Origin of the sequence: Cochlodiniinecator piscidefendens (assembly GCF_011326755.1) — a bacterium.
GTDB lineage: Bacteria > Pseudomonadota > Alphaproteobacteria > Rhodobacterales > Rhodobacteraceae > Cochlodiniinecator > Cochlodiniinecator piscidefendens.
In genome coordinates this window covers 56,084-517,456 of record NZ_JAAOIE010000002.1, presented here as the reverse complement: position 1 = coordinate 517,456, position 461,373 = coordinate 56,084, and the positions used below count along the sequence as shown (strand labels likewise).

443 protein-coding genes, 3 tRNA genes, 3 pseudogenes and 2 riboswitches (2 of these 451 only partly in view) are annotated in these 461,373 nt (G+C 50.9%); of the genes and pseudogenes, 233 read left to right on the top strand and 216 right to left on the bottom strand.

Annotated elements, in window-relative coordinates; all coding sequences use genetic code 11:
• On the top strand, window positions 1–675 hold the 3' portion of the coding sequence (locus G9C99_RS07245; RefSeq protein WP_166416780.1) for a universal stress protein. The gene continues 147 nt to the left of window position 1, outside the view; 675 of the gene's 822 nt are visible here — the last part of the coding sequence; the start codon falls outside the window, past its left edge; it ends in the stop codon at window positions 673–675.
• A gap of 308 nt (window positions 676–983) precedes the next feature.
• Here the strand turns inward: G9C99_RS07245 and G9C99_RS07240 are convergent, their stop codons facing one another.
• From G9C99_RS07240 to G9C99_RS07210, 7 genes are all read right to left on the bottom strand, one after another.
• Complete coding sequence (locus G9C99_RS07240; protein WP_166416779.1) at window positions 984–1,859, bottom strand: dimethyl sulfoxide reductase anchor subunit family protein; 876 nt, start codon at window positions 1,857–1,859, stop codon at window positions 984–986.
• Entirely contained in the window at window positions 1,859–2,605 is a 747-nt protein-coding gene (locus tag G9C99_RS07235) for a 4Fe-4S dicluster domain-containing protein (protein ID WP_166416778.1), read from the bottom strand. Before G9C99_RS07235 ends, G9C99_RS07240 begins: the two co-directional genes overlap by 1 nt.
• Window positions 2,602–5,400, bottom strand: coding sequence for a molybdopterin oxidoreductase family protein (locus G9C99_RS07230; protein ID WP_166416777.1), 2,799 nt, complete (start codon window positions 5,398–5,400; stop codon window positions 2,602–2,604). The genes G9C99_RS07235 and G9C99_RS07230 overlap by 4 nt, the downstream gene beginning before the upstream one ends.
• Before the next feature lie 110 nt (window positions 5,401–5,510).
• Window positions 5,511–6,518, bottom strand: a complete 1,008-nt coding sequence (pta, locus tag G9C99_RS07225; RefSeq protein WP_166416776.1) for a phosphate acetyltransferase — start codon at window positions 6,516–6,518, stop codon at window positions 5,511–5,513.
• Between the two features lie 15 nt (window positions 6,519–6,533).
• Complete coding sequence (xsc, locus tag G9C99_RS07220; RefSeq protein ID WP_166416775.1) at window positions 6,534–8,309, bottom strand: sulfoacetaldehyde acetyltransferase; 1,776 nt, start codon at window positions 8,307–8,309, stop codon at window positions 6,534–6,536.
• Between the two features lie 233 nt (window positions 8,310–8,542).
• Entirely contained in the window at window positions 8,543–10,006 is a 1,464-nt protein-coding gene (gene pdxR, locus G9C99_RS07215; protein ID WP_166416774.1) for a MocR-like pyridoxine biosynthesis transcription factor PdxR, read from the bottom strand.
• Between the two features lie 110 nt (window positions 10,007–10,116).
• A complete protein-coding gene (locus G9C99_RS07210; protein ID WP_166416773.1) occupies window positions 10,117–11,499 on the bottom strand; it encodes an aminotransferase family protein in 1,383 nt (460 codons plus the stop codon).
• A 535-nt stretch (window positions 11,500–12,034) separates the two neighbouring features.
• Between G9C99_RS07210 and G9C99_RS07205 the strand changes: the two genes are divergently transcribed.
• The 4 genes from G9C99_RS07205 to G9C99_RS07190 all read left to right on the top strand — a co-directional run bounded on the left by G9C99_RS07205 (window position 12,035) and on the right by G9C99_RS07190 (window position 15,913).
• Window positions 12,035–13,036: a taurine ABC transporter substrate-binding protein gene (locus G9C99_RS07205; RefSeq protein ID WP_166416772.1), complete on the top strand. Its 1,002-nt coding sequence runs from the start codon at window positions 12,035–12,037 to the stop codon at window positions 13,034–13,036.
• A gap of 70 nt (window positions 13,037–13,106) precedes the next feature.
• Complete coding sequence (locus G9C99_RS07200) at window positions 13,107–13,913, top strand: taurine ABC transporter ATP-binding protein (RefSeq protein ID WP_166416771.1); 807 nt, start codon at window positions 13,107–13,109, stop codon at window positions 13,911–13,913.
• 8 nt (window positions 13,914–13,921) lie between these two features.
• Window positions 13,922–15,190, top strand: a complete 1,269-nt coding sequence (locus G9C99_RS07195; RefSeq protein ID WP_331459985.1) for an ABC transporter permease — start codon at window positions 13,922–13,924, stop codon at window positions 15,188–15,190.
• Between the two features lie 111 nt (window positions 15,191–15,301).
• Entirely contained in the window at window positions 15,302–15,913 is a 612-nt protein-coding gene (locus tag G9C99_RS07190) for a TetR/AcrR family transcriptional regulator (RefSeq protein WP_166416769.1), read from the top strand.
• On the opposite strand, the gene truA is transcribed toward G9C99_RS07190, so the two are convergent.
• Window positions 15,885–16,673, bottom strand: a complete 789-nt coding sequence (gene truA, locus G9C99_RS07185) for a tRNA pseudouridine(38-40) synthase TruA (RefSeq protein WP_166416768.1) — start codon at window positions 16,671–16,673, stop codon at window positions 15,885–15,887. The genes G9C99_RS07190 and truA overlap by 29 nt on opposite strands.
• Window positions 16,674–16,719: 46 nt before the next feature.
• Window positions 16,720–17,862 carry a trans-sulfuration enzyme family protein gene (locus G9C99_RS07180; RefSeq protein ID WP_166416767.1) on the bottom strand — a complete coding sequence of 381 codons (1,143 nt, stop codon included), beginning with the start codon at window positions 17,860–17,862 and terminating at the stop codon, window positions 16,720–16,722.
• A gap of 141 nt (window positions 17,863–18,003) precedes the next feature.
• On the opposite strand from G9C99_RS07180, the gene G9C99_RS07175 reads away from it, so the two are divergent.
• From G9C99_RS07175 to G9C99_RS07165, 3 genes are read left to right on the top strand one after another with little or no spacing between them, the layout of a single operon-like run.
• Window positions 18,004–19,416, top strand: a complete 1,413-nt coding sequence (locus G9C99_RS07175) for a YcjX family GTP-binding protein (protein ID WP_166416766.1) — start codon at window positions 18,004–18,006, stop codon at window positions 19,414–19,416.
• Entirely contained in the window at window positions 19,413–19,856 is a 444-nt protein-coding gene (locus G9C99_RS07170) for a GNAT family N-acetyltransferase (protein WP_166416765.1), read from the top strand. Before G9C99_RS07175 ends, G9C99_RS07170 begins: the two co-directional genes overlap by 4 nt.
• Window positions 19,853–20,854: a YcjF family protein gene (locus G9C99_RS07165; RefSeq protein ID WP_166416764.1), complete on the top strand. Its 1,002-nt coding sequence runs from the start codon at window positions 19,853–19,855 to the stop codon at window positions 20,852–20,854. The genes G9C99_RS07170 and G9C99_RS07165 overlap by 4 nt, the downstream gene beginning before the upstream one ends.
• Before the next feature lies 1 nt (window position 20,855).
• On the opposite strand, the gene G9C99_RS07160 is transcribed toward G9C99_RS07165, so the two are convergent.
• Window positions 20,856–21,269, bottom strand: coding sequence for a group III truncated hemoglobin (locus G9C99_RS07160; protein WP_166416763.1), 414 nt, complete (start codon window positions 21,267–21,269; stop codon window positions 20,856–20,858).
• A 267-nt stretch (window positions 21,270–21,536) separates the two neighbouring features.
• On the opposite strand from G9C99_RS07160, the gene ileS reads away from it, so the two are divergent.
• Together ileS and G9C99_RS07150 are read left to right on the top strand one after the other, a co-directional pair.
• Window positions 21,537–24,437: an isoleucine--tRNA ligase gene (gene ileS / locus G9C99_RS07155; RefSeq protein WP_166416762.1), complete on the top strand. Its 2,901-nt coding sequence runs from the start codon at window positions 21,537–21,539 to the stop codon at window positions 24,435–24,437.
• Window positions 24,438–24,552: 115 nt separating this feature from the next.
• Entirely contained in the window at window positions 24,553–25,020 is a 468-nt protein-coding gene (locus G9C99_RS07150) for a methylated-DNA--[protein]-cysteine S-methyltransferase (protein WP_166416761.1), read from the top strand.
• Between the two features lie 21 nt (window positions 25,021–25,041).
• Here G9C99_RS07150 and G9C99_RS07145 read toward each other — a convergent pair whose 3' ends face one another.
• The 4 genes from G9C99_RS07145 to G9C99_RS07130 all read right to left on the bottom strand — a co-directional run bounded on the left by G9C99_RS07145 (window position 25,042) and on the right by G9C99_RS07130 (window position 28,187).
• Window positions 25,042–25,674: an imm11 family protein gene (locus G9C99_RS07145; RefSeq protein ID WP_166416760.1), complete on the bottom strand. Its 633-nt coding sequence runs from the start codon at window positions 25,672–25,674 to the stop codon at window positions 25,042–25,044.
• Between the two features lie 108 nt (window positions 25,675–25,782).
• Window positions 25,783–26,475: a CDP-alcohol phosphatidyltransferase family protein gene (locus tag G9C99_RS07140; protein ID WP_166416759.1), complete on the bottom strand. Its 693-nt coding sequence runs from the start codon at window positions 26,473–26,475 to the stop codon at window positions 25,783–25,785.
• A 75-nt stretch (window positions 26,476–26,550) separates the two neighbouring features.
• A complete protein-coding gene (locus tag G9C99_RS07135) occupies window positions 26,551–27,480 on the bottom strand; it encodes a tyrosine recombinase XerC (protein WP_407926010.1) in 930 nt (309 codons plus the stop codon).
• On the bottom strand, window positions 27,480–28,187 hold the full coding sequence (locus tag G9C99_RS07130; RefSeq protein WP_166416757.1) for a DUF484 family protein: 708 nt from the start codon (window positions 28,185–28,187) through the stop codon (window positions 27,480–27,482). Before G9C99_RS07130 ends, G9C99_RS07135 begins: the two co-directional genes overlap by 1 nt.
• Window positions 28,188–28,351: 164 nt before the next feature.
• Here G9C99_RS07130 and G9C99_RS07125 point away from each other — a divergent pair, with 164 nt between their 5' ends.
• The 3 genes from G9C99_RS07125 (at window position 28,352) to G9C99_RS07115 (ending at window position 31,778) form a co-directional block, all read left to right on the top strand.
• Complete coding sequence (locus G9C99_RS07125) at window positions 28,352–30,547, top strand: primosomal protein N' (RefSeq protein WP_166416756.1); 2,196 nt, start codon at window positions 28,352–28,354, stop codon at window positions 30,545–30,547.
• Between the two features lie 198 nt (window positions 30,548–30,745).
• Window positions 30,746–31,294 carry a DUF2087 domain-containing protein gene (locus tag G9C99_RS07120; protein ID WP_166416755.1) on the top strand — a complete coding sequence of 183 codons (549 nt, stop codon included), beginning with the start codon at window positions 30,746–30,748 and terminating at the stop codon, window positions 31,292–31,294.
• Window position 31,295: 1 nt separating this feature from the next.
• Complete coding sequence (locus G9C99_RS07115) at window positions 31,296–31,778, top strand: GNAT family N-acetyltransferase (protein ID WP_166416754.1); 483 nt, start codon at window positions 31,296–31,298, stop codon at window positions 31,776–31,778.
• Window positions 31,779–31,846: 68 nt separating this feature from the next.
• Here the strand turns inward: G9C99_RS07115 and clpA are convergent, their stop codons facing one another.
• Together clpA and gloB are read right to left on the bottom strand one after the other, a co-directional pair.
• Entirely contained in the window at window positions 31,847–34,168 is a 2,322-nt protein-coding gene (clpA, locus tag G9C99_RS07110) for an ATP-dependent Clp protease ATP-binding subunit ClpA (RefSeq protein ID WP_166416753.1), read from the bottom strand.
• Between the two features lie 168 nt (window positions 34,169–34,336).
• Window positions 34,337–35,116 (bottom strand): hydroxyacylglutathione hydrolase, encoded by a 780-nt coding sequence (gene gloB / locus G9C99_RS07105; protein ID WP_166416752.1) that lies wholly within the window; start codon window positions 35,114–35,116, stop codon window positions 34,337–34,339.
• A 78-nt stretch (window positions 35,117–35,194) separates the two neighbouring features.
• Between gloB and G9C99_RS07100 the strand changes: the two genes are divergently transcribed.
• From G9C99_RS07100 to G9C99_RS07060, 9 genes are all read left to right on the top strand, one after another.
• Window positions 35,195–35,872 carry a DUF938 domain-containing protein gene (locus G9C99_RS07100; protein ID WP_166416751.1) on the top strand — a complete coding sequence of 226 codons (678 nt, stop codon included), beginning with the start codon at window positions 35,195–35,197 and terminating at the stop codon, window positions 35,870–35,872.
• A 63-nt stretch (window positions 35,873–35,935) separates the two neighbouring features.
• Window positions 35,936–36,682 carry a class I SAM-dependent methyltransferase gene (locus G9C99_RS07095; RefSeq protein WP_166416750.1) on the top strand — a complete coding sequence of 249 codons (747 nt, stop codon included), beginning with the start codon at window positions 35,936–35,938 and terminating at the stop codon, window positions 36,680–36,682.
• Window positions 36,683–36,692: 10 nt separating this feature from the next.
• Entirely contained in the window at window positions 36,693–37,736 is a 1,044-nt protein-coding gene (locus G9C99_RS07090; RefSeq protein WP_166416749.1) for an Ldh family oxidoreductase, read from the top strand.
• 282 nt (window positions 37,737–38,018) lie between these two features.
• Window positions 38,019–38,579, top strand: a complete 561-nt coding sequence (locus G9C99_RS07085) for a F0F1 ATP synthase subunit delta (protein ID WP_166416748.1) — start codon at window positions 38,019–38,021, stop codon at window positions 38,577–38,579.
• Window positions 38,579–40,117 (top strand): F0F1 ATP synthase subunit alpha, encoded by a 1,539-nt coding sequence (atpA, locus tag G9C99_RS07080; RefSeq protein WP_166416747.1) that lies wholly within the window; start codon window positions 38,579–38,581, stop codon window positions 40,115–40,117. The genes G9C99_RS07085 and atpA overlap by 1 nt, the downstream gene beginning before the upstream one ends.
• A 20-nt stretch (window positions 40,118–40,137) precedes the next feature.
• Window positions 40,138–41,007, top strand: a complete 870-nt coding sequence (locus G9C99_RS07075; protein WP_166416746.1) for a F0F1 ATP synthase subunit gamma — start codon at window positions 40,138–40,140, stop codon at window positions 41,005–41,007.
• Window positions 41,008–41,024: 17 nt separating this feature from the next.
• Window positions 41,025–42,449: a F0F1 ATP synthase subunit beta gene (atpD, locus tag G9C99_RS07070; protein WP_166416745.1), complete on the top strand. Its 1,425-nt coding sequence runs from the start codon at window positions 41,025–41,027 to the stop codon at window positions 42,447–42,449.
• Window positions 42,450–42,460: 11 nt separating this feature from the next.
• Window positions 42,461–42,871 (top strand): F0F1 ATP synthase subunit epsilon, encoded by a 411-nt coding sequence (locus G9C99_RS07065; RefSeq protein WP_166416744.1) that lies wholly within the window; start codon window positions 42,461–42,463, stop codon window positions 42,869–42,871.
• A 114-nt stretch (window positions 42,872–42,985) separates the two neighbouring features.
• Entirely contained in the window at window positions 42,986–43,336 is a 351-nt protein-coding gene (locus G9C99_RS07060) for an H-type lectin domain-containing protein (protein WP_166416743.1), read from the top strand.
• 54 nt (window positions 43,337–43,390) lie between these two features.
• Here G9C99_RS07060 and G9C99_RS07055 read toward each other — a convergent pair whose 3' ends face one another.
• Entirely contained in the window at window positions 43,391–44,401 is a 1,011-nt protein-coding gene (locus G9C99_RS07055; RefSeq protein WP_166416742.1) for a ribose-phosphate pyrophosphokinase, read from the bottom strand.
• Between the two features lie 110 nt (window positions 44,402–44,511).
• Here G9C99_RS07055 and G9C99_RS07050 point away from each other — a divergent pair, with 110 nt between their 5' ends.
• The gene (locus G9C99_RS07050; protein ID WP_166416741.1) at window positions 44,512–45,111 is read left to right on the top strand and encodes a 2-hydroxychromene-2-carboxylate isomerase; all 600 of its coding nucleotides are present in this window, start codon (window positions 44,512–44,514) and stop codon (window positions 45,109–45,111) included.
• A 43-nt stretch (window positions 45,112–45,154) separates the two neighbouring features.
• Here G9C99_RS07050 and G9C99_RS07045 read toward each other — a convergent pair whose 3' ends face one another.
• From G9C99_RS07045 to G9C99_RS07020, 6 genes are all read right to left on the bottom strand, one after another.
• Window positions 45,155–46,207 (bottom strand): threonine aldolase family protein, encoded by a 1,053-nt coding sequence (locus G9C99_RS07045; RefSeq protein ID WP_166416740.1) that lies wholly within the window; start codon window positions 46,205–46,207, stop codon window positions 45,155–45,157.
• Entirely contained in the window at window positions 46,207–46,674 is a 468-nt protein-coding gene (locus G9C99_RS07040; protein ID WP_166416739.1) for a YcgN family cysteine cluster protein, read from the bottom strand. The genes G9C99_RS07045 and G9C99_RS07040 overlap by 1 nt, the downstream gene beginning before the upstream one ends.
• A gap of 1 nt (window position 46,675) precedes the next feature.
• Window positions 46,676–47,614 carry a bifunctional riboflavin kinase/FAD synthetase gene (locus G9C99_RS07035; RefSeq protein WP_166416738.1) on the bottom strand — a complete coding sequence of 313 codons (939 nt, stop codon included), beginning with the start codon at window positions 47,612–47,614 and terminating at the stop codon, window positions 46,676–46,678.
• Between the two features lie 38 nt (window positions 47,615–47,652).
• Window positions 47,653–48,096: a MaoC family dehydratase gene (locus G9C99_RS07030; RefSeq protein ID WP_166417115.1), complete on the bottom strand. Its 444-nt coding sequence runs from the start codon at window positions 48,094–48,096 to the stop codon at window positions 47,653–47,655.
• 112 nt (window positions 48,097–48,208) lie between these two features.
• Window positions 48,209–49,084 carry a TIGR01459 family HAD-type hydrolase gene (locus G9C99_RS07025; protein WP_166416737.1) on the bottom strand — a complete coding sequence of 292 codons (876 nt, stop codon included), beginning with the start codon at window positions 49,082–49,084 and terminating at the stop codon, window positions 48,209–48,211.
• A 255-nt stretch (window positions 49,085–49,339) separates the two neighbouring features.
• Window positions 49,340–50,260 carry a manganese-dependent inorganic pyrophosphatase gene (locus tag G9C99_RS07020; protein WP_166416736.1) on the bottom strand — a complete coding sequence of 307 codons (921 nt, stop codon included), beginning with the start codon at window positions 50,258–50,260 and terminating at the stop codon, window positions 49,340–49,342.
• A gap of 243 nt (window positions 50,261–50,503) precedes the next feature.
• Between G9C99_RS07020 and G9C99_RS07015 the strand changes: the two genes are divergently transcribed.
• The 3 genes from G9C99_RS07015 to G9C99_RS07005 all read left to right on the top strand — a co-directional run bounded on the left by G9C99_RS07015 (window position 50,504) and on the right by G9C99_RS07005 (window position 53,031).
• Entirely contained in the window at window positions 50,504–50,791 is a 288-nt protein-coding gene (locus G9C99_RS07015) for a co-chaperone GroES (protein ID WP_166416735.1), read from the top strand.
• A gap of 51 nt (window positions 50,792–50,842) precedes the next feature.
• Entirely contained in the window at window positions 50,843–52,492 is a 1,650-nt protein-coding gene (gene groL / locus G9C99_RS07010; RefSeq protein ID WP_166416734.1) for a chaperonin GroEL, read from the top strand.
• A gap of 245 nt (window positions 52,493–52,737) precedes the next feature.
• A complete protein-coding gene (locus G9C99_RS07005; protein WP_166416733.1) occupies window positions 52,738–53,031 on the top strand; it encodes a hypothetical protein in 294 nt (97 codons plus the stop codon).
• Between the two features lie 84 nt (window positions 53,032–53,115).
• On the opposite strand, the gene G9C99_RS07000 is transcribed toward G9C99_RS07005, so the two are convergent.
• On the bottom strand, window positions 53,116–53,916 hold the full coding sequence (locus tag G9C99_RS07000; protein WP_166416732.1) for a helix-turn-helix transcriptional regulator: 801 nt from the start codon (window positions 53,914–53,916) through the stop codon (window positions 53,116–53,118).
• Window positions 53,917–54,026: 110 nt separating this feature from the next.
• Here G9C99_RS07000 and G9C99_RS06995 point away from each other — a divergent pair, with 110 nt between their 5' ends.
• Together G9C99_RS06995 and G9C99_RS06990 are read left to right on the top strand one after the other, a co-directional pair.
• Entirely contained in the window at window positions 54,027–54,977 is a 951-nt protein-coding gene (locus G9C99_RS06995) for an ornithine cyclodeaminase family protein (RefSeq protein WP_166416731.1), read from the top strand.
• A 12-nt stretch (window positions 54,978–54,989) separates the two neighbouring features.
• Window positions 54,990–56,105: an aminotransferase gene (locus tag G9C99_RS06990; RefSeq protein ID WP_166416730.1), complete on the top strand. Its 1,116-nt coding sequence runs from the start codon at window positions 54,990–54,992 to the stop codon at window positions 56,103–56,105.
• Between the two features lie 34 nt (window positions 56,106–56,139).
• Here the strand turns inward: G9C99_RS06990 and G9C99_RS06985 are convergent, their stop codons facing one another.
• Window positions 56,140–56,661: an AprI/Inh family metalloprotease inhibitor gene (locus G9C99_RS06985; protein ID WP_166416729.1), complete on the bottom strand. Its 522-nt coding sequence runs from the start codon at window positions 56,659–56,661 to the stop codon at window positions 56,140–56,142.
• Window positions 56,662–56,849: 188 nt separating this feature from the next.
• Here G9C99_RS06985 and G9C99_RS06980 point away from each other — a divergent pair, with 188 nt between their 5' ends.
• Window positions 56,850–57,677 (top strand): DMT family transporter, encoded by an 828-nt coding sequence (locus G9C99_RS06980; RefSeq protein WP_166416728.1) that lies wholly within the window; start codon window positions 56,850–56,852, stop codon window positions 57,675–57,677.
• Here the strand turns inward: G9C99_RS06980 and G9C99_RS06975 are convergent.
• On the bottom strand, window positions 57,674–58,132 hold the full coding sequence (locus G9C99_RS06975) for an NUDIX domain-containing protein (protein ID WP_166416727.1): 459 nt from the start codon (window positions 58,130–58,132) through the stop codon (window positions 57,674–57,676). The genes G9C99_RS06980 and G9C99_RS06975 overlap by 4 nt on opposite strands.
• 79 nt (window positions 58,133–58,211) lie before the next feature.
• Here G9C99_RS06975 and G9C99_RS06970 point away from each other — a divergent pair, with 79 nt between their 5' ends.
• A complete protein-coding gene (locus G9C99_RS06970; RefSeq protein ID WP_166417114.1) occupies window positions 58,212–58,961 on the top strand; it encodes an esterase/lipase family protein in 750 nt (249 codons plus the stop codon).
• On the opposite strand, the gene G9C99_RS06965 is transcribed toward G9C99_RS06970, so the two are convergent.
• The 4 genes from G9C99_RS06965 to G9C99_RS06950 all read right to left on the bottom strand — a co-directional run bounded on the left by G9C99_RS06965 (window position 58,958) and on the right by G9C99_RS06950 (window position 61,812).
• Window positions 58,958–60,025 (bottom strand): 5-(carboxyamino)imidazole ribonucleotide synthase, encoded by a 1,068-nt coding sequence (locus G9C99_RS06965; protein ID WP_166416726.1) that lies wholly within the window; start codon window positions 60,023–60,025, stop codon window positions 58,958–58,960. The genes G9C99_RS06970 and G9C99_RS06965 overlap by 4 nt on opposite strands.
• Window positions 60,018–60,503: a 5-(carboxyamino)imidazole ribonucleotide mutase gene (gene purE / locus G9C99_RS06960; protein WP_166416725.1), complete on the bottom strand. Its 486-nt coding sequence runs from the start codon at window positions 60,501–60,503 to the stop codon at window positions 60,018–60,020. Before purE ends, G9C99_RS06965 begins: the two co-directional genes overlap by 8 nt.
• A gap of 48 nt (window positions 60,504–60,551) precedes the next feature.
• Window positions 60,552–60,770 (bottom strand): YdcH family protein, encoded by a 219-nt coding sequence (locus tag G9C99_RS06955; protein ID WP_166416724.1) that lies wholly within the window; start codon window positions 60,768–60,770, stop codon window positions 60,552–60,554.
• A 142-nt stretch (window positions 60,771–60,912) separates the two neighbouring features.
• A complete protein-coding gene (locus tag G9C99_RS06950) occupies window positions 60,913–61,812 on the bottom strand; it encodes a LysR substrate-binding domain-containing protein (RefSeq protein ID WP_166416723.1) in 900 nt (299 codons plus the stop codon).
• A gap of 390 nt (window positions 61,813–62,202) precedes the next feature.
• Here G9C99_RS06950 and G9C99_RS06945 point away from each other — a divergent pair, with 390 nt between their 5' ends.
• From G9C99_RS06945 to G9C99_RS06910, 8 genes are all read left to right on the top strand, one after another.
• A complete protein-coding gene (locus tag G9C99_RS06945; protein WP_166416722.1) occupies window positions 62,203–62,682 on the top strand; it encodes a gamma-glutamylcyclotransferase in 480 nt (159 codons plus the stop codon).
• 29 nt (window positions 62,683–62,711) lie between these two features.
• On the top strand, window positions 62,712–63,911 hold the full coding sequence (locus tag G9C99_RS06940) for a pyridoxal phosphate-dependent aminotransferase (protein WP_166416721.1): 1,200 nt from the start codon (window positions 62,712–62,714) through the stop codon (window positions 63,909–63,911).
• A gap of 33 nt (window positions 63,912–63,944) precedes the next feature.
• Window positions 63,945–64,547: a LysE family translocator gene (locus G9C99_RS06935; RefSeq protein ID WP_205859832.1), complete on the top strand. Its 603-nt coding sequence runs from the start codon at window positions 63,945–63,947 to the stop codon at window positions 64,545–64,547.
• A gap of 65 nt (window positions 64,548–64,612) precedes the next feature.
• A complete protein-coding gene (locus G9C99_RS06930) occupies window positions 64,613–66,418 on the top strand; it encodes an NAD(P)/FAD-dependent oxidoreductase (RefSeq protein ID WP_166416720.1) in 1,806 nt (601 codons plus the stop codon).
• 7 nt (window positions 66,419–66,425) lie between these two features.
• Entirely contained in the window at window positions 66,426–66,995 is a 570-nt protein-coding gene (locus tag G9C99_RS06925; protein WP_166416719.1) for a GNAT family N-acetyltransferase, read from the top strand.
• A gap of 202 nt (window positions 66,996–67,197) precedes the next feature.
• A complete protein-coding gene (locus tag G9C99_RS06920; RefSeq protein WP_166416718.1) occupies window positions 67,198–67,611 on the top strand; it encodes an Hsp20 family protein in 414 nt (137 codons plus the stop codon).
• Between the two features lie 15 nt (window positions 67,612–67,626).
• On the top strand, window positions 67,627–67,866 hold the full coding sequence (locus G9C99_RS06915; protein WP_166416717.1) for a DUF1150 family protein: 240 nt from the start codon (window positions 67,627–67,629) through the stop codon (window positions 67,864–67,866).
• Window positions 67,867–67,878: 12 nt separating this feature from the next.
• Window positions 67,879–68,772: a PhzF family phenazine biosynthesis protein gene (locus G9C99_RS06910; RefSeq protein ID WP_166416716.1), complete on the top strand. Its 894-nt coding sequence runs from the start codon at window positions 67,879–67,881 to the stop codon at window positions 68,770–68,772.
• A gap of 265 nt (window positions 68,773–69,037) precedes the next feature.
• Here G9C99_RS06910 and G9C99_RS06905 read toward each other — a convergent pair whose 3' ends face one another.
• Both G9C99_RS06905 and trxB read right to left on the bottom strand, forming a co-directional pair.
• Window positions 69,038–70,747 carry a bifunctional sulfate adenylyltransferase/adenylylsulfate kinase gene (locus tag G9C99_RS06905; protein ID WP_166416715.1) on the bottom strand — a complete coding sequence of 570 codons (1,710 nt, stop codon included), beginning with the start codon at window positions 70,745–70,747 and terminating at the stop codon, window positions 69,038–69,040.
• A gap of 167 nt (window positions 70,748–70,914) precedes the next feature.
• The gene (trxB, locus tag G9C99_RS06900; RefSeq protein WP_166416714.1) at window positions 70,915–71,859 is read right to left on the bottom strand and encodes a thioredoxin-disulfide reductase; all 945 of its coding nucleotides are present in this window, start codon (window positions 71,857–71,859) and stop codon (window positions 70,915–70,917) included.
• Window positions 71,860–72,048: 189 nt separating this feature from the next.
• Between trxB and G9C99_RS06895 the strand changes: the two genes are divergently transcribed.
• Entirely contained in the window at window positions 72,049–72,549 is a 501-nt protein-coding gene (locus G9C99_RS06895; RefSeq protein ID WP_166416713.1) for an Lrp/AsnC family transcriptional regulator, read from the top strand.
• Here G9C99_RS06895 and G9C99_RS06890 read toward each other — a convergent pair.
• The 5 genes from G9C99_RS06890 to lgt form a co-directional block, all read right to left on the bottom strand.
• A complete protein-coding gene (locus G9C99_RS06890; RefSeq protein WP_166416712.1) occupies window positions 72,546–73,340 on the bottom strand; it encodes a Hint domain-containing protein in 795 nt (264 codons plus the stop codon). The genes G9C99_RS06895 and G9C99_RS06890 overlap by 4 nt on opposite strands.
• Window positions 73,341–73,465: 125 nt before the next feature.
• Window positions 73,466–73,615: a hypothetical protein gene (locus G9C99_RS06885; protein WP_166416711.1), complete on the bottom strand. Its 150-nt coding sequence runs from the start codon at window positions 73,613–73,615 to the stop codon at window positions 73,466–73,468.
• A gap of 277 nt (window positions 73,616–73,892) precedes the next feature.
• Window positions 73,893–74,651 (bottom strand): peptidoglycan editing factor PgeF, encoded by a 759-nt coding sequence (gene pgeF / locus G9C99_RS06880; RefSeq protein ID WP_166416710.1) that lies wholly within the window; start codon window positions 74,649–74,651, stop codon window positions 73,893–73,895.
• Entirely contained in the window at window positions 74,648–75,718 is a 1,071-nt protein-coding gene (locus tag G9C99_RS06875; protein WP_166416709.1) for a class I SAM-dependent methyltransferase, read from the bottom strand. The genes pgeF and G9C99_RS06875 overlap by 4 nt, the downstream gene beginning before the upstream one ends.
• Window positions 75,715–76,605 (bottom strand): prolipoprotein diacylglyceryl transferase, encoded by an 891-nt coding sequence (gene lgt, locus G9C99_RS06870; protein WP_166416708.1) that lies wholly within the window; start codon window positions 76,603–76,605, stop codon window positions 75,715–75,717. The genes G9C99_RS06875 and lgt overlap by 4 nt, the downstream gene beginning before the upstream one ends.
• A gap of 107 nt (window positions 76,606–76,712) precedes the next feature.
• On the opposite strand from lgt, the gene G9C99_RS06865 reads away from it, so the two are divergent.
• The 8 genes from G9C99_RS06865 (at window position 76,713) to G9C99_RS06830 (ending at window position 83,464) form a co-directional block, all read left to right on the top strand.
• Window positions 76,713–76,952 (top strand): accessory factor UbiK family protein, encoded by a 240-nt coding sequence (locus tag G9C99_RS06865; protein ID WP_166416707.1) that lies wholly within the window; start codon window positions 76,713–76,715, stop codon window positions 76,950–76,952.
• A 166-nt stretch (window positions 76,953–77,118) separates the two neighbouring features.
• Window positions 77,119–79,344, top strand: a complete 2,226-nt coding sequence (locus tag G9C99_RS06860) for a heavy metal translocating P-type ATPase (RefSeq protein WP_166416706.1) — start codon at window positions 77,119–77,121, stop codon at window positions 79,342–79,344.
• A 71-nt stretch (window positions 79,345–79,415) separates the two neighbouring features.
• Window positions 79,416–79,844: a MerR family transcriptional regulator gene (locus G9C99_RS06855; protein ID WP_166416705.1), complete on the top strand. Its 429-nt coding sequence runs from the start codon at window positions 79,416–79,418 to the stop codon at window positions 79,842–79,844.
• An 83-nt stretch (window positions 79,845–79,927) separates the two neighbouring features.
• A complete protein-coding gene (locus G9C99_RS06850) occupies window positions 79,928–80,512 on the top strand; it encodes a L,D-transpeptidase (RefSeq protein ID WP_166416704.1) in 585 nt (194 codons plus the stop codon).
• A gap of 287 nt (window positions 80,513–80,799) precedes the next feature.
• Entirely contained in the window at window positions 80,800–81,303 is a 504-nt protein-coding gene (locus G9C99_RS06845) for a type III secretion system chaperone family protein (protein ID WP_166416703.1), read from the top strand.
• A 51-nt stretch (window positions 81,304–81,354) separates the two neighbouring features.
• Entirely contained in the window at window positions 81,355–82,176 is an 822-nt protein-coding gene (proC, locus tag G9C99_RS06840) for a pyrroline-5-carboxylate reductase (RefSeq protein WP_166416702.1), read from the top strand.
• Window positions 82,173–82,511 (top strand): tRNA-binding protein, encoded by a 339-nt coding sequence (locus G9C99_RS06835; RefSeq protein WP_166416701.1) that lies wholly within the window; start codon window positions 82,173–82,175, stop codon window positions 82,509–82,511. The genes proC and G9C99_RS06835 overlap by 4 nt, the downstream gene beginning before the upstream one ends.
• Complete coding sequence (locus tag G9C99_RS06830) at window positions 82,508–83,464, top strand: 2-hydroxyacid dehydrogenase (RefSeq protein ID WP_231704002.1); 957 nt, start codon at window positions 82,508–82,510, stop codon at window positions 83,462–83,464. Before G9C99_RS06835 ends, G9C99_RS06830 begins: the two co-directional genes overlap by 4 nt.
• A gap of 28 nt (window positions 83,465–83,492) precedes the next feature.
• On the opposite strand, the gene G9C99_RS06825 is transcribed toward G9C99_RS06830, so the two are convergent.
• Entirely contained in the window at window positions 83,493–84,071 is a 579-nt protein-coding gene (locus tag G9C99_RS06825) for a thymidine kinase (protein ID WP_166416700.1), read from the bottom strand.
• 339 nt (window positions 84,072–84,410) lie between these two features.
• Here G9C99_RS06825 and G9C99_RS06820 point away from each other — a divergent pair, with 339 nt between their 5' ends.
• Window positions 84,411–84,866: a hypothetical protein gene (locus G9C99_RS06820; protein WP_166416699.1), complete on the top strand. Its 456-nt coding sequence runs from the start codon at window positions 84,411–84,413 to the stop codon at window positions 84,864–84,866.
• Here G9C99_RS06820 and crcB read toward each other — a convergent pair.
• Together crcB and G9C99_RS06810 are read right to left on the bottom strand one after the other, a co-directional pair.
• Window positions 84,858–85,214, bottom strand: coding sequence for a fluoride efflux transporter CrcB (gene crcB, locus G9C99_RS06815; RefSeq protein WP_166416698.1), 357 nt, complete (start codon window positions 85,212–85,214; stop codon window positions 84,858–84,860). The genes G9C99_RS06820 and crcB overlap by 9 nt on opposite strands.
• A complete protein-coding gene (locus G9C99_RS06810; protein WP_166416697.1) occupies window positions 85,211–85,582 on the bottom strand; it encodes a fluoride efflux transporter FluC in 372 nt (123 codons plus the stop codon). The genes crcB and G9C99_RS06810 overlap by 4 nt, the downstream gene beginning before the upstream one ends.
• Window positions 85,583–85,748: 166 nt before the next feature.
• On the opposite strand from G9C99_RS06810, the gene G9C99_RS06805 reads away from it, so the two are divergent.
• The 3 genes from G9C99_RS06805 (at window position 85,749) to G9C99_RS06795 (ending at window position 89,345) form a co-directional block, all read left to right on the top strand.
• Window positions 85,749–87,236, top strand: a complete 1,488-nt coding sequence (locus tag G9C99_RS06805) for a Do family serine endopeptidase (RefSeq protein WP_166416696.1) — start codon at window positions 85,749–85,751, stop codon at window positions 87,234–87,236.
• 91 nt (window positions 87,237–87,327) lie between these two features.
• Window positions 87,328–88,002 carry a response regulator transcription factor gene (locus G9C99_RS06800; RefSeq protein WP_166416695.1) on the top strand — a complete coding sequence of 225 codons (675 nt, stop codon included), beginning with the start codon at window positions 87,328–87,330 and terminating at the stop codon, window positions 88,000–88,002.
• Complete coding sequence (locus tag G9C99_RS06795) at window positions 87,987–89,345, top strand: sensor histidine kinase (RefSeq protein ID WP_166416694.1); 1,359 nt, start codon at window positions 87,987–87,989, stop codon at window positions 89,343–89,345. Before G9C99_RS06800 ends, G9C99_RS06795 begins: the two co-directional genes overlap by 16 nt.
• On the opposite strand, the gene G9C99_RS06790 is transcribed toward G9C99_RS06795, so the two are convergent.
• From G9C99_RS06790 to G9C99_RS06780, 3 genes are read right to left on the bottom strand one after another with little or no spacing between them, the layout of a single operon-like run.
• The gene (locus G9C99_RS06790) at window positions 89,342–90,784 is read right to left on the bottom strand and encodes an FAD-binding oxidoreductase (protein ID WP_166416693.1); all 1,443 of its coding nucleotides are present in this window, start codon (window positions 90,782–90,784) and stop codon (window positions 89,342–89,344) included. The two genes, G9C99_RS06795 and G9C99_RS06790, sit on opposite strands and share 4 nt — an antisense overlap.
• Window positions 90,781–92,436, bottom strand: a complete 1,656-nt coding sequence (locus G9C99_RS06785) for a sulfatase-like hydrolase/transferase (protein ID WP_166416692.1) — start codon at window positions 92,434–92,436, stop codon at window positions 90,781–90,783. Before G9C99_RS06785 ends, G9C99_RS06790 begins: the two co-directional genes overlap by 4 nt.
• A 53-nt stretch (window positions 92,437–92,489) precedes the next feature.
• Complete coding sequence (locus tag G9C99_RS06780) at window positions 92,490–93,251, bottom strand: DeoR/GlpR family DNA-binding transcription regulator (RefSeq protein WP_166416691.1); 762 nt, start codon at window positions 93,249–93,251, stop codon at window positions 92,490–92,492.
• 247 nt (window positions 93,252–93,498) lie between these two features.
• On the opposite strand from G9C99_RS06780, the gene G9C99_RS06775 reads away from it, so the two are divergent.
• From G9C99_RS06775 to G9C99_RS06755, 5 genes are read left to right on the top strand one after another with little or no spacing between them, the layout of a single operon-like run.
• Window positions 93,499–95,085 (top strand): ABC transporter substrate-binding protein, encoded by a 1,587-nt coding sequence (locus G9C99_RS06775; RefSeq protein ID WP_166416690.1) that lies wholly within the window; start codon window positions 93,499–93,501, stop codon window positions 95,083–95,085.
• Between the two features lie 27 nt (window positions 95,086–95,112).
• Window positions 95,113–96,060: an ABC transporter permease gene (locus tag G9C99_RS06770; RefSeq protein WP_166416689.1), complete on the top strand. Its 948-nt coding sequence runs from the start codon at window positions 95,113–95,115 to the stop codon at window positions 96,058–96,060.
• Window positions 96,057–96,875, top strand: a complete 819-nt coding sequence (locus G9C99_RS06765; RefSeq protein ID WP_166416688.1) for an ABC transporter permease — start codon at window positions 96,057–96,059, stop codon at window positions 96,873–96,875. Before G9C99_RS06770 ends, G9C99_RS06765 begins: the two co-directional genes overlap by 4 nt.
• Entirely contained in the window at window positions 96,868–98,505 is a 1,638-nt protein-coding gene (locus tag G9C99_RS06760; protein ID WP_166416687.1) for an ABC transporter ATP-binding protein, read from the top strand. Before G9C99_RS06765 ends, G9C99_RS06760 begins: the two co-directional genes overlap by 8 nt.
• Window positions 98,505–99,341, top strand: a complete 837-nt coding sequence (locus tag G9C99_RS06755; protein ID WP_166416686.1) for an alkaline phosphatase family protein — start codon at window positions 98,505–98,507, stop codon at window positions 99,339–99,341. The genes G9C99_RS06760 and G9C99_RS06755 overlap by 1 nt, the downstream gene beginning before the upstream one ends.
• A 16-nt stretch (window positions 99,342–99,357) precedes the next feature.
• On the opposite strand, the gene G9C99_RS06750 is transcribed toward G9C99_RS06755, so the two are convergent.
• From G9C99_RS06750 to hisA, 5 genes are all read right to left on the bottom strand, one after another.
• Window positions 99,358–100,878, bottom strand: coding sequence for a malonate--CoA ligase (locus G9C99_RS06750; protein WP_166416685.1), 1,521 nt, complete (start codon window positions 100,876–100,878; stop codon window positions 99,358–99,360).
• A 145-nt stretch (window positions 100,879–101,023) separates the two neighbouring features.
• Entirely contained in the window at window positions 101,024–101,338 is a 315-nt protein-coding gene (locus G9C99_RS06745) for a phosphoribosyl-ATP diphosphatase (protein WP_166416684.1), read from the bottom strand.
• Entirely contained in the window at window positions 101,335–102,096 is a 762-nt protein-coding gene (gene hisF / locus G9C99_RS06740) for an imidazole glycerol phosphate synthase subunit HisF (protein ID WP_166416683.1), read from the bottom strand. The genes G9C99_RS06745 and hisF overlap by 4 nt, the downstream gene beginning before the upstream one ends.
• A 69-nt stretch (window positions 102,097–102,165) precedes the next feature.
• Window positions 102,166–103,578, bottom strand: coding sequence for a Hint domain-containing protein (locus tag G9C99_RS06735; protein ID WP_166416682.1), 1,413 nt, complete (start codon window positions 103,576–103,578; stop codon window positions 102,166–102,168).
• A gap of 130 nt (window positions 103,579–103,708) precedes the next feature.
• The gene (gene hisA, locus G9C99_RS06730) at window positions 103,709–104,428 is read right to left on the bottom strand and encodes a 1-(5-phosphoribosyl)-5-[(5-phosphoribosylamino)methylideneamino]imidazole-4-carboxamide isomerase (RefSeq protein ID WP_166416681.1); all 720 of its coding nucleotides are present in this window, start codon (window positions 104,426–104,428) and stop codon (window positions 103,709–103,711) included.
• Window positions 104,429–104,583: 155 nt separating this feature from the next.
• Between hisA and G9C99_RS06725 the strand changes: the two genes are divergently transcribed.
• Window positions 104,584–104,973: a DUF2147 domain-containing protein gene (locus G9C99_RS06725; RefSeq protein WP_166416680.1), complete on the top strand. Its 390-nt coding sequence runs from the start codon at window positions 104,584–104,586 to the stop codon at window positions 104,971–104,973.
• A 57-nt stretch (window positions 104,974–105,030) separates the two neighbouring features.
• Here G9C99_RS06725 and hisH read toward each other — a convergent pair whose 3' ends face one another.
• Both hisH and hisB read right to left on the bottom strand, forming a co-directional pair.
• Entirely contained in the window at window positions 105,031–105,669 is a 639-nt protein-coding gene (gene hisH, locus G9C99_RS06720; RefSeq protein WP_166416679.1) for an imidazole glycerol phosphate synthase subunit HisH, read from the bottom strand.
• A gap of 3 nt (window positions 105,670–105,672) precedes the next feature.
• Entirely contained in the window at window positions 105,673–106,260 is a 588-nt protein-coding gene (gene hisB, locus G9C99_RS06715; protein ID WP_166416678.1) for an imidazoleglycerol-phosphate dehydratase HisB, read from the bottom strand.
• 117 nt (window positions 106,261–106,377) lie between these two features.
• On the opposite strand from hisB, the gene G9C99_RS06710 reads away from it, so the two are divergent.
• Both G9C99_RS06710 and G9C99_RS06705 read left to right on the top strand, forming a co-directional pair.
• A complete protein-coding gene (locus G9C99_RS06710) occupies window positions 106,378–106,617 on the top strand; it encodes an Lrp/AsnC ligand binding domain-containing protein (protein WP_166416677.1) in 240 nt (79 codons plus the stop codon).
• Between the two features lie 127 nt (window positions 106,618–106,744).
• Window positions 106,745–109,165, top strand: coding sequence for a GcvT family protein (locus tag G9C99_RS06705; protein ID WP_166416676.1), 2,421 nt, complete (start codon window positions 106,745–106,747; stop codon window positions 109,163–109,165).
• Between the two features lie 69 nt (window positions 109,166–109,234).
• Here the strand turns inward: G9C99_RS06705 and G9C99_RS06700 are convergent, their stop codons facing one another.
• The 13 genes from G9C99_RS06700 to G9C99_RS06640 all read right to left on the bottom strand — a co-directional run bounded on the left by G9C99_RS06700 (window position 109,235) and on the right by G9C99_RS06640 (window position 121,710).
• A complete protein-coding gene (locus tag G9C99_RS06700; RefSeq protein ID WP_166416675.1) occupies window positions 109,235–109,915 on the bottom strand; it encodes an energy-coupling factor ABC transporter ATP-binding protein in 681 nt (226 codons plus the stop codon).
• Window positions 109,905–110,696 (bottom strand): cobalt ECF transporter T component CbiQ, encoded by a 792-nt coding sequence (gene cbiQ / locus G9C99_RS06695; protein ID WP_166416674.1) that lies wholly within the window; start codon window positions 110,694–110,696, stop codon window positions 109,905–109,907. Before cbiQ ends, G9C99_RS06700 begins: the two co-directional genes overlap by 11 nt.
• Window positions 110,696–111,307 carry a cobalt ABC transporter permease gene (locus G9C99_RS06690; RefSeq protein WP_166416673.1) on the bottom strand — a complete coding sequence of 204 codons (612 nt, stop codon included), beginning with the start codon at window positions 111,305–111,307 and terminating at the stop codon, window positions 110,696–110,698. The genes cbiQ and G9C99_RS06690 overlap by 1 nt, the downstream gene beginning before the upstream one ends.
• Window positions 111,304–111,921, bottom strand: coding sequence for a cobalt transporter CbiM (gene cbiM, locus G9C99_RS06685; protein WP_166416672.1), 618 nt, complete (start codon window positions 111,919–111,921; stop codon window positions 111,304–111,306). The genes G9C99_RS06690 and cbiM overlap by 4 nt, the downstream gene beginning before the upstream one ends.
• A 12-nt stretch (window positions 111,922–111,933) precedes the next feature.
• Window positions 111,934–112,725, bottom strand: a complete 792-nt coding sequence (locus tag G9C99_RS06680; protein ID WP_407926006.1) for a DUF4198 domain-containing protein — start codon at window positions 112,723–112,725, stop codon at window positions 111,934–111,936.
• 144 nt (window positions 112,726–112,869) lie between these two features.
• Window positions 112,870–113,078, bottom strand: a riboswitch (cobalamin riboswitch).
• Window positions 113,079–113,122: 44 nt separating this feature from the next.
• Window positions 113,123–114,235 (bottom strand): DUF1513 domain-containing protein, encoded by a 1,113-nt coding sequence (locus tag G9C99_RS06675; RefSeq protein ID WP_166416671.1) that lies wholly within the window; start codon window positions 114,233–114,235, stop codon window positions 113,123–113,125.
• 3 nt (window positions 114,236–114,238) lie between these two features.
• Complete coding sequence (locus G9C99_RS06670; RefSeq protein ID WP_231704001.1) at window positions 114,239–115,246, bottom strand: imelysin family protein; 1,008 nt, start codon at window positions 115,244–115,246, stop codon at window positions 114,239–114,241.
• Window positions 115,246–116,766, bottom strand: coding sequence for a di-heme oxidoreductase family protein (locus G9C99_RS06665; protein ID WP_205859831.1), 1,521 nt, complete (start codon window positions 116,764–116,766; stop codon window positions 115,246–115,248). Before G9C99_RS06665 ends, G9C99_RS06670 begins: the two co-directional genes overlap by 1 nt.
• 61 nt (window positions 116,767–116,827) lie before the next feature.
• Entirely contained in the window at window positions 116,828–118,087 is a 1,260-nt protein-coding gene (locus tag G9C99_RS06660) for an imelysin family protein (RefSeq protein ID WP_166416670.1), read from the bottom strand.
• A gap of 23 nt (window positions 118,088–118,110) precedes the next feature.
• Window positions 118,111–118,287 carry a hemin uptake protein HemP gene (gene hemP, locus G9C99_RS06655; protein ID WP_166416669.1) on the bottom strand — a complete coding sequence of 59 codons (177 nt, stop codon included), beginning with the start codon at window positions 118,285–118,287 and terminating at the stop codon, window positions 118,111–118,113.
• Window positions 118,284–118,445: a hypothetical protein gene (locus tag G9C99_RS06650; RefSeq protein WP_166416668.1), complete on the bottom strand. Its 162-nt coding sequence runs from the start codon at window positions 118,443–118,445 to the stop codon at window positions 118,284–118,286. Before G9C99_RS06650 ends, hemP begins: the two co-directional genes overlap by 4 nt.
• A gap of 226 nt (window positions 118,446–118,671) precedes the next feature.
• On the bottom strand, window positions 118,672–120,402 hold the full coding sequence (metG, locus tag G9C99_RS06645) for a methionine--tRNA ligase (protein ID WP_166416667.1): 1,731 nt from the start codon (window positions 120,400–120,402) through the stop codon (window positions 118,672–118,674).
• An 84-nt stretch (window positions 120,403–120,486) separates the two neighbouring features.
• Window positions 120,487–121,710 (bottom strand): MFS transporter, encoded by a 1,224-nt coding sequence (locus G9C99_RS06640; protein ID WP_166416666.1) that lies wholly within the window; start codon window positions 121,708–121,710, stop codon window positions 120,487–120,489.
• Between the two features lie 224 nt (window positions 121,711–121,934).
• On the opposite strand from G9C99_RS06640, the gene G9C99_RS06635 reads away from it, so the two are divergent.
• A complete protein-coding gene (locus G9C99_RS06635) occupies window positions 121,935–122,978 on the top strand; it encodes an aldo/keto reductase (RefSeq protein WP_166416665.1) in 1,044 nt (347 codons plus the stop codon).
• Between the two features lie 21 nt (window positions 122,979–122,999).
• On the opposite strand, the gene G9C99_RS06630 is transcribed toward G9C99_RS06635, so the two are convergent.
• Window positions 123,000–124,013, bottom strand: a complete 1,014-nt coding sequence (locus G9C99_RS06630) for a GlxA family transcriptional regulator (protein WP_166416664.1) — start codon at window positions 124,011–124,013, stop codon at window positions 123,000–123,002.
• Between the two features lie 77 nt (window positions 124,014–124,090).
• Here G9C99_RS06630 and G9C99_RS06625 point away from each other — a divergent pair, with 77 nt between their 5' ends.
• From G9C99_RS06625 to G9C99_RS06605, 5 genes are all read left to right on the top strand, one after another.
• On the top strand, window positions 124,091–124,999 hold the full coding sequence (locus G9C99_RS06625; protein WP_166416663.1) for a BKACE family enzyme: 909 nt from the start codon (window positions 124,091–124,093) through the stop codon (window positions 124,997–124,999).
• Between the two features lie 58 nt (window positions 125,000–125,057).
• Window positions 125,058–125,393, top strand: coding sequence for a hypothetical protein (locus G9C99_RS06620; protein WP_166416662.1), 336 nt, complete (start codon window positions 125,058–125,060; stop codon window positions 125,391–125,393).
• A gap of 10 nt (window positions 125,394–125,403) precedes the next feature.
• Window positions 125,404–126,852, top strand: a complete 1,449-nt coding sequence (locus G9C99_RS06615) for a carnitine 3-dehydrogenase (RefSeq protein WP_166416661.1) — start codon at window positions 125,404–125,406, stop codon at window positions 126,850–126,852.
• Window positions 126,849–127,607 (top strand): SDR family oxidoreductase, encoded by a 759-nt coding sequence (locus G9C99_RS06610; RefSeq protein WP_166416660.1) that lies wholly within the window; start codon window positions 126,849–126,851, stop codon window positions 127,605–127,607. The genes G9C99_RS06615 and G9C99_RS06610 overlap by 4 nt, the downstream gene beginning before the upstream one ends.
• 84 nt (window positions 127,608–127,691) lie before the next feature.
• Window positions 127,692–128,597 (top strand): DMT family transporter, encoded by a 906-nt coding sequence (locus G9C99_RS06605; protein WP_166416659.1) that lies wholly within the window; start codon window positions 127,692–127,694, stop codon window positions 128,595–128,597.
• Here G9C99_RS06605 and G9C99_RS06600 read toward each other — a convergent pair.
• Both G9C99_RS06600 and G9C99_RS06595 read right to left on the bottom strand, forming a co-directional pair.
• Window positions 128,586–129,290 carry an NUDIX hydrolase gene (locus G9C99_RS06600; protein ID WP_166416658.1) on the bottom strand — a complete coding sequence of 235 codons (705 nt, stop codon included), beginning with the start codon at window positions 129,288–129,290 and terminating at the stop codon, window positions 128,586–128,588. The genes G9C99_RS06605 and G9C99_RS06600 overlap by 12 nt on opposite strands.
• 4 nt (window positions 129,291–129,294) lie before the next feature.
• A complete protein-coding gene (locus G9C99_RS06595) occupies window positions 129,295–129,699 on the bottom strand; it encodes a DUF983 domain-containing protein (RefSeq protein WP_166416657.1) in 405 nt (134 codons plus the stop codon).
• Between the two features lie 196 nt (window positions 129,700–129,895).
• Here G9C99_RS06595 and G9C99_RS06590 point away from each other — a divergent pair, with 196 nt between their 5' ends.
• From G9C99_RS06590 to G9C99_RS06575, 4 genes are read left to right on the top strand one after another with little or no spacing between them, the layout of a single operon-like run.
• Window positions 129,896–130,384 (top strand): EF-hand domain-containing protein, encoded by a 489-nt coding sequence (locus G9C99_RS06590; protein ID WP_166416656.1) that lies wholly within the window; start codon window positions 129,896–129,898, stop codon window positions 130,382–130,384.
• 60 nt (window positions 130,385–130,444) lie between these two features.
• Window positions 130,445–131,035 (top strand): RNA polymerase sigma factor, encoded by a 591-nt coding sequence (locus G9C99_RS06585; protein ID WP_166416655.1) that lies wholly within the window; start codon window positions 130,445–130,447, stop codon window positions 131,033–131,035.
• Complete coding sequence (locus G9C99_RS06580) at window positions 131,022–131,384, top strand: hypothetical protein (RefSeq protein ID WP_166416654.1); 363 nt, start codon at window positions 131,022–131,024, stop codon at window positions 131,382–131,384. The genes G9C99_RS06585 and G9C99_RS06580 overlap by 14 nt, the downstream gene beginning before the upstream one ends.
• A gap of 3 nt (window positions 131,385–131,387) precedes the next feature.
• Window positions 131,388–131,885, top strand: coding sequence for a periplasmic heavy metal sensor (locus tag G9C99_RS06575; RefSeq protein WP_166416653.1), 498 nt, complete (start codon window positions 131,388–131,390; stop codon window positions 131,883–131,885).
• A 27-nt stretch (window positions 131,886–131,912) separates the two neighbouring features.
• Here G9C99_RS06575 and G9C99_RS06570 read toward each other — a convergent pair whose 3' ends face one another.
• On the bottom strand, window positions 131,913–133,289 hold the full coding sequence (locus G9C99_RS06570; protein ID WP_166416652.1) for a PleD family two-component system response regulator: 1,377 nt from the start codon (window positions 133,287–133,289) through the stop codon (window positions 131,913–131,915).
• An 89-nt stretch (window positions 133,290–133,378) separates the two neighbouring features.
• Here G9C99_RS06570 and G9C99_RS06565 point away from each other — a divergent pair, with 89 nt between their 5' ends.
• Window positions 133,379–133,657 (top strand): DUF3572 domain-containing protein, encoded by a 279-nt coding sequence (locus G9C99_RS06565; protein ID WP_166416651.1) that lies wholly within the window; start codon window positions 133,379–133,381, stop codon window positions 133,655–133,657.
• An 18-nt stretch (window positions 133,658–133,675) separates the two neighbouring features.
• Here G9C99_RS06565 and G9C99_RS06560 read toward each other — a convergent pair whose 3' ends face one another.
• Complete coding sequence (locus tag G9C99_RS06560) at window positions 133,676–136,870, bottom strand: 2Fe-2S iron-sulfur cluster-binding protein (protein WP_166416650.1); 3,195 nt, start codon at window positions 136,868–136,870, stop codon at window positions 133,676–133,678.
• Between the two features lie 15 nt (window positions 136,871–136,885).
• Window positions 136,886–137,341: a MarR family winged helix-turn-helix transcriptional regulator gene (locus tag G9C99_RS06555; RefSeq protein WP_166416649.1), complete on the bottom strand. Its 456-nt coding sequence runs from the start codon at window positions 137,339–137,341 to the stop codon at window positions 136,886–136,888.
• Window positions 137,342–137,455: 114 nt separating this feature from the next.
• Between G9C99_RS06555 and G9C99_RS06550 the strand changes: the two genes are divergently transcribed.
• From G9C99_RS06550 to G9C99_RS06505, 10 genes are all read left to right on the top strand, one after another.
• Window positions 137,456–138,160, top strand: coding sequence for an HAD family hydrolase (locus tag G9C99_RS06550; protein ID WP_166416648.1), 705 nt, complete (start codon window positions 137,456–137,458; stop codon window positions 138,158–138,160).
• Between the two features lie 99 nt (window positions 138,161–138,259).
• On the top strand, window positions 138,260–139,810 hold the full coding sequence (locus tag G9C99_RS06545; protein WP_166416647.1) for a trimethylamine methyltransferase family protein: 1,551 nt from the start codon (window positions 138,260–138,262) through the stop codon (window positions 139,808–139,810).
• Between the two features lie 86 nt (window positions 139,811–139,896).
• A complete protein-coding gene (locus G9C99_RS06540) occupies window positions 139,897–141,672 on the top strand; it encodes a DUF4153 domain-containing protein (RefSeq protein WP_166416646.1) in 1,776 nt (591 codons plus the stop codon).
• A 63-nt stretch (window positions 141,673–141,735) separates the two neighbouring features.
• Window positions 141,736–142,326, top strand: coding sequence for a heme NO-binding domain-containing protein (locus G9C99_RS06535; protein WP_166416645.1), 591 nt, complete (start codon window positions 141,736–141,738; stop codon window positions 142,324–142,326).
• 2 nt (window positions 142,327–142,328) lie between these two features.
• Window positions 142,329–143,324, top strand: a complete 996-nt coding sequence (locus tag G9C99_RS06530) for a diguanylate cyclase domain-containing protein (protein WP_166416644.1) — start codon at window positions 142,329–142,331, stop codon at window positions 143,322–143,324.
• 120 nt (window positions 143,325–143,444) lie between these two features.
• Window positions 143,445–144,068 carry an ATP-dependent Clp protease proteolytic subunit gene (locus G9C99_RS06525; RefSeq protein ID WP_166416643.1) on the top strand — a complete coding sequence of 208 codons (624 nt, stop codon included), beginning with the start codon at window positions 143,445–143,447 and terminating at the stop codon, window positions 144,066–144,068.
• Window positions 144,069–144,204: 136 nt separating this feature from the next.
• Complete coding sequence (clpX, locus tag G9C99_RS06520; RefSeq protein WP_166416642.1) at window positions 144,205–145,473, top strand: ATP-dependent Clp protease ATP-binding subunit ClpX; 1,269 nt, start codon at window positions 144,205–144,207, stop codon at window positions 145,471–145,473.
• 112 nt (window positions 145,474–145,585) lie between these two features.
• Window positions 145,586–145,960 carry an NADH:ubiquinone oxidoreductase subunit NDUFA12 gene (locus G9C99_RS06515; RefSeq protein ID WP_166416641.1) on the top strand — a complete coding sequence of 125 codons (375 nt, stop codon included), beginning with the start codon at window positions 145,586–145,588 and terminating at the stop codon, window positions 145,958–145,960.
• The gene (mlaD, locus tag G9C99_RS06510) at window positions 145,960–146,412 is read left to right on the top strand and encodes an outer membrane lipid asymmetry maintenance protein MlaD (RefSeq protein WP_166416640.1); all 453 of its coding nucleotides are present in this window, start codon (window positions 145,960–145,962) and stop codon (window positions 146,410–146,412) included. The genes G9C99_RS06515 and mlaD overlap by 1 nt, the downstream gene beginning before the upstream one ends.
• A complete protein-coding gene (locus G9C99_RS06505) occupies window positions 146,409–146,795 on the top strand; it encodes a DUF2155 domain-containing protein (RefSeq protein WP_166416639.1) in 387 nt (128 codons plus the stop codon). Before mlaD ends, G9C99_RS06505 begins: the two co-directional genes overlap by 4 nt.
• On the opposite strand, the gene aat is transcribed toward G9C99_RS06505, so the two are convergent.
• The 3 genes from aat to accB form a co-directional block, all read right to left on the bottom strand.
• Entirely contained in the window at window positions 146,738–147,319 is a 582-nt protein-coding gene (aat, locus tag G9C99_RS06500; RefSeq protein WP_407926005.1) for a leucyl/phenylalanyl-tRNA--protein transferase, read from the bottom strand. The two genes, G9C99_RS06505 and aat, sit on opposite strands and share 58 nt — an antisense overlap.
• 87 nt (window positions 147,320–147,406) lie before the next feature.
• Window positions 147,407–148,753, bottom strand: a complete 1,347-nt coding sequence (gene accC, locus G9C99_RS06495) for an acetyl-CoA carboxylase biotin carboxylase subunit (protein WP_166416637.1) — start codon at window positions 148,751–148,753, stop codon at window positions 147,407–147,409.
• A gap of 11 nt (window positions 148,754–148,764) precedes the next feature.
• Window positions 148,765–149,256 (bottom strand): acetyl-CoA carboxylase biotin carboxyl carrier protein, encoded by a 492-nt coding sequence (accB, locus tag G9C99_RS06490; protein WP_166416636.1) that lies wholly within the window; start codon window positions 149,254–149,256, stop codon window positions 148,765–148,767.
• A gap of 242 nt (window positions 149,257–149,498) precedes the next feature.
• Here accB and G9C99_RS06485 point away from each other — a divergent pair, with 242 nt between their 5' ends.
• Both G9C99_RS06485 and preA read left to right on the top strand, forming a co-directional pair.
• Complete coding sequence (locus G9C99_RS06485; protein ID WP_166416635.1) at window positions 149,499–150,833, top strand: NAD(P)-dependent oxidoreductase; 1,335 nt, start codon at window positions 149,499–149,501, stop codon at window positions 150,831–150,833.
• A gap of 11 nt (window positions 150,834–150,844) precedes the next feature.
• Window positions 150,845–152,149 (top strand): NAD-dependent dihydropyrimidine dehydrogenase subunit PreA, encoded by a 1,305-nt coding sequence (gene preA, locus G9C99_RS06480; protein ID WP_166416634.1) that lies wholly within the window; start codon window positions 150,845–150,847, stop codon window positions 152,147–152,149.
• A gap of 59 nt (window positions 152,150–152,208) precedes the next feature.
• Here the strand turns inward: preA and G9C99_RS06475 are convergent, their stop codons facing one another.
• The gene (locus tag G9C99_RS06475; protein ID WP_166416633.1) at window positions 152,209–152,823 is read right to left on the bottom strand and encodes a TetR family transcriptional regulator C-terminal domain-containing protein; all 615 of its coding nucleotides are present in this window, start codon (window positions 152,821–152,823) and stop codon (window positions 152,209–152,211) included.
• Between the two features lie 303 nt (window positions 152,824–153,126).
• Here G9C99_RS06475 and G9C99_RS06470 point away from each other — a divergent pair, with 303 nt between their 5' ends.
• The 4 genes from G9C99_RS06470 (at window position 153,127) to G9C99_RS06455 (ending at window position 157,719) form a co-directional block, all read left to right on the top strand.
• Window positions 153,127–154,377 carry a Zn-dependent hydrolase gene (locus G9C99_RS06470; protein WP_166416632.1) on the top strand — a complete coding sequence of 417 codons (1,251 nt, stop codon included), beginning with the start codon at window positions 153,127–153,129 and terminating at the stop codon, window positions 154,375–154,377.
• Window positions 154,378–154,407: 30 nt separating this feature from the next.
• Window positions 154,408–155,871 carry a dihydropyrimidinase gene (hydA, locus tag G9C99_RS06465; RefSeq protein WP_166416631.1) on the top strand — a complete coding sequence of 488 codons (1,464 nt, stop codon included), beginning with the start codon at window positions 154,408–154,410 and terminating at the stop codon, window positions 155,869–155,871.
• Between the two features lie 99 nt (window positions 155,872–155,970).
• Window positions 155,971–157,446 carry an NCS1 family nucleobase:cation symporter-1 gene (locus G9C99_RS06460; protein WP_166416630.1) on the top strand — a complete coding sequence of 492 codons (1,476 nt, stop codon included), beginning with the start codon at window positions 155,971–155,973 and terminating at the stop codon, window positions 157,444–157,446.
• Window positions 157,447–157,575: 129 nt separating this feature from the next.
• Window positions 157,576–157,719 carry a hypothetical protein gene (locus tag G9C99_RS06455; protein WP_166416629.1) on the top strand — a complete coding sequence of 48 codons (144 nt, stop codon included), beginning with the start codon at window positions 157,576–157,578 and terminating at the stop codon, window positions 157,717–157,719.
• Window positions 157,720–157,793: 74 nt separating this feature from the next.
• Here the strand turns inward: G9C99_RS06455 and acs are convergent, their stop codons facing one another.
• The 6 genes from acs to G9C99_RS06425 form a co-directional block, all read right to left on the bottom strand.
• Window positions 157,794–159,740: an acetate--CoA ligase gene (gene acs / locus G9C99_RS06450; RefSeq protein WP_166416628.1), complete on the bottom strand. Its 1,947-nt coding sequence runs from the start codon at window positions 159,738–159,740 to the stop codon at window positions 157,794–157,796.
• A 58-nt stretch (window positions 159,741–159,798) separates the two neighbouring features.
• A complete protein-coding gene (locus G9C99_RS06445; RefSeq protein WP_166416627.1) occupies window positions 159,799–160,536 on the bottom strand; it encodes an ABC transporter ATP-binding protein in 738 nt (245 codons plus the stop codon).
• Between the two features lie 11 nt (window positions 160,537–160,547).
• Entirely contained in the window at window positions 160,548–161,306 is a 759-nt protein-coding gene (locus tag G9C99_RS06440) for an ABC transporter ATP-binding protein (RefSeq protein ID WP_166416626.1), read from the bottom strand.
• A gap of 14 nt (window positions 161,307–161,320) precedes the next feature.
• A complete protein-coding gene (locus G9C99_RS06435; protein WP_166416625.1) occupies window positions 161,321–162,538 on the bottom strand; it encodes a branched-chain amino acid ABC transporter permease in 1,218 nt (405 codons plus the stop codon).
• A 3-nt stretch (window positions 162,539–162,541) separates the two neighbouring features.
• Complete coding sequence (locus G9C99_RS06430) at window positions 162,542–163,573, bottom strand: branched-chain amino acid ABC transporter permease (RefSeq protein ID WP_166416624.1); 1,032 nt, start codon at window positions 163,571–163,573, stop codon at window positions 162,542–162,544.
• Window positions 163,574–163,680: 107 nt separating this feature from the next.
• Window positions 163,681–165,024, bottom strand: a complete 1,344-nt coding sequence (locus G9C99_RS06425) for a substrate-binding protein (protein ID WP_166416623.1) — start codon at window positions 165,022–165,024, stop codon at window positions 163,681–163,683.
• Between the two features lie 216 nt (window positions 165,025–165,240).
• Here G9C99_RS06425 and G9C99_RS06420 point away from each other — a divergent pair, with 216 nt between their 5' ends.
• The 6 genes from G9C99_RS06420 to G9C99_RS06395 all read left to right on the top strand — a co-directional run bounded on the left by G9C99_RS06420 (window position 165,241) and on the right by G9C99_RS06395 (window position 171,259).
• A complete protein-coding gene (locus G9C99_RS06420) occupies window positions 165,241–166,554 on the top strand; it encodes a helix-turn-helix domain-containing protein (RefSeq protein ID WP_166416622.1) in 1,314 nt (437 codons plus the stop codon).
• Between the two features lie 52 nt (window positions 166,555–166,606).
• Complete coding sequence (locus G9C99_RS06415) at window positions 166,607–166,975, top strand: response regulator transcription factor (RefSeq protein ID WP_166416621.1); 369 nt, start codon at window positions 166,607–166,609, stop codon at window positions 166,973–166,975.
• The gene (locus G9C99_RS06410) at window positions 166,972–167,256 is read left to right on the top strand and encodes a hypothetical protein (protein ID WP_166416620.1); all 285 of its coding nucleotides are present in this window, start codon (window positions 166,972–166,974) and stop codon (window positions 167,254–167,256) included. Before G9C99_RS06415 ends, G9C99_RS06410 begins: the two co-directional genes overlap by 4 nt.
• Window positions 167,253–169,928, top strand: a complete 2,676-nt coding sequence (locus tag G9C99_RS06405; protein ID WP_168713262.1) for a sensor histidine kinase — start codon at window positions 167,253–167,255, stop codon at window positions 169,926–169,928. Before G9C99_RS06410 ends, G9C99_RS06405 begins: the two co-directional genes overlap by 4 nt.
• 69 nt (window positions 169,929–169,997) lie before the next feature.
• Entirely contained in the window at window positions 169,998–170,885 is an 888-nt protein-coding gene (locus G9C99_RS06400; protein ID WP_166416619.1) for a FliM/FliN family flagellar motor switch protein, read from the top strand.
• Window positions 170,886–171,046: 161 nt separating this feature from the next.
• Window positions 171,047–171,259: a hypothetical protein gene (locus G9C99_RS06395; RefSeq protein WP_166416618.1), complete on the top strand. Its 213-nt coding sequence runs from the start codon at window positions 171,047–171,049 to the stop codon at window positions 171,257–171,259.
• A gap of 41 nt (window positions 171,260–171,300) precedes the next feature.
• On the opposite strand, the gene G9C99_RS06390 is transcribed toward G9C99_RS06395, so the two are convergent.
• The gene (locus G9C99_RS06390; RefSeq protein ID WP_168713261.1) at window positions 171,301–171,516 is read right to left on the bottom strand and encodes a hypothetical protein; all 216 of its coding nucleotides are present in this window, start codon (window positions 171,514–171,516) and stop codon (window positions 171,301–171,303) included.
• Between the two features lie 122 nt (window positions 171,517–171,638).
• On the opposite strand from G9C99_RS06390, the gene G9C99_RS06385 reads away from it, so the two are divergent.
• The gene (locus G9C99_RS06385; RefSeq protein WP_166416617.1) at window positions 171,639–171,899 is read left to right on the top strand and encodes a DUF2312 domain-containing protein; all 261 of its coding nucleotides are present in this window, start codon (window positions 171,639–171,641) and stop codon (window positions 171,897–171,899) included.
• Between the two features lie 3 nt (window positions 171,900–171,902).
• Here G9C99_RS06385 and G9C99_RS06380 read toward each other — a convergent pair whose 3' ends face one another.
• The gene (locus G9C99_RS06380) at window positions 171,903–172,778 is read right to left on the bottom strand and encodes a hypothetical protein (RefSeq protein WP_166416616.1); all 876 of its coding nucleotides are present in this window, start codon (window positions 172,776–172,778) and stop codon (window positions 171,903–171,905) included.
• A gap of 102 nt (window positions 172,779–172,880) precedes the next feature.
• Between G9C99_RS06380 and G9C99_RS06375 the strand changes: the two genes are divergently transcribed.
• From G9C99_RS06375 to G9C99_RS06315, 13 genes are all read left to right on the top strand, one after another.
• The gene (locus tag G9C99_RS06375) at window positions 172,881–174,521 is read left to right on the top strand and encodes an ABC transporter permease (RefSeq protein WP_231704000.1); all 1,641 of its coding nucleotides are present in this window, start codon (window positions 172,881–172,883) and stop codon (window positions 174,519–174,521) included.
• Between the two features lie 114 nt (window positions 174,522–174,635).
• Window positions 174,636–175,685, top strand: a complete 1,050-nt coding sequence (nadA, locus tag G9C99_RS06370) for a quinolinate synthase NadA (RefSeq protein WP_166416614.1) — start codon at window positions 174,636–174,638, stop codon at window positions 175,683–175,685.
• Between the two features lie 10 nt (window positions 175,686–175,695).
• Complete coding sequence (locus G9C99_RS06365; protein ID WP_331459978.1) at window positions 175,696–177,267, top strand: L-aspartate oxidase; 1,572 nt, start codon at window positions 175,696–175,698, stop codon at window positions 177,265–177,267.
• Window positions 177,264–178,118, top strand: coding sequence for a carboxylating nicotinate-nucleotide diphosphorylase (nadC, locus tag G9C99_RS06360; protein ID WP_166416613.1), 855 nt, complete (start codon window positions 177,264–177,266; stop codon window positions 178,116–178,118). The genes G9C99_RS06365 and nadC overlap by 4 nt, the downstream gene beginning before the upstream one ends.
• Window positions 178,119–178,224: 106 nt before the next feature.
• Window positions 178,225–178,857: a CDP-alcohol phosphatidyltransferase family protein gene (locus tag G9C99_RS06355; protein WP_166416612.1), complete on the top strand. Its 633-nt coding sequence runs from the start codon at window positions 178,225–178,227 to the stop codon at window positions 178,855–178,857.
• A gap of 2 nt (window positions 178,858–178,859) precedes the next feature.
• Window positions 178,860–180,062, top strand: coding sequence for an ABC transporter substrate-binding protein (locus tag G9C99_RS06350; RefSeq protein ID WP_166416611.1), 1,203 nt, complete (start codon window positions 178,860–178,862; stop codon window positions 180,060–180,062).
• A 98-nt stretch (window positions 180,063–180,160) separates the two neighbouring features.
• The gene (locus G9C99_RS06345; protein WP_166417105.1) at window positions 180,161–181,807 is read left to right on the top strand and encodes an ABC transporter permease; all 1,647 of its coding nucleotides are present in this window, start codon (window positions 180,161–180,163) and stop codon (window positions 181,805–181,807) included.
• The gene (locus G9C99_RS06340; protein ID WP_166416610.1) at window positions 181,797–182,444 is read left to right on the top strand and encodes an ATP-binding cassette domain-containing protein; all 648 of its coding nucleotides are present in this window, start codon (window positions 181,797–181,799) and stop codon (window positions 182,442–182,444) included. Before G9C99_RS06345 ends, G9C99_RS06340 begins: the two co-directional genes overlap by 11 nt.
• 82 nt (window positions 182,445–182,526) lie before the next feature.
• A complete protein-coding gene (locus tag G9C99_RS06335; RefSeq protein WP_166416609.1) occupies window positions 182,527–185,004 on the top strand; it encodes a heavy metal translocating P-type ATPase in 2,478 nt (825 codons plus the stop codon).
• On the top strand, window positions 185,001–185,396 hold the full coding sequence (gene cueR / locus G9C99_RS06330) for a Cu(I)-responsive transcriptional regulator (protein ID WP_166416608.1): 396 nt from the start codon (window positions 185,001–185,003) through the stop codon (window positions 185,394–185,396). Before G9C99_RS06335 ends, cueR begins: the two co-directional genes overlap by 4 nt.
• Before the next feature lie 105 nt (window positions 185,397–185,501).
• Window positions 185,502–186,272: a hypothetical protein gene (locus G9C99_RS06325; RefSeq protein WP_166416607.1), complete on the top strand. Its 771-nt coding sequence runs from the start codon at window positions 185,502–185,504 to the stop codon at window positions 186,270–186,272.
• Between the two features lie 144 nt (window positions 186,273–186,416).
• A tRNA-Thr gene (locus G9C99_RS06320) sits at window positions 186,417–186,492 on the top strand.
• A 340-nt stretch (window positions 186,493–186,832) separates the two neighbouring features.
• On the top strand, window positions 186,833–187,699 hold the full coding sequence (locus tag G9C99_RS06315) for an FAD-dependent oxidoreductase (RefSeq protein WP_231703999.1): 867 nt from the start codon (window positions 186,833–186,835) through the stop codon (window positions 187,697–187,699).
• Window positions 187,700–187,776: 77 nt separating this feature from the next.
• Here the strand turns inward: G9C99_RS06315 and G9C99_RS06310 are convergent, their stop codons facing one another.
• Window positions 187,777–188,679, bottom strand: coding sequence for a LysR family transcriptional regulator (locus G9C99_RS06310; protein ID WP_166416606.1), 903 nt, complete (start codon window positions 188,677–188,679; stop codon window positions 187,777–187,779).
• 111 nt (window positions 188,680–188,790) lie between these two features.
• On the opposite strand from G9C99_RS06310, the gene G9C99_RS06305 reads away from it, so the two are divergent.
• The 7 genes from G9C99_RS06305 to speB all read left to right on the top strand — a co-directional run bounded on the left by G9C99_RS06305 (window position 188,791) and on the right by speB (window position 196,650).
• Entirely contained in the window at window positions 188,791–189,684 is an 894-nt protein-coding gene (locus G9C99_RS06305) for a dimethylarginine dimethylaminohydrolase family protein (protein ID WP_166416605.1), read from the top strand.
• A complete protein-coding gene (locus tag G9C99_RS06300) occupies window positions 189,681–190,922 on the top strand; it encodes a Zn-dependent hydrolase (protein WP_166416604.1) in 1,242 nt (413 codons plus the stop codon). The genes G9C99_RS06305 and G9C99_RS06300 overlap by 4 nt, the downstream gene beginning before the upstream one ends.
• A 50-nt stretch (window positions 190,923–190,972) precedes the next feature.
• Window positions 190,973–191,923: an ABC transporter substrate-binding protein gene (locus G9C99_RS06295; protein WP_166416603.1), complete on the top strand. Its 951-nt coding sequence runs from the start codon at window positions 190,973–190,975 to the stop codon at window positions 191,921–191,923.
• A gap of 67 nt (window positions 191,924–191,990) precedes the next feature.
• Window positions 191,991–193,040, top strand: a complete 1,050-nt coding sequence (locus G9C99_RS06290; protein ID WP_166416602.1) for a quaternary amine ABC transporter ATP-binding protein — start codon at window positions 191,991–191,993, stop codon at window positions 193,038–193,040.
• On the top strand, window positions 193,037–194,593 hold the full coding sequence (locus tag G9C99_RS06285) for an ABC transporter permease (protein WP_166416601.1): 1,557 nt from the start codon (window positions 193,037–193,039) through the stop codon (window positions 194,591–194,593). Before G9C99_RS06290 ends, G9C99_RS06285 begins: the two co-directional genes overlap by 4 nt.
• Window positions 194,594–194,658: 65 nt before the next feature.
• On the top strand, window positions 194,659–195,645 hold the full coding sequence (locus G9C99_RS06280) for an arginase family protein (protein ID WP_166416600.1): 987 nt from the start codon (window positions 194,659–194,661) through the stop codon (window positions 195,643–195,645).
• A 3-nt stretch (window positions 195,646–195,648) separates the two neighbouring features.
• Complete coding sequence (speB, locus tag G9C99_RS06275; protein ID WP_166416599.1) at window positions 195,649–196,650, top strand: agmatinase; 1,002 nt, start codon at window positions 195,649–195,651, stop codon at window positions 196,648–196,650.
• A gap of 276 nt (window positions 196,651–196,926) precedes the next feature.
• Here speB and G9C99_RS06270 read toward each other — a convergent pair.
• The 5 genes from G9C99_RS06270 to G9C99_RS06250 all read right to left on the bottom strand — a co-directional run bounded on the left by G9C99_RS06270 (window position 196,927) and on the right by G9C99_RS06250 (window position 202,415).
• Window positions 196,927–197,001: transfer RNA gene (locus G9C99_RS06270), tRNA-Gln, on the bottom strand.
• A 113-nt stretch (window positions 197,002–197,114) separates the two neighbouring features.
• The gene (locus G9C99_RS06265) at window positions 197,115–198,608 is read right to left on the bottom strand and encodes a phosphomannomutase/phosphoglucomutase (RefSeq protein WP_166417104.1); all 1,494 of its coding nucleotides are present in this window, start codon (window positions 198,606–198,608) and stop codon (window positions 197,115–197,117) included.
• Window positions 198,609–198,674: 66 nt separating this feature from the next.
• On the bottom strand, window positions 198,675–200,252 hold the full coding sequence (locus G9C99_RS06260) for a capsule biosynthesis protein (RefSeq protein WP_166416598.1): 1,578 nt from the start codon (window positions 200,250–200,252) through the stop codon (window positions 198,675–198,677).
• Window positions 200,230–200,889, bottom strand: a complete 660-nt coding sequence (locus G9C99_RS06255; protein ID WP_166416597.1) for an ABC transporter ATP-binding protein — start codon at window positions 200,887–200,889, stop codon at window positions 200,230–200,232. Before G9C99_RS06255 ends, G9C99_RS06260 begins: the two co-directional genes overlap by 23 nt.
• Window positions 200,890–201,098: 209 nt before the next feature.
• Window positions 201,099–202,415 (bottom strand): Na+/H+ antiporter NhaA, encoded by a 1,317-nt coding sequence (locus G9C99_RS06250; protein WP_166416596.1) that lies wholly within the window; start codon window positions 202,413–202,415, stop codon window positions 201,099–201,101.
• A 172-nt stretch (window positions 202,416–202,587) separates the two neighbouring features.
• Between G9C99_RS06250 and G9C99_RS06245 the strand changes: the two genes are divergently transcribed.
• Both G9C99_RS06245 and G9C99_RS06240 read left to right on the top strand, forming a co-directional pair.
• Window positions 202,588–203,211 (top strand): uracil-DNA glycosylase family protein, encoded by a 624-nt coding sequence (locus G9C99_RS06245; RefSeq protein ID WP_166416595.1) that lies wholly within the window; start codon window positions 202,588–202,590, stop codon window positions 203,209–203,211.
• Complete coding sequence (locus G9C99_RS06240) at window positions 203,189–203,974, top strand: SseB family protein (RefSeq protein WP_166416594.1); 786 nt, start codon at window positions 203,189–203,191, stop codon at window positions 203,972–203,974. Before G9C99_RS06245 ends, G9C99_RS06240 begins: the two co-directional genes overlap by 23 nt.
• Window positions 203,975–203,976: 2 nt before the next feature.
• On the opposite strand, the gene G9C99_RS06235 is transcribed toward G9C99_RS06240, so the two are convergent.
• The 8 genes from G9C99_RS06235 to G9C99_RS06200 all read right to left on the bottom strand — a co-directional run bounded on the left by G9C99_RS06235 (window position 203,977) and on the right by G9C99_RS06200 (window position 213,369).
• The gene (locus G9C99_RS06235; RefSeq protein ID WP_166416593.1) at window positions 203,977–204,912 is read right to left on the bottom strand and encodes a 2-hydroxyacid dehydrogenase; all 936 of its coding nucleotides are present in this window, start codon (window positions 204,910–204,912) and stop codon (window positions 203,977–203,979) included.
• Window positions 204,913–204,914: 2 nt separating this feature from the next.
• The gene (gene rodA / locus G9C99_RS06230) at window positions 204,915–206,054 is read right to left on the bottom strand and encodes a rod shape-determining protein RodA (RefSeq protein WP_166416592.1); all 1,140 of its coding nucleotides are present in this window, start codon (window positions 206,052–206,054) and stop codon (window positions 204,915–204,917) included.
• The gene (gene mrdA / locus G9C99_RS06225) at window positions 206,051–207,973 is read right to left on the bottom strand and encodes a penicillin-binding protein 2 (protein ID WP_166416591.1); all 1,923 of its coding nucleotides are present in this window, start codon (window positions 207,971–207,973) and stop codon (window positions 206,051–206,053) included. The genes rodA and mrdA overlap by 4 nt, the downstream gene beginning before the upstream one ends.
• On the bottom strand, window positions 207,970–208,635 hold the full coding sequence (locus G9C99_RS06220; RefSeq protein WP_166416590.1) for a hypothetical protein: 666 nt from the start codon (window positions 208,633–208,635) through the stop codon (window positions 207,970–207,972). The genes mrdA and G9C99_RS06220 overlap by 4 nt, the downstream gene beginning before the upstream one ends.
• Window positions 208,628–209,542, bottom strand: a complete 915-nt coding sequence (gene mreC, locus G9C99_RS06215) for a rod shape-determining protein MreC (RefSeq protein WP_166416589.1) — start codon at window positions 209,540–209,542, stop codon at window positions 208,628–208,630. Before mreC ends, G9C99_RS06220 begins: the two co-directional genes overlap by 8 nt.
• Window positions 209,543–209,566: 24 nt before the next feature.
• Window positions 209,567–210,607 (bottom strand): rod shape-determining protein, encoded by a 1,041-nt coding sequence (locus tag G9C99_RS06210; RefSeq protein ID WP_166416588.1) that lies wholly within the window; start codon window positions 210,605–210,607, stop codon window positions 209,567–209,569.
• Window positions 210,608–210,807: 200 nt separating this feature from the next.
• Complete coding sequence (locus G9C99_RS06205; RefSeq protein ID WP_166416587.1) at window positions 210,808–212,352, bottom strand: 2-isopropylmalate synthase; 1,545 nt, start codon at window positions 212,350–212,352, stop codon at window positions 210,808–210,810.
• Between the two features lie 309 nt (window positions 212,353–212,661).
• On the bottom strand, window positions 212,662–213,369 hold the full coding sequence (locus tag G9C99_RS06200; protein WP_166416586.1) for a dCTP deaminase domain-containing protein: 708 nt from the start codon (window positions 213,367–213,369) through the stop codon (window positions 212,662–212,664).
• On the opposite strand from G9C99_RS06200, the gene G9C99_RS06195 reads away from it, so the two are divergent.
• A complete protein-coding gene (locus tag G9C99_RS06195) occupies window positions 213,369–213,833 on the top strand; it encodes a deoxycytidylate deaminase (RefSeq protein WP_166416585.1) in 465 nt (154 codons plus the stop codon). The two genes, G9C99_RS06200 and G9C99_RS06195, sit on opposite strands and share 1 nt — an antisense overlap.
• Before the next feature lie 10 nt (window positions 213,834–213,843).
• Here the strand turns inward: G9C99_RS06195 and rimO are convergent, their stop codons facing one another.
• Complete coding sequence (gene rimO / locus G9C99_RS06190; RefSeq protein ID WP_166416584.1) at window positions 213,844–215,247, bottom strand: 30S ribosomal protein S12 methylthiotransferase RimO; 1,404 nt, start codon at window positions 215,245–215,247, stop codon at window positions 213,844–213,846.
• A gap of 54 nt (window positions 215,248–215,301) precedes the next feature.
• On the bottom strand, window positions 215,302–217,266 hold the full coding sequence (gene parE, locus G9C99_RS06185) for a DNA topoisomerase IV subunit B (RefSeq protein WP_166416583.1): 1,965 nt from the start codon (window positions 217,264–217,266) through the stop codon (window positions 215,302–215,304).
• A 200-nt stretch (window positions 217,267–217,466) separates the two neighbouring features.
• On the opposite strand from parE, the gene G9C99_RS06180 reads away from it, so the two are divergent.
• A complete protein-coding gene (locus tag G9C99_RS06180) occupies window positions 217,467–218,885 on the top strand; it encodes a pyridoxal phosphate-dependent decarboxylase family protein (protein WP_166416582.1) in 1,419 nt (472 codons plus the stop codon).
• A gap of 37 nt (window positions 218,886–218,922) precedes the next feature.
• On the opposite strand, the gene G9C99_RS06175 is transcribed toward G9C99_RS06180, so the two are convergent.
• Window positions 218,923–220,110, bottom strand: a complete 1,188-nt coding sequence (locus G9C99_RS06175; RefSeq protein WP_166416581.1) for a tetratricopeptide repeat protein — start codon at window positions 220,108–220,110, stop codon at window positions 218,923–218,925.
• 138 nt (window positions 220,111–220,248) lie between these two features.
• Here G9C99_RS06175 and G9C99_RS06170 point away from each other — a divergent pair, with 138 nt between their 5' ends.
• From G9C99_RS06170 to G9C99_RS06160, 3 genes are all read left to right on the top strand, one after another.
• Window positions 220,249–220,857 carry a carboxymuconolactone decarboxylase family protein gene (locus G9C99_RS06170; protein ID WP_166416580.1) on the top strand — a complete coding sequence of 203 codons (609 nt, stop codon included), beginning with the start codon at window positions 220,249–220,251 and terminating at the stop codon, window positions 220,855–220,857.
• Window positions 220,858–221,043: 186 nt separating this feature from the next.
• Window positions 221,044–221,964 carry a polyphosphate kinase 2 gene (gene ppk2, locus G9C99_RS06165; protein WP_166416579.1) on the top strand — a complete coding sequence of 307 codons (921 nt, stop codon included), beginning with the start codon at window positions 221,044–221,046 and terminating at the stop codon, window positions 221,962–221,964.
• A gap of 53 nt (window positions 221,965–222,017) precedes the next feature.
• Window positions 222,018–223,379 (top strand): MATE family efflux transporter, encoded by a 1,362-nt coding sequence (locus tag G9C99_RS06160; protein ID WP_166416578.1) that lies wholly within the window; start codon window positions 222,018–222,020, stop codon window positions 223,377–223,379.
• Between the two features lie 43 nt (window positions 223,380–223,422).
• Here the strand turns inward: G9C99_RS06160 and G9C99_RS06155 are convergent, their stop codons facing one another.
• A complete protein-coding gene (locus G9C99_RS06155; RefSeq protein ID WP_166416577.1) occupies window positions 223,423–223,839 on the bottom strand; it encodes a hypothetical protein in 417 nt (138 codons plus the stop codon).
• A gap of 9 nt (window positions 223,840–223,848) precedes the next feature.
• Window positions 223,849–225,057 (bottom strand): pyridoxal phosphate-dependent aminotransferase, encoded by a 1,209-nt coding sequence (locus tag G9C99_RS06150; protein WP_166416576.1) that lies wholly within the window; start codon window positions 225,055–225,057, stop codon window positions 223,849–223,851.
• Window positions 225,058–225,147: 90 nt separating this feature from the next.
• Here G9C99_RS06150 and G9C99_RS06145 point away from each other — a divergent pair, with 90 nt between their 5' ends.
• The 3 genes from G9C99_RS06145 (at window position 225,148) to G9C99_RS06135 (ending at window position 226,411) form a co-directional block, all read left to right on the top strand.
• The gene (locus G9C99_RS06145) at window positions 225,148–225,558 is read left to right on the top strand and encodes a helix-turn-helix domain-containing protein (protein ID WP_166416575.1); all 411 of its coding nucleotides are present in this window, start codon (window positions 225,148–225,150) and stop codon (window positions 225,556–225,558) included.
• On the top strand, window positions 225,551–225,814 hold the full coding sequence (locus tag G9C99_RS06140) for a succinate dehydrogenase assembly factor 2 (protein ID WP_166416574.1): 264 nt from the start codon (window positions 225,551–225,553) through the stop codon (window positions 225,812–225,814). The genes G9C99_RS06145 and G9C99_RS06140 overlap by 8 nt, the downstream gene beginning before the upstream one ends.
• A gap of 96 nt (window positions 225,815–225,910) precedes the next feature.
• Complete coding sequence (locus tag G9C99_RS06135; RefSeq protein WP_166416573.1) at window positions 225,911–226,411, top strand: MarR family winged helix-turn-helix transcriptional regulator; 501 nt, start codon at window positions 225,911–225,913, stop codon at window positions 226,409–226,411.
• An 8-nt stretch (window positions 226,412–226,419) separates the two neighbouring features.
• On the opposite strand, the gene G9C99_RS06130 is transcribed toward G9C99_RS06135, so the two are convergent.
• Genes G9C99_RS06130 through G9C99_RS06120 form a run of 3 tightly spaced genes read right to left on the bottom strand, consistent with a single transcriptional unit; the run spans window position 226,420 to window position 228,213 of the window.
• Window positions 226,420–227,130, bottom strand: coding sequence for a DUF1194 domain-containing protein (locus G9C99_RS06130; RefSeq protein WP_331459976.1), 711 nt, complete (start codon window positions 227,128–227,130; stop codon window positions 226,420–226,422).
• The gene (locus tag G9C99_RS06125; RefSeq protein ID WP_166416572.1) at window positions 227,120–227,785 is read right to left on the bottom strand and encodes a GDSL-type esterase/lipase family protein; all 666 of its coding nucleotides are present in this window, start codon (window positions 227,783–227,785) and stop codon (window positions 227,120–227,122) included. The genes G9C99_RS06130 and G9C99_RS06125 overlap by 11 nt, the downstream gene beginning before the upstream one ends.
• Window positions 227,785–228,213: a VOC family protein gene (locus G9C99_RS06120; protein WP_166416571.1), complete on the bottom strand. Its 429-nt coding sequence runs from the start codon at window positions 228,211–228,213 to the stop codon at window positions 227,785–227,787. The genes G9C99_RS06125 and G9C99_RS06120 overlap by 1 nt, the downstream gene beginning before the upstream one ends.
• 152 nt (window positions 228,214–228,365) lie before the next feature.
• On the opposite strand from G9C99_RS06120, the gene G9C99_RS06115 reads away from it, so the two are divergent.
• Together G9C99_RS06115 and G9C99_RS06110 are read left to right on the top strand one after the other, a co-directional pair.
• Window positions 228,366–229,199: a thymidylate synthase gene (locus G9C99_RS06115; protein ID WP_166416570.1), complete on the top strand. Its 834-nt coding sequence runs from the start codon at window positions 228,366–228,368 to the stop codon at window positions 229,197–229,199.
• Between the two features lie 2 nt (window positions 229,200–229,201).
• Window positions 229,202–229,681, top strand: coding sequence for a dihydrofolate reductase (locus G9C99_RS06110; RefSeq protein ID WP_166416569.1), 480 nt, complete (start codon window positions 229,202–229,204; stop codon window positions 229,679–229,681).
• A gap of 96 nt (window positions 229,682–229,777) precedes the next feature.
• On the opposite strand, the gene G9C99_RS06105 is transcribed toward G9C99_RS06110, so the two are convergent.
• Both G9C99_RS06105 and G9C99_RS06100 read right to left on the bottom strand, forming a co-directional pair.
• Complete coding sequence (locus tag G9C99_RS06105; RefSeq protein WP_166416568.1) at window positions 229,778–229,984, bottom strand: cold-shock protein; 207 nt, start codon at window positions 229,982–229,984, stop codon at window positions 229,778–229,780.
• Window positions 229,985–230,121: 137 nt separating this feature from the next.
• Window positions 230,122–230,328, bottom strand: coding sequence for a cold-shock protein (locus G9C99_RS06100; RefSeq protein ID WP_166416567.1), 207 nt, complete (start codon window positions 230,326–230,328; stop codon window positions 230,122–230,124).
• 216 nt (window positions 230,329–230,544) lie between these two features.
• On the opposite strand from G9C99_RS06100, the gene G9C99_RS06095 reads away from it, so the two are divergent.
• Both G9C99_RS06095 and G9C99_RS06090 read left to right on the top strand, forming a co-directional pair.
• Complete coding sequence (locus tag G9C99_RS06095; RefSeq protein WP_166416566.1) at window positions 230,545–230,874, top strand: arsenate reductase family protein; 330 nt, start codon at window positions 230,545–230,547, stop codon at window positions 230,872–230,874.
• A 39-nt stretch (window positions 230,875–230,913) separates the two neighbouring features.
• Entirely contained in the window at window positions 230,914–231,273 is a 360-nt protein-coding gene (locus G9C99_RS06090; RefSeq protein WP_166416565.1) for a DUF4064 domain-containing protein, read from the top strand.
• On the opposite strand, the gene G9C99_RS06085 is transcribed toward G9C99_RS06090, so the two are convergent.
• From G9C99_RS06085 to thrS, 5 genes are all read right to left on the bottom strand, one after another.
• Window positions 231,270–231,821: a DoxX family membrane protein gene (locus G9C99_RS06085; protein ID WP_166416564.1), complete on the bottom strand. Its 552-nt coding sequence runs from the start codon at window positions 231,819–231,821 to the stop codon at window positions 231,270–231,272. The two genes, G9C99_RS06090 and G9C99_RS06085, sit on opposite strands and share 4 nt — an antisense overlap.
• Window positions 231,818–232,579: an HvfC/BufC N-terminal domain-containing protein gene (locus G9C99_RS06080; RefSeq protein ID WP_166416563.1), complete on the bottom strand. Its 762-nt coding sequence runs from the start codon at window positions 232,577–232,579 to the stop codon at window positions 231,818–231,820. The genes G9C99_RS06085 and G9C99_RS06080 overlap by 4 nt, the downstream gene beginning before the upstream one ends.
• Window positions 232,576–233,436, bottom strand: a complete 861-nt coding sequence (bufB, locus tag G9C99_RS06075; RefSeq protein ID WP_166416562.1) for an MNIO family bufferin maturase — start codon at window positions 233,434–233,436, stop codon at window positions 232,576–232,578. Before bufB ends, G9C99_RS06080 begins: the two co-directional genes overlap by 4 nt.
• Before the next feature lie 75 nt (window positions 233,437–233,511).
• Complete coding sequence (locus tag G9C99_RS06070; RefSeq protein WP_166416561.1) at window positions 233,512–233,817, bottom strand: BufA1 family periplasmic bufferin-type metallophore; 306 nt, start codon at window positions 233,815–233,817, stop codon at window positions 233,512–233,514.
• A gap of 215 nt (window positions 233,818–234,032) precedes the next feature.
• Window positions 234,033–235,979, bottom strand: coding sequence for a threonine--tRNA ligase (gene thrS / locus G9C99_RS06065; protein WP_166416560.1), 1,947 nt, complete (start codon window positions 235,977–235,979; stop codon window positions 234,033–234,035).
• Between the two features lie 147 nt (window positions 235,980–236,126).
• Here thrS and G9C99_RS06060 point away from each other — a divergent pair, with 147 nt between their 5' ends.
• From G9C99_RS06060 to G9C99_RS06045, 4 genes are all read left to right on the top strand, one after another.
• Complete coding sequence (locus G9C99_RS06060; RefSeq protein ID WP_166416559.1) at window positions 236,127–236,882, top strand: alpha/beta hydrolase; 756 nt, start codon at window positions 236,127–236,129, stop codon at window positions 236,880–236,882.
• A gap of 2 nt (window positions 236,883–236,884) precedes the next feature.
• Entirely contained in the window at window positions 236,885–237,316 is a 432-nt protein-coding gene (locus tag G9C99_RS06055; RefSeq protein ID WP_166416558.1) for a VOC family protein, read from the top strand.
• A gap of 18 nt (window positions 237,317–237,334) precedes the next feature.
• Window positions 237,335–237,976 carry a hypothetical protein gene (locus G9C99_RS06050; protein ID WP_166417102.1) on the top strand — a complete coding sequence of 214 codons (642 nt, stop codon included), beginning with the start codon at window positions 237,335–237,337 and terminating at the stop codon, window positions 237,974–237,976.
• A gap of 69 nt (window positions 237,977–238,045) precedes the next feature.
• Window positions 238,046–238,768, top strand: a complete 723-nt coding sequence (locus G9C99_RS06045; RefSeq protein ID WP_166416557.1) for an alpha/beta fold hydrolase — start codon at window positions 238,046–238,048, stop codon at window positions 238,766–238,768.
• Here the strand turns inward: G9C99_RS06045 and phaZ are convergent.
• A complete protein-coding gene (gene phaZ, locus G9C99_RS06040; RefSeq protein ID WP_166416556.1) occupies window positions 238,765–240,039 on the bottom strand; it encodes a polyhydroxyalkanoate depolymerase in 1,275 nt (424 codons plus the stop codon). The genes G9C99_RS06045 and phaZ overlap by 4 nt on opposite strands.
• A 105-nt stretch (window positions 240,040–240,144) precedes the next feature.
• On the opposite strand from phaZ, the gene phaC reads away from it, so the two are divergent.
• From phaC to G9C99_RS06020, 4 genes are all read left to right on the top strand, one after another.
• Complete coding sequence (phaC, locus tag G9C99_RS06035; protein ID WP_166416555.1) at window positions 240,145–241,923, top strand: class I poly(R)-hydroxyalkanoic acid synthase; 1,779 nt, start codon at window positions 240,145–240,147, stop codon at window positions 241,921–241,923.
• A 151-nt stretch (window positions 241,924–242,074) separates the two neighbouring features.
• The gene (locus tag G9C99_RS06030) at window positions 242,075–242,515 is read left to right on the top strand and encodes a phasin, PhaP (protein WP_166416554.1); all 441 of its coding nucleotides are present in this window, start codon (window positions 242,075–242,077) and stop codon (window positions 242,513–242,515) included.
• A gap of 130 nt (window positions 242,516–242,645) precedes the next feature.
• Window positions 242,646–243,218, top strand: coding sequence for a polyhydroxyalkanoate synthesis repressor PhaR (gene phaR / locus G9C99_RS06025; protein ID WP_166416553.1), 573 nt, complete (start codon window positions 242,646–242,648; stop codon window positions 243,216–243,218).
• Window positions 243,219–243,221: 3 nt separating this feature from the next.
• The gene (locus tag G9C99_RS06020; RefSeq protein ID WP_166416552.1) at window positions 243,222–244,187 is read left to right on the top strand and encodes a LysR family transcriptional regulator; all 966 of its coding nucleotides are present in this window, start codon (window positions 243,222–243,224) and stop codon (window positions 244,185–244,187) included.
• On the opposite strand, the gene G9C99_RS06015 is transcribed toward G9C99_RS06020, so the two are convergent.
• From G9C99_RS06015 to G9C99_RS05960, 12 genes are all read right to left on the bottom strand, one after another.
• Window positions 244,184–245,371, bottom strand: coding sequence for a DegT/DnrJ/EryC1/StrS family aminotransferase (locus G9C99_RS06015; RefSeq protein WP_166416551.1), 1,188 nt, complete (start codon window positions 245,369–245,371; stop codon window positions 244,184–244,186). The genes G9C99_RS06020 and G9C99_RS06015 overlap by 4 nt on opposite strands.
• A 112-nt stretch (window positions 245,372–245,483) precedes the next feature.
• On the bottom strand, window positions 245,484–246,176 hold the full coding sequence (locus tag G9C99_RS06010; protein WP_166416550.1) for a type 1 glutamine amidotransferase: 693 nt from the start codon (window positions 246,174–246,176) through the stop codon (window positions 245,484–245,486).
• A gap of 4 nt (window positions 246,177–246,180) precedes the next feature.
• A complete protein-coding gene (locus G9C99_RS06005) occupies window positions 246,181–247,020 on the bottom strand; it encodes an ABC transporter permease (protein ID WP_166416549.1) in 840 nt (279 codons plus the stop codon).
• Window positions 247,017–247,913 (bottom strand): ABC transporter permease, encoded by an 897-nt coding sequence (locus G9C99_RS06000; protein ID WP_166416548.1) that lies wholly within the window; start codon window positions 247,911–247,913, stop codon window positions 247,017–247,019. Before G9C99_RS06000 ends, G9C99_RS06005 begins: the two co-directional genes overlap by 4 nt.
• Before the next feature lie 60 nt (window positions 247,914–247,973).
• Entirely contained in the window at window positions 247,974–248,696 is a 723-nt protein-coding gene (locus G9C99_RS05995; protein WP_166416547.1) for a transporter substrate-binding domain-containing protein, read from the bottom strand.
• Between the two features lie 32 nt (window positions 248,697–248,728).
• Window positions 248,729–249,508, bottom strand: coding sequence for an ABC transporter ATP-binding protein (locus G9C99_RS05990; RefSeq protein WP_166416546.1), 780 nt, complete (start codon window positions 249,506–249,508; stop codon window positions 248,729–248,731).
• Between the two features lie 197 nt (window positions 249,509–249,705).
• On the bottom strand, window positions 249,706–250,143 hold the full coding sequence (locus G9C99_RS05985) for a tellurite resistance TerB family protein (protein WP_166416545.1): 438 nt from the start codon (window positions 250,141–250,143) through the stop codon (window positions 249,706–249,708).
• Window positions 250,144–250,185: 42 nt separating this feature from the next.
• Window positions 250,186–250,611 (bottom strand): tellurite resistance TerB family protein, encoded by a 426-nt coding sequence (locus G9C99_RS05980; protein ID WP_166416544.1) that lies wholly within the window; start codon window positions 250,609–250,611, stop codon window positions 250,186–250,188.
• An 82-nt stretch (window positions 250,612–250,693) separates the two neighbouring features.
• A complete protein-coding gene (locus G9C99_RS05975) occupies window positions 250,694–251,647 on the bottom strand; it encodes a DMT family transporter (RefSeq protein ID WP_166416543.1) in 954 nt (317 codons plus the stop codon).
• 73 nt (window positions 251,648–251,720) lie between these two features.
• Complete coding sequence (locus G9C99_RS05970; RefSeq protein WP_166416542.1) at window positions 251,721–253,364, bottom strand: CTP synthase; 1,644 nt, start codon at window positions 253,362–253,364, stop codon at window positions 251,721–251,723.
• Window positions 253,365–253,529: 165 nt separating this feature from the next.
• Complete coding sequence (secG, locus tag G9C99_RS05965; protein ID WP_166416541.1) at window positions 253,530–253,895, bottom strand: preprotein translocase subunit SecG; 366 nt, start codon at window positions 253,893–253,895, stop codon at window positions 253,530–253,532.
• A gap of 77 nt (window positions 253,896–253,972) precedes the next feature.
• Window positions 253,973–254,368, bottom strand: coding sequence for a DUF6524 family protein (locus tag G9C99_RS05960; protein WP_166416540.1), 396 nt, complete (start codon window positions 254,366–254,368; stop codon window positions 253,973–253,975).
• A gap of 136 nt (window positions 254,369–254,504) precedes the next feature.
• Here G9C99_RS05960 and G9C99_RS05955 point away from each other — a divergent pair, with 136 nt between their 5' ends.
• Entirely contained in the window at window positions 254,505–255,797 is a 1,293-nt protein-coding gene (locus G9C99_RS05955; RefSeq protein WP_166416539.1) for an adenylosuccinate synthase, read from the top strand.
• Window positions 255,797–256,027 (top strand): DUF2842 domain-containing protein, encoded by a 231-nt coding sequence (locus tag G9C99_RS05950; RefSeq protein WP_166416538.1) that lies wholly within the window; start codon window positions 255,797–255,799, stop codon window positions 256,025–256,027. The genes G9C99_RS05955 and G9C99_RS05950 overlap by 1 nt, the downstream gene beginning before the upstream one ends.
• 48 nt (window positions 256,028–256,075) lie before the next feature.
• On the opposite strand, the gene G9C99_RS05945 is transcribed toward G9C99_RS05950, so the two are convergent.
• Entirely contained in the window at window positions 256,076–258,040 is a 1,965-nt protein-coding gene (locus tag G9C99_RS05945) for a hypothetical protein (RefSeq protein ID WP_166416537.1), read from the bottom strand.
• A 216-nt stretch (window positions 258,041–258,256) separates the two neighbouring features.
• On the opposite strand from G9C99_RS05945, the gene G9C99_RS05940 reads away from it, so the two are divergent.
• Window positions 258,257–258,946: a thiamine diphosphokinase gene (locus G9C99_RS05940; RefSeq protein WP_166416536.1), complete on the top strand. Its 690-nt coding sequence runs from the start codon at window positions 258,257–258,259 to the stop codon at window positions 258,944–258,946.
• On the opposite strand, the gene G9C99_RS05935 is transcribed toward G9C99_RS05940, so the two are convergent.
• The 4 genes from G9C99_RS05935 to G9C99_RS05920 form a co-directional block, all read right to left on the bottom strand.
• Window positions 258,894–259,805, bottom strand: a complete 912-nt coding sequence (locus tag G9C99_RS05935) for a DMT family transporter (RefSeq protein ID WP_166416535.1) — start codon at window positions 259,803–259,805, stop codon at window positions 258,894–258,896. The two genes, G9C99_RS05940 and G9C99_RS05935, sit on opposite strands and share 53 nt — an antisense overlap.
• A 138-nt stretch (window positions 259,806–259,943) precedes the next feature.
• Window positions 259,944–261,320, bottom strand: coding sequence for an L-serine ammonia-lyase (locus G9C99_RS05930; protein ID WP_166416534.1), 1,377 nt, complete (start codon window positions 261,318–261,320; stop codon window positions 259,944–259,946).
• A gap of 66 nt (window positions 261,321–261,386) precedes the next feature.
• Complete coding sequence (locus G9C99_RS05925; protein WP_166416533.1) at window positions 261,387–262,094, bottom strand: glutathione S-transferase family protein; 708 nt, start codon at window positions 262,092–262,094, stop codon at window positions 261,387–261,389.
• 136 nt (window positions 262,095–262,230) lie between these two features.
• Window positions 262,231–263,604, bottom strand: a complete 1,374-nt coding sequence (locus G9C99_RS05920) for a M20/M25/M40 family metallo-hydrolase (RefSeq protein WP_166416532.1) — start codon at window positions 263,602–263,604, stop codon at window positions 262,231–262,233.
• A gap of 126 nt (window positions 263,605–263,730) precedes the next feature.
• Here G9C99_RS05920 and G9C99_RS05915 point away from each other — a divergent pair, with 126 nt between their 5' ends.
• The 4 genes from G9C99_RS05915 to ispG all read left to right on the top strand — a co-directional run bounded on the left by G9C99_RS05915 (window position 263,731) and on the right by ispG (window position 268,275).
• Entirely contained in the window at window positions 263,731–264,348 is a 618-nt protein-coding gene (locus G9C99_RS05915; protein WP_166416531.1) for a 5-aminolevulic acid synthase, read from the top strand.
• 197 nt (window positions 264,349–264,545) lie between these two features.
• Window positions 264,546–265,769, top strand: a complete 1,224-nt coding sequence (gene hemA / locus G9C99_RS05910) for a 5-aminolevulinate synthase (protein ID WP_166416530.1) — start codon at window positions 264,546–264,548, stop codon at window positions 265,767–265,769.
• 114 nt (window positions 265,770–265,883) lie between these two features.
• Complete coding sequence (locus G9C99_RS05905; RefSeq protein WP_166416529.1) at window positions 265,884–267,062, top strand: helix-turn-helix domain-containing protein; 1,179 nt, start codon at window positions 265,884–265,886, stop codon at window positions 267,060–267,062.
• Window positions 267,063–267,165: 103 nt separating this feature from the next.
• Window positions 267,166–268,275 carry a flavodoxin-dependent (E)-4-hydroxy-3-methylbut-2-enyl-diphosphate synthase gene (gene ispG / locus G9C99_RS05900; protein WP_166416528.1) on the top strand — a complete coding sequence of 370 codons (1,110 nt, stop codon included), beginning with the start codon at window positions 267,166–267,168 and terminating at the stop codon, window positions 268,273–268,275.
• 46 nt (window positions 268,276–268,321) lie between these two features.
• On the opposite strand, the gene G9C99_RS05895 is transcribed toward ispG, so the two are convergent.
• Together G9C99_RS05895 and G9C99_RS05890 are read right to left on the bottom strand one after the other, a co-directional pair.
• Window positions 268,322–269,074 (bottom strand): DsbA family protein, encoded by a 753-nt coding sequence (locus G9C99_RS05895; protein WP_166416527.1) that lies wholly within the window; start codon window positions 269,072–269,074, stop codon window positions 268,322–268,324.
• Between the two features lie 11 nt (window positions 269,075–269,085).
• Entirely contained in the window at window positions 269,086–270,429 is a 1,344-nt protein-coding gene (locus G9C99_RS05890) for a M48 family metalloprotease (RefSeq protein WP_166416526.1), read from the bottom strand.
• 67 nt (window positions 270,430–270,496) lie between these two features.
• Here G9C99_RS05890 and G9C99_RS05885 point away from each other — a divergent pair, with 67 nt between their 5' ends.
• The 5 genes from G9C99_RS05885 to G9C99_RS05865 all read left to right on the top strand — a co-directional run bounded on the left by G9C99_RS05885 (window position 270,497) and on the right by G9C99_RS05865 (window position 277,704).
• Window positions 270,497–271,645, top strand: coding sequence for a pyridoxal phosphate-dependent aminotransferase (locus G9C99_RS05885; RefSeq protein WP_166416525.1), 1,149 nt, complete (start codon window positions 270,497–270,499; stop codon window positions 271,643–271,645).
• Between the two features lie 45 nt (window positions 271,646–271,690).
• On the top strand, window positions 271,691–272,920 hold the full coding sequence (locus G9C99_RS05880) for an N-acetylmuramoyl-L-alanine amidase (RefSeq protein WP_166416524.1): 1,230 nt from the start codon (window positions 271,691–271,693) through the stop codon (window positions 272,918–272,920).
• 73 nt (window positions 272,921–272,993) lie between these two features.
• On the top strand, window positions 272,994–275,543 hold the full coding sequence (locus tag G9C99_RS05875; RefSeq protein WP_166416523.1) for a penicillin-binding protein 1A: 2,550 nt from the start codon (window positions 272,994–272,996) through the stop codon (window positions 275,541–275,543).
• Window positions 275,544–275,630: 87 nt separating this feature from the next.
• Window positions 275,631–276,758, top strand: a complete 1,128-nt coding sequence (gene prfB / locus G9C99_RS05870; protein WP_166416522.1) for a peptide chain release factor 2 — start codon at window positions 275,631–275,633, stop codon at window positions 276,756–276,758.
• Window positions 276,759–276,927: 169 nt separating this feature from the next.
• Window positions 276,928–277,704: a DUF2189 domain-containing protein gene (locus G9C99_RS05865; protein ID WP_166416521.1), complete on the top strand. Its 777-nt coding sequence runs from the start codon at window positions 276,928–276,930 to the stop codon at window positions 277,702–277,704.
• A 58-nt stretch (window positions 277,705–277,762) separates the two neighbouring features.
• Here G9C99_RS05865 and G9C99_RS05860 read toward each other — a convergent pair whose 3' ends face one another.
• The 4 genes from G9C99_RS05860 to bcp all read right to left on the bottom strand — a co-directional run bounded on the left by G9C99_RS05860 (window position 277,763) and on the right by bcp (window position 281,069).
• On the bottom strand, window positions 277,763–278,281 hold the full coding sequence (locus G9C99_RS05860) for a bactofilin family protein (RefSeq protein ID WP_166416520.1): 519 nt from the start codon (window positions 278,279–278,281) through the stop codon (window positions 277,763–277,765).
• Window positions 278,271–279,608, bottom strand: coding sequence for a M23 family metallopeptidase (locus G9C99_RS05855; RefSeq protein WP_269434817.1), 1,338 nt, complete (start codon window positions 279,606–279,608; stop codon window positions 278,271–278,273). The genes G9C99_RS05860 and G9C99_RS05855 overlap by 11 nt, the downstream gene beginning before the upstream one ends.
• Before the next feature lie 187 nt (window positions 279,609–279,795).
• Entirely contained in the window at window positions 279,796–280,608 is an 813-nt protein-coding gene (locus tag G9C99_RS05850; protein ID WP_166416518.1) for a ferritin-like domain-containing protein, read from the bottom strand.
• Window positions 280,605–281,069 (bottom strand): thioredoxin-dependent thiol peroxidase, encoded by a 465-nt coding sequence (gene bcp, locus G9C99_RS05845; RefSeq protein WP_166416517.1) that lies wholly within the window; start codon window positions 281,067–281,069, stop codon window positions 280,605–280,607. The genes G9C99_RS05850 and bcp overlap by 4 nt, the downstream gene beginning before the upstream one ends.
• A gap of 97 nt (window positions 281,070–281,166) precedes the next feature.
• Between bcp and G9C99_RS05840 the strand changes: the two genes are divergently transcribed.
• The 6 genes from G9C99_RS05840 to uvrA all read left to right on the top strand — a co-directional run bounded on the left by G9C99_RS05840 (window position 281,167) and on the right by uvrA (window position 292,108).
• On the top strand, window positions 281,167–284,466 hold the full coding sequence (locus G9C99_RS05840; protein ID WP_166416516.1) for a DUF3971 domain-containing protein: 3,300 nt from the start codon (window positions 281,167–281,169) through the stop codon (window positions 284,464–284,466).
• A complete protein-coding gene (queA, locus tag G9C99_RS05835) occupies window positions 284,463–285,518 on the top strand; it encodes a tRNA preQ1(34) S-adenosylmethionine ribosyltransferase-isomerase QueA (RefSeq protein WP_166416515.1) in 1,056 nt (351 codons plus the stop codon). Before G9C99_RS05840 ends, queA begins: the two co-directional genes overlap by 4 nt.
• A gap of 92 nt (window positions 285,519–285,610) precedes the next feature.
• Complete coding sequence (locus tag G9C99_RS05830) at window positions 285,611–286,879, top strand: MFS transporter (protein ID WP_166416514.1); 1,269 nt, start codon at window positions 285,611–285,613, stop codon at window positions 286,877–286,879.
• A gap of 79 nt (window positions 286,880–286,958) precedes the next feature.
• A complete protein-coding gene (locus G9C99_RS05825) occupies window positions 286,959–287,534 on the top strand; it encodes a DUF924 family protein (protein ID WP_166416513.1) in 576 nt (191 codons plus the stop codon).
• Between the two features lie 135 nt (window positions 287,535–287,669).
• Window positions 287,670–289,064 (top strand): dihydrolipoyl dehydrogenase, encoded by a 1,395-nt coding sequence (gene lpdA / locus G9C99_RS05820; protein WP_166416512.1) that lies wholly within the window; start codon window positions 287,670–287,672, stop codon window positions 289,062–289,064.
• A gap of 182 nt (window positions 289,065–289,246) precedes the next feature.
• Window positions 289,247–292,108, top strand: coding sequence for an excinuclease ABC subunit UvrA (gene uvrA / locus G9C99_RS05815; protein WP_166416511.1), 2,862 nt, complete (start codon window positions 289,247–289,249; stop codon window positions 292,106–292,108).
• Between the two features lie 231 nt (window positions 292,109–292,339).
• Here uvrA and mmsB read toward each other — a convergent pair whose 3' ends face one another.
• The 6 genes from mmsB to G9C99_RS05785 form a co-directional block, all read right to left on the bottom strand.
• Complete coding sequence (mmsB, locus tag G9C99_RS05810) at window positions 292,340–293,278, bottom strand: 3-hydroxyisobutyrate dehydrogenase (RefSeq protein WP_331459983.1); 939 nt, start codon at window positions 293,276–293,278, stop codon at window positions 292,340–292,342.
• Entirely contained in the window at window positions 293,209–294,255 is a 1,047-nt protein-coding gene (locus G9C99_RS05805) for an enoyl-CoA hydratase/isomerase family protein (RefSeq protein ID WP_166416509.1), read from the bottom strand. Before G9C99_RS05805 ends, mmsB begins: the two co-directional genes overlap by 70 nt.
• 1 nt (window position 294,256) lies before the next feature.
• Window positions 294,257–295,402 (bottom strand): acyl-CoA dehydrogenase family protein, encoded by a 1,146-nt coding sequence (locus tag G9C99_RS05800; protein WP_166416508.1) that lies wholly within the window; start codon window positions 295,400–295,402, stop codon window positions 294,257–294,259.
• Window positions 295,403–295,497: 95 nt separating this feature from the next.
• Window positions 295,498–296,778 carry a chromate efflux transporter gene (gene chrA / locus G9C99_RS05795; RefSeq protein WP_166416507.1) on the bottom strand — a complete coding sequence of 427 codons (1,281 nt, stop codon included), beginning with the start codon at window positions 296,776–296,778 and terminating at the stop codon, window positions 295,498–295,500.
• A 3-nt stretch (window positions 296,779–296,781) separates the two neighbouring features.
• A complete protein-coding gene (locus G9C99_RS05790) occupies window positions 296,782–297,603 on the bottom strand; it encodes a chromate resistance protein ChrB domain-containing protein (RefSeq protein WP_166416506.1) in 822 nt (273 codons plus the stop codon).
• A gap of 120 nt (window positions 297,604–297,723) precedes the next feature.
• A complete protein-coding gene (locus G9C99_RS05785) occupies window positions 297,724–298,080 on the bottom strand; it encodes a hypothetical protein (protein WP_166416505.1) in 357 nt (118 codons plus the stop codon).
• 164 nt (window positions 298,081–298,244) lie between these two features.
• On the opposite strand from G9C99_RS05785, the gene G9C99_RS05780 reads away from it, so the two are divergent.
• Window positions 298,245–299,012, top strand: coding sequence for a Stf0 family sulfotransferase (locus G9C99_RS05780; protein ID WP_166416504.1), 768 nt, complete (start codon window positions 298,245–298,247; stop codon window positions 299,010–299,012).
• Between the two features lie 83 nt (window positions 299,013–299,095).
• On the opposite strand, the gene ettA is transcribed toward G9C99_RS05780, so the two are convergent.
• A complete protein-coding gene (gene ettA / locus G9C99_RS05775) occupies window positions 299,096–300,751 on the bottom strand; it encodes an energy-dependent translational throttle protein EttA (protein ID WP_166416503.1) in 1,656 nt (551 codons plus the stop codon).
• 70 nt (window positions 300,752–300,821) lie between these two features.
• A complete protein-coding gene (locus G9C99_RS05770) occupies window positions 300,822–302,168 on the bottom strand; it encodes a KAP family P-loop NTPase fold protein (RefSeq protein WP_269434816.1) in 1,347 nt (448 codons plus the stop codon).
• A gap of 117 nt (window positions 302,169–302,285) precedes the next feature.
• On the opposite strand from G9C99_RS05770, the gene G9C99_RS05765 reads away from it, so the two are divergent.
• The 3 genes from G9C99_RS05765 to dacB are packed head-to-tail and all read left to right on the top strand — an operon-like array spanning window position 302,286 to window position 305,340.
• Window positions 302,286–303,206 carry a nucleoside hydrolase gene (locus tag G9C99_RS05765; RefSeq protein ID WP_166416501.1) on the top strand — a complete coding sequence of 307 codons (921 nt, stop codon included), beginning with the start codon at window positions 302,286–302,288 and terminating at the stop codon, window positions 303,204–303,206.
• Between the two features lie 2 nt (window positions 303,207–303,208).
• Complete coding sequence (locus tag G9C99_RS05760) at window positions 303,209–303,805, top strand: nicotinate-nucleotide adenylyltransferase (protein WP_166416500.1); 597 nt, start codon at window positions 303,209–303,211, stop codon at window positions 303,803–303,805.
• Window positions 303,806–303,846: 41 nt separating this feature from the next.
• Window positions 303,847–305,340 (top strand): D-alanyl-D-alanine carboxypeptidase/D-alanyl-D-alanine endopeptidase, encoded by a 1,494-nt coding sequence (gene dacB, locus G9C99_RS05755; protein ID WP_166416499.1) that lies wholly within the window; start codon window positions 303,847–303,849, stop codon window positions 305,338–305,340.
• 86 nt (window positions 305,341–305,426) lie between these two features.
• On the opposite strand, the gene G9C99_RS05750 is transcribed toward dacB, so the two are convergent.
• Complete coding sequence (locus G9C99_RS05750; RefSeq protein ID WP_166417101.1) at window positions 305,427–305,798, bottom strand: tellurite resistance TerB family protein; 372 nt, start codon at window positions 305,796–305,798, stop codon at window positions 305,427–305,429.
• A gap of 244 nt (window positions 305,799–306,042) precedes the next feature.
• On the opposite strand from G9C99_RS05750, the gene G9C99_RS05745 reads away from it, so the two are divergent.
• From G9C99_RS05745 to G9C99_RS05725, 5 genes are all read left to right on the top strand, one after another.
• On the top strand, window positions 306,043–307,620 hold the full coding sequence (locus tag G9C99_RS05745) for a lysine--tRNA ligase (protein WP_166416498.1): 1,578 nt from the start codon (window positions 306,043–306,045) through the stop codon (window positions 307,618–307,620).
• 43 nt (window positions 307,621–307,663) lie between these two features.
• A complete protein-coding gene (locus G9C99_RS05740; RefSeq protein WP_166416497.1) occupies window positions 307,664–308,074 on the top strand; it encodes a DUF4864 domain-containing protein in 411 nt (136 codons plus the stop codon).
• 171 nt (window positions 308,075–308,245) lie between these two features.
• Complete coding sequence (locus G9C99_RS05735; RefSeq protein WP_166416496.1) at window positions 308,246–310,534, top strand: glycosyl hydrolase family 28-related protein; 2,289 nt, start codon at window positions 308,246–308,248, stop codon at window positions 310,532–310,534.
• A gap of 118 nt (window positions 310,535–310,652) precedes the next feature.
• On the top strand, window positions 310,653–311,864 hold the full coding sequence (locus tag G9C99_RS05730; RefSeq protein ID WP_166416495.1) for a 4Fe-4S double cluster binding domain-containing protein: 1,212 nt from the start codon (window positions 310,653–310,655) through the stop codon (window positions 311,862–311,864).
• 301 nt (window positions 311,865–312,165) lie between these two features.
• A complete protein-coding gene (locus G9C99_RS05725) occupies window positions 312,166–312,633 on the top strand; it encodes a methyltransferase (protein WP_205859830.1) in 468 nt (155 codons plus the stop codon).
• A 28-nt stretch (window positions 312,634–312,661) separates the two neighbouring features.
• Here the strand turns inward: G9C99_RS05725 and G9C99_RS05720 are convergent, their stop codons facing one another.
• Window positions 312,662–313,162: a YdcF family protein gene (locus tag G9C99_RS05720; RefSeq protein WP_166416493.1), complete on the bottom strand. Its 501-nt coding sequence runs from the start codon at window positions 313,160–313,162 to the stop codon at window positions 312,662–312,664.
• 60 nt (window positions 313,163–313,222) lie between these two features.
• Here G9C99_RS05720 and G9C99_RS05715 point away from each other — a divergent pair, with 60 nt between their 5' ends.
• Window positions 313,223–313,543: an antibiotic biosynthesis monooxygenase family protein gene (locus G9C99_RS05715; RefSeq protein WP_166416492.1), complete on the top strand. Its 321-nt coding sequence runs from the start codon at window positions 313,223–313,225 to the stop codon at window positions 313,541–313,543.
• A 67-nt stretch (window positions 313,544–313,610) separates the two neighbouring features.
• Here G9C99_RS05715 and G9C99_RS05710 read toward each other — a convergent pair whose 3' ends face one another.
• Together G9C99_RS05710 and G9C99_RS18635 are read right to left on the bottom strand one after the other, a co-directional pair.
• On the bottom strand, window positions 313,611–314,600 hold the full coding sequence (locus G9C99_RS05710) for a Hint domain-containing protein (RefSeq protein WP_166416491.1): 990 nt from the start codon (window positions 314,598–314,600) through the stop codon (window positions 313,611–313,613).
• Between the two features lie 820 nt (window positions 314,601–315,420).
• Window positions 315,421–317,997: a hypothetical protein gene (locus G9C99_RS18635; protein WP_166416490.1), complete on the bottom strand. Its 2,577-nt coding sequence runs from the start codon at window positions 317,995–317,997 to the stop codon at window positions 315,421–315,423.
• Window positions 317,998–318,608: 611 nt separating this feature from the next.
• Here G9C99_RS18635 and G9C99_RS18575 point away from each other — a divergent pair.
• The 4 genes and pseudogenes from G9C99_RS18575 (at window position 318,609) to G9C99_RS05690 (ending at window position 321,865) form a co-directional block, all read left to right on the top strand.
• Window positions 318,609–319,682: pseudogene (locus G9C99_RS18575) on the top strand (bifunctional transcriptional activator/DNA repair enzyme AdaA).
• The gene (locus tag G9C99_RS05695; protein WP_231703997.1) at window positions 319,679–320,293 is read left to right on the top strand and encodes an isocitrate lyase/PEP mutase family protein; all 615 of its coding nucleotides are present in this window, start codon (window positions 319,679–319,681) and stop codon (window positions 320,291–320,293) included. Before G9C99_RS18575 ends, G9C99_RS05695 begins: the two are co-directional and overlap by 4 nt.
• Window positions 320,281–320,439, top strand: coding sequence for an isocitrate lyase/phosphoenolpyruvate mutase family protein (locus G9C99_RS18415; protein WP_231703996.1), 159 nt, complete (start codon window positions 320,281–320,283; stop codon window positions 320,437–320,439). Before G9C99_RS05695 ends, G9C99_RS18415 begins: the two co-directional genes overlap by 13 nt.
• Before the next feature lie 454 nt (window positions 320,440–320,893).
• Entirely contained in the window at window positions 320,894–321,865 is a 972-nt protein-coding gene (locus G9C99_RS05690) for a calcium-binding protein (RefSeq protein ID WP_166416489.1), read from the top strand.
• Window positions 321,866–322,173: 308 nt separating this feature from the next.
• Here the strand turns inward: G9C99_RS05690 and glyA are convergent, their stop codons facing one another.
• Window positions 322,174–323,439, bottom strand: coding sequence for a serine hydroxymethyltransferase (gene glyA / locus G9C99_RS05685; RefSeq protein ID WP_166416488.1), 1,266 nt, complete (start codon window positions 323,437–323,439; stop codon window positions 322,174–322,176).
• Window positions 323,440–323,546: 107 nt separating this feature from the next.
• On the opposite strand from glyA, the gene G9C99_RS05680 reads away from it, so the two are divergent.
• The gene (locus G9C99_RS05680) at window positions 323,547–324,431 is read left to right on the top strand and encodes a LysR family transcriptional regulator (protein ID WP_166416487.1); all 885 of its coding nucleotides are present in this window, start codon (window positions 323,547–323,549) and stop codon (window positions 324,429–324,431) included.
• Between the two features lie 171 nt (window positions 324,432–324,602).
• Here G9C99_RS05680 and G9C99_RS05675 read toward each other — a convergent pair whose 3' ends face one another.
• Complete coding sequence (locus tag G9C99_RS05675; RefSeq protein WP_166416486.1) at window positions 324,603–325,286, bottom strand: ArsR/SmtB family transcription factor; 684 nt, start codon at window positions 325,284–325,286, stop codon at window positions 324,603–324,605.
• A gap of 74 nt (window positions 325,287–325,360) precedes the next feature.
• On the opposite strand from G9C99_RS05675, the gene G9C99_RS05670 reads away from it, so the two are divergent.
• Together G9C99_RS05670 and G9C99_RS05665 are read left to right on the top strand one after the other, a co-directional pair.
• Window positions 325,361–325,684, top strand: a complete 324-nt coding sequence (locus G9C99_RS05670; RefSeq protein ID WP_166416485.1) for an NIPSNAP family protein — start codon at window positions 325,361–325,363, stop codon at window positions 325,682–325,684.
• A complete protein-coding gene (locus G9C99_RS05665; RefSeq protein ID WP_166416484.1) occupies window positions 325,681–326,025 on the top strand; it encodes an antibiotic biosynthesis monooxygenase family protein in 345 nt (114 codons plus the stop codon). Before G9C99_RS05670 ends, G9C99_RS05665 begins: the two co-directional genes overlap by 4 nt.
• A gap of 85 nt (window positions 326,026–326,110) precedes the next feature.
• On the opposite strand, the gene G9C99_RS05660 is transcribed toward G9C99_RS05665, so the two are convergent.
• Complete coding sequence (locus G9C99_RS05660; RefSeq protein WP_166416483.1) at window positions 326,111–327,406, bottom strand: D-serine ammonia-lyase; 1,296 nt, start codon at window positions 327,404–327,406, stop codon at window positions 326,111–326,113.
• A 408-nt stretch (window positions 327,407–327,814) separates the two neighbouring features.
• Here G9C99_RS05660 and G9C99_RS05655 point away from each other — a divergent pair, with 408 nt between their 5' ends.
• From G9C99_RS05655 to G9C99_RS05625, 7 genes are all read left to right on the top strand, one after another.
• Window positions 327,815–329,785, top strand: coding sequence for a calcium-binding protein (locus G9C99_RS05655; protein ID WP_205859828.1), 1,971 nt, complete (start codon window positions 327,815–327,817; stop codon window positions 329,783–329,785).
• 311 nt (window positions 329,786–330,096) lie between these two features.
• Complete coding sequence (gene rpiA, locus G9C99_RS05650) at window positions 330,097–330,879, top strand: ribose-5-phosphate isomerase RpiA (protein ID WP_166416481.1); 783 nt, start codon at window positions 330,097–330,099, stop codon at window positions 330,877–330,879.
• 17 nt (window positions 330,880–330,896) lie between these two features.
• Entirely contained in the window at window positions 330,897–332,252 is a 1,356-nt protein-coding gene (gor, locus tag G9C99_RS05645; protein ID WP_166416480.1) for a glutathione-disulfide reductase, read from the top strand.
• Between the two features lie 66 nt (window positions 332,253–332,318).
• Window positions 332,319–333,482, top strand: coding sequence for an FtsH protease activity modulator HflK (gene hflK, locus G9C99_RS05640; RefSeq protein ID WP_166416479.1), 1,164 nt, complete (start codon window positions 332,319–332,321; stop codon window positions 333,480–333,482).
• Window positions 333,482–334,351, top strand: coding sequence for a protease modulator HflC (hflC, locus tag G9C99_RS05635; protein WP_166416478.1), 870 nt, complete (start codon window positions 333,482–333,484; stop codon window positions 334,349–334,351). The genes hflK and hflC overlap by 1 nt, the downstream gene beginning before the upstream one ends.
• Window positions 334,348–334,545, top strand: coding sequence for a DUF2065 domain-containing protein (locus G9C99_RS05630; RefSeq protein ID WP_166416477.1), 198 nt, complete (start codon window positions 334,348–334,350; stop codon window positions 334,543–334,545). Before hflC ends, G9C99_RS05630 begins: the two co-directional genes overlap by 4 nt.
• Window positions 334,546–334,777: 232 nt before the next feature.
• Window positions 334,778–336,178, top strand: a complete 1,401-nt coding sequence (locus tag G9C99_RS05625) for a Do family serine endopeptidase (protein WP_166417100.1) — start codon at window positions 334,778–334,780, stop codon at window positions 336,176–336,178.
• A 47-nt stretch (window positions 336,179–336,225) separates the two neighbouring features.
• Here the strand turns inward: G9C99_RS05625 and G9C99_RS05620 are convergent, their stop codons facing one another.
• On the bottom strand, window positions 336,226–336,696 hold the full coding sequence (locus G9C99_RS05620) for a peptidoglycan-binding domain-containing protein (RefSeq protein WP_166416476.1): 471 nt from the start codon (window positions 336,694–336,696) through the stop codon (window positions 336,226–336,228).
• Between the two features lie 262 nt (window positions 336,697–336,958).
• Here G9C99_RS05620 and G9C99_RS05615 point away from each other — a divergent pair, with 262 nt between their 5' ends.
• Window positions 336,959–337,282 (top strand): 2Fe-2S iron-sulfur cluster-binding protein, encoded by a 324-nt coding sequence (locus G9C99_RS05615; RefSeq protein ID WP_166416475.1) that lies wholly within the window; start codon window positions 336,959–336,961, stop codon window positions 337,280–337,282.
• Complete coding sequence (locus G9C99_RS05610; protein WP_166416474.1) at window positions 337,282–337,983, top strand: FG-GAP repeat domain-containing protein; 702 nt, start codon at window positions 337,282–337,284, stop codon at window positions 337,981–337,983. Before G9C99_RS05615 ends, G9C99_RS05610 begins: the two co-directional genes overlap by 1 nt.
• On the opposite strand, the gene G9C99_RS05605 is transcribed toward G9C99_RS05610, so the two are convergent.
• The gene (locus G9C99_RS05605; protein ID WP_166416473.1) at window positions 337,980–338,867 is read right to left on the bottom strand and encodes a bestrophin family protein; all 888 of its coding nucleotides are present in this window, start codon (window positions 338,865–338,867) and stop codon (window positions 337,980–337,982) included. The genes G9C99_RS05610 and G9C99_RS05605 overlap by 4 nt on opposite strands.
• Window positions 338,868–338,888: 21 nt before the next feature.
• Window positions 338,889–340,151, bottom strand: a complete 1,263-nt coding sequence (gene purD / locus G9C99_RS05600; protein ID WP_166416472.1) for a phosphoribosylamine--glycine ligase — start codon at window positions 340,149–340,151, stop codon at window positions 338,889–338,891.
• 70 nt (window positions 340,152–340,221) lie between these two features.
• On the opposite strand from purD, the gene xseA reads away from it, so the two are divergent.
• Window positions 340,222–341,781 (top strand): exodeoxyribonuclease VII large subunit, encoded by a 1,560-nt coding sequence (gene xseA, locus G9C99_RS05595; protein WP_166416471.1) that lies wholly within the window; start codon window positions 340,222–340,224, stop codon window positions 341,779–341,781.
• Here xseA and G9C99_RS05590 read toward each other — a convergent pair.
• Window positions 341,778–342,170, bottom strand: coding sequence for a hypothetical protein (locus G9C99_RS05590; protein ID WP_166416470.1), 393 nt, complete (start codon window positions 342,168–342,170; stop codon window positions 341,778–341,780). The two genes, xseA and G9C99_RS05590, sit on opposite strands and share 4 nt — an antisense overlap.
• 8 nt (window positions 342,171–342,178) lie before the next feature.
• Window positions 342,179–343,216, bottom strand: a complete 1,038-nt coding sequence (locus tag G9C99_RS05585) for an alkane 1-monooxygenase (RefSeq protein ID WP_331459975.1) — start codon at window positions 343,214–343,216, stop codon at window positions 342,179–342,181.
• A 168-nt stretch (window positions 343,217–343,384) separates the two neighbouring features.
• Between G9C99_RS05585 and G9C99_RS05580 the strand changes: the two genes are divergently transcribed.
• On the top strand, window positions 343,385–345,070 hold the full coding sequence (locus G9C99_RS05580; RefSeq protein ID WP_166416469.1) for an NAD(P)H-dependent oxidoreductase subunit E: 1,686 nt from the start codon (window positions 343,385–343,387) through the stop codon (window positions 345,068–345,070).
• A gap of 217 nt (window positions 345,071–345,287) precedes the next feature.
• Here the strand turns inward: G9C99_RS05580 and G9C99_RS05575 are convergent, their stop codons facing one another.
• Complete coding sequence (locus G9C99_RS05575) at window positions 345,288–346,019, bottom strand: BUD32 family EKC/KEOPS complex subunit (protein ID WP_166416468.1); 732 nt, start codon at window positions 346,017–346,019, stop codon at window positions 345,288–345,290.
• Window positions 346,020–346,140: 121 nt separating this feature from the next.
• Between G9C99_RS05575 and ftsY the strand changes: the two genes are divergently transcribed.
• From ftsY to G9C99_RS05560, 3 genes are read left to right on the top strand one after another with little or no spacing between them, the layout of a single operon-like run.
• Entirely contained in the window at window positions 346,141–347,193 is a 1,053-nt protein-coding gene (ftsY, locus tag G9C99_RS05570) for a signal recognition particle-docking protein FtsY (RefSeq protein ID WP_166416467.1), read from the top strand.
• A gap of 31 nt (window positions 347,194–347,224) precedes the next feature.
• Window positions 347,225–348,127 carry an EamA family transporter gene (locus G9C99_RS05565; RefSeq protein WP_166417098.1) on the top strand — a complete coding sequence of 301 codons (903 nt, stop codon included), beginning with the start codon at window positions 347,225–347,227 and terminating at the stop codon, window positions 348,125–348,127.
• Window positions 348,128–348,137: 10 nt separating this feature from the next.
• Complete coding sequence (locus G9C99_RS05560) at window positions 348,138–348,740, top strand: inner membrane-spanning protein YciB (protein ID WP_166416466.1); 603 nt, start codon at window positions 348,138–348,140, stop codon at window positions 348,738–348,740.
• A 13-nt stretch (window positions 348,741–348,753) separates the two neighbouring features.
• Here G9C99_RS05560 and G9C99_RS05555 read toward each other — a convergent pair whose 3' ends face one another.
• A complete protein-coding gene (locus tag G9C99_RS05555; RefSeq protein WP_166416465.1) occupies window positions 348,754–349,461 on the bottom strand; it encodes a glutathione S-transferase N-terminal domain-containing protein in 708 nt (235 codons plus the stop codon).
• A gap of 28 nt (window positions 349,462–349,489) precedes the next feature.
• Window positions 349,490–350,467, bottom strand: coding sequence for an alpha/beta hydrolase (locus G9C99_RS05550; RefSeq protein WP_166416464.1), 978 nt, complete (start codon window positions 350,465–350,467; stop codon window positions 349,490–349,492).
• 123 nt (window positions 350,468–350,590) lie between these two features.
• Window positions 350,591–350,668, top strand: a riboswitch (SAM riboswitch).
• Window positions 350,669–350,725: 57 nt separating this feature from the next.
• Between G9C99_RS05550 and metZ the strand changes: the two genes are divergently transcribed.
• The 4 genes from metZ to G9C99_RS05530 all read left to right on the top strand — a co-directional run bounded on the left by metZ (window position 350,726) and on the right by G9C99_RS05530 (window position 356,183).
• Window positions 350,726–351,907, top strand: a complete 1,182-nt coding sequence (metZ, locus tag G9C99_RS05545) for an O-succinylhomoserine sulfhydrylase (RefSeq protein ID WP_166416463.1) — start codon at window positions 350,726–350,728, stop codon at window positions 351,905–351,907.
• Window positions 351,908–351,995: 88 nt separating this feature from the next.
• Window positions 351,996–353,099 carry a GTP cyclohydrolase FolE2 gene (gene folE2 / locus G9C99_RS05540; RefSeq protein WP_166416462.1) on the top strand — a complete coding sequence of 368 codons (1,104 nt, stop codon included), beginning with the start codon at window positions 351,996–351,998 and terminating at the stop codon, window positions 353,097–353,099.
• A 46-nt stretch (window positions 353,100–353,145) separates the two neighbouring features.
• Window positions 353,146–354,594 (top strand): TrkH family potassium uptake protein, encoded by a 1,449-nt coding sequence (locus G9C99_RS05535; RefSeq protein ID WP_166416461.1) that lies wholly within the window; start codon window positions 353,146–353,148, stop codon window positions 354,592–354,594.
• Entirely contained in the window at window positions 354,594–356,183 is a 1,590-nt protein-coding gene (locus G9C99_RS05530) for a 5-guanidino-2-oxopentanoate decarboxylase (protein ID WP_166416460.1), read from the top strand. Before G9C99_RS05535 ends, G9C99_RS05530 begins: the two co-directional genes overlap by 1 nt.
• A gap of 65 nt (window positions 356,184–356,248) precedes the next feature.
• Here G9C99_RS05530 and G9C99_RS05525 read toward each other — a convergent pair whose 3' ends face one another.
• Window positions 356,249–358,012, bottom strand: coding sequence for a serine protease (locus tag G9C99_RS05525; RefSeq protein ID WP_166416459.1), 1,764 nt, complete (start codon window positions 358,010–358,012; stop codon window positions 356,249–356,251).
• Between the two features lie 151 nt (window positions 358,013–358,163).
• Here G9C99_RS05525 and G9C99_RS05520 point away from each other — a divergent pair, with 151 nt between their 5' ends.
• The 9 genes from G9C99_RS05520 (at window position 358,164) to G9C99_RS05480 (ending at window position 369,423) form a co-directional block, all read left to right on the top strand.
• Window positions 358,164–359,093: a glycine--tRNA ligase subunit alpha gene (locus G9C99_RS05520; RefSeq protein WP_166416458.1), complete on the top strand. Its 930-nt coding sequence runs from the start codon at window positions 358,164–358,166 to the stop codon at window positions 359,091–359,093.
• Entirely contained in the window at window positions 359,093–359,620 is a 528-nt protein-coding gene (locus G9C99_RS05515) for a DUF6446 family protein (protein ID WP_166417097.1), read from the top strand. The genes G9C99_RS05520 and G9C99_RS05515 overlap by 1 nt, the downstream gene beginning before the upstream one ends.
• A 1-nt stretch (window position 359,621) precedes the next feature.
• Window positions 359,622–361,979, top strand: coding sequence for a glycine--tRNA ligase subunit beta (gene glyS, locus G9C99_RS05510; RefSeq protein WP_166416457.1), 2,358 nt, complete (start codon window positions 359,622–359,624; stop codon window positions 361,977–361,979).
• Between the two features lie 119 nt (window positions 361,980–362,098).
• On the top strand, window positions 362,099–364,642 hold the full coding sequence (locus G9C99_RS05505) for a putative PEP-binding protein (RefSeq protein WP_166416456.1): 2,544 nt from the start codon (window positions 362,099–362,101) through the stop codon (window positions 364,640–364,642).
• A gap of 143 nt (window positions 364,643–364,785) precedes the next feature.
• Entirely contained in the window at window positions 364,786–365,463 is a 678-nt protein-coding gene (locus tag G9C99_RS05500) for a cell wall hydrolase (RefSeq protein WP_231703995.1), read from the top strand.
• Window positions 365,464–365,565: 102 nt separating this feature from the next.
• Entirely contained in the window at window positions 365,566–366,486 is a 921-nt protein-coding gene (locus G9C99_RS05495; protein ID WP_166416455.1) for a dihydroneopterin aldolase, read from the top strand.
• A 19-nt stretch (window positions 366,487–366,505) separates the two neighbouring features.
• Window positions 366,506–367,519 carry a dihydropteroate synthase gene (folP, locus tag G9C99_RS05490; protein ID WP_166416454.1) on the top strand — a complete coding sequence of 338 codons (1,014 nt, stop codon included), beginning with the start codon at window positions 366,506–366,508 and terminating at the stop codon, window positions 367,517–367,519.
• Window position 367,520: 1 nt separating this feature from the next.
• Window positions 367,521–368,870: a phosphoglucosamine mutase gene (glmM, locus tag G9C99_RS05485; RefSeq protein WP_166416453.1), complete on the top strand. Its 1,350-nt coding sequence runs from the start codon at window positions 367,521–367,523 to the stop codon at window positions 368,868–368,870.
• A 55-nt stretch (window positions 368,871–368,925) separates the two neighbouring features.
• On the top strand, window positions 368,926–369,423 hold the full coding sequence (locus tag G9C99_RS05480) for a hypothetical protein (RefSeq protein ID WP_231703994.1): 498 nt from the start codon (window positions 368,926–368,928) through the stop codon (window positions 369,421–369,423).
• Here the strand turns inward: G9C99_RS05480 and G9C99_RS05475 are convergent, their stop codons facing one another.
• On the bottom strand, window positions 369,424–370,341 hold the full coding sequence (locus G9C99_RS05475) for a DMT family transporter (RefSeq protein ID WP_231703993.1): 918 nt from the start codon (window positions 370,339–370,341) through the stop codon (window positions 369,424–369,426).
• 90 nt (window positions 370,342–370,431) lie between these two features.
• Window positions 370,432–371,454, bottom strand: coding sequence for a ketol-acid reductoisomerase (gene ilvC, locus G9C99_RS05470; protein ID WP_166416452.1), 1,023 nt, complete (start codon window positions 371,452–371,454; stop codon window positions 370,432–370,434).
• Between the two features lie 134 nt (window positions 371,455–371,588).
• Between ilvC and G9C99_RS05465 the strand changes: the two genes are divergently transcribed.
• From G9C99_RS05465 to G9C99_RS05455, 3 genes are all read left to right on the top strand, one after another.
• Window positions 371,589–372,047 carry an Lrp/AsnC family transcriptional regulator gene (locus tag G9C99_RS05465; protein WP_166416451.1) on the top strand — a complete coding sequence of 153 codons (459 nt, stop codon included), beginning with the start codon at window positions 371,589–371,591 and terminating at the stop codon, window positions 372,045–372,047.
• The gene (locus G9C99_RS05460) at window positions 372,044–372,514 is read left to right on the top strand and encodes an Lrp/AsnC family transcriptional regulator (protein ID WP_166416450.1); all 471 of its coding nucleotides are present in this window, start codon (window positions 372,044–372,046) and stop codon (window positions 372,512–372,514) included. Before G9C99_RS05465 ends, G9C99_RS05460 begins: the two co-directional genes overlap by 4 nt.
• A 76-nt stretch (window positions 372,515–372,590) precedes the next feature.
• A complete protein-coding gene (locus G9C99_RS05455) occupies window positions 372,591–373,721 on the top strand; it encodes an aminotransferase class V-fold PLP-dependent enzyme (RefSeq protein ID WP_166416449.1) in 1,131 nt (376 codons plus the stop codon).
• Between the two features lie 16 nt (window positions 373,722–373,737).
• Here the strand turns inward: G9C99_RS05455 and G9C99_RS05450 are convergent, their stop codons facing one another.
• From G9C99_RS05450 to G9C99_RS05440, 3 genes are all read right to left on the bottom strand, one after another.
• Window positions 373,738–374,937, bottom strand: coding sequence for a UbiH/UbiF family hydroxylase (locus G9C99_RS05450; protein WP_166416448.1), 1,200 nt, complete (start codon window positions 374,935–374,937; stop codon window positions 373,738–373,740).
• Between the two features lie 64 nt (window positions 374,938–375,001).
• Window positions 375,002–375,250 (bottom strand): hypothetical protein, encoded by a 249-nt coding sequence (locus tag G9C99_RS05445; protein ID WP_166416447.1) that lies wholly within the window; start codon window positions 375,248–375,250, stop codon window positions 375,002–375,004.
• Between the two features lie 75 nt (window positions 375,251–375,325).
• The gene (locus G9C99_RS05440) at window positions 375,326–375,973 is read right to left on the bottom strand and encodes a pyrimidine 5'-nucleotidase (protein ID WP_166416446.1); all 648 of its coding nucleotides are present in this window, start codon (window positions 375,971–375,973) and stop codon (window positions 375,326–375,328) included.
• A 97-nt stretch (window positions 375,974–376,070) separates the two neighbouring features.
• Here G9C99_RS05440 and G9C99_RS05435 point away from each other — a divergent pair, with 97 nt between their 5' ends.
• Window positions 376,071–376,715 carry a GntR family transcriptional regulator gene (locus G9C99_RS05435; protein WP_166416445.1) on the top strand — a complete coding sequence of 215 codons (645 nt, stop codon included), beginning with the start codon at window positions 376,071–376,073 and terminating at the stop codon, window positions 376,713–376,715.
• Here the strand turns inward: G9C99_RS05435 and G9C99_RS05430 are convergent.
• From G9C99_RS05430 to carA, 3 genes are all read right to left on the bottom strand, one after another.
• Complete coding sequence (locus G9C99_RS05430) at window positions 376,712–377,137, bottom strand: hypothetical protein (RefSeq protein WP_166416444.1); 426 nt, start codon at window positions 377,135–377,137, stop codon at window positions 376,712–376,714. The genes G9C99_RS05435 and G9C99_RS05430 overlap by 4 nt on opposite strands.
• 29 nt (window positions 377,138–377,166) lie before the next feature.
• Window positions 377,167–378,618, bottom strand: coding sequence for a glycosyltransferase (locus tag G9C99_RS05425; RefSeq protein ID WP_166416443.1), 1,452 nt, complete (start codon window positions 378,616–378,618; stop codon window positions 377,167–377,169).
• Between the two features lie 80 nt (window positions 378,619–378,698).
• The gene (carA, locus tag G9C99_RS05420) at window positions 378,699–379,877 is read right to left on the bottom strand and encodes a glutamine-hydrolyzing carbamoyl-phosphate synthase small subunit (RefSeq protein ID WP_166416442.1); all 1,179 of its coding nucleotides are present in this window, start codon (window positions 379,875–379,877) and stop codon (window positions 378,699–378,701) included.
• 210 nt (window positions 379,878–380,087) lie between these two features.
• On the opposite strand from carA, the gene G9C99_RS05415 reads away from it, so the two are divergent.
• The 3 genes from G9C99_RS05415 (at window position 380,088) to G9C99_RS05405 (ending at window position 382,769) form a co-directional block, all read left to right on the top strand.
• On the top strand, window positions 380,088–380,546 hold the full coding sequence (locus G9C99_RS05415) for a GatB/YqeY domain-containing protein (protein WP_168713258.1): 459 nt from the start codon (window positions 380,088–380,090) through the stop codon (window positions 380,544–380,546).
• 209 nt (window positions 380,547–380,755) lie between these two features.
• Window positions 380,756–381,832: a TIGR03032 family protein gene (locus G9C99_RS05410; protein WP_231703992.1), complete on the top strand. Its 1,077-nt coding sequence runs from the start codon at window positions 380,756–380,758 to the stop codon at window positions 381,830–381,832.
• A gap of 37 nt (window positions 381,833–381,869) precedes the next feature.
• Window positions 381,870–382,769, top strand: a complete 900-nt coding sequence (locus G9C99_RS05405) for a hypothetical protein (protein WP_166416441.1) — start codon at window positions 381,870–381,872, stop codon at window positions 382,767–382,769.
• An 82-nt stretch (window positions 382,770–382,851) separates the two neighbouring features.
• On the opposite strand, the gene G9C99_RS05400 is transcribed toward G9C99_RS05405, so the two are convergent.
• Window positions 382,852–384,099: a cation:proton antiporter gene (locus tag G9C99_RS05400; protein WP_166416440.1), complete on the bottom strand. Its 1,248-nt coding sequence runs from the start codon at window positions 384,097–384,099 to the stop codon at window positions 382,852–382,854.
• 134 nt (window positions 384,100–384,233) lie between these two features.
• On the opposite strand from G9C99_RS05400, the gene G9C99_RS05395 reads away from it, so the two are divergent.
• The gene (locus G9C99_RS05395; protein WP_166416439.1) at window positions 384,234–385,139 is read left to right on the top strand and encodes a DMT family transporter; all 906 of its coding nucleotides are present in this window, start codon (window positions 384,234–384,236) and stop codon (window positions 385,137–385,139) included.
• Here G9C99_RS05395 and G9C99_RS05390 read toward each other — a convergent pair.
• From G9C99_RS05390 to mazG, 6 genes are all read right to left on the bottom strand, one after another.
• The gene (locus tag G9C99_RS05390; protein WP_166416438.1) at window positions 385,099–385,818 is read right to left on the bottom strand and encodes an endonuclease/exonuclease/phosphatase family protein; all 720 of its coding nucleotides are present in this window, start codon (window positions 385,816–385,818) and stop codon (window positions 385,099–385,101) included. The genes G9C99_RS05395 and G9C99_RS05390 overlap by 41 nt on opposite strands.
• Before the next feature lie 53 nt (window positions 385,819–385,871).
• Complete coding sequence (locus tag G9C99_RS05385) at window positions 385,872–387,308, bottom strand: protein adenylyltransferase SelO (protein WP_166416437.1); 1,437 nt, start codon at window positions 387,306–387,308, stop codon at window positions 385,872–385,874.
• Window positions 387,305–387,754, bottom strand: a complete 450-nt coding sequence (locus G9C99_RS05380; RefSeq protein WP_166416436.1) for a GNAT family N-acetyltransferase — start codon at window positions 387,752–387,754, stop codon at window positions 387,305–387,307. Before G9C99_RS05380 ends, G9C99_RS05385 begins: the two co-directional genes overlap by 4 nt.
• Window positions 387,751–388,701, bottom strand: a complete 951-nt coding sequence (locus G9C99_RS05375; RefSeq protein WP_166416435.1) for a nucleoside hydrolase — start codon at window positions 388,699–388,701, stop codon at window positions 387,751–387,753. The genes G9C99_RS05380 and G9C99_RS05375 overlap by 4 nt, the downstream gene beginning before the upstream one ends.
• Before the next feature lie 175 nt (window positions 388,702–388,876).
• Complete coding sequence (locus tag G9C99_RS05370; protein ID WP_166416434.1) at window positions 388,877–389,896, bottom strand: Fe(3+) ABC transporter substrate-binding protein; 1,020 nt, start codon at window positions 389,894–389,896, stop codon at window positions 388,877–388,879.
• A 71-nt stretch (window positions 389,897–389,967) separates the two neighbouring features.
• Window positions 389,968–390,798, bottom strand: a complete 831-nt coding sequence (gene mazG / locus G9C99_RS05365; protein ID WP_166416433.1) for a nucleoside triphosphate pyrophosphohydrolase — start codon at window positions 390,796–390,798, stop codon at window positions 389,968–389,970.
• Window positions 390,799–390,863: 65 nt separating this feature from the next.
• On the opposite strand from mazG, the gene G9C99_RS05360 reads away from it, so the two are divergent.
• The 5 genes from G9C99_RS05360 to G9C99_RS05340 all read left to right on the top strand — a co-directional run bounded on the left by G9C99_RS05360 (window position 390,864) and on the right by G9C99_RS05340 (window position 395,663).
• Window positions 390,864–392,027 (top strand): M20 aminoacylase family protein, encoded by a 1,164-nt coding sequence (locus G9C99_RS05360; protein WP_166416432.1) that lies wholly within the window; start codon window positions 390,864–390,866, stop codon window positions 392,025–392,027.
• 75 nt (window positions 392,028–392,102) lie between these two features.
• Entirely contained in the window at window positions 392,103–392,564 is a 462-nt protein-coding gene (locus G9C99_RS05355; protein ID WP_231703991.1) for a DUF1499 domain-containing protein, read from the top strand.
• Between the two features lie 286 nt (window positions 392,565–392,850).
• On the top strand, window positions 392,851–393,906 hold the full coding sequence (prfA, locus tag G9C99_RS05350) for a peptide chain release factor 1 (protein WP_166416431.1): 1,056 nt from the start codon (window positions 392,851–392,853) through the stop codon (window positions 393,904–393,906).
• Window positions 393,903–394,733, top strand: a complete 831-nt coding sequence (prmC, locus tag G9C99_RS05345) for a peptide chain release factor N(5)-glutamine methyltransferase (protein ID WP_166416430.1) — start codon at window positions 393,903–393,905, stop codon at window positions 394,731–394,733. Before prfA ends, prmC begins: the two co-directional genes overlap by 4 nt.
• A gap of 234 nt (window positions 394,734–394,967) precedes the next feature.
• Window positions 394,968–395,663 carry a DUF4167 domain-containing protein gene (locus tag G9C99_RS05340; RefSeq protein ID WP_166416429.1) on the top strand — a complete coding sequence of 232 codons (696 nt, stop codon included), beginning with the start codon at window positions 394,968–394,970 and terminating at the stop codon, window positions 395,661–395,663.
• 78 nt (window positions 395,664–395,741) lie between these two features.
• Here G9C99_RS05340 and rsmA read toward each other — a convergent pair whose 3' ends face one another.
• Genes rsmA through G9C99_RS05310 form a run of 6 tightly spaced genes read right to left on the bottom strand, consistent with a single transcriptional unit; the run spans window position 395,742 to window position 403,145 of the window.
• Window positions 395,742–396,584: a 16S rRNA (adenine(1518)-N(6)/adenine(1519)-N(6))-dimethyltransferase RsmA gene (gene rsmA, locus G9C99_RS05335; protein ID WP_166416428.1), complete on the bottom strand. Its 843-nt coding sequence runs from the start codon at window positions 396,582–396,584 to the stop codon at window positions 395,742–395,744.
• A 15-nt stretch (window positions 396,585–396,599) separates the two neighbouring features.
• Window positions 396,600–397,574, bottom strand: a complete 975-nt coding sequence (gene pdxA, locus G9C99_RS05330; RefSeq protein WP_166416427.1) for a 4-hydroxythreonine-4-phosphate dehydrogenase PdxA — start codon at window positions 397,572–397,574, stop codon at window positions 396,600–396,602.
• Entirely contained in the window at window positions 397,571–398,794 is a 1,224-nt protein-coding gene (locus G9C99_RS05325) for a peptidylprolyl isomerase (protein ID WP_166416426.1), read from the bottom strand. Before G9C99_RS05325 ends, pdxA begins: the two co-directional genes overlap by 4 nt.
• Window positions 398,795–398,809: 15 nt before the next feature.
• Complete coding sequence (locus G9C99_RS05320) at window positions 398,810–400,927, bottom strand: LPS-assembly protein LptD (protein WP_166416425.1); 2,118 nt, start codon at window positions 400,925–400,927, stop codon at window positions 398,810–398,812.
• The gene (lptG, locus tag G9C99_RS05315) at window positions 400,927–402,024 is read right to left on the bottom strand and encodes an LPS export ABC transporter permease LptG (protein WP_166416424.1); all 1,098 of its coding nucleotides are present in this window, start codon (window positions 402,022–402,024) and stop codon (window positions 400,927–400,929) included. The genes G9C99_RS05320 and lptG overlap by 1 nt, the downstream gene beginning before the upstream one ends.
• Window positions 402,021–403,145: an LptF/LptG family permease gene (locus G9C99_RS05310; protein WP_331459974.1), complete on the bottom strand. Its 1,125-nt coding sequence runs from the start codon at window positions 403,143–403,145 to the stop codon at window positions 402,021–402,023. The genes lptG and G9C99_RS05310 overlap by 4 nt, the downstream gene beginning before the upstream one ends.
• A 128-nt stretch (window positions 403,146–403,273) precedes the next feature.
• Here G9C99_RS05310 and G9C99_RS05305 point away from each other — a divergent pair, with 128 nt between their 5' ends.
• Together G9C99_RS05305 and G9C99_RS05300 are read left to right on the top strand one after the other, a co-directional pair.
• Complete coding sequence (locus G9C99_RS05305; RefSeq protein ID WP_166416423.1) at window positions 403,274–404,743, top strand: leucyl aminopeptidase; 1,470 nt, start codon at window positions 403,274–403,276, stop codon at window positions 404,741–404,743.
• A gap of 3 nt (window positions 404,744–404,746) precedes the next feature.
• The gene (locus G9C99_RS05300; protein WP_166416422.1) at window positions 404,747–405,214 is read left to right on the top strand and encodes a DNA polymerase III subunit chi; all 468 of its coding nucleotides are present in this window, start codon (window positions 404,747–404,749) and stop codon (window positions 405,212–405,214) included.
• A gap of 4 nt (window positions 405,215–405,218) precedes the next feature.
• On the opposite strand, the gene G9C99_RS05295 is transcribed toward G9C99_RS05300, so the two are convergent.
• The 3 genes from G9C99_RS05295 to G9C99_RS05285 are packed head-to-tail and all read right to left on the bottom strand — an operon-like array spanning window position 405,219 to window position 408,312.
• Window positions 405,219–405,797 carry a retropepsin-like aspartic protease family protein gene (locus G9C99_RS05295; protein ID WP_166416421.1) on the bottom strand — a complete coding sequence of 193 codons (579 nt, stop codon included), beginning with the start codon at window positions 405,795–405,797 and terminating at the stop codon, window positions 405,219–405,221.
• Window positions 405,798–405,833: 36 nt separating this feature from the next.
• Window positions 405,834–406,451 carry a MarC family protein gene (locus G9C99_RS05290; RefSeq protein ID WP_166416420.1) on the bottom strand — a complete coding sequence of 206 codons (618 nt, stop codon included), beginning with the start codon at window positions 406,449–406,451 and terminating at the stop codon, window positions 405,834–405,836.
• 10 nt (window positions 406,452–406,461) lie between these two features.
• On the bottom strand, window positions 406,462–408,312 hold the full coding sequence (locus G9C99_RS05285; RefSeq protein WP_166416419.1) for an ABC-F family ATP-binding cassette domain-containing protein: 1,851 nt from the start codon (window positions 408,310–408,312) through the stop codon (window positions 406,462–406,464).
• 174 nt (window positions 408,313–408,486) lie between these two features.
• Here G9C99_RS05285 and ndk point away from each other — a divergent pair, with 174 nt between their 5' ends.
• Entirely contained in the window at window positions 408,487–408,909 is a 423-nt protein-coding gene (gene ndk / locus G9C99_RS05280) for a nucleoside-diphosphate kinase (RefSeq protein WP_166416418.1), read from the top strand.
• A gap of 54 nt (window positions 408,910–408,963) precedes the next feature.
• Here ndk and G9C99_RS05275 read toward each other — a convergent pair whose 3' ends face one another.
• From G9C99_RS05275 to G9C99_RS05260, 4 genes are all read right to left on the bottom strand, one after another.
• Window positions 408,964–410,346 (bottom strand): hypothetical protein, encoded by a 1,383-nt coding sequence (locus tag G9C99_RS05275; RefSeq protein WP_166416314.1) that lies wholly within the window; start codon window positions 410,344–410,346, stop codon window positions 408,964–408,966.
• Window positions 410,347–410,445: 99 nt separating this feature from the next.
• Complete coding sequence (locus G9C99_RS05270) at window positions 410,446–410,772, bottom strand: TfoX/Sxy family protein (protein ID WP_166416417.1); 327 nt, start codon at window positions 410,770–410,772, stop codon at window positions 410,446–410,448.
• Between the two features lie 489 nt (window positions 410,773–411,261).
• Window positions 411,262–411,996, bottom strand: a complete 735-nt coding sequence (locus G9C99_RS05265; RefSeq protein WP_166416416.1) for an SDR family NAD(P)-dependent oxidoreductase — start codon at window positions 411,994–411,996, stop codon at window positions 411,262–411,264.
• Window positions 411,997–412,002: 6 nt separating this feature from the next.
• The gene (locus tag G9C99_RS05260) at window positions 412,003–412,533 is read right to left on the bottom strand and encodes a 2,4'-dihydroxyacetophenone dioxygenase family protein (RefSeq protein ID WP_166416415.1); all 531 of its coding nucleotides are present in this window, start codon (window positions 412,531–412,533) and stop codon (window positions 412,003–412,005) included.
• 113 nt (window positions 412,534–412,646) lie between these two features.
• Here G9C99_RS05260 and G9C99_RS05255 point away from each other — a divergent pair, with 113 nt between their 5' ends.
• The gene (locus G9C99_RS05255) at window positions 412,647–413,402 is read left to right on the top strand and encodes an IclR family transcriptional regulator (RefSeq protein ID WP_166416414.1); all 756 of its coding nucleotides are present in this window, start codon (window positions 412,647–412,649) and stop codon (window positions 413,400–413,402) included.
• A gap of 72 nt (window positions 413,403–413,474) precedes the next feature.
• Here G9C99_RS05255 and G9C99_RS05250 read toward each other — a convergent pair whose 3' ends face one another.
• The 4 genes from G9C99_RS05250 to G9C99_RS05235 form a co-directional block, all read right to left on the bottom strand.
• Window positions 413,475–414,077, bottom strand: coding sequence for a transmembrane anchor protein (locus G9C99_RS05250; RefSeq protein WP_166416413.1), 603 nt, complete (start codon window positions 414,075–414,077; stop codon window positions 413,475–413,477).
• Between the two features lie 16 nt (window positions 414,078–414,093).
• Window positions 414,094–414,771 (bottom strand): HupE/UreJ family protein, encoded by a 678-nt coding sequence (locus G9C99_RS05245; RefSeq protein WP_231704012.1) that lies wholly within the window; start codon window positions 414,769–414,771, stop codon window positions 414,094–414,096.
• A gap of 107 nt (window positions 414,772–414,878) precedes the next feature.
• Window positions 414,879–415,241: a hypothetical protein gene (locus G9C99_RS05240; RefSeq protein ID WP_166416411.1), complete on the bottom strand. Its 363-nt coding sequence runs from the start codon at window positions 415,239–415,241 to the stop codon at window positions 414,879–414,881.
• Between the two features lie 367 nt (window positions 415,242–415,608).
• The gene (locus G9C99_RS05235) at window positions 415,609–416,364 is read right to left on the bottom strand and encodes a hypothetical protein (RefSeq protein WP_166416410.1); all 756 of its coding nucleotides are present in this window, start codon (window positions 416,362–416,364) and stop codon (window positions 415,609–415,611) included.
• 351 nt (window positions 416,365–416,715) lie between these two features.
• Between G9C99_RS05235 and G9C99_RS05230 the strand changes: the two genes are divergently transcribed.
• Both G9C99_RS05230 and G9C99_RS05225 read left to right on the top strand, forming a co-directional pair.
• Complete coding sequence (locus G9C99_RS05230; RefSeq protein ID WP_166416409.1) at window positions 416,716–417,264, top strand: YaeQ family protein; 549 nt, start codon at window positions 416,716–416,718, stop codon at window positions 417,262–417,264.
• 22 nt (window positions 417,265–417,286) lie between these two features.
• Window positions 417,287–417,670, top strand: a complete 384-nt coding sequence (locus G9C99_RS05225; protein WP_166416408.1) for a hypothetical protein — start codon at window positions 417,287–417,289, stop codon at window positions 417,668–417,670.
• 344 nt (window positions 417,671–418,014) lie between these two features.
• Here the strand turns inward: G9C99_RS05225 and G9C99_RS05220 are convergent.
• The 6 genes and pseudogenes from G9C99_RS05220 to G9C99_RS05195 all read right to left on the bottom strand — a co-directional run.
• Window positions 418,015–418,414 (bottom strand): annotated as a pseudogene (locus G9C99_RS05220) (integrase core domain-containing protein); the annotation flags it as partial.
• A gap of 240 nt (window positions 418,415–418,654) precedes the next feature.
• On the bottom strand, window positions 418,655–419,395 hold the full coding sequence (locus G9C99_RS05215; RefSeq protein ID WP_166416406.1) for an amino acid ABC transporter ATP-binding protein: 741 nt from the start codon (window positions 419,393–419,395) through the stop codon (window positions 418,655–418,657).
• Window positions 419,396–419,406: 11 nt separating this feature from the next.
• On the bottom strand, window positions 419,407–420,378 hold the full coding sequence (locus tag G9C99_RS05210) for an amino acid ABC transporter permease (protein WP_166416405.1): 972 nt from the start codon (window positions 420,376–420,378) through the stop codon (window positions 419,407–419,409).
• Between the two features lie 68 nt (window positions 420,379–420,446).
• Entirely contained in the window at window positions 420,447–421,280 is an 834-nt protein-coding gene (locus tag G9C99_RS05205; RefSeq protein ID WP_166416404.1) for a transporter substrate-binding domain-containing protein, read from the bottom strand.
• Window positions 421,281–421,305: 25 nt separating this feature from the next.
• Window positions 421,306–423,345, bottom strand: a complete 2,040-nt coding sequence (locus G9C99_RS05200) for an NADH:flavin oxidoreductase (RefSeq protein ID WP_166416403.1) — start codon at window positions 423,343–423,345, stop codon at window positions 421,306–421,308.
• Entirely contained in the window at window positions 423,342–424,856 is a 1,515-nt protein-coding gene (locus tag G9C99_RS05195; protein WP_166416402.1) for a trimethylamine methyltransferase family protein, read from the bottom strand. The genes G9C99_RS05200 and G9C99_RS05195 overlap by 4 nt, the downstream gene beginning before the upstream one ends.
• A gap of 105 nt (window positions 424,857–424,961) precedes the next feature.
• Between G9C99_RS05195 and G9C99_RS05190 the strand changes: the two genes are divergently transcribed.
• The gene (locus G9C99_RS05190) at window positions 424,962–425,909 is read left to right on the top strand and encodes a LysR family transcriptional regulator (protein WP_166416401.1); all 948 of its coding nucleotides are present in this window, start codon (window positions 424,962–424,964) and stop codon (window positions 425,907–425,909) included.
• 66 nt (window positions 425,910–425,975) lie between these two features.
• Here G9C99_RS05190 and G9C99_RS18320 read toward each other — a convergent pair.
• Window positions 425,976–426,130 (bottom strand): annotated as a pseudogene (locus tag G9C99_RS18320) (IS3 family transposase); the annotation flags it as partial.
• Between the two features lie 305 nt (window positions 426,131–426,435).
• On the bottom strand, window positions 426,436–427,062 hold the full coding sequence (locus G9C99_RS05185; protein WP_231703990.1) for a thermonuclease family protein: 627 nt from the start codon (window positions 427,060–427,062) through the stop codon (window positions 426,436–426,438).
• Between the two features lie 420 nt (window positions 427,063–427,482).
• On the opposite strand from G9C99_RS05185, the gene rlmF reads away from it, so the two are divergent.
• On the top strand, window positions 427,483–428,409 hold the full coding sequence (gene rlmF, locus G9C99_RS05180; RefSeq protein ID WP_166416400.1) for a 23S rRNA (adenine(1618)-N(6))-methyltransferase RlmF: 927 nt from the start codon (window positions 427,483–427,485) through the stop codon (window positions 428,407–428,409).
• Between the two features lie 172 nt (window positions 428,410–428,581).
• On the opposite strand, the gene G9C99_RS05175 is transcribed toward rlmF, so the two are convergent.
• From G9C99_RS05175 to G9C99_RS05155, 5 genes are all read right to left on the bottom strand, one after another.
• The gene (locus G9C99_RS05175; RefSeq protein WP_166416399.1) at window positions 428,582–429,511 is read right to left on the bottom strand and encodes a 2-hydroxyacid dehydrogenase; all 930 of its coding nucleotides are present in this window, start codon (window positions 429,509–429,511) and stop codon (window positions 428,582–428,584) included.
• A gap of 82 nt (window positions 429,512–429,593) precedes the next feature.
• Window positions 429,594–430,568 (bottom strand): glycine betaine/L-proline ABC transporter substrate-binding protein ProX, encoded by a 975-nt coding sequence (gene proX / locus G9C99_RS05170; protein WP_166416398.1) that lies wholly within the window; start codon window positions 430,566–430,568, stop codon window positions 429,594–429,596.
• Window positions 430,565–431,530: an ABC transporter permease gene (locus G9C99_RS05165; RefSeq protein ID WP_166416397.1), complete on the bottom strand. Its 966-nt coding sequence runs from the start codon at window positions 431,528–431,530 to the stop codon at window positions 430,565–430,567. The genes proX and G9C99_RS05165 overlap by 4 nt, the downstream gene beginning before the upstream one ends.
• A 1-nt stretch (window position 431,531) precedes the next feature.
• Window positions 431,532–432,410, bottom strand: coding sequence for an ABC transporter permease (locus tag G9C99_RS05160; protein WP_166416396.1), 879 nt, complete (start codon window positions 432,408–432,410; stop codon window positions 431,532–431,534).
• 4 nt (window positions 432,411–432,414) lie between these two features.
• Window positions 432,415–433,446 carry a quaternary amine ABC transporter ATP-binding protein gene (locus G9C99_RS05155; RefSeq protein WP_166416395.1) on the bottom strand — a complete coding sequence of 344 codons (1,032 nt, stop codon included), beginning with the start codon at window positions 433,444–433,446 and terminating at the stop codon, window positions 432,415–432,417.
• 514 nt (window positions 433,447–433,960) lie between these two features.
• On the opposite strand from G9C99_RS05155, the gene G9C99_RS05150 reads away from it, so the two are divergent.
• Both G9C99_RS05150 and G9C99_RS05145 read left to right on the top strand, forming a co-directional pair.
• Window positions 433,961–435,073 carry a pyridoxal phosphate-dependent aminotransferase gene (locus tag G9C99_RS05150; protein WP_331459973.1) on the top strand — a complete coding sequence of 371 codons (1,113 nt, stop codon included), beginning with the start codon at window positions 433,961–433,963 and terminating at the stop codon, window positions 435,071–435,073.
• Between the two features lie 67 nt (window positions 435,074–435,140).
• Window positions 435,141–436,082 carry a GlxA family transcriptional regulator gene (locus tag G9C99_RS05145; RefSeq protein WP_166416394.1) on the top strand — a complete coding sequence of 314 codons (942 nt, stop codon included), beginning with the start codon at window positions 435,141–435,143 and terminating at the stop codon, window positions 436,080–436,082.
• Between the two features lie 34 nt (window positions 436,083–436,116).
• Here the strand turns inward: G9C99_RS05145 and G9C99_RS05140 are convergent, their stop codons facing one another.
• Window positions 436,117–437,028: a LysR substrate-binding domain-containing protein gene (locus tag G9C99_RS05140; protein ID WP_166416393.1), complete on the bottom strand. Its 912-nt coding sequence runs from the start codon at window positions 437,026–437,028 to the stop codon at window positions 436,117–436,119.
• Between the two features lie 226 nt (window positions 437,029–437,254).
• Between G9C99_RS05140 and G9C99_RS05135 the strand changes: the two genes are divergently transcribed.
• Complete coding sequence (locus tag G9C99_RS05135) at window positions 437,255–438,571, top strand: NAD(P)/FAD-dependent oxidoreductase (protein ID WP_166416392.1); 1,317 nt, start codon at window positions 437,255–437,257, stop codon at window positions 438,569–438,571.
• Window positions 438,572–438,597: 26 nt separating this feature from the next.
• On the opposite strand, the gene G9C99_RS05130 is transcribed toward G9C99_RS05135, so the two are convergent.
• Genes G9C99_RS05130 through G9C99_RS05115 form a run of 4 tightly spaced genes read right to left on the bottom strand, consistent with a single transcriptional unit; the run spans window position 438,598 to window position 444,030 of the window.
• A complete protein-coding gene (locus G9C99_RS05130; protein ID WP_205859827.1) occupies window positions 438,598–440,010 on the bottom strand; it encodes an FAD-binding oxidoreductase in 1,413 nt (470 codons plus the stop codon).
• A complete protein-coding gene (locus tag G9C99_RS05125) occupies window positions 440,007–441,551 on the bottom strand; it encodes an acetolactate synthase large subunit (protein ID WP_166416391.1) in 1,545 nt (514 codons plus the stop codon). The genes G9C99_RS05130 and G9C99_RS05125 overlap by 4 nt, the downstream gene beginning before the upstream one ends.
• Window positions 441,552–441,554: 3 nt before the next feature.
• Window positions 441,555–442,484, bottom strand: a complete 930-nt coding sequence (locus G9C99_RS05120) for a 2-hydroxyacid dehydrogenase (RefSeq protein ID WP_166416390.1) — start codon at window positions 442,482–442,484, stop codon at window positions 441,555–441,557.
• A gap of 1 nt (window position 442,485) precedes the next feature.
• Entirely contained in the window at window positions 442,486–444,030 is a 1,545-nt protein-coding gene (locus tag G9C99_RS05115) for a trimethylamine methyltransferase family protein (protein WP_166416389.1), read from the bottom strand.
• 261 nt (window positions 444,031–444,291) lie between these two features.
• Here G9C99_RS05115 and G9C99_RS05110 point away from each other — a divergent pair, with 261 nt between their 5' ends.
• The 5 genes from G9C99_RS05110 to G9C99_RS05085 all read left to right on the top strand — a co-directional run bounded on the left by G9C99_RS05110 (window position 444,292) and on the right by G9C99_RS05085 (window position 449,589).
• On the top strand, window positions 444,292–445,209 hold the full coding sequence (locus G9C99_RS05110; RefSeq protein ID WP_166416388.1) for a phage tail protein: 918 nt from the start codon (window positions 444,292–444,294) through the stop codon (window positions 445,207–445,209).
• Window positions 445,193–447,097: a DUF1983 domain-containing protein gene (locus tag G9C99_RS05105; protein WP_166416387.1), complete on the top strand. Its 1,905-nt coding sequence runs from the start codon at window positions 445,193–445,195 to the stop codon at window positions 447,095–447,097. Before G9C99_RS05110 ends, G9C99_RS05105 begins: the two co-directional genes overlap by 17 nt.
• A 14-nt stretch (window positions 447,098–447,111) precedes the next feature.
• Window positions 447,112–447,849 (top strand): holin family protein, encoded by a 738-nt coding sequence (locus tag G9C99_RS05095; protein ID WP_456236825.1) that lies wholly within the window; start codon window positions 447,112–447,114, stop codon window positions 447,847–447,849.
• Between the two features lie 256 nt (window positions 447,850–448,105).
• Window positions 448,106–448,384, top strand: coding sequence for a hypothetical protein (locus G9C99_RS05090; protein WP_166416385.1), 279 nt, complete (start codon window positions 448,106–448,108; stop codon window positions 448,382–448,384).
• A 275-nt stretch (window positions 448,385–448,659) separates the two neighbouring features.
• A complete protein-coding gene (locus G9C99_RS05085) occupies window positions 448,660–449,589 on the top strand; it encodes a DUF4238 domain-containing protein (RefSeq protein ID WP_166416384.1) in 930 nt (309 codons plus the stop codon).
• 810 nt (window positions 449,590–450,399) lie between these two features.
• On the opposite strand, the gene G9C99_RS05080 is transcribed toward G9C99_RS05085, so the two are convergent.
• A tRNA-Ile gene (locus G9C99_RS05080) sits at window positions 450,400–450,476 on the bottom strand.
• A 198-nt stretch (window positions 450,477–450,674) separates the two neighbouring features.
• On the opposite strand from G9C99_RS05080, the gene purM reads away from it, so the two are divergent.
• From purM to rnd, 3 genes are all read left to right on the top strand, one after another.
• The gene (purM, locus tag G9C99_RS05075) at window positions 450,675–451,721 is read left to right on the top strand and encodes a phosphoribosylformylglycinamidine cyclo-ligase (RefSeq protein ID WP_166416383.1); all 1,047 of its coding nucleotides are present in this window, start codon (window positions 450,675–450,677) and stop codon (window positions 451,719–451,721) included.
• On the top strand, window positions 451,718–452,311 hold the full coding sequence (purN, locus tag G9C99_RS05070) for a phosphoribosylglycinamide formyltransferase (RefSeq protein WP_166416382.1): 594 nt from the start codon (window positions 451,718–451,720) through the stop codon (window positions 452,309–452,311). The genes purM and purN overlap by 4 nt, the downstream gene beginning before the upstream one ends.
• Window positions 452,312–452,377: 66 nt before the next feature.
• Window positions 452,378–453,541: a ribonuclease D gene (rnd, locus tag G9C99_RS05065; protein WP_166416381.1), complete on the top strand. Its 1,164-nt coding sequence runs from the start codon at window positions 452,378–452,380 to the stop codon at window positions 453,539–453,541.
• Between the two features lie 18 nt (window positions 453,542–453,559).
• On the opposite strand, the gene G9C99_RS05060 is transcribed toward rnd, so the two are convergent.
• Window positions 453,560–454,033, bottom strand: a complete 474-nt coding sequence (locus G9C99_RS05060) for a hypothetical protein (protein ID WP_231703988.1) — start codon at window positions 454,031–454,033, stop codon at window positions 453,560–453,562.
• A gap of 127 nt (window positions 454,034–454,160) precedes the next feature.
• Between G9C99_RS05060 and G9C99_RS05055 the strand changes: the two genes are divergently transcribed.
• A complete protein-coding gene (locus G9C99_RS05055; RefSeq protein WP_166416380.1) occupies window positions 454,161–454,583 on the top strand; it encodes a SufE family protein in 423 nt (140 codons plus the stop codon).
• On the opposite strand, the gene G9C99_RS05050 is transcribed toward G9C99_RS05055, so the two are convergent.
• From G9C99_RS05050 to G9C99_RS05025, 6 genes are all read right to left on the bottom strand, one after another.
• Window positions 454,580–455,221, bottom strand: a complete 642-nt coding sequence (locus G9C99_RS05050; protein WP_166416379.1) for a DUF1638 domain-containing protein — start codon at window positions 455,219–455,221, stop codon at window positions 454,580–454,582. The two genes, G9C99_RS05055 and G9C99_RS05050, sit on opposite strands and share 4 nt — an antisense overlap.
• Window positions 455,218–455,370, bottom strand: coding sequence for a hypothetical protein (locus G9C99_RS05045; RefSeq protein ID WP_166416378.1), 153 nt, complete (start codon window positions 455,368–455,370; stop codon window positions 455,218–455,220). The genes G9C99_RS05050 and G9C99_RS05045 overlap by 4 nt, the downstream gene beginning before the upstream one ends.
• Window positions 455,371–455,442: 72 nt before the next feature.
• Window positions 455,443–456,144 (bottom strand): corrinoid protein, encoded by a 702-nt coding sequence (locus tag G9C99_RS05040; RefSeq protein WP_166416377.1) that lies wholly within the window; start codon window positions 456,142–456,144, stop codon window positions 455,443–455,445.
• A 109-nt stretch (window positions 456,145–456,253) separates the two neighbouring features.
• The gene (gene bmt, locus G9C99_RS05035) at window positions 456,254–457,270 is read right to left on the bottom strand and encodes a betaine--homocysteine S-methyltransferase (RefSeq protein ID WP_166416376.1); all 1,017 of its coding nucleotides are present in this window, start codon (window positions 457,268–457,270) and stop codon (window positions 456,254–456,256) included.
• Window positions 457,271–457,351: 81 nt separating this feature from the next.
• On the bottom strand, window positions 457,352–459,283 hold the full coding sequence (locus tag G9C99_RS05030) for a bifunctional lysylphosphatidylglycerol flippase/synthetase MprF (protein WP_166416375.1): 1,932 nt from the start codon (window positions 459,281–459,283) through the stop codon (window positions 457,352–457,354).
• A 143-nt stretch (window positions 459,284–459,426) separates the two neighbouring features.
• Window positions 459,427–459,735 carry a DUF1476 domain-containing protein gene (locus tag G9C99_RS05025; protein WP_166416374.1) on the bottom strand — a complete coding sequence of 103 codons (309 nt, stop codon included), beginning with the start codon at window positions 459,733–459,735 and terminating at the stop codon, window positions 459,427–459,429.
• Window positions 459,736–459,921: 186 nt separating this feature from the next.
• On the opposite strand from G9C99_RS05025, the gene purC reads away from it, so the two are divergent.
• The 3 genes in view from purC to purQ are tightly spaced (at most 11 nt apart) and all read left to right on the top strand, a layout consistent with a single transcriptional unit that may run on beyond the window.
• Entirely contained in the window at window positions 459,922–460,683 is a 762-nt protein-coding gene (gene purC, locus G9C99_RS05020) for a phosphoribosylaminoimidazolesuccinocarboxamide synthase (protein ID WP_166416373.1), read from the top strand.
• Between the two features lie 11 nt (window positions 460,684–460,694).
• Window positions 460,695–460,934: a phosphoribosylformylglycinamidine synthase subunit PurS gene (purS, locus tag G9C99_RS05015; protein WP_166416372.1), complete on the top strand. Its 240-nt coding sequence runs from the start codon at window positions 460,695–460,697 to the stop codon at window positions 460,932–460,934.
• Window positions 460,934–461,373, top strand: partial view of a phosphoribosylformylglycinamidine synthase subunit PurQ gene (purQ, locus tag G9C99_RS05010; protein ID WP_166416371.1) — the 5' portion only. The gene runs 229 nt beyond the window's last position; the window shows 440 of its 669 coding nt (coding positions 1–440); the start codon lies at window positions 460,934–460,936; the stop codon falls past the right edge of the window. The genes purS and purQ overlap by 1 nt, the downstream gene beginning before the upstream one ends.

The window sequence follows — 461,373 nt, the reverse complement described above, 5'->3', positions numbered from 1 at the left end:
CTACCCGCGCATCTCCCTGGACAGGTCATCGCGCAGCTCGACGCAAATGGCCAAAAAACCATGGCAGATACAAAGGCGCGGTTTCTGGAAATGGCGGTTGAAGAAGGCTTGGGAGATCGCGCCGAATTCGTCGAGCTTGACCCAAAGGCAAACGGTCCTATTGCTTCCTTCGCTCGGACCTTCGACCTGGTCGTGATCGGTCATCATCTAGGTGCGGTCTATGAAGATGACTACGCATCCAATCCCGATCTGATCGCTTTGCGCAGTGGCCGACCGGTCCTCGTTGTTCCAGAAAGGCATGAAGTACCGGAGTCCTCTGTCGCCGACGTTCTTGTCGCCTGGGACGGGAAACGTGCCGCAACATGCGCGGTTGCTGCGGCCATGCCGATCTTAAAGCAGGGCGCGAAAGTAGCTCTGCTATCGGTGTCCCGAACACCCCGCAATACGGATTGGCTGGTGCAGACCCTGTCTAAGCATAGGGTCGTGGCGACGGCTGTCACGGTTGATCAGAACGGCAGTGTCGCGGAAACGGTCTTGGCCTATTCCAAGTCCAAAGAGGTCAACCTGATCGTTATGGGCGCCTTTGAACACAGTAAGTTTTCCCACGACATTGTTGGTGGCGCTACGACGGATGTTCTGAGGGAAACGCAGGTGCCTGTGCTATTGGCGCATTGAAAATTGGGCAATTGCGTCAATCTGTTGAAGGAGCCTTCGGAGAAACGATATCGACAACCGCATGAGTACATAGTGAATTTGCGCTGCTCCACGAAGCCTTTGTCAATTGACGATCAAATGCAAAATTTAAACGCAACCATTCAAAGTGTAAAGGCGAACGACCGCAAAGTCCGGCGTAGCCGACATCGCCACAAATTGGATTTCCTGCTGTACATTCTATCTCGTGCATACCGAAGAAAGATCGTTGTTGAAGAAACAAAAAAAACCGGCGGGATGAGCGCCGGTTTTTCTTTGGTATGTCGTGTCTATCAGCGTTTATCGTAGTAGAGGCCGACAGCGTGTTCGGCTTCTGCGAAGAACAACCAGCGCGATGCGATGGTGCCGGCGATGTGTGAGACCACGGCGACAAGCGCGAGAAAATGACCTGCGGGCAGGGCGAGCAGGATGATGCTGGGCACGAGGCTCATGAACACCAATGCAATCACGCGCAGTTTTTGGCTGTGTTTGCGGCCGACCACGTGAACCATTTCCTTCATCAGGTAGTTGGCTGAGGTGTGGGGGCCTTCAAACAAACGGACCTTACCCATAAAGCCAAGGCCGGTTGCTGTTTCAAGCGTATGACCGCGTTCTTCAAAACGGGTGTCGCCTTTCATCCAGGTGATGACTTGTACGGCGCCAGCAAGTGCCAACATAAGACCCGCAAGATGAACCTGACCGGCCAAAAGCGCGCCGCCGCCGATGGACAACACAAGGAAGTAAACCGGCGTTAGTGCTGTGTTCCAGCGCGGCACAGTTTTCAGCTGTGCGTAGATCATTGAGGTCGCATAGATAGTCGCGATGGACAGCGCGGCACCGATGTAGCCCAACAGCCCAATGCGTGTGTCAAAGAAGATGACCAAAAACGCATAAAGCCCCATAACCAGCAGTGCCGCAACGGCCAAGCAGCCTTCGCGTGAAAGCCAACTAGAGCGCCATTGGCTGAACGCTTTGATCGCGCGTTCGGGGTGGCCAAGGTGGAAGGTCGAGGCCAATAGGCCACCAACCGCGCAAGCAAAGGCGATAAAGAAAAACGCAAAGCTGGCCCATGGTCCGACATTTGGAATGCCGAGGCCTAAGAACGCCAGTAAGCCAAAGCCGAGGCCGGAAAAGACGGTGAAAACGATGACGGAGGGTGCTGGATGCATCAGAGTTTCTCCAGAGCTTTGTCAAGCCAACCAAGGAACCCTTTGGGATCCGCAGCGACAGGGGCCAGAAGTGGCGCGAGGATGTCGATTTCGCCCATTTCGTCTTTGGGACGTGGGGGCAGATATTTATTGACGGGTTTGGTGCCCATTTCGGCCATCAAATCCATGCCGCCGCGTTCCGCTGTCAGGCGGGACACGTTGCTGTCCGGGTCAGCAAAGTCACCGAAGTGACGGGCATTGGCCGGGCAGGTGCGCACACAGGAGGGTTCGCGGTCAATTTCGGGCAGGTTTTCGTTATAAATCCGATCTACGCAAAGGGTGCATTTCTTCATCACACCTTCGACCTGATCAAGTTCACGCGCGCCATAAGGGCAGGACCACGCACAGAGGCCACAACCGATGCAATCGCTTTCGTTGACCAAGACGATACCGTCTTCGACGCGCTTATAGCTCGCGCCGGTTGGGCAAACGGTGACGCAGGGTGCGTCCTCGCAGTGCAGGCAAGATTTTGGGAAGTGTACGGTTTGGGCTGGGCCGACCTCTGGTTTCACTTCAAACGCGTGAACGCGGTTAAGGAAAGTGCCCATGGGTTCAGCGCCATAGGCGTCTTTGTCAGACAAAGGCGCGCCGTAGTTTTCGGTGTTCCAGCCTTTGCAAGACACAACGCAGGCATGGCAGCCAACGCAGGTGTCCAAGTCGATGACAAGGCCGAGCTTTTTCTGGGTTTGGGTGGGTAGCGTGGTCATTTGCCTACCTTCCATGCGAGGTCTTTTGGACCTTGGCCCACGGGGGATTTGATCGCGTCAAACGCGGGATCGCATTCCTCAGGGGCGGTGGTTTTTTCGATTTTGACACGCAGGTCAAACCATGCGGCTTGGCCGGTGACAGGGTCAGAGTTGGCCCATCTCAAACCGTCGCCTTTTTCGGGCTGGAGTTCGTGGATCAAGTGATTGAGCAAGAAGCCTTTGGTGGCCTCTGGCGCCTTTTCGTCCAAGGCCCACGCGCCTTTGCGTTTGCCGATGGCGTTCCATGTCCAGACGGTGCTGTCGTTTAGACCGCCGTGGTGGGCAACAGGCACTGTGATGGAGCCGTGCGCAGATGTGACGCGCGCCCAATCACCCTCGGCAAAGCCGTGCTGTTCCCACAGTTTGGTCGGGACATAAAGCGGGTTGCGGCCGTGGATTTGGCGCAGCCATGCGTTTTGCGTCCCCCAAGAGTGGTACATCGCCATTGGGCGCTGAGTTAGCGCATGAACGGTGAACTCTGTGGTATCGACATTGCTGTCCTCAAACGGGGCATACCATGTGGGCAGCGGATCCATGGTTTCTTTGATCCGTTCGCGCAGATGTTCTGGGGGCTGGCGGTCGCCATGGCCTTCGGCTGCGCGTTGAAATTTACGCAGGGGTTCTGCGTAGAGTTGGAACAGGTAGGGTTCGGGTTTATCATAAAGCCCAATACCCACGGCCCAATCTTGGTAGGCCATGTTCCATGGTTTGTAGTAGTCAGACCCCTCGGGGATGTGATGCACGGCAAAACCGCCGTTTTCAATATAGCGATTCAATTGGTCTGGGTTCGGTGCGCCGCGCCCGAACTGGTCACCGTTTTCACCACGGAAGCCTGACAATGGCCCGATACCGGGTTTGCGTTCGTGGTTTACGATGTAGTCGGCGTAGTCTTTGTATTTGGCGGAGCCGTCTTCATTCACAAATGCAGGCATGCCAAGGCGCGCGCCAAGGTCAACCAGCACAGATTGGAACCCGCGCACATCGCGGTCCGGTTCAATCACGGGCCAACGAATGGCGTCTGCAGCAGCGTCTGCTTCGCAAATAGGGCGATCAAGCAGGGAAATACAGTCGTGACGTTCAAGGTATGTCGTGTCAGGCAAGACAAGGTCAGCATAGGCGACCATTTCGGAAGAATAGGCATCTGAATAGATGATGTTGGGGATCACGTAATCGCCATTTTCATCTTTGTCTGTCAGCATCTCCATCACGCCGCGGGTGTTCATGGACGAGTTCCACGACATATTCGCCATATACATAAACAGCGTGTCGATTTTATAGGGGTCACCCGCATGTGCGTTTGAGATCACCATATGCATCAGACCATGCGCCGACATTGGGTTTTCCCAAGTGTAGGCTTTGTCGATGCGAACGGGGCTGCCGTCGTCATGCAAGCATAGATCGTCGGGGCCTTGGACATAGCCCAAGTGCGGACCATCAAGCGGCTTGCCGGGTGTCACTTTGCAATGCGGTTTTGGGTGCGCTGTCGCAGGTTTTGGATAGGGCGGCTTAAAGCGGAAGCCGCCGGGGACCTCAACCGTGCCAAGAACGATCTGCAAGGTGTGCAGCGCGCGGCAAGTTTGGAATCCGTTTGAGTGGGCAGAGACACCGCGCATAGAGTGGAACGAAACAGGGCGGCCTACCATTTTGTCGTGCTTGTCGCCGCGGAAATCTGTCCATTCTTGATCAAGAACGATTTCCTCATCGAACGCTACACGGCCCAACTCATGCGCGATTTTGCGAATGCGGCCTGCGGAAATTCCACATTCTTCGGCCACAGCATCTGGCGCATATTGTGGCTCGAGGTATTTTTCCGCCATCAGTTGAAACACTGTGCGGTTGCCCTCATGCGTTGCCGCAAGGTCGGGCATGATGCCTTTGGTGTTGAACGCCACCAGATTGCCAGTGTTGCGATCAATGACCAATTCTTTGCCGTCAGCATCGCGCATCAACAGGCCGGTGTCTGCATCAATCAGAACTGGGGCGTTGGTAAAGCGAGAAAGATATTCGAGGTCAATTTTACCCGCTTTGAACAGCTCATGGATCAAAGACAGGATCAGTAGGCCATCAGTGCCCGGCGTGATGCCAACCCATTCATCCGCAATCGCATTATAGCCAGAGCGAATTGGATTGACGCCAATGATCTTACCGCCGTTGCCTTTGATTTTGGACAGACCCATCTTGATCGGGTTGCTGTCGTGATCTTCGGCAACGCCAAACAGCATGAACAATTTTGTGCGGTCCCAATCAGGTTGACCAAATTCCCAAAACGCGCCGCCCATGGTGTAGATGCCGCCGGCTGCCATGTTGACGGAACAGAATCCGCCGTGGGCTGCAAAGTTTGGCGTGCCGTAGTTTTGTGCCCAGAGACCAGTAAACGATTGTGACTGATCACGCCCGGTAAAGAACGCCAATTTGGTCGGATCGTTTTCACGGATGGGTTTCAGGTGGCCAACGGCGATATCCATCGCCTCTTCCCAGCTGATTTCTTCAAAGGCGCCAGACCCGCGTGGCCCAACCCGTTTCAGAGGGGCACGAAGACGCGACGGGGCGTTGATCTGCATGATCCCTGCGGATCCCTTGGCACATAGCACACCCTTGTTTACCGGGTGGTCACGGTTGCCTTCGATATAGGCGACTTTGCCGCTTTTCATATGCACGTTAATACCGCAGCGACAGGCACACATATAGCAGGTCGTTTTGCGGATTTCGTCTGACACCTTTGGAGAGGTGTCGATAATCGGTTGCTGGTGGGTCATTGGCGGTCCCGTTGGCTGTTTTGTGCATACATAATGCTATTATGCTTGAAAGGCGACTCGTTTTCTTGATCTTTTTGTTCTGAGTGGAGTGATGTTCTGGTTGCTGGGGGTTATTCGGAAGAATTTCCCAATGCTTGAAGGGCTGTTACAGCAATCATCTGGGTTACATCTTCGGCCACGCACCCACGTGAAAGGTCATTTGCAGGTTTGGAAAGGCCTTGCATGATCGGACCGATCGCGCTGTATCCGCCCAAACGTTGGGTGATTTTGTAACCAATATTGCCGGCGTCCAGATTGGGGAAAATCATCACATTGGCGTTGCCCGCAACATCGGAGCTCGGCGCTTTGCGTTGGCCAACAGACGGAACAAAAGCAGAGTCAAACTGAAGCTCCCCGTCGACCGATAGATTTGGAAATTGTTCATGCAGTAGGTTGGTCGCTGCTTCGACCTTGGATACGGCGGGGTGGCGCGCGCTTCCTTTGGTGGAAAAGGACAGCATAGCGATTTTCGCGGTTTGTCGTAGGAGAGCTTCGCATGATTTTGCTGAAGCTGCCGCGATTGCGACCAATTCTTCTGAGCTTGGATCGATCACCAGGCCGCAGTCTGAATACAGCATCGCACGCCCATCATCAGTGGGCGGATACATTAAGAAAAAGCTGGAAACCATTGCGGCGTCGGGCGCTTTGCCAATTACTTGGATGGCGGCGCGCACAATGTCAGACGTGGTTGCAATAGCACCACCAACGGTTCCTGTTGCATACCCCAATCGTACCAACATGGCGGCGTAAGTTATGGGGTTAGAAACAGCGATACGTGCTTTGGCTTCGTCTACACCTTTATGGCGGCGAAGTTCATAAAACGCGTTGGTAAATTCGTCGATCAGGGCGGAAGACGCCGGATCATGTATTTCAATGCCTTCACCGGGCGCAGCATTTTGGGCTGACAGCTCTGTGGTGATGTCATCGATGTTGCCTACGAGGATCACATTTGCGACCCCTTCAGAATGGGCGGTGAGGGCCCCCGCGATGATGCGGGGATCACTCCCTTCGCTTAAAGCAATGGTGGGGCGGGTGACTGAGTCCAGAGACTTCAGAAGTTCAATGGGAGTCAGGGTCATTCCGCCGCCTTTTGCTTAAACTTGCTGTGGTTTCATGTCAGCGGCATTGATGCCGGCAACTGAAACTGGCTTTTTCATCGCATCGCGACGGAAAGGCTCGCCCAGCTCTTGGTTCAGCAGGATTTCAATGAACGTAGTTTGGTTGTCGTTCATCTGTGCCTTGATCGCTGTGTTCAGCGCATCGGTCAGCTCATCCATTGTGGTGACTGCAACGCCGTTCACGCCACATGATTTAGCGATACCAGCGTATGATACGTTTGTATCCAGCTCGGTACCCACGAAGTTATCATCGAACCAAAGTGTGGTGTTACGCTTTTCAGCACCCCACTGATAGTTGCGGAAGATAACCATGGTAATCGCTGGCCAATCGTCACGACCAACAGAAACCATTTCGTTCATGGAAATACCAAACGCGCCGTCGCCTGCAAAGCCAACAACCGGAACATCAGGCTGACCAACTTTTGCACCACAGATCGCTGGGAAGCCGTATCCGCATGGGCCGAACAGACCCGGAGCCAGATATTTGCGGCCTTCTTCAAACGTGGGGTAGGCGTTACCGATTGCGCAGTTGTTACCGATGTCAGAAGAAATGATTGCTTCTTTTGGCAATGCAGATTGGATTGCGCGCCACGCCATACGAGGCGACATTTTGCCCGGCTCACGGTCACGCGCACGTTCGTTCCAAGTTGTGCCTGGATCATCGTCTTCGTGATCCATTGAGGTCAATTCTTGAGCCCAAGCAGATTTGGTTTTTGAGATTGTGGCTTTGCGGTCATCACGGTTTGTGTCGCCTGCTGTGTCAGACAATTGTGCGAGAATGTTTTGCGCAACTTGTTTCGCATCACCTTGGATCGCAACGGTGACGTCTTTGGTCAGGCCGATACGGTCAGAGTTGATATCAACTTGGATGATTTTCGCATCACGTGGCCAGTAATCAATGCCGTAACCCGGCAAAGTTGAGAACGGGTTCAAACGTGTGCCAAGTGCCAATACAACATCAGCCTGTGCGATCAATTCCATCGCTGCTTTTGAACCGTTGTAGCCCAAAGGACCTGCTGCCAATGGGTGTGAACCCGGGAAGGCGTCGTTGTGCTGGTAGCCTGAGCAAACTGGCGCGTCGAGACGTTCCGCCAATTTTGCAGAGTCACCAATTGCACCCGCAAGGATAACACCAGCGCCGTTTAGAATGACTGGGAATTTCGCATCTGACAGCAATTTCGCAGCTTCGGACACTGCGGTTGCACCACCTGCTGGCAATTCAAGACGTACGATTTTCGGCAGTTCAATGTCGATAACCTGTGTCCAGAAGTCACGTGGGATGTTGATCTGAGCAGGCGCAGAAGCGCGGAACGCGTTTTCGATTACACGGTTCAGGGTTTCAGCGATACGGGACGGATCGCGAACTTCTTCCTGATAAGCAACCATGTCTTTGAACAAAGCCATCTGTTCAACTTCTTGGAAGCCACCTTGACCGATTGTTTTGTTTGCAGCCTGTGGAGTCACGAGCAACAATGGTGTGTGGTTCCAGTAAGCGGTTTTCACTGGGGTCACAAAGTTTGTGATGCCGGGGCCGTTCTGCGCAACCATCATAGACATCTTGCCGGTTGAACGTGTGTAGCCGTCTGACATCATGCCTGCGTTGCACTCGTGGGCGTTATCCCAGAATTTGATTCCCGCCTGTGGGAACAAGTCGGAGATCGGCATCATTGCAGAACCGATAATGCCAAAAGCATGTTCAATTCCGTGCATTTGCAGCACTTTGACGAAGGCTTCTTCGGTCGTCATTTTCATAAGGTGTGTCCCCTTGAGTAGAAATGCAGAGAGGGCCTAGGGCCCAATTTGGAGTGAAATTACCGTTGCAGTAAACTGAACGATAGGGCCAGTCAATTTGGTCGATAGGTCCAGATTGACGGTTTGGTAGCTCTGAGTTGAATCTTGGTTAGCGCAGAGAGAAATTCTGTGATGGGTGTGGGTTGAAGTTAGTCGCGCCACAGGAGCATATCTAGCTGACAGCGTCTTGACGGTTATTGAAGGGATTTCATGACATCCGCGATATGCGCTATACCTTCCGGAATTTTTTCTGCGGGAATAGAAGAGTACGCTAATCGGTAGAATCCGCTGCTGGTTTCATTCTTTGAAAAGAATGGCTGCCCGTTTTCGATCAGTACGCCGCGCTTTCGTAGCAGGGCAGTCAGAAGGGCCGCATTTACACCGGGCGGAGCTTTCATCCAAAAACTGGATCCACCAAATACACCTTTGCCAGCGATATGAAGCCCATGTTCTCGGATCGCCTGATCCATGACATTGCGGCGTTGGTGGTAAGCTTGCCCCATACGTCTAATCAACGCATCATAATGTCCGTGAGACAAAAAATAGGCCGCAGTACGTTGGATATGTCCAGGGGGGTGGCGTAAGACCGCAGAACGCAGAGCGCGGGCTTCACGAATAAATGGGGCAGAGCCTACCAAATATCCTAGTCGTAATCCTGGAAATAAGGATTTCGAAAAAGAGCCGACATAGATCACCCGCCCGCTTTGATCGAGGGACTTCAAAGAGGGGGAGGGTGGTTCGAGAAAAGACATTTCGAATTCGTAATCATCTTCAACAATAAGAAATTCATCTCGTTCAGCACGTGCTAATAATTCTTGCCTGCGCGAAACCGGCATTGTGGATGATGTTGGGCAATGATGGCTCGGCGTTAAGAATAGCACATCGACGTCAGTTGGCAGCGCAGACGGAGGAAGCCCATTTTGATCGACCGGTACTGAATGGACGTGGCAGCGAGTGTGGTGCAGAATTTCGCGAAGGCCGGGATAGCAAGGATCTTCTGTCGCGGCAGTTCGACGTTGAGTAAGTAAAACTTGTGCGGCTAGCCATAAGGCGTTTTGTGCGCCCATCGTGACGAGAATTTCTTCTGGGCGGGCCAAAATCCCGCGCCGTGGTAGGGTGTGACGGGCGATGAATTCGATTAATTTGGGATCATCATGTTCGTAGTAATCGGATGTCAGCGCATCAAAGTCCCTTTGGCCCAAGGCGCGTAAAGCGCAGTGCCGCCAGTTCTGATGGTCGAATAGGCTTTGATCGGCCTGTCCGTAGATAAAGTTATATGTGAAATCTTTCCAATTCCGCGGCTTTTCTAAATTGGTGGCCCCTGAGAACCGTTGCCCGATAGCCCGCTGCCAATCAACAGCGTCCTCACGGGGGCGCAGCGTATCAAAGCGCGGAGGTTGCGGGGCATTTTCTGAAACAAAATATCCTGAACGGCCACGCGAAATGATGTAATCATCCGCGACCAATTCCGTATAGGCAAGCGTGATGGTGATCCGGCTGATCCCAAGGTGCTTTGCCAGTCTTCTGGAGGAGGGCAGTTTTTCTCCGGGCCGAAATCGGCCTGACAATATGCCTTCTGCCACCATCTGCTGGATCTGACTTTGCAGGGTGCCTTCGAACTTCTGATCTAGAAAAAACGTTTCTTCAGAGATGGGCATGACAAATCCACCTAATTAGGATGACTGGATATATTGAATATGTCGGCATAAGGCCAGAATGTAAAACGGCCACCAAAGCGGTGGCCGTTTAGTGTTATTTTGTGGGGGTCTTAGCCAAAGACGGTAGTCAAAGCATTATCAACCGCACCAACGATCTGATCGATATCGTCTTTGGTCGCGATCAAGGCAGGGCTGAAGCACAAGGTGTTGTTGAACCCGGGTAGTGAACGATTGGTCGCGCCAATGAGAACGCCCTGAGCATTACAGTTCGCGACAACAGCTTGAACCAGTTTTTCAGCTGCGGGTTCTTTAGTGCTACGATCTGAAACAAGCTCAGCGCCGAGGAACAAACCTTTGCCGCGCACATCACCAATGATCTGATGTTTGTCCATCAGTTCACCGAGCGAACCAAGCATGTATTCACCCATGTTTGTGGTGTTCTCGAGCAGGTTCTCGTCTTCGATGATCTTCATGTTTTCGAGAGCAGCAGCAGGTCCAGCGGTACAACCACCAAAGGTAGATACATCACGGAAGTAGCTCATTGGGTCAGCAGCATCGTCTTTGAACTGGTTGAACACTTCTTCAGTGGTCACAAGACATGCGATGGCAGCGTAACCAGATGCAACACCCTTTGCCATGGTAACCATGTCAGGTTTGATGCCGTAGTGCTGATATCCGAACCAAGTACCGGTCCGGCCTACGCCGCAAACAACTTCGTCGATGTGCAGGAGGATATCGTATTTCTTGCAGATTTCCTGAACACGATCCCAGTAGCCTTCTGGTGGAACGATAACACCGCCGCCTGCTGTAATAGGCTCTAGGCACAATGCGCCAACAGTTTCTGGGCCTTCGCGCAGGATGACCTCTTCGATCGCGTTCGCTGCTTTCAAGCCGTATTCTTCTGGGCTGTCGAACTGGTTGCGATACTCAAGGCAATGGGGGACGGATACAAAACCCGGAGTGTATGGTCCGTATTGCGCACCGCGCTCTGGTTGGCCGCCAGCAGACAATGTGGTGATCGTGGTGCCGTGGTAGTCGCGCTCACGGTAAAGAATTTTGTGCTTTACGCCGCCATAGCGCTTGTGCGCGATCTGACGAACCATTTTGAAAGCTTTCTCGTTCGCTTCAGAACCAGAGTTGTTGTAATAAACGCGGGACATGCCTGGCATCTTTTCGATCAGGCGTTTCGCGTAATTCGCACCAGGAATAGAGCCAACGGTTTGTGCGAAGTAGTTCATTTTGAGAATCTGATCACGCACTGCATTGGCGATTGATTCGCGGCCATAGCCGACGTTGACGGTCCAGACGCCACCAGAAACAGCATCCAAAAGCTCAGTGCCTTTTTGATCCCAGACGCGCATACCCTTGCCTTCGACAATGATGCGTGGGTCATTGGTTTCAAAGGGTTTATGCTGAACCAAGTGATGCCAAACGTGGGCGCGGTCTGCTTCGACGACATCCGTCAGATCGTTGGTTTGAAAACCTGTATCCATAGTTCTGATTCCATTTGTTAGGTCTTGCGGGCTGGGCCCGGAAGGCTGAGAGTTACGCGTATATTCTATTGTGAAACTTTGTTGAATGGATAGCAGAACCGTTAGGGCCAGAGTGGAAAGGTGTTAAGTCCAGAATTGTGGTGAGGAAAACAACGATGAGCAAAATTAAAATCTTTAATATTCTGAAAAAAAAGAATAATATATAAAAGTTGAGCGCAAAAGGATGCAGATTAATTTATTGATGGTCACAATATACTGGTGATCAAAGCATTGACTGAAACCGCGTTTCACTTACGGTTTTATGAAGCTCAGCATTGGGTGTCGTGAATTTACTATGGAGCGACGCACATTCGAGTTACTCTGATCCTAATATGCATTTTACTATGCACATCTAGGTTTGGATGCAGCGGGCAAAATTCGAACAGAGATTCGAAGGGCACGCATTTCGGAGTGATAAAAATCACTTCGTATCAATCATTGCCCTATAATTAGGGGAATACAAAGCCGGAAAACGGCACCAACACGGGAGAAAAACATGAGTGTAAAATCCAAAATCTTCGGAACAGTTGCAGGCGTAGCGATGCTCACTGGGGCAACCGGCGCAATGGCATTGGACGAGATTACGGTTGCTTATTTTCTTGAATGGCCAATGCCATTTGAATTTGCAAAAGCCAACGGCACCTACGACGAAGAACTCGGCGTAACCGTAAACTGGCGTGCATTCGACACCGGCACAGCAATGTCTGCAGCGATGGCATCAGGTGATGTTCACATCGCTGTAAGCCAAGGTGTTCCACCATTCGTTGTCGCGGCTTCTGCGGGTCAGGACCTTCAGGTTGTTGATGTTGCGGTAAGCTACGCAGACAACGATAACTGCGTTGTGCACTCTTCGCTCGAAATCGACGCAGCCAGCGTTGCAGACCTCGAAGGTCACCGCATTGGTGTGCCAATCGGTACAGCGGCGCATTACGGTTTCTTGAAGCAAATGGAACACTTCGGTATCGACGTTTCCACACTCGAAGTTGTTGACATGGCGCCTGCGGATTCTGCGGCAGCTTTGGCACAGGGTTCGCTTGATATGGCGTGTGGTTGGGGTGGTGCACTGCGCCGCATGACCGAGCACGGCAACACATTGCTGACCGGCGCTGAGAAAACCGAACTTGGCATCTACGTCTTTGACGTGACATCAGCTTCTGCATCTTTTGTCGAAGAAGAGCCTGAGCTTTTGGCAGACTTCCTAGCTGTCACTGCACATGCAAACGCAATGTGGAACTCTGGTGAACATACAGCAGAGATGCTGCCAGTGATCGCACAAGACGCGGGTATGAGCGAAGAAGATGCTGCGGCAACTTTGGCACGTTTTGAATTCCCATCTGTTGAAGCACAATTGAGCGAAGCATGGCTTGGCGGTGGTACTCAGACCTTCCTTAAAGAAGTTGCAGATTTCTTTGTTGAAACTGGGAACATTGATGGCTCACGTTCTTCATATGACGGTGCTGTAAATACATCAGCACTTTCTGCTGCATCAGATATGTAAGCCACTACAATTTGGGCGGCGTGCAGATACATGCCGCCCTTTTTGTATCTGAAACATAGGGGTACCCATTGTGACTGGGCTGAAACTAAACAGTATTTCCATGCGCTTCGATCTGCCAAACGGATCTTCCGTTCAGGCGTTGAAAGACGTGTCATTGGACATCAAAGAGGGGGAGCTTCTGTCAATCCTTGGCCCATCGGGCTGCGGTAAGACAACGCTTCTGAACATTGTTGCGGGCTTTTTGGCCCCAACCGAAGGAAATATGGAATTAAATGGCCACCTTGTTGAAGGCCCTGACGCTGAACGCGGCATGGTTTTCCAAGCAGGCGCGCTATTTGAATGGATGAGTGTTCGCGAGAACGTTGACTTTGGCCCGCGTATGAAGGGAATGCCAAAGGCCGAACGCGATAAAATCACTGACCATTTGTTAGAAACCGTTGGTCTGCAGGACTTCAAAGAAAAAGCTGTTTATGAGCTTTCGGGCGGGATGCAACAGCGGGTTGCATTGGCACGTTGCTTGGCAAACGACCCTGATGTGATCTTGATGGATGAACCTCTTGGTGCTCTTGATGCGCTGACACGGGAAAAAATGCAGAGCCTCGTTCTGAAGCTTTGGAAAGAAACCGGGAAAACCATCATTCTGATTACCCACTCTGTGGAAGAAGCGCTATTGTTGGGTGAACGTCTTTTGGTTATGGCCCCACGCCCGGGCCGTGTTCATAAAGAATACCGTCTTCCATTTGCTGAACGTGGCGTCGATGCGGACCTGCGAGATGTAAAAAAATCCGACGGCTTTGCGGAAACACGCGATGAAATTCTCAGCATGATTTGGGATATGGAAGAGGAAATCATGGGCCGGACGGAGGACGCATCATGAGCATCGGCATAATTATTTTTCTGACCTATGTAGCTATTTTCATAGGCGGGATGTTTGCGGTGAAAATCGCAATGCGCTTTGTAAACGGAAGCAGCGATTACACCTCTCTTAAAACAGTGACATTCGGTGATGAAAGTGCTGTTAAACCTAGCCGTGCGGCGTCGGTTATTTCAATCGTAGCTATCTTTTTGATTTGGGGGGCATTCACGGGCTCCAAAATCACACCGTTCCACGCGCCCGGCCCGTTCTTGGGTGACACTTCTTTCACCTATACCGCTGAAAACGCTGCAGGTGAGCGTGACGATGCAACTGTTAGCATCCTTGTGCATCCAATCGGTCAAGAAATCGAAGCACCAGAAGTGGACGGTGGCGAAGGCTTTGCTCAAAACGATTCATTCGTAATGGGTGCTGGCCGGGGTGGTCTTGTTCGTACAAACAACAACGACGTTGGCGAAGATCAGGATGGCTACCGCGTTGTTGCAATCAACGGCCAGGCTGTTGAGCCTGAAGGACCGGGTGTTCAGACTGACACCGGGCTTGTTGAATTGTCACGTCGTGGCACTGTTCGTTTCTCACCCGAAGCAGGCTGGCAGATGGAAAAAATCTGGCTTCCAGCTCCTGAAGACGTGTGGAACCGTTTGATCGTGATTGCAGCTGAAGGCTATCGTGGCTTTACCTTGGCTGAGCATCTCGGGTTCTCATTGTTCCGGGTTATCGTTGGTTTCCTACTTGGGGCGATTGTGGGTATTCCATTGGGTTACGCAATGGGTCTGTCTAACTGGTTCCGTGGTTGGTTCGATCCAATCGTAGAATTTATGCGCCCTGTGCCACCGCTTGCTTTGATCCCGCTTGTGATCATTTGGTTTGGTATCGGTGAACAAGGTAAGCTGTTCTTGCTGTTCCTTGCATCGCTATGGATTATGACGATTGCTGCACGCTCCGGTGTGTCTGGTGTGAAAATCACTAAGATCCACGCGGCCTATTCTTTGGGTGCCTCTAAGTGGCAGATCATGCGGTATGTCATTATCCCGAACTCCCTACCGGAAATCTTTACTGGTGCACGTGTTGCGATGGGCGTTTGTTGGGGTACTGTTGTTGCGGCAGAACTTGTTGCGGCTGAACAAGGTGCAGGTCAGATGATCGTTGCTGCATCAAAATTCCAGCTGACAGATATTGTTATCATGGGGATTGTTCTGATTGGTATCATCGGTTTTGGCATCGACATCCTGATGCGCAAAATGGAAGCATACCTGGTGCCTTGGAAAGGGCGCGGTTGATCTTTTCAATTGTATGAATTTGAAAAGGCGCTCTTTGGAGCGCCTTTTTGTTTGGGCCTTGGAAAAGTGTCTACCCTTGGAAAAGCTGATTGGTGGTGATAGGCAACGCGCATGGAACAAAATTCGAAAGGGTGGCGCGGCTCCCCAGATTTGTGGTTGGACGCAGCTTATGATTTGTTGATCAGTGGCGGTGTCGAAGCGGTAAAGATTCAAGCCTTGGCAAAGGCTGTTGGTATGTCACGCCCAAGCTTCTATTGGCATTTTGAACATCGAGAGGCCGTCCTTGATGCCCTCATCGCCCGATGGGAAAGCAAAAACACGACTAACCTAGTTGTCCAAACTCAAAAGCCGTCGCAATCCATTGAAGAGTCAATTTTTCATCTGTTTGATTGTTGGCTTGATGTTGATTTGTTCGATATGCGTTTGGATTTTGCCATTCGCAATTGGGCTCAGACATCAGATGTGTTGAAGGCTCGCTTAACCGAAGTCGATCAAATGCGGATGGACGCCCTTGTTCAGATGTTTGTGCGACATGGTTTTGACAGGGACCAAGCATTTGCGCGTGCGACCACAGTCTATTACACCCAAGTCGGATATATCGCGATGATGATGAAAGAACCCAAAACCTTACGGGTTGAACGCATGCCGACCTACATCGAGACCTTTACCGGAAAAGCCCCAACACAAGACGAGGTCAGTGCCTTTCGTGCGCGCCATTTGTGAATGGGTCCTCAGGATAAACAACATGTGCGAGGTACAGCCCTTGGGGGGGACTTACAGTGCCACAGGCACTGCGCGTTCGGGCTTCTAATGCATCTTTGACATCATCAGGCATCCAACGTCCTGCACCGACTTGGGCGAGTGTGCCAACAATACTACGAACCTGATTATGCAAAAAGCTGCGGGCGCGCACATGAAATCGATATTCAGTCCCGTAGGGAATTTCGACGGGTTCAATGCGAATTTCATCAATGGTTTTGACCGGAGAATTGGCCTGACAAATAACGGATCTGAAGGTCGTGAAATCGTGCAGGCCAATTAAATGCGCTGCCCCTTCACGCATGGCGTCAAGATCAAGTGGGTGCATAATCTGCCACACGAACCCAGCATCATGACACAAAGGCGCACGACGGCTGACGAGGCGAAATAGATATTGCCGCTCCATCGCTGAAAATCGCGCGCTGAAATCATCGCCAACCTCTGCAGCCTCCAGAATCGAAACTGGATTGGGTTTTAGATGGAAATTCAAAGCCTCTGACAGGCGGAAGGGTTTCCATGGGCGTTGTAAATCCACATGGGCCACTTGGCCTGTACCATGAACGCCGGCATCAGTGCGGCCAGCGGCGACAATCGTCGGAACATCAGGTTCAAGTTTGCGCAGAGCATCCTCGATCGCACCTTGTACAGATACGTGTTCTTTTTGGCGCTGCCAGCCGTGGAATGGCGCGCCGTTATATTCGATTTTTAGTGCATAACGTCCCATGGCTTCGCTTACCGCGCGGGGCTTGGCTTTGCAATCACCCGCATGTTCATTGCCCGAGCGCCTGACCTAAATCATCGATCAAATCTTGGGCGTCTTCAATACCAACCGAAATACGCAGTAGATTTTCAGGGATACCTGTATGCGGTTCAATTGTATGGCGATGTTCCACAAGGCTTTCTACCCCGCCAAGTGACGTCGCGCGGTGAAATAAGTTTAACCGACCAGCGACTTGAAGCGCATCAGCAGCCCCGCCTTTGACGAGGAAAGACATTAAGAAACCATATCCACCTTCCATCTGCTGTGTCGCCAACTCATAACCTGTGTGGGTTGGTAGCCCGGGATAAAAGACGCCCTCGACTATCGGGTGGTCCTGTAGGAAATGCGCGACTTTCATCGCGTTTTCGCACATGCGCTCAACACGCAAGGGTAGGGTGCGCATTCCCCGGATCAGCAGCCATGCTTCAAATGGGCCTATGACCGCCCCGGCATCGTGTCGATCAATAGCGACGTCTTGCCATGTTTGGTCTGCGTTATTTGTGGCCAACACGCCGCCCAAAACATCTGAATGACCGTTAATCGCTTTGGTTGCAGAATGCATGACAATATCAGCGCCCATCGATAATGGCTGCATTAGGATTGGCGTTGCCGCAGTCGAGTCTACAACAAGCTTCGCCCCTGCTGCATGAGCGCTTTGGGCGGCTTTGGCGATATCAACGGTTTTAAGCCACGGGTTTGATGGGGTTTCAACAAACACGATATGGGCAGGATTCGCAGCACAAAGCACATCGAGTGCCGCGGCATCGCTTGCATCCACTTCAAGCAATGTCACATCGCGGCGGGTGCAAAAATCACGTATCCATTTTGTGGTGCCCCAATAAATACCGGATTGAACAATCGCTGTGCCGCCATTGGGTATGGTGCGAAAAACAGCGGCAATTGCCGCCATGCCGGTTGGAAACAATAACGCTTCTGCAGCACCTTCGAGTTTTGCCAAGATTTCTTCGGCCAGTCGAACGGCATCATTGTTATCGCGCCCGTAGACATTTCCGTCTTGCAGTAGGCTGTAGTCACGTGCTCTGGCGTAGGTTGTAGAAGGCTGAATGGGCGGAACGACCCCACCTGTCGACAGATCAATTGCACCGGCGGCTTGCGCGGCGATGGTGGCCTTTTTCTGATCTATCATGGTCATGTCTTACTCCGGTTATCTGTTCATTTTGTTGTTTAAGAAAATGCTGTCGGGATCAAGCGTGAATATGTGTATCTGGTTCTGAGGCTGGTTTTTCGTCCAAGCTATGACTATCTTTAGGAAAACGACAAAAGGGCGGTAGAGTTGGGTCTTTCTAGGATCGTCGAAGATATTACACGCAGCGTTGAAACCGCGGCGGATGGGGTAACGAGTGCATTTTCTGATACGGTGGTGCGCATTGGGGTAACCGGGCTTGCGCGGGCAGGGAAAACTGTTTTTATCACCTCCCTTATTGCAAATTTGTTAGATCGTGGGCGTATGCCACAGCTTTTGGCTGCGTCAAACGGGAGTATCCGCGCGGCGTATCTTCAACCACAGCCGGACGATACGGTGCCGCGGTTTGAGTACGAAAAACATCTTGCAGCAATGACGGGACCCGCCCCACATTGGCCTGAAAGCACCCGTGCTGTTAGCCAATTGCGCCTCTCGCTTCGTGTGCAGCCGCAGGGGTTTTTGTCGGGGCTTTCTGGGCCGCGTACTATTCATCTAGATATCATCGATTATCCCGGAGAATGGTTGTTGGATGTCGGCATGATGGACATGTCGTATGAACAATGGTCGGATCATGTGCTGAGTGTGATACAATCGCGATCATCCGCCCAAGCCTATCTGGCAGAAGCCGCCGATCTATATACAAATGAACGCTACGATGAGCCTGATGCGCAAAATCTGGCAAAGCGCTATACGCGTTATTTACATGCCGCGCGTTCTGTTGGGTTCGCCGATGGCACACCGGGACGCTTTATCTTGCCAGGTGAATTGGATGGTTCTCCCGTTTTGACATTTGCGCCTTTGATGCGTCCAGATAGGCCGGGTCGGCGTAGCCTATGGCGTGAAATGGAACGCCGGTTTGACGCCTATAAGGCGCGCGTCGTAAAGCCGTTCTTCCGGGATCATTTTGCGCGTATTGATCGTCAGGTCGTGCTGATGGATACTCTTGGTGCGATCCATGATGGGCCTGAGGCGTTTTATAATACGCAACGCAGTATGGAACAGATTTTGTCAGCGTTTCGCCCGGGCCGAAATGCGTTTTTGACGCGCTTGTTGCGGGGGCGTCGGGTCGAACGTATTTTGTTCGCTGCGACAAAGGCGGATCACCTGCATCATGACCAACACCCGCAACTGACAGCCATAATGGAGGCTATGTTGCGAGGGGCCAAAGATCGTGCCAATTTTGCCGGGGCTGCAACTGCAGCGATGTCAATCGCCAGTCTGCGCGCCACGGTCGAAGAATTCCGCGATCACGATGGTGCAAAACTGGGGTGTGTGCGTGGGCAAATCTTGGAAGGAAAACAGGCTTCTTTCTATCCCGGTGCATTACCGACTGATCCTGCTGCATTAACGGCGCCTGCGAAAAATGGCGCGCGAGACTGGTTAAACGGCGAGTATCAGTTCATGAAATTTGCGCCAGCCCAAGTCAATCTGTTGCCGGGGGAAGGCCCGCCGCATATTCGCTTGGATAAAGCTGCACAGTTTCTATTGGGGGATGTGCTATGACCGAAGTGATCCGCAACGCTTATGTAAAAGACATCATACCTGTCGCCCGGATATTGCATGAATGGAATAGTGAAACCCCGTGGTTGCCCGACCTGCATAGCCTGAAAGAAACGGAAGAGTTCGCTGAGATGATGATTGGTCGCGATTGGGTGTCTGTCATTGATACTGGGGACGTTGTGGGGTTCATTGCACGGGATGAAAGCGAAATACATGCTTTATACATTGCCCCTCATGCTGCGCGTCGTGGGATGGGTCAGACTTTGATCTGCCATGCAAAAGCACGCTCTGACGTGCTTAATCTGTGGACGTTTGAGCGTAACGTTGACGCCCAAAAATTCTACCTTTCGCAAGGGTTTGATGAGGTGCTGCGATCAGACGGCAGTTGCAACGATGAAAAACTACCAGACATTCGATACGCATGGCAAAGGGCGCAAAGATGACCGAAAAAAACCGCCCGATCTTATTTGACGTGGATGACGATACTCCGGTTACACCTGCCGAAGCACCGCCTGTTCCTGAAGTGGCAGATGTCGCCCAAACAGCTATGATGCAAGCTGTTGTTGGTTTGGGGGCGGCAAAACCCTCCTGGATTGGGCGAATATTTTGGGCGCTGCTTGGGGCTTTGGCCAGCTTTGCGGTGTCACTTTGGGCATGGGATTTTGTGACAGGGCTACTTTTGCGCAATCAGATCCTTGGTGGGATTGCGACTGTGTTGGTTGCGTTGTTGTTGCTGGTTATGTTGATCCTGATTTTACGCGAATGGGCGGGGTTTTCACGCTTACGCCGCTTGGATCGTCTCCAAGCCGCAGCGGAGAAAGCTCTGGCCGAGGATGATCTCGGAGCGGCGCGGGATGTGACACAGCGTTTGGCCAAACTTTATAAAGATCGCGATGATCTAAAATGGGGGCGAGACAGATTTGAAACCCGCGCCAGCGAAGTTTTTGATGCAGACGGATTATTAGGCATCACCGAAGCTGAAATTTTAGCCCCAATTGACTTGGCTGCAAGACGCGAAGTGGAGGCAGCTGCGCGCCAAGTCGCAACGGTGACAGCCATTGTTCCAATGGCTTTGGCTGATCTCATTACGGCGCTGTTGGCGAATATGCGGATGATCCGACGTGTTGCGGAGCTTTACGGCGGACGCACCGGAACGTTGGGCAATTGGCGTTTGACGCGGTCGGTTTTTGCGCATCTGGTGGCGACCGGGGCTGTTGCAGTCGGCGACGATTTGATCGGGTCCATTGCAGGTGGCGGAGTTCTGTCGAAAATTTCGCGCCGTTTTGGCGAAGGGGTGATCAATGGCGCATTAACCGCGCGTGTTGGCGTTGCCGCAATCGAGGTGTGCCGCCCTCTGCCGTTCCATCGGGAAAAGAAACCAACAGTGACTGGGATCGTACAACGTGCGCTAACCGGGTTGTTTGGGCGATCAAAAAACTGACTTAGAATAATTTCGGAGGGGCGTCAGGCGGTGTGCGATCTCCTTCGATCCCCAGTCGTAAACCGCGACCAATCCGGTGCGCGAGTTCGGACCATGCTGCCGCTGTTTGCGCAGGCAGCTTTTCGGTAAGGACCGTGTCAAACAACGCCAGCCATATCGCAAAATGCTCTGGTTCGATGCCAGGCGTCGCGCGATGTACGGCCATTGGGTTGCCGTCATATGTTTTGTCGCGCAAAATTGCGTTTTGCCAAAACCCGGCGATCTTTGCTTCATGCGCAGGCCATTCGTCCGCTTCTATATGAGTGTTGAAGACGGGGCCGAGAGTCGGCTCAATCCGGACACGGGCATAAAAGGCGGTGATCACGCCGTTGATTTGCTCTTGGGTGAGGTCAAAACGTCTAAGGGGATTTGGCATGGGCTTACTTTCTTATGCCTCTTTGATATGCGCCTGCAGACTAAAAATGAAAAGGGCTGTAATTGCCGCAGATAAGGTTGTGGGTGGGGCGCAAACACATCTGGACCTCTTTGGAACCCCGGCCTATAAGGCGCTTATGATGTATTTAGTCCGCGTCATTATACGAATTATTAGCCCGGCGCTCTGATCGAGAGCCGCCGGGACAAGGCGTATGACCCTTTCACGCCGCCCTCATCCCAATTGACGACCGTTTAAGGACCACACGATATGTGCGCCGATACGCCTGAATATAAAACCACTCTGAACCTTCCAAAAACTGATTTCCCAATGCGCGCGGGTCTGCCCAAACGCGAACCTGTCTGGCTGGACCGTTGGGCAAAAATCGGAATTTACGACAAATTGCGTGAACGCGCCGAGGGCCGCCAAAGCTTTACGCTGCATGACGGGCCACCCTATGCGAACGGGCATTTGCATATCGGCCACGCGTTGAACAAAATCCTCAAAGATATGGTTGTACGCTCCCAACAAATGATGGGCAAAGACGCGCGTTACATCCCGGGTTGGGATTGTCACGGTCTGCCGATCGAATGGAAGATCGAAGAGCAATACCGCAAAAAAGGCAAAAACAAAGACGATGTTCCTGTGGTGGATTTCCGTCAGGAATGCCGTAAGTTTGCCGATGGTTGGATCGACGTTCAGCGCGATGAATTCAAACGTTTGGGTATCACGGGCAAATGGGAAAACCCCTATTTGACAATGAATTACCACGCCGAGGCGACAATTGCGTCTGAGTTTCAAAAGTTCCTGATGAACGGCACGCTTTATCAGGGTTCAAAACCTGTAATGTGGAGCCCGGTTGAAAAAACCGCTTTGGCTGAGGCTGAGATCGAATACCACGATCACAAAAGCCACACGATCTGGGTGCCGTTTTCTACCCAGAACGTGGGTGGCGATTTGGCCGAAGCCCGTGTTGTGATCTGGACAACAACGCCTTGGACGATCCCATCGAATAAGGCTGTCGCTTATAACGTGAAGGTGGCTTATGGCCTCTACCGTGTTGATGCCACCGAAGAAGAAAGCTGGACCAACCCCGGCGATCTATATCTGTTTGCGGATACTTTGGCGGCGGACGCTCTGGGCAAATCACGTGTGACTGATTTCACCCGAGTCCGTGAGGTTGCTGCGGCTGAATTTGAGGGCATGATCCTCAAACACCCGTTCCATGGTGCTCAGGAGGCCAATGGTTTCTGGGACTATGACGTTCCAATGATCGATGGTGATCACGTCACCGATGACGCGGGTACGGGCTTTGTTCATACGGCCCCATCGCACGGTGCTGACGACTATGAATGCTTTGTCAAACGCAACTGGATTGATCGCATGACCCACAATGTTGGGGAAGAAAGCGAATTCCTGCCGCATGTGCCGTTCTTTGCAGGGCTGCAAGTCTTTGACCGCAAAGGCAAAGAAGGCAAAGCCAACACCGCTGTTATCGCGAAATTGGTCGAGGCAAACGCGATCATCGCTCGTGGCCGTGTAACCCACAGCTATCCGCATTCTTGGCGCTCCAAAGCGCCGATTGTGTTCCGCAATACGCCACAATGGTTCGCCTCGGTGGACAAAGCGGTGGGAGATGGTCAAGACGAGTACGGCACAACCATTCGCGAACGCGCGCTGAATTCCATCGACCAGTTGGTGGAGTGGACGCCAAAAACCGGCCGTAATCGCCTGTATTCCATGATCGAAGCGCGCCCTGATTGGGTATTGTCACGTCAACGTGCATGGGGTGTGCCACTAACCTGTTTCGTGAAAAAGGGCCTGTTGCCCACTGACCCAGAATTCCTTTTGCGTGATGAGGCTGTGAACGCGCGGATCGTTGAAGCGTTTGAGGCCGAAGGCGCGGATGCGTGGTACGTTGAGGGTGCCAAAGAACGCTTTATCGGGGATGCCGTGAACCCAGATGACTATGATCAGGTCTTTGATGTGTTGGACGTGTGGTTTGATTCCGGCTCAACCCACGCCTTTGTTTTGCGGGACCGCGAAGATGGTTCAGACGATGGTTTGGCTGATCTCTATCTTGAGGGAACCGACCAACACCGGGGCTGGTTCCACAGTTCAATGTTGCAATCCTGCGGCACCCGTGGGCGCGCGCCATATCGGGGTGTTTTGACCCATGGTTTCACGTTGGATGCCAAGGGCGCGAAGATGTCGAAATCTATCGGCAACACCATCGCGCCAGAGCAGGTGATCAAACAATATGGCGCGGATATCCTGCGCCTTTGGGTGGCGCAATCTGACTATACCTCTGATTTGCGGATCGGTGATGAGATCCTGAAAGGCGTGGCAGACAGCTATCGTCGTCTGCGCAACACCATGCGGTTCTTGCTTGGGTCTTTGGGCGATTTTTCTGAAGACAAACGTGTTGAGCCTGAAAATATGCCAGAGCTTGAACGCTGGGTATTGCATCGTTTGGCTGAACTCGATCACACCGTGCGCACCGGTTATGCGCAGTATGATTTCCAAGGTGTATTCCAAGCGATCTTTAACTTTGCGACTGTCGATCTTAGCTCGTTCTACTTTGATATTCGTAAGGATGTTCTCTATTGCGACGGCAATAGTGAACGCCAGCGTGCCGCGCTGACAGTAATGGATTTGCTTTATAGCCGCCTGACCACATGGCTTGCGCCGATCTTGACCTTCACAATGGAAGAAGTCTGGCTAGAGCGCAATGAAGGCGAAGACACCTCTGTGCACCTTGAGGATTTCACGGCGACCCCAGCAGATTGGTTGAACGAACCACTGGCCGCGAAATGGGCCGAAATCCGCAAAGTGCGCCGTGTGGTCACAGCCGCATTGGAAATTCAACGGACCGACAAAGTGATCGGCGCATCGCTAGAGGCGTCGCCTGTCGTGCATGTGCGTGACGAGGCGGTGCTGGCGTCGCTGAAAACAGTACCGTTCGAGGATATCTGTATCACATCTGCGGTGGTTCTGACGGGTGATCCGAGCCCGGCTGAAGCCTTTAGAATGCCAGAGGCCGACGGTGTTGGCGTGGTGTTTGAAAAGGCGGACGGCGAGAAATGCCAACGCTGCTGGAAAATCCTCCCGGATGTCGGCAGCCACGCCCACACCGGCACCTGTAGCCGCTGTAATGAAGCACTAAGCTAACCCATAAAACCCCGGCCAAGCGCCGGGGTTTTTATTTGGCGGTACATGTGTTGATTGCGCAAGTTTCGGAACAGCAGCCCCTTGTCTGCGCATTGGTTTCTGTCATTCTGGCAGGATGGATATACAAACGAATATTGGCGTAACGCATACCCCAATTGGCCACCTCGGTCTGGTTGAGAAAAACGGGGCGATCACGCAATTGTTGTGGGATGCGAAGCCCAAAGGGGAATTGACCGAGGTGTTACGGGCCGGGCTCGCGCAGTTGGATGCGTATTTTGCCGGGACGCTCACGCAGTTTGATTTGCCAATGTGGGTTGAGGGCACCAATTTTCAACGTGTGGTGTGTGACGCGATGTTTGCGATCCCATTTGGCGAAACACTGACCTACGGGGACATAGCCAAACAAATTGGGGCATCTGCACAGGCCGTTGGAAACGCCTGTGGGGCGAACCCTATTCCGGTGATTATTCCATGCCACCGTGTGCTTGGTGCACAAAACCTAGGTGGGTTTTCCGGGGCAGGCGGTGTAGAAATGAAAGTCACTCTGCTGAAACACGAAGGTGCTGCTGGGTTATTGATTTAGGGGTGTGCTTTTCTTGGTTTGTCAGTTTTCGCTGAGCACCTTGCATTTTCGCGGCCCGAATGGGCGCGTAAGTTTGGCTGCCTTTAGTGCCTGAACCAATGGATCACTTAAAAACAATGCTCCCCGTAAAAAAGGATCGATCCATAGATCAGGCCCCTTTAGCGCAACCTTACTCACAACTATGTCGCGGTCTTTGAGAACAAAGGGTAATTTCCATAGGTCCTGGTTCGGATAAGGCTTCATCGCCTCAGGCGAATGCTCTGGTGCAAAGGCGCGCTTTTGATTGCCAAAGTTGATGCAATAATACGCACCTTCAACCCGAGTGGTTCGATTATTTTGGAAAAGCTGTGTCGGGTAAAGCGCTCCGTCCCCAAGATCAAACTGTCGCAACACATCGGCACAGGCCTCGGAGACCATCCAAAAACCACCGGCGCTAAAAATTTCGGGTAGTTTTTTGTACTTTTTATCTTTGTACTCGGCGAAATGATTTTCGGGGAAATATTCCTTTGATATGGGAAAGCCAGCCTCATTCTGGTTCATATTTTTCGCGGCTTTGTTGGCATCAATCTGAAAAAAATCAGAGATGAAATACTTTACCAGCCTCGTGTCTGAGATACAGTTGCTGACCCAAACGATTTCGCGTTGTTTACTCATATCAAGATACCCAAAACAATAGTTAGGATTGCTATCCCACCGCCACTTTGCACGATCTTTTGATTTTACCCAACCCGAAAGGATCGGTCTGGTTTGGGTCTGAATATTTTAGGTGCGTTGGGGAATCGCCTGCTGTGCGATTCCGGCACCAAGCAGATAGATCGAGGTCGCGATAAGCCCCCACAGCGCCCAGCTTTGTGGGTGGAAATCAACCCATGCGGCCCAGCCTGCAAAGGCTGTCCAGGCGATGGCGATTGGCAATGAAATCGAACGCCAGCGTTCTGTACGGACCGGATGGATAAACTTAAGTGGCAAGAACATGGAAACAGCGATGATGCAAACAACCGCCAAAATGATCCAGTGGTTCGGTGCGGTTGCAAATAAAACGAGAACCAACATGTTCCAGCAACCGGGAAATCCAGAAAATGAATTGTCTTTTGTTTTCATGCGCGTATCTGCAAAATACAGGGCGCTGGCAAAGGTAATGACGATAATTGAAAACCATCCAGTCCATCCTGTAAGTAACCCTGATTTGAAGAGTGCATAAGCTGGGACAAAGACGTAAGTCAGATAATCGATGATTAGATCAAGCAAAACCCCATCGTAAATGGGCGCGTTGGTTTTGACATCGTATTTGCGGGCGAGCGGTCCGTCGATGCCATCAACGAAAAAGGCTACAACCAGCCAAAGGAACATCAGACTCCATTCTTCTTCGACGGCGGCCAGCATGGCCAGCATTGCGAAAACAGCACCGGTCGCAGTGAGAAGGTGCACGAGGAGGGCTTTGGCTTTGAGTGTCATGTCTGCGTCATGCAGGATAACAGGGGTTAAATCAACAGGCTTTGGATATTGGGTGCGGATTTCCTTACTAAAAGGTTAATCCGCGTCTTCACCGCGCGGATGGGCGTTGTTGTAGACATCCATGAGGCGGGCAGGGTCCACTTCGGTATAAACCTGCGTGGTGGAAAGGCTGGCGTGACCTAGTAACTCTTGAATGGTGCGTAGATCTCCGCCGGCCCCCAAGAGATGAGTCGCAAAGGAATGCCGCATAGCATGTGGTGTTGCCGTTGCTGGCAGGCCAAGTTGCATCCGTGCTTGGGCGACGGCCTTTTGGATGACGCCGGGACTGAGCGGTCCTCCGCGTTTTCCGCGAAAAATACGGCTATCGGGCGTCATATCAAACGGAACTGCGGCAACGTAGCGATCAACTGCCTGACGTGCCTGTGGAATGACGGGAACGATCCGCGTTTTATTACCTTTACCCGTGATACGCAGGCTTTCACCAATAGGAAGATCTGCGCCAGTAAGACCCAATGCTTCGGAAATGCGCAAACCACAGCCGTATAGCAGGGTAACAACAGCCACATCCCGTAAAGCAACCCAATTGGTTGTTGATTGAAGTTCAACCGTATCGATCAGAGCTTTAGCGTCATCGACTTGTAGTGGTCGTGGCAGCTTGCCTTGAAATTTTGGTGCACGGATAGAAAGGACGGCGGTTGCGTCAAATTGTTCGCGATCCGATAGCCAACGATAAAAGCTTTTTACGGCGGACAGAGCGCGTGCCAGCGATCGGGCCGCAACGCCCCGACGGCGTTCATTGGCCATCCATGCCCGCATATCGGAAATGGAAACGGACCTAAGTTGTGCCATGCCAGCAGCACCGCCGTGGTGTTCTGCCAAAAAGGCCAAGAAACCGGAAACGTCCGTTTGGTAGGCACTCACGGTGTGGTTGGAAATATCGCGCAACGCCTTTTGCGCCAGAAGCCAATTTTCGAGTGCGTCACGTACCGCTGGGGCTATGCCAATCACGACAACCAGCGGCGCATCGTACGTTCAAAAACGCCAGCGAAAAACGCTAATAGGTCGGTGCCTTGGTTCGGTTTAAAGTGATGAGGGTCTTCGCAACCCATCAACAACATACCGGGCAGACGTCCTTCGCCAAAATCCAATAGCAGCGCTGCTTCGGAATGGATGTAATTTCCGCTTTCGCCATAAATTTCGGCTTGGTCGGGTTGAATTTGACGTAATGTGACCTGACGTGGTTCAGCGCCTTCGCGTGCACCGATATAATTCAGAATAAATCCGGGTTCCGCGACGCTTAAGACATCGCCGAGGCGTTTAACGGCAGGGTCATCTTTGCTTTGAACGGTTTCTAAAACCAAACGGACGGAATCGACGCGTAAAATATTGGCAACTTCGCCGCCTAGATCTTTCAGGAAACCTTCAAATTCGACGGGGTCTAGCATCCGCAGGATCGCACGGTGAACTTGATTGGTGCCAGCAAGATTTTCATAGGCCGCTGCAATGACGGACCTGTGTGTGTCTTCTAATCGGTCCAGCCGGGCCTCTAACCGCTCCATCGCGATGCCACGCAAATCGACGACATTGCCGCCCATCTGTGCTTGGTTGGTTGCGATAAGGGCACGCATGATTTCGGGGTCTTCCAGCACGGTGCTGGGGTCGGACAAAATCCGGTCGCGTAAATCTGATTCAAGAAGGGCGCTGCTCGTCATACCTGTCTCGTTTTGTTTTTTGTCTTTATACACCACATTTAGCACTTTTGGCCATGATTATTCCGCGCGCAATCTCTGGATGTGGTTGAGAGGTTGACCCCGCCGAAAGAGGGCGGCAAAATTAGGTGACCTGCCGGGTTTCCCGGCCTATTCAGGACCGCAGTGTGGCTGATCTTTCCTTTTTTGCCCAAGGCCAATTGATTTCGGTGCTGACTGCACAGCCGATAGACCGTTTCCTTGATTACAAAGTACCCGAAGGCGGGTGTTTTATCGGCAGCTATGTTGAGGTGCCTTTGGGACCGCGCAAGGTGCTGGGTGTTGTCTGGGGAGCAGGCGAAGGCGGTTATGACCTAAAGAAAGTCCGGGCGGCCAATCGTGTGCTGGACGTGGCCCCGATGCGCGAAGAAATGCGTCAGTTTTTGATACGTGCGGGGGATTATACGCTCACGCCGCCTTCTGCTATGCTGCGGCTCGCCACGCGAGCTCCGGGGTTGGGTGATCCTCCGTCGATGCAGAAAATATACCGGTTGGGTGATAGCGAACCTGATCGAATGACAGACGCGCGGCTGCGGGTTCTTGGGGTGCTGCGGGCCTATGGTGGGTTAAGTTTCACCCTTAAAGAACTTGCTGATCAAGCGGATACAAGTAGCTCGGTTGTCAAGGGGTTGGTCAAACTTGGTACTGTGCTTGAAGAAGATACACCGCGCGATCAGCCCTATCGTAAGCTTGATCCAGAGTATGGCGGCGTTGATTTGATGGGGGATCAGATTGCAGGCTCTGAGGCTCTGCGCACTGCGGTAAACACAGGGGCATATGGAACCACCCTGCTGAAGGGGGTAACGGGATCAGGCAAAACCGAAGTCTACATGGAAGCCATCGCTGCCTGTTTACGCCAAGGGCGGCAGGCGCTTGTTCTCTTACCGGAAATTGCCTTAACAGCGGAGTTTTTGGTTCGCGTTGAAAAGCGGTTCGGAGCGTCACCGGGGGAATGGCATTCTGGGGTGACTATGACGGAACGTCGGCGGCTGTGGCGCATGGCGGGGCAGGGCGGTGTTGACCTTGTGATTGGTGCGCGATCCGCACTGTTTTTGCCGTTTCGTGATCTTGGCTTGATTGTCGTCGATGAAGAACACGATAGTTCCTATAAGCAAGAAGAGGGCGCGCTCTACAATGCGCGCGATATGGCTGTTTTACGGGCAAATTGCTGCTCTGCGCAGGTCGTGTTGGCCTCTGCAACACCTTCGCTTGAAAGTTGGTCCAACGCCGAGGCTGGTAAGTACAAGCGGATTGATCTGACATCGCGATATGGGGCTGCGGTTTTACCGGATATGCATGCTATCGACATGCGAAGTGAAACGTTACCACCCAGCCGATGGATTTCTGATACGTTAAAGAAATCTGTAAACACTCGCATTCAAAAAGGTGAACAATCACTGTTGTTCATCAATCGTCGCGGTTATGCACCAACGACGGTATGTCGCGCATGTGGGCATCAAATTGGTTGTGACCTTTGTGATGCGCGGATGGTTGAACACCGGTTTCAAAATAGGTTGATGTGCCACCAGTGCGGTGAAAGTAAACCCATGCCTGAGCAATGCCCATCGTGCGAGGCTGTGGGCAAATTGGCCCCTGTTGGGCCGGGCGTTGAACGTTTGGCTGAAGAAGCTAAAGAAGCCTTTCCAGACGCACGTATTGCGGTTTTGTCATCCGATTTATTTGGATCGGCACGCGCATTGAAAGAACAAATTAACCTGATCGCCGAAGGGAATGCTGATATTATTATCGGTACGCAGTTGGTGGCCAAGGGGCATAATTTTCCACACCTCACATTGGTTGGTGTGATTGATGCTGATCTAGGTTTGCAAGGTTCTGATCTGCGGGCGGCGGAGCGCAGTTTTCAGTTGATGCGTCAGGTTGCCGGTCGTGCGGGGCGTTCGGATAAGCCTGGCGTTGCGTTGCTGCAAACCTATCAACCAGAACACCCGGTCATTCGTGCAATCCTTTCTGGAGATGAAGAGGCATTTTGGAATGCCGAAGCTGGCGAACGGCAGGTCGCCGGGGTTCCCCCATTTGGGCGTTTGGCAGGCATTATTTTGTCATCGCCAGACGTACAGCAGGTTTTTGATTTTGCCGGGGAAATGGCGCGCAACGATGGGCCGCTGCGTGCGGCAGGCGTGCAGTTATTTGGTCCGGCTCCGGCGCCGATTGCGCGTATCCGGGGGCGGCACCGGGTTCGGCTATTAGCAAAAGCGGATAAGACGGTTCACATCCAAAAGGCGCTTTCAGCTTGGGTTGGGCAGTTTCGATTGCCAAATAATTTGCGGTTGTCGATTGATATTGATCCTCAGAACTTTTTCTGATCGTAGACCTATCAGGAAAACGTTGTGGTAGATGTATTAATTGGTTACATCTTTCCTTGGTTGGCAGTTCCCGAGGCGCCGCTGTCCCAGATGGGAAGCTAAACCTGCCATTTTTTCGACCGCATCTGACACAATTGTCCAGTGCCGAGTCGTAAGTCAGCGGCCAGCGACAGTCTAACGGCACGTTGAGGACATAATATGTCTAAAGACCCTATTTCGCTTTTCGCGCCTGATATATCGCGTTTTGCGCGCAATGTTTCCCAGCAATTGAAAGAACATGATGGGCCGCCGTCGCATTTGAGCCTGCTCAATATGCTCGCGCGTGGTGCAGGGTTTCGCAATTATCAACATATGAAGGCGTCCCATTCAGCGCAAATGCGGTTGAATGATGAAAAGCCTGATGAAAACGTCGATCATCGACTGATTGAGCGTTGCTTGCAGCATTTTGATGACGGAAAAATGATACGTTGGCCCTCCCGGCGACCTGTCCAAGAGCTATGCCTTTGGGCGCTTTGGTCTGATTTTCCGTCTGCGTTGTCTTTGCATGAACGTGAAGTGAATGCGCGTTTGAACCAATTGCACAGCTTCGGAGATGCGCCATTATTGCGGCGCAGTCTTGTCGGATTAAAACTGCTCAGCCGAAACCTTGATGGGTCTGACTATCAGCGCCAAGAAATGCGACCTCCGGCAGATGCGCTCGAGCTTATCAAGAAGATCACCAATCAGCGTTTGGATCGAGAAGAGTAACATGCATATTCGAAGACTTGATAAAGACGCCGATTTTGAAAGTGTTGTAGATCTTAACCGTAGGGGGGCCGATTATTGGGAGCTTGTGGGTGATCTATCGTCAAATCGAGATAAGGCCGAGGCTGTCTTTAACGAAGTTCCGCCGAATTGTTGCGTCGCGAATGCGCACCAATGGGGTTTGTTCCTGAATGATCAACTGCTGGGCATTTCCGTTTTGCATTTTGGCTTTCCTGAAGATGGAGATGCCTATCTAGGATTGCTTTTGTTGGATTCCAAATCTCGAGATCAGGGGTATGGTCGGCAATTATTGAAATGTGCCGAGACAGATGCGCGCGCGCGATTAGCCGAAAAGCTGTATCTTGCGGTGGCAGGTGTTAACACCAAAGGGTGGGCATTTTGGCAGAGCGAAGGATTTCATGACACCGGTGTTAGTGGGAATAATGACGCAGGGGTTGAACTGCATCGATTGGTGAAGCAGCTCTAACCTTGCTATAGCGTAGGTATGTAAAAAGCCCTGTCGAATTGGCAGGGCTTTTTATTGTTGTGATGCTTTTACTCAGCTGTGAGCAACGGTGGAGTTTTACCAGAAAGTTGCCGTTGTTCAGGCGGTAGAACTTCGATATCCAGTTTGCCAGCTTTGACTGATACCTTGACCAACCCGCCTTTGGCGAGCTTCCCGAAGAGTAATTCTTCGGCCAGAGGTTTTTTGATGTGCTCCTGAATGACACGGCCCAATGGACGCGCCCCCATTTTGTCATCATAACCTTCGTTGGCTAACCATTCTGCCGCGGCCCGTGTGAGTTCGATAGACACATTGCGATCCATCAATTGCGCCTCGAGTTGAAGCACAAATTTCTCGACAACCTGCAAAATAACCTCTTTGGGTAGTGGTGCAAAGCTGACCACTGCGTCGAGGCGATTGCGGAACTCAGGTGTGAAGGTGCGCTCAATGGCTGCAGTATCTTCGCCTTCGCGGCGATCTCGTCCAAATCCAACAGCTTCTTTGGCTTGTTCAGAAGCACCTGCATTTGATGTCATGATCAAGATCACGTTGCGGAAATCGACTGTGCGCCCGTTGTGATCGGTGAGCGTACCGTGATCCATAACCTGCAACAGAATATTATAAACATCCGGGTGTGCCTTTTCCATTTCATCCAAAAGCAACACACAATGTGGATGTTGATCGACACCATCCGTCAGCATGCCGCCCTGATCGAATCCGACATAGCCGGGAGGGGCACCAATTAGACGCGATACCGCGTGCTTTTCCATGTATTCAGACATGTCAAACCGCAACAATTCGACGCCCAGTGTGTCGGCCAATTGCTTGGCAACCTCAGTTTTACCCACACCCGTTGGCCCAGCGAACAGATAGTTGCCGATGGGTTTATCTGGCTCACGTAACCCTGCGCGGGACAACTTGATCGCGGACGACAGGGCATCAATTGCATTGTCTTGGCCAAACACTACGCGTTTGAGCGATTTTTCGAGATCACGCAGCACCTCAGCATCGTCTTTCGAGACGTTCTTTGGTGGGATACGGGCGATCTTTGCGACAACACCTTCGATTTCTTTAGTGCCGATGGTTTTGCGGCGTTTGCTCTCAGCAACCAAATGCTGTGCAGCACCTGCTTCGTCGATCACGTCGATCGCCTTATCAGGGAGTTTTCGATCTGTAATATAACGTGCCGACAATTCGACCGCAGTTTTGATCGCATCGGCTGTATATTTGATCGAATGATGCTCTTCGAAATAGGGCTTTAGGCCACGCAAAATTTTGATTGCATCCTCAACAGAAGGCTCACTGACGTCGATTTTTTGGAAACGACGTGACAGCGCGCGATCTTTTTCAAAATGTTGGCGGAATTCTTTATAAGTTGTGGAGCCCATGCAACGCAGTTTGCCACCCTGAAGTGCAGGTTTCAGCAAGTTTGACGCATCCATGGCACCACCAGACGTCGCGCCAGCACCAATCACCGTGTGGATTTCATCAATGAACAACACAGCGTCGTCATGATTTTCCATTTCAGTCATGACTGCCTTTAGGCGTTCTTCGAAATCCCCGCGGTAACGTGTCCCCGCGAGAAGGGCACCCATATCTAAAGAATAGATGGTTGTTTCTGCTAGGATTTCAGGTGTCTCGCCGCGTGTTATTTTATACGCGAGCCCCTCAGCAATTGCTGTTTTCCCAACGCCGGGATCCCCAACAAGAAGTGGATTGTTTTTACGACGACGGCATAGAACTTGAACACAGCGTTCAACCTCTTGATCCCGCCCAATAAGCGGATCAACATCACCGTCACGCGCTTTTGCATTCAAATCGATGCAGTATTTGGCAAGCGCGCTGTCTTTCTTTTCGCCTTCTTCCGCTGGCTGTACAACTTCGTCAAATTCATCTGAGCCCGAGATAGGGCGGCTTTCGCCAAAATCAGGGTCTTTGGCCACGCCATGGGCGATGTAGTTTACGGCGTCGTAGCGTGTCATTTCCTGTTCTTGTAGGAAAAACGCAGCGTTTGACTCGCGTTCAGCAAAGATTGCGACCAAGACGTTTGATCCGGCCACTTCACTGCGGCCTGACGATTGAACGTGGATAGCCGCGCGCTGAATGACGCGTTGGAAGGCGGCCGTTGGAACGGCCTCAGACCCTTCGACATCCGTGATCAACGTTGTGAGATCATCTTCGATAAACTCAGCCAGAGCTTGGCGTAGTTCAGCTAGATTGACGTTACATGCTTGCATGACGCGGATTGCGTCTGGTTCTTCTGTCAACGAAAACAGAAGATGTTCTAGGGTAGCGAGTTCGTGGCGATGCGAGTTGGCCAATGCGAGTGCCGCATGGATCGCTTGCTCGAGCGTATTTGAGAATGAAGGCAAGGTCTTGCTCCTTTCCTAGGTCGGCAGGGATTACCCTTTAGACTGTGGCCTCGTATCTCTTAAAGTTCGGTTGTATGTGCGACCGCTTCAAGAGCATTTTCTTCAAATCCTGTCACATTTCCGAAGATAAGGGCAGGTTTTTCTCAGTGTCTTATGTTTAGTGTGACATTAAAAGGTATCTTTTTGGTGTCTGACCTTGGCAAAAGTATCCGCCGAAGTGGCGTTAGGTGTTCCAAGGGCGGACTTTAGTTCTGGCAGATGCGCACGCAAAAAAGGATTTGTTGCACATTCTTCCGATAAAAGGGACGGAACGGTTGGGCGCCCTGTCGCGCGGGCCGTATCGATTTCGGTTGCTCTAGAGATAAGCGCTTTGTTGTTGGGTTCAATAGTTAACGCAAAACGGGCGTTGGATTGTGTATATTCATGCCCTGAACAAACAATCGTCTCTGGCGGGAGAACTATTAGTTTTTGCAAGCTGTTCCACATCATTTCTGGGGTGCCTTCAAACAGACGCCCACAACCAAGGGCCATGAGGCTATCCCCAGTGAACACAGCATTAGCAGCCGGCATGTAAAACGCGATATGATTGATCGTGTGGCCCGATACATCAAAAACTTCGACATCTTGGCCCAAAACACGCAAAGCCGCATGTTCGCTGACTGTGGCATCAAGAAATGGCAATCTGTGTTTGTCTGATGCGGCACCGATGACCATAGCGCCGGTTTTTTTGCGTAACTCTTCCACCCCATCAATGTGGTCATCGTGGTGATGCGTGAGCAAAATATCAGTAAGCTTCCAGCCTTTTTTTGACAGGGCATCCAGAATAGGGTCTGCCTCAGGCGCATCAAACAACGCGGTTTCTTTGGTGTCGGAGTTGTGCACCAAAAATGCGTAATTGTCAGACAGACAGGGGACGGTCAGAATTTCAATGGAGGCGTTGGAAGGCACAGGGTTCTCCTAGGGCAGTGTTTGCCAACTCTTGCGCAAACTGCAACTGGGCGCAATAAGAGATGAAGGAGAATTCAAATGACTGATAAAGCCGCAGGCAAGACAAGGTTGGTACTGCCCGACAGCCCTTATTTGGATGAAAGCGCACAGGACGGGCGGCTGCATGCGCCTTCGGCGGCGCGGAACCTTGATCCGATCCTTGCGCGTCTGACACGTCATGTGCCGTGTTCGGGTGTTGCATTGGAAATTGCGAGCGGGACGGGGCAGCAAATTGCAACGCTTGCGGATCGGTTTCCTTCCGTCACTTGGCAGCCCAGTGATATTGCGCCTGAACGCTTGCGCAGTATAGAGGCGTGGCGCACCCATAGCGACTGCAGTAATCTGCGTACGCCGATCGAATTTGACGCGACCGGGGATTGGACGCAGATTTCTGAATCGTTTCAATTGGTTTACCTCGTTAACTTGTTGCATTTGATAACGGATACAGAGGCTAAAGCTATTGTTCAGGGTATCTCTGAAGCACTCGCTCCTGGTGGGCGTGTATTCCTTTATGGCCCATTTATGGACAACGGCACCTATCGAAGCGTAGGTGATCAACGCTTCGATGAAAGTTTAAAGAGCCAAGCAGAAGGTGTCGGCTACAAAGACTTTCAATGGCTCGAGTCGCAATTGGCACAGGCAGGATTGAATTTACTTGAGCGGAATGAAATGCCTGCAAATAACCTTTCAATCGTGGCAGAGCGTCCGGGCGAATAGAAATCGTAGATTTTTCGCAAAACTACGTTAAAGTCATCCTTAACAGGAGGCAGGCAAACCCCGATGCATTTGGACGTTCTTGACTTAAGGACATTTTATTACCGCAGTACGCTTGGTCGTTCTGCGCAAAAAGCCGTGCGCGATCAGGTGCGATCCATGTGGCCCGATGCACAAGGGCAGACAGTGGTTGGGTTTGGTTTTGCGGTTCCTTTGTTACGCCCCTATTTGGGCGAGGCACGGCGTGTTGTAGGGCTTATGCCCGCACAGCAGGGGGTAATGTCTTGGCCTGCTGGTATGCGCAATGTATCGGCTTTGTGCGAAGAAATCTCATGGCCGCTGCAAACCGGAAGTGTTGATAAGCTTGTCCTTATGCATGGATATGAAACTTGTGATAATCCTACGGCACTGCTTGAGGAGTGTTGGCGAGTGCTGGGCCCCGGGGGGAAGGCATTATTCATAGTACCTAATCGGGCGGGTCTTTGGGCGCGAAGCGACCTTACGCCTTTTGGATATGGGCGCCCCTATAGTTTATCCCAGCTTGAACAGCAGTTGAAGCGCCATGACTTTGTGCCCGAGCGGCACCGAGCAGCGCTATTCTCTCCACCGAGTAATAAACGATTTTGGTTAAAGAGCGCTCAGTTCCTTGAGCGTACAGGACAAAAATTCTCCTCATATTATGCTGGGGGTGTTGTGATGTTGGAGGTGCGCAAACAAGTGCTTGCACCAACCAATACGGGAACGGCAGTTCCAATTCGTCGGCCGCTGCGCGTTCTCGAAGGGCTTAAGCAACCAGAGGTGAAACCTATTTAGGATCGTTGACGTGACCACAGAAGGCCCAACCGGTAGCAAACTTGATTACGATGGTGAACGGATTAGCGTAGGCTGTGATGTCGCCATCGACACCGTGCACCGGATTATGGAGCTAAATGGTTGTACGCATGAGGTTGCATCGGAGGTGGCAGAACATCTAGTCGAATCTGACCTGTCAGGTGTCGAGTCTCATGGCGTTATGCGCGCATTGAAATATGCGGAGTTTTTTCAAAATGGCCGAATGAACCCTAGGGCGGTTGCTCAGGTCGTGGTGCGTGAAAACGGTGTAGAGGAAATCGACGGTCAGGGGGGAATTGGTATCCCAGCAATGCGATTGGCTGCACATCATTCCTGTGCGCGCGCCAAAGAAACGGGTATGGCGGCGCTCGCGCTTCGAAATGTTGGGCATACAGGCCGGTTAGGGGCCTTTGCAGAATATGCTGCGAATGAAGGCTGTCTGATGATCATTGTTGGCGGGGGAGGGCGGCAAAATTGGCGGCAGGTCGCGCCTTACGGTGGTCGAAAGGCGCTATTGCCGACTAATCCCTACTGCATTGGCATACCTGGAGGCGACCGCGGCCCCGTTGTTTTGGATTTCGCAACCTCGCAAATCGCAGGTGGTTGGATCTATGCCGCCCAGAGCGCGGGTGCTCAACTTCCCGAAGGGGCGTTGATTAACAAAGACGGATATCCTAGCCGCGATCCAAATGACTACTTTAATGGGGGGGCGATTTTACCGTCCGGTGGGCCCAAAGGATATGCGTTGTCTGTGATGGCAGAAATGATCTGCGAAGCGATGTTGGGTCCAGTAACCACTGAATGCAATTGGATGATGATCACGTTGGATACGTCTCGGTATAGAGCAGCGAATACAATGCAGGCTGCAGCCGAAGAGGTTCTGAGCGAGTTACGAAACTGCCCGACAATGCCCGGATTCGCCCGAGTGGAGATTCCCGGAGAGCGCGAAGCGGACCAGCGCACGCTAAATAGACCCTTGGGATTGCAAATTCCTGCCCCAACTTGGAGCGCGATTGTCGCTGCATCTGGAAGTTGATCGCTAAAATGGGGCGATTTTATCGTCAGGAATCGCCTTGAGGCGTCGTTTTTTCCCCTTCATCATGATGTTTTTTCAGCGCAATACGTCGCAGCTTGGCCCAAAGCCCTATTTTTATAGGAAAAACTAGGTTGCGAAAAAAGCCTTAAGACAGTTGATAGGTGAGGTCGTGTCTGCTACATCGACGCTGATTTTGGTGCTTACGTTCGTTTGCATCATCCAAGCCGCTCTGCCTAGGGACTAAGAAACTCTAGCAGGGCTCCTGACATCGGAAGGGTGGACGTGTCTGAACCAGCTTCGATCTCTTCTGGCATTGCTGCACGCTATGCCACGGCCATTTTTGAATTGGCCAAGGAAAGTAAGGACCTAAAAGCGCTTGAGGCTGACGTCTCTGCGCTCGAAACCGTTCTTGCAGAGAACAAAGAATTTTCCGCTCTGATCTTTTCGCCTGTGTATTCACGCGAAGAACAGGGTTCAGCGGTTTCTGCAATCGCTGAGAAAATGAAACTCTCCTCTACAGTCGCAAACGCGCTGAGCCTGATGGCCAGCAAACGTCGTCTGTTCGTTTTGCCACAATTGGCAAGCGCACTGCGTGGTTTGATTGCTGCTGAAAATGGGGAAATCACTGCCGAGGTGACAGCCGCAAAAGCGCTGACTAAAACCCAGGCGGACAAACTTGCTAAGACGCTTAAAGCGACTATCGGCAAGGATATTAAAATTAATGCGACCGTTGATGAAAGCCTCATTGGCGGTCTTGTCGTTAAGGTGGGTTCGAAAATGATCGATACGTCGATCCGCTCGAAACTCAGTAGCCTTCAGAATTCTATGAAAGAGGTCGGATAATGGGCATCCAAGCAGCCGAAATCTCTGCGATCCTCAAGGAGCAGATCAAAAACTTTGGCCAAGAGGCTGAAGTTGCAGAAGTGGGCCGTGTGCTTTCCGTTGGTGACGGTATTGCGCGTGTATACGGCCTCGACAACGTTCAGGCCGGTGAAATGGTCGAATTCCCCGGTGGTATCCGTGGAATGGCGTTGAACCTCGAAGCTGACAACGTTGGTGTTGTTATCTTTGGTTCCGACCGCGACATTAAAGAAGGTGACGTTGTAAAACGTACCAACTCAATCGTGGACGTACCAACAGGTGACGCACTATTGGGTCGTGTTGTTGACGGTCTGGGTAACCCGATCGATGGCAAAGGTCCAATCGTGACCGACACGCGTTCTGTTGCAGATGTTAAAGCACCGGGCATTATCCCACGTAAATCTGTTCACGAACCAATGGCGACAGGTCTGAAATCTGTTGACGCGATGATCCCAGTTGGCCGTGGCCAGCGTGAGCTTATCATTGGTGACCGTCAGACTGGTAAAACAGCGATTGCGCTCGATACCATCCTGAACCAAAAATCCTACAACGAAGCCGCTGGCGACGACGAAGGTAAAAAACTGTATTGCGTATACGTTGCGATCGGTCAAAAACGCTCAACTGTTGCTCAGCTTGTTAAAAAGCTCGAAGAAACAGGCGCGATGGAATATTCTATCGTTGTAGCTGCGACCGCTTCTGACCCTGCACCAATGCAGTTCTTGGCACCATATGCTGCGACTTCTATGGCGGAACACTTCCGTGATAACGGTCGTCACGCTTTGATCATCTATGATGACCTTTCAAAGCAAGCTGTGTCTTATCGTCAGATGTCTTTGCTTCTTCGTCGTCCACCAGGACGTGAAGCGTACCCAGGTGACGTTTTCTATCTTCACTCCAGACTTTTGGAACGTTCTTCTAAATTGAACGAAGACAACGGTTCTGGTTCTTTGACCGCTCTGCCGATCATTGAAACCCAAGGTGGCGACGTTTCTGCGTTTATTCCAACCAACGTGATTTCCATCACCGACGGTCAGATCTTCTTGGAAACTGAATTGTTCTACCAAGGTATCCGTCCTGCTGTGAACACTGGTCTTTCCGTGTCTCGTGTTGGTTCATCTGCACAAACCAAAGCAATGTCTTCTGTTGCTGGTCCGGTTAAACTGTCTTTGGCTCAGTATCGTGAGATGGCTGCGTTTGCTCAGTTTGGTTCCGACCTTGATGCCGCAACCCAACAGTTGCTTGCACGTGGTGCGCGTTTGACTGAGCTGATGAAACAGCCGCAGTACTCACCGCTGACCAACTCTGAAATCGTTTGTGTTATCTACGCAGGTACACGTGGTTATTTGGATAGCGTCGAAGTGAACCAAGTTGGTCGCTACGAACAAGCTCTGCTGAACCACTTGCGTCAGAACCATGCTGATTTGCTGAAAGACATCACCGACAATGACCGTAAGGTTAAAGGTGAGCTGGACGACAAAATCAAAGCAGCTTTGGACGAATTCGCAGCTGATTTCGCCTAAGGCCCTGAAAGGACTGGAAGATGCCAAACCTTAAGGACCTCAAAAATCGGATCTCGAGTGTTAAGAACACGCGTAAGATCACGAAGGCGATGCAGATGGTCGCGGCGGCAAAGCTCCGTCGCGCCCAAGAAGCAGCCGAAGCAGGCCGTCCCTACGCAGATCGGATGAATTCCGTTCTGGGTGGGTTGGCTTCTGCGGCTGCTGGCTCGGATTCTGCACCGAAATTGCTGTCTGGCACTGGGTCTGATCAGATCCATCTGTTGGTGGTAATGACTGGCGAACGCGGACTTTGCGGTGGCTTTAACTCTTCAATCGCGAAAATGGCTCGTGCCAAAGCGAATGAATTGGCTGCTGCTGGCAAAACCGTGAAAATGCTGACCGTTGGCAAAAAAGGCCGCGATCAGTTGAAGCGCGAATTTGGGGATCAAATGATCGGCCACGTCGATCTAAGTGATGTGAAGTCTGTTGGTTTTGCCAACGCGCACAGCATCGCACGCGACATTCTTAGCCGCTTTGACGCGGGTGAGTTTGACGTCGCGACGATCTTCTTTAACCGCTTCGTAAACGTCGTCAGCCAGATCCCAACAGCGACACAGGTTATTCCTGCGTCGTTTGAAGGGGCCGAAGAGGCCAGCACGCTATATGATTACGAGCCGGACGAAGAGGCCATTTTGGCCGACCTTCTGCCGCGCGGTGTAGCCACGCAAATTTTCGCTGCTCTCCTTGAGAACGGCGCATCTGAGCAAGGCGCGCGGATGTCCGCAATGGACAACGCAACCCGTAACGCTGGTGAAATGATCGACAAACTGACAATCGAGTTTAACCGCTCACGTCAGGCCGTGATCACCAACGAGCTTATTGAAATTATCTCGGGCGCTGAGGCGCTCTAAGAACCCGGAGACGAAACATGGCAAACGCAAAAGGCAAAATCACTCAGGTGATCGGCGCCGTTGTCGATGTGCAGTTTGAGGACAATCTTCCTCAGATTTTGAACGCGCTAGACACGGAAAATAACGGCAAAAAACTGGTTCTTGAAGTTGCTCAGCACCTTGGTGAGAACACAGTTCGCGCAATCGCAATGGACTCAACCGAAGGTTTGGTTCGCGGTCAAGCGGTGGAAGATACTGGCGGCCAGATTATGGTTCCAGTGGGCAACGCGACCCTCGGCCGTATCTTGAACGTGACTGGCGACCCAGTTGACGAACAAGGCCCTGTAAACGCAACAGATAGCCGCGCTATCCACGGCGATGCACCTGAATTCTCAGAGCAGTCAACTGAGACTGAAATTCTGGAAACAGGCATCAAAGTGATCGACCTTCTCGCCCCTTACACCAAAGGTGGTAAAATTGGTCTGTTCGGTGGTGCTGGTGTTGGTAAAACCGTTTTGATCATGGAATTGATCAACAACATCGCGAAAGTGCACTCAGGTGTGTCTGTGTTCGCGGGTGTTGGTGAGCGTACACGTGAAGGTAACGACCTTTACCACGAGATGATTGAATCTGGCGTTATCGTTCCTGATAACCTCGAAGAATCAAAAATCGCTCTGGTTTACGGCCAGATGAACGAGCCTCCCGGAGCACGTATGCGTATTGCGCTGTCAGGTCTGACCCTGGCTGAGCAGTTCCGCGATGATACGGGTTCTGACGTTCTGTTCTTCGTTGATAACATCTTCCGCTTTACACAAGCGGGTTCTGAGGTGTCAGCGCTGTTGGGTCGTATTCCTTCTGCTGTGGGTTACCAGCCAACATTGGCAACCGACATGGGCGCGATGCAGGAACGTATTTCATCAACCAAATCAGGTTCTATTACGTCCGTTCAGGCCGTTTATGTTCCTGCGGATGACCTTACCGACCCTGCGCCAGCGACATCATTTGCTCACTTGGATGCGACAACCGTTCTGGATCGTTCGATCTCAGAAAAAGGTATCTATCCTGCGGTGGACCCACTTGGTTCAACTTCACGTTTGCTTGACCCACTGATCATCGGTGAAGAGCACTACAAAGTTGCAACTGACGTTCAGCAAGTTCTTCAGCGTTATAAGTCTTTGCAAGACATCATCGCCATCCTTGGTATGGACGAATTGTCAGAAGACGACAAATTGGCAGTGGCACGTGCGCGTAAAATCGAACGCTTCTTGTCACAACCGTTTGACGTTGCGAAAGTCTTTACTGGCGCAGACGGCAAACAGGTTCCATTGGAAGACACTGTAGCGTCTTTCAAAGCTGTTGTGGCTGGTGAATACGATCACCTTCCAGAGGGCGCCTTCTATATGGTTGGTGGCATCGACGAAGTGATTGCAAAAGCTGAAAAGATGGCTGCTGAAGCAGCCTAAGGGAGGGTCACATGGCCGATACAATGCAATTTGATCTGGTATCTCCTGAGCGTAAGCTTGCTTCTGTTCAGGCCGTATCAGTCCAGATTCCGGGTGCCGATGGCGACCTGACGGCCATGCCGGACCACGCTCCGTTGATCACAACGTTGCGTCCCGGCCTGCTGACGGTCAACGGTCCAGAAGGTGAAATGAAGTACGTCGTCACTGGCGGATTTGCAGAGATCTCCAGCGCAGGTACATCTGTGCTGGCAGAGCGTGCAATGCCTGTGTCTGAGGTTACTCAAGACACCTTGGATGAATTCCTGAATGAAGCGGTTGATGCCCGTGATAACGCAACGCCAGAAGCGCTTGACGCTTTGGCGAAGCAGGCATCCGACATTGCTATTCTCGGAACGCAAATTGGACTGAGTTCACGAGGCTAATTTAGCTGAACGAACTGAAATTATGAACCCTGCCAGAAATGGCGGGGTTTTTTCATTTTCAGCGCTTACTTTTGCCCAATTTTACGGGTATCTCAGAATTCGGAAAGGGTTCTGATGAAGCGTATAAACAGTCACATACTTGGCATAGATCAAGGGGATAAGGTTCTTTTCTCAGATTATGAGGACGGAGGCCCTATGTGGACGGGTACAGATGCGCGAGAATCGCGCACGCCTATTGCGTTTTCCGAACCCTTTAAAACGCCACCAACGATTCATCTATCAATGTCGATGTTTGATGTTGACCGTGTCACCAATATGCGTGGTGATTTACATGCCGAAAACATCACAGTTGATGGATTCGATATCGTTTTTCGCACCTGGAGCGATAGCCGGGTTGCACGTATACGCGCGGCTTGGATGGCGATAGGTGAACTCCCAAGTGAAGATGACTGGGAACTCTACTAAATGAAAAACGCCCACCAAATTGGCGGGCGTTGAGATCTTTGTGCTATGCCTATTTTACGAATAAAAGCCTTCGTAAAGCGGGTTCAATGTTTCGTGGTCAAACAGGGACGACACTGACGTTCCGTTCCAAATATTCATGACACCTTGCGCAAACATAGGGGCCGTTGGAACGATACGAATGTTTGGCGCGTTTTTGACTGGGTCAGTTGGCTGGATGGAATCCGTGATAACGAGGCTTTTCATGACAGAGTTGGTTACACGTTCAACAGCAGGGCCAGACATAACGCCGTGTGTGATGTAAGCGTGGACTTCGGTTGCGCCATTTTCCATTAATACTTCGGCAGCTTTACACAATGTACCAGCGGTATCGCAGATGTCGTCAACGATGATACAGGCTTTGCCTTTGACGTCACCAATCACGGTCATTTCCGCAATTTCGCCAGCTTTTTCGCGACGCTTATCAACAATTGAGAGTGGGGCATTGATCCGCTTTGCAAGTTCACGCGCACGGCCAACACCGCCGACATCAGGGGATACGACCATGATATCGTCGCGTCCTTTGAAGTGGTGCATGATATCAAGCGCGAAAACGGGCGCCGCGTAAAGGTTATCAACCGGGATGTCAAAGAAACCTTGAATCTGCGTTGCGTGCAAATCCATTGTCAAAACACGTTCAATGCCGGCTTCGGCAATAAGGTTCGCGACCAGCTTGGCAGAAATCGGTGTGCGGGCTTTGGTGCGGCGATCTTGGCGTGCATATCCAAAGTAGGGGATCACAGCAGTGATACGTGAGGCAGAAGAGCGACGCATTGCATCGGCAATGATCAACAGTTCCATGAGGTTGTCGTTGGCAGGGTTGGATGTAGGTTGAACTATGAACATGTCTTCGCCGCGTACGTTTTCGTACACTTCAACAAAGATTTCTTGGTCATTGAAGCGTTCAACGCGCGCATCTACCAATCCGAGGTTCGTGCCACGATGCATTGACATGCGACGTGCGACGGCCTCGGCGAGTGGACGATTGGCGTTCCCTGCAATAAGCTTGGGTTCAGAGGTGGTTGGCATCGTAGATTTCCCCAGAGTGGTTCAGCGATATGACAGAATCGTGACGTGCCCACCGCTTAACATGCGACTACGATCTCGCAAACCTTTGACCACACCTGGAGGCCAGCAAAATGGCACATATCGACTATTATCTCACAACTCTTTCACCATTTGCATATCTCGCGGGAACACGGCTTGAGGAAATCGCGGCCAAGCATAATGCGACAATAACATATAAGCCTCTCGACATTATGACTCTGTTTGCGCGTACAGGTGGCACAGCACCAAAAGACCGCCATCCCAACCGCATGGAGTACCGCAATCAAGAGCTACGTCGTCAAACCGCCAAGGCTGGGCTTGCGTTGACGCCAAAGCCTGCGCATTGGCCAACCAACCCCGCGCCCAGCTCATATGCCCTGATAGCGGCTCAGGTGGCTGGGCGCGGCGACCTAGGGGGACTAGCGCATAGCATAATGCGGGCTTGTTGGGCTGAAGAAGAAGACATCGCTGAAGATGCAGTTGTCAAAGCATGTCTAAGCGCGCATGGTTTTGACCCTAAACTTGCTGATAGCGGATTATTGTCGGGCGCAGAGACATATGCGCAAAACTTAGAAGACGCGATTGCGGCAGGTGTGTTCGGCGCCCCATTCTATATTGTTGATGGGGAAGAGCGGTTTTGGGGGCAGGATCGATTGGACGATCTTGACGCATTTTTGTCTGGAGCGCTTTGATAAAGAAAACCCGGTGTTCGATTATCGAACACCGGGTTTGTATTTAATCTCCGCGCACAAGGCTAACAAACTGATCTATTTGATCCGGCGTCGTTGCCCAGTTTGTCACCAGACGCGCCCCTAGGTATTCTTCGGGATCATCACCATCGAGTGTGCCCGTGAACACGTAATAGACCGCACCTGCATCATGAAGCCGCTGGTGAACCTTGCGGGGCCAGCTGGCGAATGTGATGTTTGCTTCTGGTTCAAAGTCCAATTTGACGTGGGGGATTTGCCTCAGAGCGCGGCTAAGTTGCGCGTTTGCGTTATTGGCCTTTGCGGCCAATTCCGTCCACAATCCATCGGTCAAATAGCGATCCATTTGCGCAGAAAGATACCTATGCTTTGAAAACAGATGCGCCCCGCGTTTGCGGCGAAGTTCAAATTCCCACGCATGTTTTGGATCAAAGAATATGACAGCCTCGACGCCCATAAGGCCGTTTTTGGTGCCGCCAAAACTAACAGCGTCTACGCCTGCTTTCCATGTCATTTCAGCAGGAGTGCAATCTAGAGCCATCAAGGCATTTGTAAAACGCGCTCCGTCCAAATGAACGGGTAGGTTGTGGGATTTAGCAACCGCGCAAAGGTCTTGAATTTCTGCAACAGAATAGACTGTGCCGCGCTCGGTTGCTTGTGTGATTGAAATTGGCCCACGTTGGGGGCCATGTACCCCACGGGTTTCTTCGTATTCGATCGCCGCAGTTAAGGTTTTGGGCGTCATTTTTGCATCTTCGATGTCGACGAGTGTTAGCTTCGCACCACCAGAATAAAATTCAGGAGCGTTGCATTCGTCCTCATGGATATGGGCAACGCGGGAGCAAAACACAGTTTGCCATGGGTTACACAGGGTTGCCAAGGCTAAGGAGTTTGCAGCGGTTCCCGTAGCGACCAGATATACAGCGGCTTCTGGTGCCTCGAAAATGTAGCGAATTTTGTCACGTACTTTATCCATCAGAGGATCGACGCCGTAAGGCATCGCATAACCGTCATTCGCAAGCGTGATTGCCTCTAACACCTTGGGGTGTGTCGGGCCGGAGTTGTCAGACGCAAAAAACATTAGCAGGGTTCCTCGATAACGTAATCTTCCCAATCTTCTTCGGGGATTTCAAATTCTGGTACAGTCCAACCTTGAACTGATTGGCCAGCATCATGAACACTTTGGCGACTACCTGAATTCAAGGGATGCCATTCATGGAGCGATTTGCCCTCATGCAAGAGGCGATAAGCACAGGTGGAGGGCATAAAATACGCGACATCAGGCAGTGTTTTTGGGCTAAGAACAATGCACTCTGGCACGAAGTTTAGCCGAATGTCATACTGAGAACATTGACACGTGCTATCATCAAGCAATCGACAGGCGACTTTGGTGAACACGACTTCTCCGGTGCCGGCATCTTCAAGCTTGTTCAGGCAACATTTCCCACATCCGTCGCATAGTGCTTCCCATTCGGTGGGATTGAGCTTGTCTAATGGAACGCGTTCCCAGAACCGTTTGCGCAGGCCCTCTGTTGAGTGAGAGACCATGCTAAAGGGATTCCAAGATTTTGCGTGCTGTTTGACAATCAGCATTCATTTGTTCAATGAGCGCGTCGAGCCCATCAAACTTTTCTTCTGGGCGAAGATAATCCACCAAGGCGATTGATAGGTTCTCGCCGTAAAGATCACCCTTGAAATCAAAAATAAACGTTTCAAGGTTTGGTTGATTTTCACCAAACATGGGCCGTACGCCCATGCTCGCAGCGCCATCGTATTCGCCAGCGTGTGGGCCTGTTAAAACATCAACCTTAACCGCATACACGCCAAATTTGGGCAGATGAAGTCCGGCGATAGACATGTTGGCCGTCGGAAAACCCAGATCACGCCCACGTTGGTCACCGCGGATGACTTCGCCTTCAATGCGGTGCCAATGGCCTAGCATATGGGCGGCGTCGCGGGGGCGGCCATCGGACAGAGCTTTGCGAATATTCGTTGACGAAAACTCACCCTGTGCGTCTGCAACCAGCTGCGCGATTGTTACATCAAATCCAAGTGTTTGGCCAAAGGCCTTAAGATCTTCGGCAGAGCCAGAGCGCCCTTTGCCAAAGCAAAAATCAGCACCGACAACAACATGGCGCAATCCAAGTGCTTGGTGGATGACCTGATGCGCGAAGGCTTCTGCCGAGAGTTCTGACAGTGCGGCGCCAAAGTTCAACTCATACAGCTTTTCAACGCCAAGTTTTTCGAGTCTGTGCGCACGGGCATCCGCATTCATCAAGCGAAATGCCGGAGATTGTGGAGCGAAGTATTGACGAGGGTGAGGCTCAAACGTCATGACCCCGAGAGGACAATTTAATCGCTGAGCGTTTGCACGTGCGATATCTATCACTGATTGATGGCCTAGGTGTACGCCGTCAAAATTACCAATCGCGACGCTGGCGCCGCGATCCGTTTCATCCACAAATTGGGTATCTCGAATAATCCGCATAAAACTGACCTAGCCGGGCTTTTGCCCCAGTGCAAGGGTCAGTCGAATTTACGGCTAGGCGCAAGCACATTTGCTTCGCCTTTAAGGACCACCTTATCGTCAACTTTACAGTGACACATCATTTTAACACGGCGCTTTGCATGGTCGATTTCAGTGACTTCAACTTCGGCAAAAACCGTGTCGCCCGGGCGAACCGGGGCCATGAACTTAAGCGTTTGTCCCAGATACACAGTGCCATGACCAGGAAGCTGTTCGCCAATGACTGCTGAGATAAGGCCTGCTGTCAGCATCCCGTGCGCAATACGCCCTTCAAAAATAGTGTCTTGGGCATAAGCTTCGTCTAAGTGAACAGGATTGCGATCTGTCGAAACCTGAGCAAACATTTCTATGTCCTGATCCGTCACTTGCTTACGCAAATGACGTTTCATACCGATTTCAATATCCTCGATGCAGATCGTCCCACGGGGCATATTATCCAACATCTGATCCTCCTGCGTCTGCACTAAAGTTGCAGTGGTAATAAGTATTCCCATGCGGGATGCTTCGCGCAACATAATTACTTCGCAACTGCAGAAAGTCAAGCGAAAGAATATGTTAACGAAGGAAACCCGATGTATAGGTTGGGTGCATTTTTTCCTTTTCCAAATAAAGGCTTAGCTTCTCTTCATCTGGTTGGTAACGCGTATCCGTATCGCGGGCGGCCAATCCCCCTGACAAAAAGAGGGAATCAATGTCTTCACCAACAGCCCCTTTGATATCTGTTTGGATACCGTCCCCAATCGCCAGAATAGCAGAATCTGGTATATCTTTACCTAACGCCACGAGCCGACGGCGTGCGAGATCGTAGATGGGCGGATGAGGTTTGCCAAAATAGAGGCTCTCTCCACCCATTTCTGTATAAAGCGCAGCCAGAGCCCCAGCACACCATTCACGGGATTCCCCGCGATCCACCACAATATCGGGATTGGCACACAAAAGCTTCAACCCTTTGGTTTTTGCATACAAAAACTCAGGGCGGTTCACGTCGATATCCGCAAGTGGATCAAACGGACCGCAGCAGACAATCCCTTCGGCATCTTGCAAAGGAACCTGTTGAATATTCAAAGGATTTTCCAAAATATCAAGAGGTTGAAAAAACCCCATTCCGGTATCCGCGTCTCCGATGAAATAGATTTTCTCGCCAACGGCCCCACGGTACATTGCGGATCGCGCAGAATCGCCAGAGGTGGCAATCGCATCCCAACTGTCGTCTGCAACACCAATCTGGGAAAGCTGCGTCTGAACGCTGTTCCAGGGCCGAGGGGAGTTGGTAACAAGGATGACGGTTCCACCTTTGGCGCGATATTCTTGCAGGGCTTTTACTGCGGCGGGGTAGGGGGTCAAACCATTGTGCACACACCCCCAAAGGTCAACAAACAACGCGTCGTATCGGTCGGAAACTTCGGATAGTGTTTCGATGATTTGGGTCATATGTGCGGCCTCATGTGGCTGAAAAACAGGATATGGTTTCTATGCATAAACTGTATGGGAAACGTATGGTTTTTATGCATATCGCAGATGCAGCATAAATTCACGGGCAAAATGCATCATAACAGCGGCCAAACGCGACAACCCGAAGCCCCTTTAGGGGGCTGAGGCATAAAGCGGCGCTTTGCGCCTCCGCTAAGTTGATCTGGTGCGGATATGAAAAAGGCGCCCGTTGGGGCGCCTCATTTTGTATTAGTTTCAAACAACGAGGTTTGGAATGATTTGTTTTTTGCGGCTCATAACGCCGGGCAGAACCACAGTGTCGCCTTCCACGGTGGCGCTGAATGATTTCTCGGCCACAGCTTTGGTCAGGTCATTTGGGATCAACATTGTGGCTTCTTCGTTGAGGATGTCGACAACGAACAATAACACCTGATCAACACCGTCTTCGGTTGCGACGTCGGTCATGCTGTTCATCAGGGACGCTTTGCGGTCCAGAACGATTTTTGGCGCTGTGGTTTCCAAAACAGAAACCCGGAATTTTGTGTCGCCCACTGCGTATTCTTTTGAATCCATGCGCAGCAATTCTGCGTCGGAAAATTCTGAAACGTCTGATTTGGCTTCGAACATCTCAGAGGCATAGGTGCTGAGATCAAGGTTCAGTTCTGACGCCAGTTTTACCGCCAGCGCTTTGTCGTGATCCGTTGTGGTGGGGGACCGGAATTCAAGTGTGTCAGACAAAATGCAAGACAGCATCGCGCCTTTGATATTGTCGGGCATTTTTGCGGCATCGTCACCCATCAGGTCGTGCATGATGGTTGCTGCACAGGCGAGGGGGCGGATGGTGATATCAATCGGACCTTTGGTTTCCAGGCCGCCAACCAGCTTGTGGTGGTCGATGATCGCTAGAATATCAGCATTGTTGATGTTGGCAGGCAGTTCAGCCGGGTTGTTGGTGTCAACGATGACAACCTGTTCATCATCTGCAACATCTGCGATGATTTCTGGCTTATCAAAGCTCCACTTTTCCAAAACAAACGCAGCTTCGGTGTTGGGTTCACCCAATAACTTTGCTTGGGCAGGGGTGCCTTTGATTTCTGACAGGTACCATGCCCAAATGAGGGCAGAACCGGTTGTGTCGGTATCGGGGGCTTTGTGGCCAAAAACTTTGATGGTCATCGTACAGATCCATAATTTGATATTTTGTGCGCCTTATAGGCTGCCCGCGTTGGGTTGTCACCCACTCCTATAGGGGCGCGATGACGCGGTTGGGGGAGCCTGCGCATGGGTTAACTCAGTTTTGCAGGATTTTATTGAGGGTAACAGTTGACTCGGTCAAATTCGCTGCCTAAGTCTTTGCCGTTAGCACTCATCATGGGTGAGTGACAATAAATAGAAACCTGATTCAAGGAACGTTTAGAGATGGCATTGAAACCACTCCACGACCGTGTACTGGTCCGCCGCACCGAAAGCGACGAAAAAACCGCTGGTGGCTTGATCATCCCAGAAAGCGCAAAAGAAAAGCCTGCTGAGGGTGTTGTTGTTGCGACTGGTGAAGGCGCACGCAAAGATTCTGGCGAACTGATCGCTATGGCTGTTAGCAATGGCGACAACGTGTTGTTTGGCAAATGGTCCGGCACAGAAGTTACCGTTGATGGCGAAGAGCTGTTGATGATGAAGGAAAGCGACATCATGGGCGTGATCGTCTGATCCCCCTTACGTCCCCTTCTTAACTGAAACAAATTTTTAGGAGCATTCAAAATGGCAAAAGACGTCAAATTTGATACCGATGCCCGCAACCGTATGCTTGCCGGTGTAAATGTACTGGCTGACGCGGTTAAAGTAACTTTGGGCCCAAAAGGCCGCAACGTTGTCATCGACAAATCTTTCGGCGCACCGCGCATCACGAAAGACGGTGTATCTGTCGCTAAAGAGATCGAGCTTGAAGACAAGTTCGAAAACATGGGCGCACAGATGGTGAAAGAAGTTGCTTCTCGCACCAATGACGAAGCTGGCGACGGCACCACAACAGCAACTGTTCTTGCACAAGCCATCGTTCGCGAAGGTCTGAAGCAAGTTGCCGCTGGCCTAAACCCAATGGATCTGAAGCGCGGCATCGACCTTGCGACTTCTAACGTTGTAACTGCGTTGAAAGACGCTGCACGCGAAGTTAAAGATTCTGACGAAGTTGCTCAGGTTGGTACAATTTCTGCAAACGGCGAAGCGGCTATCGGCCAGCAAATCGCTGACGCAATGCAGAAAGTTGGCAACGAAGGTGTTATCACCGTCGAAGAAAACAAAGGTCTGGAAACAGAAACCACCGTTGTTGAAGGCATGCAGTTTGACCGCGGTTACCTGTCTCCTTACTTCGTGACCAACCCAGACAAGATGATTGCAGACCTCGAAGACTGCATGATCCTTCTGCACGAGAAAAAACTGTCTTCTTTGCAGTCTATGGTTCCACTGCTTGAGCAAGTTATTCAGTCGCAAAAGCCACTGTTGATCATTGCTGAAGACGTTGAAGGCGAAGCGCTTGCAACTTTGGTTGTGAACAAATTGCGCGGCGGTCTGAAAATCGCAGCTGTTAAAGCACCTGGTTTCGGCGATCGCCGCAAAGCCATGTTGCAAGACATTGCTGTTCTGACTGGTGGTCAAGTTATCTCAGAAGATCTGGGCATGAAGCTTGAGTCCGTCACAATGGACATGCTGGGTACTGCTAAGAAAGTCACAATCACCAAAGACGAAACCACTGTTGTGGACGGCGCTGGTGAAAAAGCAGAGATCGCAGCACGTGTTGCTCAGATCCGCACCCAAATCGAAGAAACTTCTTCTGATTACGATCGTGAAAAACTGCAAGAACGCGTTGCCAAATTGGCTGGCGGTGTTGCTGTTATCCGCGTTGGCGGCATGACCGAAGTAGAAGTTAAAGAGCGCAAAGACCGCGTTGATGATGCACTGAACGCGACCCGCGCTGCGGTTCAAGAAGGTGTTATCGTTGGTGGTGGTGTTGCTCTTGTTCAGGCTGGTAAAGGCTTGGCAACACTCGAAGGCGCAAACGCTGATCAAAACGCAGGTATCGCAATCGTACGTCGTGCGCTTGAGGCTCCTTTGCGCCAGATCGCTGAAAACGCTGGTGTTGACGGTGCAGTTGTTGCTGGCAAAGTCCGCGAAAGCGACGACGTAACCTTCGGCTTTAACGCTCAGACCGAAGAATATGGCGACATGTTCGGCTTTGGTGTGATCGACCCTGCCAAAGTAACACGTACAGCTCTCGAAGATGCTGCTTCTATCGCTGGTCTTTTGATCACAACAGAAGCCATGGTTGCTGACAAACCTGCGCCTGCTGGTGCAGCTGCTGGTGGCGGCATGCCTGACATGGGCGGCATGGGCGGAATGGGCGGCATGATGTAATCACGTTTCCCTCGGGAAATGTGAGGCATCAGGCGATTGGCCTTCGGGCCAATTTACCCAAGCCCTGCTTTTGCAATAAAAGAAAGGCCTCGCATTTGCGGGGCCTTTCTTATGTAAGGCGCTGTCTGCTATGAGCCCACACCTATCAAGATACTCCATTGATGCTTACGCGGTGAGATAGCATCTGTTGATTTCAATCGCATCGCGCACATCGCGGTCGGCACCGAGAAAAAAGAGCACTTACTGTGAAAAGTTTTGACGAACAGCCTCCTAGCAAGATTGAACATCTCATCGATACCGATCTCGATCCCAAGACAGGAGAATGCTCCTACTTTTACAACTACTTGCTGTACACTTTTGAGTATGCGGGCACACAGATAACTGCGCGAAGCTATCTGGAAGATGTCTCAGAAGTCAGTGTTTTACAGTGCCCAACCGGCATTGACATTGAGCGCGAACTGAACGGCATTTTAATTTATCTGCGGCTCAGGTATCCGTCTGTCAGGCGACTAGGTCCAAGCGGCTACGCCAAAATATAGAACGGCAGCAAAGTCCCGCTTAGCAGACATGGCGTTTTTTTGGTGTCTGGTTAAGTGAGGGGTGCAATTTGTGCGAAGTTCTCGCTACTCAACAGATGACTTCTGCCAAATCAAAAACGCGTTAAATAATTGTTGCTGTGTGCTAATCCCCAATTTTGCATAGGCGTTTTTGCGGTGGGTTTTGACTGTTGTGACTGCAATATTCAAAGTAAGGCTGATGGACAGGCTAGAATGCCCCTTGAGGATCAAATGCACAACTTCGGCCTCACGCGGGGTCAATAGATCACACCCAAAGTTTTCTAGGCTGCGATGGGGCTTTGATACCTCAAACTGGTTCTGACCCCAGAGGCGTTTGAATGCCGCGTCAAACAACGTGTGAAAGGGGCGCAATCGGTCGGCCAGCGCAGTGTCAAAGCCGCCGTCCATCGTTGGCCTGGCAAAGCTGACTTCGCCCATAGCCCCACCCGGAAGATCAACGGTCAGTGACAGTTCCTGCAGCCCGGTTGGCCAGCCGGGTGTGCGGTAGCCGATTTCTTCGTCCGTGTCGCGTAATGCTTCGGGGGCTGGGGTGTTCCAATTGTCAGGTGCAAGATCAGACATGCAGTGCACACCGGGCTTAAGCCCCGCAAGAAAGGCATTGTAGACCGGATTTAGCAAATAGGTGCTTGAAACGTATAGTTGCACGGCCTGTTTGGCGGCCCCTTCAGGGTATGTATCCCCAAGGTATAAAGGGGGCTGCCCCACGCGGTTCACTACGCAAAATGCAGCGGTAAATGGGATTACCTGTGCCGCGGCGCAAAAGAAGGCGTTTGCATCCTCTGTTCCGTCGATCACCGAAATCAGGTGTTGATTTAGAGTGGTGATATTTTCAGCAGCATAAGTCACATGGTTCTCCTGACATTTGAAAAGGCATTGGTCAAGGAACGGTCTCCTCCCTTAGGAGGATCGTTTGGTTGCATCAAAAGCGGTAAGGTTTTCAAAAAAGGAAAACTCAGATGAAACCAACTCCGCCGATTATCTTGGACGCGATTGCCGTAGAAAGCTTACTGCCCAATGTGGATGTACTGGGCGAGCTGCGGTCGATGTTTGCAGCGCTGGGTCATGGTCTGGCCGTGCAGCCACCGCAAAGCCTGACGTTGTTCCCAGAAGATAAGGGCGACTTTATTACCTATTTGGGGGCCGTGGCGGATAGCGGAGTTTTCGGAGCAAAGCTATCGCCGTATCTGGTTACGGAGGATGTGCCGATTATCACGGCTTGGACTGTTTTGATGTCTATGCAATCCGGTCAACCATTGATGATGTGTGACTCTGGGGTTTTGACGACTGAACGCACTGCCGCGACCACTGCGCTTGCGGTGGATCTGCTGACGGGCGAAGAGGCCAATCAAATAGCTATCATTGGATCCGGCGCAGTGGCCCAAGCACATTGGCGGCATGTACAGGCCTTGCGTCCTTGGCAGAAAGTGAAGCTTTATTCGCCAAGCCTTGGTGGCAATAGGGCCCTACGTGACACATGGAAATCACTCTGCACGGATATTGAATTCGCCGATACTGCTGAGAATGCCGCGAAAGGAGCCGATGTGGTGATGCTTTGTACGTCATCAGGTACGCCCGTTCTGGAGGAAAGCTGCATTGCACCACATGCTTTGGTCACGTCGATCAGTACAAATGTTGCTCAAGCTCATGAAATTGCCCCCAGCTTTTTAAACTCCGCTCAAGTGTACTGCGATTACCGGGCGACAACGCCAACAACAGCAGGAGAGATGGTTCTTGCGGCAAAAGAATGCGGCTGGTCGTCTGATCTACTATGCGGTGATCTGGGGGAGTTGCTGACCGATAGATGTTCATTGCCGAATACCAAACAGCCAGTTTTCTTTCGCTCTGTCGGATTGGGATTGGAAGACATCGCGATCGCACACGCAATATATCGCGCAAATGGCGCTTAGGAAGGAAAAACGATGCATATTGAACCTTTTGGCGTCGAGATTTGGATGAATGAATGGGAAACCAAATGCGAATGGAATTTGGCTGAGACTTGCGTCGAAAGTTTAACCATTTCTGAACTGCTCAAGCTGTGCGGTCGCAATGACGATAGCCTGTCCGACTTGTTGCCAATGAAAATGACTTACGGTGCGATTGAGGGCTCCGATCGGCTTCGGACGGCGATTGCGGGTTTGTACGAAGGGCAATCGGTGGACAATATCATTGTCACCCATGGTACGATCGGGGCGAATATGCTCATTCACAAAACGTTGGTCTCGGCGGGGGATCGTGTTGTCGCTGTGGTCCCAACGTATCAGCAGCATTACTCTATCCCCGCCAGTATTGGCGCGGACGTGCATCAATTGAAGTTGCGCGAAGAAGACGGGTTTCTGCCTGATTTGGATGCGCTGCGTGAACTGGCGATACCGGGTACTAAGCTGATAGCATTGAACAATCCAAACAACCCAACGGGCGCGCTGATGGATCGAGCGCTGTTGGAACAGATCGTTGAAATTGCTCGTGCTGTTGATGCCTGGATATTGTGTGATGAAGTATATCGGGGCACCGACCAGGATGGCGACGGAATGACAATTTCCATTGCTGATCTTTATGAAAAAGGAATAAGCACCGCGGGCATGTCAAAGGCTTATTCATTGGCGGGGTTGCGTTTAGGTTGGATTGCTGGCCCCAAGGATATAATAGAAGCTGTCACAATCCACCGGGATTATGATACGATTTCGGTTGGCATGATTGATGATCATTTTGCTGCGCTGGCGCTGGAAAACCGAGATCAAGTGCTGACACGTAGTCAGGCGATCACACGCGGAAATTTGGTCATTTTGGAAGCTTGGGTCGCGAAAGAACCAAAGATCAGTTGGGTTAAACCGCGGTCTGGGACAACGGCGTTATTGAAGTACGACCTGCCAATGTCATCGCGAGATTTTTGTGTGGCTTTGCTCAAGGAAACAGGTGTGATGTTTACGCCGGGGTCTGCGCTTGGGGTGGAGGGCTACGTGCGTATTGGGTATGCGAATGGGCCTGATGTCTTACGCGCAGGTCTTGCCAAGGTTTCAGCATTTTTGGCGCAGTAATGTAAATGGACAGCCATCCCTCATATATGAGGTGTTAGGGATGGCTCCGCGTTAGCCGAATGGGAAGGCCATCAGTAGATTGCCCAATCCATTCTTCTGGCGATACCTGCTGGAGGCTGGCGATGTTTTGGGCACCGTAGCCTACAAGTTCAAGGGTTGCGCTGGAGATCTGCCAAGACAAAAGTTGTAACGGATGGAATTGACAGGCCGTGTCATTGACAAAAAATGCCCGAGCATATTGCCGTTCTTCTAGTCGAATTGAGCAGGGCGACGCTTCTGGGTATTGCATAAACCATTCTCCCAAAATTTCATTTTTCGTAAATGGATGAATACGCTGTGCGAAGTGGTTAGGGGCAATCGGCGCACTAACTTCATTGCTATTGGCACTTTGGTGAATTTTAGTGTTACGCGGTGCAGGTGGTTCCGGTGAGGGAGGCGTGTAAGTCGCGAGATCAATGATAGTAGTGGTTTGAGGCGATTGTTGTATTTCAGCGCCCTCAGGCAGTGCAACCAAAGCTCCAGGCTGTGTTCCATTTGGCATTGTGGTGCAAGCCATGACTGTAAACGGGAATGAAAGTATCAAAGGTTTCAGTGAAAAAGTGCACTGCATAAATGATCTGCCTCGAACAGGGTTTAGTGTGTTTACCATAATTGATGATATAATCGCAAAATCGTGTTCCTTTTGGCTGGGCGCGAAGGTTTCTTTTACTTGCGTCTGATGTAGAGGTTTGGAAGAGAAGGGGAATGAAGCTTTTTCTTTTGACCGTACTCGCGATGGTTGCCTTCGCGGCCAATTCAGTTTTGAACCGTTTCGCCTTGGCCGAAGGGGCAATTGGTCCTTCTGGGTTTGCTGTTATTCGCCTTCTGTCCGGTGCATTGGCGTTATGGCTGATGGTATCCTTGCGCAATAGGGCCGTTGCGCTTCCTTCGCGTTCTGCAACCGGAGCGATTTCGCTGGCGCTATATGTGCTTGGATTTTCCTTTGCATATGTAAGCCTGCCAGCCGGACCGGGTGCATTGGTGTTGTTTGGTGGTGTGCAAATGACGATGTTTGCTGGCGCGCTGATTAAAGGGGAACATGTTCCGCCTGCGCGCTGGGCCGGTGCTTTGGTCGCATTTGCGGGATTGGCATATTTATTGTGGCCGTCAGAGGGGCAAAGCCTTTCCATGGTTGGTGCAATTTTGATGGGAGCAGCTGCGATTGGGTGGGGGATCTATTCGCTGTACGGGCGCGGGGTCAAAGATCCGTTGGCTGCGACCGCTGGCAATTTTGTATGGGCGTTGCCCTTTGGCGCGCTAATTTATGTGCTGTATCCAGACCAACTGCCTGTAACGATCTCTGGCGTGGTGTTTGCAGTCGTTTCAGGGGTGGTGACATCAGGGCTGGGATATGCGCTGTGGTACAGCGTTTTGCCACGGCTGGAGGCCTCTGTCGCGGCGGTTTCGCAATTAACCGTGCCGATCATTGCCACAGTGGGCGGTGCTGCGCTGTTGGGCGAAGCCGTCAGTCTGGAATTGGTTATCGCGAGCATTCTGGTCCTGGGTGGGGTAGCCTTATCGCTGAAGCGCTAACTGCGCTGGATTGGTTCGAGCGGATCGTAAAGCAGCGCATCGCTTTCCCCCCAAGCTGCCGTAGCAAGACTGTCGGGTTTGACACGAATATTTTCTATTTCTGAACGTGAAAAAAAACGACGTTTGCTGACGACACCTGCGGGGTCTTTCCAACTGTCGCAAAGATTACCGGATATGATCGTGCAATGAAAATAGATATCAACCTGATGAAAGCTTCCCATTGGGTCGTGAAACTCATTGATTAATGCAGGGGTACCGACAGTAACTGTTAGGCCGCATTCTTCGTGAACTTCGCGGATAAGGTTCTCGGGCAATGACGCCCCGCGCTCTACTCCGCCACCGGGCGCGCACCACAAGTCGGCAGATTTATCGCGCCATGCATTCACCAACAGCAAACGGTTGTCTTTTAGGATGAGGGCACGGGCCGCAAGGCGTGGGCAAGGTAGGGCTTTCATGGGCGGAAGTTTGCGCGCAAACGCTACGTCACGCAAGCAATTGGTCGAACACTTTGGGTTTTGTCCCTATGTAAACCTTATGAAACTGAAAATAGCCCTTTGTACATTGGTTGCGATCCCAACTTTTACCTCATCCGCGATGGCGGACTGTGTTGTATTGCTTCACGGTTTGGCCCGCGGCACGACCAGCCTTTTCCTAATCGAAGAGGTTTTGGAAAGTGCGGGATATACCACCATCAATGCCGATTATGCATCGACTAAAGCCCCCATAGCTGAGCTGGTTGAGCAAACGCTCCCGTCTGCTGTGGCAGAATGTGGTACGCAAAACGTCAATTTCGTTACCCATTCTATGGGGGGTATTTTAGTTCGGGCGTGGCTATCGGAAAATGAACCTGACAATATGGGGCGTGTGGTTATGTTGGCCCCGCCCAATCATGGGTCAGAATTGGTCGATTTTTTTGGCGATTTAGAACCGTTTCAATGGATCAACGGGCCCGCAGGGCTTGAGCTTGGCACCGGGCCAGATAGTTTGCCTAATCGTTTGGGTGGGGCCGGGTTTGAGCTTGGGGTGATTGCTGGAAACAGGTCATTGAACCCGATTTTTTCAGCAGTGATAGGCGGTCCTGATGATGGCAAGGTTGCTGTGGACGCAACCCGTATTGTCGGAATGCAGGATCATATCGTTTTACCTGTGACCCACACCTTCATGATGAACAATCCCTTGGTGATTGCTCAGACGCTCACGTTTTTGGAGGAAGGTTTTTTTGCACCCGAGATCAGTTACCCGGATGCATTGGTGATGATCGCCAATGTCGACGAAGAGCCTTAGCTTGTGATTTTGTTCACATGGCCCATTTTACGGCCAGGCTTTGCATCTGTTTTGCCATAAAGGTGAATCGCAGCTTTGCCATCTTTGGCGAGCTCAGGGATACGATCCACGTCGTCGCCAATAAGGTTTAGCATTTCGACATTGGAATGACGGCTGCCGTCGCCTAATGGCCAACCCGCAATTGCGCGAATATGTTGTTCAAACTGATCAATGACACAGCCATTTTGGGTCCAGTGACCAGAATTGTGAACGCGCGGCGCGATTTCATTCACGATTAGGCCTTCTAGCGTTACGAACAGTTCAACCCCCATCACACCAACATAGTTGAGTGCATTTAGGATTTTACCAGTCAACAATACCGCATCTGTCCGTTGCATAGCTGTTAGATTTGCCGGCACAGTTGTGGTGTCCAAAATCCCATCTTTGTGGACATTTTCACCGGGATCAAAACAGGACACTTCGCCGTTTAACCCACGGGCACCGATGACAGACACTTCGTGGCTGAAATCTACAAAACCTTCGAAAATTGACGGAGCGCCCGCCATAGACGTCAAGGCGTCGGCGGCATCGTCTGGGGATTTGATCCGTGCTTGGCCTTTGCCATCATAGCCAAAGCGACGCGTTTTTAGAATAGCCGGGGCGCCGATTTCTTCCAGTGCCTCAGCCATATCAACGTCATCGTCGATTGCTGCGTAAGGCGCAGTTTTGAGGCCCAGTTCATTCAAAAAGGCCTTTTCAACCAGACGGTCTTGGCTCACGGCCAAAGTGCGGCGGTTGGGGCGAATGGGGCGCAACGATTCCAGCACATCCAACGCAGACGTTGGAATGTTTTCAAATTCATAGGTGATGACATCGACGGTTTCGGCAAACGCGCGCAGGGCGGCTTCGTCCTCATAGGATGCAGTTGTGACCTGATCGGCGACGTGTCCGGCGGGCGGGTTTGCACCGGGTTCAAAAATATGGGTTTTGAACCCTAACCGGGACGCGGACACAGACAACATGCGGCCCAACTGGCCGCCGCCTAAAATACCAATAGTTGCGCCAGTTGAAAGAGTATCAGTCATGGGGTTCATCCGGGATAGAGGCCGACAAAGCGTCGCGCCAAGCATCAAGTCGTTGGGCAAGATCAACGTCTGCAATGGCTAAGATACCAGCGGCCATCAGGCCAGCGTTTGCAGCACCAGCAGATCCGATTGCCATCGTCGCGACGGGAAACCCTTTGGGCATCTGAACGATGGAATAGAGGCTGTCGACACCGGACAATGCGCGGGTTTGTACTGGAACGCCAACCACCGGAATACGGGTTTTTGAGGCCATCATACCGGGCAAATGCGCCGCCCCACCAGCGCCTGCAATAATCACATGCAGGCCACGTTCAGCGGCTGACTTACCATAGGACCACAGGCGGTCAGGGGTACGATGGGCTGAGACGATCTTGGTTTCATAGGTGATGCCCAATTCATCCAGTATATCGGCTGCTTCTTTCATGGTGGGCCAGTCTGACTGGCTGCCCATAATGATTCCAACTTTGATGTCTGCCATTGCGTCCTCCGCAGGAAAAGGAAGCGGCACTATACGGATTCGCCCCGCTTACGCAATGATATCAGGGGTGAGTTCGTTCTGGATTTTCTGAATTTGGTCTTTTAATGCCAGTTTTTGCTTTTTTAAACGCTTTAACGTCAGCGGATCTGCGGTACCCTTCTCCTGAAGGGCGGCAATTGCATCATCAAGATCGCGATGTTCCTGCATCAATACGCCGATTTTGACGCGCAAGACATCTTCGTGATTCATTTCTTTGGGGGGCTGCATATTTTGGCTTCACCGCTTCGTGCTGGCTGATGTTTCTTCAAGTTACCGCATTTTGCAACCAACGCAAAGTGATTTGCTGCTAGATGACGGCACTTAGAGTAGCATTTTGAGAACGTAAGCACATGAGAGGCGCAATAAACGATCATGACTGCAGTTCATTCTGCAGCCAATTGCGAAATAATGTAGTTCTTCGGTTTTGTGCTTCACTGGATTTGATGATGTACGTGCGTCCACTGTCCACAAAACCAAAGGGAGCGATTAACTTCCCTTCGCTTAATCTGTCTGAGATGAGATGGTGCGGTGTGACGCACCCCCCAAGACCGTTTGTAACAGCTTCGATGGCAAGAGAATAATGTGCAAATCGCGAGGTTCTAACATTTTCCATAACCGTGGGCGAGATATCCATAATGCGCAGCCAGTCCGTCCATGCATCGCTTCTGGTATTGGCCTCAATCCTAGGAATGCGCGCTAAAAATTCGTGCCCAACCTCTAAGCCGGAATCAATGAAGCTAGGAGCAACAACAAATCCTAACTTTTCTTTCATCAACACAGTTTCATTGGTTGTGAGCTCGGTTTCAGCGTTTGCGAGACGGATAGCGAGTTCGAATGAATCCCATTCTGGCGAGGAGTCGTCGGAGATAGTTGTGAGATGTACTTCGATATCGGGGTGTTTTTTTTGAAACTTGTTCAGTCTTGGAATCAACCACAGCATTGCAAAGGTGCTGTAACAACAGACATCCAACGTATCTTCTTTTTCCTTAAGAACTTGGCGCACAGCGTCGTCAATTTGGTCGAAGGCAGGTGTCAACTCTCTCAGCAAGCGTTTGCCAATTGGTGTTAGTTCGGGTGTCCTGTTGGCACCCGTGAACAATTCTACCCCAAGATATTCCTCTAGATTTCGGATTTGGCGACTTATCGCACCGTGGGTCACCAGCAATTCGTCTGCCGCTGTGTTCTGCCGACCCAGCCGCGCCGCAGATTCAAATGAACGCAAGGCATTTAAAGGGAAGTTTGCGCGCCGGGAATTGTGCGTTTTTCTCACGGATACTCCGAAAATAAATCGATATAAGATCTGTTAATTACCACCTAAACGGTATTCGGCAAGCGTTAACTATCATTTTTGGCTGGTTGGGAGGCCCTAATTAATGAGTGCAACTTTGTATTAGTGCGACTTCTGGACAGACGCGTATTATGTCAGTCACATCAAGTGTATTGTGTCAGCCAAACAAACGGGGCGTCATGCAGAACGTGTGATGTCCCGCAGATAGAACCGAACTTCGCATAACTTTAACGACCAGCAGGCGCAAAGGATTGCGTGCACGAGGTTCGCTTTCGAGAGCTGGTTTTGCGTTGCGTCTCGTGTTCACTTTGGAACCTTCTGCTGCTCAGATCAATCAACGTCGAAACATCGACGATTCAAGGAACCAATACCATGGTTTATTACTTCGCTTATGGATCAAACTTGAGCCTTTCACGGCTCGAAACTGAACGTTTAAAACCTGAGGGCGAGACGGTGCTGTCGCGTACCTTAGGGCGTTTAGATGGGTTTGAGTTGGTGTTTAACAAACCTTCTGCGTATTTCATTGGGGCCGGTGCGGGAAATATTCAAAAATGTGCAGGCTCCACAATTTACGGCACCCTCAATAAAATGTCTCCCGCAGGTCTCAAGATTATCGACAAATACGAAAACGTCGCAACGGGTCAATATGAACGATTGAACGTATCTGTATGGGATGTCTCAAGCGAAGCATACGTCGATGCGGTCACATATATTGCGTATAATAACCTTGGGGCTGAGTTGCAGCCGCGCAGCGGTTACATGGCGTATCTTTTGGAAGGACAGGATATCTTGCCAGCTGAATATGTCGCGCAATTGAAGCGTATACCGCTTTGTCCTGAATTGGCCGACTGACGCTCTTCTTATATCCAAAAGGTAAATTTATGCAGTTATCTAACGCAGTTGTGGCCCTGCGCCCATCCGAGACGATTGCCATCACTCAAAAGGCACGTGAGTTGCGGGCCAAAGGCATCGATGTGATTTCTCTGTCAACGGGTGAACCGGATTTCGATACACCCGATCACATTAAGGACGCCGGAATTTCTGCCATTAAGCGCGGGGAAACAAAATACACGACCGTCGCAGGCATCCCTGAGTTGCGTGAGGCAATTTGCCGGAAGTTTGAGCGCGAAAACGGTCTAACTTATGCGCCCAATCAGACCATCGTGGCAACTGGGGCAAAGCACGTTATCTATCACGCGTTGCGTGCAACGTTGAATCCCGAAGATGAAGTGATCATTCCGAGCCCATATTGGGTGTCTTACCCGGAAATGGTCGGTCTGTGTGGAGGTATCGCAGTGACGTTGCCAACTGTGATGGCACATGACTTTAAAGTGCAAGCCGATGACCTTAGGGTCGCAATCACGCCAAAAACGCGTTGGGTTTTCCTGAATTCGCCGTCAAATCCTTCAGGCGCTGCATATTCTCGTCAGGAAATGAAAGCTCTGACAGACGTGTTGCTTGATTTTCCCCACGTGATGATACTGACCGACGATATGTATGAGCATCTCGTCTATGACGATTTTGACTTTGTCACTCCGGCCCAAGTTGAACCAAAGCTTTATGATCGAACGCTCACGATGAACGGTGTTTCAAAGGCCTATGCAATGACTGGTTGGAGAATTGGCTACGCGGGTGGGCCTAAATCTCTGATCGATGCAATGATCCTTCTTCAGGGGCAACAAACGTCGGGTACTTGTTCTATCGCGCAATGGGCCGCCGTTGCAGCCTTGGACGGGCCTCAGGACCACCTTGAGACTTTCAGAGAAAGTTTTGATGAACGCCGGAAGCTTGTTGTCTCAAGGCTTAATCAGATGCCCCATTTGAATTGCCCACTGCCTGAGGGGGCATTCTATGTGTTTCCATCATGTCAGGATGCAATTGGACGAACGACAGCAGCCGGGCGTCTTATCACCGACGATGATACCTTTGTTCAGGCTTTGCTCGAGGAACAGCATGTCGCTGCCGTGCATGGAAGCGCCTTTGGGCAGTCAGGAAATTTCCGAATTTCTTATGCGACATCGACGCAAGCTCTTCAGGATGCTTGTGATCGAATTCAAACATTTTGCGCGGGTCTATCCTAAGCGCGTTTCTCTCTAATTTGGTAGGATATTACCGTGATACTATTTGGAATCTCACTTGTTGCACTTTCTGTTTACTATTGGACGATGTCGATAACACCGGGACCAAACAACGTTATGTTGACGGTGTCGGGCGCAAACTTTGGTTTCAACCGCACCATACCACACATTGCAGGCATTGGTTTTGGTTGTGCCGTCCAAACGTTTTTATTGTGCTTGGGATTGGGCGTGATTTTCACGCTCTATCCAATGATACAAGAAGTGTTGAAATGGGTCGGCGCCGCATATTTGATCTATCTTGCACTGAAGTTGATTGGGGCAAAATTTAAAGAAGCCTCTGCGCCTAAGCGCCCATTGACCATGTGGGAAGCGGCATTGTTTCAATTTATCAACCCCAAAGCTTGGGTGAAAGCCACGACAACGGCAACGATTTTCCTGCCCGCGGGTACATCCCCATTAGGTGCGGGCATTGCGATTTTCACTGTTTGTTTGGCTGTTAATATTGTGTCGTCCTCAACTTGGGCAACGTTTGGCGTTGGGATTGGAAAATTTCTGTCCAATGCGCGCGGTCTCATGATCTTTAACTATTCCATGGCTGCTCTGCTTGTTGGAACAGCGATCTACGTTGTGATCGCGTAAGGGTCACGCCCAAATTTTTCGCCCATGTTTATGTCTTAATTTACCGCCAACCAAAGGACACTTGTATGCGCATTGCAATTTTTGAAACGCTTAACGATCACACCGCAGCAATCGTTTTGGACGGAAACATTCTTTATCGGCCTGATATCGCACGAAAAGGTGCCCGTGAACTATCTCAGGCCGTGTTTGGTAACGCTATTGAAGCTATTATTGCAACCGAATGGTTTTTCAATGAGGCTTTCTTTAACGAGTGCAAGGCACGTGACTGGCCTTTGACGATTGTTCTGGTCAACAAGCGCCAACCCAGTAACGCCCACGTCGCAATGGCCATGAAGGCGGGGGTGAAGCTGATCGGAACCGCAGAAGAAGAAGGAGTTTCTTGTTTTGTGTCTGGCTTGCGCGTGCTGGAGCGTTCAGTCAAACAAGATTTAATTCCTCACGAAACGTACAGTCCGAGCAAAAGTAAATCTGTCACTTTGATCGGAAGCGGATTGGTCAATTTGATCACTGCGTATGCTCTCATGAACAAAGGGTTTTCAGTCAAACTCATTGATGCGAGCCCCGACCCTAGATCACAACCCAGCTGGGAAGAGTTAGGATGCAGCAGTGGCGGTGGTAACGCCCGTATGTTCACCTTATCCGAGATGGACAATTACAATTGTCGCACGGTTCATGCCGATATGAATTGCTTGTTTTCAAAGGATATTTCTGAACAGGGATGGAATATTTTTGGATCAAAGGAATTGAATGCACAGGAATTGAACTGGATAGATGAGTTTCAGTCAGTTCCGGTATGGTTGGCCGATCAATTCAATGAAGACATTTTTTCGCTGAATGCCGAGAGTTGGAAGTATTGGCAAACTTGGATTGATGCAGATCCTGATCTATTTGCAGGCAGTTTGTATAAAAATGAAATCCTGCGCGTTTATGCAGACCAAGGCAACTACGAGGCTGCGGTTGCGCGTCAAAACGGTATTGATGCGACGAAAAAAATTGCGACCAATGCAGAAATAGCTAAGGAACAACCTGCATTGAAGGATGCCATTGATGCCGGCCAAATCGCCGGTGGGGTATATGTGCATGGTTTCACAGTGGGCATTCACGCATTTATTGACGGGTTGATTGGGCGGCTTGAAACAAAGGGTGCTGTGTTCCAATGGGATACGCCGATTAAGGGAATGCGCCACAACGGGATAGGTCAGGTCACCCACTTGGTGTCCGATGTTGCGGATTACACAGTTGATAACCTCGTGGTTTCGCCGGGATGCTACGCAGGGGAGTTACTGAGCACGACAGCGTGCAAAGGCAAAATCGGGGGTGTATTAGGGGCGTGGCTTACTTTGCCTTGCCCTGAAGGTGAACTGAACAACTCACTCAAGTTGGCGAGAAAAGGCCATATTGTTGAAGACGCCAACATTACGATTTCCAAAGATGAAACAGGAAACTCGGCAATCATTATTGGGTCAGGTTATGGTTTTACGGGATTTGATCCATCCAATATTGACGCTGAGTTGCTTGGTAAAATGTATGATGGTGTTATCGATACGGCGGAAAAATACTTTCCGAGCTTATATCAGAAAATGGTCGAGAACGGTACGTTGCGCGATAGCCTTAAGTATTGTGTACGGCCCTGGACAGCGACAAGCCTAGGTTTGTTTGAAACGCTAGAGAACAATAACGGTAACAAGTGTATTGTGACTGGCGGTCATAATACCGGTGGGTTTGCGCAAGCACCTTCAATCGCAATTGCCGTTTGTTCGGCTTTGGAAGGTTCGCCGCATCAAATGCATTACGATTATCATCCTGAGCGGTTCACGCAGTTCCAGATGGAAACCTCTTACCGTAATTTCGATGTTCGAACGGTCGCCTGAGCCGCATATGCGAAGTGATATTGATGGAACCGAGGTAAGCTTGGTTCCACTGTCCCCTGATTTGCACGCAGAAACGCTTTTTGATCTATTTCTTGAAGAGAAAACTTGGATCCATTTGCGCGATGGGCCGTTCAAATCGGTTGAAGATTATCAGGTGCATCTTGAACAGTATTTGTTGGTTACGGCTTTTGCGGGCTTTGTGATTCAAGAAAACAGGACTGGTGACGTGCTTGGAAAAATGAGTCTTCTACATGCAGACCCGGTGCGCAACAGAGTGGAAATTGGATATGTTGTCTTCGGGGCGCAAGCAAAAGGAACGTATCTGGGTAAGCAGGCGCTCGCGGTATTAATCGATACAGTTTTTGCGACATACGGATTTGAGGTTTGCGAGTGGCGGTGTAACGCGCGAAACATTCCATCAGCAAAGTTGGCGTCGAAGTTTTGCTTTGAACAGACAGCTGAGATTCAGAACCATATGGTTGTTAAAGGAGCCATGCGAGATACAAAGATTTTTGAACTTAATCGTGAAAAATGGAATGCGCAGCGGGGGGCCATTTTACGCAGTATCCAAAAATAGGATTTCACTTTGCCATAGTGGCGAAATGCCATGTGCGCGAATTTCTGACACTTGGAGGCTTTGAAATGGTCTTGAATATGTGTGGCATTTGACAATTGTGCTTGATCGACCTTGCGGTGCCGGAGTTTGCGGACCATATTTCATCTTATATGGGCTGCCTATGTTGGGGCTCTTTCACTGTCGCTGCAAACAGGACGTGTTTATGACGAAATTAACTTTAGGATCACACCCATTTCTTTTGGGTTTCGATCAGCTTGAACGCCTCGTGGAGCGGACTGCGAAATCCGGCAACGAAGGTTACCCACCTTTCAACATCGAACAAACAAGCGAGCATAGCTTTCGCATTACTTTGGCGGTCGCAGGGTTCGCGGAAAGTGATCTGTCGATTACCGTTGAAGATCGCCAGCTGGTGGTGCGTGGGCGTCAAACCGATGATAGCGATGGGCGGGTGTTTTTGCACCGTGGAATTGCGGCAAGACAGTTTCAGAGATCGTTTGTTTTAGCTGACGGGGTTGAAGTTGGCGGCGCAACCATGGAAAACGGTCTTCTGCATGTGGACTTAAAACGGGCCAAGCCCGAAACGATCGTGCAAACCATTGAAATTACTAAGGCCTGAAGGGCAGGGGCGTTCATGGAACTTAACTATGATTCTTTCGACGAAGGTGAACATGAACCGGAAAACCGGACAGTTTACGTGCGCCCCGTCGAATTGAATGACCTGCCAGACGAAATGCAAGAAGAGGTCGGTTCAGAAACCGATCTTTATGCGTTGTTCAGCGAAGAAGGTGAACAATTGGCGGTGGTGAGTGACCGGCGCATGGCGTTTATACTCGCGCGGCAAAATGATTTGGCACCCGTTTCGGTGCATTAGAAAGGGTTGAATATGGGATATGCCTTCGATTGGGTTGATGCGTTTACGGATCAGGCATTTGGGGGCAACGGTTGCGTTGTCGTCCATGGCGCCACTGATATTTCATTTGAAGATCGACTCGCGCTGGTGCGCGAAACCTCTTTGGCAGAGTGCGCCTACATGATTGGCTCGGATGTGGCCGATTTTGGGGTGCGGTATTATTTAGCTGACAAAGAAATTCCCATGGCAGGGCACCCGACCATCGCGACTGTTGCGTCGCTTATTGATCGCCGTCTGGTCGATATGTCCTCAGGGCAGGCGTCTTTTACGCTAGAGGTCGGAGCTGGCGTGATGGACATCAATGTGGCGGTGACTGATACCGGCCCGATGATCACCATGACGCAGGCCGCGCCCGTTTTCGGACCACGCTTTGATCGCGGTGAAATCGCATCTATCTATGGTCTAAATGCGGATGACATTATTGCCGACCCGCAGGCCGTTTCAACGGGCACACCATTTTGCATTACCGTTTTACGTGACAAGGACGCGCTGCGCCGCGCTGTTATGGATTACGAAAAACTGGATATATTTCGCGCCACTTCAGGTGTGACTCGGGCAGAGTTGATGGAACCCTTTTTGGTGACATTGGGCGGAGAAACGCCTGCCGGTGATACGTTTTCACGTCTTTTGCTTGCCCCGCCAAGCTTGCCTGAAGATCCCTTTACTGGGTCTGCTACGGGCTGCATGGGGGCCTATTTGTGGCACCATGGTCTGATTGAAGAGCCAGCGTTTACTGCTGAGCAGGGCCATTGGATGGGGCGTCCGGGGCAGGCCCGAGTCGAAGTGTTAGGACCACGCGACGCTATAACTGGGGTCAACGTGGGTGGCCAAGGACGCGTTGTTATGCGCGGGACGCTCGAAATTTAGGTGTGAGAGAAGAGTATGGTGGTGGGAGAGACAAATGGGAAAAATTCGGCTGAATTCTCCTGCTTGTGGCTATTGATGTCGAGTGGCTTTCCAACGGCGAAGTGAAGGATAAACTCGATGTTTTTCACGATCCATTTGCCATTGCGATGCGAACGGCCGTTATCCGGCACCTGTTTCCACAGCTGGGGCTGTAGAGGGATCAAGGAAAATAAAAAAGCCCCGCGTTGGCGGGGCTTTTACTGTTTAGGGGCGCTGCGTTGAACGCTTATCCTTTGATCAGGCCCATGCTTTCGAGTTTGAGGAGGACCTGATGCGCGCAATGGTCGACCTCGGCATTTTCAGTTTTGACGCTGAGTTCTGGTGATTCAGGGACGTTGTAAGGGTCTGAAATGCCTGTGAACTCTTTGATTTTTCCTTCGCGGGCCAATTTGTATAGCCCTTTGCGATCGCGGCGTTCGCATTCCTCAAGCGAGGTCGCGACGTGGACCTCGACAAAGGCCCCGAAGCTTTCGATGTCTTCGCGCACGGCGCGGCGCGTGGTGGCGTAGGGCGCGATCGGTGCGCAGATGGCGATGCCACCGTTTTTCGTGATCTCTGACGCGACATAACCAATGCGGCGAATGTTCAGATCGCGGTGTTCTTTGGAAAAGCCAAGCTCAGAGCTGAGGTTTTTACGAACGATGTCCCCATCGAGCAAAGTCACGGGGCGCCCGCCCATTTCCATCAATTTGACCATCAAAGCGTTGGCAATGGTGGATTTCCCAGATCCCGAAAGGCCTGTGAAAAACACCGTGAAACCCTGCTGTGCGCGTGGCGGTTTTGTGCGGCGCAATTCTTTGACCACGGCGGGGAAGGAGAACCACTCAGGAATCTCTAATCCTTCAGACAGGCGGCGACGCAATTCGGTGCCTGAAATGTTCAGGATGGTCACATCATCTTTGTCTGCGATTTCATCAGCGGGTTCGTATTGAGCGCGTTCCTGTACGTAAACCATGTGTTTGAAATCAACCATTTCGATGCCGATTTCGTCTTGGTGTTCACGGAACAGATCTTGGGCATCATAGGGGCCGTAGAAATCTTCGCCGGCTGAGTTTTTACCGGGGCCTGCGTGGTCGCGACCAACGATGAAATGGGTGCATCCGTGGTTTTTGCGGATCAAACCGTGCCAAACAGCTTCTCGCGGGCCAGCCATGCGCATGGCGAGGTTCAGCAGGCTCATGGTGGTGGTGGCCGACGGGTATTGATCCAGCACAGCTTCATAGCAACGTACGCGGGTAAAGTGATCTACGTCACCCGGTTTGGTCATGCCAACAACCGGATGGATCAACAGGTTTGCTTGGGCTTCGCGTGCGGCGCGGAAGGTCAATTCTTGGTGGGCGCGGTGCAATGGGTTGCGGGTTTGGAATGCCACAACTTTGCGCCAGCCGAGTTTACGGAAGGTCGCGCGCAATTCATTTGGAGTGTCGCGGCTGCCGCGGAAATCGTAGTGAACGGGCTGCTGAATGCCAGTGACCGGACCACCGAGATAGATTTTACCGGCCTGATTGTGCAGGTAATTTACCGCAGGGTGGGCATCATCATCCGCGCCAAAAACCTTTTCCGCCTCAAGGGATTTATTGGGCTCCCAACGGTCTGTTACGGTCATCGTGGCAAGAATAACGCCTTCTTGGTCGCGCAACGCGATATCTTGCCCCAACTCGATCGTGTCGGCAAATTTTTCAGACACGTCAAGGTTGATTGGCATCGGCCAAAGCGCGCCATCCGCAAGGCGCATCCGGTCTACAACGCCGTCGTAATCCGCTTCGGTCATAAACCCTTTAAGCGGGTTGAACCCACCGTTCATCAACAATTCAAGATCGCAGATTTGGCGCGGAGTCAGGTCGTGGCTGATCAAATCAGCCGCTTCAACTTTCAGCTTCTGCGCTGAGTCATAGGATACGTAGAGTTCGGGGATAGGGGCGAGGTTCGGTGTCATAACTTTTCTCTCGATAGGGTCGCCCGGCTTCGTACATGAAATTTGATGAGCCGGTTTACTGATATTTGAGAGGCAGATAGTCGTGAAAAAAGACAGAATTCAAGCAAAGCTGTGAATTTTTGGAGAATTGCGGCGAAAATCACGCGATTTTCGCCGCAATTGGAAGATTATTCTTCGACTTCGGCCAAAAAGCGTTCAGCTTCCAGCGCGGCCATGCAGCCCATTCCTGCAGATGTTACGGCTTGGCGATATTTATGGTCTGTCAAATCGCCTGCAGCGAACACGCCCGGGATAGAAGTGGCCGTAGAATCAGGTTGGGTTTTTACATATCCGCCCATGTGGGTTTCCAAAGTATCTTTGACCAATTCGTTTGCAGGGGCGTGACCAATCGCGACGAACACACCTTTGCAGGGAATTTCTGTGATTTTGCCTGTTTTGGTGTGCTTGGCCCGCACAGCTGTGACACCCAATGGATTGTCATCGCCCACAACCTCAACGAGTTCATGAAACCAAAGCGGTTCGATCTTTTCGTTTTTCATCAAACGATTTTCGAGGATTTTCTCACTGCGCAGTTCGTCGCGGCGGTGTATCAATGTAACCTTTGATGCGAAATTGGTTAGGAAAAGCGCCTCTTCGACAGCGGTGTTTCCGCCGCCGATCACGACGATTTCTTGGCCGCGGTAGAAAAACCCATCACATGTGGCACAGGCCGATACGCCGAACCCTTTGTATTTATCTTCTGATTCTAGGCCTAACCACTTTGCCCGCGCGCCGGTCGCCAAAATGACCGCGTCGCACGTATAGGTCGTGCCGCTATCACCAAGCGCTGTGAAGGGACGTTTGCTGACGTCAAGATCGGTGATGATGTCGCTGATGATTTCTGTACCCATATCACGGGCGTGTGTTTCCATGTTGACCATCAGATCAGGACCTTGGATTTCACTGTGACCTGGCCAGTTTTCGACCTCTGTGGTGGTGGTCAATTGCCCACCGGGTTCGATGCCTTGCACCAGAATGGGCGACAGCATGGCGCGACTGGCGTAAACGCCTGCGGTGTATCCTGCTGGGCCAGAACCGATAATCAAAACTTTGGTATGTCGCGTCTCAGCCATTGTGGGCCTCATTTTGTTCCTGGGTTCATTGGCATATAGCGGCAGGCATCGATTGATTAAAGGGTTTCAGATCAAACAAAGAATTTTCCACTTGCGTTTGGCAAAAGAAATAATTTAGTTGCGCATTCTTGAAATAATATTGCGCGAAACAATGTTTCGGCATAGGTTTTGCAAAACTGGAGAATTGCGATGGCTGGCTCAAAATTAGACCCGATTGATCGAATGATTTTGGCAGAGCTGCAAGCCGACGGTCGGATGACCAATGTCGAGCTGGCAAAGCGCGTCGGAATTTCTGCGCCGCCTTGCTTGCGCCGCGTGCGGACGTTGGAAGAAGCGGGATATATTCGTGGCTATCATGCGGATGTAGATGCGCGTGCGCTTGGGTTTGAAGTGCAAGTTTATGCGATGGTCGGATTGGTCAGCCAAGCTGAGGTGGATCTTTCAGATTTTGAAAACCTCTGCAAAGACTGGCCCTTGGTTCGTGAGTGTCACATGTTGAACGGAGAGGTCGATTTCATTTTGAAATGTGTTGCACCTGATCTGTCTACATTTCAGACTTTTCTGACCGAGCAACTGACATCGGCTGACAATGTGGCCAGTGTAAAAACCTCGTTGGTGATCCGCGGGGCGAAAGACGATCCCGGTGTGCCTTTTGAGGTGTTAGAGGAACGCCTAAGCCAAACGGCTTAGGGGGTTTCCATACGGGTGATGTCGTCATGCACGATGCGCGCGACATTCATAGAACCAAAGTCTGCATAGGTTTCCAAATGCGGGAAAAGCCGCATGAAGTAGTTGGTGGCTTGTTGCCCTAGCTTGGTGTCGAGACCCGGGCCGGGGTGGTAGCTTTCGCATTCTAAACCATTTGCAGTAATGATTTCATGATTTGCAAAGGCGAGATGGAAAACTTCAACACGGGTGGCAGGTGTGATTTCCGCGATCATGTCACCGTCGCATAGGTCTTTCGCCCGAATAAGGGCTGCTTCCGTATCGTAGAGCGCTGAAAGGCGTCCGTGGCGTTGGAAAACACGTGCTCCGGGGCCTAACAGCAAGTCAGGCATCGGGCGTCCAAGGCCAAAACTGTCGCTGGCTATACGAGTCAGATGTTCAGCTTCGCGGTCTGCCTTTGCTGGCAACAATGTCATCGATCCAACCCATAGCAATGTGCGCAATCCATTACGATGTGTTGCAATACGCGTACCTGGAAGCAGATCCTCAACGGCAGTTGGCCCGTTTTCCGTTGCAATCAATGTTCCTCGGGCAAATGCAGAAAAGGCATCTTCGAACATCGCAAGTGCTGGGGCGACCTTAACCGCATCTTCGATTTGGTTGTCTTCGGTGAGCCATGACAGGCGATAATGCCGCATAGCCGGAAGAGGGCGCTCATCTGGTGCCTTAGTAAGGGGCGTCAGCGGCCTACGGCTATGAATACCGCCGTGCTGATGATTATGTGTGAGCCGGGAGTGCTCTGTTGGTTTTTGCATTTTTTGTCCTTTCGACGCGGCCAAAAACACGGCCCCGAAGGTCAAAATTTAAATTAACTGGGAAAATGTATTGAAGCGTAACTGCAGAAGGGCAAATTCGCCCATCTGCGCAGTTTGGTCAGCTGTCAAGCAGATGCAGCTTTGCGTGGCGTAACAGGCGCGTTACGGCGTTCGATCATCGCTGTGCGGCGTTTGCCACGTGCCCAAGGCATTGCGATTTCGTTTGATGCAGCTTCTTTCAATACGGATTTCATCCAGCGCTTATTCTTTTGCATTGTCGTCTCCTGCTCGGGTCGCCCCAGTTTGGATTGCCCTAGTGTTTTTTCTGTTATCCTTAGAATAGCGCGTAATGGGGCAAGGATTGGGCAGGGCTGCGGCAATTTTGGCAAAAGATGAAGGCGGGGTCGGAAAATCCTGACTGCCTATAAAATAAGGGGTTTTGTAAGGAAATTTTGAATTTTAGTTAAAACATAACTTCAAATTTGCGTGCCGATTTCGCAAATGTGTCAGCACTTTGGCGTGAATGGGTGCAGGTGGGTTCCCTTAGGTTAATCAAAGCCTAATAACTGAGATCAGGCGACCGTAATCGGCCGCACGTTCATGGGTACTGCGACGGTAGGAAAAGAATCGATCAGGATCGCTATAGGTGCAATGGCGGTTCCAACAGGCAGCGCCAACGCCGGCTTTGCATAAGCGCGACACGCCATAAGCTGGCAAATCAAATTGCATTCGATCCTCTGCACCTTGGGCAAAGAACCGGCTGTTCTCAGTATCCTCGTCCATGAACATTTCAAAAAACTCTTGGCCGACTTCATAGGTGGCTTGGCTGATACACGGACCCACAACCGCTGTGATATTTTGACGGGCTGCGCCAAGGGTTTCCATGCTATCTATAGTGGCTTCCAACACGCCTGCCATTGCACCTTTCCAGCCTGCGTGAGCTGCGCCAATCACTCCGGCGTCAAGGTCGCTAAACAGAACAGGCTGACAATCCGCGGTCAAAATCCCAAGTGCGAGACCGGGGGTTGCGGTCACGATCGCGTCGGCTTTTGGCAAGGGTTGAGGGATCGGGGTTTCTGCGACAACAACATTCGCCGAATGACACTGATGGACTGACAGCAGATGTGACGGCGCGACACCCATCGCTTCGGCAACGCGGGCGCGGTTTATAGAAACGCTATCGGATTGATCAGACGATCCATGCCCGCAGTTTAGCCCTTTAAACACACCCGAAGATGCGCCACCGCGTCGGGTAAAAAAACCGTGCTTTATGGGGGCCAGATCATCATGGGTAAGAATTTCTAAGGTCATACGGTAAATCCTGCTGGGGCCGTCTGGCCCGAAGGGTAAAGCGCAATTGCTTTGAACAAGGTTCCCATTTCTTCGGGGTGGGTCAAGCGCCGATGTGCAGCAATCACGTTTTCGAGAGCATCGCCTTCTCGCGTGGCGGCCAATTGTTGCGCACGGGTTGTGATACCGAGCCGTTCTAACAGAACACCCTGGGGCGTCATGCTTGTGATGGCGCATCCCGTGGATGTAGTGGCTTTGCTAAGGGCCTCAAAATCGACATGGGCTGTTAAGTCTGCATCACCGGGATGGGCAAGAGGTGGATCAAATGCATGCGATTTAAGCGCCTGAAGCGTATCCCCCAAAGATTGCCAATCCCCGTAGTCGATTATGATCCCAACACCGCCAAACCGGGTAATGTGCTGCGCGATGGTGGTTGTGATGGATTGTGCTGGCGTGCAGATTTCGACAAGATCGCCATCTTTTGTATCAGAAAGGCGGGCTTCGAGCTCTTTGATTGGTAAAGGTGCCGTTGTGCCGAAGGACAGCGTGTTGTCCTTGATGCCAACTTGGCGTTCGCGCCATCCTAATCCTGCGCGGATATATTGACGGATGGGCAGGGCATCGAAAAATTCATTGGCCACCAGAAAAAGTGGGGCGTCAGCAAAATCTGAAACGCTGTCTTTCCAATGCACATCGTAGTCTTTCAGCGTGTCGCGCTGGATGTCGCGCAACACCGGCGAAGCGTCAATCAGTACGATGCTTGCTGCGGTATGAAAGCCGGGAACACGCTTTGTCGCGCGCAGTATATCGGCCATCAGTGTGCCGCGTCCGGGGCCGATTTCAGCCAAGGTAAAGCCGTCGGGGGAGCCTTGGTCTATCCATGCTTGCGCAAGACATAGACCTAAAACTTCGCCAAACATTTGACTGATTTCCGGGGCGGTTGTGAAATCACCTTTGGCCCCGAATGGGTCGCGGGTTGCATAATATCCATATTTAGGATGCAGCAGGCATTCGTTCATATAGTCAGCAATGCTGAGCGGCCCGCTCCGTTGAATGCGTTCGATTAATATCGGGGTAAGCGGTGTCATGCTTTGCCTCTTTGTCGGGCAACGACAATGATCGCCAATCCAACAACAATCATAGGAGACGATAACAATTGGCCCATAGATACCCCATAGTCCCCAAGTTGAATGACATAGCCCATTGGGTTTTCAAATGTAATAAATTGATCGTCAGCTTGGCGGTAGAACTCAACAATAAAGCGCGCGATGCCGTACCCAGCAATAAAGATACCCAGAGATTGCCCCGGTATTTTCAACGCCCCTTTGCGCCAAATTACATAGAGGAGAATAAGCCCTAGAACCAATCCTTCCAGCGCAGCCTCATAGAGTTGGGAAGGATGACGCGCGCAAATACCTAGAATGTCAGCGCAGTCCTGCGCGTGAGTACCGGGAAAGGCAACACCCCAAGCGGCATCTGTTGGACGTCCCCAAAGTTCGGCATTGATGAAATTTGCTATTCGCCCAAAGAACAGGCCGGGCGTAGCGGCCAGACCGGCAATGTCCGCGACAGGGATAATCGGGATATTGTGTTTGCGACAAAAAAGAACACCCGCGATTGCGACGCCTAAAAACCCACCGTGAAAGGACATGCCGCCTGTCCAGATTTTCAGTATCTCAGCAGGGTTCGCAAAATAATATTCCGGCTGGTAAAATAGCACAAAACCGAGCCGCCCACCGGCAATTATCCCAACGATAACCCAAGTCATTAGGTCTTCGAGTTGTGCGCGTGTCATAGGTGCAGCGGATGCGCGCCATAGATCAGGCGTCTCTAATGCCTTTCCAACCAATCGCCACGCTAGCAAAATACCGGCGATATATGCTAATGCATACCAACGCAGCGCAAAGGTAAAGTCGCCGATGTCAAAGCTAAACAGCTCTGGGCTAATGTCGGGAAAGGGGATCATTGCAATCATATCTGCCTGTTGCCTGTTTTTCTGCGACGAAGTCAACCTTGTGATTGCCGCCATTTCACCCCATATAGGCACTGAACACGATGCTTTCACTATGCTTTGAGGATGCCATGCAAAGTCGCAACAAAGTTTTTGACGATCTATCCCAACTGATGACCAATGCTATGGGCGTGGCACAAGGGGCCAAAGGCGAAGCCGAAAACGCGATGAAAAGCTTTTTTGATCGTTGGATGGCTGACAAAGAATTTGTAAGCCGTGAAGAATTTGATGCGGTTCGCTTGATGGCGCAAAAAGCCCGCGAAGAAAACGACGCTCTAAAGGCCCGTATTGAGGCGCTTGAAGGTAAGTAAGCCTATAAATTATTAGAACAACGCGCGTCCTTTTGGGGCGCGCTTTTGCATTTTTAGGGGTGCGGCCATTAAATTTTTGAATGGCGAAAATACCTCTTGAACCTCTAGTTGCTAGAGCTTGTATCTATCATTGCGGTAGGCGAATCTTAGCACGAGGAAATGCAAAATGCCGCATGATCATGTTCATAAATCCGGCGAATGCTGCGGCGGGGATATTCTCCCAAGCGGGCCCATCGGAGAGGGCCGCAGTTTTCAGGTAAGCGGACTGGACTGTGCCGAAGAAGTTTCCATTCTCAACCGCGTTGTTGGACCATTGGTTGGCGGGGCGGAGCATCTGGCCTTTGATGTGATCAATGCCAAAATGGTGGTGTTGAATACGGCAGTGAACGCGACGGACCGCGACATTATTCAAGTTGTTGCTGCTACCGGAATGAAGGCGACTATTTGGGATTCCGCAACTGCGGAAAAGGACGCCGCTGCGCATTTGGCGCGTCAAAAGCGATTTACAATGTTGTCGGGCCTGTTTTGGGCGCTTGGGTTTGGATACCATATCGTTGAACGCGGCGCATTTGGCGCTGTGCAGATATTTTCCGGCCATGGCGATACGGCTATGCCGTTGGCAGAAATGGGTTCTTTTTTACTGGCAGTGGTGTTTGGTGTTTGGCTAGTCGCACCAAAGGCGTGGGCGTCGGCCCGTCACCTTTCGCCTGACATGAATTTATTAATGATTGTCGCCGTCGCTGGCGCAATCGGGATTGGTGAGTATTTTGAGGCGGCAACTGTGGCCATGTTCTTTGCGCTGTCGCTCGCCCTCGAAAGTTGGAGCGTAGGGCGTGCCCGCAATGCAGTTGCGGCGCTGTTAAACCTCGCGCCGCCGACAGCGCGGGTTGTCACCGACACCGGCGAAAGGGATGTTCCTGCCGAAGCTGTTTCCGTAGGGCAAATATTCATTGTACGTGGCGGGGATCGCATACCGCTAGATGGCAATGTGGTGGATGGGGTTTCAGACGTTGATCAGGCCCCCATCACCGGAGAAAGCGTTCCGGTGACCAAAGAAAAAGACGATGAAGTCTTTGCAGGTACAATAAATGGCAGCGGGACGTTGCAGGTTAAGGCAACCAAACCGGCAAGTGATACGGTGCTGTCCCGTATTATCCGTATGGTCGGAAGCGCCCAATCTCGTCGCGCTGAGGTGGAACAATGGGTGACGAAATTTGCCCGTATTTATACGCCTGCCGTGATGGTATTGGCTGTTTCGATCTTTTTAGTGCCTCCAATGCTGTTTGGCGGGCTTTGGGGCGACTGGTTCTATAATGCGTTGGTTTTGTTGGTCATTGCCTGCCCATGTGCATTGGTGATTTCTACGCCTGTGTCGATTGTCGCAGGCTTAGCGTCGTCAGCGAGGGCAGGGGTTCTGATCAAAGGGGGTGCATTTGTCGAAGCACCGGCAGGGTTACAGGCGCTTGCGTTGGATAAGACCGGAACATTGACCAAGGGCCAACCTGAGGTCGTCGAAGTTTTTGCGGTGAAAGGTTTGAGCGACACGGTGCTTAACGAAACGGTGCTTAAAGCGGCGGCTTCACTTGAAGTACGCAGTTCTCACCCTTTGGCGCGGGCGATATTGGATAAGGCAAAGCAGTGCGGTTTGGATGTGATTGCGGCGCAGGATACGCAAACAGTGCCCGGACGCGGTGTCAAAGGCATGTTGAATGGCAGCAATGTATGGCTGGGCTCTGATCGTTATGCACGCGAACTTGGGTTTATCGTGCCTGCAGCGTTTTCGGCCAGTAACGGTACGTTGGTTGTTGTTGGGGATAATGCGGGCATTCTCGGGGCTATAGCGTTGCGTGACGCTATTCGGCCAGACGCCAAGGACGTCATTGATCGCCTAAAGGCGCAGGGTGTCGCCAAGATAGTAATGTTAACTGGCGATAATAAGGCATCAGCCAATGCTGTCGCACAACAAGTTGGCATTGATGACGTGCAAGCTGAACTTCTACCTGAAGATAAGGTTGCAGCGATCGAAGCGCTTGTTGCACGCTATGGTAGCGTTGCCATGGTTGGGGATGGTGTAAACGATGCACCTGCAATGGCGCGCGCCCATTTTGCGATTGCGATGGGGGCGATTGGGTCTGATGCTGCCATCGAAACGGCGGATATCGCATTGATGAGTGATGATCTTTCTAAACTGCCATGGCTTATTGGTCACTCAAGACGCACATTGGGGATCATCCGCCAAAACATCGCGTTCTCTCTGCTGGTCAAAGCGGTTTTTGTCGCAATGACGGCTCTGGGGTACGCTACCATGTGGGGCGCAATTGCAGCTGACGTTGGCGTGTCATTACTGGTGGTTGGCAATGCGCTTAGGCTGCTTCGTGCCGATGCCGCGTGATGTGAGGGGCAGGGGGTTGAGCATGGCGCTTATCCACCCTACCTGCCAGTCGAGAAAGGTGAGGTGAAATCATGTTTACCATCGGCGCAATGTCGCGCAAAACGGGCGCTAAGGTCCAAACAATACGATATTATGAGAAAATCGGATTGCTGGAAGAACCCGGTCGCACCGCTGGGGGCCAACGACGCTATACCCAAAAAGATTTGGATCGCCTCGCTTTTGTACGCCATGGGCGACAGTTGGGCTTTGGCCTAGATGCAATTCGAGAATTGCTTCAACTCGCTGATCAACCGGGCCATTCTTGTTCGCAAGCGGATTCTATCGCTCAGCGGCAACTGGTTCAAGTTGAACAGCGGATCCTGAGGTTACAGGCCTTGCAGACCGAGTTGGCCCGGATGGTTTCAGAGTGTACAGGGGGCGGCGTTGAAGATTGTCGTGTGCTCGAAGTGCTCAGAGATCATTCTGAGTGTTTGACGGAACATGCAGAGATAGGTGCCTAATTCACGTGGAAGTGAAATGAAATTTCTTGACCTTTGGGGTGCTAGAGGTCGAACAACAGATAAGTAATAAAATCGAGGTTCAGATGAGCAAAGTAAATTCAGGTTTGACGCGTCGACATTTTGCAATTGGCGCCATGAGTGCAGTCACCGTCGCGGCGGGTGGCTCGATCGTTCATGCAACGGAAGCTCTGCAAACACCACCGGTACGTCGGAACATTTCGTCTTTCCGGATTGAGGGTTGGCAGGATCATTTTGATACCCTTAGCAACGGTGCCATTTTGGCCGATACGACGTCCCGCGTGGTGCAGTACTGGTCCGAAGATGAAAGCATTTACAAGGTTTACCCTAGCAGCGTACCGATGACCGAGGATTTAACGCGCCTTGGTATGACACGTGTAACCCGCAAGGTGGATGGCCCAACATGGCGACCAACACCCTCGATGCTAGAGCGCAATCCCGAATTGCCCGCCGTCGTTGGGCCTGGGCCCGACAATCCGCTGGGAACGCACGCGCTCTATTTGTCATGGCAATACTACCGTGTTCACGGGACAGGCGACACCCGCAAAATTGGGCGCCGTTCTTCAAGCGGTTGTATTGGGCTTTATAACGAACACATTGCAGAACTTTTCGATCTGGCCGTGGTTGGAACCCAAGTGAAATTGATCTGATATTTTATGAAAGCCTGAAAACCCGCCTATCGTAGGCGGGTTTTTTTGTGCCTTTGATGACTATATCTTGTGGATAACCCCTGTGGATAACGCTGTTTCTGCGCGATTTTGACTAAATACAGGGTATTTCTTGGGGATAATCGCAAAATATGGCTTTACAGGTGCCTGAATAGTGCACACCATATCCATATATAGTATCAGCAGCGGGAAAAACCGCGCATACTGGTGAAGACACCGACTCTTTGTGGGGCAGCCCACAGAGCCGTAAAGCAAAAAAGAGGCCGAGCATGTCACTATCAGAGCAGTTTGACCAAATGGAAGATTTGCATCCAATTGATGTTGTGGAAACCATTGCAGAACATCATGAATGGGAATTCAGCCGCGTCGCAGATGATCAAATCGCCATGGCAATTGACGGTCAGTGGCGCACCTATTCCATCACGTTGGCATGGTCTGATTACGATGAAACGCTTAGATTGATTTGTTCTTTTGAAATGGACCCACCAGAACATCGGTTGGGTGAACTTTATGAGGTTCTAAATCATACCAACGACCAGTGTTGGGCAGGTGCCTTTACCTATTGGGCAACACAAAAGCTCATGGTGTATCGTTACGGTTTGGTGCTGACAGGAGGTCAATCTGCAAGCCCTGAACAGATCAATACCTTGATTGATGTCGCTGTTCGTTCGAGTGAACGTTATTACCCAGCGTTTCAGCTGGTTGGATGGAGTGAGCAATCTCCGGCACAAGCTTTGCAAGTCGCCATTGCAGAGGCGTACGGACGCGCCTAAGCTCCGCCCTGAAATCACCCGAACAATTCGGTGCGGTACAGGGAAAAGACGATGACTTTCGATGACATTCTAGAACGTGGCTTAGTTCTTTTGGGTTGCGGCAAGATGGGTTCTGCTATGTTGCAGGGCTGGTTGTCCAATGGATTGGTGCCTTCATCGGTTTGGGTTCACGACCCTTTTCCATCTGATTGGTTGAACACGCTGGCCCAAGAAGGTTTGCATTTAAACGCCGATATTCCGGCAAACCCTGCGATTGTCTTAATCGCGGTAAAACCTCAAATGATGGCAGATGCGCTTCCTACGTTGCAGAAATTGGGAAACGGGGAAACTCTGTTTTTATCCGTTGCCGCCGGTACGGCGATTTCTTATTACGAAGATGTTTTGGGCGCACAGACCCCGATTATCCGGGCGATGCCAAACACGCCGGCAGCTGTGGGTCGTGGTATCACTGCTTTGGCTGGCAACGCGAAGTCCACAGAAAGCCATTTGAAGTTGGCCGAGGCGTTGCTTCAGGCCGTTGGGCAAACAGTGCGCTTGGATGGTGAATATCAAATGGATGCAGTGACGGCTGTTTCCGGGTCCGGCCCTGCCTATGTATTCCATCTAATTGAAACATTGGCAGCCGCTGGCGAAGCTCAGGGCTTACCCGCTGATCTTTCCATGGCTTTGGCCAAAGCAACTGTGGGTGGGGCAGGGCAACTGGCCGAAGATGCAACAGACAGCCCTACACAGTTGCGGATCAATGTGACGAGCCCAGCAGGCACCACGGCAGCAGCGCTTGAGGTTCTGATGAATGAGGAAACTGGGTTTCCCGATTTGCTAAACCGGGCCGTAAAGGCGGCAGCAGATCGGTCTGAGGAACTCGGTAAATGAGCGAAATCAGCTTTGATGATTTTATGAAGGTTGACGTACGCGTTGGTCGGATTACCCGTGCGGAGCCATATCCCGAGGCCCGCAAACCCGCGATTAAGCTATGGGTCGATTTTGGCCCTGAATTAGGGGAAAAGAAAAGCTCTGCCCAAATTACGGTGCATTATACACCTGATCAATTGATTGGGAAGGAAGTGTTGGCCGTGGTCAATTTTCCTCCACGCCAAATTGGAAAGTTTATGTCTGAGGTTCTCGTTCTCGGGTTTCCGGATGAAAATGGCGCAATTGTTTTGGCGACTCCGGATAAGCCTGTCCCTGCAGGAGGGCGGCTTCATTGAAGAATCTTTTGATTACACGGCGCATGCCTGAAAGAGTGTTAGTCGAAGCACAGAAGCATTTCGATGTGACCTTGCGGGAGCGAACGGCCCCCATGACCTCGGCAGAGGCGAAGGTTGCGCTGAAAACCTACGACTTTATTTTACCGACATTAGGTGATGCATTTGGGGCTGATGTTTTTGAGGTCGGGCCATTTCGTTGCGCGTTGCTTGCGAACTTCGGCGTTGGGTATAACCATATCGACGTGAAGGCCGCTGGCCTTGCAGGTGTTGCGGTGTCCAATACTCCCGGTGCGGTAACCGATGCAACCGCCGATACGGCGATGACGCTTATTCTCATGAGCGCAAGACGCGCTGGTGAAGGTGAACGTTTATTGCGTGCAGGGGCGTGGGATGGTTGGCAGCCAACTCAAATGCTTGGGATGCATGTAACTGGCAAAAAGATCGGCATCATCGGGATGGGTCGTATTGGAAAAGCCATCGCAAAACGGTGCCACTTCGGTTTTGATATGGAAGTGCTGTTTTACAATCGCTCAAAAGTCGAGGACGCAGGGTGTCCCGCTGAACAAATTGAAAGTTTGGAAGAGTTGGCAGGTCAGGTTGATATCTTGGTTGTGGCTGTCCCCGGTGGCCCTGCAACCCATCACTTGGTTGGCAAAGGCATTTTTGATGCGATGCAATCTCATGCACATTTCATCAATATTGCCCGAGGCGATGTTGTGGATGAACAAGCGTTGATTGCAGCGCTAAAAGCAGGCGCAATAGGAGGCGCGGGATTAGACGTCTATGAATTTGAACCCGCCGTGCCTGACGACTTGCGCCGAATGGAAAACGTTACGCTGTTGCCGCATCTTGGCACGGCGGCATTAGAAGTGCGTGAAGCAATGGGATTAATGGCGGTTGCGAATCTGGTCGCATTTGCAGCTGGAGATTCTGCGCCAAACGCTGTTTCTTAAGATAACGTCGCGGCAAGCGAAGTTGGCCTCAACCTTCTACCGCTTGTCGCCAATGTTTGCGGCACAATGAAACATATGTTTCATTTCCACCAATCTGAACTTGGGCGCCTTCTTTTAAAGGCGTGCCGCCTTCGTCCATGCGAACGACCATGGTTGCCTTTTTTCCACAGTGGCAGATGGTGCGCACTTCGCGCATTTCATCGGCAAGCGCCAGTAGTGCAGCCGAGCCAGGGAAAAGTTCGCCCTGAAAGTCAACGCGCAGCCCATAGCACATTACAGGCACCTTTAAGTCGTCAACAGCTTTTGCCAGTTGCCAAACTTGCTCCTTAGTTAAAAACTGTGCTTCGTCGATGAAAACACAGATGATCGGGCCTTCGGCTTTTCGGTTTTTCACCTTTTCAAACAGATCGTCAGCAGGGCTAAATGTATCTGCTGGTTCAGAAATTCCGATTCTGGACGCAATAACACCTTCGCCTGCTCGATTGTCGAACTGGGCAGTGATTAGATATGTATCCATCCCGCGTTCACGATAGTTGTGCGACGCTTGCAGGAGCACGGTTGATTTTCCTGCGTTCATTGTAGAATAGTGAAAGTAGAGTTTTGCCATGGCCCCAAATAGCGTTGGATGGTGTAAAGGATCAAGTGGAGTTTAAGCATCGAGAGTGGTAGCAGCGCTATTAATACGAAGAAGGATTTTCCAAAGACCTGGGGATGGAACGGTCTCAAATTATCCCAGTCGCAGCGCGACCACCATGCAACCCCTGAGGGACAAGGGCCACTCCATCAGCGAAAACTGATGGCTCTCAAAGCTTCCGACGCTGGGGGCGTCGTCACTCGCATGATCCGTAATTGGATCTATTTCTAAATGACAAACCTTATCATTCCGATTAATGGGAAAAGAACAAAGGATTTCCCCGCGCAATTTCTGGGGTACTGAGGAACGAATATGAACAGTGTTGGCCGTTATCTAAAAAAACACACCGAAGCGTTGGTTAAAGACGTCGGTATCGAAGCTGCATGCGAAATCACGGGAAAATCCAAAGCAACTCTGGGGCGGTATTATTCCGACTCCGAAGAGCATAGCGAACGATATATGCCGGTTGATGCTGTCGCTGCACTTGAGGCCGTTTCGAGCTATCCGCATGTCACTTCCGCATTGGCAGAGCAACGCGGGATAACGATGTCCTATGACAACGAAAGACGCAATTCTACACCGGGTGGTGTGAATGCGGATGTTATCGCGCTGTCGCAAAGATTTGCAATGTTGATGGGTGAATATAATCAATCCATCGAAGATGGGATTATCACCGTGAACGAGGCAAAGCGTTTGTTGCGTGAAACGCTTGCGCTGCAACATGTCCTGATGGATATGAAGTTGCACTTGGAAGATGAATCAAATTGACCAAAGTGCGTGACCTGCCCAAAAACTCATGAGGCAGGCAAGTAAGCTGATAATAATATTTGCAGCCGCGTGCATGACTGTATGCGCGCGGTGCAAATCTAAGGTTTGGTAGGCGAAGCTTGAAAAGGTCGTGAAACCACCGCAAAACCCAAACGCCAGTTGGCGTATCTCTGGGGATGCATTACTGAGTTGCGCGAGAGCAAGACCAAGCAAAAAACAACCAGACACATTGATGATCAAGGTCGAAACCGGAAACTTGTGGGTGATTTTTTGGGTGAGGTAGTGCCGTCCAACAGCGCCCAACCCTCCACCAAGTGCAAAGATCAAATGGAATAGGGCCGAAGTCATAGCGCAGTCCTATCATTGGGTGAGAAAATCCGTTCAGCGATCACCGCCGCGAGTAATCCGACAGCGATTTCGATAACAGGCGCAAGAAAGGCATGGGCCCATTCGCCTGCATCTGCAAAGGCTATTACTGCAGCTACGAATGATGAAAAAGTCGACAGCCCACCGCAAAAGCCAACGGCCCCTAGGTGCAGCATATTTGAATGAAGCCGGTGTCGCTGGGCATATAACGCGCCGAGTACGAAGCAAGCCAAAGTATTGATGGCGAACGTTGCGGTAAATGGTCCGGCTAAAGGCAGCAGCGGGGGCAGGATCTCTCGCAATAGAGAACCGCAAGCACCACCAATAAATATGGCAATATAGACAATCATGTTTCGACTTCGGTTTTGGATGGTGCCTGTGTATGGCACATATCCTGTTAGAACCAACTCTTAATCTTGCTGCGGCTCTTTATGAATAAAGTTTCATCTTGGCTCCATGTGGTCTCCATATCTGGGGCCTATGTGATGATCATACAGATCACGAACGAGGTGAATCATGATCACGATACATTCTGCGCGCCGGATTGGGTTAGCCGTATTAATGGGCTCAACGCTGGTGGCCACCAGCTACTTCGGCGGAAACCCGGTAAACCCTGTTCAGGCGCAAGTTACATCTGGCTGGACACAGCCTGCAAATCTCGCTGACCTCATTGAAGTCGTAAGCCCCGCAGTTGTTAAAGTGACTGCTCATGCAGGTGCTGTTCGCAATGCAAATGTTGAAAGCGCCCCGAGAGGCGGTCAGGGAGACAAATCCGGGACTCGTCCCGAAGGCCCGCTTGGCGAAATGTTTCGTGAGTTTTTTAACGACCCACGTTTTGGTCAAGGTCAACGCCCCCAAGGCCCGCAGCGTCGCAATGGTGGATTGGGGTCAGGTTTTGTGATTTCCGAAGACGGAATCATTGTCACCAACAACCATGTCATCGAGGGGGCTGGCCAGCTGACGATCACCCTTCGGGATGGTCGCGAATATGAAGCGGAAGTTCTGGGAACAGATCCTCGCACTGACTTGGCTGTGTTGAAGGTCATCGAAGATGTGACCTTGCCCTTTGTGAATTGGGGGGATTCTGACGTGACCCGCGTGGGCGATCCTGTCTTTGCTGTTGGGTCGCCATTTGGATTGTCTGGCACTGTCACCGCCGGCATCGTGTCGGCACGTGGTCGCGACATTGGCGCAGGGCCATATGACGATTTCCTTCAGATTGATGCACCAATTAACCCCGGTAATTCTGGGGGGCCGCTTTTTGATCCAAACGGTACAGTCATTGGGGTGAATACTGCGATTGTTGCACCCGGTGGCGGTAACGTGGGCATTGGGTTTTCAATTCCGTCCGAACTCGCCCAAGATATCGTGGCCGAGATCGTCGAAAGTGGCACCGTAACGCGCGGTTGGCTTGGGGTGAGCATTCAGCCGGTGACAGCGGATATTGCTGAAAGTCTAGGTATGGAGACCGTGACTGGTCTCATTGTAGCGGATGTAACGCCTGATAGCCCAGCACAACGGGCGGGGATTTTGAGTGGTGATATTATTCTCAGCTTTAATGATAAGGTGATTGAGGATACAGGCGATCTAACCCGTGCCGTTGCGGACGCAGAGGCCGGTGATACTGAAACCGTAACGATTTTCCGCAGCGGTGAGACACAAGATGTTCCGGTTACGATTGGCACGCTTGAAAGCGATGTTATCCGCGCATCACTTTCTGGGGATGTAATGCCATCAGAAACCGAAGCACCACTGGGGCTTTCGCTGCAACCTGATGATGGCGGGTTGTTGATTGACGACGTTGTGCGCGGAAGCGCCGCTGCTGAAGCAGGCCTAAGGCCCGGCGATCGCGTTTTGTCTGTTAATCAGCAGCCGGTTACCACCCGAGATGCCTTTGGGGCCATTCTGTCCCGCGCCATGGAAAAGACGCGCGCCACTGTTCTCCTCCAAGTCGAACGTGACGGTGCGCGTAGGTTCCTGACGCTTCCTGTGTCCCAAGGCTAACTTGAGACCGCCTGTGCATCCTTCCCCTCAAGACCCGCACGGGCGGTCTTTTTTCATTCAATTTCTGACAATAGGGCGCTATCTGTAGATTATGAAAATTCTTATTGTCGAAGATGACGAAGCCACTGCGCAATATGTTGAAAAAGGCTTGCGTGAAGCGGGCCACATCACGGACCATTGTTCAAACGGAAGCGATGGTTTGGCGATGGCGCTGTCTTCAGAATTTGATGTGATTGTCTTAGATCGGATGCTGCCGCAGATTGATGGGCTGAGTGTTCTTAAAACGTTGCGCTCCCAAAACAACCGCACGCCGGTTTTATTGTTGTCCGCACTTGGCCAGACAGATCATCGAGTCGAAGGGTTGCAAAGTGGAGCGGATGATTATCTTGCGAAACCTTTCGCATTTTCCGAACTGCTTGCGCGACTAGAAGCCATTCAACGACGTAATCAGCCCGTGGAAGCGATTGAAATGTCGCTGACTGTTGGGCCGCTGTCTTTGGATCTTGTCACGCGATTAGCATCAAGAGATGGACATGACATTGCGCTTTTGCCGCGTGAATTTCAGATACTAGAATACATGATGCGCAACCCCGGCCGGGTGATTACGCGGACTATGTTGCTTGAACATGTGTGGGGGTATCATTTCGATCCGCAAACCAATGTGACGGATGTTCATATCAGCCGCTTACGCAAAAAGATTGACGGTGAAGCCGAAGTTCAGCTGATCAAAACCGTGCGGGGGGCCGGATATTGCCTGTCGGCGTGATCCGTAAAATTCTAAGACCCAGTACGCCGCGTTCGGTTTTCGCGGCGCATGTGTTGGCGGCGTTTTTGTCCGCCGTGCTTGTGCTTGGGGTGGTTTATAACGGCGTGATGCGTTTGCTAGAGGCACAGACCGCCGCCGTGGTCGAGGCGGATTTGCGCGGCCTCATTGATGAATACCGCGATGGTGGCCAATTTGCGTTGCGTGCGGCGATTGCGCGGCGCACCAATGATCCGAATATCCAAGACGCAGTTTATCTATTCGCAACGAACGAAGATCACCCACTGGCGGGGAATCTATCGCGGTTTCCTGACATTCCGCTCGACGGGAGCTGGCACTTACTTGAATTGGTGCGCACGGACAAAGATCGTGACGTGACCGTAGGCGGACGTGCGTTTTTACTCTCAACGGGCGCAAAGGTGTTTGTGGGGCGCGATTTACGGGAACAGCGGGAATTTCGCGTGATTTTGCTCTGGGCATCGCTCGCAATGTTGGTGTTCTTTTTGCTGACGGGGGGTGTTGCAGGGTATTTGGTGTCCAAAAGCATTCTGCGTCGATTGAAAGGCATTGAGACAGCAGCAGCAGATATTGCGGCGGGTAATCTATCGCGGCGAGCCCCTGAGACCCAGAACGACGACGAATTTGACCGTCTTTCGCGTTCTTTGAACACAATGCTCGATCGCAATGAGGCTTTGGTGACTGAGTTGAGGACCGTGACTGATAGTCTCGCCCATGATCTGCGGACACCATTGGCCCGGCTGCACAATCGGTTGGAAGATATTGCCGAAGGCAAAGAGGGCCACGCGGAAGATGCGTTGCGCGAATTAGAGCACATTCAAACGGTCCTTGCGGCACTCATGGATATATCGCGATTAGAAAGCGGGATCGCGGCCGGACAGTTTGAGGCGCTTGATCTCGTAGAGATCGCCCAGACTGCATTAGAATTGTACGAACCTTTGGCCGACGAGCGGCAACAAGTTCTGAGTTACAATGGAATTGATCAGGCCCAGATGGTTGGGCACGGACAATTTGTGGCTATGGCCATCACAAATCTATTGGACAATGCGATTAAATATAGCCCGGACGGAGGGCACATTGCCCTGAGTGTTTACAGCGAACCGAATGAATGGGTCTTGTGCGTCACAGACAGCGGGCCAGGCATTTCTGCGGATGATTGGCCCGAAGCGATTAAACGATTTGGCCGTTTAGACAAAGCGCGCAGTACGCCGGGATCTGGCTTAGGATTGAATTTGGTGGCGATGGTCGCAAAGCTACACGGTGCAACCTTGGTCAATTGCCCAGCTGAAACAGGTACAAAGATCGCTTTGCACCTGCCAAAAGCTTAGGCCTGCGGGATCACCTTTCCCGGGTTCATGATGTATTGGGGATCAAGCGCGGATTTCACCTGACGCATGATATCTAGGGCTACCGGGTCCTTGCGACGGGCCATTGATGGGCGTTTGGACTGACCAACGCCGTGTTCCGCGCTAAAACTACCGTCAAGTTCACTTACAACATCTTCGACCAAAGTGGTGATTGCGATTTTGGTTTCGGGTGGTATTGGCCCATCTAGCCCCAAAGGGACGACCGAATAATGAAGGTTCCCGTCACCGAGGTGCGCAATCGCATATTCGCGGTAGTTTGATGCAATTGCAGGCAGGCGGGCGGTCATTTCAGATAAAAATGTTGCGACATGGTCTAACGGCACAGAAACGTCATGATCAATCATCGCGCCAAATTGGGTGCTGACGTAATATGCGCTTTCGCGGCAATGCCAGAACGCTTCGCGCTGGGCATCACTTTGCGCGATAACGGCATCAGTGATTTTTTCGTCTTCTAAAAATGCGCTGAGCGTTTCTTCCAAAATATCATGCACAACTGCACGCCCATTTTCCCCGGAACGCGACAATAGGGCTGAGCTGGCCGCGACTTCGACCAAAATGTTCACCGGGTTAGGGTCGGGTAGGGGGGAGCGCCGATCAGGATATAGAGTCGTGTAATCTTCAAAATAGTAGTCGGGCAAATATTCAAAAGCCTCAACCGCGCCGCCTGTTTGGTATTGAAGGTCCTGAAGCAGTTCCAGTGCGCTGCTCATGTCTTTTAACGCCAGATAAGCAGTTGCATAAGCCGATGGCTTGGGGAATAGTTTCAGCACCGCACCGGTTATGACACCTAGTGTACCCTCGGCCCCGATGTATAGATCTTTCAGGTCATAGCCTGTGTTGTCTTTATGCAGTTCAGACATCAAATTCATGACGCGACCGTCCGGCGTTACCACTTCTAATCCCAAAACGAGTGCACGGGTGTTGCCGTAGCGAACCACGTTGGACCCACCTGCATTTGTGGATAAGGCTCCGCCCAGAAGTGCTGTGCCACGGGCACCGAACATCAACGGAAAGATGAGTTCCTGTTCTTCGACCGCAGTGTGAAGGTTTTCCAGAACAACACCAGCTTCGACGCGTGCGATACGCGTTTTAGTGTTAATGTCCGTTATTCGGTTCAACCGCCCAAGGCTAAGAATGATTTGTGTCGCGTCACCGGTTGGTGTTGCGCCACCCGCAAGGCTTGTATTGCCGCTTTGGGGAACAACGGCAGTGCCTGTGTCGTGAGCTAATTTTAGAACCGCAGCGACTTCTTGCGTTGACGCTGGGCGCACAACAGCCAGCGATTGTTCCGAATATACGCCAAGTATATCTGTATCATAGGCCGTCCGGTCTTCGTTTTGATCAAGCACATTGTTCTGGCCAACGATCGTTTTGAGTTCAGCAAGAATGTCGGTGGTCATTGTCGGTAGTCCTTCGTCTGAGGGCCGCGATATTTAACGGTGAGTTCTGGATCAATGTCGTCTTCATCAAACACGCCTAGCAAAATACCTTTGCGCCGTGATCCGCCACGTGAATTGATGATGTCCTGGTCAGAGCGTGTAACCCGTTGCGACATACGCCGTCCCCATCTTCCCAAACGTTCATACATCATATCTAAGATGTCTTTGTGCTCTGCCGAACGGCCTAGATCAATTAACTCATTTGGGTCATTCTCGTGGTCAAAGAGCATTGGCGGCAATCCACCTTCGGCATGCATGAATTTCCATCGCTTATCTGCAATCATGAACAGACGCGCATCTCGGGGGGCTAGCCCAAGTTTGACGCACATTGGCGTCGCGGAAAAATCATATTCACTGATCGCATAGTCACGCCATTCTGGGTTTTCACCGTGTAATATTGGCAGCAATGAACGCCCTTCGGTGATGTGGTCAGGGACAGTGCCACCAGCGATTTCAATAAAGCTTGGCAATAGATCAATAGCTTCGACGAGGTGATCATCGACAGTACCGCGCGTTGCGTCCGCTTCTGAAGATGGATCATAGATGATGAGCGGCACTTTAACCGACGGATCGTGAAACAAATCCTTTTCGCCAAGCCAATGATCGCCCAAATAATCCCCATGATCAGAGGTCACGACAATCATTGTATCCTCCATCCGCCCACTTGTTTCTAAATAATCAAACAGCCGCCCCATTTGGTTATCCGCTTGTTTTATCAGGCCCATATAGGCGGGTATGACCTTTTCCCTTACTTCATCACGAGAAAAAGCTTGGCCGATGACATTGTTCATAAAGGCATCATGCACGGGATGAGCATCTTTGCGTTCTTCATCGGCGCGATTGGCAGGGAGGACATGCTGTGGCCCGAACATATCATGATAGGGCGCAGGCACAATGTAGGGCCAGTGGGGCTTGATAAATGAAAGATGACACAGCCAAGGATCGCTGCCCTGTTGTTCGATAAACTGAATGGCCTCTGATGTGAGCCAAGGTGTTTCGCTGTCTTCTTCTTTTATATTGGCTTCTTTATCGGCGTGTTTCATGAACCAACCGCTGGCGATATTACCTTCGTTTATACCGGCATTGGCAAAATCGCCCCAGGGGTTATCCCCTTCATAGCCCTTTGATTTAAGGTATTCATTATAAGGGGATCGCCCGGCATCATAATACCCATCGGGCCCTTCCGCCCATAGGCCATCATCACGCAACCAAACATCAAAGCCACATTCCGCCTGTCGCGCGCCAATAACACTATCACGGGCCAGACCTAGGCGTTCCATGCCCTTTTCATCTACGCGCATATGGGTTTTGCCGATGAGCCAACATCCCATCCCATTCTCACGCAAATGGTCACCCATGGTCAGTTCCCCAACCCTGAGCGGAAACCCATTCCATTGGGCACCGTGGCTAGAGGCATATCGGCCCGTATAAGTCGACATACGAGAAGCCCCACACACAGGGGATTGAACATAGGCGCGTGAAAACCGAACGCCTTTTGCGGCCAACGCGTCTAAATGTGGTGTTTGCAAATGTGGATGTCCAGCACAACTGAGATAGTCGAACCTCAGTTGATCAAACATAATAAACAGAATGTTTTTTGCTTTGCGCGTCATCGGACCCTCCCAGATTTGGGGACGGTGCATTATAATGGGACGCAGGAAAACCCCTAAACTAGATGTACATCGACCTGATCTTGGATCTGAGCGCCAAGCGAAGTTTGTGGTAGCCCATCTGTCACAAACATGGAGACGTCGTCGAAGGTACAAAGTGCAACGTGCCCGGGTTTAGCGAACTTCGAAGAATCAGATGCCAAAATTACGTTCTGCGAACGTTGTATAGCCAATTTGACATTGGCGACTTCCCAATGATCGTCATCTGCGAGTTCTCCGCTGGGGCTGATGCCAGATACCGAAATGATAGAACAATCAAAACGAAACTTTTCCATGAACCCCTCCACTGGACCGCCGAAAAGGCTTCCATCGATATGTCGCAAGAATCCCCCGGGGAGGGCAATCGTGAAGTCGTTTCTGTCCTTTAGGTGCATCGCAGCAGCGAGACTGTAGGTGACAATTTTCAAATCACGGCGTGCATGCAGCGCTTTGGCGATCACTTCGCATGTGGTTCCCGCGTCCAGAAAAATGGAATCGCCATCTGAAATGAGAGAGACAACTTTCTCTGCAATACGATGTTTAACATCGGTCGCTGAAAACCGTCTTTGTATATAATCTTGGGACTCTACACCGCCGAGGAAAACTGCACCGCCATGTGTGCGTCTAAGTTTCTTAGCTTGATCCAGTTCGAAGATGTCTCGCCTAATGGTCTGCTCTGACACGTATAGGGAACCTGCAAGGTCCTCAATGCGACCATAGCCTGTATTTGCGATGATTTCTAACAACCGTGATTGACGATCAATTTTTTTTCGGGCCATCTAACGTGTGCTTCTTAAGTGTAGGTTTAGAGGAAAGAACGTCTCGGTTGACGGAATCCAGTCCTTATTCGACGACTTAGTAACATTTTTTCCATCTGACCACATTTTTTGTTGTATTGGTTACATAAACTGTAATTAATATTACAAAATAAACCAGCGCAAGAAAATTGCGCGGGAACTTAAAAGAGATTGCTACTGAGATACGGCTCTGCCAAGCTCAAAAAAATCAACTGGGAGAAAGACAAAAATGTCAAAAGAACTGGACCACTACAGCAATGAAGTAGCCAAAGGTCGCATGTCGCGCCGTGATTTCATGGGGCGTGCAACTGCACTCGGCGTATCTGCTGTTGTTGCCGAATCCATGCTCGCGACTTCTGCTCAAGCAAGCACACCAAACAAAGGTGGGCATTTCTCTATGGGGATTTCTGGCGGCGAAAGCACCGCGTCGCTTGACCCTGCAACCGTAACCAATGACGTAGGTCAGTCAGCTGGTCGTATGACCGGTGATACACTGGTCAATGTTAACGCCGACGGGACAATTGATCCACGTTTGGCTGAAAGCTTTGAACCATCAGAAGGTGGCCTTGTTTGGACATTCAAGATCCGTCAGGGCGTGAAATTCCATAACGGCAACACGATGACCGTCGATGACGTTGTAAAAACACTGCAGCGCCACTCAAATGAAGATTCTCAATCTGGTGCGCTTGGTATTATGCGCGGGATCTCAACCATCGAAGCAGATGGTGATAGCGTTAAGCTGACTTTGACCTCTGCAAACGCCGACCTTCCATATCTGATGAGCGACTACCACTTGGTTATTCAGCCAGATGGCGGCATGAACACACCTGCAGACGGTATTGGAACAGGCCCATACAGAATCACTTCTGAAGAACCAGGCGTCCGTTATGCGTTTGAGCGTTTTGAAGATCACTGGGATCCAAGTGTTGGTCACTACGACACAGCCGAGATTCTGTTCATCAACGACGAAACCTCTCGTACGGCTGCACTGCAATCTGGTCAGGTTCACTTTATCAACCGCGTTCCACCACGGACTGCTGGTCTGTTTAACCGTGCGCCGAACGTTGAAGTGCGTGCGACAGCTGGTAAAGGCCACTATGTCTTTATTATGCACACAGACACTGCACCGTTTGATAACAAAGACCTGCGCCTTGCATTGAAATATGCGATCAACCGCGAAGAAATGGTTGAAAAGGTATTGGCTGGTTACGGTGAAATCGGTAACGACCTTCCGGTTAACGAAACATACCCATTGTTTGACACTGAAATTCCTCAGCGTGAACACAGCCTTGAAATGGCGCGCCAGCACTACGAAGCGTCAGGCCATGATGGTTCACCGATTATCCTAAGCGCTTCTGAAGTTGCGTTCCCGGGTGCGATGGACGCTGCGGCTTTGTTCCAGCAGTCATGTCAGGCAGCTGGCATTCCATTGGAAATCCAGCGTGAACCTTCAGATGGTTACTGGTCAGAGGTTTGGAATGTGAAACCATTCTGTGCTTCATACTGGGGTGGCCGTCCGGTGCAGGATCAGATGTATTCTGTTGCTTATCTATCTAGCGCGGATTGGAACGATACACGCTTCAGCAGCCCAGAATTTGACGCTCTTCTTATCGAAGCACGTGCAGAGCTGGACCTTGAACGTCGTTTCGAGCTTTACAGCCAAATGGGATACTTGCTGCGCGAAGATGGCGGCTTGATCAATCCAATGTTCAATCAGTTCCTTGATGGAACGTCTGCGAATGTTGCTGGTTGGGAAAATGATCCTAATGGTTCCATGATGAACGGCTTTGTCGGCGTTCGGACTTGGTTCTCCTAAGGCGGGGCAAACAGAGTGTCATCGCAAATGATTAAATTGGTAATCCAGCGCTTAGCGCTGGGTTGCCTTTTGCTGCTCGCCGCCTCGGCGTTGATCTTTTTTGGGATAGAAATCCTACCTGGTGATGCCGCCCAAGCGGTTCTGGGAAGATCAGCTACAGCTGAAGCTCTCGCTAACTTACGCGCCGAAATGGGTCTAGGACGCCCTGCAATTGTACGCTACTTTGAATGGCTCGGTGGAGTCGTCAGAGGCGATCTTGGTGTAGCGCTGACCAACGGCGTAGATATCACCAGCGCGCTGGCAGATCGTTTTTCCAAGACACTCTTTCTTGCGTTCTGGGCCGCTCTGATTTCGGTTCCACTCGCTATCTTCCTCGGTTTGCTCGCGGTACGCTTCCGTGATCGCTGGCCTGATAAAATGATTTCTGCGATAACTTTGACACTGATTTCGGTGCCCGAATTTATCGTCGGATACGTGATCATGTTCTTTGTCGCGGTAAAATGGCAATTGCTGAACCCATTGTCGATCGTGACTGCGAATATGGGCGTTTTCGAACGTCTCGAAGCGATCCTTCTCCCTGTGCTTGTTCTTACTTTTGTTGTGCTTGCTCAAATGATGCGCATGACGCGAGCAGCCATTTTGAATGTGATGGAATCTGCCTACATAGAAACAGCCGAGCTGAAAGGTCTGTCGCGGTTCGAAATTATTGCACGGCACGCGTTCCCGAATTCTATCGCACCGGTTGTGAACGTCGTTATGCTTAATATGGCATACTTGATCGTTGGGGTTGTCGTTGTCGAGGTGGTGTTTAACTATCCGGGGATGGGGCAGTATCTCGTTGATCACGTGACGAAACGCGACGTGCCTGTCGTCCAAGCCGCTGGCTTGATCTTCGCTGCAGTTTACATCCTGTTTAATATGTTTGCTGACATCATCAGCATCCTTGCGAACCCAAGACTGAGGCACCCGAAATGATGCGTATTCCGTTAAGTGCCCTTATTGGGCTGTTCTTCACCGGGTTGTTTTTCTTAAGTGCAATCTTTGCACCTTGGATTGCACCCTATGATCCTAGCGCCATCATTGGTGATTTCTGGGAACCCATTTCATGGGAGCATTGGCTTGGAACTGATAACATCGGACGCGATCTACTAAGTCGGATGATCTATGGCGGGCGCACCACAATCTTTGTGGCGGCGGCAGCGACAGTAATTTCGTTCACCTTGGGAACCACGCTCGCGTTTTCTGCTGTTGTTATTGGCGGTTGGGTGGATATGGTTCTGTCGCGCTTTATCGACTTGATCATGTCAATTCCAACATTGATTTTTGCTTTGGTTGTTTTGTCGGTCGTTCCTGTGACCATCCCGGTTCTGATCTTAGTTATGGGCCTGTTGGACCTGACACGTGTGTTCCGTTTGGCGCGCGCCGTCAGTGTGGACATCAATGTGATGGATTACGTTGAGGCCGCAAAACTACGTGGTGAGAAAACCATGTGGATCGTGTTCCGTGAAATTCTTCCAAATGCATTGTCGCCTTTGGTCGCTGAGCTTGGATTGCGCTTTATCTTTATGGTGCTCTTTGTTTCGACACTTTCGTTCCTCGGTCTTGGTGTGCAACCACCTGACGCTGACTGGGGCGGTATTGTGAAAGAGAACAAAGAAGGTTTGATCTACGGTATACCTGCCGCGATCGTACCAGGTATTGCGATTGCTATTCTCGCAATTTCAGTGAACCTAATTGCGGACTGGGTTTTGTCCCGTACTGCAAGCCTGAAAGGGGGCCGTAATGGCTGATACTCTTGTTGATGTGCGTGGCCTCAAGATTGGGGCACGCATTTTCCCACCGGGCGAAAAACCCAAAGACATAGAAATTGTCCATGGTGTCGATTTCACGGTTGAGAAGGGGAAAGTTCTTGGGCTGATTGGCGAATCTGGTGCTGGGAAGTCTACGATTGGTCTGTCCACCTTGGCTTATGGCCGAGGTGGGGTAGAGCTGACCGGGGGCGAAGTTTTCGTCAATGGGCGTGACATTCTGAACCTAAAAGGAGGGGATTTGCGTACCTTCCGTGGGCACGAAGTCACCTATGTTTCCCAATCTGCGGCGGCGTCTTTCAATCCGGCGAAAAAAATCATGGCGCAGGTGACAGAAGCCTGCACCAAGCACAACCTTTGTTCCAAAGAAGAAGCCGAAGCGCGTGCGGTGACGTTGTTTACCAAACTCGGTTTGCCTGACCCTGAAAACATCGGTAATCGCTATCCTCACCAGGTTTCTGGGGGACAATTACAGCGGTGCATGACTGCACTTGCCTTGTGTCCGCAGCCCGATTTGGTGATCTTTGATGAACCGACGACCGCGCTTGATGTGACCACGCAGATCGACGTTCTTGCAGCCATTAAAGAGGCAATCCGGGACACCGGTGTCGCTGCTCTATACATCACGCACGATTTGGCGGTTGTGGCACAGGTATCAGACCATATCATGGTGCTTCAGCACGGTCGTATGGTGGAATATGGTACAGTTGATCATATTATTAACACGCCGTCGGAACCCTATACACAGGCCTTGGTTTCTGTTCGATCCAACATTCACGAAGAAAAGCCTGAAACCGGTGATGTGGTCCTAAAGGTCGACGGCATTTCCGCGCGGTACAGTGGTTTGAAGTTTGACGTGTTGAAAGATGTGTCGGTGGAACTGGAAGCAGGGCACACCTTAGCTGTTGTTGGGGAATCCGGCTCCGGTAAATCGACACTTGCACGTGTCATTACGGGGCTGTTGCCTCCGCACACAGGATCTATCGAATTCGGTGGGCGCACTTTGTCTGCAGATCTAGCGGGACGCACCAAAGAAGACCTGCGTGAGCTACAGATGATTTACCAGATGGCTGATGTGGCGATGAACCCACGTCAAACAATTGGGACAATTATAGGTCGTCCACTTGAGTTCTATTTTGGTCTGAAAGGTGCTGAAAAACACAAACGGATCGTTGAACTTTTGGATGAGATCGAGATGGGAGAGGGCTTTATTGACCGCTACCCAGCTGAGCTTTCAGGTGGCCAAAAGCAACGTGTTTGCATCGCGCGTGCTTTGGCCGCTAAGCCTAAGTTGATTATCTGCGATGAGGTAACCAGTGCGCTTGACCCGCTGGTGGCCGAAGACATTCTCAAGCTTTTGCTGAACCTGCAAAAAATCGAAAATGTAAGCTATCTGTTTATCACGCATGATTTGGCAACGGTTAAGGCCATCGCTGACTCTATTGCTGTGATGTATCAGGGTGAATTGGTGCGTTACGGACCGAAATCAAAGGTTCTGAATCCGCCATTTGATGACTACACCGACCTCCTCTTGTCTTCAGTACCCGAGATGAAACTCGGATGGCTCGAAGAGGTTCTTGCCCACCGTAAAATGGAAAGTGCTGGAAACTAATGGAAAAAAAGCTTCTCGTCATCGTACTTGATGGCGTGCCTTGGAGAAACTGGCGGTCTCTCTTTGGAAACCTTGAAGGTTGGGTTGCAAACGGCGATGCGCGTGTCTGGAAGATGCGCGCAGTGCTGCCTTCGACTTCTGCTTCATGTTACGCGTCTATTCACACGGGCGTAGTGCCTGCTGTGCATGGTTGTACCGGCAATCACGATGTGTTTCGTTTGTCTGTGCCTGATGTATTCTCTCAGGTCCGCAAAGCTGGCGGAGTCACCGGGGCGGTAACGCATTCCTTCTGGTCAGAATTTTTCAATCGTGCGCCTTTCGATCTTGTGCGTGATTTGGAATATGATGAACCAGAAAGTGACACGATCAATCATGGTCGGTTTCATTCGATGACAGGTTACGGAATGACTAATCAGATGACCCCATCTGACGCGGATCTTTTTGCTACTCTGACCATGCTGACGGAACGCCACAATCTTGATTATGGCATTCTTCACACTTGTACCCTTGATAGCATGGGGCACAGATTCCATCATGCTTGCCACGAAATGGATCAAGCTTGTTTCAACATGGACGAAACGCTTGCGCCGTTCCTAAAGCGGTGGCGTGAGAACGGTTATGAAGTGGTCGTTACTGCGGACCATGGTCAAAGCGAACGTGGCCATCATGGGGGCCGCGGTGAACTGCAACAGGACTTTGCGTTCTACTACTTTGGTGATGCAGAGGGTCCGTCTGAGGATACAATCCTGTGCCAGACCCAGCTCGCACCAACAGTGCTAAGCTTAATGGGCGCACCGATAGCTGACACCATGAAAGGCGAAGTTTTCTTAAAATAGATCACATTGCCAAAATTTAGCTAAAGAGCGCCCTGTAGGTTTCCCGCAGGGCGTTTTTTTGCACCTTCCCCATCGTGTTTCGTGGCAATTCCTCAAGCAGAATGATTTGCTTAGGCTGTTTGAATTTTGCCAACTCGTGCGAACATTGGGTTTTGAGCTTATCGATATCTAAGCTTAAGCCACGTTGGGGTACGACAATAGCAATGACGGCTTCGCCAAAGTCAGCATGCGGGACCCCAATGACGGCACTTTCTAAAACCTCAGGAATATCGTCAATCAGGCTTTCGATTTCTTTTGGGTACACGTTAAATCCGCCGGTGATAATCAGGTCTTTGCCACGGCCAACGATGTGAACATATCCATCCTCATCAATTTTCCCGAGATCTCCGGTGATAAAGAAACCATCCTCGCGCAATTCTTCGGCGGTTTTTTCTGGCATCTGCCAGTAACCCGCGAAAACGTTGTCGCCGCGTACTTCTAATGTTCCGATTTCCCCTTGGGGGAGCGGAGAGCCATCAGCGTCGCAAACTTTTAGTTCTACGCCAGGCAAAGCAAATCCAACGGTTCCCGCGCGCCGCTCCCCGTCATAGGGGTTAGAGGTGTTCATATTGGTTTCAGTCATGCCATAGCGTTCGAGAATACCGTGGCCGGTCGTTTCAGCCCAACGCACATGGGTTTCAGCCAAAAGTGGGGCGGAGCCTGATACGAACAAACGCATTCCCTTGCTTGCATCGGCAAGACCGGGGGTGTCTAACAGGCGGGTGTAAAACGTTGGAACCCCCATCAACGCAGTTGCACGAGGCATAGTGTCGATGATTGCCTGAGGGTCAAAGCCTTGCATGAAGTGAAGCGCGCCCCCGGCCATGAGCGTGATATTGGTCGCAACGAACAGCCCATGTGTGTGGAAAATCGGCAAGGCATGTATGAGCACATCATCAGAGGTGAAACGCCAATGATCCCGAAGTGTGAGTGAATTGGATGCTAATGCACGGTGGGTCAGCATCGCGCCTTTTGATCGCCCTGTCGTGCCTGAGGTGTAGAGAATAGCTGCCAGATCTAGCGGTGCGCGATCTACGGCCTCAAAACCGGCGTTTTGGGCGTCGCGGGCCGCGATGAGGCTGCCGGTTTCTTCTGGACTTAGGTCAAGAATATGAGTCACGCCACATGACGCGGCGACAGGATCAAGGGAGCTATGCTTTGCCGGATCACAAACGAAGAGGGTGGGGCGAGCATCGTCCAAAAAATAGGAAATCTCAGCGGCTGTATATGCCGGGTTGAGCGGAAGAAAGACCGCACCGGCCAACACGCATCCTATGTAAAGTTCAAGCATTGCGACGGTTTTAGGGGTCTGCACCGCGACCCGGTCACCGGGGGTAACACCAAGTGCAACCAGTGCATTTGCCATACGTTCAGCATTGGCAAAGAAATCGCCGTAAGACATTGATCGACCGGTTTGGTGGTCCGTCAAAAAGACTGCTCTTTCACGTCCAAGGCTGGCGCGACGTAATGTGCTTGCGAGATAATTGCCCTGATACATGTGACCTCCTGTCGGTTTCTTTCGGCTTAGCCACCGCAGAAAAAGAGGTCAATAAAAACTATGAGAGTAACCAAGCGGAGGCCCCTTTGGGGCCGCTCTATATCTCGCCCTGTGGGCTCGGGTGGGCGCGTGTTGAAAGCGATTATTACGGTTTGCGTCCGGCCTTTTCGACGAGACCAGAGGTGCCTTCGCGTCGATCTAGTTCTGCAAAAACATCTGTAAGTGCAACATCCCGAGATTCGAGCATCACCAAAAGATGAAACAGAACATCAGCGGCTTCGGCGGTTAATTCCGCTTTGTCATTTTTGACGGCCGCGATAATGGCCTCAATAGCTTCTTCGCCGAATTTCTCAGCACATTTTTCAGGGCCTTTGGCAAAAAGCTTTGCGGTCCAGCTGCTGTCTGGGTCGGCGGATTTGCGTTCTGCGACGGTTTGCGCGAGGCGCTCTAGCGTGGTCATGTCAGCCTCATTGGGATGCCAGCGTTTGACATATGTTCTTTGGCTTCTTGGATTGTGTAGTCGCCAAAGTGGAAGATAGACGCGGCCAGTACAGCGCTTGCGCCGCCTTCGGTGACACCTTCGACAAGGTGATCCAAGGTTCCAACGCCCCCGGATGCGATGACCGGAACGCCAACCGCATCGGATATGGCACGGGTCAAGGGTAGGTTGAAACCAGCGCGCGTTCCATCGCGATCCATGGAGGTCAGAAGGATTTCACCAGCCCCTTTGGCGACCATAGTTTTGGCAAAGTCTACAGCGTCGATACCCGTCGCATTGCGGCCGCCATGTGTAAATATCTCCCACTTGCCGGGGGCGACTGTTTTGGCGTCAATTGCGACCACAATGCACTGATTGCCGAACTGGTTGGCGGCCTCTGAAACCACATCAGGATTGGCGACTGCTGCTGAATTAAAGCTGACCTTATCCGCGCCAGCGAGCAGAAGGTCGCGGACATCCTTTGCACTGCGCACGCCGCCGCCAATGGTCAGCGGGACATAGCATTGTTCGGCGGTACGGCGGGCCACATCGAACATGGTGCCGCGGTTTTCATGGGTTGCTTTGATATCGAGAAAACAGATTTCATCAGCACCCGCGCGATCATAGGCGCGCGCGCTTTCGACGGGGTCGCCTGCATCGATCAAATCGACAAAATTAACCCCTTTGACAACGCGACCTTCGGCGACGTCGAGGCATGGAATAATGCGGGTTTTTAACATGAGGGCCCTGGTGAAGTAATCTGCGTTTGCGTTGATGTGTTCATAGGGGGTTTGTTGAAAAAGGAAAACCTAAATCAATAGGCCAGATTCGCGCACCGTTGTGGTGGGGCGGGCCGTTGGGCCAAAATTGGTTTCAAAGCAACGAAGACCGGGGAACAGTGAAAACAGTTCTTCGCGTGCGGCATCTGGAACCAATCCTTTTGACAATTGCCCCGCGTGCAGGCTTTCGGTGGGCAATGCATTCGCATAGATCACTTCGTGCCGATCGAAAAGAATGTGAAAATAGGTGACGGATTCCGCTTGATGATCAACCAGAACCTTTTGATCATCAAGAAGCCCCCGCGCAGGCACTAGAATTTCGTCAGCACCAAAGAGAAGCTCGGCTTTCCAGCCGGTTATCAGCATACGATGTTGGGCTGAAACGGATATATCGCGGTCTGGCCAGCCTGGCGCAATCGCGTCCTTGCGGATGATCACCGGGCGGTAGTTAGGGGAACTGATCAAATCAGTGTGGTTTAACTTGCGCTTGCAAATCCATCGAATGGGTTGCGGGCCATTGTCCACAGTCGGGATCATATCGCCAACTGACAAAGTTTCTACGCGGCGTGGACCTGTCGTGGTGAGGATCATAGCACCTGTGGTGAAACAAGGAATGAGCCCTTCTTCAAATGCAACGACCGCAACTGTTTCATTGATATGGTTGGTTTCATTGTCGTCGGATTGTTCTTCTTCAATAAACAATCCGACGGTTGAATTTGTCTGCCCGTCAATCACAACTGTGGCTGTGTCACCGCCGTTAATGGTTTGGGTTTCTCCGACAACAATGGATGTGCCGAACGTAGCACCCAGGCCCAAAGTATCTGTGTTTTCGTCTACGCCGTCATAGATATTCGCGGTACCAGAGGTGGCGTTGCCGCCGGTTTGAATAGCGATCCAGCCGATGGTTTCATCGCTGTGATCATCGTCCTCTGCTTCTTCCTCTTGCAACGAGATATTAAAGCCGGATGTCGAAATTCCCGTCGGGTCACTGTCAACTGTTGTTGTGTCGTTATTTGACATAACTGAGGTCAAAACAACTGGGGCACCGGATGGAAAACCGCCGACATCGGATGAAAAGTCGCCGGCAAAATTGACGTTGGAATCTGCGCCTACGCCGTCTGTCGTCGTGCGACCTGCCTCGATGATGCGGCCATCAGGGAGAGTATGCACGCCTTCTTCAACCGCGATCCAGTTGATGGTTTCGGTCGCTGGATGGGCCCCGTCGTGATATTCCCATTCTTCGATGATAAAAGAAAACGACGTGGTGTTGCCATCGGCATCAAGCGTTTGATCAGTGACGCGTAGCGTGAACTGATTGCCACCGTTGTTGGTGGCAGACAGCGCAAAGACCGGATCGGTCAATGGTTGTGTCAAATTAATCGTTATTGGCGTGTTCACCCCCGGAGAGTTGGTGGTGATGCTGCCTGCTTGACCTATGGCCATAAATGTCTGCTCTGTTTTTACGTTGCTTTGGGTCTGCGCCCATTAATGTCAAAAGTATGTCTGGACCACCCAAAAGAAAAGCCGCAGCCCGATGTGAGCTGCGGCCGATCTCAAAGAAATTGGGAAAGTGTTACTTCAAAACCGCAAGTGCTTCGGCCAAATCAATGGCACCATCGTAAAGGGCCCGACCAGAGATCGCGCCGTTGAGCGCGGCACCGCTGGATTTGAGGGCGCGTAAGTCATCAAGGGATGAAACGCCGCCCGAGGCAATGACAGGAATTGAAACCGCGTTGGCGAGCGCCGCTGTCGCCTCTACGTTGGGGCCTTGCATCGCACCATCGCGGTTGATGTCGGTGTAAATGATCGCTGCAACGCCTGCATCTTCAAAAGACTTCGCGAGATCCGTTACGGTGAGGTCCGTCTCTTCGGCCCAGCCGCGCGTTGCGACCATACCATTGCGGGCATCCAACCCAACTGCGACACGGCCGGGAAAAGCACGCGCTGCTTCGCGCACCAGATCAGGATCTTCGACGGCCACAGTTCCAAGAATGACGCGTGCCAGCCCTTTGTTGATCCAAGTTTCGATGGTTTTCATATCTCGAATGCCGCCACCCAACTGCGCCGGAACAGAGCAAGCCTTGAGAATAGCCTCAACCGGGGCCGCGTTTACGGGTTCGCCGGCAAAGGCGCCGTTTAGATCAACCAAGTGCAGCCATTCGCAACCTGCGTCCTCAAAGGATTTAGCTTGGGCTGCGGGATCATCGCTAAAGACAGTGGCCTGATCCATTTCGCCTTTATAAAGGCGCACGCAGTTCCCGTCTTTGAGATCAATAGCAGGGTAGAGGATCATAGGTATTGTCCTTGAATCGGTGATCTTGGCATCGTTGGCGTTGTTTTGCATGGTCGGTGATAAATTGCAAAGGACATCCTGCCGCCCCTACGTCATGCTTGCCAGATGGCGCGAGGAGGGGACAGACTGCTGAGGACATATCTAGGGAGGATGGTATGAAAGTACTTTCGATGAGCGTCTTGGCACTGGTGTTGAGTGTGGTTGGCGCACAAGCGGATCCGATTGAAGGCACCTGGCAGACCGAAGTGGACGACGGATCATATGCCCATATTGCGATTACGCCATGCGGCTCGGCCTACTGCGGACATATAGCCGAGACATTCAATAGCAGCGGCTCGTATCAATCCCCCAATTTGGGACGCCAGTTGGTGATCGATATGGAACCTCAAGGGGACGGTGAATATCACGGGAGCGTTTGGCGGCCTTCAAATGACAAAATTTACATCGGGCGCATGAATCTGGATGGTGACAGTGCACGTTTGCGCGGCTGCATCTTGGGTGGGCTTGTGTGTTCTAGCCAAACGTGGTCCCGGGTGAGTCTGTGAAGATCAACCAAATTGTGACCGCCCAAGGGGCGGTCGCTGTATTAGGGGCTTCGCCCGTTAAGGCGCCCAGTTCAGAAAGTTAGCGATCATCGTAAGGCCGGTTTTCTGGCTTTTCTCTGGGTGAAACTGCATTCCAACCATTGTGTCGCGTGCAATGATGGCTGTGATATCGCCAGCATAGTCGACATAGGACAAACGATCGGCAGCATTGTCGGTGCGGAAGTGATATGAATGCACGAAGTATGCATGGTCGCCGTCTTTGATGCCTGTCAGGACTGGATGCGCGCCCTCTAGGATAAGATCGTTCCAGCCCATATGTGGCACTTTGAGCGTTGGATCAGTCGGTTTGATCTCCACCACTTCGCCTTTGATCCAATCAAGTCCTGCGGTATCTTCGTATTCGCGGCCCCATGTGGCCATCAATTGCATCCCAACGCAAATCCCTAAAAAGGGGCGGGCGTTGGTCACGACGGCCTCTTCCAAAGCCTGATAAATGCCTTTGTGGTCACGCAATTCAGTTGCACAGGCAGGAAAGGCCCCATCACCCGGTAGGACAATACGATCTGCACGCGCGATTGTGTCAGCGTCGCTGGTGACGATCACATCACCTGCATCTGTTTCTTGGGCCATGCGTTGGAAGGCCTTTTCTGCCGAGTGCAGATTGCCTGAGCCATAGTCAATAATCGCGGTTAACACAGTTCAAAGCGCCCCTTTGGTGGATGGAATGGCATCTGCTTTGCGCGGATCAACCTCTAGCGCGTCGCGAAGGGCGCGGGCTACGGCCTTAAACGCCGCCTCGACGATATGGTGGCTGTTAAAGCCGTGAAGTTGGTCAATATGTAACGTGATGCCGCCGTGTGTTGCGAAGGCCTGAAAAAATTCACGCACGAGTTCTGTGTCAAACGTGCCGATCTTCTGGGTTGGAATATCGACGTTCCACACTAGAAATGGGCGTGCGGATAGATCGAGCGCGCACCGGATCTGGGCGTCATCCATTGGAAGGTGGCACGAACCATACCGGTTGATACCTTTTTTGTCGCCCATGGCTTTGGTCAATGCCTGACCGATTGCGATGCCCACATCTTCGACGGTGTGGTGGTCATCGATGTGCAAATCACCTGTTGCGCGGACTTTCATATCAACAAGCGAATGTCGCGCGAGTTGATCCAGCATGTGGTCAAAAAAACCAACACCGGTTTGATTGTCATATGTGCCGGTACCATCAAGGTTTAAATCAACAATGATATCCGTTTCGGCGGTCTTGCGGGTGATTTGGGCTGTGCGCATTTTAGGCTCCGCTTATGCTGTGATTGGCTTATGCCCTGCGTTTGAGTGCAGATCAAGGTTGTCGCGGGTGCGGCATCTGTGCAAAGCCTTAAGAAACAATCATTCGGAGAAAGCGCAATGTCGACGCTCGTTTTTGTGCAGCTACGCTGCCGCCCCGGTCAAACCTATAAAGTGGCCGAAGATATCATCATGCGTGAGGTACATTCTGAGCTCTATTCCACAAGCGGCGATTTTGACCTGATGCTAAAGCTATATGTACCTGAAGGCGAGGACGTTGGGAAATTCATCAATGATCGTTTACTGGACATTGAAGGGATTGAGCGATCTCTGACAACTTTGACCTTTAAGGCGTTCTAAAAGTTTTTTGATCTAATTGCCTCCAAAGTGGGTAAGCGACGTTTTAGGTCGCTAATGTCTCTGAAAGGCCGGTTTTCTTGCGTCAGTTTGAGTCCCGAACTCTCGCAAGGAACAAAGGACCTTGATCATGAAGACCCACGCACAGGCTGTTGTCATTGGGGGCGGACTTGTTGGCTGCTCCATTCTCTATCACCTGGCTAAACTCGGCTGGACTGATGTTGTCTTGTTGGAACGCGATGAATTGACCTCCGGGTCAACATGGCACGCAGCTGCAAACATTCACGGTTTGCACGACAACAACAACATCACACGCATTCAGCACTACACGATGAACCTCTATAAAGAGTTGGAAAAAGAAACCAGCCAAGGCTGCGGTGTTTTCCAACCGGGATCATTGTACCTTGCACAAACCGAAGCACGCGAACATCAGTTGCGCCTTCAAGAGGCCAAAGGCCGCTTTTACGGTTTGAATTTCCACGAAGTCAGCCACGAGCAAGCAAAAGAGCTGCACCCGTTGGCCAATTTCGACGATGTGCGTTGCATTATGTACGAACCCGATGGCGGGAATGTTGACCCTTCTGGTGTGACACAGGCCTATGCGGCTGGTGCGCGTCAAATGGGTGCAACGATCGAACGGTTCTGCCCGGTTATCGGTACCGACCAACAACCCGACGGGTCATGGATTGTACGCACAGAAAAAGGCGATATTCACACGCAATGGGTTGTGAACGCTGGCGGTCTTTGGGGGCGCGAAGTTGCTAAAATGGCGGGTATTGAGCTGCCATTGCAACCAACTGAGCACCAGTATTTCGTTACCGAAACCATTGACGAAGTTGCGAACATGGGTCGCCGCCTGCCGTCAATTGCGGATCGTGATGGCGAATATTATTTCCGCCAAGAGGGCAACGGTCTTCTGATTGGTGCTTATGAAAAGGACATGAAATTCTGGGCAGAAGAGGGCACACCTCAAGGTTTCGGTCACGAACTTTTCGCTGATGACCTTGATCGGATCATGGAAAACGTGATGCGTGCGATGGATCGTGTGCCTGCAGCGGCAACCGCTGGCGTTAAGCGCGTAATCAATGGCCCGATGATTTGGTCCCCAGATTCAAACGCACTGTTTGGCACTGTACCGGAATTGAAAAACTACTTCTGCTGCACCGGGATTATTCCGGGCTTTAGCCAATCCGGTGGTTTGGGTCTGATGTCCGCGCAGTGGATCATCGAGGGCGAACCGCAATACGATATGTTCGCTTGGGATCTCGCACGCTTTGGCGATTGGGCGGATAAGAAATTCACCAAAGCCCGCGTACAGGACCAGTACACACACCGTTTCGCAATTCACTTCCCGAACGAAGAGCGTTCAGCGGGTCGTCCTGCACGTGTGCGCCCAGCTTATGAAATGCAAAAAGATTTGGGTGGCGTCTTTGGCTTGAACTGTGGTTGGGAACATCCGCTATGGTTTGCTGATGAAAAAGGGACCGAAGAAACCATCGGATTTACCCGCCAAAACTGGTTTGAACCCGTTGGACGCGAAGTCAAAATGCTACGCGATAATGTCGGTGTGATCGATATTTCGAATTTCGCGAACTACGTGGTCAAAGGGGCAGGCGCCCACGCTTGGTTGGATGCGCTTGTTGCGAACAATGTTCCGACCGAAGTTGGCCGGTCTTGCCTTACACCTTTGATCGGTGTGCGCGGCGGTGTCGCGGGTGACTTCACAATCACCAAAGTTGCAGATGACGAATACATGATGGTTGGTTCTGGTATGGCTGAACGCTATCACCAGCGTTTCTTCAACATGGTTGAACTGCCCGAAGGCACCACATTTGACGTCGCAACAGATCGCATCGCGGGCTTTAACGTCGCGGGGCCAAAGGCGCGGGATATGCTGCAACGCATGACCAACACCGATCTCAGCCACGAAGCGTTCCGCTTTATGCGCTCAAAAATCATTGAGGTTGGCGGTGTTGAATGTTTGGCGATCCGTGTTTCCTTTACTGGTGATTTGGGTTGGGAACTCCATTGCGCGGAAAGCGATCAAGTGCAGCTCTACACAGCACTTGTGAACGCTGCGCGTGAAATGGACGGTGGCCCTGTGGGTGGTCGTGCGCTTGGCTCGCTTCGGATTGAAAAAGGCTACGGCAGCTGGGGGCGTGAATATTCACCTGAATATTGGCCTCAAGAGGTCGCGCTGGAACGTCTTGTCAAACTCGACAAAAACTTCCTTCACAAAGACGCTTATCTGGCGGTCAAAGACAATGCGCCACGCGAACGCCTGTCGGTGTTTGAGATCGAAGAGATCACGCATGACGCAGATGCAACCGGTGGCGAACCTATCTTTGCTCTTGATGGCACCTCTGTTGGGCGTGTGACATCCGGTGCGTATGGGTATTCTGTTGGAAAGTCGCTTGCGCTTGGCTTTGTGAATGTTGGAACGGCGGAACCGGGCGACACTGTACATGTGTATATCCTTGGCAAACCGCACAAAGCCAAAGTGTTGGCCGAAGCACCATTTGATCCAAAGGGTGCAAAGCTTCGCTCTTAAGGCGGATATATTGCAAACAAAAAGGCCAGAGCATTTGCTCTGGCCTTTTTCATTTAATGTTCGCTTGGATTATTCTGCGGCTTCGGCGTGCCGACAACTTGGCTCAGGCGCGACTAATAATCCGTCTTGTAGTTTTAAACTGCGGGTCGCGATTTTGCGGCGGAAATGGGGGTCGTGGCTGACCACCACCATCGCTTGCGGCAGGGTTTGCAGAATTTCGATTAACCGCGCCTCGTTTTCCTCATCAAGCGCATTTGTTGGTTCATCGAGCAGCAAGACCTGCGGTGACATGGCCAAGACTGACGCCAGAGTAACGAGGCGCTTTTCCCCACCAGACAATTTATGCGTAATACGATTGCGCAGGTACATCAGATCGAGCATCGTCAACACACTATCAACCTGCGCCATGGCTTCTTCGCGGCTTTGGCCGAGGTTCAGTGGGCCAAATGCAATGTCTTCAGCAACGGTCGGACAAAACAGCTGATCATCTGCATCTTGAAACACAAGACCAGCGTGGCGGCGGACTTCCACAAAATCAGCCTCTTCACGGCGGGGTTTGCCAAATGCAGTGACGGTGCCACTGTCGGGTTTCAACAGACCCACCATGATACGCAGAAACGTCGATTTCCCGGCGCCGTTATGACCGGTAATACATAAGCGTTCACCATCATCTAGCGTGAAGCCTGCGCCCTTAAGAATACCGGGGCGGCCCATGTAACCAAAGTGGATATCGTTTAGCTCAAACAGCATGGTAAATCTCCGTCCCGATCAGGATCATCAGCAATGCGCCCATAAGGGCCGCAAATACCGTATCGCGCTTTGTGTATTCGTAACGGCCTAACAACGGAATGCGGCCAGTAAAACCCCGGCATTTCATTGCGTCCAGAATGCGTTCTGAGCGTTCCATCGCGCGCACAAGCATCATGCCCAGAAGATATCCGTAACTGCGATAGGTATGCAGGGAATTGCGGGCCTTAAAACCACGGGCTTTCATAGCCTGCTTCAGTCGAACATGTTCCTCATAGAGAACTTCGATGTAGCGCACAGTGAATAGCAGCAGATGTACGAGACGCTCAGGGACCTTGAGGTGGTGCAAAGCATGGCCAAGCGTCACGGCCTCCATCGTACCAACAAGGGCCATCAGCATAAGAACAACAGCATTGGCTTTTAAGCCGATTTCAACGGCACGCCAAAGGCCTTCCCAACTCGCAGGAAAACCAAAAACGGTAAACATTGCTTCGCCGGGCATTGTGAAAGGCAGCAATATCAGAATGAAGATGATAAAACTGTCCATCGCAGCCATGCGCTTTAGCGTAGAGGCGATCGGAAGTTGGGCAAAAACCATTGCCGTACAGGAGGCCGCTAACGCAATCAAAAGCGTAGGGATCCAATGGCTCGCGACAACAACACACGCAAACAGTAGCGTCGCGATGAGACGCGCTCTCGGGTCGATACGTCCTAGGAGGCCAAGCGTGGTTGCACGCCCGGTTGAATCCAATGTCTGTGCGGCCCCCGAAAGCGCTAGAACCATCAGCTTTTTCCTTCAGCTTCGGCCAGTTTGCGGCGCGCGGCTATGAAAAAGCCAAAGCCAAACAGGCCAACGATATATCCCATTCCGCCTAGGATTTGTTGGAAGTCTTTCTTTTCCTGATAGGCCGTGATCGCACGGCGCAACGGGCGCATTTCATCACGTACTGCTGCAGCGATTGCGTCGCGTTCTTCATCCGAAAGCGCGGCGATGACTGTGGTATTGGCACTTGCTTCGACTGCTACGTCTTCAGCTGCCGCAGCTGTTGTTGTTTCGCTGACTGCCGCTTCGCGCCCAGTGATCGGGGCAACGTCTGCCGCATCCATAGTCATTTCTGCGACATGACCTGCACCCATATTAGCACGGAAAATATGGGTAATTGGTTCTGTCGGGGTGAAGGTGAAAAAACCATCGGCATCAGTTGTAGCTTCGCCCAGTTTGTTGCCCGCTTCGTCGAAGATCTCAACCAATTGATCGACGGCCATATCACCGTTGGAGAACCCAAGTTCCCCTTCGATTTCGGTGCCTGCAGGGAAAACATCGGCAATAATTTTATGCGCAAATGCAGGCAGCGGAGCGAGTAGGATTGCAGAAAGTAAAAGAGAACGGATCATCGTTTGACCTCCTCAAAAGCGCCCAAAACTTCTGGTTTGACCAACCGCAAGAAATAGACCGCAACAGCGGACAATAGTCCTTCGATCACCAGAACTGGAATATGGGCGAAAAATACGAATTTGGCGGCTGGAATAAATTCTTCGCCAGTCATAGCGAGAGAAATCGCTACAAACAAAGTTGTCAGCGCAATCGAAAGAGCGCCACAGACACCGCCCCAGACTGTTGCGGTTGTCAAGTTAGATGAACGCACGCCTTTGATGCAGACCAAGTAAGCCAGCACAGCGGGTAGCGCGATATTGACGGTGTTAATACCAAGAACGGTAACACCACCAAATCCGAAAAAAGCGGCTTGTAACAATAGCCCTACAAACAGGGCCGGGAATGCGGCCCAACCTAAAATCAACCCGGCCAAGCCGTTCATAATCAAATGAACAGAGGATGGTCCGATCGGAACATGAATGAGGGACGCCACAAAAAATGCTGCCGACAAAACACCCGCAGCGGGGATCTTTTCCATCGGGAGTTTTTTTAATCCGTAGGCGACGCCACCGACAGCAAGAACTGCGCCGGTGACCACCACGGGATTGGACAATGCACCATCTACGATATGCATATTGGGTGTCCTTTACTCGATGTCATAAGCGCGGATCCAGATGACCGCATCTTGTGACAATTCTTTGCCTTCAAATTCTGTCTGTGGTCCGGAACCGAGGGCGGCAAATCCCCAGAGCCCTGCACGCGGGATACCAAATGTGAAGTAGCCATCAGAATCTGAAATCGCAACAATAGCGCCACCCGGAAGCGGTGAAGCGGTTGCCTCATTGGCTGCATGTGTTTCCATGTTAGGTGTGGCTGCCATGAATTCGATTTCGATTTCTGCGCCGGCAACAGGTTGCCCTTCAGCTAGAACCTGACCTGTGAACGTAGAACCAACTGCAATATTGTAGGGTTTATTGAGCGGCAAGATTTCAGTCACAAGCCCCTGAGGCTCTGACCAATCTGTTGGCAGCTCATTGCGGTTCAGATAGGTTTTGGTGATCTGCTGAATGTAGATATCTTCGCTTTCCTCGTAATAAGGCGCGGGTTCTACAACAACCACATAGTCACCAGAACGACGCACTGGAACGCTTGCGTCAAATGCAACACCAGTGTTGCTGTCGCTGGTGAATGTGGTTTCGGTGAGCGTGCCATTCAGGTCGATACGTTCGCCGCGGTGGATCGCATAAAAATCCAAAGGCTGTGTCATATCCATGACGTGGCCTGCCTCAAAGGGATGCCAGAACACGAGGCTCATTGGTACTTCACCGGACTGAGCAATCTGGGATTCTTCAGTATAGGCGAGTTGAAAATGTGCCAGCGAAGCGGTTGGCAAAGTCAGCGCGGCTGCGCCTGCAAGTAGTATATTACGCAACATCATTTGCGTCGTCTCCTTCAGGAGCCTTGGTCGCGTTAAATGCGCTGCCAAGGCAGAAAAAGAACAACGGGGTATTGGCTAGGAAAGAGGACAGGCCGCAATCCATGCCAGACGCACACCCCGGCGTCCGGTTGAATTCACCAAGGTCGCCCTTGGCCTGTCACGGCAGGTCTCCTGACTCGCGGGTCTTTGCACTAGCTGGCCTTCCCGAACAGATGTCCAGTGGCATATCAGCCGCACTCACCGCCTACAGTTGCGGGGGCAGTCACGGGTTTAGCGCCTTTTGGCTACACCTTACCGTGTTCCCTTTTAATCCGAGCTTGGGTGTACTCGGAACCAGTAACGCCTCTCCCTCACCCAAAACACCAAGGCGAGTCAAGCGGGAAGTGTTTCTGAGGGGTTAAAACGACCGCGTTTTTGGCATCGCGTGTGCGTCAGTGAGCTGGACGAGGTGATTGTCCCATTGGACCGCGTGTTGAATGCGCTCTAATGGACGCAAATCCGTTAGCCGAGTGATCTGTCCATTCCCATTGGTTGCGATGAAACCCTGTTGATTGGCGCTTAACCCGCATACATCTGCATCGTCGAAAACACCTAGGTCGCCGCCATTTTCCAGGTCGAAAGCCTGCACCAATCCCCCGCGTGGCGATGTAACGCCAATGCGCTGTTGGGTGTGATCAAAGCTTACGCTGCCCACATAGCCTTGCATACGTTGATGGTTGATTTCGTCGCCTTGGAACAGTCGGACATTCCCCTCAGCGCGATGAACACCAAGCAATTCCGGGGCCGCGCCGCGATCGCCCTGCCACTGCATACCAAAAGCAACTGTTCCATCTTGTGAAACGGCCAGATGACGGATCGAATTGAGTTGGTAGTCCGATGGGAGCTCAACCGTTTCTAAGATATCTCCTGTGAGCGACAGATAGGTAAGGTTTGGTTGCATCGTCGGAAGGTTTAGCTTTTGCCGTCCTGTTTTTGGGTGGGTGGCAATGCCGCCATTGGCTACAACCAAGGTTTCTCCACCCGGCATCAGTCGCATTTCGTGGGGGCCAATGCCTCCTGATGAAAGTTCAGCAACCCGGCGGTAATTTCGTGTGGCATCCCAAACACCAATAATCCCCCGTGAGGCGTCAAAATCATTTTCTGTGGTGAATAAAAACTGCCCATCCTGAGAATAGGCACCATGCCCGTAAAAATGGCGTCCTTCAGGCGGTGCTAATGTCGCAAGCACTGCGCCAGTTGAGCAATCAATCACAACGGCAAATAAGCCGGGACGCCGGGCAAAACCCACAGCCTCGGCCAGAAATGGATGCGCGGCGGCGGCATGCCCACGGGCAGGCAAAGGAACAGAGAATGTGATCTCTGCATTTTCAGTTAGCCCTGAGAGGAAAAAAACGCCGGTGCGATCACGACCGGCGGATAAGTAGGCCGGGCTGCCAACAGCAGCCCAGCCAACCTTCGGTACGATTGTCGTCGCAAAAAGGGATGTTAAAAAATGCCGTCTACCGCGCAAAACTTAATCCCCATCAAGGGCGTTAAACCCTGCGGAAACGTCTAGTAATGCTCCGAGATCTGGATAAATTTCCGTACGTATGCGTTGTACAGCTTGTTGCAGTGCTTCGACCTTGATTCGCTGGGCCGGGTCTCTGATCTCTGAAAAATCGGGGTCGTCAACACGCTGCGCGAGGTCAATTGCCCGATCGAAAGCATCGGCGCTGCGCTGTGATAACTCCGCATCGGGTGCAGACAACTGTGCTGCCAATGCACGCAGGGCGGTCAGGGAAATTTCGATATGCCGAACAGATCGTTCAGAGCGACGCGCTTCTGCGCGGGCAGGGCGCGGGCGTTCAAACGTACCCAGCGGTCGTGCCAGCCGGGCTTCCGTAAGCAATTCAAGCCCAACACCAAGCGCTTTGTAGAGCTCGCGGGTCACCGAGTCTTCGTCCGGGTAGGTCGCGTTGCTAGGGTTAAGCATCAGAACGGCATAACGGTTGTCCCAATCTTGGGAAATTTCGCCGCTGATGACGGCCATGTCTGCGGTGATCGCCTGAATGAGGCTGCAAACGTACCCTCGATCTTCAATCGCTAAAAATGCGTCATCATAAAGCAAAAACTCTAACGCATAAAAGCCGCGGGCAGCGATAGAATTTTCGCTGAATTCGTCGGGGGATTGAACCGAAGGGTCTTGCGCTGTGATCAATGCGTTTAGAGTACGCGGAATTGCATTGCGCGGATCTGGCCAAAAACTAAGCGCGAAGGCCCGGTTTTCGGCTTCTGTCGGGCCAAATCGAAAATGAGACAATTCGATCCAAGCGTCAAATGCTGTTCCGTATGCATCGCGCAACTCTTTGCTTTGAGGGGCACAGGTATGGGATGCAACTGTGGCCAATGCTGTGGTTTGATTTGTGAGTTGGGCAAAGCCAGGACGAATGATTTCGTCCAAGATAGCAGCATTTTCAACAGGTCCTGCGTACGCGGTCCCGACCGTCAGGGACATTAAGAAAGGGGTAAGAAAATGGCGCATTATAGGGACTCCAAGAAACGAATGAGCGCTGCGCGGTCTTCGCTGGGCATTTCAACAACGGTATCGCGTGCAGCCTGTGCTTCGCCGCCGTGCCATAACACAGCTTCTAACAAATTACGGGCACGCCCATCATGCAGAAAATAGGTGTGATTGCTGACTTGCTCAGTTAACCCAATCCCCCAAAGCGGTGGAGTGCGCCATTCTTGGCCTGTTGCGCGGGCTTCAGGGCGGTTATCTGCCAATCCTTCGCCCATGTCATGCAGCAACATATCACTATAGGGCCAAATCAGCTGAAAGCTTTGCTCTGGTTGATCCTCAAGGCGCGCCGTTACAAATTTAGGTGTATGGCAGGACGCACATCCAGTGCTGTAAAACACGTCTTTTCCGTGCAGAACTTCGGGGTCTTCTACGTCGCGCCGTGCCGGAACCGCGAGGTTTTGGCTGTAAAAAGTTACTAGATCTAAACCCTCGGCATCAATTTCAAACCCGTTTTGGCCTGCGTCATCTCCGTGAGGGGCTGATCTGCATTCGGTTTGCAGTTCGGTACATTCCCCCCATGGGGTGTTGAACAAAGGATTGGAAATGCCGATGTCACCTGCGAAAGCGCCCGCTGATTGCTGCGCGACAGTGGGCGCGCCGGCTTTTAATCCAAAACGACCCAGCATCGGGGTGTCGTATTCAACGGACCAAACGATATTGGCGCGGCCCGAAATGCCATCGCCGTCTAGATCATCAGGATCAGCATTGGCTAAGATATCTGCCGCAGGAATGGCTTCTAATAACCCAAGGCCAATCATCTGTGGCGCAATGCGTGGGGATAGCATCGCGTCAGGATGCAATGGGCCATAGCCCAGATCGGCGGCGCGATACGTAGGATTACGTAAACTGGCGGTTTCACCATCGGATAATGCAATTTCAATTTCGTCGTATGTTATATCCATACGGTATTCGGCGGGGTGACCCAGAACTGCAAAATCCTGTAGCTGAGTGCCATAGTTCGGGTCGGGTAAAGTCGCGAGGTAATCTTCGATTTCCGCAATGCCGTCGCTTTCTGATCCGGGGATCGAAATACGAAAAAACATTGAAACGGGGGAATCCTCGGCGCTTTCGGGGGGGTGCCCGCGGCCATCTTTGAGGTGGCAGCGTTGACATGACCGCGCATTGTAAATCGGGCCTAACCCGTCGGTGGCCAGAGTTGAAGACGGGGAAGACACCCAAATTTTACGGAACAACCCGTTGCCGACGCGAAAATCAAGTTCATCCGCGAATGGCATGTTTTCTGAGGGTTGGGAAAATGCGTCGGCCGTATTGCGCGCGCGCGTGGTGGCGGCACCTGCGGATTGGGTTTCGAATGGTTCAGCTCGTGTAAAATCTTGAGTAGCTGCCGTCACCGCCATGATGCGCGCCGTTTCTTCGGGCGTGCGCTCAATGGTATTCAGGTGTAAATCAGTGAGGTCTTGGGCAAATGCGGCGACTGGCATGAGGGCACAAAGCCCGATAGCTGGTATGCGGTATGTCATTTTATTCTTCTTTGAAAAGTGCCCTGCGGGGGACGCGTCCCGCAGGGCGAGGAAGGAGAGCTTATTGGAAAACAGCCTCCGGCGCATCGAGGCTATCTGAACCCTCGAATGCGATCCCGTTTAGACCGAGCGCAGCAACGGCACGCTCGATTGAAGATGTTTGGTCGATCAAACCGTTGACGCCACCCATGATCAGTGCTTCGCCTTCGGCATTGCCGCGCTCAAGCATTTGGTCATAAGCAAAACCGCCATCTGCGGCTGCTTTCAGCGCGCCGAGGGCTGACATGGTGACTTCGAGTTTGCCGGCAAGTTCTGCGCTCAGCGCGGCATCTGATTCAGCCACAAGATCAACCAGTGAGGCACCGGTTATAGTTGAACCATCTACGCGAGTGTAAGAGCCGAGATAGACGTTTTGCACACCCAAACCATCGTAGTAGTGGCTGTTGTGAGTGTTGTCAGAGAAGCAATCATGCTCTTCTTCTGGATCATTTAGCAACAGACCAAGGCGCATGCGTTCACCAGCTTGTTCACCATAAGAAAGGCTGCCCATGCCGGTTAGCATTGCTGTCAGGCCTGCTGTTTCATCACCAAGCAGGGTCATACGGGCTTCGCCGTGGTCACCCCATTGTGACACCATCCATTCGAGGTCAGAAATCAATAGGTCTGTTGCAGCTGTCAGGTATTCGCCACGGCGGTCACAATTGCCACCAGTACAATCATCGCCAGCCGCATAATCAGTTGCAGCACGTTCGCCTGCACCTGCGTCGTGGCCGTTCAAATCTTGACCCCAAAGCAAAAATTCAATCGCATGGTAGCCGGTTGCGACGTTGGCTTCTACGCCGTCTGCTTCGTGCAGAGTCTCAGCTAGAAATTCCGGAGTAATGGCGCTTGCATCGATAGACGCACCAGACAGTTCAAACGAAGGAGTTGCGATAACGTTGAGCGCCGCCAATTCGTTTTCGTCGCTTGGACCGCCATAGGATTGATCAACGTAGTCGATAAGACCTTCATCCAATGGCCAAGCGTTCACTTTGCCTTCCCAATCATCAACAATCGCGTTGCCGAACCGGAAAACTTCGGTCTGTTGGTAAGGTGCGCGTGCTGCGAGCCATGCATTACGTGCGGCTTCGAGCGTTTCGTCAGATGGGCTGGCGACCAATGCTTGAACCGCTTCGCGCAGCGCTACAGCTGTCGTCAGGCTGTCTTCGTAGCCCGCTTGGGCGATATCAGCGTAATTATTCAAAACGTCGGTTTTGTCGGTGGCGTGAGCTGCTGCTGTGCTTAGGGCAAGCGCACTTGCTGCCATCAAAAATCGGGTCATGGTATTATCTCTTTTTGGTTGGGTTATTTGGTTAGAATCAATTTGCCGAGCTTCGTGATCCGTAGGGTGTAAGTTTGATCATTGAGCTGAATGAACGCCTGATTGCCGCCTTGTGTCAGTGCTTCTGCGTTATGAACGGGCAGCGCATTTACGGGGCGAGTTTCAGAGGTCACACTAAGGGCAGGGCGGGTTATAATCATGTCAGAGGCCTTTCAGTCGGTCTGCGATCAAGAAGGACCTCAAGACTTGGCAGTGCCGTGCAATCACAGTCCAACCATGGCAACATCACCTCGATCCTGTCCTGTTCAAAGGTCAGAGGCGGTAATGCATCATCGGTGGACGGGTCTTGCGGGGTCATTGATCATCCTTCAGTTGAAATCGGGCTCCCCTGAGAGGGTGGCTAGAATATGATCTATATCTGACAAAAAGAGTCGGGAGAGTCAATCCTGAGTTTTTTAATCAGATATATTTTTATCAATTCTTAAAGCTGAGGTGATTTGCATTGTGGTATTGCTGAATCACAAAGGGCGACCCAATGGGCCGCCCGAAAAGTTTCACATGTTGTAGGCATGAAAATCAGCGGGTTAGTCGCGAACTCCGGCGAAACGCTCTTGCCACTCCTCGCGATTCTCATCTGAGATTTTCGCAAATAGCACCTCAGGCACGCTAAAGGCATGGCCCGCTGGCAGGGCATTCAATGCCGCTTCGACATCATCAGGCCACGATGTGTCACCGGTTTTCATAGCTTCCATCAGGCTAGAGGAGGCGTCTGGGATAAACGGGGCGGATAGTACAGCGTAGAGGCGAATAAGATTGAGAGCGATTCTAACCTGCGCCGCGGCAGCCTCTGGGTCGGTTTTGAATGTTGACCAAGGTGCAGCACTTTGCAGGTATTCATTTCCCGCGACCCAAATTGCGCGCAATTCAGATGCAGATTTGCGAACTTCCATCGCTTGCATGTGTGTTTCATAGGCGCGGATACGTTTGGTGAGTTCGGCAATCAATGATTGCTCGGCTTCGCCATAAATGCCGCCCGCTGGCACCTCTTCGCCGAACTTTGACCGGCAGAATTTGGTGATCCGGGAAACGAAATTCCCCAACACATCCGCGAGATCTTTGTTCACATCTGCTTGGAAGTTCTCCCAAGTGAATTCACTGTCAGAGCTTTCAGGAGCGTGGGACAACAGCCACCAGCGCCAGTAATCCGACGGCAGAATTTCCAGCGCTTGATCCATAAACACGCCGCGCCCGCGCGAGGTCGAGAACTGCCCACCGTCATAGTTCAGATAGTTGAACGATTTAATGTAGTCGACCAGCTTCCATTTTTCATCGGAATTCTGATTGGCCCCTTTGATGGTGGCTGGGAAGCTGAGCGTGTGAAACGGAACGTTGTCCTTACCCATAAACTGGTAATATGTGACATCCTTAGCACCTTTGTCTTCACGCCACCAACTTTGCCATGCGGTATCGTCTTCACCGCGAGCATCGGTCAGCTCTTTGGTGGCGGCGATATATTCGATAGGGGCATCAAACCACACATAGAAAACCTTGCCTTCCATGCCCGGCCAATCCTCGGTTCCCTTTTTGACCGGAACTCCCCACTTCAGATCGCGCGTGATGCCGCGATCTTGCAGGCCATCGCCATCATGCAGCCACTTCTTTGCGATTGAGGTCGTCAGCACAGGCCAGTCAGTCTTACTGTTGATCCACGCGTCGAGCTCGTCTTTCAGTGCGGATTGACGTAAGTGCAGGTGCTTTGTTTCGCGCACTTCCAGATCTGTCGCGCCGCTTTCTGTTGAGTAAGGGTTGATCAGGTCGGTTGGGTTAAGTTGCTTTGTGCAATTGTCACATTGATCGCCACGGGCACTGTCATAGCCACAGTTCGGGCAGGTGCCTTCAATGTAACGATCCGGCAGAAAACGCCCGTCCGTGGGGGAATAAACCTGTTCTTCAACCACTTCTTTGATGAAGCCATTTTCGGCCAGCTTACCTGCGAAATACTGAGTTAGCTTTTGGTTTTGGGGGCTGGATGAACGGCCAAAGTGATCAAAGCTCAGGCGGAAGCCCTGAGCGATGTCTGCTTGAACTTTATGCATTTCCGCGCAAAATTCATCGACAGGTTTGCCTGCTTTGGCGGCGGCCAGTTCCGCTGGCGTACCATGTTCGTCAGTGGCGCATATAAACATCACCTCATTCCCGCGGGCCCGCATGTAGCGCGCAAATAAGTCTGCTGGCAGCTGGCTGCCGACTAAGTTGCCCAAATGCTTAATCCCGTTGATATAGGGAATGGCGGAGGTGATCAGGATACGTGACATGAATTGCGCCCTTGTTTGTCTGAATTTATCCTTTAGCGCGTTGCATCCTTAAGGACCAGTTGGATTTAACGGAAAGTTGCGTTGCTATTTGCGTTCGCGTTGTTTTTTCAGCAAACGACCAATCGTAAAGGACGACCGTGGCGTGTAGACATATGCGGTTTTGTCTTGGCTCGGGCTACGTGCACGCATACGGGTGATGCCGAAAATAATCAGTGCACCGTGTCCTACGGCGACAAAGGTGAACAACGCGGGCGGGCCATAGGACTCGATTAAACTAGAAGCGATGTAGGGGCTTGCGATTGCTCCGAGTGCGAAGAAGAACATCAGCGCCGCCGATAACTCGACCCGCTGTTCCGTTGTTGCAAAGTCATTCGCGTGTGCCGCAGAAACCGAAAAGATCGGGAAAGTGGTAAAACCGAAAAAGCCAGCGCCAAGCATCACAATAGCGGTCCCCCCACTGGCTACGGCAACAGTGGTAAAGCAGCTCAGCATTGCGGCGGCAGAAAGCCAAATAAGCACCCAGCGACGGTCAAATTTGTCAGCAAGCCACCCAATGGGATATTGTGCGACAGCGCCGCCCAAAACAAATGCAGCCAAGAAGTAAGCGATCTGATCAATGCCCAGCCCGACTTCTTGGCCGTAGATAGGGCCGACCATACGAAAAGACGCGGATGAGAGTGCTGCAACAACCACCCCGGCTGAGGCTAGCGGTGAAATTGACCAAGCCAACATTGGTCGTAGGCGCGGGGCCTTGGGTGTTTCGGGTTGGCTCGCTTTGGTTAGGGTAATGGGCAGGAACGACGCGCAACATAGAAGCACCAAGAGGTTATAACTGATGTAATGGGCCGGTTCGAGAACGGCGATCAGGAGCTGTGCACAGAGCGATGACCCCATGTCAACGATCCGGTAAGTGCCCATTGCGCGGCCGCGCGTTTCATTGGTGATCTTGGCGTTTAACCAGGCTTCGATCACGGTGTAACATCCCGAAATACAAATACCTGTCCCGATCCGCATGATCGCCCAAGCGTAGGGATCGGTAACAAGTGTGTGCGACACAAGGCCAATGGCCCCCATAGCCGTAAATGCAGCAAAAGCACGAGAATGACCGATGCTTCCCATCAAGCGCGGGGCCCACCAACATCCAATAAAAAATCCAAAGAAGTGGGCAGAGCCGAGCAAACCAATTTGGGTGCTGGTAAAGTTGAGCTGAATACCTGACAGCGCGTCGAGTGGCCCAACACCCCCTGATGATAATTGCAACAAGATGACAGAGAGGAACAGGGCGGCAAACGAAATGAAGAGGCGCATCAGGATGTACTCATTGTTTCGTTCAACCTTGCACAGTCTTTCCGTCAATCTAAGGCATAATCGACATTTGGTTGTCGTTTTTGCCTAAAGGCCAAGAATAGAGGCTTTTCTGTGATGCAGGTAAACGTGCAAAGTGGGTGGATTGTGTCGGTACACGATTGTGACTTGCTCTCATAAAGTGTGCTGCTAGGGTCTGCGCCCGATCAATGAGAAAGGTTTTTGATATGCGCTATGTTCCTTTGGGCCAAACGGATTTGAAGATTTCGGAGCTGTGCCTAGGCTCTATGACTTGGGGAACACAAAATACGACAGCTGAGGGACACGCGCAGATTGATATGGCGTTGGACCATGGGGTGAACTGCATTGATACGGCGGAAATGTATCCTGTGAACCCAATCAGCGCGGAAACGGTCGGTGATACGGAAAAGGTCATTGGCGAATGGTTTGAACGCACGGGGCGGCGCGATGAGGTTATTCTTGCGACAAAACACTCTGGCGAAGGATTTTCCTATGTCCGCGACGGTGCGCCGATTTCTTCCAAGATCATATTTGATACGGTTGAAGGAAACTTAAAGCGCCTGAAAACCGATTATATTGATCTATACCAATTACACTGGCCCAATCGCGGATCTTATCAATTCCGCAAAAATTGGAGTTATGATCCCTCTGGGCAAAACAAATCTGAAACACTAGCGCATATCGAAGACACGCTTGAGGCACTGCAAAAGCTGGTTGATCAAGGTAAAATCCGCCACTTCGGCCTGTCCAACGAAAGCGCTTGGGGGACGGCGCAATGGGTGCGGATGTCTGAAGATCGTGGATGGCCACGTGTTGCGTCGATGCAGAACGAATATTCAATGCTTTGTCGTTTGTTTGACACGGATATGTCGGAGCTCTGCGTGAATGAAGATGTCACATTGTTGGCCTTTTCACCCTTGGCAACCGGGCTGTTGACCGGGAAATATGATGAGCACACAACACCCGAAGGATCGCGCCGAGCGCTGAATGGCGATTTGGGGGGACGCGTTTCCCCGCGTGTTTGGGACGCTGTCCGCGCTTATGGTGAAATTGCTGATAAACACGGGCTGAGTTTGCCGCAGATGGCGTTGGCATGGTGCCGGACGCGTCCGTTTGTGACGTCGGCGATTTTTGGGGCAACGACGCTGGAGCAATTGAAAACAGCACTGGGGTCAACTGAAGTCGTTTTGTCAGACGAGGTTATTGCTGACATCGACGCAGCACATTACCGCCACCCCATGCCTTACTAAACGGAAGCGCTGCGCGCTGCTTTATGTCTCAAGCCCCTTTTTTGAAAAGGGGCTTTCGGGTGGGGCGGTGTTGCGGCGTTGTGTGGCATTTTGGCCGAATTTGGCGCGGAATGCACGTGCAAAGGTGGACTGGGCGTTGAACCCCGTACGTACGGCAATTTCAGATAGCGGAAGTCTACTGTCCTCCACCAGCCTGCGCGCTTCTTGGAGGCGTAAGTTTAGAAAAAAACGCGCGGGGGAAATTGATAAGGTTTTTTGAAACTGTAGTTCTAGCGTGCGTGGTGTCACACCGAGTATGGAAGCTATGGTTGAGATTTGCGGAGGATCTTCGAGTGTTTCCTCCATATGTTTAATGGCCTGCGCCACAACAGGATTGGCCGCTTCGGTTGAGGCTAGGGGCATCAGGCTTTGGGGGGCGTCGGCTGGATGAATTGGATCGTAAATAAAGGCGCTTGCAACGCGCAGCGCGATTTCAGGCCCCTGACGGTGGCGGATCAGATGAAGCATCATATCTAGACAAGGCGAAGCCCCGCCTGTCGTGAAAAACTTTCGATCTATGACAAAGCGGTTGTGAACGACGTCCACATCTGGGAATTGAGACGCGAAGAGCTCTAGATCTTCCCAGTGCATTGTCGCTTGGTGATTGTTCAAGAGGCCTGCTTTGGCCAGAAGCCAAGCGCCGCCGTCGACCGCGCCAATTGCTTTTATGTGTCTGTTGGCCGTGCGCAATTGATTTAATCGTTTTGGAGTGCTGTGGCGCTCTAGTTCAAAAGCTGCGACAACAATAAGAACATCGATATTGGTATCCCGGGTTAATGGAACCGTGGGAACGATTGCACCGGTGGTGAGTTGTATCTCCCCACCTTCGAATGAGAAAAACTGCCACTGATAACACGTTTTCCCTGCGCGCCGATTAGCTGCCCGTAAGGGGTCTACGGTGGCGGCGAACGAAAGCGTGTTTGTGTCTGGTAAGACCAAAATTCCGACTGACAGGGAGTGTTCAGAGGGAGAAAATATGGATTTTTCGGTTTTCATCAAAATAAATTCGTAAACTGTATATCTAAGAAATGCAACTGGCGCACAGTAATGCAACTTCAATGGGAGAATCAGATATGCCTTTGACTATGAATCGCGACGTTTTCATTACCTGTGCTGTTACCGGATCCGGTGGCACCCAAGATCGCAGCCCACATGTGCCACGTTCCCCCAAAGAAATTGCGGATAGTGCTATTGCAGCGGCAAAGGCTGGCGCGGCGGTTGTTCATTGCCATGTACGTGACCCAGAGACAGGAGCGCCTTCGCGTAAGCTTGAATATTACCGCGAAGTCACAGATCGTATTCGTGATGCAGAGGTTGATGTTGTTCTAAACCTGACTGCGGGTATGGGCGGCGACATCGTTTTTGGAGGTGTGGAAGCACCCCTTCCAACCGCGGCTGGAACAGATATGGTGGGTGCCACTGAGCGAATGGCCCATATCGCGGAATGCCTGCCAGAAATCTGTACGCTTGATTGTGGCACCATGAATTTTGCCGAAGCCGATTATGTGATGACCAACACTCCGGGCATGCTGCGTGCGATGGGGCAAATGATGACTGATTTAGGTGTGAAGCCAGAAATCGAAGCGTTTGATACGGGGCATCTTTGGTTCGCAAAAGAGCTGGTAAAAGAAGGCATTTTGACCTCACCTGCGCTTGTTCAGCTGTGCATGGGGGTTCCTTGGGGCGCGCCAAATGACATCAATACCTTTATGGCGATGGTTAACAACATCCCTTCAGATTGGAACTGGTCTGCGTTTTCTTTAGGGCGTGATCAAATGCCTTATGCGGCACAATCTGTATTGGCTGGCGGAAACGTGCGCGTTGGATTGGAAGACAACTTGATGCTGGGCAAAGGGCAATTGGCGACAAATGCGCAATTGGTCGAGCGTGCGGTTGATATCGTCGAAAACCTAGGGGCACGTATCATTGGCCCGGACGCTGTGCGTGAACGCCTTGGGCTGGTGAAACGCGCGCCAAAGTAAACGTTCATATTGTGTTTGGAGGGGTTCGATAGGCTCCTCTAAACATAAGGAGATTCAAATGCGCGCTTTTCTTTTGGCTTCACTGGTTCTTCTGACTGGCTGTCAGGCAGAAGAACCCAATGTTTCTGATGCATCAGCTGATGGCATACATAAACTGACGGCAGAAGAGATTGCAGCCTGCGACCGTGCTTTGGGCGAAGTTGTTATCAGCGGATTTGGCCTTCAGACCTGCTTGGTTCCGACAATTGATGCGGGGGAGGCCTGCACGTCTGAACATAGTTGCGAAAGCCTTTGTCTTGCTGAGACACGACAATGTGCGCCTGTGACACCCTATTTCGGGTGCCACGATATTTTAATTGACGGCGATGAAACCGCCACGATCTGTATCGACTAGGAAAAACGACATGACAAAAACGGCAGCGATTATTGGCGGCGGTGTAATTGGTGGTGGCTGGGCCGCGCGGTTCCTTTTGATGGGATGGGATGTACGCATTTTCGACCCAGACCCAGAGGCTGAGCGCAAAATCGGTGAAGTTTTGGCAAACGCACGCCGTTCTTTACCCGGTTTGTCCGATGTCGCGATGCCAGATGAAGGGCAATTGACCTTTCACGAAACGATGGCAGAAACCGTTGAAAATGCTCTTTGGATTCAAGAATCTGTTCCAGAGCGGTTAGAAATCAAACAAAGCGTTTATCAGACTCTGCAGGAGCATTGTTTGGAGGACGCCGTTATTGGTTCATCAACATCTGGGTTTAAGCCATCTGAATTGCAGGAAAAGGCGCAGCGCCCTGAGCAAATCGTTGTTACTCATCCGTTCAACCCTGTGTATTTGTTGCCACTGATTGAGCTTGTGCCAACTGAAAAAAATAGCGCTGAGGTGATTGATAAAGCAAAGGAAATTATCACGTCTATAGGGATGTATCCTTTGCACGTTCGCAAGGAAATTGATGCACATATCGCGGATAGGTTTCTTGAGGCTGTTTGGCGCGAGGCGCTTTGGCTTGTCAAAGATGGGATCGCGACGACCGAAGAGATCGACAATGCCATTCGATATGGCTTTGGTATCCGTTGGGCTCAAATGGGTCTGTTTGAAACATACCGTGTAGCTGGCGGCGAAGCAGGGATGAAGCACTTTATGGCGCAGTTTGGTCCTTGCCTTGAGTGGCCATGGACAAAATTGATGGATGTGCCTGAGTTCACGGATGAATTGGTTGATTTGATTGCAGGACAATCCGATGCACAATCAGGGCATATGACGATCCGTGAATTAGAACGTATGCGGGACGATAATCTGGTTGGTATGATGCGTGCGTTGAAGCAAACCAACTATGGCGCAGGTGCTTTGTTGAATGAGCAAGATAAACGCCTGGGCAAACCTGAAGTTGTAGTCGACAAACCAATCGTAACTGTCGCCCGCGCGGTGCCATTGGATTGGACCGATTACAACGGCCACATGAACGAGGCGCGCTATTTACAAGCCTTTAGCGACGCAACAGACCGCTTCATGGAAATAGTCGGATGTGACGCCGAATATATCACAAGCGGCGGAAGCTTCTTTACTGCCGAGACCCATATTCGCCATATTGACGAGGTCCGTGCCGGTGCCCGTATCCGCATTGAAACAACTTGCTTGATGGGCGAAGGCAAGAAAATGCAATTGTTCCATCAGATGTATGAAGATGATCGGTTGATTGCGACGGGGGAGCATCTGCTCATTCACGTTAGCTTAGAAACAAGAGCATCATCTGTTCCGGCCGATCACATAGTAGCAATGATGGAAAAAATCGCCTCTGCCCACGCGGCACTACCTCGTCCTGATGGGGTTGGTCGTTCTATTGGTGGCAAAAAATGACTCAGGTTTTAATCACTGCAGGTGCTTCCGGTATCGGGCGCGCCATGGCAGAAGTTTTCGCGGACCAAGGCGCTGAGGTTTGGATCACAGATATTGATCAAGCCAGTTTGGATACGATGCCGCACAGTTGGCGTAAGACGTGCTTAGACGCATCCGACGAGGTTGGCGTGCGTGCCCTGTTTGAACAGATTCATGACGAATGGGGCGGGCTTGACGCATTGTGTGCCAATGCTGGGATTGCTGGCCCAACAGCCTTGATCGAGGATGTGTCACTTGTCGATTGGCAGCGTTGTGTTTCTGTTAATCTTGAAGGGGCCTTTCTCGCGGCGAAATATGCGGCGCCTTTGATGAAATCTGCAAAACAGGGGGCGATGGTGTTCACCTCCTCTACGGCGGGGATATATGGATATCCGAACCGTGCACCATACTCGGCAGCGAAATGGGCGATTGTCGGTTTGATGAAAACTCTGGCAATGGAATTGGGGCCGTTTGGTATTCGTTGCAACGCAATTTGCCCCGGCGCGGTCGAAGGTCCCCGTATGGAAGGTGTGCTAGAGCGTGAGGCTGAGCTGAAGGGCATGACCCGCGATGATGTCTATCAAGGTTATGCTGCAGGGACATCTATGCGCAGTTTTGTGGAAGCCAAAGACATTGCCAATATGGCAGCTTTTTTAGCGAGCCCTGAGGCACGACTGGTATCCGGGCAGATTATCGCAGTTGACGGGCATACGGAAAACCCTGATCCAAAAGTATAATCCGTAAATTTTTGCCGTGACGATTTGTGATTGTCGCGGCAAATTTAGGATGAATTCAAAACTAAACTCTGCCACAAGACCAGCATGCAGACTTGGATTTACATCACCATAGCCGCGGCGTTTTCGCAAAATTTGCGTTTCATGTTGCAAAAGCAGCTCAAGGCAACTCGGCTTTCAACTGGTGGGGCGACGTTCGCGCGATTTGTGTATTCAGCGCCGTTGGTTGTTTTGTTGATTACACTCTACTTCTGGGCCCAAGGATACACCCTTCCTCATATACCTCACCATTTTTGGATATACGCCTTTAGTGGAGGAATAGCGCAAATTTTGGCCACGATGTGTGTGGTTGCATTGTTTGCAGAGCGAAATTTTGCGGTTGGCATCACTTTTAAGAAAACGGAGGTGGTTCAAACTGCTTTTCTTGGCCTGATTGTTTTGGGGGAGGGGATTTCGTTTTTGGGGTTTATTGCGATTTCGATTGGATTTCTGGGTGTTATTTTGTTGTCCGATCCCCCCGTCAAAACGGACGCACCGTGGGCGCAACGTATTTTTAACCGCTCCGCTGGGCTAGGGTTGCTGTCAGGGGTGTTGTTTGCTGTGTCTGCAATCGGTTATCGAGGCGCGTCGCTTTCGTTAGAAATCACAGATTTCGTGGCGCGGGCTGGCGTGACGCTTGCGTTTGTTGTGACGTTTCAAACGCTGGTGATGTGCATTTGGTTACGGTTGCGCGAAGCCGGAGAAATTACACGCGTTTTCAAACATTGGCGGGTTGGCGCTCTGGTTGGTTTGACAAGCATGATTGGCAGCTTTGGTTGGTTTGCTGCATTCACGTTGCAAAATGCAGCGTATGTCAAAGCGCTTGGGCAGACTGAGCTTCTTTTTAGCTTTATCACCGGAATTGTAGTGTTTCGCGAAAAAACTTCCCCCCGCGAACTTGCTGCTATGGGGTTGGTGTCCATCAGTATTATTGTGCTGATTTTAGCAATCTAGTGGGCGTTTGCCGTCAAGGCGTAAAAAGAGACTGCGTTCGTCATCGTTTTTGAAGAATGGGACGGATTGAGGTTGAGAACCCGTTTTCAATTGACCCATAATTTCCGCAAGAACGACTTCGGTAATGAAAGGTAAGTTGAAGCTGCGGGTTTCTTCGATAGGAATCCATTGAAGGGACGATAACTCATCAGATGCGTGTGAAAAATCGTCGATATCGCCTTGGATCTGTGCCGCGTCAGCAAGAAAAAAGCGCGCATCAAAACGACGAGGGCGACCAGGAGGTGTTATCGCCCTGAATACAAAAGAAAAGCCAGCAGCGCTTGGGATATGGCCCGTGGCGGAAAAGCTTCGCCAATCTTCGGGGGGCTGGCCTTGCCAATCACCTTTTTCCCCGAGAATAAGCCCGGTTTCTTCCCAGACTTCGCGAATGGCAGCAACCTGAAGTGCAGGTGATAAGGTTGCATCTGCATCCTGTCTGAGCCGTTGAATGCAGGTGTCGCTCATAGTTTGAGCGAGCGAGATATCTGCATCCCCGGCATCAACGGCACCGCCAGGAAACACAAACTTGTTGGGCATGAAAACCGCTTTTGATCCACGCTGCCCCATGAGTATCGCGGGATTGGTATCGCGATCCCTGAGAAGAATTACAGTTGCTGCATTTCGAATAGCGGTTTTATCAATCACGGTTTCCATCTGGTCAGGCTTTCAATTCTTTGCCAAATCCATGCATGCGCTTGGCCCATTGGTAGCCAACGATGGCACCTTTTACCCGTGGCAGCATATAAAGTGACAGACCTATAAATCCTACCAGTAGGACAGAGGCCATAATCATGGGTTCCGGGCGGAACTGCCCATAAACAAAATGCATAACAAAGCCCATCAGGTGCCCCACAACGAGAATTGTTACATAGGCTGGACCATCATCTGCACGATGATGATGCAGATCTTGGTCGCAGACCGCACAGGTATCGCGCACTTTTAGATACCCCTGAAGCAACGGGCCTGATCCGCAGTTTGGACACTTTTTCTTCCAGCCGCGCAAAACGGCCTCTTTGGTCGAACGATCTGTCGCTCCAATTACTTCACTTTGTACATCACTCATCGGATCATCCAAACTCCTGTCGCATTGATCCAGCATATAGTGGTTTATGTCTAGTCCTGTAAGTCCCCGTCTACTGAGCGTGGCGCCATGTCGCAAAAAAGTAAAATAATTGCGACGGAATTCGGAACCAGCTGCGTTTTACTTATGAACGCGGCACCAATGGCCTCGTGAATTTGGACCGAAAAGGAACGCTAAGATGAAACATACATATTGGATTTCAGGTGTCGTTGCAGCAGCGATCACAGCATCGTCTTTGGGGTATGTGACAATTGCCCAAGCTCGCGCGGGTGGGCACCACGGACCACAAATGACATTTGAAGAGCTGGATGTAGATGCAAATGGGGAAATCACCCAAGAAGAATTTGCCGCCCATCGTGCCGCACGGTTTGCGGGGGCTGATACTGATGGTGACGGATTCCTCACAGTTGAGGAATTGACAGAGGCCATGTCATCGCGGCGTGAACGTCGGATTGAGCGTATGATCAATCGTATGGATGCCAATGACGACGGCAAATTAAGCGTTGAAGAAATGACGGCGCCCTCTGAGCGGGGAGAACGTATGTTTGCTCGTATTGATGCCGATGAAAATGGAACGGTATCTGAGGCAGAGTTTTCCGCGATGCAGGAACATATGCAAAATCGTCGAGGTAATCACCGTCATGGCGAAGCAGAGGCATCGGAATAAGTTTCTCAGATTTGCGCCGGGGATAGCTCCGGCGCAAAGAATGGGATACGACATCAGGGAATGAATGTGCCGTTTGACTCTTTAACTCAGGCCTCAGATGAGGCGTTGCTTGTACTCTATGGGAATGGCGACCGAGAGGCTGCGCGTGTGCTGACGTTGCGGCTGTCGCCGCGCGTTCTTGGGTTTGCAATCCGAATGCTAAAGGATCGGGCGGAGGCTGAGGATGTCGTGCAGGAAGCTATGTTGAAGCTTTGGAACATTGCCCAGGAATGGCGGCAAGGAGAGGCGAAAGTGTCGACTTGGCTCTACCGTGTTGTGTCCAATTTATGCACCGACAGGTTACGGCGTAAACGTGGGGTTGGACTTGATGAGATTGCTGAACCTTTGGATGACGCCCCCGGTGCTGAGGCGACTTTGCAAACGCACGCGAGGTTAAGCGCCCTTGATGCGGCTTTACTTCAGTTGCCCGAAAGGCAACGCCAAGCCGTCATACTACGACATATCGAAGGGTTGAAAAATTCAGAGATCGCCGAAATTATGAACGTAGGTGTCGAGGCAATAGAAAGCCTGACAGCCCGAGGCAAACGATCTTTGGCCGCAATACTGCAAGGAAAGAAGGAAGAGCTGGGGTATACCGATGACGGACTCTAAGAATGAATTCACCGATCTGGATGCTTTGTTCGCCGAGGCGCGCGAAGCCGATGTTATTGGGGCAGATGCTCTTGTCGAGCGTGTCCTATTAGATGCTGAAACGGTGCAAGACAGCTTTTCAAATCTTGAAATACCCCCGGTGAAACATCAGCGTAGAAGTTTGTTTATGCTGCTGGGGGGATGGCCGGGCTTTGCGTCTTTTGCTACCGCAACAGTTGCCGGAGTTTGGATTGGGTTTGGTGGCGTGGAAACGGTGCAAACCCTTTCAGAAAGCTATTTTTCAGCTATGCAAACAGAAGATGCTGCGGATTTCTTAAGCGGCTACGACGCGATGCTCTTGGAGGGGTAAAACATGGCTGAGAAAATGGATATGCCTAAATCAAAGAGATCTTGGGGACGCATTTTACTTGTGGCATCCCTTTCAGCGAACTTATTGGTTGTTGGCGTTGCTGCTGGTGCGTTTTTTAAGCATCGCGGCGGGGATGAGGATCGGGTTGGGCGGCCAGAACTTGGCATCGTGACCATGTTACGTGCATTGGACCGTGACGATCGCGCGGCATTGCGCACTCGTTTTGAAAATGCGGTACAAGAGAATGCCAATTCAGGAACGCACGGAGGGTTGCGCGCCAGTAATGTATTGGAGATCTTACGAGCGCATCCGTTTGATCAGCAGGCTTTTGTCACTGTTCTAAGCCAACAGCAATCGCGTTTTGAGCAACGCTCGATCATTGGGCGCACAGTTTTGACTGATCAGATTAGCACGATGTCAGAGGCGGAACGGGCCGCATTTGCTGATCGATTGGAACGTCGATTTTCCCAGCGCCCCTACCATCGTCGGCGCGATCACTAACAGAGTTCAGGTTTGACGGCGATTTCGTCAGGCCGCAGGTTGAAAAAAATTTACCTGATTGCGCCCCTCCGCTTTGGCGCGATAGAGGGCCTTATCGGCACGGGCTATTGTTTGATCGAATGTTTCATTTGTGACCCCGCCCATAGCGAACCCAATGCTGAGAGTGACTGAAATACCGTTTGGAATAGCAGCAAGGTGTGTTTGATGGTTTAGGATGACTTTGCGTAGCCGTTCAGCTGTTAAACGTGCCTCAGCGATGTCAGTGTCCGGCATCGCAACCAAAAACTCCTCACCACCCATACGAGCAACAAAATCTACCCCCCGCAGGTTTTCACGGAGTTTTTGCGCAACGCTGGCAAGAACTGCATCACCAGCGACGTGGCCATAAGTGTCATTGATCCTTTTGAACCGATCAATATCAAGCATCATAACTGCAAATGGGCGATGACTGCTTTGTGATCTAGCATTCATCCGGGAAAGATGTGACTGCGCGTAGCGGCGATTGTAAAGACCCGTGAGCGGGTCTGTGACCGCCATTCGTAACCCGTCTTGTACAGTTGCGCGCAAACGATCAGCCTGACGTTTGCGTGTGATTTGTGTATTTAACCGCAAAGCCATTTCTTGAGGGTCGCAAGGTTCATGGATAAGGTCGTTAGCGCCAAGATCCAGCGCAATGATGGCTTGTTGGCGCGCTGTCGGCTGAAGAACCATCAAAATCGCCGCGTGACGGGTTCCGGGTTTGCTCCGTAATTCTGATAGCAGGCGTAGACCTTCATCTGGACGATTAAGGTTTCCTGCGATGACATAGGCATCTGGGGGAGTAGGTGAAACAGAGAGCAACAACGCCTCTTCAAGTGTTGCGATTTCTAAGTTGTGATGGCTTTGGTCGCTAAGCTCTTTTCTCCAACGAATCGCGGATGATTTTTGGCCTCCGACCAAGACGATATTGGCTGGTTGTTGAAATGTCGGGGCTGCTTCTGAAAACCCTAATTCCTGACAGGTGGTTTCACGCAAGCGCAACTCTTCTTCGGTGTCGCTGGCACGCAATAGGCTGCGAACGCGTGCGAGCATGGTGAGTTCGTCAATCGGTTTCGTAATAAATTCATCAGCTCCAGCCTCGAGTGCTTTGATACGTGCTTCTGACGTGCTCAGGGCGGTCACAATGATCACCGGGATATGCGCCGTTACCGGGTCCTTTTTTAACTCCAGACAGACATCAATCCCGCTTTTGTCGGGCATCATAACATCAAGCATGATGAGATCAGGACGCTCGCGCCTTGCGACTTCGATGGCTTCCGTCCCTGATTGTGCTTGAAGGACCTCATAACAGGCTGAGGACAGCTTCACTTTGAGCACAATCCGGTTGGTAGCTACATCGTCAACAATCAGTATGCGACCTGGCATGACATGTTTCCCGAATTTAATTGCGTCTGGTAATTGTTTCTTGTCCACAATAGTTAATAAATCCTTGCTGATTACTTAACAGGTGCGTGATGAAGCGTGAAATTGCTGAGACGGAAGCCATCAAAATATTAGGTTGGCTGATTGCAAATGATGAGCTGTTGCCGATTTTTCTAGGCGCTTCAGGAAGTTCTGAGGCGGACTTAAGGCAAGGTATGGCAGATCCAGCTTTTTTGGGGTCAGTGCTAGATTTTATTGTGATGGATGATGCTTGGATCGTTTCGTGTTGTGACGACCTGGGCATATCGTATGAAACGCCCATGCACGCACGCCAAGCCCTGCCCGGCGGAGGGCAGGTGCATTGGACTTAGAGTTAACGTGTTTACGACTTATAAATCAATTTCAACGCAGCCGTTAACCTTGCTTGCTCTCGATTGGCATACAATGATTTGGGTTTCTCGCTCTTTCTGAGACAGAACAAAGTCGCGGTGCTCGACGTCTCCGGCGATTAACCCACATTTGCAAACACCGCACAAACCATCGGAGCATTTAACATCCACATGAATGCCTGCTTCTAGTAGGGCGTCGCTTGCGGATTGATCTGCACTGACAGGAATTTCACGACCTGATTTAGAAAGGCGGAGTAAAAACGGGTGGTTTTCGTAATCGGGTTGTTCGGGAACAGCAAAGTATTCGAGGTGGCGCTTTTCTTCTGGGAACCCCCCGGCCTTGGCGGCGTTCATAACACTTTCCATATAGGCGCCTGGCCCGCAGGTGTAGACATGTGCGTTGTCACGATAACTTAGGAGTGCGGTTAAGTCGGCGCGTGTGCCTTCATCGGAAAAATGAAAATGGACTCGATCCGCCCAAGGCACCAAAGCGAGATCTTCCAAGAACCCGGCGCCTGTACGTGACGAACAACTATAGTGCAGGGCAAAGTCCCGTCCAAGCGCGTGCAAGCGATGCGCCATAGCGATCATCGGTGTTACGCCAATGCCGCCGCCCATCAAAAAACTGAAATCGGCGTCTTCATACAATGGAAAATGGTTGATCGGTTTGGAGACAAAGACTTTGCGCCCTTCGCTAAAGATACGGTGCATGAGTTTTGAACCGCCGCGCCCCTGATCTTCGCGTAAAACTGCGATTTGGTATTTCGAGGTATCGGCTGGGTCGCCTGACAACGAATATTGGCGAAAGAACTCTGGCGCGACAACAACGTCAATATGCGCGCCGGCCGTCGCGGGTGGTAGGGGTGACCCATCAGCATTTGAAAACTCGAATTTGGTGACGCCATCCGACATTGTTTCGGCTTTGGTTACGAGAAGGCGCATTACAGGAGCTTCGGTTGTATCAGCGGTATATACGTGCTCTGGGGCTAAGCCGCTTGAACGTCTTTGTTGGTGTTCTTCTGCTGAAATCAGATTCTGATATGCAGTGATCCCGGCCTCTCGGTCCATTGGGAATGGCCAAGCATAAGGCGGGGGGGCCAAAGGTGCGGGATAAACGGCTAGAGTTTGGTCCTCGTATTTTAGATCAAGGTCCTTTTGAAGCGCGCGTGTGTTGGCAGGGTTTTGTGCGGGGCGATAGGCACCGTCATCTATCATCTCAAGATCCCACCACCATTTTTTGGCAGGGTTGATTTCCCCATTTCCAGCAAAATCATCCAACTTCGCAAGCGCCTTGGCAGTTTGTGGGAAATTCATGGCGGCCCAACGGAAGGGAGCCTCCGCAAAGAGGCCTTCAAGATTCCATGGGCAGGTCTTCATGCAGCGCCCACACATAGCACCGTTTTTTTGGCCAACACGGTATGTTGTACATTTTTGGCTGTCGCTTTTCCAGATTTCATAACCATTGAACATAAGCTTTGGGCCCGCTGTAATAGCCCCAGAAGGGCATTCACGGGCGCATTTGTTGCAGGCTTCGCAGAATTTTTGCAGACCAAAATCGATGGGTTTGTCGTGAGTGACGGGCATGTTTGTGGTGACTACACCGGATTTCAGGCGTGGGCCTAAAAACGGGTTTAGAATGACTTCGCCAATACGGCTGACTTCACCCAACCCAGACAAGAGTAAAAGGGGAGGGTGCAGAACCTCGTCATCCATGACTGAATGGACGCGGGCCGTATAGCCTAAACGTCGCAGGTGTTCGGCAAGGACACCACCAAGTAAGGAAAACCGGAGATAGGCCCGCATAGATTGCGCACAAGCGATCCAATCATCACCAGATGCGCCTTCCATTGTTTCGTGGCCTTGGTCAACGACCATCGAAATTGCGTTTTCATGATAGGGGGTGATTTCATCGCCGGCCGCATCATGGCTGTAGTAAGCCCAGTCAGGGCAGGCGGATAGACCAACAGCATCTACACCCAGCCAATAAAGCGCGCCTTTAATGTTGTTGGCATTTTGTTGGGGATCACCGGTCGAAGGATGAACAGAGGCTGCATCACCGTCTTGCAAAAGAACCAAGGCAGCAAGTGAGGGGCGAAATGCAAAGGCAGACGCAGATTTGCGCATGAAATTGCCATTCTTGGTCGCTTCTTGGTTGGCTTTTCCCATGTCACCAAACAAAGAGCGCGCAAACATATTGGCCCGCTTTGGTACGCGGGCGACGTTCGGGCGGTCAATGTAGGTCGTCGGGTTTTCCACGCGTTTTAGGGTTTCAAAGGGGTGTGCCCCATCCATAAATCGCCGATCTTTAAAGGGGTCCCGGTTTTTTGCAGATTTGGCTGATCTCCCGAGACCTTGCATATAACGCATGTCGGGGGATTGGTCTGCAGAAATTGGGGCATCTGGGGCAAAGGGTAAGGTAGTTGTGACAACCGCAAGCCCATAGTCCGCGCCAACAAACGGATTTGTCGCTTTGCCATCTTTGATAGCCGCGAGGCCAGAGTTCACCGCAAGTTTGTTCAAATGCACATCGCTTTCGGCCATGGAATGCGCGCGCGCGTCATACCCTAATGATCGAATATAACTTGCGAGTGTGACAGCCGTTTCCATACCCCGTAGGCACGCGCGCTGGGCTTGTGCATCGTTGATCCAGTCGGTTCCGGCCTCTGCTGCTTTGGGTTCGCGGATGTGGTCGTAGAGAAAAACCAACGCGTGCGTATGGTGCGCGCAAGCCTCATTCGGGGTGCGCATTGCTTCTTTCAGACTAGCCATCACGACATCAATACCCGCCGCCAGAGATTTGGGCTGCATGGTTTCAATTTTCTGCGCGAGGCGGTCCACGTCTGGGTTGGTCGTTGGGTTTGAAAGCCAAGCTTCGTTGGGGATTTCACATGCTCCGACCATGGACGCATCGCAAAAGTATCCGAATGATTTTAGATGCTGCGTCCGTTCAAATTTATCGTCGGGGATTTCGGCTCGTTCACGTTTTACAAGGCCTTCGCGTGTTGCGTCCAACATGGCCTGATATTCTTGCATCGCGTTGACAATCGATAATGGATCTTCGGGGCGACGAAAGGAAAGACCTGCCTGCGAAGGGAGTCCTTCTAAAACCACCTCTCCAGAGGCGCGCTTGAGCGTTTCCAATGGGAACGGGCCAAGGTGAACCGGACGGTTCCGGTAAGAGAATAGTTTTCCCATGAGAAGCCTCAAGAATTAGAGTGATTTAAGGGTGCTGTCTTCGTTTTGCCGAAGTTTCGAAAGAATGCGCCGCAACTCTTGGCTTTCCGCGTCAGTGAGTTTTGCTTCAAAATGCTTGGCATTTTTATGGGCGTGGCTCGAACCCTCGGCCACACGGCTATGGCCTTCAGTTGTCGCTATGACCTGTGTTGTGCGCTTGTCACCTTCGCCAACGCGACGGGCAATAAGACCATCTGCTTCCATTTGGCGAAGGGCGCGCGATGTCGCCGTGCGATCAATTCCAACAAATTCGGCTATTTCTGAAGGCCGCGACAGGTTTTCGCCTGTCACCGCAAGCAGAATGCACCACGTCAATCGGGTCAGGCCGATTTTGCGAATTTCATCTTCAAAGCCGCGCTCTTGAAAGCGGGCTGTCAAGCTGAGTTGGTAGCCTAAGGCATCATGGAGGCGGTAGGTGTTTTTGCGCGTCATGATTAACATTGTCAATTAAATTGCGAGCGCTGTCAATCCAATTACATATTTAGCCCTTGTGCCTTTGGCAGAGTGGTGGCCTATTACGTGTGATTTCTGAGATTGAGGCATGAAATGACGGATATTCGCGGTTTGTTGTTCGATAAAGACGGCACTTTGTTTAAGTTCGCTGAAACCTGGAGCACATGGGCGGCTCAGTTCCTTAGGGGGCTCGCTGATGGTGATACTGAAAAGGCGCAGAAACTGGGCGATCTTATCGGCTATGACTATGCAAATTTGGTGTTTGACCGCTCGAGCGTTGTCATCGCAGGAACACCGGGCGAAATTGCCGATGCGCTTTTACCGGCGTTACCTGAGCTTAGCAAAGAAGAGTTGGTGCAACGGATGAATTCCGTTGCAGAAACAGCGCCAGTGACAGAGGCAACACCGCTAAAGCCGTTATTACGCAATTTCAAAACCCGCGGTTTAAAGGTGGGTGTTGCAACGAATGATGCGGAGGCCCCTGCGCGCGCGAACCTAGCGTCAGTGGATATTACTGATCAGTTTGATTTTATCGCTGGTTTTGACAGCGGATATGGCGGGAAGCCCGAAATCGGGCAGATGCTTGCCTTTGCTGGACAAATGGATTTGGCGCCCTCTCAGATCGCAATGGTCGGTGATAGTGCGCATGATTTGATTGCTGGGCGGACTGCTGGAATGGCGACAATTGCGGTTTTGACGGGGATGGCGACCGAAGATGAGCTGGCACCACTCGCGGATGTGGTTTTGCCGGATATAGGACATATTCCGGCGTGGTTGGATCGTGTTTCCGGGGTTTAAACTCGGTGTGAAATCCAAAAGCGACAAACTTTGTCGTAAACTGAATGACGGCTGTGGGTGCTCTTTGCTTTGTTGAGTGGGCAAACAAGGAGATTTCCCATGGCTGATACCCCTCGAAAAAAGCGCTCAGGTGGACGCGCAGGTAATAAGCGCGGCGGGAGCGGTGCGATCGAGCAAATGCCATGGCGGATTCCGGTAAATTCGGATCGTCCGACAGAACCACTGTATGAAGAAGGTGTATTGGCGATTCATGATGGTGCAATGCGCATCCTCGAAGAAATCGGTATAGAAATCCTTCATGACGAAGCCCTCGAACATTTTCGTGAGATGGGGTGCATTATCAATGGCAGCAATGTGCGCATGGGGCGTGATATCGTCATGGAAATGGTCGCTAAGGCCCCGAGCGAGTTTACCATAACGCCGAGAAACCCCGATCGCGAGGTCACCATCGGCGGCGATAAAATGGTGTTCGTCAATGTTTCGTCTCCGCCCAACTATTGGGATATGGAGGTAGGAAAAACACCGGGAACACGTGAGCAATGCGCCAATCTTCTAAAGCTTACACAGTACTTCAACTGTATCCACATCGCAGGGGGCTACCCTGTTGAACCTGTGGATGTGCACGCATCTGTGCGCCACTTGGATGTACTCTTTGACAAGCTTACCTTGACCGACAAAGTGGCTCATGCCTATTCGTTGGGCAAAGAACGCGTCGAAGATGTCATGGAAATGGTGCGTATTTCGTGTGGTCTGACACATGAAGAATTCCAAGCTAAGCCACGCATGTACACAAATATCAATTCTACTTCGCCGTTGAAGCATGATGATTTGATGCTTGATGGATATATGCGGTGTGTCCGCGCAGGACAGGCGACGGTTGTGACACCCTTCACACTGGCCGGGGCGATGGCCCCTGTGACGATGGCTGGGGCTGTTGCGCAGTCGCTCGCAGAAGGGTTGATCGCAATTGTGCTGGCGCAACATATTCGCCCCGGTGCGCCTTGTGTCATTGGGACGTTCACCTCAAACGTGGATATGAAATCGGGTGCACCTGCGTTCGGGACACCGGAATATATTCGCTCGACACAGATGACGGGGCAATTAGCACGATTTTATGGTTTGCCTCTGCGGTCATCAGGCGTTTGTGCGGCGAATGTTCCAGATGGTCAGGCGATGTGGGAAACATCCAATTCTCTTTGGGCCTCTGTTCAATCGCGCACCAATATGGTGTACCACGCTGCAGGTTGGCTAGAGGGTGGTCTGATCGCGAGTCCCGAAAAGTTCATTATGGACTGTGAAATGCTTCAGCAAATTCAGCGCTACTTTGAACCTGCTGTTTGTGCGACAACACCTGATGACATCGCGGTCGAAGCGGTACGTAGTGTTGGCAACGATGGACACTTCTTTGGCATTCAACACACCCAAGATCGCTATGAAACGGCGTTCTATCAGCCATTTCTTTCGGATTGGCGAAATTATGAAGGTTGGGATCTGTCAGGTGGGTATTGGACCGCTGAACGTGCGCATCGGATGTTCAAATCAATCGTCAATGAATTTGAAGCTCCACCAATGGATATTGCTATTCGCGAAGAATTGCAGGCATTTGTTGATCGCCGTAAATCTGAGGGCGGTGCGCCGACAGATTTCTAAACCGTTGGTTTAGAAGGCAGGCATTCCAGACTCGTAACTCCGCCCACAATTGCATAAATTGGGGGCGGACAAACAGCGAGTGATCCATGGAAGCCGAAACGAATCCGACACAAATGCGAATGAGCCTTGCCCTTATTGGGGCTTTGGCTGGCGTAAGCTTTTGGTATCTGGGGGAATTGTTTTCTTCGGAAATTGAAGAAACACGATGGTTGCTGTTTGCCTCTGCCGGCGCCTTTGGTTTTTTCTCGACATTTCTTGCCCTGATCGGTCCTTTGACGCTGCGTGTGTCTGCAGGTGCTGCGTTGATGCTAGGTTTGATCGCTGCGTCGTTGCTGACGTTGGCTAGTTTTCGATTTCCTGAAGTGTGGTCTATTACGATCTACGGCCATGAAATTATTTCATATTTCATGGTTTTGTTTCTTAGTTTGCCCTTTGTTATCGCACAGATGACGTCTGAGTCGAAATGGCGGGACTACGAAGCGCTCTTTGATCAATCGTGGACAATCGTGGTGCGTTACGCTGCTGCATTTCTTTTTGTGGGGGTGTCTTGGCTCATTGTTTATTTTTGCGATGCGTTGCTAAGTGTTGTGGGTATCCCTTACATCGGTGATATTCTTGAGGTCGATTTTGTACCGTTCGTGTTTACCGGAGTGGCTCTTGGGGCTGCGGTCGCTGTAGTGAACGAACTTTCCGATTATGTTTCTGCTTTCTTAATCATACGATTGTTTCGCCTTATTTTGCCCGTGTTCACGTTGGTGGTCATCGTTTTCATCGTTGCGCTTCCGATTCGCGGAGTAGGGCATTTGTTTGGGGATTTGTCGCCAGCTGCAACGCTTATGTCTATAGCCGCATTGGTGATGCTGTTTGTGTCTTCGGCGGTTGATCGTGATGATGAGTGTGCCGTCAAAACCCCTTTGATGTCTGTGGCAACGCGGTTGCTGGCCTTGACGTTGCCTGTTTTGTCAGGTGTCGCACTTTATTCGATTTGGGTACGTGTTATTGAATATGGGTGGACGCCAGATCGCGTGGACGCTGCTGTTGTCGGTGTTTTGTTTCTCGCATATGGCTTCAGCTATCTAGTGCCTATAGTACGCGTTCGAAATGATTGGATGAGCCGTATTCGACGCGCCAATGTTTTTTTAGCACTCGGGGGTATAGCGATAGCAATGTTATCACTTACGCCAGTGTTAAATCCAAAGCAGATTTCAACTTCTAGCCAGGTGTCGCGTTATGCAACTGGATACGCCACGGCGGCAGAATTGGACCTTTGGGCGATGAAGCACGAGTGGGGGATCGCCGGACAGGATGCATTGGTGCAGCTACGGGGAATGGCTGAAAATGATCCAAATCTGGCCACCCAATTGGAGCGTCTGGATTTATCTCGCAGCCGCTATGCATTTGAAACGAATTCAACCGATGCACTGCCCGCTCAAGGGTGGGCGCAAGTGAGGGACGTTCTTCCTGTTGTGCCAACATCATCTAGTTTGCCACAGCAAATAGGCTTTTCGCAATCCGCATCAATTTGGGAACAGGTGTTGGAAGGATGCGCTATTCTGACCTCGGAAGGACATCCGGCGTGCGTGGCGATTTCTGTTGAATTGTTAGAGGGGAATTCAGCAGAAGAGATCATCGTTCTCTTCGCAAACGGGGTTGATGAGGTGCAAGTGATAGGATTGCGCCCGGATCGTTTGAACGCGAGGCAATATGATTTGCAGATCGATCCTACGGCAATGTTGGGGCAGGCATTAAGTCAAATGCCTATCGCAGTTATTGATCGTGTTCATGGGGGCGAATTCAGTATTGAGCCTTCTGGCGCAAATATTCTGAGGTTGGAAAGTAATTCAATATTTATTCAACCGTAGAAGCATAAGCGGCTTGTTAAGGGCTGTTGTATAATCTTCCGATAAACCAATAAGGAAGTGAAAATGCATGGTCTGATCAACCGCTCGATCCAATGTTTTATTACGGACACCTATGGCGCCGAGTTGTGGGAAAAAATCACAAAGGATGCTGGCTTCGAGCAATCGTCGTTTGAGGCAATGTTGAGCTATCCTGACAAGGATACCTTTACCTTACTTGACGCGAGCGCTCTGAATTTGCGTAAAGAACGCTCTGATGTGCTCGAAGACCTCGGGACATATTTGGTCTCCCATAAAACGACATCTGCGGTGCGGAGGCTGCTTCGGTTTTCAGGGGTGGATTTTACAGATTTCCTCCATTCGCTAGATGATCTTCCTGATTGGGTGGAACTTGCTGTTCCTGATTTAGTGATTCCGAGTCTTGAGTTGAAAAATCATGGCCCTGGGCGGTTTAGCCTGTACTGCGGCTGGAAATATGAAGGCGGAGGGCACGTAATGGTTGGCGTTTTACGGGGAATGGCCGATGAATACGGAGCTTTGGTGTTTCTCGAACATCAAGGAACGCAGCAAGGGCGTGAAATCATTGGAATTGATGTTGCAGAGGCAAGTTTCGCTGAAGGGCGCGATTTCTCCCTTTCAGAAAGAAGCGGTACATAACCATGACAAACTTTGGATTGACCGAAGACACGCTGGCATATTTGATGCCGATGCACATTTTGATAAACGAAACCGGGCACATTAGTCAGGCGGGACCAACCATTGCGAAAATGTTTGAAGGGCAGGCATTGCTCGGCAAACGTTTTTTGGAATTGTTCGAGTTGCGTAGACCTAGCGCTATTCATTCAATTCGCGACTTAAGAGATTTAAGCGGATCAAAGATCCAGATCCGGACGCGCTGCAAACGTAGGGCAGGGCTGAAAGGTGCGATCGCCTCGTGGGGGGATGGCAAAAGTGTTTTGCTGAATCTGTCATTTGGTATCGGCGTGTTAGACGCTGTGACGGAATACAACTTAAGCAATGCGGATTTTGCCCCAACCGATTTAACAGTCGAAATGCTGTATCTGGTCGAAGCAAAGGCGGCTGTTATGTATGAGCTCAAAAAATTGAACTCAAAGTTGCAAGGAGACAAATGCGCAGCAGAGGAAACGGCCAATACCGATACGCTGACAGGGCTTAGCAATCGACGGGCGCTTGACCGTGTTTTGGCGCGTTACACGGCGCAAAATGAAAGTTTTGGCTTGATGCATCTCGATTTGGATTATTTCAAATCTGTGAATGATAATTTGGGGCATGCAGCAGGTGATTTTGTTTTGCAAAGCGTCGCTTCTATCCTAAGAAAAGAAACCAGATCTAGCGATACCGTTGTGCGCTCTGGTGGCGATGAGTTTATCATTGTTTTCTTGGGGTTAACGGATGTTGATATTCTAAATAATATTGCTCTGCGTATTATTGCAAAACTCGAGGCTCCAATGTTGTTTGAGGGGCAAACGTGCCGTATTTCTGCGAGTGTCGGTACAACGACATCGGATTTTTACAGCGTTATTGATATTGAAAAAATGCAGGCCGATGCTGACAAAGCCCTATATGCTTCAAAACATAAAGGACGCGCATGTGCGACTGTGTACTCTCAAGATTTACAAATGAGAGCGAACTAATTTTTGCGCTGATAGGCTCGTCAAATATATGTCGCCTCTTGAAGCTCACGGGACACAGCACTAAGACTCTCTTAGGTATCCCGCATTATTATGAAATGCGTTAGCAGCAGGCAGGCGAATATGAACGATCCTTATGAGACATATATGAATACCCTGGTTCCAATGGTGGTTGAGCAAACCGCACGCGGAGAGCGGGCCTACGATATTTTTTCACGCCTTTTGAAAGAACGTATTATCTTTCTTTCAGGGCCAGTGCATGACGGCATGTCATCTTTGATCGTGGCGCAGCTATTGCACCTCGAAGCGGAAAATCCTTCCAAAGAAATTTCTATGTATATCAATTCCCCGGGCGGAGTTGTGACCTCAGGTTTGTCCATCTACGACACCATGCAATATATCAAACCAAAGGTTTCTACTTTGGTAATCGGCCAAGCAGCCTCGATGGGGTCGTTGCTTTTGGCAGCCGGCGAAAAGGGGATGCGTTATTCATTGCCCAATTCTCGTGTGATGGTGCACCAGCCGTCTGGAGGGTATCAAGGACAAGCGACAGATATTATGATTCACGCTCAGGAGACCCAAAAACTAAAAGATCGGTTAAATGGAATCTACGTGAAGCACACCGGTCAAAAGATGGAATCTGTAGTTGATGCATTAGAACGCGATAACTTTATGTCGGCGGAAGATGCTAAAGATTGGGGTCTCATCGACGAAATCGTTGAAAACCGTGCCAAGGGTGATGAATAATCTCTCGCGGCTCTGTGACACAATGATACGATTTTGACATTGTAGAGACTGTTTGGCTGCCGTAGTGTCCATGTGACGGGCAGCCAAATGCCGGGAACCGGCAATTAGATGTGGCCTAGGCCCTTAGAGGAAAGTAATGGCGAATAACTCTAGCAGCGATAGTAAAAACACCCTCTACTGTTCTTTCTGTGGAAAGAGCCAGCATGAGGTTCGCAAACTTATTGCTGGACCGACGGTGTTTATCTGCGATGAATGCGTAGAACTTTGTATGGATATCATCCGCGAAGAGACAAAATCCGCTGGCCTTAAGTCTTCTGAAGGTGTGCCAACACCTAAAGAAATTTGCGAAGTTCTGGATGATTATGTGATCGGGCAAGCACACGCAAAACGCGTGTTGTCCGTTGCGATGCATAACCATTATAAACGCCTAAATCACACTGCAAATAGCAGTGATGAGATAGAGTTGGCGAAGTCAAATATTCTTTTGATTGGCCCAACCGGGTGCGGTAAAACTCTTTTGGCTCAAACGCTTGCGCGTATTTTGGATGTGCCGTTTACCATGGCCGATGCGACCTCTTTGACAGAGGCAGGATATGTTGGTGAAGATGTTGAGAATATTATTCTTAAACTTCTGCAGGCTTCTGAATACAACGTGGAACGTGCGCAGCGCGGAATTGTTTATATTGACGAAGTCGATAAAATTACGCGCAAGTCTGACAATCCGTCTATTACCCGTGATGTGTCTGGTGAAGGTGTGCAGCAGGCCCTGTTGAAAATCATGGAAGGCACCGTTGCATCTGTTCCGCCACAAGGTGGGCGTAAGCATCCGCAACAGGAATTTCTGCAGGTTGATACGACAAACATCCTGTTCATCTGTGGCGGTGCATTTGCTGGTTTGGAAAAGATCATTTCGCAGCGCGGCAAAGGGTCTGCGATGGGATTTGGCGCGGACGTTAAAGAAAACGACACACGCGGTGTTGGTGAGATGTTCATGGAGTTGGAGCCAGAAGATCTTCTAAAATTCGGCCTGATTCCTGAATTTGTAGGACGTTTGCCTGTTATCGCGACATTGCAGGACCTCGACGAGGACGCTTTGGTGACGATTTTGACGCAGCCGAAAAATGCTTTGGTGAAGCAATATCAACGCCTGTTTGAGATTGAAGAAGCAAAATTGATCTTTACAGATGATGCACTTCAAGCCATTGCCAAACGTGCTATTGATCGCAAAACCGGCGCTCGTGGTCTGCGCTCTATCATGGAAGATATTCTTCTTGATACGATGTTTGATCTGCCGGGCATGGAGGGCGTGAGTGAAGTCGTCGTCAATGAGGAAGCGGTAAATTCAGATGCAGCGCCTCTTTTGGTGCATGCGGACAGCACGGAAGAATCTGCTTCAGCAGGTTAATAGACATGAAGTAGGGGGCGGTTCTGCCCCCTGTTTCGTTATAAATGTCACTGGAAACTTGGCGCTCGGTGCAGTACACCGATGCTAGCTTTATAATTACTAGGACGATGAAATGCGTTTTATTCTGTCTCTTCTCACATGGTGGCACGGCCAAAGTGTAGGAACACGTTTGTTTACATGGCGTTACGGCGTGAAAGTGGGCGAAGACGAGCAGGGAAATGTTTTTTTCGAATCTCGTGATGGAAAACGTCGGTGGGTCCATTTTGATGGAGAACCTGAAGCGTCTCGGGTATCTCCAGATTGGCATGGCTGGCTACACCACACTTATAAAGAGGCTCCAACAAAAAAACCGTTGGTGCACAAAGCGTGGGAAAAAGAACATCAGGAAAACCTGACCGGAACAGCAATGGCGTATGCACCGGCCGGATCATTGCGTCAGTCTACGCCGCAAGAGCGTAGCGATTACGAAGCATGGCAGCCTGAATAATGGCTGAGAATACCACTGAAGTGCTCGTAGGCGGCTGTGTTTTAGCGGCTGCAGCCGGTTTCTTGTTTTATGCAGGGCAAATCACGGGATATTCCAGTGCGACTGAAGCCTACACACTGAACGCGAGTTTTCGTTCTGTTGAAGGGGTTTCCGTTGGTACAGATATTCGCATGGCTGGCGTGAAAATTGGAACAGTTGTTGATCTGGCTCTTAATCAGGAAACGTTTCGGGCTGATGCTGTGTTCGCGGTTGTGGACGGTGTGACTGTTCCTGACGATAGTTCGGCTGAAATCGCTTCCGAAGGACTATTGGGCGGAAATTATGTCGATATCGTTCCTGGTGGATCCCCGTTTAACTTTGACCCAGGGGCGACAATTGTCGACACCCAAGGGGCTGTTAGTCTCGTGACATTGCTGGCGAAATTTGCCGCTGGATCAGGCTCTGACGAATGATCCGCACCGCATTTGTAATTCTGTTGGCGTGGACAGGTGTAGCAACGGCGCAGGATGCTGTTGCTGTCACCGACGCAAATGGTGCAGTGCTGCGCAGCCTTGATAAGGTAAATGGTGCAACTGCGGATTACGCTCTGAATTCAATGCAATCAGCGACAATTGGCAGTTTGCTGGTGACGCTGGAATCCTGCCGTTATCCGACGGCAAACCCATCCGGCGACGCATTCGCAAAAATAGTGGTTCGGGATATTTCCGAAGGTCAGATTCTGTTTGATGGTTTGATGGTTGCGTCGTCGCCGGCGTTAAACGCGCTTGATCATCGTCGCTACGATGTCTGGGTGTTGCGCTGTATGACGCCAGAAGCAGACACCGATAACGGCTGACAAAAGAAGTCTGCGCTCTGTTGGATTGCCCGCTTCAGTAGTGATCTATACGCGTCCCTAGGGATTTCTAGACCGCCAAGAGATTGCAGATGCGGTGTTATGAATTGCGTATCTAGAAGGCTGAAACCTCCTGCGCGCAATCTATCCATCAAATAGGCCAGTGCAATTTTTGAAGCGTCCCTGCGTCTTGAAAACATGCTTTCGCCAAAGAATGCTCCATTTAACGCCACTCCGTACGCTCCACCGATGAGTTGTTCATCGCTCCAGATCTCAACCGAATGTGCAAAGCCCATTTCGTGTAAACTGTCGTATAGATCGAAAATTGTTGGGTTGATCCAAGTGTCTGTTCGATCTGCACATGCTGCCACGGTTTCGGCAAAGGCTGTATCTATCCGAACTTCGTAATCGTTGCGCTTAAGAGACTTTGCGAGGCTGCGCGAAATATGGAAGCCACTTAAGGGAAGGATGCCACGGAATTGTGGATCAACCCAGAAAACTTCGGGATCATCGCGTGATTCTGCCATTGGGAAGACACCTGCTGCATAAGCATTGAGCAGGATTTCAGGAGTTACCGCGCCCATTGAAGGGCGCGGATTAGTGTATCAAATTCGTTAACCAAGGTTGGTCTCAAGCCACTTTTCAAGCCAGTGGATATCATAATCCCCTGTGAGAACGTCTTTTTCCTGCAAAAGGGCGTGGAACAACGGCAGCGTCGTATCAACGCCGTCTACAATGAGCTCCCCCAATGCGCGGCTAAGCCGTGCGAGTGCCTCATCGCGGTCGCGACCATATACGATCAATTTGCCAATTAGGCTGTCGTAATAGGGCGGGATGGAGTAGCCAGTATAAAGGGCTGAATCCATACGCACACCTAGACCACCAGGCGCATGGTATGCGGTGATCTTACCGGGGCAAGGAGAGAAGTTAGGAAGCTTTTCAGCGTTGATCCGAACCTCAATAGAATGGCCTTGAACCTCAAGGTCGTCTTGAGCAAAGGACATTGGCAACCCTGCGGCAACACGAATTTGTTCGCGTACAAGGTCAACGCCAAAAATGGCTTCGGTTACTGGGTGTTCAACTTGAAGACGGGTATTCATTTCGATGAAATAAAATTCGTCGTTCTCGTACAGAAACTCGATAGTTCCGGCACCGATGTAGTTGATATTGGCAACCGCGTCGGCACAAACCTTACCAATTTTTGCACGCAATTCCGGTGTAATGCAGGGGCCGGGGGCCTCTTCAAACACTTTTTGGTGGCGACGTTGAAGAGAACAGTCGCGCTCTCCAAGGTGAACTGCGTTGCCTTTACCGTCGCCAAAGACTTGAATTTCGATATGACGTGGGGTGCCGAGGTATTTTTCAATATATACTTCGTCATTACCAAAGACGGATTTGCCTTCAGAGCGCGCAGTGCGGAAAGCGACTTCAAGCTCATCAGCGGATTTGGCAAGTTTCATGCCGCGCCCACCACCACCAGCAGTTGCTTTGATAATTACGGGGTACCCGATTTCATCTGCAACAGCTCGCGCTGTCTCATAGTCGGGCACACCACCGTCAGAGCCAGGTACGCAAGGAACGCCGAGACGTTTCATTGTGTCTTTTGCGGTGATTTTATCACCCATCATGCGGATGTGTTCCGCTGTTGGGCCAATGAACGTAATATCGTGATCTTCGACAATTTGGACGAAGTTCGCGTTTTCGCTGAGAAAGCCATATCCGGGGTGGATGGCTTGGGCACCTGTTACTTCACAGGCCGCAATCAATGATGACATTGAAAGGTAGCTGTCAGTCCCCGGAGGGGGGCCGATGCAAATAGCTTCGTCTGCCATGCGAACATGCATTGCGTCTGAATCGGCGGTTGAGTGTACCGCAACAGATTTAATGCCCATTTCGCGACAGGCGCGGATGACGCGTAAAGCGATTTCTCCACGGTTCGCGATGAGGATTTTATCAAACATCCCGCGCACCCTTATTCGATGATCATCAAAGGCGCGCCGTATTCGACTGCATCAGCATCCGCTACGAGAATCCGCTTTACGGTGCCAGATTTTGGCGCCGGAATGTGATTCATTGTTTTCATCGCTTCGATGATCATCAATGTATCACCTTCGCTGACCTGTTGACCAACGCTTACAAACGCAGCGGCGCCAGGTTCAGCGGATAGATACGCTGTGCCAACCATAGGGGACGGAACTGCGCCAGGGTGGCTCGCTGGGTCGTCACTTGCAGTTGGTACCGCGGCTGGCGCCGCTGAAGGGGCAATTGGCGCAGCTGCTGCAGCGACTGGGGCAGGTGCCGCAACAGCAGCGACAACATTGGTTGCTTTGCTCACGCGCACGTTCAGGCAATCATTTTCGCTGTATTCGCGCTTTACCTGTAATTCTGTCAGGTCATTTTCCTGAAGGAGTTCTGCCAATGCCTGAATAAAGGCAACGTCTGCATCATGTTTGTTTTTTGTCATACCGTCCTCGATCGGTTTTTTTACCCATTACGGCGGGCCTACCTAACTGACAGCGCTTATACGCTAGCAGAGTCAGGGAGAAAAGAGATTGTTACGTAGATTGTACCAGTGATTGTGACTGTCAACGGGCGCGAGTGGGGAATTTTTTTTCTAAATGGTCAGAATTGCTAAAAATTTACCATTTGATAAAAAAATTATCATGTGGCAGGCTGAACATGCATATCCAGCGGGGAGGCCAGATAATGCCAAATAATGAACGCACACCGGGTATCGAATCCGGTAGGCTTGCAGCCGAGCAATACGCGCAGAACTTTTCTGATCTGCACCCGGCTTATGAAACACATGAGGCCGCCGTCGCTGCGGACCGTTGTTATTTTTGCTACGATGCACCGTGTACAACAGCCTGTCCGACGGACATCGATATTCCGATGTTCATTCGTCAAATTCAGGCCGGTATGCCGAAAGAAGCTGCCAAAACCATATTTGAACAAAATATTCTTGGCGGCATGTGCGCTCGTGTGTGTCCCACAGAAACTCTATGCGAAGAAGCATGTGTCAGAGAAGCGGCTGAAGGCAAGCCCGTCGAAATCGGTCGTCTGCAACGCTATGCGACTGATGATTACATGCAAACGGATAAACATCCGTTTGTCCGGAGTGCGGATACGGGTAAATCTGTAGCGGTCGTTGGGGCGGGCCCCGCAGGGTTATCTTGCGCACATCGTTTGGCGATGAAGGGGCATTCGGTTGACTTGTTTGATGCGCGTGAAAAAAGCGGTGGCCTCAATGAATTTGGCATCGCGGCTTATAAATCTGTCAATAATTTTGCCGAACGCGAAGTGGCTTGGTTGCTGCAGATAGGCGGAATAACTCTGCACCACGGTAAAAAACTGGGTGAAACCCTGTCATTGGATACGCTTTCTGCGTCTCATGACGCGGTGTTTTTGGCTGTTGGATTGTCAGGTGTGAATGCTCTGCGTGCTGACGGCGAAGATAAAAACGGCGTTGCTGATGCAGTGGATTTCATTGCGGATCTTCGACAAGCAGATGATTTATCTACTCTGGCTGTTGGACGCAACGTCGTGGTCATTGGTGGCGGAATGACTGCGGTCGATGCTGCCGTGCAATCAAAGTTGCTAGGGGCGCAAAATGTTTCGATCGTATATCGGCGTGGGCGCGACCGTATGGGGGCATCTGAATTTGAACAGGATTTAGCTGCGTCCAAAGGTGTGCAGATCATAGAAAATGCTCAGCCAAAGCGGATTCTCGGGAACGGGGCCGCGCAATCAGTACAATTCGAGTACACTGAGGATAAAGGCTCGGGGCTGAAAGGCACCGGAGAGACCTTTGAGGTGCCAGCGGATCAAGTGTATAAAGCAATTGGTCAACAGTTAGGTGAAATGCCTGGCGGACTGAATGTCGAAAATGGAAAGATCGTCGTTTCGGAGGCGGGCCAAACCTCCATGCTGAACGTTTGGGCCGGGGGCGATTGCGCGTCTGGTGGTGACGACCTGACAGTGACCGCAGTGGCAGAGGGCCGCGATGCAGCTGAGTCCATTCATCAGAACTTAATGGGATAAGGAGAACCGATATGGCTGATCTTTCTGCAAATTTCGTCGGGATCAAATCCCCAAATCCGTTTTGGCTCGCTTCAGCGCCGCCCACCGACAAAGAATACAATGTACGCCGCGCCTTTGAGGCCGGGTGGGGTGGTGTTGTCTGGAAAACGCTGGGTGCCGAAGGCCCGCCGGTGGTCAATGTAAATGGCCCGCGATACGGCGCAATCTGGGGCGCTGATCGTCGATTGCTCGGGCTCAACAACATTGAATTGATTACAGATCGTCCGTTGCAGCAAAACCTGCAAGAAATCAAATCGGTCAAAAAGGACTACCCGGACCGCGCGATGATCGTGTCCCTGATGGTCCCCTGCGAAGAAGACGCATGGAAGGCAATCCTACCCGTGGTCGAAGAAACCGGTGCCGATGGTATTGAGCTTAACTTTGGATGCCCACACGGGATGGCTGAACGTGGGATGGGGGCCGCTGTTGGGCAGGTGCCTGAATACATTGAAATGGTCACACGCTGGTGTAAACAAAACACCCGCATGCCAGTTATCGTAAAGCTCACGCCAAATATCACTGACGTTCGCAAGCCCGCTGAGGCGGCGAAGCGGGGCGGAGCTGATGCTGTGAGTTTGATCAACACGATCAATTCAATTACTTCGGTCAACCTCGATGCAATGTCGCCGGAGCCAATGATTGACGGTAAGGGCACACATGGCGGCTACTGTGGTCCTGCGGTTAAACCCATCGCGTTGAATATGGTCGCGGAAATTGCACGTAACCCGGAAACACATGGGTTGCCGATTTCGGGAATTGGTGGCGTGACGACGTGGCGTGATGCAGCCGAGTACATCGCGCTTGGTTGTGGTAATACCCAAGTCTGCACAGCTGCGATGACCTATGGCTTTAAAATTGTGACGGAAATGGCGTCTGGACTGTCAGCGTGGATGGATGAAAAAGGCTACGCCACGCTTGAGGATTTCAAAGGAAAAGCCGTTCCAAATGTCACGGATTGGCAGTACCTCAATTTAAATCACATCACTAAGGCCCACATCGACGAAGAGGCCTGCATTCAATGCGGTCGGTGTTATGCAGCTTGTGAAGATACAAGTCACCAAGCCATTGAAATGTCAGATGATCGCGTGTTTTCCGTTAAGGATGATGAATGTGTCGCGTGCAATCTTTGTGTAAATGTGTGCCCCATTGACGATTGCATCACCATGGTCGAAATGGTGCCGGGCGAAACGGACCCCCGGACCAAAGAAATCGTAAGTGACCAATACGCGAACTGGACAACACACCCAAATAACCCTTCGGCTACAGCTGCCGAATAAACGGTTCCTAAGACTCCCGTTGTCTTTTGACTTGCCCCGGTTTTGGCCGGGGCATTTTTTTATGGGGTGATAATGCGCAGAAATGCGGTGTGCACAAAATGGCGAGCTTCTTCAAAGGGGTCTTCTTCGTGGCCGTCAAGAATGGCGCGGATTTGAACATCAAAATCTGCGTAATGTTGAGTGAGCGCCCAAATTGAAAATAGTAAATGGCGTGGATTTACTTTGGCAATTTTTCCGTCGTCCGACCACGTTTGCAAAATGGCAGACTTTTCATCGACCAGTGCTTTCAAGTCTTCAGAAATCGAAATGAACATGCGTGGCGCGCCTTGAACAATTTCGTTGGCAAAAAGCCGACTTTCACGCGGATAATCTTGGCTCATCTGCAGTTTACGATCCACATAGGACATCAGTTCAGTGATGGGGTCACCTTGGGGGTCAAGTGCACGCAGTGGGGCGATCCAAGTTTCCATTAGGCCGGAAAGCAATTCAATATGGATCGCTTCTTTTGAGGGGAAGTAATAAAGTAGGTTTGGTTTGGACAACCCGGATGATTTAGCGATCAGATCCAATGTCGCACCGCGAAAACCATGCTGGGAAAATATATCCAACGCGGCCTCCATGATGGCGGCGGTGTTTTTCATCTGGATGCGTGTGCGAGGGCGCTTTTTGTCCATTGGATCAGATGTCTGCCTGTATGTTCAAAGTTGATGCTAAAAAGCAGGTCTTTCTGACGAATTCAAGAATTCTAACACGAAAACCCGATCTGATAGAAAGTTGCCGCATATTTGTGACTCGAAATCCTTGACTGAATCTTACGCTCTGCTAGCGTGTTTCTGACCAATTGGTCAAAATGCGAAATATACCAAAGCCCGCACCTTTTGGGAGGCGCTGCCATGGTTTCGGTTGCTACTGTGTTGGCAATTCTGACATGACATTCCCGGTGTGTGTTTTGCCCGACACATAAAGAGGAAGTCATCATGTCTGCACCTGGCGAAAACCTGAAAATTAATGGTGAACGGCTTTGGGATAGCCTGATGGAGATGGCCAAAATTGGGCCGGGTATTGCCGGTGGCAACAACAGACAAACGCTGACGGACGAAGACGGTGAAGGGCGCGCATTGTTTCAGAAATGGTGTGAAGACGCTGGTTGTTCGATGGGGCTGGATCAGATGGGGAATATGTTTGCCCAACGCGATGGAACCGACCCCGAGGCATTGCCTGTGTATGTTGGGTCTCACTTAGATACTCAGCCCACTGGTGGTAAATACGATGGCGTTCTTGGTGTATTAGGTGGGCTGGAATTAATCCGTACTTTGAATGACTTAGGGATTGAAACCAAACATCCTATTGTTGTCACAAATTGGACGAACGAAGAGGGGACACGCTATGCACCAGCAATGTTATCCTCGGGTGTTTTCGCCGGAATGCACACGCAGGATTGGGCTTATGCCCGTGAAGATGCTGAGGGTAAATCATTTGGAGATGAATTAAAACGCATCGGCTGGCGTGGTGAAGAAGAGGTTGGCGCACGCAAAATGCATGCCTTTTTTGAATTGCATATCGAACAAGGACCAATCCTTGAGGCTGAAGGAAAAGACATTGGTGTTGTCACACATGGTCAGGGACTGAGCTGGACCCAAGTGACAATCCACGGCAAAGACAGCCATACAGGATCAACCCCAATGCCCATGCGCAAAAATGCCGGACTTGGCATGGCGCGCGTATTGGAAAAGGTCGAAGAAATCGCATGGTCCCATGCGCCTGACGCAGTGGGTGCCGCAGGGCATATCGATGTTTACCCCAATTCACGCAACGTGATTCCCGGAAAAGTTGTGTTTACCGTTGATTTTCGGTCTCCTGACCTTAGCGTGATCCAAGATATGGAAGCGCGCCTGAAGGTGGAGGGCCAGAAGATCGTTGATGACATGGGGATGCAGATCGAGTTTGAAAAAGTGGGAGGATTTGATCCGGTCACATTTGACGAAACCTGCGTAACCGCAGTGCGCAATGCGGCTGAACGTCTTGGGTATTCCCACCGCAATATCATTTCTGGCGCGGGGCATGACGCCTGTTGGATCAATCGCATGGCGCCAACCGCTATGGTGATGTGCCCCTGTGTAGATGGCCTTAGCCACAATGAAGCCGAAGAAATTAGCAAAGAATGGGCCACCGCAGGCGCAGATGTATTGTTGCACGCAGTTGTCGAAACCGCAGGGATCGAAGCCTGAAAAGGCCACAACGCATTGGGAGGAAAAAACATGACAACGAAAGTCATCAAAGGTGGGATGGTTTGTACGGCTGATCGCACGTGGAAAGCCGACGTTCTGATCGAAGGTGAGGTCATCAAGCAAATTGGTGAAGACCTGAAGGGTGATACATATATTGACGCCGAAGGCGCTTATGTCATCCCTGGTGGAATTGACCCACATACCCACTTGGAAATGCCCTTTATGGGAACAACCGCTGCGGAAACCTTTGAATCTGGCACATGGGCTGCGGCTGCTGGCGGTACAACGATGCTCGTTGATTTCTGTCTTCCGGGCGAAGACGGATCAATCAAGAACGCTATCAACGAATGGCATCGCAAATCGGCCCCACAAATCTGTGCTGATATTGGCTATCACATGGCGATTACGGGTTGGAATGAAAACGTGTTTTCCGAAATGGAAGACGCGGTGAAAATGGGGGTGAATTCCTTCAAACATTTCATGGCCTATAAAGGCGCGTTGATGATCGAAGACGATGAAATGTTTGCATCATTCAAGCGCTGTGCCGAACTTGGCGCATTGCCGATGGTTCACGCCGAAAACGGTGACCTCGTTGCGGAAATGCAGGCCAAGTATTTAGCCGAGGGTATTACAGGACCTGAAGGCCACGCCTATTCACGCCCCCCTGAATTTGAGGGCGAAGCCGCCAATCGGGCGATCACGATTGCTGATGCAGCCGGTGTACCGCTTTATATCGTGCATGTTTCCTGTGAGCAGGCGCATGAAGCGATCCGCCGTGCCCGCCAAAAAGGAATGCGCGTTTACGGTGAGCCGCTGATTCAATTCTTAACGCTCGATGACTCTGAGTATTTCAAAGGGGATTGGATGCATTCGGCACGCCGCGTGATGTCTCCGCCTTTCCGTAACAAAGAACATCAGCAAAGCCTCTGGGCCGGGTTGCAGTCGGGTTCACTTCAGGTGGTTGCGACAGACCACGCCGCGTTTACCTCTGAGCAAAAACTGATGGGCAAAGACAATTTTTGCCTCATCCCGAATGGATCTAACGGTTTAGAAGAACGGCTTGCGGTGCTGTGGACCGAAGGTGTCGAAACAGGTCGTTTGACGCCGAATGAGTTTGTCGCAGCAACCTCAACCAATGTAGCGAAGATCTTGAATATCTATCCGAAAAAAGGCGCAATTGTCGAAGGCGCGGATGCTGATATTGTGGTGTGGGATCCGAAAATCAGCAAAACCATTTCCCAATCCAATCACCATTCTGTTTTGGATTACAATGTGTTCGAAGGCTTCGATGTCAAAGCACAAAGTCGCTTTACCCTAAGTCGCGGTGAAGTCATCTGGGCGTGGGGGCAGAACAGCCAACCTCAGCCTGGTCGTGGTCGGTTTGTACCACGCCCTGCATTTCCTTCAGCGCACAAGGCGCTTAGCCAATGGAAGGCTTTAAATACACCACGCAAAATTGAGCGTGACCCGATGAATATCCCTGCTGGGATTTAACGAAACCCGCCCCGTAGACCTAACACGGGGCGCAGCCAACCGTTCAAAAGAAACGGATTTCTCTGGGCCCAACGAGGTCATTTCCTATGGGAGGAAAACATGAGTGACAGTACCGAAGTGGTGGACGGCGTCCATTACACGACATTAACCGGGATCGATGCCGATCTCTATAATGAAGACCAATTGCCCACCACGCGCGAACAGCGAACCTGGGATTGGGTTGCTATTGCCGCGCTTTGGGTGGGCATGGTCGTGTGTATTCCGACATACCTATTGGCATCTTATCTGATCGGTGCTGGGATGAGTTGGGATCAGGCGGTTATGACCATTCTTTTGGCCAACATAATCGTTCTTGTTCCGATGGTTTTGATCGGTCATGCGGGGACAAAATACGGTATCCCGTTCCCTGTTTTGCTACGTTCGTCCTTTGGCCCTGCTGGTGCCAAAATACCTGCTGTTGCGCGTGGTATCGTTGCGTGTGGCTGGTTCGGTATTCAGACGTGGGTTGGTGGATCAGCGATTTATGTGATCATCAATAAACTGACGGGCGGAGCGATTGACGGCGACGTTATTGGCTTCCTTGGGATCAATGGCGGTCAGTTCGTTTGCTTCCTCGCGTTTTGGGCGCTTCACCTTTATTTTATTAAGAACGGCACGGAGTCCATTCGTTGGTTAGAAACCTATGCTGCGCCATTTTTGTTAGCGATGGGGCTGGCTCTGTTGGCTTGGGCTTATGTCAATGCGGGCGGTTTTGGCGAAATGCTTTCGACGCCATCGCAGTTTGATGTGGGGCAGCCGAAAGAAGGACAGTTCTGGTCAACGTTTTGGCCAAGCCTAACGGGTATGGTTGGGTTTTGGGCAACTTTGGCTTTAAACATTCCTGACTTTACTCGCCACGCGAAAACCCAAAAAGATCAGTTCAAAGGTCAGGCGATTGGCTTGCCAATCCCGATGGCGTTGTTTGCGTTTATCGCTTCTGCGGTGACATCTGCGACGGTTGTGATCTTTGGTGCTCCAATCTGGGACCCAATCGCACTGACCGAACAAATGGGCGGTTTTTCGGTGGTGATCGCGCTGTTCGCGTTGATCGTCGCAACATTGACAACCAACCTTGCGGCAAACGTGGTTGCGCCTGCACACGGGTTTGCCAACCTTGCGCCAAGCAAAATCAACCTACGCCAAGGTGGATATATCACTGCAGCAATTGGTCTGGTGATGTTCCCTTGGATTTTGATCAATCATATCATTGGTTGGTTGCTGGCTTACTCCGCGTTGTTGGGCCCGATCGCGGGGATCATGCTCGCTGATTACTATTTGTTGCGTAAGCAGGAATTGGTTGTTGGTGATTTGTTCCGCCATAATGGGATTTACTCAGCGAGCAATGGCGTAAATTGGGCTGGCATGCTGGCGCTGATCATTGGCATTTTGCCGAACCTGCCCGGGTTCTTGAACGGCGTTGGTATCACCGAAAGCGTTTCACCGTTCTTTGGTATGATTTACACCTATGCATGGTTTGTTGGTTTGTTTGTTGCTGGTGCCGCTTATCTGGTTCTTGCCAAAGTTATGAACAAGTAAAACGGTCAAATACTTGTTCTGAAAAACACGGCCCTCGGGTCGTGTTTTTTATGTTTGATCTTGGTCAAAGCCCCTTAGATCAGATCGGAGTATGAAGCGAGTAGATGTCACCAGCTAAGGAAATTTGACATGAAATTTGCCCACCTTACCCGCATTGTTGCTTTGGTATTTGTTGCCTTCGCTGTTTTGGGATGCAGCCCATCATTTGGTGAATGTGAGGCAGAGGTCGAAGATCTAAGCACGATTACTGCGGCTGTGCCTGCAGTGTGCTGATGCCCATCAGAATAAAAAAACGGGCCGATGAACGGCCCGTTAGGTATCTGTAATAAATACAGATGGGGGAGTGTTTAGGAACGGTTCATGCGGTTGTCGATCAAATCATCAACGACACTCGGATCAGCAAGCGTCGATGTATCGCCAAGCGCGCCATAATCATTTTCAGCAATCTTACGCAAAATACGGCGCATGATTTTACCAGAGCGAGTCTTAGGTAATCCGGGGGCCCATTGAATGAGGTCGGGTTTTGCAATGGGGCCGATTTCAGTACGGACCCACTTTTCCAGCTCTTTGCGCAACTCGTCTGACGGGGATTGATCGTTCATCAATGTAACGTAGGCATAGATGCCTTGGCCTTTGATGTCGTGAGGATAGCCAACAACAGCCGCTTCGGCGACCTTAGGGTGGGCCACAAGTGCGCTTTCGACTTCGGCGGTCCCCATGCGGTGGCCAGAAACGTTGATAACATCGTCAACGCGACCTGTGATCCAGTAATAGCCATCAGCATCACGACGACAGCCGTCACCAGTAAAGTAATAGCCTTTGTAATCACTGAAATAGGTTTTTTCGAACCGTTCATGATCACCGTAAACCGTGCGCATCTGACCGGGCCAACTGTCGCGTATGCAAAGCACGCCTTCGGCTTCGGTTTCTGAGATTTCAGCGCCGGAGGTTGGGTCAAGGATGACTGGTGTGACACCAAAGAAGGGCAGGGTGCAAGAACCGGGCTTGGTCGCTGTTGCGCCTGGCAGTGGAGTCATCAAATGACCGCCTGTTTCCGTTTGCCACCATGTGTCAACGATCGGGCATTTACCTTTGCCAACAACATCATTGTACCAATTCCATGCTTCTGGATTGATAGGTTCGCCCACTGTACCAAGGATACGCATATCGGAAAGGTCACATTTTTCGACGAATTCAGGGCCTTGGGCCATCAATGCGCGAATGGCGGTTGGGGCGGTGTAGAATTGATTGACCTTGTGTTTTTCGCAGACTTCCCAGAACCGCGATGCGTCGGGATAGGTCGGCACACCTTCAAACATAATTGTTGTCGCGCCGTTGGCGAGTGGACCATAGACGATATAGCTGTGGCCCGTCACCCAACCGACATCGGCAGTACACCAGAAAATATCACCTTCTTTGTAGTCGAAAGTGTATTCATGGGTCATTGCCGCGTAAGTCAGATACCCACCTGAGGTATGCACCACCCCTTTGGGTTTGCCGGTAGAGCCTGAGGTATAGAGAATAAACAGCGGGTCTTCGGCATTCATTTCACGGGCTGGGCAGGTCGGGGAAACGGTTTCCATCATAGATGTGACGTCAACATCGCGCCCATCAATCCATGTGGTTTGACCGCCTGTGCGTTTCACAACAAGACAGCGAACCTTATCGCTGCAATGCAACAGCGCCGCATCCGCGTTTGACTTAAGCGCAGTCTTGCGCCCGCCACGTGGGGCTTCGTCTGCGGTGATAAGAACTTTGGCCTCGCAGTCGTTGATACGGTTTGCCAATGCATCGGGTGAGAAACCTGCAAAAACGATAGAGTGGATCGCGCCAATACGCGCGCAAGCCAACATGGCATAAGCGGCTTCGGGGATCATCGGCAGATAGATGATAACACGGTCACCAGCAACAACACCCTGTGACTTAAGCACATTCGCCATACGATTTACTTTGTCGTATAGCTCATTGTAGGTGATGTGAAGCGCTGGCTCGGTTGGTTCATCAGGTTCCCAAATGATAGCAGTTTGATCGCCACGAGTTGCCAGATGGCGATCAACGCAGTTTGCAGCGACATTTAGGGTGCCATCTTCGTACCATTTGATCGAAACGTTAGGGGCAAAAGAGACATCTTTGACTTTGGTGAATGGCTTGATCCAATCAAGCCGCTGGCCATGTTCACCCCAAAATGCTTCAGGGTCATTTACAGACGCTGCATACATCTCATCGTATTTCGCTTTGTCGGCGTGGGCGTTGGCCGCCATGTCAGCGGAGGGGGCATAGGTCGTGTCGGTCATTCTAATCTCTTTTCCCTTAATAATGCAGCCGGCTCCTCAGCGGTTGCATTGGCCGTCGTTAGATAGCCAGATATTCAGCGCGTAGTTCCGCGTTATCAAGCACCTCTTTTGCAGTGCCGTCAAAAACCACACCACCCGTATCTAGGATCACAGCCCGATCAGCAAGCTTAAGTGCACGTACTGCGTTCTGTTCTACGATAACGGTTGTAATGCCTTGAGCCTTGATGATGTTGAGTGTTTTTTCGATTTCATCAACAATCACGGGGGCTAAGCCTTCATAAGGTTCATCCAGCAATAGCACTTTGATATCGCGGGCAAGGGCACGCGCAATTGCCAACATTTGCTGTTCGCCACCCGAAAGTGTTACGCCCTCTTGTTTGCGGCGTTCGCGTAGGCGTGGGAAAAGATCGTACAAACGATCCAAGGACCATCCAACGGGTTCGGCAATTTGTGCCAATTGGAGGTTTTCCTCAACCGTAAGACCCGCGATGATTCTGCGGTCTTCGGGGACAAGCCCCATACCTGATGCCGCAGCTTCATAGCTTTTCATTTTGTGAAGAGGCTGGTGATCCAGCCAAATTTCGCCGTGGGTTAGTGCGGGATCATCTAGTCGTGCGATAGCACGCAATGTTGAGGTTTTTCCTGCGCCATTGCGTCCGAGAAGTGCGAGAATTTCGCCTTCGTGGACGTTAAAGCTAACCCCCTGAACGATATAGCTTTCGCCGTAATATGCGTGCAGGTCCCAAACTGAGAAATAGGCGGGGGCGTTGGCCGCGTGATTTGAATTTGTGTTCATTGTTACGTCCCTTAACCGTGTGACTCGCCCAAATACGCTTCGCGTACTTTTGGGTGGCCTTTGATGTTGTCTGGGGTGTCTTCGACCAGTGGGGTCCCTTGGGCGAGAACGGTGATCCGTTCCGCCAAAGAAAACACCACGTGCATGTCGTGTTCAATAATCGCAATGGTGATGTCGCGTTTGTCTTTGATTTCTTTCAACAGATCAATTGTGTTGTTGGTGTCAGCGCGTGCCATGCCAGCGGTGGGTTCATCCAAAAGCAAAAGTTTTGGATCCTGAACCAAGCACATCGCCATTTCCAACCGACGTTTATCACCACGCGAGAGTGAAGCTGCAGTCATATGCAGTTTGTCCTGCATATTTACATCCTCAAGCATTACCTGCGCTTTTTCGACGACATCCTTTTCTTGTGCGATGGTTTCAAACGCATGCAGGCGAAACGCGCCATCACGTTTGGCAAAGCACGGGATCAGCATGTTTTCAAACACGGTGAGATCGCCAAAAACCTCAGGTGTTTGAAAAACCCGCGAAATACCCATTTGGCAGATTTCATGCGGTTTGCGCCCTAAAACAGATTGGCCATCAAACATAACGCTGCCAGTGTCCGGGATCAGTTTTCCGATCAAACAGTTCAGCAATGTTGATTTACCCGCCCCGTTTGGCCCGATGATCGCATGGACGGAGTTTTCGCCCACACTTAGATTTACGTCCCCAAGCGCTTGCAAACCACCAAATCGTTTACCGACGCCTTTGACTTCAAGAATACCCATTGTTCGTATCCTCCTTATTCAGCCACATGCGGCGTTTGTTTCGGATGGTGCTCTGGGTCGAGGTTGTCATCATCAGAGCGTTTGCGTTTGAAAAGGGCCGCGATGCGCTGTCCGCCTTCGATCAAGCCGCCAGGCAAGAACACAACAACCAGCATGAACAAGATACCAAGCGTCAGGTGCCAGCCTTTGCCAACGAAGGGATGGACAAGAACAACCAGAAGATCCTCTAGCCCATCGGGCATAAAGCTAAACCAGCCATGTAGAACCGTGTCGTTGATCTTTGAGAAGATGTTTTCAAAGTACTTGATAAAGCCAGCGCCCAGTACCGGACCCATCAGGGTTCCCGCGCCGCCAAGGATGGTCATCAAGACAACTTCGCCTGAGGCAGTCCATTGCATACGCTCCGCACCAGCAAGTGGATCCATTGAGGCAAGTAGGCCGCCAGCCAAACCCGCATACATCCCAGAAATCACAAAAGCAGCAAGCGTATAGGGGCGAGAGTTCAGGCCAGTGTAATTCATCCGTTGCTGATTGGATTTTACCGCACGCAGCATCATACCAAACGGGGAACGGAAAATTCGCAAGCTCAGATAAAAGGCGAGGATCGCGATGATGGCGCAGAAGTAGTAGCCAACATTAAATGTCCAAACCCGACCTAGAACTTCGATCTGAGTGGAAGAGTTCATCGCCAGACCAAAGATATTGGTCACAGGAAGCGACCCAGAGTTATTTACGCCATCCAAAATGCGCGGATCGTCCAACGCCAGCTGCAAACCTGTTTCACCGTTGGTGATCGGCGTTAGAACTGAGTAGGCGAGGTTGAAGCTCATCTGCGCAAAAGCAAGTGTCAGAATGGAGAAGTAGATACCGGAACGGCGCAAGCTGACATAGCCAATGAGTAAGGCAAATACGCCAGACGTTGCCACAGCAAGTAAAATGCCGGGTATGACATTCATGCTGAGCAGTTTGAACATCCAAACTGCTGAATAGGAACCGACACCTAGAAACGCAGCGTGACCAAAGGATAGGTATCCGGTGAGGCCAAAGAGGATGTTAAATCCGATGGCAAAGATGCCAAAGATCGCAAAACGCTGCATCAAGTCAGGATAACCAGCATTGAACTGGGCTAGGCCTGTGCCTTCGGCAAATGGTTGCAGGATGATCGGTGTGAACATGGTCAACGCCACGACGATCAGCAGGAATTTGGTGTCTTTTTTGTTGAGACCCAGCATAGTTTAGTCCTCCATCACGCCTTTGCGACCCATCAAGCCACGCGGACGCGTCAGCAGAATGAGAATGGCCACAAGGTAGATAATGATTTGGTCGATTCCTGGAAAAATCGCCTTTACTTCGTTCATGGATGAGATGCTTTCGAGAATGCCAAGCATAAAGCCAGCCAGAACAGCACCGGGCAGTGATCCCATGCCGCCGACAACAACAACGACAAAACTAAGAACCAGAAAATCCATACCCATGTGATAATTTGGTGAATTGATTGGCGCATACATTACGCCGGCTAACCCTGCGACTGCGGCAGCGATGCCAAACATAATGGTAAAGCGGCGGTCGATGTTAATGCCAAGTAATCCAACCGTTTCGCGGTCTGCCATCCCAGCCCGCACAACCATACCAAAGGTCGTAAACTGTAAGAAGGCAAAGACAGCGCCGATAATTGTGACCGAGAAGAAGAAGTAAACCAGACGCCAGTACGGGTACGCGATGGCATAGGGGTCAAATCCTAGCAGCACACCAAAATCAAATGATCCACGGAATACGTCTGGGGCAGGGGTTGGAATTGGGTTTGCGCCAAAAAAGTATTTAACGATCTCTTGCAGCACAATCGCCAAGCCGAAGGTGACCAAAATCTGGTCCGCATGGGGGCGTTTGTAAAAATGCTTGATCAAACCGCGCTCCATGATGAAGCCGATGGTGATCATTACGGGAATGGCAAAGAAAATCGCCAAAGGCACCGACCAATCAATGATCGCCATGCCGACGTCAGGGCCAAACCATGCTTCGACGTAGGGTGTTTCAACCTTCAGCGGGTTTCCTAGAAAATCCGTTCTGCTTTCGTCGATGGTTTCAAAGCTAAGGGAAAGAATGCGTTGCAGCGTCACCGCGCAAAACGCACCAATCATGAAAAGCGCACCATGTGCGAAGTTCACAACGCCCAACGTGCCAAAAATAAGTGTAAGCCCCAACGCAATAAGCGCATAGGCAGAGCCCTTATCGAGCCCATTGAGGATTTGTAGAAGGATCGCGTCCATCGGTCCACCCAGTCAGTTTAAGTTGGTGGGGAGCAGGCAAAGGCCCAAGGGGAGCGCTTTGCCTGCAGAGGCTGACAGCGCGGGCAGCGCTGTCAGTACAGGGGGAATTAACCGCCGTTACATTCGCCCAATGCGCCACCGGCAAACATTGGGTGATCTGCTGCGTATTCAACTTGGGCACGTGGGGTAACTTCCACAACTTCCAAAAGGTCGAATTCGTTTTCTGGGTTTTCTTTACCGCGCACGACCAGAACGTCTTTGAAGCACTGGTGATCATCTGCACGGTAATGCGTTGGACCATTGCCCAAACCGTCAAAGTCAAATCCTTCGAGAGCCTCTGCAACAGCGCAAGGGTGGAAGGACCCAGCACGCTGAACTGCATCAGCATAAAGAAGTGTCTGACAGTAAACGGTGTGCGCTGCCTGTGATGGAGGGAAGCCGTATTTTGTACCGAATGAACGTACGAAGGCTTGTGAACCTGCATCTTGCAAGGACCAGTGCCAGTTGGTTGAACCAAGAATGCCTGCAACGTTCGCACCAGCACCGCGCGCCATGAGGCGTGAGTAAAGCGGAACAACGATTTCGAACTGTTTGTCGTTAACGATACGATCACGCAAGCCAAACTGAACAGCGTTGGTCAGAGAGTTGACCATGTTACCGCCGTAGTGGTTCAGAACCAGAACGTCAGCGCCAGAGTTCAGGACAGGTGCGATATAGGATGAGAAATCAGTTGAAGCGAGCGGTGTGCGCACCTTATCAACAGTGTTCCAACCCAATGCTTCAGTCGCAGCTGCGATGGATTCTTCTTGTGTCCAACCCCAAGTATAGTCAGCGGTTAGGTGATAAGCGTTCCGGTCAGTGCCGTAACGGTCGGCCAGCACAGGCGCAAGCGCCGCAGCAGACATGTAACCATTAAAGAAGTGACGGAAACCGTTAGCTTTTTTGTCTTTACCTGTTGTGTCATTAGAGTGGGTCAAACCCGCCATAAAGATCACGCCAGCTTCTTGGCACAAACCTTGAACCGCGATTGCAACGCCAGAAGAAGACCCTCCGGTGATCATCACTGCTTCGTCTTTTTCGATCATGGAACGTGCAGAGGCGCGCGCCGCGTCAGATTTTGTTTGGGTGTCGCCGGTTACGAACTGAACTTGCTTGCCCAAGATACCTGCGCCGTTGAGCGCTTGGGATGAGAACGTCGACATCATGCCGCCGTCACCGCCACCATTCAGGTGCTCTACAGCGAGTTCATAGGCGCGCAGCTCATCCGCGCCCTCATCAGCATATGCGCCGGTTTGCGGCACGTTAAAGCCAAGCGTAACTGTGCTGCCGGTTGGTTCGTTGGTGAACGCAGCAGCGGATGACGCTGTGAAAATAGTCGGTACGGCCAGACCGGCGCTCGCTATGGCACCCGTTTTCAGCAGACCGCGACGTGTCGGATTAGAAGTGGACATGAATTCCTCCCTTTGGTGATTGGTGTGTTCACGCCTCCCCGCGCAACACACATACTCTTTACAGAGCTTCGTTAGTATCATCGTCGGTTGGAAAATTTTTCAACAAGTACTTTTAATTAAAAGATATTTTTGTAAAATGAATTACGAGGTTCGCTGTAGTTTTGTAAATTCATTTTCTCGCAACTGCAGAAACCTATTGTATTGATGGAGAAATTCATGACTTCGCATGTGTTGGTCGGAAGCCGTATTCGTGATCGTCGATCTGCTTTGGGGATAAAGCAGTCTGATTTGGCGCGTGATGTTGGTATCTCGCCATCTTATCTCAATTTAATTGAGCACAATCGCCGCAGAATCGCGGGAAAATTGCTGAGCGATCTGGCGCGTGCTCTTGGGGTTGAGGTCGCGCTTTTGTCAGAGGGTGTTGAGGCGCAGCTTTTGGTATCATTGCGCGATGCGGCTTCTATGCAGTCCATCGAAACAGAGGCCGTGGAATTGGACCGTCTTGAGGAATTTGTTGGGCGGTTTCCGGGGTGGGCCAGTTTATTGGCCGGGCGCCATAAAAACGGGGTCGCACTAGAGCAAACTGTTGAGGCTTTGACGGATCGGCTGTCGCATGACCCTATTTTGTCAGAGGCCCTGCACGAAGTATTGTCAAAGGTGACGTCGATCCGCTCGACCTCTTCCATTTTGGCGCAGTCTGATGAAATTGATCCCCAGTGGCAAAGACGGTTTCAAACGAATTTATTTGAAGACGCAGAATTACTGTCCAAAGGCGCACAAGCCTTGGTGTCTTATTTGGACGGTGCTCAGGAAGGAGGGGTGGTTGCGACCTCTGCGCAAGAGGAGCTGGACGGTTTTTGGGCGCGGCATGATTATTATCTGCCTCTGCTTGAAACCCCATATGCGGGCGATGAACAGATAGAACAATTGATCGCAGGTTGTGGATTTGGGCTTCCGGCGTCGCGTATTATGCTGAACCGCCAGTTACAAGAATACCTAGAAGATGCGCGTGCTTTGCCAGAAATATCGCTTGTGACGGTCGCTGAACAACTGGAGTGGGATCCGCTGAAGCTGGCGAACCGGTTTAAGGTAAGTATGCTGCAAGTGATGCGCCGCTTGGCTTGCATTCCTGAAGTTGTGACCAAACAACCAATAGGACGCGTAACTTGCGACGGTACTGGGGGAGTGACGTTTCGAAAAGAAATGGACAGTTTTGCCATTCCTCAATTTGGGGCGACCTGTCCCTTATGGCCCTTGTATCAGGCAATGACACGGCCAGGAACGCCGGTGAGAACATTCATTTTTCAGTCGGGCCGGGCAAAGCAAAACTTGACGGCTTATGCATATGCTGAGCAGAAATACCCTGAAGGCTTTGACGGTGCCCCGGTGCTGGAGGCACAGATGATCGTCTTTCCAGCAAATGGTGTTCAGGATGAAACTGTTTCTGAAGTGGGGGCAAACTGTAGGATTTGCGCGCGGCGCGCATGTGTCGCACGGCGGGAACCGTCAATTCTTTCGGACGCGTTTTGACAGAAGAACATAAGCTGTGACTATATAGGGCAACCAAGCGCTAGGGGACGTAATGGCCAAGACTGTCTTATTAATTGAAGACGAACCGAATATCAGGGAAGCAATTCGGTTTATTCTATCTCGGGAGGGGTGGAATGTCGAAACGCATTCTGATGGGCAAACTGCTTTTGAGCGCACAAAAGAGGTGCGGCCTGATGTGGTTATTTTGGATGTGATGTTACCCAATCGGAGTGGCTATGAGATTTTGCAGGATTTGCGTGGATTTACAGAGACGGAAACATTGCCAATTCTTATGCTGACCGCGCGCGGTCAGACCAAAGATCGCGAACTTGCTGAGCGTTTTGGCGCAAGCCGTTTTATGACAAAGCCATTTTCAAATACTGAAGTGTTGGAAAGTGTGCGTGAATTGGTAGGATCGTGAACCGGAACCGGCAACTCCCCTTTTTGGAAAAGCGTAATTATGTGCGCCGCCGCGCCGAGGATGCCGCGCGTCTGCTTCCGTTTTTGGGGGGGATATTACTTTTACTTCCAATTTTGCGAAATCCGATTGCTACCCCTGAGCATGAAACCGGAGCGGGCGTTTTATATGTTTTCGCTGTTTGGGTTATGCTGATCGTTATTGCCGCGCGCATTTCCTTTGCTTTGTCGGATCGACAAACCGATGAGAAAGGCCGTAAACCCCACGAGAAAGAACACGAATGATCGGTTTCAATGCGTTGATCATCGTCAGTGTAATCTACGTTATTTTCCTATTTGCAATCGCATTTTTTGCGGATCAACAGGCCGCGCGAGGGCGACTGGGGTGGTTGCAGTCTCCGATCGTCTATACGCTTTCGTTGTCGATCTACTGTACTGCTTGGACGTTTTATGGCGCCGTAGGGTATGCAGCGCGATCTGGACTTGAATTTGTAACGATATACCTTGGTCCGACATTAATTATGATCGGGTGGTGGGGCATTGTGCGAAAATTGGTGCGCATTGGCCGTACTCAACGTATCACGTCGATTGCCGATTTGATTTCTTCGCGCTTCGGAAAGTCAAATTTATTGGGTGTCTTGGTGACGCTATTAGCTGTGATTGGGTCTACGCCATATATTGCGCTGCAACTACAATCGGTCACGCTGTCTTATGCGGTGTTTGCAAATGAGAGCGGCACAGGAACAGAGGCGATTGATCTGAATTCAACGGCGTTCTGGATCGCTGTTGGGCTCATTTTGTTTACGGTGTTGTTTGGAACGCGAAACCTCGACGCAAATGAACGGCACCATGGCGTTGTCACCGCAATTGCGTTCGAAGCTGTGGTTAAGCTTGTCGCGCTATTGGCTGTTGGGGTGTTTGTTGTTTGGGGCGTGGCAAATGGGCCGAGCGATATTTTAGCGCGCATTGATGCCTCTCCTATTGCGGAATGGGATTTACGGCCAGGGCGCTGGGCGGGGCTTATCTTTTTATCTGCAGCAGCCTTTTTGTCTTTGCCACGGATGTTTCAGGTGATGGTCGTCGAAAACGCAGATGAGCGCGCAGTGGCAACGGCGTCTTGGGCGTTTCCTTTGTATCTGATGTTAATGAGCTTGTTTGTTGTTCCAATCGCCGTAGTTGGGCTGGAGCTGATGCCAAAGGGGGCAAATCCTGATCTATTTGTTCTGACAATCCCTTTGTCGATGGGGCAGGATAAGCTTGCTTTGCTTAGCTTTTTGGGTGGGTTTTCCTCAGCAACCTCGATGGTGATCGTTGCTGCGATTGCTTTGTCAACGATGGTTTCCAATCACATTGTGATGCCGATTTGGCTGGCTGTAACTTCAAAAGGCGCAACGGTGTCGGGGGACGTGCGCCAAGTTGTCCTGATTGCGCGGCGTTGTTCGATTGCCGCTGTATTGGGATTGGGGTACGCTTATTTTCATTACTCGGGTGGGGGCAGCGCCCTAGCAGCAATTGGGCTTATTTCGTTTACTGGGGTATCGCAGGTGTTACCGGCGCTGCTAGGGGCGATTTTTTGGCGTCGCGCCACGCGCCATGGGGCTGCGTTAGGCTTAATCGTTGGGTTTGTCGTGTGGTGCTACACCTTGTTTTTGCCATCAATTGGCGGCGCAACGCTCATTTCACCTGAGATGCTGGAACACGGGCCATTTGGTATTGGTTGGTTGCGACCGCAGGCTTTGTTTGGTGTTGTTGGGCTTGATCCGGTTATTCATGCAGTTGTTTGGAGCATGCTTTTAAATTCATTGGTATTTTGCACGGTGTCCCTGATGACGTTCCCTAATCCGCTGGAGCGTCTTCAGGGGATGCAATTTGTCAATGTCTTTGAGCACAGCGCAAACGCGCGTGGATGGTCAGGAAACGCAGCAGGCGCCGAGGATCTGCTGGTTATGTCTCAGCGTATCCTAGGGCCCAATCAGGCGCAAAGGCTGTTTCAAACCATCGCGCAAAAACAAGGTAAGGCGGGTCTGCTTCCCGATCCTTCAGTGGATTTTCTGGAGCAATTGGAGCGCGAGCTTGCAGGATCGGTTGGTGCGGCAACAGCACACGCGATGGTGGCGCAAATCACGGGGGGCGCTAGTGTTTCTGTAGAGGATTTGATGGCGGTTGCAGATGAGACAGCCCAAATTATGGAATACTCCAGTAAACTTGAAGAAAAGACTGATGAATTGGAGCGCACAGCACGTCAATTAGGGGAAGTGAATACGAAACTGACCGAACTTTCGGTTCAAAAGGATGCGTTTCTGGGGCAGATCAGCCATGAATTGCGCACGCCAATGACATCTATTCGCGCCTTTTCTGAAATACTCCGGGATGTCCAGGACATGACCCCGGATGAACAGCGGCATCATGCTTCGATCATTCACGATGAAGCATTGCGCCTGACTCGGTTGCTTGATGACTTACTGGATCTCAATGTTTTGGAAAACGGACAGGTCGCGTTAAACATTGAGCAAACAAACCTGTACGATGTCATTGAGCGCAGTCTCGCAGCGGCCCTGTCTGCAGTAGAAAGTGAAACACTTTCTGTTGTTAGATCGATTGATCAAGAGCAAATTATGATCGCCACCGATGGTGATCGATTAGCGCAGGTGTTTATCAATCTGATTAACAATGCCAGAAAATATTGCGATCACGCGGAGCCTAAATTGGAGGTACAAGTCTGCCTTAGGGAAAACTGTGTTGAAATCGATTTCCGCGACAATGGAACAGGGATTTCTCAAGCAGATCAAAATTTGATTTTTGAAAAGTTTTCGCGTTTGACTGACCATCATTCGGCTGGTGGGGCAGGGCTTGGGTTGGCTATTTGTCGTGAAATTATGACCAATTTAAAGGGTTCAATTGACTATTTGCCGGGGCAAAACGGTGCGGCGTTTCGCGTGAAATTACCTCTAAAATGATCGATTTGGTAAACGAATTTTAAACCATATCCAAGGATTGTTAAGCGGTAGGAACTAGGGCGCGATAGAATGGGCGTTGGAATCGAACAGTCAGTCTTAAAAAAAATCGCTGAAGCGAGTAAGCCGACGAAAAGTGCTGTACCGCTGCAGGTGGATTCTGTGTTGCGATTGGCTATTGCCAAGGCGGCGGAACGTGCATTGAAACTACCAGTTTCAGTCACGGGTTTTGATAAGTGTATCGTCAGCTTACCCTCGCTGATGGAGCAGCTGCCCGAAGATGGGATTTTGATTTTGCTGCGCTCCGACGATGGTCGGCAGGGCATTTTCGCATTAGATTTTCAGTGCTTGGCGAGCATTCTTGAAGTGCAAACAACGGGGCAGGTGAAAGAAGAGGTCGCTGAGGCACGTAAAACAACGGCGATTGATGCGGCGATGTGTGAAAGCTTCATAAATATGATTTTTACGCTTCTTTCTTCCACGCTAGAGGGGCTGGCGTCTGGATCGTGGTTGCCAGGATTTGTTTATGTGGGGCCGTTTGAAAGCTTACGTAAGATTGGGTTGGTTTTGGATGATTTGCCTTACCGAAATTATACGGTAGGGCTCGATCTGGCTCTGGGCGCTAAAAAGGGAAATATCCAAATTGCGCTTCCTGCTGCGGAACGGATTGAGGAAGTTCTAGACATGGGCGGTGCAGATTGGTCTGTGTCGCTTCAGAGTGCGGTATTGAAAAGCGAAGCGCAATTGCAGGCTGTGCTGCATCGTCAGGACATGACGGTTTCGCAAGTGTCGCAGTTACAGGTGGGCGACCTTGTGATGGTTCCTCAGTCATCGGTTACATCGATTTCTATTCAAGACCCGGCAGGCACAACTTTGGGGATTGGAAAGCTTGGACAGAGTCAAGGTAACCGTGCGATTCGTATGCAGGTAAGTTGGGCGCCAAACCCTGCTGACGAGTAGATAGTTAAAGAGACCATTCTAAAATTTGCGCTGAATCAAAGATTTTTTCGCGATGTGAGGGTATTCTGTTAGAATAAAGGCGGATTAGCCTTAAACGCTTAGCTTTATTGTTTTGAGCGCGAGCTGATGCCCCTACTGAAACCATCAGAGAGGAAAAGAAAATGCCATTTGAAGATATGAAGGCCGCAGCTCTGGTATTGCTTGACGAAATTATGTCTCGTCCAGAAAACTCATTTATTCTGCAAGAGCAATTGCGTGAGAAGATCGCCGAATTTCGCAATTTGGGGTTGCCTGTTCCGGGCGATCTTAGCTTGTTTGAAAAGCGTCTGGAAGAGGACGAAGCCGAAGCGTTATTTGACAATATGCCTGTTTGAAATGGTATCCGCAGGGTAGTCAGCGCGCAATTAACCCATTGTTAGCTGAGAAAAATACCAACCACGACAAGCATTAGGCCAAACATGGAAAGCAGTAATGCGCCTAAATTCAAGGCTACAGCTTTTTGGAGCTTTGCGCGCAGTGCGTCGTCGTCCAATCCAGATTTTTTGGCCTTTGCCACAAAAATGATGCATAAAACCAAACCTGCCAACCCAATGACCGAGATCGCAGCGCCGCCCCAGATGAGTAGTTCCATGATGCATCCTTTCGTTTACAAAGTGCCCCGCGCCTAAACTATGTCTTTGTCACAGGCAAGACCCTTGAAGGTTTGCGATGGGGGCGTTAATCAGGTTTCTACATCAAAAATGAGGCAGGCCCATGAATGATTTTTCTCCTGATAGCAGCTACCGCGTAACGGCAGATGAACTTCGTCAATTTATCGAACGTATTGAACGCCTTGATGCTGAAAAGAAAGACCTCGCTGAGCAGCAGAAAGAGGTCATGGCAGAAGCGAAAGGGCGGGGTTATGACACTAAGGTTATGCGGAAGGTGATCGCCCTTCGTAAACGCGAACCCAATGATATTGCTGAAGAAGAAGCGGTTCTTGATATGTATAAAGAAGCGCTTGGCATGCAATAAGGATTAAGGCGTGATGAATGTCACGCCTTCCATGCCTTGGATGCGATCAAGATCCCATTCATAATTTGTCGTGAGGGTGTCGATCAGGTCATCCGTCCAACCCGGCAGATCAATTTCTATTTGAGTGCTGTCTTCTTTTTCGAATTTTTCGAGAAAAGCGGTCAGAATTTTTTGAAATTGCGTGTGCGATTTGGGCGGGTGTGATTTCAGATAGGCCTCAAGACGGTTTTTTCCTTCGGGTGTGATAACATCATGTATCATATCCAAAGATCCATCAAATATCTTTGCTTGCGACAGCCCCGACAAAGATTGCAAAAGACGTGGCCATAATACCGGCGTGTCTTCGTTTGCCCAGACAACCAATTTTGCACCGGGTACCAAAGATTTCATGCGTGCCGTTAGCTCCGACCAATGCAAATCAACGGGATCGGTGTTTTGCATGAAAGTTGCGAAATCCTTTGCGTTGGATGCAGCAAAAACTGTTGGGATGAAAATTGCTGGATTGCATGTTGCGATGTGAATTTCGACTTCGTTGCTCGGCGCTAACTGTGCCAACAGCGGAAGACGTTTATCCGCCAAAGCATAGAATTTTTGTTGGGCAAAAACGCGATCAGGAATGCAGATGAAATGCTCCCCTGAAAGGATGACGCGGCTAACATGGTCCTCCTGTACGATCGAACGAAAAAGAGTTTCAGCAGTTTCATGTGTTGGGGTTTCGTTCGCTGCTGACGCAAGTGTTTCGCGAATTTGCTGCCGGTAGCGGCTGGGACCGGGCACTGCAACGCCATGAGATTGCAGCATTTGTTTGTTTTTTAAGAGTGATTTGATCAGTCGATCATCGTCGGTTGCGTGGGCACCGATATGGTAAGCGATTTGCATGGAATATTACCCTGTAGAATTGTCGCTACTATACGGGGTTTTCTGGACAGCGAAACCGCTTTCGGTTAATGCGCAGTTATGACTGAGCAAAAGACTAACCTAATGCGACATTTTTCGCGCCGCCAACTTCCAAGCTTTTGGTCGCTTGGCGCTGTTTTTATTGCAGCGTTGGTTCTTTTGCCAATTCTTGCAGTTGTTTGGATTGCATTCCACCCGACTGATAATATTTGGCCGCATCTACTAAGCACAACTTTACCAAGGTATTTTGAAAACACATTAGTATTAATGGTGACGGTGGGGGCATTGTCGGCTGCTGTAGGGACAGGGGCAGCATGGTTGATGGTCATGTACCGTTTTCCCGGCGCGGTTTGGCTCGAATGGTTGTTGTTGTTGCCGTTGGCTGTGCCTGCGTATGTCGGTGCATATGCGTTGGTTGATTTTTGGGAATATGCCGGGCCGGTTCAGACGTTTTTGCGGGACATGTTTGGTTGGCAGACATCACGGGATTACTGGTTTCCTGACATCCGGTCGCGTGGTGGCGCAATCGTTGTTATGTCTGGTGCGTTGTACCCTTATGTCTATTTATTGGCGCGAGCGGCGTTTCGCGAACAATCTGGCGCGTCTTTTGAAGTGGCGCAAGCGTTAGGCGCTGGACCTATTGCGCGTTTCTTGCGGGTGGGTTTGCCGCTTGCTCGGCCTGCGATTGCTGCGGGTGTTGCTATTGTAATGATGGAAACCGTAGCAGATTTCGGCACGGTTGAGTTTTTTGGTGTCCAAACTTTAACGACCGGGATTTTCACAACTTGGTTAGAACGCAATAACGCGGGCGGGGCCGCGCAGATTGCCGGGATCATGTTGATTTTGGTGCTTGCCCTCGTTGCGTTTGAAAAGATTAGCCGTAAGAAAAATCGCTACCACACCTCGGCACGCCAACAACGTCCCGTTTCGGCCACTTCTTTGACGGGTTGGGCTGGATGGGGTGCGTTTGCGCTGTGTTTCATTCCATTCCTCATCGGCTTTATAATGCCTGTCGGGGTGATCGGATGGCATGCAATCGTAAACTCTGATCGATGGGTTGATCCCGACTTATTTCGTGCGTTGAGCAACACAGTCTTGGTTGGGGCCTCAGCAGCGAGCGTTACGGTTATTGCAGCATTGTTTATGGTCTATGGTGTTCGCCTCACGGGTCGAAAATTGCCTCGTTTGTTATTGCCATTTACAACAATTGGCTACGCCGCACCGGGCGCTGTTTTGGCGGTTGGTATTTTGATCCCGGTCGCCGCGCTGGACCATATCATTGCGGACTTTATCGAAGGCACAACAGGTTGGGACCCGGGTTTATTGCTTACTGGATCAGCTTTTGCTTTGGTTTATGCCTATAGTGTTCGCTTTTTCGCCATTGCGCAGGGGGCTGCAGATTCTTCGTTGGGGCGGATTTCTCCGAGCCTTCCAATGGCGGCGCGTTCATTGGGGCGCACTGAATGGGGAACCTTACGCGCGGTACACGTGCCCTTGATCCGAGGGTCAGTTGCAACGTCGTTGCTGTTGGTTTTCGTTGATTGCGTTAAAGAGCTCCCGGCAACGTTGCTATTGAGGCCATTTAATTTCAACACCTTATCAACACGTGTCTATGAGCACGCGTCGCTTGAAAACTTAGAAGACGCTTCGCCAGCGGCGCTTTTGGTGATTGGGGTTGGACTGTGTGCGGTTTTGATTTTGGCGCGCTCCAGTCGTCGAATTTGACATGCGCTAACATAAGGTTTCGTTACTTTGGGGCCTTCGGAAACTATATTTCAACTGGAAATGCACATTAACTCTGTATAGATACGGGCCAGCGATCACGTTGGGGGAACTTCGTTGCTTGATCTTATTTCTATGCGTGCCGATCTTGCCGCATCTTACGACTTGTCACCATCCGTAGCCAAAGCCGAAAACAACAAAGACATCTATGCAAAGATGGACCGTGTTGTTCCGCCTGAAGATTGGGCCATGTTCGCCCCCTATGTCGAGGCGATCAATAAGCTTAAGAAAGAACGCAACGCCGTCATTCTTGCGCATAACTATATGACGCCAGAAATTTACCATGGGATTGCGGATTTCGTTGGCGACAGCCTTCAGCTTGCTATCAAGGCAACTGAGGTCGAGGCCGATGTCATTGTGCAGTGCGGTGTGCATTTTATGGCGGAAACATCTAAAATCCTCAGCCCTGATAAAATTGTCCTGATGCCGGATATGGAGGCAGGCTGTTCGCTTGCTGAATCGATCACCGCTGAAGGTGTCGAAGAAATGCGCGCAAAATACCCGGGCGCGCCTGTGGTTTCCTATGTAAACACAACGGCTGAAGTCAAAGCAGCCTCTGACATTTGCTGCACATCAGCCAATGCGGTGCAGATCGTAGACGCGATGGAAAGCGACACTGTCATCATGACGCCAGATCAGTTCTTGGCGCAGAATGTGGCCAATGAATCCACGAAAAACGTTGTGTTTTGGCCAGGCTCTTGCATCGTGCATGAACTTTATACTGCCGAAGATTTGCGTGCATATCGTGATTTTGATCCAGAAGTGAAAATCATCGCGCACCCTGAATGTACGCCGGATGTAGTTGCTGAGGCGGATTTCACCGGATCAACTTCGGGCATCGTGGGTTGGATTCATGAACACAAACCCGCCAAGGCAATGTTGGTGACGGAATGTTCCATGGCGTCAAATATCGCCGATGAGCTGCCCGAAGTTGAGTTCGCAAAGCCCTGCAATATGTGCCCGTATATGAAGAAAATCACGCTGGAGAAAATCCTTTATTCTTTACACACGATGTCGGGCGCCGTTGAAGTCGATCCATCCGTCGCTGAAAAAGCGCGGCTTTCGGTTGAGCGCATGATTGATTTAAGCCGCAAATTGGGTCTCTGAGGAACAACGGGTGCAAGACAGTATTTCAACTGAGCGTGTTGTTATTGTTGGCGCTGGTCTTGCCGCGCTTTATGCCGCGCTTGATCTTGCGCCGCGCCCAGTTGTTGTGATTTCACCAGAACCATTGGGACAAGGGGCCAGTTCTGTTTGGGCTCAAGGCGGCGTTGCGGCCGCGATGGGCAAAGGCGACACACCGAAATCCCATGCTGATGATACCACAAGTGCCGGGGCAGGGACGGTTATTGCTGAGGTAGCTGAACATGTTACCAAATTAGCCCGCGAACATATTCTTGAGCTTACCGAACTTGGTACGCCTTTTGATCGCACAAAATCCGGTGGCTATGTCCTAAGCCGTGAAGCAGCCCATAGTGTTGCGCGTGTTGTTCGGGTGAAGGGGGATCAGGCAGGACGCCAGATCATGGAAACCCTGATAGACGAAGTGCATGAAACGCCTTCGATTCAATTGCTTGAGGGAATGCTGGCAACCAAACTGGAAACAGAAGGCGACAGCGTTATCGGGGTTTGGGTCGCGGGGGTCGGTGATCCGGAAACAGCGCCTGTTTTATTGCGTGCGCCGGCGGTGTTGCTTGCCGGTGGTGGGTCAGGGGGGCTGTTTGCCCATACGACCAATCCGCCACGTATTCGCGGTCAGGTTATTGGCATGGCTGCGCGCGCGGGTGCTAAAATCGCAGATGCGGAGTTTGTGCAATTTCATCCGACTGCCATTGATAGCGGCGAAGATCCCGCGCCACTTGCGACCGAAGCGTTGCGTGGTGAAGGCGCGATTTTGATAAATGCCGCCGGCGAACGATTTATGACATCGATTCACCCGGATGCTGAACTTGCGCCGCGTGATATTGTTGCACGCGCTATTTTTGCCCAATCTCAAGCAAATAAACGGCCCATGCTCGATACACGCGCGGCCCTCGGGGCTGAGGTGAATACGCTATACCCTGCCGTGGCAGAAGCCTGTGCACGGGCTGGCATTGATCCGGTCGCTGACCCCATCCCTGTCGCGGTTGCTGCACATTATCATATGGGCGGTGTCGACACCGACCTACGTGGTCGCGCCAGTTTGAAAAACCTTTGGGTTTGCGGAGAAGCCAGTTCAACCGGCCTTCACGGGGCGAACAGGCTTGCGTCAAACGGGTTACTAGAGGCGCTTGTTTACGCTCGAATTTGTGCTGAAAACATCTCAGATCACTTAGGTGATATTACTTACGTTGATCGGGTCGCGATTGGGGCATTGTCCGCGGGTGCTGCTGTGGATGAAGTGCTTGTTTCTAAACTTCGGGGCTTGATGAATGATCATGTTGGGGTGTTGCGTACCGAAAGCGGGTTAAAGCAAGCGCTCGTTGGTATCGCTGAACTCGAAGAAAAAGGCCAAAGCAGTTCAACATTTCTGAATATGACCACCACTGCCACGCTTATTGCCGCTGGTGCGTTGCAGCGCGAAGAATCCCGAGGCGGACATTATCGTACCGATTACCCCGAGGCGCGCGTGGAATTTGAACACCGTAGCGAAACCACATTTGCCGAAGCCTTCGCCTTGCGCACAAAAATAGTAGAAGAATTCAAATGACCGTTGATATCCCCCGTTTACCTGATCTGATCTTGGAACCTCTGGTGCGCAACGCATTATTTGAGGATCTAGGGCAATACGGAGATGTGACCACCCGTGCCGTTATTCCGGCAAGTGTCCAGTACGAGGCGCGGATAAATGCACGTGAGGCTGGTGTGGTTTCCGGAATGCAGATTGCCGAGATCGCGTTTCGACTGGTCGATCCTGCGTTGCAAATACGTACAGTTTTACGGGACGGGCAGCCCTGCAATCCCGGTGATGCGCTGATGGAAATCAATGGCTCTGCTGCATCAATTCTATCGGCTGAGCGTGTCGCATTGAACTTTGCTGGGCGTTTGACCGGTATTGCGACGCTGACATCAAAATTCGCGGCCCAAACGGCAGGTACCAAAACGCGTGTGACCTGTACTCGTAAAACGACACCGGGCTTGCGAATTGTGGAAAAGCAGGCGGTGTTACATGGCGGTGGGTATAACCACCGTTACAGCCTTTCTGATGCGATCATGATCAAAGATAACCACATCGCGGCGGCGGGGGGCATTGCTGCGGTTCTGAACGCAGCGCGTGCGTCAGCATCGCACATGATGCGGGTTGAGATAGAAGTCGATACTCTGGAACAATTGTCCGAGGTGTTGGAAACGGTCGGTGCAGATGTTGTTCTTTTTGACAATATGGACACAGACACGCTGCGCGAAGCCGTGGGCATGACGGCGGGTCGTATGATCACTGAGGCTTCAGGTAATATGAAATTGGATCGTATCGCCGAAGTTTGCACGACTGGCGTTGATTACATATCCTCGGGCGCATTGACACATTCGGCGCAGACACTCGACCTTGGGTTGGATTTCTGAAACCTTTTGGCTCAAAGCCTCGCTTTGCTTCACAAACAAGTTATCTCGCGAAATTTATTGCAAAAACCTATGCGAAAATTAGGGAACGTGGTGTCATAAGCACATCATGTTTGATGCAAGAATCAGAACCTATATTGATCCGCCTTTGAACCGTATCGGTGCGGTGATCGCAGCACGCGGAATTACGGCAAATCAGATGACTGGGTTTGGCCTGATCTTAGGGCTGGTTTCGGCTGCGCTTATCGCGTGTGGGTTGCCTGCATTGGCGCTTATCCCGCTTTTGTTTAGTCGCGTTGCCGATGGCTTAGACGGCGCTGTTGCGCGGGCATCGACGCGGACTGACTTTGGTGGATATTTCGATATCGTCGCTGATTTCCTGTTCTACGGCGCAGTTCCAATGGCGTTTGTCTGGATGAACCCAAGCCTGAATGGGGCTGCAGGCGCGTTTTTGTTGACCAGTTTTTATTTCAATGGCGCGAGCTTTCTCGGCTACGCTATTCTTGCAGAAAAACACAAAATGCAAACAGAGAAACGCGGTTTGAAATCTTTGTATTTCACCGGTGGATTGCTGGAGGGGGCTGAAACAATAGGGTTTTTCGTAGCGCTGTGCGTTTTCCCCAATTGGTTTGTGCCTTTGGCTTGGGGCTTTGGCACCTTATGCTTTGTGACCGCAACATCCCGCGTTTTACTCGCACACCGCGTCTTTGGCGCTATAACGACATCAACAACGAAGGAGTGATCATGCGTAAAACGCTGACAGCAATGACCCTTGCCCTATTTGCGACGGGTGCAATGGCTGAAACAGACCCAACAGATTGGGATGCCGTGTTAGAGGCCGCAAATGGCCAAACGGTATATTGGAACGCTTGGGGTGGTTCCACCACGACCAATGAATTCATCGCTTGGGTCGGAAGCCGCGTTCAAGAAGACTATGGTGTTACACTTGAGCACGTAAAGCTGTCAGATACCGCAGACGCCGTGAGCCGCGTTTTGGCTGAACGCACCGCAGGTCAGGATGAGGGCGGCGCAATTGACATGATTTGGATCAACGGCGAAAACTTTGCAGCGATGAAGCGCAATGAATTGCTGTTTGGTCCATTTGCAGAAGATCTGCCAAATTGGCAATTCGTCGATGTTGACGGCAAATCAGTACAAAGCGATTTCACAGTGCCGACCGAAGGATATGAATCGCCTTGGGCCATGGCACAGGTTGTGTTCATGTATGATACGGCTGATTTGGCAAACCCGTTACCTAATATGAATGCGCTACTCGATTGGTCATCTGCTAATCCCGGCCGTTTTACTTACCCGCAGCCACCAGATTTCTTGGGCTCAACGTTTTTGAAGCAAGCACTCTATGATTTGGTTGATGATCCTACGCCACTGTTGTCGTCTGTGGATGATGCAAATTATACTGAAGTAACTGCGCCTTTGTGGGGCTTTATGGATGCGTTGACGCCAACGCTGTGGCGCGAAGGTCGCGCCTATCCGCAAACGGGTGCAACGCAAATTCAGTTGATTGCTGATGGTGAACTTGATCTCGCGATTTCGTTTAGCCCTGGCGCGGCATCGGCAGCAATTGCCAACTTTGAATTGCCTGACACAGTGCGTACTTTTGTGCTAGAGAACGGTACAATCGGCAACGCGAGTTTTGTGGCTATTCCTTACAATGCATCGGCATCCGAAGGAGCGATGGTTGTTGCTAATTTCTTGTTGTCACCAGAATCTCAAGCGCGTGCATTGGACCCTGAAAACCTCGGTTACGGGACTGTTTTAGCAATGGATAGCTTGTCTGATGCTGAACGCGCAGCGTTTGATGCGATTGACCTTGGCATCGCGACGCTTACCCCGGCAGAGCTTGGAACAGCTTTGGCTGAACCGCACCCATCCTGGATGGAGCGCATCGAGCAAGATTGGGTAAATCGTTACGGCGTTTCTGAGTAATCTTGAGACAAGCCCTGAAATATCTTCAGATTAACACGGCTCCGTTGTTGCGACGGGGCCGTGTTTTATATGTTTTACCTACGCTTACGTTGCTTGCCATGTTGGGCCCCGTGCTGGCAGGGCTCGCGGGAACGCTTGCGCCTGCGTTTGGATATCTTCCTGCTGTGGGGGCAACAGAGTTTTCTCTGGCACCCTTTCAGGATTTATTCGATTGGCGTGGGTTCTGGCCTGCTGTTTGGCTTAGTGTGTTTGTCGGCATCGTATCAGCGGTTTTGTCGCTAAGCGTTGTCGTGATGATTGTCGCCTCATTGCAGGGCAGCGCATTTTTTACGTTTGTGCATAAAATGCTATCACCGCTTTTGGCAGTGCCCCACGCGGCAGCGGCATTTGGTATCGCGTTTCTTATTGCGCCGTCGGGATGGGCATCGCGTTTGGTGTCGCCTTGGCTAACCGGATGGAACCGCCCCCCAGATTTATTGATTGTGCAAGATCCTTGGGGGCTGTCGCTCATTGCGGGGCTGGTGGCTAAAGAAATACCATTTTTGCTTCTGATGATGATCGCGGCAATGGGACAAGTTGATTTTAACCGCTCAATCACAGTGGCCAGATCGCTTGGCTATCGACGAGAGGTCGCATGGCTAAAAGTTATTTTTCCCCGCGTTTATAAACAGATACGATTGCCGGTTTATGTGGTCTTGGCCTTTTCGCTTTCCGTGGTTGATGTAGCCATGATTTTGGGACCAAACACACCGCCAACGCTTTCGGTACAAATTGTTAAATGGATGGGTGACCCTGAACTCACTCTGCGTTTGCGCGCAGCTGCGGCGGCGCTGGTGCAATTTGTTTTGGTGCTCGGCGTGATAGGACTGTGGCGGATAGGCGAAGTGATGGTTGCCAAAGCTGGGTTAGCATGGGTTCAATCGGGGCATCGTGGGCGCGGCTTTTCAATATTTCGGCCCTTTGCCTTCGGCTTTGCAGTTTTGTCGGCGCTTGCGATTTTTGCGGGGATCGCTGGGCTGATTACTTGGTCTTTTGCTGGGTTTTGGAGCTTTCCTGAGTTCTGGCCAGATATGTTCACTTTGCGCAACTGGATGCGCCACGGTACCGCATTGGCAGACCCGATAAGAGAAACCGTTCTACTGGCTTCCGTCGCGACAATAGTCGCTTTGATCCTGACCATCGGGTGCCTCGAGGCAGAGCACCGCCATGGTTTGCGGGTGAGCACACGCGGTGTTTGGCTTTTGTATTTGCCATTGTTAATCCCACAAACGGCGTTTTTGCCGGGGCTGCAAACTTTGATGCTAAATTTTGGAATCCATTCTGGCCGTGTTCCCGTTATTGCTGCGCATATCGTGTTTGTTCTGCCGTATGTGTTTCTGTCGCTGAGTGATCCATTTCGGGCTTGGGACAGGCGGTATGGCACAGTTGCCTCTGCCTTGGGGGCATCGCAGGACCGCGTGTTGTGGACGGTTCGAATGCCAATGCTGCTCGCTCCGGTTTTGACAGCTGCTGCAGTTGGGTTTTCTGTGTCGGTGGGGCAGTATTTACCAACGTTGTTGATTGGCGGTGGACGAGTGCAAAGCCTAACAACCGAAGCTGTGGCGCTGGCATCCGGTGGGGACCGCAGGGCGATCGGTGTCTACGGGTTGGCACAAACTGTTGCGGCATTGGTACCTTTTGCAATTGCTTTGCTGCTGCCACGATTGATTTGGTCAAATAGAAAGGCTTTGCGTAATGAAGACTGAAGCGGGTTTGCATTTTGATCACGTGTCTATTGCGAAAGCAGGGCAGGTATTGGTTGAACTAAACGAGTTGATTGCACCGGGGGAGGTGCTTTCGGTGATGGGCCCATCAGGGTCTGGGAAATCGACGCTATTGTCATCAGTTATCGGTACATTGGACAAAGCTTTTTGCCTGACGGGGCAAATTCGACTTGATGGGCGCGACATCACGGGTTTACCGCCCGAGCAGCGTCATATCGGCATTTTGTTTCAAGATGATCTTCTGTTTCCGCACCTATCGGTTGGCGCTAATCTGGCATTCGGGTTGCGGCGTTCGCATCAAAAAGGCGCGGATTGCGTGGCGACAATCAACACTGCGTTGGCTGATGTTGGGTTAGAAGGATTTGCTGACCGCGATCCGGCGACGCTTTCGGGGGGGCAGAAAGCGCGTGTTGCTTTGATGCGCATGTTGTTGTCGCAACCATCCGCACTTTTGTTAGATGAGCCGTTTTCGGGGCTGGACACAGAACTGCGGGCGCAGATGCGGCAGCTTGTTTATGAACGGGCAAAGGCGCAAAAGGTACCGGTTTTACTAGTTACGCATGATATCGAAGACGCCGAAGCTTCTGGTGGGCGTATTGTGCGCATTGGGCAGAATTAAAACACGGGTTTTACTGTAATCAACTTGACCTTCCAGTAACGGGAACCACTATTTGAAGCCTGTACAGACCAGAGGCTTTGCGATGACAGATTCCTTCGATGTGAAATTGATACTGAACGGGCTGAACTGTGCCTCATGTGTTGGTCGCGCTCAAAGGGCGTTGGAAAGCCTGCCTGAGGTTCAATCTGCTGCGATTAATCTTGCGATAGATACTGCGCACGTGAAATTATTAAACGCTCAGGCGTTGTCGTCTGTTCTGAATGCGTTGGAACAGGCTGGATATCCGGCGCGTCTTCAGACATTGGAATTTTCGGTCGACAACCTTTCCTGTGCGTCGTGTGTTGGTCGGGCCGAAGCCGCATTAAGTACCGTTTTGGGCGTGACGCAGGCCCATGTGAATTTAGCGAATGAACGGGCGCAGGTTACATTTGCGGAAGGCCAAGTTTCATCATCTGATCTGTCACATGCTTTGGCCAGTGCTGGCTATCCCATGGGATCGCGGCAGGATCACGGGATGCCCCAATCCGTGCAGCAACGCAAAGATGAAGAATATGCCCAACTGAAGAGACTGACGGCGGTGTCATTCTTGCTCGCCTTTCCGGTCTTTATGCTCGAAATGGGGGGGCATGCTTGGCCTGCATTTCATCATTGGGTGATGCGCACCATTGGGCTGCAAAATCTTTGGATTTTAGAACTTATTTTGACCACGGCGGTTCTTGTTGGGCCGGGACGGCGGTTTTTTGAAAAGGGGTTTCCCGCGCTCGTTCGACGTGCACCAGATATGAACAGCTTGGTGGCTTTGGGCGCTATTGCTGCTTGGGGGTATTCGGTTGTCGTTGTCTGCGCCCCGTGGGTTTTACCAGATTCAGCACGTGTAGTATATTTTGAAGCGGCTGCTGTAATTGTCACTTTGATCCTTTTAGGCCGTATGCTTGAGGCGCGTGCAAAGGGGCGGACGGGGGCTGCGATTGAACGTTTGGTGGGGTTACAGGCAAAAACGGCCCGCGTCGAAATTTCGGGGGATATTGTTGAAACAGAGATTAGTGATCTCGGTGTTGGCGCTGTGATCCACGTCCGGCCGGGAGAACGAGTCGCTGTGGACGGTGTAGTTCTGTCTGGCCAATCCTATATTGACGAAAGCATGATCTCCGGAGAGCCGATTCCGGTTTCTAAAGCTGAGGGGGCGGACGTCATTTCTGGTACTGTAAATGGAACGGGGAGCTTTGTTTTTCGGGCCACTGCGGTTGGGAATGACACGATGCTGGCACACATCATTCAGATGGTTGAGCAGGCACAAGGAGCCAAATTGCCGATTCAGGGGTTGGTTGATCGTATCACGATGTGGTTCGTGCCCGCAATTTTGGGAATAGCGCTGATAACCATGGCGGTTTGGGCTATGTTTGGTCCTGAACCTTCGATAACGCATGCGTTGGTGGCAGGTGTTTCTGTTCTTATTATTGCATGTCCGTGTGCAATGGGTTTGGCGACGCCCACTTCAATTATGGTTGGCACTGGGCGCGGTGCAGAGCTTGGGGTTTTGTTTCGCAAAGGCGAGGCCTTGCAGCAACTTTCGGGCGCAAAGGTCGTTGCACTTGATAAAACCGGAACAATAACGGCTGGCCATCCAGCATTGACCAATATTGTTTTGGCCGAAGGTCGAAAACAGCAAGTTATCTTGCCATTGATAGCGTCTGTTGAGGCGCAGTCTGAACATCCCGTTGCCGCCGCAATTGTCCGATATGCATCAGAGAATGGGGCAAAGCCTGCCCACGTCACCGATTTTCAATCACACACGGGTTTTGGTGTTTCCGGGTATGTTGAGGGACAAAAAGTTTTGGTTGGCGCTGCCCGTTTTATGGAAACGGATAATGTCGACGTTTCAGCGTTCGGCGACACGTGTCATGTTTGGGCACAGGATGGAAAAACGCCTCTCTTTGCAGCAATTGATGGTGTCGCCGTTGCGGTAATCGCAGTAGCCGATCCAATAAAAATAGGTACGAGAGAGGCCATTGCCGCGCTACATGCACAAGGTTTAACAATTGCGATGATTACCGGAGATAACAAGTCCACAGCATCGGTTATTGCGAAAGAATTGGGTATTGAAACGGTGATCGCAGATGTGCTTCCAGATGGGAAGGTGGCAGCGCTAGATCAATTGCGTCAGACGGTTGGAACGCTTGTTTTTGTTGGTGACGGAATCAATGACGCACCTGCATTGGCACAGGCGGATGTAGGGATTGCCATTGGGACAGGCACTGACGTGGCTATTGAAACATCAGACGTTGTACTGATGTCTGGCGATTTGCGTGGCGTTGTGAATGCGTTTAATCTGTCACGAAAGACGATGCAAAATATCAAACAGAATTTGTTCTGGGCTTTCGCTTATAACATCGCACTAGTGCCCGTGGCGGCAGGCATACTTTACCCTATGTTTGGGGTTTTGCTTTCGCCTGCCTTAGCTGCAGGGGCAATGGCGTTGTCGAGCGTCTTTGTTTTAACCAATGCGTTGCGGTTACGCCGTTTGAAAAATGCGCTTCCGGAGATTGAGGCTAACACATGAACATAGGACAGGTTTCAGATTTTTCGGGTCTACCCGCGAAAACGATCCGATATTACGAAGAGATCGGGCTCATTGCGCCTATGCGCGGTGAAAATGGGTACCGGGCGTTTCGGGATACAGATTTGCATAAGCTGACTTTCTTAGCCCGAGCGCGCTCGCTGGGATTTACGATTGATGATTGTCGAAGCCTCATGGCGCTTTATGAGGATCAGTCCCGCGCGAGTGCGGATGTAAAGAAACTCGTTACACAGCACCTTCAGAACATCGATCAAAAATTAGAAGAATTAACGCAAATGCGGCAGACTTTATCTCACCTTGTGGATGCGTGTGCTGGGGATGATCGGCCTGAATGCCCCATTTTGAAAGATCTTTCAAAGAAAACAATTGGTTGAGCTCAGCTGTCGTAAAGAAAAATTTATCACCTCTTCGGGAACAGAGTTTATTGGTGATTTAGTTTAACCTGATACACTCCTACAGAACATGAGAATAGGTGTGGCATGCAGTTCGTAATCCAATTCCAAATCTTATTGATTTTGGCGTGTTTCTTTGTTGGAACTTGCTGCACGGTTTATATGCTGTCCTGCCGCTGTACCACTTACGCTTGGAAAGTTGCTGATTTGGTTTGGGTCTTGTTGGGGGGGCTCGGGGCATTGGTGGCTTTGCTGGCGGGTATTCATCGCGAAGACTCCTCGCAATTGAACCGCCAAATTGATGTTGCTTATGCGATCACTCAAGAATTTGAACGTGATGCTGCCAGGTTTCGTTTGCAATATTGTGAAGTTGACGGGCAGGGGCCTATCTTGCGTCCCCATGTGCTCACACTTTGCGAAAAAGTAGAGTTTTTATCTGCTTCCACTGCAGGGAGTCGTGAACTCCCACTATTCTTGGAAGTGGCTGAAGTTGCGACGCCTCAATTGTCGCTCGGATCTGTTTTTGGTGGGGGTGTCAGCCAACGGAATTACGATACGATGGTGGGAGAGGTTGGGCGGTATAGGCCCGAACTTCTGGCTTTTGATTCCGAAGATGAAGAAACGATGCGAGCTCAGGAGGCATTACAGCAATCGCCGGCTTTTCTAGGGATTTCAGCGGAGTTTCAGGTCATCGCGAACACATACAAGAGCTTGATTGAGCAATTGATCGAGTTAAAGGCAGAATGGGAATTCTTGCAATCCAATGCTCAGGTTCTCGCTTTGCAAATTATCGCGATATGTTTGGTTGCATTCGCTGCTCCGTTTCGCGTCGGAAAGGCCGTCGATGATTTAAAATAATTTTCGTTTTCCGCCAAAGACCAACAAAAATTGGATGTTTTGAAAGAGCTCGAAAAAAAAGTTCTCCAAACATGAATTTTTTGCTGGCACTCACTTTCAAATGTATTTAATAGCCTCCCTACCAAGCGACGACAACGTCGTAGCGCCCCTATAGCTCAGCTGGTAGAGCAACTGATTTGTAATCAGTAGGTCCGCGGTTCGAGTCCGTGTGGGGGCACCATTTCACATTTTGATGTGATTTTCTCAAAAAACTCAAATATTACAGATGCTTGCGGAGTTCGATAACCGTTTTCACGGTCGTATGCCAATGGGGCTGCAAACGCCGTTTTCTGGATAGTTTTGCGCACTTCGAGTGTTCCACTTTCATAGATATTCCAAGGGTTTGCGAGGTAATTTCGCAATAGTTCGATAATTTCTCCGAGTGTGCCTTTGGATTTGACGTTCTGTGAAAGTTTGTCGGTCAGTAAAATCTTGCCCTCTTCCAGCTTAGCAATCTTGTTTTCGAGCGCAGCCATGACCTTCGGATTCGATGTTTCAACCATGCGCTCAACAAGTGTATCTTGCTGCTTATCCAACTCTTTGTGCTGGCGTTTGATTTCAGCTTTCGCCTGTTTGGCTTGATCACCGCGTTGATCCCATGCGTCTTTCAGCATCGACATTGCGATATCAAGAATTTGCTTGCTTGGTTTGAGCGCGGACATGACGTCACTTTGTTTGAGCGTGAAAAGCAACTCGGAGGACAGGCGCGATTGGCCCAGCTTTTACCGCATCGGGCTGAATTTGGTGGAATTATCACCAATTTGACGCGGGAAATGGAACTCGCCGGTGTGAACATCCGCAAAGGCGTATCTGTTGACTGTTCAGTCATCGAAGAGTTTGCACCTGATGCAATTGTTCTCGCGACGGGCGCGACACCCCGTTGGCCCGAGTTCGAGGGGCGCTATACCGCCGCCGTTGTTGATGCATGGCAGGTTTTGCAAGGACATGCCAAAGTCGGTAAATCTGTAGTCGTTGCTGATTGGCGTGCAGATTGGATCGGGATCGGTGTTGCGGAATTACTGGCCCAAAACGGGCATCAGGTACGGTTGGCCGTGAACGGGTATATGCCGGGGCAAACGATTCAGATGTATGTACGAGACGCGAGTATTGGTCGTTTACACAGTCTTGGTGTTGAAATGCTTCCGTACATGCGCCTGTTTGGCGCAGATGAGGACAGTGTTTATCTTCAACATATAATGAGCAACGAAGCAGTGATTTGTGAAGAGGTCGACACTTTGGTTTTGTGTCAGGGGCATGTTCCGCAGAATAGTGTAGAGGATTTGGTGCGGGGAATGGGGCTCGAGCATTATCTGGTGGGGGATTGCATTGCACCACGCACTGCAGAAGAGGCTGTATTTGACGGGCTAAAAGTTGGGTTGCAATTGTAGAGGTGCAAATTGAGTTTGGCGATGCGCTGTGTCAATGAAGCTTCAAGCGCGATGCAACCATATTTGAATTCAAACCACTAATTTTGGGCACGTAAACAATCCATGAAGGTACTGACCACTAGGTTAGGGTCTTCACCACGTTTTCGAACGAGTTTAATTTCTGAGCCAAGGTCATGCTTTCCATTGCAGACAGATCGCATTTGTCCTCTTTGCAACCAAACGTTCGCCAAGCTTTGCGGAAGATAGCCTACATATTTACCTGTAAGGATAAGCATCGCTATGCCTTCAATTTGGTGCGCCACGGCATTTGATGTGATGCCCTGAGAAATCGGTGCCACTCTTTCTTCATTCAAATATGCGCGTTTGGCAAAGTTGGCTTGCTTTAACAGCTTATCCGCACGATCGCCCCGATGTACGTCAAACAATGGATTTCCGCGCCCGACATAAAGTCCGATTTTTTCTTGTCCAAGTTCTTCGTAAAGAAGGCCGGGTTTATGATTGTGGAACACCCCGATGCCTAGGGAAACATAACCATCTTGAACCGCTGTTTCGATATCGTCTGGGGCTAAAGAATGTAGTTCAATCGATACATCGGGGGCGGCTTGGACAAATTCAGACAACGCGTTGTGAATGAGTGCATTGTCGTTCAATACCCAGTTGTCAATCACCGCCAGCGCAAGCTTCCCGACAAGCTTTCCTCTCGTTTCATTGACCGTTTCACCAAATTGATCCAGCGCTGAAAAAAGTGTGCGCGCAGCGGAATAAACAATGGCACCTTTGTCAGTCAATCGAAAACCGCGACGTCCACGGTAGCACAATCGCATCCCTAAGCGTGTTTCAAGATCAGCTATTTGCCGGGAAATGGTGGATGCTGAAACATTGAGTATAATCTGAGCGTTAGAGAAACCTTTTGCTTCAACTACCGTTGAAAAAACATGCATCAAATGAATGTCAGCTTTGGAGAAAGAAGGAACAGCCATAGAAGAACTATAGTTGTATAAATATACAAATTAAATACCGTTATTTGTAATTTATTTCTGCAATAAATCGGAGAACACTCGGCCAAACACCAGTGAGAGAAAGACTGCGGAATGACAAGCGACGGAACACAAGCCAAAAAATGGGGCATAAACAACGATTACGGCAAGCTTCACGATGTGCTGCTTGGACGCCCTGATTACTTTAAGTGGGTTGATGCAGGGCCGTTAATCGGACGTACTTTGGCGAATGCCGAAAAAACTGGGGTGCGGTTTGATTTACAGCGTGCCCAAGCGCAACATGCGGAGATGGTGTCAATCTTTGAAGAAAATGGCACGAAGTGTTATTATCTGGATAGCGACGAAGCACTCCATCGGAATTTCTTTGCACGCGACAGTTCTGCGATGACGCCATGGGGCGCACTGATTTGCCATATGCAGTTAAAATGCCGCCGAGCTGATTATGCTACTGCGATCAAATTCTATCAGGAAAATGATATTCCGATTTGGAAGTTTGCCACTGCAGGGCATTTTGAAGGCGGTGATTTCAATATCATTGAGCCAGGTCGCGTATTAATCGGATACTGCGGGGAACGCTCAGAAAAAGAAGGTTCCGAACAGGTTGCCGAATTCGTGCGCGCCGAAGGATGGGAAGCCGTTACTGCGCCGATAAGCCGGGAATTTGTTCATATGGATGGCCTCATTGTTCCGCTTGCCGAAAAGCTGGTCGTGGCTTGCGTTGATGCGATGGAGCCTTGGCTGGTTGATGTTGTACGGGGGTGGGGCATTGACATTGTTGAAGTTGAATACCGCGAAGCAAAGAACCTAGGTGTTAACTTAGTCGCACTCGGTGATGGCAAAGTATTGTCGATGGCTGGGGCGACTGAACTCAACGGGAAAATGCGCGCGTTGGGCTTTGAAGTGTATGACCCAGATATGTCGATGTTTACGCTCGGTGGTGGTGGCGTTCACTGTCTCAGCCAAGCTTTGTGCCGGGACGAAGTATGATCAATGATCTTCAGATAAATGGCACCCGTTTGTGGGATAGCATCATGGAGATAGCAAAGATTGATGCTTTGCCAAACGGGGGGTGCGGGCGGTTAACGTTGTCTGATGGCGATAAACGTGCCCGCGACCTGTTTCGCCGCTGGTGTGAAGACGCAGGTTGTACGGTGGTTGTTGATCGACTTGGTAATATGTTTGGGAGGCGGGAAGGACGTAATCCTGATCTGCCCCCCATCGCGATAGGCAGCCATTTAGACACGCAGCCGCACGGCGGTAAGTTTGATGGTGTTTACGGTGTGCTCGCAGGGCTTGAGGTCATTCGGACGTTGAATGATTTGGGGTTGGAAACGGATGCGCCAATCGAGGTGGTGAATTGGACCAATGAAGAAGGAGCGCGGTTTTCACCCGCAATGTTATGCTCTGGGGTTTATGCTGGCCTGTTTTCGCTTGAGTTTGCGCTGAACCAAAAAGATGCGGATGGTGCCCTTTTAAAGGATGAGTTGGATCGGATCGATTATGCAGGGCCCATTCCATGTGGTGAGCATAAATTGGGTGCGTTTTTAGAAGCACATATCGAGCAAGGTCCAATTCTTGAAGCAAACGACGAAGTCATCGGTGTAGTAACTGGCGGGCAAGGCCAACGTTGGTATGATATCACTGTTACAGGCCAAGATGCACATTCTGGATCAACGCCTATGCCGGGCCGACGTGATGCGTTGGTTTCCGCCGCATCTTTGATCGCTAAAGTTCAAGAAATAGCTTTGGCGCACGGGCCACACGGAGTTGGAACCGTTGGCGAGGTCAGTGTATTGCCTAATTCCCGAAACACCATTCCGGGTGAGGTGCGCTTTACCATCGATTTTCGCCATCCCGACGACCACATCTTAAGTGCAATGGATGCTGCATTTCGAAGTGCAGCTGAATTCGAAACAAATGTGCAAATTGACATTGATATGGTTTGGCATAATCCGCCAGTTCAGTTTGATGCAACGTGTGTATCGATTGTGGAACAGGCGGCTGCCTCCGTCGGCCTGCCTTATCGACAGATGGTTTCTGGTGCGGGACATGACGCTTGTCAGGTTGCACGAAAAATTCCAACAGCCATGGTTTTCGTTCCATGCCGAGACGGGCTTAGCCACAACGAGGCAGAATGGGCAGAGCCCGAGCACCTGACCGCCGGTTGCAACGTACTATTGCGCGCTGCGCTGGAGCTTTCAGCACAAACAGCTTTGGAGAATTGATCAGTCGTCAAAGTACAAAAAACTAAGATCACACAACAAGGGAGTTAAAGATGAAGAGAGCAAGGACCTTTGCATTAGCAGCTGCAACTACAGTTATCGGTGGTGCTGCAGTGGCTCAGGATGTTGTCATTGGAGTGCCTAATTGGGCCTCTGTACGCGGTACAGCACACATTCTGAAAGTCGCGCTTGAAGACAATCTGGGTTTGTCAGTCGAGCTGCAAAATGGCACGAACCCAATTATTTTTGAGGCGATGGATTCAGGTGCAATGCATGTGCACCCTGAAGTTTGGATGCCAAACCAACAGAATTTGCATGATACATATGCAGAAGGAAAAGGATCCGTTGCGTTTAATCCAAATGCGGTTCTTTCAGATCAGCAAATCTGCGTCACACGTGATACACAGGAACGCACTGGAATTTCTGATCTTGCAGATTTGACCGACCCCGATATGGCGGCAAATTTTGATACCGATGGCGATGGCCGTGGTGAGATGTGGATCGGCGGTGCTGGATGGGCCTCCACCAATATCGAAAAAATTCGTGCTCAGTCATATGGTTATGCCGAGACCATGAATTTGATGGAAATGGATGAAACCCTTGCGCTTGCACAAGTTGATAATGCAGTAGCTCAAGGACAAAATATCGTATTCTATTGCTACACTCCGCATCACATGTTCTCGCTATATGATTTGGTTCCGTTGAACGAACCGGCATACGACGAAGCACAGTGGACAATTAGCCAACCAACTGATGACCCGAATTGGTTGGAAAACTCTACAGCGCCGACTGCATGGGACGCTGCCAAGTTGCATGTGGTTTATGCTACGGCTCTCGCCGAAAACCAACCTGAAGCAGCAGCAATGCTGTCTAATGTTATGCTGACCACAGAGCAAGTGAACGCAATTGTTTATGCATTGTCGGTTGATCAAACTGATCCGGCGGAATTTGCGCGCGATTGGGTCGACGCAAATTCAGACCTTGTGGATTCTTGGTTTAACTAACCACTTTTGAAAGATGACTTCGGGCGAATGCTTTGCCCGAAGTTCCAAGCGTGTCTGAGGGTTTGACATGAATGATGACGTAATCACCCTTGACGGGGTATGGAAAATTTTCGGTTCCAAGGCGGACGCTGCCATGGCCGCTATCCGCGAACGAAATTTGTCCAAAGCAGAAGTGTTGCAAGAATTTGGGTGTGTGGTCGGAATAGCCGATGTTTCGTTTTCAGTTAAACGTGGCGAAATTTTCTGTGTCATGGGGCTGTCTGGCTCCGGAAAATCGACAATGGTGCGCCATCTCAATCGGCTGATTGAGCCCACAGCGGGAAGTATCTCGGTTATGGGAAATGACATGCTTAATCTTTCCGGAGATGCGCTACGCGAAATGCGCGCAAAAAAGATTGGGATGGTGTTCCAACATATGGCGCTGCTGCCCCATCGCACTGTGCGTGACAATGTTGGTTTTCCTTTGCAAGTACGAGGTGAACCTAAAGCAAAACGCTGGGAAGTTTCGCAAAAATGCCTAGAGCAAGTTGACTTGACGGGCTTTGAGGATCGGTTTCCGCGCGAGTTGTCAGGGGGAATGCAGCAGAGAGTTGGCTTGGCCCGCGCTTTGGCGTCTGATCCTGACGTGTTGCTTATGGATGAACCATTTTCTGCGCTTGATCCTCTCATTCGCCGGCAACTTCAGGATCAGTTCATGGCGCTATCAGCAGAGCTGGACAAAACGACGGTTTTCATTACTCACGATCTCGATGAGGCCATCCGCATTGGTAATAGAATTGCGATTATGAAGGATGGGCGGATTGTTCAAATCGGTACTCCCGAAGAGATTGTGACACAACCCGCTGACGATTATGTTCGTGATTTCGTCGAGGGCATTTCCAAACTGAAATTGGTTTTTGCCCATTCAATTATGGTACCTTTGAATGAATACACGCCATCACGGCCTGTTAACTTTGAAAAAAGCCCCCGTGCACATCACGGCACTGACCTTGATCATCTGATTGATATCGCAGTCACGACCGAAAATGTCATCGTTATCACCAGTGACGACGGCGAAGATATCGGCGTTGTGGATCGTGCAACGCTGTTACGTGGCATTCAGGGAGGCAAGGCATGACCGATATAGCTGGAAATAAAGATCAGAGTGTCTCTGCATTTGTGCAAGAAAACTCGACCTATTATCAGGCCGAATTCGATAAAATTCAGGGAAAAACCGGGTTCACTTGGTCGTGGAACTTGATGGCTGCCCTTTTTGGTCCCCTGTGGGGGGCTATCCGAGGCGCATGGGGCTTTTTCTGGGTATTTATTGTATTGGAGCTATTTGCACTCGTTCAGATCGGACGGGGACTTTGGGGGGAATTGGGCGCAGAGCAATTGGTGCGACATGAACGCCTGTTGGGCAATATTGCACGCCGCGAGGAACAGGCTGCTGAGCTCTTGGCCGCTGGTGACGCTGCGGGTGCTGAGGCAAAGCTCAATATTGCGAACAACCTCAGAAATGCCGCGGATAGAGCGCTAGAGGCTGCAAATAGTGCAGATAGTGCTGCGACTATGATTTTGCTGACGGGGCTTGCGCTCATGTTGGCGGTTAAATTGATCGAAGGTTTCTACGCTAACTATGCTTATGAGGCGCAATATCTTCGCTGGCGTGCTGGGGAAAAAGCGCAATCAGGTTTGAAACGTACCTCTCTGTTTTTTGGGGTTGTTGGGCTCATTGCAATTTGGCCGCTGACGTTGGTGCGTTTCACCTTCGCAAAACCGGATGAAGCAGTGGCGAACGTTACAGGTGGCCTTTTGGGCGATCGTATCCCAATCACAGAGTTTCCAGTAGGGCGGGAGTATTTTGCACTTCTTTCTAGGAAAGGTGATGACGGGTTTGATTGGTTAGCTAATAATTTTGGCGATGTCTTTGACGGGGTGACTGCGAGCATTCGCTGGCTACTTGATGGCCTTGAGGTTTTACTTATCCAAACACCTTGGCCGGTTGTGATGTTCGTGACCGTTGTTATGGCGCTACGTTTGGCTGGCCCACGAGTTGCCGTCTTTACTGCAGCATCATTAGCATACTTGGCGTTTATGGGACTGTGGGAATTGTCCATGATCACCATTGCCTTGATCGGGGCAGGGGCATTTTTATGTGTGCTCTTTGGTATTCCTCTGGGTATCTGGTTCGGAAAATCTAAACGCGCCTATGCTTTTGCTGAGCCGGTATTGGACTTTATGCAAACGATGCCCGCATTCGTTTACTTGATTCCGATCATCGCGTTCTTTGGCACGGGTAAACCACCCGGCGTGCTTGCAACTTTGGTGTTTGCGATGCCGCCTGTGATCCGATTAACGGCATTGGGTATGCGAGGGGTCCCTGAAACGACCAAAGAGGCAGCAATCGCATTCGGTTGTTCTAAACGACAGCTGCTGTTCAATGTTGAATTACCGCTTGCCTTACCGTCCATCATGACTGGCATTAACCAAACTATTCTCATGTCATTGTCTATGGTGGTGATCGCGTCGTTGATTGGGGCTGATGGGCTGGGTGCATTGATCCTCGAAGCATTGCAATACGCGGCCAAGGGGCAGGGCCTGTTGGGAGGGCTCGCAATTCTCTTCTGTGCGATGGTGATCGATCGGATTGCCCAAGGCATGTACCGCAGAAAAATTGGCAAAGAATAATACCTTTTTCCGTGACTTCCTCGGTGCGACCGTGCGCATCGGGGATTTTTTTAAAGGACAGAAATATGACCGATACACACCTTAACTCTATGATGGAAAACCTTTATTGGTGGGGCATTCCCACCTTGTTTCGGTGCCCAAACGAAGGTCCTGAAGGGCAAGATATCGCTCTGGTAGGGGTCCCACATTCCACAGGGAATGGTACAACCGAACGAGATCAGCATTTGGGCCCCAGAGCTGTCCGTAATGTTTCCTCAGTTGCGCGAAGAATGCATGGGGAGTTTCAATTGGATCCGTGGACGGCCGCCAAAATAGCCGATGTAGGCGATGTCCCTTTTCCACGTGCGAACGACAATGAAGATTGTATCGAACAAATCACCCGATTTTACACCAAAATCGACGAGGCAGGTGCGCGGCCGATTTCTGTTGGTGGTGACCATTCTATCACTGGTGGAATTGTTCAGGCCCTTGGGTGTGGGAAAATAACTAACGGCGAGCCGATCTCGTTCCTTCATTTTGATGCACATACAGATGTCTTTACGAAGGTTGATCATTTCTTGGGTGCAAAGAAATCGGCAGCGCATTGGGGGGCGTATCTTGCGGATCAGGGGAAAGTTGATCCGACACGGTCAATGCAGATCGGATTACGAGGGCACGCGCGTACGCTGGATTGGCTGGAGCCATCCTACGAATATGGATATAATGTTGTAACCATGAAGGAATTTCGCAAACGCGGCATTGATGATGTGGTGGCGCAAATCCGTTCAGTGTTGGACGGGCGCCCTGTATACATCACCTTTGACCTTGATTGTCTTGATCCTACAATCGCTCCCGCTGTGTCAAATATCGAACCGGGTGAAAAAGGGTTCGATATAGATGAAGCGGTAGCGCTGCTAAGAGCTGCGCGCGGCCTGAACATTGTCGGTGCCGATATTGTTTGCATGATGCCTACAAAAGACAGCCCCAATCAGATCACCGCGCTCACGGCCTCTGCATTGATGTTCGAAATGATTTCGATGATGGCTGAAAACACTCAAGAAGCGAAAGTTTGACTGATGAACACTAAGAGCGATGCATTCTTTCAACCCGTTTCGGCGATGGAATTGGCCCGGTTTGCCGGCGTCCCCACATTTATGCGCTTGCCCACTGTATCGTCTGAACATCCGCGTTATAGCGATGTGCAAATGGGATTGGTTGGCGTGCCATGGGATGGAGGTACGACAAATCGACCCGGTGCGCGCCATGGTCCACGCCAATTGCGCGATTACTCGACCATGATCCGAGCAATGAATCCGGCGAATGGCATCAACCCTTTTTCTTCACTCAATTGCGCCGATTTAGGGGATGTTCCACCAAACCCCGTTGATATCCATGACAGTCTTGATCGTGTAACTTCCTTTTTTTCTGGTCTAAAACAGAATGGCATATTGCCGATGACTGCCGGTGGTGACCATCTCGTTACGTTGCCTATTTTAAGGGCGCTTGCTAGTGATGGCCCACTAGGGCTTATCCAATTTGATAGTCATACCGATCTCTTCGACACGTATTTTGGTGGTCATAAATATACTCATGGAACGCCATTTCGGCGTGCGGTCGAGGAAGGGTTGATTGATCCAAAGCGCTTTGTCCAAGTCGGTATTCGGGGAACGGCGTATAATACTGAAGACATAGATTGGGGAATTGCTCAGGGTATTCGAATTATTCGCATCGAAGAACTATTTCAGAGGGGCATCGCAGACGTCATGTCAGAAGTACGTGAGATCGTAGGTGATCAGCCCACGTATTGTACTTATGATATCGATTTTGTTGATCCAACGTTTGCGCCTGGAACTGGAACACCTGAAATAGGAGGGCCAAACAGCTTTCAGGCTCAACAGGTTATTCGGGAATTGTCAGGTGTGAATTTGATTGGTGCGGATTTGGTCGAAGTTGCACCGCCATTTGATGCCGCGGGTGGAACAGCATGGTTGGGTATTTCGTTGATGTTTGAATTAATGTGTATTTTGGCCGAGGCTGCAAAGAACCGACAGATACGCGGTTCTAGCCACGCTGTTTGACAACGAAAAAATGTATTCGGAGGGCGCTAGATTTCAGTATCTGCCCTCTGACGCCTAGCGACGGCTCGTCCGTTCTCTGAGCGATACCTAGGCTAGGCATGCATGTCTTCAGTCGCAATAAGGATATATAACGTGGTCTATAAAACAGTGGCCGCGTTATATTCATTTGCGAAATCTGGGAATGTTGGGCGTTACTAAACCTAATGGTAACGCGCGGAGTTTGCGTGTTTTAGAAAATCAAGATTTGGTATTTTGTGATCTCATTTAATAGAAAATTGGCTGGGGTGGTAGGATTCGAACCTACGGTGCACGCTACCAAAAAGCGTTGCCTTACCACTTGGCTACACCCCAACCGTAGGGCGGTATTACGTTGCTCGACGGGGTAGTGCAAGCCCTGAAATGCGAAAAAAGTAGTTCATACGCATTTTTTTTAGCAGGGCTTACTCTCGTCAATATATTTGCCCTTAGATCGTCTGATCGTAGTCCCCAATAGACGGTTCGGTACGAATAATTTTGTCAAGATCTTCGAAAATTTTGACCATTTCTTCTTTACTTTCAGGGCTTTCACATACAACGACCAGATTCGGTGTGTTGGAAGAAGCCCGCACCAATCCCCAAGCGCCGTTGTCTAAAATGACGCGTGCACCGTTGACCGTAACAATGGTTTCAATTGCACGGCCTGCCAGTGTTTGACCTGATTTCTCGTGAGCGAGAAGCTTGTCGACCAGTCGCTCTAATACGTCGTATTTTTCTGTGTCGGCACAGTAGGGAGACATTGTAGGGGTCGCCCAAGTTTCAGGTAAGGCGCGTCTGAGATCGGCCATGGATTTGGTCGGGTTGCGATCTAGCAGTTTGCAAATTTCTACGGCAACGCGCAGCCCGCAATCATAGCCACGCCCAATAGGCTCAGCTAAAAAGTAGTGACCAGATTTTTCAAAGCCCGCGAGCGCACCCAACTCGTGCACGCGGCGCTTCATGTGGCTGTGGCCTGTTTTCCAATAGTCTGCCTTAACGCCCAATGCTTTGAGTTCAGGGTCTGACGCATATAGGCCAGTGGATTTTACATCTGCAACAAAGGTTGACCCCGGATAAATTTTTGCGAGATCTCGGGCCATGATAACACCGACTTTGTCCGCAAAAATTTCTTCACCTTCGTTATCGACCACGCCGCATCTGTCGCCATCACCATCAAACCCGAGTGCAAGGTCAGCCCCTGAAGCGCGGACAGACGCCGACATATCGTGCAGCATCTCCATTGCTTCGGGGTTCGGATTATAATGCGGGAATGTGTAGTCCAATTCATTGTGTGATGGGACAACTTCGACGCCGATCCGCTCAAACAGCTCAGGTGCAAATGCGGAGGCAGTTCCGTTGCCTGTTGCACAAACGATCTTAAGCGGACGGGACATTTTAAAGTCCCCGATCAGGTCGTCGAGGTATGCTTCTTTCACGCCATCAACGAAGGTATAGCTACCGCCTTCACGCGTTTGCATTTTGCCTTGAAGCACAATATCGCGCAGTTCGTTCATTTCGTCTGGACCGTGGGTTAATGGGCGTTGAAAACCCATTTTAACCCCAGTCCATCCGTTTGGATTGTGAGAGGCAGTTACCATTGCAACGGCGGGTACATCCAGGTGGAACTGGCTGAAGTAAGCCATAGGCGACACCGCTGGACCAATGTCTTTTACATGAATACCCGCCTGCATCAGGCCAAGCATCAGGGCATTTTTGATAGAAAGCGAATAGTCGCGATAGTCGTTTCCGACTGAGATTTCGGGCTTAAGCCCGTGCAGGTGCATTTGTGTACCTAACCCAAGGCCAAGTGCCGTAATTCCGGGTAAGTTTATGTCATCTGGGTACTTCCAACGCGCATCATATTCACGAAACCCAGTGGGTGTAATCATCGCATCACGCAAAAACGCCCAGCAATTTTGTTCAACAGAAGTTTTAGGAGGCATAGCCATTATGGTCACCGTAAAAAGGAATTAAATTGGGGCTCAAAGTTTTCTCGGAGCCCCAATGAATTATGAGGATACTTGTTCACGCAGAATAGATAGGGTGAGCGATAGCATTAAGTAAATCCCAGAAAAGATCAGAAACGCGAGTATGGTATTTTCAAAACTACGCGGGTAGGTGGGTTCATCCGGGGGGACCGGACTAACACTTTCGACCAAGTACAGAGCCTGACGCTCTGCTTCAGTGCGCGCTATATCTAGAGATTGCGCAGCTTGGCCTACCAGTGCCATGCGAATTTCCACCTGTGAACGTGCAATTTCAAGCTCACCCGTGATACCAGCCAAAGACCTACCTTCGCGATATGTTTCAGTCAGTTTGGATTGTTCTTCGGCGATCATCGTCTCTAAATTACTGATACGGCCACGCATTGGGTTGATCCTGGCCTGATTTGGATTGGTGTTCGCTTCAAGTTCAGCCAAACTTAGGCGTTCCTCGGTCAAACGAGATTGCAACGCGCTGATTTGCCCGGTGATGAGTCCAACCGTGGTGTCAGAGCTGATAACGTTATATTGCTCCTGCAAGGCAACCACATGGCGTTGAGCATCTTCTAGCTTTTGCTCGGCTTCTTCCGCGCTTTCGCGCGCGCCGCTCATTTGATCCGTACGAACGCGTTGAGACATGCTATCGACATGTTCTTCGGCAAGAGAAATTAACACTCGTGAGAATTCTTCACTGGCCTCAGGTGTGGCCGCAGAGACCTCCATACCGATAATACCTTCGGTTGGATCAAACGAAATAAGCACATATTTGCTGTAAAGAGAGTAAGCATCCTCGAGCGATGAATCCTGCTCAAGTTGTTGAAGTGGATCAATGTTATCGCCGCTAAAGTGTTCAATAAACCCTGCCTCTTGATCTAGTCGCACCAGAGCTGATCTGTTTTGCAGGAAAGCCTGAACAGAAATAGATTCCGTTATGTTGGCAAGAGAGGAACCGCCCAGCAGGCTGCCTGCGCCTGTACCGGTATTGTCGGCCTTCTGAATTTGAAACTTAGACACAGTTGCATACAGCGGGGAGGCAATATTGTAGTAATAATATCCTGCCAAAGCGGTTGGTAAGAAAACAAAGAATGCCAGTCGGGCCAGCAAAAGGACCAATTTGCGGCGACGACGCTTTGCGATGTCTAACTGAATACGTTGAATTTCTTGGAGGCGATTGTTTTCAGCGCGCACCTCTGTTGATGGAACTTGCGGCGTAGCAGTTTTATCTACCGTCTGCGGAAGGTTTTGCGTGAGTGCATTGTCTTCGCCCGCAACAACCAGCTCCAACATATTTGATCGCTTGAACGGGTCGATACCTTTTTCCCGCAGCAAACGAATGGCATCATAATCAGACGTTGCAGCCAGACCATTGCGTTGCGCTACACGGCGGGCCATACGCAATTGACGTCCGGTTAATCCCTCGCGGCGGATATCGGCAAGTTGTTCTTCGACGGAAACCTCGCTGGCGCTTGAAACTTGGCCGTCGCGGGCCGGAGCAGGCGTGCCCGGCGCAGTTGTGTTGACTGCGCTTTCGGTTGGCTGTTGCTCAGTACCAGCCGTGTTGCCACGCCTGATCCGGTACTTTCTAGCTTTGGGTTTCGTAGTCATAAAGCTGTTTCGCTTCTTCTAAAGTGTCAAACATATACAGGCGGCCGTTCTTAAGAACGCCAGCGGAGCGGCACATTTTTTCGAGGATTTGAGGGCTGTGAGAGACGATGATAACCGTTGTTGTTTCCAGTCGTTCCCGTAAGATTTCACCAGCCTTTTTATTGAATTCTACATCAGTTGTGCCAGGCATGCCTTCGTCGATCAGGTAGATATCGAAATCAAGCGCAAGCAAGAGCGCAAAAGAAAAGCGGGCGCGCATCCCCGCACTGTAGGTCGCAACGGGCATGTTGAAATATTCTTCAAGGCCACAAAGCCAACGGCAGAATGCTTCGACATAATCTGGGTCTAAGCCATAAAGGCGGGCGATGTATCGCGAGTTTTCCATGGCAGAAAGCTTTGGGATCAACCCGCCCATGAAGCCCAATGGGAACGAAATTTTGGAGGTGCGGATTATCTCGCCTTCGTCAGGTTTTTCGATACCAGCCATCATATTAACGAGAGTCGTTTTGCCCGTGCCGTTTGCGGCCAATATCCCCATGGAGTTTCCGATTTCGACGCGAAACGACGCCTGCTCAAGAATAACCTTGCGCTGGGTTCCGGTCCAAAAAGATTTACTCACGTTTACGAATTCGAGCATTGGTTCGCCCTTAACTGCCTGTGCGCTGTCCCTTTCCGGGACATGTCGTGGATCATTCTACAGACCCTTTTGGGCATCATTATGTCTGAACCACGTATCAATTTACAACGGAGAATAGTTAATTCTTCGACCAATAGCGGAAAAAAAACAAAAAAACCGATACAATTGTACCGGTTTCTCTGAACAATATAGGTATTTATGGGGGGAAATTAGAGTTCTTGTTTCTCAACCCGCAACAATTTTCCAACAACTATCGAAATAAATGCCGCGGCAAAGCTGAACAATGCCCCCATTTTTGCAGCGTCCTGAACAGATACGCCACTTGGAAGCGTTTCGTTGCTGAAGGCCACGGTTGCGATGAACAATGATACCGTAAATCCGATTGCGGAAACACAGCCCACGACAATGAGATCTACGACGCGCATGCCTGCTGGCAATCCGAGGCCAAGAGGTTTCGCAGCAAACCAACCAAAGAGCAAGACACCAAGGGGCTTACCAATCAATAGTCCAGCAAGGACCAACCATGTTGGCTCTGCAATGGCTGAGAATTCCACGCCAGCATTCGCGAGGCCGAAGAAGAATAGGATGATTTCAACCGGGTGTTTCAGTTTGTGTTCGATGTCATTCAACAAATCCGTCAGATACTTCTCAGCGTCTGAGAACAAACCAAAGGCGCGATCTGCATGCGGAATTGTCGGAACAATCGGCAATAGACCTAGCGCAGGGTGGATACCTGCCTTCATGAAGCCATACCAGCTTAGCGCTGCTGCGACGAGGTATGGCAAGAAGTTTAGTTTTTGACGCACAAAAGTTGAGATTGGGCGTAGCTCTTTGCCTTTGTCCAACACGCGTGGCAGCCAGTTGAACAACGCGTACACACCAACCGCGGCGGCAAGCGAAAGTAGCAACCATTCCAGAGCGAGATCACCAGATGGATAGAAAATGGCAAGAATAATGAGGCCTGCAGCATCGTCGGCAATTGCCAAAAGCAATAAGAAACGAACCGCTGGATGACCCGCGCCAAACACCATACGACCTACAAGATAGGAAAATGCGATGTCGGTCGCTGTTGGGATAGCCCAACCATTTGCAACGGCGTCGTATACATCTGACCCCATGAACGCTGCCAGCCCTAGGTAAACTGCGATCGGACCAAACATACCGCCTGCTGTTGCGAACAGAGGCGTCGCCGCCTTTTTGCCGCGCAATGAACCATTTTTCAGGATCACAGCTTCCCAAACTTCCTTTGCAGCGATGGCAAAGAAGAATGCCATCAGCAAGTCGTTTACAAGGTAGTGAAGGGTGAGAACACGTTCGACATCGCCGACTTCGTACGCTTCGGCACCGTGACCATAAGCATGTGCCCAATGAGAGTAATGTACTCCGATGTAATCATTGAACCACAATGGCGTTTCAATGAAGTGGTGATATCCACTCGCATCGGTATTCGCCCAAACCAGCGCGATTAACGCACCGAGGATCAACAAAATTGAATAGTTCGTAACAAAATTCCAGACACGATACATCTGCGACGGCTCCCACTTCTTTTGGCACGGGATAATGTATTCACATTGTGGGGGCAACCAAATGTGTAACAAAGCAGCTGGATAACGCAAAGGTGTTATCGAGAAATGCGAAATTTTGGTAAGATTGCTGTAGAGTGGTGAAATCGAGAGAAATAAACGTTCATAAAGTGACATGACCACGAATTTTAATAAGCTTCATAATGAATTGCGTAATTGTTGCATCTGCAAAGACCGATTTTTTGCAACTGCCACAATGCATGAACCGCGCCCCGTTGCTTGGTTTTCCAAAGGTGCAAGAATTTTAATCGCGGGACAGGCGCCAGGAATGCGAGTGTACGATTCAGGTCGTCCATTTACCGATCCTTCCGGCGATCGGCTGAGAGATTGGATGGGACTGAGTGATTCTGAGTTTTATGATCAGAACAGTATTGCAATTGTCCCGATGGCATTTTGTTTTCCTGGCTATAATGAAAAAGGAGCAGACCTCGCACCTCCGAAAATTTGCGCGGACACTTGGCGTGCTCCGGTGTTAGAAGTCTTACCAAACATACAACTGACATTGTTGGTTGGGGGCTATGCCCAAAAATATCATTTGGGCACTGCGGCCAAAGGGGGGGTGACGCAAACTGTGATGGCTTGGAGGGATCACGCACCTGACGTCTTTGCCTTGCCCCATCCGTCTTGGCGCAATACAGGGTGGATAAAGAAAAATCCTTGGTTTGAAACAGAGCTTCTTCCTGCGCTCAAATCTCGGATAGCTAAGGTGCTAAGCGATGACGAATTTAACGCCGATTGATACGGCCCATCAGACGATGGATACACATCCAGACGATGAAACGGCGCGGCTAAATTTCTATGCACGTCTAGCTGAAAGCGAACTCTTCATATTACTGGCCGAAGAAGCCGACGGTGACAATATCGCACCACAGGTGTTTGAGGTCGACGGTCAGTCCTTTGTTTTGGCGTTCGACCGGGAGGCACGTCTAGCTGAGTTTGCAGGCGAGATCGTTCCATACGCATCTGTGTCTGGTCGTGTTCTTTCGGGTATGCTTGCGGGCGAAGGGATTGGCATCGCTTTGAACCCAGAGGTCGCGCCGTCGGAAATTTTGTTGCCTGCTGAGGCGATAGAATGGTTGGCCGAAACATTGGCTTCCTCCCCCGAAGAAGTCGATGAAGCCCCACAATCATTGACCGCGCCTGTTGGGTTGCCTGAAACACTGATGGTTGCACTAGACGGTAAATTGGCCCTTATGGCAGGTCTTGCCACACAGGCCTATGTTGCTGGGGTCGAATACGAAAGCGGACGCAAAGGGCATCTTTTAGGGATTGTCGGTGCGACACCCGGTGCTGAAGGTGCGATCGCTCAGGCGGTGTCAGATGCGCTTGTGCTGTCTGGGATTGAGGCTGGGGCATTAGACGTTGCGTTTTTCCGTGCTTCGGACACGATCTGTGCCTCATTGGCCAAAGTCGGTTTGCGCTTTGATTTACCAGAGCCCACGGCCAATGATGGCCCGTCAGCCCCGGGTATGGATCCTAATAGTCCGCCCAAATTGCGCTAGGGTTAATATCCAGCTTTGCGATCCACGAGATGTAGAAATGGTTGCCCAGCTTCGCCGCGTTGAATGTTTTCTGCTATAACAGCGCAAGCAGTGTTCGGGCGGGTATCGGCGGCAATATGAGGTGTGACCGTCACATTGGGATGGGCCCAGTACGCATGATCTTTGGGCAAAGGTTCTACCCGAAAAACATCAAGCGTCGCGTGGGCTATTTGTCCATTGTTCAATGCAGAAAGAAGCGCATCATCATCAATTAGGGGACCACGACCGGGATTAATAATTTTGGCCCCTTTGTGCATAAGCGAGATGCGCTCAGCATTTAGGAGATTTTCGGTTTCCGCGGTCTTAGGCAGAAGTAATACAACAATTTCAGCCTGCTGCAGTGTGCTTTTAAGGCCGTCATCACCATGAGCACATGGAATGTTATTGATCTTTTTTGGGCGGCGGCTCCAGCCAATAACGTCAAAATTCAGAGCCTTTAGTGCCAACGCACAGGCTTTGCCCAACGCACCCATACCCAATATTGCAACTTTGCGTTCACGCGCGAGAGGGCCGTAATGTGGAACCCACTCACCAGATTGATCACATACATCTGCATCCATATCGAGATGGTAGCGCAGAACATGGCCCGTCACCCATTCGACCATTCCCTCACTCAACCCATCATCAACCATGCGCGCTAATGGCTGAGTCAGAGTTTTATTCGTGACAATATTTTCGACCCCGGCCCAGAGGCTTAGGATGGCTTTGGTTTTTGTGTAGGGGGTGAAATCTGTAACAGGTCCGTTTGGGGCATATACGATATAGTCCACGTCTTCGGGGTGGTCAAAATTGCAATGTAAATCGACCGATAACCCTGCCTGCTCAAAAGCAGTGTTCAATGCAGGTTGATATGTTTCCCATTTATCGTCTCGGGCTGCAAAGAGAACATTGATTGGCATTTTTACCTCGGTCTATGGACGTGTGCACTTTGAACCAAACCAAAGGCAACCAGAAGCACAAGCATCGCAGAACCTCCATAAGAAACAAGGGGTAAAGGTACGCCAACAACGGGTGCAAGCCCCATAACCATCGACATATTTACAGCGAAGAACAGAAAGAACGTGGCCGCAACACCAAGCGTCAGTAACGATGCAAAGCGATCTTTGTTAGAAAAGGCTGAAGCCGCACAAAAAACCAGAACAAGCAGGTAGAGCGTTAGCAACGAGAAAGCGCCAATAAACCCAAATTCTTCGGCCAGAGTGGTGAAAATGAAATCGGTATGTTTTTCAGGTAGGAAATTCAGTCGGCTTTGGGTGCCTTGCATAAAACCCCGACCAGAAAACCCACCTGAACCCAAAGCGATTTTAGATTGTGTAATGTGGTATCCAGCGCCTAAGGGGTCGCTAGAGGGATCTAGAAACGTATCGATGCGTCGGTATTGGTAGTCTTTCAAAAACTGCCATTCGGTGCCACGCGTCCTAAAAACAGCGGCGACAATGCCAGTTGCTATGGCAATGACAGCGCCAAAGTAATACCAGCTGACACCTGCTAAGAACATTATGATCCCGCCACCTGTTACCAGCAAAATTGCGGTACCCAAATCGGGCTGCCGTAAGACAAGTGCGGTCGGAATTAGGATCAACAGAAGTGGAATAATAACCCAGATGGGGCGGGACACTTTGCCTACACCTAGCCAATCATAGTAGGCAGCTAATATCATCACCAAGGTCACCTTGGTCAATTCGGATGGTTGCAATCGCATAAAACCTAGGTCGATCCAGCGTTGCGCCCCCATGCCGACAGCACCAAATAGTTCCACCATCACAAGCAGCAGTAAGGACCCGAGATACGCGACCCCGGCCATATTGCGCCAAAACCAAATGGGAACCATGGCGATGATCAACATCAAACTCATACCAAGTGCAAACCGTTTGATTTGGGGATCTGCCCATGGCCGCAATGATCCCCCTGCTACAGAGTAAAGCATAATGAAACCAACGGTACAGATGGCCATTAGCAATAGGACAATAGGCCAATTCAAATGTAGAATTTTCCGAAACCCTGTCGGGACAGTTTTTAGGTTATGTTCCAGAAAGCTCATGCGCGTGTCCGCCCCAATTCAAAATCTTCGGGGTCGCGCACTTGTAGTCCGCGCCGAATTTGTTCGATCCGGGGTTGTTCGCTACTAGGATAAGCCGAAAGCGGTGGCTCCCCGCCATAAAGTGCTTGAAGAATGATATCACGCGCAACTGGAGCAGCAGCAGCAGACCCACCGCCACCATGTTCAACCACGACTGACACGGATATTTTGGGATCGTCAAAGGGGGCAAACCCAACGAAAAGGGCATGGTCGCGCTGTACCCACGGAACTTCTGAGTTGCGCACAACGCGGTTGCTGACCTGACTGGTTCCTGTCTTGCCCGACATGCGGTATTCATCTTCGACAATACGGGACCGATAGGCCGTACCCCGCCGGGTGTTTGAGACCCCGTACATGGCGCGCCGAATTTGCCGGAGATTGTTTTCGTTTATGTTCAGGCTTTCGCCACCTCTTATGTTTTGCTCAACGCCATTAATTGATTTGACCAGCCTTGGGATAATTTCACGGCCGGTTGCGAGGCGCGCTGTCATAACGGATAGTTGTAAGGGAGAAGCGAGCACAAACCCCTGGCCGATTGATGCATTCAGAGTGTCGCCGATTAGCCAATCTTCACCACGTCGCGCGAGCTTCCATTCTTTTGTTGGAGCCAACCCTTCAGCCACCGCAGACATCGGCAGATCAAATTTATAACCAAAGCCCAGCCGCCGCGCCATTTCAGAGATTTTTTCGATCCCAACCCGTTGGGCAATATCATAGTAATAGACATCACAGCTTTGTTGTAGGCTACCGTATAAATCCATTGTCCCATGGCCCGCACGTTTCCAGCAATGGAATCGACGTCCACTTACTTCAACGTGTCCCAGGCAGCGCACTGTGTCATCGGGCGTTATGATACCTTCTTCCAGCGCGGCTAAAGCCGTCACCATTTTAAAGGTTGAACCTGGGGGATAAAGGCCCTGAACAGCTTTGCCAGCCAGTGGTCGATATGGGTTTTCAGTCAGGGCGGCATAATCTGCAACAGAGATGCCTCGGACGAATTTATTGGGGTCAAATGTTGGCGCAGAACCCGCAGCAAGAATATCGCCGGTTTCAGTGTCCATCACAACGGCTGCTGCGCTCAATCCACCTTCGAGCCGCGCTTGCACGTAGTTTTGCAAAGCTGCGTCAACAGTGAGCTGAATATTATCTCCTGGACGACCTTCTTCGCGGCTGAGCTCGCGCATGATACGTCCACCAGCATTGACTTCAACGCGGGTGGTGCCGGCGGAGCCGCGCAGTTGCGCTTCCAACTTGGCTTCTGCGCCTGATTTACCAATTTGGAACTTTGGAATTTGAAGCAACGGATCTTGGTCCTCAATCCGTGACAAATCATAGTCAGAGACCGGGCCAACATATCCAACAACATGGGCGAAATCTTTGTCGAGAGGATAATGGCGTGAAAGGCCCACATCAGGCGTTACGCCCGGAAGGGAAGGGGTGTTCACAGCGACTTTTGACAGATCTTCCCAGCTTAGCCGATCTGCGATTGTAACCGGAACAGATGGGCCTGCACGGCGTAGCTCGCGGCGGATACGTTCCATATTGTCTTCATCAAGTCCGATTAACGGCTGAAGGCGGTTCATGACTTGATCTAAGTCGCGCGCATCTTCGCGTCGAATAACCACTCGATAGTTTGGCTCATTTCCGGCAATCGGCCGACCTTCGCGGTCAAAAATCAATCCACGGGCAGGGGGGAGCAGATGAATATTGATCCGGTTTTCTTCGGCCAAGAGCCGAAATTCGCTCGCCTGTTCAATGCCGAGGTAGCGCATTCGCGCAGCAAGAACACCTGCAAACGCCAACTGTATCCCACCCAAGACTAAGCCACGGCGTGTAATGCCTTTTGCACTGGAATCTGTGTCTTTTGCTGAGCGCCTCATGTGTGTTGCCCCGTTGCGGTCAGTTCACCCGAAGTCATTTTATCAAATCCGAGCCAAAGTTTCGAGACAACGGTCACAATTGGATACACGGCCCAGGTGGTTAAGGCCAAGACAAGTGTTTGTGACAGGGTTGGCGTGCCGGTTAATGCAAGCGAAAGCATGCTGCGATCTGCAATAAACACGACTAAGATTGCCCCTCCGATGACCCCCCACTCAAATAGAAACGGGAGTTCGCGTAGCAGATGAAGACGCGCGCGCAAAAATTCAGTCGTGAGAACAACCAACGCAGCCATTAAACCAGGGGGCCGCATGAGCAGTAGGTCTGTCATCAAGAATACAAGGCCAATTAAAAACACAGGAACATAGCGTGGCCGGCGGATGAGCCAACACAGTGTGATCGCGAGCAGAATATCGGGGGCTATGCGTAATGTTGGTGTAACTTCTTCGGCCGTTAGAACTGAACGATCTGCCTCTACGCGTTGTCTTGCAATTTCGGCTTCTGATGTTTCATTTCCCGTTTCCGTGAGCTCTATCTGAGTGCTGAATTCTACATCAGTGGAAGAGAAACGTAATGGCACAAGATGGGCAAAGATCAAAACGATGCTCATTGCCAAAAATAAGGCGCGCATCAACCACAGGCGAGATGTGATTGGATCAACCATCGCTTTCCACCTCGGTTTCATCCGCGGTAGCTTCGGGACTAGCTGGAACTGGATCGACCAATAACCCCCCGTGGTCCGTGATTACCTGCAATTCGTGGCTGCGTAAAATGCGCAAAAACTCAAGCCGTTCGTAGTCCGCAGATAATCTGACGCGCAGGCGGCGATCTGGGCCTTGGGCCACTTGGCCTACCAGTAACCCCGCGGGGAACAACCCACCATCACCTGAGGTCACAACACGATCACCGGGGCGTACGAGATCCGGGTTTTCTAAAAGGTCCAAAAGCGGTGCCGAACTGTTATCACCGGCAAGCAATGAACGTTGCCCAGAGGGTTGGATCGTAACTGGAATGCGGCTGCTCGTATCTGTAAGCAAAATAACCCGAGCCGTGGTTCGGCCAACCCCTGAAATGCGTCCAACGATGCCGATGCCGTCCATAGTGGCCCATCCATCGCGGATGCCATCACGTTCGCCAACATTTACCAAAACAGAATGGCGAAAAGGCGAACCACTGTCTGCCAACACAACGCCTGTGACATAGGTCAGCTGCGCATCAAGGCGCACATTGTTGAGATCAAGCAAACGTGCATTGCGTTGTTCAAGCTGTAGGGCTGCTTCGCGCCATGCTTTCATCAACTGAAGTTCACGCCGTAATTCTTGGTTCTGTTCGTAAATGCGCTGATAGCTTTGGTAATTGATCGCCATATTTGTGACGGCTGTCACAGGGGCCATGGCCCATTCAAAGCTAGGTACAAACCGATCAACCAATGACGCACGGAACCGTTCAACACGTGGGTTGTCGATGCGCCATAGGAAAAATAATGCAAGTAGGAATAAAACGAACAGCCCGATCAGAATGCGTCGGATCGGGCGTGTGTATTCTTCGTTTGGGTTTCGATCTCGTGCCACGGGCACTCCTTCGTGCCGTTAGGTTTAACTGTCGTAGTCGATGACGTGGCGCAGCAGTTTTTCATACTCAAGCGCTTTGCCGGTTCCCAAAGCCACACAATTGAGACTTTCGTCTGCAACAGAGATGGACAATCCGGTTTGTTCCCGCAGAGCGAGATCAAGTTCGCCGAGGAGCGCGCCACCACCGGTAAGCATAACACCACGGTCCACAATGTCAGCAGCCAGATCTGGCGGCGTTGCCTCGAGAGCAGTCATCACTGCTTCGCAAATCTGTTGCACTGGTTCGGCAAGGGCCTCGGCCACTTGGGCTTGGTTGATCTCTGTTTCTTTGGGGACGCCATTCAGCAAGTCGCGTCCGCGAATTTGCATCGCCGTACCGCGTCCGTCGTCGGGCATTCTTGCGGTGCCGATAGATGTTTTGATGCGCTCAGCTGTGGCTTCACCGATCAGTAGGTTTTGCTGACGACGCAGATAACTGATGATCGCTTCGTCCATACGGTCGCCACCAACACGCACAGAACGCGCGTACACGATGTCACCCAAAGACAAAACAGCCACCTCAGTTGTACCACCACCGATATCAACAACCATGTTCCCGGTCGGATCAGTGATTGGCATGCCCGCCCCAATTGCCGCAGCAATTGGTTCTGCTATCAGTCCGGCACGGCGCGCGCCTGCAGAAAGAACAGATTGGCGAATGGCACGTTTTTCAACAGGTGTCGCGCCATGGGGGACACAAACGATGATTTTTGGCTTGGAAAATGTCGTGCGCTTGTGGGCCTTGCGAATGAAATGTTTGATCATTTCTTCGGCGGTGTCAAAATCCGCGATCACGCCTTCGCGCATCGGGCGGATGGCCTCGATCGATCCGGGTGTCCGGCCGAGCATGAGTTTTGCATCTTCGCCCACGGCTAGTACCTTTTTGACGCCATCTTTGACGTGATAGGCGACAACAGAAGGTTCAGACATAATGATGCCTTTGCCCTTGACGTAGACGAGCGTATTCGCCGTTCCGAGGTCAATTGCCATATCGGAGGAAAAAATGCCGGAGAAAAAGCTGGCCATCAGTGCAGAGTTCCTTTGAGCGCAAAACAAAAGGGGCAGAGACTCACCCACTCTGCCGTGATCAAAGTTATGCGTTTTTGAGACGATGCAGTAAAGGGGGCTAACGGGCACATATTGCGCGCTTTTCCGCCGGAACCGCCCTATTTAGGGGGAGATTTCTCAAAGGCGGTTCAATACGCCGCCTTTGAGAGTAATTTGAGTTAAACGAAATCAGCAGGTGCTGACTTTTCGCGCCGTACCAACAAACGATTAAGCGTGTTCACGTAGGCCTTGGCAGATGCAACAACAGTATCTGTGTCAGAGGACTGCCCGGTGGCTATTTTGCCGTCTTCTTCCAAACGAACAGAAACAGTGGCTTGCGCATCGGTACCTTCGGTCACGGCATGCACTTGATACAGCGCAAGTTTCGCATCATGTGGAAACAAGGCTTGGATTGCATTGAAAACCGCGTCGACCGGGCCATCGCCTTGCGCCGTTGTCTGCACATCTTTGCCGTCAATTGTTAGGGTCAAATCTGCTGATTGTGGGGCCTCGGTGCCGCAAATTACACGCAAGAACTTCACCTGGATATGATCCTCGACGTCAGAACTGTCACCCATCAACGCAACCAGATCGTCGTCGTAGACTTCTTTTTTGCGATCCGCCAAGGCTTTGAAACGTACAAAGACATCCTTCAGCTGGTTGTCAGCCAGTTCATACCCCAAATCCTGCAGCTTTGACCGCAGTGCTGCGCGGCCAGAGTGTTTGCCCATCACGATGCTGGTTTCGGACAGGCCTACATCTTCGGGGCGCATGATCTCAAACGTTTCCGCGTTTTTCAGCATGCCATCCTGGTGAATGCCGCTTTCGTGAGCAAAAGCATTTTTACCAACGATGGCTTTATTAAACTGCACAGAAAAGCCGGATACAGTTGCGACGCGGCGTGAAATATTCATGATCTTTGAGGTGTCGATGCCGGTTTTCCACGGCATGATATCATTGCGCACCTTTAGCGCCATGACCACTTCTTCGAGTGCGGTGTTACCTGCGCGTTCGCCAAGACCATTAATGGTGCATTCGATCTGACGCGCACCACCGGCAACTGCGGCCAATGAGTTCGCGGTGGCCATGCCAAGGTCATTATGGCAGTGCGTTGCAAAGATGATTTCATCAGCACCCGGAACCGTTTCGATCAAACGTTTGATCAAGTCAGCAGATTCTGCCGGGGCGGTATAACCTACAGTGTCTGGGATGTTGATGGTCGACGCGCCCGCTTTGATCGCGATTTCGACGGTGCGGCACAGATAGTCCCATTCGGTGCGTGTCGCGTCCATTGGGGACCACTGCACGTTGTCGCAGAGGTTGCGCGCGTGGCTCACGGTATCATGGATACGCTGGGCCATTTCGTCTTGGGTCAAGTTTGGAATGGCGCGGTGCAGCGGGGAGGTGCCAATAAACGTGTGAATGCGCGGTTTCGGGGCGTGTTTAACGGCCTCCCAGCAACGGTCAATGTCGGGGAACTGGGCGCGGGCCAAGCCACAAATGACAGAGTTGACGGAACGCTTGGCGATTTCGCTTACCGCGTTGAAATCACCCTCTGAGGCAATCGGAAAACCTGCCTCGATAATGTCGACGCCCATTTCGTCGAGCATCTCAGCGATTTCCAGTTTTTCTTCGTGGGTCATCGTTGCGCCGGGGGATTGCTCACCGTCACGCAATGTGGTGTCAAAAATCAGAACGCGGTCCTGTTTGGCGGTATCGGTCATTTTATGGATCTTTCGTAAATTTCTGGCCCTGTTGGGGCTTAACCTTCTCTGGTGCGCTGCGCATATCCTCTGAGCGGACGCACCAATTTGGCACGCTCAGAGGCGGGCTAGGAGAAGGAGGAGCGCAGATAGACCACGGCCCGCGCCAAAGCGCAGTGCAAGGGGAGTCATATGTGCGTCAGTCATCATAGGGCGGATCATACGGGCTTTGCCGGGAATGAAAAGAGGGTTTTGTGAGAAAATGTAGTTGTATTTTTCTTCTAACAAAAAACCCATCTCCTGATGAGGCTAAAACAAAGGTGATCTCTTCTAAAAGAATGGAATAGTCTCTTTGAGCCATTTGAAGGTGTCCCCAGTGTATTTCCAATATTGTTCATTTTGGATGATGTAGTTCACTATGGACAAAAAGAACAAAAATAGGGGGATTGAAAAATACCAGTAAACGATTGCTAGACCTTTTATCATTTTTAATGCGGTTCCAGCATAAAACCGATGATCCATGATTGGCATATCCATGAAGTTCTTCGGAAACTCTCGATAAGCAGCGATTTGCAATTCACTGTGGTAATCGCTTTGTTTCTTGCTTTCGTCGGCGCGATGGAAGTCAGTAGTGTCCGTGTGCTCAAAAAAGACAACTCGAAAGAATGGCATTCCGATCTGAATTGGAACATCTCTCGATGAAAAGTTAATCAAGGTGGTGCTAATTGGGCCATTAAAGAATGGATCAATAATCCCTACATTTAACGCAAGCAAGCCATTCTTCGTTAGAGTAGTTCTAAGGGTTGCTATTCCAGTGACTGTGCCTGGCAATCCAAACTCTTCATGTGAGAGAACTAATATAGCCTGCTTTGGCTTTAAATAGTAAATTTCGTTTGGATCAATTTGCGTGTTTTTTTCTCCCGCAGGAAAAATCGCGCCGATAGTTAAATCGTAGGTGCTGTGTTTTATACAATCAGGGTTGCCATTTTTAATGAGTTTCTGCGATATAATGCTTTCGCCAACGATGAGATGTCCCAATGAAACTTCCTTTGCAAAATAAATTTAGTGTTTGGGATAAAAGGTTCTTTGATCTTTCTGAACTTGTTTCAACTTGGAGTGAAGATACAAGCAGAAAGGTAGGTGTCGTAATTGTTGGTTCAGCAAACCAGATTCTTTCAACAGGATACAATGGTCTTCCAAGGGGAGTTTTGGGAACCGAAGCAATACGATATTCCAAGGAAAACGGCGAAAAGTACTTTTGGTTTGAGCACGCTGAACGCAATGCTATATTCAACGCGGCCCGAAGTGGAGTTGCCTTGGAAAACGCGACACTGTACTCAACCCTTTTTCCTTGTGCCGAATGTGCAAGAGCAATTGTTCAGTCTGGAATAACCACATTGAAGACTTTCGAAGCGCCAATGGAAGATCACACATATAAACACAGCTTTGAAAAATCCAAAATTATTCTCGCTGAGGCAGGAGTTAAAACAGAAGTTTTTTAACTCGAATAGACTAGGATATTCGTTTACCCCACAAGTCATACTCACTCGCTTCATCCACCTCAACGGTCGCCAGATCACCCGGTTTTAAGTCTTCTGCGCCTTCGTCGATAAACAGGTTGCCGTCGATCTCTGGGGCGTCTGCTTTGGTGCGGCAGGTGGCGATGCCGTCTTCGTCCACGTCGTCTACGATCACCTGTTGCAGGGTACCGACTTTGGCTTGCAGCTTTGCCTCAGAAATCGCTTGGGATTTCTCCATAAAGCGGTCCCAGCGGTCTTGCTTCACGTCTTCGTCCAGATGATCGGGCAGGGCGTTTGACCGCGCGCCATCGACGTTTTCGTATTTAAAGCACCCAACGCGATCGAGCTGTGCCTCGTCCAGCCAATCCAACAGGGTTTGGAATTCTGCCTCTGTTTCGCCGGGATACCCAACGATAAAGGTCGAGCGCAGGGTGATATCCGGGCAAGTCGCGCGCCATGCGGCGATTTCTTCCAGCGTCTTTGATCCCGCCGCCGGACGCGCCATGCGTTTCAGCACATCAGGGTGGGCGTGTTGAAATGGGATATCCATATAGGGCAGGATGCCACCGCCATTGGCGCAGCTTTCGGCCATCAGCGGAATTAGGTCGCGCACATGCGGGTAGGGGTAGACATAGTGCAGGCGCACCCATGCCTCCATCTGTCCAAGTTCGCGGGCAAGATCCGTGATGTGGGACCGCACTTCGCGGTCTTTCCACGGGTTAATATCGTATTTGCGATCCAACCCATAGGCCGAGGTATCCTGTGAAATCACCAAGAGTTCGCGAACGCCTGCTGTGACCAGCTTTTCGGCCTCTCGCAGGATCGCATGGGCCGGGCGTGATTGCAGGCGACCACGCATATCCGGGATGATGCAGAACTTGCACTTGTGGTTGCAACCTTCTGAAATCTTTAGGTAACTGTAGTGGCGTGGGGTCAGGGATACGCCCGTTGCAGGCAGCAAATCAATAAACGGATCAGGCTGCGGGGGCACAGCACCATGCACTGCGTCCAAAACCTGTTCGTATTGATGCGGACCGGTCACGGCTAAAACATTCGGGTGAGTGCCGCGAATGTAGTCTTCTTCGGCACCCAAACAGCCTGTGACAATGACCTTGCCGTTTTCGTTCAGGGCCTCACCAATGGCCTCAAGGCTTTCGGCCTTGGCGCTGTCTAGGAAGCCACACGTGTTAACGATCACCGCATCTGCACCAGCATAGTCCGGCGACATGGCATAACCTTCGGCGCGCAGGCGGGTGAGAATGCGTTCAGAATCCACCAAAGCCTTCGGGCAGCCAAGCGAAACCATACCGATTTTCGGCTGGCCCTCGCGGGCAATGTCAGAAAGGCGCGCTTTGGGCGCGAGGTCCGGGCGGAGGCTGGGAGGATTCAAAGTCATACCGCCCCTATAAAGCAGGGCGGCGACAGGGGGAAGAGGGCTTAGCCGAAAGGTTTAAACGTCAAGTTCTTCGACGAATTTGGCGTTTTCCTGAATGTATTGATAGCGCATTTCAGGTTTCTTACCCATCAAACGCTCAACAAGGTCGCTGGTTTCGCCCGGTTCATCCTCATCAATGCTGACCCGGATCAGCTTGCGTGTTTTGGGGTTCATGGTTGTGTCTTTCAGATCTTTAGCGTCCATTTCGCCAAGACCTTTGAAGCGGGACACATCAATCTTACCACGTCCGCCGAGACCTTTTTCCAGCATCTTATTCTTTTCGGCCTCATCCACGCAGTACATGCGTTTTGCCCCTTGGGTCAGACGGAACAAAGGTGGGCAAGCCAAATATAGATGGCCCTGATCAATCATCGGGCGCATTTGGGTGTAGAAGAACGTCATGAGAAGTGCAGCGATATGGGCCCCATCGACATCAGCATCGGTCATGATGATGATCTTTTCATAACGCAGATCATCTACGTTGAACTTTGACCCCATCCCAACGCCAAGCGCCTGAATAATATCGCTTATTTCCGCATTGGTATGGATTTTGGAGCTGGCAGCACCAAGGACGTTTAAGATTTTACCCTTGAGCGGAAGCAAAGCCTGCGTTTTACGATCGCGTGCCATTTTGGCAGACCCACCCGCAGAGTCACCCTCAACAATGAACAACTCCGTGCCTTCGCGGCTGTTTGACGAACAGTCCGTCAGTTTACCGGGCAGGCGCAGTTTTTTTGTGGCGGATTTGCGTTGGGTTTCTTTTTCTTGACGCCGACGAAGCCGTTCTTCGGCCCGTAAGACAAGGTAATCCAAAATCGCGCCGGCGGCCTTGGTATCTGCGGCCAGCCAGTTGTCAAAGTGATCACGGACAGAGTTTTCCACCAGACGCGTTGCGCCCGCACTTGAAAGCCGATCTTTGGTCTGGCCAACGAACTGTGGTTCGCGAATAAAACAAGATACCAGCGCACAGCCGCCGTTTGTCAGGTCATCACGGGTGATTTGGCTAGCTTTTTTATTGCTCACCAATTCGCCGTAGGCCCGGATGCCTTTTAGGATAGCAGCCCAAAAGCCTGTTACGTGTGTGCCGCCCTCAGGTGTGGGCACTGTGTTACAATAGGATTGAATGTAGCCGTCACGCGTTGGCGTCCAGTTGATTGCCCATTCGACAGAGCCTGCTTCGCCAAATTTCTCTTTAAAGTCGACTTTCCCTGCGAAGGGGGTATCGGCGTATGTTGATGATTTACCGAGCGTCTCCGTTAGGTAATCCGCTAGGCCGCCGGGAAAATGAAAAGTCGCCTCGGTCGGGGTTTCCCCATCATCAATGGCTGATTTCCAGCGAATTTCAACGCCAGAAAAAAGATACGCCTTTGAACGCACCATTGTCATCAGGCGCTTTGGCTTCATCTTTTGGCTGCCAAAGATTTCTGGGTCGGAATGGAAGGTCACAGTCGTGCCGCGCCGGTTAGGTGCCGCGCCTACCTTTTCAACAGGACCCAATGGGATGCCGCGCGAAAAACGTTGTTCAAATACTTCTTTGTTGCGTGCAACCTGCACCACCATGCTGTCGGATAATGCGTTTACAACAGAGGCACCAACACCATGCAAACCACCGGATGTTTCATAAGCCTTGCCCGAAAATTTACCGCCAGCATGAAGCGTACACAAAATAACTTCGAGTGCAGATTTATCGGGGAATTTTGGATGCGGGTCGATCGGGATACCACGACCATTGTCTCGGATGGTGACCGAATGATCCGCGTGCAGTTCAACTTCGATTCGGTTGGCGAACCCGGCGACAGCTTCATCCATTGAGTTGTCGAGAACCTCTGCCACCATGTGGTGCATTGCACGTTCATCGGTGCCGCCAATATACATGCCAGGGCGTTTTCGGACGGGTTCCAGACCTTCCAAAACCTCAATCGAAGAGGCATCGTAGGTCTGCTCAGGTGCATCGTGTTCCGTCAGAAGATCGTCTGCCATGTGGTTCTGCTCTTTTGTGCTTATTGGAGATACATCTTAGACAGCAGATTGCGGCGGGGCAATGGGGGGAATTTCGTGCGGGGTTATTCATTGCGATTTATTCGATATTCTCTTTCGAAAAACTCGTTTATTGGGCCGGAGGCTTTATAAGGGCTGCAAGTGCTGGCTAAAAGCCTGATAGAAGAGAAAAGGATAGGTAAATGAGCTCAGACAATAAGACCTCCCCGCTGGACCCGCAAGATTGGGATGCTTTTCGCTCTGAGGCCCATGCGTTTTTGGACGCCTGTATGGATCAGATGCAAAACGCGCGGGACTATCCTTGGCAACCGGTTCCCGAAGAGGTGAAAGAACGCTTTGCTATCGGAACACAGAATGCTTCTGTAACGGAGCGGTTGAAATCGGATGTCCTCCCTTATGGTTGCGGAAGCCCCCACCCACAGTTTTGGGGATGGGTTCAGGGGACCGGACTTGCATCAGGTTTCCTAAGTGAAATGGCCAATGTTGTGACCAACATTAACTGTGGCGGCCGTGATCATGGCGCAGTTTACATGGAACGGGCTGTTATCGATTGGACACGTCAACAAATGGGGTTTCCTGAAACGGCCAGCGGTGTGTTGGTGACTGGTACGTCTCAGGCGACAGTTATTGCATTTGCGGCGGCGCGCCTTCGGGCCTTAGGCGCGAATGTACGTAAGACCGGGCAAGGGGATGTGCGATTGGTGGCCTATGCCAGCGGTGGTGTTCACAATGCATCAAAAAAGGCGATTGAACTGCTCGGAATTGGGTCAGACAACTTGCGACTGGTGCCAACGGTTGATGGTCAAATGGATGTCTCTGCGTTGGCTGGAATGGTTGCGGAGGATCATGCATCAGGCGCGAAACCATTTTTGGTCGTTGGAAATGCGGGAACCGTTGATATTGGCGCATTTGATGATTTAAATCTTCTTGCGGATGCTGCTGAGAATTTGGATTTATGGTTGCATGTGGATGGGGCGTTTGGCGCGTGGACCCGAATTGCAGAGGCCCCGTATCGCTGCCTCACCGATGGGATTGAACGGGCGGATTCCATTGCGCTTGATTATCACAAATGGATGTATGTGAATTATGATTGTGGGTGCGTTTTGATCCGTGATGAGGACGAACACCGCGCTGCATTTGCCGCACGCCCTGCGTATTTGCAGGGGGGCGCACGAGGTTTGTCTGGTGGTGATCCGTGGTTCTGCGATTATGGAATTGATTTGTCGCGCGGCAACCGCGCACTTAAGGTTTGGACCGCACTTGAGACTTATGGGATTGATGCTTTTTCCCAAGCAATTACAGGGAACTGCCATTTAGCCGCTTACATGGCTTCGCAGGTGGGGAGTGCGCAAAACATGCGTGTCGTCGCCCCAGTTGCGTCAAACGTTTGCGTTTTCACCGCCGATGAAACACTGGCGGCTGACGCGCAATCTGACCTCAATCAGCGTATTTCAGAGGACCTTCAAGAAAACGGTGAAGCTGTATTTTCAACAACGCTCGTTGATGGGGTGAAAGTCCTGCGGGCCGCAATCACCAATCATCGCACACATCAAACAGATATTGATGCGGCACTAGCTGCGGTGATGAAGGCGCGCGGTTAATGATAGATGCCCGGTTTTATCGCCGGGCATATTTTGGTCAGTAGGAAATGACACCCGCGTTATAGGCTTCGGCATTGAGTGATGTGTCGCCATCAACATTCTCCAGCTCGATATGGGCCGGCGGATGGCCGAGGTTGCTGGCCTGTTGGGCGGCTGGGCTACGGTTGAGCAAAGACAGACGCACGCCTGCGCGGTTGTTGTCAAAGCTCACACCGCCATCAGGTTGGAAACGCCCATCGGTTCCCGCATATGCAGTAAGAGGGCCAGCGCTTGCACCAAATTCAACACGTGTTCGGATGGTTCCATCGCCATTGACCAACACATGCATGCTAAATCCGGGAACAGCGACAGAGAACCCAGAGTTCAAACCCGGAATCAAAATACCGTATTCAGGAAATTCCTCTTCGCAACGGTAGGACGTCGGATGGGGGAGCCCTTCGAGACACGCGAGTTGAGCAGATTGGTTTTCAATTTCGCATGTCACAAACATGATGCGCCCGATAATGGAGCGAGGACAGTTTTCTTCGCAACCGAAGTTCACATTGCAGTTCGGTTGGATCGCGCTTGTGTAGCTGCCTGCAACATTGGGCATCGAGGCGCGAGCCATTTGTAATGACAGGGCGTTTGGCGATATGGCATGCGAACGAGCCAAAGCTGCTGCCGCGCCCTCGCTGTCGCCGGATGCTTCGAGAGCGCGGGCGAGGTTATCCCAATAAAGGGTTTCTTCTGGAGCGAGCTCGGTCGCGCGGCGGGCCGAAGCAACGGCATCTTGCCCCAAATGTCTGAGGACTTGCGCTAAATTATTGTGAAATGCGGCTTCGTTCGGGGCCAAGGCGACAGCCTGTTCGCTCGCCAGATGCGCTGTCGCAAGCCAATCAATTGGGTAGCTGTCAGGGTCATTTAAATAGGTTTGCACCAACATGGCTGAAAAATTATTCAAAGATGCAGGGTCGGATAAATCCCCCACTGCATCGCTGCCAAAGAACCAGGCGGCACGATCAAAATGTCGTTGCGCAAAAAGAGCATGCCCAAATGTATCCCCTGTAATACCAGCAGGTGCCGCTGTAATGGCGGCGTTGAAGCCTGCAGTTTCGCCTTCTGGAAAGCCAGCGCTTAAACCGGTGAGTGCGGTTTCTATTTCTGTTGATAAATCTTGGGCAGCACTTGGAACAATGTGCAATGTAAAACAAACTGAGGCCGCATAAAGCAGTCGAAAACCAAACATTACTAATCCCCCTTTTTTTGTTCGGGCGAAATGCCCTTACGTCAATCTAGCATGAAAACGCAAATGAGCGAAATTTGGGGGTGGTTTTAGGAACTGCTTGTGGTTCTCTAACTTCACACATTCATGAGGGAGAGATTGATGGCTTGGATAAAAACCGTTGCCTATGAAGACGCTAAAGGCAAACTTAAAATGCTATATGACCGCGTTAAGGGGCCGGATAACAACGTCGATAATATCATGATGTCCCATAGTTTGCGGCCCCATTCGATGGAGGGGCATATGGCGATTTACAAATATGTCCTGCACCATTCGGGCAATACGATCCCAAAATGGTTTTTGGAATGTATTGGCGTTTGGGTCTCTTCCTTGAATGAATGCAATTACTGCGTTGAACACCATTTTGCAGGGATGAAACGTCTTTTGAACGACGAGGATAAATCTGCAGGTATCCGCCGTTCAATCGATGCAGGAGACATTGATTCAATCCCTTTGGATACAGCGCAAAAACAGGCTTTGCGATATGCGCGGATGTTAACGCGCGATCCGAATGGATTAGCTGAGAGCGATATTCAGGCATTGCGGGATGTAGGTTATGATGACGGGGAAATTGTGGAGATTAATCAGGTTTCTGCGTATTTTTCATATGCAAATCGTACAGTATTGGGATTGGGATGTTCGACAAAGGGCGACATTATAGGTTTGTCGCCGAATAATTCTGACGACCCCGACGATTGGAACCATCGCTGAATTTAAGAAAACTGTGGCCCCAAGGGGCCGCCTTATTTCTCGAGCTGCACTTTGTTGCGCTCTCGGATTGGCGCACAATATGTTAAGGATAACGTTGATCATAATCGTGTGCAGTTTATTTGATGCACGTCAAAGTGGTGGACGATGAAATAGATCATAGTATGGGCGAATTCTAAGGAGACGCCCATGACTGAACTCATTTCCACCCCCGTTGAGGCCCAAGATATTTCTGGTCTGACCACCGAAAACGACAAAGTGTTTCCAAAAATTGCCCCCAATATTTCGCGGCAAGGGTTTGAACAGGGAATTTATCCGTATGGCAAGAAAATGGGCCGCAAGGAGTATGAAGCTCAAAAGGCTGAGTTGCAGGCGGAGCTACTGAAAGTTCAAAAATGGGCGCAGGATACAGGGCAAAAATTTGCACTGTTTTTTGAGGGGCGTGATGCGGCAGGTAAAGGTGGAACCATTAAGCGGTTTATGGAGCATCTTAACCCACGTGAAGCACGTGTGGTTGCATTAAATAAACCAACCAACTTAGAGCGGGGCCAGTGGTATTATCAGCGTTATATTCAGCATTTCCCAACTGCAGGGGAAATGGTGTTTTTTGACCGTTCTTGGTACAACCGCGCTGGCGTGGAGCGTGTGATGGGGTTTTGCACACCAAATGAATATTTGGAGTTCATGCGTCAGACACCGGAACTGGAGCGCATGCTAACACGTTCAGGTGTTCAGCTTTATAAATATTGGTTTTCGGTAACACAGGATGAGCAAAAGCGTAGGTTTGATGGGCGAAAGAATGACCCACTTAAGCGTTGGAAATTGTCACCGATTGATCAGGCGAGTTTAGCCAAATGGGACGATTACACCGAAGCGAAAGAGGCGATGTTCTTTTACACCGATACCGCTGATGCACCTTGGACTATTGTGAAATCAAACGACAAAAAACGCGCGCGTTTAAATTGTATGCGCCACTTTTTGTCAACGCTGGAATATCCAGATAAAGACTACAAAGTTGTGGGTGAAGCCGATCCTTTGATCGTTGGTAGCGCAAGCCATGTCGTGCATAATTCTGAACATATCTTAGGAACATCACTGCACCCATCTTAACACTATGATTAAGAAGGCTTGCAGGGCACGCAGCGGGGCGTTACGCCTTAGCTATGGAAACGAATAATACATTTGGAACACACGCAAAAGCAGTGTTGAGTCTGGGGCTTCCGTTAATCGGGAGCCACATTGCGCAGATGGCGATTGGCGTAACAGATACGGTAATGCTGGGGTGGTACAGTGTCGAAGCACTTGCTGCATTGACGCTTGCCAGCTCTTATTTCTTTGTCATCTTTATTTTTTGTTCAGGCTTTGCAGGCGCAGTTATGCCGCTCGTCGCGGAGGCCGAAGGGAAGGGCAATACTGCGGATGTGCGGCGTGTGACCCGAATGGGTATTTGGATATCCCTTTTGGCCGCAACATTGGTCATGCCGTTATTCATTGAAGCTGAATTCATATTGGGCAGCTTAGGGCAAGAGAGTGGCATCGCATTTTTGGGTGAACAATATTTGATCATCGCCGGGTTTGGAATTTTCCCGGCTTTAATGGTTATGACCTTAAAAAGCTATTTGTCAGCATTGGAGCGCACTGGAATATTGCTGTGGGCAACAATTGGCAGCGCTGTTTTGAATGTTTTTTTGAATTACCTGCTTATTTTCGGCAATTGGGGTGCGCCTGAGTTGGGCGTTCGTGGGGCCGCAATCGCATCTGTTGCGACGCAGGTTTTATCGTTGCTCATTTTAATCTGGTACGCGCAACGTGTTTTTCCAGAGCATGCTTTGTTTCAGCGGTTCTGGCGTGCGGACTGGGGGGCGTTTTTTGCTGTTTTTCGGTTAGGCGCACCGATTAGCTTTACCATGTTGGCGGAAGCGGGCTTGTTTGCCGCGGCTGCGCTGATGGTAGGCTGGGTTGGTACAATTGAACTTGCGGCGCATGGGATTGCTGTACAACTGGCTGCAATCACTTTCATGGTACACTTGGGACTTGGCAGCGTTGCGACAATCAGAGCGGGGCGTGCATACGGCCGGCAAGACGAAGAAGGTCTCCGAATGGGGGGGAAAGTTGTAACGATGATGTCGTTCGGTTTCTCCGTTGTTACGACAATTGCCTTTGTCACGTTTCCGGAGGTGTTTATAGGTGCATTTTTAGATCCTGGCGAAGAAGCACGTACTGAGATTGTTCAAGTTGGGGTCACATTGCTTGTGCTTGCTGCGTTGTTTCAATTGGCAGACGGAACACAGGCGCAGGCGCTTGGATTGCTTCGGGGCGTGCAGGACACCCGTATCCCTATGATATATGCAGCATTGAGCTATTGGGGGATTGGTGTGCCGGTGGCTTATATCCTGAGCCAACCTTTAGGATACGGTGCGCCGGGCGTGTGGATCGGGCTGGTTGTTGGGTTATCCTGCGCGGCTCTGTTTTTGAACGCGAGATTCTGGCGGCGTAAAAACTGGATACCTGTTTTTCAACAGTGAGGTGGCAATTGCTTCCTCACTGCATACTCTACTCATTTTGAAATTAGCTGTTTTTCTCGCGCTCAGCCATAAGCCGGTCGGCTTTCTTACGAACTAGGAGCGCGCGCAAATCATGCATTGCCAACAAGAGGCGATCAGTAACATCTTCTAATTGTTCATCGGTTGCACGGGACTGAACCCACTGGGTTGTGAGGTTCATGTAATCAACCGCGCGGTGAATGTCGTCTATATCGCGTTTTGCAAGAAGTGCGGTGCGTTCTGCCATCCACTCCTCGATGACAATATGTTCTTCATCACTGAGTTCTCGTTTGCCGTGCGGTTTGATTTCACCATTTTTAATATTTGCGACAGCAATCTGGTCCATATCAATCCGGCGCTGCCGGTTTTCCGTATCAATTCGAAAAACCAGCGCACCGTTTTCACGGACACGAAAATAAAATTCTGGCAAATGCGCAGACATTGATGCCCCTTATGATGCCTTCAAACCGTTACAGAACCCTTGGATGCGCGTGCAGGCATCTTTTAAGGCTTCGTCAGATGTAGCGTAACTCACACGGAACGCTGGCGAAAGCCCAAAGGCAGCGCCAAACACGACAGCAACGCCAGTTTCCTCTAACAACGCTGTTGCAAAAGCTTCGTCGTTGGTGATTTGTGTTCCACCGGCGGATGTTTTTCCAATCAGGCCGGAAATAAATGGGTACACATAAAATGCCCCTTCGGGTGTTGGACAGGTGACACCTTCGATTTCACTCAACATTGATACCACAAGGTCGCGACGGCGTTTAAACATTACATTGTTTTCTGGGAGGTAATCTTGGGTGCCATTCAATGCTTCGACGGCGGCCCATTGACTGACCGAACAAGGATTCGATGTTGATTGGCTTTGGATTTTGCGCATCGCAGCTATGAGTTCAACCGGCCCAGCGGCGTATCCTATGCGCCATCCTGTCATTGCGTATGCTTTTGAAACACCATTGGTGGTTAATGTGCGGTCATAGAGCTTTGGCTCTACCTCGGCAGGAGTGCAGAATTTAAAACCATCATAGGCGAGGTGTTCATACATATCATCTGACATCACCCAAACATGAGGATGGCGCAGCAATACATCCGTGAGGGCCCTGAGTTCATCCCATGTATAACCAGCACCTGTTGGGTTCGACGGAGAATTGAAAATGAACCATTTGGTTTTTGGTGTGATCGCTGCTTCTAGGGCCTCGGGTGTTATTTTGAATTTATTCTCTATGCTGGCTGCAACGAAAGTAGGTTCGCCGCCTGCAAGAAGCACCATATCAGGATAGCTTACCCAATACGGGGCAGGGATCAGCACCTCATCGCCAGGATTCAAAGTCGCCATCAAAGCATTATAAAGGATTTGTTTGCCGCCTGTGCCAACAGAAACCTGTGTAGGTGTATAGTTCAGGCTATTTTCGCGTTTGAATTTTGCACAGATGGCCTCTTTCAGTTCAGGCATTCCATCAGGTGCTGTGTATTTTGTTTTCCCTGAGTTGATCGCCGCAATTGCTGCGTCTTTGATGTTTTGAGGTGTATCAAAATCGGGTTCGCCAGCGGATAAAGCAATAATGTCGCGGCCTTCTGCCTTTAGGTCTTTTGCTTTGGTTGAAATTGCGATCGTCGGAGAAGGTTTGACGCGTGACAACGTGTTTGCGAGGAAAGACATAAAAGAGGACTCCGGTTTGTATGTTCCGGTTTCATGTCATAGGGTGCGCCGTAAGTCCCATCAAGTCTTTTGAACAAAGGATATAATTCAATGACAGACGCAGAGAACGACTGGTTCGGTGCTGAAATTTCGACTTTTGGAGATCGTGTCGCCGGCGCACGCGATGCTTTGGGGATGTCACAAGAAGAACTCTCAAGACGATTGGGTGTGAAGTTAAAAACGATTCATGCTTGGGAAGGTGATCTATCGGAACCCAGAGCAAACAAAGTGGTTCGACTTGCTGGTCTATTAGGGGTTTCGATGACCTGGTTGATCAATGGCGAAGGCGACGGAATCGCAAACGCACATGAAGAATTACCACAGGGGGATGATATTCGTTCAATTCTGCTGGAAATACGCGAGATGCAATTGGAAATGACACAGACCGCTGCGCGACTCGGACGGATGGAAAAACGCCTAAGAACGGCGCTTCACAGTGTGGAAAATGATATAAATGCCTGAAGAGCTCCCTGAAAACCGCCTGAAACGTCTTAAAATGCGATCCATGCGCCGCGGTATCAAAGAGATGGATATAATTTTAGGCGGATTTTCAGAAACAAAATTGACGGGCTTAAATCCTGTTGAGCTCGATCTATATGAGGTCTTACTCGAAGAGAATGATCATGATCTTTATCAATGGGTTACAGGTGCTGTGCCAACACCGGAAACCTATCTGGATTTGATGACTTCAATCGCTAATAATATGGTTCGTTCGTAGATCGTTACAATTTTCGCCTGCTTTTCGCCTGATTTAACCGAATGTTTGGCATTTTCTCCCAACCTCTGTGGTTAAGAAACCTCGGCGGAGAAAAAGATGAGTATCTATTCGGCAGTAAATGCCCCCGACAAACAGGCCAATTTCATGGTCAACTATCTGGAAGCGCTTGCGCTTGTAGAGAGGCTGCACCGATTGCTCTTGGATGTCATTAAAGATGAGTTTGAACGCGTAGGCGTTTTGGAAATAAATGCGGTCCAGGCGTTATTGTTGTTCAATATTGGCGATAACGAAGTCACTGCTGGTGAATTAAAAAGCCGCGGCTATTATCAGGGTTCAAATGTTTCATATAACCTGAAAAAATTGGTCGAGATGGGCTTCATGCATCATCAACGGTGTGAAATCGATCGCCGTTCGGTACGCGTACGTCTCACGCCCAGAGGTCGTGAAATTCGCGATGTTGTTTCCGAGTTATTTGAGCGGCACGCTGATGGTTTACAAGCGCGCGGTGTTCTGGGAACGGATGGTATTGATGAAATCAATTCTGCGCTGCGCCGTATGGAGCGGTATTGGACGGATCAAATTCGTTATATCTACTAAGAGGCTTGTTAAAGTTGGCTCAGAACGAGCCCCTCTAGTTCTCGTAAAAGCTTGCGTATCATGGCTTCTTCGTAATCCTCAAATCCCAGAGCGACTTCGACGAATGCAATCGGCCCTCGTATGACTTCACTTTCAAAATAAGCCTTTAACTCCCCTATCTGTTCCGAGCGCTGATCTGTTCCCCAGTTTGGATCAGACCCGATAACCAAAGCGTTTATTGTAATCGAGTCATAGCTGCTATGTTGGGCGATATCACGGGGACGAGGGCCGCTGTTTGATGGCCCGTCACCCGATATGTCCAGTGTTTTACTCCAACATTCGCTTTGTTGCTCTAGATAATTTGCAGCGAAGGCCATGGCGCTTCCGAGTGCCGTAGATTGCCCGAGCGGAACACGTTGGGCCGAATGCAAAACAGAGATGAGGTCGTTTAAATCCTCAGTACTGCTGATTGAAGTCCAAGGGACTAAAAGCCTTTGTCGTGTTGCTCCGCTCCATTCAAAAACACCGATAGAAACTGGTGCAGCAGGAAAAGACAGAAGCGCGCTTCGGACTGACGGGGTATCAAAGGCATTGGCAAGGCCATCCAATTGCAAACGGTATTCGCGTGCATCAACAGAGCCAGAAACATCTAAGCCTAGCAGTAATGCCTGACGGCATGTAGCAGCGGCTGAAGTGGCGATTAAACTAAGGACAACGGCCGATACAACTTTATTTATCACGCAATTTCTCAAGACTAGCAATCCAATTTGCGATGGTTTCCCCTAGAATTTTGTGACTCGCTTGGGTCCAATGTATCGGATCATCTACTGCTCCTGCGATCACTGAACCTGCGTCAAAAATTGGAATTGCGTTTGAGGAAGTATTAGCCTGCACGGCTGCGAAAAGTGATAGGGACGCTGAATAACCGCCTTTCCATTCTTCGCATCGCTCCCATTGCGGGTCATTCACGTATTCGGGAAGTTTGGGAGGAACGACGACGTATATATTGGGAGGAGTGGTATCTTCCCAGTTGCTTTGCCCCGCGCCGGTCTTGATGGCACAGTCTATCAGTTTGCCGATGTTTTTGGCGATCTTTTCAGCACTTGGGTTGAACCGTGATTTTAGATCATTGGTACCTAACATAATGATGAGAGTGTCCAATGGGCTGTGGGATTTTAAGGCAACGGGGAGGTGGCGAAGCCCATTCATGATATCACCCATAAATTCGGGGTCATCATGTACAGTTGTTCGGCCGGGCAGGCACTCCTCTATCAGTTCTACGTTTAAGAGGCGCGCCATGACAACAGGCCAACGATCTGGACAGCGAATGCCCAATCCATCTGATAGGTAGCCCCAGGAATTTGAATCCCCGTACACCATGACGCGTTTCTTCATTACCAGTGGCCTGTGCTGGTCATGCTCAGCCAAGGTTCAGCAGGCGTTAACGCTTCGCCGATTTGCAGCAATTCAATCGAAATATTGTCAGGGGAACGCACAAATGCCATGCGTCCATCATGAGGTGCACGGTTGATCGTGACACCTGCATCCTGTAATTTCGCGCACATCTCGTAAATGTTTTCGACACCATAAGCGAGGTGCCCAAAATGGCGACCATCCGAAGGCAAGCCTGTGTCACCATCCCAATTATAGGTCAGTTCGAGTGGGCAATCCTCATCCCCGTCCGCAGCAAGATAAACGAGTGTAAATCGCCCAGCATCGCTTTCATATCGCTTAACTTCGTTTAACCCCAGGAGCGAATAGAAACCCATTGAGGCTTCTAGATCTGACACCCGCACCATCGTGTGGAGGTATTTAACTTTCATTTTTGTATTCCCGATTTGTTTTCAACTAGCATGGCGTTGAGCTGTAAGAAGTCCAGTGAGATTTGAGAAAATCGCAATCTTTTCTGTTCATGGCGGCAACCAATGCTAAAAGGTGAGATATCCAATATATAACATGGGCGGTGCAGCTTCTGATGAAACAATATCATGATGCCTTACAGCAAGTTCTCGATCACGGAGAGCAAACGACAGATCGCACCGGTACGGGCACAATCGCATATTTTGGTATGCAAATGCGCTACTCGTTGGCCGATGGTTTCCCTTTGGTGACAACGAAGAAACTGCATTTAAGATCAATCATCCATGAACTGTTATGGTTTTTGTCTGGCGATACAAATATTCGCTATCTCAAAGATAATGGGGTGTCGATATGGGATGAATGGGCTGATGAAAATGGCGATCTAGGCCCCGTATACGGACAGCAATGGCGCCGGTTTCCGGGCCTGGTTGAAACGGGTGAAACGCTAAATGGTGAACCGATGTTTCGTGCGATTAGCTGTGATCAGGTTTCGGATCTGATTGAGAATATCAAAAACGCGCCTGATAGTCGCCGCCTTATTGTTTCCGCTTGGAACCCGGGGGAGCTGTCGCAGATGGCGTTGCCGCCATGTCATACTATGTGGCAGGTTCGCGTTCTGAATGGCAGGTTGCATTTGCAACTCTATCAACGTTCAGCAGATTTGTTTCTAGGCGTACCATTTAACATTGCGTCTTATGCCTTGCTTTTGCAAATGCTGGCCCATGTTACCGGATATGAGGCAGGTGATTTCGTCCATACCCTTGGGGATGCGCATATCTATTCTAACCACATGGATCAGGTCAAAACCCAGCTTGCGCGGCCGTTGCGCCCGTTGCCTAGAATAAATATTCGACGGAAGGTGGAGTCCATTTTTGATTTCAAATTTGATGATTTCGAAGTGGTTGGCTACGATCCGCATCCTTCTATCTCAGCACCTGTGGCGGTTTAAAAATGATTACATTGATAGCGGCGCGCGCCCATGGTGGTGCAATCGGCAAAGACAACGATATTCCTTGGTATGCGCCTGAAGATTTATCGTTTTTTAAAGGCGAAACACTGGGTGGGGCGATCATCATGGGGCGCAATACTTGGGATAGCTTGCCATTTAAGCCTCTTAAAAACCGTATGAATTTGGTGGTCACATCCAAGGGGTGTGATGCGGAATTCCAGTATTCAAATCTTGATGATGCGGTTTCGGCAGCTTATGCGGCTGGATATCGTCGTATTTATGGGGTCGGAGGGTATCAAATTTATAAATCTCTGTTACCCAAAGCGCACCGTTTGCTTTTAACCGAAGTGGATTTGCAGGTAGACGATGCAGATACCTATTTCCCAGATTTTGACGGAAAAGAGTGGGATTGTATCGGGAGCACGCCACTGCGCGCGAATGATCCCAGGTGTGATGTATTCGAATACCTGCGGGTTGCCTGATAAAATAAAACCCTCACAGAAAACTGTGAGGGTTTCGAATTCGGGAATTCAATCAACGCTGGTTGAACACCTAAATCAATTGGTTAGCGAAAACGCTTATACCAATTTCAGGTCCACTGCGGATTGACGACCATCGCGGCCTTCTTGCAGTTCGAATTCAACTTTTTGGTTGTCAGCAAGACCAGTCAAGCCTGAACGCTCAACGGCTGAGATGTGAACGAATACGTCGGAAGAACCGCCGTCAGGTGCGATAAAGCCGAAACCTTTAGTTGTGTTGAACCATTTTACTGTGCCGGTAGCCATGTCTTTGTACTTTCAAGTGTGTTCCGCAATTATACGAAACGATGCGTAGGATAGAAACTATACCTACAAAAAATACACCCAAAGCAGAATGCTCTGGATGCTGATTCTCATATTGCAGCTATTTCTAGCAATTGCAATTAAAGGGTTTTTAGATCGACTGCGGATTGACGACCATCGCGGCCTTCTTGCAGCTCATATTCTACCTTTTGGTTGTCAGCGAGACCAGTGAGGCCTGAACGCTCAACAGCAGAAATATGTACGAAAACGTCGTTGCCGCCACCGTCAGGTGCGATAAAGCCGAAGCCTTTAGTTGTGTTGAACCATTTTACGGTGCCAGTAGCCATCCGTATTCTCCTTTATCAAAGCCCGGTCACGTTATTGTGCCGGGGTGGTGCAGCCAGGTCTTCTGGTCGTCGGCTGCCACATAAAAGAGGCGGTCGTATCGAAAAACTGTCATCACGCGGTCGCACCGTGCCTGTCTTTATTCCAAAAGGCAAGAATTTTCACTCGCGCTGGTCTGCGAGGCCCTTATATTCGCCGGATGTGACAGGAGAATGAAAATGAAATTTTATGGGTTAAAGACCTGTGATACATGCCGCAAAGCGTTGAAAGCGTTGCGGTTGGCGAGCTACGATGTGGATGTAGTTGATGTGCGGGCAGATGGTGTTACGCAACAAGATTTACAAAGGTTTTGGACCGCTTTTGATATCGCTTTAATTAACAAAAAATCAACGACATGGCGTGGCTTAACGGAAGAGCAACGCGGGCAAGATCCGGTCGAACTTCTACTTGAAAACCCAACTCTAATGAAACGCCCAGTGATCGAAGATGGTGACCGATTAACACTTGGTTGGGGAAAAGACGTTGCGGCAAGCTGGGTTGGCGAATAGCCCTGCTACACCTATCTGCAGGTAAATAAGGAGAAGAAAATGCGTAATGCAGCGTTAGTATTGGGAATTATTGGCGGTCTGATCGGGGTGTTGATCGGGTTTTTCAGCTACGGCTATACCGTCTTTGTCGATTGGGTCGGGAATGAAGCCCCGAATGCGCTGGATCAGGTGGAAAACGTTGGGCTGATACGAGTGGTCAGTTTATTTGCGCCCCTTTTAGCGATCGCTGGTGGCGCTATGGCGCGCTCTCAAGCAAAGGCAGGTGGGGCAATGCTTTTGGTTTCAGCAGTGGGGATGCTTTATGCTTTTGGATTTGGGGTCTTTACTATGTTTCCAATATCAATGTGTGGGCTTGGCGGCGCATTGGCGCTGTTGGCCACCAAGCCGGATGCACATTAACGGGTGCCGATAAGGCGGTCCAATGACAGTGGGCCGCCACCCTTTAAGACCAATATCAGTAAAACCGTAACCCAGAATAGGCGTTGATCTAAGATTATGCTATCTGGGATGCGATCAAACCAAGCACCAAGCGTCTCAGGGTGATCAATGCCGCCATGCCCATATAGGTCTGTAAGGCTTTGTACGACGACAAAACCGATGGTTCCGAGTGCCGCGATACGTGTCAACAATCCTAACAATAGGAGTGCGGGAAGAACAAATTCTGCAATGGTTCCAGCAACAACAACTGCCCAATGAAACACACTCAGTTGGCTAACATCATAGCCAACGGCTTCCATCGCTTTTGGGAAAATTTGTGCATAGGCTCCGAGTGAAGGACTTAAAATTCCGAAAATTCCGTCGCCCAATTTTGTTAAGCCTGAATTCCACAGGTAAACCACTAAGGTGGCAGCAATTGTAAAACGCGCCAAAGTTGGTAGGAACCATGCTCCTAGAAGTTTTTCCAATTTTTCAAAAATCAAATTGTGAAGGGTAGTCAGTGCGGTCATTGGTGTGATCCTTCTTGGATTTGTATTATTGCGGCACCTGTGATCAACACGCCGAGTAGGGGGGTAAGGTCAAAACCTGCTTCTGCAGTGGTTGCGGCTTCGAAGGCTTCCGCAAATGTCTGCCCGCCCTTCAGCGCAGTTACAAAACGTGCAGCCCCTAGAGAGACGCCCGTTACAACAGGGTCTAATTCGGGGCGTGTGACCAATATCGCTTCGGGTTGCATTGCAGGTTTGGGTGCGTTTTCTACAGTGTTCATGCGCCATATGGCGTGAATCGGCCAGTCTGATGTAACCACGTATACTGCTTCTGAGAGTGAAAAGCGTGCAGCCATTAATCGTTCTGGCGGTAAGTTTTGGAGGGCTTCGGGCGCAATCGGCATACTGTCTTTCGCGTGATAGCTATGTCTACGTGCCAGTTCTATACGTGCGATGTCGGGCAAATAACCTAAGTGTTTTACCGGCTCAAACGTTTTTAGGAAATCGGGCATTTCCGTTCCGTAAAACATCATGAGTGGTGATGTAGGCGGGTACTGCCGTAAAAAAACACCTGCGAGCGCACGAAAAAATGCATCCCCCAGAAGTTTGTGAATGATCGGAAATGCTGCTATCAGCGCCTCAGTTAGGCTAACCGCAACATTATTGCGATAGACGGAAAACCGCTTTCCGGCCGGACGGCCATCAGGGTCGGTCAAGCCTTCTGGAATAGGGAGGTTCGCATCAAAAATTGCGGCGCGAAATTCGGACTGTGTCACGTTCATGCTGGCAACCGATCTAGAATTTTTGCTGCACGCGATGCTTCTGCGGCGAGAACAGGCCATTCAGGAACATCGGTATCCCATTCGATGAGTGTTGGGCGCGGCCCGGATTTCGCAATGGTATAATGATAAAGAGACCAAACAGGATCAACAACTTCAGCACCATGGCTATCTATCAGTAGTGGCGCGCCTAAATCGTCTTCATCTTCATCGTGGCCACCTAAATGAATTTCGCCGACTTTATCCAGCGGGAAAGCATCAATATAGGCGTAGGCATTCATCTTTTGGTTGGTTGCTGAGACAAAAACGTTGTTCACATCTAACAGCAATCCACAGCCTGATCGTTCTGCTACGTCATTTAAAAAATCGGTTTCTGCCATCGTGCTCTCGGAAAAGGCTAAGTACGAAGACGGGTTTTCTAACAGCATCTGGCGGCCAACCACATCTTGGACTTCGGATACGTGATCCGCAACGCGCGAGAGTGTATCGGCAGTATATGGTAGCGGAAGCAAGTCATTTAGAAAGTGGCTGTCGTGGGTAGACCAAGCGAGATGTTCGGAAAATCGGGCAGGGTTAAGCCAGCTCACCAAATCACGAAGACGGGCTAAATGATCTTTGTCCAGCGGCTTTTCACCGCCAATGGACAATCCAACGCCATGGACTGAGAATGCGAATTTTTCGGAAAGAGCGCGAAGTTGCGCGTGGGGGCGACCACCTTGGCCCATATAGTTTTCAGCATGAATTTCGAGCCACTCAACGGGCCCTGCATCTTTCATGATGTCTGTGAAGTGTTGGGGTTTATAGCCAACGCCCGGTCGATTGGGTAGCTGATCAAATGAATGGCGGGTGGCATCTAACATGAAACGCTCCGGTCAGCTGGTCTTTATCGGTCGGTTAGAGTGCGCCCCCACGCGGTGCAGGGGCGCAGGAGTATCTTAGGACGCTGGTAGGTCGCGGTCTAGTGCATCGGTTGACCCCATACGTGCAGAGCCGTCAGCCATTGCTGGCAGTTCGATGTCTGCGCATGTGCCAGCTTCTACGAGTGTCCAAGCGTTACCTTGGTAGTCAACTGTTGACGAACCTGCACATGTTGTACCTGGGCCAGCTGCACAGTCGTTTTCACCAGCAAGTGAAACACCGAAGCATTTTTCGTTTTCTTGAGCTTGTACTGCACCAGTTGTTGCAGAAAGAGCGGCAGCAACGGCACCAGCAGCGGCGAGAGCTTTTACAGTGTTGGACATAGTATGACTTCCTTTAGTTTGAATATCTGATCGCGTTTGATGCGATAGACTAACCATACGCCGAGTAAATAAACTCTTTCCAATCACGAGGACGTTAGTCACAGCGGCGTTATAATTTTAGATGATTTGTTACTAAGGAAATTCGTAAGTTATTGAAAAATAACAAAGGCCGCGCAGGCGATATACCGCGCGGCCTTTTAAAATATTGCAATCTTTTACAAAAGGTCAGGTGCTTTTGCGTCTTTCGTGAGAATTGTTACAGCTTCATCGAGTGAGATTACTGCTGTTTGTTTCTCGCCTAGACGGCGCAATGTGACTGTTCTGTCTTCGACTTCTTTTTTGCCAACTGCCAGAATCACCGGAACTTTGCCCAGAGAATGCTCGCGGACCTTGTAGTTGATTTTTTCGTTTCTGATGTCTGCTTCGGCACGTACACCTTGAGCACGCAAAGCAGCGACGGTTTCTAAGACAAAATCATTCGCGTCAGAAACAATCGATGCCACAACAACCTGACGAGGCGCTAACCAGAACGGCAATTTTCCTGCATGTTCCTCGATCAGAATTCCAATGAAACGTTCAAACGACCCCAAAGTCGCGCGGTGCAGCATTAGGGGGCGATGGCGGGCGCCATCCTCTCCAATATAACTAGCGTCCAAGCGTTCAGGCATATTGGGGTCAATCTGTAATGTGCCACATTGCCAATCTCGTCCAATCGCGTCGGTGAGCACGAATTCTAGTTTTGGACCATAAAACGCACCTTCGCCTTCTTGGATCTCATAGTCATATCCGGCTGCTTTGATACCGTTCGCAAGTGCCTCTTCTGCTTGATCCCAACTTTCTTCGGTACCAACCCGTTTTTCGGGACGAGTGGAAAGTTTTACGCGCCAGTTCTCAAATCCGAGGTCTTTGTAGATCATGGCGAGAAAACCGACGAACGTTTTAGTTTCCTCTTCGACTTGGGCTTCGGTGCAGAAAATATGGCCGTCGTCCTGGGTGAAACCACGCACACGCATAATGCCGTGCATCGCGCCCGAGGGCTCATATCTATTGCATGAGCCAAATTCAGCCATGCGCAGGGGTAAATCGCGATAGGATTTCAGGCCTTGATTGAAGACCTGAATATGGCAAGGGCAATTCATCGGCTTTAACGCGTTGACGGCCTTTTCTCGGGCGTGATCTTCGTCGACCTCTACGATGAACATGTTGTCCTGATAATTCTCCCAGTGACCAGAGGCCTCCCACAATTTGCGATTAACAACTTGTGGGGTATTCACCTCTACATAGCCACCTTTATCTTGACGGCGGCGCATGTAGTCTTGCAGCAAGGTATAAATGCGCCAGCCATTTGGGTGCCAGAAAACCATCCCGGGTGCCTCTTCCTGCATGTGGAAAAGGTTCATTTCTTTGCCCAGTTTACGGTGATCACGCTTTGCGGCTTCCTCAAGCATTGTAAGATGCTTTTTTAAGCCTTCTTTGTTTGTGAAGGCACAGCCGTAAATGCGTTGCAGCATGGGGCGATCACTATCACCACGCCAATAAGCGCCAGCGATGTTCATTAGTTTAAAGCCATCTGCAGGGACTTGGCCGGTGTGCTGCAAGTGCGGACCACGGCACAAATCCTGCCAATCGCCGTGCCAGTACATACGCAGCGGTTCATCACCTGGGATGCTTTCGATCAATTCGACTTTATAAGGCTCGTTGCGATCAGTGTAATACTGGATGGCGCGGTCGCGATCCCAAACTTCGGTTTTGACAGCATCACGCAGGTTGATGATGTCTTTCATCTTTTTCTCGATGAGACCAAGGTCTTCGGGTGTGAAAGCTTCGGCGCGATCAAAGTCATAGTACCAGCCGTCTTTGATAACCGGACCGATTGTGACTTTGGTCTCTGGCCAGATTTCCTGAACCGCGCGTGCCATGATATGGGCAAGGTCATGACGTACAAGCTCAAGCGCCTGAACATCGTCTTTCATAGTGTGAATGGCGATATCTGCGCTTTCAGAGATTGGCCACTGCAGATCCCAATGTTCACCATTGACGGTGGCAGAAATTGCTTTTTTTGCCAAGGAATTTGAAATGCTTGCAGCAACATCAGCGGCTGTTACGCCAGCGTCGTAATCGCGTGAATTGCCGTCAGGAAATGTAAGAGAGACTTGTGCCATATCGGCTCCTCGTCAGTTTGGCGCCCACGGAACGCCCGGTTGCAGGATATGTGGTGCCCCGTATTTGGCCCGTTGCGGGGATGAAGTCAACGGCGGTTGAGCGAATTCTTTAGTGAGGTTAGGGTGTTGAAAATTACAGGATCAACAATGACTGAGCATTCCTTCTTTCTCTCCCCTCAGGGACGTAAAATAGCCTACAATAAGACTGAAGGGCACGGGCCCGGTGTCGTGTTTTTAGGTGGCTTTAAATCGGATATGGGTGGAACCAAGGCCGTATTTCTTGAAGCTTGGGCTAAGAGGCAAGGGCGCGCCTTTCTCCGATTTGATTACTCAGGGCATGGTGAATCATCAGAAGAGTTCACCGATGGATGTATTGGCGACTGGGCAGAAGATGCGTACGCGGCCATTTCAGAACTGTCAGAAGGTCCGCAAATTTTGGTGGGCTCGTCTATGGGGGGCTGGATTTCGCTTTTGATGTGTAAACAAATGCCTCACCGTATTTCAGGGCTTGTTGGCATTGCGGCTGCGCCTGACTTTACCGAGGATAGCATGTGGGCAGGCTTTGACGCCGCTCAGCGTGATGAACTTGCTGTTACCGGACAAGTTGCGCTGCCCTCCGATTATGGGGAGCCTTACATCATTACCCAGAAATTGATTGAAAATGGGCGCTCTCAGTTGGTTTTGCGGGACGAATTGAATTTGCCTTTCCCGGCGCGGTTTTTGCAGGGAACGGCGGATGAAGATGTTGATATGTCCGTTGCCTTGCGTTTGCTGGATCACGCTGCTGGGGACGACATTCAGTTAACTTTGGTAAAGGGCGCTGACCATCGATTTTCTGATGAGACTTGCCTGCCTCTAATTACAGAAACCGTCGAAGATATTTTGCATATTATTGGAGAATAATTATGGAGCAACGTGTGAGTCTGATCACGTTAGGTGTTGCCGATATGGAGCGATCCGCAGCATTCTACGAAGCCCTTGGATGGACGCGGGTCGAGAGCCAAGATGGCGTTATTGCGTTTGATTTGATTGGCCAAACACTGGGGCTATACCCCAAGACGGCATTGGCAGATGAACTGGGGATAGATGTTGAGAATATCGGCGGATTTTCAGGAATTACGTTCTCGCATAATCTAAGAGAAAAATCAGAGGTTTCGGTATTTCTCGACCGTGCTGAAAACGCCGGAGGCAAAATCCTTAAATCTGCTCAAGATGTGTTCTGGGGTGGTCATCATGGGTACTTTTCCGACCCGGATGGGCATGTTTGGGAAATTGCGCACAACCCGTTTTCACCGTTGGGCCCAGATGGTGCATTTCAGTGGAACGGAGTTCAGTAAATGCGTCGCCCGGCCAGTATGTGGAGTCTTGAGACCTTGGGTCGGGTCCGCCTTTCTAAGTATTTTTATATGCGGGAGTTTCTATATTCTGAAATTGGAAATTTCCACCAAATTCAAAATATTCCCGACAATCCTGATCTGGCCATCCAAGCTGGTAAGATGCTGTGTTCGCAACTCTTGGACCCGTTAGTCGAAACTTTCGGCGTGGTTTCTGTGCGATCAGGGTTTCGTTGTGCTGCCCTTAATGATTTTGGCAACGAAAATGCGTTGAATTGCGCAGCGACCCACGCGGACCGTGCGGGGCATGTTTGGGACCATCTGGATGGCGACGGAAACATGGGGGCCGGGGCATCAATTGTGATCCCATGGTTTGCCGACCAATATGAACAAGGGCGTCATTGGCATGATCTCGCATGGTGGGTCCATGATCATCTACCTTATTCCGAAATGCGTTTTTTCCCGAAGCTTTGCGCCTTTAATCTGATGTGGAACGAAGCCCCTAAGCGCGACATACGCGGATGGATTGGGGGAAACTCGGTTCTATTGAAAAAGGGGAAATTACCGGATCTATCTCCGAGCGACAGGGAAAAGAAATACACGGATTTTCCACCGTTTCGCGGGGTTTGTTTGCCGGAATGCCACAGCTCTAACACAGAATAATAATTCCATATGCAAGATCACTATGCGCGGTTAATGTTTCGTCAACAAAGATAATATTGCGGGCAGCACATGACACCAACAACTTGTGATCCACTGGTTTTAATACCGGGTATGATGTGTGATGCGCGCGTATTTTTACCGCAGATTTTGGCGCTTTCTTGTGATCGGGCTGTGCAGGTGTCGCCCATTACGTCTGAAGAGACAGTTGAAGGCATGGCGCGGCGGGTCCTAGAGACAGCGCCAGAACGGTTTGCTTTGGCGGGATTGTCATTGGGTGGCATTGTCGCCATGGAAATTCTGCGTATTGCGCCGGAACGTATCACAAGAGTTGCATTGATTTCCACATCGGCCCAATCAGAACGCCCAGCCCAAGCCGCAACAAGGGAACCCCTTATCGTTGCAGCGCAAACAGGTCGCCTACGTGATGCTTTGGGGGAAACGATGTTGCAAGAGTATCTCGCCCCGGGGGAGGATCGTGCAGACATTTTGCAGCTGATGACGGCAATGGGTATGTCATTGGGGGCTGACGTTTTCATTCGTCAATCCCGCGCACTTCAGCGCCGACCTGACCAGCAAAAAACCCTACGCATGAGCAAAATTCCCGCGATGGTGCTATGCGGCGCGCACGATCAATTGACGCCATTGCGCCGCCAAGAATTCATCGCTGAACTCATGCCTTTCGCGACGTTTAAAGTAATCGAAGATGCAGGGCATCTTCCTACACTTGAGGCCCCGCATGCAACGAACGCGGCTTTGAAAGAATGGCTGAACTCTGCGCTAGTGTTGCGTTAGTTGTTCGCTTTTTTCGATTTGCGCGATGGCTTTTTGCGTTCGCCTGAATTGGCGTCGATAAAGTTCAGAACCAATGGACGAATATTATTGCGCCAGCTGCGGCCCGCAAAGATACCGTAGTGCCCCGCATCTGGTTCTAGATGGCTTGCCTTCATGCCATCCGGCAAACCCGTCAACATATCAAGTGCTGCGACGCATTGGCCCGGCGCGCTGATATCGTCTTCGGCACCTTCAACAGTCTTTACCGCGACGTTGGTGATTGCACCGATATCAACCTTTTTACCCGCAACAATAAATTCGTTTTTTGCAATCTCACGGTTTTTGAAAACCCGTTCGACTGTTGATAGATAAAATTCAGCGGTCATATCCATAACGGCCAAATATTCATCGTAAAAACGATTGTGGGGATCGCGATCGTTTGATTTTCCATTGGCGACGTTCATCACCTGATTTGAAAAGGCTTTCATATGCCGCTCAGAATTCATCGACATGAAAGACGACAATTGTAACAGGCCCGGATAAACCATGCGGCCAACGCCTGCATGTTTGAACCCAACCCGTTGAATGGCGGTTTCTTCAAGTTGCCCCATCGTGACGCGGCGTCCAAAATCGGTCACGTCGGTCGCCGCTGCATCAGGGTCGATGGGGCCACCAATCAATGTGAGCGAACGTGGTTGAGCTGCTGGGTTCTCTTCAGCAAGATATGCCGTTGCAGCCAATGCGAGGGGGGCAGGTTGGCACACAGCAATGACGTGAGTGTCTGCACCGAGGTGCTTCATAAAATCGACAAGGTAGAGTGTATAATCCTCTACATCAAACTTGCCTTCGGAAACAGGGATATCGCGCGCATTATGCCAATCGGTGACATAGACTTCGCAATCTGGCAGCAGACTTGCCACTGTCGAACGCAACAGAGTTGCGTAGTGGCCAGACATTGGCGCAACCAAAAGAACCTTGCGCTCCATTGGGGCGCGGCCTTGTACTGCAAAGTGAATGAGGTCACCAAATGGGCGCTCCAAAACCATTTCCACCGCAATCGTATGGTCACGTCCATCTGTGCCAACAACGCTTGGAATGGCCCAATCAGGTTTTACGACCATGCGGGCGAATGTGCGTTCGGTCACTTCACCCCATGCAGCCATCATTTTGAAGAATGGATGTGGAACCAATCCGGTTGCCGGATAAGATGCCATAGCAAGAGCAGAAGCCCCCAACCATTGGTTGGTGTTGCGAGCTGCCTCCATCAAATCGTAGGTCGCCATGTAACGCATCAATTTTCCTCTCAATTCGCATAAGCGCAACAAAAGGTCGCTTTGACCTCTGCATGGAAGCAGCTATGCTGCACTTGCAGCGAACATTAGGATGGAATTATTAATATGACAACCGATCATCATGATGCAGTTCAAGAATTGCCGGATCTCGCTGAAAACCTTGCAAAAGTTGAAGAGCTATCGCAGCGTATTATGTCTGCGGTTGCGAAAAAGCCGCCTGTGAACCCAGCTTTAGAAGGGCCGGGGCAAGATCTGATTTCAAAAACAACATCCGCATATTTGGCGGAATTGATGGAAAATCCAACCCGTATCTTTGAAAATCAACTTAAATATTGGACGAAGTCGGTCCAGCATTTTGCTGATGCTCAAGAGGCGATGCAGCAGGGTGGTTACGCCGTTCCTGCGGATTCTAGTCCCACTGATAAGCGGTTTTCAAATCCGCTTTGGGAGACCAACCCTTATTTTAATTTTGTTAAGCAACAATATCAGATCAACGCCGAAGCCGTACAAGACACTGTTGCGGGTCTAGGTTCAATCGAAGGGAAAGACAGGCAGAGGCTTGAGTTTTTTGCCAAACAGATTGTTGATCTTCTGTCACCTACTAACTTTCTGGGGACCAATCCTGACGCGCTGGAGAAAGCGGTCGAAACTCAGGGCCAATCCTTGATTGATGGGTTGCAAAACCTTGTACGTGATCTGGAAAACGGTGACGGGGACTTACTTGTGTCATTGGCTGATCAAGATGCTTTTGAGGTTGGGAAAAATATAGCCACTTGCGAAGGCTCAGTGGTGTTTCGTAATCGAATGTTTGAATTGATTCAGTTCAAACCAACCACCGAAACCGTGCACAAAACGCCGCTTATTTTGTTTCCACCGTGGATAAACAAATACTACGTCCTAGATTTGAAACCTCAGAATTCGCTCATTCGTTGGATCGTTGATCAGGGCTACACGTTGTTTGTCGTGAGCTGGGTCAACCCGGATGAAAGTTATGCCGATGTCGGAATGGATAACTATATCGAAGAAGGATATTTAACGGCGATTGATACAGTTAAAGCAATCACGAATGAACCACAGGTGAATGCTGTTGGATACTGTATTGCCGGTACGACTCTTTCAGTCGTATTGGGATTACTGGCTAAGCGCGGTGATAAATCCGTGAAATCTGCAACATTTTTTACAACGATGACTGATTTTTCTGACCAAGGTGAATTTGGTGTCTTTTTGGAAAATGATTTTGTAGATGGGATCGAAGCGCAGATCGAAAGGGATGGATTGCTAAAATCCTACTTTATGTCCCGCACGTTTTCTTACTTGCGGTCCAATGATTTGGTTTATGGGCCAGCTATTCGTTCTTACATGATGGGCGAAGCGCCACCAGCGTTTGATCTATTATTTTGGAATGGAGATAGCACAAACCTACCGGGGCGTATGGCCCGCGAATACCTGCGTGGTTTGTGTCAGGGCAATGCGCTGGCCAACGAGGGATTTGAGGTTTTCGGTGAAACGATGCGTTTGTCTGATGTGAAAATCCCCGTGTGTTCGATCGCGTGTGAAACGGATCACATCGCGGCGTGGAAATCATGTTTTTCTGGCTTTGCTCAATTCGGGAGCAAGTCAAAAAAGTTTATTCTCAGCGAGAGCGGTCATATCGCTGGCATCGTGAATCCGCCGTCTAAAAAGAAATATGGCCATTTCCTAAACGAGGCGTCCGTCAAAGATGCGGATGAATGGAAGTCAGGGGCATCTTTCCACAATGGCTCTTGGTGGGGGGAATGGGAATCTTGGCTATCCAAGCGGTCGGGGAAGCAAGTAGAATCACGCAAAACGGGTGGTGAAAACCACCCTGAACTGTGTGCTGCACCTGGTACTTATGTTCTTTGACTTGTAGCGCTTTGATTATGCCTTATAAAATTTAATGCTGCGCTGCAGCGAAAATACTTGATTTGCCGCACTGCAGCATTTATATATTTCTCAGACGCAGAATTCAGCGGGTAGCTTCCTCCCTTTAAGCCCGCCTTTAAGGAGACTTCCAATGACGAACCCACAAGACCTGACAAAAATGATGCAAGACATGATGAAAGCATTCCCAGTTGATACAGCTGCAATGCAAGATGCTTTCAAATCTCAAGCAGCACTTGGCGAAAAGATGTCTCAAGTTGCTTTGAATGCAGCTGAAAAATCTGCTGAGATCTCAGCAAAATGGACAAAAGAAACCATCACTAAACTTGGTGATGCTTCCAAAGTTCAGCAAGAGCCAGCAGAAGTTTCCAAAGCTGTAACTGATTTTGCCTCAGCTTCTGCAGAAGTTGCTGCCGAAAACATGGCTGCATTCGCAGAAATCGCGAAAAAAGTTCAGATGGATACAGTTGAATTGCTGATGTCTGCTGGCAAAGAAGCAGGCGAAGAAGCATCTGCTGCTGTTAAAAAAGCAACATCAGAAGTTTCTAAAGCGGCTAAAGCAGCTGCAAAATAAGTTATAATATCTCTTTTGTCCTCCCAGACGAGATATTTTAAAGGTAGGCCATTATGGCCTGCCTTTTTCTTTTCTTGCAATTGCGGCATGGTTGCCTGATCATCTCTGCACTGCAGAAGGGGAGGCTTTCTTGGCGGATACTGATAAACCACTACTGATAAAGCGCTATGCCAGTCGGCGTCTGTATAATACAGAAACCAGCGATTACGTGACGCTTGATGATATTGCAGGCTTTATCCGCGATGGGCGCGAAGTTCAGATTATTGATTTGAAATCTGGCGATGATCTAACACGTCAATATATGCTTCAGATTATTGCTGAACACGAAAGCCGTGGTGAAAACGTTTTACCTATTTCGGTTTTGACCGATTTGGTGCGCAGTTATACCAATCATGCTCAAAGCGTTGTTCCTGACTTTCTGGCGCAATCTTTTGAGATGCTACGTGAAGGTCAAACTCAGATGATGGAAAATCTGGGCACAATAAACCCTCTGTCCAGCATGCCCGGATTTGATGCGATGAAGGCTCAACAGGAGGCTTTTTTACAGGCTATGAGTAGCGGTTGGGCTGCAAATGCAGCTCAGACGCCTCCGGCGCAGAAAACGGCTGCTGAGGAATCTAAACCAGAAGCAACCGATGATCTAAGCGATATCAAAAAACAGCTGGAAGCATTGCAAGCTCAGCTGTCCAAAATCGGCAAGTAAACGATGGTCGAAAGCCCTGGGCGGATCACCCTTTGGGGAATTGAAGTCTTTGTTGCAACAGCCGAAGAAGGATCCATCTCTGGGGCGGCTCGCCGATTGGGGGCCAGTAATTCATCCGTTAGCCAACAATTGACCAACTTAGAAACATCACTTGGGGCAACGCTTTTAAATCGTAATGCGCGTCCTGTGACCCTGACACCTGCGGGCGGTATGTTTCGCAAGCGAGCTCAACGTATCTTAAACGAAGCGGAACAGGCGCGGGTTGAACTTGCGACAGGTGATTTGGCCCAATTGACGCGGTTTCGATTAGGGATGATCGAAGATTTCGATGCAGATGTAACCCCAAAACTTTTGGCCGATATGGCAGAGGATCTTAAGGGGTGTCAATTTTTACTCGAAACAGGGGCGAGCCATCGACTGTTTGATCTATTAGACACGCGGGCCTTGGATGTGGTGGTTGCCGCTGATTTAGGGGCAACAGCAGACTGGATGGAAGTCCATCCAGTGCTTGAGGAACCCTTTGTTGCGGCAGTGCCTAAAGGGGCGATCACGGGGCCTAATGTGTTGGACCAACTCAGTGAGTTGCCTTTGATACAATATACCGAACGCCATGTTATGGGTCGCATGATCCGGGCGCATCTCGCGCGGCAAAATCTAAAACTCGCGCATCGGTTTGAACTGGATAGTTATCACGCTATTATGTCTATGGTCGCCAAAGGGGCTGGCTGGACGATACTAACGCCGCTGGGCTTTTTGCGTGCAGAACGATTTATGTCGCAGGCTGAACTCATCCCGCTGCCGTTTGAACCGATGTCGCGCACAATCTCAGTTACCGCGCGTCGAGATGTGCTTGCTGACATGCCACAAGAGGTTGCGGAGCGCCTAAGAGGCTTGGTCTCAGATCTTATTGTGACACCCGCTGTGTCGCGGATGCCCTGGCTTGAACAAAGCTTAAAAGTTCTGAATTAGGCCGCTTGTGCGGTACCTTTGACGGCTTGGGCCGCGTCTTTTATTGCTGTAGCAATGTAGCGTAAATCATCATGCTGAAGTCGTGGAGGAAGCCGCACGTCGCAAGCGTTCATGAGCATCGCCCTCGTTTGCGGTAGATCTGGCTGTGGGCCAATAAACTCCCAATTCCAAAACGCGCGTGCATTGTTTTTGGTTGTTCCAAAGACTTGGACTGAAACCCCTCTATTTTGGGTTTCTGCGACAAAGGCCATCGTTTCGGTTTCTGAAAAATCGTTCAGATTAAACTGAATTGAATCTGGCGCACGGGTTTCTGGGGCGAGGGCGGCAGGAACATGGAGAAATGGTGAGCTGTTTAATTCACCTGCGACCCAGTCATGGTTTGCACGCCCATCTGAAACACGGCGCGCAACTTCGGGTATCTGAGGGCGGATCACTGCAGCAGAGAGGTTCTGCATTCTTAGGTTATAGAGTGGTAGCTTATTTTGCCATTTTCCAAATGCCTCGTGCAAAACCGGGTGCTTTTTCCAATTGTGTTCATAAGCTCCGGACATGATTACGGCTTGGGCGACCAAATCTGCATCGTCGGTCACCAGTATGCCGCCTTCGCCTGCGTTGATCATTTTGTATGATTGAAACGAAAAACATCCAACTTTGCCCAAGGTTCCGATTTTTTGATCATGCCACAGGGTTCCTAGTGAATGCGCAGCATCCTCAACAACTGGTATGTTCCGGTCCCGACACAGCGCGATAATGGCATCCATGTCAGACGTATGCCCACGCATGTGACTGATCAATACAGCGCTGATATCGGACGTAAGCTTATTTTCAAAATCGGTGATATCTATGCGGTAATTTTCGCCAACCTCAACCAATACCGGGACGCAGTCAGCGTGGACAACTGCAGAGGGCACCGCTGCGAATGTAAACGCTGGGATCAATACTTTTGCGTTGCGTGGCAGGTTCAAAGACTTAAGCGCAAGAAACAAAGCGGCTGAACAAGAAGAAACAGCAAGTGCAAATTTTGTTCCCATAAACGCTGCGAATTCCTTTTCTAGCAATGCAACTGGTGCGTCTTCCGGTGCTGTATAGCGGAATAAATCACCAGTCGTGAGAAGGCGATCAATTTCAGCGCGGGCGGATTCAGGGATTGGCTCAGCTGCGTAAAGGTTTGGCGCGTGGGTCATTTGAATTTTCCATCACTAAGTTTTGAAAATCAGTAACTAGATTTCGAAAAAAATGAAAGAAAAATTTAAACGAACAAAAACACCCGTGCAGATAGCCGCCGATTTACTACAATCAGGTGGTCCGAGCTGATTTTAAAAACGTCGCAATTTCCGTGGCCAAATACGCATTGGATAAAGGAACGTGCGCGAGATCTAGGGCACGTTGCATCGCATCATCACAATAGTCAGCCGTTCCACGACGCGCAGCAACAAAATCCCCGATAACCTCAGGGCCAAATTCAGGGTGAGGCTGGATCGTAAGTGCACGGTTCTGATCATAAAGAAGCGCTGCATTTTCGCAAAAATCGCTACTTAATATTGGCGTTGCTGAGGAAGGGGCTTTGGTGACTTGATCTTGATGCCAAGCATTTAAGGTTACTTTGCCATGACCATTGTAGTCATAAGTCTGCGGACCAAGCCCCCAGCCCTTATCGAATTTTTCAACTGTTCCGCCCATAGCACGTGCAATAATTTGGTGTCCGAAACATATGCCGACGAGCGGTATTCTTGCATCATACGACTGGCGAATGAACTCACAAAGGGGTGCAATGAAGGGATGATCTTCGTATGCGCCATGCTTTGACCCGGTAAGCAGCCAGCCATCAGCATCGCTGACTGAGGTGGGGAATTCCATATTTTCCACATCCCAAGATTGGAATGTGAAATCATGGCCGGCTAGCATCGTTTCAAACAGCTGAGGTAAAGTGCCGTGTTTTTCTGCGGTGTCTTGTGAAACATGACCACACTGAAGAATTCCGAGTTTCATAATATCACCGAATGATCTGGGGGCGAATGCGAATCTTTTTCCGTTTTTCGCGCGGCAAGTGACGATTTAATCGAGTGTTAATTAATCCATAAATCCCAGTCACAATCAAAGTCAGGATTATGAAATATCCTGCCAAAATCGGATAGGGCACAAACGGGTTGAATGTCTTATCGGCAAAGTAATTGGCGTAGTACAACGCATCCCCTTGCTGGCGCCATGCGGGGAACCCAGAAAAGAACACGAGCGTTGTTGCATGAAACAAAAAGATAGCTTCGTTGGTATAGGCGGGCCATGCAAGGCGCAGCATGGTTGGCCAGATAATCCGACGAAATCGTTTCCATCCTGTGATGCCATAGGCGTCAGCGGCTTCGACATCGCCTTTGGGAATTGATTTCAGTGCCCCATAGAAGATCTCACCGGAATAGGCTGCGGTATTGAGGAGTAGAACGATCAACGCGCCAAGCCAAGCTTTGGTCAGCCAGCGGGTTTCGACTGTGAGCTCAACAAATCCGAGATTAAGATCACCGGTCAGTTTTGGCAGAAGGACAAAGGTTTCGTAAGCCAAGAAAAACTGAATAAACAGGGGCGATCCCCTAAGTACAAAGATAAACCACTCGGCAGGTTTACGGAGGACTTTATTGCTGCTGTTCTTGGCCAGAGCAACGGCTGTAGCCAAACAAAATCCAAAAATGAGTGCAAAAAAACCGAAATATACATTCCAGATCATGCCTGACCCGATCAAGGTAAACTGTTCACACAGGGTGAAATCAGACCGGGGCAGTAAGCGTTCGCCGTATCCCAAAGAACGAAAGGCGTAGGCTTGTATCGTTTCAAGACAACTCATGCTGTGGCCTTTCCACGGGGTGTTTTGCGCTGAGATTCACCGCCTGTTGTGGCTTGCCCAAGGGTTAGTCGCTTCATAATCCTATCGAAAGCAATCTCGGATACTTTGGTGAGACCTAAGTAGAAAACGAGCAGGCCCAAGAAATAGTACAAACGCCAGTCAGGATGGGGATAGGTAAATGCAGATGTTTTAGAACCACCCAGCTCTCGTGCCCAATATACGATGTCTTCGACGCCCAAAAGGAACAACAGTGGCGTTGCTTTGATGAGGATCATCCACAGATTGCTAAGACCAGGCAAAGCGTAAACCCACATTTGTGGAACCAAAATGCGCCAAAATGTCTGGCGTGTGGTCATTCCATAAGCCTGGGCTGTTTCAATTTGAGGAAACGGAACTGCGCGCATTGCGCCAAACAAAACATTCGCTGCAAACGCACCAAAAACGATTGAAAAGGTCAGGATGGCCAGTGAAAACCCGTAGACCTCGTGTACCCATTGCGGCGAGGATGACAGGGGGAGTTTGGCCGCGCTACAAACAACAAAATCGCTTCCTTGGCGGATTGGTTCGGCCCAATCAGGGCACTTAACTTGATGGCGGAGCCATTCAAATGCCTGATCCAATGCGATCACAAAGAATAGGAAAAAGGCAATATCTGGTACGCCACGAACGATTGCGGTGTAGGCTTTGCCAAACCAACGAATTGGGGCGATAGGGGATCGCGCAGCCATGGCGCCACCAAATCCAAACATGAGTGCCACAGGCGCGGTTATGATCAGCAAAAGCATGATCGTACCGAAGGAGGTGTAAAATGCCATGTGCTTGCCCGTAGTGAGGTAGCAACTAAGCCATTGTAAACCTGCAAGCTGGTCTGGGTCTGTGCAGAAGGAAAACATCAAAAGTCCGTATGCAAAAACGAGGCGCAGAATATGCGCCTCGTTTGATTAAGTATCGGATTAGAACGTAAGGGCGTCTTCACCAAAGTATTTGATGATCAAGACGTTCAAAGATCCGTCGTCTTTCATCACTTGAATCGCTGCAGTTAATTGATCGCGCAGTTCGTTGTCAGATTCACGTACACCAAAGCCAATACCGCCACCAAGGCCAACATCTTCGCCAACGATCATCAGTTCGCCATTAGATTCCGCAGCGATTGGAATGAGGAAATCTTTGTCAGCGAAAACAGCGTCTGCTTCGCCATTACGTACAGCAGCTACAGTTTCGTCCGGTGTCGCAAATTCAACGAGAACTGCACCAGATTCAGCAACGTAACCAGCCTGAATAGTTGCTGATTGTGCTGCAACAACGCCACCCATAAGGTCAACATCAGCTGACGCAGCTACATAAGCCGAGGCTGCTGGTGGGAAGTAGTTTTGTGTAAAGTCAATAACTTCATCGCGCTCATCCGTGATGGACATGCCTGCGATAATAGCGTCGTAGTTGCCGGACACGAGGTTCGGAATAATGGAATCCCATTCGTTGGTGACCCATTCGCATTCAAGCTCAGCAATTGCACATACAGCATCACCAACTTCGCGTTCGAAGCCTGCAATTTCGCCATTATCATCGATGAAGTTGTAGGGAGGGTACGCACCCTCTGTGCCCAAACGAACAACATCAGCGGCGGCAAAGCCTGCAGTTAAAGCGAGCACAGCAGTGCTCAAGATTAGTTTTTTCATTATACTCTCTCCCAGTATGTGGCGCTTCATTATTAAGCTGTAACAGTCGCGCTCAGGAACTGTTGCAGGCGTTCGGTTTGTGGGTTCTTGAACAGCACGTCTGGCGCGCCTTCTTCTTCGATCAAGCCTTGATGTAAGAACACGACATGATCAGAAACATCGCGCGCCATACGCATATCATGGGTCACGATTATCATTGTACGGCCTTCTTCAGCCAGGGCTTTGATTACGCGCACGACTTCTTGCTCCAATTCGGGGTCAAGCGCTGAGGTCGGTTCATCAAAAAGCAGGGCCTTTGGTTCCATGCACAATCCGCGTGCGATGGCCGCGCGTTGTTGTTGGCCACCAGATAGTTGGGCTGGATAAACGTCACATTTGTCGCCAATGCCAACTTTTTCGAGATATTTCCGGGCTGATGCTTCTGCTTCATCTTTGTCACGGCCTAGCACGGTCACTGGCGCTTCCATCACGTTTTGGAGGATGGTCATATGCGCCCAAAGATTGAATTGTTGAAACACCATCGAAAGGTTCGTGCGCATTTTACGAATTTGGACTTTATCCGCCGGATGACGATCATGGCCAGTGCCGCGCCACAACACAGGATCACCCTCAAATAAGATTTCGCCCTGTTGGCTGTCTTCAAGCAAATTGCAGCAGCGCAAGAGGGTAGACTTACCGGAGCCGGATGATCCGATTAGAGAAACCACATCCCCTTTGTTGGCGGATATATCGACGCCTTTAAGGACTTCAAGCTCGCCATATGCTTTGTGCAGGTTTCGTATTTCTATTACGGGTGTGTTATTTTCAGTCACGCGGTGTAGCTATCTCTGTTTTTTGGTTGGTGGCTAGTAATTAGGATATTGCGATCAAATGCAACGCCAAACCGTTTGTTGATGTTGGTTGAACTTCTCAATTTGGAAGGTGATTTGGTCAATTTGAACGATGAGGTCTCCACCTGACACGAGAGATAACTCCTTTGACACGCATTGATTGTGTTGTGATGGGCCGATTATTTTGTCTCGACCTGCTGTCTTGCTAGGGCGCTGTCTCTGTCGTTTATGCCTAGCAAATTTGACATCAACCGCATTTGCGCATCTTCTTCTTCGTCTCGGTTACCATCTGCAAGAACAACTTCCCACATGGCTTTGATGATAGCTATTCGATCTTCAAGGGATACAGCGTCCTTGATTGCACGGGTGAAGCGCACAGTATCTGGGGCGTTGGCCTCGACGGTTTCGGCTTGTGTCCGCAATTCAGACGCCTCAAAAGGAGAAAGTTCGAACCTAACCCGCAAAATACGATCAATACGATCGATTTCACATTGTTCGTATTCCCCGTCGGCTCTCGCGAGTCTGACCAGTATAGATGCCAACGCCAGTTGAACGTCGGGGGCATCCAAACGCTGAGGATTTGGAGATATGAGGCGATTCAGGAATTGTGCAAACATATTTGCTATATATACCGGCTGTAAGTTGGTGCCAATGAGGTCTTAGTCAGTTTTTGATCGAATAAGGTCAGTTGGATCGACGCCCAAAATATTTGCGGTTTTCACAAACAAAGAATGCTCTTCTGTTTGTTCTACACCATCTGCCATAACAACTTTCCATAGGGCCTCAACAATGGCGGAACGCTCACTGTAGGCGACGCTGTCTTTTAATGCTAAGGCGAAATCGTCAGATGTAGGGGCTTGTGCTTCGAACTGTTCGCATTCAGCGCGCATCTTTGCGGCCTGAACAGCGTTCAATTGGTAGCGCTCTGCTAAAATTCCGTCGATTTGCCCGATTTCCTCGAAGGCATAATGCTGATCTGATTTCGCGATGCGTACCAAAAGACCACCCAATGCCAGACAAGAGTCGTCGGCGCAGAGTTGTGTGTTGGCTTTAGAGCCAATTGCAGAAAAAATTCGTTCAAACATCCGATTACAATGGGGGCGGGACGTAAAAAACTCAAGTCTGAACTCGTATTCTGACCAAAGGTAATCTTATGATAACGAGGCCTTAGCGCGGCTTCTTTGACCGACGCAAGGTTGCAATGCTTGTGTTTACGTTTCGTACGCGACGGGCTGACGTCAACGACAGTGCCAGAAGTATTACTATGCCGGCTGTCCAGTGATAAATGGTGATTTCTTCCCCGAATGCGATCCACCCAATGACAAACATTGTAGGAAGCTCAACGCTGCCCGCAATCGCAGTGTTTGCCGCGCCTAAGCGAGGGGCATAAGCGACATATAAAAGTTGTGGGAGTAATGCCGTGCAAATGCCAATCCCAAGCAAAAGGGCCCAAAGTCGTGGCTCTGATGGTAGTACAGCCTCAATCGGATAGGTGAACATCAATGGTAGCAACGCTATGGATGCACCTAATGGAACGATTGTCATGCGGGAAAGTTTGGGCAAATTAACCAGCTTGTTGGTCAAAATGTTTATTGCGAGGCCAAAACCAATAGGTGCGATCATGGCATAGAAAATTGCTTTGCCGGGGATGTGGGCTGCCCCGTCCGGCGTGTAGGTCCCAATGATGGCAGCAATTAATATGAGAACCGATGCAAAGGTCGCACGTTGCGTTGGTTTATCTTTAAATAGAACCCAAGACAGGATCAGAGTGAAGATTGGGTAGGTCATGTACAGAATGCCTGCTGTCGAAACAGGCATGAGCTCAAGAGCAAGAACATACCCGGTCCAGCCCAAACCCAGAATGAAGCCTGAGATCAGCCCCCACAATAAAACTTTTGGATCAGCCCCTTTGGGGAAAATCCAAGCAAAAAATAATAAGGGGGAGAGCAAATACCTGAAAAAAGCCACCGCTGGTGGGGCCATGCCGGCTTCGGTCAGGGAGCGGGCAAAAAAAGGTACAGATCCAAAAGCCACCGACGCAACCAGAACCATTGCCAAGGCAAATCGAATGTCTTGCGCTTCGTTTGGTGGTGTATAAGCTGACGATTGCGTGTTTTCCATTTTATAACGTTGGATCTGAAAACGTTATAAATCTGGCTTAAACGCGACCCTGTGTGGGTCGCGTTTGTATCAGTTAAACAAGCCGAGAAGTTTCAATCGCAGCGCGTACAAAATCAGCAAATAGGGGATGTGGATCAAAAGGTTTTGATTTTAGTTCGGGGTGGAATTGTACCCCGATAAACCAAGGATGATCTTTCCATTCGACGATTTCTGGCAGGCTTCCATCAGGGGACATCCCTGAAAAAGTCAGGCCACAGTTCTCAAGCTGATCTCGGTAGCGTACATCGACTTCATAACGGTGGCGGTGGCGTTCTTCGATGGTGGTGGAGCCATAAATTCCCGCCACTTTGGAGTCTGCCGCCAGTTTCGCGGTGTATGCCCCTAGGCGCATTGTGCCGCCTTTGTTGTCTTCCACTTTGCGTTCGACCTTGTGGTTGCCCTGCACCCATTCTTTGAGGTGATAAACAACTGGGGTGAAGCGCTTTTCACCAGCCTCATGGTCAAATTCCTCAGAACCTGCGTCCGAGAGGTTGGCAACGTTACGGGCCGCTTCGATAACAGCCATCTGCATGCCGAGGCAAATCCCAAGATAAGGAATTTTGTTTTCGCGTGCGAATTGGGCTGCTTTGATTTTACCTTCGGTGCCGCGCTCACCAAATCCACCGGGAACCAAGATAGCATGGAGGCCTTTGAGGTAAGGTTCTGCATCTTCGTTGTCGAACAATTCGGCGTCGACCCATTCGACTTTGACCTTGGCGCGATTGGCCATTCCACCGTGGGTCAGCGCCTCTACGATGGATTTGTAGGCATCTTCGAGTTGGGTATATTTGCCAATAATGCCAACACGCACCTCGCCCTCTGGATTGAATACGCGGTCTGCGACGTCTTCCCAACGATCCAACACGGGTTTGGGTGAATGGTTGATTTGGAATGCGTCCAATACAGCCTTGTCCAAACCTTCACGATGATAGGCGAGGGGGGCTTCGTAGATTGATTTTAAATCAGGGGCCGCAATAACTGCGTCTTGGCGCACGTTACAGAACAGTGCGATTTTTGCGCGTTCCTTAGCCGGGATTTCTTTGTCAGAACGACAAACAAGAACATCTGGCGCAATGCCAATTGAACGAAGCTCTTTTACAGAGTGCTGCGTTGGTTTTGTTTTTAGCTCACCTGATGCCCCAAGATACGGAAGCAAGGTAAGGTGCATGAAAATACACTGACCACGAGGTTTGTCTTGGCTGAACTGGCGAATGGCCTCAAAGAATGGCAAGCCCTCAATGTCACCAACTGTTCCGCCAATTTCACACAGCATGAAATCGACTTCGTCGTCACCGGTCGCTAAGAAATCTTTGATCTCGTTGGTAACATGCGGAATGACCTGAATGGTTTTGCCTAAATAATCACCACGGCGTTCTTTTTCTAAAACGGTGGAATAGATGCGGCCTGATGATACGGAATCGGTGTTGCGTGCCGAGACACCAGTGAACCGCTCATAGTGACCTAGATCTAGATCGGTTTCAGCACCGTCGTCGGTCACAAATACTTCGCCATGTTCAAACGGCGACATCGTGCCAGGATCGACATTCAGGTAAGGATCAAGTTTTCTGAGACGAACTGTGTAGCCGCGGGCCTGTAACAAAGCGCCCAATGCAGCTGAGGCAAGACCTTTGCCAAGCGAACTAACTACACCACCTGTGATGAAAACATACCTTGCCATTGGGCCGGCATCCCCCGTGATTGTCGATTACATTATATCAGAAAACGGCCAAAAGACCGTAGCTCACGGGATTTAAGCTATAACGGATTCGCATCCGTTACGCAAGATCACCGCAATATATTGCGGGGCAGTGTTGCCCCACACTCAAAGTATTGAGATTTTCGGTTATTCGCTGTCGCTTGGTGGCGTCAAGGAAATTTCACCGGTGCTTGGTGGTAGCAAATCTTCGGCGTTAGGAAGCGAAGGAACACTGTCATCTACAGTAACTTCGCCGTTGTCCAAAACCGAACCGCCGCCTGCGTTGCTTGATGCAATTACTGTCAAAGCGATAGCCGTAGCAAAGAAACCAATGGCCAAAAGCCAAGTGAGTTTTCCGAGCGCAGTTGCCGCTGAACGGCTAGACATTGCGCCGCCTCCGGCACCGCCGCCACTGCCCATCCCGAGACCACCGCCTTCTGAGCGTTGCATAAGCACAGCGCCAATGAGGCAAACTGCGAGGATCAGATAGACGACAAATATGACGTTTTCCATAGAACGGGCCCTGCGATGTTGGATGTGGTTATCTATTCATTCAGGTCAGAACTCGCAACCCCAAACCTGAATAGAAATTAATCGTTTAAGTCATCGACGTCGCTTTGGCCCGATAACATGCGTCGGACATGGCTCCAGCTTAGGCCAATTCCTAAAACAACAGAGATCGAAAAGACGCCGATCCATAGCTTGAGTTCCCGACTCTCAAGTGTGAGTAGCCCGAAATCGACCAAAACCCAGATGAGCGAAGATAAAACAGCAAGAATCAGAAACATGCCGAAACCACCAATCGAACGCAGCGTGGCCCGAATGTAGATGATGTAGCATATGATAAGAATCAGTCCTGACAACACAGCGATCGATAAACGTTCGCTGCCATATGTCTGCACTAAACGCACATAATTCCATTCTGTTGGGTTAAAAGTCGCCGTCACCAAGATGAATGCAAAAACCCAGCGCAGAAAAATCCCCATGACTCTGTCCTTCAATTTAAACCATAAATGCCCCCGAAAGCAGGGTGCTGTCCAGCCCTGCGTCGAATTTACGGTTTCCTGATCGCTACACTGTCGTTATAGGGGGCTGGGTTTCATTCATGACCGGGAAGTAAGCATGGCTAATGTCGTCGTAGTCGGCGCCCAATGGGGTGACGAAGGAAAAGGCAAGATCGTTGATTGGCTCAGTGAACGCGCTGATGTAATCGCACGGTTTCAGGGGGGGCATAACGCTGGCCACACCCTGGTGATCGACGGGAAGGTATATAAGCTATCGCTATTGCCATCTGGTATCGTTCGCGGCGGTAAGCTGAGCGTGATCGGAAATGGAGTAGTCCTCGATCCATGGCACCTGCGCGAAGAGATCGCAAAATTGCAGGGCCAAGGCGTCGATATCACGCCGGAAAACTTGATGGTTGCGGAAAACACGCCATTGATTTTGCCAGTGCACGGGGAATTGGATCGTGCACGCGAAGGCCAAAACACTGTCGCGAAAATCGGCACGACTGGTCGAGGTATCGGCCCAGCGTACGAAGATAAAGTAGGCCGACGTGCCATTCGCGTTGCTGACCTTGCAGACCGCGATACATTGGTGGCCCGCGTAGATCGACTGTTGCAGCACCACGATACATTGAGACGCGGCATGGGCTTGCCCGAGGTGGATCGCGATGCATTGATCGCACAACTCGAAGAAATTGCACCATCATTGCTGCAATACGCCGCCCCTGTCTGGAAGGTCCTTGCTGAAAAACGCAAATCCGGCAAACGTATCTTGTTTGAAGGTGCACAAGGCGCGCTTTTGGATATTGATTTCGGCACATATCCGTTTGTGACGTCCTCGAACGTGATCGCGGGTCAGGCTGCAACCGGTACAGGTATGGGACCGGGCGCAATTGATTTTGTACTTGGAATCGTAAAAGCCTACACGACACGCGTCGGCGAAGGACCGTTCCCAGCAGAATTGTTTGATGCTGACGGCCAGCGTTTAGGTGAACGCGGTCATGAGTTTGGAACCGTTACAGGACGCCAGCGTCGCTGCGGTTGGTTTGATGCCGTTCTGGTGCGTCAAACCTGCGCAACTTCTGGCGTGAGCGGCATCGCGTTTACCAAACTCGATGTTCTTGATGGTTTCGAAGAGCTTAAGATTTGCGTTGGTTACGAACTAGACGGAGAACGTCTGGATTATCTCCCAACTGCTGCGGATCAACAGGCGCGTTGCACACCGATTTACGAGACAATGCCAGGTTGGAGCGAAAGCACCGAAGGTGCGCGGTCTTGGGCTGATTTGCCTGCAAATGCGATCAAATATGTGCGCCGAGTCGAAGAACTGATCGAGTGCCCGGTCGCGCTTTTGTCCACCAGCCCAGAGCGGGACGACACGATTCTCGTGACTGACCCGTTTGCTGACTGATGGCTCTTAGTTACAAAGCACGTCGGCGGTGGTCTCTGGTGATCCTGATCTTAGGATTACCAGCTTATATTGTAGCCGCGGTTACTGTGGTGAACCTATTTGAGCGGCCTCATATTTTGCTGGAATTGGCAATTTATATTGGGTTGGGGGTTTTGTGGGCCATTCCGTTGAAATCGATTTTCAAGGGGATTGGCCAAGCCGATCCAAACACCAAGGATGACAACACATAAAAAAACGGAGGGCTAAGGCCCTCCGTTTTACGTTTTAGTTCTGAAAGTTTAACCGTTTGCGGCTGGTTTAAACTGAGTTGTTTCAGAAATTTCAAACTGTCCGCGTTTGATCTTGACGATTTTGCCTTCGCGCAACAGATGTCCAAAAGACCGTAACCCATCTTCGCGATTGAAGTTTTCGCGCCCTTGAAATGCAGCAACTTGGCGCATGACTTGAGGGCGAGAAAAATTCGGCAATCCTTGGACATACGACGTGTATGCTGCTGCTGCTTCCAACAAATCAGGCAGTTCGGTTGCACCCAGACGTTCGGCAAAATCTGCGAAAGACACGCTTTCGGCAAAGATGTTGTCGTCTGCGGGTGCCGCAACCGTTTCTTCGGTTTCGATTACTTCTTTCAAAACCGCACTAGAACGTTGAACCCGACGTGGGCGTACTGCAGCTGGGCTTGCAGCGGCGGCAGGTTGTTGCACTGCAGGTGTTTCGATCTGATCAACACGTTGTTCAGATACCAACATCAAAGGTGCGACGCGGCGGCTTGGTGCAGGCGTATCACCCTGTTTTGGACGCATGACAGATGCCAAATCTTCACGGTAGCTGTCTGAGTTGTCGTCGTCCTGTGCTTCGTCGTCTTGCTTCAGTTTACGATCTGCGACGGTCGCAGCCACAGCAGCCCGCAAATGCGAAATGGCAGAACGGCGACGGCTGGATTCAGGTTGCTCCAGTTGAGTGTTGGTTTCGCGTAGAAGCCGATCAACTGATTCTTCGTCTGCAGCTGGGGTCTCGGTTAAAACACGACGTGGGGAAATAGCCTGCTCAGGTTCGATTTCTGGCTCAAACTCTTCTTCTTCCAGATCATCTAAGCCCGACAGATCGATCTCTTCAGAGATATCCGCGGCTGTGTCTTCCTCTTCGAGGTTTAGGTCTACAGTTGGTTCAAGCTCTTCAACTTCAGCCAACTGACGTAACAAATCATCTTCGTCTTCTTGTGAAAGGCTGCTTTCAACTGCGGCGGCGATGGCTTCGTCTTCGACTTCCGGCTCCGCTTCGGCCTTTTCAGAGATAAGGTCGTTCACAGTTCCCGCTGCTGTTGCTGCTTCTAATGCCGCGCGATTTATTTTGAGAACGCGTGCCCGCATAGGCGCAACAGGAGCGTCTTCAACAGAATCCTCTGCTTTGCCTTCTTCAACGATATCCTGAACTTGAAGCTCTTCATCGTCTGAGATGTCTTCTTCAATAGCTGACAAAGCTGCCGCGATCGTATCATCGCCGAGATCACCCTCGTCCTCTATGTATTCAGATACATCCGGGAGCGCTTCAAGCTCGGGCTCTTCCTGCTCTTCTTCGAAATCGGTGACTCGATCTAAAAGAGCAGATAAATCATCGATTTCTGCAGAATTGTCCTCAGAAACGGTTTCTTCGTCGCTTACCGCGATTTCGGCTTGTTCTAAGGCATCGTCAGCGCTTTCGCGTTCTTCGCCTGTTTCAGCTTGAGCTTCTTCGGCGACTTCCAGATCTTCGTTGATTTCCGGGACTACAGCTTCGGCTTCCCGAAGATCTTCATCCACAACTTCAGCGTCTTCAAATCCGGCGAAGCCAACAGGGCTTTCGTCATCGTCAAAAGACGAACCTTCATTGCGTGAAACGACAGCACGTATGCGCTGCAATTTCGCGGCGATGCTTTCGGAGTCGTCATGTTGTGTTTCAGGAACGTCTTCGACTTCTGCCGTTTCCGCTACTGGTGCTGCCGGTTGAGGTTCCACAACTGCGGGTGCCTCTGTTGCGGGCTCTGAAACAGTAGGTTCTGCTACTGGTGCAGATGCCGTAGCTTCGGGTGGCGCCAATTCTGCGGCACGCAGTACAACACCAGAATCGCTGATTTTTGCTTCGACACGTTTTTGGATTTCGCGTTCTGCGATCCGTGTCAGCATTTCTGCGTCCGGCGTCGGAGGTTCCGCCCCGAAATATCTATCGTTAGAGGCCAAATCCTGAAAATATTCAGCAATGGCCTTCATTGTCCCGAAGGACTCATCGAATCCTTCAAGGGTGCATGAAAATGTCCCGTAGGAAACAGTAAGGATTTTATTCGAACCCACCATGGTTCTGCTCGCTTTCTTTACTTTGTAACACGGTAGTAACTTTAACTTTGTGCAAAAAAACCACGAAACTGGGATGATATTTGTCTCATTTCAGGGCAAGAATGTGGCAATTGCTATTGGGATACGCCGTAGATGCCGGAATTTACCTTTACCACAAAAGATATTGTGACCCTAGTTGGTGGTGCCCCAATTCGGACGCGCGATTTATTCGATTGTACGGAAATAACTGAATTTACCTTCGCAGCAGATGGCGGAGCAGAGCATTTGGCCGAAGTAAATGTCATGCCGAATGGGGTTATTGGCGACTTTGATTCGATGAAAGAGGCAACTCGGCTCAGTATTCCAGCAGATCGACTGCATCATGTATCAGAGCAAAACACGACGGACTTTGAAAAGTGCATCTCGAGAATCACTGCGCCACTCATTTTAGGCGTTGGTTTTACCACGGGCCGATTGGATCATACGCTGACCGTGTTTTCCACATTGATGGGGTTTCCTTCGCAACAGTGCTTATTGGTGAATGACGAAGAGATTGTCTTTCTCGCGCCGCCCGTACTGGATTTGGATTTACCGTTGGGAATGCGCTTTTCAATTTTTCCAATGGGGCATGCCACAGGGCGTTCAACGGGATTAGAGTGGCCGATTGATGGGCTCAACCTTAGTCCAGGTGGGCGGACGGGGGTTTCTAATCAAACCTCTGGTGCAGTACATCTGGAAATGGATCACCCTAACGCGTTGGTGATGCTACCACGGGAAATGTTAGACGTTGCTATTGCTGGGTTGATGGAATCTGACGCGCGATGGCCTGCTCACGGTAAATAACATAGAGGCCCGCGGCGACTGTGATCGCTATTCCCAGCGCTGACAGACCATTTGGGAAATCTCCAAAAAGTGCAAAACCGATGATAGTTGCAAAGGGGATTTCGAGGTATTGCATCGGAGCAAGCGTCGCAGACGGCGCGTAACGCAGTGACCATGTCATCAGTAAATGTGCAATTGTACCAACCGCGCCAATCGCCAGCATCAGCCATGCGGTGGTGAGGTTTGGAATTTGCAAAGTGAGGTCAGCTATATCGTTGAACTGACCAAACATCAGGGCGGGCAGCAATATCAAAGAAGCGAGACTGCCTGATACGGCTTGCAAAGCAATAGGGTCGGTCACTTTTGCAATCTGCCGTGTAACAAGCATAAAAAGCGCAAAGACTAAGGCCACCCCTAAAGGCAATAGTGCTGCGTAACCAACTGCGGTGAAACTCGGTTGGATGACAAAGAGGGTGCCGATAAAGCCGACGAAACAGGCGATCAAACGGCGGCTGCCGATTTCTTCGTTTAAAACCAAGCGACCAAGCAACAGCATGATAAAAGGCATGACAAAGGCAATGGCAATCGCGTCTGCAAGTGGGAGGTAGCGCAGCGCACTAAACATGAGCCCAATGCCCATGATGTGCAAAATAGTACGCACGACCACCAACTTGAAAATGTGGCTTGGCATGCGCCAGTTTAGCTTTAGCGCCCAAACAACAGGTCCGAGAAAAACCGCCTGCGCCGCAAATCGCACAAAAAGCAATGCCCCAAGTGAAACGGTTTCGCTCAGAAGTTTAGCCATTCCATCCCCGAGTGGGGCTAGAACGCAAAATCCGGTCATCAATAGCAATCCAAGCATGGGGCGGTCATGTGTCATGCGCGCACGCTAGGTGTGCTGAGATGGTGTTTCAAGCGGTTCTTTGTAGGGATACAAACGCCTGCGTCTAACTCGTACTTTGTGGTTGGCGAAGCATTTCGAGTGTATCGCAGGCGGTTGTTTTATTAGAGCTTAAATTTAGCAGTTCGGAATATTTACAGCCAATCCGCCAAGAGAGGTCTCTTTATACTTCTCATGCATATCCATGCCGGTTTGACGCATCGTTTCAATTGCACTGTCTAGTGGAACAAAGTGCTGACCGTCCCCACGTAGGGCAAGAGAGGCCGCAGAGACTGCTTTGATTGCGCCCAATCCATTGCGCTCGATGCAAGGAACCTGAACGAGTCCCTTAACCGGATCGCATGTCATGCCAAGATGATGCTCAAGTGCGATTTCAGCGGCATTTTCGACCTGTTCGACTGTTCCGCCCATTACAGCGCACAGTCCTGCCGCTGCCATTGCTGCAGCCGAACCTACCTCAGCTTGGCAACCACATTCTGCACCGGAAATAGATGCATTGTGCTTGACCAATCCGCCAATCGCAGCGGCCGTTAGCAAAAACTCTCCGACGCGGCTGAGTGTGGCACCGGGAACATGATCCAACCAGTAGCGAATAACGGCAGGTACAACGCCTGCCGCACCATTTGTTGGTGCTGTTACAACTTGACCGCCTGCTGCATTTTCTTCGTTCACAGCCATGGCGTAAACGCTCATCCAATCGTTGATGATGTGTGGCGCTGAAATATTGACGCCGCGCTCAGCTTCTAGCGCATCGTTGATCTTTTTGGCGCGACGGCGCACGGATAAACCGCCTGGTAAAATGCCATCGGTGACTAAGCCGCGATTGATGCAATCGTTCATGACCTGCCAAATACGTTCCATGTCGTAATCGAGTTCCGCATGGCTGCGGTGTACCAATTCGTTTGCACGCTTCATTTCAGCGATTGATTTCCCGCTTTTGGCGGCCATTTCAAGCATCATATTCGCGCTTTCAAATGGATACGGGTATTCTGATGCGTTGTCGTCTGTTGTTGCTTCGGTGTTCATTTCCTTTTCGGATAGAACAAACCCGCCGCCGATTGAATAATAAGTTTCTTGCAAGATCACGTCGCCTTGCGCATCGGTTGCCATCAAGATCATTCCGTTGGCATGGCCTTTCAAGGGGGGGCCATAATCGAAAATCAGATCGCTATCGGGGTCAAAAGCCAATGTGCCCAAGCCTTCAGGCTCAACTGTTTTTGTGGCCCGGATTGCAGCAAGCGCTTCTTCCGCTTTTGCGGCGTCATATGTGTCGGGTAAGAAACCACATAAGCCCAAGATCGTAGCGCGGTCGGTTGCGTGACCGACCCCAGTGAAGGCGAGAGAACCATGCAATGACCCCTTTAGCCCAGCAGCATGAAAGGGCGATTCCCGCAAAAGATCGAGAAACCGAGCGCCGGCAACCATTGGACCCATCGTGTGGGAGGAAGATGGGCCAACGCCCACTTTGAACATGTCAAAAACAGAAAGAAACATGATTGGCGACCTTTCAGGTGGCGAGGCGTGAGTGTGTTTTGATGAAGAAGAACGCGAATGAATGTGTCATGTCGCGGAACCTTCTTTAGGGGTGGCGTAGCTAGGGGCCGAGAATGGGGTCGAGCCCAAGCCCTCTGCCGCGCAAGCTGTTACCGCAGTTGGATGCTGTTCCAACCGTTGCGCGAATGCGAATAGGTTTGGAAAATTGCGAAGGTCAAACCAGCCCGCACGGTTTTGCGGGTATAAAGCAAGCCACCTCAAGCACAGGGCGACGTAATAATCAAAAATACTCGGCGATCCGTTCGAGAGGGGCGCGTTAAACCAACTATGGCCTTGCGTGCTGAGGTCTTCGAGATGTGTGAGGTTTTCGATGACACGAGCTGACGTGATCTCAAAAAACTGGTCCTGGAGGCTTTGCTCTGAACCGACGTATTGGTTGGGATAAAACAGCTGTCGTAAATCCGTATGAAGCCCGTTGGAAACATAGATGAGCCATTTTAAAAACGTGCCACGCTCAGGTGAATTTGGGGCAGGGGCCATGGCGTTATGTTGTTCCGAAAGCCATAGCAAAATTGCGGCGGTTTCAAAGATTGCACCATCGGGGGTTTCCAAGACAGGGATCAGCCCGCGCGGATTGAGGCTTGTGTAATGTTCGGCTCTTTGGGCGTTTGCCTTCCGATCAACGAGGGCACAGCGGTACGGCACCTTCAACTCTTCTAGAGTGAGGCGAATAATCATCGACGCATTGTCTGGTGCATAGTGTAAGCAAAACATGTGGGCCCCTATTCGATGGCCCACAATGCAAAATACTGCTCTGTCTATCTCTCAATAAAACGACGTTTTCTTTTTCAGAGACGAAGTTTCCGAAAGGAAACTCCCGCAATTTGCGGGAGCTTCTACGGTGTTAGCGCTATTTGCTTAAAGCGTGTAAAATACGGGCCCAGCTGCGGATTCCTTTGTGGAAACTTTCAAGGTCGTATTTTTCGTTGGGGGAGTGGATTTGATCGTCGTCTTTGCCAAAGCCAATCAGCATCGCATCCGTATCCAGAATGGATTTGAAATGCCCGGCAATTGGGATCGAGCCTCCACAGCCTGTATAAGCCGCAGGATCGGCCCATTCATCTGACAATGCAGCACGTGCTTTGGCGAATGCGGGGTGATCAGTGGACATTTGGTTGCCGCCGGACGCCGAGTGATCTTTGAATTCAACGGTGCAGTCTGCTGGCAACATGGATTGGACCATCGCCCGGAAATTTTTGCGAATAGCATGCGGATCTTGCGTACCAACAAGTCGGAAACTGATCTTTGCGCTGGCCTGTGATGGAAGAACTGTTTTGAAACCGTCCCCGGTATAGCCGGAAATCATGCCATTTACTTCGCAAGTTGGCCGGGACCAGATCATCTCAAGCGCGCTGCGGCCACGTTCGCCTGCGAGTTCTGATAGGCCGACTTCACCAAGGAATGCTTTGTGGTCAAACCCAAGCCCGTCCCATTGAGCGAGGATCGCATTGGACATCTCAGGAACGCCTTCATAAAAATCAGGAACAGTAACGCGCCCATCTTCATCGTGCAGTTCTGCAATGATCTTAGCTAATACGCGGGCAGGGTTCATGGCGGCGCCACCAAACATGCCGGAATGCAGGTCTTTGTTTGCTGCTGTGATCGTTAGCTCTTCGCCCAATAAGCCACGCAGGCTGGTCATAATCGCTGGAACACGGCTATCGAAAAGGCCAGTGTCACAGATTAATGCAATGTCAGATTTCAGCTCTTCTGCATTTTCTTTCATGAACGGGACAAGTGATGGTGATCCTGATTCTTCTTCACCCTCAAAGAAAAAGCTGATTTTTGTTGGTAGGCTTCCGTGAATAGCAATCCACGACCGGCAAGCCTCTACAAATGTCATCAACTGGCCTTTGTCATCAGATGATCCACGACCACGAATGACCTTACCTTTGGCTGTATCTTCTATAGCGGGTTCGAAAGGCGGATTGTCCCAGAGATCGAGCGGATCAACAGGCTGCACATCATAATGACCGTAGAACATGACGTGTGGGCCTTCGCCTTCGCCGTGTGCAACAACCATCGGATGGCCTGGCGTAGGTCGTTTGGTGGCATCAAAGCCAAGTGACTTCAAATCATCGACCAGCCAATTGGCAGCTTTGTCGCAATCGTCCTTATAGGCAGGATCTGTCGAAATAGACTGAATGCGCAACAAATCAAGCAAGCGGTCTGTGGCGGCGTCGATGTTGTCGTCAATATGGGCGAGAACGGGGTCAAGTGACATCCCAAGGCTCCTGTAAATCGGTGGAATTGGCGCGAGCCTAGCATTGTCTTGCCGAGTGTCCAGTGCCCACTGGTAACGAAAAACGCTTATGAGTAAAGTAAGGGCTGAGTAAAATGTGAGGACAAGATGAAAGCCACCATTTCAGCGATTCTGTTTGTCGCGATTGCAAGTCCAGTTTTGGCGGAACCCGTAAGCGAACGAGAGGCGCGGCGCGCCCTGTTTTCCCATACTGGTGGGGATGTTACCGTTTTAGATGTGTCTTTTTTGTCAGAAGCAGAAAAAGCCACGCTTGAGGCTGTCGGCGCGCAATTACAATATTATGGTGCTATTGCTGTTTCTCCCGGTGATGGGATGCTGCATGCAGGAACAGTCGCTGGGGCCAATCATCACTCTACCGAAGCCGCAGAGCATTTTGCGTTAGAGGCTTGTGAAGCCGTACGTGAAGCAGAGCAGCCCTGTGAAATAGCTGCAATCATCACTCCACGCCGTTGGGAAGAGGGGCAGGTTTTACAACTGAGCCAAGCTGGAACGATTGCATTTCGCGATGAGTATCGCCGTGTTCGCGATGAAAAGGCCTTTGCCGCCTCACCTGAAACAGGCCAATACGCAATACATATAGGTGAAAATGCCGAAGACGAGGCGTTAAATGCCTGTGAAGCTGCTGTTGTGGCAATGGCTGATAATGACGAGGAAGAAGCACCCGTGTCAGATTGTATCATTGTCGTGTCGGATTCGGGATCGTAATAAGAGCGCAAAGACGTTAGACTCTGATTTAACGGCGGAAAACGATCTAGATCAAAGAACGCCAAAAAAGATATGGGTATTGCTCTTTGAAACTTTGAATGTGAGCTAAGGCTTGCAATTTGGGGTGAATTTGGGGCATTTGCCTCGTGAAAGCTGATCGGCAGTCGTACTGTCGTGCCATTGCAGGAGATGCGCCCGTGGATTATACGGCGAAACTTGATGTAGCCCTTGAACGCCTGCACGAAGAAGGGCGTTACCGTACTTTCATCGATATCGAACGCAAACGGGGCATGTTTCCGAATGCTGTCTGGAATCGTCCTGACGGCGAGGAACAGCCTGTATCTGTTTGGTGTGGCAATGATTATCTCGGCATGGGCCAGCATCCCGTTGTGCTTGAGGCAATGCACGAGGCGTTAGATTCCGCAGGGGCGGGCTCTGGCGGGACGCGCAATATCTCAGGCACCACCGTTTATCATAAAGAACTCGAAGCGGAACTCGCTGATCTTCACCAAAAAGAAGCGGCGCTCGTCTTTACTTCGGCTTATATTGCCAACGATGCCACGCTCTCGACGCTACCAAAGTTGTTTCCAGGGCTTATCCTGATCTCTGATGAGTTGAACCATGCGTCGATGATCAATGGCATCCGCAACGGTCGCTGTGAAAAACATATTTTCCGCCACAATGACATTGCGCATCTGCGTGAGGTTTTGGAAGGGCTCGACCCTGCAGCCCCTAAAGTTATCGCGTTTGAATCTATCTATTCTATGGATGGAGACTTCGGTCTGATCGAAGAGATACTTGATCTGGCAGATGAATTTGGCGCGCTAAGCTACATCGACGAAGTGCACGCAGTTGGTATGTACGGCCCTCGTGGTGGTGGTGTTGCAGAGCGTGATGGGCTGATGGATCGTATCGACATCATTAATGGAACTCTGGCCAAAGCTTATGGCGTAATGGGGGGCTACATCGCAGCCAGCGCCAAAATGGTTGATGCAATTCGCTCTTATGCACCTGGCTTTATCTTTACGACATCATTGCCGCCTGCTGTTGCTGCTGGTGCCGCTGCATCTGTGCGTCACCTAAAGACCGACACAGTTCTGCGCGAACAACATCAGTTACAAGCGCGTATTTTGAAAACCCGCCTTAAAGGGCTGGGCCTGCCAATTATCGACCATGGCACACATATCGTGCCTGTACATGTTGGCAATCCGACAAAATGCAAAATGATCTCTGACCGTTTGCTCGAAGATTACGGAATTTACGTGCAACCGATCAATTACCCAACCGTGCCGCGTGGGACTGAGCGTTTGCGCTTTACCCCGTCGCCAGTTCACGGACCGTTGGAAATTGACGCTTTGGTAAAGGCTCTTGATTCGCTCTGGTCGCACTGTGCGCTGAATCGCGCCGATCTTGCCGGTTAACCCTGTAATCGAGTGCAATAATTCCGTGAGTGTGTTAATATAGTCCTAAGTTGTAACCGTGAAAGGGAATCACGGGTATATTTAGGGCACGCTAACACGTCGAGGGCAGGGCGAATGATTAGGCGGTTTTGGGGTAAAGACCAAAGTTCAGAAGAAGTACCTGAACTAAAAGGCTTTGATGATTTTGAGTTGAGGTTAGGTGACGTCATGCGCGGTGAACGCGCAACGTTGGGAAAATCTTTGCTTGATGTTCAGCGGGATCTCAGAATTAAAGCCAGCTATATTGCCGCCATTGAAAATTGTGACCCATCTGCATTCGATACGCCTGGTTTTATCGCCGGATATGTGCGGTCTTATGCGCGCTATCTCGGACTTGATTGCGATGAAACTTTTGCAAGTTTCTGTGCCGAAAGCGGATTTGAAACGGCACATGGGCTTTCTGTTGGTTCGTCCGTTATCACGCCTGTCTCCCGTCCAACACAAGATCAGCAATCAGGTGATCCATTCACGGGTCTGAATGCAAATTTTGTTCCCCCGAAAGAAAGCTTTATTTCACAAATTGAACCGGGTGCTCTGGGGTCGGTTGCCGTTTTGCTAGGGCTTGTCGGTTTAATTGGTTATGGCGGCTGGAGCGTTTTACAAGAAGTTCAGCGCGTCCAAGTGACCGAAGTTGAGGCTGAGCCTATTCTGACTGCGCGTCTGGATCCTTTGGAAGCCTCTGATGCCACCCGTCAATTTGCTGAAAATACGACTGAGCGCTCAGATGCGCTTGAACGTCTGTACCGCCCCGAGGCGCTCAGCATACCGGTTTTAGTTGCACGTGATGGACCAATCGCTGCGGTTGATCCGCGCACAGTTGGTACGTTTAATTCACCGGCACCAACAATCATTGCAACTGCCGCGCCAAATAGCTTGGACAGCCTTATTGCTGAGACGCTCATTCAAGTTGTTGAAGAGCCGGTGCCAGAAGTCGTAATGGTTGCGGTTCGTCCATCTTGGGTGCGGGTGCGCAGCGCGAGCGGCACCGTGATCTTTGAAAAGGTCATGGATGCGGGCGAAGAGTTTATTCTTCCTCAAACGGAAGAGGCTGCAACATTGCGTGCTGGCGAATCCGGTGCGATTTATTTCGCGGTGAACGGGGAGCATTATGGCCCAGCTGGCACCGCAGGATCGGTTACCTCAGGTGTTGAGCTTTCAGTTGCTTCTTTGACTGAAAATTACACAGTTGCTGATATAGCTGCGGATGGCGACTTGGCCCGGATGGTTGCTGAACTTAACGTCTTAGATCAGTAAATTCCTATCCTTGTATGAGAGTGTGATGGCGCGGCCCGTTGTGCTTTGGGGTATCATCACATATGTAGGCGTTAGCAAACTTGGATGACGCCGGAGTATCCCTATGTCGCTGAATCATGTCCGCCCATGGCGCAATATCTACCGCCGTGAATCCCGCAAAATTCATGTTGGATCAGTGCCGGTTGGGGGGGATGCGCCGATTTCGGTCCAGACCATGACCAATACAATCACCTCTGATGCGTCCGCGACCATTAAGCAGGTACTGGAATGTGCTGATGCGGGTGCTGACATTATTCGCGTTTCAACGCCAGATGCTGAATCGACCGCTGCTCTCAAAGAGATTGTAAAAGAAAGCCCGGTGCCGATCGTCGCCGATATTCACTTTCACTACAAACGCGCGATTGAAGCAGCAGAAGCAGGCGCGGCCTGTTTGCGGATCAACCCGGGTAACATTGGGGACGAACGGCGTGTCAAGGAAGTGATCAAAGCGGCCAAAGATCATGGCTGTTCCATCCGTGTTGGTGTGAACGCTGGATCTTTGGAAAAACATCTGCTGGATAAATATGGCGAACCATGCCCCGACGCGATGGTCGAGAGTGGTCTGGATCACATCAAAATCCTGCAGGATAATGATTTCCACGAATTTAAGATTTCCGTGAAAGCATCGGATGTCTTCATGTCTGCTGCGGCGTATCAAGCGCTTGCTGATGCGACGGATGCACCAATTCATCTTGGTATTACCGAAGCAGGTGGCCTGATGTCCGGAACTATCAAATCTGCGATTGGGCTAGGGAACCTGTTGTGGATGGGCATAGGAGATACAATCCGCGTCAGTCTGTCGGCTGATCCCGTTCAAGAAGTCAAAGTTGGTTATGATATTTTGAAATCTCTCGGGCTTCGCCACCGCGGGGTAAATATCATTTCCTGCCCATCATGTGCGCGGCAGGGGTTTGATGTGATTAAGACAGTCGAGGCATTGGAAAAGCGGTTAGAGCATATCAAAACCCCAATGAGCCTGTCGATCATCGGATGCGTTGTTAATGGCCCTGGTGAGGCGTTGATGACCGATGTGGGTTTTACCGGCGGTGGTGCTGGATCTGGAATGGTTTATTTGGCAGGTAAGCAAAGCCATAAGATGTCTAACGATCAGATGGTTGATCACATCGTCGAACAAGTCGAAAATCACGCGGCGAAGTTAGATGCTGCAGAATGAATAAAGGCCGCGCTGAGCGCGGCCTCTTTTTCTGGTAAGAATGAAATCAACCTTCGCGTTGTTGTTCAACCAACTGGCGCATCGCCTCTAGCGGCAGGTATCCACGAAGCATTTCATCTTCCATTATGAAGCTTGGCGTACCGCTGATTTGGAGACGCTGCGCTAATGCGCGGGTTTCCTGTAGAACTGCGGTCACTTCGTCACTTTCCATCCGGTCAAAAACGGCTGTCGTTTCTAAGCCAAGCTCAACGGCGAGCGTGCTGAGGAAGGTTTCGGAGACGTCACCACGCATTTCCATGATGGCATCGCTCGCACGTTTATAAGCCTCATCTCCAGCAAGTTGTTTAACCGCGACCGTGAAACGAGAGGCTAGAACAGACTGTTCTCCCAAAATTGGGTATTCTTTGATGATCAAACGGATGTTTCCATCGCTTGCGACCAGCTCTGACACTTCTGGATGGGCGCGCCGACAGTATCCGCAACGATAGTCCAGAAATTCAACAAGCGTGATGTCGCCCTCAGGATTCCCGCCAATATAGGAAAACCCATCATCAAAGATCGCATCCGCATTGACTTGCAGCAATGTCGCGTCGTTTTGCGATTGGCTGTCTGCTTGACGTTGCTCTAGAACTGCAACCGCTTCCATGATGACTTCGGGGTTTTCTAGCAAATATGCCCGTATTTCAGCCTGAAACGCAGTTCTTTCCTCATCGGTCATGGCTTCGAGTTCAAAGGCTGAGGCCGTAAAACTTACCGTCGTGGCAAGAAGTGCTCCGGTGAGGAGGGTGCGAAATTTCATTTAAGTCTCCGTTAATTAGCGGCTTCAGCCGTTATTATCACATCCATCGCACGATTCCACCCAGTAGAACCACGTGGCAATAGGCCTTCTGCGCGGCGTGCATGGGTGAGCGCATCTGACAATCGGCCCGTCAGCGCATAGCGTTCTGCTGTTACCAACGAAGCCATGCCGTTGTTTCCATCCCGTGAATAGGCAACAGCGAGATCGCGCAACATGCGAGGTTGTGTTGTATCACGCCCGCGGGCTTGTTCTAATACTTGTAACGCGCGCCGATTTGAAGCCGCGGTATTTTGGGCAACCAATGCTCGACCTAAACCTGCCAATAGCAGCGGGTGACGCGGCGCTAAGTTGACAGCACGTTGATATGAATTGACCGCTGCAGAAGGGTTGCGCCCCTCTAACAGAATTTGACCCTTTAATTCATGTGCGTAGGGATCATTTGGCCGGCGTGCGATAAGCGCATCAATGTTTTCGAGTGCATTTGCGAGATCAGGAAGACGGTGATAGGCGATTGCACGTTGCATCAACACGATTTCGTTGGTTTCTGCGCGGCGCAATTGGCGCAAAGTGCGTCCAGGGTTGCCAAGGAATGCGCTTAGTTTTGCGCGGGCGCGTAGGAACCAATAGCGACTGGCCGAATCTGCGTCTGACGCAATCTGGTATCCTGCGGCATATCCCCGAGCCGCCCGTAGACGATCACGCGAAAGCGGGTGGGTTAATGCATATGGATCACGGCGGCCAACGGATAGGGCCTCTTGTCCGCGAAAAATGTCGAGAACATCGACCATATATTGTGGATCGACGCCCGCAGCTGCCATGTAACGCGCAGCGGATTGATCGGCAGAGTTTTCCTCAGAACGGGTATGTGCAAAAAAGTTTCTCTGAGCTGCACTGGCAGACCCGAGCGCAACACCCGTCGCGGCCTGTGCGTTACCCGACGCCGCGACAGCTGCAGACAGCAGTAAGCCCAATCCAGCAGCTGTGCGCGCATTGCGTGCATTGGCTGCGCGCCGGGCTAAGTGCCCATTGGCGATATGTGCGGCTTCATGGGCAATAACAGCCTGCAACATTCCGGGTTCATCGACACGTGTCACCAATCCTGAATGAATAAAGATGGCTTGAGAATTGATAACAAAGGCGTTTAGAGAATTGTCGTTGATCAATAGAATTTCAACGCGATCTGGCGATAGCCCTGCTGCGTTCAGGATTGGACGGGCCAATTCACCAAGTGCATGTTCAATTCCTGCGTCTCGGATGATGCTTTGTGCAAAACCGGCTGCCGCTTGGCTCACCGTGAAAACTGTAGCGACCAGCGCGGTGCGAATTCCAGACCAACCAAGTTTAAGTGAACGCATTGTCATTGACCTTTTTCAATCAGGCTGGAAGAACCATCTTAAGATTTGGCAAGTGTGGAGACCTTTCATGAGAAGTTCAAGCCGGGGGAAGGTTGATCCCTTTATTGTGATGGATGTCATGGAATCTGCCCGCGCTGCAGAAGAAGCAGGCCGCAGTATAATTCACATGGAAGTGGGGCAGCCCGGAACACCAGCGCCAGCCGGGGCGCGTTCTGCATTGGCGTCTGATATGGCTGAAAACGCTCTAGGATACACTGTTGCCCTAGGTCTGCCTGAGTTACGTGAAGGGATCTCAAAACTCTATAAAAAATGGTATAATGTCGAGGTGGATCCAGCGCGTATTGTTATTACGCCCGGATCGTCCGGTGCGTTTATTCTAGCATTTACCGCACTTTTTGATACCGCAGAGAAGGTCGGGCTAGGCGAACCTGGCTACCCGTCTTATCGGCAAATACTGAAGGCGTTAGATTTGGACCCGGTGGGCATTCAAACTTCGGCTGAAAACCGCTTGCAACCTGTTCCCGCTGATTTTGAGGAAATGGATCTGTCGGGGTTGATCGTCGCATCACCTGCGAACCCATCGGGTACGATGTTGGATCGGGACGCATTGGGCGCGCTTATCGAAACATGTGCAGTGCGCGACATCGCCTTTATCTCGGATGAGATTTACCACGGTATCCAATACGAGGGCCGGGCGGTTTCGGCCTTGGAAATTTCGCAAGATGTTTACGTCATCAATTCGTTTTCAAAGTATTTTTCGATGACCGGTTGGCGTGTTGGTTGGATGATCGTTCCAGACGATCACATCAGAACGGTTGAACGCCTCGCGCAGAATATGTTTATTTGCGCGTCACACCCTGCACAGGTTGCGGCACTTGCTGCATTGCGATGCGAAGAAGAGCTAGATGGCAATTTAGAGGTGTATAAAGAAAACCGTCTGTTGATGCAGGATGGATTGCCAAAGGCCGGATTCGATAAAATTGCGCCGCCAGATGGGGCATTTTATTTCTATGCTGATGTGTCCGACTACACGTCGGATAGCCGTGTTTTCGCTGCGGAAATTTTGGAAAAAGCTGGTGTAGCTGTTACGCCGGGGTTGGACTTTGATCCGCATCGCGGCGCGACGACGCTTAGGTTTTCGTATGCACGTTCAACCGAAGACGTCAAAGAGGGCTTAAAGCGCCTCACAGCGTTTATGGAAAACGGCCGTGCGTGAAAGAAATTTTGCGTTTGAGATATTTGACATTAACATGAGCTTTCTATGTTTGAGCGTCTAAAATGGATATGTGCCGCAGGCTTTGTTGCTTTAGCAGGGGCAGAAACAACCGCGCAGGAGTTTTCTGCGCTTGCAAGGTATTTGCCAGAGCTAAGCGAGGCTGACGAAAGCCGGAATACATTTGAGTTAGAGATCGCGATCACTCAAGCCGTTCCTTACCGTTTGTTTTCGCTGGCAGAACCTGCACGCATTGTTGCGGACTTTCGCGAAGTAGATTGGCGGGGTTTCGATGCTGACCTTTTTGAAGGGTTCGCGTATATTGCCGACGCAAGAGCCGGGGTGTTTCGACCGGGTTGGACGCGTCTTGTGTTGGAATTGTCCAATCCAATGGGAATAGAAAGTGCTGAAATGCGCACCGATCCTGTTGAAGGTTCCGCGCGCTTTTTCCTAACGCTTGAACGCCAAAGCGAAGAGGCATTTTCTGCCTCAGTTGGCGCACCAGACGCGGCACTTTGGCAAGCCGAAGGACCGGCAGAGACCGGCGACGAAATACGTCGACAGTCTGGTGAGGGTCCATTGGTTGTTGTGTTGGATCCGGGGCATGGTGGAATTGATCCCGGGGCGGAGCGCGAAGGGTTAGTTGAGGCCGACCTCATGCTGCAATTTGCGCGGATATTACAGGAAAACCTTTTGCGTGTTGGTGGATTTCAAGTTGTTTTGACACGCGATTCTGATGTGTTTGTTCCGTTAGAAACACGCGTTTCAATTGCGCGTGACGCAGGGGCTGATGTATTTATTTCGTTGCATGCGGATGCGCTGGCCGAAGGAAATGCATCAGGTGCTACGGTTTATACGCTGTCAGAAACAGCGTCTGATGCGGCGTCTGCGCAACTGGCTGAACGGCATGATCGCAGTGATTTATTATCCGGCGTTGATCTGTCAGATCAAGATGACCGGATTGCCACGGTCCTTATGGACCTCGCGCGCCGAGAAACCCAACCGAGAAGCAACAGCCTAGCAGATGCGTTGGTCGAGGGATTATCCCAAAGCATCGGCCGCATGCATAAAAGGCCACGTTTGACCGCCGGATTCTCAGTGTTAAAAGCGCCAGATATTCCGTCGGTTTTGATTGAACTTGGCTTTATGTCGAGCGCGCGCGACTTGGCGTCGTTGCAGGATGGAACATGGCAACGATCAGCAGCGGACGGAATTACCGAAGCGTTGCGCAATTGGGCGCAACGGGACGCTGCACAGGCCGATTTGATCCGGCAGTAAATAGCTGATGTGTTTTGACCCTTTGGGTCAGGCACCCTATATAAGACCCACGTAAGCGAGCTGGAGCGTACCCGTGATCCGATTTTTCCTGTCCTTCTTGGGCGGCATTTTTACATTTATTACAATTGGCATGGTCATGGCTGTGCTGGGTGTCAGTATTATTTTCTGGATCTACGGGCGCGATTTGCCAGATCATGAACAGTTGGCCCAATATACACCGGCGACGATCAGCCGGATTTATTCCGCCGAAGGGCAGTTGATTGATGAATTTGCCCGCGAACGCCGCCTTTACACGCCGATTGAAGAAATTCCTGACGTTGTTGCCAATGCGTTTATCTCTGCTGAAGATAAAAACTTCTACACGCACCGCGGATTTGATCTTCGCGGTATTGCCTCTGCGGTTGTGGAGGCCGCTCAGGGTGGACGGTTGCGCGGGGCGTCTACGATCCCGCAGCAGGTTGCCAAGAACGAATTTTTGGGTGGTGAGCGCACCATCGAACGTAAGATTCAGGAAATCCTGCTCGCCAATCGGATGATTCGTACGCTTGGGCGCGAACATGTTCTTGAGATTTACTTGAACTCAATTTTCCTTGGGCAAAACAGCTATGGCGTTACGGCAGCTGCACTTACCTATTTTAATAAATCGCTGGATGAATTGACCCCGGAAGAGGCCGCATACTTAGCTGCGTTGCCTAAAGCGCCGTCGAATTATCATCCAGTACGTGAACAGGAACGGGCTGTGACCCGGCGAAATTATGTTTTGTCGGAAATGCACGACAATGGGTATTTGGATACGGCCGCTTATGAGCAGGCTGCGTCGGCCCCTTTATTAACGGTTCAAGCCGGAGATTTCCCAGCATTCCGCCAATCGCTCCCTCCGCGGGACTATTTTAGTGACGAAATCCGCCGTCAGCTAAGCCGCGATTTTGGGGAAGATGACTTTTTTACCGCCGGTTACACTGTACGTGCCACAGTTGATCCTCAATTGCAGCCTGTTGCGGCTGCATCCTTGCGTCGTGCATTGGAAGAATACGACCGTAATCTTGGGGTGTGGCGTGGCACAGGTGAAATCATTGATGTCGGGCAGCTTGGTTCAGAGGAAGAATGGCGCGCTGCGTTACGTGATGTAAGTGTGTCGCGTGATGTCGAAGGATGGCATCCAGCCGTTGTGCTGGAGGTTGGCTCAACACATGCGCGTATCGGTATCGAAGGGGTCGCTGATGATGCTGACGGACATTGGATTCCGCCAGAAGATGTGACCTGGGCGCGCAAGCGATTGTCAGATGGTTCTTTGGCGAATAGGGCGCGAACTGCGGACGATTTGTTGGATGTTGGCGAAGTGGTGCTGGTGCGTCAAATGACACGTGATTCAGACGGGTCATTCATGCGTTGGACTTTGCGGCAGGTGCCAGAAGTTCAAGGTGGCTTTGTCGCGATGGATGTTCACACTGGCCGTGTATTGGCTATGCAGGGTGGTTTTTCTTACCAAAACTCTGTGTTCAACCGGGCAACACAGGCCTCGCGCCAACCGGGGTCTTCATTTAAACCGTTTGTTTATGCAGCGGCGTTGGATAGTGGGTTTACACCGGCAACGATTGTTATTGATGCCCCGATTGAGGTGGACACAGGCGCAGGGATATGGCGCCCTCAAAATGCGTCCCATCAATTTTATGGCCCGACACCTTTGCGTACGGGGATTGAACGTTCGCGAAACTTGATGACCATTCGCCTTGCGCAAGAAATCGGAATGGATGTGGTTGCATCCTATGCAGAACGTTTTGGTGTATATGACCGGATGAATCCGTATTTGTCGAACTCTCTGGGGGCTGAAGAGACAACGTTGTATCGGATGGTGACGTCTTATGCGATGTTTGCCAATGGCGGTGAACGCATTGAACCGACGCTTGTTGATCGGGTGCAAAGCCGCACGGGTGAAACAATCTATCGGCATGACCAGCGTCGTTGTAATGACTGTGAACAGGGGCAATTGCTTGAGGGATATGGCCCCCGGATTACGTCAAATCGCGAACGGGTGATGAATGCGATTACTGCGTATCAGCTGACCTCAATGATGCGTGGTGTTGTTGAACGTGGCACGGCGTCGCGCACAGTGAACCTGCCTGTGCCCGTCGCTGGCAAAACGGGCACAACTAATGATGCACGTGACGTTTGGTTTATTGGCTTTACCTCTAATATCGTTGCCGGTTGTTATATCGGGTATGATCGCCCGCAACCATTAGGGCGCGGTGCGTCTGGTGGTGGTATGTGTGGTCCTGTCTTTAATCGATTTATGCTGGAAGCTATCGAAGAATACGGTGGTGGTGACTTCGCAGTTCCACCCGGTGGACGTTTTATTCGCATTGACCGTTTTTCTGGATCGCGCTTGCCGGATGACGCGCGTGGCGAAAATGTTGTAGCTGAGTATTTCCGCGAAGGCGAAGAGCCGATCTTTGGGCTTGCTGGCATGATCGATGGTGGTTTTACCATGGGCGCCAACCTGCCATTGTTCGCTGAAAGCGAAAGCGCACAACAAGGACAGACGGTTACAACGTCTGACGGCGGAACTGCACGGGTTGCACCAAGAGCGAACTCTTTATCGCTTTCTTCGGGCGGACTTTACTAATGAAGCCCGAAGCCAGCTTGCCCAAAGTGGTTTGCATTGTTATCAGCTTTGCAGCGAAACAATAACGAATAGACAAAGGGTGAAACCATGCGGGCTGAGGCGCAGAATTGGGTTGATGCAATCGAGAAATCTTTGGCGCTACTGCGTCAGCGGCTCGATTGGGAAACTGCACCCTATCGTTTGGAAGAGTTTAACGCCCGCACAGAAGACCCTGAGCTTTGGAATGACCCAGACAAAGCGCAAAAATTGATGCGTGAGCGTCAGAACCTTGTGGATGCAATGGGCATCTGCACGTCAATTCAGCAGGAACTCTCTGACAGTTTAGAACTGATTGAGTTGGGTGAGATGGAAGAGGACGCCGAGGTTGTTAAAGACGCCGAAGATGGACTTGAACTTCTTGCCAAAAAAGCTGCTGAGAAAGAGCTAGAGGCGCTGCTGGACGGCGAAGCCGATAGCAATGATACGTTTCTTGAAATCAACTCCGGTGCTGGCGGCACAGAAAGCTGCGATTGGGCATCTATCTTGGCGCGCATGTATGTGCGGTGGGCCGAAAAACGCGGCTACAAAGTCGAGCTACAATCAGAAAGCGCGGGCGAGGAAGCTGGCATAAAGTCGGCGTCGTACAAAATTTCTGGGCATAATGCTTATGGCTGGTTGAAATCTGAAAGTGGTGTGCATCGTTTGGTGCGTATTTCACCGTTTGACTCGGCTGCGAAACGGCACACCTCCTTTAGTTCAGTTTGGGTGTATCCTGTTGTCGATGACAATATCGATATTGAGGTTAATCCAGCTGATATTCGGATTGATACCTATCGCTCATCAGGGGCAGGTGGTCAGCACGTGAACACGACCGATTCTGCTGTTCGGATTACGCACAACCCAACAGGGATTGTTGTGACCAGCTCTGAGAAATCACAGCACCAAAACCGCGATATCGCGATGAAGGCTTTGAAATCCCGTCTGTATCAAATGGAGCTAGATCGCCGTAACGCTGCAATCAACGATGCTCATGAAAGCAAAGGGGATGCAGGCTGGGGCAACCAGATCCGCTCTTATGTGCTGCAGCCTTATCAAATGGTCAAAGACCTGCGCACGTCCCACGAGACATCCGATACCAAAGGCGTATTGGACGGTGATCTGGATGGGTTTATGGCGGCGACACTTGCTATGAATGTTGCTGGTAAATCCAGAGCTGAAGCTCAAGCAGAAGATTAACGAAAAGTAGCTGGAAGCGCAGGGCGGGGTTTCTCCGCCCTTTTTGTTTGTCTATTTGTTCCATAGGTGAGGACTGCAAACGGAAATAACCTAACGTTGCGTTGGGTGGTGGCCAAATTTGGCGTGACAGTTATGTCGGATACTCCCAAAGTGAGTGCGGGAGAATAGAATGACACAGATAGAAGTATCCAAGCCTTCAACAATTCCTAGTATAGAAACCATAGGCTTTTCTGACATTTTGGCAGCATTGAGGCTTGGGCTGAAAGATTTTTTGCAGGCACCGAAATATGGGCTCTTTTTCGCAGGGTTTTATGTGATCGCCGGCATTTTCATGTATTGGATCACCATACGTACTGGGCAAACCTATTGGTTGGTGTTTGCAACGTTTGGATTTCCTCTATTTGGTCCATTTGCCGCTGTTGGTTTGTATGAGGTCAGCCGTAGATTGGAGCAAGGTACAGCTCTGGGGTGGCATTCAATATTGGGTGTAGTTTATGCGCAGAAAGACCGACAAGTACCTTCGATTTGCGCGATTATCGTCGTTGTTTTCCTATTTTGGTTTTTCATTGCGCATATGATTTTTGCCCTTTTTTTAGGGCTAAGCACAATGACCAATGTCAGCTCCTCCTATGAGGTTTTTTTAACTGGCAATGGACTTACAATGTTGGCTGTTGGTAGTATTGTTGGGGCACTACACGCGATGTTGATTTTTTCAATTTCGGTTGTCGGATTGCCAATTTTACTTGATCTTGAAATTGATTTTGTCACTGCCATGATCACAAGCATGAAAGCTGTGGGTCAGAATCTGATGGTTATGTGCGGCTGGGCGGCATTGGTGGTTGTGTTGTTATTCATTGGAATGTTGCCCGGGTTTTTGGGGCTGTTCATTGTATTACCGTTGCTTGGACACACAACATGGCATCTTTATCGCCGTCTTTTACCCTAAAAACTAAAAAAGCAGAGCACTTGACTGCTCTGCTTTTTGTATAGGCTGTATTGTCGACTTAGCTCTTTGGCGCAGGTGCCGCAGCGGCTTGTGGAGCTGCCGGAGCAGGGGCCGTTGGTGTTTTGCTGCCTTTGGAAAGAGGGTCATCTTGGCGCTGAACAGAGCCTTCAAAATGCGCACCAGATTCGATTGCGATAGTCTTGTGGATGATGTCGCCTTCGACGCGTGCGGTAGATGTGAGACGTACCTTTAGTCCGCGTACACGTCCAATAACACGCCCGTTGACTACAACATCGTCTGCGATCACTTCGCCGCGAACAGTAGCGCCTTCGCCAACTGTTAAGAGGTGCGCACGAATATCGCCCTCAACTTGGCCTTCGATTTGAATGTCGCCTGTGGTGCGCAGATTGCCTGTGATGTGCAAATCTGACGACAGCACGGATGCTGGCGGTTTTGCCTTTGGCGTTGTTGGAATGTCTGCGGCAGGCTTGGCAGCAGGCATTTCTGGTGCCTTAGGTTTGTCCTCTGCAGCGTTCTGCTTTGGACCAGGTTCATTGATTCGGCTTTTAGAAAACATCGTTTGCTGCCCTGATATAGTTCATGGGGTTGATCGGGTTACCGTTTATACGGATCTCATAGTGCAGGTGCGTTCCCGTCACCCGACCAGAGGCACCCATATCACTTATTCGATCGCCGCGCGAGACCCTTTGACCGGCTTGTACGCGAATGCGCGAATTATGGGCGTAACGGGTTTCTACGCCAAATTCGTGTTGAATTTTAACTAAGCGACCATATCCGGACTGCCAACCTGCAAAAGTGACAACGCCGTCAGCTGTTGCATAAATTGGCGTTCCAGTTGGCCCGGCAAAGTCCACACCATTGTGCATACGACGACCCGCTCCGCGGGGATCAGACCGCATTCCGAAAGGCGAGGTGAAGCGAAAGGAATTGCGAACAGGATTGGCAAATGGCAATTGCTCAGCTGCGATGCGATAGAGGTTAATGCGATCCATTTCACGCAAAATAGCGTTCGCGCGTGTGGTGTCTGGATCGGGGAGTGTATCAATGCCCGGCAAAGAGAAACTTATTGGTGAAAGCGGACCGCCACCTTGGCCGGAATAACCGCGTCTGACCTGACCGATGAGTGTTTCAGGGTTATGCCCCGCAGCACGGAACATGCCTTCGAGTGGCTCTACAGAGACTGAAAGAGCATCTTCGAGCTGACGAAAGATTTGATCATTGCGATCTGCGGATAGACGAATTTCGGATTCAAGTTGCTGAACCTCGTCTTCGTGTGCGTCGGATGTACGTTGTATTGAATCCCGCTCGATTGCCGTTTCAACCAAAGCAGAGGTCAAAAAATCAAGCGTATTTTCAGTGTCTTGTGCGCGCCCCTGTTCGGTGCGAGCTGATCCAGTGACATCCTCAAGTGAAGCTGAAAGGGTTTCAACTGCCTGTTGGGCCTGATCGCGCTCAGCAATCATGTCGCTGAGTGTGCCCTGAATTACACTGACGCCGGTTTCCAGTTCGCGGCGACGCTCTTCTGAATTTAGAAGGGCAGATTGCATTTGCGATACTTCGCGCAAAGCAATGTTAAACCGCTCCTGAGCTGCTACAGCTTCTTCGGCTCGAATGTCGCGCTCTTGAGAAAGGTCATTGAGGCGCGTTTCATATGCCGCCTGTTCGCGGCGGGCTTGCTCGCGAACGGTGCCCGAACCAATACTGTCCATGAGCAGGATAGCAGTTGCGACGATGGTCCAAGACACCAGAACAGCACTGCCTGTGAGGGCCGTAAATTGCGCCAAAGGTGAAAGGCGAATGAAGCGCGTTTCGGTATCTGAGCGCAAAAACACTCTGCGATCTGGAAAACGTTTTCCCAGCATGTGGTTCAGTTTTTGAAACAAAAGTAATGCCCTAGAGTGGTTATGATCATCCCCGACGCGTCGCTTTGGAAATCAAAATTTCCGCCACTACACGCGTTGTTTTAACAATCTCTAAATGTCGCGGCAAGAATTTTGATATTTTTTACGCGGTTACAGGCCGTAATTACGGTAAAAGCAGGCAGTTTCTTGCTAATTCGCAATCGAAACGTCAGCGTTTTTCAGCCAATGGCCAATAAAAATCTGGTGGAAGACCCGCATCTGCCCGTTTTTCTTCGTTGAATGGGGGTTTTAATGCGCCGTGAAAATATGTCCGAACAAGTTCGTGAAATGTGTCTTTGGGATCGTGTTCGTGGCGGCCGCATAAAAAGTGAAACCATTTTGACCCATAGGCGACATGGGCGACTTCTTCGGCATAGATGGTTTCCAAAGCTGCCACCACATTTGGCAGCTTTGCAGATTTGAAGATGTTTATCATCCCAGGCGTTACATCGAGCCCGCGCGCCTCAAGGACCATGGGGACAACGGCCAGGCGTCCCATAAAGTCGGTTGCTGTGTCTTGGGCGGCACGCCACATTCCTGCGTGGGCGGGCAAAGCACCATAATGACTACCCAGTGACTTAAGACACTCGCATACAAGATTGAAATGGTTTGACTCTTCGTCCGCCGACTTTACCCAATCATCGTAGAAACCAATGGGCATTTTGACATGAGAAAACCGTGCGATGATGTCCCAATGAAGATCAACCGCATTCAATTCAATATGGGCGACGGCGTGCAAAAGGGCGATGCGGCCTGCTTCGCTGCCGGGTTTGCGGTGGGGGACATCTCGTGGGTTCAAGAGTTCTGGTTTTTCGGGGCGTGCAGGAAAATCCGGCGGAGTCGCGTGGCCTATTTCCGGTGGTTCATTTCTTTCGCGTGCTGCGAACCATGTTGCTGCATGCTTGCGAGAAATCGCAGTTTTTTCATGGCCGTCCGCTGTGGTCAAAACCTCGACAGCCATTTGCGAAAGGGTGAGGTTCATAGGGACTTGACCGTTTCTAAGACATCTTGCACGTGACCTGGGACTTTAACTTTGTTCCAAATGCGCAATATTTCGCCATTGCCATCAATCAAAATTGTAGTGCGTTCAATGCCCCAGAAGGTTTTACCATACATCGATTTTTCTTTCCAAACACCATAACGTTCGCAGGTGTCGCTATCTGCATCAGAAACTAAAGAAACGCCCAACTCGTGTTTCGTGCGGAAATTGGCGTGTTTCCGGATGCTGTCTTTAGAAATCCCAATAATTTCAACGCCAAGGGACTTGAACTCCTCTAGGTGGTTTGTGAAATCTATCGCCTCAGTTGTGCAGCCAGGGGTATTGTCTTTGGGGTAAAAAAACAAAACCACCCGCGACGGTCTAAGAGCACTGAGAGTTACAGGATCACCGCCATCCTGAGGCAAAGTGAAATCCGGAGCAGAATGGCCGATGTCTAACGTCACGTGAATGATCCTCAATATTAGTGTGAACAGCAGTTTTACTATTGGCCACACAAAGTTAAAGAGAAGAAATGCAAAAGTTAGGCTATAGACTACCTACATGACCGAAACACCTGAAACGCCTGAGCCCACGACCAAACGTGGGAAACCGCGCAACCGCAAGCGGGGCGTTGGGTTATGGATGCTATTCAGTACTGCGTTGATCATTGCGTTTGTCGCGATCATTGCATTTTCGTTATCGGGTCAACGGGTGCGCGCACCGGAATGGCTCCGCGCCAAAGTGGAAACACTTTTGACGGAACAAATGGCTGGCGGAAATCTGTTGCTTGGAGAGCTTTCCGTTCGCATTGGTGTCGGTCTACAGCCGCAAGTCTATTTTAATGATGTTCAGATCGAAGACCAGACAGGTTTACCGCTGGCATCTTTTCGTTCGATGTTGCTTGAGGTTGACGCGGCTGCATTGTTGTCGCGGGAAATACGACCAACCCAAGCGGTGTTGGAAGGGGCGGCATTATCGCTTCGCAGAGAACCCGATGGTCGGTTTGATCTGTCACTTGATACGCCTACTGATGGTATGACGCCGTCGGGGTCGTTAGCAGATGTGTTGGACAGCATAGATCAGTTGTTTGAGTTACCTGAGCTTGCCGAGCTTGAGGAAATTCGTGCCGAAGGGGTGACTATTCAGTATGAAGACGTTCGCGCTGCGCGGTTTTGGGTTGCGCGTGATGGCCTGCTAAGTCTCACACAGGACGCTGAAAAAGTGGAATTGCGCGTCAACTTTGATCTACTTTATGGTCAGGATACACCTGCGGTTGGGGCGTTGTCTTTCCAATCCTTCAAGGGATCAAGACGTGCGATCTTGTCCGCTAATCTGACCGACGTGCCCGCATCCGATTTTGCGACGCAAGCGCCAGCGGTAGCGTGGTTGTCAGTGATAAACGCGCCTGTCTCCGGGGCTGTGCGGACCGAAGTAAATGCTGATGGCGTGCTGCAAGGTATGAATGGTACATTACAAATCGGAGAAGGCGTTTTGTCTCCGAATGCGGCCAGTTTACCCATTGGGTTTGAAAGCGGCACAGCCTATTTCAATTATGATCAGTCCACCGAGACAATCGAATTTAGCGAACTTTCAATTGCAACAGAGGCCGCTGTCGTACGTGCAGAGGGGGTCGCGCAGCTTGAGGCTTTTGAAACGGGGTTACCAACGTCCTTTGTTGGACAATTTCAATTCAACGACTTGGTGACAAACCCAGGGGATGCACTTGAAACACCTGCGCAGTTTGATGGTGGCGCATTGGATTTCCGGTTAGGTTTGGCCCCGTTTTTATTAGAGGTTGGTCAGCTCACCCTTTACGATGAAGACGTGAGCCTGACAGCAAATGGCCACTTATCTGCACAGCCCGATGGGTGGGCCGTCGCTATGGATTTAGAAGTGCCGCGCATCGAAAGCGACCAGCTTTTGCAGCTATGGCCGTTAATTGCCGTTCCTAAAACCCGTGAATGGCTTGCTGAAAATGTTCTGGGCGGGCGTTTGAGCGATACGCATGGCGCATTGCGGATAAACCCAGGTGAAGATCCTACTTGGAATTTGCGCTTTGGAATGAATGATGCCAGCGTGCGTTATATGCCTACGTTGCCGCCTGTTCAAAGTGCAACTGGATACGCTACGCTTGAAGGCCCTGCGTTCACGCTCATCGTTGAAAGCGGCGAAGTTGTGGCCCCAAATGGCGACGCTTTGGCGGTGGATGGCTCTGTTTTTCGCATTCCGGATGTCTTTGCGAAACCAACACGGGCAGACATCTCTTTGACGGCAGATGGTACATTGCCCAGCGCGCTCGCTTTGCTTGATGAACCTCCGTTTGAATTTTTATCCAAAGCAGATCTTCCGATCAATTTAGCCGACGGGCAGGCTTTGATAAGCGCAGAGTTGTCTTTGCCTTTGGTCAAGGAACTGTTGTTAGACGATGTATCATTTGATGTTGCTGCAACATTGACCGAAGTCCGATCTGATGTGCTGGTTGAGGGGCATCAGCTAAATGCAACGAGGCTAAATCTGACAGCTACTCCGGAACAATTGATCATTGCTGGCCGAGCGCGTTTGGGCGCGATTCCGTTTAATGGCAGTTGGACCCAGCCTTTGGGCCCAGATACAGACAATGGATCAGTGGTCGAGGGTCAGGTAGAATTATCTGCAGCTGTACTTGATGAGTTTAACATCGGCCTTCCTAGTGGTTCTGTCTTTGGCTCAGGACAGGGGCAAATTGTTGTTAACCTTCCGAGGGACGGAATACCAACATTTCAACTGAGTTCTGATTTATCAGGTGTGGGGCTACGGATTCCGTCTTTGAACTGGTCAAAGTCTACAGGACGTAGTGGGCAACTCGATATTTCGGGGCGTCTAGGAACACCTGTACAGATAGACCGCATTGCTTTGGAGGCTCCTGGCTTAAGCGCAAGCGGGTCCATTTCGATTAATAATCAAGGTACGTTGGATCATGCGGTTTTCCCTAGTGTACGCGTAGGAAGATGGTTGAACGCGCCTGTGACGCTTGTTGGGCGAGGGACAAATACACCTCTTGTATCGATCACAGGTGGTAGCTTTGATCTTCGATATTCCGATTTTGGATCAGAAGGGACAAGCGGGACCGGTGCAGGAAATGTACCACTTGAGGTTGCCCTTGATCGTGTGCGTATTTCTGAGGGAATCGCGCTGCACAATGTGCGAGGAAACTTTGCAACTTCACCGCATTTTGGAGGAACCTTTGAGGCACGGGTCAACGGAGGGGCGCCGGTTACCGGCACAGTGGGTGCAACAACAAACGGCACCGGTGTGCGGATAAATACAGCGGATGGCGGCGGATTGCTGAGATCTGCGGGTATCTTTGAAAATGCTTACGGCGGCAATATGGAGCTGACTCTGACGCCACGCTCTCAGGACGGTTATTATTCTGGCATCGTAACAAGCGATAGGCTGCGCGTCCAAGGGGCTTCGGCGTTAGCCGAACTACTCAATGCAATTAGTGTTATTGGTTTGTTGGATCAGCTTAACGGGGCAGGGATCACCTTTACATCTGCAGAGGCCTCTTTTGTGCTTGGCCCAGAAGAGTTGATCATGAGGCAGGCCAGTGCGGTTGGGCCATCAATGGGGGTGTCGTTAGATGGCGTTTACTCGTTGGTTGCGGATACTCTTGATATGCAGGGAGTCGTTTCGCCGATCTATGCCTTGAATGGTATTGGAGCAATCTTTACACGGCGCGGTGAGGGGCTGTTCGGATTTAACTATCGTCTGCGTGGCCCGGCTGCATCCCCTAGCGTTTCAGTCAATCCTTTATCGATTTTAACACCCGGTATGTTTCGTGAAATATTCCGGCGCCCGCCACCTGAGGTCCCTGCAGAATGAAGCTGTCTGATTTTGATTTTGATTTGCCCGAAGCCTTAATCGCGACAAGGCCGGCCAAACCGCGATCTTCTGCGCGCTTGCTTGTGGCTCAAGGCGGAAAAATTTCAGATCGGGTGGTGACCGACCTAAGTGAATATCTGAAAGCCGGTGATCGATTGGTCCTGAACGATACGAAAGTCATTCCCGCCCGATTAAGTGGGCTGAGATCACGTCAGGGTGCCCAAGGTCTAACAGAAGCGCGCATTGAAGTAACGTTGCTGAGTCCTGAAGCCGATGGAACGTGGCAAGCACTGGTAAAGCCGCTCAAAAAAGTAAAAGACGGCGAAGTGATACAGTTTTCGCCTGATCTGTCCGCGACGGTCGAAGGGCGTATCGACGGGACTGCGCGTTTGGTATTTAATTTGGTTGGTGATGACTTTGATGACGCGTTGACTAGGGCTGGGGCAATGCCGCTTCCTCCTTACATCGCAGCGAAACGCCCCGCTGATGAAGGGGATAAAACTGATTATCAAACTGTATGGGCTAAACATTCCGGTGCTGTTGCTGCGCCGACGGCTTCGTTGCATTTTGATTCTGAGTTGTTAGCGAAGATCGAACAAATGGGTGTGAAAATTACCTATGTTACGCTGCATGTTGGCGCTGGTACATTTCTGCCTGTCAAAGTTGACGACATAAGCGATCATAAAATGCACAGTGAATGGGGGCAAGTTTCAGAAAGCGCAGCTGCCGCTATTAATGAAACTAAGGCACATGGTGGCCGCGTTATTCCTGTTGGGACAACAGCACTGCGATTGATCGAAAGTGCTAGTACATCGGTCGGGAAAATCGAACCATGGAGTGGACCTACAGATATCTTCATAACGCCGGGTTATGAATTTAAGATCACTGATGCGCTTATGACAAACTTTCACCTCCCCAAGTCCACATTGATGATGCTCGTTTCGGCGCTTATGGGGCAGGATAGGGTCCGAGAAATTTATGCGCACGCGATCGAAAATCAGTATCGCTTTTTCTCTTACGGCGATGGCTCTTTATTGATCCCAAATCCATAAACGACTGTTCTGAACTGTAAGAAGTCGTTGACGGGCGGTTTTCTTTCGTTCCTCATTGTAGGAGAGCGATAGAAAGCGCGAGAGGATCAGCGATGTTACAGGTATTAAGAAGCTCTTGGGCACTCTTGTTGGGAATGATGCTTCTGATGGTGGGCAATGGCCTGCAGGGGACGCTCTTGGGGGTTCAAGGCGCAGTGCTCGGGTTTTCAACCTTTGAGCTCTCAGTGATCATGTCAGGGTACTTTGTTGGATTCTTGGGCGGGTCAAAGTTAGCGCCAGATATGATCCGCCGCGTTGGGCATGTGCGGGTATTTGCTGCGCTAGCGTCTTTTATCTCGGCCGTTTTGATTTTATATCCAGCGCTATCCCACCCCGTTGCTTGGGCGCTTGGGCGCGTGATTATCGGATTCTGCTTCTCTGGTGTGTATGTTACCGCAGAAAGCTGGCTCAATAACGCGTCGGACAATGAAAACCGCGGCAAGGCTTTATCATTGTACCTCATTGTTCAGATGGTTGGGATTGTGACCGCGCAGGGGCTTTTTGCGCTGGGCGATCCATCTGGATATATTCTGTTCATTATTTCATCGGTGTTGGTTTCGATTTCATTCGCTCCAATTTTGCTATCGATTAGCCCAACCCCGGCATTTGACACTGCGAAAGCGATGTCATTGCGCGAACTCTATAACAAATCTCCGCTAGGCTGTGTTGGTGTGTTTTTGTTAGGGGGGATATTCTCTGCGCAATTTGGGATGAGTGCGATTTATGCAACTGAAAAGGGAATGACTGGGGCGCAGTTGTCTGTCTTTATTTCAGCTATTTATGTTGGCGCTTTGCTGTTCCAATATCCAATTGGCTGGATTTCCGATCGAATGGATCGCCGATTTTTGATCGGGATCATGAGCGCAGTTGGCGCGGTCGGCGCGGCTGTCGGGTTTGCGCTGAGCGACAATTACACGTTGTTGCTGGTTGCTGCTTTTGTCATCGGAGGGACATCAAACCCTCTCTATGGATTGCTGATTGCGCATACCAATGACTTTCTTGACGTTGAAGACATGGCTGCAGCATCTGGTGGGCTTGTGTTTGTTAACGGCTTAGGGGCGAGCGCGGGGCCATTGGTTACCGGTTGGATCATGTCTGCAATGGGCCCGGAGGGATATTTCTTTTTGATTCTATCTCTTATGGTCGCGATCGCTGTTTACGCAGCCTATCGGACCACACAGCGCTCAAGCGTTGCACCCGAGGACACAGGCGCATTTACGCCAATGATGCAATCTGCAACGCCTGTGGCCGCAGAAGTGGCCCAAGAGGTGTGGATCGACGCCGCTTTGGATGAAGAAAGCAACAATTCTGAAAATGAATGAAGAAAGCGGTTGTCAAAGTGTAAAACTTTTGTAACGATTTTCCTATTATGGGGGGCACGCTTGCGAGGAGGATGTGCAGATGCGTAACCCGGGTGAGGTGATTGATTTCTGGCTCAACGATGTTGGGCCAGTAGGTTGGTACGCTGGTGGCGAAGATTTAGACGCCACCATCCGAGAAAAATTTCTTACAACATGGCAGGCTGCAAAGGCAGGCAAGCTGAAATCATGGACGTATCACCATGATTCCACATTGGCTCTTTTGATCTTGCTGGATCAGTTTTCGCGGAATATTTTTCGCGGAAGCTCAGACGCGTTTTCTGTTGATAGCATGGCGCGGAAAATTGCCAAAAAGGCAATTGAACAAAAGTGGGACTTGCGAGTGCCCGAACCTCAAAGGCAGTTCTTCTATTTGCCTTTGATGCACTCCGAATGTCTGAGTGATCAGGAACGTTGTGTTTGTCTTATGATGACACGCATGCCTGAGACCGGAAAAAGTAACTTGATACATGCAAAAGCGCATAGGGAAGTTATCCGAAAATTTGGTCGCTTCCCGTTTCGTAACGAAGCGTTGTCACGAAGCGGCACAGAACCAGAAATGGCGTTTCTTGCAAGTGGTGGATACAAAACGACCGTTGCTGCGGTTTCCGCTCACTAAAAATGTTATCAAAATGAACACTAAAAAGGGCGCATTAGCGCCCTTTTTTCATGTATTATGCTGACGTCTTGTTGATTTGCTGGAATGGCTGTATAGAAAGTTTAATATCAAACTACTTTTTTAACGGAGGCGCAGATGTCCGCCAAGTCATTCGATGTAGTCGTAATTGGGGCTGGCCCCGGTGGGTATGTAGCCGCTATTCGGGCTGCGCAGCTTGGGCTTTCGACTGCGATCGTTGAACGCGAACATCTAGGTGGCATCTGTTTGAATTGGGGCTGTATCCCGACAAAGGCACTTTTGCGGTCTGCCGAAGTTTTTCATTTGATGGGACGAGCAAAAGATTTTGGCCTATCCGCTGACAAAATCGGATTTGATTTAAAAGCGGTGGTCAAAAGATCGCGTGGAGTTGCTGGACAACTCTCAGGTGGCATCGGTCATTTGATGAAGAAAAACAAAGTTACAGTCCTGATGGGCGAGGCCTCCGTTCCGTCTAAAGGCAAAGTACATGTAAAGACCGCCAAAGGTGTTGAAGATGTTTCGGCTAAAAACATCATTCTTGCAACGGGGGCACGTGCGCGCGAACTTCCTGGGCTAGAGGCCGATGGAGATCTGGTTTGGACCTATAAGCATGCGCTGGACCCTGTGCGGATGCCAAAAAAACTGTTGGTGATCGGCTCTGGTGCGATTGGTATCGAATTTGCGAGCTTCTACAATACGCTTGGCGCTGACACGACCGTTGTTGAAGTTATGGATCGTGTTTTGCCGGTGGAAGACGCCGAAATTTCATCTTTTGCGAAGAAACAATTTGTCAAACAAGGCATGAAGATCATGGAAAAAGCCATGGTCAAAAAGCTAGATCGCGGCAAAGGTAAAGTGACGGCGCATATCGAAGTTGGCGGAAAAACCGAAAAGCAAGATTTTGACACTGTCATTTCTGCGGTTGGTATCGTTGGAAATGTCGAAGGTCTTGGACTCGAAGCGCTTGGTGTGAAATTGGATCGTACACATGTTGTGACGGATGAATTCTGCCGTACAGGTGTTGATGGATTGTATGCGATTGGAGATATCGCGGGCGCTCCCTGGCTTGCCCATAAGGCCAGCCACGAAGGCGTTATGGTTGCTGAACTGATCGCAGGAAAGCACCCGCATCCCGTCAAACCGGAAAGTATCGCAGGTTGCACCTATTGCCATCCGCAGGTTGCCTCTGTCGGCTATACTGAGGCCAAGGCTAAAGAGCTAGGCTTTGACGTGAAAGTCGGGCGTTTCCCGTTTATTGGCAATGGTAAGGCGATTGCCTTGGGTGAGGCCGAAGGTATGGTGAAAACCGTGTTTGATGCCAAAACTGGCGAATTGCTCGGGGCGCATATGGTGGGCGCTGAAGTCACTGAAATGATCCAAGGCTATGTGATTGGGCGCCAGCTTGAGACAACCGAAGAAGATCTGATGAATACCGTCTTCCCGCATCCGACCTTGTCTGAAATGATGCATGAAAGCGTGCTGGATGCTTACGGGCGTGTTATTCACATGTGATTCTTGTAATTTTCTCTAATTTTTAACGCAGCCGTTCCTAATTGGTTTGGCTGCGTTTTGTTTTATTGTGATCAGACAATTATTGCTAAATTTGCACTTGTTTCCACTTTGTTCTCATTTTTTGATTGGAGTCCGCTCCGTGATCTCCTATCTGTAAAGCGTATATTAATCGGGGGCCCAAAATGGCGGATCTGAAACAGATTGAGGTGCGTGGCGCACGCGAACACAACCTGAAATCCATAGATGTCGATATTCCGCGGGATCAGCTCGTGGTGATCACCGGGCTTTCGGGGTCGGGAAAATCGTCATTGGCGTTTGATACGATCTATGCCGAAGGGCAGCGTCGTTATGTCGAAAGCCTTAGCGCTTATGCGCGCCAGTTTTTGGATATGATGCAGAAACCGGATGTCGATCACATTTCCGGCCTGTCTCCGGCGATTTCGATTGAACAAAAAACAACGTCGAAAAACCCCCGTTCGACCGTTGGGACTGTCACAGAAATCTATGACTATATGCGTCTGTTGTTCGCACGTGTTGGGGTGCCCTTTAGCCCCGCTACGGGCAAACCAATTGAGGCGCAGCAAGTGCAGGATATGGTTGACCGTGTCATGGCGATGGATGATGGATTGCGCGGCTATTTGCTGGCCCCAATCATCAGGGACCGCAAGGGCGAATATCGCAAAGAATTCCAAGAGTTGCGCAAGCAGGGCTTTCAACGTGTAAAGGTGGATGGTGCGTTTTACGATCTGGATGAACCACCCACATTGGACAAAAAGTTTCGCCATGACATTGACGTTGTGGTTGATCGGTTGGTCGTGCGCGCAGGTATGGAAACACGGCTCGCGGATAGCTTTCGCACAGCCCTTGATTTAGCCGATGGTATCGCCATTTTAGAAACGGCACCGAAAGAGGGCGAACCTGAACGTTTCACCTTTTCCGAACGTTTTGCGTGTCCTGTCAGTGGCTTTACCATTCCTGAAATTGAACCGCGGTTGTTTTCCTTTAATGCGCCGTTTGGGGCCTGTCCTGACTGTGATGGCCTGGGGATGGAATTGTTCTTTGATGAACGGTTGGTCGTGCCGGACGCTGCGTTGAAATTGTATGATGGTGCTTTGGCCCCGTGGCGCAAAGGAAAATCACCCTATTTCCTACAAACCATCGAAGCCATTGCAAAGCATTATGAATTTGACAAAAACACACCGTGGAGAGATTTGCCCGCGCATGTGAAGCAAGTGTTTTTGTATGGTTCTGGCGAAGAGGAAATTCCATTTCGCTACGATGAAGGCGGGCGGGTCTATGAAATCACACGTGGTTTTGAAGGCGTAATTCCAAACATGGAACGGCGGTATCGCGAAACGGATTCAAACTGGATACGCGAAGAATTTGAGCGTTATCAAAACAATAGACCCTGTAATACATGCGAAGGTTATCGTTTGCGCCAAGAGGCATTGGCAGTAAAGATCGCGGATGTGCATGTCGGGCAAGTGGTTCAGATGTCGATCAAAGAAGCCTATGATTGGTGTGCTTCCGTTCCAGAAACCTTGACCCAACAACGCAACGAAATTGCGCGCGCGATCTTAAAAGAAATTCGTGAACGGTTGGGGTTCTTGAACAATGTTGGGCTGGAATATCTGACACTTAGCCGAAATTCTGGAACCTTGTCTGGGGGTGAAAGTCAGCGCATTCGTTTGGCCTCTCAGATTGGGTCTGGTTTGACGGGGGTGTTGTATGTGCTGGATGAACCATCGATCGGATTGCATCAACGCGACAATGGCCGTTTGCTGACAACGCTTAAAAATCTGCGGGACCAGGGCAATACCGTTATCGTCGTAGAACACGACGAAGAGGCCATCCGCGAAGCCGACTACGTATTCGACATTGGGCCGGGTGCCGGCGTGCATGGTGGTGAAGTTGTTGCCAAAGGCAAACCCGAAGAAATCGCGGCGGATTCGGCATCAATTACAGGGCAATATCTAACGGGTGTACGTGAAATTGCGGTGCCGGTAAAACGGCGCAAAGGGAACAAGAAAAAGGTCAAGATTGTCAAAGCGACGGGCAACAACCTTAAGAATGTCACAGCAGAATTCCCGCTTGGAAAATTCGTGTGTGTCACCGGTGTTTCTGGCGGTGGTAAGTCGACGCTGACGATTGAGACTTTGTTTAAAACGGCCTCAATGCGGTTGAATGGTGCGCGTCAAACACCGGCCCCTTGCGAAACGATCAAGGGACTGGAACATCTTGATAAGGTGATCGACATTGACCAGCGCGCAATTGGTCGAACACCGCGTTCTAACCCTGCGACATACACCGGGGCCTTTACCCCGATCCGGGATTGGTTTGCCGGTTTACCCGAAGCAAAAACAAGAGGTTACAAACCTGGCCGCTTTAGTTTCAACGTCAAAGGAGGGCGGTGTGAGGCGTGTCAGGGGGATGGTGTTATTAAGATCGAAATGCACTTTCTGCCGGATGTTTATGTGACCTGCGAAACCTGCAATGGCGCGCGGTATAATCGCGAAACATTGGAGGTGAAGTTCAAAGGGAAATCCATAGCGGATGTGTTGAATATGACCGTTGAAGACGCGCAGGAGTTTTTCCAAGCGGTGCCATCCATCCGCGATAAAATGGATGCGCTGATGCGGGTTGGGCTGGGCTATATTAAGGTCGGGCAACAGGCGACGACTCTGTCTGGTGGCGAAGCGCAACGGGTCAAATTGTCAAAAGAGTTGGCGAAACGATCCACGGGCCGTACGCTTTATATTCTGGATGAACCGACCACGGGTCTGCATTTTGAAGATGTGCGTAAGCTGTTGGAAGTGCTGCATGAATTGGTGGATCAGGGAAATACTGTTGTTGTGATTGAACACAATCTGGACGTGGTGAAAACCGCTGATTGGATTTTGGACATTGGCCCTGAAGGGGGTGATGGCGGTGGTGAAATCGTAGCTGTGGGAACACCAGAAAAAATCGCTGAAGAACCGCGCAGTCATACCGGTCACTATTTGAAGCCTATGCTGAAACAAAAGGATTCTGTTGCAGCGCAATAGGTTAAAGATTAACGCGTTTCACAAAGAATGTGGGGCGCGTTGATCATTGGCATACGAATGTTCTGAGGATTGGCCAAATATGGGGTTAACGCCATATTTTGCTGGGAATCTGGCGTATGTAAACTATGCAGCAAACGTATGACAATCGTATGTATTTTATGCATACGATTTTCGTACATTGCCTGTTTAACGGTGCGCGCGGTGGGCTAACCCCTTCCGCGCGCAAATCTGTTAAGAGCGACCACGTTTTTCAAAGCGGGGGAGCATGGCGGAAAAATCGGTTCCTTGCCCGTCCTCAGATTCTACAAAATCGGTATAGAGCGCTGTGGCCCGTTCCCCCATGGGGGTGTCTGCATCAACGGCTTCTGCGGCTTGTTGGCTTAGACGTAGATCTTTGAGCATGAGTTCAGATGCGAACCCTGGTTTATAATCATTGTCAGCCGGGCTTTGTGGGCCAACGCCGGGGGCAGGGCAATAGGCGTTCATTGTCCAGCTATAACCAGATGAGGTGCTGACCACATCAAACATTTTTTGACGATCAAGACCGAGCTTATCTGCCAGCGCAAAGGCTTCGCAGGTGCCGGCCATAGTGATGCCAAGGATCATGTTGTTGCAGATTTTGGCGGCCTGACCCGCGCCTGACGCGCCACAATGCACGGCCTTTTGGCCCATAATGTCAAAGAGCGGTTCAACCTTGGCCAAGCCTGCGTCACTGCCCCCCGCCATAAAGGTCAACGTGCCCGCGGCCGCACCGCCAATACCACCGGATACAGGCGCATCAACAGCCATGAGGTTGGCGGCAGTCGCCTGATCAGCCACGGCGCGCGCGCTTTCGACATCCACGGTCGAGCAATCGAGGAACACGGCGTCAGGTGACATCGCGGGGATGATTTCGGCGGCGACAGATTGCAGGATCGCACCATTGGGCAGCATGGTAATCACGACATCCGCGTTTTCGACGGCACTGGTCGCGCTGCTGGCTTTTGTGACGCCATCCGGGCAGGGGGCGCTGAGATCAAAACCGTTCACCTCGTGCCCAGCGGCGACCAAGTTAGAGGCCATCGGGGCACCCATGTTACCCAAACCGATAAATGCGATTTTCATGCGTCTTCCTTTTCGAAATTTAGCGCTATGTCTTGTAACGGCTTTAACATATTGACCACGTCTAATCTGGGAACGGTGGCGATGTCGCTGTGTTTCCAGTTTGGAGAGCGATCCTTGTCTATGACTTGGGCGCGAATACCTTCGAGCAAATCTGCGTGTTCGATGGCACGGTGGGTGAACCGGTATTCGAGGGCGACAGCCTGGCGAATATCGGCATTGCCGCGCAAACGGTGGGTCATCTCAACCGCGCAGGCCATCGACAAAGGCGCATTGCGGCTAAGGGATTTTTGCGTGTCTTGTGAAAACTCTGACGGATCATGCCGCAGGGATCGCACGATGTCACCCAGAGTTTCACCCGCGAAATGGGCGTCGATCTGCGGGCGCAGTGTTTCGAGTTGACCGCCGGGGGCCTGCTGTGCTGCGGCGTCGATCAGGGTATGGTCCGCCGTGGCGCAAAGTTGGTCGATGAGGTTGGGCCAAAGGGCTTCGGGAATGTAATAGTCGGCAAAGCCTGCATAGATCGCATCAGCGGCCCCCATACGCCCCGCGGTGGTGCCGAGATATTCGCCCAAACGACCCGGAGCACGTGACAAAATAAGTGATCCACCAACATCGGGCACAAGACCAATCGCCACCTCAGGCATTGAGATTTTGCTCGTGTCACCCACAACCCGATGTGAGGCGTGGCAGCCAGCACCAACACCCCCACCCATGGTAAAACCCTGCATAAAGCTCGCGACGGGTTTGGGGAATTCGAACATTTTGACGTTCATTCTGTATTCATCGCGCCAGAATTTTTGTCCATATACAACATTTCCGGCTTTTCCGGTGTCATAAAGTTCCACAATGTCGCCACCGGCGCAGAACGCACGATCCCCGTCGGCATCAATCACGATGAGGGCGATTTCGTCGTCGTTGCGCCATTGGTCGAGGGCGGTTTCGATCTCAAGGCACATCGCGTGAGACAGCGCGTTTAGGGCGGTCGGGCGATTAAACGTGATGCGCCCGGCGCGGCCCTGCTTGCGGATGAGAATATCAGACATGTTAGCCCCGTTCTGCCAGCAGTTGGCGCGAAACAATCAAGCGCATGACCTCATTTGTGCCTTCTAGGATTTCATGCACGCGCAGGTCACGCACGGTTTTTTCGATGCCATAATCGACAAGATATCCGTAGCCGCCGTGCAGTTGTAAACATTGATTGGCGACCTTTGATCCGGTTTCTGTGACAAAACGTTTGGCCATGGCGCAAAATTTCGTGGCATCGGGGGTTTTGTTGTCGAGTTTCCAAGCGGCCTGCCGAAGGAAGGTACGCGCCGCCTGAAGTTCGGTTTCCATATCCGCGAGACGAAATTGCAGCGCTTGGAATTGATCAATGCTTTTTCCGAAGGCTTTGCGTTCGCCCATGTACTGGAGGGTCGCATCAAGCGCAGATTGCGCGGCGCCAAGCGAACAGGCAGAAATATTCAAGCGGCCACCATCCAGACCCGCCATCGCATATTTGAAACCCGCGCCTTCGTCGCCGATGAGATTGCTTGTCGGGATATTGGCGCTGTCCATTTGGACCTGACGGGTTGGTTGGGCTTTCCAGCCCATTTTGTCCTCAAGCCCGCCAAAGGACAGGCCATCGGTGCCGTCGTCAATCACCACAGCGGAAATACCGCGCGGGCTGTCGTCACCGGTGCGGGCCATGACAATATAGGCGTCAGAATATCCGCCGCCGGAGATGAAGGCTTTGGTCCCGGTTAGGCTGTAGCCCTGATCTGTTTTAAGCGCTTTGGTCTTCAACGCGGCGGCGTCAGAGCCTGAACCGGGTTCTGTCAGGCAATAGGAAAAGAAGGTTTCCATTGTCACAGCTTTCGTCAGATATTTTTCCTTTAGGGCGGGGCTTGCGAATTTATCAAGCATAGCCGCGCACATGTTGTGGATCGATAGAAACGCAGCGGTTGCAGGGCAGGCCATGGAAAGCGCTTCGAACACCAGCGTCGCATCAAGCCGCGTAAGGCCAGAGCCGCCGTTTTCCTCAGAAACGTAAAGCCCGCCAAAGCCCAATTCTGCCAGTTTTGGCCAGAGGGATTTGGGGATCGTGCCATCGCTTTCCCAGTCGCGCGCAAAGGGGGCAATGTGTTCATCGCCAAACGCCTTGGCCATATCAAAAATTGCGGTCTGTTCTTCGGTCAGCGCGAAATCCACGGTTTTCTCCTGCGGTCAGATGTTTGATCTTGGTGGTATGATCTGAATCTTACAGAAGTATTTCAAGCCGATTGTTTGACTGGGCTTGCGTCATTTTAGATCAAAGATGTCAAAAGAACCCCGCCACCGGCTGCGATCAACAAAACCCAGCCTAAACCAAGATGCCTGATGAGCAAAAGCCAAGCGCTTACAAGGGATAAAACTAAGACATTGATGTTAAAACTGGTGAGTTCAGGAACCCAAAGCGTGACCGGGCCAAAGGTTTCTTTGCTGACGGTGTTAAAAAAGACATGCAGGGCAAACCAAATCGAAAGATTGAGGATAACGCCAACCACGGCGGCGGTGATTGCCGAGAGCGCGCTCGAAAGGCGGCTTTGGGCAGAGATCCAGTCAATGTAAGGCGCGCCTGCAAAAATCCAGATAAAGCAGGGTGCAAAGGTCACCCAAAGCGCAACAAGACCCCCGGCAAACCCAAAGGCAAGCCCGCCGGCATGGAAGGCGGCGAGAAAGCCAACAAACTGCGTCACGAGGATCAGCGGTCCGGGTGTGGTTTCAGCAAGGCCAAGCCCATCCATCATTTCACCGGCTTGCAGCCAACCAAACCCGGTCACGACGTCTTGGGCCATATAGGCCAACACGGCATAGGCCCCGCCAAAAGTGACGACTGCAAGCTTGGAAAAGAACGCGCCAATGTCACTGAAGATTGGATCAAGCCCGGCGTTGTTCAGAAGGAAAAGAGGGACCAGCCAAATCATCAGGCCAATCACAAAGGTGCGCAGCGTATGAAGGGGTGAAACCGTTAGTTGCGGTGTGGTGTGTTCTGTTTCTGAGGGGATACGACCCAAAGTGGCACCATAAAGCGCCGCGCCCAGCACGATCAGCGGGAAAGGCAGGGCGAGAAAAAATATCCCGACAAAGGCGACGGCGGCGATGACCCAGTGATACGTCGCCTTTAGCGCACGTTTTGACACCTTTAACAGGGCTTCTAACACTATGACCAAAACGGCGGCTTTGACGCCTAAGAACAGGCTGTTGACCAAGGGCAGTGCGCCCCAAAGTGCATAGCCTGTCACCAATGCAAAGATCACCAACGCGCCGGGCAATACAAATAACGTCCCGGCCAAGAGGCCCCCGGCAACGCCGCGCAACCGCCAACCCGCAAAAGTGGCGATTTGCATGGCTTCGGGTCCCGGTAGCATCATACAAAACCCCAACGTGTTGAGGTACTGCTGTTCGGTCAGCCATTTGCGTTCATCCACCAACATGCGGTGCATCAGCGAAATCTGCGCGGCAGGGCCACCAAAGGACAGCAACCCGATTTTTAGAAACACCCAAAACAATTCCCCAAAGGAAACCGTGGTTTTGTCTGAGGTCATGGATCAGGCCTTTTGGTTTTGGGATGTGGGCCAATCGTGGCTTTCGTTTGTTGCGTCGCGTGACCAGCGGTAGAACGCATCGTACAATGATAGCCCCGCGTCAAGCTGTTCTAGATCATCACGATACATGCGCGATAAACCAAGGGACGCCGCCAGCAATCCGGCGCATTCCGGGGCCAGATCATGGCGGTTGGTATCGGCCCCGCGTACGATGGTCGCAAGGTGTTTAAGGGCGGGAATGTCGAGGGCGAATTCATCAACCATAGTGTCAAAGGTGCAGGTGTCGCCACGGTGGCTCCAGAACACGCCTTCAACGTCAAAGGGGGTTGCGCCAAAGCGGTCTGCGACATTCATGACCTCAGATGGGGAAACAAAAAGAAACTGCGCGTTTGGATCCACAAAGCGGCGGATCAGCCAAGGGCAGGCGATACGGTCGATTTTAGGGCGATGGCGCGTGACCCACAGGGTGGTGCCGTGGTGGGGGTGTGTCGGAATTTTATCAGCGGGGATCAGAGGAAGCCCGGCGTCGCGCCACGCAAAATTTCCGCCTTCGAGATATTCGGCCTGAATGCCTTTGGTGCGCAACAGGGCGGCGGCACCTTGGCTGAGTTTACGCCCCTTTTGGCAGATGACCACAGCGCGTTTGCCTGACAATGCAGGGGCCAGATCTGTGATCGTGGCAAAGGAGTGGCGCAGTGCCGTTGGGATGACGCGCGGGTCGGCTTTGAAATCGTCATCAATGCAAATATCGATGAGCATGGGCGCATCGGGGGTGCCGATCAGTCGGGTCAATTGGGCGGGTGTGATTGTGTTTGGTGACGCCATGGCGGGTCCTCCCTCAATTGGGTTGCAGGACGCGAAACTTGGGCTGGCGCCTCACGGGGCGCTCGCAGGCCCCATGAAGGTTAGATTTCAGATTTGGGAGGGGCTGTCAAGAATGGGCGCCTAGCGGTTGGAGATCGCAAAGACCGACGCACTGGCCATGATCGCGGTGCCCATCCAGCCGAAATACCAAAGTTTACCGGCAAGCGCGTCTTCGGCGTAGGAGGCGGCGAATTGGGTTTGACCGTATTTCGCAATGCCAAAGGCCGCAGCAAACAACAGGATGAAAGCAATACTGCGGGTGATATGGCTGAGGTTCAGGAGGGACGCGCCTGCGGCGAGAACGATGCCAATGGGCGCACCAATCAGCACGGCCTTTTGGGACCACCAAGGATGCGCGCCAAACATCTTGGGCAGATCAACGCCATAGGCAATCGCGGCGGCTGTCACGGTGACGATAAGGGGGAGGATGAATTTCATGGTGCGCTCCTTTGATTGCCCCAGAGGTACGCGTTGGCTGGGCAAGAGAAAAGGGGGGCTCACGCAGGGGTGATAGGTGTTTCAGGAGTTGAAGGTGTGCTGCTTGCAATACCGGCCATTATTGAGTTTGCTATGGCGGATAAGAACACTGGGCCTCGGATGTTATGAGAAAAATTCGTTATAAATCCTACATTATTTGTACTTCTCCGCGCAGCGGAAGCACGCATCTTTGTGGATTACTTGCGTCAACTGGAGCGAGCGGAAACCCGGATTCCCATTTTCACACGCCGTCTTTGAAGCGATGGCTGGACAATTATCAGCTTTCCGAAGTGGAATTCGCATCAAGGTGGGACATGCTGCGCGCGATTTTCAAAGCTGCGTTAAACCGTGGGGCGAAAGAGACTGGTGTGTTTGGGCTGCGAATGCAGAGAGGCAGTTTCGATTTCTTTATTCGTCAGGCGGGTAGGCTTCATCCTGAGTGCACCAGTGACTTAGAGCGGATCGAAGCTGCATTTGGTCCCACGCTCTTTATTCATCTAAATCGGGATAGCAAATTGGATCAGGCTATTTCTTTAGTGAAAGCCAACCAATCGGGGCTTTGGCATAGAGCGGCGGACGGAACAGAATTGGAACGACTTTCTGAGCCTAGAGAGCCGGTTTATGATGCTGATGAGATTGCCAATAGCATTGCAGAGGTTTCTGAAATGCGTGACGCTTGGCGTGGTTGGTTTGAGAAGGAAAATATTCAGCCGTTGCAAATGTCGTATGACGAGTTGTCGAAAGACCCACAAAAAGCCGTCGAAACTGTATTGGATGCACTTGGGGTAGATACAGCCATCGCAAATGATGTGCGCCCGAGGGTTGCAAAGTTGGCAGACGCTACGAACAAAGAGTGGGCTGAGCGGTTCTTGAAAGAGCGGGGGTTGAATTAGGTTTTGACCAAATTCTACAAAATGTTCTTTTAAGGAAGCTTCCAATCCTGTGAGGCTGAAAAGGAAGCTTCCTCAAGAGGTTTTTACCGCGCAAACTTCTTGTGTTTGATGCGGGTGGGCTCTAGGGCGTTTGGACCCAAGCGGCGCTTTTTGTCTTCTTCGTAGTCTTCAAAGTTGCCTTCAAACCATTCCACATGTGCGTCGCCTTCAAACGCGAGGATGTGGGTGCAGATGCGGTCAAGGAAGAAGCGGTCGTGGGAAATCACCACCGCGCAGCCGGCAAAATCAACCAGAGCATCTTCGAGCGCGCGCAGGGTTTCGACGTCAAGGTCGTTGGTCGGTTCATCGAGCAGCAACACGTTGCCGCCAGAGCGCAAGAGGCGCGCCATGTGGACGCGGTTACGTTCACCACCAGACAGAAGCGAAACTTTCTTCTGCTGGGTTGACCCTTTGAAGTTGAACGCAGAGCAATAGGCGCGCGCGTTCACTTCGGCATCGCCAAGCTGAATAACGTCTAGGCCGTCTGCGATGGCTTCCCATACGTTTTCATCGGCGTTCAGGTCATCGCGGGACTGATCCACATAAGACAGCTGCACGGTGTCGCCGTATTCAACGGTGCCTTCATCCGGCTGTTCCTGACCTGTCAGCATTTTAAAGAGCGTGGTTTTACCCGCGCCGTTGGGGCCGATCACGCCAACAATGCCGCCGGGTGGCAGGGAGAACGACAGATCTTCGACCAAGAGCTTATCGCCCATCGCCTTTTTCAGGCCTTCGACTTCGATCACTTTGGAACCAAGGCGCGGGCCGTTTGGAATTACGATTTGCGCGTTAGAAAGCTTTTCGCGCTCTGACTGATTGGCCATGTCGTTATAGGCGTTGATCCGGGCTTTGGATTTTGCCTGACGGGCCTTTGGCGATTGGCGCATCCATTCGAGTTCGCGCTCAAGCGTTTTTTGCTTGGATTTGTCTTCGCGGGCCTCTTGGGACAGGCGTTTTGCTTTTTGCTCAAGCCAGCTTGAATAGTTGCCTTCCCATGGCACACCAGAGCCGCGGTCAAGTTCGAGAATCCAGCTGGTGATGTCATCGAGGAAGTAACGGTCGTGGGTGACGATCAGGATGGTGCCTTTGTAATCGATCAGGTGCTTTTGCAGCCATGCGATTGTTTCTGCGTCAAGGTGGTTGGTCGGCTCATCGAGGAGCAGCATGTCTGGCGCTTCGAGCAGCAGTTTACACAGGGCCACACGACGTTTTTCACCGCCCGATAGATTGGCAACAGCCGCATCATCTGGTGGGCAGCGCAGGGCTTCCATAGAGACGTCGATCTGTGCGTCGAGATCCCAGAGGTTTTGCGCGTCGATTTCATCCTGAAGTTTGCTCATTTCCTCGGCGGTTTCGTCGGAATAGTTCATCGCCAGTTCGTTGTAACGATCTAGGATGTCCTTTTTCGCCTGCACACCCAGCATGACGTTTTCACGCACTGTCAGGGTTTCATCGAGCTTTGGCTCCTGCGGGAGGTAGCCCACAGTCGCGCCCTCAGCTGCCCAAGCTTCGCCGGTGAAGTCTTTGTCCATGCCGGCCATGATTTTCATCAGGGTGGATTTACCCGCGCCGTTGACCCCAACGACACCGATTTTCACACCGGGCAAAAAGGAAAGACGGATGTTTTCAAAGCATTTCTTGCCACCGGGGTAGGTCTTGGAAACGCCGTCCATGTGATAGACGTATTGATAAGCGGCCATTGGGGGCTCCTGAAAGGGAATTCTGGTTCGAAAGAGGTGATAGCGAATGGGGGCGGTGAGGGCAATCTTGTTAGGTGGGGAGTTCGAAAATATCTAAGTAGTCAGTGATTAGGGTTGATAGAAGTTTTTCGCGAGGGGCTTCAAAGTCTTCGTGGATGAGTTCATTTAGTTTGCGTCCTCTTAGGCCTGTTGATGCTTCAAGATAATATTGCCAGATGGAGGTAATCTCGGACCAAACAGTTGGGGCATGGGTTGCTGGATAGTCTGGTCGTTCCATGTTGAAAAATGCAAACACTTCGCTCACCGGAAGCTGCCCTTTGCGTAAGGTATGATAAAGAGAGGGTTCTTTTACTTTGATAATTAAGAGGCCGGCTACAATGTAGTCAGTAGATTGACCACCCCAACTAATGTCTAATTGTTGAAGTAATGCAACGTGAGATGCGTATCGCTCAATTTCTCTTAATGAGTAGTTTTGTACTGGGGTTGATTCATTCAGATATGTTTTAAATGTTTGATAATAGCGATGTTCGAGAAGCGATAGTTCACGACCTACCATTAAATAGTATTGATATAATGCCGATTGATTTATTCTTTTGGCGCTGTTTCCAATGGTGAGCGTTACAGAGATAAATTTTTGGAGGTACTCGGCAGCGTTGATGCCCCCGCCGTATCGTGCCTGAACGCTGCTTTGAAGAGCCGCGAGATTGACACCCAGCACAAAGTGAATGCCATCCACGGCGAAAAAGTGTTTCATGATTTCCAACATGTTTAGCGCATAGTCGGGGCGGCAGCGGTCGAGTTCGTCGATGATGATGACGATCTTTTGGGTTGGTTTGCCGTCGTCGTCTGGTTCGGTTAATTCGCGAAGTGCGGTTTTGAATTCTTGCATGGCGGCTGTGCGTGAAGCTTCTTTTTCCCAGAAGGCTTCAGACAGTGTTTCCAACTCATTGGCGGCTTTGTTGAGTATTGCGTCCCCCAAGGCTCCAACAAGTTCGGTTCCGCCATAGGTCGCCGCGGCGAGGGTTGTACGTGCAGCAGGTTTTAGCAATTTCATCCCTGTAGCTTTGAGTTTCTTAAATTTGCCCGGCGTTTCAGGCTTCTCTGATAATTTACTGATGAGAGTGATCAGCGGATCATCCAAAAAATCATGTTCAAAGGCGTCAAAATAGATTGTTTTGGCTTTGCCGCCGTTTTCATTCACATGCGCGCCGGTCCAGAGTTTGAGGAAGTGCGATTTACCGCTGCCCCATGATCCATCAAGGGCGATGACCATAGGGTCTTCGATACTGTCGACGAGCCGCGACAGGTGTCTGCCGGTTTCAGCGCGGTTCAGGTGGCATTTTTTTGTGCCGTCCGCTGATGTTTCAAATCCATCTTTGCCGATGTCAATCTTAGGGTCGGGGAGGGTCAGGCGCATCGTGTACTCTTTAACTCTGGTTCTGGTTGTGTTGGGGATATGTTTAGATCATCACATCCGCTTTCCAATCTGTTTTTTTATCGGTATCAAAGGCGTTTGAAGATTAAAGGAGCTGTTATGACCCAGCCTGTAAAAATGATTATCGACACGGACCCAGGCATTGATGATGCGATGGCGATTTTCTATGCGGCCGGGGCGCAGGATATTGATCTCTTGGGTCTGACCACGGTGTTTGGCAATGTCACGGTTGAAACGGCGACCCGCAATGCTTTGCGCCTTGTGGAACGCGCTGGGCTAGAATGCCCTGTGGCCCAAGGCGCGGTGAAGCCATTGGTTTTGCCCGCGATCACGCCATCGGCTTGGGTACATGGAGCTGAGGGCTTTGGCGATATTCCGGCTGAAACGCCAAAGGGGGGCGCGGTCGACGAAACAGCGGCGGAATTTTTGGTGCGGATGGCGCGCGAACACAAAGGCGAACTGGTGGTCTGTGCGGTTGGTCCGATCACCAATATAGCTGAGGCGATCCGGTTAGACCCAGCATTTACCCAGAACCTTAAACAGCTTGTGTTTATGGGCGGGGCAGCCCATGTGCCGGGCAATATTACCGCATTTGCGGAGGCGAACACATATCATGACCCCCATGCATTGGCCGAAGTGATCAACGCAGGCGGCGATATTGTGATGGTTGGGCTTGATGTCACGATGAAAGCGCTTTGCAAAACTGAAGATTTTGCCGAGGTCGCGCATGCGTCCCCCTATCTGGGTGGGTTTGTCGATGAAATGAGCAAATTTTATCTGAAGTTCTACGAAAGCGTCGGTGAAGATGGCTGCGGATTGCACGACCCGATGGCGGTGATTGCCTGCACCCATCCGCATTGGTTTGACATGCGCCAAGAAGCGATTACTGTGATTTTGGACGGGGATGAGATCGGTAATACCGTTCCCGTTAAAGACGGCCCGATGATCAATGTGTGCGTTGGCGGTGATATGGAAGTCGTCAAAGCGCATTATCTGGCTGTCAGCAAAGAAAACCCGTGATCATGCGCCACACTCTTCCGCGGGCTGCAAAGGGGCAGGTTATTGGCTTGCTGGGGGGGTCGTTTGATCCACCTCATCGCGGACACCTGCATGTTTCGCAAGTTGCGCTGAAGCGGTTTGGTTTGGATCGGGTTTGGTGGATGGTGTCGCCCGGCAATCCACTTAAGACAAAAGGACCGGCATCCTTGCAAAAGCGCATGGCCGCTTGTCGGGAACTGGTACAGCATCCGCGTATCGAAGTGACGGATATAGAGGATCAAATCGGGACCCGGTACACTGCCGAAACCCTACAAAAACTATTTGACCTTTATCCTCAGCAGCGCTTTGTTTGGTTGATGGGCGCGGACAATCTGGCGTCGTTTCATCACTGGGGCAACTGGCACTGGATCATGGAAAACGTCCCAGTGGGCGTGATTGCCCGCCCCGGAGACCGCATTTCAGCGCGTTTGTCGCCTGCTGCACGGCAGTTTCAAAAATATCGATTGCGTGGAAACAATGCCCAATATCTATCGCACCGCGAAACACCAAGCTGGTGTTTCATAAATGCGCCCATGATGGCGATATCTTCGACGGAACTTCGCGCGCAGGGGCAGTGGTGATCGGGCTTGTCTGAGGGCCATGTTTCAAGCTAACTATCCCTATGACACACGATTTTTCAAGACGCGCATTTTTAGCTGGATTATTGGCAACGACTTCAACTCAGGTGTGGGGTGACGCACCGGCGACATCTTTGCGGCCTCTCCCACGTCCAGATGGCGCGCGTATAATCGCCGCGCCTGCAGCCCAAAGATTAATCGATGCCGCAAACTTGGGATCAGCGCGGGTTGGGTATGCGGTCGCGGATGCGCGCACGGGCGAAATGCTAGAGGTCATGAACCCGCTTTTGCAGCTGCCGCCAGCCAGTGTGACAAAAGCACTAACCGCGCTGTATGCGCTGGATTCCTTAGGGGAAAGTTATCAATTTTCAACGCAGTTGATTGCAACCGGTGGCATTGAAAATGGCCGTGTGAACGGCGATTTGATTTTAGTTGGCGGTGGCGATCCGACTCTATCGACGGATGCACTGGGTGACTTGGCCAGGACTATGCGGGACGCAGGGATACGGGAAGTCAGAGGTGCGCTTAAAGTGCATTCCGGTGCATTGCCCTATGTGCATCACATTGACAACGCGCAGCCTGACCATGTGTCCTACAATCCGTCGGTTTCTGGTTTGAACCTCAATTTCAACAGGGTACATTTTGAATGGCGCCGGGCATCTGGATCTTATCAAATCACGATGGACGCTCGCGCTGAGCGCTACCGTCCCGAAGTCAGCACCGCCGAAATGCGCGTCGTGAACCGAAGTGCGCCTGTCTACACCTATGACAGCAATAGGGATATCGACCAATGGACCGTTGCCCGCGGGGCATTGGGCAATGCTGGGTCGCGATGGCTTCCGGTGCGCAACCCCGAACACTATGCATCCGATGTGTTTCGAACCTTGGCGCGTAGTTTCGGAATCGTGCTGGACCCGCCGGTGTTTGTGAGCCGCTTACCCCAAGGTCAAGTGATCGCGAGCCATACAAGTGTCGGCCTGCCGCGTGTTCTTCGGGATATGCTAAAATACTCAGTGAACCTTACGGCAGAAGCTGTTGGCCTGAAATCCTCTGCCCAACGCGGGCGCGTGCCGCGAAATTTGCAGGGCTCGGCCCAAAACATGTCACAATGGCTCAGAAACCACTACGGGGCCCGGCGCGCGCGTCTGGTTGATCATTCCGGCCTTGGTGAACGCAATCAAATCACAGCCAGAGATATGGTGCATATCTTAAACCAAGCCGGCGCAGATGGGCCACTGCGCCCATTATTGAAAACGATAAAACTAAGAGACGCCCAAGGGCGTGAGCTGCGAGATCAAGACATCGATATCAAAGCAAAAACCGGTACATTGAATTTTGTTTCTGCGTTGTCAGGATATGCACGTGGTCCGGATGGACGCGACCTGAGTTTTGCTATTTTTTGCGCGGATACAGATCGCCGGGCGGCTATTGCTCGTTCAGATCGAGAACGTCCCCAAGGCGCGCGCTCGTGGAACAGGCGGGCTAAGCGGCTTCAGCAACAGTTGATTGAACGTTGGACGGCATTGTACGAGCAATGATTTGCTTCTGGAGAGCAGCACGAGCAGGTTTTCAAGGAAAATCAGCGAGATAAACGGCGCGCCGCGAGGCGCACCATTTGATAGGATCAAAGTGTCGTGTGACGTGCCCGTGCACCGCGTTCAATTGCAGCGCCGTGTAGGCGGTCAATACGCAGCTCATATCGAATTTCTGCGAGCATGCGCAGTTCGCTTTCTTGCAGGCGACCATCGGCAGCAGCAACGTCACAGGCCAAAGCGTATGCTGTTTCATATAGCTTTTCTGGCAAACCTTCCTTGACCAGCCCAAAAAGCGCATCCAGACCATCTTCGACGCCAAACAAATCCAGGACCGTCTGGCTGACACGACGGGTTCGATCCATGTCATATTCTGCAAAAATAGGCAGGTGATTGACGATGCGTTCGATCGTTAACAGTTCTGCTGTTTCAATGTTTTCGTCAGAGGCTGACTCCGCAATCATGATCGCGACAAGCGCGTCTTGGGCGGTAAACGAAGGTAGAGGGCTGTCTGCGTTGCTCACGGGGGTCTCCGATTTGTGTTTTGTTCAAGATAGGGGGCTGTCGGTTGCGGGGCAAGGGGGGGTGATGTGTCTGCATTGCAAAACCAAAAGGATTTTAACGCAATTGTTGACCTTGCGCGCCTTGAGCAATAGGAAGCAGGCTTGTCGGGGCATGGGGCCCCAGTTTTCAATGAAAGAAACCGATATGTCAGAACTACGCGACGCAGCGATGAGCTCAAAAGCTTGGCCATTTGAAGAAGCGCGCCGCCTGTTGAAACGGTTTGAAAAGGCCCCCCCCAAGAGTGGCGCGGTGATTTTTGAAACCGGCTATGGCCCATCAGGTTTGCCCCATATCGGCACCTTTGGCGAAGTTGCGCGCACAACAATGATCCGTACCGCGTTCGAAGTAATCTCGGATTTGCCCACACGTTTGATCTGTTTTTCCGACGATCTAGACGGTATGCGCAAAGTTCCGAGTAACGTGCCAAATCCTGAAGTGATGGAAAATCACATGCAGCGCCCGCTGACGTCTGTACCTGATCCGTTTGGCACGCATGACAGCTTTGGCGATCATAACAACGCCATGTTGCGCCGGTTCCTAGATACCTTTGGGTTTGACTACGAATTCTTTTCAGCGACCGAATTTTATGGATCCGGGAAGTTTGACGAAGTGTTGCTGCGGGCCGTTGAAAAATATGATGATATCATGGAAGTGATGTTGAAATCACTACGTGAAGAACGCCGCGCAACTTATTCTATTTTCTTACCAATGCACCCTGAAAACGGTCGGGTTCTTTATGTTCCGATGAAGTCCGTGAACAAAGAAGATGGCACGATTACCTTTGACGATGAAGACGGCAAAGAATGGACGATCCCGGTAACGGGCGGCAATGTTAAGCTGCAATGGAAACCTGATTTTGGCGCACGTTGGGCCGCATTGGGTGTCGATTTTGAAATGTATGGTAAAGACCACAGCACCAACACGCCAATCTATGACAAAATCTGTCGTATCTTGGGACATCAGGCACCGGGGCATTTCAGCTATGAATTGTTCTTGGATGAAAATGGTCAGAAGATTTCAAAAACCAGCGGCAATGGTGTGTCGATTGATCAGTGGTTGACCTATGCGAGTTCTGAATCGTTGTCGTACTTCATGTACCAAAAACCCAAAACCGCAAAGCGGATGCATTTTGATGTGATCCCCAAAGCGGTGGACGAATATCACCAACAATTGCGCGCTTATGCGACCCAAGACTTCAAGGCGCAGTTGAACAACCCTGTGTGGCATATTCACGGTGGCGATGTGCCGGAATCAAATATGGTGATTCCGTTTACGATGATGCTGAATTTAGCTTCTGTTGCCGGTGCTGAGGAAAAAGATCAGCTTTGGGGCTTTATCAAGCGCTATGCGCCAGAGGCTTCTGCGGAAACACATCCTGATTTGGATGCGGCTGCTGGGTTTGCCGTGCGGTATTACAATGACTTTGTGAAACCTGCCAAAGTGTTCCGCGCCCCAACAGAACTTGAGCGCGAAGCGTTGGAAGATTTGCTGGCGCGCCTCAAAGCGTGGGAGGGCGAAGCTGACGGTGACGCGCTTCAGTCTGAGGTGTTTGCTTGTGGTCGCGAACGGTTTGATCCGATGCGTGATTGGTTCAAAGCGTTGTACGAAGTTTTGCTTGGGGCGTCGCAGGGACCACGGTTTGGCGGCTTTATCGCGCTATATGGTGTTGAGGAAAGCATTCAGCTGATCGAAGACGGATTGGCTGGAAAATTGCTTAAGTAACATATTTTCGCCTACACTGGTATCAGCTGTAGGAGAAAGCGACATGAAACGGATGTTTTTTGTACTGGCGTTCCTTATTGGAGCGCCAGTTTTACTTTGGGCGCAGGAAAATGCGAGATCAGCCCGCGAGGCGGTTATTTTAAGTCAGATTGATGCATTCCAGCGAGATGACTTTTCGAGTGCATATGGCTTTGCCTCCAGTGGAGTGCGTCGCATTTTTGAAAACCCACGGCAGTTTGGTCAAATGGTGCAAAATGGCTATCCGATGGTGTATCGGCCAAGCGCTGTTGAGGTGTTAGACAGTCGCCACGAGGGCGCTGCGGTTATTCAGGTTGTCCGTATTGAAGATCAGGCGGGTCAGGTTCATTTTCTTGCCTATGAAATGATTGAGATCAATAATGACTGGAAAATCAACGGTGTATATCTGTTGGAGGCCGCTGGCTTGAGCGTTTAACCGGCTGCACCGTACGGTGGTATCAGCCTGCCTTAACTCCTTGGTGATACTTCTTTTGTCACCAGGCGGCGTGGCTTGTTTTTGTTGAAATGACATTTCGAGAACTCTGTTCACCATGAAGGTGGTGCAGGGATGACGCGCGCGCCTTTTGTAAGTTTGAAAGGGGTTCGGATGAACAAAGCGATTACCGAGGGGCTGGTTTTGACACCGCCACAATTTGTCAACGGGCTAGATGTTTGGTCATCGCAGGATGGCACGCCGGGCTCAGATACATATGACGGTGCGTCTAATGCGGCTTATGTTCCAGCAGATGCAGATTTTGGCGGTTGTCTTGAGTTGACCAAAACTCAAAGCACCCAAAAATTGCGCTATATGGGCGAAACACCGATTTTGCCAGGCTGCTATATGCGCGTCACTGCACGTGTAAAAGCGATCAGTGGTAACCTTCCTAATGTGCGGATCGCAGGTTGGGCTGGTCGCTCTGGTGGGGCGCATGTTGGCGGTTTGCTTGAAGTTGGTCCAACAACAACGATCGCGACCTATGGTTCTGTTGTTGAAGTGAGTGCCATTATCGGATCTGGTGCGCGCGGTGGCGTGGATATGGTCTGGGGCAATGGTGCGATTTATGGTCACTTTGGCCTCGATCTAACGGGGTCTAATGGTGGTGTTGTCCGCATTGATGACATCCAGATCGAAGATATAACATCAGTTTTCCATCGCGAGTTGATGGATTGGGTGGACGTCAAAGATTACGGTGCGGTTGGCAATGGTTCTACCGATGATCACGCGGCGTTTGAAGCGGCCGATGCTGCTGCCAATGGACGTGAAATTCTGGTGCCAGCAGGGACCTACCATTTGGGTGACAGTGTTACCTTTGAAAACAAAGTTCGCTTTGTTGGAACGGTAACGATGGCTGACGGGGATATTTTGTCCCTGACAAAAAACTTTGACCTTGCGGCGTATATTGACGCCTTTGGTGAGGAGCTGCTGGCGTTCAGAAAGGCCGTTCAGGCGCTGTTTAACTACAGTGACCATGAAACGCTGGACATGAGTGGTCGTCGTATTTCTATTACGGCTCCGATCGATATGGCCGCCGTAACGGGGCGTACGTCCTATACGACGCGTCGTGCAATCCGGAATGGTCAGTTCGACGTTCAAGATCACGCAAATTGGGATGACGATGTTGTCACATCTCAGGCCACCTATAGTACTTCGTCAGCTACAACTCTGACCGGCGTAAGCAATATTGCGAATGTTCAAGTTGGTTCACGCGTGACTGGTAGTGGTGTTGGCCGTGAAATTTACGTCAAAGAGGTGAATGTCGGCGCGCAGCAATTGACGCTGAGTAATCCGTTGTATGATGCTTCTGGTACGCAGACATATACATTTACTCGACACAAATATGTTTTGGATTTCAGCGGCTTCTCTAACCTTGGCCGGTTTGTTCTGGATGACGTTGAGATGAAGTGTAATGGTCACGCAAGTGCGATTATGCTGGCGCGGAGCGGATTGATCTTCCACGTGCGAGATTGTTACATCAATGGACCTAAAGATAAAGGGATCACATCCATTGGCACGGGCTGTCAGGGGATGTTGATTGACCGTTGTCAGTTCCTGTCAAGTGAACAGCCAATGCGCGCACAAGATCGCCGCAGTATCGGCTTTAACGTCAATGCAAATGACAGCAAAGTACGTGATAATCGGTCGGTGAAATTTGGCCACTTCGGTGTGTTTAATGGTGCGGGTCACCTGATCACAGGTAATCACTGGTTCCAAGGCGATAACGAGCCTAACGGTCTGGCCCAAGCTGGTATTGTGTTTACGCAAACTAACGTTAAATCAACGGTTTACGGTAACTATGTCGATAACAGCTTTATCGAATGGACCAATGAGCACAATGAAAATCCCGCCTTTACATCTGGATTTTCTTTTGGTGGCTTGACCATTACCAGTAACATTTTCACCGCAAACGATGTGGCGAGCTGGTTCAGCTGGATCGTTGTGAAGCCATATGGCCCAAATCACTACATCAGCGGTTTCAATGTGTCGGGAAATACCTTTAAGGCGTTGAACGGCAACATTGATCGTGTTGAGTATCTGGACGATAGTTTTGCCGGCATTAACCACGCACGCACACGGAATCTGAAATTCACGGACAATGTGTATATTGCTGTGTCAGAACACACAGTCAGCCCAATTTCTGTGCGTCATACTGAAAACTCTGACAACAAAACCTGGTCAGTGGATTTCTCTGAATACATGCCGTTTGCGGGCTGGGCGCGTCGTGTTGAGGGACTCGTTGCGGAAGGTCGGATCAACCGTGGATCCAACATTCAGGTAACGGATATGCCTTACACGGTTGTTCAACGTGGCTCTGCGAAAAATCAAGTGGATGTTGTTTGGGAAAATTCGTGCAAAGGGACGATCCATCTCGTCGCGCGATGCGATAACCCTATTTGATTGAGAATGGAAGGGGCGCGTATTGCGCCCCTTTTTGTACATATTTGATTCATTGCTTGTGCCAGCGATACTGGTGTTGTTTTATGTTTGAAATAATATTTAGCAGTGGGTACATAGAATGGCTTGGCCGTCAAATTCTGGAATTGCAGACGAAACGAGACAACATTGGCGCGAAAAATACCAAGCCACCGATGCGGAAGCTGGTATCGAAACAACTGAGGCATTTGAGCCGTTTTCCCAACGAAATGATTTGTTTACGCGCGCTTTTTGGGATCCTGAGGTTAAAAGCAAACATACTTCTGCGTTTTTTTCGAGTTACCGAATGGAATCTGCACCACGGCGCGGGGACGGGTTTCGACAGAAGGATTTCGCCTTGCGCAATGCCAGCTGGTTGATCTCAGATGTTGTGAGCAACCGAAATGCTTCTGACGGGCGCAGAGAAGGGTTTCAAGCGCCAATTCAGAACGATACGCCTGTTGCTGCTGATCAGGTCGAGATCGAAGATCCAGGGCTAATGAATGCAGAAATTAAAAGAATTGGTAAATTCTTTGGGGCGGATTTAGTCGGGATAACCGATTTTGATGAGCGCTGGCTTTATTCTGCACGTGTAGATACGCGTGACTTTTCAGAAGCGGAAAACACCCTGCCAGAAGGTTTGACATCGGTGATCGTGATGGGACACCAGATGGACGAAGAATTGGTCGCGACGTATCCGAGTGCGCTCGCAGGGGCTGCGACGGGGCGGGAGTATTCTCATGAGGCTGCTGTTGTTATGCAATTGGCGGCATACATCCGCAATTTGGGATATGAAGCCGTGCCATCGATGAATGACACGGGACTTGTCATTCCCTATGCCGTAAAGGCTGGACTTGGGGAATATGCGCGGAACCAACTGGTGATTACCCCAGAATATGGGCCGCGCCTGAGGTTTTCAAAGATATTTACCAACCTTCCGTTAAGCCATGATATTGGGCGCAAGATTGGTGTGGCTGACTTTTGTGAGGGATGCACGAAATGTGCGGATGCTTGCCCGGCCAAGGCATTGCCATTTGGCCCACGCGAAGCTGCGGCCCCTGAAAATACATCCGCGATCAAAGGGGTGGTGAAATGGACTTCAGACGCCAAAGCCTGTTTTGGGTATTGGGCCAAGCTGCGGACTGATTGTGCGATTTGTATGCGGGTATGTCCGTTTAATCGGGATTTCACCAAACCAATCAATCGCTTGTGGTTGAAATTAGCTTTGTCGAAGTTTCGAAAATGGGCGCTGTGGTGGGATGAAAAATCGACCCGGGCCCAACGCCTAAAGCCCAAAGACTGGTGGGGAGAGTGACGCCTGCCCACAGATATCCAAACTTGATCAAATGATAAGGTTTTGTGTGCGGATAAAGCGAAAGTTATCTGTGGATTGTGTGTAGGTGGCTGATTTATATATGAAAAATGAAATAAAATCGAACAGGCCCCCTAACTTGTGGCAAGGGCAACTGCTTCATTTTGTTTGCTTGATGGGGCTTTTGATTGTTCTAGCGTTGGGCTGGTGGCAGCTTGGCCATCCCCATTCTGTGGCATTTTGGAGTGCAGTTAGCCTCCCAATTATACATCAAATCTGGGTGTGGCTTGCTTGGCGGCTTGAGATGCGTTCCGCCATTGTGAGTAAAACAATTGGCTTTAATGGATACCTTTTTGTATTCTTTTTCCTATTTGCGGGCCGTTTTTTGGCGCTTGCATGGCTGGCATTTCTAGATCAGGGCAGTTTGGGGCTTGCCTTTAATTTTCACATTTTAGTCACGGTAGCGTTTGTCGTACCCGGCCTGTACGCAATTTATAGTGTGAAGCGTTATTTTGGCATGGCTCGTGCAGCGGGAGGAGATCATTTTAGCGCTCGATTTCGGGATCTACCACTGGTGAACAAAGGTATTTTCCGATTTACGAACAACGGCATGTATCTTTATGCATTTTTACTGTTTTGGGCGATAGCATCAGGGTTCAATTCTGCTGCAGCAATTGCTGTTGCTGCGTTCAGTCACGCATATATTTGGGTGCATTTTTACGCAACCGAAAAACCGGATATGGATTACCTGTATGGATCGTCCGACCAATGAAACCCCGATCCAACCATATGACTTAGAGCTATCGCGCACCCTTAACGAGTAGCAGGCGAACAGCGTAAAAGGGCAGGGCGATCATTTCGCGAAGCACCATTTTTAGATGTGTGGGTAAACCTGCTTGGCCTAAGTGATATCGAGGGCCAGCAGTCGTGACAAGGTATCCCAAGGCACGAGCCGTAACATAGGCGCGTGGCAGGTGGTACGCGTCGCTTGTTATAGTGATCTTATTGATTGTTTCTCTTGGTAACAATTCCAGCCCGAATTTTAAGTTTTCATAAGTATTGGCCGATGCGTGATCCAAGTAAATATGGGTGTTTGGCACACCTTGTTGGGTCAAAATATCAGCCGCTACTTGCGCTTGGCTTGGCGGGGAAAGAGGCCCGATGCGCCCTGTTGTGATAACTATACTGTCGGGTGCTGCGTGCCAGAGTTTGGCGGCATATAGCGTGCGGCGCACCAAAGAAGGGCTCGGTTTACCATCGGCCCAGACACAGGCCCCAAGAAGGATAATTACATCAACCATGTTCAAACACTATGCGCTGACGGCCTGGCTTGCTAGGGTGAAAGAAAAGGGAGATCGCAAATGCCAAGCATAGCCAAAAACGCCCAACTGCAAACGGTTATTACAACCTTTGAAACGACACCGGGTACCTGTCAGGATTTAATGGATGCTCTCGAAGATGCGTACCAGAGCTTTATTTCAAAACAACCTGGTTTTATTGGTGCTGGCTTGCATGTGAATGACGCGCAGACCCGGATTGCCAATTATTCTCAATGGCAACAGCGCGAGGATTTTCAGGCGATGCTGCGGACGCCTGAAATGCGGGATCGTAACCGGAGAATTAATGATTTGTGCAAGAGCTTTGAGCCCGTGATGTATGATGTCGTTGAAAGCTTTGGCTGAGACAAACCTTCAGTTTTAAGCACGTTGCGTTAACGGGGCTTTTTTGACTTCTAAATTTGGCTATTTATCACATTGGAAACGAGGTTGATCCATCTAGAACGGGCTTGTTGTTTTTTAAATGTCTAGCGACAAGCCGCTGCTGTTGCTTTCCGTTTGGAATAAAACAGGCTGTTGGTTCTTTATGATCGTTTTCGAATAGTTGGGGAAACAAAAGCGCGATCTCTTCGCGCGCTTTCTGGGGTATAGTCTTTAAGGCTTCGGCGCCCGTATACAGGCTCTCGGTGGGCGCGCCTTCTGCATAGATAACTTTGTGATTATCAAACAGTAGATGAAAATATTCTACATTTTCAGCGCCCGTTTCAACAAAGATTCCCGGTAAATCGGTTAGTCGAATTGCCGCAAGAAGCACTTCCGACTGGTTGAACATGCGTGTTGCAACTTTGGATACGACAAGCATACGGTGCTGCCGTGACACCAATAAATCTCGTTTAGGTAGGCCGTTTCCTAAAGCACCCGCAACAATACGGACGGGATTGAGCTTTGGATTTTTGACTAGAGTTTGACTATTCAAAGATCGGTTGAGTACCATTTGTATTGAGCTGTAGCTGCCATCCATTGTTAGGACTTTGTTTCCTGAATGCAGTTTTTCAACCGGTACCAGCCCCTTATCTGTCTCGATTAAAGTGCCGCGCACAAAGCAGGTGATATCGGAATAATTCCACCCGACAGTATGGCTCTGATAGCTGCCAAGTGTCGCGCCGGTGGTAAACGCAGATCCCGGCTCAGGCGCAAAATACCAATTTCCGCCAGTATTGAAGAAATTGAAATTTTCCACGTGGGAATTGCCGTTCGTATCGGTGAATGACACATCGATCGCATAAGGTGCGCTCGAAGACGCGCCGAAGGCTCCGCCATTAATACTAATGGTTTCATCACTATCACCGCCACCTTGGAAAGCGGAATCATTATCATCAATAGTTGCTGTGTAAGACGTGTTATATTGGCTGTTGTAGCCAGTGCCACTCCACCTGAAAGCTGTAACGGTATACTGTGCCAATGAACTATCTCCGATGTCCGAATGGCAACATCGCCTCGGTGATTGTTCTTTGCAGTGCAGCTTTTACTAAGCCGCAATTGTTAGATCTAAGACTATGGCAAAATGCCTTATTCTCACTCATTTTCGTTTCCACTCCAACCACAGGTACACAACATAACTTTAGGGCTTGATCGTTAAAAATAGTTTTTCGAGCAGGTACACGCTTTGAATTGTATCTATTTTGTATCCCCTGAGCAAGTGTCGTAGCATTTCGGGGGTATTGCATTGGGATCGGATGAAATGCACCGTTTCCATCATCTGGTGATTAATGACACGACAAACCGTTATTTGGTTTACCCTGCCTATGTGGTCCAAACTGCAGAGTGAATTCGTTATTCATTGCCCAGCAGGGCATCACACCGCAATGTCCCGAGAGGGTGCACGATGATCCGATGTCTGGTTCGTACGAAGACGTCGAGAAAGAGCGCCGTCCCGCCGGATAATCAACCGCATAAAACGCGACTTGGCGATAGGATCATTGGATATGGCTGCGGCCTTGCGTCAACCGAATTTACCATACGGATTAAGGTCCCCAATATTCCTCTCACGTGTCTCAACCGGGCCCGTCAAAATGCAACTTCCAAATCCCAATGAGCGGCAAGGACAATTGTTGCGCAATACCTGTTGGGCGGTGCTTTGCAAAAGAAAGGCCGCCTAAATGAATTGAAAGACTAGAAGGCAAACACGCCGGGCCATTCAGGGGGGAAACCCCATACTATTCACTAATTTGAGCAGGCCAATAAATGGCTTGCTCAAGAGGGTTCAAACTTGGAAGCTTTGCCTAAATTATTAGCCCATCGTCATTCGCAGATTGAGAATCCGCAGTGGTCAACACAAATGAGTCCCAAGTGCTCCATCCCGTGCCGTCATGCGCGCGGATCCAGAGGGTTTGCGTGCTGCCGGAACTGTCTCCGTGCAGTTGCAAATTACTGAGATCACCTGCGCTCAGAACATAACCTGTATCCGCATTCACAGCAGTCCCGTTCAGGATAAAGTTATCACCGCCCGCGTCATCCCAGACTTCATATTGGGTGGCGGAGTCATTATCGCTATAGGATAGAATACCGCCAACACTGGTTACGCCGTTCGCTCCAAGCGTGAGATCATCAATCATCGCAATTGGTGCGATGTTACCTGCACCCGTTGTGGTGAGAACAAAATCATCCCACGCGCTCCAAGAAATACCGTCATGAACCTGAATAGATAGGGTTTGATTACCGCCTTCTGCGGCACCTTCGACCCAAAGACCATCAAGTTGCTCTCTGGTTAGAACATAGCCACCTGATGCGTCCACATATGATTGATACTGGACCCAGAAGCTATTTTCGCCCGAGTTGTCCCAGATTTCATACCGATAAGCCGTGTCCCCATCGGCGTCGCTGTAGCTCATGCTAAGACCAACATTACTCCAGTCACCTGGATCAAGCGTAATATTATCATGCGTTATGACTGGGGCTGAATTAGTTGCGCGTGTTGTGACGTCAAAATCATCCCAAGCGCTCCAGTTGCTGCCATCCCATGCGCGAATGCTTAGGGTTTGGGTACCCGCGCTGCTTTCGCCCTGAACCCATAAGTCGGAGAGTTCGTCAGCGTTAAAGACCAAACCATCTGACGTGTCTTCATTGTCAGCGCCTTCCAACCAAAAACTGTGATTTCCGGATGTATCTCTGATCTCATATGAAACAGCATCGTTGACACCAGTATAGACAACATCGAGGCCAACACGCCCCCACCCGTCGATTCCAAAAGTATAATCATCAAGCGTCACCATAGGCGCTGTGCTGCTGCTACCTAACACCACGAGCTGATCATTAAATTTTAATTCTTCGACATCAAACAGGACCGAGGTCACCCCATTTATGGTCACAGTCGTTGCGCCAAGGTCGGCATTCGTATTAATAACCGCATTGGTGCGGTTGGTGTCGAAGAATACACGGTCGGTCCCGGCGCCGCCATCGATTGTGTCCGCGCCTCCTTCGCCTTTTATGCGGTCATTCCCGCCCATTCCTGAAATAACATCCGCTTCCGCTGAGCCAATAAGTGTATCACTTACATTATTTTGGTCGTCACCATATAATGTCACTCCATCTGACATGCTGAGGTCGGTGAACACGATTTGAACAAGCTCGAAAGGGTTGATTGTGATATCAAATGTTCCATCATTGCCATGTAGTGAACTGGTCGTTGGATGGGTTAAACGCCCTTGAATATCTGGATCATCTGGATCTGTCCCATTGGGGGCACCAAGTATGGTTGTGTGCACATGAATATTGTCACCCATCAGGTCGGTGAAATCTGGATTTAAAGTGAACTCGCAAGCAGAAGTGGATACAAAATAGACCACTGTGCGACCTTCGCCCTCAAAGACCATTTCATATCCAAGATCATCATCCCCGTCTACTAGGCGGATCCCATTCGCTGTATCAGCGATTTGCGTGCCCCGAAGGTTTTCGGACAACATCCTAAACAGTTGCCCTGTAGGGGTAAGCAGATTGGGGCCATCGTCATCCCGCCCCAAAACAGCACGGGATTTCGCGTTCTCAGCAGCCCAGATGGTTGCCATATCCACGCCCCCTCTGGCCATCTCATAGAAGGTGCGCATCAACCCACCGCTGCGTTCTAAACCAGAGTTGACAGAGTTGTCTTCATCGCCATTTCTATTTTCGTCCACATTCCATTCTGAAACCAGCAACTCTAACTCGTTGTCATCGACATCCCAATTGTCGTTGATCCTATTTATCCTATCCTGAGTACCTGCGCCCGTGTCGTTTGCTTCTGTAGAATACTGGTGAAAAATAAGCCCGTCGATCGTGCCCATATCATCGGCGAATTCATCTCTTATTGCTTGATCATCCTCATCTGTTTTACCTGCTTGTGCAAAAATTTTTGGACTAGGATCGCCAGAGGTGGCGTATGTTTCTATTGCATCTTGAACAAATTTGGCGATTTTGACGGACAAGCCCCCGAATTCTTCGGCAGTCCAGTCGTAGACATTTTCCCGCGTGCCATCTGCATTTTTTTTTGTAAGGTAATATTCGTTACCAATTTCAATTGCCGCGATTTGTACTGAACCCGAGGAGGGGTTAGTTTCATAGCTATGTTCAACGAGGTTTTTAATAAATGCTGTTATCTCAGCTTCTGCTGATGCCGTTATGTCGCCGGTGTTAGGGTCAAAGTATTTATAGGTCGGCAGTACGATTACAGCATCGCTGCCAGTTTCAGAACAATAGTCCAGAAAATCAGTTATCCGGGTCAGGTGCGCGTTGGGCCCAGGATTTGGGTTGGCCGGATCAAAATGCGTTTCACTAAGGGTTCCGCCAGGAAAACGAATGAGGTTTGTACCTACAGCGTCAATCACATTGCTCAGGTTGGCATGGTTTCACCTCTTAACAACAACTCTTCCTTTTGGAGAGCTTTGGATGATTTTTTAACAAATTGATTGAAAGTTAATACCTTAAAGTTGCATAAGCTTTGTAAATCACCCCACCGTGACCCCTTCAACCATTTTTCTCACTTCGATATTGGCGTCTTTCCATGACGCGCGGGCCGCTTCCCCCCTTCGGCAGGAACTCCCCGCTAGGCCGATCTGGATATCCTCAACTGCGGAGCTGCGAACATTGCCAATGTCGCGCAAAGCATCAGGGATACGAATGCGGTTTGGAATGAGCGGCGAATTGATTGCGTCGCTCGTAACTCGCCAAGGTGACCTTGGGACAGACCCATCAACAGTTCATCGGTGGTTTTCTTGTCCGGGGAGGCCACAATGATAGGGAGCTCAATAGTAATGAATTCCACTTCGTAATCATTGATAAGGGTTTAGGGCTGGACGTTTTCACTGGTCACAACATGCCCGAGTTTCGGCGGTGTGGACTTAGCGCGCTTTCGCTGCAGCCGTGCCGGTGTCTGCAAAAAAGAATAGACGCCTGATTTCCGGCGGCACATAGCTGTTCTGACTGCTAAGGTTCGAACATGTTATTCAACCTTCCAGACCATGATACGCTTTATCAAGCGCTTTTAGACCGCGACGCAGCCTATGACGGGCAAGCATATGTTGGGGTTTCGACCACCGGTGTTTTCTGTCGGCTGACTTGTCCGGCGCGCAAACCCAAGTCGGAGAATTGTACATTCTATGCGTCTGTTGGAGAGTGCTTAGAGGCAGGCTTTCGCGCCTGCAAACGGTGCCATCCTCTTCAACCGATGGCGGCTGCAGATCCGACTATCGCCGCGCTCCTTGCTGCTCTGGATGAACGCCCTGAGTAACGCTGGTCCGAGAATGACATTGTTCGCATGGGATTCGATCTTTCGACGGTAAGGAGGAGTTTTAAGCGGCAATTCGGGATGACGTTCCTTGAGATGGCGCGGCAGCGTAGAATCCGGGACGGGTTTGAGACAATTTCGGATGGGGGCAAAATAATTGACGCCCAAATTGATGCCGGATTCGAATCCGCCAGCGCATTTCGAGCGTCATTTGCCAAACTGCTGGGACGTGCCCCGGGTAAATTAGACAGCGCACCTATCCTTCATGCCGATTGGATCGAAACACCGCTTGGCTCCATGATCACCGTTTGCAGCAAGTCCCAGATGCACCTTCTTGAATTCGTGGATCGAAAGGCCTTGAAAACGGAACTTGGGAAGCTGGACATCTCTGCCAAAGGCAAGATTGGGATCGGCAAAACCCAGCTTGGCGCGCAAATAAAGGACGAACTGGATGCTTTCTTTGACGGGACATCGGCTAATTTCTCGACGCCCTTGGCGTATGGAGGGTCTGCCTTCTCTCAAAGTGTTTGGAACGAATTGAAGCTGATTCCGCCTGGACAGACACGCAGTTACTCGGAAATCGCCAAACGCATCGGACGCCCGTCGGCCACACGTGCGGTCGCGCGGGCCAATGGAGCCAATCAGATCGCGCTTGTCGTGCCTTGCCATCGGGTTATCGGCGCGGATGGATCACTGACCGGCTATGGCGGAGGTCTTTGGCGCAAACAAAAGCTTCTCGAAATCGAGAGACACTACCGGACAATCTCCAAGGAAAATGCACAATGACAGACCAACTAACCAAAGCGAAGCAATTCAAGGCGCTTCACGTAAAGGGCGATCCGCTTGTCCTCTACAATATATGGGACGCCGGTGGCGCGAAAGCTTTGGCCGAGGCTGGTGCTAAGGCAAACGCGACTGGCAGTTGGTCGATGGCGGCTGCGCACGGGTTTGATGACGGTGAAGATATTCCATTGGACCTGGTCGTGCAGCTCGTTGAGCGCATTACAACAACTGTAGACCTACCCCTCACTGTAGACTTTGAAGGCGGATACGCTGCTGCTCCAGGGCAGATTACAGAAAACGTACGTCGGATCATTCAAGCTGGTGCAATTGGCATTAATTTCGAGGATCGGATCGTACAAGGCGAAGGTTTTTATACGATCCAAGATCAGGTCGAACGGATTAGCTCGGTGCGTCGCGCGGCAAACGAAGAAGGGGTCGACCTGTTTATCAATGCGCGAACGGACTTGTTCCTGGGAACTGACCCTTCAACACATAAAGCGCTTTTTGACGAAGCCATCGAACGTGAAGCCGCCTACAAAGACGCTGGTGCTGATGGGTTCTTTGTTCCGGGGCTTACCGATCAAACGTTGATAGAAAGGCCGTGGATACTGTGAGCCTCCCAGTGAACGTAATGATGATGGGTGATCTGACATCTATTCGAGATGTAGCGGATATTGGCGTGTCCAGAGCCAGCTATGGCCCCGGCCCATACTTCACCACGATGTCTGACCTCAAAGGGAAGTTTGCCTCTTTGAATTAGATACTGCTGTTCCGGTTACCAGACACGCAAGCTGTGATCGGAACACACCGTAGAAGCAGATTGTATATCGCAGCATCGAGCATTTTGGGCTCGACAGCGCCGTTGTCGTAAAGGCCATCAATGTCAGTTCTGGCCCGTGAGGGACTTTGCAAATGTCGCTATCTGCCCAAAGCTGCCGATGGCTGTTCTCAGCCCGACACCGCCGTTAATTGCTACGATAGCTTGGCTTTGAGACATTCTTCAAAGTTGAACTGATCTGGTGGCGGTTTTGGACATTTAGTTGTCAGAATACAAAATCACTGCCTAAGTCCAAATTTAATTAAACAATGCCTTAATTTATCCCAATTTTGACAAATTAACGCCGCACCACTCACCTTAAAGGTGAGTCAGATACTCTATCATTTCTAGAGTTCATACCATGCATTGAGACCTATAAAAATCAAAGGATTACAGTATGTTTGCGGCCTTTTTGACGCTTGCCCTAAGTTTGGGGATGTACGAAATTTTTAGTGGCGAAGACTCTTCCTCACACGACAGTGACAATCCCACCGCTGACCCTGATGTTACGCAGGGTGGAAACACCTCCGCGGGCACTCCCGGAAATGATATTATCGCGGGGGGAGACAGCGCAGATGATCTCTTTGGTCAATTTGGAAATGACCTCATCGATGGCGGAAATGGCACGGACATGATCGAAGGTGATGCGGGCAACGACACCCTAGAAGGTGGAGCCGGAGACGACATTCTTGGCGGTGGTACCGGAAACGATCAAGTCACCGGCGGCCACGGTGCAGATGTCTTATTTGGCAATGCGGGGGATGATGTCATCGCCGGCGGAACCCACAATGACATTCTAGTTGGCGGAAATGGCAGCGACACACTCCTCGGAGGAGACGGGAACGATACACTTACCGGTGGGTTCATGACCGATATTGATAATACCAACGGGGACAACGGAGCAGACGTTTCCGCAGATTTCTTTTCGACATTAAAGGAACTCGTGGAAACCGACCCTGACTTTTTTACCGGACGCACTGAGGCTGAAATCCTAGAGCACCCTATGTTTGATGGTGTCGATACTGACCTTACAGTCATGCGTGAAACTGGTGCTGATTCACTTTCAGGCGGCGCTGGAAATGATGTTTTACAGCTCGGTGCGGGCGATATAGGTAACGGTGGCCTCGGGGCGGACACCTTCATTCTGTCCACCAATCAATCTGGCAACGAAGTCATCGTAGAAGATTATAACCCCGATGAAGATCACATCTCGTTCACGTATAATGCCGTCGACGGTCCGCCAACGATTGCTGTGACCGATGATGGTCCTCATGCTGTTGTTTCCATAGATGGGGTTGATATGGTACGCGTGTATGGCGCGGCAGGTCAATTGGATGCGTCTCAAGTGCTTCTTGAGCAGTTTTCCTAAACCTCTGAACTCCTCTCTTTTTTGCGCCTCAGCCAGCATCCTGCAGCCGAAAAGAGAAAGCAGGCAGAGAGAATATCGCGCCAGCTATGTTCGGGTTCCTTCACCTGATATGGCTGGGCGGGAATATCGTCCGTTAAAAATAAGGTGTAGTTGGGCTTCGCCCTAAGCAACGGTTCTGCCGCTTCAAGGCGTAATTTTAGGTGTGTATTGATTACTTTGTTATTCGCCGCTGACATAGAATTGCCCCGCTAGGCTAGGACCAGCAGGGCTAAGTTTGCAGCCCCATAGCGGAACTGCAATGGAGTATATCAAGCCTCGTACGTCGAGAACGATTTGCAAAGTTTAGCAACTGTAGCTTTGCAGCGGGAAACTGTTGCGGCTGTATCGCCTGCTGCCTCGGCTTCAATTAGATCTGCGATCATGTTACCGAGAGTCCCAAATTCAGCTTCTTTCATGCCACGGGTTGTCGCGGCGCCGGCCCCCAGGCGCAGTCCAACCCATTCAGGTGGGCGGGGGCTGTCGTTTGGGATAGCGTTTTTGTTGGCAGTGATGTCAGCGCGCTCCAAGACAACTTCGGCGCGTTTGCCAGTGATACCCTTTGAGCTAAGATCAACAAGAACCAAATGTGTGTCTGTGCCACCTGATACAATTCGCAGGCCACGGTTTTGCATGGTTTTCGCAAGTTTAGCTGCGTTGGCTTTCACTTGTGCCCCGTAAACTTTGAAGTCATCGGTCATGGCCTCCGCCAGACATACGGCCTTTGCAGCAAGAACCTGACTGTGGATAGAGCCCTGAACACCAGGGAAAACTGCAGATTGCAGCTTTTTGAAAAACTCTTCGTTGTTGGTCAAGATCAGGCCGCCGCGTGGTCCACGCAAGGTTTTTGTGGTGGTGCAAGTGATGATGTCGGCGTGTGGGAACGGACTTGGGTGAACGCCAGCGGCCACAAGGCCCGCGATATGCGCCATATCAACATGGAAATGCGCGCCAACTTTTTTCGCAATCTCGCCCATCCGGGCAAAGTTAATTTCGCGCGGATAGGCAGACCCACCGGTGATGATCAGCTTCGGTTTAATGTCTTGGGCCTGGGTTTCTAGCGCATCATAATCGATGACTTCGCTATCACCATCGACGCCATAGTGGTGTGGTTCAAACCATCGGCCAGATAGGTTTGCTTTCAGGCCATGGCTCAGATGCCCACCTGCGGCCAGATCCAATGACAACACCTTATCGCCAGGGTTTAGCAACAGGAAGAAAACCGCGAGATTTGCTTGGCTACCAGAATGTGGTTGCACGTTCACATAGTCGCAGTTGAAAAGCTCTTTCGCACGATCAATCGCGGCTTGTTCTACCACATCAACAAACTGCCCGCCGCCGTGAAAACGATTGCCCGGATAGCCTTCCAAGGTCTTGTTGGTCATCGCGTGACCCAAAGTTTCAAGCACCGCACGGCTAACGATATTTTCGGAAGCGATCAATTCGATCTGATCTTGTTGGCGGGTTTCTTCGTTCTTTAGAGCTTGGGCGACGACGGGATCGGTCTGAGCAACGGATTGGGAAAAGTACTGTGACATGAGAGGCTCCGATATAGGCATGTTTTCCCAAAGATCCGTTGAAACCTCTGTTCAAAGCAAATCAGTATTGCTATTATTTTGGTGTAGAAAAACTATGGCTTAATTTTATGTCTCTGACCCCGGCGCGCCCGAAAGGGCCGCATTTGAACGCATTGCGCGCATTTGAAGCCGCTGCACGATTGGGCAGCTTCACCGCCGCTGCCGAAGAGCTATCCGTGACACCAGGTGCGGTTACCCAGCACATTAAAACACTTGAAGCATGGGCCGAAACGCAGTTGTTCATCCGCAACGCACGCGGGGTGAAATTGACTTTACTGGCGGAAGAACTACTGCCAAGTTTCACTCAGGCGTTTGATCAACTTGGGTTTTCTGTACATGCCTTGCGCAACAAGGCGACGCCACAAAAGATCAAAGTTGCGGCCTTGCCTGCCATTGCCCAACTTTGGCTTGCGCCACGTTTGGGTTTGTTGCGTCAGGCTGCCCCCGAAATTTCTGTGTCTGTTGTTGCCACGGATACGCCGCCCAACTTGGCACGTGAACCATTTGACATGACATTGTTTTTTTCTACAGATCCTCTTGGAAAAGGTGAGCTCAAAATCGCCGGCGACCGAATTTTCCCGGTTTGTGCGCCGTCTGTAGCTCAGCGATTGAAGGGCATTTCTGATCTGTCCAATGAAACACTACTACATGATGGAGCATGGGGTAACGATTGGGACATTTGGTTGCAAAACCAACCAGACGCTGACCAAGTTCGACGCGCAGGTACGACCCATTCGCTCTATTCCATAGCGCTAGAGGAAGCTCGGCATGGCGGTGGAGTGCTGATTGCCCACGAAACGCTGGTCGCCAAACTGCTGGAACGCGGTGATCTGGTTCGCCCCTTTGCAGCATCGGTGGATTTGCCACGAAACATGGTCGCAAAATTGGCGCCTGCGTTCCAACAATCGGAAACCTATCGAAAAGTAATGCCAGTTTTGCTTTCGGCAGAGTAGGGAATTGTACGAAGGACCAATCTAAAAATGCTCTACTCCCAATACGCTGAGCCAGCATTTGTGAATTGCTCTTTGTTCAATTCTGCGCCGCCCAGTATTCGCCGTTAAATTTGCAAAACCGTACTTTCAGAAGATAATTTGCCTGCGCTATGACTTTGCTTTCAGAGAGTTTCACTTGATTGAAAACAATTGCTCGAATTCTTTGGCGCCATGGGGCGAGAATGAAACTACACGCGTTTTCTGATCGCGTCGGGCCCAGGACAGATATTCAAAGCGGCTTAGGAATGCTCGACCAAGACTGCCAGCCAAATGCGATCTACGCTCACTCCAATCGAGGCATTCCCGACACAAGGGCGATCTACTCTTGTGCAATACGGTGAGGTCGATCCCAAAATTCGAGACGAATATCTCGCCAGCAGCCGTCAATTTTAAGGTGTCATCATCTAAAATCAGATGCCCCCGCGTCATTAGGCTATCAAACATCTGCGTGCCCATGTCTCCGGCCAAATGGTTATAGCAAACTCGGGCTTGACGCAGTTCAGCGTCTTTCGGTCCCGTGCGTTTGCGCAGATGACCCGATCCTGCGGCTAGGCCCATTAGCCCTTCTAAGACGTGGGCAACTTCATCGTTGGCGAGTGAAAAATACTTGTGTCGTCCCTGTTTGCGAGGTCGCAACAATCCGCCTTCATTCAGCTTTGATAGGTGGGAGCTGGCAGTTTGGATGGTTACGCCTGCTTCCTCGGCCAACTCACTTACGGTCAGAGCTTTTCCACTCATTAACGTCGTTAGCATATTGGCACGGGCGGGATCACCGATTAACGCGGCGACACGGGCAATGTCGGGGCCTTCTTTCATACTTCGATCGTAGTCGAAGCATTCGTTTTTCGCAATCGGGTAGACCAGAGAAAACACTCTGAAAGGATACCGCCATGCTGACTTGCATCATTCGTTACCAAATCGACCCGACAAAGAAGGCCCAATTTGAAGAATATTCACGTAATTGGGGCCGTGCAATTCCGCGCTGCGGCGCAGACCTGATTGGCTATTACGCGCCTCACGAAGGGTCGTCGACGTTGGCTTATGGCATCTACAATGTGGCGAGCCTTGCGGATTATGAGGCCTATCGCGCTCGATTGTCGGCAGATCCGTTGGGGCGTGAAAATTATGAGTTTGCACAGAAAGAGAAATTTTTGCTTCGCGAAGATAGGACGTTCTTAAAACTCGCTTCAGCTCCTCATGGTGACAGCGCATGATTGCTGTTCTTTTTGAAGTTGAACTGGCAGAGGACGGTAAGGCTGACTATCTGGATATAGCTGCTGAAATGCGCCCTTTGCTAAACGAGATTGACGGCTTTATTTCCGTTGAACGGTTCCAAAGCTTGACCGACCCGAGTAAAATCTTGTCGTTGTCGTTCTTTGAAGACGAGGATGCCATTGCCCGTTGGCGAAATTTAACGGCACATCGCAGGGCGCAAACGAAGGGCAGGGATGGTGTGTTTGCCAACTATCGGTTGCGCATTGCCAATGTCATCCGCGATTATGGCATGTTTGATCGCACACAGGCCCCGCACGACAGCAAAGGCGCACACCCCTGATTTCGTATGACTCCAGATCGGATGCGCGGCCGTATGGGATACGATTCAACGCTAAAAATAGAACGAGTAGTCTGTTGTCGCGTGGTTACAAAAGCGCCTCGCCTCTGCTCAGAAAACCTTGAAATTCAGCTTCTGGTACAAAACTGCCCCCGGTGGCCCACATCACGTGGGTCGCGTTGGGCATATGTGCATGCAAATCGCAGTCCGTGAGGTACTGCTGTCCCTCAGTGCTATCTATGATCATAGATGGGCCACCTAAGCTGGCGGCGGCAGAGGGCTCAAGTTGCAGATCTGCATGTCGACTTGCTAAGGCCAACCAACGAAATAGGTCATCATCCTCTACAGTATAAACACCACTGAGCAATGGATGCATAACCTGAGCGATGAACCAACTGACTTCAGCGACGGCCATGCCGTCCGCTTCGGTTTTGTTCGTGAGACCAATGTCGTAGACAGTCACCTGTTTTTCTAATCCCGCGGCCAATTGCACAAGCGCACAAGGGGATTGTGCAGGTTCAACGAAGAAGCAATGGGCGTGATCGCCAAATACCTGTTTTATGCCGTAGGCCACGCCTCCGGGTGCGCCGCCAATGCCGCACGGTAGATACAGAAATAGAGGGTGCTCTGCATCGACCATGATATTGCGTTTCATCAATTGATCGTGCAACTCAGCTGCGGCGGCAGAATAGCCAAAGAACAACAGTTCAGATCGTTCATCGTCTACGAAATATATCGTCGGATCTGCATCTGCCTGATGGCGGGCTGCTGCGACGGCGCTGCCGTAATCTGCGTCATGCTGCACGACCTCCACACCGTGACGTTGAAGGCGCTCAACTTTCCAATCTTTGGCATCGGAAGACATGTGTACTACAGCCCGAAAACCAAGTGCACGGGCCGCAATTCCTACACTTAACCCGAGGTTCCCCGTAGACCCGACTGCCACTGTATAACCCTTAAACGCGGCTTTTACATTGGGGTTTAGTAGGGCTTCTGGGGTGTCGGTGGCACTGATCAAGTCAAGATCGCGGGCAAGGGACAGTCCGTAGAGAAAGACCTCATAGATGCCACCGCGCGCTTTGACAGACCCGGCAACGGGCAAAGCATGGTCACCTTTTACGAAATGACGGCCATGGGCATATCCCATCTCGCGGGCGAGGGCATCGACCGGTATCAGTTCGGATGCAATCGCGCCGGAATGATCGCTCAGTTCTGGAAAGCATCGCTGTAAAAGCGGGGCAAGATCACGCCAGTTTTGTTCTGCTTCTTTCACCTGATTTGGATGCACGGGAACATCCGCCATCGAAACACAGACTTGTTCAGGATTAATCCAAAGCAAAGATTGCGCTGCCTGAAGTCGTGATTTCAGCTTTGTATCAATCATGCGATTATCTCTCGTGCTGTCATGTCGTCTGTAAATGCCCTGCTTGATAGGAACAGCAGGATCAGATTTTCTGCCCCATTGCCGAACTTCAAGGACCTACATTACGTTCAATATATCGGAAAGACCTTACACGTCCCTGCAGCTGTATTTTTATACGGACGAGCCATTGTATCTGAATAATTTGCGGGTTCTGCTTCAAGCAAATCCGTGATCGCACTCCTAAAGTTTCAAACTCGGGCTCTTTCAGGCTACGGGCGATCGCGCCTCTGACACCTAACCACAGTTTGACCCATTCCTTTGGGCGTGGCCTGTCCAATGAAGTGACGCTTTTGTTGACTTACAGAAAAAGAAATGGAAGCATAACCAACCATTTATTTTTGTAAATTATCTGTTTTTAGGAGTATAGATTTGTCTCATATATTCGACTTTTCCCAATCAAATAACGGACTAAATTTGACCAACGGAATTGGATCCGCATTCGCCGATTTCGGAGGGGAATTGGTACCGAGCGGTTTTTTCGCCCCTGATCCATTTACTGGATCCGCTAGCGCAACCGTGGAGTATTACACCGCATTAGACGAGGTGGTGAGCTACATTTATGGCATTGATACAAGATGGAACGCCTTTGGTGACGGGACTTTTTCTGATTTCAGGCGTGATGGGGCTATTGAACCGATTTCGGGTTATGCACAGCATCTCTTATCTGGGTTTGCACTTGTTGATTTCGATTTTTCGCTTACGGGTCTAGACGAAGGTTTTAATGGCGGCGGTTTTATTGAAATACTCGGGATTGATGCCCCGCCCATTCGTGGATTAATTGGGCCAGTCCCCCGGGTGGCGGATCAAGGCGCGGCCCTTGAATTAGCGGCGACGCGCATTCATGACGCCCTTCAGCTTGCTTTTGATGATGTTCAAAGCCGCCTTGAAGGAAGTTTGGCGAGCATTGGTGGTATTTATGCGGAACGTTGGGGCACAGGGAATGAGTCCGCGCCTGATGTTATTCTGGAATATACGCCCGATGCGGATACGAGTCTTATCGTTCGTGATCTGTTTGCGGAGGGAGGCCAGTTCGATCTTTCCGTTGGTTTGAGCTACGCTTATTTAAACGAAATTTTTGGTTATGGAGAGGCCGTAGAATTTGAATTTTCTGACTTTGATGACGAAATTATTCAAAATGGTTCGGAAGGGTTAGCGACGCTAAAATTGAATTTGAGAGACGGCAACGACAGCCTGTCTTATGGTCAGCTCAATGATGAGTTTTTAGCAACCACACTGCAAATCGACGCAGGGCGTGGCGATGACAGCCTGAATGTGCTGATAAATGCGCAGGGTATGACAACGCTTTTTGGTGGCGATGGAAATGACAGTATTTTCGTTCATATGAATGGCACGTCGAGTGACAGCCACGCAACTGTTTACGGAGGTGCGGGCAATGATGAGATTACTGCAAATGGTTCAATCATCGCGAGTTACCATGGTGGCGATGGCCAAGATACCATTGCCGGAAGCAATCAAGACGACACAGTCACTGGTGGGTCAGGCAACGATCGAATTTACACTCTCGACGGCGCTGATACTGTAACGGATGGGGATGGAATAGATGCCATTGCGTTGGATGCTGGTAACGATATAGCCATGCTAACGGGTACGACCTATCACACCTCAGAGTATGTGGCTTTTAATGCCAGTTCTGCGACGCAAACCGGAACGCATGTTCAAATCAATCTTGAGGGTTTGCTACGTTTAGAAACGGTTACTGATGGGGGAGCGGATTTTGACGTTGTTCAGTTGGGTGACCAAGGGGACGCATTTTTCTTGCATGATGCCTATTCTGGGTTTCACACCTCTGTTGCGCTTACCGAAGATTCCTTTGGAAATGACAGCGCTGCGCGGTTTTCTGGTATAGAAGAAATCAGAGGCATGGGCGGCGATGATATTATCGATCTGACAAGCCCTGATTATAGCTTGGCCGGTCTGTCGATGTTGGTTGATGGCGGTGCTGGGAATGACACCATTTGGGGATCAGACGCAAATGACAATATCTTTGGCGGTGCAGGTAATGATGTAATCTTCGGCGGGGCTGGCACCAATGTTTTAACGGGTGGTCTTGGTGCTGATGTATTCGAATTTACACGCAGCTCAACCAATACGTCTGTGACTGATTTCGATATCACGGAAGGGGATATGCTGCGCTTCTATAACACGGGAGGCGCGGAATTTGACAGCTCAAGTCTGAGACTGACAGCTGACGGATTTACCATTTCCTATACAGATACGACATCGGGGATAGTGCAGGATGTTTCAATTTCACTAGCTTCAGATGGGGCTGATTTCACGACCACATTGATCGAATTGCAAGGCGCATTAGACATCATTTAACAGAGCTGCCGTCAAATCTGTCGCGTAATCCGTGGTTTAGGCTTTGCATCTGGCGGGCTCCGTGTGTGGCGGTCCGTCAGGTGTTCTTATTGCTGTGTGCTACCTTACGGAGGCAGATATTTTACTTGTAGGGTCGCTGGCATAAATTACAGTTAGGGAAGTCACTTTTTCTCAGGAGCCCTGTCTATCTTTCTGTTACGGTTACCAGAAATTAGGGCAATTGAGGTTCGATTGGGGAAATTGTGTCTTTCTTGTCGCGAGCCCGCGCGACATTCTCTATAACATGCCCAAACTATGAAGGAGTCGCTGCCATGGCCGGAGAATTGTCACCGATCGACAAGGCAAAATTTGTCGCCGCAAAGCGCGCTGTTGATTTTGTCGAAGACGGAATGCGCGTTGGTTTGGGGACAGGTTCGACTGCTGCATGGATGGTGCGTTGTTTGGGGGAATTGGTACGCGAAGAGGGGCTGCGAATTACCGGCGTTCCGACTTCTGCCCGTACAGCGGCGCTTGCGCGCGAAGTCGGCATAAAAGTTGTTTCGCTAGACGAAGCACAATGGTTGGACGTGACCATAGACGGGGCTGACGAATACGATAGCGAATTGAACCTGATCAAAGGTGGCGGCGCGGCTTTGCTTCAGGAAAAGATCGTCGCGACGGCTTCTGATCAGATGATCGTTATTGCTGATATTGGTAAGAAGGTTGAAAAACTTGGGTCATTCCCATTGCCGGTTGAGGTTATTCCATTCGGGTGGCAAACAACAAAGGCGCTGATCGAGGAAACCTTGATCGGGTTGGACGTTATGGGCCGCACGACAACCCTACGAATGAATGGCGATATCCCTGTCATGACGGATGAGGGTAATCACATTATTGATCTGCATCTCAATCGCATCGAAAATGCACGGCAGCTGTCTTTGGTGATGAACCAAATTCCGGGTGTAGTTGAAAATGGTCTGTTTATCGATATTTGTGACGCAGTTGTGATCGGCTATGGGGATGGTAAGGTTGAGGTCCGCGACATAAATAGCGGAACGGTTGAAGAGGATCACATCGACTTTGTCGAAAATGAAAACCTCTTTTCTGATCTATAAATATAGGAACGCGTTTGATGGCATTTGACTATGATTTGTTTGTAATTGGCGGTGGCTCTGGTGGGGTGCGATCTGCACGCTTGGCCGCGAGCGAAGGCGCCAAAGTGGCCTTGGCCGAAGAATATCGTATGGGCGGCACTTGTGTTATTCGGGGCTGCGTTCCAAAGAAATTGATGGTGTATGCGTCAGGCTATCCGACCCAAATCGAAGATGCGCGTTCATATGGTTGGGATGCACAGATTGGCGATTTCAGCTGGCAAACTTTCCGCGGTAAACTGCACGCCGAACTGGACCGCCTTGAAGGGATTTATAAGAATATCCTGAGTTCCAACGGCGTCGAAGCGTTTGATGCCCGAGCCGAAGTCGTCGATGCGCATACTGTTAAACTGTCCTCTGGTCAAACTTTCACTGCAAAACACATTTTGGTTGCCGTTGGCGGTCGCCCGTTCAAACCGGATATGCCGGGTGCAGAACATGCGATTACCTCAAATGAAATCTTCCTACTGGATGAGTTGCCTAAATCAATTCTGATTGTTGGCGGTGGATTTATTGCATGTGAATTTGCCTGTATTTTGAATGGCTTGGGAGTCGACGTTACACAATTTTATCGCGGTGAACAAATCCTGCGCGGTTTTGATGGCGAAGCATGTGATCACATCGCGGGTGAAATGCGCGAAAACGGTGTCAATCTCCATGTTGGTACGAACATCGCATCAATGACCAAAGTTGACGGTGGTCTTGAGGTCGAAGGCACCAATGGTGACACAGCAACTTATGAACACGTCATGTTTGCAACCGGTCGAGTTCCTGTAACCGATGGGTTGGGACTTGAAAACGCTGGTGTTGAATTGGGTCGCAAAGGGCAGGTCATCGTGGATGAATATTCCCAGACGGCTGTGCCATCGATCTATGCGGTTGGCGATGTAACAGACCGGATTAACCTCACACCTGTCGCCATTCGCGAAGGCGTGGCCTTTGTTGAAACCGTGTTTAAGGGTAACCCGACACCAGTTGACCATGAATTGGTCGCATCTGCGGTGTTCACGCAGCCTGAATTTGGCACTGTTGGCATGACCGAGGAAGAGGCGCAAAACTACGGTCCCGTAGAAATTTATGCGACATCTTTCAAACCGATGCAGTCCAGCTTTGCAGGGCGTGCTGACAAAGTGATGATGAAATTGATCGTGGCAAAAGACACCCGTAAAGTATTAGGGTGCCATATTGTCGCCGATCACGCAGGCGAGATGATCCAACTTGCGGGGATTGCCGTTAAAATGGGGGCGACAAAAGAAGACTTTGATCGTACCTGTGCCGTTCACCCAGTGATGGCCGAAGAACTCGTAACAATGAAATCACCAGTGCGCGAAACTTGACAATTACGCATTTGTGACCAGTTAAAAGAGCAATGAATTGCTTTGAACAAAGGGGAATGAGCCCGAATGTCAGGAAATAGTGGCGGCCCATGGGGCGGCGGCGGATCAGGCGGCGGTAATCGCGGCAATGATGATAACAATAACGACGGCGGACGCCGTCCTTCTTCAGATGACGGGCCGCAAATCCCCGAAATCGACGAGATCGTGAAAAAAGGCCAAGAGCAACTGCGTGTTCTCATGGGCGGGGGCGGTAATGGTACGCGCCGTCCGAATGGCGGATCAGGCCCGGACGGTCCTGGTTTGACCAAAGGGACCCTTGTTTTGGGTGCTTTGGCAGCGGCAGCGCTTTGGACTTTCGCTTCGTTCTACTCAGTTAAGCCTGAAGAGCGTTCAGTTGAGTTGTTCTTGGGTGAATTTTATGCTGTCGGCGAACCCGGTCTGAACTTTGCGCCTTGGCCTGTTGTTTCACGGCAGATCGTTGAGGTTACAACCGAGCGGGTCGAAACCATCGGTACTGGCAGTCAGGCTGGTCTCATGTTGACCGGTGACGAAAATATCGTTGATATTGACTTCCAGGTCGTTTGGAACGTCAGCGATCCGGTAAAGTATCTGTTCACCCTACGTGATCCGAGCGCAACCGTGTCTGCGGTGTCTGAATCTGCGATGCGTGAAATTATTGCGCAATCTGAGCTTGCACCGATTTTGAACCGCGATCGTGGTCTGATCAGTGAAACGTTGCAGGAACTGGTTCAAAACACGTTGGACGAATACGAAAGCGGGATCAATATCGTGCGTGTGACGCTTGACCGGGCAGAACCACCCAGCACACCCGTTCGAACCGAAGCACCCGTGAGCGTTGAAGCGGCATTCCGCGAAGTTCAAGATGCGGCGCAAACGCGCGAACGTCTTGAAAACCAAGCGGATGCTTATGCCAACGAAAAATTGGCTGGTGCCCGTGGTGAGCGTGCACAATTGCTAGAAGCGGCTGAAGGCTATCGTGCCCGTGTTGTGAACCTTGCTGAAGGTGAAGCAAGCCGTTTTGGCGCGATCTTGACCGAATATCTGGCAGCGCCAGAAGTAACGCGTCGTCGCCTTTACTTGGAAACCATGGAAGAGGTACTTGGTGGTCTGGATAAGATCATTCTGGACAGCGATACGACCGGAGGCGGGCAGGGTGTTGTCCCTTATCTTCCTCTCAATGAGCTACGTCGCAATGGAGGGTCAAACTGATGCGTAAATCTACTCTCTTATTGCCACTATTGGCACTGATTATCGCGGGCATTATGTCATCCGTGATTATCGTTGATGAACGCCAAAAGGTTCTGATCCTTCAATTCGGTCGCGTTGTATCTGTTCAGGAAGAGCCGGGATTGGCGTTTAAAATCCCTGTTATCCAAGAAGTTGTGCGTTACGATGACCGTATCCTCAGCCGTGATATTCCTGAACGCGAAGTTACGCCCTCTGATGATCGTCGTTTGATCGTTGATGCATTCGCGCGTTATCAGATTTCAGACCCTGTGCGGTTCCGTCAGGCTGTTGGTGCTGGTGGTGAACGTGCGGCCGAAGATCGCCTTGATGGTATCTTTATCGATGAAATCCGCCGGGTTTTGGGGACAGTGTCCTCTGATGATATCCTGTCTTCTGATCGCCGCGCTTTGATGAACCGTATTTCCCAAGCGGCTAATATCAAAGCAAATGCATTGGGTATTCGAGTGATTGATGTACGTCTGAAACAGACAAACCTTCCACCGGAAAACCTCGAAGCGACTTATCTGCGAATGATCACTGAACGTGAACGCGAAGCGCGTGATGAGGTTGCGCGTGGTGGTGAGGCAGCACTTTCTGTGCGGTCTCAGGCTGATCGCGAAGCTGAGGTCATTGTCTCCGATGCGCAACGTCAAGCGTTGATCATCGAAGGTGAAGCTGATGCGCGTCGGAACTCTATTCTGGCAAGCGTTTATGGCAGAGATCCTGAATTCTTTGATTTCTATCGCTCACTCGAAGCCTATCGCAGTGCGCTTCAGGGGGAGAATTCAACAATGGTTCTTTCGCCAAACAGTGACTTCTTCACATATCTTAATTCAGACGGTCGCGAATGATCGCGACTGTTCTGTATGCAATCGGCCTTGTTTTGGCTGTCGAGGGGCTGGTGCTTGCACTGGCCCCTTCGCGTTTGGAAAACATTATTGAGATGCTGAATAGTCTTTCCCACGATACCCGCCGTATTGCAGGTTTATTGGGAATAGGATGTGCTATTTTATTGATTTGGTTTGCGAAATCGCTCGGGGCATAGGGGCTGGTTAAGCAATTCGTCGCTGAACGCACGATGAATTCACAAATATTTCAGCACTAGACATTGAAAATATGCAACGAATAGCAAAAATAATATCTATACGGGCGTGTGCATCGGCATTGGCTCGGGTCCAACAGAACCCAACAAAAAGGAGACCGGTGTGATATCGCAGGTCCAGACACTTACTCTTCCAACCAACGCAGCGCGCGTCAAATTCGTGCCGCTGTTTTTTATGGCAGTTGTGCTTTTGATCATGCAGGCCGCTATGGCAGTTGCACGTGGCGCACCGGAAACTTTTGCTGATTTGGCCGAAGAAGTCAGCCCATCAGTGGTGAACATCACAACCAGCACGACGGTTTCGTCGCGTATTGGGGGCGGACCTATTGTGCCAGAAGGGTCCCCCTTCGAAGAATTTTTCCGGGAATTTAACGATCGGAGCAACCGGGGCGAACGCGCACCGCAACGCAATCAGGCGCTTGGTTCGGGTTTTGTCATTTCTGAAGATGGGTTTATCGTGACCAATAATCATGTCATCGAAGGCGCTGATGAGATTTTGGTGGAATTTTTCTCTGGTGAAGAGTTGCCTGCCGTGGTCGTAGGAACAGACGTAAACACTGATATTGCTGTCTTAAAAGTCGAAAGCGAAACGGCGCTGCCCTTTGTATCGTTTGGCGATAGCGATATTATGCGTGTTGGGGATTGGGTCTTGGCCGTAGGTAACCCACTGGGCCAAGGTTTTTCCGTATCAGCTGGTATTATCTCAGCGCGCAATCGCGAATTGTCAGGCACTTATGATGACTTTTTACAGACAGACGCTGCGATCAACCGGGGCAACTCTGGCGGGCCATTGTTCAACATGGATGGCAATGTGATTGGTGTGAACACAGCGATCCTTAGCCCGAATGGTGGCTCTATCGGTATCGGGTTTTCGATGTCTTCTGCTGTTGTGACACGTGTGGTGGACCAATTGCGCGAATTCGGGGAAACACGTCGCGGTTGGTTGGGTGTACGGATTCAGGATGTTGGTGACGACGTTGCTGAGGCGCTGGGGCTTTCAGATGCGCGTGGTGCTTTGGTGTCCGATGTGCCTGCAGGTCCAGCGGAAGATGGCGGTATATTGGCTGGTGATGTTATTTTGTCCTTTGATGGGACCGACGTACAGGACACCAGCGATCTGGTGCGTCAGGTCGGTAACTCAGCTGTTGGGCAGGCCGTGCGTGTTGTTGTGTTTCGTGATGGCGGCACACAGACACTTCTCGTGACATTGGGACGCCGGGAAACGGCCGAGGCCGCTAATGAACCCGCTGCATCTCCTGATGAACCTGTGGAACCTTCGTCTACCTCAATTTTAGGGTTGGAGCTTTCGGAGATCACGGATGAGATGCGGGAGCAACTTGGCTTTGCCCCAAATGTGATCGGGTTGGTTGTTATGGACGTGGATCCTGATTCGGATGCGGCCTCTAAAGGGGTGCAAATTGGAGACTTGGTAACTGAAGTTGGCCAACGCGCAATTGCAACAACCGAAGCCTTTGAGGGAATTATCGCCGAGGCACGGGAAGCCGGTCGCAAATCGGTATTGCTATTGATCCAGCGCGATGGCGATCCACGCTTCGTGGCCTTACCGTTGAACTAGGGCGGCGTAAACGTTTAGGAAAGGCACCTTCGGGTGCCTTTTTTTATTTAGAACTGAGATAAATCAATCGCAGATAGGCCTAAGCGGCGTGCTGCATCAAGCGATAGAATACGGCTGTCCAACCCGAAGCTTTGCTGAAATGCACGAATTGCACGTTCCGTTTTTGGATCAAGCTGCGCTGTGATGGCACCGTCATAATAGCCACGTGCAATCAAAGCGCGCTGAAGTGTTTCTAAAAACTCAACTGATAATTCGGGAAAACAAGGCGTTTCAAAACGCAACTCTTGGCGCGGTTGAATAATTTCTTGCCGAGTTTCAGTGCGATAGCGTGCGGCGCTTTCGACAGAGCCATCTTCAGCCAGTATTTCAGGGCTGACCAGAATTTGTTCGGTGACCGTTTCGATCACTGCAGGGGTATGATCAAGTCCCCAGCAGCTTCCGGGTGGGGCGCCTTGGGGGGCTGCAGCATGTGAATAGGCTTGCAGACGCTCTGTTCTATGGGAATTGTCAGTGGGCACGGGTTCACAACCGGCCAAGACACCGACGCCAGCAGTTGCCCAAAATAGATTTCTGACTCGTCCAAAATACTGCACAGGTTCTGTCGGCCTCTTTCTCTTTACATTCGTCTACAGCAAATTTAGGAGCTAAGAACAGTGAAACTTTATCAACACCATCTAGTGTTGAGGTTATTCTTCTTTAGTCTGCACAAAAAAAGAGCTGGATTGACTTCTCTAGGAAGGCTAAGCATCCGGTTAAGACTTACGTTGGGAAGAGGAACCGATGGCGAAAATTACTTATATTGAGCATAACGGCACCGAGCATGTTGTCGAGGTCGCAAATGGCCTAACCGTTATGGAAGGCGCGCGGGATAATAATATCCCCGGAATCGAAGCAGACTGTGGCGGTGCATGCGCATGTTCCACTTGTCACGTATATGTGCATCCTGATTGGGCTGAAAAACTGCCAAAGATGGATGCAATGGAAGAAGATATGCTTGATTTCGCGTTTGAGCCTGACATGTCCCGTTCCCGTTTGACTTGCCAGATTAAGGTAACTGACGCGATGGAAGGCCTCGTCGTCCAAATGCCAGAAAAGCAAATCTGATGAAACGGGCGGTTGGCATTGGGCTTGCCGCCCTTTTTGTATCTGCGCGCCTGGCGTCGGCGGATATTGTTTCAGCACATTACGCTGAACCAACGGAACGTTACCGTCATGGCGTTTTTGGGGATGTCAGTGAATTTGGCGCGTTAGTGCTGAATACAAATTCACGCCAAATCACCATTCGCCTGCCGCAATCCCATGTTTTTGAGGATCTTGAGCCAAGATTGATTGATGTCGACAGCGACGGAGATTTTGAGGTGGTCGTGATCGAAACAGATGTGCGGCGCGGCGCGGCCTTGGCCATTTATGATGAAACTGGAAAAGTGGCGGAGACCCCACATATTGGGCGCACAAATCGATGGCTCGCGCCGATTGGTGCGGCAGATCTAGATGGCGATGGTTTGGTCGAACTGGCCTATATTGATCGCCCGCATTTGGCCAAGGTATTGCGCATCTGGCGGTTTGACGATGGCGCGTTGCAGCGCGTGGCAGATATTGACGGGTTAACAAACCATCGGTTTGGGCAGGACTTCATATCTGGTGGAATAGCCGAATGTGGTGCCAACCCGTTTATGGTGACCGCTAATGCGGCATGGTCGTCTGTTGTGCGTACCCAGTTTGAACAGGGTCGGTATGTCAGCACAGTGATCGGCCCGTTTGAGGGCGCTCAGTCTATTGAGGATGCACTGGACTGTGACAATTAACTTAACACGCCGTCTGTAGGTGTTAAGGGGGCAGGTGGGTCGAGTTCCAAATGCGGCGTTAAGCTGATTTCGATCACCCGGCACATCGCATCCAAGGGCAGCCCGTTAACGGTCGTGCCAAATGGATTTTCCAACTCTTCCGTCACTTCAGCCAAACCAAAGAACACATAGGCGATCACCCCAACAAACAGCGGAGTGAGCCAATTGACGTTTTCCAAAAATGCCATCGGAACCAACAGACAGTACAGATAGGTCGTCCGATAGACGAGCAATGAATACACATGCGGCAATGGGGTTGTTGCGATGCGTTCACATCCAGCTTGCGCCAAAGCAATACCACCGAGGCGCTCGGACAAAGAGCGCGCGCCAAACCCGTCAATTTCTCCGGTGCGGTGGCCGTCCGTAATTTCGGCATTGATAGCATTGAGCGCAGTACAGGGGGGATGTGCCCCATAAGGCAGATCAGATACCCACTGTTTGGCATTTTCGTTCTCGACGCTGCGCAGGTTGGCTCGGTGACGGTGGATAAAGCACAAAGACAAGCGTAGGATTTTAATCCGGCGGTCCTTGTTGGAAATGAATAAATCACATTCCCGCGCAAATGCGCGAAAATCAGCAATCAATCCACCCCATAGACGCCGTCCCTCCCACCAGCGATCGTAGGCGGCGTTATTGCGAAAACCCAAAAACAAAGACAGGGCAATACCAAACACGGCAAAGGGGGCCGCGCTTGTATGCGGCAAGGCATAAACAAAATTATCCACCAGCACGAGCGCGGTTGAGTAAGCCATTAGGGCCAAGATGCGCGGGAAAATATGGGGCAACACCGAACCTTTTATCGCAAAGAGCAATTGAAAGAGGTTCGGCTTGTCTTTGATAATCATCTTTGGCCCCAATCAGGTGTTTTAAAGAGCGCGCCAGCCAATATCGGATCGGTTAAACCCCTCGGGCCAATCTATTTGATCTACCATTGCATAGGCGCGTTTGCGGGCCTCGGCTAAGTTGTCACCACGTGCCGTTACGTTCAAAACCCGACCACCGGTTGCAGTGACCTTGCCGTCTTTTGCGGTGGTTCCAGCGTGGAAAACCATATTCATGCTGTCTTCGGAGATTTGATCCAAGCCGCTGATCACTGTCCCTTTTTCATAGGAACCGGGATAACCATTGGCCGCCATCACAACAGAGATTGCATGGTCATCCGCCCAGTTGACTTGAGCCTCATCCAGTTTGCCCTCGGCACAGGCCAACAACAAATCCAGAGCTTGCGCGCCAAGACGCATCATCAGCACCTGACATTCAGGATCACCAAAGCGTACGTTGTATTCGACAAGGCGGGCCTGACCGTCCTTGATCATGAAACCCGCATATAGAACGCCTTGAAAAGGTGTACCACGTTTGGCCATTTCGGCAACGGTTGGGCGCACGATTTCGGCCATTGCGCGTTCTGCAATGGCGTCGGTTAGAACTGGGGCGGGGGAATATGCGCCCATGCCGCCGGTGTTTGGGCCTTCGTCGTTGTCATAGGCGCGTTTGTGGTCTTGGGCGGTGCCAACAGGTAGCGCTGTTTTGCCATCGCAAAGGATGAAATATGACGCTTCTTCGCCGTCCATGAACTCCTCAATGACGACTTCAGCGCCCGCATCGCCAAATTCGCCGCTGAACATATCGTCAATCCCCGCGAGCGCCTCTTCTTCGGTCATTGCGACGATAACGCCTTTGCCGGCGGCCAGACCGTCAGCTTTGACAACAATGGGTGCGCCTTGTTCGCGAATGTAGGCTTTGGCTGGCTCTGCCTCAGTAAAGCGCGCGTAGGCTGCTGTGGGGGCGTTTGCTGCGTCGCAGATTTCTTTGGTGAATGCTTTGGACGCCTCTAACTTTGCCGCTTCTGCAGACGGGCCAAAACACAAAATCCCTGCATTGCGCAGATCATCCGCAACCCCAACCGCAAGCGGAGCCTCAGGGCCGACAATCACGAAATCGATTGCGTTTTCTTCGGCAAAGGTAACAACCGCGCTGCCATCCATAATATCAAGCGAAGCACATTCAGCGATATCTGCCATTCCGGCATTGCCCGGCGCTGCAATCAAACGATCGCATTTTGGGTTCTGTTTTACCGCCCAAGCCAGCGCATGTTCACGCCCGCCGCTTCCGAGGATAAGAATGTTCATGAATGTGTCTCCTTGGACTCTTGTTGCAGGCGTTCTAAGGTGCGTTCAACAACATGACAAGCGAGGCAGGATGTCAGACCTGTTTGAAGAGCCAGAAACTGGGGTAAATGCCCCTGAATTCACAGTAACCGAGATTTCAGGCGCGGTGAAACGCACCATTGAAGGGTCATTTTCCCGCGTTCGGGTGCGCGGTGAGGTTGGGCGTGTGTCCAAACCGCGTTCGGGTCATTTGTATTTGGACTTGAAAGATGACCGTTCTGTTCTGTCGGGAATCATCTGGAAGGGTGTCGCCAGTAAACTTCAGACCCTCCCCGAAGAAGGGATGGAGGTCATCGCCACCGGTAAGCTCACGACCTTTGGTGGGCAATCCAAATACCAAATGGTGATCGAAGACATCGCGCCCGCCGGTATGGGTGCGCTGATGGCGATGCTGGAAAAGCGTAAGGCTTTGCTTGCATCTGAAGGGTTATTTGCGCCTGAACGTAAAAAGCCGCTGCCTTATCTTCCCGAAGTGATCGGCGTCGTCACGTCACCGTCCGGCGCCGTTATCCGAGATATTTTACACCGCCTACGGGATCGGTTCCCGCGCAAAGTGCTGATTTGGCCAGTAGCGGTACAAGGTGCGAAATGCGCACCTGAGGTGGTGAACGCGATCAACGGATTTAACGCTATGACACCCGGAGGCGCGCTGCCACGGCCGGACTTGTTGATCGTTGCGCGTGGCGGTGGATCAATTGAGGATCTTTGGGGATTTAATGAGGAATCTGTTGCCCGTGCAGCGGCGGATTCTGAAATTCCACTGATTTCAGCGGTGGGTCACGAAACCGATACGACATTGATCGATTTTGTTTCGGACCGGCGTGCCCCGACACCTACAGCAGCGGCAGAGCATGCTGTCCCTGTGCGGCTTGAGTTGTTGAATTGGGTGTCAGAGCAGGATGCGCGTTTGACTAGGGCTTTGACCCAAGCAGTTTCGCAACGTGGTCAACGTTTGCGGGATGTGGCGCGGGCTTTGCCCAAGCCTGAGGCTTTGATTGAAACCGCGTCACAGCGATTGGATGTGGCGACCGCGCGTTTGGATCCGGCGTTGCGTCAAACCGTGCAGGTTAAACGTATTGCGTTGGAACAGCGGTCTGCCCCGTTAAAGGGCGGTGCATTGATGCAAAGAGTGCGTCATGAACAGGATCGCCTTAAGGTGCTTTCTGGCCGTGCGGCACCCGGACTGTCGCGCAGCGTTCAGCAAAAGCGACAATCCCTAGATCAACGTATTGCGCGCTTGCGTATTCCGGTTTTGATCCAAGATATCGAGCGCAAAAAAGAAAAACTAAACACAATCAGTCGCCGGTTTTCGCTTCAAGGCAAAACGCAATTGTCAAAATGGGAAGCAAAGCTAGATGCGGTGACACGTATGCATCAGACATTGGGTTACAAAGAAACGCTCAAACGTGGCTATGCTGTTGTGCATTCAGATGACCAAGTTATCACATCGAAATCCGCTGCGGAAAAAGCCACTGCACTGGAAATCGAATTTCATGACGGTCGGGTTGCATTTGCAGAGGAAAAGACCAAAACAGCTGCGAAATCCGTTAAGAAGCCGACAAAACCACCAGAGCAAGGCAGTTTATTTTAAGCGCCCACGTCTGGTCCAACACACAACAATGGCTCGTCCGTATCTGCAACGCTTAGCAGATCGGGCGTGTTGTTATCATTTTCAAAATGCCCCCTGAGTTGTCCATTTTCATAGTAAAATGACCAACATTGGGCTTCGTTCCAGCCATCATAAACAAAACAAATTAGATCGAGATCGGCGACCCAGCCGCCCTCAATGCAGCGCCCATCTAAAAATGACCAACGAACCCGCCGCCCGGGCAGGTATTCTTCGGCTCCGTATGCAACATTATCGGATTCGAAAAAGAATGTGCGCCCCTCTGTGAGGTCTTGAAACTCCTCTGGAGTTAGGGGCGTTTGCGCGACGACAGGCACTGCCAGAAAAAGCGAAAAGAAAAACTGTTTGATCATGACCAACCTCATTTCAGGTCAGGGTGCCAGTGTTTGACGCGGTGGTCCATCACTTTGCGCCATAATCTTGGGGATAAGGCGATTGCCCCCATGACGGGCAGGCTCGCCGGAAGAAGGGGCGACATGGCCGCATTGGGGACAGGCAATGCAGGAAACGCTTTGCTCGGGGTGGTGTGGTGACCGCTATGCCGAGGCGCATTCAGCATCGTCAGGCTGCTAAACCAATGTGGGCTGTCCCAGGAATGACGTTCATTGACGGATTCGTATTGCCCATTTGGCAACAGTGCGCGCCGCAAACCGTAATGCTGTACATAGTCCGATAGCATCAGTTGCAATTGGGCATAAAACGCGAGCCCAAGGAAAATCGCGACACCCTTTGCTCCTCCGAGGAAAAAAGCCATGCAGGCAAACAACAAACCACCTAAACAATAGGCAATATAGGGGTGGATGCGCTTGGTTTTTGTTTGCGTTATGCGCTGGGTTTCAGCCTCAAGCGCGGCAGTGAATGACCCGATCCAAGCGTCTGGAAAAAAACGATAAAAGCTTTGCCCATAGGCCGCGCTGTTTGGGTCATCTGGGGTGGCGACATATTTGTGATGTATCAGCCTATGCGCGGAGGTGTGATGCCCAAACAGAAGCGAGATATAAATCCATTTCCCCAATTCAAACAAATGCCGATCACCACGATGAATCAGTTCATGGGCGTTTGAATTACTAATCTGTCCAAAGAACATGCCAAAGCTCACGAACAGTGCAACTTTTTGCGAAAGGTCAAAGGAAGTGTTTGTGAGCACCCACACGGCCAGCGCAAGCATCAAAAAATGGCAGATACCTAAGAAAAACGAAAGTCGATCCGCGTCCTCCAATGTCTCGTTATCGCTTGTCGCGGGGACCGAAATTTTGAAAGAACGATCTAAAATGAACGTAAATACAATGAGGTAGCTAAGCGAAAGCCATATCCATAGCCCGCCCATAGTGGCTGCAAAACACAGCAGCAATAGGGGGCAAACAGTCGCAATTACATGGGCAAATATAGGGTGACGCACAGGATAGCCTTTCTGGCGCAAAGGAAAAAATCGAGCGGAGTTACCGTTTATCCTATCCAATTGAGAAGCAAAAGAAACGCTTATGGTCGCGTGTATGTCGTTTTTGACATGGCCAATCAGGGGGCATTCAGACTAAAACCGCATCTGTAGCAAAGACAGGTGCAGCAGATGGCATTGGATGAGCAAAAAGGTGTATGGAAATCCGGGCGCGGAAAAGGGCGTAAAACCCCTAAAGGTCGCCAGTTGGATGATCAGGCATGGGATGAAGTACGTGAGCTTCTAGGCGATAGCCCCCGTAGCCGTGATCTTCTGATCGAGTTTCTACACCTGATTCAAGATAAATTTGGGTGCCTGTCAGCAGCGCATCTGCGGGCTTTGGCCGAGGAACTCCGTGTGGGGCAGGCCGAAGTTTACGAAGTTGCGACATTCTATGCGCACTTTGATGTGGTGAAAGAAGGCGAAACACCGCCACCTGCATTGACCATTCGTGTTTGCGATTCTTTGTCTTGCGAATTGGCAGGGGCAGAGCAATTGCAAAAGGCGCTTGAGGATGGGCTTGATGCCTCTCAGGTGCGTGTGTTGCGTGCCCCTTGCATGGGCCGTTGCGATACAGCGCCTGTTTTGGAAATTGGTCACAATCATATCGACCATGCGACCGTTGAAAAAGTCGAGGCCGCGATTGCAGCTGACGACACACATGCGCATGTGCCTGATTATGAAACCTTCGCTGCTTATGAGGCCGAAGGTGGATATGCCAAACTAAAAGAGTTGCGCGAAAGCGGCGATTGGGAAGCTGTCCAAGAAGATATCCTAAGCTCAGGCCTACGTGGTTTGGGTGGTGCTGGTTTCCCATCTGGCAAAAAATGGGGCTTTGTTCGCATGAACGAAGGTCCACGCTACATGGCGGTAAACGGCGATGAAGGTGAACCCGGGACATTCAAAGATCGCTATTACTTAGAACGTGTTCCTCATGTGTTTCTTGAGGGTATGTTGATTGCTGCATGGGCGGTTGAGGCTGAAAAAGTCTTTATCTACATGCGCGACGAATACCCTGCTGTGTTGTCAATTCTGGCAACCGAAATTGCAGCATTGGAAACCGCTGGGATTGTTGAACCGGGGTATATTGATCTGCGTCGCGGCGCAGGTGCATATATCTGTGGCGAAGAATCTGCGATGATCGAATCCATCGAAGGTAAACGCGGTATTCCACGTCACCGTCCGCCATTTGTGGCGCAGGTTGGTATCTTTAATCGTCCGACTTTGGTGCACAATGTTGAGACTTTGCACTGGGTTTCAAAAATCTGCCGCGAAGGTGGTGAAATCCTATCGTCCGTTGAAAAGAACGGTCGCAAAGGGCTTCGCAGTTATTCTGTTTCTGGCCGTGTGAAAAACCCAGGCGTTCATTTGCTTGAGGCTGGTTCAACGATCACTGATGTGATCAATGCGGCTGGTGGTATGCTTGATGGGCACGCTTTCAAAGCCTATCAGCCGGGCGGCCCGTCCTCTGGTTTGTTGCCGGCGTCTATGCATGACATTCCGTTGGACTTTGACACTCTGCAACCGCATGGCACCTTTATCGGGTCGGCTGCTGTTGTTGTGCTGTCTGACAAAGACAGCGCGAAACAAGCTGCGATCAACATGCTGAAGTTCTTTGAGGACGAAAGCTGCGGTCAATGTACCCCGTGTCGTGTCGGTTGTGAAAAGGCCGTGAAGCTGATGCAGGCAGACAAATGGGATCAGGGCCTGCTAGGCGAACTGTGCACCGCAATGTCCGACGCTTCAATCTGTGGTCTGGGGCAGGCGGCTCCGAACCCGATTAAGCTAACGATGCAGCACTTCCCTGACGAAGTATAAATAAAAAGGGCCGGGTTTTCCCGGCCTTTTCTTTTTTGGTTCGTTACCAAAAACGCGTTGCCAGATGGTTCCGCCTAAAAGCTTTCCAACATAAAAATACGCAATCAAAAGCGCGATCCTTAGTAAGGCTGGCGCGTGAAGTTTTTACGCTATGTGTAAAAGCCCTATCATCTAAAAATCTACGCGATGATAGCTAAACGGTTGCGATAGGCGTAAATTATTTTTTGAAAGCCTCAAACGTAGGCGGTATTGCATTGAATTCTTTGGAACTCCGCACCGCACGTATTGGGGCGGTCACGGGGATAATCCAGCGATGCCGATGGCACCAATCTTGGGCCAGTTCCCAGATGCCTTGGGTGTCGCAGGATTTATAGGTTTCTATCGCTTTGTTTATTTCGTCGCGCGGGCGTTGTGTGACAGCAAGCGCATTGAATACAAACATAATTATGTCGCGGGCATGGCCTGCTGGTGTGTTCAGTTTTGGGGAAAAGTTTTCAAAATCAAGGAACGTAAGTGTACCATCATCCCAGCAAATATCACGCAGGCTGGGGCGCCCATGGCTGATGCCCTTTTTGTGCAGGTCAGCCAAACCCATCGCCGCGTCCGACATGGCACGCATTGTGTTGGGCCCGTCTAGGTCGTGAAAAAAGTGGTTTAAAGTCGGTCCGCTATCTTTGGTTACAAGAATATCATCGCCTTCGATGATAATCTCTGAGACGGGAATGCCTTGTTCGTGCAAATCATGCAGGGCTTCTTTTTCTTTTGCGAATTGAGTGAGGGCGTCACCCTTTTGAAGGCGTTGAATAAACCCGTGCTTTTCCGGGCGCTTGATCCAAAAGGTTTCGCCTTTGATTTTTGTGCTGTGAATGCGGATCAGCGGGTCAGCATGGACGACAAAGCTGGCCACAGCTTCGTAACCCGGTGCGATATATGTGTATTTGCTCGACATTTGCTCTCATATAGGTCCGTTTTTTAGGTTTTCCAAGCAGGATTGCGGAAAATCCGGGCTTGGCTCTTCCATCTAGGGCAAAGCTGCAATAACTGAGTTGATAGGTTATTAGAGGCTCCAAATGGCGTTTTTCAAAAAACTTAAAGACCGAATGTTTAAATCTTCCTCAAAAATTGAGGAAGGGCTTGATGCAATCGTGCAAGAAGCGGAGCCAACACCTGAGGTTCAAGCCCCCGTTGCGCAAGCGTCAATAGCTTCAGACATAGCTGAACCAAAGCCTGTTGAGCCGGCAAAAAAAGGAATTTTGGGGCGCCTGATTGGCGATAAGCCCGAGGCCGTGCGGCGCGAGCTTGATGATGAGATGCTGGAGCAACTCGAGGAGTTGCTCATCGCGGCGGATATGGGGGTTGATACAGCCCTGCGCGTTACGGCGAATATGGCCGAAGGTCGGTTTGGTAAAAAGCTATCGTCAAATGAGATAAAACAACTTTTGGCGAATGAAGTTGCACGTATCATGGAACCCGTCGCAAAGCCGTTGCCAATCTATGCGAAAAAACCACAGGTCGTACTCGTTGTTGGCGTCAATGGTGCCGGAAAAACCACAACGATTGGCAAACTTGCCAGCCAATTTCAGGCTGCGGGAAAATCAGTTGTGATCGCGGCTGGCGATACGTTTCGCGCGGCTGCGGTTGAACAACTTCAGGTTTGGGGGGAACGGGCCGGCGTGCCAGTTCTGACCGCACCTGAGGGGTCAGATCCCGCGTCTTTGGCTTATGATGCAATGGTTCAGGCCGAACGTGACGGTGCCGATCTGCTGATGATAGACACAGCAGGGCGTTTACAAAATCGCCAAGATTTGATGGAAGAGCTTGCAAAAATAGTTCGGGTGATCCGTAAAAAAGACGACACCGCACCGCACAACACGTTGCTTGTTCTAGATGCGACCACGGGCCAGAACGCTGTTAATCAAGTGGGTACATTCCAAAAGCTTGCGGATGTGTCTGGGCTAGTCATGACCAAATTGGATGGCACGGCTAAGGGCGGCGTTCTTGTTTCCTTGGCTGATAAGTTTGGATTGCCCATTCATGCGATTGGCGTGGGTGAAAAAATTGACGACCTCGCGCCGTTTGATCCAGAGGAATTTGCAGCGGCGTTGACGGGGATCGACAACTGATGCCGGATTGGCAAACTCGGTCTACAACGTGCTGACAGATTGGCTTTTGACGCTCGAGGGCACTGAGGTTGGGCATCAACTCGCGTTGGTGCTGGCCATTGTCGCGGCGGTGTTGCATGCGGTTTTTGGTGCACTGCAAAAGGGGCGGTATGACCCTTGGATCATGCGCGGGGCCATCGATATCAGCTATTGCGTGATTGCGATGCCATTTGCGCTGTTTGTGGTGCCTTGGCCTGAACCCCATATGTGGCCAATCTTTGCTGGGGCGTTTGTTATTCACGTTGCGTATAAGATGTTGCAAGCGCAAGCTTATTCACTGGGGGCATTTACGGTTGTTTACCCTGTGGTGCGCGGAACTGGACCGTTGTTCACGGTTATCGCGGCTTATTTCGTTTTTTCAGAAACATTTGCGCCTATGCAATGGTTTGGCGTTTTTGTTTTGATCAGCGGAATCTTCGGCTTGGCCGGATATAACTATATGAAAACGCAGGTAGATCGCGATATTCTGGTTCGCGCATTGATGCTGGCGTGTATTACGGGCGGCACCGTAGCACTTTATACCACGTATGATGCCTATGGAATTCGCGCGACCGAAGACCCATTTACCTTCTTGGCGTGGTTTTTCATGATCGATGGATTGTTTATGCCAATCGTCGCTTACCGCCATTATCAAACAATGGAGGAAAAACCCGCGCTGGTTCCTTTGTTTAAAAGGGGTGTCATCGGGGCGTTCATCGCTTTTGCGAGCTTTGGGTCAATCATGATGGCGACCCGATTGGACAAGGTTGGCGAAGCGGCGGTGTTGCGCGAAACCTCTGCCGTTTTTGCGGCTGTGATTGGTTGGTTGTTTTTAAAAGAGACCGTCGGTCCCAGAAGATTGATCTTGATGGGGTTGATTGCGACGGGTGCGGTGGTAGTTGAACTGGGTGGATAAAGGAAACGAGATGAGCGAAAAACAAGTCAGCCCAACCCTACGTGGGATTATCGAATACGGACCGCTTATTGCGTTCTTTGTCGGGTATATGCGCCTAAAGGGCGATGTGGTTACATTTAATGGCGTTGAATACGAAGGGCTCATTGTGGCCACAGCGTTGTTTATTCCATTGCTGCTGCTATCGACTGGCTTGTTGTGGTGGCTGACGGGGGCTTTGTCAAAAATGCAGATCATGACTGCATTGCTGGTTGTCGTGATGGGTGGCATGACGATTTGGTTGAATGACAGCCGGTTTTTCAAAATGAAGCCAACCATTCTTTATGTTTTCTTTGGTGGAGCACTGACGTTTGGCTTGATGCGTGGACAGAGCTATCTCAAGTTTTTGATGGGGGAAATGTTACCGCTTAAGAACGAAGGTTGGATGATACTGACCAAACGCTTGGCGATCTTTTTCTTTGCGCTCGCTGTGGCAAATGAATTTGTTTGGCGCACCATGAGCGACACAACTTGGGTAACATTTAAAGTGGTCGGTTTAACGCTGGCGCTCTTTGGGTTCTTTATGTCTCAAGTGAAACTGTTTCATGTCTATGGCGAAGAAAAGGGCGGTGAATAACCGCCCCTTTCTTTTAGCCTTTTTGCTTAAACAACAGATCCTGCGCCTTTTTATCCTGCTCGAGATTTGAGCGATTTTCGGCTGCGATGGATTTACCTTTCGCTGTTTGGGGGCGGTTTCCAACGGTTTCCAACCAGCGTGAAAAATGCGGCTTATCGCTGATGTCCTGTTGTTGGCCTTCCCATAGAATGGCCCAAGGCCAGATCGCCATATCGGCGATGGAAAAGAAATCCCCTGCAACAAATTCTGACTTGGCGAGTTGGCGGTCAAGCACACCATATAGACGGCCTACCTCATTGCGGTAGCGATCCTTGGCATAGGGCAAATCATGGGATGGGGTCATTGCCGGGGCGTATTTTAAAAAATGATGCGCTTGGCCTGCCATCGGACCCACACCGCCCATTTGCCACATCAACCATTGATCGACGTTGATCTGTTCGCGTGCCGATGTTCCGTAGAATTTGCCAGTTTTGCGGGCCAGATATTGTAAGATTGCACCAGATTCAAAAATCGAAATCGGTTCGCCATCTGGGCCGTCATGATCAACGATCGCAGGCATCCGGTTGTTTGGCGCAATTTTCAAAAACTCTGGATCGAATTGGGCACCAGCGCCGATATCAATCATATGCAGATTGTACGGAAGGCCCATTTCTTCGAGTGCGATGGTGATTTTCCAGCCATTGGGCGTGGGCCAATAATAGAGATCAATAGGTTTGGTCATGGTTGCTCCTGTCCTTTGGCAAAGACAATCACGCCTTATACTGTGAGGGCAAGCGAAGACATGTGCATGCATACGCAATAAGCCGTGACCAGCGGGGCATTTTTGCACAGGGCAGCAGTGCGCGTATCTGGTCCAAGCTGTGTTTTTGCGGGTGGCGCAAAAGCGCTTGATAAAAGCCAAACATTCCTGGGCGTAAATACCCAGACCAATGGCAAACAAGATGGGCAGGGGGAGAAATTCGAAACCCAACACGCGCGAGGCGGCGTAATGTCCGCGGGCAGTCAAGTTGGATATCCAGCCAATTTCCGCAGGGTTTTTTCAACCCATGCCCGAGTGATCGCGCCCCCATCGTAAACGGGGCAGACGCCCATTCAACCAGAAAATCATACCAGTCATTTTCACGGCTCGTTATATTAAATATCTCAACCGTGCGCCCCGCAGGGGTTTTCATAACCTGTTCCGCTACATTGCTTAGTTCAGCTGCGGCCATCAGAATTGCACGTTCAACAGCGTTGGCTGGAAGATGGGGCAAAGCTGCTAAAAATACGCGCGCCCCCATACTATGTGCAAACACCTGAATTTTGCGATTTGGGGCGCTGGATTTGATCAGTTCTATCAACTGCGCTAACTGACGACCAGCCATTGCAGCTTCGCGATATGCGGCGCGAAATCCTTTACAAGCCTCCCACCCAAAGGCAATGCATAATCCGGTTTCAGGGCGCTTTTTCCCAAAACCCAAATGGCGGGGCCAACTGATAGCGCGACTAAACATCGGGTCGGGGCTCAACGCCAGAATATGCTTGTGTGGTGAATTTGAAGGATCGCTGGGGGAAAATTTCATCCCATGTAAAAGTATGACAATCGGCCCTTCGTCAGATGTGTGGTGCAAAGCCTGTTCAAGTGGTTCGCATTTCCGCGCGCGATAGTGTGTAGGTGTTTCAATCGGTCCAGTTTCAGTGGGCCAGATCAGATGGGTGCCGTTGGTATTGACCTTCAAAAGGGTCATTGGGGACCTCTTTTCGCTGCTCTTGTCGTTTTAATACATCAGGAATAGGGCCAGCATATGACGAAGCGATAAACATCTTATTACACCTGCGTCAAACCTTGACGACCCCAATGAAACAAGCTAGTTCGCGGTTGTGGTGATTTGTTTCCGGATTGCAGGCCACGTTAAAAATACTGCTAAAGAGGTCAGGGATATTGCACCCTCGGCGTCTTGTACGGTGGGGGTTTTTTTATGTCCAAAGGGCATGAGGAGTAAGACATGACACAGAAATGGAACACACGTACTGGTTTGGTACATGATGGTATTCGCCGCAGCCAATATAGCGAGTTGTCCGAAGGCATTTTCCTGACCCAAGGTTTTGCTTATGACAGTGCTGAACAAGCCGAAGCGCGGTTTATCGAATGCGGGCCAGATGAATTTATCTATGCTCGCTATGGCAATCCGACCGTACGTATGTTCGAGGAACGTATCGCTTCGCTTGAAGGTTCCGAAGACGCCTTTGCAACGGCGTCTGGAATGGCGGCCGTAAACGGGGCGTTGGTTTCTGGACTGAAGGCCGGTGATCACATCGTTTCTGCCAAAGCGCTGTTTGGTTCGTGCCTTTATATCGTTGAGGATATTCTGCAGCGCTACGGTGTTGAGGTCACATTTGTAGACGGTACTAATTTGGATGAATGGCGTGCGGCTGTTCGCCCAGATACAAAGCTCGTGTTTCTTGAGGCGCTTTCAAATCCAACGCTCGAAGTGATCGACATTCGGGGTGTTTCCGAAATTGCGCACGCTGTTGGGGCAATTGTCGTTGTGGATAATGTATTTGCGACACCGATTTTCCAACGCTCTCTTGATCTTGGGGCGGATGTGATTGTCTATTCGGCAACCAAACACATTGACGGGCAGGGGCGCTGCCTTGGTGGTGTGGTGTGCGGTACACGTGATTTTATCCGCAAAACGCTTGAACCATACCTAAAACATACTGGCGGTTCCATGAGCCCGTTTAATGCGTGGGTGATGCTCAAGGGTATGGAAACGCTCGATCTGCGGTGTCGTGCGCAAGCGGCCTCAGCTCAGGCAATCGCCGAAGCGTTGCAAGGCCATGCGAAATTAGATCGTGTTTTGTTCCCGTTCCTTAAGGATAGCCCTTACTTTGAACTCGCCCAAAGCCAGATGGAAAAGGGCGGCACAGTGCTATCGATTGACGTCAAAGGTGGCAAAGATGCGGCGTTCCGTTTTGTGAATGCACTCGAAATCTTTACCATTACCAACAACTTGGGTGACGCAAAGAGCCTCGTGACGCATCCGGCGACAACCACGCACCAGCGGTTGACGGAAGATCAGCGTGCGGATTTGGGGATCACAGATGGGTTGGTTCGGATTTCTGTCGGTATCGAAGATACTGACGACCTGATTTCTGATCTTTTGGGCGCATTGAACGCGGTTTAGGCCGCTTTCATTCGCTTTTCGTGCAGAATAAATGGTAATCTGACCGCGCAAATAGTAACCTAGCGGTAAGCCGCGCAAGGATTATGCAATGAATATGCACACTCCAAAGTCTGATGCTGGACCATCAAAAGAAGAAGCTGAAGCCGCGCTTGAGCTTATTAAAACATGGGCCAAGGGCGCAACTGTCACAGAGGTCGCGGAATTGCATCCTGTGGTGTCACGGCTTTTGCCGGGGCAAGAGGTTGCAAACTATCCAGCATTGGCAAGGGCTTATCCAGAAGAGTTCACAGTTGATGAAGCCTACAAGGCCTCATTGCCTGATTTGCAAAACGGCCCCGAGAGCCTGATCAAAGGCGCAAAACGCAATATCCAACATGTGGGTATTTCGAACTTTCGCCTACCGATCCGTTTTCACCGCCGGGACGGGTCCGATCTAACACTCGAATCTTCGGTGACGGGCACTGTTAGTCTTGAGGCTGGTAAAAAAGGCATCAACATGTCGCGCATTATGCGCACATTTTACGGGCACGCTGAAAAAACCTTTAGCTTTGAAGTGATCGAAGCGGCGCTGAATGATTACAAAGCCGATTTGGACAGCTTTGACGCTCGTATTCAGATGCGGTTTTCTTTTCCGATGCGGGTGAATTCACTGCGTTCAGGATTGTCTGGGTTTCAATACTACGACATCGCACTTGAATTGGTTGAAACACGTGGGGTGATTAAGAAAATCATCCACTTGGATTACGTCTATTCCTCGACTTGTCCCTGTTCGCTTGAGTTATCTGAACATGCCCGCCAACGTCGTGGGCAGCTCGCGACGCCGCACTCGCAGCGTTCTGTCGCGCGTATTTCTGCGGTGTTGCGCCGTGACCAGGATACATTGTGGTTTGAGGATCTGATTGATCTGTGTCGGCTTGCGGTTCCGACCGAAACGCAAGTGATGGTCAAACGCGAAGACGAACAAGCTTTTGCAGAACTTAACGCGGCCAATCCTATCTTTGTCGAAGATGCGGCGCGTCTGTTTGCAGAGCAATTGCAAAACGATGTACGTATCGGTGATTTCCGCGTTGTGGCAAGCCATCAAGAAAGCCTGCATTCGCATGATGCCGTCAGCGTTCTGACCGAAGGGGAAACCTTCCTGTCAGAAAGCCTCGATCCTAAGCTTTTTAACACGCTTTTCCACGTTGGATAACGACTGCGCTTGACACTGCCCTGTCTGCGCGTAAAGCCTTGCGGTTATGTTTGATCTGCGCCCAGTAGGATATGTGATTGGCCTTTTGGTCGCAGCGCTTGGCGTTACGATGCTGATCCCGTTGTTTTTGGATATGGCAGACGGTGGCGATCACTGGCACGCTTTTTTTGAGGCGTCGTTGATGTCTGTGCTGACAGGTGGACTTGTTGCGCTTGCTTGTGCGAACGGGGTCAAAAAAGGCCTCACCATTCAGCAAACCTTTTTACTAACAACAGGTGTTTGGGCTGCATTGCCGCTGTTTGCTGCGTTGCCGTTTATGCTGGGGGCAACAGAAGCACGATTTGTAGACGCGTTTTTCGAAGCGATGTCTGGGATGACGACAACTGGATCAACGGTGTATTCTGGCCTAGATGATTTGCCGCGCGGTTTGCTCTTGTGGCGGAGCATGATGCAGTGGTTCGGTGGGATTGGGATCATTGTTGTTGCGATGGTGTTTTTGCCGGAACTTCGCATTGGTGGGATGCAGATCTTTAAATCTGAATCCTTTGACACCATGGGGAAAATTTTGCCGCGCGCTGTAGAGATTGCATCTCGGATTTCAGCGATTTACGTGGTTTTGACCGGCGTTTGTTTTTTAGCCTATTTGGCTGTGGGGCTGCCTATGTTTGACGCGCTTAACCATGCGTTGACCACGTCTTCGACGGGTGGGTTTTCAACACATGACGCGTCATTCGGGGCGTATCAGGGAGCTCCTGAGTATGTCGCTTCGATTTTTATGGTGCTCGCGAGCTTGCCGTTTGTACGATATGTGCAGTTGATTAGTGGTAATAACAAAGCCCTGTTTCAGGACAGTCAGATACGCGTATTTTTTAGTTTGATCGCGGCGCTGGTCGTTATCATTTCGATTTACCGAGTTGTGGTAAACGAAGATTTTTATGAACACGCTTTTCGCGAAGCCGTGTTTAATGTCACGTCCATTCTGACCGGAACAGGGTTTGCCAGTGTTGACTATCAGCTGTGGGGCGCCTTTCCAGTGGTTCTGTTCTTCTTTATGGGGCTTGTTGGCGGGTGTGCGGGCTCGACTTGTTGCTCGGTTAAGATATTCCGTTATCAGCTTTTATTCGCAGCAATTGGCGCGCAGATCCGCCAAATACACGCGCCGCGCGGTATCTTTGTGCCGCGTTATGATGGGCGACGTGTGTCTAACGATGTTATGTCGTCAGTGATGGCGTTTTTCGTTCTCTTTGTCGTTTCGCTTGGCGTATTTGCGATCTTGCTGGGATTGACGGGTTTAGACTTCACAACGTCGGTTTCAGGCGCGGCAACGGCGCTGGCGAATGTTGGACCGGGGTTAGGAAATGAAATTGGTCCATCTGGCAATTTCGGACACCTCAATGACGCTGCAAAATGGATTTTGACAGCGGCAATGCTCATCGGACGGCTAGAACTTCTGGCGGTCTACGCAATATTGACAGTTCAGTTTTGGAGAAGCTGATGATTGATAAACCACTCGGTGCACAACTCTCCCATATGTTGAAGGATCGCGGTGTCGAAGTGATCTTTGGCATCCCAGGTGTGCATAATGTCGAACTCTATCGCGGAATAGAGGAAGCAGGAATAAAACATGTGCTTGCCCGTCATGAGCAGGGCGCCGGTTTTATGGCTGACGGCTATGCGCGCGCGACGGGCAAGGTCGGTGTCGCGTATCTGATCACAGGACCGGGTTTATGCAATGCAATGACACCTATGGGGCAAGGGTATTCAGACTCTGTTTCTATGCTTGTGCTGTCGTCATGTCTTGAACGCAAAGATCGCAGTATTGGTCGCGGGCGTTTGCACGAAATGAAAGACCAAGAAGGCGCAGCTGCAACTGTTTGTGATTGGTCCGTCACCGCACCGGACGCACCTGCTGCTTATCGTTTGGTGGACAAAGCCCTGTCTGAACTAAAATCAAGTCGCCCACGCCCAAAACATATTCAGGTGCCGATTGATGTTCTGGGTGAACGTGCACCTGCTGCACCAGCGGCAGCAGCGATTGCGCAATTGCCAATTGCACGCCCGGATGATGTCGAACGTGTTGCGCAGATGATGCGTGATGCAAAACGGCCAATGTTTTTATTTGGCGGAGGGGCTGTAGCAGCCTCTGCTGAAGCAAGAAAAGTTGTTGAGCAAGCTCAGGCGGCTGTCTTTACCACCTTCGCTGGACGCGGTGTGGTTGCTGGGAGTTATCCGTTGAACTACGGGGCGTATCTGCCGCGTCCAGATTCCGCATCGGAATTGGCCAAAGCCGACCTGTTGCTTTGTGTTGGAACTGAACTTGCCGAAGTTGATTTATGGCGCGACGATCTTGGGCATCGCTGTCCAATGGTGCGTGTTGATATCGACACGCATTGCCTTGCTGATGATTTTCCCGCAGACTTGCCAATTCTTGGCGACGCGAAGGTGTTTCTTAGCGAACTGTCGGGCGCGCTAGGAACACATAGCACAAGCGAATGGCGCGAAGCCGATGTAAAGGCCGCCAAAGCGCGTTTCTATTCCGAAGTGGATGCTGAACGTCCAGGCATCGCCCAAATTGCGCAAGCGATGCAAGATGCACTGCCTGAAGACACGATGTACTATTCCGACATGACGCAGTTTGCCTATGTCGCGAAAGAAGTCGTTGAAATGGAACGGGCAGGGCATTGGCATCATCCCTATGCCTTTGGCACGTTGGGTTATGCGTTACCAGCCGCAATTGGCGGCAAAGTCGGTCGCGGTGACGGCCCCGTTGTTGCAATCGCTGGCGACTACGGGTTCCATTACACAATGCAAGAACTCGGCGCAGCGGTTGAACTGGGCCTCAATATGCCAATCGTTCTGTGGGACAATGCAAAGCTCAAGGAAATCGAAGACGCTATGGTGCGTTCACAAATCGCACCAAATGCTGTGGTCGCCTATAATCCTGACTTTTGTAAATTGGCTGAGGCATTTGGCGCTTACGCTGAGGCACCTAAGTCCTTGGAGGACTTTAAATCAGCCCTGCAAAACGCATTGAAAGCCGATAAGCCAACATTGGTATATGCGACGCCTGAAATGCTTGGGTAATTTAGCCCAAAATATACGCAAAAAAATGGCGCCAGAAGAAAATCTTCTGACGCCATTTTTGTTTTTTAGTTCCAGCAGCTCACCAATACGGTCATGTCTGCCGCTTGGTTTGCCAATTGCAATGGTGTCAGGCTGTCACGGGGTGTTGCGACAGTGGAAGATACCCCATTTGCACTGAGCGCTTCGCGCAGAGCATTTGGTTTTAGGGCAAAGCTTACATCTTGCGGAAGCTGTTGTGATCCATTGCTCGCATCCGAAAGCACAAGCCCGGTGACAGAACCATTGGCATCAAAGACTGGCCCACCCGCGTTACCGGCCTGAGAGGCCAGTGCAAGGCGTTGAAGGTCTTCTTCACCGCGTAGGCCGCGCACATCCGCAAGTGTCCCGTATGTTAGCGTCGGCGCGTTCAGAACACCTTCGTATGGGTAGCCTGCAACAATCACTTCGGACTGCAACCGCGCAACGCCGTCACTAAAGGCCGCAAATGAAATTGGCGCAAGGTTCTCGCTTGGGCGCAAAACCGCAATTCCAAGATCTTGGTCAACAAATGCGACTTCTGCGGTGTGATCCCGATTGAGAGTGATTTCACGGCAAGACCCAACAACTTCGGCTGTTGTGATAACGCTTCCGCGTGCGTCTATGTAAAACCCGGTGCGGGAAATATCGGGGCGGCGAATTTCCAAACCAGACAAAAGATCAATGCTTTGTTCTGCTTGCGGATCGGCATGGCTGTCGCTCAGGGCTTCGCCAAAAGTGGAAAAGCTGCTTTGCATTTCCTGAATGACCCGCGCCAAGCGGCGTTCATCCCCAGCAGGCCAAATTACGGTAAAGCCTTTGATCATCCCATTTTCATGCTTTGCATAAGTGTAAGAATGAATGGAGCTGTTTTGGCCGGTCAGGGTGAAGTTATCAGAGTTGCGTTCACGTTCCCCTTCGAGCGGAACGATCTCAAGCGTTTGCATGATTTCGTAAAGACCGTTCATCGTGGCCCGTGTGCCGTTTTGTGAAATCAACAAAACACGCACATCATCAGGTGTGGTGCTGTCGTAATGCACAAAAGGCGGTTCAAACCGTGAAAATGAAACTAAGCCAGCAGGAATAAGCATCTCAATGCCCGCATCTTCATTGCGGATCTGAGCAAGCCCAACACCGTCGAGGATCGAGTTATACTCTTCGATCAGTTCTGTACGCTGGCGTGTGGTTAGAACGCCGGTGGGTTCATAACCGCGTGAGTCCTGATAGGCTGCCATTGCTCGGCGTGTACCGCGTCCATAAGACCCATCAATCGCTGCGTTATAGAAACCTTCGGCTTGCATTGCGATTTGCAGCAGCTTTTTCTCATCACGTGAGAGGTTGTTTTCAGACCGGCGCGCTTGGGCGACGGTTTCTTCTGGTGGTTCAACCGGTTCGGTGATGTCTGGCGTTGCGGCGACCGTTGTGTTTTCTGCTGGCTGTGTGGCTGCAACAGGTTCTGCATTCAGGTTGTTTGTGCCAATTGGCCAAAATTGCTGACGAAACCCGCTGCCATCTGCAACGAAACTGTCACGCGGGATCAGGTTTTCACGGCGCATTTGACGCAAACGTGCCACAGCATCCTCAGGGGCAAATGGCCCCAATGCAATGACATACCAGCCTGAACCAACGGAGTAACCGTTTACGTCGTCAAATGACCCACCATAGGCCCGTGCCCGGTCTTGTGCTGATCTTAGACTGGGTTGCGCTTCGATCTGAATCCAAACGTTGCCTTCTTGGGCGGTTAATTTTGACGCAGGCAATAACAATGCCAATGCCGCGCCGATGAATAGAACAAAATATAATAGTTTTTTCATTACCCTCTCGCGTTCGCAACTTCCCTAAATGCGAATCCTTGCGGCGAAATTATCAGAGCGCGCACCGATTGCACCTTATTAATTGCAACGGGCCGTTGACCACCCGCCAACCGTTGCCTATTGAGAACGCGCTTTTCATGAGGTGCCAAAGATGACCCGCGCAGATACGACCCCCAAGAGTTTTCAGGAAATTATCCTGCGACTACAGGCCTATTGGGCCGAAAAAGGCTGCGCTGTGATGCAGCCCTACGATATGGAGGTCGGGGCAGGGACGTTCCATCCCGCCACAACTTTGCGCTCTTTGGGTTCAAAAAATTGGGCTGCGGCTTATGTGCAGCCATCACGCCGCCCGACTGATGGGCGGTATGGCGAAAACCCGAACCGTTTACAGCACTATTACCAATACCAAGTTCTGATCAAACCAAGCCCGCCCAACCTGCAAGAGCTGTATCTTGGCAGCCTTGAGGCAATCGGCGTTGATATGGAAATGCACGACATCCGCTTTGTTGAGGACGACTGGGAAAGTCCGACACTTGGCGCTTGGGGACTTGGTTGGGAAGTGTGGTGCGATGGCATGGAAGTCAGCCAGTTCACGTATTTCCAACAGGTAGGTGGTCACGATTGTCACCCGGTATCTGGCGAATTGACCTATGGTCTGGAACGCCTTGCGATGTATGTGCTGGGTGTTGACCATGTGATGGACATGCCATTCAACGCACCCGATGCGATGATCCCGCTGTCTTATGGTGACGTGTTTAAGCAAACCGAAGAAGAATACGCGCGTTGGAATTTTGACGTCGCCAACACCGATGTCTTGCTGCGCCACTTTGAAGAGGCCGAAGCGGAATGCGAGGCCATTCTGGCGCAAGACCACATTGATCCGAAAACCGGCAAACGCATTATCATGGCGCACCCTGCTTATGATCAATGTATCAAAGCCAGCCACCTGTTTAACCTGTTGGATGCACGGGGCGTGATTTCTGTGACCGAACGTCAGGCCTATATCGGGCGGGTGCGCGCGTTATCCAAACAATGCGCTGATGCCTTCGTTCAAACCGAAGCCGGAGGATACTCCGCATGATGGGGAAAATTCTCGCGGGGAGTATCATCTTGACCTCAGTTGTTGCGGCTGTCGCGCTTTATTACCTTCAGGTGTATGCCTATTATGTCGAAGTTGACCTTCGCGATGATGAGCCTGCAGTTGTTATGACATCTTTGGTCACCGGTGCGCCGGAACCCATCATTGCGGATGATTTTTCCGGCATTGATTCAGACAGTTCGCCGTTGCGCTACCGGGCTTGTTTTACAACACCGCATTCACAAGCCATGCTGACGGAAACCTACGAAATCTACGACGAAGCCGTTCCCTTGGTCGCGCCAAATTGGTTTGACTGCTTTAACGCAACTGAGGTTGGCGAAGCCTTGGAAACGGGCCAAGCCATCGCGTTTCTTGGCGAAAAGGACGTCATTTATGGATTTGACCGCATCGTTGCTGTGATGGCCGATGGTCGCGGCTTTGTTTGGCACCAATTGAATGACTGTGGGGCCGACGTATTTGATGGCAAACCTTTGCCCGAAGGTTGCCCACCCGTACCGGAGAGAAATTAAAATGCCTGATCTACTGATTGAACTCTTCTCCGAAGAAATCCCTGCCCGCATGCAGGGTAAAGCGGCCGAAGATTTAAAGAAAATCGTCACCAACGGTTTGGTTGACGCGGGTTTAACCTATGCCTCTGCAGGGGTGTTTTCGACGCCGCGCCGTCTGACATTGTCAATTGATGGCCTGCTGAGCGAAAGCCCAACAACACGTGAAGAACGCAAAGGTCCGCGCGTGGATGCGCCAGAAAAAGCGATCGAAGGGTTCCTGCGCGGCGCAGGTCTGACCCGTGATCAATTGACCGAGCGCGAAGAAAAAAAAGGCAAAGTGTTCTTTGCTGTCATCGAAAAGCCGGGTCGCCCGGCTGCTGACATCATCGCGGAGGTGCTTGAGGGTGCGATCCGCAATTTCCCTTGGCCGAAATCGATGCGTTGGGGCACTGGATCATTGCGTTGGGTGCGCCCGCTGCATTCGATCCTGTGCATTTTGACCGATGAAACCGGAACAACGGTTGTGCCGATGGATGTGGATGGTATCCCGTCAGGTGGCACGACGGAAGGCCACCGTTTTATGGGCAATGGCCGTTTTGCGGTCAGTGGTTTTGATGATTACGCCAGCAAACTTAAGGCTGCCAAAGTTGTTTTGGACCCACAGGAACGCGCCGATCACATCTGGGCGGACGCGACGAACCAAGCGTTCGCGCAGGGGCTTGAGGTTGTTGAAGACGCGGGTTTGCTGCGCGAAGTGGCCGGGCTTGTTGAATGGCCGGTTGTGTTGATGGGTGACATTGCCGAAGATTTCCTAGGACTGCCGCCTGAGGTTTTACAGACCTCGATGAAAGAGCACCAAAAGTTCTTTTCCGTGCGCAATCCAAAGACGGACCGCATTGAGAAATTCGTCACCGTGGCCAACCGCGAAACGCGTGACAATGGCGCGACGATTTTGGCAGGGAACCAGAAGGTTTTGTTTGCCCGTCTGTCGGATGCGAAATTCTTTTGGGAAAATGATATTCGCGTGGCCGAGGCCGGGGCCCAGGCATGGATTGACAGCCTGCAAAACGTGACTTTCCACAATAAGCTTGGCACACAAGCGGACCGGATTGAACGTATCGCCAGCCTTGCCCGTGAAATCGCGCCAAGCGTGGGTGCGGACGCCGATGTGGCCGAGGCCGCCGCGCGATTTGCCAAGGCTGATCTGAGTTCTGAAATGGTCTATGAGTTCCCGGAACTTCAGGGGCTTATGGGGCGGTATTACGCGGGGCCAGCAGGGCATCCGCTTGAGGTTGCCAATGCCGCGCTTGAACATTACTCCCCCTTAGGTCCGTCAGACGATGTGCCAACGGCGCCGGTTTCGGTTGCAGTTGCGCTGGCTGATAAGCTTGATCTGTTAACCGGGTTCTGGGCGATTGATGAAAAGCCAACAGGATCAAAAGACCCCTTCGCGTTACGCCGTGCGGCGCTGGGTGTTATTCGGTTGGTTCTGGAAAATGGGGCTCGTGTCGAATTAAGGAGCTTGATTGAACTTTCGTTTACCTCTTTGTTCATGAGCTTAGCAGGGACATGGAAAATGGGCTCCCTTCGCGCCAACTATCAACTCGATGACAATATGAATATTCTTCTTGATGAGGAGGGTAATGCAATCCTAGCGTCTGACACCCGCTTTATATATCGAATATCTAATTTTGAGACAATCTTAGAAGAGTGGAAAAATGGATGTCTCGTGAGAAGAGATGACTGTCGTTTCCTCGCGGATATAGTTGACCGTGGAGATTTGGAATTTGAGATAGATGCTGAGGAAACGATATTCGATAAACGTTTGCATACAATAGTTAACCCAAATCTTATTGATAGTCTCCTCTCCTTCTTCCACGACCGCCTCAAGGTTTACCTCAAAGACCAAGGCATTCGTCATGATGTGATTGATGCGTGCCTCGCAATGCCCGGCAATGATGATATTGCGCTGTTGGTCAAACGGGCGCAGGCGTTGTCTGAGTTCCTGAAAACCGATGATGGTGAAAACCTGCTTCAGGGCTTTAAGCGCGCCAATAACATTCTCAGTCAGGCTGAGGTCAAAGATGGAGTTGAGTATTCATACGGTGGGGATGTGAAATTTGCCGAAACCGATGAGGAACGCGCGTTGTTTGCTGCCCTTGATCAGGCGGGTGGGGCGATCTCTCCGGCCATCGAGGCCGAAGATTTCGCGGCCGCTATGAGCGGCATGGCCGCATTACGCGCGCCGATTGATGCCTTTTTCGAGGCGGTGCAGGTGAACAGCGACAAAGACATCGTGCGCCGCAATCGTTTAAACCTGCTCAGCAGCATTCGCACAATCTGTGGGTCTGTTGCCGATCTGACAAAGATCGAAGGTTAAGCCAATCCAAAGGGGCGGGAATGCGCCGCCCCTTTGATTTATCCGACTATTTTGCCATCTGTGCCCTTGCTTGGCCGCGATCCTGCGTTATGCTGCGGTGACGCGAAAGGAATGCTGCGATGCAGAATGACACGCAAGGCTTTGAGGTTATCACACCTTCTGCCCCGCTGAATATCAACACCCACGGTGGGCGGGCGAAGTGCCTGCAACGGTTGATCCGGCTTGATATGCCGGTGCCACGCACGGTCGCGCTTTCGTTTCAGACGGTTCATGAAATTGCTGAGGGGCATTTGCCCGACACCGCTGCGATTATGGCGGGGTTTGGCGACGCACCTATCGTATCTGTGCGCCCAAGTTCAGAAGACCCTGATTGGGGCGGTCCCGGTGCAATTTTAAATATTGGCATGAATGATTTGCGCCACGCTGAGCTTTGTGCTGAACACGGCGAAGCGGTCGCAGACGCGTTGTATTTACGGTTTATCCAGGCCTATGCCGTGCATGTTGCGCGGTTGGATGCGGATGTGTTTGACGTGATTAACCCCGAGGACGACGGGGCGTTGCGCGACGTTTTGAACGCTTATGAAGACGAAACCGACGAGAGTTTTCCACAAGATCCGGCAGAGCAATTGGCGCAGGTGTTGCGATCCATGGCGCGCGCTTGGGAAGGTACGACTGCGCGGTTGCTGCGTCAGGCCAAGGGTGCGCCTGTGGATGCGGGGCTTGGGCTTGTTGTGCAGGAGATGGCGCTTGGCCTTGGGGCGGGTGAATGTGGGTCAGGCGTTATTCAGTTTATCGATGAAACGACGGGACAAAAGAAAATCAGAGGTCGCTATCTGAGCCAAAGCCAAGGGCGCGATGCGTTGACCGAAGGGGAAGGCGCGTTGTACCTCACGCGTGATCCGCGCGGGCCGTCGATGGAAGAAACCTGTGCGTCTAGTTTTGAGACGCTCATTCGATATGGCGATGCAACGCGGCAAAGACTGCGCGAAGAGATGGAAATCGAATTCACTGTGGTGGATGGTGGATTGCGTATTTTGGATGCTGTGAGGGTTCCACGCACCGCGCGTGCTGGCGTGCGTGTTGCTGTGCAACTGGCGAATGATAAAATTATCAGCCGTGAAGAGGCGTTGATGCGGGTTGAGCCGCGCGCTTTGACCGAGTTGCTGCACAAACAAGTCGACCCGGACGGCGATCACCCAACCATTTTACAAGGTATCGCTGCTAGCCCGGGCGCTGCACAAGGGCGCATCGTGTTTTCTGCGACGGCGGCTCAGGCTTCTGCTGCGCGCGAAGAGGCTTGTGTGTTGGTTCGGCGTGAAACAGCCCCTGAGGATATCCGAGGCATGCATGCCGCCAATGCGGTTTTGACCGAGCGCGGCGGGATGAGCAGCCACGCCGCAGTGATCGCACGTGGCTTAGGTTTGCCTTGCATCGTGGGTGCCAATGAAATGCGCCTGAAAAGTAAAGACAATACGCTGAAGCTGCCTGATGGCCGCATTCTGCGCGAAGGCGATATGATCACGGTTGATGGCGCGACGGGGCGGGTATTGGCCGGGGCTGCACCGCTGTTGGAACCCGCGCTAGATGAGGTGTTTCAGGCATTGTTGCAATGGGCGGATGATGTGCGGGATATCGGCGTGCGCGCAAATGCGGATACACCTGCGGATGCTGTCATCGCGCGCCGTTTTATGGCGCAAGGTATCGGCCTGTGCCGCACAGAGCATATGTTCTTTGAAAACGACCGCCTGACCGTGATGCGGGAAATGATATTTGCCGATACGCGCGAAGATCGGGCTGCCGCTCTTGAACGTCTATTGCCGATGCAACGGGCCGATTTCACGGCGCTGTTTGATATTATGCAGGGGCAACCGGTGTGCATTCGCTTGTTCGATCCGCCTTTGCATGAATTTTTGCCGCACAGCAGGGAAGGCATGCGCGAATTGGCTGGCGCTCTTGATTTGCCGATGTCGCAAGTCACACGCCGGATTGAGGCGCTGCAAGAGTTCAACCCAATGCTGGGGATGCGTGGTGTGCGGTTGGGGGTCACTGTCCCTGAAATCTATGAAATGCAGGCGCGCGCAATTTTTGAGGCGACAATTGACGCCAGCGAAAATGGCGATCCCATTGTTCCTGAAATCATGATCCCGCTGGTCAGCGCCAAACGCGAAGTGGAGCTGATCAAAACACGTATTGACGCGATTGCCTCTGAAGTGAAAACGCTGAGAAATGCGGAGTTCACTTATCGGCTGGGCGTCATGGTGGAAACGCCAAGGGCCGCATTGCGGGCCGAAGAAATCGCGCCCCATACCTCATTTTTGAGTTTCGGAACCAATGACTTAACCCAGATGACCTATGGCTTGTCTCGGGATGATGCTGGACGTTTTATGGGGGATTATGTGCGCCAAGGGGTCTTTGCTGAGGACCCTTTTCATATGCTGGATATTGATGGTGTGGGCGAATTGCTGACCATTGGTGCCGAACGTGGCCGTGCCGCGAATGACGAAGTGACGTTGTCTATTTGCGGTGAGCATGGCGGAAATCCTGAATCGATTGCGTTCTGTCGTAAGGCCGGATTTGACTATGTGTCTTGCTCCCCGTTTCGCGTACCGGTCGCTAAGCTTGCCGCCGCACAGCTGCGTCTTATTGATGATGGGGTGCAGTAAAGCGCACCAAAAAGCCCTTATGGTGTGATGTAATTGTCGCATCTATTTCGTGCAGGGTGGACAACGTGGCAAAGTTTAACTAAATAGCCGCCGTCTGCTTGTGATCGATTCCGTCGGTCACTTTTGTATGAATGGGGTTAGATATGCTGCTGCCGCGACTGATACTGCCTATTTTGTGTGTGACTATGATGGTTCTTCCGCAACAAGCGGGATCACAGGTGCCGTCATCAGGTTCAACAACAACTGGGTCCGTTCTGGAAGAAAACCTAACGCTTTTGCTAGGACAAGAACGCCAAACACTGAGCGCATTGGACGAAGCAGATATCACTGCGATGACAGTCCCTCCACGGCCCGAACCACAGCGCACGGCCGCAGGTGGGCTTGTTCAGTTTACGCGCGAATGGATTGATGCCCAGCCTACAGCGCAGGGCGGCGAAGATCTGGCGTGCCTTGCGGAAGCTTTGTATTTTGAGGCCCGTGGTGAAAGTGTACGCGGCCAATTTGCGGTGGCAGAGGTCATCCTTAATCGCGTCGACAGCAGCCGTTTTCCCGATTCAATTTGCGCGGTTATCAATCAGGGAACGGGACGCCGCTATCAGTGCCAATTCACCTATACCTGTGATGGACGTGCCGAGGTTATCAATGAACCGGCTGCATATCAGCGTGTTTCGAAAATTGCGCAAATCATGATTGAAAATGACATGCGTGATCTGACGGGTGGGGCGACCTACTATCACACAACAGCCGTGCAGCCGCGTTGGTCACGTGTATTTACACGTACGGCGTCTATTGGTGTGCATCGTTTCTACCGCGGCACCTAATCAAAACGAAGTCGTCTTCAAAGGATTGTTTGTCGTCATTTCATGGCGTGTTCCGACGTGAAAGAGTATGTTCGCGTCGAATCCTTTGAGGAAAGACGCTTTATGACCGATGAAATAAAACTCGCCTTTGCGCATCCACTTGACCGATCAGAGGCAACCGCGGCCGTGCCGTGTGATCGCCTGTCTTTACGCGATCATATTGTCGAAGTGGAAATTGGCGCGTTTCAGGTCGAACGTGATCTAACGCAGCGGGTGAAATTCAATATCGTTGTTGAATTGAAGTCCTATACCGGCCCATTGGATGACGATGTGGATCGGATCCTATCATATGATGCCTTGACCGAAGCGGTGGCGATCGAGCTTGCTGCGGAACGGTTGAACCTTCTCGAAACTTTAGCGGAACGCGTTGCTGACCGTATTTTGTTGGAGCCCCAAGCGCTGCGCGTATTTGTGCGTATTGAAAAGCTTGACCGGGGTCCGTTTGCGCTTGGTGTGGAAATTGTGCGCGACAAAAAGCAAAGCGCGCCAACGCATGAGGCCGAGTCGACTGCGGTGCCCCCACGTGTTGTGTTTTTATCAAACGCCGCGTTGGCATCAGAAAACCTATCGCTTTGGTTGGCTGAGCTACAATCTGATCCCGTGCCTGCAATCCTGTGCGTCGAAGCGGCAAACACAGTTGTTCCAACAGCCCAAACTGCGGCGGCGCAACGCCATATTGATCTATTGGCCATTGAACAGAATGCTTGGGTCTTGGCCGCGCTCGATCAACGATGTGCCGTTGTCGAAACCCGGACAGAGCTTGATTGGACAACAAAAAACAATCACATTAGCGTCTGGGCACCGGGTAAAATTGTTTTGGATTTTGTTGCCAATGACGGGGCTGTTCCCAGCGCTCCGTTGGAATTGGCAAAATGGTTTTCCGAGCAATTGAACGCCGTGGATTTTGTCGCGGTCGGAGACCTAGATGTGAAGACCGTTGTCGCCCGTCTGGTGAGCGAAACAGCCCGCAGTCTTCTGGCGTAGTTAGTGTAAGGGACAGATCATGAAAGAGTATTTCCTACCCATTTCGATGATGGGGGATGCGCGCCCGGCTTCAGCTCGATCCATAGCGGGCGGATGGTGTTGGTTTACACATGCTGAACGTTTAACGCGTGAGGGTAAGGCCGAGGTGGTTGAGGTCTCTCAAATTCCAGCGGATGTTTTAGAGAAAATTACCGCGCCCCGGGCTTCTATTGCGGGTTTGGACTTTGATGCGCCACGTTTGATGGGGATATTGAACGTCACACCGGATAGTTTTTCTGATGGTGGGCAGTTTAATGCACCCCAAGCTGCACGCGAACGGATCAAGGTCATGATCGCGGAAGGTGCTGAAATTATCGATATCGGTGGCGAATCCACGCGTCCAGGCGCAGAATATGTACCCGTGGACGAGGAATGCGCGCGCACCGTTCCCGTGATTTCAGCGATCAGAGAGGATATCGATGTTCCGATCTCTATCGACACGCGCAAAGCAGGGGTCGGGCGCGCAGCGCTAAAGGCGGGGGCGAGCCTCATTAATGATGTGTCGGCTTTTACGTTTGAACCAGAGCTGGCCGCTGAAACCAAAGCGGCCAATGCCCCTGTCTGTTTGATGCACGCGCAGGGGGATCCAACCACAATGCAAGCTAATCCCCAGTATGACGATGTTTTGCTGGATGTATTTGATTTCCTTGAGGAACGTATTGGTTATGCGCGCTCATTAGGGATCAGTGCTGAGCAGATTATTGTTGATCCGGGTATTGGGTTTGGCAAAACGCTTGACCACAACATCGCGCTTCTCAAAGGGATTAGCCTGTTTCATGGATTGGGATGTCCGATCCTGCTTGGCGTTTCGCGTAAAAAGTTTATCGGTACGCTCGGAAACGCCCCTTTGGCAGAAGATCGCGCGCCTGGTTCAATCGCTGTTGCTATGGCTTCTCTTACCCAAGGTGTTCAGGTATTAAGAGTCCATGATGTTGCACAAACACGGCAAGCATTAAGCCTGTGGAATGCATCTTTTTTTGGGATGGTGAATTAATATGACAAAAAAACTTTTTGGGACTGATGGTGTTCGGGGATTGGCTAACACTTACCCGATGACCGCCGATATGGCATTAAAACTTGGTGCAGCCGCCGGACGCTATTTCCGCCGGGATGGGTTGAACCGTCACCGCGTGGTGATTGGTAAAGATACGCGCCTATCTGGCTACATGATTGAAAATGCGCTTACGGCTGGTTTGACCTCAACCGGTATGAATGTATTGCTGCTTGGGCCCGTGCCTACACCTGCCGTTGGTTTGCTGACGCATTCGATGCGTGCGGATTTGGGGATTATGATTTCAGCGAGCCATAATCCCCACCATGACAATGGGATCAAATTCTTCGGCCCGGACGGCTTTAAGCTGTCTGATGAGGCTGAGATGGAAATCGAAGCTATGGTTTGTGGCCAAATAGAACCCTGCAAGCCGCAAAACATTGGTCGTGCCAAACGAATTGATGATGGGCGTGGGCGGTATGTTGAGTTTGCAAAGACCACGTTTCCGGATCGTCGCAAATTGTCTGGTATGAAAGTTGTCGTTGATTGCGCCAATGGTGCTGCCTATCGCGCGGCACCCGAAGTTCTGTGGGAACTTGGCGCAGAGGTGATTTCAATTGGCGTTTCACCGAATGGTTACAATATCAACGATGGTTGTGGTTCAACAAACACGGCTGCTGCCAGCGCTGCTGTTCTCGAACACGGGGCTGACGTCGGGATTTGCCTGGACGGTGATGCTGACCGTATCATGGTGATTGATGAAAAAGGCGAAGTTGCTGACGGCGATCAAATCATGGGACTGTTGGCACGTGGTTGGGCGCGTGATCAACGTTTGCAGGGTGATACGTTGGTGGCAACGGTCATGTCTAACCTTGGTCTGGAACGGTTTTTGCAAGGCGAAGGTATTGCGCTTCACCGCACGGGTGTTGGGGATCGTTATGTCGTCGAAGCAATGCGTGCCAACGGTTATAACTTAGGTGGGGAACAATCCGGTCACATTGTGATGACTGACTATGCAACCACCGGCGATGGGCTTGTCGCTGGGCTGCAGTTTTTGGCGGAAATGGTTCGTACCGATCAACCGGCTAGCGCGCTGACTTCGGTTTTTGATCCGGTGCCGCAGATGTTGAAAAATGTGCGTTTCGCGCCAGGAATGTTGCCGATGGACACGGATACCGTGAAAGAAGCAATCGCAGATGGCGAAGCCCGCTTGGCTGCCACAGGTCGTTTGTTGGTGCGCAAATCAGGTACTGAGCCTTTGATCCGCGTCATGGGCGAAAGCGAAGACGAAACGCTGCTGGAAAATGTCATCGACACGATTGTCGAAGCTGTCGAAACTGTCGCTGCAGCGTGATTTGACTTTGTAATTCTCCCGTTCCATGACTTAGGCATTAGAACGGGAGAATTACATGAAGATACCTTTTACAACTCTGTTTGCTGCTTTGATGGTGCCGGGCGTGGCTTTGGCGGATATGGAAGCACAGGTAACATCCCCATGGGATGGCGTGCGTGTACCTGCGGGGCAGCATTGCGCTTTGCAAGGTGGGCAGGGGGCGACACCGCCAATTCAGGTCACCGGCATTCCTGATGGCACAGTCATGATTGTCGCGGAATACAACGATCGCAGTTATCAGCCATTGTCACGAAATGGGGGGCACGGCACGCTTGGCTATCCAGTGTCTGGCAGCTCAGCAAACCTGCCATCGGTTCCGGGCGTAAGTGCTAATCTTCCCCATGGGGTTATTGTTGTTCGCGCGGCGCGTGGCACCGGACAATACGCCTCACCGGGATATTTACCGCCATGTTCTGGTGGACGGGGAAATCAATATTCTGTTGACCTCAAAGCGGTTGACGCAAGCGGGCAGGTTTTAGAAACACTGCGCCGCGTGCGGCTTGGGCGCTATTAATTAAGCGCGGGGTGTCGCTGTAAACAATCGTTTGAGCGCACCCCATTGGCTGAGGGCCACGCCTGACAGGATGAGCACCAAAGCAAACACCAGACTGGATGGTAAAGGTTCGCTGAGGATAAGCGCGCCAAGCACCACAGACCAGACAGGCACCTGATAGTTTACGAGGCTCATGAAAGTCGGGCCTGCGGACCGTATGACAAGAACCCGCAATAGATTTGCCGCCGCTGTGGGAACCAGACCAAGAAACAACAGCGCAGCAGATGTAGAGGCATCAGGCAGCACAGGCGGGCCTTCAACCGCAAAGGCGATCGGGATGACAACAAAAGACCCCATAATCAGCATCAAAGACGCAAGACCAATCGTGTCGATTGGCGGGAGCTTACGCACCAAAATCGAATTGATCCCATAACAGGCCGCAGCACTAATGCAGGCCACTCGACCAAATAACTCAAGCTGGGCGCCTGTGCTTTCAAAAGCCTGACCGCCGATCATTATCACAACGCCAATAAACCCAACAATAAAGCCGAATGTTTTGCGCAGCGTCATTTGTTCGCCGGGCACAAAGAAATGGGCAAGCGGCAAAACAATAAGTGCAACGGCAGCCATAGAAACGCCCGCAAATCCAGACGTCACATATTGCTGCCCCCAGCTGAGCAACATAAACGGCAATGCGGTATTAAGAACCCCGATCATTGCGATAGACAGCCATGGTTTTTCAGCGTCAGTGAGAAACAGCTTAAACCCACGCGCCCCCCAAATTGCAGCCATCAGCAATGAGGCGAACCCAATGCGCGATGCGGCCAGCCAAAACGGGGTTATGCCGCGCAAAGCAATTTCAATGATTAAGAACGTACCGCCCCAAGTGAACCCCAATATGGCGATCATCACCCAGTCTGCGCGTTTGATTTCTATCATTAAATTGCCCCTGCCAAAATGAAATGACCCCAGCACATGGCCGGGGTCAAATAACTTACTTCGATGTATCTGCGTTGATGCAGAAGAAGCTTAGTTCTTTGCTTTGTCGACCATTTTGCCTGCAGAAATCCAAGGCATCATGTCACGTAGTTTTTGACCAACAACTTCGATTTGGTGCTCGTCGTTTGCGCGACGGGATGCTTTGATGGTTGGCTGACCAACGGCATTTTCCAGCATGAAGTCACGAACGAATTTACCGGACTGGATATCCTGTAGGGATTCTTTCATGGCTTTCTTTGTGGCTTCGTATGGCAGGATACGTGGGCCGGTGACGTACTGACCGTATTCCGCTGTGTTGGAGATTGAGTAATCCATGTTCGCGATGCCGCCTTCATAGATCAGGTCAACAATGAGTTTTGTCTCGTGCAGACACTCAAAGTAAGCCATCTCAGGTGCGTAGCCAGCTTCAACAAGGGTTTCAAAGCCCATACGGATCAATTCAACGATACCGCCACACAGAACAGCTTGCTCACCAAAGAGGTCAGTTTCGCATTCTTCACGGAAGTTGGTTTCGATGATGCCGGAACGACCGCCGCCGATTGCGGAACAGTAAGACAAGCCAACTTCTAGCGCTTTGCCGGATGCGTCTTTGTCAACGGCTACGAGACAAGGAACGCCGCCGCCTTTGGTGTATTCGCCGCGTACGGTGTGACCTGGGCCTTTAGGCGCCATCATGATGACGTCGATGCCTTCTTTAGGCTCGATCAGACCGAAGTGTACGTTCAGGCCGTGTGCGAATGCGATTGCAGCGCCCGGACGGATGTTGTCGTGAACGTATTTCTTGTATGTTTCTGCCTGAAGCTCATCTGGCATTGTGAACATGATCACGTCACACCAAGCTGCGGCTTCTGCGATGCCCATAACTTTGAGGCCTTCAGCTTCGGCTTTCGCTGCAGAAGCAGATCCTTCGCGCAATGCGACAACAACGTTTTTCGCGCCGGAATCACGCAGGTTCAACGCGTGTGCGTGACCTTGGGAACCGTAGCCAAGAATGGCAACGTTTGCTTCTTTGATCAGGTTAACATCGCAATCGCGATCGTAGTAAACGCGCATAGCAGCGGTCCTTTTGTCTGGTGTACGTTGCGGTGCAGAATAGTCAGATAAACGGGAATGAAAATATCTTTCTTGAGTTTATTTTGCAAATTGTGAAATAATAATAATCACAAATGTGAAAATTCGGATAAATTATGCAAATTGACGATATTGATCGCCGTATCCTTCGCTATTTGCAGGCAGAACCAAGCCTGTCGACGGCGGAACTGGCCGAAAAAGCACGGATTCCCGCGGCGACCTGTTGGCGGCGGCTGGAGAAATTAAATCAAATCGGCGCCTACAAAGGCCAAGAAGCAGTAATTGACTGGGCAGCCCTTGGGTACTCGGTCGAGGTGTCATTGCGGGTCACTTTGGATAAAACGGAACCACGGGCCTTTGACGATTTTATCGAAGCGGCCCGTGAGGTGCCTGAGGTCTTGGAAATTCAGACGTTTCTAGGACGGGTCGATGTACGCCTTAATATCTTGGCGCGCGATATGGCGCATTATCAACATGTGTACCGCAGCCAAATTCTAACATTGCCCCATATCGCGGATATTGAGGCACTGATGCAAATCGCGACAATCAAGACGGCCAAAGGATTACCATTATGATCGAACTGGATGACATCGATCACGCGCTGTTGCGCGCGCTTAGCCGTGACGCCACACAAAGTGCGGGCGCGCTTGGGAAACTACATGGCCTGTCGCAGCCTGCGACTTGGCGGCGTATTCGCCGGCTTCAGGACGCAGGTATATTAAAAGGGCGTCGCGCGATACTTGATGCGGAAAAACTGGGCTTTGGAGTCACTGTGTTTCTGGGGATTAAGCTCGCGACCAAAGGTCGCGTCAGCCTTGAGGATTTTGAGCGCGCGATTTCTGCAATTCCTGAGGTGCAGACCGTTGAACACGTTTTAGGGCTCTATGATTATAGGGTACGGGTTGTAGCCCGTGATTTAGCGGATTTTGAGCGGGTTTTGCGCCGTCGGATCATGACAATGCCGGGGATAGGGGACGTTGAGGCAAATGTTTTATTGTCCGAAGAACGCCGTCCCGGTCCATTACGTGGTGTCGCGAGCTGACGGTACACAAAAGTATTCTTTGCCAGAATGAAATTGCCTTGCTAACGCTTGCCAAACGCCTTTGGAGGAGCGCGACATGACTGCCTTAAGAACTGATATCGATCCAGATGGATTGTTGGAATTTTCTGTTGTTTTCACAGACAGATCCCTGAACCACATGAGCGCAAAATTTCAGGGCGTCATGCGCGACATCTCTGAAATTCTCAAAGGTGTGTACAATGCTGATGCCGTTGCTTTGGTACCCGGTGGCGGCACATATGCGATGGAAGCAGTTGCGCGCCAGCTCGCGACAAATAAAAAAGCACTGGTTATCCGGAATGGGTGGTTTTCCTATCGTTGGACCCAAATCTTTGAAATGGGCTCTGTGCCATCAGATGAAATCGTGATGAAAGCCCGCCGCAGCGGTAACGCGATTGACGCACCGTTTGCACCGGCACCTATCGAAGAAGTCACTGCCAAAATTCGTGAAGAACGCCCCGAAGTGGTGTTTGCCCCGCATGTTGAAACCTCTTCTGGTATGATCTTGCCTGATGATTATCTGAAAGCAGTTGCAGACGCGGTCCATGACGTTGGCGGTTTGTTTGTGCTGGATTGCATCGCGTCCGGCTGTGCTTGGGTCGACATGAAAGAAAGCGGCGTAGACGTTTTGATTTCAGCGCCACAAAAAGGGTGGTCTGCGTCACCGTCAGCGGGTCTCGTCATGATGAACGCTGCCGCCGTTGAAAAAGTAAAAGCCACACAATCAACCAGCTTTGCTGTTGATCTTGGCAAATGGTTGTCAATCATGGAAGCCTACGAAAGTGGCGGCCATGCTTATCACGCGACCATGCCGACAGATGCCTTAACTGATTTCCGTGATACCATGGTTGAAACCCGTGAATATGGTTTTGATAAATTGTGCAAAGCGCAGTGGGAGCAAGGCAATCGTGTACGTGCGGCATTGGCGGCACGTGGTATCAAATCTGTCGCTGCTGAAGGTTTTGGCGCGCCGGGTGTTGTGGTGAGCTACACCGACAATGGCGAAGTGCAAACCGGCAAAGCCTTTGCAGCGCTTGGCATGCAGATCGCGGCGGGTGTTCCGCTTCAGTGTGACGAAGGCCCAGATTACAAAAGCTTCCGTTTGGGGCTGTTTGGACTTGATAAACTTTATGACGTGGACGCAAGCGTTCAACGTCTCGAAGATGCACTCGACAAAGCGTTGGCTTAAATTTGATTGGGGGCGCTTAACGCGTCCCCAATCCCGCCTTCATCAGTGTTTTGCGCAGCGGTGCAATGGAATAAAACGCATCCAACGCCCCGGCGCGTAAATCACGAAGACCCTGTGCCCCCATCATTGAGGCACGGTTGAGCGCATCAATTCCAGTGACGCGCATTTTTACTTCGGGATGGCGACGACGGTTGTAGGTCGCCAGCATCGCCCGCGTGCCAAGGGTTGCAGGATCGGCCTGCGCAAGTTCCAACAAAACACGCAAATCACCCAAGCTCATGTTCAGGCCCTGCGCCCCAATTGGTGGGACAACATGTGCGGCCTCGGCGATCAGGGCTGTGCGTTCGCCTTCCATTCGTTCAGCAACTTGGCTGATGATAGGCCAGACCGTGCGCCGGGACGCGAGGCTCAACGGGCCTAAAATTTCGCAAGAACGGATGTTCATTTTTGCTTCAAATTCCGCATCATTTAGCGCAGCGAGGCGCACCACCTCTGGTCCGCGTTCCATCCAAACAATAGCAGAGCAGGGAACGCCATCACGATCAGGCAAAGGAACCAGTGTAAATGGCCCACCCGAACGGTGGATTTCGGTAGAAACATTGTCGTGGGGGATTGGGTGCGTCACGGCAAAGGCCAGTGCCTTTTGCCCGTAGCGTGTGGTTGTGGCTTCGACGCCAATTGCTTCGCGTACAGGTGAGTTTCGGCCATCGGCCCCGATCAACAGTTTGGCGGAGATTTTGCTGCCGTCACTTAAATGCACAAGCGCTTCGGCTTCGCGGGTTAAAACACGTTTTGTCCCGACACCTGAGCGAAAGGATACATTTTCCATCGTTTCAAGATGTGCGACCATTTCGCGCCGCAGCAACCAATTAGGCAGGTTCCAGCCAAACGGATTGTCAGTGATATCCGAAGCATTGAAGTCTTTGATGACACGCGGCTCAGCAATTGCACCGCCGGCATCAATGATGCGCATCACCTGCAGTGGTGCAGCGTAGGAACTGAGCCTGTCCCATAGGCCGCAGTTTTCCAATAGGTTCTGTGCAGGTTGCAAAAATGCAGTGGTGCGTAGGTCGGAATTTGCGTCACTGGCCTTTGTCACCGGGGGGGTCGGATCGACACATATAACTGAAAACCCAGCTGCGCCAAAGGCAGCCGCTGCGGTAAGGCCGGCAACCCCACCACCAGAGATTAAGATATCAGTTGAGTGTTTTGTCATCTGCGCACCTCTTTTTTCCCTTCTTAAACTGAAGGAGGTGGAAGGTCCAAGCGTCAGACTGTCCTTATTCTCGGGTGATCAGATACAATAAGAAAAAGATAACGGGAACCGAGAATACTGCAGGAATATACAGTCCGGGAATGCCAAAAATGATTGTAGAGCTTGCCCATGCGCTTATGAGCGCAACGAGAAGATACCAGATGTTGTTTTTGTCACCGAATAACAAATCCTTAGCGATCCATCCAACAACCGGAAGGCGCAAGAATAAACGGGTTCCAGCAGAAAGTTGGTCTGGGGTTGTTTCGGTGGCCATGTGAAATACTCCTGTTCGCCCCGTATATGTGGGGGCGAACATCAAATTTTTCCAGCGTCCACATTGTCGCGGTGACTATGAGGTGAGTTTTGAGACAAACGCCGTCAGATCATCAGTGTGATGGTGAATGAACGGCGCATCAAACTGTTCGGGGGCGACGTGGATTGTCCGCATTCCCATGTCATGAGGGGCGGCGAGATTGCGCGCGTCATCTTCAAACATGGCAGACGTGCTTGGTGTAATACCATCTTTGCCAAAGACGGTTTCAAAGGCGCGGCGTTCTGGTTTTGGGTGAAAGTCGGCGTGTTCAACGCCGTAAACTGCATCAAATATTCCGTCTAAGCCACGGGCTTTTAACACATTTTGCGCGTAGGGTGCGGTGCCGTTCGTATAGACAATTTTGCGGCCGGGCAGAGATTGAATACCGCTTCGTAAGGTGAGGTCAGGCGATAATCCGGAAAAGGAAATATCGTGTACATCCACCAAATAACCCTCGGGATCAATATTGTGTTCGCGCATAAGCCCCGCGAGAGTCGTGCCATATGTTTTCCAATAATGATGGCGTAAATGGTCTGCTTCGGGTTTTGGAACGTTTAGAATATCCATGACCCAAGCGGTCATTTTGACCTCAATTTGATCAAATAAAGCCGCTTCCGGCGGATAAAGCGTGTTGTCGAGGTCGAAAACCCAGGACGTCACGTGAGAAAAAGACTGTTTTACCATGACGCATTGCTAAAGGGAGCTGTCGCGTTTCACAAGCTATCTTGCGAAGTTGGGTCGTATAAAGGATGATAGAAAAAATTCCTCAAGGAGCGCAGAGATGAGCGATTTTAGACCGCCACAAAAAGATGCTTATTCATTGATCCTTGAGGCTATTGATGTGGGTGCGTTTCGGCCCGGTGATCGACTGGTCGAAAGCGATCTCGCTGATCGTTTTGGGATGTCTCGGACCCCCATTCGCGAAGCTTTGCAGCGGATGGAAACGCAATCCTTGTTATCACGTGATGGGCGTAGTTTGATTGTATCCTCTCTGGATCACAATCAACTTGCTGAATTATACGTCGTGCGTTCAACTCTTGAAGGTTTGGCGGCTCAGCTCGCAGCACGTCATGCGGCGCCCGAGGAAATCCGTGTGTTGCGGGAAATGGTCGAAGAAGATCATGCATTGCTGGATGATCCTTCTGCGCTTGCACGCGCCAACCGCCGGTTTCATAAGCAGATCCACCTCGCGTCGCATAATCGCTATCTGGTGCAACAATTGGATCTTGTGCATCGCTCAATGGCGCTGCTGGCGTCAACATCTCTGGCGGCTGAAGGGCGAGGGCAAAAGGCGTTGGAAGAACATGCCGCTATCGTTGCCTCTATTGAAAATGGCGACGGGGACAGTGCTGGACAGGCATTGCAAGCACATATTTCAAAAGCGTTTGAAACACGTTTACGTTTGGACGCAGAAAACACCAATTAACCATCTTGATCTGTGATGTGAATGTGGTTGGGTTGAAAGGCGCCATGATCCGTCTTGTCCCAATAAAAGGGACGGGTCAGGATTTCGTAAAACCCCTTATATGAGGCCAGTGCGGCCAACGGGTAATAAAAGTGTAGTGTGGGCACCCAGCGCTTTAGCTTTTGATGCTGTGTCCTGGAAACTGCGCGCATGCTGATGAGAATGGTCGCGATTTCTGTTGTGAAAAAGATTACTCCTATCGTCCAAAGGGTTGCGCTGCTAAGAAATTCTGACAAAGGGTGGTAATATCCAAACGGTATAGCCCAAAAGGACCAGAGGGCCGGGGCGAAGAAAAATTGTGATAATGCCCCAAGAAACGTAATTTGAAACCCGATGAATTTCCACCAGCCGAGTTGCTGGAGCAGCATTTTGGGTGCACGCATGTGAACAGCCCAAGTCAGGGCGTAACCCTTTAACCAACGTGAACGTTGTTTGATCCATGGAATATAGCGGCAGTTTGCCTCTTCCTGAGTGACCGTTTGGATGAGTTGGGTGGAGTACCCGTGGCGGGCAGTCTTATTCCCAGATCGGCATCTTCGGTGACGTTATGGGCATCCCATCCGCCAAGTTTTTCTATAGCTTCTCGGCGAAAAAACATCGTTGTCCCGCCGAGAGGGATAGCCAAACCCAATCGCAACATGCCGGGTAATATTACGCGAAACCACGTTGCATATTCGATTGCAAAACATCGCGAAAGCCAATTGGTTCTGGCGTTGTAAAAGTCCAGAACCCCCTGAACACACGCGACTTCTGGCCCATTGTTTTGAAAAGCTTCGACGATCTTTTTAATTTGATCATGGGCTGGTGCATCCTCGGCATCATAAATACCAACGATTGATCCTCTGCAAAAATCAAGTGCATAGTTCAGTGCGCGTGGTTTCGTGCGAATGCTGCCTTCAGGTACAACAATAACGCGCGCCCAGCTGGGCAGTTCTGAGCGTGCAATACATTCTTTCGTAAGCGTGTCATCATTTTCGACAATAAGGCAAATATCCAAAAGCTCCCGCGGGTATTCCAGCTTTTGTAACCTTGCTATCAATTGGGTCGCGACTTCCTGTTCTTTAAAAAGTGGAACCAATACTGAAACACAGGGTATTCGCGCAGAGGCCAAAGGCGTCGCTGCCGAAGGATCAGCGGTTTGCCGCATTGGCTTTTTGTGCATGATCGCTGCCGCTATTTTGAGCGAAGACGATGCGATAAGTGTAAATACGGCCCAAGCGCAAATCACCCCAAGCAATAATGTTGGAAATAACATAAGCCCTGCGATCAAACAGGCCAAGACAGCGGTTATGCCAACGGATAAAAACGGCTTGCGCCATCGCCGACAACTTTCGTCCTCAGGTACCCGAGTTTCCGCGCCAAACGTGAGCTGGGGTTCAAAATGTGATTGTATGGTGCCAATGAGCTGGGCTTCGGTTGCAATTGCCAGAAATGGAATACCGTACTCTTTGGGTAAAACATCTAAAAATGCGTCAAATCCTTGAGGATCTGAAGTTGCGAAAACAGTTCCCCCAGATAAGGATTTCCAAGGAAGGATTTTATATTTCAGGCATGTCGCGTGACCCAGCTGTTGCATTAAACGCGGGTCAGGTGGTGATGTTTCCAAGTCGACAGTTTGGCAGTTCCAAATTTGTTCAAGCGCTGCACGCAGTTCGGATTTTGTGACGTAGCCGCGTGCAAATAAGGTTTGGGAAAATACGCAATCCTGCCGCCGGTGAATGGCGCGGGCTGCGTCGTATGCTTCGGGCGTAAGTGCCCCCATACGAATGAGAGCCTGCCCCAGACGTTCATCGGCTGTTTCGCCTGGCAGATCATCATGTGATGTTCGCCTACAGCTTGTAAACTCTAGCTTTTTTAGCTCCATAAAAAAACCCTACGCAGTTTGCACTGGTAGGGTCTTTCTAATTGGTTAACATGCCGTTAACTTTTAATATTTCTCGAACGTCAGGCTTTTCTTTCTGCCATAGCTTCGGCGAAACGCTCAAAAAGGTAATAACTGTCCATTGGGCCTGGACTCGCTTCAGGGTGGTGCTGAACAGAATAAACCGGACGATCAACCATGCGCAATCCGCAGTTTGACCCGTCAAACAGCGAAACATGGGTTTCGACAACACCTTCGGGTAAGGATTGGCTGTCGACAGCAAAGCCGTGGTTCATAGAAGTGATTTCGACTTTTTTCGTGTCGATTTCTTTCACCGGGTGGTTCGCGCCGTGGTGGCCGTGGTTCATCTTTATGGTTTTTGCGCCTAAGGCAAGCGCGAGCATTTGGTGGCCAAGGCAAATACCAAAAACCGGAAGCTCAGTGGTTTCCAAAATCTCTTTGATCATTGGAACGGCATATTCACCGGTGGCCGCGGGATCGCCCGGACCATTTGATAGAAAAACGCCATCAGGATTGTGCGCAAGAATATCAGCGGCAGTGGATTGTGCAGGAAGAACCGTAATGTCACAGCCAGCAGAGGCAAGGCAGCGTAAGATATTGCGCTTTGCGCCGTAATCAATCGCGACCACTTTGTGCTTTGGTGCGTTCTGCGGGGTGTACCCATCAGGCCAAGCCCAACGCATTTCATTCCATCTATAGCTTTGGGTGCAGCTCACATCTTTGGCGAGGTCTAGACCTTCGAGCCCAGAAAATGCGCGTGCTTTGGCGACCAATGCGTCGGTGTCGAAGTTTCCGTCTGGATCGTGGGCAATTGCAACATGCGGCGCACCCTGTTGACGAATGGCGCGGGTCAGGCGACGTGTATCAATGCCGCCGATGCCAATGCGACCACAGCCAGACAGCCAATCCGTCAGTTCGGCTTCGGTCCGCCAGTTTGACGCAAGCGTTGGATCCCATTTTACGACCATGCCAGCGGCGACGGGAACGTTGGTTTCGTCGTCTTCGGCGGTCGTGCCGGTATTTCCGATATGTGGAAAGGTGAAGGTCACGATTTGCCCAGCATATGAGGGGTCCGTCATGATTTCCTGATAGCCGGTCATTGCGGTGTTAAAGCAAAGCTCTGCTTCGGCTTCACCTGTCGCGCCAAACCCTTTCCCGTAGAACACTGTTCCATCCGCAAGCGCGAGGCAGGCGGTGGGTTTTTCTGTGATGGCTGCGGTTGCTGTGCTTGCAACGGACATGGTGCGACTCCCCAAATGTCAAATTGTCGGGAAACTATGTCTATGGACCCGCAGGGTCAAGCGAAAGCCGCGCGGTATTTTTGTTATTTATAGTGTGCTGATCACCCTTATAGCCGCTTTTATTACACGGTTGTAACAAATCGCTAGTGGGGATAGGGTGCGCTTCTGACGCAAGCTTGGATACCTTTTGGGGTTAAGGAACCGATAGACATGCAAAATCAAATAAAAGCCGCATTAAAAGATGCAATGCGTGCAAAAGATGCTGAGCGCCTATCAACGCTGCGCTTGGTCACTGCGGCGATCAAAGACCGTGAAATCGCAATGCGCGGTGAAGGCAAAGAAGTGTCAATAACAGACGCTGATGTTTTGGCTATTCTGAGTAAGATGGTCAAACAACGTCAAGAAAGTGCGCGCGCCTACGAAGAAGGCGGTCGGCTTGAGTTGGCGGAAAAAGAACGCAGTGAGATTGAAATCATCGAAGAATACCTGCCACGTAAGCTAGATGAAGAAGAAACCAAAGCGGCCGTCGATGCTGTTGTTACTTCAATCGGCGCACAGGGTATTCGCGACATGGGTAAAGTCATGGGCGCGTTGAAAGAAAAATACACAGGCCAAATGGATTTCGGAATCGTTGGCCCGATGGTCAAAGACCGGCTCGGCCAAATCTAATAATCTGACACATCGTCAAAACCGAATGCCCCGGATCGCAAGATCGTCGGGGCATTTTTTGTGGTTAAGTTAACAAAAGGTGCATTAAACTCTATTCAGGGTTGTAGTCTTTTGATATTCCTTAAAATAATCAAACATTGTTCTTTTAAGAGTTCTGGTGGGGGATCATTAATGGTATCTAATAATCCGTTCGCTTTCGGGTTTTTCATTTGACCGGGTCGCAATCTCAGGCAACGAAAACCGCCGTTAAACCGGAATTTTCCTTTTCTGCCGGTATGGGGGCGTTTCTTGCACAGCAGAACGTAAGCCTGTTGGCGTCGTCGTATCAATCCGGTTTCATCTATGGTCTTGGTCGTAATCTAGAAACGGGTGGGTTGAATTTACACCAAGGAAAGTTTCTGCGTCCTATGGGGTTGGCCATGGGGGATGTGGGTCAACTGCTATTGGCGACCGAACATCATGTCATGCGCTTTGAAAACGTGTTGCAGGCTGATCAACGCATTAACGGGCGCTATGATGCGTGCTTTGTTCCGCGACTGATGCATTTTACCGGGCGGTTGGATGCCCATGATACGGGTGTAGACGAACAGGGGCGCGCCGTGTTTGTGAACACGCGCTACAATTGTTTGGCGATGACGTCGACCCAGCATAGTTTCACGCCGATTTGGAAACCGAGCTTTATTGATCGGATCGTTGACGAAGATCGCTGTCATCTAAACGGGATGGCCATGCGCGACGGTCAACCGGCCTTTGTGACGGCTGTGTCGCGGTCAAACACCATCGATGGATGGCGAGATCGCCGCGCCAGTGGCGGTGTGGTGATCGATGTCGCGCGTGATAGGGTGATCTGCGAAGGGCTGTCGATGCCGCATTCCCCGCGTTGGTATCAAGGAAAGCTATGGTTGCTGAACGCTGGCACAGGCGATCTTGGATATGTTTCAGAAGATGGTCAATTTGTGCCGTTGGCCTTTTGCCCAGGCTTCTTGCGCGGTCTTAGTTTTGTTGGGGATTATGCCATTGTTGGCCTTTCGCGGCCACGGTACGGACGGTTTAAGGGGCTCACACTGGATGAACGGCTCGCCGCGGCGGATAGTGAACCTTGGTGTGGCATTCAGATTATCAACCTGAAAACTGGCGAATGCGCCGAATGGTTCCGTATCACGGGGGGCGTGGATGAACTTTACGATGTTCTCGCTTTGCCGGGGGTGACCACGCCAATGATGCTGCCGCCTGATGCGCCCGAAACCGTAAAACTAATTACCTTTGATCAAAAGACCAGCCAATGACGCAGGGTCTATTTAACGACGTAAACGGAGTTTAAGAGTGAAATTTTATGCCCACCCCGACAGTAAGCCTCAAAACCGGACATTGCGTGGCGGTCGCCTGACCAAGTGGAAAGGCCGTGCTGTTAGCATTTCACCTGCATTGGGCGTCATAAGTGCTGCGCTTTTGATGTCGTCCCCGGTGTCTGCAACGACATGCACCGAAATTGGCGTATCTCGTTACGTTTGTTCTGGTGAAACAGGGACTGCCGATCCTCGAACAACCCACACGCTTGGTGCTGACCGCGTGACTGTAACAGATGTGGTGATTGAGGGTAGCTTTGGGGCGAATACGTCTGACACAGATGCCAGCAATATCGAAATCATAGATGGCATGGGCAACGGGCTTGAGATCACACCAGAAGCTGGCGCCGTTATCCATGAGCTAAGCGCGACGAGTTTTGGCACTGGGGCGCTGGTCATTGACACGACTGCGGCCACGGTGAACGGCATCGGCGCTGAAAATCACGGTACAGATTTGCTTATCACGACAGGTGAAGTTTCAAACAACGTTTCAGTTATAGGCGATTACCTTAGAGGAGTAGCCGAGTACGTCTTTGGCGTGAATGCAGCCAATCATGGGTCGGGGGCGCTCGTTATCGATACCACCGCGGATGACCTGAGGATACCGACCAGCAGTCTATATGATATTTCAAGAGCGACCAGAGATTCAATTGTCGCGGAAAATCACGGTACAGATTTGACAATCACGACTGCGGGATCGCAGTGGATCACCGCGACCCAATTTGGCACCGGCGATGTTGCGATTGATACAACGGGCGGATACAGCAACGCGATTGTTGTTGAAACCGTTGCAAACCCTGATGATGCAACAGGCCGGGAGGTCACGATCACCACTGCCGATGTCGGTCGGATATCGCGTATGCCATATGGGCTGTAAAGCCGTGTCCAAATTTGGTTGCTCAAAAGGAAGTTTGGTCAATTGATAGGCCTCATTCAATTTGAACACCATTTTGAATGGATTACATCAAATCCGGTTCCCGGCCAAATTTACTTGCGACTTTGGTGACGGTTAGGCCCTGAACGATAATCGAGAACAGCACAATCACATAGGTCGCGGTCAGGATGAGTGGTTTCCATTCACTGTCAGGTAAAGACAAGGCCAAGGCAACGGATATGCCGCCCTTCAGGCCACCCCATGTCATAATGGGAATGACACCTGGTGAAAAGGTGCGGAAGGGCTTCAGCAGCGTCACAGGGACAGCTACAGCCGCAAAGCGCGCAATCAAGGCCAGCAAGATGGCAAAGGCACTCGCAATCAACGCATCACCAGAGAAGGCAATTGCAAACACTTCAAAGCCAATCATAAGGAAGAGAACCGCGTTCAGGATTTCATCAATCAGCTTCCAGAATGCATTCACGTATTGGCGGGTTTCTTCGGACATGCCGTACTTTGTTCCGATGTCCCCAATCAATAGGCCGGCACATACGGCCATGATAGGCGCTGAGACATGGAGGTACACCGCAAGCTCATATCCACCAAATGCCAAGCCAAGCGTGATAAGCACCTCTAGGGAGTAGTCATCAATACGACGCATCACTCTGAAGGTCAGCCAACCAAGCGCAATACCTAAGGCAGCGCCGCCAATGGCCTCTTGGACAAACAGCTTAGCTGCATCTGCTAAGCCTGAGGCATGATGATCATCCGCAGGGAAGGCAATACCAACCAACACGAGGAACACAACATACCCAACGCCATCGTTAAACAGGGATTCACCAGCGATCTTAGTCTCAAGAGATTTGCGGAGGTTTGCCTCTCGCAATACGCCCAGCACGGCGACGGGGTCTGTCGGAGAGATCAGCGCCCCAAATACCAGCGCAATTGCGAATGGCATACCCGTTAACCAGCTAAAGCCCGTGCCAACCACAAGGGTAGACAAAGCAATGCCCATAGTCGCCATAAGAAAGACAACGCGCCATTGTTCCCGAAGATCCGAAATCCGCACATGCAACGCGCCCGCAAAAAGCAAAAGCCCAAGCATGCCTTCCAGCAAAGCGTCAGAAAAATCTACACCCGTTACAACAACGCGCACTTGGTCAGCCACACCAAGGGTCGGCATAAGAAGGTCAAGCCCAAGTATCCCAAAGGAGGCAAACAAAGCGACGACAAGAATGCCAATTGCGCTGGGCAGTTTTAAGAACAGATAGTTTATTGCGCCAAATGCGCCCGCCATAACGATAAGGAGGGATGTAATCTGTAAGAGGTTCATCAGAGCGCCTGCCTGTTTTTAATATGTGTCAACGTCTTGGTAGCACGGCAGAGTTCAGAGGAAAACAGCTTGACGTTGTGGCATCATGCAGTTTGTGTGCGCTGTGATAAAGCAGCATATAGGGCACAGGCATAATGGAACGTAAAACGTCGGTCGATACATTTGGCGTCATTGCGCTGGTAGGGTTTTCGCTGCTGTCAGGGTTCAATCAGGTTGTTGTTAAACTGGTGAATGATGGGATGCAGCCTGTGTTCTTTGCAGGGTTACGTTCGTTTGGTGCGTTGTTTTGCATTGGGTTGTGGATGATGATCCGACGTAAATCATTTCGCATTGCCCCAAACACGATTGGGCCTGGGATTTTTACAGGGGCTTTGTTTACTGCTGAGTTTTTCTTTTTGTTTCTCGCGCTGGATTATTCAAACGTGAGCCGGGTCACGATCTTATATTTCTCGATGCCAATTTGGGTCGCACTCGCGGCGCATTTCTTTTTACCGGGGGAGCGAATGAGTTCGATCAAGGCGCTGGGCGTGGCTTTGGCCTTTGGCGGTGTGGCGTTGGCAATTTCCGAACGCGCCAGTTCGGACGAAATTAGTCTCTGGGGGGATGTGTTTGCCATTTTAGCGGCGATGTTCTGGGCGGGTATTGCGCTTTCTGTTCGCTTAACCCCATTGGCTAAGGAAAGCCCAGAAATGCAAATGATGTGGCAAGCGGGGGTATCGGCACTTGTATTGTTGATTATTGCCCCTTGGTTTGGTCCGTTCTTGCGCGACTTCACGCTGTTTCATGCGGCCGGGTTTGTCTATCAAGTTGTTGTCGGTATGAGTTTTGCGTTTGTGATCTGGTTCTGGTTAATTTCTATTTACCCGGCGACCAGCGTTGCCAGCTTTGCCTTTTTATCCCCAATCGCGGGTGTTGTTCTTGGATGGGGGGTATTGGGCGAAACAATCGGTTGGGCCACTGTGTGCGCAATCGTGTTGGTTGCTATTGGAATTAGTCTGATTAACCGACCGACGCCTGCAACTGAGTTGCAGTCGGGATAACATCGACCCAAATCGGCAAATGGTCAGAGGCGCGGCGCGCAAGGGGTGTTTCGATGACACCGGCATTTTGTACGCTGACCTCTGGGCCATGCGCCACCCGATCAAGCGGTGCAATAGGACGGCGCGCATGAAAGCTCTGGCCGGGTGAAAACACTTGGTATTGATCTGGTAATCCACAGAGACCTTTGGTTTTAGACCATTCGTTGAAGTCACCGATCATGACGGTTGGCAAAGGCCTGCGCTTGCCTATGGTTTTGGTGATCGTGTCTAGTTGCAGTTTTCGACTACTGCGCAACAAACCTAAATGCACACCGATCAACCGCAAGGCACCGCGCGGCGTTTGAATATCGGCAAGCACCGCGCCGCGGGGCTCAAGGCCGGGTAGCGTTATGTGGTCAACATCAAGCAGCGTTGTCTGCGGCCCAAGAAGTACCGCGTTCCCGTGCCAACCAAGGCTAACTTCGTTTAATGCAAATGGGGCCACTTGGTAGCGACTTTGACTTTCAATGAGCGATTGCGGCAGCGCACTTGGGCGCGCGCCCAAGCGCCGGTCGGCCTCCTGTAGTGCTATAACATCGGCGTTTATCTCATTGATAACGCTTAATACGCGGTGCGGATCACGTTTACGGTCGGTACCGATGCATTTCCGAATATTATAGCTGGCAATTCTAAGGGGCATACTAAAAAACTAATACCTTTGGTGTGTAAATTAAAGAGGATCACACCAAATTGTCAGGTTCCGCAAAAGGTGCGCAGAACTTCTTCGTCCGGGTTTGGCGGGTTTTGCAAATCTTTGGCATCTGGTTGGTTTTTATACGGAGTCGCAAGTGCGGACATCAGCCGTTCAAACGGTGCCTTGTCTCCGTCGACGGCGGCTTGGATCATCTGTTCAATACGGTGATTGCGTGGAATAAACGCAGGGTTGGACCGCTGGCGCAAAGCATGCTGATCTGCGGTCGTCGCCTGTTCGTTCGTCAGCCTGTGGGTCCAAGCGGTTTTCCAAATGCTCCATGCCTCTGGGTTGGCAAATTGATCTGCTTCTTGTCCGCCTCCCAAGGCGCGGAATGTGTTGGTGAAATCAGCCTGTTCATTTGCCATCAATGTCATCAGGTCCAAAATCAGATTTGTATCGCCATCTTCTTTTTCGGTAAGCCCCAACTTGGCTCGAAACACATCCTGCCACGCAGCAGTAAAGCGTGGTGAAAACGCATCAAGCGCCTCCTTGGCGGCTTCGACGGCTTTGTCTTGATCAGGGTCAATGATGGGCAACAATGACGTCGCAAGTTGCGCTATATTCCAAACGGCGATGTCGGGTTGGTTTTGGTAGGCATACCGCCCTTGGCGATCAATGGAGCTAAAGACAGTGGCCGGGTGAAACCGATCCATGAAGGCACAGGGGCCGTAGTCGATGGTTTCGCCTGCGATATGGCAGTTATCGGTATTCATTACGCCATGGATAAATCCAACCCCGAGCCATTTTGCGATTAAATCTGCCTGACGCTCAATTACCCCCTGCAAGAGGCCAAGCGGACCTGAACGATCAGGGTAATGCCGCGCAAGCGTGTAATCGGTGAGCTGCTGCAGGGCCAATTCGTTTTTGCGTGCGGCGAAATACTGAAATGTTCCAACGCGAATGTGGCTTGAGGCCACGCGGGTCAAAACAGCACCGGGCAAGCCCGTTTCGCGTTGTACGGTTTCGCCCGTTGTCATCGCGGCTAAGGCGCGGGTGGTTGGAATACCCAAGGCATGCATTGCCTCAGACACCACATATTCACGCAGCACCGGGCCAAGCCATGCGCGCCCATCCCCGTTGCGGCTAAAGGGGGTCGGACCTGATCCCTTGAGCTGAATGTCGTGCCGTTTTCCATTCCGGTCGATCACTTCGCCCAGAAGAACAGCGCGGCCATCACCCAGTTGGGGCACAAAATTCCCAAATTGATGGCCTGCATAGGCTTGGGCAATAGGATCAGCCCCTTCGATTTGTGCATTACCAGTAAGCGCAGCCGTTGCATGGGGTGTTTCCAGCCCGGAAATTCCGAGTTCAGCGGCTAACGGGAGGTTCAGGGCTAAAACGCCGGGGTCGCGCACAGGGGTCGCGCGCTGACGTTGGTAAAAGGCCTCTGATAGCTGTGCAAAGCTGTTATCGAACGGGATAGTTAGCAGGGTCATGAGAGGTCCCGAATAAGCTGAAGGTGGGTGTCATCGGCAGTAAACCCGGCGCGGCCAGATAATTTCAGCGCGCGTTGGTTGGATTGATCAACGGCTATGAGTAATCGATGCACCCCAAAGTCGCGCAGGGTTGGAACCAATGCGGCAAGTGCGGCACTTCCCATTCCGCGGCCCCGCACGCTTTCCCGCACAAAAAACTCATCTATCTGCGCACTGCGCCCACCCTTTGACAGTGAAAACCCAAATGTGACCGCGATATATCCAACAGGGGACCGCCTGGGCCCAATCAACCAAATAGCGGCATGGATATCACCAGAGAAAAGCTGTTCCAATGCATCTTCGCGCTCATCATCTGACGTGGGAAGGCCAGCATAGGCATGGTAGCCTGCAATCAACGGGCTAAGCTTTGCGCGGTCCTCTGGTTGTGCCAGATGCAGCATATTCATAGGCGCCCCAATCGTTCGGTTAACAGGTTGAAAAATCCATCGGCGTCAATATCCCCCATGAACATCGCGTTGGCGGGTCGGTCAGTGACACCCCACCAATCCGCCACAGTCATGCCCAGGGTCAATTCTGACTGCGTTTCGATGGCCACATTGATCATACGGCCGGAAAACAAATCTGGCTGGATTAAATAGGCAATTACACATGGATCATGCAAAGGCGCGCCGTTGGAGCCATATTTTTCTTTATCAAAACGTTCAAAAAAATCGGTCCATTCTGCGACCATATTTCCGACCTGCGTGTTCAGCGCGCGAAACGCATCAACACGTGGTTTTGTTGTTAGCGCTTTGTGGGTGGTATCCAGCGGCATCACTGTGACCGAAATTCCAGATTTAAAAACAATATCAGCGGCTTCTGGATCGACATATATGTTAAATTCGGCGGCAGGAGTGATGTTCCCAACCTCGAAATAAGCGCCACCCATTAATACGATTTCCTGTACACGATCTGCGATATCAGGGGCCTGTTGAAGGGCTGTCCCGATGTTGGTTAGCGGCCCCAATGGGCAGAGCGTGACAGTGCCGGAGGGCTCTTGGCGTAAGGTCTCAATGATGAAATCAACTGCATGCTGATGCTGTAACGCCATCGTTGGGTCTTGCATGACAGGGCCGTCTAATCCGGTTTTTCCATGTACATGTTCAGCGGTGACCAAAGGGCGCTGCATTGGGCGATCACACCCCGAGAATACTTTCGTTTCAGGCCGCTTTGCGAGTTCACACACAATACGCGCGTTTTTTTTGGTCAGAGGAAGCGGCACATTTCCCGCAACCGTAGTGATCCCCAAAACATCAACATTTTCGGGGCTGGCAAGCGCCAATAAAATGGCCACCGCATCATCCTGACCGGGGTCGGTGTCGATAATAATCTTGCGAATGGGGTTTGTGGTCATTTGGCCCTGCATGTTCGGTCTCACAATCGTCACCGCAACAGTGAGGGAGCCAACACAGGATGTCTAGTCAGCATCGGTGGCTTCAGCACAAGATTGCTGACACTCTGGTGATCCAACGAAAAAAACCCGCTGCAAAAGCAGCGGGGCCAGAGCTTAATAAAAATTCTGTTTAGGCTTAGTTGCCTGCGTCGAAGTCTACTTCTTCGGTGATACGCAGAGCGTCGCCACGAAGGCGTGCCAATGTCATCAGGTTCACGTCGTCAGCTGTGAATTCACCCCAACCTTGTACCAATTCAGCAGGTTCGGTGCCGTCCGCGATTGGGTACTCAAAGTTTGCGTGCGCATAGATTTCTTGTGCTTCTGGTGAACTGAGGAATTCCATCAGTGCCAATGCGTTGTCTTGGTTTGGCGAAGCCGCAGTCATTGCAACACCAGAAACGTTTACGTGTGTGCCGCCATTTTCAAATGTAGGGAACACGATGCGTACGGAGTCAGCCCATTCGCGCTGTTCTTCGTTGCTGAGCATTTTGCCCATGTAGTAGGTGTTGCCGATGGAAATATCACACTCGCCAGCCCAGATCGCTTTGACCTGTGCGCGGTCATTGCCTTCTGGTGCGCGTGCGAGGTTGCCACGTAGGCCAGTCAGCCATTCGCGTGCACCTTCTTCGCCGTGATGTTCGATCATTGCGGAAGTCAAAGCAACGTTATAAGCGTTTGTGCCGGAACGGATGCAGATACGGCCTTCCCAGCGTGGGTCAGCAAGATCTTCGTATGTTGTAACTTCGCCATCAGCTACACGATCACGAGAAGCGTAAACAATACGTGCACGTGTGGTCAGGCCAAACCATTGACCATCTGGGTCACGGTATTGCGCTGGGATGTTTGCGTTCAAAACGTCTGATTCAACAGATTGTGTCAGGCCTGCTTCGACGACTGCGTTCAGGCGTGAAATATCAACAGTGAACACGAGGTCAGCAGGAGAACGATCACCTTCAGCTTGAAGACGCTCAACCATACCATCGCTAAGGTGAACAACGTTTACGTCAATACCAGTTTGCGCTGTGAAAGCGTCTGTCAAAGGCGCGATCAATTCAGGCTGGCGATAAGAATAAACGTTGACTTCTTCAGCAACAACAGGGGCTGCAACGGTGACGGCAGCAGTGGCCAAAAGAGCGGAGCGAAGTTTCAAAAACATATCATTATCCAGTTTTGTTTGCTTGGCCGCTATAAACCTTAGTAATTTACTCAGGTCAATACCTGATTGAATTACTCGGAAACTTTTCGCTCATCTTTTTTAACGTCGCCCCATAGGGTATCCATTTCGGTGAGATTGGATTGCTCTGGTGTTTTTCCCATGGCATTAAGTTTTGACTCTACTTGATTGAAACGGCGTGTGAATTTTTGATTTGCCGAACGTAGGGCAGCCTCTGGTTCCACCCCTAAATGACGGCCAAGATTGGCCATAACAAAGAGCAAATCACCAAACTCTTCTTCGACTTCGGCTTGGGTTAAATCCTGATGGGCCTCAACCAACTCTGCTGATTCCTCTTGGATTTTGTCCAATACTTGGGTGGTTTGAGGCCAATCAAACCCGACACGCGCCGCACGCTTTTGTAGCTTTACCGCCCGCAGCAAAGCAGGCAGTCCAACCGCTACACCATCCAACGCACCTTTTTCTGCATTAGCTGCGCGCTCAGCTGCTTTTATTTTTTCCCAATCGGCGGTTTGTTGATCTGCAGACTTTTCCCGGCTTTCGTCCCCAAAGACATGCGGGTGGCGAGCGACCATTTTATCAGCGATGTTTTTTGTGACACTGCCAAAACTAAAGAGACCCAACTCTTCGCCCATCTGGGTGTGGTAAACCGTTTGGAGTAATAAATCTCCCAGCTCGCCTTCGAGATCAGGCCAGTTTTTGCGCTCAATTGCGTCAGCGACCTCATATGCTTCTTCGATGGTATAAGGGGCGATGGTTTTGAAATCTTGCTCAATGTCCCAAGGGCAACCCGTGTCTGGGTCGCGTAGGCGGCGCATGATTTCTAATAAACGTGGCAAACCGCCATCTGGGTCGTGAACAAGGCTATCGCTGTCTTTGGTCATTGCATCTTTCCGGGAATTGGGAAAACCTGCCGCTAGTTAGTCAAATCCCGCAGTAGGAGTCCACCATGCCCGTCCTGAACCGTATCGCAGATTTTTCCGAGGACATGAAAACATGGCGCCGTCATTTGCATATGCATCCTGAATTGCAGTTTGATTGCCATGAAACAGCAGCATTTGTCGTTGAACGGCTTCGGGAATTTGGAATCACAGAGATACACGAAGGTATCGCCCAATCCGGTGTTGTCGCAATCATCGAAGGTCAGGGCGAAGGCCCGACTATTGGTCTGCGTGCAGACATGGATGCCTTACCCATGGAGGAAACAACGGGGTTGGAATATGCCTCGACCGTACCGGGGAAAATGCATGCATGTGGACATGATGGGCACACTACCATGTTGCTGGGGGCGGCGCGGTATCTGGCCGAAACCCGTAACTTTTCCGGACGTGTGGCGTTGATTTTTCAACCCGCCGAGGAAGGTGGCGGCGGTGCCGGGGTCATGGTTGAAGAGGGGATCATGGATACCTTTGATATTTCAGAGGTGTATGGCATTCACAATGTTCCCGGTATTCCCGAAGGGCAATTCTACACAAAACCCGGCCCAATTATGGCTGCTGCGGATTCGTTTGAAATCTTTATCACGGGCGTTGGTGGACATGGGGCATATCCCCATGAAACCAAAGATCCAATTGTTGCAGCGGTTGCGGCCGTCAATGCGATCCAAACCATCGTCAGCCGTAACAATCATTTTGAGGAAGATCTGGTTGTGTCCGTCACGCAAATACATTCTGGCACCACGGATAACGTGATCCCAGAAGAAGCTTATATCAATGGCACTGTGCGGACTTTTGATAAAGACGTGCAAAAAATGGTTGTCCGCCGGCTCGAGGAAATAACAGCAGGGATTGCGGCTGTTTATGGTGTTGAGATGCGTTTGGCGTATGAATGGGGGTATCCGGCTACTGTGAACGACCCTGCCAAAGTGACATTTGCGGCTGAGGTCGCCCGCGAAGTGGCAGGTGAAGTGAATGTGGATGCGCAATCTGGTAAAGAAATGGGCGCAGAAGATTTTGCCTATATGTTGGAAGCACGTCCCGGAGCGTATTTGTTTTTAGGGCAGGGCGAAGGGGCAGGGCTGCATCATCCGTCTTATAACTTTAACGATGATGTATCTGCCTCTGGCGCGAGCTTTTTTGCACGTCTTGTTGAGAAGGCCCAGCCAAAGGGATAAGCCCCTTTTGAAGGTCCGCCCACCCTCCCACCCCGGCCCTCCAAAAGGGGCTGGGCGCGTTAAATTGGAACGAAAATGCTGAAATTAGCTGTTTTAGGTGTAATGGGGTTGGCTGCGTGTTTCACAGCATATGTGCGCCTTGCGCCAATAGAGGCTGAGCGTTGGCATAATAATCCTATGCCATTGGGAGCACTTGATGCGCCAACGCATCAAACAGGGGCAGGATCATACGCCGAAGTCATACATTTACCCGGTGCCACAAAAGACGATGCCTTTGCCGCGCTGAGTGAAATCGCTTCTGAAACGCCGAGAACTGTTACATTGGCGGGGAGTGCGGATGAGGGGCGGCTGACTTTTGTTACGCGATCCCGCGGTTTTGAGTTTCCTGATTATACAACGGTTGAAATCGCCCAGACACCGGATGGTGTCGGTGTCGCATTTTTCGGGCGCTTGCGGTTTGGCCAATCAGATTTCGGCGTCAATCAAGTTCGTATCAGGCGTTGGATCGAGGCTTTGACGCGGCGTGTTCAGGGTTGAAGACAGGCAAGCCGTCCCGGTTTCGCGCCACATCGGATTGTTCAACGACATTTCGCACCGCGCCATAAAGGCCCGCCCATCGACAAAAAGACAAATTTCTTCGCCCAATTCGACACGGGATCCCGCGCGATCTGTGCAAAAACATTCGATTGTGCGGCCATTATATGTCCCATCCGCCAACGCTGGAAATGGACAAAGCGCTAAGATCAAGAATATATGTTTCATAGATGTAGGGTAGCACAGCTGCGCCTCTTGACCAAATCACAGAGATAAGACAGAGAAACGCATGGTTCCCTTAGATAAATTAATGCAGATCACCGACCGCTTTGAGTACCTCGAAGCGCGTATGGCCGAAGGTGCCGCAGGTGATGAAATCGCGGCACTCGCGCGTGAATACTCTGAACTTAAGCCGGTGGTCGAGGAAATATCGGCTTATCGGCGCTTGCTTGATGATATCGAGACGGCTGAACAGATGCTGGCTGATCCCGAGATGAAGGATTTAGCCGAAGAAGAACTGCCCGAATTGCGCGGCCAGATTGACGGGTTGGAAAGTGCGTTGCAAATTGCGCTGTTGCCCAAAGATAAAGCAGATGCACGCCCGGCAATGATGGAAATTCGCCCAGGTACCGGGGGCGAAGAGGCCGCACTATTTGCGGGTGATTTGCTGCGGATGTATCAACGCTATGCCGAAGAACAGGGGTGGGATTTCCAGATATTGGAACACTCTGAGACTGGACTTGGCGGGATCAAAGAAGTTGTCGCCCACATCAAAGGCACCAATGTGTTCGCGCGGATGAAGTACGAAAGTGGTGTGCACCGCGTGCAGCGTGTTCCCGAAACCGAAAGCGGTGGGCGCGTCCACACGTCAGCCGCAACAGTTGCGGTTTTGCCCGAAGCGGAAGATGTCGATATTCATATCGAGGCCAAAGATTTACGTATTGATACAATGCGATCCTCCGGCGCTGGCGGTCAACACGTGAACACCACGGATTCAGCTGTACGGATCACGCATATTCCCAGCGGCGTGGTTGTGACCAGTTCAGAGAAATCGCAGCACCGAAACCGCGAAATCGCGATGCAGGTTTTGAAAACCCGCCTTTACGATATGGAACGTCAGAAACTGCATGATGAACGCTCTGAAGATCGCAAAAGCCAAGTTGGCTCTGGGGATCGCTCAGAACGCATTCGGACTTATAACTTTCCGCAGGGGCGCATGTCGGACCACCGGATCAATCTTACGCTCTATAAGTTGGATCAAATTTTGCAGGGCGATCTTACGGAAACCATTGACGCGCTGACAGCTGATGATCATGCGACCCGTTTGGCCGAGATGGGCATATGATTGCCCAAGCCGCGTTGGTTTTGGCGAGCCGGAGGCTCGCGGAGGCGGGCGTTGAAGGGGCTCCGCGCGATGCCCGACGTTTGCTCGCCCATGTGCTGGGGGTTGAGTTGGGGCGCGTGACGTTGATTACGCAGGATGACCTGAGCGAACACGACCAAACCCTATTTGAAAAGGCTGTTGAACGTCGTGCTTTGCGCGAACCCTTGTCGCACATTACCGGCACGCGTGAATTTTATGGGCGTGTGTTTACGGTAACCTCTGATGTTCTTGACCCAAGGCCTGACACGGAACTTTTGGTTGATGTGGCTTTGCGTACACCCTTTCATCGCGTGTTGGATTTGGGGACCGGGAGCGGCTGTATTTTACTAAGCGTGCTGAGCGAACAACCCGAAGCAACGGGTGTTGGTGTCGATCTGTCGGAAAAGGCATTGGCGGTTGCTGACAGAAATATGCAGAACTTGGGCCTTTCAGAGCGCGCAACCTTGCGTCAGTCAAATTGGTGGGACAACGTCGAAGGCACATTTGATCTGATCCTCTCTAACCCTCCCTATATTCGAGAGGATGAAATGGCAGATTTGTCGCCTGAGGTCCAGGAGTGGGAACCACATTTGGCGCTGACACCAGGGGGGGATGGCTTAGCGGCGTATCGTGAAATCATCGACAAAGCGGCTATGTATCTGAACCCAAACAGTCGGCTGGCTGTTGAAATCGGGGCAGAGCAGGACCAACAGGTAGCGAATTTGTTTAAGTCCGCCGGATATAGAGATATTTTTGTTGAACGAGATATGAACGAAAAAGACAGAGTGGTCTGTGGCCGACGTCCATGATCTGTGTTGGTTTGGTCAAAAATAGTGTTATAATGCCGATATATTCGTTCAAATTGCAGAATCATCTTGTCAGACGGCGTGAGGCTGTCTAGGGATGAGGTACGAGATGGCGGAACGCACTGTGCGGTCCCCCTTGTATATACGCCAAACATAACAAGGGCATTTGCCCTATCGCCCCTGATACGCAGGGCAGGCGCAAGTGACCGCCATATTGGGCTTAACACGAAGAGTACAATGAGATCATCAAAACCACGTTCGCGCGGGAAGTCTAACCGCAATCGCTCGTCTGGCAATAACCTCAACCGGGTTTTTGACAGTTCAGGTCCTGAAGGCAAAGTGCGCGGCACGCCACAGCAGATCATTGATAAATACCAACAGTTGACGCGCGATGCGCAGCTGTCGAATGACCGTGTGGCCGCTGAAAACTTTCAACAACACGCAGAACACTATGTGCGTATGCTAAGCGAAGCACAACGCGAAGCAGATGCGCGGCGTGAGCAGCAAGAAGCACAGCATCGTGAGCGCCAAGCGCAGCGCGATCAAGAGCGTGCTGAACGCAATGAGCAACCGCGTACAGATGGTAATGAACAGCCACGTGCTGAAAACAACGAGCAACCTCGTGTTGAACGTCAGAAGCAAGACCGCCGCAATGCACCAGCACAAGAGGGCGGTCAGCCACGTCATGCACCTGCACCGGTTGAAGCGCCTGCTGAGCCTATTATCACCAAAGATACACCGCAGCCAGATTTGTTAGATATTCCTGCACAGGGCGAAAGTGGTCTGGTTGAAACACCGGAAAATGTTCCACCGCCAAAACCTAAGCGCCCACGTAAACCGCGCGCACCAAAAGCGAAACCAGCCGCCGCTGTAGAAGCACCCGCACCAGAGGAAAGCTCTGGTCCGACAGATAGCCCAGAGGCTGCTGAGTAATAAAGAAACCCCGCCAATTTGGCGGGGTTTTTATTTGGGGTTCTTTAAATCCTGCTGCGCAGTCGCAGACTGCAAGGATTATTTCTTTTCAAGCACCTGAGCCAATTTACAGAAGCCTTCGATGCTGACTTGTTCAGCGCGATCCGTTGGCTTTAAACCTGCCTCAACGAGCCGATCTTCGATGTCAGGGGCCGTTCCCTTGAGCGAAGCGCGCAGCATTTTGCGGCGTTGATTAAACCCAGCTGCAACAATCCGGTTCAAAATCTTAGGATTGGCGGGAAACAATGGCGTTTCGCGACGTTGTAGGTGCACAACGGCTGAATGGATTTTTGGGGGCGGGGTAAAGGCCTCAGGCGGCAAAGCCATAACGATCTGCGCCTGTGTGCGCCATTGAGCCAAAATCGCAAGCCGACCGTATTTTTTCGAACCCGGTTGCGCAACGATGCGTTCGGCGACCTCTTTCTGGAACATCAACGTAAGGCTTTGCCAGTAAGGGGGCCAAGTATCAGGTGACAACCACCGCACCAAAAGCTCTGTACCAACATTATAAGGTAGGTTTGCCACAACGCGGATGGGCGGTGTGAGATGTTCCAACGGATTAAGTTCGAGCGCATCAGCGTTGATAACGTCAAACCGGTCCCCATAAAGTTCTTTGATCTCAGCCAGTGCGGGCAGGCACCTTGCGTCTTTTTCAATTGCAAGGACACGACGTGCGCCTTCGGCCAGCAGACCGCGGGTTAGGCCACCGGGGCCAGGCCCGATTTCTAGCACATCACATTCATCCAGCGTCCCAGCCTGACGTGCGATCTTTGCCGTCAAATTTAGATCGAGCAAAAAATTCTGCCCAAGGGATTTTTTTGCTGAAAGGTCGTGGGTGGCAATCACATCACGCAAAGCGGGGAGGTTATCAATCATGGCCATTGTGTTTTGCTTTCCTCATGAGGAGCGGGCGCGGGCCATTGTATCAGCCAGTATCATCGCTTCGATTAGACTGGTTGGGTTTGCAACACCTTGGCCTGCAATGTCAAACCCCGTTCCGTGGTCCGGTGAGGTTCGAACAAAGGGCAAGCCTAGCGTTACATTAACCCCACGATCAAAATCCAGCGTTTTGATCGGGATGAGCGCCTGATCATGATACATGCAAATCGCGGCATCGTAGGTTTCGCGCGCGCGCGCATGGAACATAGTGTCGGCAGACATTGGGCCTGCTAAATTTACCCCACTTTCATTCAGCCGCGAAATCAATGGTGTCATAAACTGTAGCTCTTCGCGCCCCATTGTCCCGCCTTCGCCCGCATGTGGGTTAAGCCCAGCAATCGCGAGGCGCGGGTTTTTAATGTCAAAATCCCGTTCTAACGCGGCGTGAGTGATACGGATGATCTGTTCCAAAAGTTCAGGGGTGAGTTGCCTTGGTACTTCGGAAAGGGCGATATGTATTGTTGCAGGGACAACACGTAGCAGCGGGCTGGCGAGCATCATAACAACATGATCTACCCCACCAAGGGACGCAAGGTATTCCGTATGGCCGGGATAGGCAAAATTTGCCCCGTCCTTCAGAACCTTCTTATGAATCGGGTTTGTGCACACCGCGCTAGCCTCACCGGATTGAGTTAGCGAAACGGCCTTTGCAATGACGTCAATGACCCCCTGGGCATTCTCTAGCGTCGGTGTGCCGGGTATGGCCGGGTGCGCGAATTCATGCACGAGGACAGGCATTGCATTTTTGATGACGCTTGCGGCTTCACTCGGGTGTGTAATAGGCGCGATTGGTGTTCCGGGCGGAAGATGACGTGGGTCGCCAATCAGAAAAAAGGGAAGCCGCTCCTTGAGGGCTTCCCATGCTTTTACAGTGAGTTCGGGGCCAATGCCTGCGGGTTCACCGCAGGTCAGAGCAATGGGCGCGATTGTCATGGGTAAATGATAGTCGCGTCTGCGCGTAATTCAGCCAAGAAGTTTTCCGCCAATGCACCAATACGCTGGTTGCGCAGATTGTTCCGAATGTCTTCGCGATCAACGTCTTGGACAGCGGCGGTTACACGGCCACACAGCATCAAAAATAGCAGGGTATCACCCGATGCATTTGTGAGGCTGGTTGAAACTTCGTTGGTGTCCAAAAGCGCCAGTTGAAGCGCGATTTCTTCTGGAATATCGGAAACGGGCAGGGTCACGCGCGTCAGAACCTCTTCGGGTTGGCCGTGCGCAATGCCGTAAAGGTCATCGCAGGAATCAACCGAGTTGCGAATGTCGGTTGCTGCACCTTGGGCGGAATGGCCGCCCGGAATGTCGTAGATTGCATATTCGATTGAGCTGGTCGCGAGAACCACTTGGGCTGTTTCTTCTAACGCGCGCATTTGAAACAGGATAATTCCACCGGGAATATCAATTGGTTCAGTGACTTCACCGGGGGATAGGGTCAAAACCTGAGACCGGATCGCTGGGGGCAAATTCCCAATTGGCAACCAATCAAGCCGCCCACCGCGCCCCCGCGACGGGGATGCAGAATATTGACGCGCCGCCGCAGCAAAGGCAGGAAGCGTTGAAATTTGGCTCAGTTGTTGTGCACGTCGTCTAGGGGCGTCTGTTTGGCCTTCAGGCGCGGGAAGAATGATTTCTGACAGCAACACGCGCACGCCGCCCTGACCAGAGGCGAGTGCGATGGCCCGATCCAGTTCGCTTTCCGAGATTTGCACCCGAGAGGCAAACAATCCCCCTGCGATTTCGCGCCACGCTAGACCCGAGCGGACAAAATCACGAAATGTTTCTTCAGTAATTCCGCCTTGGCTAAGGATTTGTAAAAATTGTTCAGTCGATAATTCAGCGCGTTGCGCAAACTCTTCCATGCCGATCGCAATTTGCTCTTCGCTTACGATCACGCCACGGCGCCGCGCTTCTTGCATACGAAGGCGGTCATCGACCAAACCTTTCATGGCCTCTTCTTCGGGGTTCCCTGGCGCACGCAATAATGCCATGAATGCCATTCTTTGATCGAATTCATACTGCGTTATCTGCTGGTCATTCACACGGGCAACTGGGGCAAACAGATTTTGCGCAGTGCCAATGTTTGGTGCCAAGGCCATCCAGCACAAAGTAAAAAATGCCAGAATGAAACGAAAGTGAGGCCGATGTGCCATGCTGTCTATTCTTTCTTAATTTATGCAGCTGCGCGATGCACCGCGTGCTTGTCCCGAGGCCCCGAACCCAACAAGGGAAACAGTAAGGCCATAAGAGGTATTCGGTTGTAGAATTGCTGTTGATGTAAACCGACGTGAAACGGAAAGGTCAACCTTTACACATTCCCCGTGGTAGGTCAGACCGAGGCCCGCATTGGCCAATTCACCACTTTGAAAGTCATGCCGCCAGTTTGCGGTGCCTGTCCAAACATCATTAAAGCGATAAGAGGTGTCAAAGGTCCATTCAGATACGGCCAGCCGATTTTCCGCAGGCGCAGCGTCAAGCCAAACGTAAGTTGACCCAAGATCCAGTCGCTCGCCGCGCCAACTTATACGGGTTTCGTTGCGTGTCAGATCTAATTGGTCGTTAAACAGCGCACGAGTCGTCAGGGTAATATTCTGTGGGGTCTGCAATTGATAGGCTAAGAGCCAATCAGACTGTGCACCGGTCAACCCTGATCCCGCGGTGAATTGCGCATAATCTTGATCACGGAAAATGCGTCCAGCTGACAGCGTATTGGTGATACCGGACGGCCCAATGCGTGACCAAGTTAGGCCAACGTTAAACCGTGTGCCTTCCTCGTATACGTTTGAACCTGCGTAACGTGACAATGCAAACAAGTTGCCTTCGTCAAATTCCAGCAGAGTACTGTCCTCATTGGGGACGCCTGTTTGATTGGTATCTGTCCAAAGCAGTTGCACGGTCGGGGTGACAACATGGCGAATGCCACGGTAGTTTGTCATAGCAAAGGGCCATGAAACTTCCCCACCCAACGTGGCGTTATAAAAGAGCCCTTCTTGCTCGCCAGGGGCTTGGTCTGCAAGGGTATAGTAATCGGCCCCGCCATCGGCAATCAGTCCAAAAACAATGCCGTTATTTGACACCCAATTGCGTCTCCAATTGAGGTGCGCGCTAAACCGGCCCATATCCCGACCAAGGTCGCCATTCACATTTGACGCGCGTTGAAACGCAAACAATTCTGCGCTGACCTCGGCTGTTCCACCAAGAACACCGGGAACAAACCGATGGTTCCATTCAACATTTGCGACGAGACCGGGAATATTTGCGTTGTCTTCTGCTGCACGAAGGGATTTGAAATCAATAATCTCAGCATTAAAGAACGTATCGTTGCGCGTTCTGGTTAGCTGGATGTTGCTCTCGAGGCGGTCATTGGGGGAATACCCATAGTCAAGCAAGTAGCTTTTATCCGACACGGTTTCCAAATTGAAATTCAACTCAAAATCACGAGCCAGATCAAAGGACCCAGACCCAAACAGATAACCGCGCGTTGCATTGGGGATCAGGTCATCGTTGGTAAATGACCCGGTAAATTCAATGTCACCATTATGGAACGCTTGTCGGTATCTCAGTTCCAAGGTTCTGGTTCGGCTTGAGAAATACGGGGTGATGGTCAGGTCGCGATGATCGCCAATGCGAATAAAATACGGGGCCTTGATGCCCAGACCTAACCGCGATGACGATCTGAGGCTGGGTGTCAGAAACCCTGTTGCACGTTCCAAGGTCGGATCAGGAAGCCGCAGGCGCGGAGCCCAGAAAATAGGAACATCCATGACACGAAACTGAGCATTGTCAAAATAGAGCTGGCGCTCTTGTTGATCATGAATGATCCGGGTGGCCCGAATTTGCCAAAGCGGAATAGGGTTGTCGACGCAGACCTCACAGCTTGATGCAACGGTTTGATAAAGCTGTGTATAACGTCCTTCGACACGGTTGATTTCAGTTGCTGCAATTTGCAATTGCTGACCTAATACCAAACGCGCGCTTTGTAGAATGCCGGTTTGCAGATCTTGAGACAGTTCAGCACTGTCCGCAAGGATCAGGGTTTCATCCCCATCGTTTAATATGATTGGCCCTTCGATGCTGAGCCGTCCAAGGGATTGATCAAACGTAAGGCGACTGGCGCGCAAGTGGCGGTCTTGAAAAAAGACTTCAACATGGCCCGAGGCGATCAGGCGATCATGGCCTTCGGTATAGACAGAATCTGCAATCAAGACAGCACGCGACTGAGCGAGGCCAGAGGTGGCACTACAAGCGATCAGCGCAGCGAGAACCGGTTTTAGAAAACGACGCATCAACCGTCCTCCAAATGTAGCAGAGCGGCGAGGCTAAGGAAAATTGCCGCAATCGGGGGGGCCCAAGCCGCTAAGATCGCGGGAATTTGCCCGCTTTCAGCTAAGACCTGAGCAAAGTTTCGAATAAAGAACAAGGCAAACCCCATTAATATCGCAGCCAATACCATCACACCTGTGCGCCCAAAACGCGTGTGGCGCAGTGTAAAGGTCGCCCCCACCAGTACCATTGCGATAAATAGTAGTGGTAGTGCAAGCTCCAATTGAAACCAAACCTTGTGTTGGCGGGCGGAAAAACCGGCATTTTCTAGCCGAGAGATAAAGGCGGGTAATTCCCATATCGGAATAGAATTCGGGGTGCCAAAGCTGTCTCTGATTTGTTCCGGGGTCAGGCTTGATGGCAATATCAGTTCTTCATGCGTCCCGGCGTCGCGTTCTGGGTTGTCGCTACCGGTGAGTGGCCAGATTTTGACGTTGGATAGTTTCCATCCTCCATCCTGTAGCTCAGCACGGTTGGCGGTCAGGCGACGCAAAGCAACTCCATCAGGTGAAAACGTCAGAAAGCTCGTTTGCCATAAGACTGTGCCATCTAGATTAGCGTGATCTGCATAAATGACAGTTTGACCGCTTGCGTCCCCTTGGCGCAACCACAATCCTTCTGAAGAAACCGAAAAGCTACTGCTACGCCCGGTAACAAAGGCATTTGCCCGGTTTTCATATTCCTTGCTTGTCGCAGCTACAATCGGGTTAAAAGCGGCCACAGCAACAGCCCCAAATAACGCCGCGACAATACAAGGCGCGATCAAAGCGCGAAGCGCAGATCGTCCAGCTGCCCGTGTCACAACCATTTCAGAGCTGCGTGCAAGGCCTAAGAACAGGGTAAGCGTCGCCAAGATCACAATCAGCGGCAGCATTTCATAAAGCGTTTCTGGGACTTTTAACACGGAAAGCGTTAGAACATCGGAAAAGCCTGCGCCGTGTTGACCGTAGCGCCGTGATTGCTCAACCATTTCGATCAGGACTAAAATACCGCTTAACACGCCGCCGACTAGCATTAATGCCATCGCAAATTTGCGGGCAAAATAAACATGAAGTTTCATTGAGCGGTTCTCCGTCGCCGCGAGAACAGGGTCGGGTGCGCACTGAGCCACAAGAGAGCAGTGGCAATCGTTACGCCCATAACTGAGGGTAGTAACATAACGACTTCCAATCCTGGGTTCGAAATCGCGATGTCCGAGGCCGAGTTATCCGCTGCCTTAATGACAACAAGCATGGCAATAGCAAGAATGATTTGCCGCCAAATCCCAAACCGCGAAAACCCGCCAAGCAGTAAACAGGCAAACCCAACCAAAGGCGTGACCACCGCAAGCAACGGCTGTGCAATCCGATCCATAACGATGAAATTTACATCACTGCGAGAGGTGCCAACAGTTTCCAGAGCGGTGATGTCGAGGGATAAAATTTCAAACGTTGTTAATGCGCTCGGTTGGGGCGGACCTAGATTTTCAATATCGACAAGGCCCGAGATATCGAAAGCAAATTCTTCAAATCGTGTGGTGAACAGACGTTGGGTCGAACGGTCAAGATTCATTGCCAGCCCATCAAACATCAACAACTTCGGCCCTGCATCGGTATTGGCCAAAAAGGCACGGCGTGCGCTGTAGGTTAACTCGATGTTTTCTTCGCGCGTGTCGGTCAGAAAAATATCCAGCAGTTCAGAAACGGGGGTAATTTCGCGAATATAAAAGGTAATGCCCGTGGCCGGATGTAAAAATTCGCCTTCGCTTAACAATCCAGCAGATACATTTTGCGCGATTTCTGTACGGCGCTCTTCGAGCTGGCGCGAGGCCATTGGTTCTAGAAAATGCGACAACACGGATAATAAGGCTGCGACGATCAAACCAAAGTATAAAACCGGGCGCGCAAGGCGAAAACCACTAAACCCCGTGGCCTGCATGACCACGAGTTCGCTTTCACTGGACAGTCTGTTGGTTGCGTAGACTGCTGCAATAAAAGCAGAAATCGGAAGAACGACGCGAATAACGTTTGGAAGTGTCAGCGCTGTGAATTCTAGAAATACAGTTGCAGATTGCCCATCAGCAATTAATTGATCGAACAGCACTACAGCTTGGTTGACCCAATAGACCATCACCAAAATCAGTGAGAAAAAGCCAAACAGCATCATGAGCTGCGACAGCATATACCTGTCGAATCTCGCCACCAATCCTGCCCCCTTGCTTTCGTAACGTAGCGCAAGTTAACCCAATTGAAAGCGCGGGAAAACTGCTATCTGGTCAATTGGCGCAGAGCAGACTACGAATAGCAAAACCCTGCTTATTGGAGAAACGCATGACAACGCCCGTAGCCATCCATTTCAAAGACGTAGAACTAGACGCCATTGCTGATTGGGAAGGGCGCGTCGCGGTCTTTTTGGGCGAAGAAGGCAAGATGGACATCACCGCGCGTCGGGTGAATCGCCTAACGCGGGGCGCGCTAAAACGTTTGGCCGAAAGCGAAGGTTTCGCAAAAATGCAGCCCGGCGAAATGCGCGAATTGGCTTGGCCTGTTGGTATGGCAGCAGATTCGTTGTTGGTTGTGCGTCTTGATCGCCGTTCAGCAGTTGAAGATGCACGCAAGGCGGGGGCGGCAATCGCCAAAGCCAAAGCAAATGCACCGGTTCTTGTACTCGCTGGGAATTTAAACAAATCGGCAGACATCTCTTTTGGAGTTGCTCTGCGTGACTATGATTTTACCGATCATAAAACAGCAGACGCAGTTGCCCAAGGTGACGTGACCTTTATGGTGTCAAAACCAGAAGAAGTCGCAGCAGAAGCTGGCCCAATGGCTGCTGTTGCAGAAGGCGTATTTTTCACCCGTGATTTGGTGAATGAGCCTGCCAACATTTTGACCACCGATGATTTCGCCGCGCGGTTGGCAGCGATGCAGGAACTCGGGCTTGAGGTTGAAATCCTCGAAGAGGCTGATCTGGAAAAGCTGGGTATGCGCACGCTATTGGCGGTTGGGCAGGGGTCTGTCAGCCCATCAAAGGTTGTTGTGATGCAATGGAAAGGCGGCGCTGAAGATGAAAAGCCGTTCGCCTTGGTTGGCAAAGGTGTGGTGTTCGACACGGGCGGCATCAGCATCAAACCCGCAGGTGGCATGGAAGATATGACCATGGATATGGGGGGTGCCGGTGTTGTATCCGGCGTCATGCGTACACTCGCGCTGCGCAAGGCTAAGGCCAATGTTGTTGGGCTTGTTGGTTTGGTTGAAAACATGCCTGATGGCAATGCAACCCGCCCTGGTGATGTTGTGCGCTCTATGAAAGGCGACACAGTCGAAGTCATCAATACAGACGCTGAAGGGCGGCTCGTGCTTTGTGACGTGATGTGGTATGCACAAGAGCGTTTTGAACCGACGGGTCTGATTGATCTGGCAACACTGACCGGTGCGATCATTATTGGTCTTGGCCATGAAAACGCAGGTGTGTTTTCAAACAACGACGTCCTATGTAATCAATTCCTAAAGGCCGCCGCAGCTGAGGGCGAAGGCGCTTGGCGCATGCCTTTGGGTGCCGCTTATGACAAGCAACTCAAATCCCGAGTTGCGGATATGATGAACGTAGGCGGCCGTCCGGCAGGCTCCATCACTGCCGCGCAATTCCTTCAGCGGTTTGTGCAAGAAGATATGCCATGGATTCACCTAGATATCGCTGGTGTAGCGAGCGTTAAGGGTGGAACAGACCTCGCGCCGGGTGGTGCGACAGGTTGGGGCGTTATGGCGCTGGATCGCATGGTTCGCGATATGTTGGAAGGTTAACACATGGGGGCCGCGTATTTTTATCACCTCACCGAAAGCCCGCTTGATGTGACCTTGCCAATGTTACTTGGTAAGGCCCAACAGGTAGGATGGCGTGTTGTTGTGCGCGGCCGCAATGAGGGCATGATCGATTGGCTTGATCAACTCTTATGGCTGGGGGCAGAGGACGGATTTCTGCCCCACGGCAAACAAGGGACCGGTTTTGATGCCGAGCAACCCATTTTATTGACGACATTGGGCGATATCCCAAATGGCGCTAGCTGTATTATGTCGGTTGGTGGGGCTGAGGTTTCGTCGGATGAAATCACGAACTCAGATCGTGTGTGTATTCTGTTTGATGGAAATGATCCCGATGCTGTTCAGCACGCCCGAGGGCAGTGGAAAGCAATCACAGGCGCAGGCTGTGCGGCCCAATACTGGGCACAAGATATGGGATCATGGGTGAAGAAAGCCGAAAGTAACCCGGATTAAACCGTTATCGTTCAAGCGTTAAGACGCCATTGTTAATCTCGATGCGGTTAAAGCGGTTGAGATAGGACATGCCCAGCAATGACCCTGACATTTCACCGCCGTTGACTTGGGCTGAAACGTTGCGATCAATAATGGGGCCCAGTTCAACAGTTTCAAGATTGACCCGAGCCGTGCCAACAATGCCGTTGGCTGTTTGGGCCTGACCAAAGTAAGATAGGCTATTGGGGTCAATACCAATAGCCTCGGCATCTTGGGCCGATAAAACCATATGGGTCGCCCCGGTATCGACTGTAAATTCGACAGCTTGGTTGTTGATAACCAAAACTAAATTGTAATGCCCGTCACGGCTGCGCGGGATTTCAACGACGCTGTCAGATTGATAGTGTTGTTGTGGAATAGCAGCGCGGCGAATATCCCCCCAAAGGCCGTAAGCGGCAATCACACCAACAAACAACAACCCCCAGACCATCGCTTGTTGTAGGGTTTTGCCCATTGAATTTCGGTTTTGAGAAATAAACCAAGCAACTACGGCCGCGCCCAGCAGCCCCAGATATACCAATTGTCCGAAATCGTCGCCGCCCATAGAAACCTCTTTTGTTTGCAAGTCTTATATGGGGATTTATCCGGAAATTACAGCCAGAGACATAATGCCATCCACGACAAATTGAACAGAAAGTGCGGCCAAAAGCATACCCAATAGGCGGGTGACAACATTTGTGCCGGTCTCCCCCAGGGCACGTTCAATCAATCCGGCACTGAGGAAAAAGAGGAAAACAACAGCAATCACCACAAGCATGACACCGATCACTGTAAATGTAGCTGTCCATGTTCCGCCACCTGTTCCGATAAGCAAAATCATTGAGGCAATCGCGCCGGGGCCTGCGATCAACGGTGTCGCAAGCGGGAAGATGGACGGATCGTGCGCTTGGGCAGATTGTCCTTTGCGGCGCTGCGTGCGGCGTTCAAACAACATATCGAGCGCGGTCAGGAATAAGAGTATCCCCCCGGCAATGCGAAACGCCGAGAGCGAAATACCGGCAAAGCCTAGTACAGCTTCTCCAAACATGCCAAACAAGGTGAGCAAAACTGCCCCTGTTGCACAGGCCCGCAGGCCAATTGCACGGCGCTGTTCATTTGGCATTCCAGAGGTTAGCGCGACAAATAATGGAGCGAGCCCGATGGGGTCAATCACCACCAAAAGCGTGATAAATGCGGTGATGATTGCCTCTAGTTCCATCGGAATTCGCCTATCCCTGTGCTTTTTCTAACTTTTCTTGGGCCTTTAGCCAAAGCTCTTCGGCACGGTCAACGGCGTTGCGAACTTCGCCGTATTTCTTTTGCCAAACCTCGACTTCGCCCGCGCGATCCCCATCATAAAGTTCAGGATCAGCGAGCTTTTTCACCAATTTATCAGCCATATCGCTCAGTTTGGTCAAGCGTTCTTCGCATTTCTTGACGTCTGAGCGCAGTGTTTTAAGAACTTCTTGGGGCGCGCGTTTAGGGGCCGCCGGTTTTACCTTAGCCGCTTTGACGGGGGCATCCCGCGCCAAAAGGAGTTTACGATAGGCTTCTAGATCTTCTTCATACGGGGTGACGCTGCCGTTTTTCACCAGCCACAAACGGTCTGCAACAAGGCTCAGCAAGTGCATATCGTGGCTGACCAAAATCACCGCGCCCGTATAGGCGGTCAGCGCTTCGACAAGTGCTTCGCGGCTTTCAATATCAAGGTGGTTTGTTGGCTCATCGAGGATCAACAGATGCGGGGCGGGTAGGGTGGCCAATAGCAGCGAAAGCCGTGCTTTTTGTCCCCCTGAGAGCCGTCCAACCTGCGTATCCGCCTGATCAGCACCAAGCCCAAAACTGGCAAGCCGCGCGCGCAGGCGAGCTTGGCCTTCTGAGGGGCGTTCACGCATGAGGTGTTGAATGGGAGTTTCATCAACATAAAGTTCATCCACCTGATGCTGGGCAAAGAACCCAACACGTAACTTGGAAGACGACGTCATTCGCCCGCCCATCGGGGTCAAGCGTTCTGAAAGCAACTTGGCGAGGGTGGATTTGCCTTCGCCATTTTTCCCAAGCAACGCGATGCGATCATCTTGATCAATACGCAGGTTCAGACCTTTTAGAATGATCGTGCCATCATATCCCACTGAAACGCCTTCGGTGGAAATGATCGGTGGCGACAGCTCTTCTGGCTCCGGGAAGGTGAAAACCGCACGCGCCGCATCCTCGGGCGCTGTTATCGTTGTCATCTTTTCGAGCATCTTAACCCGCGATTGGGCTTGCTTTGCTTTTGAGGCTTTGGCCTTAAAACGATCAACAAAGCTCTGCAAATGCGCTTTGCGCAACTCTTGCTTTTTGGCTTGGGCTGCCTGAATAGCACGGCGTTCCGCCCGCAGCTTTGCGAACTGATCATACGTCCCGGTGTAGTAGTGCAGCTTTCTTTCTTCGAGGTGCAAAATAGCGCCGACGGCTCGGTTCAAAAGACCACGGTCGTGGCTGATGATGATCACGGTGTGGGGGTACTTTGACAGGTAGTTTTCCAGCCAAAGCGCGCCCTCAAGATCAAGGTAGTTGGTCGGTTCGTCCAATAGCAACAGATCGGGTTCAGAAAAAAGGATCGCGGCAAGCGCAACCCGCATCCGCCATCCGCCTGAGAAATCAGCGCAAGGGCGGCGTTGTGCTTCGGCATCAAAACCCAAGCCACGCAAAATAGAAGAGGCACGCCCCTCGGCAGACCACGCATCAATATCCGCGAGCCGTGTTTGAATGTCTGCGATACGGCTGGGGTCCGTGGCGGTTTCAGATTCGGCCATTAGGGTGGCACGTTCTTTGTCGGCCGCAAGAACTGTGTCGATCAATGAGGTCGATGACGACGGCACCTCTTGGGCAACACCACCCACACGGGCGCGCGATGGCATTGAAATGTCGCCACCCTCAAGCGCCAATTCCCCCCGGATCATCCGGAATAGGGTGGTTTTGCCTGCACCATTGGGGCCAACAAGGCCGACCTTGTGCCCAGTGGGGATTGTGGCTGACGCGCCCTCAAACAGAGGGCGACCTTCGACGGAATATGATATATCTGAAAGCTTAAGCATGCCCCCCGATGCCTCAATGTGCAAAGAAGGTCAACGCCTGTCCGCGCTCTGAGGCAAAACACCCGCATTTTGGTGCGAATTCCCCCTTCCCACAGCGCTGGGGCTATGGTAGTCGGGCGCCAATATCCGGGCGACCGGAAGAAATTGCAAATTCTTATCAGAAAAGAGATCGACATGGCTCTAGAGCGCACCTTTTCCATCGTGAAACCAGACGCAACAAAACGCAACCTTACTGGTGCGATCGTTGCAAAATTCGAAGAAGCAGGCCTGCGCGTTGTTGCATCTAAGCGCATCCAGTTGACTTTGGCTCAAGCTCAGCAGTTCTACGGTGTTCACTCAGAGCGTCCTTTCTTTGGCGAACTGTGTGAATTCATGATCTCTGAGCCAATCGTTGTTCAGGTTCTCGAAGGCGAAAACGCAATCGCGAAAAACCGCGAAGTTATGGGCGCAACAAACCCAGCTGACGCAGATGCAGGCACAATCCGTAAAGAATACGCTTTGTCCATCGGTGAAAACTCAGTTCACGGTTCAGACGCACCAGAAACCGCAGCAGAAGAAATCGCATTCTTCTTCTCAGGTCTTGAATTGGTTGGCTAAGCTTTAGCAGCTTACCCAATGAAAAGCTCGCGCAATTGCGCGAGCTTTTTTGTTTTATGATCCGCAGCAATCATCGTTGTTGTGCACATGTACCGTGATGTTTACGCCAGACGCACAGCAAGATACTGATCCTGTACCACCACCAGTACCGCCCGACGTGCCACCACCAGTGCCACCGGAGGTACCACCACCAGTACCGCCGGAACCACTAGCAGGGACACCAGTGTTTTGCGCTAAGTATTCCAACGTGAAGGGTGTATCGACGTTGACCGGCGTATTCGTTTTATCAAAGCGAGCCATGTAGACCCCATAGCCGTCGTCATCATCTAGTGGGGTTCCGTAGCTGCTTGTCCACACTTTTAAATGGCCACCGTCGTGGAGAGGTAGGCCAAAAAATTCACTTGGTTTTTTTATGATGAACTCTTCGCACAGACGTGGATCTGTGTACTCGGCCCCCCCGTATTTGTTAAAAAACTCATAATAGCTATTCGACCCATCTACAGGGCCATACATGACCCAATGAAACCCATTTAGGGTGTCACGAAATGCAGTTTTTGTGACCTGCGTACCCAAATCGGGGGCTAGAATTGTTTTGGTGTATGGCGTACCGTTGGGTTCAAATACCTGTGCAAATGCTTCGCCGCCCGCGCCCCAAAAATTGGCAAAATAGCCATTATGCAGCTCAATTGTATTACTAAATGTGGATGTTTCTGTGATGAGTAACTTGCTTTCAACAACAGATTTAGCTTCAATGTCGAATTGGCTGTGATAGATGTTTCCACTTTGGTGTGAAACTATGCCAATCGTTTTTTCATCGATGTGATGTATGTAACGAGGGTGCCCAATCAGTGCGGCCTGAGTATCAAGAGGCATCCAGGTAGGTGTGTTGGTAGTGTTCAAATCAAATATTGAACCGTATAGCCCAGACCATGGATAGGTTACGGTTGGCGTTGGTGTCATATATGCGATGGTGACGGCAATTCCTTCTGATGTTACATGTATTTTCATGTATGGAGGGGAGATGCTGCCGTCCGCAGTGGTATCAATGATTTCGGTTAAGTCGGTGGAAAATGTTCCATCTCTATTGATTTTTCGGGCAAACGCACTTTGGATTATTCCATTCGAGCTACTTTTTGCGCCTGTCATCGCGACAATAAAGGTGCCATCCGATTGTGGGTACAGTCCGGCCAATGATTGGGAAGGAGAGTATTTGGCATCTACGTTGCTGGCAGCATCGTTGATAAGCAACTCTCCGCCAATTTTCTGGCCTGTGGCATCGTAGAGTTGGACGATGATTTGGTCGTGGTCCCGAACGCCTGTTAGTTTGCGCTGTGTCCAACAGACGGCTATTTCGCCAAATTTGTTTTGCGCGGCTTTTGGGTTGACTTGATTGCCGGCGGTGGTGGTGTTTACAAGAATAGGGTCGATTACTGGCATAGTGTCCTCGTTAAAATAAGTTCGAGGAAAAGACACCTTTTGGATTAATATTAGATATGAAATGCGTGCTGCAAATTTACCGATTGGTAACTCTATCGGTTATCGAATCTCGATAATTCCGATTTCATTGAGTTTTCGTTCAAAATCAGACCTGTGCGTGTCAAATGCTGTGGCTTTGAGGATGTCGAACCGCTTGCGCAGCGCTTTTTTCTCATCGCCCTTGCAGTCGTTCCAAGGGCGGCCTTGTAGCCCCATTTCCAAAACATAATAACCAATGAAATGGGGGCGCACGCCACTTTGTAAAAGACGGCGATACGCTTCGTCCGTGCCAAGGGCCCGAAGGTCTTCGGCAGAATGAATACCAGCTTTGGCACAGGCGGCATCCATAGCCGGACCAAGATTACGAATTGAAGATACAGGTGTCATAGCCTAGCAATATCTGATCTCGCTCTGCAATTCACCTAAATATTAGGGCTTAGATGCTGGCCCAATCATTGTAACACGGCTTTGGTGCGTCATCGCTCGGAGTGGTCACCGGAAAAGGAGGCTCTTTGTCATCAGTCTTTGAATTAAATGTTTCCTGACCGAGCTGACTCCAAACGACTTTTGAAGGATGTTTTTCGCTGTCTAACATGGTGTACCCTTACATTTTCTCAATTGAACTGTAAGCAGATGAACACATAATTTTGCAGGCAGGTGGGCTAAATAAAGGCAATTTAATGCCGTGTGACCTACCGAGAAATGGAAAGCCCCTATAGGCGCTAACTGCGGCGTTCTGCCTTTTCCCAACTATGTTTTAATGGATAGAGGGCGTTTTGGAGCCGATCGCTGTTCCCCAAAAGAAAACAGCGACCAAGCTTTTGAAAGCATTATCATGATGATCTAGGCAATCATCGTTGATCAATCATTTTGCTATCAGTATGTGGCGCGGCCACCAGACAGATCAAAAACGGCGCCGCTGTTGAATGTGCAGTCTTCCGATGAAAGCCACATGACCATTCGGGCGGCTTCTTCGACCCATCCCAAACGTTTCATTGGCGATTTATCAATCATGACCTGCACAAATTCTGGTGTCATTTGATCCAGAATGGCAGTTTTGATGGCGGCAGGCGCAATACAATTTACGCGAATATCACTTTGGGCCAGCTCCTTGGCTAATGATTTTGTGAATCCAATGACACCAGCCTTGGCAGCGGAGTAGGCTGAGGCGTTAGGGGTGCCTTCCTTTCCTGCCAACGAGGCCATATTGACGACACGGCCAAAACCACGCTCCTGCATCACGGGAACGATAGCTTGTGCGAGATGGAATGTACCTGTGAGGTTCACCTCGATCACTCTGGCCCAGATATTCGGATCGTTTTCCACCACCGGCAAAGTTGGCCCAGCATAGCCTGCGTTATGCGACAGAAAATCAATGCCACCAAAAACGGACCGCGTTTTAGCGACCGCATCTGAAATCTGATCCGGCTGACTGATGTCCACTTTGCAGAACATCGCGTCTGTCGGGGCATTTTCAGGCTCAGTTAGATCCCAGATCGCAACATTGGCGCCCGCTGATGCATAGTGACGCGCGATTTCTGCACCAATTCCAGCAGAGCCACCGGTGACGATGGCGGTACGCCCTGCAAAGTTATACGTTACATTGCTCATGCTCTTTTACCGGATAAAGTTTTTGACGTAATCAGCGCCCAAACCCACTTTTTCAAAATGGGCACGACACATGTCAATTTTGGTAAACACATCTTCATAACCTAGATGGTTTCCATCGGGGTCAACATAATACATGACGCCGTTCACCTGAAAGTAAGTGATCATTTCTTCCACGTCGTCGGGCACAACCAACGTGTGTGTTTCACCAGGAGGTTCAAAAACATAGCCGCCTTCGCGGGCTTCCCAATCATGTTCTAAGTAATGCCAACGCCCCTTTAACACAAACCCATGCACAGCGTTGGGGTGCCGATGACGCGAAAGCACGCCAGATTTTGTGACCTTGAGTAAATTCATCCAATATCCTTGCGAGACATTGAGGCAAAGTGGGCGGAAGAAAACATGCTCAGATTGCTGCACCCACATGCGTGGATCATTTTCGGCGAGCGCATCAGGGACCACGATTTCGGGCAAAGCGTCCTGCGGCATTGGATGTTTATAAGGTACACGCGGGTTTTCATCGGTTTCTGTCAGTGGCATTTCGCTGCTTTCCTATTGCGCTTCACCATTTGTCCATATTATGGTCATGTGATTCATTATGTGGACACATTTAAGGTCAGCTCACCCCTTAGGTCAACCAGAGAAGGACGCGCATGTCGAAACAGGTTCAAGGTACGCAAAGCTTTGCGCGTAGTATCAGTTTACTTCAGCATATCTGCGATCGTCAGATTCCGCCCACACTTCAAGATCTATTGGCAGAATGTGATTTCACCCGCCCGACACTGTATCGTCTATTGCAGGGATTAGAAGCCGAAGAGCTGATTGTTCAAACGTACGAAAAGACCTATAAACCGGGCCTTCGGCTTATTCATCTTGCGCGTACTGCTTTGGTAAAATCCGACATCCGCGATACCGCACGAGAGCCAATAACCCGCCTTAGGGACAGCACAGGGGAAACCGTGCATCTTGCCGTTCCAAGCGGCGAGGGGCTTGTTTACATTGATAAAATAGAAAGCCTGCAAACTGTGCGGATGAGTTCTACTATCGGTACTTTTGTGCCGCTTCATTCCAGCGGGGTGGGCAAAGCTTATCTTTCAGCGCTGACCGATGAAGATCTGCTCAAACACCTTGGTGCAGTAGAAATGAAACCTATTACTCGGTTTACCACGACTGATCCTGATCAATTGCGCGCGCAAATTGAAAGATGCCGTTCTCAGGGGTTTATCTTTGACGATCAAGAAAACGAAGAGGGTATCGTATGTTTTGGTGCGGCTATCCTTGATGACCAAGCTCAGCCCGTGGCGGCAATTAGTATATCCGTCCCGCTGTTTCGGCTTGCAAAAGATAAATCGCAGTATTCAACCCCGCTTTTGGAATGTGTACGCGAGCTTCGTATGCAGCAATGCTGATAAAGCTTCCGTACCTTAATTCGAGTTAGAACGCATTCAAAGCCCGGCCACGTTTGCGGCCGGGCTAAATGTTTAGAAGGTCTGGATTAATTCACCATAGGCACCACGTAATCTTAGTGAGACCGTGACGGGCCCACTGCCACGGTTTCGAAAAAACCATCCGTGATTTCCTGAAAATGCTGCGACGATCTCTCCGCGCGCCGCGCTTTGACCCCGACCTTTTTCATACGAGATACTTTGGCCAGGTGCATCACCATGCAGGTCAAAATTTATGCGACCGCCATCCGTGAACCAATCAAATTCTGCAATGGCGTTGTCTTCCATCGTGATTTTCCATTCAATTCCCTCACCAGAAGCAAGTGTAAATGAAATTTCATCTGTCCAAAGCTCAACCTCTTGAGCATAAGCTGTTCCGATCAGAAAATTGTAGATACCTCCACCAACTGACGACTGCACGGCATCTTGCTCAGCCTCTTCTGCCAATTGTGATTTGATTTCACCCATTTCTTTCAATCCTATTAAGCGACCGACGCCTGTGGGATCGATCCCATATTCGGCGGGTAAGACGACAGTGATCAGAAGTGCACCCGCTGCGGCCGCCGCTAGATATGTGGATTTTAACAGCTGCTTGGAGCTTGGCAAATCTTCGAGGTTTGGTTTTTCAGTATTAAACATAACAATAGTCCTTAGATCAGACGGCTGTAAAAAGGCCGGTCAATTGATAGCCGACAAGGATGAAGCCTGCGGTCATCATCGCCACATTCGCGGTGTATGCATGGTGTAGGAAACCGTTGGTCCGGCGCCAAAATCCCATCACAATTAAGATCACGGCCAGAGCCAGAGTCTGACCCAATTCTACCCCAACATTGAACGCCAGAAGATTTGGCAAAAGCCCATCTGGCGCGATGTCATAATCTAGAATTTTGGTAGCAAGCCCCAAACCGTGAAACAGCCCAAAGATAAGCGTGGCAATTTTCGTGTTTGGATGGAAACCAAACCACCGTTGATAGGCCCCGAGGTTATCCAGTGCTTTGTAAATTACCGATAGTCCTATGATCGCGTCGATCAGATAGGCGTTTACATTCCAGCCGAACCAAACACCCAATAACATGGTTGTCGAATGACCAAGGGCAAATAGGCTAACGTAGATGGCGACATGCTGCATTCTGTAGAGAAAGAAGATAACGCCGAACAGGAATAGAATGTGATCGTAACCGGTGACCATGTGTTTGGCCCCCAGATACAAAAACGGGATTAGATTGATCCCATAGATTTCCTGAATATAGCCCGCATCACCGGGGGTAACATTGTGAGCGCTGGCTTTGGTTGCTCCAAAAAGCAGCACAAGAATAAAGAGGGCAGATGACATTCTGGTTGCAAAACCAACAATGCCAATACGCCTCCAAAAAGAAGGGTACATTAGATGTCTCCGAATTGTCTGAAGTTATAAGTGGATTGTCCGCTTGAGCGAGACATTCAGACGCGAGGAGGCCGCTCCAATGGGTCCTGCAGGGTTGATGTTCCCAACACCGCTTGGATGGTCTTGCGGGTGGAAAAAGCAAAGAAAGATGGTTCGCCACGGCCGGGCAGTAACACCATCAATTGGTGTTCATGATCCGCTGCATTGTGTGAATGCCCATGGATGGACCATTCAGGGAGTATGTCCCCTTCGACGCCGTGCTCGTGATCAATCACGATCTCTGTTTGCGCAGCAATAGCGCCTTCTGGCAGAGATGTACCATGCATAAGGGGTTGGGAAACGGACCACACGAGAACCGACAGCATCAAAACCAGCGACATGAGCCAGCCCTTCTGATTTGGTGTGTCATCTGTTGTCATGAATAACGTCTATATTCCGTTGCACTGCCATCTGCTGAATGATGCAGCGCCTTTTTATTGGCAAACTTGCCCGCCATTCAAGCACTGCTTTTGTGTTTAAGCGGTAGCAAGGCGGAAATACGCCAGCGTATATGTACCTCATGTCGAAAAACGACTCGTTCTTGTTCGAGGATGCCGGAAATCTGTCCGCTAGTTATCGCTCCAATCACTTGAACGCAGTAGTGGGTCGGGGATCTCTTCCAGCCGTGCGTTCATATTGCCTGGTTTTGCCTCATTGCAGCTTCTCCGAAGGGGGCATTGGCAACATTGTTGCAGCAGCATTGCGCTGCCAAGTTCTATAAGGGGGGCTTTTCTACTATTAGAAACGTTAGCTCGAAGATCGGATTTCGGGTTCAAGCACCCAATCTTGTGATTTGATTTCGAGGGTTTCATCTTTCAAATAGAAATGAAAATGTCTCGCGCCGGCGCCTTCCATCTTGATCCAAGGAGTAGAATTCATGTCGTCCCGGGTTTTGCCTGAAATTTCGTAAAACTCGCCCCATTTTGGTGCAAGCCCACTGAAACGGCACTGACCCAAATACCAGCCATGGTCATTTACTGACGTAACGCGGTAATTGGAACAGCTTTTGAATCTAACAGCGATTTCGGGTACTTTCGCATATTGGCGATAAACGTACGGATTTGGTTTCATACGAGCGATTAGCTCGTCACCGTTTTGTTCTAGCCTAAGAGCCACATCATTTGGATGTGCGTTCCAGTCTTCGTTCAAGCGAGTGAAAGTAGGAAGGTCGTCTGTCTTGAAATGCCATGGTAAATCTGCTTTCGGTGCCCAAGTTACCCAAAGACGGTTTGTATGCTTTACTAACAGTTTCAATTCGTCCGTTGGCTCGTTGACGAGTACCCCGATACTGCCAAGACCAATCAGCGGCCAGCCTGTCAGGCAGCTTCGCATCCGTTGTCTATCAACTTGGGCAATCGGCAAGTTACGATTGGCTACGTGAAGAACATCTCCGATCTCAGGGATGTGTGTAAGATGGTCAAGTATAAGAACAGACCGGGGTTGCCCGGAATCATCGGTTGGGAGACTAAATATGTCGGTTAAACGGCCTTTTATTTTGTTCATTTTTCAGCCTTCGATAAATGACATTGCCATCTTGTGCTTAGCATAATCTGACCACTTCGAGTCTTATAGCAGACCTTTATGCGCAACGCAGCATTGGTCAGTTCTGGCAAATAGCAGTTTTGCAAAGTTAGACAAACGGCCTTTTGCAGCTACTGTTTCGTTCTGAAGGTCCGTTGTGAGGGGCTCACAACATAGACTTTGAGGAGTTGTACAGTAAGTGCCATCCCCGGAATGACTTTGAGGTGAGGAGCATCGATGCTGGTACAATAAGCGACAGTCTTTCGTTTATCTGCTTCCACAACACGGCCAGACAGATTAGTCACCTTTAGAATATTTATTGCGAGACCCTACATGGCACAAAAATCTACAATCTATAAAGTTGAATTGTCCGTGTCTGACATGGATCGTCACTATTACGAAACTCATAAACTGACCGTCGCGAAACATCCTTCTGAAACCGACGAAAGGCTTATGGTACGTCTTGTTGCTTTCGCCTTGAATGCGGACGAGCGCCTTGAGCTGACCAAAGGGCTGTCAACAGACGATGAACCCGACATCTGGCAGAAAAGCCTGAGTGATGAGCTTGAGTTGTGGGTGGCCCTCGGGCTTCCGAGCGAAAAAATCATTCGCCAATCCTGCGGCAAAGCTGATGAGGTGATTATCTATAGTTACGGCGGTAAAGCATCTGAAATCTGGTGGGATAAGATTAAAAACAATACGGCCCGATTTGGCAATTTGCAGGTGGTCAATCTTTCTGAAACAGACACCAGCGCATTGGAACAACTGGCAAGCCGCACGATGAAACTACAAGTGAACATTCAGGATGGCGAAGTCATGGTCAGCGCGAATGATAACATCGTTTATCTGACACCGGTCAAATGGAAGAATGCGGATCATTAGCGGTCTGGGTAAGGCGGAAAATATGCGACCTCCTGAAACGACACAGAACATACCTGAGCATGCAGGTAATGCGCTGGCAGCACAGGTTCGCGCGTACCTCAGCGACCTCACAAGACACGATGTTCCCGTTACATATCACGCGCTCGCCAAATCCATGCAGCTATCGCCGCCAAACACGATTCACCAAATCACGATGGCCTTGGAATGCTTGATTGAAGAGGACGCCGCTGCAGGCCATCCGCTGATAGCAGCGCTTGTCATCAGCAAGACGCGGGGTGGTTTGCCAGCTCCCGGTTTTTTTGACAGCGCGCGACGCGTTGAACGTTTTGGCGAAGACCCCTCAGCATTTCACAAAGCAGAGTTCGATAATGCAGTCAAATTTTGGTGCAGTTCCAATACATCCTGATCCTGACCGCTTTTCACAGCGATCATCGTTTTCAATCAAGGCACTGACTTTCCGTGGCTATCCAAGTGTATTGGCGATGGGTGAAGCAAAAAGTGTCTTAAAAGTTAAACCTTGCTCGGGCTCGTTTGATGTTGGATACATATTACATTGATCAACAATTTAGAAAAACATGCCAGTCACACCCGCCTATCAAGAGCTGCCAATTCCCGAAAAACTGCGGACAATGATCAGACGGATCATGTGCATTAAAATTGACGTGCCGCTAACCACCATGTCTGTAGTCATATAAAGTTGGACATCGGAGTGTTTGAGCATCGGAGGCTCTGGTTCGTTTGTGTGATTGATTATGCGGCTTGTTTTTGATGTTGCAAGCGGCGTTGTCGGATTGTCTGCGTTTTGATCTTTTGCTGTTCTCTTAGAATTGCTTTGTTTCGCCCGAAGTACACGTCTGCAGGTGTGACGTTGTTCAGGCTTTCGTGGTTGCGCTGGTTGTTGTAGGGGGCGACGAAAGCCTTGGTTTTCTGTTCAAGATCGCGCGGTAAGTCGTAACTTTCCAGCAGAACAGGGTTCTTCATCGTGTGGTGCCAGCGTTCCACTGACCCGCAGGGTATTTGCACAGCAAATGTCCCGAGAGGTGATTTTGCCTTGGGTTTGTGGATGGAATGGCGCATCCTGGACATGCTTCATGCTCTGTTTGTCCAGCCATTCAGCAAAGCCGCCAGAGATGTAACGGGAGCCGTTGTCCACTGCCTGAGGCTGCTGCTTGAATGATCTGTGGCTGACCGCTATCAGCGCAATATCCGGCTCTTGTTAGAACGTCGGGATTTAGCTGCAAACCTTTGTCACATAGTTAGCGGACAAAAGAGTTGGAGTGCGGATCAATGGCGGTCACATCCGATGGTGACATGCCCTCAATGAGCCAACCACGCAAAATGGCCGACCCCATTTACCACATCCGAGAATAAGTATTTTCATGGTTTACCCTTAGTGCTGCAGGATTTGGCCGAGGAAGGCTTTGGTACGTTCATTTTGGGGGGCATCAAAGAAATTATGCGGATCGGCTTCTTCGATGATTTCGCCTGCATCCATAAAGATCACCCGATCCGCGACGGCTTTGGCGAACCCCATTTCGTGGGTCACACAAACCATTGTCATGCCATCACGTGCAAGCTCAGTCATGACATCCAACACTTCAGACACCATTTCCGGATCAAGCGCCGAAGTCGGTTCATCAAACAACATCACCTTTGGATTCATACACAGCGCACGTGCAATCGCCACGCGTTGTTGTTGTCCACCTGAAAGCTGACCAGGATATTTTTCCGCATGTTCAGGAATATGCACCCGTTCCAGATATGTCATGGCAATTTCGCGGGCCTCTGGTTCAGAAAGGCCACGCACCCAAATTGGGGCAAACATGAGGTTTTCCAGAACGCTCATGTGAGGGAAGAGGTTGAAATGTTGAAACACCATACCGACTTCCATGCGCACCTGATCAATCTTTCGCATTTTTGGGTGCAATTCGATGTCATCGATCGTGATCGTTCCCTCCTGATGAGCCTCAAGCCAGTTCAAGGTGCGGATCAACGTGGATTTACCGGACCCTGAGGGGCCACAGATCACAATCCGCTCGCCCTGTTTGACCGAAAAATTGACGTCCCGCAGAGCATGGTATTTGCCGTACCATTTGTTGACGCCGCGCATTGTGATGATTGGATCTGACATAACGTATTCCTTTAGTGACTTTGTGTGCGGAAGTGGCGTTCGATCCGCGTTTGAACAAGCTCAAGACAGATTGACAAAATCCAATAGATCAGAGCGGCTGTGATTAGCATCTCCATGTGTTTGAATTCTTTTGCACCTGCAGTCCGAGCAATGAACATCAATTCCCAAACGCCGATGACTGAAATCAACGAGCTGTCTTTGAGCATGGCAATAAACTGGTTTCCGGTGGGAGGAATGATAACCGGCATGGATTGCGGCAAGATCACCCGGCGCATTGTCAGGCCAAACTGAACGCCCAGGGCGCGGGATGCCTCCCACTGGCCTTTAGGGATGGATTGAATTCCAGCGCGGAAGATTTCAGTCATATATGCGCCATAGCACAGGGTTAAAGCTAGGATCCCTGCAGGCACCGCATCAATTACATAGCCCAGTTGCGGCAAGCCTAGATAGATCAGATATATCTGCATCAAAAGCGGCAAGCCCCGAAAGAAGGATGTGTAAAAACTGGCCATGGCGAAGGCAAACCCATTTGACGACAGCTTGGCAACGGCGCCAAAAATGGCCACAATCGAAGCAAGTACAATTGAAATTGCCGATACATAAAGGGTGGTGAACACACCTTGGGTGATCATGAACCAGAGTTTGGAGCGGATGAATTCAAAGTTCAGATCAAAGCTATAGAAAAAGCTTAAGAATAGTGCCAAAAGCTCTAGCCAAACGACCAAAACCTGCCAACGGAACCGCAAAAACCCTATAAGAACAATGTTAACGGCAAACAAAATGCCCAGCACTAGCCCAGTAGATAAGCGCCCAAATAGACCCGATTCCGATGGCTCGCCGATCACGGGGCGCATCAGTTCTCCAATGATGGTCCCATTCAAATTTATCGCGGCAAACACCAGCATTGATAGGAAAATTGTTAGGGCAATGAATTTTGGCTTGTGGACAAGCGGGTCGCGTTGGACCGTATCGGGATAGAGCATCAGGTACCTCGTTTGCGGATGTGGGCCGAGCATTAGTCGGCCCACATTTTAGTTAATTTGAGCCGGGTTTAGTTTGTAGATGTGAAATCTGTGCCGTACCATTTTACTGAGAGCGCGCTCAGTGTGCCGTCTTCGCGCATCGCGGCCACGGCAGCGGTAATCGCGGCGGCTAGCTCGGCGTCACCCCTGTCAATTGCCACAGCCAGTGGTTCAAAAAACACAGGATCGCCTAAGATCTTGAACGGATAGCCATTTTCCGCTGCTGTTAAGATTGCGGGAAGCGCATCAATGGTTGCATCTAGGCGCACGCCATCCCCCAAACGCAGATCGTCAAACACAGCGGATGATCCACCATAGGAACGGATCTCGCCTGGCATCACTTCATAGCTGAAGGATGGAACACCTTCGGCATCGATCGTCAGATCATGTTGAGCGTAGGCTTCATAAGTTGACGAACTACCCACACCGAACTTCATGCCGTTCAAGTCGGATGCTGACGTTGCAGAACTATCTTCGTGTATCGCGATAACGGCTGGTGTGTAGTAGTAAACAGCGGGGAAGCTAAGAACTTCAGCCCGTGCGGTGGTGGGAGTCATCGAACCAACAGAAACGTCCCAGCGGCCAGACCAATTCCCCGCAGTGATAATTTCCCAAGCAGGGGTGACAAACTCCGCTTCTACGCCCAAACGATTGGCGATTTCCTTAGCGACATCAACATCAAAACCATCCATTTCGTTGTCGTCGTTCAAGAAGCTTTGCGGGGCCCAATCCGCAGAGGTCGCAATTATAAGTACCCCATCAGCAGTAATCCGGTCCATGGCGTCGCCAGCAAGTGATGCTGTTGCGGAAACGGCCAACGCAGTGGCAGCAGCAGTGGTGAAAAGGCGTCGAGTAAGGGTCATTTTGGTTCCTCCTGAAGATGACCTGTCACAGCCAGACTGTGAGGCGGTATGCCTCAAGCAGGGCTGCATGGATTGATCGCGATGTCAGTGCATCGCCGATCCGGTGAAGTGAAAATCCTGGGTTTTTTGGTGATGGCTGTGCACGCCATGTCGCTAAGGCATCGACATCCGTCATACCCGCATTGTCGGCTTGATCTGCAAGCGCGTCCCAAACCTCAGTTAATGGGTCGGTCGCCGCTTCGATCAAAATCTGATCGGCTAAGTGTTCTTGTAAATCGCCTGTCAATTCATGGCGCAATGTGGCGCGCAAACGGTTCCCGTCGCGGGTAATTTTGCCCAAGCGTACATAGGGCAGAACGCGGGCTCCCTGTGCTGCCAGCCGTTTGTGAAACACGATCTGATCGGGATAACCCATTTCAGTTGCAACATGCGCGTCGATGGTTGCAACCGTCACATCATGCCCTTGTTCAGACAAGTGATCGGCGGTCGATACGGCCTCGTGCCGGCCGGTGTGATCGCATATCAAGATGGCACCCGCGGGTTTCGCATCACCCGACAGGATATCCCAACTGCTGATGGCAAGCTCTGCACCAGGGATTTCTGTTTCCGCAGGCATGCCGCCGGTGGCAACAAACACATGGTCCGGGTTTTCAGCCAAAACGTCATTTTTATCGGCATAGACATTGCAGCGAACATCTACGCCCAGGTGCTGAAGCTCTGCGTCGCGCCAGTCCACAATGGAAATCAAATCCTGACGCCAACTTGCCTTTGATGCCAAACGGATTTGCCCGCCCAGTTGCGGGGCAGCTTCAAATAGAACGACTGTGTGCCCACGTGCGGCCGCAACGCGTGCAGCCTCCATTCCCGCCGGACCGCCGCCAACAATCACGACTTTCTTGCCCGGGGTGTCACTTGGCGTCACTTCCATGGGAAGGTGGATCTCACGGCCCGAAGCGGGGTTGTGAATGCAGTGAGGTTTTTTATAAAGGCAATGCGATGCGCCAATGCAGGGCCGGATGCGTTCCTCGTCACCGCGTATGATCTTGTTCACAATCTGCGGATCCGCGATATGGGCGCGTGTCATGGCGATCATATCAACAACCTCGTCGCGCACAGCATAACGTGCGTTGGCGACATCGGTGATCCGAGCCGCATGGAAAATGGGGACCCCCGCGACGCGTTTAAATTCAGCTACCTGATCCAAATATGGGGCCAGTGGTCGGTTCATGCCGGGCATGTTTTCCTCGACCAGTTTGACCTCTGTATCCATCCGGCCAACATTGCAGTTGAAGAAATCCACCGCCCCTTCGCGACGTAGGATTTCAGCAATCTGGCAGGCCTCGTCAAACCGCAATCCGCCTTCGCCTTCATCCAAGGTAAGGCGCATGCCGACAACGAAGTCATCGCCGACCTGACGTCGGATTTCCTCATGGGCCATCAGCGCAAACCGGGCCCGGTTTTCAACGCTGCCACCAAAACTGTCGATGCGCTGATTGGTCATGGGCGAAAAAAACTGGCCGATCAGGTGGGAGGCGGCCAAGGTTTCGATGCCATCTAGCCCACCTTCCTTGCAACGCTTTGCTGCTGCGCCAAAGGCTTTGACCACGCGATCAATATCAGTGTGGTTCATTTCACGTGGGAAATTGCGGTGCAAATCCTCACGCACAGCGGATGGGGCAATGGCTGGCAACCATGCGTCTTCCTGCGCGTCCCCGCGTCTGCCCAAATGGGTGATCTGGCACATAAGCGCAGTGCCATGTTGATGGATGCGTTCGGAGAATTCTTGAAAAAACGGGATAATCCGATCAGTGCCGACATCAAGTTGGTTAAAAACCGATGGGCTATCCGGTGCGATGTTGGAACTGCCGCCAAACATCGTCAGGGCCAATCCACCTTTGGCCTTTTCTTCATGATATCGCTGATATCGTTCAGCGGGCATGTTCGCATCATCCATGGCCGAAGCATGAGATGTGCTCATGATCCGGTTTTTGAGTGTCATGCTGCGAATGGTCAGGGGTTGCAGCAAGGGATCCTTGCTGGCGGTCAAGCTGGGTGACATGTTCATGCGAATGTATCCGGCAAAGCGGCCTTGCGGCGGCTGATAAATTCGATCAGAGCGGCGTCAACTTCGGGATCCATCGGCGGGCGTTGATATTCCGACAGCATTTGTTTGCGGCGATGCATCGCACGCTCTGCGGCATCCATGCTGCCCTCAGCGTTCCATTGTTCAAAGCTGTCGCCATTGGCGTTGCTTGGAACGTAAAAGGCAGTTTTGTAACGCTCCATAGTGTGCGCAGCGGTTAGGAAGTTGCCTGCTGGGCCAATCTCGGCGATCGCATCCAGGGCCAAGGCATTGGGGCTGGTATCTACCTCTGTCATCATGCGTGCGGCGGCACCCAACATATCGCAATCAATCAAGAATTTATCGAAGTTGGCGACCAATCCTGCCTCTAATGTTCCTGTCGCGTGGATAAAGAAATTCACCCCTGCCAGCATTGAAAACATCATATAAAGCGCGCCTTCCCAACCGGCCTGCGCATCAGGGATTTTAGAGTTGGATGAGCTGCCCCCACATCGGAATGGCACCCCCAAACGACGGGCAAGCTGCCCGGCGATCAACAAGCTTTTCCAGGTTTCATCATAACGGATCGGGCTGCCAGATTTCATCGACATGCCAAGCATCATGAAGCCGTAGATCACCGGTGCGCCTGGGCGGATCAATTGGGTTAGGGCCATGCCGACCAGCGTTTCGGCCAAAGCTTGGGCGGCTGATCCGGCGACTGTTGTCGGGCTGGACGCCCCCGCAATCATGAACGGCGCTATTACACAGGCCTGTCCCGCCGCCGCATAAACATGGGCCGCATCCAACATAGTTTCGTCCAACACCAAAGGCGAGTTCAGGTTGATTAAGGCTGAAACCACACAATTTTGATCCACAAAATCTTTGCCAAAAGCGATTTCGCACATCCGCATGGTGTCCTCAGCACGGCTTTTTTCTGTAACCGCGCCCATAAAACACTTATCGGACAGGGCGAGATGACCATAGTTCATATCCAGATGCCGCTTGGACACGGGAACGTCTGTTGGTTCGCAAATCGGACCGCCCGTGTGGTGCATTTCTGGGGCCATATGGGCCAGTTTTACAAACGTGTTGAAGTCTTCCAGAGTTCCATAGCGCCGTTCAATGTCGGTTGCGGCCACAAAAGGGGGGCCGTAAACTGGCACCATCACCAGAGAATTACCACCAATGCGTACTGATTTCGCCGGGTTTCGGGCATGTTGGGTAAATTCGCTTGGTGCATTTTCCGTAATAAGCTTGCGGCAAAACCCACGCTCAAACGTCACGCGTTCACCTTCCACATTGCAGCCAGCAGCCCGGAGCAATTGTAGGCTTGGTTCATGGCTGACCTGTACGCCGATATTGTGCAAAATATCCTCGGCGGCCGCTTCGATTGCAGTGATCTGTTCTTCGTTCAAAATGTCATACGTGGGCGCAGTACGGGTCAAATACGAAGGTTGATCCGCGACTGTATCAGTATGGCTTGATTTTGTGCGACGGCGGCGGCGTTCGGACATGCGGTAGGTTCCTGAATTCTAAGTTCTGTGAATTTCAGGAATAAAGCACGCTATTCGATCTCATTTAAATATGGTTTAGTTTCATGTATATGATAACTTGAATTCATGACCTTACGCCAAATGATACCCTCCACCCAATCTTTATTCGCTTTTGAGGCTGCTGCACGCACCTTGAATTTCACAGATGCGGGACGGGCACTTAATGTGACGCAACCTGCGATCAGCAAGAGCATCGCGGCGCTTGAATCCTATATTGGATGTCACCTGTTCGTGCGCAGCAAAACAGGTCTTTCATTGACTCGGGAAGGCGAGCTTTTAAACAGTGCCATTCGTTTGTCATTTCCAGCTCTGGAGAACGCTCTAAAACAAATTTCACGGGCCAAACACGTCGGGCCAATGGTTCAACTTTCATTGTCCACAGCATTTGTGACCCATTGGTTGATGCCGCAGCTTGAAGAGTTAAAGGGCGCCTTTCCCGATATGTCGTTGGGGTTTTCACTGGATATTGGGGAAATGCGGGGGCCTGTTGCTCCGGCTGACCTGGGGCTACGTCACGAATTGGAAGTTAACCCGAATGAGTTCTCCATCCCCTTTGCACCGGAATGGATTCTTGCCGTGGCATCCCCGGAATACATTGATCGCCACGGCACACTGGATGCTCCAAAAACAGGATCTCAGCACGCCTTAGTGAAGTTAGATCAACCCCGCATTTCCTGGAACCACTTTCTGGAGCAGACAGGTCAGGCAATTCCAGAAGGCCTTCCGGAATTGCGTGTGCCCGATTATTCCATTGTCTTACAGCAAGCATTGAACGGAAAAGGCGTTGCTCTGGGATTTGCAAGCGCTATCGGGTATTTAGTATCCAATGGCCTGCTACGGCCCGCGCTGCCCGTCAGCTGGCAAACCGGCTTTTCTTACACATTAACCAGTCCAGAGCCCCCGATAATCGACTCAAGCGTGGATCAAATTTCCAACTGGATTAAAGACCAAAGCCGTACACAGTTAAAACAAATGGAGAGTCTGGTCTCAATATCCCGAGCACGCGCTTTCTGAGGGAATGAGATGCCTCTCTATTGGTCACTGAACTTGTCCCGCATAGGTTCCGACCTCTCAACTTATTTAGGTAACCTTTGGTTCAAAGGCCAAGGGACTTTTGCACTCTAACGACGAATGCCGTCGTCGTGAATTATAGAACCCGTTGATATATTGGAATATCGCCCCTTTGCTTGGTGACGTGTACCCTACTTTTTACGCCAGACCAGCTCTGCCTTGATCACTGTCCGACAGGGTATTGCGAAGCAATGTCCCGAAAGGGGGGCTGAAGAACGTTTCCACCATGCACGGCAATGGTTTGTTTACAAACTATGAGAGTGGTGATGACGCGGCGGGAGTACAGATTAAGGATAACGGCCCCGTTGAAGCGTTGTTGATCGGGAAGGACGATTGAGGGTGGAAAATGCTCTGTCACTGCTAGTTGGTTTTTGGGTCGGTATCGGTAGTGGAAAGTCGCTGACGCAGCGAATGCCTAGAACGGCGGGCAGCACCGCATCATGGGAATGCCCGGTTAGAGCCGAGGTCTTCATTTTCCCTTGCTTTCACCATTCTTTCGCGCGTCAAATTTTTCCCAAACATACATGCGGCCTTTTTGGCGCGCGTCGGCAAGCCAAAGCTTCTTGCGGATTCCTGTGACCTCAAGATTGCTGTATTTCCCTCCAGAGAATTTGGGCCAATCGATAGCAAGACCTTGCTTAACCATCTCCTCGGATAGGTCACGGCCATCGGGCAAGAAGCACTTTGCAACTGTGCGGCCATATTCGTCTTCATCAGTGATTTCGGCGCGTATCCTATGGCCCTTACATAGATGTACCATAGCCCACTTGGCCTTCTGGCCGTAAGGGTGATGAAGTTCCGGTGCGTCTATCCCATATATTCGCACTTGGGTCTTTTGGATCGTAATCGTGTCACCATCTGTAACGTAAGCAGGCCCTTCCAACACGCGCGGCAGCGTGACTGAGTGAGCGGTCGCTGCATCGAACACCTCGCCATCTAGTGGCGCACCAGAAGGCGGCGTCTTTGGTAGCGGGGAAGAAGCGGTGATGCTGCGACCTGCTTTATAGGCAGATGTTTCTCTAACTGGTTTCCTGTTTGGTTTAGCCTTAGGCCGGTTGGTCGGCTTAAACAGCGCTCTTAAAAGAAATTTCAACATGGCGGAACTGTACGAGGCACTACCTTTCAGGGCAAATGAATTGCACAGACACTAAGCGAAAATTCTTCAATCTGCCAAGAGGTTGTATCTGTTAGGTGCCTCTAGGCGAGCCGCTCGTCCTGCACTGAATAAGTCAACTGCAGTGAAAGTCCGGCAGGATGGCCTCGTTGCAGCTTTGAGGCGATTGACGAACGGCAGTTAAGGGCCGTGATGGACGTACAAATTGGATTGGTATAATGCTGCAGGTTAGAAAATCAGGCTCAAAAACATGATGACAGCAACGCACTCCAAATGAACGGTCCAACCATCATATAACGGTGGGTTCACCTCGCTCCCTGTTTTACTATTTGTGCACCAGGGCGTAAAAGCAGAAAGCCGTCTGTCGAGCGACGTCTACAAAACTTTGATGAAGGCGCCCCCATGGCCACCAGAACCAAGCTACACCCTCGCAATCAACACTCACGAGGTTATGATTTCGAATTTTTAGTCGCGCAGACACCCGAGCTTGGGGCCTTCACGATCGCTAACCCAGCAGGTCAAGCGACGATTGATTTTCAAGACGTGAGCGCCGTCCGTATGCTTAATCAGGCTTTGCTGAAGGCGCATTACGATATTGATTTTTGGGATATTCCCGTCGGGTACTTATGCCCACCAATTCCCGGCCGGGTCGACTACATCCACTATCTTGCAGACTTGCTTGCAGACAGCAACAACCAAGAAATCCCGCGTGGCCGCAATATCAAGGCGCTGGATATCGGCACTGGTGCAAGTTTGGTCTACCCGCTTACGGGTCAGAGCGAGTACGGTTGGCACTTTACTGGCGTCGATATCGACGCGGGCGCGATCGCATCGGCGAAGAAAATATGTGAATTCAACAAGTTGGAAATTACCCTTCGGCACCAGAAAAAACCTGAGAATATCTTTCGTGGCGTGATCCAGCCCAACGATGCGTTTCACCTAACTATGTGCAACCCGCCTTTTCATTCGTCCATGGAACAAGCGAATAAGGGCACCCAACGTAAGTGGGCGAACCTTGGCAAAGGTCATTCAAAAAAGCTCAACTTTGGTGGTCGAAATGCTGAGCTTTGGTGCCCCGGCGGCGAAATTAAATTTGTTGCCCGTATGGTTGAACAGAGCGTCGAGTTTGCCGACCAATGCCTGTGGTTTACCTCGCTGGTGTCGAAAAAAGAAAATCTCGAGCCCCTTTCCCGAATTCTAAAAAGAGCAAAGATTGCTGATTATAAAGTCGTCGAAATGGCTCAGGGGCAAAAAACAAGTCGTTTTATTGCTTGGACTTACAAGAAGAAATACCAGCGCTCCCTGTTCGCTAAGGGAGATCGGGCATAGCGACCCCTTGTCAGAGCTCTTTAATGAAGCAACGTCTGCTTCGATTACGCCGCATCGCAGTGTCCCAGAACACTGCCGAACCTCGCCTTTGAGTTGCTCAAAGTAGGAAATTGCCTAAGTCGAACTACGATCAGACAATTCCAAAGAACCCAAAGAAGTTTGGTGTAATTTTCTAGTAGCCTCGTTGTAAATCAACGATAGGCCAAGGTTTTTCACCATTTAACGCGCGGTGAATATGACTCGCAATAAATTGGGCAGCTGATCGTTCGTTGGAAGGGGCAGCTGCATGTGGGGTTACATTTACCTTCGGGTGTGTCCAATACCATTCATTTTGGGGGAGAGGCTCGTCACGGAAAACATCCAAAGCTGCGGCTTCGATTTTACCAGTATTGAGCGCCTGACGTAAATCGTCGTCAACAATTGTTGCTCCACGACTGCAGTTAATCACAAAGGCGCCGTCAGGCATCATTTCGATTGTTTCTTTATTAATAAGGTCAGTGGTTTCTGGAGTCAGAGGTAACAAATTCACCAATATACTTGCACGAGATAGGGCGTGTCGAAGGCTTCCTTCGCCATGTAGGCAATCAACACCTGTAAGGCTTTTTTGGCTTTTGCTCCAACCAGTCACTTTGAAACCAAGGTCACTCAGGCGTTGACAGGCATCCAAACCCGTTTGGCCTAAACCTAATATGACAACGTTACGTTCTTGATTGTCCCGGTAGAGGTGGCGCTTCCAAACTTTTTCCGCCTGTTGACGTTTGTAGAGATCATAAAAGCGATGAAAGTGAAGAACCCAATGTAGGATATGGCAAGACATGTCCTGAACCAGCATATCATCCTGCAGTCGCACGATAGGGACATGCAAAGGAGTGTCAGGATCGTCAGTTATGTGGGTAACTCCCGCACCAATAGAAAATATGTACTTAAGATTTGGGAATTGCTTCAACCGCCCTTTAGGCGGAGCCCAGACCACCGCAAACTGTACATCCTTGGGGTCACCAAGGGCTTGTTCTGTTCGGAGGTCAACATGGGATAATGCGGTTCCAAAGGCGTCTTGCCATATGTCTGCCGTCGATTGTTCCCAATGAAAATAGATCGCCATATGATCCTCATAATGTGCGTGAAGGTGAATGGGCACCGCGTTGCAATACGGCGCCCATTGTCTAGTAAATTCTGTGGGCTGATTAGTTAGCGGCAGCCTGCGCATTCACGATGAGTGAATCAAAAGAATCTTGGTTTGTAACAATCCAGTCGTGCGCGATTGCGCGGATATCTGAGGCGGAATCTTCACCCGCGTTGATCCGGGCCATCATTGCGTTGAGATCTGAAATCGGTAAACGCAAGCCATCCAAAAACGTAGCAGCAGCCGGGTTCGCTTCTGCAAAGTCACGGTTGATGAGAATGTAGTTATCGTTTGCACCAAAGCCAGGGTTGCGGCCATCTTCCCATTCGGTGTCGGCATTTTCGTTGCCAGGCAGCGACGAGAAAGGTGCATTTAGGAACACGACATCTTCGCCCGGAACCAAAACTGAATTGATCCAATTGGGGGCCCAAGCGGTGTAGAAGATTGGTTGGTCAGCCTCGAAACGTTCGATGGTGTTCGCCATCAACGCAAAGTACTCACCTTTGTCGTTGTTGATATGATCCCGCAATTCATACGCATCAAGATGATGTTCGATCACGGCTTCGCATCCCCAACCAGGATTACATCCCGTCAAATTTGCAAGCCCATCCCCATCAGTGTCGAAGATGGCCGCGATTTCAGGATCTTGCATCTGAGCCAGATCTGTAATGCCATGGGCATCCGCTGTAGCCTTGTCGATAAAATAGCCTTGCATCGCGTCAGTATAGGTTGGCCCTGCGCGAACAAAAACGTCTTCGCCGCCAGAATTGTTATAGTAATCGTTATGGAGTGGCACCCAATGAACTGCTGTATAGTCCGCATCACCCTGACTAAGACTTAGGTGAATTGCAGGATATGCACCTGTCAGCATTTCTTCGCTTTGATCGCCAAGCGCACTTAAACCTTCTTGGATGACTTCGTAGATCAGCTGGTGATCTGGTCGTCCGGTGCCGATTGGCTGGACTTCATCTGCGAACACCGGCGCAAAAATGAGCGGTGAAATAGCTGCGGATGCTAAAAGAAGTTTCTGTTTCATAGGGTCTCCTCCTCGGTTGGTATGTCTTGTGTTTTCTGGCTGGTGCTAAAAAGGGCACGTAGGTGGCCGACTGGTCCTTGTTCCCACAGGCTATGGCCGTTGCGGTCGCGGCGTGTCAGGCCAAAACCTTGGGTGATACGATCGAAAACCATAGCAAGAAGCACGATGCCAACGCCGCCAGTTGCTGCGCGTGCCATGTCGAGTTGGCTTATCCCGACCAAAACCAACCGTCCCAATCCAGCAACTGAAATCATCGATGCGATCACGCTCATTGCGAGGGAAAGCATAACGGTTTGGTTCAAGCCAGCCATGATGGTCGGGCGGGCAAGTGGCATTTCTATTGCCCAAAGTAACTTCCAGGGCGATGCACCAAAAGCATTGCCTGCCTCCACGAGATCCTCCCTGACACTGCGAAGCGCGAGATTGGTCAATCGAATGAGCGGAGGGGTGGCAAAGAAAGCCGTCACAATTACGCCGGGGACATTGCCAATACCAAACAGCAAAATCACGGGCACCAGATAGGTGAAAGACGGCACCGTTTGCATGAAGTCTAGAATAGGTCGAACGATGGCCCACATTAGATTGCTACGCGAACACAAGATCCCTACGGGTAAGCCCGCCATTGTCGCAAGCAACACAGCACTTGTCAGGACTGACAGGCTGGTCATAGCCGCGTCCCATGCCCCAATCAGTCCGATTGTGGTCATCGCGAAAAACGCTAGTAATCCAGTGGCGCGGTTAACGACCTGCCAGCCCAAAAGGCCGATCAATAAAACGATCAGTGTTTGCGGAGCACCGCGTAGGCCGTCTTCGATCAAATCAAGCAATATTTTAACAGGGACTTTCATTGCGCGAAAGACGTCTCTGAAATTTGAGGTTAGCCAACGAATGAAGTCGTTTGCCATATCTGCAAGCGGTAGATGCAGGATGGAAAATGGGTCAAGAAGAGTTGAAATATCCATCTTATGTGCCTCCTCCTTTGCGCTGGCGACCTGAGCGCGAAGAGCCAAGTGCCTGAGTATAACGGTCAACGAAAATGGCGGTCATCACGATTCCAAGGCCGCCGACTGTGGCTGATCCAAAATCTAAACGCCCAATTCCCTCAAGCACCATTCGCCCCAATCCAGCGACCGAAATCATCGACGCGACAACAGCCATGGAAAGAGACAATAAAACGGTTTGATTGAGCCCGGCCAAAATCGTCGGGCGTGCCAGGGGAATTTGGGTTCCAAACAGAATTTTCAATTCACTCGCACCAAAGGCTTTGGCTGCTTCGACTAAATCTTCACGCACTTCGCGTATGCCGAGATTGGTTAAGCGGATGAGTGGCGTGATCGCAAACAGGCATGTAACGATAACGCCGGGGGCGTCACCAATCCCGAATAACATGACAACTGGCACCAAATATACAAACGATGGGATGGTCTGCATAAGGTCAAGTACGGGGCGGAGTATACTTAAGAAACGGTCACTACGTGCCGCAAAAATTCCGATAGGTAGGCCGATCAATACGCATATCACAACGGCGGTTAGCACCACCGACAGGGTGATCATTGCTTCTTCCCAAGCCCCGATGAGCCCGATGAAGCCAAGGCAGGATAGACCAATGAGCGCCAGTTTCCAACCTGACAAAACCCAACCTAAAATTGCAACAAATAGCAATCCCAAAAGAGGAGGGACCGCCACGAGGCTACCTTGGATGAGGTTCAAAAAACTTTGCACAGGGGCTTTCGCGGCAAGTAGCGGGCTGCGCCAGCGATCAACCACTGCATTCAATGCAATTTCAGACCAATCGCCAAAAGGCACTGTGACATAATCAAAGGGATTTAAGATCGGGTCCATAAACCTAAACCCTCGCTAGATCAGATTGTACTGTCGCGAGAACGTCGGCCTGTCCAATCCTGCCCAAGACGGTTTCCCCATCTTTTATTGCCAGATGATCAGCACCTTGCTTGAATGCATCGAGCAATGCGGGAAGGGGGGTGGAAGGTCCAAATACGGGGGCGTTTGGCATGACTGGTTTGTTCGTCATGATTTCGGCAGCTGAGATGTATTTCAGCGTGGAAATTGACTGAACAAAGCGCGCGACATAGTCGGTTTCCGGTCGCAATACGATGCTTTCGGGGGTGCCGGTCTGCACGATGCGTCCGTCTTTCATGATCGCGATACGGTTGCCCATTCTCATGGCTTCATCCAAATCATGGGTGATGAAGAGCGTGGTCTTCTTCATCTCGCGTGATAGCTTTAGGAATTCATCTTGCAGGTCTTTGCGGATAAGTGGGTCCAACGCGCTAAAGGGTTCATCCATGAGCAAAATGTCAGGGTCGGCTGCCATCGCACGGGCAAGCCCAACGCGTTGCTGCATTCCCCCTGACAATTGGTCTGGATACCGCTCCCCCCATCCTCCAAGGCCAACTTTTTGCAAGGCTTCCTCGGCGGCAGATCGACGTTTGTTGCGTGGGCTGTTTTGCACTTCGAGCCCAAAGGCCACATTTTCAGCGATTGTTTTATGAGGCCAAAGCGCCATGTGTTGAAAAACCATTCCGATTTTTCGCGCTCTCACGTTGCGAAGTTCTGTTGCATTCAATGCCATCACATCGCGCCCTTCGACATGGACCTGCCCGGCGGTTGGCTCTATCAGTCGGTTCACGTGCCGAATAACGGTGGATTTCCCCGATCCAGACAGGCCCATGATACAAAAAACTTCGCCTTCGTTGACGGTAAAGCTGGCATCGGCGACCCCGATAACGCAGCCAAACTGCTTGAGCGCTTCTTCTTTGTCGACCTTGCCTGCCTGCGCCGCAGCAAGTGCTTCGGCAGAGCGGGCGCCAAAGATCTTCCATAAATTCTTGCAATGTACTGGAGGTGTGGTTGTCATTTGATTACGATTTCACTCCTGTCTTGTTTGGAGATAGTTGCACGAAACAACCATCCGCCAATCTGGATTAATTTAACCCCCAACGTAATTTTAAATTACGCTGCGAACAATCTCAGGTATTTTGTAGTGAGTGTATTTAGATATCCGTATTTACAGTTGGATATGCATATGATTGACGAAACTGCATTGAATATACCCATCAATTTAAAGTTTCACCCTGTCTCTTGGTCGCAAGGGTGACGCTGATTTCCTGAGATGTGGATTGAAAAACTGAGTGCGATTTCTCTAATTTTAGCCAACTTAGGTAACTTTGGATTACTCAAGGGGCAACATTTTGGACGTTGCTCTAGCGGCCCTCTAAGCGCGTTAATCAGCACATCATAAAAGGAAGCCGACCGTGAATATGTCATGTAATACTCCCGTAAAATCCGCTCGTCGCATTCAGGGCATGGGGGTATCGAAGATTTTAGAATTGGCTCAAGTTGCACGCGATTTAAAAAACCAAGGAGCTTCGGTGATCGATTTGTCAGCTGGGTTACCTGATTTTGAAACGCCCGAAATCATCGGTCAGGCCGCTAAGGATGCAATTGATCGAGGGGAAACGCGTTATACCGCTATAGACGGGACACCAGAACTGAAGGCCGCAATTCGGGAAAAGTTTCGCCGCGAGAATGGGTTGGTGTTCGCAAATAATGAAGTTATGGCGAGCGCCGGGGCCAAACAGGTTCTGTACAATGCGTTTATGGCTACACTTGATCCGGGCGATGAAGTCATTTTGCCGACGCCTTGTTGGCTGAGTTATTTTGATATTGTACAAATTTCAGGCGGTGTGCCGATGCCGCTTCCGACAACGCTTGAGGCGGGATTTAAGATTACTCCAGCGCAACTTCGGCAGGCAATTACACCGCGATCTCGATGGGTGTTGTTGAATTCGCCATCAAACCCGTCAGGGGCAGTTTATAGCGCAGAGGAGCTAAACGCACTTCTTGATGTTATCTCTGATTACCCAAATTTGGCTGCTATGGCTGACGATGTTTACGAACATATGCGGTTTACAGATGCGCCATTTGCAACACCCGCTGCACTTCGGCCGGATCTTCGTGATCGTATTTTGACAGTCAACGCAGTTTCGAAAGCATATGCAATGACCGGTTGGCGATTGGGGTATTGTGCCGGCCCCGCCGACTTACTTCATTGTATGAAAATTGTGCAAAGTCAAAGCACTTCTAGCCCGTCGTCAATTAGCCAAGCTGCGGCTGTTGCTGCTCTGGCTGGTCCGCAGAACTTTGTGCAGGAAGCCAACAAAAGCTACCGGTTGCGTCGGGATGTTATGATCGAAGGACTAGCAAAAGTACCCGGCATTGAATGTCGGCCACCAGATGGCGCATTTTATGCATTTGTGCGCGTTTCCAAACTTTTTGGGCTTCAGCGCCCATCTGGGGAGGTTGTAAAAACGGACACCGATTTGACCGATTATCTGCTTGAGGCAGTTAAAGTTGTGACTGTTCCGGGCTCTGAATTCGGTTTGGAGGGGCATCTGCGCCTGTCTTTTGCATCCGAAGAACAGGAAATTAAAAGAGCCTTGGTGTTGATTTCGGATGCTATCGGCAATCTGACCTATGTGTAGGGATGAAACCTATTGGGTAAAAGAAAACGCCTCGTCAAAAAGCAAAACGGTGGCCCGATAGGATAACATGCATATTCATTTTATATTACTTCCGCGTTATCCGGTCCTCAGTTTGGCAACCGCACAAGAAACCTTGCAAAGTTTCAATCTAATGGCCGGTGAAGCAGTATACCGATGGTCTATGCGAGCAGCGTACTCTGAAACTGTGGTTTCTAGTCTCGGGCCTGAATACCCAACAGGGACGAACACAGACAATCATAATACACCGGATGCTGTTGTTGTTGTTAGCGGATTGGGGGTGGAAGCCCAGATTAGGCCCAGTCTGTTATCTGAGTTGCGGAGTTATGCACGGCATGGTGTTCCGATTATCGGGCTATGTACAGGGGCATTTGTTTTGGCAAAAGCTGGGTTGCTGGAGGGGCGGACAGCCGCGATTCATTGGTCTTACCGGGACGGATTTTCAGAAAACTTCCCAAATGTGAGATTGGAAAATCGCCTTTATACCTTTGATGGAATGGTGGGTAGCACTGCAGGTGGAGTGTCCGCAATCGATATATTCTTAGACTTTATTGCGCGCAAGCAGGGTGAAAAATTATCATCGAAATTGGCCGAATTCATCAACTACAAACCGATACGTGATTTAAACGCGCATCTGGATATTGGGTTGGTCAACCGTTGCGTCGCTCGTCATCCAACTCTTGTGGCGGTGCTGTCGCTCATGGAAGACAATATTGAAGATCCGATATCCATTCATGACATAGCGCGACAGGTAGGGGTTTCGACACGTCAACTTGAAAGGTTATTTCGAACATATGTTGGTCGTTCCCCTTTGAAGTTTTACGTTGAGTTACGCATTTCTAGAGCCCGCGGACTGCTTGCCCAAACGAGCTTAAGTATTACAGAAGTGGCTATAGCGTCAGGATTTAGCTCTGTCTCAACATTTTCGAAGCGATACCGTTCGCTATATGGAGAACGGCCAAGTCACTATAGGACAGGTAGACCTGCTTAAGAAATTTGATAGCGTACTGTCGGCTTGATTTCTCTTAAGAGCCTTTCTTTAGCTCGTCTTCTAACCAGTCACCGAATTTCAATACGGCTGGTGATGGGGTGACGCCCTCTGGCCAACACAGGTAATACCCGTGCTGGGGAAGGGGATCCATTTCCACTGCTGGAACCAATACACCGCTGTCGAGAAACTGCTGCATCAACGGAGACCCGAGTAACCCAACTCCCTGTCCATCTAAAACGGCCTGAACAAAGTTAATGTAGGAATCATATGAGCTCATTCGTGGGCCACCTTTCATGACTTTTCCAACGTCTCTAAAGAAGTTAGGCCATGAAGATGATGGATCGTATGCTGTTTCAAAGTCCAAGAGTGGGACGTTTGTTAAATCATCAAATGTATTGATGGGACCGTGATCTTTTAAGAACCGCTGACTGCACAATGGTTGAATGAGTTGCCGACGCAGTAAAACACTTGTTGTGCCAGGCCAGTTTCCTGACCCATAGCGTATTGCCAAATCCACATCTGTTTTTACCAAATTAATGGTTTCGTGTGACACCAGCAGTCGAAAATCTACGTGCGGTTCGATTTGTCTATACCGTCCGATATTTGGCATAATCCAATAGGTTGATACACCAGAAGTCGTCGCAATGGTTATCAGCTGGTCATCGCTTGAGTTTTTGATCTCATCGATCTCATCGGCAATTGCTTGAAATCCGTTGAAGATTACGCGCGATAGGCGTCGCCCGGTGCGGGTCAATTCAATTCGACTTTGATGACGTTGGAAAAGTTGCAATTCGAGAAACGCCTCAAGTTGGCTTACCTGCCTTGAAACGGCAACGCGCGTAACGTTGAGTTCCTTTGCGGCTTCGGTAAAGCTGATGTTCCGCGCAGCGGCTTCAAACGCCATAAGCGATCTCAGAGACGGCAGTTTTCTAAATCCTAAAGCCATGCGTTCCTCGTTCGTGTTTATTTTAATTACAGCGTAATCCACGATTACCCTCTGCGCGACATTTTTCTTTTTCAGAAGAGGATAAAAACCGTGCAAGTATATCTGTGAAAAGCGCGCAAATAGTTATGCGTGGTAGATAAAATAGTCTCGCAACTTTGAGGCTAAACTGCAAACAAATAATGGAAGTTTTTACTTCCAAAGCAGCGCAAGAAAGCGAACGAATAACATGCTTCAACCATCTGTAATTCCTAAACATACTGACAGTAACGGATGGTGGCATATTCTACAATCTGGCCCTCCTCCGAAAGTATTGAATGGCCGCAAATCTGCGCGCAATGTGGTTGTTGGCGCAGGCGTGTGTGGGATTGCGACAGCGTTTCGCTTAGGCGAGCTGTGCCCAGATGATAAAACGATACTAATAGACGCTGAGAGGGCAGGTTTTGGCGCTTCGGGGCGAAATGCAGGCTTTATGCTAAATGTGCATTCTCATGGGCCACCCAAGAGGATAGACATCCTAAAACGAAACATGAAACTTTGGGCCTCAGGGTTGAGTGATCTTAGAAATCGAGTAGAAAAATTTCAAATTCAATGCGATTGGAGCGAAGCCGGGCGTTTTTATGGCGCTGCCGGACCGGATGGCGAAAAACACATTGATGAAATAGCGCAAACACTTGAACAACTTGATCTAGAACGGACTTGGTTGGACGCGGACCAAATGGAAAGCAGGATTGGGACGCGGTTTTATAGTCGAGGATTGCACACCCCGGGGAATGCACTCGTAAATCCGGCCGCATTAATGCGAGGATGTGCCCAACATTTACCTTTGAATGTCGAATTATTCGAAGACAGCCCCGTGACTGAAGTAGAGAAAATCGCAAGTGGGGGATATGTGGTCAAAACACCTGAGGGAGAAATTTATTGTGATCGGGTTGTTCTGGCCGCCGGGGTTTTTCTACGTCATTTTGGAATCGGTAAAGGGCGTATCGTGCCGATGGCAACCTACGGAAGCCTAACTGCACCCCTGAACAATGCGCAATTGGCACAACTGGGAACGGGGGAGGCCTTTGGTCTTTTAGGGGGGTCAGAATATGGGGCAACAATTCGCCTGACGGAAGACAAACGACTCTTCGTGCGAAATTATTTTCACCATACCCCCAATGGGCCAGTTTCGGGGAAAACTGTTTCAGGTCCGATTGCCGACTTGCACCGAAAATCGTTGCGCGCGCGATGGCCTGAGTTGGCAAATTTACCCTTTGAACACAGCTGGGGGGGGATCATGGCTTTCACGTGGAATGATGGGTCCATTTTTGGCGAAATTCAGCCCGGGCTTTTTGCTGTTCTTACAAATGATGTGTCACCAATGACCAGAGGTACTGCCAGCGGCCGCTTGTTGGCAGATTTGATGGAAGGCCACGATAGCCAATTGCTTGATTTGCAGCTCTCGTTGCCCGAGGCACGCCGCTTGCCGCCTCGGCCGTTTCTTGATCTGGGGATCGCTTTTCAGCGCGCCAAATTGCATTTTGCCGCGAGGGATGAATTTTAATCAAAGACGCTGCAGCTTTGGCCCGGCTAGTTTATGACCACATCAGGGTTCATTAAATTTTCGGGGTTCAAAGCCTGCCGCAGCGAGCGCATGAGATCGCGCTCGACGGTAGAGCGTTCGTCATCAGCCAAGTTTGTTTTCTTGTGGCCAAGCCCATGTTCGGCTGCAAAAGATCCCCCAAATTGAGCAATTTGATCATAAACCAATCGGGAAAGAGCGGATGCGTCAGCAATCGTGCTTCCAGCGTGGGCCGAAGAATAATTGTAGTGAATATTCCCGTCACCCATATGCCCAAAGGCACAGATTCTGAGGTTTGGATTTAAAGATTTCGCTTTGGCATCTGTGGTCTGGAGAAATTCGGCAATTCGGCTTACAGGAACCGAAACATCATGCTTGAGCTGCGCACCATCCCGCTTTTGCCCTTCGGGTAATTCTTCGCGCAAACGCCAAAGCGCTTCACGTTGGGCTTCATTTTGAGCAATGACACCATCAAGAACCTGTTGGTCTTCATAGCCACGCACAAACGCATTTTCCAGCAATTCTGTGAGATCAAGGCTATCTACTGCAGACGACAACTCAATAAGGAGGTAGGTGTCCGCACGGGCTTCGAGAGGGAAAATTAGCTCTGGGATGTGAGAGAGCGTCATGCCCATCACAGTGTCCGTGATGAACTCCATCCCGGTAACGATCTCACCGAGATTCAATCTTACATGGGTGCTGAAATTCAACGCCGCTTGAGTGTCGGAAAAGGCCAAAAATGCAGTTGCTCTATTTCGCGGTGCCGCATGAAGTCGCAGGGTCGCACGGGTGATGATACCAAGCCGCCCTTCGGAACCGCAAAACAACCTACGCAGATGAAAACCGGCGTTGTCTTTGATCAACGAACGCACCCCATCCCAAATCCGACCATCAGGCAAGACAACCTCTAAACCGAGCACCTGATCTTGCATCATGCCAAATCGAAAGGCCATGTTCCCGCCAGCATTTGTGGCAATCAGGCCGCCAATTTGCGCGCTCCCTTCTGAACCCAAATGCACAGGGAACATCAGCTCTGTGTCTTCTAGTGTGGTGTGCAAATCGCCCAGCAGGGCCCCTGCTTCGGTTTCGACACAAAAATCGCCAGCAGTAATAGGAGAAATCCGGTTCATTCTACACAGGGAAAGTATAATAGAGTTTTCGCTATGGGGGATGTTCCCGAGTACCAAACCTGTACGCCCGCCCTGAGGAATAATAGCTATTCCATGTTCGTTGCAGGCCGTTACAACAGCAGAAACATCTTGTGTCGTGGTAGGACAAGCCACACCGATTGGTGTGGCCCGTTCTCGCCCAGCCCAATCCGAACAGAATCGTGAAACATCTGCAGGATCATCTAGCCAGCCTTTGGGGCCAAGCAACGCATTTAGTTTGGTTGAAAGGTGGATTGCCGTCGTCATCTTCATAGTGCGGCTTCGATCAAATAGGGGCCGGGGGACGCGAGGCTAGTTTGTAGCACCGCGGTTAGATCTTCTGCCGTTTCGCAACGTTGGGCTGAAACGCCAAAACCTTCGGCCAAAGAGACCCAATTCATACAGGGTCCATCAAGCTCAAGAAGTGGATTCTTTGGCCCATCTGGTGTCATAGCCCCAACGCGAAACATTTCACCCTTGAGAATCTCATAACTGTTGTTCGCACAGATGATTGTTGTCACATTGAGATTATGGCGTGCCATGCTCCACAAGGCCTGCAAGGTAAATGCGGCACTGCCATCTCCACTCAGGCATAAAACGGGACGATCTGGACACGCAATTCCTGCCCCAAGTGCCAGCGGAAGACCAGCGCCGATAGAGCCGCCCACATTTACGAGATAATCATGGCGGGGACATCCAGCGGATTTGCCGAAAAAGCTGCGTGTAGAGGTAACGCCTTCGTCGACGATGATCAGACCCTCGGTTACCGACGCGGCGACAACATCCGTTAGTAAATCAGGCGTCAAAGCCCCAGCGGACACAGGGACATTGAGCGACTCTGGGGTGGGTGATTTTGCGGGCCCAATAAGAGTGGCAAGTTGTTTGAGCGCGCGCCCAATGTCGTCTCTCGGCGTGGCGACAGACATTAGTTTTGCTGTTTCTGGGGCGACGCGGCTGGGTTTCCCTGGATAAGCGAAAAAGGCCACAGGTTCATCTGCACCGATTAAAATCAACTGCTCGAACCGAGAAAGAGTAGCAACTGCGGCATCAACGGGGAAGGGGATCCGCGTTGTTTCAGGCAAATCATAACCACGTTCAGTCCGTGCAGACGCATAGGGACTAAGCAATGTCGCCCCAGAACCGGCTGCAATTTGGCCCGCCAATTTCAAACCCTCGCCGAAAAGAGCATCTTGCCCTAATATAATCCCCGTAGGTTTTCCATTTTGTAGCCATTGAAGAGCTTGTTCAATCGCGGCGCTTTCAGGGGCCTGTTGGGTGGGAGTGACATATACCAGCTCAGCATCACGTTCGCTCCAGGCGACATCTGCCGGGATAATTAGGGTTGCGATTTGGCCGCCATGTGATTTGGCAGCAGCTATCGCCTCAGCTGCGTCGGTTCCTAGGGTGCCCGGTCCTTGTGTGGTTTTTACCCAATCAGAATATGGCCGCGCGGTGCCTTCAACGTCAGAGTTTAAAGGGGCGTCATATTTTTTGTGAAATGTCGTATGATCGCCAACTATGTTGATCATAGAAGAACCGGCTTTCTTGGCGTTGTGCAAATTGGCCAACCCGTTCGCGAGCCCTGGCCCTAAATGCAATAAGGTCGCCGCAGGTTTTCGGGTCATGCGCGCGTACCCGTCAGCGGCACCGGTCGCCCCACCTTCGAATAGGCAAAGAACCTTGGTCACATCTGGATAGTCTTCCATAGCTGCGGTCAGATGCATCTCTGACGTGCCAGGATTGGCAAAGCAGGTGTCGACACCCGATTTTAAGAGGTTTTCTAGCAGAAAATGAGCGCCTGTTTCATTGGTCATACGTCAATACCCCGCATTCGGATTGACTGCATGAGATGGTATTTTCCCGTGTTCCAACCGTAGGATATCGCTTGCAATCTGATGCGGCGCACTTGCTTCGTTTGTTGGCCCCGCAGCGTGCGGAGTTACCTTGACTTTGGGATGGGACCAAAACGCGTTGTCTTGCGGCAAGGGTTCAACATCGAACACATCAAGAGTCGCACCGTTTAGCGCCCCTGAATCAAGTGCTGCGATCAGTGCCGCATTGTCCAAAATATCGCCGCGCCCCATGTTGATAAGTGACGCGCCTTTGGGCATCATTGCCAATCTTTCGCGATTCAAAAGCCCACAGGTTTGTGGGGTAGCAGGGAGCATGTTGATTAAGATGTCCGACTGACGGAGGACGCTGTTCAGTCCTTCATCGCCGTTCATGCAGGTTACGCCATCAATCTCTTTTTGTGTACGGCTCCAACCTATTGTGTTAAACCCCATCTTGGCAGCATTTTGTGCTATATAGCCCCCAATTGCGCCAAGCCCCAACACGCCAACTTTGCGTTGACCGGGTGTTAAAACCTTTTGGCGATCCCAAGTGCGTGCGCTTTGATGGGTTTGATAGAGGTCAAAGTGTCGATGATAGTGTAAAATCCAATGGCACGCATAAAGCCACATGTCATGAACCGAAGTGTTATCAACCAACCGTACAACCGGGACACTTTCGGGTAAGTCAGGATCGCGCAAAATATGAGATGCACCGGCCCCGATAGAGAAGATGCCTTTTAGGTACGGGTAGGTTTTGAGTTCGCCCAATGGGGGCAACCAAACAAGCGCATAGTCGATCTTGGTCTTGTCGCCAACATTGGGATATACATGAAACCGGACGTCTCCCAAAGTTTCGGAAAGCGCTTTGGCCCATCGGTCTGTATCGCCGCCATCCCAGATAAACAAAATATCCATATCAAAGTTGTCCTGCCGCAATTTCGGTTTCTCTGCGGACAACAAATGCACGCAGTTCTTCTTGTTTCGCAATGTCTATGGTGGGGCGTTCTTGTTCATACCGATCCAGCATCGATTTGCACCATTCGCGGCCACGCTCCCCTACGGTTTTTGAACCGGTAGCTACCCAAGAGTCGTAGCGCTCATTGTCTTGAATTTCATCCAGGAAGGGCAGGTGTTCACGTGTATAATCTTCGTCAAAGAAATGCCCTCCCGGACCAACTTTTGCTAGATCTCGTGCCATTGCATTCATGCTATCGGTCGTGACCCCTTCGAGCATCTTGTAAAAGCTTTGAAGTTGTTGACCGTCGGCAGCCAATTTGCCCATAGACACACAAAGCGAACCTTCGAGTGTACCGCCGCAATGGGTTAGGACATTGCACCCGCCGAGTATTGCTGGATAGACCTTCATTATTGAATCATATCCTGCGTATAGGTCTTCTTGCTTAGCGCCGGTTTTTGCCCCGTTGGTACGCCAAGGAATGCCGTAATATCGTGCCATTTGCCCATATGCGTACATCATGAGCGCGACCTCGGGAGATCCGAAAACAGGTGAACCCGTTTTCATATAAACCCCCATTGGCGCGACACCCATAACCGCACGACAGCCCGGGCGAATGATCTGCGTAAATGCGACACCCGCCAATGCCTCGGCTACAATTTGGGCAGTACTGGCAAGGGTATGGACAGGCGTTGACGCCCCAAACAAAACAAAAGGCGAAAGGTAAAGTGTTTGATTGTTTGCTGCATAAACCCGCATTGAATCAAGCTGTGTTTGATCCCAGACAAGAGGTGAATTGCAGTTGAAGATCGCGGCCATACAGACGTTTTGATCCATAAACTCGTCACCAAATACAATCTTCGCCATGTCGATGCTATCGCGGGCTTGATAGTCAGATTGAGGTGATCCCATTATGGGTTTATCTGTTAAATTAAAGCTCGACTCGACCATGTGTAGGTGACGTATCGGAACGTCTAAATCCATGGGTTCCAATGTGTATCCGCCGTTGTATTGTACTGCCGGATTAACTTGGTGTATCTTCATGATCATGCGCATGTCTTCAACAGTGGCTTGTCTGCGTACACCTTCTAGATCAATCAGATTTGGCGTCCCGTATGCTGGGCCGAAAATCATATTTCGCCCACCAACTTTCACTGTCCTATCAGGGTTGCGTGCGTGATAGGTGAACTCTGAAGGAACAGTTGAAATGAGCTTGCGTATCAATTCTCTTGGGATGCGAATTCTGTGGCCTTCAACTTCAGCACCAGCTTTGGACCAAATTTCAGCGGAAACATCGTCCCGAAATTCTATTCCAGTCGTTTCCAGGATTTGCATTGCATAGTCATCAAGAGCTTCTATCCCATCGCTTTGCAATAAATCGTATGTTGGGATGTTTCTAGTAGCGTGCGGGCGATAAACCACTGGCCCAAAGAGCCTTTCTTGGCGTCGGGACGATGCCCCACCGCGACGGCTTCTTGCAGGTTTTTTGGCTAGTGTTTTGGTCATGGAAATCTCCTTGCACCGTAACACTAGGTGGTATTGGAAAGATCACAACATTCCAAAAAATTGCGGGTTTGCGTAATATATAGTTACGCCAACATTTGTAGCGTAGGCTGTGACCCTTGTTTTAGTCGATATATTGAGAGGTCGGGAATTTGCCAATTCTGTGGAGTTTTTCTAATCTCGGGGCCAAAGATCATCGTATTGGGTGATGGATCGATGTCCCGCCATGCATCTTGAGCGTATGCGCGCGCGTTGATGGGGCCGATGCTCAATAAACCTTTAGCGGCGGCACGGCTTCAGCTTGGCGATTTGCTGGCTTGGGCAACTGAGGAACCACATTGGACCTGTGACACGGTGATTGATCAGGCAACTACGGTTGCGGAAGTGCTTGACCTGATCGCCGCAACAGGTCGCGCCCGTCGCACGCTTCGCGATTTGAAATATTCCGTCATTCGAGATGGGGCGGCGGGGCTGGTTGTGCAGCAATTTGGCACGCGCAATACCTATGGCTTTATTGGTCGTGTAACGTTTCCCAAGCCCATTCATGGGTTTCGGGTGCGTGTGATGTCTGAGGCGATGGAATGGCAACAGGATGAGCTGGTTGTTTATGCTGATGGCTATGGGCCGGACAATGCCACCGAATTTGAAACCTTAGAATTGCCCGGTGTGGTGATCACCGCCCAAGAATTTGACGGTGGCAATGCGTGGCGTTTAGCGCGCTATCACATGGCCCAAGCCATTTTGCGCCCAGAGGAATTTGAGTGGAAATCCGACCTCGACCATTTGCGCTGCAACATGGGCGACAAGGTGCGCGTTGTGCATGACGTTCCGATTGTTGGCGTTGGCTCTGCGCGCGTGGTTGGGGTGGTGAATGATGAGCAGATCACGCTGGATGAACCGTTTGATGTAGAGGCGGGAACCTACTGCCTGTTCCTGCGCATTGATAGGTTGGAAGAACTTAGGGTGTTGGTTGAGCCAGTCACCACACAGCGTTGTTTTTCTTGGAATATCATCGGCGGTGACGACGTTCATAGTGTTCAATATGATGATCTCGTTTTGATCAAACGTATGGGTGAAGAAACCTTAGAACTTTTGATTGCCAGCATTCACCACAGCGAAGATTTACAAGCCACGCTGAAGGGCGTTCCTGCGGCCCCTGAGGTGTTTGGCAGATCAAGGTGAGATCGGTGTTTATACCCCTGTGATCAACGGCATTGGTGCCTCTGATGATCGCCCCAATGCGCCGCGCTTGGTGTCGGTGCGGGTGATGGAAAAGATTGCTCCGACGCGTGTTGTTGTAGATGTGGAATGGATTGCAGAAGACCTAAGCGACGTTCCAGAATATCAAGTGTCGGTGGTTCTGCCGTCTGGCAAGCGCCAGCGGATTGAAACGTCGCAACGCAACCGTTGCGACATCGCCCTTTCTGATTTTGGCGCGTATCGCATTGAGGTGCGCGCGCGGGGCGCTGGAAATGTGCTGTCATTGCCCGTTGCGGAAACGATTGTCTATTCAGATGAGAGTGTCGAAGATCCGGACACGTCGGGTCGTTTGTGGGAAGCGATAGGCGCGGATGCAACTGCGCGCGCGCAAGCTGCAATTGCCACCTTCACTGAAACTGAATTTGTGCCGGCAACGGCGCGGATTGCGAGTCTCGAAGACAGCACGGCCAATGCAGAGCATCACCTCGCGAATGCGGTCTCTGATATGGATCGCTTGGCGGCGGCGTCGGCTGCGGTTGTAGCGCGCTTATCTGGTGCAGAAACCCGAATGTTTGACGCTGGGATAAAAGTCGATCCAGAAACCGGGCAAGTGACCATAGAGGGCGTTGCGCGTCTGGATGGTCAGATGTTTTCTGTTGGGCAACGCATCGCGGCGGCTGAGGGCCTGCTGGAACTCAAAGCAACCATGGTGCAGGTCAATCAGGCCATTGCGTCCGCCCAATTGACGCCAACAGAACTCGCAGCGCTTGATGATGTATGGACCCAAATCAATGAAGTGTCACTCGCGGTTGACGCGCTCAATGCCAGTTTGGAATTGAAAGCCAGCACGGCATCGGTGCAAGGCGTGCAGGCAGAGCTTACGACCGCTACTCAGGCCATCGACGCTTTGCAGCAAGAGATTGCAACCAAGGTCGAAAGCACGGTGCTTGATGGGTTGCAAGCGTCTCTGACGGGGGTGCAGCAAACACTAAGCACAATCGACGTCCCGACCGTGGTGCAGTCCGTATATGAGCTGGAACTGTTGCGGGATGAAGTTGATCGGATTGCGCAAGAGTCTATTTGGGCAACGCTGACACGGTTGCAGGAAAATGAGTTTCAGGCGCAGCGACTTGCAGCTGCTCGATCTGAGTTGCAGGCCGGAATTGACGCAGAGGGAACGGCACGGGCGTCGGATAAAACCGAATTGGGCGTGCAGATCGGTAATGTGCAAGCTTATTCGGAGCAATCGCGCCAGATTAGTGCTGATGCAGACACGGCGCGCGGTGTGCAAATCGACGCGTTTCAGGCGGAAACAGCGGGATCAATGGCGAGCTTTGGTTCGGCGCTCAATCTGGTTGCGACGCAAAGCAACAATCAAGCGTCACAGATTGCCACCTTGTCATCGACGTTGGACGATCAATCAGCAACTGTGACCCAGCACTCTCAGGCGATTGCTGGGTTGGGTGCTTCGATACAGTTCTACATCAACTCAAACGGCCATATTGCGGGATATGCCCTGAGTAGTGAAATCTCAGAGGACGGCACCCCTTGGTCCAGCTTCGTGGTTGTGGCTGATCAATTCCAGATTAGCGGTGTTGGTGGGGCATTCTCGCCCTTCGTCGTCTACACGCAGGAAACCATTATTGATGGCGTCACGGTATCCCCTGGTACTTACATTTTGGATGCCACAATCCGGCAAGGGTTAATTAGCAAGTTGAGGTTTGGGGAGCGTATCCAATCGGTTGACTATGTCGCGGGTCAAACGGGTGTACTGCTCGACTTTATCAATGGTTTCTGTGAGTTGAACGACGTTGTTCTCAGTCGAGATCAGATTATTCGTAGCGGCGTTTACTCTGCGCGCCTTTGGTGAGAATGTGAGCGTTGATGGCGCGTTGGGGCCGTAAAGCATTGGTGCGGCGCATAGTGTGTTCGCGAAGGCTGGGGCATTGCTGGTCGATGCCGACGGGATTGCCCGGCGTGATTATTACTTTGTTCTGGCAGATCGTCGCCGCGCATCGCGCAAATACGCACGCACCCGCAATGGCGGCAAGGGCGGCTGGATCAAACGCGCTGAGGAATTCATCTCAGCGCCGTTTGAACTCTCAAATTCAGAGTTTCAAGAAAGGGTTTCAGCATGGGCATGATCCGCAATTTGTTTGGTTTTCTGTTTGGCAACGGTCGCAATGTGGTCGCGAAAACACCGAAGCCGGTGCGCAACGTGGAGCGGAGCTGCAAACCGGGGCCATCGGTCAGTTTGCGGCCGAGTTCATGATAGAGCGCAAAGGGTGGTTTGATCGCTTCATTGATGGGCTAAACCGTTTGCCGCGCCCATTGATGGTGTTCAGCGTCCTGAGCCTCTTTGCATTGGCCATGTTTAGCCGGGTGTGGTTTGGCATTCGAATGCAGGGACTTGCCCTGGTACCCGAGCCGCTTTGGTGGCTGATGGGGGTGATTGTGTCATTCTACTTTGGTGCGCGTGCGCAAACCCAACACGAAGCCGCGCGACAAACGATGGCGCAAACCATGGCACAGGTTCCCCAAGTGATCGAGAACATCGAACACCTACGAGAATTGGACGCTGACAGCCCCGGCGCGGCCACGACGGGCGAGGCGCGAAATTGACGTTTGAGGCGCTCAGCGCCGTGCCTGATGCGCCAGCGAGCAATAATCCCGCAATCCGCGCATGGCGGGATCGTCAAGTCGGATGATCACACTCGCCTTTTACAAAGGACGCGCCCCCAAATTCTGGTGGCGTGTCCAAGATCGTGCAATTCGGCTGTTTACGCACAGCCCATACAGCCATGTTGAGCTGATCGAGGGCAGGGCGGAGCTGGAGTAACCGCACCTTTGTGTTTCATCCTCAGGCCGTGACGGCGGCGTGCGCGAAAAAGAAATCACGCTGAAACCCGTAAGCTGGGATTTTGTCTATCTCGATATTGATGCAGCAAAGCCCGTTGAATTTATCCGCGGCCGAATTGATCAAAAATATGACTACTGGGGCATTCTGTGGTCGCAATTATTTCGATTTAACTTCCACGCTGCCGACGAATGGTTTTGTTCGGAGATCATCGCGGCGGCGTTGAAAATTGCGGAACCGCAGAAGGTTTCGCCGGGTGGGTTGCGAGGTAAGGTCGAATATTGCAGCGCGCCGCCCTAAATTACTGCGTTGGGCAGAAAGTGACATTTGCAAAGTCGAGCGTTCGGCCCAAAACGGACATTCTTCGCTCTCTCTTTCAAAGCCCGTTCAGCGGGGGCAAATTGCATAAGGTCTATCCACCACTTTAAGTTCAGAAATAACCTTTTGGACTGTAACAAAATTCAATAACATTCATATATGACTTCGGGCGAAGCGTAGTCAGGAATACAAGAACAGCGAGCTGGCTGCCGTGGACCAGCGTGTAGACCGCGCAACAATAGAACAGGCGGATTCTAATGTCAGACAAAGACGAGCCGAAAGATCATCACTACATCCCAGCGTTCTATCTCAAAAAATGGACTCGAACAGAAGCTGACGGAAAGCTAATAGAGTTTCGCAAAGTGTACGGAGGAAAGGTCGTTTTTAAAGAATGCTCCGAGAAAGCTACAGGGTTCGAGAGGTATCTTTATAGCAAAGAAACCGCCGTTCCGGCAATTCTAGACCACTCATTGGAGAGTGGTTTCATGAAAAATCTGGATGACAAAGGGAGCAAAATACTTGGTCAAATGTTATCAGGCTCTCTGACTATGACTCTTGGGGAGCGCAATCTCTGGTCAAAGTTCATAGCCATACTCATGTTACGTTCCCCAGAAGAAATGAAAGCAAGTGACGAGAGTTTTTGGGAACACTGCGAATTGGCGGCTAAAGAACATGAGGAATGGTATAAAGGAGTGCGCGACTTCAAAGACCCAGCGACATTTTTGGATCTGATGAAGGAACTACCCCCGCATGAAATTAAGGGAATACAGCACAGCTCTCTTATGAAATTCTCAGATGGCAAGAAATTTGTGCCATTTTTGAGCAATCTTGTGTGGGCAATCCGGAAGTTGCCCCATCCAAAACTTCCATTACTCACTTCTGACAGGCCTGTTTTTTGCAATAATAGACTAAGTTTCCCTGATGGATTACTTTTCATGCCACTTAGCCCAGATACGGTCTTATACGCACAGCCTGCCGGAGCAGTTTCACACCCAATTTTAGGTTCTGCCAGCGACAATGAGACAATGCGGTTCTGTAATAAAAAAATTGTTGGACAGGCCAATCAATATGTTTGGGCCAACCACCCAGCCCATCGGCTATTCATTGAGCGCCATTTGGGTATGGAGCCTGCGATATCATTCAATGAGGTAGCCCTGAAACATATGCGTAGCCGAAGGCTTCAGTAGATACTGCATAAACTGCCCAAATGTGAACACTACCTACTAGGCCAAATTTCACCGTGAGTCTTGACGAAAATGTAAAATCAGGTGTTATACCTACGATGTGGCCTTTGAAGACTAGCGCAGCACGCTTCCGCTTTCCTCTGCATATAGGAGAAGTAGCATGGCGAAGATTGAATTCAAATAACTGAAAGCTTTCGTTTTAATGCGAAGGCACCTCTGTCTCGCAACGAATGTCTGCTTGCCGGTCTAGGTGTTAAATCTCAACTTCCGATTTGGGCTGGTAGGTGTCATTTGCAGCCCAAGTTCATAAAGTATTGTTCGCCCCGCAGCCCGCAATGGATCGCGAGTGGTGGGTAGATCGAAGGGATAGGAAAGATTTGAAGGGAAAGTAATCTCTATTCAAAATTGACTAGATATGAATGTTCTTGTTTGTGAATGAAGCCTGCAAGCCTTTACATTCCTATTTCGGCCATATCTTGTACCCTCACTGCAAGCGCTGCCCGCGCGGCAAAGGGAGTGCGAGTCGCTGATCTGATCGTCAAATATGGTGCGGACTACTGCCTCAATAAGATCATCGCGAAACTGCGGTGTAGTCGATGCGGTGGTAAAGATGTGAACGTTACTTTTTCATGGGATTTAGAAGCGGCGGCCGAGCGCTGGGAATAGGAGCGGTTCGTAGTGGGGAATAAAGAGCCTCGTTTCGAAGTGAAGCCATAAGCGGAATAAGTGGGAAAGATTCCCCGAATGTTCATGGTGTTTCAAGGGTGGTTTGTTTGGCCACTTTCACCTTAAGTGATTGTTTTTATTGGTATTTGGTAGGCCCGGTAGGACTCGAACCTACGACCAAAGCGTTATGAGCGCTCTGCTCTAACCAACTGAGCTACAGGCCCGACCTGAGCGCATGGGTATCAGAAGATACGGGGGCGTCAAGAGGCCAATATCGAGTTTTTGAAAAATGAAATACCTGTGCAACCTATGAGAAGTGGAAGGCGCCTTGGGAAAATGCCTTAATTTGCGCGCAACAATAGACAAAAGCGGCGTAGCTTGTTAAGGCGCAGGCAAAGTTTAATCCTTCTGGAGCTGCCCCCATGACTTCTGGTAAAAACGGCCTAACTTACGCAGACGCCGGCGTAGACATTGATGCAGGCAATACGCTTGTTGAACGCATTAAACCTGCGGCGAAGCGTACATCGCGTTCTGGTGTTATGTCCGGTCTGGGCGGATTTGGCGCGATGTTTGATCTAAAGGCTGCTGGGTACAATGACCCAATTTTGGTTGGGGCAACAGATGGGGTTGGCACCAAACTTCGGATTGCAATCGACACAGGTCGGTTTGATACCATCGGGATTGACCTCGTGGCGATGTGCGTAAATGACCTTGTTTGTCAAGGGGCGGAGCCGCTGTTTTTCCTTGATTATTTCGCAACTGGGAAGCTCGAACTCGATGCGGCGACGACCATTATTGAGGGGATCGCAGAAGGTTGTTCACGTTCGGGTTGTGCGCTGATCGGTGGCGAAACGGCTGAAATGCCGGGCATGTATCATGGCGGCGATTTTGACCTAGCTGGATTTGCTGTTGGCGCGATGGAACGTGGTGCGGATTTGCCCAAAGGCGTGGTTGCTGGTGATGTTTTGCTGGGCTTGGCCTCTGACGGCGTGCACTCAAACGGCTATTCATTGGTGCGCAAAGTGGTTGAGATGTCTGGCCTTGGCTGGGATGCCGATTGCCCATTTGGTGACGGAAACCTTGGTGATGCGTTGCTGGCGCCGACTCGTCTTTATGTCAAACAAACGTTGGCGGCTGTACGGGCAGGGGGTGTTCATGCGCTTGCCCACATCACAGGCGGTGGTTTGACCGAAAATCTGCCTCGGGTTCTACCTGAAGGCATGGGCGCCGATATTGACCTAGGTTCATGGGAATTGCCGCCGGTTTTCCGTTGGTTGGCTGAAACTGCAGGTTTGGCCGAAGCTGAAATGCTAAAGACCTTCAATGCGGGTGTTGGTATGGTTCTATCTGTTTCCGCGGATGACGTTGACGCAATCGAAGCACTGCTTCGGGCGGAAGGCGAAACTGTGTATCGCCTTGGCACTGTAACCGAAGGCGAAGGTATGCGTTACACGGGCGCACTTTTGTGAACAAACGCGTTGCCATCCTGATTTCTGGCGGCGGCTCCAATATGGTGTCGCTGGTTCAGGATATGGTCGAGGATCATCCGGCGCGCACATGTCTGGTGCTGTCAAATGTGCCAGACGCAGGTGGCTTGGCCAAAGCAGACACCTTTGGGATTCCCACGGCGACAGTTGATCACCGAAACTTTCCCAAAGATCGCCCCGGATTTGAAAACACATTGCAAGAGGTGTTGCTTCAGGCCGAACCTGATTTTATCTGTCTTGCGGGCTTCATGCGTATCCTCACACCTGAGTTCACCCAGAAATGGGCGGGCCGTATGTTAAATATTCACCCGTCTTTGTTACCAAAGTACAAGGGCTTGAATACACATCAGCGCGCGATTGATGCCGGGGATACTGAGGCAGGTTGCTCCGTGCATGAAGTCACGGGGGAGTTGGATGGCGGGCCGATTTTGGGGCAGGCCATCGTGCCAATCCACGATGGGGATACAGCGGATCAATTGGCCGCCAGAATTTTACCCATGGAACATAAGCTGTATCCTCAGGTGCTACGTCGCTACATTGATGGAATGCGCGAACAGCTAACTTTGCGCTAACCCTTTCATCCTTGAAGGTTTTGCAATAACAAAGACGCTACCACACCGGGAAAAGACGGGACGATAATGAGAACTCTTAAAACGACTGATGAGCTTGCCGCGTATTGCGCGCGCGCAAAGGACTTTCCTTATGTGACGGTTGATACAGAGTTCTTGCGAGAAAAGACCTATTATTCAAAGCTTTGCCTTGTGCAGCTTGCTGTGCCTGGTGATGATGACGAAGATGACGCCGTGTTGGTTGATCCTTTGTCCGGCGGCATTTCGCTAGAGCCGCTTTATGATCTGTTTCGCAATGAAAAAGTGGTCAAAGTGTTCCATGCTGCGCGTCAGGATTTGGAAATCTTTTTCATTGAGGGAAATGTATTTCCTATCCCGCTGTTTGACACCCAAGTTGCTGCAATGGTTTGTGGGTTTGGCGAACAGGTTGGATATGAAACGCTGGTTCGTAAAATTGCAAAGCAGCCACTTGATAAATCTTCACGTTTTACGGATTGGTCGCGCCGTCCACTGACGGATGCGCAAAAAACATATGCAGTGGCCGATGTTACCCATTTGCGGGTGATTTACGAATATCTGGCTAAAGAGCTGAAAAAAACCGGTCGCCATGCGTGGGTGGAAGAAGAGTTAGAAGTTCTAACTGCCCCAACCACCTATATCATTCCGCCAGAGGATGCTTGGAAGCGGGTCAAAACCCGGACAAATTCAGGTAAATTCCTATCCGTCGTTCGGGAACTTGCGCGGTTTCGCGAAGGGTATGCGCAGTCACGCAATGTGCCGCGCAGCCGTGTGTTCAAAGATGATGCCATTTTAGAAATGGCTTCAACCAAGCCCCAATCAGATAAAGATCTTGGTCGTTCACGTCTGCTGATGCGCGAAGCCCGGCGCGGTGAAATTGCCGAGGGTATTTTGAACGCCGTAAAAACCGGGTTGAATGCTGATCCATCCACCTTTCCTAAGGTCGAAGACAGCCGAGCAAAGCTTCAGGTGAACCCGGCTTTGGCAGATTTGCTGCGCGTGTTGCTAAAGGCTAAGTCTGAAAATGTAGGCGTTGCACAGAAATTGGTCGCGCCTGTGGCTGATCTGGATGCGATTGCAGCTGGCGAACGCGATGTTGCAGCGTTGCGTGGCTGGCGTCGCGAAGTGTTCGGCGAAGATGCGTTGCGTTTGTGTGACGGAGAAATCGCGCTGGCGGCCCATGGCAGCCGTGTCAAAGTCGTGACCCTAAAGTAGGGTCACGTATTGATCTGCTTAACGACGGCTTGAGCGTGCGTTTTCGGCGGCAACGACGCGGATTTGACGCACGCCTTGCAAACTTGCATCAGAAATGAACTGGCCGACGACGACTTCGCGCGATACTTGGGTGGAGGTCAGTTGAAAGTCTTCTGGTGGGATAATGCGAAAGCTATAGGTTAGAACCCCATCAACAGGGCGTTCATCATTTTCGGGAACCAAAGCTGCACCAAAATACCCCTGTGTCGGTGGTAGACCAACAGCGCGGATAATTGCGCCGCCCGGTGTTTGGTCGATGTGCAGTGACACGATATTTGTAACCAATGGGCGTGGATCCGAAGGCGCACGAATGGCAGCATCGTCAACCGCGACGGTTTCTTCTTGTTGGCTGCGTCCAAACCAGTTGAACGGATTTAGCCGCGATTCACGGATGGTGCCACAACTGGTGACAAACATTGCGGCAACAAGAAGCGAGGCAACGGGCGTTTTCATTCATTAAGTCCTTATGCACTGTTCCTTCTGGACTAGCCCAAATCGCGACATTTGAAAAGTCGCTTTGAAAGGGGTTTACCTTTTGCGGCCATCGTCCTACCTGAAGTCAACACGAAAGGAAGATGTCATGGCGCTTGAGGCTTTTGAAGAGATTGTCGAAACATTTGAGTTTCTGGATGATTGGGAAGATCGATATCGCCATGTGATCGACATGGGCAAAGCGATGGCGCCATTGGATGACGCCTTTAAGGTGCCTGCGACCAAAGTCGACGGATGCGCGAGCCAAGTGTGGCTGTTGCCGCAAATTTCAGGGCAGGGGCCGGATGCGGTTTTTCAGTTCTCTGGTGAAAGCGATGCAATGATTGTGCGCGGCCTGATTGCGGTGCTGCATGCCCTATACGCTGGGTTGACCGTATCTGAGGTTATGAAGGTCGATGCGCCGGTTGAACTTGCCCGCTTGGGGCTTGATGAACACCTGTCATCGCAGCGTTCCAACGGGGTACGTGCAATGGTCGAGCGCATTCGTAAAGTATCCGCAGAGGCGCATTAAGCCTCGGCGCGCAGGACTGTTTCTAGATCACCGTAGCCCGTAAAGCGACGTTCATACGCAAGGCCAAGTCTTGCCGCGCAGTCTTCGGCTTTGGCGTCGAGGGCTGGATCGTTTGTTTGGGCTTGATAGATCAGTTTTGTGTAGTTGCCAAAATACATATCGCGCAGATCAGGATGGCGATCTAAGCCCATGGGTTTCCAGATAAAAGCATCAAATTGGCGCACGAGAAAATCGGTTAAATAAAAACAGGTGAATTCGTCATCTGCTTTTTGCGCAAAGACATCATTGCCTTCAAAAAATGAATAGCAATGCGGCCCTGCGATCATTTTAACCCCGAGTTCGTCGCATTTGCTTTGCAGTAATCCGCCAGTGCCACAATCGGCATAAGCCACGAATATTACATCGTAATTTGTTTGATGTTTTACGACGGCCTCTTCAACTGCGGCTGGGATTTTATCAGGGTAGAGGTGGTAATTTGCAGGCAAACAGGTCAGGTCCATGTGGTTAAGATTGCTCGCCTTTTGAATGGCGAGAATTTCCCGCGCGAGCGCACCACAGGCTAAGACTAATATGCGACCCTTTGCTGTGCTAAGATCGAGCCCATTTTCGGCCAATTCCTGATCTGAGATATCTGTCATGTTTTGGGGCGTCCCATGATGCGCAGCAGCATTGTAAGAATGACCAAAGCGGAAAGACCGCTCATCGCAACAGATCCCATAAGCCAAAAAGTGACAGCGCCGGCAGCTATAACGGCAACTATGATAATGAGAAGTGTTTGAAGTGGCATTTCGTTCTCCGATATAAAAAGGGCCCCGCAGTTATGCACCGCAGGGCCCCGAAACTTTCAGAGGTGAAAGCCTTAGGTTGTTGCGCCCTGATTGTGCTTGCGTGCCATGAATTCTTTTGCAGTTTCAACAGCAACAGCTGCATCACGGCAATAAGCGTCAGCACCAATGGCTTTGCCGAACTCTTCGTTCAGCGGTGCGCCACCAACCAATACGATGTAGTCATCGCGCATGCCTTTTTCGACCAAGGTATCGATAACGACTTTCATGTATGGCATCGTTGTGGTCAAGAGCGCGGACATGCCAAGAATGTCTGGTTTTTCAGTTTCCAGAGCTTCAAGGTAGCCTTCAACAGGGTTGTTGATGCCCATGTCGATTACTTCAAAACCAGCGCCTTCCATCATCATACCAACAAGGTTTTTGCCGATATCGTGGATGTCGCCTTTTACAGTGCCGATGACCATTTTGCCAACTTGTGGCGCGCCAGTTTCAGCAAGGAGCGGTTTCAAGATGAACATGCCCGCTTTCATAGCGTTCGCAGCCAAGAGAACCTCAGGGACGAAAAGGATGCCATCGCGGAAGTCTTTACCAACGATGGTCATACCAGCAACAAGTGCAGTTGTCAGAACTTCGTAAGGCTGCCAGCCACGACCAAGAAGGATATGAACACCTTCTTCAATCTCTTCTTTCAAACCGTCATAAAGGTCGTCGTGCATCTGCAAAACGAGCTCGTCATCGGGGAGTTCGGACAGGATGATGTCTTCTTCTTCGGACATAGGTAGATTCCCTAGTTCTGGCGCAAAGCGCGGCGTCTTTAAATTATCAATCGCCGATTAACAGCAGATTCACTTGGCCGATTGCGACATCGTTCAAGTCTGTTCCGACTTATTCGGCCCGTGAACGACGTTTGGTTTTACGTGCCTGAGGTTCGTTGTCACCTGTGCCGTCCGTAGAGGATGAAAATCCACCAAGTTTTTGCGCAATATCATCCAGAGTTGGACGACCGCCTGTTGGGCGAGATTCGAGCGCTTCGCGCATGGCCTTCAGGTGGTCGGTGGTTGTGCCACAGCAACCGCCAATAATACGTGCCCCACTGTCTCGGGCTAGAACGGCGTAATCTGCCATCAATTCAGGGGTGCCATCATAGTGGATGTGACCGTCGTGGAATTTGGGGATTCCAGCGTTGCCCTTGGAAATAATCGGCGTTTCTGTCCCGTGCGCTGCAAATCCAAGAATCGTACGCAAAAGATCAGGAGCACCCACGCCACAGTTTGCGCCAAAGGCAAGCGGAGCGTTCTCAATGCCGTCAACCAGCTTGACCATATCAGCAGAAGTTGTGCCCATCATGGTACGGCCAGATGTGTCAAAGCTCATGGTGCCACACCATGGCATCCCTGCCAAAGCAAAGGCTTCGGCGGCAGCTTTGTATTCTTCGGGGGCAGAAATGGTTTCAACCCACAGAACATCTGCGCCGCCTTCTTTTAGGGCGACGGCCTGTTCGTGAAACATTTCCACAGCAATTTCGTGGGTTAGGCTGCCCATCGGCACCATGATTTCACCGGTTGGGCCAACAGAACCAGCAACAACAACTGTGCGACCAGAGGCATCGGCAACGTCGCGGCCAATTTCAACGGCCAAGCGGTTGAGCTCACCCACACGGTTTTGTGCATTGTGGAGCTTTAAGCGGGAAGCGTTTCCACCGAATGTATTCGTCAGGAAAATATCACTGCCTGCATCCACCGCACCTTGGTAAAGCTGGCGAATATTGTCGGGTTTGTCAGCGTTCCACAGCTCGGGCGCGTCGCCAGATTGCAGGCCCATATTGAATAATGTGGTTCCTGTTGCGCCATCTGCCATCAACCAATCGTGGTCTTGCAAGAGTTTGGTCAGTGCGTCCGCCATGTTATTTTTTCCTTCTAACAGGCCCGAGTCCGGGCACACGCGAAATGCCATGGCTGACACAGTATAGCAAATTTATTTTTTTCATAATCTACATGAAATCGGCGCATCTACGGTCGATTGAAACCGTATTGGGCGCGGTGAACAGATTTCGCGCATGATGTCTGTGGCACTCAGCGCGGCAGAGATTGCGCTCGGGGCGCAAAAATACAGAGTTTCCCATTCGGGTGCGAAACTTTGTTTAAATTGTAACAGCCCAGATCGCCCTGACTTTTTAGCGAGCATTTCACCAAGTGTTGGAAAGCGTGGCATAGGGTTAGGATGCGCAACTGAGGCTAAAGAAACGCGCTGTAAGTTGTGCGCTTTGGCAAGTTCTAGCGCGCTATGAATTAAAAAGTGCATTGTCCCATCTGGGGCGTTTTCCCCGGCGCGAATGATATCTAATGTCCATTCCGTTTGACTGCGGCTGAATGTGGCAAACCCGGCCAAGGTGTTTTGCGCATAGGCCAAAAAGAGTTCTTGTTTGCAAATGTAAGCAGGATCAAAGACACCCATCGAAAATCCGCGTTCCCCATTGTTGCGGGTGCGCCAATGGTTGGAGATATCTCTCATTTCCTCAAAAGGGGGATGGTTGGTGCGACATAACTCTACGCCTGCTTTTTGGGCCAAGCGCAGTTTGCGACGAAGCGTTTTGTGGCGAGGTGTATCTACGGTGTAAGTTGCGGGCGCTATCCAGGCCTCTTGTGCAATTGGGATTTGATAAAACCCAGCGCGCGCGGCGGCTTGGGCCAAATCAATACCACACTTATAAAGGGCAGGGATGCGATGCAGATGTTGTGCACCATTTATGAGGGTGTCTATCGCGTGATCGGTGTTACTAACCAAAAGAGGGTCGGATACCGCAATCAGGCTTTGTGCGGATTGCGCAACAACCAACGCGGTTTGGCCGTTTTCCGAGAATAAGATTTCTTTGTCGCCTTGACGCAGAAGGTTTGCCTCTGCGCGCGGGGCTTGTGCGATCAATGTTTCGATATCTTGGGGCAGGTTTGGCGCATCTGGAAAGGATGTTTGCTCAGGCAAAGCGGTTGGCGTTTCCTTGGCCGTCGGAGGCCAAATTAGAAAGGCAGCCCCAATAACAGCGGGGATCGCGTAATAAAGTATGCGATAGGCGCAGATGGCCCCCAGAAGCGCTTCTTGATCGACGAATGGAAGGCAAGCGACCATCGTGATCTCAAACGGGCCAATCCCACCAGGTGTCCCCGCGAGCAGACCTGCACCAAACGCCAGCAAAAAGATGGGAAACATCATCTGAAAGCTAAGGGCAACCCCATCCGGCATTAAGACAAACAGGGTAGCAGCCGCTGCAATCGTATCAATCAACACCAACGCGAGAATACTGAGTACTGCCATAACCGGAGGCCAGTTCAACCGTTGGCCAAAAATCGTAAATTGCGGCTGTAGTATGGAACCTGCCAAAGTAGCGATGAGGCCAATGATAGGAATGATCGCCAGATACAGACTGACTTGGGTTGCTACGGGAAACAAAAGCAAAACAACGGCGGTAATGACCGCCCAACCGCCCAGAAAGGTAAGCGCAACAGCAATTGAAATCTGCGTGCATTGCCATAAGGAAAGCTCTGGCAATAGCCGCCAACGGGCTAAGCCCCCAGTGACAACACCAGCGCCAGTTGTTTGCGAAATCGCGATCGACATAATGCCAGACCTGCGTGCGCGCGCGCAGGGAACCTTGGTGCCTAACATTTTATGAACCGTCGCATCATATTGGCCAACGGCCCAAAAACTGACGACCGTCGTTATTGCGGCGGCAATCCAAGAAAAGACAGAAACGGACAGAATGGTAGATTGGATTTCATGCAGATCAAGACTGCGGATTTGATCCATAAACATCCACACCAAAACCGTCGCAATGGACAGCGGTATGATTTGTTTTGTTGCAAACCGAATGGCCTGCGATTGTTTTAGATCTGTTTCTGCTTTTTCGGTCTCTTGTTGCATTAGTACCCCCACTCACACATGTCTTTAAGGGGTAGGGATTTGTATTTACCTCATCGTTAACAGATAAAATTGAACAAAAAGAAAGCGGCGTTTGGGGGTCCAAACGCCGCTTTGCATGGGTGTAATCGCTTATTTTCCGAAGCTTATGCTTCTGACATCAGCTGTTTTTGTGCAACTGCGAGCAACTCAGCGCGCTTGGCGCGAATTTCATCAGCAGTGGCTTTGCCCTCAAGATCACCGGCAACTTTGCGAATAACGTCCTCATGACCTGCTTCTTCGAAATCAGCTTTGATCACGGTCAGCGCATAAGCATCGGCATCAGTATTGCCCAGCAATTCAGCAGCCCAAAGTCCAAGAAGCTTGTTGCAGCGTGCTTCGGCTTTGAATTGCATTTCCGCGTCATGTGCGAATTTGTTTTCAAATGCGTTTTCGCGATCATCGAATGTTGTCATAGGAGCCTCGTAATTTTTTGATCAAGTGTTACACAAGATATGGCAACCCAAGCCGCGCTGTGCAAGGGGAACGTGGTGACAGAATGTCCCTATTTTTCATCGCAATCCTTGCGACGCGGGCTTTGATGTCCTATAGGGCGCGTAACTTATCGGGGGACTCATCCCCCTTTTGACGCTGGAGACCCCATGGCACGTCGTAATAAACTGTACGAAGGCAAAGCAAAGGTTCTTTACGAAGGCCCTGAGCAAGGCACCCTGGTTCAATATTTTAAGGACGACGCAACTGCGTTTAATGCTGAGAAAAAAGACGTGATTGATGGCAAAGGCGTGTTGAACAACCGTCTGAGCGAATTTTTCATGACTGGTTTGACGCAACTTGGTGTGCACAACCACTTTATCAAGCGGTTGAATATGCGTGAGCAGCTTATCCGTGCATGTGAGATTATTCCGCTTGAGGTTATCGTGCGCAATGTTGCTGCTGGATCTATGGCGAAACGTTTGGGCATGGAAGAAGGCACACCGTTGCCGCGCCCTATCGTTGAATTTTCTTATAAAGATGACGCTTTGGGTGACCCGCTGGTTCCTGAAGAATATATCGTTGCGTTTGGTTGGGCCTCTCAGCAGGATTTAGATGATATCGTTGCCATTGCATTGCGGGTAAACGATTACTTGTCTGGTGTGATGTATGGCGTTGGTATCAAGCTCGTTGATTTCAAAATTGAAATTGGACGTGTTTGGGAAGACGATTTCATGCGTTTGATCGTTGCCGATGAAATTAGCCCAGACAGCTGCCGCCTGTGGGATATCGAATCCGGTCAAAAACTGGATAAAGACGTGTTCCGCCGTGACCTTGGGAGCCTGACCGACGCCTATACAGAAGTTGCACGTCGTTTGGGGGTTATGCCTTCGAATGTGACACACGCACCTAAACCTGAAATCATCAACTAAGGATTGCCCCGATGAAAGCCCGCGTTCATGTAATGTTGAAAAACGGTGTTCTGGACCCACAAGGCGCAGCAGTGCGTCATGCGTTGGGGTCTCTTGGTTTTGATGGCGTCGAAGGTGTACGCCAAGGTAAAGTGATTGAACTGGACCTAGCCGAAACTGATCACGCGAAAGCCGAAGCGCAAGTCACTGAAATGTGTGAGAAACTTCTCGCTAATACAGTGATTGAAAGCTATTCAGTGGAGATCGCGTAATGCGCGCAGCGGTTGTTGTTTTCCCCGGATCAAACTGCGACCGCGATCTTGCGGTAGCATTGAAAGAGGCCGGCGCTGATGTGCAAATGGTCTGGCACAAGGACACGTCATTGCCAGAAGGCATTGATTTCGTCGGCGTTCCAGGCGGGTTTTCCTTTGGTGACTATTTGCGTTGCGGTGCAATCGCAGCCCAAAGCCCTATCTGCCGCTCGGTTGTCGATTTCGCAAACAAAGGCGGTTATGTCTTTGGCGTTTGTAATGGATTTCAGATTTTGGCTGAAACGGGCCTGCTGCCGGGCGCATTGTTGCGCAATGCGGGTTTGAAGTACATCTGCCGTCAGGTTCCTCTGACAGTTCAGACCACTGACAGTGCCTTTACGCAGAATTACACTCAAGGTCAGAGCATCACTGTGCCAATTGCCCACCATGACGGCAATTA

Coding starts and splice junctions, on each gene's coding strand:
- G9C99_RS07240 (WP_166416779.1), bottom strand. CDS start 1,859: ATGCATCCAGCACCCTCCGTCATCGTTTTCACCGTCTTTTCCGGCCTC.
- G9C99_RS07235 (WP_166416778.1), bottom strand. CDS start 2,605: ATGACCACGCTACCCACCCAAACCCAGAAAAAGCTCGGCCTTGTCATC.
- G9C99_RS07230 (WP_166416777.1), bottom strand. CDS start 5,400: ATGACCCACCAGCAACCGATTATCGACACCTCTCCAAAGGTGTCAGAC.
- pta (WP_166416776.1), bottom strand. CDS start 6,518: ATGACCCTGACTCCCATTGAACTTCTGAAGTCTCTGGACTCAGTCACC.
- xsc (WP_166416775.1), bottom strand. CDS start 8,309: ATGAAAATGACGACCGAAGAAGCCTTCGTCAAAGTGCTGCAAATGCAC.
- pdxR (WP_166416774.1), bottom strand. CDS start 10,006: ATGCCCATCTCTGAAGAAACGTTTTTTCTAGATCAGAAGTTCGAAGGC.
- G9C99_RS07210 (WP_166416773.1), bottom strand. CDS start 11,499: ATGGATACAGGTTTTCAAACCAACGATCTGACGGATGTCGTCGAAGCA.
- G9C99_RS07205 (WP_166416772.1), top strand. CDS start 12,035: ATGAGTGTAAAATCCAAAATCTTCGGAACAGTTGCAGGCGTAGCGATG.
- G9C99_RS07190 (WP_166416769.1), top strand. CDS start 15,302: ATGGAACAAAATTCGAAAGGGTGGCGCGGCTCCCCAGATTTGTGGTTG.
- truA (WP_166416768.1), bottom strand. CDS start 16,673: ATGGGACGTTATGCACTAAAAATCGAATATAACGGCGCGCCATTCCAC.
- G9C99_RS07180 (WP_166416767.1), bottom strand. CDS start 17,862: ATGACCATGATAGATCAGAAAAAGGCCACCATCGCCGCGCAAGCCGCC.
- G9C99_RS07170 (WP_166416765.1), top strand. CDS start 19,413: ATGACCGAAGTGATCCGCAACGCTTATGTAAAAGACATCATACCTGTC.
- G9C99_RS07165 (WP_166416764.1), top strand. CDS start 19,853: ATGACCGAAAAAAACCGCCCGATCTTATTTGACGTGGATGACGATACT.
- G9C99_RS07160 (WP_166416763.1), bottom strand. CDS start 21,269: ATGCCAAATCCCCTTAGACGTTTTGACCTCACCCAAGAGCAAATCAAC.
- ileS (WP_166416762.1), top strand. CDS start 21,537: ATGTGCGCCGATACGCCTGAATATAAAACCACTCTGAACCTTCCAAAA.
- G9C99_RS07150 (WP_166416761.1), top strand. CDS start 24,553: ATGGATATACAAACGAATATTGGCGTAACGCATACCCCAATTGGCCAC.
- G9C99_RS07145 (WP_166416760.1), bottom strand. CDS start 25,674: ATGAGTAAACAACGCGAAATCGTTTGGGTCAGCAACTGTATCTCAGAC.
- G9C99_RS07140 (WP_166416759.1), bottom strand. CDS start 26,475: ATGACACTCAAAGCCAAAGCCCTCCTCGTGCACCTTCTCACTGCGACC.
- G9C99_RS07130 (WP_166416757.1), bottom strand. CDS start 28,187: ATGACGAGCAGCGCCCTTCTTGAATCAGATTTACGCGACCGGATTTTG.
- G9C99_RS07120 (WP_166416755.1), top strand. CDS start 30,746: ATGTCTAAAGACCCTATTTCGCTTTTCGCGCCTGATATATCGCGTTTT.
- G9C99_RS07115 (WP_166416754.1), top strand. CDS start 31,296: ATGCATATTCGAAGACTTGATAAAGACGCCGATTTTGAAAGTGTTGTA.
- G9C99_RS07100 (WP_166416751.1), top strand. CDS start 35,195: ATGACTGATAAAGCCGCAGGCAAGACAAGGTTGGTACTGCCCGACAGC.
- G9C99_RS07095 (WP_166416750.1), top strand. CDS start 35,936: ATGCATTTGGACGTTCTTGACTTAAGGACATTTTATTACCGCAGTACG.
- atpA (WP_166416747.1), top strand. CDS start 38,579: ATGGGCATCCAAGCAGCCGAAATCTCTGCGATCCTCAAGGAGCAGATC.
- G9C99_RS07075 (WP_166416746.1), top strand. CDS start 40,138: ATGCCAAACCTTAAGGACCTCAAAAATCGGATCTCGAGTGTTAAGAAC.
- atpD (WP_166416745.1), top strand. CDS start 41,025: ATGGCAAACGCAAAAGGCAAAATCACTCAGGTGATCGGCGCCGTTGTC.
- G9C99_RS07065 (WP_166416744.1), top strand. CDS start 42,461: ATGGCCGATACAATGCAATTTGATCTGGTATCTCCTGAGCGTAAGCTT.
- G9C99_RS07060 (WP_166416743.1), top strand. CDS start 42,986: ATGAAGCGTATAAACAGTCACATACTTGGCATAGATCAAGGGGATAAG.
- G9C99_RS07055 (WP_166416742.1), bottom strand. CDS start 44,401: ATGCCAACCACCTCTGAACCCAAGCTTATTGCAGGGAACGCCAATCGT.
- G9C99_RS07050 (WP_166416741.1), top strand. CDS start 44,512: ATGGCACATATCGACTATTATCTCACAACTCTTTCACCATTTGCATAT.
- G9C99_RS07045 (WP_166416740.1), bottom strand. CDS start 46,207: ATGTTTTTTGCGTCTGACAACTCCGGCCCGACACACCCCAAGGTGTTA.
- G9C99_RS07040 (WP_166416739.1), bottom strand. CDS start 46,674: ATGGTCTCTCACTCAACAGAGGGCCTGCGCAAACGGTTCTGGGAACGC.
- G9C99_RS07035 (WP_166416738.1), bottom strand. CDS start 47,614: ATGCGGATTATTCGAGATACCCAATTTGTGGATGAAACGGATCGCGGC.
- G9C99_RS07030 (WP_166417115.1), bottom strand. CDS start 48,096: ATGTTGGATAATATGCCCCGTGGGACGATCTGCATCGAGGATATTGAA.
- G9C99_RS07025 (WP_166416737.1), bottom strand. CDS start 49,084: ATGACCCAAATCATCGAAACACTATCCGAAGTTTCCGACCGATACGAC.
- G9C99_RS07020 (WP_166416736.1), bottom strand. CDS start 50,260: ATGACCATCAAAGTTTTTGGCCACAAAGCCCCCGATACCGACACAACC.
- G9C99_RS07015 (WP_166416735.1), top strand. CDS start 50,504: ATGGCATTGAAACCACTCCACGACCGTGTACTGGTCCGCCGCACCGAA.
- groL (WP_166416734.1), top strand. CDS start 50,843: ATGGCAAAAGACGTCAAATTTGATACCGATGCCCGCAACCGTATGCTT.
- G9C99_RS06995 (WP_166416731.1), top strand. CDS start 54,027: ATGAAACCAACTCCGCCGATTATCTTGGACGCGATTGCCGTAGAAAGC.
- G9C99_RS06990 (WP_166416730.1), top strand. CDS start 54,990: ATGCATATTGAACCTTTTGGCGTCGAGATTTGGATGAATGAATGGGAA.
- G9C99_RS06985 (WP_166416729.1), bottom strand. CDS start 56,661: ATGGCTTGCACCACAATGCCAAATGGAACACAGCCTGGAGCTTTGGTT.
- G9C99_RS06980 (WP_166416728.1), top strand. CDS start 56,850: ATGAAGCTTTTTCTTTTGACCGTACTCGCGATGGTTGCCTTCGCGGCC.
- G9C99_RS06975 (WP_166416727.1), bottom strand. CDS start 58,132: ATGAAAGCCCTACCTTGCCCACGCCTTGCGGCCCGTGCCCTCATCCTA.
- G9C99_RS06970 (WP_166417114.1), top strand. CDS start 58,212: ATGAAACTGAAAATAGCCCTTTGTACATTGGTTGCGATCCCAACTTTT.
- G9C99_RS06965 (WP_166416726.1), bottom strand. CDS start 60,025: ATGACTGATACTCTTTCAACTGGCGCAACTATTGGTATTTTAGGCGGC.
- purE (WP_166416725.1), bottom strand. CDS start 60,503: ATGGCAGACATCAAAGTTGGAATCATTATGGGCAGCCAGTCAGACTGG.
- G9C99_RS06955 (WP_166416724.1), bottom strand. CDS start 60,770: ATGCAGCCCCCCAAAGAAATGAATCACGAAGATGTCTTGCGCGTCAAA.
- G9C99_RS06945 (WP_166416722.1), top strand. CDS start 62,203: ATGGTTTATTACTTCGCTTATGGATCAAACTTGAGCCTTTCACGGCTC.
- G9C99_RS06940 (WP_166416721.1), top strand. CDS start 62,712: ATGCAGTTATCTAACGCAGTTGTGGCCCTGCGCCCATCCGAGACGATT.
- G9C99_RS06930 (WP_166416720.1), top strand. CDS start 64,613: ATGCGCATTGCAATTTTTGAAACGCTTAACGATCACACCGCAGCAATC.
- G9C99_RS06925 (WP_166416719.1), top strand. CDS start 66,426: ATGCGAAGTGATATTGATGGAACCGAGGTAAGCTTGGTTCCACTGTCC.
- G9C99_RS06920 (WP_166416718.1), top strand. CDS start 67,198: ATGACGAAATTAACTTTAGGATCACACCCATTTCTTTTGGGTTTCGAT.
- G9C99_RS06915 (WP_166416717.1), top strand. CDS start 67,627: ATGGAACTTAACTATGATTCTTTCGACGAAGGTGAACATGAACCGGAA.
- G9C99_RS06910 (WP_166416716.1), top strand. CDS start 67,879: ATGGGATATGCCTTCGATTGGGTTGATGCGTTTACGGATCAGGCATTT.
- G9C99_RS06905 (WP_166416715.1), bottom strand. CDS start 70,747: ATGACACCGAACCTCGCCCCTATCCCCGAACTCTACGTATCCTATGAC.
- trxB (WP_166416714.1), bottom strand. CDS start 71,859: ATGGCTGAGACGCGACATACCAAAGTTTTGATTATCGGTTCTGGCCCA.
- G9C99_RS06895 (WP_166416713.1), top strand. CDS start 72,049: ATGGCTGGCTCAAAATTAGACCCGATTGATCGAATGATTTTGGCAGAG.
- G9C99_RS06890 (WP_166416712.1), bottom strand. CDS start 73,340: ATGCAAAAACCAACAGAGCACTCCCGGCTCACACATAATCATCAGCAC.
- G9C99_RS06885 (WP_166416711.1), bottom strand. CDS start 73,615: ATGCAAAAGAATAAGCGCTGGATGAAATCCGTATTGAAAGAAGCTGCA.
- pgeF (WP_166416710.1), bottom strand. CDS start 74,651: ATGACCTTAGAAATTCTTACCCATGATGATCTGGCCCCCATAAAGCAC.
- G9C99_RS06875 (WP_166416709.1), bottom strand. CDS start 75,718: ATGACACCGCTTACCCCGATATTAATCGAACGCATTCAACGGAGCGGG.
- lgt (WP_166416708.1), bottom strand. CDS start 76,605: ATGATTGCAATGATCCCCTTTCCCGACATTAGCCCAGAGCTGTTTAGC.
- G9C99_RS06865 (WP_166416707.1), top strand. CDS start 76,713: ATGCAAAGTCGCAACAAAGTTTTTGACGATCTATCCCAACTGATGACC.
- G9C99_RS06860 (WP_166416706.1), top strand. CDS start 77,119: ATGCCGCATGATCATGTTCATAAATCCGGCGAATGCTGCGGCGGGGAT.
- G9C99_RS06855 (WP_166416705.1), top strand. CDS start 79,416: ATGTTTACCATCGGCGCAATGTCGCGCAAAACGGGCGCTAAGGTCCAA.
- G9C99_RS06850 (WP_166416704.1), top strand. CDS start 79,928: ATGAGCAAAGTAAATTCAGGTTTGACGCGTCGACATTTTGCAATTGGC.
- G9C99_RS06845 (WP_166416703.1), top strand. CDS start 80,800: ATGTCACTATCAGAGCAGTTTGACCAAATGGAAGATTTGCATCCAATT.
- proC (WP_166416702.1), top strand. CDS start 81,355: ATGACTTTCGATGACATTCTAGAACGTGGCTTAGTTCTTTTGGGTTGC.
- G9C99_RS06835 (WP_166416701.1), top strand. CDS start 82,173: ATGAGCGAAATCAGCTTTGATGATTTTATGAAGGTTGACGTACGCGTT.
- G9C99_RS06825 (WP_166416700.1), bottom strand. CDS start 84,071: ATGGCAAAACTCTACTTTCACTATTCTACAATGAACGCAGGAAAATCA.
- G9C99_RS06820 (WP_166416699.1), top strand. CDS start 84,411: ATGAACAGTGTTGGCCGTTATCTAAAAAAACACACCGAAGCGTTGGTT.
- crcB (WP_166416698.1), bottom strand. CDS start 85,214: ATGACTTCGGCCCTATTCCATTTGATCTTTGCACTTGGTGGAGGGTTG.
- G9C99_RS06810 (WP_166416697.1), bottom strand. CDS start 85,582: ATGATTGTCTATATTGCCATATTTATTGGTGGTGCTTGCGGTTCTCTA.
- G9C99_RS06805 (WP_166416696.1), top strand. CDS start 85,749: ATGATCACGATACATTCTGCGCGCCGGATTGGGTTAGCCGTATTAATG.
- G9C99_RS06800 (WP_166416695.1), top strand. CDS start 87,328: ATGAAAATTCTTATTGTCGAAGATGACGAAGCCACTGCGCAATATGTT.
- G9C99_RS06790 (WP_166416693.1), bottom strand. CDS start 90,784: ATGACCACCGACATTCTTGCTGAACTCAAAACGATCGTTGGCCAGAAC.
- G9C99_RS06785 (WP_166416692.1), bottom strand. CDS start 92,436: ATGACGCGCAAAGCAAAAAACATTCTGTTTATTATGTTTGATCAACTG.
- G9C99_RS06780 (WP_166416691.1), bottom strand. CDS start 93,251: ATGGCCCGAAAAAAAATTGATCGTCAATCACGGTTGTTAGAAATCATC.
- G9C99_RS06775 (WP_166416690.1), top strand. CDS start 93,499: ATGTCAAAAGAACTGGACCACTACAGCAATGAAGTAGCCAAAGGTCGC.
- G9C99_RS06770 (WP_166416689.1), top strand. CDS start 95,113: ATGATTAAATTGGTAATCCAGCGCTTAGCGCTGGGTTGCCTTTTGCTG.
- G9C99_RS06765 (WP_166416688.1), top strand. CDS start 96,057: ATGATGCGTATTCCGTTAAGTGCCCTTATTGGGCTGTTCTTCACCGGG.
- G9C99_RS06760 (WP_166416687.1), top strand. CDS start 96,868: ATGGCTGATACTCTTGTTGATGTGCGTGGCCTCAAGATTGGGGCACGC.
- G9C99_RS06755 (WP_166416686.1), top strand. CDS start 98,505: ATGGAAAAAAAGCTTCTCGTCATCGTACTTGATGGCGTGCCTTGGAGA.
- G9C99_RS06750 (WP_166416685.1), bottom strand. CDS start 100,878: ATGTATCAGGGCAATTATCTCGCAAGCACATTACGTCGCGCCAGCCTT.
- G9C99_RS06745 (WP_166416684.1), bottom strand. CDS start 101,338: ATGACCACGCTAGAGCGCCTCGCGCAAACCGTCGCAGAACGCAAATCC.
- hisF (WP_166416683.1), bottom strand. CDS start 102,096: ATGTTAAAAACCCGCATTATTCCATGCCTCGACGTCGCCGAAGGTCGC.
- G9C99_RS06735 (WP_166416682.1), bottom strand. CDS start 103,578: ATGGCCATAGGTCAAGCAGGCAGCATCACCACCAACTCTCCGGGGGTG.
- hisA (WP_166416681.1), bottom strand. CDS start 104,428: ATGATCCTCTACCCTGCTATTGATCTCAAAGACGGGAACTGCGTGCGC.
- G9C99_RS06725 (WP_166416680.1), top strand. CDS start 104,584: ATGAAAGTACTTTCGATGAGCGTCTTGGCACTGGTGTTGAGTGTGGTT.
- hisB (WP_166416678.1), bottom strand. CDS start 106,260: ATGCGCACAGCCCAAATCACCCGCAAGACCGCCGAAACGGATATCATT.
- G9C99_RS06710 (WP_166416677.1), top strand. CDS start 106,378: ATGTCGACGCTCGTTTTTGTGCAGCTACGCTGCCGCCCCGGTCAAACC.
- G9C99_RS06705 (WP_166416676.1), top strand. CDS start 106,745: ATGAAGACCCACGCACAGGCTGTTGTCATTGGGGGCGGACTTGTTGGC.
- G9C99_RS06700 (WP_166416675.1), bottom strand. CDS start 109,915: ATGCTGTTTGAGCTAAACGATATCCACTTTGGTTACATGGGCCGCCCC.
- cbiQ (WP_166416674.1), bottom strand. CDS start 110,696: ATGGTTCTAGCGCTTTCGGGGGCCGCACAGACATTGGATTCAACCGGG.
- G9C99_RS06690 (WP_166416673.1), bottom strand. CDS start 111,307: ATGATCCGTTCTCTTTTACTTTCTGCAATCCTACTCGCTCCGCTGCCT.
- cbiM (WP_166416672.1), bottom strand. CDS start 111,921: ATGCATATCGTAGATGGTGCATTGTCCAATCCCGTGGTGGTCACCGGC.
- G9C99_RS06680 (WP_407926006.1), bottom strand. CDS start 112,725: ATGATGTTGCGTAATATACTACTTGCAGGCGCAGCCGCGCTGACTTTG.
- G9C99_RS06670 (WP_231704001.1), bottom strand. CDS start 115,246: ATGCGCCATTTTCTTACCCCTTTCTTAATGTCCCTGACGGTCGGGACC.
- G9C99_RS06665 (WP_205859831.1), bottom strand. CDS start 116,766: ATGACATACCGCATACCAGCTATCGGGCTTTGTGCCCTCATGCCAGTC.
- G9C99_RS06660 (WP_166416670.1), bottom strand. CDS start 118,087: ATGACCCGATTTTTGATGGCAGCAAGTGCGCTTGCCCTAAGCACAGCA.
- hemP (WP_166416669.1), bottom strand. CDS start 118,287: ATGATTATAACCCGCCCTGCCCTTAGTGTGACCTCTGAAACTCGCCCC.
- G9C99_RS06650 (WP_166416668.1), bottom strand. CDS start 118,445: ATGACCCCGCAAGACCCGTCCACCGATGATGCATTACCGCCTCTGACC.
- metG (WP_166416667.1), bottom strand. CDS start 120,402: ATGTCACGTATCCTGATCACCTCCGCCATTCCCTATATCAACGGGATT.
- G9C99_RS06640 (WP_166416666.1), bottom strand. CDS start 121,710: ATGCGCCTCTTCATTTCGTTTGCCGCCCTGTTCCTCTCTGTCATCTTG.
- G9C99_RS06635 (WP_166416665.1), top strand. CDS start 121,935: ATGCGCTATGTTCCTTTGGGCCAAACGGATTTGAAGATTTCGGAGCTG.
- G9C99_RS06630 (WP_166416664.1), bottom strand. CDS start 124,013: ATGAAAACCGAAAAATCCATATTTTCTCCCTCTGAACACTCCCTGTCA.
- G9C99_RS06625 (WP_166416663.1), top strand. CDS start 124,091: ATGCCTTTGACTATGAATCGCGACGTTTTCATTACCTGTGCTGTTACC.
- G9C99_RS06620 (WP_166416662.1), top strand. CDS start 125,058: ATGCGCGCTTTTCTTTTGGCTTCACTGGTTCTTCTGACTGGCTGTCAG.
- G9C99_RS06615 (WP_166416661.1), top strand. CDS start 125,404: ATGACAAAAACGGCAGCGATTATTGGCGGCGGTGTAATTGGTGGTGGC.
- G9C99_RS06610 (WP_166416660.1), top strand. CDS start 126,849: ATGACTCAGGTTTTAATCACTGCAGGTGCTTCCGGTATCGGGCGCGCC.
- G9C99_RS06605 (WP_166416659.1), top strand. CDS start 127,692: ATGCAGACTTGGATTTACATCACCATAGCCGCGGCGTTTTCGCAAAAT.
- G9C99_RS06600 (WP_166416658.1), bottom strand. CDS start 129,290: ATGGAAACCGTGATTGATAAAACCGCTATTCGAAATGCAGCAACTGTA.
- G9C99_RS06595 (WP_166416657.1), bottom strand. CDS start 129,699: ATGAGTGATGTACAAAGTGAAGTAATTGGAGCGACAGATCGTTCGACC.
- G9C99_RS06590 (WP_166416656.1), top strand. CDS start 129,896: ATGAAACATACATATTGGATTTCAGGTGTCGTTGCAGCAGCGATCACA.
- G9C99_RS06585 (WP_166416655.1), top strand. CDS start 130,445: ATGAATGTGCCGTTTGACTCTTTAACTCAGGCCTCAGATGAGGCGTTG.
- G9C99_RS06580 (WP_166416654.1), top strand. CDS start 131,022: ATGACGGACTCTAAGAATGAATTCACCGATCTGGATGCTTTGTTCGCC.
- G9C99_RS06575 (WP_166416653.1), top strand. CDS start 131,388: ATGGCTGAGAAAATGGATATGCCTAAATCAAAGAGATCTTGGGGACGC.
- G9C99_RS06570 (WP_166416652.1), bottom strand. CDS start 133,289: ATGCCAGGTCGCATACTGATTGTTGACGATGTAGCTACCAACCGGATT.
- G9C99_RS06565 (WP_166416651.1), top strand. CDS start 133,379: ATGAAGCGTGAAATTGCTGAGACGGAAGCCATCAAAATATTAGGTTGG.
- G9C99_RS06560 (WP_166416650.1), bottom strand. CDS start 136,870: ATGGGAAAACTATTCTCTTACCGGAACCGTCCGGTTCACCTTGGCCCG.
- G9C99_RS06555 (WP_166416649.1), bottom strand. CDS start 137,341: ATGACGCGCAAAAACACCTACCGCCTCCATGATGCCTTAGGCTACCAA.
- G9C99_RS06550 (WP_166416648.1), top strand. CDS start 137,456: ATGACGGATATTCGCGGTTTGTTGTTCGATAAAGACGGCACTTTGTTT.
- G9C99_RS06545 (WP_166416647.1), top strand. CDS start 138,260: ATGGCTGATACCCCTCGAAAAAAGCGCTCAGGTGGACGCGCAGGTAAT.
- G9C99_RS06540 (WP_166416646.1), top strand. CDS start 139,897: ATGGAAGCCGAAACGAATCCGACACAAATGCGAATGAGCCTTGCCCTT.
- G9C99_RS06535 (WP_166416645.1), top strand. CDS start 141,736: ATGCATGGTCTGATCAACCGCTCGATCCAATGTTTTATTACGGACACC.
- G9C99_RS06530 (WP_166416644.1), top strand. CDS start 142,329: ATGACAAACTTTGGATTGACCGAAGACACGCTGGCATATTTGATGCCG.
- G9C99_RS06525 (WP_166416643.1), top strand. CDS start 143,445: ATGAACGATCCTTATGAGACATATATGAATACCCTGGTTCCAATGGTG.
- clpX (WP_166416642.1), top strand. CDS start 144,205: ATGGCGAATAACTCTAGCAGCGATAGTAAAAACACCCTCTACTGTTCT.
- G9C99_RS06515 (WP_166416641.1), top strand. CDS start 145,586: ATGCGTTTTATTCTGTCTCTTCTCACATGGTGGCACGGCCAAAGTGTA.
- mlaD (WP_166416640.1), top strand. CDS start 145,960: ATGGCTGAGAATACCACTGAAGTGCTCGTAGGCGGCTGTGTTTTAGCG.
- G9C99_RS06505 (WP_166416639.1), top strand. CDS start 146,409: ATGATCCGCACCGCATTTGTAATTCTGTTGGCGTGGACAGGTGTAGCA.
- aat (WP_407926005.1), bottom strand. CDS start 147,319: ATGGCAGAATCACGCGATGATCCCGAAGTTTTCTGGGTTGATCCACAA.
- accC (WP_166416637.1), bottom strand. CDS start 148,753: ATGTTTGATAAAATCCTCATCGCGAACCGTGGAGAAATCGCTTTACGC.
- accB (WP_166416636.1), bottom strand. CDS start 149,256: ATGACAAAAAACAAACATGATGCAGACGTTGCCTTTATTCAGGCATTG.
- G9C99_RS06485 (WP_166416635.1), top strand. CDS start 149,499: ATGCCAAATAATGAACGCACACCGGGTATCGAATCCGGTAGGCTTGCA.
- preA (WP_166416634.1), top strand. CDS start 150,845: ATGGCTGATCTTTCTGCAAATTTCGTCGGGATCAAATCCCCAAATCCG.
- G9C99_RS06475 (WP_166416633.1), bottom strand. CDS start 152,823: ATGGACAAAAAGCGCCCTCGCACACGCATCCAGATGAAAAACACCGCC.
- G9C99_RS06470 (WP_166416632.1), top strand. CDS start 153,127: ATGTCTGCACCTGGCGAAAACCTGAAAATTAATGGTGAACGGCTTTGG.
- hydA (WP_166416631.1), top strand. CDS start 154,408: ATGACAACGAAAGTCATCAAAGGTGGGATGGTTTGTACGGCTGATCGC.
- G9C99_RS06460 (WP_166416630.1), top strand. CDS start 155,971: ATGAGTGACAGTACCGAAGTGGTGGACGGCGTCCATTACACGACATTA.
- G9C99_RS06455 (WP_166416629.1), top strand. CDS start 157,576: ATGAAATTTGCCCACCTTACCCGCATTGTTGCTTTGGTATTTGTTGCC.
- acs (WP_166416628.1), bottom strand. CDS start 159,740: ATGACCGACACGACCTATGCCCCCTCCGCTGACATGGCGGCCAACGCC.
- G9C99_RS06445 (WP_166416627.1), bottom strand. CDS start 160,536: ATGAACACAAATTCAAATCACGCGGCCAACGCCCCCGCCTATTTCTCA.
- G9C99_RS06440 (WP_166416626.1), bottom strand. CDS start 161,306: ATGGGTATTCTTGAAGTCAAAGGCGTCGGTAAACGATTTGGTGGTTTG.
- G9C99_RS06435 (WP_166416625.1), bottom strand. CDS start 162,538: ATGCTGGGTCTCAACAAAAAAGACACCAAATTCCTGCTGATCGTCGTG.
- G9C99_RS06430 (WP_166416624.1), bottom strand. CDS start 163,573: ATGGACGCGATCCTTCTACAAATCCTCAATGGGCTCGATAAGGGCTCT.
- G9C99_RS06425 (WP_166416623.1), bottom strand. CDS start 165,024: ATGTCCACTTCTAATCCGACACGTCGCGGTCTGCTGAAAACGGGTGCC.
- G9C99_RS06420 (WP_166416622.1), top strand. CDS start 165,241: ATGACTTCGCATGTGTTGGTCGGAAGCCGTATTCGTGATCGTCGATCT.
- G9C99_RS06415 (WP_166416621.1), top strand. CDS start 166,607: ATGGCCAAGACTGTCTTATTAATTGAAGACGAACCGAATATCAGGGAA.
- G9C99_RS06405 (WP_168713262.1), top strand. CDS start 167,253: ATGATCGGTTTCAATGCGTTGATCATCGTCAGTGTAATCTACGTTATT.
- G9C99_RS06400 (WP_166416619.1), top strand. CDS start 169,998: ATGGGCGTTGGAATCGAACAGTCAGTCTTAAAAAAAATCGCTGAAGCG.
- G9C99_RS06395 (WP_166416618.1), top strand. CDS start 171,047: ATGCCATTTGAAGATATGAAGGCCGCAGCTCTGGTATTGCTTGACGAA.
- G9C99_RS06390 (WP_168713261.1), bottom strand. CDS start 171,516: ATGGAACTACTCATCTGGGGCGGCGCTGCGATCTCGGTCATTGGGTTG.
- G9C99_RS06385 (WP_166416617.1), top strand. CDS start 171,639: ATGAATGATTTTTCTCCTGATAGCAGCTACCGCGTAACGGCAGATGAA.
- G9C99_RS06380 (WP_166416616.1), bottom strand. CDS start 172,778: ATGCAAATCGCTTACCATATCGGTGCCCACGCAACCGACGATGATCGA.
- G9C99_RS06375 (WP_231704000.1), top strand. CDS start 172,881: ATGCGACATTTTTCGCGCCGCCAACTTCCAAGCTTTTGGTCGCTTGGC.
- nadC (WP_166416613.1), top strand. CDS start 177,264: ATGACCGTTGATATCCCCCGTTTACCTGATCTGATCTTGGAACCTCTG.
- G9C99_RS06355 (WP_166416612.1), top strand. CDS start 178,225: ATGTTTGATGCAAGAATCAGAACCTATATTGATCCGCCTTTGAACCGT.
- G9C99_RS06350 (WP_166416611.1), top strand. CDS start 178,860: ATGCGTAAAACGCTGACAGCAATGACCCTTGCCCTATTTGCGACGGGT.
- G9C99_RS06345 (WP_166417105.1), top strand. CDS start 180,161: ATGTTGGGCCCCGTGCTGGCAGGGCTCGCGGGAACGCTTGCGCCTGCG.
- G9C99_RS06340 (WP_166416610.1), top strand. CDS start 181,797: ATGAAGACTGAAGCGGGTTTGCATTTTGATCACGTGTCTATTGCGAAA.
- G9C99_RS06335 (WP_166416609.1), top strand. CDS start 182,527: ATGACAGATTCCTTCGATGTGAAATTGATACTGAACGGGCTGAACTGT.
- cueR (WP_166416608.1), top strand. CDS start 185,001: ATGAACATAGGACAGGTTTCAGATTTTTCGGGTCTACCCGCGAAAACG.
- G9C99_RS06325 (WP_166416607.1), top strand. CDS start 185,502: ATGCAGTTCGTAATCCAATTCCAAATCTTATTGATTTTGGCGTGTTTC.
- G9C99_RS06310 (WP_166416606.1), bottom strand. CDS start 188,679: ATGGCTGTTCCTTCTTTCTCCAAAGCTGACATTCATTTGATGCATGTT.
- G9C99_RS06305 (WP_166416605.1), top strand. CDS start 188,791: ATGACAAGCGACGGAACACAAGCCAAAAAATGGGGCATAAACAACGAT.
- G9C99_RS06300 (WP_166416604.1), top strand. CDS start 189,681: ATGATCAATGATCTTCAGATAAATGGCACCCGTTTGTGGGATAGCATC.
- G9C99_RS06295 (WP_166416603.1), top strand. CDS start 190,973: ATGAAGAGAGCAAGGACCTTTGCATTAGCAGCTGCAACTACAGTTATC.
- G9C99_RS06290 (WP_166416602.1), top strand. CDS start 191,991: ATGAATGATGACGTAATCACCCTTGACGGGGTATGGAAAATTTTCGGT.
- G9C99_RS06285 (WP_166416601.1), top strand. CDS start 193,037: ATGACCGATATAGCTGGAAATAAAGATCAGAGTGTCTCTGCATTTGTG.
- G9C99_RS06280 (WP_166416600.1), top strand. CDS start 194,659: ATGACCGATACACACCTTAACTCTATGATGGAAAACCTTTATTGGTGG.
- speB (WP_166416599.1), top strand. CDS start 195,649: ATGAACACTAAGAGCGATGCATTCTTTCAACCCGTTTCGGCGATGGAA.
- G9C99_RS06265 (WP_166417104.1), bottom strand. CDS start 198,608: ATGCCTCCTAAAACTTCTGTTGAACAAAATTGCTGGGCGTTTTTGCGT.
- G9C99_RS06260 (WP_166416598.1), bottom strand. CDS start 200,252: ATGACTACGAAACCCAAAGCTAGAAAGTACCGGATCAGGCGTGGCAAC.
- G9C99_RS06255 (WP_166416597.1), bottom strand. CDS start 200,889: ATGCTCGAATTCGTAAACGTGAGTAAATCTTTTTGGACCGGAACCCAG.
- G9C99_RS06250 (WP_166416596.1), bottom strand. CDS start 202,415: ATGTATCGTGTCTGGAATTTTGTTACGAACTATTCAATTTTGTTGATC.
- G9C99_RS06245 (WP_166416595.1), top strand. CDS start 202,588: ATGACCACGAATTTTAATAAGCTTCATAATGAATTGCGTAATTGTTGC.
- G9C99_RS06240 (WP_166416594.1), top strand. CDS start 203,189: ATGACGAATTTAACGCCGATTGATACGGCCCATCAGACGATGGATACA.
- G9C99_RS06235 (WP_166416593.1), bottom strand. CDS start 204,912: ATGCCAATCAATGTTCTCTTTGCAGCCCGAGACGATAAATGGGAAACA.
- rodA (WP_166416592.1), bottom strand. CDS start 206,054: ATGAGCTTTCTGGAACATAACCTAAAAACTGTCCCGACAGGGTTTCGG.
- mrdA (WP_166416591.1), bottom strand. CDS start 207,973: ATGAGGCGCTCAGCAAAAGACACAGATTCCAGTGCAAAAGGCATTACA.
- G9C99_RS06220 (WP_166416590.1), bottom strand. CDS start 208,635: ATGGTTGATCCAATCACATCTCGCCTGTGGTTGATGCGCGCCTTATTT.
- G9C99_RS06210 (WP_166416588.1), bottom strand. CDS start 210,607: ATGGCCAGCTTTTTCTCCGGCATTTTTTCCTCCGATATGGCAATTGAC.
- G9C99_RS06205 (WP_166416587.1), bottom strand. CDS start 212,352: ATGACCGATACCGCCAAACAGGACCGCGTTCTGATTTTTGACACCACA.
- G9C99_RS06195 (WP_166416585.1), top strand. CDS start 213,369: ATGAAACTTCCTTTGCAAAATAAATTTAGTGTTTGGGATAAAAGGTTC.
- rimO (WP_166416584.1), bottom strand. CDS start 215,247: ATGACTTTGAATCCTCCCAGCCTCCGCCCGGACCTCGCGCCCAAAGCG.
- parE (WP_166416583.1), bottom strand. CDS start 217,266: ATGGCAGACGATCTTCTGACGGAACACGATGCACCTGAGCAGACCTAC.
- G9C99_RS06180 (WP_166416582.1), top strand. CDS start 217,467: ATGAGCTCAGACAATAAGACCTCCCCGCTGGACCCGCAAGATTGGGAT.
- G9C99_RS06175 (WP_166416581.1), bottom strand. CDS start 220,110: ATGTTTGGTTTTCGACTGCTTTATGCGGCCTCAGTTTGTTTTACATTG.
- G9C99_RS06170 (WP_166416580.1), top strand. CDS start 220,249: ATGGCTTGGATAAAAACCGTTGCCTATGAAGACGCTAAAGGCAAACTT.
- ppk2 (WP_166416579.1), top strand. CDS start 221,044: ATGACTGAACTCATTTCCACCCCCGTTGAGGCCCAAGATATTTCTGGT.
- G9C99_RS06160 (WP_166416578.1), top strand. CDS start 222,018: ATGGAAACGAATAATACATTTGGAACACACGCAAAAGCAGTGTTGAGT.
- G9C99_RS06155 (WP_166416577.1), bottom strand. CDS start 223,839: ATGTCTGCGCATTTGCCAGAATTTTATTTTCGTGTCCGTGAAAACGGT.
- G9C99_RS06150 (WP_166416576.1), bottom strand. CDS start 225,057: ATGTCTTTCCTCGCAAACACGTTGTCACGCGTCAAACCTTCTCCGACG.
- G9C99_RS06145 (WP_166416575.1), top strand. CDS start 225,148: ATGACAGACGCAGAGAACGACTGGTTCGGTGCTGAAATTTCGACTTTT.
- G9C99_RS06140 (WP_166416574.1), top strand. CDS start 225,551: ATGCCTGAAGAGCTCCCTGAAAACCGCCTGAAACGTCTTAAAATGCGA.
- G9C99_RS06135 (WP_166416573.1), top strand. CDS start 225,911: ATGAGTATCTATTCGGCAGTAAATGCCCCCGACAAACAGGCCAATTTC.
- G9C99_RS06125 (WP_166416572.1), bottom strand. CDS start 227,785: ATGAAGAAACGCGTCATGGTGTACGGGGATTCAAATTCCTGGGGCTAC.
- G9C99_RS06120 (WP_166416571.1), bottom strand. CDS start 228,213: ATGAAAGTTAAATACCTCCACACGATGGTGCGGGTGTCAGATCTAGAA.
- G9C99_RS06115 (WP_166416570.1), top strand. CDS start 228,366: ATGAAACAATATCATGATGCCTTACAGCAAGTTCTCGATCACGGAGAG.
- G9C99_RS06110 (WP_166416569.1), top strand. CDS start 229,202: ATGATTACATTGATAGCGGCGCGCGCCCATGGTGGTGCAATCGGCAAA.
- G9C99_RS06105 (WP_166416568.1), bottom strand. CDS start 229,984: ATGGCTACCGGCACAGTAAAATGGTTCAACACAACTAAAGGTTTCGGC.
- G9C99_RS06100 (WP_166416567.1), bottom strand. CDS start 230,328: ATGGCTACTGGCACCGTAAAATGGTTCAACACAACTAAAGGCTTCGGC.
- G9C99_RS06095 (WP_166416566.1), top strand. CDS start 230,545: ATGAAATTTTATGGGTTAAAGACCTGTGATACATGCCGCAAAGCGTTG.
- G9C99_RS06090 (WP_166416565.1), top strand. CDS start 230,914: ATGCGTAATGCAGCGTTAGTATTGGGAATTATTGGCGGTCTGATCGGG.
- G9C99_RS06085 (WP_166416564.1), bottom strand. CDS start 231,821: ATGACCGCACTGACTACCCTTCACAATTTGATTTTTGAAAAATTGGAA.
- G9C99_RS06080 (WP_166416563.1), bottom strand. CDS start 232,579: ATGAACGTGACACAGTCCGAATTTCGCGCCGCAATTTTTGATGCGAAC.
- bufB (WP_166416562.1), bottom strand. CDS start 233,436: ATGTTAGATGCCACCCGCCATTCATTTGATCAGCTACCCAATCGACCG.
- G9C99_RS06070 (WP_166416561.1), bottom strand. CDS start 233,817: ATGTCCAACACTGTAAAAGCTCTCGCCGCTGCTGGTGCCGTTGCTGCC.
- thrS (WP_166416560.1), bottom strand. CDS start 235,979: ATGGCACAAGTCTCTCTTACATTTCCTGACGGCAATTCACGCGATTAC.
- G9C99_RS06060 (WP_166416559.1), top strand. CDS start 236,127: ATGACTGAGCATTCCTTCTTTCTCTCCCCTCAGGGACGTAAAATAGCC.
- G9C99_RS06055 (WP_166416558.1), top strand. CDS start 236,885: ATGGAGCAACGTGTGAGTCTGATCACGTTAGGTGTTGCCGATATGGAG.
- G9C99_RS06050 (WP_166417102.1), top strand. CDS start 237,335: ATGTGGAGTCTTGAGACCTTGGGTCGGGTCCGCCTTTCTAAGTATTTT.
- G9C99_RS06045 (WP_166416557.1), top strand. CDS start 238,046: ATGACACCAACAACTTGTGATCCACTGGTTTTAATACCGGGTATGATG.
- phaZ (WP_166416556.1), bottom strand. CDS start 240,039: ATGCGTTACATGGCGACCTACGATTTGATGGAGGCAGCTCGCAACACC.
- phaC (WP_166416555.1), top strand. CDS start 240,145: ATGACAACCGATCATCATGATGCAGTTCAAGAATTGCCGGATCTCGCT.
- G9C99_RS06030 (WP_166416554.1), top strand. CDS start 242,075: ATGACGAACCCACAAGACCTGACAAAAATGATGCAAGACATGATGAAA.
- G9C99_RS06020 (WP_166416552.1), top strand. CDS start 243,222: ATGGTCGAAAGCCCTGGGCGGATCACCCTTTGGGGAATTGAAGTCTTT.
- G9C99_RS06015 (WP_166416551.1), bottom strand. CDS start 245,371: ATGACCCACGCGCCAAACCTTTACGCAGCTGAGCCAATCCCTGAATCC.
- G9C99_RS06010 (WP_166416550.1), bottom strand. CDS start 246,176: ATGAAACTCGGAATTCTTCAGTGTGGTCATGTTTCACAAGACACCGCA.
- G9C99_RS06005 (WP_166416549.1), bottom strand. CDS start 247,020: ATGAGTTGTCTTGAAACGATACAAGCCTACGCCTTTCGTTCTTTGGGA.
- G9C99_RS06000 (WP_166416548.1), bottom strand. CDS start 247,913: ATGTTTTCCTTCTGCACAGACCCAGACCAGCTTGCAGGTTTACAATGG.
- G9C99_RS05995 (WP_166416547.1), bottom strand. CDS start 248,696: ATGAAAAAACTAATCTTGAGCACTGCTGTGCTCGCTTTAACTGCAGGC.
- G9C99_RS05985 (WP_166416545.1), bottom strand. CDS start 250,143: ATGTTTGCACAATTCCTGAATCGCCTCATATCTCCAAATCCTCAGCGT.
- G9C99_RS05980 (WP_166416544.1), bottom strand. CDS start 250,611: ATGTTTGAACGAATTTTTTCTGCAATTGGCTCTAAAGCCAACACACAA.
- G9C99_RS05975 (WP_166416543.1), bottom strand. CDS start 251,647: ATGGAAAACACGCAATCGTCAGCTTATACACCACCAAACGAAGCGCAA.
- G9C99_RS05970 (WP_166416542.1), bottom strand. CDS start 253,364: ATGGCAAGGTATGTTTTCATCACAGGTGGTGTAGTTAGTTCGCTTGGC.
- secG (WP_166416541.1), bottom strand. CDS start 253,895: ATGGAAAACGTCATATTTGTCGTCTATCTGATCCTCGCAGTTTGCCTC.
- G9C99_RS05960 (WP_166416540.1), bottom strand. CDS start 254,368: ATGGGGATTTTTCTGCGCTGGGTTTTTGCATTCATCTTGGTGACGGCG.
- G9C99_RS05955 (WP_166416539.1), top strand. CDS start 254,505: ATGGCTAATGTCGTCGTAGTCGGCGCCCAATGGGGTGACGAAGGAAAA.
- G9C99_RS05950 (WP_166416538.1), top strand. CDS start 255,797: ATGGCTCTTAGTTACAAAGCACGTCGGCGGTGGTCTCTGGTGATCCTG.
- G9C99_RS05945 (WP_166416537.1), bottom strand. CDS start 258,040: ATGAAGGCCATTGCTGAATATTTTCAGGATTTGGCCTCTAACGATAGA.
- G9C99_RS05940 (WP_166416536.1), top strand. CDS start 258,257: ATGCCGGAATTTACCTTTACCACAAAAGATATTGTGACCCTAGTTGGT.
- G9C99_RS05935 (WP_166416535.1), bottom strand. CDS start 259,805: ATGACACATGACCGCCCCATGCTTGGATTGCTATTGATGACCGGATTT.
- G9C99_RS05930 (WP_166416534.1), bottom strand. CDS start 261,320: ATGTTTCTTTCTGTTTTTGACATGTTCAAAGTGGGCGTTGGCCCATCT.
- G9C99_RS05925 (WP_166416533.1), bottom strand. CDS start 262,094: ATGTTTTGCTTACACTATGCACCAGACAATGCGTCGATGATTATTCGC.
- G9C99_RS05920 (WP_166416532.1), bottom strand. CDS start 263,604: ATGTCACTTGACCCCGTTCTCGCCCATATTGACGACAACATCGACGCC.
- G9C99_RS05915 (WP_166416531.1), top strand. CDS start 263,731: ATGAAAGCCACCATTTCAGCGATTCTGTTTGTCGCGATTGCAAGTCCA.
- G9C99_RS05905 (WP_166416529.1), top strand. CDS start 265,884: ATGATTAGGCGGTTTTGGGGTAAAGACCAAAGTTCAGAAGAAGTACCT.
- ispG (WP_166416528.1), top strand. CDS start 267,166: ATGTCGCTGAATCATGTCCGCCCATGGCGCAATATCTACCGCCGTGAA.
- G9C99_RS05895 (WP_166416527.1), bottom strand. CDS start 269,074: ATGAAATTTCGCACCCTCCTCACCGGAGCACTTCTTGCCACGACGGTA.
- G9C99_RS05890 (WP_166416526.1), bottom strand. CDS start 270,429: ATGCGTTCACTTAAACTTGGTTGGTCTGGAATTCGCACCGCGCTGGTC.
- G9C99_RS05885 (WP_166416525.1), top strand. CDS start 270,497: ATGAGAAGTTCAAGCCGGGGGAAGGTTGATCCCTTTATTGTGATGGAT.
- G9C99_RS05880 (WP_166416524.1), top strand. CDS start 271,691: ATGTTTGAGCGTCTAAAATGGATATGTGCCGCAGGCTTTGTTGCTTTA.
- prfB (WP_166416522.1), top strand. CDS start 275,631: ATGCGGGCTGAGGCGCAGAATTGGGTTGATGCAATCGAGAAATCTTTG.
- G9C99_RS05865 (WP_166416521.1), top strand. CDS start 276,928: ATGACACAGATAGAAGTATCCAAGCCTTCAACAATTCCTAGTATAGAA.
- G9C99_RS05860 (WP_166416520.1), bottom strand. CDS start 278,281: ATGTTTTCTAAAAGCCGAATCAATGAACCTGGTCCAAAGCAGAACGCT.
- G9C99_RS05850 (WP_166416518.1), bottom strand. CDS start 280,608: ATGAACCTCACCCTTTCGCAAATGGCTGTCGAGGTTTTGACCACAGCG.
- G9C99_RS05840 (WP_166416516.1), top strand. CDS start 281,167: ATGACCGAAACACCTGAAACGCCTGAGCCCACGACCAAACGTGGGAAA.
- queA (WP_166416515.1), top strand. CDS start 284,463: ATGAAGCTGTCTGATTTTGATTTTGATTTGCCCGAAGCCTTAATCGCG.
- G9C99_RS05830 (WP_166416514.1), top strand. CDS start 285,611: ATGTTACAGGTATTAAGAAGCTCTTGGGCACTCTTGTTGGGAATGATG.
- G9C99_RS05825 (WP_166416513.1), top strand. CDS start 286,959: ATGCGTAACCCGGGTGAGGTGATTGATTTCTGGCTCAACGATGTTGGG.
- lpdA (WP_166416512.1), top strand. CDS start 287,670: ATGTCCGCCAAGTCATTCGATGTAGTCGTAATTGGGGCTGGCCCCGGT.
- uvrA (WP_166416511.1), top strand. CDS start 289,247: ATGGCGGATCTGAAACAGATTGAGGTGCGTGGCGCACGCGAACACAAC.
- G9C99_RS05805 (WP_166416509.1), bottom strand. CDS start 294,255: ATGTCTGATATTCTCATCCGCAAGCAGGGCCGCGCCGGGCGCATCACG.
- chrA (WP_166416507.1), bottom strand. CDS start 296,778: ATGACCTCAGACAAAACCACGGTTTCCTTTGGGGAATTGTTTTGGGTG.
- G9C99_RS05790 (WP_166416506.1), bottom strand. CDS start 297,603: ATGGCGTCACCAAACACAATCACACCCGCCCAATTGACCCGACTGATC.
- G9C99_RS05785 (WP_166416505.1), bottom strand. CDS start 298,080: ATGAAATTCATCCTCCCCCTTATCGTCACCGTGACAGCCGCCGCGATT.
- G9C99_RS05780 (WP_166416504.1), top strand. CDS start 298,245: ATGAGAAAAATTCGTTATAAATCCTACATTATTTGTACTTCTCCGCGC.
- ettA (WP_166416503.1), bottom strand. CDS start 300,751: ATGGCCGCTTATCAATACGTCTATCACATGGACGGCGTTTCCAAGACC.
- G9C99_RS05770 (WP_269434816.1), bottom strand. CDS start 302,168: ATGCGCCTGACCCTCCCCGACCCTAAGATTGACATCGGCAAAGATGGA.
- G9C99_RS05765 (WP_166416501.1), top strand. CDS start 302,286: ATGACCCAGCCTGTAAAAATGATTATCGACACGGACCCAGGCATTGAT.
- G9C99_RS05760 (WP_166416500.1), top strand. CDS start 303,209: ATGCGCCACACTCTTCCGCGGGCTGCAAAGGGGCAGGTTATTGGCTTG.
- dacB (WP_166416499.1), top strand. CDS start 303,847: ATGACACACGATTTTTCAAGACGCGCATTTTTAGCTGGATTATTGGCA.
- G9C99_RS05750 (WP_166417101.1), bottom strand. CDS start 305,798: ATGATTGCGGAGTCAGCCTCTGACGAAAACATTGAAACAGCAGAACTG.
- G9C99_RS05745 (WP_166416498.1), top strand. CDS start 306,043: ATGTCAGAACTACGCGACGCAGCGATGAGCTCAAAAGCTTGGCCATTT.
- G9C99_RS05740 (WP_166416497.1), top strand. CDS start 307,664: ATGAAACGGATGTTTTTTGTACTGGCGTTCCTTATTGGAGCGCCAGTT.
- G9C99_RS05735 (WP_166416496.1), top strand. CDS start 308,246: ATGAACAAAGCGATTACCGAGGGGCTGGTTTTGACACCGCCACAATTT.
- G9C99_RS05730 (WP_166416495.1), top strand. CDS start 310,653: ATGGCTTGGCCGTCAAATTCTGGAATTGCAGACGAAACGAGACAACAT.
- G9C99_RS05725 (WP_205859830.1), top strand. CDS start 312,166: ATGCGTTCCGCCATTGTGAGTAAAACAATTGGCTTTAATGGATACCTT.
- G9C99_RS05720 (WP_166416493.1), bottom strand. CDS start 313,162: ATGGTTGATGTAATTATCCTTCTTGGGGCCTGTGTCTGGGCCGATGGT.
- G9C99_RS05715 (WP_166416492.1), top strand. CDS start 313,223: ATGCCAAGCATAGCCAAAAACGCCCAACTGCAAACGGTTATTACAACC.
- G9C99_RS05695 (WP_231703997.1), top strand. CDS start 319,679: ATGACAGACCAACTAACCAAAGCGAAGCAATTCAAGGCGCTTCACGTA.
- G9C99_RS05690 (WP_166416489.1), top strand. CDS start 320,894: ATGTTTGCGGCCTTTTTGACGCTTGCCCTAAGTTTGGGGATGTACGAA.
- glyA (WP_166416488.1), bottom strand. CDS start 323,439: ATGTCACAGTACTTTTCCCAATCCGTTGCTCAGACCGATCCCGTCGTC.
- G9C99_RS05680 (WP_166416487.1), top strand. CDS start 323,547: ATGTCTCTGACCCCGGCGCGCCCGAAAGGGCCGCATTTGAACGCATTG.
- G9C99_RS05675 (WP_166416486.1), bottom strand. CDS start 325,286: ATGAAAGAAGGCCCCGACATTGCCCGTGTCGCCGCGTTAATCGGTGAT.
- G9C99_RS05670 (WP_166416485.1), top strand. CDS start 325,361: ATGCTGACTTGCATCATTCGTTACCAAATCGACCCGACAAAGAAGGCC.
- G9C99_RS05665 (WP_166416484.1), top strand. CDS start 325,681: ATGATTGCTGTTCTTTTTGAAGTTGAACTGGCAGAGGACGGTAAGGCT.
- G9C99_RS05660 (WP_166416483.1), bottom strand. CDS start 327,406: ATGATTGATACAAAGCTGAAATCACGACTTCAGGCAGCGCAATCTTTG.
- rpiA (WP_166416481.1), top strand. CDS start 330,097: ATGGCCGGAGAATTGTCACCGATCGACAAGGCAAAATTTGTCGCCGCA.
- gor (WP_166416480.1), top strand. CDS start 330,897: ATGGCATTTGACTATGATTTGTTTGTAATTGGCGGTGGCTCTGGTGGG.
- hflK (WP_166416479.1), top strand. CDS start 332,319: ATGTCAGGAAATAGTGGCGGCCCATGGGGCGGCGGCGGATCAGGCGGC.
- hflC (WP_166416478.1), top strand. CDS start 333,482: ATGCGTAAATCTACTCTCTTATTGCCACTATTGGCACTGATTATCGCG.
- G9C99_RS05630 (WP_166416477.1), top strand. CDS start 334,348: ATGATCGCGACTGTTCTGTATGCAATCGGCCTTGTTTTGGCTGTCGAG.
- G9C99_RS05625 (WP_166417100.1), top strand. CDS start 334,778: ATGGCAGTTGTGCTTTTGATCATGCAGGCCGCTATGGCAGTTGCACGT.
- G9C99_RS05615 (WP_166416475.1), top strand. CDS start 336,959: ATGGCGAAAATTACTTATATTGAGCATAACGGCACCGAGCATGTTGTC.
- G9C99_RS05610 (WP_166416474.1), top strand. CDS start 337,282: ATGAAACGGGCGGTTGGCATTGGGCTTGCCGCCCTTTTTGTATCTGCG.
- G9C99_RS05605 (WP_166416473.1), bottom strand. CDS start 338,867: ATGATTATCAAAGACAAGCCGAACCTCTTTCAATTGCTCTTTGCGATA.
- purD (WP_166416472.1), bottom strand. CDS start 340,151: ATGAACATTCTTATCCTCGGAAGCGGCGGGCGTGAACATGCGCTGGCT.
- xseA (WP_166416471.1), top strand. CDS start 340,222: ATGTCAGACCTGTTTGAAGAGCCAGAAACTGGGGTAAATGCCCCTGAA.
- G9C99_RS05590 (WP_166416470.1), bottom strand. CDS start 342,170: ATGATCAAACAGTTTTTCTTTTCGCTTTTTCTGGCAGTGCCTGTCGTC.
- G9C99_RS05580 (WP_166416469.1), top strand. CDS start 343,385: ATGGCATTGGATGAGCAAAAAGGTGTATGGAAATCCGGGCGCGGAAAA.
- G9C99_RS05575 (WP_166416468.1), bottom strand. CDS start 346,019: ATGTCGAGCAAATACACATATATCGCACCGGGTTACGAAGCTGTGGCC.
- ftsY (WP_166416467.1), top strand. CDS start 346,141: ATGGCGTTTTTCAAAAAACTTAAAGACCGAATGTTTAAATCTTCCTCA.
- G9C99_RS05560 (WP_166416466.1), top strand. CDS start 348,138: ATGAGCGAAAAACAAGTCAGCCCAACCCTACGTGGGATTATCGAATAC.
- G9C99_RS05555 (WP_166416465.1), bottom strand. CDS start 349,461: ATGACCAAACCTATTGATCTCTATTATTGGCCCACGCCCAATGGCTGG.
- G9C99_RS05550 (WP_166416464.1), bottom strand. CDS start 350,467: ATGACCCTTTTGAAGGTCAATACCAACGGCACCCATCTGATCTGGCCC.
- metZ (WP_166416463.1), top strand. CDS start 350,726: ATGACACAGAAATGGAACACACGTACTGGTTTGGTACATGATGGTATT.
- folE2 (WP_166416462.1), top strand. CDS start 351,996: ATGAATATGCACACTCCAAAGTCTGATGCTGGACCATCAAAAGAAGAA.
- G9C99_RS05535 (WP_166416461.1), top strand. CDS start 353,146: ATGTTTGATCTGCGCCCAGTAGGATATGTGATTGGCCTTTTGGTCGCA.
- G9C99_RS05530 (WP_166416460.1), top strand. CDS start 354,594: ATGATTGATAAACCACTCGGTGCACAACTCTCCCATATGTTGAAGGAT.
- G9C99_RS05525 (WP_166416459.1), bottom strand. CDS start 358,012: ATGAAAAAACTATTATATTTTGTTCTATTCATCGGCGCGGCATTGGCA.
- G9C99_RS05520 (WP_166416458.1), top strand. CDS start 358,164: ATGACCCGCGCAGATACGACCCCCAAGAGTTTTCAGGAAATTATCCTG.
- G9C99_RS05515 (WP_166417097.1), top strand. CDS start 359,093: ATGGGGAAAATTCTCGCGGGGAGTATCATCTTGACCTCAGTTGTTGCG.
- glyS (WP_166416457.1), top strand. CDS start 359,622: ATGCCTGATCTACTGATTGAACTCTTCTCCGAAGAAATCCCTGCCCGC.
- G9C99_RS05505 (WP_166416456.1), top strand. CDS start 362,099: ATGCAGAATGACACGCAAGGCTTTGAGGTTATCACACCTTCTGCCCCG.
- G9C99_RS05500 (WP_231703995.1), top strand. CDS start 364,786: ATGCTGCTGCCGCGACTGATACTGCCTATTTTGTGTGTGACTATGATG.
- G9C99_RS05495 (WP_166416455.1), top strand. CDS start 365,566: ATGACCGATGAAATAAAACTCGCCTTTGCGCATCCACTTGACCGATCA.
- folP (WP_166416454.1), top strand. CDS start 366,506: ATGAAAGAGTATTTCCTACCCATTTCGATGATGGGGGATGCGCGCCCG.
- glmM (WP_166416453.1), top strand. CDS start 367,521: ATGACAAAAAAACTTTTTGGGACTGATGGTGTTCGGGGATTGGCTAAC.
- G9C99_RS05480 (WP_231703994.1), top strand. CDS start 368,926: ATGAAGATACCTTTTACAACTCTGTTTGCTGCTTTGATGGTGCCGGGC.
- G9C99_RS05475 (WP_231703993.1), bottom strand. CDS start 370,341: ATGATAGAAATCAAACGCGCAGACTGGGTGATGATCGCCATATTGGGG.
- ilvC (WP_166416452.1), bottom strand. CDS start 371,454: ATGCGCGTTTACTACGATCGCGATTGCGATGTTAACCTGATCAAAGAA.
- G9C99_RS05465 (WP_166416451.1), top strand. CDS start 371,589: ATGCAAATTGACGATATTGATCGCCGTATCCTTCGCTATTTGCAGGCA.
- G9C99_RS05460 (WP_166416450.1), top strand. CDS start 372,044: ATGATCGAACTGGATGACATCGATCACGCGCTGTTGCGCGCGCTTAGC.
- G9C99_RS05455 (WP_166416449.1), top strand. CDS start 372,591: ATGACTGCCTTAAGAACTGATATCGATCCAGATGGATTGTTGGAATTT.
- G9C99_RS05450 (WP_166416448.1), bottom strand. CDS start 374,937: ATGACAAAACACTCAACTGATATCTTAATCTCTGGTGGTGGGGTTGCC.
- G9C99_RS05445 (WP_166416447.1), bottom strand. CDS start 375,250: ATGGCCACCGAAACAACCCCAGACCAACTTTCTGCTGGAACCCGTTTA.
- G9C99_RS05440 (WP_166416446.1), bottom strand. CDS start 375,973: ATGGTAAAACAGTCTTTTTCTCACGTGACGTCCTGGGTTTTCGACCTC.
- G9C99_RS05435 (WP_166416445.1), top strand. CDS start 376,071: ATGAGCGATTTTAGACCGCCACAAAAAGATGCTTATTCATTGATCCTT.
- G9C99_RS05430 (WP_166416444.1), bottom strand. CDS start 377,137: ATGCGTGCACCCAAAATGCTGCTCCAGCAACTCGGCTGGTGGAAATTC.
- G9C99_RS05425 (WP_166416443.1), bottom strand. CDS start 378,618: ATGGAGCTAAAAAAGCTAGAGTTTACAAGCTGTAGGCGAACATCACAT.
- carA (WP_166416442.1), bottom strand. CDS start 379,877: ATGTCCGTTGCAAGCACAGCAACCGCAGCCATCACAGAAAAACCCACC.
- G9C99_RS05415 (WP_168713258.1), top strand. CDS start 380,088: ATGCAAAATCAAATAAAAGCCGCATTAAAAGATGCAATGCGTGCAAAA.
- G9C99_RS05400 (WP_166416440.1), bottom strand. CDS start 384,099: ATGAACCTCTTACAGATTACATCCCTCCTTATCGTTATGGCGGGCGCA.
- G9C99_RS05395 (WP_166416439.1), top strand. CDS start 384,234: ATGGAACGTAAAACGTCGGTCGATACATTTGGCGTCATTGCGCTGGTA.
- G9C99_RS05390 (WP_166416438.1), bottom strand. CDS start 385,818: ATGCCCCTTAGAATTGCCAGCTATAATATTCGGAAATGCATCGGTACC.
- G9C99_RS05385 (WP_166416437.1), bottom strand. CDS start 387,308: ATGACCCTGCTAACTATCCCGTTCGATAACAGCTTTGCACAGCTATCA.
- G9C99_RS05380 (WP_166416436.1), bottom strand. CDS start 387,754: ATGAATATGCTGCATCTGGCACAACCAGAGGACCGCGCAAAGCTTAGC.
- G9C99_RS05375 (WP_166416435.1), bottom strand. CDS start 388,701: ATGACCACAAACCCCATTCGCAAGATTATTATCGACACCGACCCCGGT.
- G9C99_RS05370 (WP_166416434.1), bottom strand. CDS start 389,896: ATGTTTTTGAAACTTCGCTCCGCTCTTTTGGCCACTGCTGCCGTCACC.
- mazG (WP_166416433.1), bottom strand. CDS start 390,798: ATGACCAAAGACAGCGATAGCCTTGTTCACGACCCAGATGGCGGTTTG.
- G9C99_RS05360 (WP_166416432.1), top strand. CDS start 390,864: ATGCCCGTCCTGAACCGTATCGCAGATTTTTCCGAGGACATGAAAACA.
- G9C99_RS05355 (WP_231703991.1), top strand. CDS start 392,103: ATGCTGAAATTAGCTGTTTTAGGTGTAATGGGGTTGGCTGCGTGTTTC.
- prfA (WP_166416431.1), top strand. CDS start 392,851: ATGGTTCCCTTAGATAAATTAATGCAGATCACCGACCGCTTTGAGTAC.
- prmC (WP_166416430.1), top strand. CDS start 393,903: ATGATTGCCCAAGCCGCGTTGGTTTTGGCGAGCCGGAGGCTCGCGGAG.
- G9C99_RS05340 (WP_166416429.1), top strand. CDS start 394,968: ATGAGATCATCAAAACCACGTTCGCGCGGGAAGTCTAACCGCAATCGC.
- rsmA (WP_166416428.1), bottom strand. CDS start 396,584: ATGGCCATGATTGATAACCTCCCCGCTTTGCGTGATGTGATTGCCACC.
- pdxA (WP_166416427.1), bottom strand. CDS start 397,574: ATGACAATCGCGCCCATTGCTCTGACCTGCGGTGAACCCGCAGGCATT.
- G9C99_RS05325 (WP_166416426.1), bottom strand. CDS start 398,794: ATGGCACATCGGCCTCACTTTCGTTTCATTCTGGCATTTTTTACTTTG.
- G9C99_RS05320 (WP_166416425.1), bottom strand. CDS start 400,927: ATGCGTCGTTTTCTAAAACCGGTTCTCGCTGCGCTGATCGCTTGTAGT.
- lptG (WP_166416424.1), bottom strand. CDS start 402,024: ATGAAACTTCATGTTTATTTTGCCCGCAAATTTGCGATGGCATTAATG.
- G9C99_RS05305 (WP_166416423.1), top strand. CDS start 403,274: ATGACAACGCCCGTAGCCATCCATTTCAAAGACGTAGAACTAGACGCC.
- G9C99_RS05300 (WP_166416422.1), top strand. CDS start 404,747: ATGGGGGCCGCGTATTTTTATCACCTCACCGAAAGCCCGCTTGATGTG.
- G9C99_RS05295 (WP_166416421.1), bottom strand. CDS start 405,797: ATGGGCGGCGACGATTTCGGACAATTGGTATATCTGGGGCTGCTGGGC.
- G9C99_RS05290 (WP_166416420.1), bottom strand. CDS start 406,451: ATGGAACTAGAGGCAATCATCACCGCATTTATCACGCTTTTGGTGGTG.
- G9C99_RS05285 (WP_166416419.1), bottom strand. CDS start 408,312: ATGCTTAAGCTTTCAGATATATCATATTCCGTCGAAGGTCGCCCTCTG.
- ndk (WP_166416418.1), top strand. CDS start 408,487: ATGGCTCTAGAGCGCACCTTTTCCATCGTGAAACCAGACGCAACAAAA.
- G9C99_RS05275 (WP_166416314.1), bottom strand. CDS start 410,346: ATGCCAGTAATCGACCCTATTCTTGTAAACACCACCACCGCCGGCAAT.
- G9C99_RS05270 (WP_166416417.1), bottom strand. CDS start 410,772: ATGACACCTGTATCTTCAATTCGTAATCTTGGTCCGGCTATGGATGCC.
- G9C99_RS05265 (WP_166416416.1), bottom strand. CDS start 411,996: ATGAGCAATGTAACGTATAACTTTGCAGGGCGTACCGCCATCGTCACC.
- G9C99_RS05260 (WP_166416415.1), bottom strand. CDS start 412,533: ATGCCACTGACAGAAACCGATGAAAACCCGCGTGTACCTTATAAACAT.
- G9C99_RS05255 (WP_166416414.1), top strand. CDS start 412,647: ATGTCGAAACAGGTTCAAGGTACGCAAAGCTTTGCGCGTAGTATCAGT.
- G9C99_RS05250 (WP_166416413.1), bottom strand. CDS start 414,077: ATGTTTAATACTGAAAAACCAAACCTCGAAGATTTGCCAAGCTCCAAG.
- G9C99_RS05245 (WP_231704012.1), bottom strand. CDS start 414,771: ATGTCATCTGCCCTCTTTATTCTTGTGCTGCTTTTTGGAGCAACCAAA.
- G9C99_RS05240 (WP_166416411.1), bottom strand. CDS start 415,241: ATGACAACAGATGACACACCAAATCAGAAGGGCTGGCTCATGTCGCTG.
- G9C99_RS05235 (WP_166416410.1), bottom strand. CDS start 416,364: ATGAACAAAATAAAAGGCCGTTTAACCGACATATTTAGTCTCCCAACC.
- G9C99_RS05230 (WP_166416409.1), top strand. CDS start 416,716: ATGGCACAAAAATCTACAATCTATAAAGTTGAATTGTCCGTGTCTGAC.
- G9C99_RS05225 (WP_166416408.1), top strand. CDS start 417,287: ATGCGACCTCCTGAAACGACACAGAACATACCTGAGCATGCAGGTAAT.
- G9C99_RS05215 (WP_166416406.1), bottom strand. CDS start 419,395: ATGTCAGATCCAATCATCACAATGCGCGGCGTCAACAAATGGTACGGC.
- G9C99_RS05210 (WP_166416405.1), bottom strand. CDS start 420,378: ATGCTCTATCCCGATACGGTCCAACGCGACCCGCTTGTCCACAAGCCA.
- G9C99_RS05205 (WP_166416404.1), bottom strand. CDS start 421,280: ATGACCCTTACTCGACGCCTTTTCACCACTGCTGCTGCCACTGCGTTG.
- G9C99_RS05200 (WP_166416403.1), bottom strand. CDS start 423,345: ATGAACATGTCACCCAGCTTGACCGCCAGCAAGGATCCCTTGCTGCAA.
- G9C99_RS05195 (WP_166416402.1), bottom strand. CDS start 424,856: ATGTCCGAACGCCGCCGCCGTCGCACAAAATCAAGCCATACTGATACA.
- G9C99_RS05190 (WP_166416401.1), top strand. CDS start 424,962: ATGACCTTACGCCAAATGATACCCTCCACCCAATCTTTATTCGCTTTT.
- G9C99_RS05185 (WP_231703990.1), bottom strand. CDS start 427,062: ATGTTGAAATTTCTTTTAAGAGCGCTGTTTAAGCCGACCAACCGGCCT.
- rlmF (WP_166416400.1), top strand. CDS start 427,483: ATGGCCACCAGAACCAAGCTACACCCTCGCAATCAACACTCACGAGGT.
- G9C99_RS05175 (WP_166416399.1), bottom strand. CDS start 429,511: ATGGCGATCTATTTTCATTGGGAACAATCGACGGCAGACATATGGCAA.
- proX (WP_166416398.1), bottom strand. CDS start 430,568: ATGAAACAGAAACTTCTTTTAGCATCCGCAGCTATTTCACCGCTCATT.
- G9C99_RS05165 (WP_166416397.1), bottom strand. CDS start 431,530: ATGGATATTTCAACTCTTCTTGACCCATTTTCCATCCTGCATCTACCG.
- G9C99_RS05160 (WP_166416396.1), bottom strand. CDS start 432,410: ATGGACCCGATCTTAAATCCCTTTGATTATGTCACAGTGCCTTTTGGC.
- G9C99_RS05155 (WP_166416395.1), bottom strand. CDS start 433,446: ATGACAACCACACCTCCAGTACATTGCAAGAATTTATGGAAGATCTTT.
- G9C99_RS05145 (WP_166416394.1), top strand. CDS start 435,141: ATGCATATTCATTTTATATTACTTCCGCGTTATCCGGTCCTCAGTTTG.
- G9C99_RS05140 (WP_166416393.1), bottom strand. CDS start 437,028: ATGGCTTTAGGATTTAGAAAACTGCCGTCTCTGAGATCGCTTATGGCG.
- G9C99_RS05135 (WP_166416392.1), top strand. CDS start 437,255: ATGCTTCAACCATCTGTAATTCCTAAACATACTGACAGTAACGGATGG.
- G9C99_RS05130 (WP_205859827.1), bottom strand. CDS start 440,010: ATGAAGATGACGACGGCAATCCACCTTTCAACCAAACTAAATGCGTTG.
- G9C99_RS05125 (WP_166416391.1), bottom strand. CDS start 441,551: ATGACCAATGAAACAGGCGCTCATTTTCTGCTAGAAAACCTCTTAAAA.
- G9C99_RS05120 (WP_166416390.1), bottom strand. CDS start 442,484: ATGGATATTTTGTTTATCTGGGATGGCGGCGATACAGACCGATGGGCC.
- G9C99_RS05115 (WP_166416389.1), bottom strand. CDS start 444,030: ATGACCAAAACACTAGCCAAAAAACCTGCAAGAAGCCGTCGCGGTGGG.
- G9C99_RS05110 (WP_166416388.1), top strand. CDS start 444,292: ATGCTCAATAAACCTTTAGCGGCGGCACGGCTTCAGCTTGGCGATTTG.
- G9C99_RS05095 (WP_456236825.1), top strand. CDS start 447,112: ATGGCGCGTTGGGGCCGTAAAGCATTGGTGCGGCGCATAGTGTGTTCG.
- G9C99_RS05085 (WP_166416384.1), top strand. CDS start 448,660: ATGTCAGACAAAGACGAGCCGAAAGATCATCACTACATCCCAGCGTTC.
- purM (WP_166416383.1), top strand. CDS start 450,675: ATGACTTCTGGTAAAAACGGCCTAACTTACGCAGACGCCGGCGTAGAC.
- rnd (WP_166416381.1), top strand. CDS start 452,378: ATGAGAACTCTTAAAACGACTGATGAGCTTGCCGCGTATTGCGCGCGC.
- G9C99_RS05060 (WP_231703988.1), bottom strand. CDS start 454,033: ATGAAAACGCCCGTTGCCTCGCTTCTTGTTGCCGCAATGTTTGTCACC.
- G9C99_RS05055 (WP_166416380.1), top strand. CDS start 454,161: ATGGCGCTTGAGGCTTTTGAAGAGATTGTCGAAACATTTGAGTTTCTG.
- G9C99_RS05050 (WP_166416379.1), bottom strand. CDS start 455,221: ATGACAGATATCTCAGATCAGGAATTGGCCGAAAATGGGCTCGATCTT.
- G9C99_RS05045 (WP_166416378.1), bottom strand. CDS start 455,370: ATGCCACTTCAAACACTTCTCATTATCATAGTTGCCGTTATAGCTGCC.
- G9C99_RS05040 (WP_166416377.1), bottom strand. CDS start 456,144: ATGTCCGAAGAAGAAGACATCATCCTGTCCGAACTCCCCGATGACGAG.
- bmt (WP_166416376.1), bottom strand. CDS start 457,270: ATGGCGGACGCACTGACCAAACTCTTGCAAGACCACGATTGGTTGATG.
- G9C99_RS05030 (WP_166416375.1), bottom strand. CDS start 459,283: ATGCAACAAGAGACCGAAAAAGCAGAAACAGATCTAAAACAATCGCAG.
- G9C99_RS05025 (WP_166416374.1), bottom strand. CDS start 459,735: ATGACAACATTCGATGATCGCGAAAACGCATTTGAAAACAAATTCGCA.
- purC (WP_166416373.1), top strand. CDS start 459,922: ATGGCACGTCGTAATAAACTGTACGAAGGCAAAGCAAAGGTTCTTTAC.
- purS (WP_166416372.1), top strand. CDS start 460,695: ATGAAAGCCCGCGTTCATGTAATGTTGAAAAACGGTGTTCTGGACCCA.